The sequence below is a fragment of the Arthrobacter sp. TJ-240 genome (genome assembly GCF_058269195.1).
In genome coordinates, this window is the sequence record NZ_JBZCNG010000005.1 from 1 (window position 1) to 327,880 (window position 327,880).

At 68.1% G+C, this 327,880-nt stretch carries 306 protein-coding genes, 3 tRNA genes and 6 pseudogenes; 141 read left to right on the top strand and 174 right to left on the bottom strand.

From position 1 onward, the window contains the following. Positions 1–140: 140 nt before the first annotated feature. Entirely contained in the window at positions 141–1,541 is a 1,401-nt protein-coding gene (locus AC4D2C_RS12855; RefSeq protein WP_490915541.1) for an MFS transporter, read from the bottom strand. Between the two features lie 250 nt (positions 1,542–1,791). On the opposite strand from AC4D2C_RS12855, the gene AC4D2C_RS12860 reads away from it, so the two are divergent. Further along, positions 1,792–2,376 carry a TetR/AcrR family transcriptional regulator gene (locus AC4D2C_RS12860; protein WP_490915284.1) on the top strand — a complete coding sequence of 195 codons (585 nt, stop codon included), beginning with the start codon at positions 1,792–1,794 and terminating at the stop codon, positions 2,374–2,376. A 92-nt stretch (positions 2,377–2,468) separates the two neighbouring features. Beyond that, the gene (locus AC4D2C_RS12865; protein ID WP_490915285.1) at positions 2,469–3,254 is read left to right on the top strand and encodes an SDR family oxidoreductase; all 786 of its coding nucleotides are present in this window, start codon (positions 2,469–2,471) and stop codon (positions 3,252–3,254) included. Positions 3,255–3,465: 211 nt separating this feature from the next. Here AC4D2C_RS12865 and AC4D2C_RS12870 read toward each other — a convergent pair whose 3' ends face one another. Continuing rightward, positions 3,466–4,497: a LacI family DNA-binding transcriptional regulator gene (locus tag AC4D2C_RS12870; protein WP_490915286.1), complete on the bottom strand. Its 1,032-nt coding sequence runs from the start codon at positions 4,495–4,497 to the stop codon at positions 3,466–3,468. 67 nt (positions 4,498–4,564) lie between these two features. On the opposite strand from AC4D2C_RS12870, the gene AC4D2C_RS12875 reads away from it, so the two are divergent. From AC4D2C_RS12875 to AC4D2C_RS12925, 11 genes and pseudogenes are all read left to right on the top strand, one after another. Continuing rightward, on the top strand, positions 4,565–5,821 hold the full coding sequence (locus tag AC4D2C_RS12875; protein WP_490915287.1) for a Gfo/Idh/MocA family protein: 1,257 nt from the start codon (positions 4,565–4,567) through the stop codon (positions 5,819–5,821). A gap of 80 nt (positions 5,822–5,901) precedes the next feature. Then, the gene (locus tag AC4D2C_RS12880) at positions 5,902–7,233 is read left to right on the top strand and encodes an ABC transporter substrate-binding protein (RefSeq protein WP_490915288.1); all 1,332 of its coding nucleotides are present in this window, start codon (positions 5,902–5,904) and stop codon (positions 7,231–7,233) included. A gap of 42 nt (positions 7,234–7,275) precedes the next feature. Next, positions 7,276–8,220, top strand: coding sequence for a carbohydrate ABC transporter permease (locus AC4D2C_RS12885; RefSeq protein ID WP_490915289.1), 945 nt, complete (start codon positions 7,276–7,278; stop codon positions 8,218–8,220). After that, a complete protein-coding gene (locus AC4D2C_RS12890; protein ID WP_490915290.1) occupies positions 8,213–9,133 on the top strand; it encodes a carbohydrate ABC transporter permease in 921 nt (306 codons plus the stop codon). The genes AC4D2C_RS12885 and AC4D2C_RS12890 overlap by 8 nt, the downstream gene beginning before the upstream one ends. Continuing rightward, a complete protein-coding gene (gene uxaC, locus AC4D2C_RS12895) occupies positions 9,130–10,533 on the top strand; it encodes a glucuronate isomerase (protein ID WP_490915291.1) in 1,404 nt (467 codons plus the stop codon). Before AC4D2C_RS12890 ends, uxaC begins: the two co-directional genes overlap by 4 nt. Beyond that, positions 10,530–11,948 (top strand): mannitol dehydrogenase family protein, encoded by a 1,419-nt coding sequence (locus AC4D2C_RS12900; protein WP_490915292.1) that lies wholly within the window; start codon positions 10,530–10,532, stop codon positions 11,946–11,948. The genes uxaC and AC4D2C_RS12900 overlap by 4 nt, the downstream gene beginning before the upstream one ends. Next, a complete protein-coding gene (gene manD, locus AC4D2C_RS12905) occupies positions 11,945–13,183 on the top strand; it encodes a D-mannonate dehydratase ManD (RefSeq protein ID WP_490915293.1) in 1,239 nt (412 codons plus the stop codon). The genes AC4D2C_RS12900 and manD overlap by 4 nt, the downstream gene beginning before the upstream one ends. 121 nt (positions 13,184–13,304) lie before the next feature. After that, positions 13,305–14,408: a Gfo/Idh/MocA family protein gene (locus tag AC4D2C_RS12910; RefSeq protein ID WP_490915294.1), complete on the top strand. Its 1,104-nt coding sequence runs from the start codon at positions 13,305–13,307 to the stop codon at positions 14,406–14,408. Positions 14,409–14,420: 12 nt separating this feature from the next. Continuing rightward, positions 14,421–15,491, top strand: coding sequence for a Gfo/Idh/MocA family protein (locus AC4D2C_RS12915; protein ID WP_490915295.1), 1,071 nt, complete (start codon positions 14,421–14,423; stop codon positions 15,489–15,491). Positions 15,492–15,533: 42 nt separating this feature from the next. Continuing rightward, positions 15,534–15,635 (top strand): annotated as a pseudogene (locus tag AC4D2C_RS12920) (TetR/AcrR family transcriptional regulator); the annotation flags it as partial. A 60-nt stretch (positions 15,636–15,695) separates the two neighbouring features. Further along, the gene (locus tag AC4D2C_RS12925) at positions 15,696–16,061 is read left to right on the top strand and encodes an acyl-CoA-like ligand-binding transcription factor (protein WP_490915296.1); all 366 of its coding nucleotides are present in this window, start codon (positions 15,696–15,698) and stop codon (positions 16,059–16,061) included. 137 nt (positions 16,062–16,198) lie between these two features. On the opposite strand, the gene AC4D2C_RS12930 is transcribed toward AC4D2C_RS12925, so the two are convergent. After that, positions 16,199–17,431, bottom strand: coding sequence for a glycosyltransferase (locus AC4D2C_RS12930; RefSeq protein ID WP_490915297.1), 1,233 nt, complete (start codon positions 17,429–17,431; stop codon positions 16,199–16,201). Positions 17,432–17,522: 91 nt separating this feature from the next. Here AC4D2C_RS12930 and AC4D2C_RS12935 point away from each other — a divergent pair, with 91 nt between their 5' ends. Next, positions 17,523–18,233 carry a TetR/AcrR family transcriptional regulator gene (locus AC4D2C_RS12935; RefSeq protein ID WP_490915298.1) on the top strand — a complete coding sequence of 237 codons (711 nt, stop codon included), beginning with the start codon at positions 17,523–17,525 and terminating at the stop codon, positions 18,231–18,233. A 1,009-nt stretch (positions 18,234–19,242) separates the two neighbouring features. Here AC4D2C_RS12935 and AC4D2C_RS12940 read toward each other — a convergent pair. Further along, positions 19,243–19,506: a WGxxGxxG family protein gene (locus AC4D2C_RS12940; protein WP_490915299.1), complete on the bottom strand. Its 264-nt coding sequence runs from the start codon at positions 19,504–19,506 to the stop codon at positions 19,243–19,245. 286 nt (positions 19,507–19,792) lie between these two features. Continuing rightward, positions 19,793–20,122: a DUF7793 family protein gene (locus tag AC4D2C_RS12945; protein WP_490915300.1), complete on the bottom strand. Its 330-nt coding sequence runs from the start codon at positions 20,120–20,122 to the stop codon at positions 19,793–19,795. A 326-nt stretch (positions 20,123–20,448) separates the two neighbouring features. Between AC4D2C_RS12945 and AC4D2C_RS12950 the strand changes: the two genes are divergently transcribed. The 3 genes from AC4D2C_RS12950 to AC4D2C_RS12960 all read left to right on the top strand — a co-directional run bounded on the left by AC4D2C_RS12950 (position 20,449) and on the right by AC4D2C_RS12960 (position 23,825). After that, a complete protein-coding gene (locus AC4D2C_RS12950; protein ID WP_490915301.1) occupies positions 20,449–21,144 on the top strand; it encodes a TetR/AcrR family transcriptional regulator in 696 nt (231 codons plus the stop codon). Positions 21,145–21,234: 90 nt separating this feature from the next. Beyond that, on the top strand, positions 21,235–23,118 hold the full coding sequence (locus tag AC4D2C_RS12955) for an ATP-binding response regulator (RefSeq protein WP_490915302.1): 1,884 nt from the start codon (positions 21,235–21,237) through the stop codon (positions 23,116–23,118). A 407-nt stretch (positions 23,119–23,525) separates the two neighbouring features. After that, a complete protein-coding gene (locus AC4D2C_RS12960; RefSeq protein ID WP_490915303.1) occupies positions 23,526–23,825 on the top strand; it encodes a GNAT family N-acetyltransferase in 300 nt (99 codons plus the stop codon). Positions 23,826–23,955: 130 nt separating this feature from the next. Here the strand turns inward: AC4D2C_RS12960 and AC4D2C_RS12965 are convergent, their stop codons facing one another. Together AC4D2C_RS12965 and AC4D2C_RS12970 are read right to left on the bottom strand one after the other, a co-directional pair. Continuing rightward, positions 23,956–24,192, bottom strand: coding sequence for a hypothetical protein (locus AC4D2C_RS12965; RefSeq protein ID WP_490915304.1), 237 nt, complete (start codon positions 24,190–24,192; stop codon positions 23,956–23,958). A gap of 47 nt (positions 24,193–24,239) precedes the next feature. Then, positions 24,240–24,974, bottom strand: a complete 735-nt coding sequence (locus tag AC4D2C_RS12970; RefSeq protein WP_490915305.1) for a GAF and ANTAR domain-containing protein — start codon at positions 24,972–24,974, stop codon at positions 24,240–24,242. Positions 24,975–25,648: 674 nt separating this feature from the next. Here AC4D2C_RS12970 and AC4D2C_RS12975 point away from each other — a divergent pair. The 3 genes from AC4D2C_RS12975 to AC4D2C_RS12985 all read left to right on the top strand — a co-directional run bounded on the left by AC4D2C_RS12975 (position 25,649) and on the right by AC4D2C_RS12985 (position 27,050). Further along, positions 25,649–25,882: a hypothetical protein gene (locus AC4D2C_RS12975; protein ID WP_490915306.1), complete on the top strand. Its 234-nt coding sequence runs from the start codon at positions 25,649–25,651 to the stop codon at positions 25,880–25,882. 141 nt (positions 25,883–26,023) lie between these two features. Beyond that, complete coding sequence (locus tag AC4D2C_RS12980) at positions 26,024–26,305, top strand: hypothetical protein (RefSeq protein ID WP_490915307.1); 282 nt, start codon at positions 26,024–26,026, stop codon at positions 26,303–26,305. Continuing rightward, a complete protein-coding gene (locus AC4D2C_RS12985; RefSeq protein WP_490915308.1) occupies positions 26,286–27,050 on the top strand; it encodes a GAF and ANTAR domain-containing protein in 765 nt (254 codons plus the stop codon). The genes AC4D2C_RS12980 and AC4D2C_RS12985 overlap by 20 nt, the downstream gene beginning before the upstream one ends. 79 nt (positions 27,051–27,129) lie before the next feature. Here the strand turns inward: AC4D2C_RS12985 and AC4D2C_RS12990 are convergent, their stop codons facing one another. Then, positions 27,130–27,906, bottom strand: a complete 777-nt coding sequence (locus AC4D2C_RS12990) for a GAF domain-containing protein (RefSeq protein ID WP_490915309.1) — start codon at positions 27,904–27,906, stop codon at positions 27,130–27,132. Between the two features lie 460 nt (positions 27,907–28,366). On the opposite strand from AC4D2C_RS12990, the gene AC4D2C_RS12995 reads away from it, so the two are divergent. Continuing rightward, positions 28,367–28,993, top strand: a complete 627-nt coding sequence (locus AC4D2C_RS12995) for a hypothetical protein (protein WP_490915310.1) — start codon at positions 28,367–28,369, stop codon at positions 28,991–28,993. A gap of 90 nt (positions 28,994–29,083) precedes the next feature. Beyond that, positions 29,084–29,980, top strand: a complete 897-nt coding sequence (locus tag AC4D2C_RS13000; RefSeq protein WP_490915311.1) for a DUF2382 domain-containing protein — start codon at positions 29,084–29,086, stop codon at positions 29,978–29,980. 210 nt (positions 29,981–30,190) lie between these two features. On the opposite strand, the gene AC4D2C_RS13005 is transcribed toward AC4D2C_RS13000, so the two are convergent. Continuing rightward, positions 30,191–30,352 carry a hypothetical protein gene (locus AC4D2C_RS13005; RefSeq protein WP_490915542.1) on the bottom strand — a complete coding sequence of 54 codons (162 nt, stop codon included), beginning with the start codon at positions 30,350–30,352 and terminating at the stop codon, positions 30,191–30,193. Between the two features lie 251 nt (positions 30,353–30,603). Between AC4D2C_RS13005 and AC4D2C_RS13010 the strand changes: the two genes are divergently transcribed. The 4 genes from AC4D2C_RS13010 to AC4D2C_RS13025 all read left to right on the top strand — a co-directional run bounded on the left by AC4D2C_RS13010 (position 30,604) and on the right by AC4D2C_RS13025 (position 33,135). Continuing rightward, positions 30,604–30,864, top strand: coding sequence for a GlsB/YeaQ/YmgE family stress response membrane protein (locus tag AC4D2C_RS13010; RefSeq protein WP_490915312.1), 261 nt, complete (start codon positions 30,604–30,606; stop codon positions 30,862–30,864). A 174-nt stretch (positions 30,865–31,038) separates the two neighbouring features. After that, positions 31,039–31,692: a recombinase family protein gene (locus AC4D2C_RS13015; protein ID WP_490915313.1), complete on the top strand. Its 654-nt coding sequence runs from the start codon at positions 31,039–31,041 to the stop codon at positions 31,690–31,692. Between the two features lie 114 nt (positions 31,693–31,806). Further along, positions 31,807–32,886, top strand: coding sequence for a T6SS phospholipase effector Tle1-like catalytic domain-containing protein (locus AC4D2C_RS13020; protein ID WP_490915314.1), 1,080 nt, complete (start codon positions 31,807–31,809; stop codon positions 32,884–32,886). Between the two features lie 24 nt (positions 32,887–32,910). Further along, the gene (locus AC4D2C_RS13025; protein ID WP_490915315.1) at positions 32,911–33,135 is read left to right on the top strand and encodes a hypothetical protein; all 225 of its coding nucleotides are present in this window, start codon (positions 32,911–32,913) and stop codon (positions 33,133–33,135) included. A gap of 204 nt (positions 33,136–33,339) precedes the next feature. Here the strand turns inward: AC4D2C_RS13025 and AC4D2C_RS13030 are convergent, their stop codons facing one another. After that, a complete protein-coding gene (locus AC4D2C_RS13030; RefSeq protein ID WP_490915316.1) occupies positions 33,340–33,903 on the bottom strand; it encodes a GVDTG sorting domain-containing protein in 564 nt (187 codons plus the stop codon). Positions 33,904–34,066: 163 nt separating this feature from the next. Between AC4D2C_RS13030 and AC4D2C_RS13035 the strand changes: the two genes are divergently transcribed. After that, positions 34,067–34,390 (top strand): recombinase family protein, encoded by a 324-nt coding sequence (locus tag AC4D2C_RS13035; protein WP_490915543.1) that lies wholly within the window; start codon positions 34,067–34,069, stop codon positions 34,388–34,390. Here AC4D2C_RS13035 and AC4D2C_RS13040 read toward each other — a convergent pair. The 4 genes and pseudogenes from AC4D2C_RS13040 to AC4D2C_RS13055 all read right to left on the bottom strand — a co-directional run. Continuing rightward, positions 34,346–34,636, bottom strand: a pseudogene (locus AC4D2C_RS13040) (hypothetical protein); the annotation flags it as partial. The gene AC4D2C_RS13035 and the pseudogene AC4D2C_RS13040 sit on opposite strands and share 45 nt — an antisense overlap. Then, entirely contained in the window at positions 34,552–35,070 is a 519-nt protein-coding gene (locus AC4D2C_RS13045; RefSeq protein ID WP_490915317.1) for a recombinase family protein, read from the bottom strand. The gene AC4D2C_RS13045 and the pseudogene AC4D2C_RS13040, both read right to left, overlap by 85 nt. 128 nt (positions 35,071–35,198) lie before the next feature. Beyond that, complete coding sequence (locus tag AC4D2C_RS13050; protein WP_490915318.1) at positions 35,199–35,471, bottom strand: hypothetical protein; 273 nt, start codon at positions 35,469–35,471, stop codon at positions 35,199–35,201. 298 nt (positions 35,472–35,769) lie between these two features. Then, positions 35,770–36,702: a YdcF family protein gene (locus AC4D2C_RS13055; RefSeq protein WP_490915319.1), complete on the bottom strand. Its 933-nt coding sequence runs from the start codon at positions 36,700–36,702 to the stop codon at positions 35,770–35,772. A 355-nt stretch (positions 36,703–37,057) separates the two neighbouring features. On the opposite strand from AC4D2C_RS13055, the gene AC4D2C_RS13060 reads away from it, so the two are divergent. The 9 genes from AC4D2C_RS13060 to AC4D2C_RS13100 all read left to right on the top strand — a co-directional run bounded on the left by AC4D2C_RS13060 (position 37,058) and on the right by AC4D2C_RS13100 (position 45,608). Next, a complete protein-coding gene (locus AC4D2C_RS13060; protein WP_490915320.1) occupies positions 37,058–38,008 on the top strand; it encodes a phosphatase PAP2 family protein in 951 nt (316 codons plus the stop codon). A gap of 199 nt (positions 38,009–38,207) precedes the next feature. Next, positions 38,208–38,735: a hypothetical protein gene (locus AC4D2C_RS13065; RefSeq protein WP_490915321.1), complete on the top strand. Its 528-nt coding sequence runs from the start codon at positions 38,208–38,210 to the stop codon at positions 38,733–38,735. A gap of 1,085 nt (positions 38,736–39,820) precedes the next feature. Beyond that, complete coding sequence (locus AC4D2C_RS13070; RefSeq protein ID WP_490915322.1) at positions 39,821–40,486, top strand: DUF3060 domain-containing protein; 666 nt, start codon at positions 39,821–39,823, stop codon at positions 40,484–40,486. Between the two features lie 418 nt (positions 40,487–40,904). Next, positions 40,905–41,324, top strand: a complete 420-nt coding sequence (locus AC4D2C_RS13075; RefSeq protein WP_490915544.1) for a Na+/H+ antiporter subunit E — start codon at positions 40,905–40,907, stop codon at positions 41,322–41,324. Next, positions 41,324–41,593: a monovalent cation/H+ antiporter complex subunit F gene (locus tag AC4D2C_RS13080; protein ID WP_490915323.1), complete on the top strand. Its 270-nt coding sequence runs from the start codon at positions 41,324–41,326 to the stop codon at positions 41,591–41,593. The genes AC4D2C_RS13075 and AC4D2C_RS13080 overlap by 1 nt, the downstream gene beginning before the upstream one ends. Continuing rightward, positions 41,590–41,952 carry a cation:proton antiporter gene (locus AC4D2C_RS13085; RefSeq protein WP_490915324.1) on the top strand — a complete coding sequence of 121 codons (363 nt, stop codon included), beginning with the start codon at positions 41,590–41,592 and terminating at the stop codon, positions 41,950–41,952. Before AC4D2C_RS13080 ends, AC4D2C_RS13085 begins: the two co-directional genes overlap by 4 nt. Positions 41,953–42,220: 268 nt before the next feature. Beyond that, positions 42,221–43,429: a phospholipase D-like domain-containing protein gene (locus tag AC4D2C_RS13090; protein WP_490915325.1), complete on the top strand. Its 1,209-nt coding sequence runs from the start codon at positions 42,221–42,223 to the stop codon at positions 43,427–43,429. A gap of 441 nt (positions 43,430–43,870) precedes the next feature. After that, entirely contained in the window at positions 43,871–44,554 is a 684-nt protein-coding gene (locus AC4D2C_RS13095; RefSeq protein ID WP_490915326.1) for a hypothetical protein, read from the top strand. A 547-nt stretch (positions 44,555–45,101) separates the two neighbouring features. Next, entirely contained in the window at positions 45,102–45,608 is a 507-nt protein-coding gene (locus tag AC4D2C_RS13100) for a GNAT family N-acetyltransferase (RefSeq protein WP_490915327.1), read from the top strand. A gap of 664 nt (positions 45,609–46,272) precedes the next feature. Here AC4D2C_RS13100 and AC4D2C_RS13105 read toward each other — a convergent pair. Next, positions 46,273–46,872 carry a GrpB family protein gene (locus tag AC4D2C_RS13105; protein WP_490915328.1) on the bottom strand — a complete coding sequence of 200 codons (600 nt, stop codon included), beginning with the start codon at positions 46,870–46,872 and terminating at the stop codon, positions 46,273–46,275. 218 nt (positions 46,873–47,090) lie between these two features. Between AC4D2C_RS13105 and AC4D2C_RS13110 the strand changes: the two genes are divergently transcribed. The 3 genes from AC4D2C_RS13110 to AC4D2C_RS13120 all read left to right on the top strand — a co-directional run bounded on the left by AC4D2C_RS13110 (position 47,091) and on the right by AC4D2C_RS13120 (position 48,595). Beyond that, on the top strand, positions 47,091–47,423 hold the full coding sequence (locus AC4D2C_RS13110; RefSeq protein WP_490915545.1) for a GNAT family N-acetyltransferase: 333 nt from the start codon (positions 47,091–47,093) through the stop codon (positions 47,421–47,423). 89 nt (positions 47,424–47,512) lie between these two features. Further along, a complete protein-coding gene (locus AC4D2C_RS13115) occupies positions 47,513–48,025 on the top strand; it encodes a GNAT family N-acetyltransferase (protein WP_490915329.1) in 513 nt (170 codons plus the stop codon). Positions 48,026–48,094: 69 nt separating this feature from the next. Continuing rightward, the gene (locus AC4D2C_RS13120) at positions 48,095–48,595 is read left to right on the top strand and encodes a GNAT family N-acetyltransferase (RefSeq protein WP_490915330.1); all 501 of its coding nucleotides are present in this window, start codon (positions 48,095–48,097) and stop codon (positions 48,593–48,595) included. A gap of 108 nt (positions 48,596–48,703) precedes the next feature. Here the strand turns inward: AC4D2C_RS13120 and AC4D2C_RS13125 are convergent. Then, a pseudogene (locus AC4D2C_RS13125) lies at positions 48,704–48,858 on the bottom strand (beta-galactosidase); the annotation flags it as partial. A gap of 124 nt (positions 48,859–48,982) precedes the next feature. Between AC4D2C_RS13125 and AC4D2C_RS13130 the strand changes: the two are divergent. Next, on the top strand, positions 48,983–50,017 hold the full coding sequence (locus AC4D2C_RS13130; RefSeq protein ID WP_490915331.1) for an NAD(P)-dependent alcohol dehydrogenase: 1,035 nt from the start codon (positions 48,983–48,985) through the stop codon (positions 50,015–50,017). Between the two features lie 296 nt (positions 50,018–50,313). On the opposite strand, the gene AC4D2C_RS13135 is transcribed toward AC4D2C_RS13130, so the two are convergent. From AC4D2C_RS13135 to AC4D2C_RS13155, 5 genes are all read right to left on the bottom strand, one after another. Next, positions 50,314–53,352, bottom strand: a complete 3,039-nt coding sequence (locus tag AC4D2C_RS13135) for an alpha-mannosidase (RefSeq protein ID WP_490915332.1) — start codon at positions 53,350–53,352, stop codon at positions 50,314–50,316. A 459-nt stretch (positions 53,353–53,811) separates the two neighbouring features. After that, complete coding sequence (locus tag AC4D2C_RS13140) at positions 53,812–54,465, bottom strand: vitamin K epoxide reductase family protein (protein WP_490915333.1); 654 nt, start codon at positions 54,463–54,465, stop codon at positions 53,812–53,814. Between the two features lie 5 nt (positions 54,466–54,470). After that, positions 54,471–55,178 carry a DsbA family protein gene (locus AC4D2C_RS13145; RefSeq protein WP_490915334.1) on the bottom strand — a complete coding sequence of 236 codons (708 nt, stop codon included), beginning with the start codon at positions 55,176–55,178 and terminating at the stop codon, positions 54,471–54,473. Between the two features lie 110 nt (positions 55,179–55,288). Beyond that, positions 55,289–56,179, bottom strand: a complete 891-nt coding sequence (locus tag AC4D2C_RS13150; RefSeq protein WP_490915335.1) for a cation efflux transmembrane domain-containing protein — start codon at positions 56,177–56,179, stop codon at positions 55,289–55,291. Continuing rightward, complete coding sequence (locus tag AC4D2C_RS13155) at positions 56,179–56,523, bottom strand: ArsR/SmtB family transcription factor (protein WP_490915336.1); 345 nt, start codon at positions 56,521–56,523, stop codon at positions 56,179–56,181. Before AC4D2C_RS13155 ends, AC4D2C_RS13150 begins: the two co-directional genes overlap by 1 nt. 183 nt (positions 56,524–56,706) lie before the next feature. On the opposite strand from AC4D2C_RS13155, the gene AC4D2C_RS13160 reads away from it, so the two are divergent. Further along, entirely contained in the window at positions 56,707–57,465 is a 759-nt protein-coding gene (locus tag AC4D2C_RS13160; protein ID WP_490915337.1) for a DUF1648 domain-containing protein, read from the top strand. Positions 57,466–57,807: 342 nt separating this feature from the next. Next, a complete protein-coding gene (locus AC4D2C_RS13165; RefSeq protein WP_490915338.1) occupies positions 57,808–58,956 on the top strand; it encodes an amidase family protein in 1,149 nt (382 codons plus the stop codon). A 162-nt stretch (positions 58,957–59,118) separates the two neighbouring features. On the opposite strand, the gene AC4D2C_RS13170 is transcribed toward AC4D2C_RS13165, so the two are convergent. After that, positions 59,119–59,192 (bottom strand) — tRNA-Met (locus AC4D2C_RS13170). Between the two features lie 408 nt (positions 59,193–59,600). Beyond that, the gene (locus tag AC4D2C_RS13175; protein ID WP_490915339.1) at positions 59,601–59,798 is read right to left on the bottom strand and encodes a hypothetical protein; all 198 of its coding nucleotides are present in this window, start codon (positions 59,796–59,798) and stop codon (positions 59,601–59,603) included. A gap of 301 nt (positions 59,799–60,099) precedes the next feature. Between AC4D2C_RS13175 and AC4D2C_RS13180 the strand changes: the two genes are divergently transcribed. After that, positions 60,100–60,924: a sigma-70 family RNA polymerase sigma factor gene (locus AC4D2C_RS13180; RefSeq protein WP_490915340.1), complete on the top strand. Its 825-nt coding sequence runs from the start codon at positions 60,100–60,102 to the stop codon at positions 60,922–60,924. 153 nt (positions 60,925–61,077) lie between these two features. Here AC4D2C_RS13180 and aztD read toward each other — a convergent pair whose 3' ends face one another. The 4 genes from aztD to aztB are packed head-to-tail and all read right to left on the bottom strand — an operon-like array spanning position 61,078 to position 65,456. Further along, positions 61,078–62,331 (bottom strand): zinc metallochaperone AztD, encoded by a 1,254-nt coding sequence (aztD, locus tag AC4D2C_RS13185; RefSeq protein WP_490915341.1) that lies wholly within the window; start codon positions 62,329–62,331, stop codon positions 61,078–61,080. A gap of 26 nt (positions 62,332–62,357) precedes the next feature. Further along, positions 62,358–63,299, bottom strand: coding sequence for a zinc ABC transporter substrate-binding protein AztC (gene aztC / locus AC4D2C_RS13190; protein WP_490915342.1), 942 nt, complete (start codon positions 63,297–63,299; stop codon positions 62,358–62,360). Next, positions 63,296–64,558 carry an ABC transporter gene (locus tag AC4D2C_RS13195; protein ID WP_490915343.1) on the bottom strand — a complete coding sequence of 421 codons (1,263 nt, stop codon included), beginning with the start codon at positions 64,556–64,558 and terminating at the stop codon, positions 63,296–63,298. Before AC4D2C_RS13195 ends, aztC begins: the two co-directional genes overlap by 4 nt. Next, entirely contained in the window at positions 64,545–65,456 is a 912-nt protein-coding gene (gene aztB / locus AC4D2C_RS13200; RefSeq protein ID WP_490915344.1) for a zinc ABC transporter permease AztB, read from the bottom strand. Before aztB ends, AC4D2C_RS13195 begins: the two co-directional genes overlap by 14 nt. 53 nt (positions 65,457–65,509) lie before the next feature. Between aztB and aztA the strand changes: the two genes are divergently transcribed. Next, positions 65,510–66,235, top strand: coding sequence for a zinc ABC transporter ATP-binding protein AztA (gene aztA / locus AC4D2C_RS13205; RefSeq protein WP_490915345.1), 726 nt, complete (start codon positions 65,510–65,512; stop codon positions 66,233–66,235). A 106-nt stretch (positions 66,236–66,341) separates the two neighbouring features. Here aztA and AC4D2C_RS13210 read toward each other — a convergent pair whose 3' ends face one another. From AC4D2C_RS13210 to AC4D2C_RS13230, 5 genes are all read right to left on the bottom strand, one after another. Continuing rightward, the gene (locus AC4D2C_RS13210) at positions 66,342–66,659 is read right to left on the bottom strand and encodes a hypothetical protein (protein ID WP_490915346.1); all 318 of its coding nucleotides are present in this window, start codon (positions 66,657–66,659) and stop codon (positions 66,342–66,344) included. A gap of 5 nt (positions 66,660–66,664) precedes the next feature. Continuing rightward, entirely contained in the window at positions 66,665–67,324 is a 660-nt protein-coding gene (pgsA, locus tag AC4D2C_RS13215; protein ID WP_490915347.1) for a phosphatidylinositol phosphate synthase, read from the bottom strand. After that, the gene (locus AC4D2C_RS13220; protein WP_490915348.1) at positions 67,324–67,938 is read right to left on the bottom strand and encodes an HIT family protein; all 615 of its coding nucleotides are present in this window, start codon (positions 67,936–67,938) and stop codon (positions 67,324–67,326) included. Before AC4D2C_RS13220 ends, pgsA begins: the two co-directional genes overlap by 1 nt. After that, positions 67,938–69,932, bottom strand: coding sequence for a threonine--tRNA ligase (gene thrS, locus AC4D2C_RS13225; protein WP_490915546.1), 1,995 nt, complete (start codon positions 69,930–69,932; stop codon positions 67,938–67,940). Before thrS ends, AC4D2C_RS13220 begins: the two co-directional genes overlap by 1 nt. A 148-nt stretch (positions 69,933–70,080) precedes the next feature. Further along, positions 70,081–70,383: a chorismate mutase gene (locus AC4D2C_RS13230; protein ID WP_490915349.1), complete on the bottom strand. Its 303-nt coding sequence runs from the start codon at positions 70,381–70,383 to the stop codon at positions 70,081–70,083. A gap of 127 nt (positions 70,384–70,510) precedes the next feature. Between AC4D2C_RS13230 and AC4D2C_RS13235 the strand changes: the two genes are divergently transcribed. The 3 genes from AC4D2C_RS13235 to AC4D2C_RS13245 all read left to right on the top strand — a co-directional run bounded on the left by AC4D2C_RS13235 (position 70,511) and on the right by AC4D2C_RS13245 (position 72,585). After that, positions 70,511–70,768 carry a mycoredoxin gene (locus AC4D2C_RS13235; RefSeq protein WP_334209629.1) on the top strand — a complete coding sequence of 86 codons (258 nt, stop codon included), beginning with the start codon at positions 70,511–70,513 and terminating at the stop codon, positions 70,766–70,768. A 102-nt stretch (positions 70,769–70,870) separates the two neighbouring features. Then, positions 70,871–71,956, top strand: coding sequence for an S-(hydroxymethyl)mycothiol dehydrogenase (locus tag AC4D2C_RS13240; RefSeq protein ID WP_490915350.1), 1,086 nt, complete (start codon positions 70,871–70,873; stop codon positions 71,954–71,956). After that, complete coding sequence (locus tag AC4D2C_RS13245) at positions 71,956–72,585, top strand: MBL fold metallo-hydrolase (protein WP_490915351.1); 630 nt, start codon at positions 71,956–71,958, stop codon at positions 72,583–72,585. Before AC4D2C_RS13240 ends, AC4D2C_RS13245 begins: the two co-directional genes overlap by 1 nt. 33 nt (positions 72,586–72,618) lie before the next feature. On the opposite strand, the gene AC4D2C_RS13250 is transcribed toward AC4D2C_RS13245, so the two are convergent. From AC4D2C_RS13250 to AC4D2C_RS13270, 5 genes are all read right to left on the bottom strand, one after another. Next, positions 72,619–73,359 carry a lipoate--protein ligase family protein gene (locus AC4D2C_RS13250; RefSeq protein ID WP_490915352.1) on the bottom strand — a complete coding sequence of 247 codons (741 nt, stop codon included), beginning with the start codon at positions 73,357–73,359 and terminating at the stop codon, positions 72,619–72,621. 56 nt (positions 73,360–73,415) lie between these two features. After that, positions 73,416–74,132 carry an alpha/beta hydrolase gene (locus tag AC4D2C_RS13255; RefSeq protein ID WP_490915353.1) on the bottom strand — a complete coding sequence of 239 codons (717 nt, stop codon included), beginning with the start codon at positions 74,130–74,132 and terminating at the stop codon, positions 73,416–73,418. Between the two features lie 271 nt (positions 74,133–74,403). Beyond that, positions 74,404–75,435, bottom strand: coding sequence for an aldo/keto reductase (locus tag AC4D2C_RS13260; RefSeq protein ID WP_490906211.1), 1,032 nt, complete (start codon positions 75,433–75,435; stop codon positions 74,404–74,406). A 123-nt stretch (positions 75,436–75,558) separates the two neighbouring features. Next, positions 75,559–75,843 (bottom strand): DUF427 domain-containing protein, encoded by a 285-nt coding sequence (locus AC4D2C_RS13265; RefSeq protein WP_490915354.1) that lies wholly within the window; start codon positions 75,841–75,843, stop codon positions 75,559–75,561. 117 nt (positions 75,844–75,960) lie between these two features. Next, entirely contained in the window at positions 75,961–76,737 is a 777-nt protein-coding gene (locus tag AC4D2C_RS13270) for a thioesterase family protein (protein WP_490915355.1), read from the bottom strand. 315 nt (positions 76,738–77,052) lie between these two features. Between AC4D2C_RS13270 and AC4D2C_RS13275 the strand changes: the two genes are divergently transcribed. Further along, entirely contained in the window at positions 77,053–78,603 is a 1,551-nt protein-coding gene (locus AC4D2C_RS13275; RefSeq protein WP_490915356.1) for an MDR family MFS transporter, read from the top strand. Between the two features lie 23 nt (positions 78,604–78,626). Here AC4D2C_RS13275 and AC4D2C_RS13280 read toward each other — a convergent pair whose 3' ends face one another. Then, complete coding sequence (locus AC4D2C_RS13280) at positions 78,627–79,484, bottom strand: Rieske (2Fe-2S) protein (RefSeq protein WP_490915357.1); 858 nt, start codon at positions 79,482–79,484, stop codon at positions 78,627–78,629. 227 nt (positions 79,485–79,711) lie between these two features. Between AC4D2C_RS13280 and AC4D2C_RS13285 the strand changes: the two genes are divergently transcribed. The 3 genes from AC4D2C_RS13285 (at position 79,712) to AC4D2C_RS13295 (ending at position 82,351) form a co-directional block, all read left to right on the top strand. After that, positions 79,712–80,578, top strand: coding sequence for a pentapeptide repeat-containing protein (locus AC4D2C_RS13285; protein WP_490915358.1), 867 nt, complete (start codon positions 79,712–79,714; stop codon positions 80,576–80,578). 88 nt (positions 80,579–80,666) lie between these two features. Beyond that, on the top strand, positions 80,667–81,578 hold the full coding sequence (gene ypfJ / locus AC4D2C_RS13290) for a KPN_02809 family neutral zinc metallopeptidase (RefSeq protein WP_490915359.1): 912 nt from the start codon (positions 80,667–80,669) through the stop codon (positions 81,576–81,578). 11 nt (positions 81,579–81,589) lie between these two features. After that, positions 81,590–82,351, top strand: a complete 762-nt coding sequence (locus tag AC4D2C_RS13295) for a glycosyltransferase family 2 protein (protein WP_490915360.1) — start codon at positions 81,590–81,592, stop codon at positions 82,349–82,351. On the opposite strand, the gene AC4D2C_RS13300 is transcribed toward AC4D2C_RS13295, so the two are convergent. From AC4D2C_RS13300 to AC4D2C_RS13320, 5 genes are all read right to left on the bottom strand, one after another. Then, positions 82,348–82,971: a DNA alkylation repair protein gene (locus tag AC4D2C_RS13300; RefSeq protein WP_490906219.1), complete on the bottom strand. Its 624-nt coding sequence runs from the start codon at positions 82,969–82,971 to the stop codon at positions 82,348–82,350. The genes AC4D2C_RS13295 and AC4D2C_RS13300 overlap by 4 nt on opposite strands. After that, the gene (locus AC4D2C_RS13305; protein WP_490915361.1) at positions 82,971–83,711 is read right to left on the bottom strand and encodes a hypothetical protein; all 741 of its coding nucleotides are present in this window, start codon (positions 83,709–83,711) and stop codon (positions 82,971–82,973) included. The genes AC4D2C_RS13300 and AC4D2C_RS13305 overlap by 1 nt, the downstream gene beginning before the upstream one ends. Next, on the bottom strand, positions 83,708–84,628 hold the full coding sequence (locus tag AC4D2C_RS13310) for an ABC transporter ATP-binding protein (protein ID WP_490915362.1): 921 nt from the start codon (positions 84,626–84,628) through the stop codon (positions 83,708–83,710). The genes AC4D2C_RS13305 and AC4D2C_RS13310 overlap by 4 nt, the downstream gene beginning before the upstream one ends. 23 nt (positions 84,629–84,651) lie before the next feature. Next, positions 84,652–85,020, bottom strand: a complete 369-nt coding sequence (locus AC4D2C_RS13315) for a GntR family transcriptional regulator (protein WP_490915363.1) — start codon at positions 85,018–85,020, stop codon at positions 84,652–84,654. Between the two features lie 67 nt (positions 85,021–85,087). Continuing rightward, on the bottom strand, positions 85,088–85,858 hold the full coding sequence (locus AC4D2C_RS13320) for a CPBP family intramembrane glutamic endopeptidase (protein WP_490915547.1): 771 nt from the start codon (positions 85,856–85,858) through the stop codon (positions 85,088–85,090). 237 nt (positions 85,859–86,095) lie between these two features. On the opposite strand from AC4D2C_RS13320, the gene AC4D2C_RS13325 reads away from it, so the two are divergent. The 5 genes from AC4D2C_RS13325 to AC4D2C_RS13345 all read left to right on the top strand — a co-directional run bounded on the left by AC4D2C_RS13325 (position 86,096) and on the right by AC4D2C_RS13345 (position 90,748). Then, on the top strand, positions 86,096–86,983 hold the full coding sequence (locus tag AC4D2C_RS13325; RefSeq protein WP_490915364.1) for a ribonuclease Z: 888 nt from the start codon (positions 86,096–86,098) through the stop codon (positions 86,981–86,983). Positions 86,984–87,130: 147 nt separating this feature from the next. Next, a complete protein-coding gene (locus AC4D2C_RS13330; RefSeq protein WP_490915365.1) occupies positions 87,131–87,952 on the top strand; it encodes a GAF and ANTAR domain-containing protein in 822 nt (273 codons plus the stop codon). A 182-nt stretch (positions 87,953–88,134) separates the two neighbouring features. Then, on the top strand, positions 88,135–89,478 hold the full coding sequence (locus AC4D2C_RS13335; RefSeq protein ID WP_490915548.1) for an MFS transporter: 1,344 nt from the start codon (positions 88,135–88,137) through the stop codon (positions 89,476–89,478). Between the two features lie 35 nt (positions 89,479–89,513). After that, positions 89,514–89,969: a GNAT family N-acetyltransferase gene (locus AC4D2C_RS13340; RefSeq protein WP_490915549.1), complete on the top strand. Its 456-nt coding sequence runs from the start codon at positions 89,514–89,516 to the stop codon at positions 89,967–89,969. Positions 89,970–90,118: 149 nt separating this feature from the next. Next, the gene (locus AC4D2C_RS13345) at positions 90,119–90,748 is read left to right on the top strand and encodes a sigma-70 family RNA polymerase sigma factor (protein ID WP_490915366.1); all 630 of its coding nucleotides are present in this window, start codon (positions 90,119–90,121) and stop codon (positions 90,746–90,748) included. Between the two features lie 46 nt (positions 90,749–90,794). Here AC4D2C_RS13345 and AC4D2C_RS13350 read toward each other — a convergent pair whose 3' ends face one another. Next, positions 90,795–92,153, bottom strand: a complete 1,359-nt coding sequence (locus tag AC4D2C_RS13350; protein ID WP_490915367.1) for a hypothetical protein — start codon at positions 92,151–92,153, stop codon at positions 90,795–90,797. Positions 92,154–92,394: 241 nt separating this feature from the next. Between AC4D2C_RS13350 and AC4D2C_RS13355 the strand changes: the two genes are divergently transcribed. Further along, positions 92,395–93,441 (top strand): AAA family ATPase, encoded by a 1,047-nt coding sequence (locus tag AC4D2C_RS13355; protein ID WP_490915368.1) that lies wholly within the window; start codon positions 92,395–92,397, stop codon positions 93,439–93,441. Between the two features lie 35 nt (positions 93,442–93,476). Here the strand turns inward: AC4D2C_RS13355 and AC4D2C_RS13360 are convergent, their stop codons facing one another. Next, positions 93,477–94,358, bottom strand: coding sequence for an alpha/beta fold hydrolase (locus AC4D2C_RS13360; RefSeq protein ID WP_490915369.1), 882 nt, complete (start codon positions 94,356–94,358; stop codon positions 93,477–93,479). A gap of 64 nt (positions 94,359–94,422) precedes the next feature. Between AC4D2C_RS13360 and AC4D2C_RS13365 the strand changes: the two genes are divergently transcribed. Continuing rightward, on the top strand, positions 94,423–94,977 hold the full coding sequence (locus AC4D2C_RS13365) for a TetR/AcrR family transcriptional regulator (RefSeq protein WP_490915370.1): 555 nt from the start codon (positions 94,423–94,425) through the stop codon (positions 94,975–94,977). Positions 94,978–95,151: 174 nt separating this feature from the next. Here AC4D2C_RS13365 and AC4D2C_RS13370 read toward each other — a convergent pair whose 3' ends face one another. Both AC4D2C_RS13370 and AC4D2C_RS13375 read right to left on the bottom strand, forming a co-directional pair. Beyond that, positions 95,152–96,540, bottom strand: a complete 1,389-nt coding sequence (locus AC4D2C_RS13370; protein WP_490915371.1) for an NAD(P)-binding protein — start codon at positions 96,538–96,540, stop codon at positions 95,152–95,154. A 56-nt stretch (positions 96,541–96,596) separates the two neighbouring features. Next, positions 96,597–97,064, bottom strand: a complete 468-nt coding sequence (locus AC4D2C_RS13375) for an arsenate reductase ArsC (RefSeq protein WP_490915372.1) — start codon at positions 97,062–97,064, stop codon at positions 96,597–96,599. A 205-nt stretch (positions 97,065–97,269) separates the two neighbouring features. Here AC4D2C_RS13375 and AC4D2C_RS13380 point away from each other — a divergent pair, with 205 nt between their 5' ends. The 3 genes from AC4D2C_RS13380 (at position 97,270) to AC4D2C_RS13390 (ending at position 99,831) form a co-directional block, all read left to right on the top strand. Further along, complete coding sequence (locus AC4D2C_RS13380; RefSeq protein WP_490915550.1) at positions 97,270–97,632, top strand: ArsR/SmtB family transcription factor; 363 nt, start codon at positions 97,270–97,272, stop codon at positions 97,630–97,632. 93 nt (positions 97,633–97,725) lie between these two features. Then, on the top strand, positions 97,726–98,148 hold the full coding sequence (locus AC4D2C_RS13385) for an arsenate-mycothiol transferase ArsC (protein ID WP_490915373.1): 423 nt from the start codon (positions 97,726–97,728) through the stop codon (positions 98,146–98,148). Positions 98,149–98,307: 159 nt separating this feature from the next. After that, complete coding sequence (locus AC4D2C_RS13390) at positions 98,308–99,831, top strand: arsenic transporter (RefSeq protein ID WP_490915374.1); 1,524 nt, start codon at positions 98,308–98,310, stop codon at positions 99,829–99,831. A gap of 66 nt (positions 99,832–99,897) precedes the next feature. Here the strand turns inward: AC4D2C_RS13390 and AC4D2C_RS13395 are convergent, their stop codons facing one another. Both AC4D2C_RS13395 and AC4D2C_RS13400 read right to left on the bottom strand, forming a co-directional pair. Then, on the bottom strand, positions 99,898–100,098 hold the full coding sequence (locus tag AC4D2C_RS13395; protein WP_490915375.1) for an ANTAR domain-containing protein: 201 nt from the start codon (positions 100,096–100,098) through the stop codon (positions 99,898–99,900). 168 nt (positions 100,099–100,266) lie between these two features. Continuing rightward, positions 100,267–100,536 carry a hypothetical protein gene (locus tag AC4D2C_RS13400; protein ID WP_490915376.1) on the bottom strand — a complete coding sequence of 90 codons (270 nt, stop codon included), beginning with the start codon at positions 100,534–100,536 and terminating at the stop codon, positions 100,267–100,269. A 394-nt stretch (positions 100,537–100,930) separates the two neighbouring features. Here AC4D2C_RS13400 and AC4D2C_RS13405 point away from each other — a divergent pair, with 394 nt between their 5' ends. After that, positions 100,931–101,626: a GAF and ANTAR domain-containing protein gene (locus AC4D2C_RS13405; RefSeq protein ID WP_490915377.1), complete on the top strand. Its 696-nt coding sequence runs from the start codon at positions 100,931–100,933 to the stop codon at positions 101,624–101,626. Between the two features lie 413 nt (positions 101,627–102,039). Next, on the top strand, positions 102,040–103,401 hold the full coding sequence (gene nhaA, locus AC4D2C_RS13410) for a Na+/H+ antiporter NhaA (RefSeq protein ID WP_490915378.1): 1,362 nt from the start codon (positions 102,040–102,042) through the stop codon (positions 103,399–103,401). A gap of 474 nt (positions 103,402–103,875) precedes the next feature. On the opposite strand, the gene AC4D2C_RS13415 is transcribed toward nhaA, so the two are convergent. Continuing rightward, positions 103,876–104,013 carry a hypothetical protein gene (locus AC4D2C_RS13415; protein ID WP_490915379.1) on the bottom strand — a complete coding sequence of 46 codons (138 nt, stop codon included), beginning with the start codon at positions 104,011–104,013 and terminating at the stop codon, positions 103,876–103,878. 193 nt (positions 104,014–104,206) lie between these two features. On the opposite strand from AC4D2C_RS13415, the gene AC4D2C_RS13420 reads away from it, so the two are divergent. Beyond that, a complete protein-coding gene (locus AC4D2C_RS13420; RefSeq protein ID WP_490915380.1) occupies positions 104,207–104,770 on the top strand; it encodes a hypothetical protein in 564 nt (187 codons plus the stop codon). 148 nt (positions 104,771–104,918) lie between these two features. Here AC4D2C_RS13420 and AC4D2C_RS13425 read toward each other — a convergent pair whose 3' ends face one another. Together AC4D2C_RS13425 and AC4D2C_RS13430 are read right to left on the bottom strand one after the other, a co-directional pair. Beyond that, the gene (locus tag AC4D2C_RS13425) at positions 104,919–105,194 is read right to left on the bottom strand and encodes a helicase associated domain-containing protein (RefSeq protein ID WP_490915381.1); all 276 of its coding nucleotides are present in this window, start codon (positions 105,192–105,194) and stop codon (positions 104,919–104,921) included. 482 nt (positions 105,195–105,676) lie between these two features. Further along, a complete protein-coding gene (locus AC4D2C_RS13430; RefSeq protein ID WP_490915382.1) occupies positions 105,677–106,144 on the bottom strand; it encodes a GNAT family N-acetyltransferase in 468 nt (155 codons plus the stop codon). A 119-nt stretch (positions 106,145–106,263) separates the two neighbouring features. Between AC4D2C_RS13430 and AC4D2C_RS13435 the strand changes: the two are divergent. Continuing rightward, positions 106,264–106,479: pseudogene (locus tag AC4D2C_RS13435) on the top strand (recombinase family protein); the annotation flags it as partial. Positions 106,480–106,848: 369 nt separating this feature from the next. Here AC4D2C_RS13435 and AC4D2C_RS13440 read toward each other — a convergent pair. After that, positions 106,849–107,259: an ACT domain-containing protein gene (locus AC4D2C_RS13440; RefSeq protein WP_490915383.1), complete on the bottom strand. Its 411-nt coding sequence runs from the start codon at positions 107,257–107,259 to the stop codon at positions 106,849–106,851. A gap of 471 nt (positions 107,260–107,730) precedes the next feature. On the opposite strand from AC4D2C_RS13440, the gene AC4D2C_RS13445 reads away from it, so the two are divergent. From AC4D2C_RS13445 to AC4D2C_RS13460, 4 genes are all read left to right on the top strand, one after another. Beyond that, complete coding sequence (locus AC4D2C_RS13445) at positions 107,731–107,958, top strand: hypothetical protein (RefSeq protein WP_490915384.1); 228 nt, start codon at positions 107,731–107,733, stop codon at positions 107,956–107,958. A gap of 143 nt (positions 107,959–108,101) precedes the next feature. Then, positions 108,102–109,862, top strand: coding sequence for a PHP domain-containing protein (locus AC4D2C_RS13450; RefSeq protein ID WP_490915385.1), 1,761 nt, complete (start codon positions 108,102–108,104; stop codon positions 109,860–109,862). A 591-nt stretch (positions 109,863–110,453) separates the two neighbouring features. Beyond that, entirely contained in the window at positions 110,454–111,203 is a 750-nt protein-coding gene (locus AC4D2C_RS13455) for a DUF7793 family protein (protein WP_490915386.1), read from the top strand. Between the two features lie 377 nt (positions 111,204–111,580). After that, complete coding sequence (locus tag AC4D2C_RS13460; RefSeq protein ID WP_490915387.1) at positions 111,581–111,781, top strand: hypothetical protein; 201 nt, start codon at positions 111,581–111,583, stop codon at positions 111,779–111,781. 493 nt (positions 111,782–112,274) lie between these two features. Here the strand turns inward: AC4D2C_RS13460 and AC4D2C_RS13465 are convergent, their stop codons facing one another. Beyond that, the gene (locus tag AC4D2C_RS13465) at positions 112,275–112,640 is read right to left on the bottom strand and encodes a hypothetical protein (protein ID WP_490915388.1); all 366 of its coding nucleotides are present in this window, start codon (positions 112,638–112,640) and stop codon (positions 112,275–112,277) included. Positions 112,641–113,864: 1,224 nt separating this feature from the next. Between AC4D2C_RS13465 and AC4D2C_RS13470 the strand changes: the two genes are divergently transcribed. The 7 genes from AC4D2C_RS13470 (at position 113,865) to AC4D2C_RS13500 (ending at position 119,660) form a co-directional block, all read left to right on the top strand. Beyond that, complete coding sequence (locus AC4D2C_RS13470; protein ID WP_490915389.1) at positions 113,865–115,232, top strand: TrkH family potassium uptake protein; 1,368 nt, start codon at positions 113,865–113,867, stop codon at positions 115,230–115,232. A gap of 7 nt (positions 115,233–115,239) precedes the next feature. Continuing rightward, positions 115,240–115,923, top strand: a complete 684-nt coding sequence (locus AC4D2C_RS13475; RefSeq protein WP_490915390.1) for a potassium channel family protein — start codon at positions 115,240–115,242, stop codon at positions 115,921–115,923. Between the two features lie 1,354 nt (positions 115,924–117,277). Further along, entirely contained in the window at positions 117,278–117,679 is a 402-nt protein-coding gene (locus tag AC4D2C_RS13480; protein ID WP_490915391.1) for a VOC family protein, read from the top strand. Further along, positions 117,676–118,155, top strand: coding sequence for a mycothiol transferase (locus AC4D2C_RS13485; RefSeq protein ID WP_490915392.1), 480 nt, complete (start codon positions 117,676–117,678; stop codon positions 118,153–118,155). Before AC4D2C_RS13480 ends, AC4D2C_RS13485 begins: the two co-directional genes overlap by 4 nt. A gap of 66 nt (positions 118,156–118,221) precedes the next feature. After that, the gene (locus AC4D2C_RS13490; protein ID WP_490915393.1) at positions 118,222–118,776 is read left to right on the top strand and encodes a YciI family protein; all 555 of its coding nucleotides are present in this window, start codon (positions 118,222–118,224) and stop codon (positions 118,774–118,776) included. Between the two features lie 94 nt (positions 118,777–118,870). Beyond that, the gene (locus AC4D2C_RS13495) at positions 118,871–119,308 is read left to right on the top strand and encodes a VOC family protein (protein ID WP_490915394.1); all 438 of its coding nucleotides are present in this window, start codon (positions 118,871–118,873) and stop codon (positions 119,306–119,308) included. Positions 119,309–119,522: 214 nt separating this feature from the next. Next, a complete protein-coding gene (locus AC4D2C_RS13500) occupies positions 119,523–119,660 on the top strand; it encodes a hypothetical protein (RefSeq protein WP_490915395.1) in 138 nt (45 codons plus the stop codon). A gap of 3 nt (positions 119,661–119,663) precedes the next feature. On the opposite strand, the gene AC4D2C_RS13505 is transcribed toward AC4D2C_RS13500, so the two are convergent. Beyond that, positions 119,664–120,365 (bottom strand): class I SAM-dependent methyltransferase, encoded by a 702-nt coding sequence (locus tag AC4D2C_RS13505; protein ID WP_490915396.1) that lies wholly within the window; start codon positions 120,363–120,365, stop codon positions 119,664–119,666. Between the two features lie 295 nt (positions 120,366–120,660). After that, positions 120,661–121,485 carry an alpha/beta fold hydrolase gene (locus tag AC4D2C_RS13510; RefSeq protein WP_490915397.1) on the bottom strand — a complete coding sequence of 275 codons (825 nt, stop codon included), beginning with the start codon at positions 121,483–121,485 and terminating at the stop codon, positions 120,661–120,663. A gap of 462 nt (positions 121,486–121,947) precedes the next feature. On the opposite strand from AC4D2C_RS13510, the gene AC4D2C_RS13515 reads away from it, so the two are divergent. From AC4D2C_RS13515 to AC4D2C_RS13530, 4 genes are all read left to right on the top strand, one after another. Beyond that, positions 121,948–122,580 (top strand): YegP family protein, encoded by a 633-nt coding sequence (locus AC4D2C_RS13515; protein ID WP_490915398.1) that lies wholly within the window; start codon positions 121,948–121,950, stop codon positions 122,578–122,580. 360 nt (positions 122,581–122,940) lie between these two features. Then, positions 122,941–123,138 (top strand): helix-turn-helix domain-containing protein, encoded by a 198-nt coding sequence (locus AC4D2C_RS13520; protein WP_490915399.1) that lies wholly within the window; start codon positions 122,941–122,943, stop codon positions 123,136–123,138. Between the two features lie 279 nt (positions 123,139–123,417). Then, a complete protein-coding gene (locus AC4D2C_RS13525; RefSeq protein WP_490915400.1) occupies positions 123,418–124,191 on the top strand; it encodes a GAF and ANTAR domain-containing protein in 774 nt (257 codons plus the stop codon). A 621-nt stretch (positions 124,192–124,812) separates the two neighbouring features. Then, positions 124,813–125,049 (top strand): YegP family protein, encoded by a 237-nt coding sequence (locus AC4D2C_RS13530; RefSeq protein WP_490915401.1) that lies wholly within the window; start codon positions 124,813–124,815, stop codon positions 125,047–125,049. Positions 125,050–125,245: 196 nt separating this feature from the next. On the opposite strand, the gene AC4D2C_RS13535 is transcribed toward AC4D2C_RS13530, so the two are convergent. Both AC4D2C_RS13535 and AC4D2C_RS13540 read right to left on the bottom strand, forming a co-directional pair. Then, a complete protein-coding gene (locus AC4D2C_RS13535) occupies positions 125,246–125,737 on the bottom strand; it encodes a DUF6326 family protein (protein ID WP_490915402.1) in 492 nt (163 codons plus the stop codon). A gap of 96 nt (positions 125,738–125,833) precedes the next feature. Next, positions 125,834–126,874, bottom strand: a complete 1,041-nt coding sequence (locus AC4D2C_RS13540) for an NAD(P)-dependent alcohol dehydrogenase (RefSeq protein ID WP_490915403.1) — start codon at positions 126,872–126,874, stop codon at positions 125,834–125,836. A gap of 184 nt (positions 126,875–127,058) precedes the next feature. Here AC4D2C_RS13540 and AC4D2C_RS13545 point away from each other — a divergent pair, with 184 nt between their 5' ends. The 4 genes from AC4D2C_RS13545 (at position 127,059) to AC4D2C_RS13560 (ending at position 130,114) form a co-directional block, all read left to right on the top strand. Further along, complete coding sequence (locus AC4D2C_RS13545; RefSeq protein WP_490915404.1) at positions 127,059–127,673, top strand: TetR/AcrR family transcriptional regulator; 615 nt, start codon at positions 127,059–127,061, stop codon at positions 127,671–127,673. A 396-nt stretch (positions 127,674–128,069) separates the two neighbouring features. Beyond that, a complete protein-coding gene (locus tag AC4D2C_RS13550; protein WP_490915405.1) occupies positions 128,070–128,390 on the top strand; it encodes a hypothetical protein in 321 nt (106 codons plus the stop codon). A gap of 128 nt (positions 128,391–128,518) precedes the next feature. Next, positions 128,519–129,859 (top strand): DUF2254 domain-containing protein, encoded by a 1,341-nt coding sequence (locus tag AC4D2C_RS13555; RefSeq protein ID WP_490915406.1) that lies wholly within the window; start codon positions 128,519–128,521, stop codon positions 129,857–129,859. Between the two features lie 57 nt (positions 129,860–129,916). Continuing rightward, complete coding sequence (locus AC4D2C_RS13560) at positions 129,917–130,114, top strand: hypothetical protein (protein WP_490915407.1); 198 nt, start codon at positions 129,917–129,919, stop codon at positions 130,112–130,114. 55 nt (positions 130,115–130,169) lie between these two features. Here the strand turns inward: AC4D2C_RS13560 and AC4D2C_RS13565 are convergent, their stop codons facing one another. Beyond that, positions 130,170–130,541 (bottom strand): DUF4352 domain-containing protein, encoded by a 372-nt coding sequence (locus AC4D2C_RS13565; protein WP_490915408.1) that lies wholly within the window; start codon positions 130,539–130,541, stop codon positions 130,170–130,172. An 8-nt stretch (positions 130,542–130,549) separates the two neighbouring features. On the opposite strand from AC4D2C_RS13565, the gene AC4D2C_RS13570 reads away from it, so the two are divergent. Then, positions 130,550–130,774, top strand: a complete 225-nt coding sequence (locus AC4D2C_RS13570) for a hypothetical protein (protein WP_490915409.1) — start codon at positions 130,550–130,552, stop codon at positions 130,772–130,774. 412 nt (positions 130,775–131,186) lie between these two features. Here AC4D2C_RS13570 and nrdF read toward each other — a convergent pair whose 3' ends face one another. The 4 genes from nrdF to nrdH form a co-directional block, all read right to left on the bottom strand. After that, the gene (gene nrdF, locus AC4D2C_RS13575; protein ID WP_490915410.1) at positions 131,187–132,161 is read right to left on the bottom strand and encodes a class 1b ribonucleoside-diphosphate reductase subunit beta; all 975 of its coding nucleotides are present in this window, start codon (positions 132,159–132,161) and stop codon (positions 131,187–131,189) included. Between the two features lie 63 nt (positions 132,162–132,224). Further along, positions 132,225–134,384 (bottom strand): class 1b ribonucleoside-diphosphate reductase subunit alpha, encoded by a 2,160-nt coding sequence (gene nrdE, locus AC4D2C_RS13580; RefSeq protein ID WP_490906261.1) that lies wholly within the window; start codon positions 134,382–134,384, stop codon positions 132,225–132,227. Next, a complete protein-coding gene (gene nrdI / locus AC4D2C_RS13585) occupies positions 134,381–134,848 on the bottom strand; it encodes a class Ib ribonucleoside-diphosphate reductase assembly flavoprotein NrdI (protein WP_490915411.1) in 468 nt (155 codons plus the stop codon). The genes nrdE and nrdI overlap by 4 nt, the downstream gene beginning before the upstream one ends. A 36-nt stretch (positions 134,849–134,884) precedes the next feature. Then, complete coding sequence (gene nrdH, locus AC4D2C_RS13590) at positions 134,885–135,130, bottom strand: glutaredoxin-like protein NrdH (protein ID WP_105030477.1); 246 nt, start codon at positions 135,128–135,130, stop codon at positions 134,885–134,887. Between the two features lie 508 nt (positions 135,131–135,638). Here nrdH and AC4D2C_RS13595 point away from each other — a divergent pair. From AC4D2C_RS13595 to AC4D2C_RS13610, 4 genes are all read left to right on the top strand, one after another. Further along, complete coding sequence (locus AC4D2C_RS13595; protein ID WP_490915412.1) at positions 135,639–136,592, top strand: LysR family transcriptional regulator; 954 nt, start codon at positions 135,639–135,641, stop codon at positions 136,590–136,592. A 93-nt stretch (positions 136,593–136,685) separates the two neighbouring features. Then, positions 136,686–137,711 (top strand): SDR family oxidoreductase, encoded by a 1,026-nt coding sequence (locus AC4D2C_RS13600; protein ID WP_490915413.1) that lies wholly within the window; start codon positions 136,686–136,688, stop codon positions 137,709–137,711. 28 nt (positions 137,712–137,739) lie between these two features. Next, complete coding sequence (locus AC4D2C_RS13605; protein WP_490915414.1) at positions 137,740–138,360, top strand: DUF1349 domain-containing protein; 621 nt, start codon at positions 137,740–137,742, stop codon at positions 138,358–138,360. 381 nt (positions 138,361–138,741) lie between these two features. Beyond that, entirely contained in the window at positions 138,742–139,971 is a 1,230-nt protein-coding gene (locus tag AC4D2C_RS13610; RefSeq protein ID WP_490915415.1) for a glycosyltransferase, read from the top strand. A gap of 153 nt (positions 139,972–140,124) precedes the next feature. Here AC4D2C_RS13610 and AC4D2C_RS13615 read toward each other — a convergent pair whose 3' ends face one another. Next, a complete protein-coding gene (locus AC4D2C_RS13615) occupies positions 140,125–141,042 on the bottom strand; it encodes a methylenetetrahydrofolate reductase (protein ID WP_490915416.1) in 918 nt (305 codons plus the stop codon). Between the two features lie 229 nt (positions 141,043–141,271). Continuing rightward, a complete protein-coding gene (locus AC4D2C_RS13620; protein ID WP_490915417.1) occupies positions 141,272–142,426 on the bottom strand; it encodes an App1 family protein phosphatidate phosphatase in 1,155 nt (384 codons plus the stop codon). A gap of 188 nt (positions 142,427–142,614) precedes the next feature. Between AC4D2C_RS13620 and AC4D2C_RS13625 the strand changes: the two genes are divergently transcribed. From AC4D2C_RS13625 to AC4D2C_RS13635, 3 genes are all read left to right on the top strand, one after another. Further along, positions 142,615–142,968 (top strand): hypothetical protein, encoded by a 354-nt coding sequence (locus tag AC4D2C_RS13625; RefSeq protein ID WP_490915418.1) that lies wholly within the window; start codon positions 142,615–142,617, stop codon positions 142,966–142,968. Between the two features lie 165 nt (positions 142,969–143,133). Further along, positions 143,134–143,505, top strand: coding sequence for a hypothetical protein (locus AC4D2C_RS13630; RefSeq protein ID WP_490915419.1), 372 nt, complete (start codon positions 143,134–143,136; stop codon positions 143,503–143,505). 60 nt (positions 143,506–143,565) lie between these two features. Further along, positions 143,566–144,177 carry an HD domain-containing protein gene (locus tag AC4D2C_RS13635; RefSeq protein ID WP_490915420.1) on the top strand — a complete coding sequence of 204 codons (612 nt, stop codon included), beginning with the start codon at positions 143,566–143,568 and terminating at the stop codon, positions 144,175–144,177. A gap of 137 nt (positions 144,178–144,314) precedes the next feature. On the opposite strand, the gene AC4D2C_RS13640 is transcribed toward AC4D2C_RS13635, so the two are convergent. Beyond that, a complete protein-coding gene (locus AC4D2C_RS13640) occupies positions 144,315–144,995 on the bottom strand; it encodes an SDR family NAD(P)-dependent oxidoreductase (protein WP_490915421.1) in 681 nt (226 codons plus the stop codon). Positions 144,996–145,082: 87 nt separating this feature from the next. Here AC4D2C_RS13640 and AC4D2C_RS13645 point away from each other — a divergent pair, with 87 nt between their 5' ends. The 4 genes from AC4D2C_RS13645 (at position 145,083) to AC4D2C_RS13660 (ending at position 148,291) form a co-directional block, all read left to right on the top strand. Next, complete coding sequence (locus tag AC4D2C_RS13645; protein ID WP_490915422.1) at positions 145,083–145,940, top strand: helix-turn-helix transcriptional regulator; 858 nt, start codon at positions 145,083–145,085, stop codon at positions 145,938–145,940. A gap of 538 nt (positions 145,941–146,478) precedes the next feature. Then, positions 146,479–146,940: a hypothetical protein gene (locus AC4D2C_RS13650; protein WP_490915423.1), complete on the top strand. Its 462-nt coding sequence runs from the start codon at positions 146,479–146,481 to the stop codon at positions 146,938–146,940. Between the two features lie 221 nt (positions 146,941–147,161). Further along, complete coding sequence (locus AC4D2C_RS13655; RefSeq protein ID WP_490915424.1) at positions 147,162–147,791, top strand: hypothetical protein; 630 nt, start codon at positions 147,162–147,164, stop codon at positions 147,789–147,791. Positions 147,792–147,988: 197 nt separating this feature from the next. Further along, entirely contained in the window at positions 147,989–148,291 is a 303-nt protein-coding gene (locus AC4D2C_RS13660; RefSeq protein ID WP_490915425.1) for a DUF4193 domain-containing protein, read from the top strand. Between the two features lie 54 nt (positions 148,292–148,345). On the opposite strand, the gene AC4D2C_RS13665 is transcribed toward AC4D2C_RS13660, so the two are convergent. Next, positions 148,346–149,479: a hypothetical protein gene (locus AC4D2C_RS13665; protein WP_490915426.1), complete on the bottom strand. Its 1,134-nt coding sequence runs from the start codon at positions 149,477–149,479 to the stop codon at positions 148,346–148,348. A gap of 247 nt (positions 149,480–149,726) precedes the next feature. On the opposite strand from AC4D2C_RS13665, the gene AC4D2C_RS13670 reads away from it, so the two are divergent. From AC4D2C_RS13670 to AC4D2C_RS13680, 3 genes and pseudogenes are all read left to right on the top strand, one after another. After that, a complete protein-coding gene (locus AC4D2C_RS13670; RefSeq protein WP_490915427.1) occupies positions 149,727–149,993 on the top strand; it encodes a hypothetical protein in 267 nt (88 codons plus the stop codon). Positions 149,994–150,123: 130 nt separating this feature from the next. Continuing rightward, positions 150,124–150,399 (top strand): hypothetical protein, encoded by a 276-nt coding sequence (locus AC4D2C_RS13675; protein WP_490915428.1) that lies wholly within the window; start codon positions 150,124–150,126, stop codon positions 150,397–150,399. Positions 150,400–150,427: 28 nt separating this feature from the next. After that, positions 150,428–151,855, top strand: a pseudogene (locus AC4D2C_RS13680) (pyridoxal phosphate-dependent decarboxylase family protein). Positions 151,856–151,922: 67 nt separating this feature from the next. On the opposite strand, the gene AC4D2C_RS13685 reads toward AC4D2C_RS13680, so the two are convergent. From AC4D2C_RS13685 to AC4D2C_RS13695, 3 genes are all read right to left on the bottom strand, one after another. Next, a complete protein-coding gene (locus AC4D2C_RS13685) occupies positions 151,923–152,381 on the bottom strand; it encodes a hypothetical protein (RefSeq protein ID WP_490915429.1) in 459 nt (152 codons plus the stop codon). A 317-nt stretch (positions 152,382–152,698) separates the two neighbouring features. After that, the gene (locus AC4D2C_RS13690) at positions 152,699–153,112 is read right to left on the bottom strand and encodes a VOC family protein (protein ID WP_490915430.1); all 414 of its coding nucleotides are present in this window, start codon (positions 153,110–153,112) and stop codon (positions 152,699–152,701) included. 812 nt (positions 153,113–153,924) lie between these two features. Further along, positions 153,925–154,806 carry a hypothetical protein gene (locus AC4D2C_RS13695; RefSeq protein WP_490915431.1) on the bottom strand — a complete coding sequence of 294 codons (882 nt, stop codon included), beginning with the start codon at positions 154,804–154,806 and terminating at the stop codon, positions 153,925–153,927. 348 nt (positions 154,807–155,154) lie between these two features. Here AC4D2C_RS13695 and AC4D2C_RS13700 point away from each other — a divergent pair, with 348 nt between their 5' ends. The 4 genes from AC4D2C_RS13700 (at position 155,155) to AC4D2C_RS13715 (ending at position 158,439) form a co-directional block, all read left to right on the top strand. After that, the gene (locus AC4D2C_RS13700; RefSeq protein ID WP_490915432.1) at positions 155,155–155,892 is read left to right on the top strand and encodes a class I SAM-dependent methyltransferase; all 738 of its coding nucleotides are present in this window, start codon (positions 155,155–155,157) and stop codon (positions 155,890–155,892) included. A 412-nt stretch (positions 155,893–156,304) separates the two neighbouring features. After that, a complete protein-coding gene (locus tag AC4D2C_RS13705; RefSeq protein ID WP_490915433.1) occupies positions 156,305–156,760 on the top strand; it encodes an AAA family ATPase in 456 nt (151 codons plus the stop codon). 80 nt (positions 156,761–156,840) lie between these two features. Beyond that, positions 156,841–157,467 (top strand): P-loop NTPase family protein, encoded by a 627-nt coding sequence (locus tag AC4D2C_RS13710; protein ID WP_490915434.1) that lies wholly within the window; start codon positions 156,841–156,843, stop codon positions 157,465–157,467. 567 nt (positions 157,468–158,034) lie between these two features. Then, on the top strand, positions 158,035–158,439 hold the full coding sequence (locus AC4D2C_RS13715; RefSeq protein ID WP_490915435.1) for a hypothetical protein: 405 nt from the start codon (positions 158,035–158,037) through the stop codon (positions 158,437–158,439). A gap of 175 nt (positions 158,440–158,614) precedes the next feature. On the opposite strand, the gene AC4D2C_RS13720 is transcribed toward AC4D2C_RS13715, so the two are convergent. The 5 genes from AC4D2C_RS13720 to AC4D2C_RS13740 all read right to left on the bottom strand — a co-directional run bounded on the left by AC4D2C_RS13720 (position 158,615) and on the right by AC4D2C_RS13740 (position 162,709). Continuing rightward, positions 158,615–159,184, bottom strand: coding sequence for a hypothetical protein (locus tag AC4D2C_RS13720; protein ID WP_490915436.1), 570 nt, complete (start codon positions 159,182–159,184; stop codon positions 158,615–158,617). 29 nt (positions 159,185–159,213) lie between these two features. Then, on the bottom strand, positions 159,214–159,963 hold the full coding sequence (locus AC4D2C_RS13725; protein WP_490915437.1) for an NUDIX hydrolase: 750 nt from the start codon (positions 159,961–159,963) through the stop codon (positions 159,214–159,216). Then, positions 159,963–161,066 (bottom strand): AAA family ATPase, encoded by a 1,104-nt coding sequence (locus AC4D2C_RS13730; protein ID WP_490915438.1) that lies wholly within the window; start codon positions 161,064–161,066, stop codon positions 159,963–159,965. Before AC4D2C_RS13730 ends, AC4D2C_RS13725 begins: the two co-directional genes overlap by 1 nt. Then, the gene (pnuC, locus tag AC4D2C_RS13735) at positions 161,063–161,722 is read right to left on the bottom strand and encodes a nicotinamide riboside transporter PnuC (RefSeq protein ID WP_490915439.1); all 660 of its coding nucleotides are present in this window, start codon (positions 161,720–161,722) and stop codon (positions 161,063–161,065) included. The genes AC4D2C_RS13730 and pnuC overlap by 4 nt, the downstream gene beginning before the upstream one ends. 363 nt (positions 161,723–162,085) lie before the next feature. Then, a complete protein-coding gene (locus AC4D2C_RS13740) occupies positions 162,086–162,709 on the bottom strand; it encodes a hypothetical protein (protein ID WP_490915440.1) in 624 nt (207 codons plus the stop codon). Between the two features lie 470 nt (positions 162,710–163,179). On the opposite strand from AC4D2C_RS13740, the gene AC4D2C_RS13745 reads away from it, so the two are divergent. The 4 genes from AC4D2C_RS13745 (at position 163,180) to AC4D2C_RS13760 (ending at position 166,200) form a co-directional block, all read left to right on the top strand. After that, a complete protein-coding gene (locus AC4D2C_RS13745; RefSeq protein WP_490915441.1) occupies positions 163,180–164,016 on the top strand; it encodes a formate/nitrite transporter family protein in 837 nt (278 codons plus the stop codon). 281 nt (positions 164,017–164,297) lie between these two features. Next, a complete protein-coding gene (locus AC4D2C_RS13750) occupies positions 164,298–165,209 on the top strand; it encodes a hypothetical protein (RefSeq protein ID WP_490915442.1) in 912 nt (303 codons plus the stop codon). Between the two features lie 127 nt (positions 165,210–165,336). Further along, positions 165,337–165,819, top strand: coding sequence for a hypothetical protein (locus AC4D2C_RS13755; protein ID WP_490915443.1), 483 nt, complete (start codon positions 165,337–165,339; stop codon positions 165,817–165,819). Positions 165,820–165,891: 72 nt separating this feature from the next. Then, the gene (locus AC4D2C_RS13760) at positions 165,892–166,200 is read left to right on the top strand and encodes a DUF6966 domain-containing protein (RefSeq protein WP_490915444.1); all 309 of its coding nucleotides are present in this window, start codon (positions 165,892–165,894) and stop codon (positions 166,198–166,200) included. Between the two features lie 37 nt (positions 166,201–166,237). Here the strand turns inward: AC4D2C_RS13760 and AC4D2C_RS13765 are convergent, their stop codons facing one another. The 16 genes from AC4D2C_RS13765 to AC4D2C_RS13840 all read right to left on the bottom strand — a co-directional run bounded on the left by AC4D2C_RS13765 (position 166,238) and on the right by AC4D2C_RS13840 (position 185,323). Next, positions 166,238–166,906 (bottom strand): ANTAR domain-containing protein, encoded by a 669-nt coding sequence (locus AC4D2C_RS13765; protein ID WP_490915445.1) that lies wholly within the window; start codon positions 166,904–166,906, stop codon positions 166,238–166,240. Positions 166,907–167,255: 349 nt separating this feature from the next. After that, positions 167,256–167,328, bottom strand: a tRNA-Ala gene (locus AC4D2C_RS13770). Between the two features lie 96 nt (positions 167,329–167,424). Next, entirely contained in the window at positions 167,425–168,105 is a 681-nt protein-coding gene (locus tag AC4D2C_RS13775; RefSeq protein WP_490906309.1) for a histidine phosphatase family protein, read from the bottom strand. After that, positions 168,102–168,509, bottom strand: a complete 408-nt coding sequence (gene rsfS, locus AC4D2C_RS13780) for a ribosome silencing factor (RefSeq protein ID WP_104049834.1) — start codon at positions 168,507–168,509, stop codon at positions 168,102–168,104. The genes AC4D2C_RS13775 and rsfS overlap by 4 nt, the downstream gene beginning before the upstream one ends. Positions 168,510–168,536: 27 nt before the next feature. Then, positions 168,537–169,601 carry a hypothetical protein gene (locus AC4D2C_RS13785; RefSeq protein ID WP_490915446.1) on the bottom strand — a complete coding sequence of 355 codons (1,065 nt, stop codon included), beginning with the start codon at positions 169,599–169,601 and terminating at the stop codon, positions 168,537–168,539. A gap of 82 nt (positions 169,602–169,683) precedes the next feature. Continuing rightward, the gene (gene nadD / locus AC4D2C_RS13790; protein ID WP_490915551.1) at positions 169,684–170,394 is read right to left on the bottom strand and encodes a nicotinate-nucleotide adenylyltransferase; all 711 of its coding nucleotides are present in this window, start codon (positions 170,392–170,394) and stop codon (positions 169,684–169,686) included. A 38-nt stretch (positions 170,395–170,432) separates the two neighbouring features. Next, a complete protein-coding gene (locus tag AC4D2C_RS13795) occupies positions 170,433–170,669 on the bottom strand; it encodes a hypothetical protein (protein WP_490906311.1) in 237 nt (78 codons plus the stop codon). Between the two features lie 109 nt (positions 170,670–170,778). Continuing rightward, positions 170,779–172,098, bottom strand: a complete 1,320-nt coding sequence (locus AC4D2C_RS13800) for a glutamate-5-semialdehyde dehydrogenase (protein WP_490915447.1) — start codon at positions 172,096–172,098, stop codon at positions 170,779–170,781. Positions 172,099–172,145: 47 nt separating this feature from the next. Then, positions 172,146–173,303 carry a glutamate 5-kinase gene (gene proB, locus AC4D2C_RS13805; RefSeq protein WP_490915448.1) on the bottom strand — a complete coding sequence of 386 codons (1,158 nt, stop codon included), beginning with the start codon at positions 173,301–173,303 and terminating at the stop codon, positions 172,146–172,148. 3 nt (positions 173,304–173,306) lie between these two features. Further along, entirely contained in the window at positions 173,307–174,890 is a 1,584-nt protein-coding gene (gene obgE / locus AC4D2C_RS13810; protein ID WP_490915449.1) for a GTPase ObgE, read from the bottom strand. 117 nt (positions 174,891–175,007) lie between these two features. Next, on the bottom strand, positions 175,008–175,268 hold the full coding sequence (rpmA, locus tag AC4D2C_RS13815; RefSeq protein WP_028280075.1) for a 50S ribosomal protein L27: 261 nt from the start codon (positions 175,266–175,268) through the stop codon (positions 175,008–175,010). A gap of 56 nt (positions 175,269–175,324) precedes the next feature. Further along, positions 175,325–175,633 (bottom strand): 50S ribosomal protein L21, encoded by a 309-nt coding sequence (rplU, locus tag AC4D2C_RS13820; protein WP_087073581.1) that lies wholly within the window; start codon positions 175,631–175,633, stop codon positions 175,325–175,327. Between the two features lie 340 nt (positions 175,634–175,973). After that, positions 175,974–179,408, bottom strand: coding sequence for an Rne/Rng family ribonuclease (locus AC4D2C_RS13825; RefSeq protein ID WP_490915450.1), 3,435 nt, complete (start codon positions 179,406–179,408; stop codon positions 175,974–175,976). A 467-nt stretch (positions 179,409–179,875) separates the two neighbouring features. Further along, positions 179,876–181,849: a 1-deoxy-D-xylulose-5-phosphate synthase gene (gene dxs / locus AC4D2C_RS13830; protein WP_490915451.1), complete on the bottom strand. Its 1,974-nt coding sequence runs from the start codon at positions 181,847–181,849 to the stop codon at positions 179,876–179,878. Between the two features lie 118 nt (positions 181,850–181,967). Beyond that, positions 181,968–183,341 carry a class I SAM-dependent RNA methyltransferase gene (locus AC4D2C_RS13835; RefSeq protein WP_490915452.1) on the bottom strand — a complete coding sequence of 458 codons (1,374 nt, stop codon included), beginning with the start codon at positions 183,339–183,341 and terminating at the stop codon, positions 181,968–181,970. A gap of 5 nt (positions 183,342–183,346) precedes the next feature. Beyond that, the gene (locus AC4D2C_RS13840; RefSeq protein ID WP_490915453.1) at positions 183,347–185,323 is read right to left on the bottom strand and encodes an APC family permease; all 1,977 of its coding nucleotides are present in this window, start codon (positions 185,321–185,323) and stop codon (positions 183,347–183,349) included. 102 nt (positions 185,324–185,425) lie between these two features. On the opposite strand from AC4D2C_RS13840, the gene AC4D2C_RS13845 reads away from it, so the two are divergent. Beyond that, positions 185,426–186,100 carry a potassium channel family protein gene (locus AC4D2C_RS13845; protein ID WP_334209525.1) on the top strand — a complete coding sequence of 225 codons (675 nt, stop codon included), beginning with the start codon at positions 185,426–185,428 and terminating at the stop codon, positions 186,098–186,100. Then, entirely contained in the window at positions 186,097–186,783 is a 687-nt protein-coding gene (locus AC4D2C_RS13850) for a potassium channel family protein (RefSeq protein WP_490915454.1), read from the top strand. Before AC4D2C_RS13845 ends, AC4D2C_RS13850 begins: the two co-directional genes overlap by 4 nt. Before the next feature lie 4 nt (positions 186,784–186,787). Here the strand turns inward: AC4D2C_RS13850 and AC4D2C_RS13855 are convergent, their stop codons facing one another. The 4 genes from AC4D2C_RS13855 to dut form a co-directional block, all read right to left on the bottom strand. Beyond that, positions 186,788–187,576, bottom strand: coding sequence for a DUF3159 domain-containing protein (locus AC4D2C_RS13855; RefSeq protein ID WP_490915455.1), 789 nt, complete (start codon positions 187,574–187,576; stop codon positions 186,788–186,790). A gap of 10 nt (positions 187,577–187,586) precedes the next feature. Next, positions 187,587–187,946 carry a hypothetical protein gene (locus AC4D2C_RS13860; protein ID WP_490915456.1) on the bottom strand — a complete coding sequence of 120 codons (360 nt, stop codon included), beginning with the start codon at positions 187,944–187,946 and terminating at the stop codon, positions 187,587–187,589. A gap of 56 nt (positions 187,947–188,002) precedes the next feature. Then, entirely contained in the window at positions 188,003–188,908 is a 906-nt protein-coding gene (locus AC4D2C_RS13865) for a DUF3710 domain-containing protein (protein ID WP_490915457.1), read from the bottom strand. Positions 188,909–188,994: 86 nt separating this feature from the next. After that, positions 188,995–189,501: a dUTP diphosphatase gene (gene dut, locus AC4D2C_RS13870; RefSeq protein ID WP_490915458.1), complete on the bottom strand. Its 507-nt coding sequence runs from the start codon at positions 189,499–189,501 to the stop codon at positions 188,995–188,997. A 107-nt stretch (positions 189,502–189,608) separates the two neighbouring features. Here dut and AC4D2C_RS13875 point away from each other — a divergent pair, with 107 nt between their 5' ends. Continuing rightward, positions 189,609–190,085, top strand: a complete 477-nt coding sequence (locus AC4D2C_RS13875) for a DUF3093 domain-containing protein (RefSeq protein ID WP_490915459.1) — start codon at positions 189,609–189,611, stop codon at positions 190,083–190,085. A gap of 19 nt (positions 190,086–190,104) precedes the next feature. Here the strand turns inward: AC4D2C_RS13875 and AC4D2C_RS13880 are convergent, their stop codons facing one another. Beyond that, positions 190,105–190,350 (bottom strand): DUF4193 family protein, encoded by a 246-nt coding sequence (locus AC4D2C_RS13880; RefSeq protein WP_490906513.1) that lies wholly within the window; start codon positions 190,348–190,350, stop codon positions 190,105–190,107. Between the two features lie 286 nt (positions 190,351–190,636). Between AC4D2C_RS13880 and sepH the strand changes: the two genes are divergently transcribed. After that, positions 190,637–191,941, top strand: a complete 1,305-nt coding sequence (sepH, locus tag AC4D2C_RS13885; protein WP_490915460.1) for a septation protein SepH — start codon at positions 190,637–190,639, stop codon at positions 191,939–191,941. Here sepH and AC4D2C_RS13890 read toward each other — a convergent pair. The 5 genes from AC4D2C_RS13890 to AC4D2C_RS13910 form a co-directional block, all read right to left on the bottom strand. Next, a complete protein-coding gene (locus tag AC4D2C_RS13890) occupies positions 191,938–192,147 on the bottom strand; it encodes a hypothetical protein (RefSeq protein WP_490915461.1) in 210 nt (69 codons plus the stop codon). The two genes, sepH and AC4D2C_RS13890, sit on opposite strands and share 4 nt — an antisense overlap. 2 nt (positions 192,148–192,149) lie before the next feature. Beyond that, positions 192,150–192,896 (bottom strand): thymidine kinase, encoded by a 747-nt coding sequence (locus AC4D2C_RS13895; protein WP_490915462.1) that lies wholly within the window; start codon positions 192,894–192,896, stop codon positions 192,150–192,152. Beyond that, a complete protein-coding gene (locus tag AC4D2C_RS13900) occupies positions 192,889–194,088 on the bottom strand; it encodes an alkaline phosphatase family protein (RefSeq protein ID WP_490915463.1) in 1,200 nt (399 codons plus the stop codon). The genes AC4D2C_RS13895 and AC4D2C_RS13900 overlap by 8 nt, the downstream gene beginning before the upstream one ends. 2 nt (positions 194,089–194,090) lie before the next feature. After that, a complete protein-coding gene (locus AC4D2C_RS13905; protein WP_490906340.1) occupies positions 194,091–194,768 on the bottom strand; it encodes a DUF5998 family protein in 678 nt (225 codons plus the stop codon). A gap of 70 nt (positions 194,769–194,838) precedes the next feature. Continuing rightward, positions 194,839–197,682 carry a bifunctional acetate--CoA ligase family protein/GNAT family N-acetyltransferase gene (locus AC4D2C_RS13910; protein WP_490915464.1) on the bottom strand — a complete coding sequence of 948 codons (2,844 nt, stop codon included), beginning with the start codon at positions 197,680–197,682 and terminating at the stop codon, positions 194,839–194,841. A 110-nt stretch (positions 197,683–197,792) separates the two neighbouring features. On the opposite strand from AC4D2C_RS13910, the gene AC4D2C_RS13915 reads away from it, so the two are divergent. Further along, a complete protein-coding gene (locus AC4D2C_RS13915; RefSeq protein WP_490915465.1) occupies positions 197,793–200,468 on the top strand; it encodes a DNA gyrase/topoisomerase IV subunit A in 2,676 nt (891 codons plus the stop codon). Positions 200,469–200,495: 27 nt separating this feature from the next. Here the strand turns inward: AC4D2C_RS13915 and AC4D2C_RS13920 are convergent, their stop codons facing one another. The 4 genes from AC4D2C_RS13920 to AC4D2C_RS13935 form a co-directional block, all read right to left on the bottom strand. Beyond that, positions 200,496–201,557 carry a GNAT family N-acetyltransferase gene (locus tag AC4D2C_RS13920; RefSeq protein ID WP_490915466.1) on the bottom strand — a complete coding sequence of 354 codons (1,062 nt, stop codon included), beginning with the start codon at positions 201,555–201,557 and terminating at the stop codon, positions 200,496–200,498. Positions 201,558–201,621: 64 nt separating this feature from the next. After that, entirely contained in the window at positions 201,622–205,257 is a 3,636-nt protein-coding gene (cydC, locus tag AC4D2C_RS13925) for a thiol reductant ABC exporter subunit CydC (protein ID WP_490915467.1), read from the bottom strand. Further along, the gene (gene cydB / locus AC4D2C_RS13930) at positions 205,254–206,276 is read right to left on the bottom strand and encodes a cytochrome d ubiquinol oxidase subunit II (RefSeq protein WP_490915468.1); all 1,023 of its coding nucleotides are present in this window, start codon (positions 206,274–206,276) and stop codon (positions 205,254–205,256) included. The genes cydC and cydB overlap by 4 nt, the downstream gene beginning before the upstream one ends. A gap of 78 nt (positions 206,277–206,354) precedes the next feature. Beyond that, the gene (locus AC4D2C_RS13935) at positions 206,355–207,923 is read right to left on the bottom strand and encodes a cytochrome ubiquinol oxidase subunit I (protein ID WP_490915469.1); all 1,569 of its coding nucleotides are present in this window, start codon (positions 207,921–207,923) and stop codon (positions 206,355–206,357) included. Positions 207,924–208,144: 221 nt separating this feature from the next. Between AC4D2C_RS13935 and AC4D2C_RS13940 the strand changes: the two genes are divergently transcribed. Continuing rightward, a complete protein-coding gene (locus tag AC4D2C_RS13940; RefSeq protein ID WP_490906349.1) occupies positions 208,145–208,513 on the top strand; it encodes a BlaI/MecI/CopY family transcriptional regulator in 369 nt (122 codons plus the stop codon). A 7-nt stretch (positions 208,514–208,520) separates the two neighbouring features. Further along, positions 208,521–209,540 (top strand): M56 family metallopeptidase, encoded by a 1,020-nt coding sequence (locus AC4D2C_RS13945; RefSeq protein ID WP_490915470.1) that lies wholly within the window; start codon positions 208,521–208,523, stop codon positions 209,538–209,540. Between the two features lie 66 nt (positions 209,541–209,606). Here the strand turns inward: AC4D2C_RS13945 and AC4D2C_RS13950 are convergent, their stop codons facing one another. Further along, entirely contained in the window at positions 209,607–211,715 is a 2,109-nt protein-coding gene (locus tag AC4D2C_RS13950) for a DNA gyrase/topoisomerase IV subunit B (RefSeq protein WP_490915471.1), read from the bottom strand. A gap of 253 nt (positions 211,716–211,968) precedes the next feature. Here AC4D2C_RS13950 and AC4D2C_RS13955 point away from each other — a divergent pair, with 253 nt between their 5' ends. After that, a complete protein-coding gene (locus AC4D2C_RS13955; protein WP_490915472.1) occupies positions 211,969–212,190 on the top strand; it encodes a DUF7455 domain-containing protein in 222 nt (73 codons plus the stop codon). A 263-nt stretch (positions 212,191–212,453) separates the two neighbouring features. Here AC4D2C_RS13955 and AC4D2C_RS13960 read toward each other — a convergent pair whose 3' ends face one another. The 4 genes and pseudogenes from AC4D2C_RS13960 to AC4D2C_RS13975 all read right to left on the bottom strand — a co-directional run. Continuing rightward, the gene (locus tag AC4D2C_RS13960; RefSeq protein ID WP_490906358.1) at positions 212,454–213,665 is read right to left on the bottom strand and encodes an RNA polymerase sigma factor; all 1,212 of its coding nucleotides are present in this window, start codon (positions 213,663–213,665) and stop codon (positions 212,454–212,456) included. 306 nt (positions 213,666–213,971) lie between these two features. Then, the gene (locus tag AC4D2C_RS13965; protein ID WP_490915473.1) at positions 213,972–215,378 is read right to left on the bottom strand and encodes a DUF4192 domain-containing protein; all 1,407 of its coding nucleotides are present in this window, start codon (positions 215,376–215,378) and stop codon (positions 213,972–213,974) included. A 107-nt stretch (positions 215,379–215,485) separates the two neighbouring features. Beyond that, positions 215,486–216,838, bottom strand: a complete 1,353-nt coding sequence (locus AC4D2C_RS13970; protein WP_490915474.1) for an MFS transporter — start codon at positions 216,836–216,838, stop codon at positions 215,486–215,488. A gap of 244 nt (positions 216,839–217,082) precedes the next feature. Next, positions 217,083–218,033: pseudogene (locus AC4D2C_RS13975) on the bottom strand (proteasome assembly chaperone family protein); the annotation flags it as partial. Between the two features lie 124 nt (positions 218,034–218,157). Here AC4D2C_RS13975 and AC4D2C_RS13980 point away from each other — a divergent pair. From AC4D2C_RS13980 to AC4D2C_RS13995, 4 genes are all read left to right on the top strand, one after another. Continuing rightward, complete coding sequence (locus AC4D2C_RS13980) at positions 218,158–219,705, top strand: leucyl aminopeptidase (protein ID WP_490915475.1); 1,548 nt, start codon at positions 218,158–218,160, stop codon at positions 219,703–219,705. 289 nt (positions 219,706–219,994) lie between these two features. After that, entirely contained in the window at positions 219,995–221,377 is a 1,383-nt protein-coding gene (lpdA, locus tag AC4D2C_RS13985; protein ID WP_490915476.1) for a dihydrolipoyl dehydrogenase, read from the top strand. Between the two features lie 153 nt (positions 221,378–221,530). Beyond that, complete coding sequence (gene sucB, locus AC4D2C_RS13990; RefSeq protein ID WP_490915477.1) at positions 221,531–223,381, top strand: 2-oxoglutarate dehydrogenase, E2 component, dihydrolipoamide succinyltransferase; 1,851 nt, start codon at positions 221,531–221,533, stop codon at positions 223,379–223,381. 208 nt (positions 223,382–223,589) lie between these two features. Then, positions 223,590–224,021, top strand: a complete 432-nt coding sequence (locus tag AC4D2C_RS13995; RefSeq protein WP_490906366.1) for an OsmC family protein — start codon at positions 223,590–223,592, stop codon at positions 224,019–224,021. Between the two features lie 134 nt (positions 224,022–224,155). Here the strand turns inward: AC4D2C_RS13995 and AC4D2C_RS14000 are convergent, their stop codons facing one another. Continuing rightward, positions 224,156–227,611: a S41 family peptidase gene (locus AC4D2C_RS14000; protein WP_490915478.1), complete on the bottom strand. Its 3,456-nt coding sequence runs from the start codon at positions 227,609–227,611 to the stop codon at positions 224,156–224,158. 193 nt (positions 227,612–227,804) lie between these two features. On the opposite strand from AC4D2C_RS14000, the gene AC4D2C_RS14005 reads away from it, so the two are divergent. Then, positions 227,805–228,713: a TIGR01777 family oxidoreductase gene (locus tag AC4D2C_RS14005; protein ID WP_490915479.1), complete on the top strand. Its 909-nt coding sequence runs from the start codon at positions 227,805–227,807 to the stop codon at positions 228,711–228,713. Positions 228,714–228,857: 144 nt separating this feature from the next. Here AC4D2C_RS14005 and AC4D2C_RS14010 read toward each other — a convergent pair whose 3' ends face one another. Continuing rightward, positions 228,858–230,876, bottom strand: a complete 2,019-nt coding sequence (locus AC4D2C_RS14010) for a serine/threonine-protein kinase (protein ID WP_490915480.1) — start codon at positions 230,874–230,876, stop codon at positions 228,858–228,860. A gap of 136 nt (positions 230,877–231,012) precedes the next feature. Between AC4D2C_RS14010 and AC4D2C_RS14015 the strand changes: the two genes are divergently transcribed. The 4 genes from AC4D2C_RS14015 to AC4D2C_RS14030 all read left to right on the top strand — a co-directional run bounded on the left by AC4D2C_RS14015 (position 231,013) and on the right by AC4D2C_RS14030 (position 234,033). Then, the gene (locus tag AC4D2C_RS14015; protein ID WP_490915481.1) at positions 231,013–231,444 is read left to right on the top strand and encodes a hypothetical protein; all 432 of its coding nucleotides are present in this window, start codon (positions 231,013–231,015) and stop codon (positions 231,442–231,444) included. A 9-nt stretch (positions 231,445–231,453) separates the two neighbouring features. After that, the gene (gene lipB, locus AC4D2C_RS14020) at positions 231,454–232,191 is read left to right on the top strand and encodes a lipoyl(octanoyl) transferase LipB (RefSeq protein WP_490915482.1); all 738 of its coding nucleotides are present in this window, start codon (positions 231,454–231,456) and stop codon (positions 232,189–232,191) included. Then, a complete protein-coding gene (gene lipA, locus AC4D2C_RS14025) occupies positions 232,188–233,189 on the top strand; it encodes a lipoyl synthase (protein WP_490906374.1) in 1,002 nt (333 codons plus the stop codon). Before lipB ends, lipA begins: the two co-directional genes overlap by 4 nt. Before the next feature lie 94 nt (positions 233,190–233,283). Beyond that, complete coding sequence (locus AC4D2C_RS14030) at positions 233,284–234,033, top strand: DUF4191 domain-containing protein (RefSeq protein ID WP_490915483.1); 750 nt, start codon at positions 233,284–233,286, stop codon at positions 234,031–234,033. Positions 234,034–234,183: 150 nt separating this feature from the next. Here the strand turns inward: AC4D2C_RS14030 and AC4D2C_RS14035 are convergent, their stop codons facing one another. Beyond that, a complete protein-coding gene (locus AC4D2C_RS14035; protein ID WP_490906377.1) occupies positions 234,184–234,621 on the bottom strand; it encodes an RDD family protein in 438 nt (145 codons plus the stop codon). 252 nt (positions 234,622–234,873) lie between these two features. Between AC4D2C_RS14035 and glnA (AC4D2C_RS14040) the strand changes: the two genes are divergently transcribed. Beyond that, positions 234,874–236,298, top strand: coding sequence for a type I glutamate--ammonia ligase (gene glnA, locus AC4D2C_RS14040; protein WP_490915484.1), 1,425 nt, complete (start codon positions 234,874–234,876; stop codon positions 236,296–236,298). 134 nt (positions 236,299–236,432) lie between these two features. On the opposite strand, the gene AC4D2C_RS14045 is transcribed toward glnA (AC4D2C_RS14040), so the two are convergent. Together AC4D2C_RS14045 and glnA (AC4D2C_RS14050) are read right to left on the bottom strand one after the other, a co-directional pair. Beyond that, a complete protein-coding gene (locus AC4D2C_RS14045) occupies positions 236,433–239,441 on the bottom strand; it encodes a bifunctional [glutamine synthetase] adenylyltransferase/[glutamine synthetase]-adenylyl-L-tyrosine phosphorylase (protein WP_490915485.1) in 3,009 nt (1,002 codons plus the stop codon). Between the two features lie 46 nt (positions 239,442–239,487). Continuing rightward, on the bottom strand, positions 239,488–240,828 hold the full coding sequence (glnA, locus tag AC4D2C_RS14050; protein WP_490906515.1) for a type I glutamate--ammonia ligase: 1,341 nt from the start codon (positions 240,826–240,828) through the stop codon (positions 239,488–239,490). Between the two features lie 276 nt (positions 240,829–241,104). Here glnA (AC4D2C_RS14050) and panB point away from each other — a divergent pair, with 276 nt between their 5' ends. Beyond that, positions 241,105–241,986, top strand: a complete 882-nt coding sequence (gene panB, locus AC4D2C_RS14055; RefSeq protein ID WP_490915486.1) for a 3-methyl-2-oxobutanoate hydroxymethyltransferase — start codon at positions 241,105–241,107, stop codon at positions 241,984–241,986. A gap of 18 nt (positions 241,987–242,004) precedes the next feature. On the opposite strand, the gene AC4D2C_RS14060 is transcribed toward panB, so the two are convergent. Next, on the bottom strand, positions 242,005–242,166 hold the full coding sequence (locus AC4D2C_RS14060; protein WP_334209484.1) for an SPOR domain-containing protein: 162 nt from the start codon (positions 242,164–242,166) through the stop codon (positions 242,005–242,007). 96 nt (positions 242,167–242,262) lie between these two features. Between AC4D2C_RS14060 and map the strand changes: the two genes are divergently transcribed. Further along, positions 242,263–243,141 (top strand): type I methionyl aminopeptidase, encoded by an 879-nt coding sequence (gene map, locus AC4D2C_RS14065; RefSeq protein WP_490915487.1) that lies wholly within the window; start codon positions 242,263–242,265, stop codon positions 243,139–243,141. A gap of 127 nt (positions 243,142–243,268) precedes the next feature. Further along, positions 243,269–244,081: a polyphosphate--glucose phosphotransferase gene (gene ppgK / locus AC4D2C_RS14070; protein WP_490906382.1), complete on the top strand. Its 813-nt coding sequence runs from the start codon at positions 243,269–243,271 to the stop codon at positions 244,079–244,081. Between the two features lie 183 nt (positions 244,082–244,264). Here ppgK and nrdR read toward each other — a convergent pair whose 3' ends face one another. The 3 genes from nrdR to AC4D2C_RS14085 form a co-directional block, all read right to left on the bottom strand. After that, a complete protein-coding gene (nrdR, locus tag AC4D2C_RS14075) occupies positions 244,265–244,762 on the bottom strand; it encodes a transcriptional regulator NrdR (protein WP_490906383.1) in 498 nt (165 codons plus the stop codon). 109 nt (positions 244,763–244,871) lie between these two features. Continuing rightward, positions 244,872–246,236 (bottom strand): histidinol dehydrogenase, encoded by a 1,365-nt coding sequence (gene hisD / locus AC4D2C_RS14080; protein WP_490915488.1) that lies wholly within the window; start codon positions 246,234–246,236, stop codon positions 244,872–244,874. Positions 246,237–246,304: 68 nt separating this feature from the next. Next, the gene (locus tag AC4D2C_RS14085) at positions 246,305–246,832 is read right to left on the bottom strand and encodes a hypothetical protein (RefSeq protein WP_490915489.1); all 528 of its coding nucleotides are present in this window, start codon (positions 246,830–246,832) and stop codon (positions 246,305–246,307) included. Between the two features lie 168 nt (positions 246,833–247,000). Between AC4D2C_RS14085 and AC4D2C_RS14090 the strand changes: the two genes are divergently transcribed. Further along, entirely contained in the window at positions 247,001–247,531 is a 531-nt protein-coding gene (locus tag AC4D2C_RS14090; protein ID WP_490915490.1) for a flavin reductase family protein, read from the top strand. 32 nt (positions 247,532–247,563) lie between these two features. Here AC4D2C_RS14090 and dnaE read toward each other — a convergent pair whose 3' ends face one another. The 23 genes from dnaE to dinB all read right to left on the bottom strand — a co-directional run bounded on the left by dnaE (position 247,564) and on the right by dinB (position 275,048). Further along, positions 247,564–251,103: a DNA polymerase III subunit alpha gene (gene dnaE / locus AC4D2C_RS14095; protein WP_490915491.1), complete on the bottom strand. Its 3,540-nt coding sequence runs from the start codon at positions 251,101–251,103 to the stop codon at positions 247,564–247,566. Between the two features lie 148 nt (positions 251,104–251,251). Next, the gene (locus AC4D2C_RS14100; protein WP_490915492.1) at positions 251,252–252,187 is read right to left on the bottom strand and encodes an RluA family pseudouridine synthase; all 936 of its coding nucleotides are present in this window, start codon (positions 252,185–252,187) and stop codon (positions 251,252–251,254) included. Continuing rightward, complete coding sequence (gene lspA / locus AC4D2C_RS14105) at positions 252,177–252,725, bottom strand: signal peptidase II (RefSeq protein ID WP_490915552.1); 549 nt, start codon at positions 252,723–252,725, stop codon at positions 252,177–252,179. Before lspA ends, AC4D2C_RS14100 begins: the two co-directional genes overlap by 11 nt. Positions 252,726–252,930: 205 nt before the next feature. Further along, positions 252,931–253,605, bottom strand: coding sequence for a DivIVA domain-containing protein (locus AC4D2C_RS14110; protein WP_490915493.1), 675 nt, complete (start codon positions 253,603–253,605; stop codon positions 252,931–252,933). Between the two features lie 143 nt (positions 253,606–253,748). Continuing rightward, positions 253,749–254,039, bottom strand: a complete 291-nt coding sequence (locus AC4D2C_RS14115; RefSeq protein ID WP_334209475.1) for a YggT family protein — start codon at positions 254,037–254,039, stop codon at positions 253,749–253,751. Between the two features lie 61 nt (positions 254,040–254,100). After that, complete coding sequence (locus AC4D2C_RS14120; RefSeq protein WP_490915494.1) at positions 254,101–254,622, bottom strand: cell division protein SepF; 522 nt, start codon at positions 254,620–254,622, stop codon at positions 254,101–254,103. A gap of 99 nt (positions 254,623–254,721) precedes the next feature. After that, positions 254,722–255,522 (bottom strand): YggS family pyridoxal phosphate enzyme, encoded by an 801-nt coding sequence (locus AC4D2C_RS14125; protein WP_490915495.1) that lies wholly within the window; start codon positions 255,520–255,522, stop codon positions 254,722–254,724. Then, a complete protein-coding gene (locus tag AC4D2C_RS14130; RefSeq protein WP_490915496.1) occupies positions 255,519–256,322 on the bottom strand; it encodes a purine nucleoside phosphorylase YfiH/LACC1 family protein in 804 nt (267 codons plus the stop codon). The genes AC4D2C_RS14125 and AC4D2C_RS14130 overlap by 4 nt, the downstream gene beginning before the upstream one ends. A gap of 3 nt (positions 256,323–256,325) precedes the next feature. Then, a complete protein-coding gene (gene ftsZ / locus AC4D2C_RS14135) occupies positions 256,326–257,519 on the bottom strand; it encodes a cell division protein FtsZ (protein ID WP_490906398.1) in 1,194 nt (397 codons plus the stop codon). 276 nt (positions 257,520–257,795) lie between these two features. Next, positions 257,796–258,695 (bottom strand): cell division protein FtsQ/DivIB, encoded by a 900-nt coding sequence (locus AC4D2C_RS14140; RefSeq protein ID WP_490915497.1) that lies wholly within the window; start codon positions 258,693–258,695, stop codon positions 257,796–257,798. Then, positions 258,692–260,125, bottom strand: coding sequence for a UDP-N-acetylmuramate--L-alanine ligase (murC, locus tag AC4D2C_RS14145; RefSeq protein WP_490915498.1), 1,434 nt, complete (start codon positions 260,123–260,125; stop codon positions 258,692–258,694). The genes AC4D2C_RS14140 and murC overlap by 4 nt, the downstream gene beginning before the upstream one ends. Beyond that, positions 260,122–261,243: an undecaprenyldiphospho-muramoylpentapeptide beta-N-acetylglucosaminyltransferase gene (gene murG, locus AC4D2C_RS14150; RefSeq protein WP_490915499.1), complete on the bottom strand. Its 1,122-nt coding sequence runs from the start codon at positions 261,241–261,243 to the stop codon at positions 260,122–260,124. The genes murC and murG overlap by 4 nt, the downstream gene beginning before the upstream one ends. After that, the gene (gene ftsW / locus AC4D2C_RS14155; protein WP_490915500.1) at positions 261,240–262,649 is read right to left on the bottom strand and encodes a putative lipid II flippase FtsW; all 1,410 of its coding nucleotides are present in this window, start codon (positions 262,647–262,649) and stop codon (positions 261,240–261,242) included. The genes murG and ftsW overlap by 4 nt, the downstream gene beginning before the upstream one ends. After that, positions 262,649–264,220: a UDP-N-acetylmuramoyl-L-alanine--D-glutamate ligase gene (gene murD / locus AC4D2C_RS14160; RefSeq protein WP_490915501.1), complete on the bottom strand. Its 1,572-nt coding sequence runs from the start codon at positions 264,218–264,220 to the stop codon at positions 262,649–262,651. Before murD ends, ftsW begins: the two co-directional genes overlap by 1 nt. Next, a complete protein-coding gene (gene mraY, locus AC4D2C_RS14165; RefSeq protein WP_490915502.1) occupies positions 264,217–265,317 on the bottom strand; it encodes a phospho-N-acetylmuramoyl-pentapeptide-transferase in 1,101 nt (366 codons plus the stop codon). The genes murD and mraY overlap by 4 nt, the downstream gene beginning before the upstream one ends. After that, positions 265,314–266,810 (bottom strand): UDP-N-acetylmuramoyl-tripeptide--D-alanyl-D-alanine ligase, encoded by a 1,497-nt coding sequence (locus AC4D2C_RS14170; protein WP_490915503.1) that lies wholly within the window; start codon positions 266,808–266,810, stop codon positions 265,314–265,316. Before AC4D2C_RS14170 ends, mraY begins: the two co-directional genes overlap by 4 nt. Positions 266,811–266,816: 6 nt before the next feature. After that, positions 266,817–268,427, bottom strand: coding sequence for a UDP-N-acetylmuramoyl-L-alanyl-D-glutamate--2,6-diaminopimelate ligase (locus tag AC4D2C_RS14175; protein ID WP_490915504.1), 1,611 nt, complete (start codon positions 268,425–268,427; stop codon positions 266,817–266,819). 57 nt (positions 268,428–268,484) lie between these two features. Continuing rightward, positions 268,485–270,272, bottom strand: a complete 1,788-nt coding sequence (locus AC4D2C_RS14180; protein ID WP_490906409.1) for a peptidoglycan D,D-transpeptidase FtsI family protein — start codon at positions 270,270–270,272, stop codon at positions 268,485–268,487. A gap of 65 nt (positions 270,273–270,337) precedes the next feature. Then, entirely contained in the window at positions 270,338–271,042 is a 705-nt protein-coding gene (gene ftsL / locus AC4D2C_RS14185) for a cell division protein FtsL (protein ID WP_490915505.1), read from the bottom strand. Beyond that, positions 271,039–272,040 (bottom strand): 16S rRNA (cytosine(1402)-N(4))-methyltransferase RsmH, encoded by a 1,002-nt coding sequence (rsmH, locus tag AC4D2C_RS14190; RefSeq protein ID WP_490915506.1) that lies wholly within the window; start codon positions 272,038–272,040, stop codon positions 271,039–271,041. Before rsmH ends, ftsL begins: the two co-directional genes overlap by 4 nt. A 236-nt stretch (positions 272,041–272,276) precedes the next feature. Further along, a complete protein-coding gene (mraZ, locus tag AC4D2C_RS14195) occupies positions 272,277–272,708 on the bottom strand; it encodes a division/cell wall cluster transcriptional repressor MraZ (RefSeq protein WP_490915507.1) in 432 nt (143 codons plus the stop codon). A gap of 397 nt (positions 272,709–273,105) precedes the next feature. Next, positions 273,106–273,483, bottom strand: a complete 378-nt coding sequence (locus AC4D2C_RS14200) for an SCO2097 family morphological protein (RefSeq protein WP_490915508.1) — start codon at positions 273,481–273,483, stop codon at positions 273,106–273,108. Between the two features lie 233 nt (positions 273,484–273,716). Continuing rightward, entirely contained in the window at positions 273,717–275,048 is a 1,332-nt protein-coding gene (dinB, locus tag AC4D2C_RS14205; protein ID WP_490915509.1) for a DNA polymerase IV, read from the bottom strand. A gap of 166 nt (positions 275,049–275,214) precedes the next feature. On the opposite strand from dinB, the gene AC4D2C_RS14210 reads away from it, so the two are divergent. Next, positions 275,215–276,339, top strand: a complete 1,125-nt coding sequence (locus tag AC4D2C_RS14210; protein WP_490915510.1) for a polyprenyl synthetase family protein — start codon at positions 275,215–275,217, stop codon at positions 276,337–276,339. Between the two features lie 81 nt (positions 276,340–276,420). Here AC4D2C_RS14210 and AC4D2C_RS14215 read toward each other — a convergent pair whose 3' ends face one another. Continuing rightward, on the bottom strand, positions 276,421–276,774 hold the full coding sequence (locus tag AC4D2C_RS14215) for an Rv2175c family DNA-binding protein (RefSeq protein WP_104049763.1): 354 nt from the start codon (positions 276,772–276,774) through the stop codon (positions 276,421–276,423). Positions 276,775–277,182: 408 nt separating this feature from the next. Here AC4D2C_RS14215 and AC4D2C_RS14220 point away from each other — a divergent pair, with 408 nt between their 5' ends. Beyond that, entirely contained in the window at positions 277,183–278,763 is a 1,581-nt protein-coding gene (locus AC4D2C_RS14220; protein WP_490915511.1) for a LysM peptidoglycan-binding domain-containing protein, read from the top strand. A gap of 90 nt (positions 278,764–278,853) precedes the next feature. After that, on the top strand, positions 278,854–281,202 hold the full coding sequence (locus tag AC4D2C_RS14225) for a protein kinase domain-containing protein (protein ID WP_490915512.1): 2,349 nt from the start codon (positions 278,854–278,856) through the stop codon (positions 281,200–281,202). Positions 281,203–281,325: 123 nt separating this feature from the next. Here AC4D2C_RS14225 and AC4D2C_RS14230 read toward each other — a convergent pair whose 3' ends face one another. Beyond that, on the bottom strand, positions 281,326–282,705 hold the full coding sequence (locus tag AC4D2C_RS14230) for a class II 3-deoxy-7-phosphoheptulonate synthase (RefSeq protein ID WP_490915513.1): 1,380 nt from the start codon (positions 282,703–282,705) through the stop codon (positions 281,326–281,328). A 100-nt stretch (positions 282,706–282,805) separates the two neighbouring features. Then, positions 282,806–283,684: a lysophospholipid acyltransferase family protein gene (locus AC4D2C_RS14235; protein ID WP_490906428.1), complete on the bottom strand. Its 879-nt coding sequence runs from the start codon at positions 283,682–283,684 to the stop codon at positions 282,806–282,808. Positions 283,685–283,952: 268 nt separating this feature from the next. Between AC4D2C_RS14235 and AC4D2C_RS14240 the strand changes: the two genes are divergently transcribed. Further along, positions 283,953–284,489, top strand: coding sequence for a hypothetical protein (locus AC4D2C_RS14240; protein WP_490915514.1), 537 nt, complete (start codon positions 283,953–283,955; stop codon positions 284,487–284,489). A gap of 24 nt (positions 284,490–284,513) precedes the next feature. On the opposite strand, the gene AC4D2C_RS14245 is transcribed toward AC4D2C_RS14240, so the two are convergent. After that, positions 284,514–285,599: an ROK family protein gene (locus AC4D2C_RS14245; RefSeq protein WP_490915515.1), complete on the bottom strand. Its 1,086-nt coding sequence runs from the start codon at positions 285,597–285,599 to the stop codon at positions 284,514–284,516. Between the two features lie 137 nt (positions 285,600–285,736). On the opposite strand from AC4D2C_RS14245, the gene AC4D2C_RS14250 reads away from it, so the two are divergent. Continuing rightward, positions 285,737–287,545, top strand: a complete 1,809-nt coding sequence (locus tag AC4D2C_RS14250; RefSeq protein ID WP_490915516.1) for an AMP-dependent synthetase/ligase — start codon at positions 285,737–285,739, stop codon at positions 287,543–287,545. Between the two features lie 35 nt (positions 287,546–287,580). On the opposite strand, the gene AC4D2C_RS14255 is transcribed toward AC4D2C_RS14250, so the two are convergent. From AC4D2C_RS14255 to AC4D2C_RS14265, 3 genes are all read right to left on the bottom strand, one after another. Beyond that, positions 287,581–288,984, bottom strand: coding sequence for a mycothione reductase (locus AC4D2C_RS14255; RefSeq protein WP_490915517.1), 1,404 nt, complete (start codon positions 288,982–288,984; stop codon positions 287,581–287,583). Positions 288,985–289,004: 20 nt separating this feature from the next. Further along, complete coding sequence (locus AC4D2C_RS14260) at positions 289,005–290,393, bottom strand: MinD/ParA family ATP-binding protein (protein WP_490915518.1); 1,389 nt, start codon at positions 290,391–290,393, stop codon at positions 289,005–289,007. 130 nt (positions 290,394–290,523) lie between these two features. Further along, positions 290,524–293,958 carry a pyruvate carboxylase gene (locus AC4D2C_RS14265; RefSeq protein ID WP_490915519.1) on the bottom strand — a complete coding sequence of 1,145 codons (3,435 nt, stop codon included), beginning with the start codon at positions 293,956–293,958 and terminating at the stop codon, positions 290,524–290,526. 221 nt (positions 293,959–294,179) lie between these two features. On the opposite strand from AC4D2C_RS14265, the gene AC4D2C_RS14270 reads away from it, so the two are divergent. Continuing rightward, the gene (locus AC4D2C_RS14270) at positions 294,180–295,001 is read left to right on the top strand and encodes a ParA family protein (protein ID WP_490915520.1); all 822 of its coding nucleotides are present in this window, start codon (positions 294,180–294,182) and stop codon (positions 294,999–295,001) included. Positions 295,002–295,079: 78 nt separating this feature from the next. Here AC4D2C_RS14270 and AC4D2C_RS14275 read toward each other — a convergent pair whose 3' ends face one another. The 14 genes from AC4D2C_RS14275 to AC4D2C_RS14340 form a co-directional block, all read right to left on the bottom strand. Next, a complete protein-coding gene (locus AC4D2C_RS14275) occupies positions 295,080–295,667 on the bottom strand; it encodes a MerR family transcriptional regulator (RefSeq protein ID WP_490906440.1) in 588 nt (195 codons plus the stop codon). 224 nt (positions 295,668–295,891) lie between these two features. Continuing rightward, the gene (locus AC4D2C_RS14280) at positions 295,892–296,395 is read right to left on the bottom strand and encodes a bifunctional nuclease family protein (RefSeq protein ID WP_490906441.1); all 504 of its coding nucleotides are present in this window, start codon (positions 296,393–296,395) and stop codon (positions 295,892–295,894) included. Positions 296,396–296,405: 10 nt separating this feature from the next. After that, the gene (gene ftsR, locus AC4D2C_RS14285) at positions 296,406–297,155 is read right to left on the bottom strand and encodes a transcriptional regulator FtsR (RefSeq protein WP_490906443.1); all 750 of its coding nucleotides are present in this window, start codon (positions 297,153–297,155) and stop codon (positions 296,406–296,408) included. 8 nt (positions 297,156–297,163) lie between these two features. Continuing rightward, on the bottom strand, positions 297,164–297,655 hold the full coding sequence (locus AC4D2C_RS14290; protein WP_490915521.1) for an FHA domain-containing protein: 492 nt from the start codon (positions 297,653–297,655) through the stop codon (positions 297,164–297,166). A gap of 68 nt (positions 297,656–297,723) precedes the next feature. Next, complete coding sequence (gcvH, locus tag AC4D2C_RS14295) at positions 297,724–298,110, bottom strand: glycine cleavage system protein GcvH (protein WP_490906447.1); 387 nt, start codon at positions 298,108–298,110, stop codon at positions 297,724–297,726. Between the two features lie 194 nt (positions 298,111–298,304). Further along, a tRNA-Pro gene (locus tag AC4D2C_RS14300) sits at positions 298,305–298,378 on the bottom strand. A gap of 78 nt (positions 298,379–298,456) precedes the next feature. Further along, positions 298,457–300,007, bottom strand: a complete 1,551-nt coding sequence (gene der, locus AC4D2C_RS14305; RefSeq protein ID WP_490915522.1) for a ribosome biogenesis GTPase Der — start codon at positions 300,005–300,007, stop codon at positions 298,457–298,459. Positions 300,008–300,107: 100 nt separating this feature from the next. Further along, complete coding sequence (gene cmk, locus AC4D2C_RS14310; protein WP_490915553.1) at positions 300,108–300,827, bottom strand: (d)CMP kinase; 720 nt, start codon at positions 300,825–300,827, stop codon at positions 300,108–300,110. A 26-nt stretch (positions 300,828–300,853) separates the two neighbouring features. Further along, positions 300,854–301,981: a prephenate dehydrogenase gene (locus tag AC4D2C_RS14315; protein ID WP_490906449.1), complete on the bottom strand. Its 1,128-nt coding sequence runs from the start codon at positions 301,979–301,981 to the stop codon at positions 300,854–300,856. Positions 301,982–301,984: 3 nt separating this feature from the next. Beyond that, a complete protein-coding gene (locus tag AC4D2C_RS14320; protein ID WP_490915523.1) occupies positions 301,985–303,268 on the bottom strand; it encodes a pseudouridine synthase in 1,284 nt (427 codons plus the stop codon). A gap of 28 nt (positions 303,269–303,296) precedes the next feature. Beyond that, on the bottom strand, positions 303,297–303,947 hold the full coding sequence (scpB, locus tag AC4D2C_RS14325; protein ID WP_490915524.1) for an SMC-Scp complex subunit ScpB: 651 nt from the start codon (positions 303,945–303,947) through the stop codon (positions 303,297–303,299). After that, positions 303,940–304,779, bottom strand: a complete 840-nt coding sequence (locus tag AC4D2C_RS14330; protein ID WP_490915525.1) for a segregation and condensation protein A — start codon at positions 304,777–304,779, stop codon at positions 303,940–303,942. Before AC4D2C_RS14330 ends, scpB begins: the two co-directional genes overlap by 8 nt. Before the next feature lie 35 nt (positions 304,780–304,814). Beyond that, the gene (locus tag AC4D2C_RS14335) at positions 304,815–305,702 is read right to left on the bottom strand and encodes a ParA family protein (protein WP_490906454.1); all 888 of its coding nucleotides are present in this window, start codon (positions 305,700–305,702) and stop codon (positions 304,815–304,817) included. A gap of 277 nt (positions 305,703–305,979) precedes the next feature. Then, positions 305,980–307,383 (bottom strand): cation:dicarboxylate symporter family transporter, encoded by a 1,404-nt coding sequence (locus AC4D2C_RS14340; RefSeq protein WP_490915526.1) that lies wholly within the window; start codon positions 307,381–307,383, stop codon positions 305,980–305,982. A 222-nt stretch (positions 307,384–307,605) separates the two neighbouring features. Here AC4D2C_RS14340 and AC4D2C_RS14345 point away from each other — a divergent pair, with 222 nt between their 5' ends. After that, entirely contained in the window at positions 307,606–309,327 is a 1,722-nt protein-coding gene (locus AC4D2C_RS14345) for a sensor histidine kinase (protein WP_490915527.1), read from the top strand. Next, complete coding sequence (locus AC4D2C_RS14350; RefSeq protein WP_490915528.1) at positions 309,324–310,043, top strand: response regulator; 720 nt, start codon at positions 309,324–309,326, stop codon at positions 310,041–310,043. Before AC4D2C_RS14345 ends, AC4D2C_RS14350 begins: the two co-directional genes overlap by 4 nt. Here AC4D2C_RS14350 and AC4D2C_RS14355 read toward each other — a convergent pair. Beyond that, positions 310,040–311,992: an AMP-binding protein gene (locus tag AC4D2C_RS14355; RefSeq protein WP_490915529.1), complete on the bottom strand. Its 1,953-nt coding sequence runs from the start codon at positions 311,990–311,992 to the stop codon at positions 310,040–310,042. The genes AC4D2C_RS14350 and AC4D2C_RS14355 overlap by 4 nt on opposite strands. A 180-nt stretch (positions 311,993–312,172) precedes the next feature. On the opposite strand from AC4D2C_RS14355, the gene AC4D2C_RS14360 reads away from it, so the two are divergent. The 4 genes from AC4D2C_RS14360 to AC4D2C_RS14375 are packed head-to-tail and all read left to right on the top strand — an operon-like array spanning position 312,173 to position 316,488. Beyond that, positions 312,173–312,862, top strand: a complete 690-nt coding sequence (locus tag AC4D2C_RS14360; protein WP_490915530.1) for a GntR family transcriptional regulator — start codon at positions 312,173–312,175, stop codon at positions 312,860–312,862. Beyond that, a complete protein-coding gene (locus AC4D2C_RS14365; protein ID WP_490915531.1) occupies positions 312,855–314,375 on the top strand; it encodes an MmgE/PrpD family protein in 1,521 nt (506 codons plus the stop codon). The genes AC4D2C_RS14360 and AC4D2C_RS14365 overlap by 8 nt, the downstream gene beginning before the upstream one ends. 8 nt (positions 314,376–314,383) lie before the next feature. After that, positions 314,384–315,352, top strand: coding sequence for a methylisocitrate lyase (gene prpB / locus AC4D2C_RS14370; RefSeq protein WP_490915532.1), 969 nt, complete (start codon positions 314,384–314,386; stop codon positions 315,350–315,352). Continuing rightward, positions 315,349–316,488 carry a bifunctional 2-methylcitrate synthase/citrate synthase gene (locus AC4D2C_RS14375; protein ID WP_490915533.1) on the top strand — a complete coding sequence of 380 codons (1,140 nt, stop codon included), beginning with the start codon at positions 315,349–315,351 and terminating at the stop codon, positions 316,486–316,488. The genes prpB and AC4D2C_RS14375 overlap by 4 nt, the downstream gene beginning before the upstream one ends. A gap of 22 nt (positions 316,489–316,510) precedes the next feature. Here AC4D2C_RS14375 and AC4D2C_RS14380 read toward each other — a convergent pair whose 3' ends face one another. Genes AC4D2C_RS14380 through AC4D2C_RS14425 form a run of 10 tightly spaced genes read right to left on the bottom strand, consistent with a single transcriptional unit; the run spans position 316,511 to position 326,762 of the window. After that, on the bottom strand, positions 316,511–317,116 hold the full coding sequence (locus AC4D2C_RS14380) for an 8-oxo-dGTP diphosphatase (RefSeq protein ID WP_490915534.1): 606 nt from the start codon (positions 317,114–317,116) through the stop codon (positions 316,511–316,513). Next, positions 317,109–318,074, bottom strand: coding sequence for a site-specific tyrosine recombinase XerD (gene xerD, locus AC4D2C_RS14385; RefSeq protein ID WP_490915554.1), 966 nt, complete (start codon positions 318,072–318,074; stop codon positions 317,109–317,111). Before xerD ends, AC4D2C_RS14380 begins: the two co-directional genes overlap by 8 nt. Continuing rightward, positions 318,071–318,757, bottom strand: coding sequence for an NUDIX domain-containing protein (locus AC4D2C_RS14390; RefSeq protein ID WP_490915535.1), 687 nt, complete (start codon positions 318,755–318,757; stop codon positions 318,071–318,073). The genes xerD and AC4D2C_RS14390 overlap by 4 nt, the downstream gene beginning before the upstream one ends. 2 nt (positions 318,758–318,759) lie before the next feature. Further along, complete coding sequence (gene pyrG / locus AC4D2C_RS14395) at positions 318,760–320,460, bottom strand: CTP synthase (protein ID WP_490906471.1); 1,701 nt, start codon at positions 320,458–320,460, stop codon at positions 318,760–318,762. Further along, positions 320,457–322,184 carry a DNA repair protein RecN gene (recN, locus tag AC4D2C_RS14400; RefSeq protein WP_490915536.1) on the bottom strand — a complete coding sequence of 576 codons (1,728 nt, stop codon included), beginning with the start codon at positions 322,182–322,184 and terminating at the stop codon, positions 320,457–320,459. The genes pyrG and recN overlap by 4 nt, the downstream gene beginning before the upstream one ends. After that, entirely contained in the window at positions 322,181–323,107 is a 927-nt protein-coding gene (locus AC4D2C_RS14405) for an NAD kinase (RefSeq protein ID WP_490915537.1), read from the bottom strand. The genes recN and AC4D2C_RS14405 overlap by 4 nt, the downstream gene beginning before the upstream one ends. Beyond that, positions 323,100–323,951, bottom strand: a complete 852-nt coding sequence (locus AC4D2C_RS14410) for a TlyA family RNA methyltransferase (RefSeq protein ID WP_490906476.1) — start codon at positions 323,949–323,951, stop codon at positions 323,100–323,102. Before AC4D2C_RS14410 ends, AC4D2C_RS14405 begins: the two co-directional genes overlap by 8 nt. After that, positions 323,938–324,138: a hypothetical protein gene (locus tag AC4D2C_RS14415; RefSeq protein WP_490915538.1), complete on the bottom strand. Its 201-nt coding sequence runs from the start codon at positions 324,136–324,138 to the stop codon at positions 323,938–323,940. Before AC4D2C_RS14415 ends, AC4D2C_RS14410 begins: the two co-directional genes overlap by 14 nt. A gap of 49 nt (positions 324,139–324,187) precedes the next feature. Beyond that, positions 324,188–325,219, bottom strand: coding sequence for an HAD-IIA family hydrolase (locus tag AC4D2C_RS14420; protein ID WP_490915539.1), 1,032 nt, complete (start codon positions 325,217–325,219; stop codon positions 324,188–324,190). Beyond that, a complete protein-coding gene (locus AC4D2C_RS14425) occupies positions 325,212–326,762 on the bottom strand; it encodes a hypothetical protein (RefSeq protein WP_490915540.1) in 1,551 nt (516 codons plus the stop codon). Before AC4D2C_RS14425 ends, AC4D2C_RS14420 begins: the two co-directional genes overlap by 8 nt. Positions 326,763–327,880 lie beyond the last annotated feature (1,118 nt).

Consider the following 327,880-nt stretch of genomic DNA (forward strand, 5'->3'; position numbering starts at 1 on the left):
CCCCCCCCCCCCCCCCCCCCCCCCCCCCCCCCCCCCCCCCCACACAGTAGCGCTCGGTGGCCGACCGCCAGGAAGGTACCTTTCGTACTCCACGACGATTTTTGTTCCGCGACCTCGTCGTGGATCGCCGTTCTGGGGATTCAGCTTGGTAGGGAGGGATGTGTCTCCGGGTCTCGCCCTGTGGGGATGAAGGCCGCGATGACTGCGGCGGCGATCGCCGCGATGCCGCCGAGGAGGTAGGTGAGCCTGAATCCGTCGAGTGTGGGGATCTGAACCCCACCGCTCTCGGTCGAGAAGATGGCAAGTATTGCGCCGACCGCCGCCGAAGCGAAGCCCGTGCCAAGCGATCGCATAAGGGCGTTGAGCCCGTTCGCTGCGGCGGTCTCGGTCGCGGGGACGGCACGCATGATGAGCGTCGGCATGGCCGCGTAGCCGAGCCCGATACCGACTCCGATCACGATGTTGATGACGAGGACTTGCCACCAGCCGACCGCGAAGAAGTAGGACAGCAGGTAGCTGACCACGAGCAGGAGGGCTCCAGCGATGAGGAGGACTCGTGGGCCCATGGTGCGTTGCATTCGCGCCGCAACGGGCGCCATGACCATCATCGTCAGCCCCGATGGCATGAGCACGAAACTGGCCGCGAGCAGGCTCATGCCGATGCCGACCCCGGTCGATGCGGGGAGCTCGAGTAGTTGGGGGAAGACGATGTTCGACGAGAACAGGGCGAACCCCATGGCCACCGAGGCGAGGTTGGTCAACAGCACGGGAGGCCTTGCCGCCACTCGCAGATCGATGAGCGGGTCTCGCACTCTCAGCTCGAACGCCCCCCACGCCAGCAACAACACCACGCCGCCGACTCCGGACCCGAGGGTCGCCGGCGAGAGCCAGCCCCACTCGTTGCCCCGCGAAACAGCGACCAGCAACCCGGTGAGACCAATCGAGAGGCTGATGGCGCCCACCCAGTCGAATCGGGCGGGCGTGCGCGAGGTACTAACTGGCACGAAGACCAGCATCAGCACGAACACCGCCGCCCCCAACCCGGCCGAGAGCCAGAACAGGGCGTGCCATTCGAAGTTGACGCTCACGGTGGCGCTGACGGGCAGACCGATCGCTCCTCCCACACCGAGCGTCGCGCTGACCAGCGCGATGGCACCGCCGAGCCTGTCTTCGTGCAGCACATCACGCAGGATCGAGATGCCGAGGGGGATGACACCCATCACCGCCCCCTGAAGGGCACGTCCGGCGATGAGGGTGCTGACATCGCGTGACAGTGCCGCAACGATCGAACCGACGACGAGCAGGAAGATCAGGGCCAGAGCGATGCGTCGCTTGCCGTACATGTCGCCGAGACGGCCGGAGATGGGAGTGACGACGGCCGCACTCAGCAACGTCGCCGTGATGACCCACGCAGTGTCCTCCCGCGATGAGTCGAGCAGGTCGGGCAGCTCGGACTGGATGGGCAGGACGATGGTCTGCATGAACGATGCGCTCATCCCTGCGAGGGCCAGAACCGCGATGACCATACGGGGATCAGGCATCCGGGTCAGGCGGCTCCGCACCCGGTCGTCTCGACTACTCATCGGCACACATCCTCCGTGCACGCGTGATCGACGCGTGGGTCAGACGACTCGGCGCCTTGGGGGGTCCTGCGGTGGTCCTGGGGCACGAACATGTCTCCGTCTCTCTATCTCCGCCACCGCTCACCGACGACAGTGACCGCAACGCACGAAGTCGACTATTTCTTCCTTTTTTCGGACAGGTGTGCGAAAAAAGGAGTACGTTTTAGACATGCAGAGCAGCACACCGCAGAAAGCGGTCGATCCACGACCGGCCCGTACCCGGGCTGCGATCTATGCTGCAGTGGCGGAACTAACGCATGAATCAGGGCAGGACATCTCGGTCAACGCGGTCATCCGCGCATCAGGGGTAAGCCGCAGCGGTTTCTATGCCCATTTCACCGGGCTCGACGACCTCCTCGTCGCGATGCTGTCCGACGCCTACCGCGATATTGCCACGACGTATTCCGCCGCCACCGATCCCGCACGGGCGGCCCGACGCGCGCAGGAGCAGCTCGTCGCGTTCATCAGTGATCGACGCGCCTTCCTCCGCGCGTCGCTCGACTGGCCGGTCAGCTCCCGCGCACACGAGGTCATCACCCAGGCTCACGCCGACGGTATCCGCGACGCGATCGTCGCACGAGGCGATGCCGCCCCGGCTGGGGTCGACATCGAGGACATGGCAACGTTCATTGCCGGCGGGGCCGTGGCAGTGCTAACCAAATGGATCCGCGAAGGGGACGACACCGTCCCGCAGAACGTCATGGTCGACCGCCTCCTCGCCGTCATGCCCGACTGGCTCATCGGCCCGGATTGAGCTCCATCGAAAACTTCTCCGCACTCACCGCGGAGGTCGCGTGAGATCCACGCTGACCCTCACCTCACACAATGAGAAAGGCACACCAAGAAATGACTAGGACCTACGTCGTCACCGGCGCCGCATCGGGCATCGGCAAAGCCACCGCAGAGCACCTCCGCACACAGGGGCACACCGTGCTCGGAGTGGACATCCGCGACACGGACATCATCGCCGACCTCAGCACCGACGAGGGCCGCGCCTCCCTGGTAGAGCAGGCAGACCGCCTCTCGGGAGGAAAGCTCGATGGGGTACTCGCCGTTGCCGGCCTGGTCGCCCCCAAGCCGGTCACCGTCAACGTGAACTACTTCGGCGCCAAAGCCACCCTCGAGGGCCTCCAGCCGTTGCTGGCCAAATCCGACGCACCGCGTGCTGCGGTGGTGTCCTCAATGGCTGCGATCCTGGACGTCGATGACGCCCTTCTCGCCCGCATGGTCGCTGATGACGAAGCCGGCGCCGTTATAGAAGCCGATCGGCTTGGATCAGCGACATCCGCTACCGGCAATAGCCCGATCTACGGCACGACCAAGAACGCGATCGCCCGATATGTGCGCACCCACGCGAAGGACGACATGTGGGCCGGATCCGGTATTGCACTGAACGCGGTCGCTCCCGGGGTCATCGAGACTCCGATGATTGCTGCCACCCTCGCCACCGAGGAAGGCCGCGCCGCGATGGCCGAGAGCTCCCCCGCGCCGTACAACGGCCCTGCTGGGCCTGCGACAGCACCCGCGGCGCTGCTCGCGTGGCTGACCAGCGAGGAGAACACGTTCGTCACCGGCCAGGTGATCTTCATCGATGGTGGAGCCGAGAGCATCATGCGCCCTGACACTGTCTGATCCACCACTCCCGGAACCGCTTGAGCAGTGTAGAAGTTAGGCACCCACACGGGCCTAAACCGCTTCCAATGCGCCAGAGGGTCGGAGGGGCGGCCGCGCGCAAAATGCACAGTCGCCCCTTCTCCGGGCATCGAGTCCGTGCAGCCATGCGGCCTTCTCTAACCTGATGTGATAGCGGTGTTGCGCTCGCCCGGTCATAGGCTGACTTCACCTAACTTTGTCTTTTGACTCCACTTGATTTCCTAATTGTGAGAGTCGTAGGCAGTAGGACTTCCCGTCGCGAGTCGATGATAGAGGCCGCACCGAGTTGTGTGATTAGCATGGAAACTGCTGTGCGCCCGCCGTGTTCAATCGGGGCGGAGACGGTCGTCAGTGGTGGATCGCAGAAGTCCGACCCGAAGATGTCGTCGCAACCGACGATGCTGACGTCGTCCGGCACGCGCACGTGTCGCTCCCGGAGGCGCCCGAGCATCCCAATGGCCAAGAGATCGTTGAACGCGATGCACGCCGTGGCTTCGGAATGGAGTAAGGCATCGGCTGCGGCCGCGCCCCCTTCCAGACGGGGCGTGAACGGGCCGAGTCGACGGAGGTGCACGTTGTAGTCTCCAGCGGAGGCCTCGAGGGCTCGCCAGCGTCCTTCGCTCATCCATGAGGCCCGAGGTCCGCTCGCGAAGGCGATCTCGGTATGGCCAAGCGAGCGTAGGTGAGCCATGGCCTGGACCACTCCGGTGGGTGTGTCGATTACGACGCTCGATACGCCCGGGACGTGACGGTTGAAGATGACGAGCGGGAGCTTCGCGGCCCAGTCGCTCAGTTGTGAATCGGAGAGACGCGAAGATCCGAGGATAGCTCCATCGAACGAACCCTGAAGTGAGTCGAGAAGGTCATCCTCAAGATCGTCTGACTCTTCCGTGTTGATCAGCAACTGGTTGTAGCCGGCTGCTCGAAGCTGCTGCTGCGTGCTGCGGATCATCTCGAAGAAGAAGGGATTCGTGATGTCAGTGACAAACAGGGCCACGGTTCGCGTGGCTGTAGGAGCGATCTTTCTTCGCTGGCTGAGCGGCTCATAGTCGAGTTCTGCAGCTGCCCTCTGGATGCGTTCTCGGGTGCGCGCATTCACCCGGTTCGGATCGGTGAAGCAGCGGGAGACCGTGGATACGGCGACGCCACTGAGTCGAGCCACATCGGCCAGGGTCGGTTGCCCAACCAACCGCATCGGATTGCTGACCGCAGCTTTTTTCATGCAGCCACCGTAGCAAATTATGGCAAATTAGCTTTATCTCTTGCAGTAATTCTCAGGAAGAGCCAGAGTGATACTCACAGAGCAAGGCGCCTCCCTCGAGAACGGGGGCACCGAGATGACCGGCGACGAAGCCGCGGAGGAGCTAGAGCGTATGGATGGATCGAACCGCAAACCGGCGCTACGAGTTGCAATAGTCGGCTCCGGAAGCATCGCAATGACGCACCTGCTAGCGATCCTGGAGCAGGACGATGCTGAACTGGCAGCTCTCATCGACCCGCGGCAGGCCCCGGTCGATCTTCTGCTCGCGGCGCTAGCAGAGCACAGTCCTGACGCTGCTGAGCCTAGGCGTTTCGCCAGTCTTGAGGAGGCGCTGGCGGCAGAGCGCTTTGATGTTGTTGTCGTCACGACGCCAAGTGGCCTGCACGTCGACCTCGCGATCGAGGCGGCCCGTTCAGGCGCACATGTTCTTGTGGAGAAGCCGGTTGATGTCTCCGTCACGCAGGCACAACGCCTCCTTCGGGTGGCGGAGGAGGTCAAGGAGCGGGGCCAAGTCGTGTCTGTCATCAGTCAGCACCGCTTCGATCCGGCGTCGCGGATCGTGATCGAGGCTATTGAAAAGGGTCGTCTTGGTCGTTTGACGAGTGCCGTCGCCTCTGTCGCCTGGTGGCGAACGCAGGATTATTACGACTCCGGGAACTGGCGGGGCACCTGGGCGCTGGACGGTGGCGGCGCCCTCATGAACCAGGGCGTGCACACCGTGGACCTGCTTCTGTGGATGTTCGGGCGGCCGACGCACGTTACCGCGATGACCACACTCCTCGCTCACGAGCGAGTTGAGATCGAGGACGTCGCCGTTGCCACGATCCGCTTCGCCTCCGGGGCGTTGGCGACCATGCATGCAACGACCGCTGCTTTCCCCGGATTGAGCGTTCGTGTCCAGATCCACGGCACGGGGGGTTCCGCTGTACTGGACAACGACCAACTCGAGTTCTACGCCACATCCGATCCGGCTTCGTACGACCCCACCGGTGGTGCCGGTGCTCGCAACGCCGCAGCGGAGTACGTTTCGGGTGAGCATCTTGGTGGTCAGCCCAAGCAGCCTGACTGGTTCCCGCGCGCCCACCGCCGGCAGTACGACGACTTTTTCGACGCCATTGAGAAGGGGCGCGAGCCAGGCGTCACCGTAGCCGATGCCGTGTTGTCAGTTGCAGCGGTCCGAGCTGTCTACCTCGCGGCGACCTTGAACACCACCATCGTCTTCGATGACGTCCTCGCTGGTAGGTACGACGGCGTCACCACGCACGCAGGACAACCCAGCTCCTGAACATCCAACCTCTGATCAGATCTTTAACTGGACTGCTGGCATTTCGCCATCAGCCTGCGGTACTAACCAAAGGGAAGAAAATGAAGATAAGTATGCAGCGCCGCATGCTCGCGATGAGCGCACTTTGCGCCACCGCGGTCATCGCTCTCGCCGGATGCGGCGTGTCCCCCGACGCCTCAGCTGAAGTTACGCCGCCAGCCACGGACGAGTCTGTGACATTGAGCCTCGGATGGTGGGGAAGTGATCCTAGAGCAAAGGCGACCCAGGATGCCGTCGACCTCTTCGAGGAAAAACACCCCAACATTACCGTCGACACCAGCTATTCGGACTTCTCGGGGTACTGGGACCGACTTGCTACTCAAACTGCAGGAGGCGACGCACCCGATGTGTCGCAGATGGATATGTCTTATCTTTCCTCCTATGCGAGCCGTGGGACGCTAGCCGATTTGGGCGCCCTAGACAGCATCCTTGATACGTCCGGCATCCCCGGCTCTGTTCTCGACAGCGGCCTCGTAGATGACACTCTGTACGCCGCTCCTATCGGAGCAGCGGCGAACGGCGTCGTCATCAATACGAGCCTCCTCGAGCAGTACGGCATCGAAATCCCCGATACCAACACGTGGACCTGGGACGACTTCGATGCCCTCGCGCTTGAAGTCACCGAAAAGTCAGGGGGTGCCGCTAATGGGGTTACGCCGTACCAGAACGACTCCTTCGGACTGCAGATCTTCGCTCGACAGAACGGCGAGGAGCTCTGGGACGCAGACGGGAAGGTCACGATCTCCCCGGAACTCGTCGCGGAGCACTTCCAGAGAGAACTCGACTGGGTCGAGGCCGGAGCTGCGGCCTCAGCGAGTCAGGTGTCGAACAACGGTGGCGCAACAATCAGCGAGAGCGACATCGTGACCGGTAAGACCGCCATGTTCTTCACCGCTGCCGGCGCCTTCAACGGCATACAGCTGGCCGCCCCCGACAACGACTACATCCTCGGTAACTGGCCGGCAGACTCAGACACGGAGCCCGGATTCCAGTACCTCAAGCCGACGATGTACTGGTCGATTTCTGCTGCGTCTGAATATCCCTCGGAAGCGGCGCTACTCGTTGACTTCCTCATCAACGACGAGGAAGTCGCGAAGCTGTTCGGAACGGAACGAGGAGTTCCGGCCAATCCCGCGCTCCAAGAAGTCATCGAGCCGACCCTGACCCCGCAGGGCGTGCAGGCACTGGAGTTCTCTCGGCTGATGAACAACGAGGCAGGCGAGGCTCCCGCGATCACTCCGAACGGGGCCAGCAGCGTCGCGGCCATCCTTGCGCGGTACAACGACCAGGTGCTCTTCGAGCAGACGACACCGGAGGACGCGGCCGTCGGCTTCATCGACGAGCTGCAGGCGTCCATCGACGCGGCTGGCTGATCGGGTGATGGGCATGGCTACTTCCGCACAAGAGGGTTCCCCGTGAGCGCTCTCGGTGAGCTCCGCATGGTTACAAAGCGCAGGGGGCGCGAGACAGCGGCAGACAAGCGGGCCAGGACGAGGGACACCAAGGTCGCCGCCGTCTTCCTCGCACCATGGCTGATCGGATTGCTCGGGATCACGGTCGGGCCGATGCTAGTCTCGTTCTACCTCGCTTTCACCGATTACAACTTGCTGCAGGACCCGGTCTTCACGGGCTTGGACAACGTCCAGAAAATGCTCGGCGACGAGCGGCTCGCCGCTTCCCTCCGAGTGACCTTCACCTACGTCCTGATCTCCGTGCCGCTGCAGCTCATCGTCGCACTGGCGATCGCAGTCCTTCTCGATCGGGGTCTTCGGGGCCTGCCGCTCTACCGATCAGTCTTCTACCTGCCCTCGCTGCTCGGTTCGAGCGTCGCCGTCGCCGTACTCTGGCGCCTGGTGTTCGGGGCCGAAGGTCTGCTCAACGCACTGCTCTCCGGCTTCGGCATCGAGGGACCAGCTTGGGTCAGCGATCCCGATACGGCCCTGAGCACCCTGATCCTGCTGCACGTGTGGACCTTCGGGTCTCCTATGGTGATCTTCCTCGCAGGACTGCGGCAGATACCGCGAGAGCTCTACGAAGCGGCGTCAACCGATGGTGCCTCGAGAAGGCGACAGTTCACATCAATCACCCTTCCTCTCCTGAGCCCCATCATTTTCTTCAACCTCGTCCTCGGCATCATTGGGACGTTCCAGTCCTTCACGCAGGCTTTCATCGTTTCCGGTGGTAGCGGCGGTCCTGCTGACTCGACATTGTTCTTCTCCCTCTATCTCTATCAGGAGGGTTTTGCGAACTTCCGCATGGGTTACGCATCAGCTCTGGCCTGGCTCCTCCTTCTCATTATCGGAGCTTTCACTGCCCTGAACTTCTGGGCCTCGAGATTCTGGGTTTTCTACAATGACTAGTTCACATTTGATCGAACGGACCCGGAATCATCCGCCACGGGTCGACACTGCGGTAGGACGACGACGAACCGGTCGATCAGCGACCACCCGTGTCATCTCTTCCCTGCTGAAACACGCAGCCCTGATCGTCGTGGCCATAGTGATGATCTACCCGTTGTTGTGGATGATTGCGTCATCACTGAGGCCGAACGACGAGATCTTCACCAGCCCCGGTCTGATCGTCGACACCTTCGATCTCAGCCACTATCCTCAGGGCTGGAACGCGCTTGCACCGCCGTTTTCGACGTACCTGCTCAACTCCGGCATGGTCGTGCTAGGCAGCGTCCTCGGAAACCTGATCTCCTGCTCACTCGCAGCGTATGCCTTCGCCCGGCTCAACTTCCGGTTCCGGACTGTCGCCTTCGTCGCGATGCTGGTCGCGATCATGCTGCCGGTCCACGTCCTGATCATTCCGCAGTACGTGATCTTCGCGCAGCTGGGATGGATCAACACATATCTGCCGCTCATCCTTCCCAAATTCCTGGCCACAGACGCTTTCTTCATCTTCCTGATGGTGCAATTCATCAGAGGTATCCCGAAAGAACTCGATGAAGCTGCCCGCATCGACGGCGCGGGTCACTTCCGCATCTTCGGCCAGATCATGCTTCCCCTGATGGTCCCGGCACTCGCGACGACAGCGATCTTCACCTTCATCTGGACGTGGAACGACTTCTTCACCCAGCTCATCTTCGTGACGAAACCGGACCTCCGAACCGTACCCGTCGCGCTCAGGTCCTTCATCGATGCCCAGAGCATCTCGGACTACGGGGCACTCTTCGCGATGAGCATCGTGTCCCTGATTCCCCTCTTCCTCGTATTTCTCTTCGGGCAGCGGTTCCTCCTCAGGGGAATTGCCACGACGGGAGGCAAATGACTCTCCTCAACGACCCGGACCGGCTCCTCCCTGCAGGATCGGAAGCACGAACAATCGCCCGAGAGCTCTACGCGGCGGTCGAGAACGCCCCGATCATCTCGCCCCACGGACACGTCGACCCGATGATCCTCGTCGAGGACCGGAACTTCGCCAACGCAGCAGAATTATTCATCAGGCACGACCACTACGTAACCAGATTGCTGCACGCGGCTGGCATCACGATCCCTGAACTCGGAATCCCGGGAGCAGGTGAAACCGCCTCACCACGTGAGACCTGGAACAGATTCTGCGAGAACTGGCACTATTTCCGGGGTACTGCTTCGGGCTACTGGCTACAAGCCACCTTCGCGAACGAATTCGGCCTGACGGAGGAACCCTGTGCCGAAAATGCCGACCGGCTCTTCGCCGCCATCGGGCTCCGGTTAAGCTCTGATGCGTTCAGGCCTCGTGCTCTCTTCGAGCGATTCCGCCTCGAGGTCATGGCCACAACGGACGATCCACTTGACGATCTCACCCCGCACCGCCGGCTCGCTGATGACCCGACGTTCTCCGGCCGTGTCCTGCCCACGTTCCGACCCGACGCCTACCTGGACCCCGCCAGCCCAGGCTGGACTGAACGCATCGCGCGGCTGTCGGACTGGAATGGTTCGAACGAGTCGAGCTACGACGGCTACCTGGAGGCATTGCGGGCGCGGCGGCAGTACTTCATCGACCATGGGACCGTTTCGACCGATCACGGCGTGCTCCAGCCCTTGACCCTGGACCTCGACCACGACACGGCCGCCACATTGTTTGAGCAGGCGCGAGCGGGAACCCTGAGCGCGGAGGGAGCCCAGGTGTTCGTCGGCCACATGTTGTTCCAGATGGCCCACATGAGTGTGGACGATGGGCTCGTCATGACCATTCATGCAGGGGTACTCAGGAACCACGACCGACCGACGTTTGACGCTCACGGACCGGACATGGGCAATGACCTGCCCGTCACAACGCACTTCGTGGAGCCTCTTCGGCCCTTGCTACAGAAATTCGGGAACGTCCCCGATTTCCATCTCGTCCTCTTCAGCGTGGACGAAACCGTCTATTCGCGTGAGATCGCACCGTTGGCCGGATACTACCCGGCGGTCTTCATCGGGGCGCCATGGTGGTTCCTCGACGCTCCCGATGCCATTCAACGGTTCCGTGCCGCGACCACGGAGACTGCAGGGTTCTACCGAGGATCAGGCTTCATCGACGACACGCGGGCGTTCTTGTCCATTCCTGCGCGCCACGACATGGCCCGACGCCTCGACGCCGCCTACTTGGCTCGGCTCGTTGGGGAAGGTCGTATGTCGGCGGCCTCCGCCGAACGAGTCATCGTCGACCTCGTCGGCAGCCAGCCCCGGAAGGTCTTCAAACTGTGATCGACTCCCTCAGCGAGCACCCAGTCCTCTCGAGAGCAGCCCTCGACCGGCGGCGTCCGCAGATAAGGATCGTCCACATCGGTCTCGGAGCATTCCATAAGGCCCACCAGGCCTGGTACACCGACATGGTCGACGACCGTGGTGAATGGGGTATAGCTGCCTTCACCGGGCGCAGTCCCAAAGCGGCCGAAGACCTGACCGACCAGGGCGGCGTGTATACCGTCGTCGAACGCGGGCCAGAAAAGGATAAAGCTCGGTTGGTCGGAAGCATCGTCGAAGCCGTGGACGGGGCAGACAGCCAACGGTTGGCACAACTTCTCTCCTCGCCGTTGACTGCCGTCATCACGATAACCATTACCGAGGGCGGTTACCGTCTGACGGCGGAGGGGCGCCCAAACTACGCCGATGAAGCGGTGCGGGCCGACCTGACTGCTGTGGCGACAGGCAGCCGTGCCCTGACCACTCCGATTTGCAGACTCATCGAAGCTCTCGCAGCTCGCCGCCTCGCCGGCGCCGGGCCCCTGGCAATCGTTCCCTGCGACAACATGCCAAGGAACGGTGCGGTCCTGAAGAGAGGGATGCTCGAACTCGCCGTGCACTGGGGAGCGGATGTGCGCGAATGGATTGCCGAGAACGTCTCCTTCGTCTCGACATCCGTCGACCGCATCACCCCACGCACCACGCAGCACGACATTGCCAGTGCGGCAGAGCTGACCGGCCTCATCGATCGGGCACCTGTCGTAACGGAGCACTTCCACGACTGGACCCTCAGCGGGGACTTCCCGGGAGGAAGACCCCCGTGGGAACGGGCCGGGGCTCGATTCGTCGACGACATAGAACCTTTCGAACGACGCAAGCTGTGGTTGCTCAATGGATCCCACAGCCTCCTGGCCTACACGGGCCGGCTAAGAGGCCACTCGACCGTATTCGAGGCCATGGCGGATCCCTCATGTCGGACATGGGTTACAGAATTCTGGGACGAGGCAGCCCGCCACCTTCCCGAGGAACTCGACGTGCCAACCTACTGCCAGTCATTGCTGGATCGATATGACAATCCCCGCATCGAACACCAGCTCGATCAGATAGGGCAGGACGGAAGCTTCAAGTTGCGGGTGCGGGTCGTGCCCGTGATCTTGGCCGAGCGTGCAGCGGGACGGTCCGGCCGCGCAGGCATCCGAGCCCTCACCTCGTGGATCGCTCTGTTGCTCAAAAGTGCAGACCTGCCCGACCCGCAGCGGGAACTGATCGAAGCCGCGCTCACCCAATCATTCGACGAGGCTGTCAGTTCCCTGACGGGACTCATCGAACCAGCTCTTCTCACCGATCCAGACGTCCGCGCCGAGGTATACCGCCTTGTGCGCGCGGAGACCGGCCGGTCTCAAAACTCGACCCACGAAGGAACACCTATCCCGTGAAAATCGACAAGGCCGAGGTGATCGTCACCAGCCCTGACCGCAATTTCGTCACGCTGAAGCTGACCACCGACGAGGGAGTCACCGGGCTCGGCGACGCGACGCTCAACGGGCGCGAGCTCGCCGTCGTCGCCTATCTGAGCGAGCACGTCGTCCCACTGCTGATCGGGCGGGATCCGGCCCGTATCGAGGACACCTGGCAGTTCCTTTACCGGAGCGCGTACTGGCGCCGCGGCCCCGTCACGATGGCAGCCGTCGCCGCCGTCGACGTCGCGCTCTGGGACATCAAAGCGAAGGTCGCCGGAATGCCGCTCTACCAGCTGCTCGGGGGCGCCTCCCGCGCCGGCCTACTCACCTACGGGCATGCCTCCGGCAAGGACCTCAACGAGCTGTTCGACAGTGTCCGCGACCACCAGGAACAGGGCTATAAGGCCATCCGCATCCAGACCGGGGTCCCCGGCCTGAAATCGATCTACGGCATCGCCTCGAACGCCACCTTCGATGCCAATATCGGCATCCGCTACGACCACGAGCCCGCCCAGCGGGGCGCCCTGCCTAACGAGGAGGACTGGGACACCCGCTCGTACCTGCGGCACGTGCCAACCGTTTTCGAGGCGGTGCGGAACGAATTCGGGCCCGAGATCCCGCTGCTTCATGACGGGCACCACCGCATGACGCCGATCCAGGCGGCGACCCTCGGCAGGAACCTTGAGCCCTACGACCTGTTCTGGCTCGAAGACCTCACTCCCGCCGAGAACCCGGAGGCACTGCGGCTCGTACGCCAGCACACGACAACTCCGCTTGCGATCGGCGAGATCTTCAACACCGTATGGGACTATCAACAAATTATTCGTGAGCAGCTGATCGACTACGTTCGCAGCGCCGTTACGCACACCGGAGGAATCACCCACCTCCGTAAAGTGCTCGACTACGCCGCCCAGTACCAAATCAAGTCGGGCATGCACGGGCCCACCGACATCTCGCCGGTCGGCATGGCCGCGGCTATGCACCTCGGCCTGGCGATCCATAACTTCGGGATCCAGGAGTACATGAAACACGGAGAGAGGACCGACTCGGTGTTCCGGCAGAGCTTCACCTTCGTCGATGGCATGCTGCACCCAGGTGACGAACCGGGTATCGGCGTCGAGCTCGATGTCGACGAGGCAGGAAAGTACCCCTACGAGCAGGCGTACCTGCCTTACAACCGCCTCGCCGACGGAACGGTCCACGACTGGTGATCAGCTCTAACAAGTGGGCGCGAACCGTCCACGGGGCGCCCGCGCCGCCCCATGCCTACCGCGCATCAACGCGTGTACACGCCGTTGCCCCTATGACTGTCACAGATTCGAGGTCGGCACTATGACGCTCCTCAAGGTCGGCGTCATCGGAACAGGCAACATTGCAGACACCCATCTGCGTGCCTACATAGAACTCGCGGATCGATGCGAGATAGTCGCCCTCGCCGATAACGAACCTGGTCGTGCACGGGAAAAGGCGAGCACTTTCGGGCTCGACCGTGCCCGCAGTTATGACGATGCACGGAGCATGCTCGATGCGGAGAACCTGGGTCTCGTAAGCATCGCCACACCCCCCGCGACCCACGCCGAACTCTCGATCCTTTTCCTCGAGGGCGGGGTGAACGTCCTCGTGGAGAAGCCCATGGCGGCGTCGCTCGAGGAGTGCGACCAGATGATGAGCGCGGCGCAGGCATCAGCATCGATGCTGTCAGTCGTCGGGCAGCACCGCTTCCGGGACGATCTGGTGGCACTCAAAGCGGTGATCGACTCCGGCCGCATCGGGTCGCTCTCGCACATGCGCATCGACTCGGCCTGGTGGAGAGGGCGTTCGTACTACGACCTCCCTTGGAGGGGCACGTGGCAGGACGAGGGAGGAGGACCCACCCTGAACCACGCAATTCACCACATCGATCTTGCTCTCTGGCTCTTCGGCCGGCCGCGATCAATTGCGGCAATGATGACCAACGCGCAACACGACAACTCCGAGGTGGAAGACCTGTCTGTCGCAATCCTCCAGTACGACAAAGCCTTAGCCGAGTTGACCAGTTCGGTCGTCCACCACGGCGAAGAGCAATCAATCGTTGTCCAAGGTGCGCTAGCACGCGTCTCCCAACCGTGGAGCGCAGCAGCTGACATCGCGACACCTGACGGGTTTCGGCAGTCGGGCGGCAACACGACCCTGGTCTCGGAGCTCGATCATTTCGTAAGAGGGCTTCCGGCATTCCGCCATCGACTCCACGCAGGCCAGATCGCAGATGTCATCGATGCCATCAATGACGAGCGACCGCCGGCCGTCAGCGCCAATGCGGGCCGAGATGCCGTCGAGATAGTGACAGCAATCTATAAGGCGAGCATCGAGCGTCGCACCATCGATCTCCCCATCGACACTCATGACCCCTACTACAGGCACTCGACATTGATCGAACGTGCAACGCGCTTCAACTGAAGGAGAACCAACGTGTCAACAGACGGAGCAACCTACGCAGCGGACCCCATGCCCAATCCTGTGGTCTCCCGGGGTGAATTCACCTTTGCGGCGATAAACCTCGACCACAGCCATATCTACGGGATGAGTGAAGGGCTCATCGGTGGAGGCGCCGGACTCAAGTGGGTCTTCGACCCCGACCCTGCCAAAGTCGAGGCCTTCCAAACCCGATTCCCTGACGTTCGGATAGCTCGAAGCGAATCAGAGGTCCTCGAGGACCCCGAGGTGCAGCTCGTCGCCGGAGCAGCAGTTCCGTCCGAAAGATGTGCCCTTGGTCTCAGAGTCATGGATGCCGACAAAGACTACTTCACCGACAAAGCTCCCCTGACGACGCTCAATCAGCTCGACTCAGCGCGTGAGGCCACAGAGCGCACCGGTAAGAAATACGCCGTCTGCTATTCCGAACGTGTCCACGTGGAAGCGGCAGTCCTTGCCGGGCAACTCATCGAACGAGGCGCCATCGGCAAGGTCGTGCAAGTCATGGGCATGGGGCCGCACCGCATTGGAGGACCGCGACCCGACTGGTTCTACAACAAAGAGCAGTACGGCGGCATCCTCTGCGACATCGGCAGCCACAACTTCGAGCAGATGCTTTTCTTCACCGGCGCCCAAGACGGACAGGTGACGAGCTCTTCGATCGCCAACTACAAGCACCCGCAGCACCCGGAACTCGACGACTTCGGCGACGCTCATGTCACCTTCGACAACGGAACGACCGGATATGTCAGGGTCGACTGGCTCACCCCTAGTGGGCTCAGCACCTGGGGCGACGGCCGGACCTTCCTGCTCGGCACGGAGGGCTACATCGAGCTCCGCAAGTACGTCAACATCGCAACCTCAGACGGTCCAGGAAACCTGTTCCTCGTAAACCAAGACGGTGAACAGCACCTGAATGCGACCGGCAAAGTCGGATATCCCTTCTTCGGCGACCTCATCCTCGACTGCCTCAACCGCACAGAGAACGCCATGACCCAGGAACATGCGTTCAAGGCAGCCGAACTGAGTTTGCGGGCTCAAGCTCAAGCAGTGAACCTCACCACCTAGGACGACTGGCTCGGCTGCGACCATAGCGCCGACCAAGCGCTTGTTCTGTTCGATGAGAAGGGTTTCGAGAACACGACGGTCGAGGAGATCGCCACGGCGGTAGGCGTCTCCCTGCGCAGCTACTTCCGCTACTACTCCAGCAAGGAGGACGTCGTCATCGGCGACCTCGTCCTCGGTAGCACCGAGATCCGGGACAGAGTCGCGGTGCACCTCGGTCAAATGCCACCCTGGCATGCACTGCGTCACGTGATGCGCGAAGGCGCTGCCGACCTCGACGCAAACCCGGAAAAGTGGGTTAGGACCATGCGCGTGATCTACAGTGCTGCGTCTCTGCGTGCCCGGAGCGTCGAGAAGCACCTGAACTGGTCAGCGCTGCTCGTGCCGCTCGTGAACGATCACCTCGAGCACGACCCTCGCTTCGGCGACCTGGCTGCTCGCACACTCGTCGGCAACGCCTTCGCATGCCTCGACGCGGCCCTCATGAGCTGGACCGAGGCACAAGGAACCATCCCGTTTGCGACCGTCATTGACGCCGCATTCGACGCCGCCGACACCGGCCGCCACCGCTGAATCACTACCCTCTGTCACATATCTAGTAACCAGGCCGTTCACGCACCGCGTGAATACGTGAAGACTTACGTGACAATTGGCGGTTCAATTCCATTAGAAGGGCGCCTTGTCCCGTAACCGGTCGTCTTTGGAACGCGTTACAGCTGCTTTGCGGCGGTCCGCAGCGCTGTCACGACGGGCGCTGTTCCGTCTTCCGTAGCAAGTGTTGCTGCCAGTTGGCGTGCTCGGGTGGCATAGGCCGGCGTCGTGGTGGCCTGCATGATGGCGTTGGCCAGCCGTTCTGTGGTGAGTTCCTTGTAGGGGACCGGTTGAGGGCCCGCGTCGAGGGAGGTGATCCGTGCGGCCCAGAACGGTTGGTCTGTATAGATCGGCACGCTCACCGTTGGCACGCCGGCGCGCAGTCCCGCACCGGCGGTCCCCGCTCCGGCGTGGTGGACGACCGCAGCCATCTGAGGGAACAGCCATTCGTGCGGCACGGCTCCGATGCTGATTGCATCGGGTCCGGAGACACCTTCCACACCCTGCAGTACCGCGCGAACGCCCGCACGGCGCGCGGCGTCGAGCATGAAGCCTGCGTCCAGGGCCGCGCTGCTACCAAAGCCCATGAACACCGGGGGCGGTCCGTCCGCGATGAAGTCGAGCAGGTCCGCAGGTGGCTGCCAGCCCGGCTCAGCCTCCGGCCACCAGTAGCCGGTCATGGTGAGCCCGGATCGCCAGTCCGCCGGGCGCGGGAAGATGGTGTGACTAATGCCATGGAGAACGGGACTGTTGGTTTTCCTTCGCGTACGGTCGGACGCAGACCGGGCCTTTTTAGGTAGACCAAGCACCTGGCGGATGCGGGCGCTCGGGGCATCGTACGGCGCTTTTCCCGCGGATATCAGTGAACCGAGCAGCTTGTTCCCGACCGGCCCCAGAGTTCGGGCGATCCCCAGAACCACGGGCGGATAGGCGGTGCTGGGTTCGGTCGGCTGCAGGTGAGCACCGATGGCGGGGACACCGAGGGCCTCAGCAATATCGTAGGCATAGGGCGCGATTGCATTGGCCAGGATCACGTCGGTGCCGGCCTCGGCCGCGGCAAGGGTGCCGGTTGCGGCCAGGTCCATGTAGTCACCGAGTTCGCGCATGTACCTACGTAAATCGGCGCCTGAGGCCTTCTTCCCTGGCGCGGCGGGACTAACCAGGTTGCTCATATCACCGGGCAGTTCGCGGTACCTGCACCCGGCGGCGGTGACCAGCGGGGCGTAGGCGGCATTCGCCGCGATCGCGACGTCAAAACCGAGGGCTTGAAGTCTGCTGCCAAGCCCGGCCATCGGGGCGACATCGCCTCGGGTCCCCGGCGTAATCATGAGCACTCGCGTCACGTTCATCATGCCCCTTGATTGCGATCACCGTTCGCAATCAAGCTTATAGTGGAATGGATGCAGGACCTAACCCAGACGCTCAACGAAAGACGGTGAAGGGATGCCCTCCCATGACCCCATTGCCATCTGGCTACGGCCGGAGCGTTCTGGTATCGGGCCCAAACCAGAGCACTCGCGCGCCGGAATCGCCGCAGCGGCGATCAATATAGCGGATCAGGACGGCCTGACCGCGGTGTCCATCCGACGCGTGGCCGCCAGCATCGGAGCCGGCGGAGCGTCCCTGTACCGGTATCTGAAATCTCACGACGAGCTCATCGAACTCATCCTTGACACGGTCAGTGGCGAATACGACCTTGACCCCTCCGGTGAACCACCATCAATCCAGCTGCTGAACCTGACACAGCAAGGCCGGGCCATCATGCACCGACACCCGTGGCTGCCTCCGCTGCTGCTGACCCAGCCCTCGATGGGACCTAACTCTCTCCGATATCTGGAGCGCGCCTTGTCCGCACTGGAGTCGGTGGACATGCCCGGACCCGCGAAGCTGCAGACCGTGGCCATGATGACGGCCATCACCGCTGCATTTGTACAGAACGAACTGGGATCAGCCAACCGTTCCGGGACGGGCCTCGACGGGGCGAATGCCCGGCTGCAGTACCTCTCCAAGGTGGTCCAGTCCGGGAACTATCCATTGCTGGCGGGCGCACTCATCGGGCAACACGACCCAGAAAAGCCGGAAGAAGTGCTCAACAGCGTCATCACCAACTATCTGGCGGGAGCGGGTCTTCCAGTCGCCGCCAGTCGCACTTGAGGGCCCCTGAACCGGACTCCCGACGGAATCACCACCAGCATGGCGTACTCCAGCTCCAAGCCCTTCCTTCACATCACACCCGTCTGATAAAGCGCCTCGACCTACTCACTACAAACAGCCCATACCTGTAAGACCGACTACGCTCATTGCCCTGCGGACGTCCAAGACGGAGTGCAGAAGCAGAACGTTGGCCCGTTTCTGCTGCCTCAACAACCTGAAGCTTCTCAAGACATCTTGTCTGGCAGGAATCGCTCCACCCAGGATGCTCCCGGTGCGTGGACGACCTTGACGGCTTCGACCGGTGCCGGTGACGTCGAACTTCTCGTACCCGTCGTCGACGGCACTCTCGACCCCTACAAGCCCTACCTGCCCAATTAGACGATCGGCAACGGTAGCCCCGATGGCTCCCTGCCACGACCCAGTCCACGAGTGCCTACCATCTGCGGGCTGAAGGCTGTAGTCAGGGATCATGGGCCAACTATCCATCCAGGGAGGGGTGCGCGCACAGACGACGAGAGACTACTGTCAGCCGAGCAGAGGCTGGCCGGGATTGATCACCGCATCAACACACACGTACTCAACAGCTACCCGATGGCAGAGGCCCGTCGTGTGCCGTCCCAGTACCGGGCGGAAGGGCGTGCAGTCGCGGACCATGCCCTGGCCAAGCAAGGCCTCCCGGCTCTAGCCAATCAAGGCAAGGCCCTGTTCCTCGGACTGGCGTCGCTGGCACGACTCAACAGAAGACGCATCAGGCTCGAACGCCCTATCGCTCGACTGAAGACCGCACAGAGCTCCTAGCCACATATAGAGGCGTGCACAGCTGCTGCAGAACATGTTGCATTAGAGCGGACAAACATCTCGAGGATTGCGCGATAGGCGAAGGAAGCAACTGGCACCTCCTGTTCCCAAAGTTCCCGGCAGGCATGACGAAGGCCCGCTCTTATGCGAACGGGCCTTCGTCGTGCCAGGCGCTCAAGGGAGTTCCAGCGCTCGGTGGTGCTGGCGAGTACTAGTGACCGGGGCCGTTCACGTCATTGACGCGGCTCGCGCCGGCGGTGCGGACGTGATCGACGTGTTCCTTCTTGTTTCGCTTCAGAAGACCAGCCAGACCGAGGAGGCCGAGCAGTCCCCACAGGCCGGCGTCACCGTTGTCGTCGGTTTCCTGGGTCTGCTCGGTGGCAGGGGCGGTTTCTTCCGCGGCTGTGGCAGGGGCTGCCACACCCATCAGGACAGCGAAGGACAGGGCTGCAGTGGCTGCGCTTTTGCGAATCATTGCTTCTCCTTGAGACTCGGGAAGGACCCCCTGATGGAGGCCCGAACAGTAAGCCTACTTCCTATTCTTGGCCTTCGGTGGGACCGTCTCGGCCTCGGCGCGGCGGATGTACGACTAGGGCGCTTGGGGGGTGACCCTTCAGCGACCCCACCACTCAAGCTCCCTGAATGGACCGAGCTCGAGTCAGCGGTCTGTGACGTGTAGAGGTGAAGTTGCGCCTACAGCTTTTCCTGTCTTCAGTTATATCCGCACCGGTTCCGGTTCCCAGCTCTCGTGATCATCTGGTTTAGGGGTACCCGGTCAGCCAGGTCCGAGCCGCTGACACGGTGGTGAAGTACCGGGTGGGGTAGGGCGGTTCGTGCACCCGGATGAAGAAGTCCGCCAACGTCTCATCGACGACGGATGCGCCGACCAGGGCCATGGCCGGAACCTGCAAATCGGTGGCAAACATGTGCAGTGCGGCACGCGAGAGCGAAACCATGGCGTTGAGCTCAACCAGCATCGGCACACCCGCGGTCGGACACAAGCCATGGACGCGCGCAGTCAGTGAGAGGGCGTCCTTCTCGCTGACCGTCACGCTGTCATCCCAGGACACCCGCAGCACCCCACCGTCCAAGCCCGCGGTATAGGCATCGCAGGATGGCGCCGGACCACAAGGTCCCGCGGACACGATCGATGCTGCCAAGAGCTGATTTTGCATAGGTCCTCTTGCACCGGCCTCTCCGCATCACACTGTGCTGCGCTGCACAGTGCCCTTTCGAGAAGCTGACACCGGCGAAGATAACTTCGCCGGTGCCAGCATTTGGATTCGGTCTCAATCTCATCCAATGTCCGGGTTGCTGGGGAGGCAACCGGACAACCCACCGTACCGCAGGACAGACAAGTCTGTGCACATCGCATCGCAACCAGTAGATTCGAGGGAGACAGAACTTAGGGGGACTTTTGACCACCAGCTCACCGACATCACCGGAAGTGCCACAAGCACTCGGAGCATCAGGACCATCGAATGCGCCGCATGTACCGGCGGTGCTTGGTGCGCGGGAGAGGATTCTTGCCGCGTCGTACGACTTGTTCCTGGAACGGGGGGTTTGGGCGGTGGGGATCAATGAGATCATTTCCGCGTCCTCGGTGGCCAAAGCGACGTTCTACCGGCATTTCCCGTCGAAGGACGATCTGGTCGAGGCATTCTTCGAGCGTCGGCAGAAGCTGTTCACCATTGGTTATCTGACTGCAGAGTCCGAACGCCGTGGGTCCACGCCGCGGGAGCAGCTCCTGTCCATCTTCGAGATCTTCGATGAATGGTTCCAGTCCCCTGACTTCACTGGGTGCCCCTACCTGCGGGCCCTGCTCGAGGCCGGCCCTCAGGACCGGGCCGGCACCGTGAGCCGGACCTACCTTGAGGACATTCGCGCCAGTGTGGAAGCTGCAGCCACACTCATGGGCCTTGTCGACCCGGATGACTTCGCCCGCTGCTGGCTGATCCTCATGCAAGGCACCGTTGTCTCGGCGGTGGCCGGTGACACTCATGGTGGAGCACGGATCAGAAGACTCGGCGAAACTCTCATCGCCCTCCACACCCCGGCCAGCGCCCTCGTATTAGACCGCAGCACACCGATCTCCTCGGCTTCCCTGCACTGACCCTCGTGTGGCGGTTCGAGGAAACAGTGGTTGCCCCCTACAGTGAAACCAGCGACACCTGGCTCAGCAGGCAGACGTAGGGAAGATTCAATGATGACCGGACAGGCACACTTCTCACGGTCGCCTGAAATCACGCCCGCTCTGACCCTTGGCATGGTTGTCACATCTCAGGGGACTAGATCTCCTCACCTCACCGCATTGAGCGCAGCCCTTACCGCTGCTGATCCGCGGATCTCGATCGTTGCGGCGCCCGCCCATCCAGAACTGGCCCCTACCGCACGACCCGATGTAGTGCTGGTCGATGTCACCGCCGGTAACGCGCATGGCCTGCTGGACCTAGTACAGGATTGTTCGCAGCTTGCCAACATCCCAGTCATGGTGTTGCTGGAAACCCTGGACCAGGTGGGCGTCGAACAGTACCTGCGGTACGGGGTAACAGATTTCGTGTCGACTGCGTCCTCGACCGAGGAGCTGATTCATCGCCTGCGCATCAGCGCCGCCCGCAAAGCACATCTTGTCGCCGCCGACCAAGCAACGAACGCTCTGCGTAACCGGGTCCGTTCCGTCTCTACCGCCCTAGCAGGAAGCTCTTCCACCGGGTCCAATGCTTCCACCGCAGATACCGCCGCCAACGCTCACCTCCGTAGCCTTCGTGAGCTGACCCAGGTCTTCGTCAGCGGTCTTGCGCGGGCCTTCGCGGCCGACCGGGTCTGCCTGGACCTGTTCGATGATGACGGGACAGTCGGTTCCACTGAACGATGGCCGGCCAACTGGGAGGGGTTGCCCTCACCAGGTGCTGCAGGTACTGATGCTGAGAACCTCGCACGCCAGCTATGGAGCGCCACACAGATCGGCATCTTCAACGCTCCTAGCCGCAAGAGTGCTCAACTCTTCGTGGGCACCACGCACACGGCAAACCACGACAGCAAACGGTCGATGGATGAGTCGCCCGAAAGTCAGGACGACGTACCCTCGTGCACGATCGCTGTCCCGCTGGGCGACACCAACCAGGCTGTAGGTCTCGTGCAGCTCATCAGTGACACCGGGCCGATGCCGTGGTCCGACGTCCATTCGGCTCTCCTACAGCACGTCGGGGAAAACTTCGTCAGGGCTCTGCGGCAGGTCAGACTGCACACCCGTAACGCTGAGGCCATCGAACGTCTGGCGTATCTGAATTTCCTGAAAGACGATTTCGTCGCCACCATCAACCACGAGTTTCGCTCCCCGCTGGCCACGATCACAGGACACCTGGAAATGGTCGCCGACGGGTATCTCGGCCCTATCCCGGAACACCACCGCGAGACACTGGACGTCCTTCAGCGCAACACCGCACGCCTGAATCGGTTGGTAGAGAATATCCTCACTGTGTCGGTTCTGGACCAGCCCCACACCGCACCGACACCCGTAGACCTCACCGAGGTCGTGCACACGGTGATAACCGGGATGAAGGCACTTACAGCCACCAAGAACATTCAGCTCACCACGGGCGTGCCCATTCAGCCGGTGCTCGTGACGGGACATCGCGGCCAACTCGAGGAAGCACTGCGCAACGTCCTGCGCAACAGCCTCGAATTCACCGCTCCCTCCGGCACGATCAACATCACTGTCACCGTCAGTGCGATGAGCAACCACAAACTAGGACCACGCCGGGAACTACAACTAGCACCCGACCATGGATCTCATCGGACGGTCACCCACGAATCGGACTACGTGTCCATTACTGTGCAGGACACCGGAACCGGCATCCCGGACGAGGATCTGCCGCACCTGTTCACGAGCTTCTACCGAGGCTCGAACATCAAACACAGCTCAGCGACCGGATCGGGCCTCGGGCTGACCATCACCAAGCAGATCCTCGACCGCCACGAAGGCACCATCACCATCACATCCGACCCTCGGCCCGAGGATGAGTCCGCCTCCGGGACGACCGTCATGATCACACTGCCCTTGACCACCCCACTGCCGTTGCTCTGAACCCCTTCCCCCCCTGCCGCGACAGAGTGCCCGTCATCGACAGACAGCAAGGTAAACCTGCGTCCCCACTCTTCTCCTAACTGACGAAGCGCTCATACCAGTCGCTGGCACCAAGGCGATAACCCTCGAAGCCAACCGCGTCGCAGTCCTACCGTGCTTGTCCCGCACGCATCTGGACAGCTGGAACCAGGGGCCCGCCTGCACACAGCCACCTGCGTACCGACACCGGGTAGCTCACCTCGATCGAGCGGTGGCTATGAACAGCCTCCTTATGGGCTTGGTGACGAACAGCATGTGTCAGTCCTCATAGGGCCAAGAGAACTAATAGTGGCAATGGGTACGATAAATGCGGATCGGTAAAGACCATCGTGGTGGTCATTCACCTGTGGGCGGGTGGAGCCCGAAGGGTGGAGCTCAAAACCGTCCACCTGTGGGTGAACCAGTTCCCTTTGCGATCACGCTTCGAGCTCTTCAGCGACGGCGACCTCGTCGGCACCATGACCTACACGCTACGAGCAGGCCACCTGACCTTGCAGGCGACCCTCGTCACCGAAGCCACCTACCAAGCCGAACTGGCAGCTGACCTCATCCGTCGCGCACTCCTCAACGCTCACCGGCGCCGCCTCGCAGTCAGCGCATACTGTCCGCAGACCCAACGGTTTTTGCATGACTACCCCCAGTTCCGGTCACTCGTTTTAGATGACTGACACCACCAGCACGCCCCACAAATGACTAATTCCGCGGACCGGTACAGGACTCCGCAAGCTTCTGATTACTGGTCTCTCGCAGGTGGCCCGGCAGATGGCCTGTCGCATGTCCGGCACGGTCATCTCACGGTCAGGGTTCTCGAAGGCTCTCGGCGTCTTCCTCCTCGTCATCCTCGTCGTAGGGGGCGGCCGGGCGCGGAGTTTCGCTGATCAGTTCGTTCACGGCGTGGGAGACCATGTTCCGGTCCAGGGGTGTCAGGGACATCAGCCCATGAAGGTACGCGTTGAGTTCGAACTCGTCGACGTTGCCGCCGATGGAAAAGTAGTGGAGCCACACCCTTTGGACGTCAAGGCCAACCTGGTGCATGGCGTCCAGAGTGCGGAGCCGCTGTTCCTCAGGGGATCGCTTCAACATCACGCCCCACTGGTGGGGCCGGGGCCGTCCTGACGCTCACTGATGCGGGCGGCGACCAACCCGATGGTCGTCTTCTGCTCTGTGGCGAGGTCGATGAGGTGATCCATCGCTGCCTGCGTGTCCAGGTTAAGCCGCTCCATCAGGATGCCGCGGGCGATACCGACGGCGTCCCGATTGGCGAGGGACGCTTTGACGTCGTTGCTGATCCGCTGAGGGGTATCACTGGCCTGGATATGACCCAGCAAGGCGGCCGCTGACCGGGCGAGATTCGTCAGCAACTCCTCATCGGTCTCGGAGAAGGCATCAGGCTGGTCGGAGTACACCTTCATCGCCCCGAGCCCCGCCTGCCTGTGCACCAGGGGCACGCTCAGGCACGACCGGATCCCCGATGCTGCTGCCGCGCTCGTCCACTGCTGCCACCGCCCATCGGTGTGCGTATCCGCGATCAGCACCGGGGCGCCCGAGGACCAAGCCGCGATACAGGGTCCTTCACCGAACTCGTACTGCAGATCATCGGCTTCGAGAACCTGTTCGTCCGTCGCACCGACGCTCAACCGCTTCCCGTCCCGGCTCATCAGGCTCACGCCGGCGCCCTGCGCGGTGCAGATGATGTCACGGGCGACTGCCGCCAGACCGTCAACGGCGTCGTGCGCGGTTTCCTCGGTCAGGAGGTAGCCGTTCGTCCGCCCGAAAAGAGTGAACAGCTCGGAAGAAGATGGGGGTGTTGTCGTCACGGAGTATGCCTTTGCGTACTAGCACGATCCTGCGCAGGGGTACCACCCCTGTCAGTAAGGAGGCCGGCTGCTCGACCTCATGGACCCTGGTTAGACAAGGTCCCTCCATAAGTTTAGGGCTGCCCCGAACGGCGTTGCGCCCATCCATCCTCAGGCAAGGCAAAGAGGGGACTTTGCTAAGGAGTCTAGAAACCTTATGCTTTCTCTTGGTCCTGCAAGTGGCCACCGGAATTTCTTAGCGCGGAGCTCATGCACCCCCGTCTCCAGGCCCTTGTACGGGTCGACCTGTCCCGCAAATCCGCCGTTATCGACGTCAGAGGCAGCTTCACCACCACCAACTACCGGGGTCTTCTCCCGGTCATCAGGCGTGCCCACGCCCTGCCGGGGCATCCTTCCGTCACCGTGGATCTGACACGGGCGCCCTTCACCGATCCGAAGGCGTCCGAGCTTCTCACCCAAGCGTGCGCCGCACTGCCGTCCAGGACGGACGCGGATGTGATTCCTCTACGCATCGTGGACAACAGTGTGTCCACGATGCGCGAGCGAACCGCACGGCTCCCCCTTCCGGCAGCAGCCTCGTCATATTCCCTTGCTTCCTGACATAGCCCCCCACCCTGTCGTGCGCTGCTGCTTTACCCGTTCATCCCGTTCACCCCGCTACTGAAGGAGACATCATGAACAGCAGGTTTGCCCCGACCGATGCTTTTCCCGACGACCTCGCAGTGCTGAACGACGCCGACATCCAGATCCTGCACAGCCGTCTGCAGCGCCAGCTGGATCACGAATACGTTCACGCTTTCGAAGCCCGCCAGGAGACCGAGTTCCGCCTCGCGGAAGTCCTCGAAGAACTCGACCACCGCGAGAGCTACGCCACCACCACCTACCTTCCGGACAGCCTTCTGGTCTGACTCATCACTGAGTTCTCCCTGTCCCGTTCGTGCCGGACAGCGCAGAGCAATCAGTAGAATGATTGGCCACGACCGCACCTTCTCCGCAGACTGCCACCTGTAGAGAGGTCCTTCCTTTCCAGCGTATGAATTGAGCATTTGATGAGCACCAGGATCACTCCCGACGAGCCCTTCCCCGTGGACCTGGGCGCATTGACCGAACCGGAGGTCGAGGTCCTCAACAGCAAGCTCCACCGGGAACTTGATCACGAGTATGTGCACGAGGACGGTCCGTCCCCCGAGACCGAGGGCCGGCTCGAGGAAGTCAACGAAGAACTCGACTTCCGGGACCTCATCTCCGACGACGCACCGGAGCGAGGAGAGCCAACGGTACTCTCGGCAGTGCAGGGCCCGCGCGGGCAGGGTGGGCAGCACCATGCCTGACGAGCAGCAGCTGACCCGCGAGGTCGAGCAAGACACTGTGACCGCGATGCTGCAGGACATGGTGATGGAAAGCGGCGACGTCCAGGAGTTCCTGACCGGTCTCGTGCAGGTCGCTTCCACAGCGTTCACCGGCGCGTACGGGGAGGTGTTCTGCGGGGTAACCCTCCTGCGGCCGAGGTCCATGGTGACAGTGGCTGCGAGCAGTTCTGAAGCACAGCGGATGGACGAGATTCAGTACGGCTTCGACGACGGGCCCTGCCTGCGCGCCGCGCGTGAAGGCTACACCGTTCACATCCCCGACTTCCTCACGGAGACACGCTTTCCCGAGTACAGGGAAGCGATCGCAGTTCACGGAATCCGCTCCGCCCTGGGTATTCCCATGAGGCTCGAGTCCGGCGCCAGCGCCGGTCTGGATTTCTACTCCACCGAACCGAACACGTTCGACGACAAGGGCATCGCCGTCGCTGAAGGTTTCGCCCGTGACGCCTCACGCTCTCTCCGGCTTGCCGTCCGCATCGCTCAGCTCAGTGACGAAGCACGGAACCGACAGGCAGCCATGGAATCCCGCACAGCCATCGATATGGCCGTCGGGGCGATCATGGCGCAGAACCGGTGCAGCCAGGAAGAAGCGATGGCGATCCTGCTTCGGGCGTCGAGCGGGCGGAACATGAAACTGAGGGACCTCGCCGAAGCGATGCTGTCCTCCCTGGGACACACCGGGCCCGTCCAAACCCACTTCACCTAAGCCGCCCTACTTCCTTTCCGCTCCCCCACTGCCTGAATCAGGCAGAGCGACGAGGACCGGCAAGACAGGGGTAAGGGCATCAGGTGTTGATCTCATCCTCGACGAGTCGTGCCAGTTTCCGAAGGAATCGTTCATCATGACCGGAGAAGTCGCGCGGCTTCTGGTCGATGATGCAGAGCGTACCCACGACCCACCCCCTAGTCCCTTGCAGGGGATAGCCAGCATAGAACCGGATGAAAGGTGCCCCCACGACAAGCGGATTGGTCTTGAAGCGTTCATCCTCGAATGCATCCGTGACGATCAGCGGTCCGGTGCTTCGAATCGTCGCGTGGCAGAACGTGATCTCTCGAGGCAGGTTCTGCGCGATGGGCCCGATGACGGACTTGAGGAACATCCGGTGATCATCGATCAGCGTCACGATCGATGAGCTGACACCGAAGTAGTCCTTGGCTTGGCGGGTATAGCGGTCGAAACGATCCTCCGACGCTGAGTCCAGCAAATTGGTGCAATGGACTGCGTCGAGGCGTTCGTCCTCGGCTTCCTCGGCAGTGAACAGGAACGAGCCGGCAGCACCGAGGGCTTTCCGGGAGTCCCCCGGCGTTTCGGCGGGCTCGTCCTCTTCACTGCGGGGTATCCGGATACCTACCGGGCTGCCTTCAAGAAGTTCATTCATGGCATCGGCAAGGATGTTGCGCTGATTCGCCGGCAGGACCAGTAGCCCACCGAGGTAGGCCCGCACCTCGAACTCGAGCACGTCACCTCCGAGGGCGTAGTACCTCACCCACAAGTCACTGACGGTGAACCCCGCCCTCGACAGGGCGAGCGTGGTGAGACTGACCTGCATCTGGCCGTTCACATGACCTCCGAGCCCTTCACACATACCCCACCTCCATCGCTGAACCAGTGGGACACAACCAAAGCTAACGCCGCCCCGCTTTTCGTCAGCATGCTTACCATCTCAACGCTAACGCAGACTGCCCCGACCAGGCGAGGTCAACCGTCTTCTCACGTGCTTGCATCCCGGAGCTTGCCCCGCCGCCACCCTGACCCCGGGGACGACCAACGGAGTTCTGCAACCAGCACCTCGGGGATGACAGCCGAACCCCTAACGCCAGCACGTCCTGCCACCACGACGCCGCCCCGCTCCGGTGGCGGTGTCCTCGCACAGTCTGTGTCATCAAGGCAAGAAGGAAAGCAAACTTATTATCAGTGTGCTTAGGCATCCAGTTGTGGAAGCATTTTTCATGCGAAAGAAGCACCACGAAGCAAGCTGCAAGGATGCGGCAGCTGCGCAACGGCTACGAAAAGGATCTGACATGGCAGAACACAACACCTCAGGGGCCAGCACCCCCACGAGCCGCAGGAACGACGTCGTCGCGGCAGAGAAGGAACGCTTCGGTGGCATCAAATGGGGTTCTGCGTTCTTCGGTTGGCTGACCGCTATCGGCCTGACCGTCCTGCTGAGCGCCCTCGCCACCGCGATCGGCGTCGGCGTCGGGGCCGCGAACACCTCCGGCGCGCAGGATGCGGCAAACCAGGCGCAGGAGAACGCGCAGACCATCGGGATCGTCAGCGGCATCGTCCTGGCCATCGTGCTGTTCCTGGCCTACTACTGCGGCGGGTACGTTGCCGGCCGGATGGCCCGGTTCGACGGAGTCAAGCAGGGCGTCGCCGTGTGGCTGTGGGGCATCATCATCGCTATCGTCCTGGCCATACTCGCCGCCATCGCCGGTGACCAGTTCAATGTGCTGTCCCGCATCAATGGGGCACCCAGCATCCCCGTCGACGGCAGCCTGTTGACGGCCAGTGGCATCATCGCCCTGATGATCGCCGTCATTGTCCCTCTCCTCGGGGCGATCCTGGGAGGCAAGGCCGGCATGCACTTCCACCGCAAGGTCGACCAGGTCGGGATCGACCACCAGGCCGGCATCACCAACCACTGACCCATGGGGGCCGGCAACGTCCACGCCACCCAGCGCCAGAACAGACAGACCTACCGGGCCCATGCCCGATCACAGCAGAAGGAGCACTTCATGATCACGCAGAACAACATCGACAGCATTCTCTCCGGCCGCGGCAATGTCCTGGATTCGAATGGCTCGAAGGTCGGCTCGGTCGGCCAGATCTATCTCGACGACCAGACAGGTGATCCGAGTTGGGTCACCGTGAAGACGGGCCTGTTCGGCACGCATGAGTCCTTCGCACCCCTGCAGGGCGCCAACGTCAACGGCGATGACGTGACGATCGCTTACTCCAAGGACCAGGTCAAGGACGCACCCCGTATCGAGTCCGACGGCAACCTCAGCCCAGAGGAAGAGGACCGCCTCTACCGCCACTACGGCGTCTCCGGTCACACCGGTGGCACCACCAACACCACCGGCGGTGACTTCCTGGACACCGATACCACCCGCACGACCACGGGTACCACAGCAGGGACGAGTGGGTATGAGGCCGGTTTCCAGTCCGGCGGTGAGCGCATCGACCGTTCCGGTACCGTCGGTCACGACACCTCCGGCCCAACCACCGACGATGCGATGACCCGCTCGGAGGAGCAGCTCCACGTCGGCACCGAGCGCCGCGAGGCAGGCAGGGCCCGCCTGCGTAAATACGTCGTCACAGAGAACGTCACCAAGACCGTCCCCGTGACGCACGAAGAGGTCCGCATTGAACGCGAGCCCATCACCAACGCCAACCGCGGCGACGCCTACGACGGGCCGGCGATCAGCGAAGAGGAACACGAAGTCGTCCTCCACGCCGAGCGCCCCGTGGTTCAGAAGGAAGCCGTTCCCGTCGAACGAGTCCGCCTCGACAAGGAAACGATCACCGAGCAGGAAACCGTCACCAGCGACATCCGCAAGGAAAAGATCGAACTCCTCGACGACACCACCGACGGAATCGATGGGACCGACACCGCGGGCCGCCGCCACTAGGCCGAGCACGCCCAGCTAGGACCGGGCCCTTTGGCGGCCCGAAGTAGTAGAGGGTGGAGCGCCGCGTAGAGCGGCTCTCCACCCTCATGCATTGAAGCGTCAACAACAGTGGGGTCGAGAAAGCTGATAGCAGGAGCTTTCCGCCTCAGGCGACAACCAGTACGAGTAACAAAACAACAAGTAAGGCAACGAGCAATGCAGAGGAAGACATCATGAACGCCCCCTTTGTGGTCCTGGACGCCAACTCGACCGGCGGAACCAGGTTCCTGGATGAACAGGGGAACGTCCTCGCGTCCTTGAAAGCGGACGTCTTCCCGCCGGTCGGTACTGCTGTGCGGTTGCCGGATGGCACGCACGTCTTTGTCGAGCGATTGTGGTTGGATCTGCACAGCGATGATCAGACCGCGCAGGTCTTCGTCACAGTCAGCAACACGCCACCAGCTGATTACCACGGAACCGCCTCATGGGCTGACATACGGCCCTCATGACCGTGAAGGACACGTGCGCACCAACAGGTGCTGACCGGACATGGGAGAACATCACCGGCTTCTCGAGCAGTAGCGGCAGGAGAGCAAAGAACCGACTGCTCACCGCATCACGGTCCTCGCTTCATGGTGTGTCAGGTGCTTGAGTTCGCGGCCGTCGGCTTCTTTGTCGGCGCCATGTCCCGATTACTCAAACCGAGAAAGCAGCACCTGAAACCGCTGGTAGCCCTATCGCTCGGTATAGCAGGCGCCCTCGCAGGCGCCGTCCTGGCTCATCTGCTGGGAACAGGACCACTCTTCGAACTCAACCTCACCGGCTTCCTCATTGCCTCCACCGCATCAGCACTCCTGATTAGCGTGCCGAACACGATCGCAGCTCAACGCACACCCGGCCCTTAGCAACCAGGGCTCCTACCTACTGTGACCGTCTCGAAAATCTGGGGCCCCTCAAGACACCCGCGCAGGTCGACTGCCGAGTGTTCGCTCCCCCGTAATCACGAGCCTCAGCCTGCCCTACAAATTCGTCTCACCGTGTTTCGTCTCAGAACCACTCACGCCGGAGTATCGACCCGGATGCAGGACACGGTCCGGCAGATCAAGGACCTCCTCGCTGCCGGGGTTCGTCGCGATGACCTGTACGTGGATCACGGGGTCAGCGGTGGGCTTGAGCGGCGGCCCGAATTCGATCGGGCTCTTCAAGCTCTCCACGAGGGCGACACCCTGATCGTCACCACTCTCGACCGTTCGGGCAGGTCGACGGCGAACATGCTCTCCCTCGCTGACACTATCCGCACCCAGAACATCAACCTACAAGTACTCGACCTCGGCGGAGGGAACGTCGATACCGGGACTCCGGTGGAGTCCATGGTCTTCACGGTGATGGCGGCCCTGGCCCAGATGGAGCTCGAGATCAAACGCGAACGCGTGAACGACTCCAACACCAAACGCCGCGCCGCCGGCATGGATGTGGGTGGTCGACGCGAAACCTTCTCCGACAGCCAGATCGGCAACGCCCGTCGGCTCATCGCCCAAGGCCAACATGCTTCTCACGTCACCCGGGACCCCGGCGTGTCACGGGCAACCCTCTACCGGCGGGTCAACAACCTCGAAGCCCGCGAGTGGTTGGCCATCCACCCTGCCCCTACACACCTTCCCTCTGAGAACACCATCGCGTTCGGGCCGTCAGAACCAGCCCGCTCCCCCACCCGCCACAACAGCGGCTGGTGACAAATGATGATGCGGTGCAGGTCTGAATCAGGTCTTCCTCATCGGCAGGGCCGTCACGGGCTCCGTTGATTAGGCTGTTGTGTTGGACCAGCAGCTAAGGGCGAGAGGGCACAGATGAATATCGCGCTCTTCCTTGATGGGACATGGCAGGATCGCGACGATCACACCAACATTGCGCAACTCCACGAACGTACCGCTCCCCGAGACACCGCAGGAGCAGTGCAGGAGATCTACTACAACCCGGGTGTGGGAACAGGTGCCAGTGTCTGGAAGCGTCTGACCGGTGGAGCCTTCGGCGGGGGCCTGAATGAGGACATCATCAACGCGTATCGTTTCATTGCCGAGCGTCACCGCTGCGACGATGACCGGATCTACCTTTTCGGTTACAGCCGTGGTGCCTTCACAGCACGTAGCCTGGCCGGTGCCATCGCCAAGTGCGGGGTCATCGCACCCGATGTCCTTTCAGCTGAGGCAGTATTCGCCCGCTACAGGCGAGGAAGTGACACCCCTGGTCTGCGGGAAATGCAGACCGAAGGAGAACCGGCGACAACAGCGGAGGACCACCTCCTCCTTGAACACTCGCGGCTCGTTCGCATTCGGTTCATCGGGGTCCTCGACACAGTCGGTAACCTCGGCATTCCCGGAGGCATCGGGCGCTGGCTCGCCCGCGACCGTTACAAGTTCCACGACACGGCACTGAGCGGGCTGGTGGATCACGCCTATCACGCAGTAGCGATCGATGAGCACCGCGCGCACTTCACGCCCTCGCTATGGACCGACGTACCGATTCCAACCGGTGATCACACCACGCACGTCGAGCAGCGGTGGTTCGTTGGTTCCCACACCAACGTCGGCGGCGGTGGCACATCAAAACCGGGCGTCGCCAATCCCCTCTCGGTGCTCACGCGTGAGTGGATCGCCGGACATGCGCTTGAGGCCGGACTCGCACTAGAACCACCGGCAGTACCTCTCGAGGGAAACGAGTGGCGGGGACCGATCCGCTCCTATGCGAATGCCCTCTGCGGCATAGCCCGCTTCCTACCCTGGAACAAGCGACACCTGCGCCCAGTGCGCACCGGCATAGGTGAAACAGTAGATGACTCAGTACTGCTGCGCTGGGGAAAAGGAGACCCTCCTTATCACCCGAGGAACCCGAACCTTTCGCCGTGGGTCCAGGAACTCAGCAACCAGTGAGTGCAGACTTCCCCTGAGCCTTGAGTGACGAAGCGGGGACGGTCTTTAGACCTGCGCTACGACCTCGTTCGCGAAGTCGACGAATTCCGCATGCCCCAATCGCGCACTACACCGATCTACTACGCGAAGCGGATGGACGAACGGATCGAGGAGTTGGTCATGCGCGAGGAGTTGATCATGCTCACCGCGGCCGAGCTGAACGACGAGAACTGCCGGCTACGTCACTCCCCAGCCGCTACTTGGATGTGAAGCGTCGCTGCAGTTCATCCACCTGTGGGCGGGTGGAGCCCCAAGGGTGGAGCTCAAAGCCGTCCACTCGTGGGTGAACCGGTCCCTTTGGACTTCGCATAACCATTGCCCCTGCCGGACACAGAGAAGCGCCGCACACGGGGGGTGTGCGGCGCTTCCCCGTTCAGCTCGTGATCACGAGGTGGTCAGGACATGCGGCTGATGTTATGCCTTGGCGTTGCTGCGGCGCACTGCGTAGGTGCCGCCGGCTGCTGCTGCAAGGACGAGGCCGCCACCGAGGGCGAGCATGCCGGTCGAGCTGGAGGACTCGGTGGCCACACCGGTGTCCGCTCCGCCGTAGGGCATCTCGCCCATCTGGGTCTTCATGAGCGTGCCGCACAGGGCGGGAGAGGTTGCGCCGAGGGGAAGCTCGGGAGCGATCTCGGAAGGGCTGCCGAAGACCTCGGGTGAGACGCCGGCAGTTGCCGGGTCCAGGCCGTGCACGACGATGACGGCGGTGCCGGCGGCGAGCGACTTCTGGGTGGCCTCATCGATGGTGATGGTGCGGTTGATGGAGTAGGTGCCGCCCTGTCCGCCGAGGGCGAGGTTGAGTCCCTCGGCGGGGGTTGACGCACCGGAGGTGGTCAGGGTCGTGAGGATGTCGCCGTATCCCGGGACGCCTTCGGCGACGTTCACGATGCCGTCACCGTTGGCATCGTCGGCAGGCGTGGGGCAGACGCCCTTGGCTCCACCGTGGATGTGCTGGACGTGGGGGTACGGTGCGTCCATAAGGGTCGTTGTAGTCGGGGTGGCCGACCCAGGGCAGTGCCAGGAGTTCCAGGAGCCGGCGCATGTAGTCCTGATCGCCGGCTGGTTCGTAGTCCCCGTCGATGCGCTGGATGTGGGCGACCATGAGGCGCTTGAAAGGAGTCCCGGGATGCTCGTCGGCTACATGCGCGTGTCGAAGTCCGACGGATCGCAGACCACCGACCCGCAACGGGACGTCCTGCTCGGAACCGGCGTCGACGAGGCCCAGCTGTACGAGGACCTCGCCTCGAGGAAGAAGGACGACCGCCCCGGGCTGACCGCTCGCCTGAAAGCTCTCTGGCAGACGGGAGGGTTAGCAGAACCTTCAGGAGTCGCCTGCGTCGGCCTCAGGGGTTGGGTCTTCGGTAAGCCAGGTGATCGCTTCACGCTCGTTGTGAAAGTGCCGGCTTGGTACCGCGGACCTGTGATTGAACGCGGTGAGCACCCTGCCGACCTCGTCCTCGCTTAGTATGGCAATCCGGGTCGAGGCAATGTCGTCGACGAGTAGCTGCTTGGCCTCGGGTGTGATGCGGTCGACCAACCCAATGTGCACGAGCATGGGCCGTGTCCCGCAAGGAGACATCGCGCTGATCGCCGAGATCCTTGATCGAACATCATCGGCGTCCATAGTCACGCCCTCAGTCCACCGCACCCGCAGAAACCCACCCTCGTCACTGACCGTGTAGCGAGGCGTAACACCGTAATCCGATGGCATTCATTCACTCCGTACTGAGTCTGGTTCGGTTCCCAGCTCTGGCCCAGTCCCTGTCTGTCACATTCTCGGTTCTTCCAGCGTAGCGGGATTGGCGCGTGCGGGGGTTGGGCGGTCCGGGTCGTGCTGATGCCCTCGGTAACGCTGCGGAAGTGCACACCCCGACGATCCAGGTCATCAATGAGGGCCAGCAGGTTGCGGGTATTGCGTCCCAGCCGAGCCGGCTTCCACACCACGACCTCATCACCACTTGGCAAATGATCGAGCAGCTTGTCGAGCTCGGGCCGGCTGGCCGTCGTTCCACTCACCCCCTGATCGGTGAACATCCGATCACAGCCCGCAGCAGTGAGCGCTTTATGCTGCAGATCCGCGTTCTGCTCCAAAGTGCTGACCCTGGCGTATCCGATGCTTCCCATCTCCGCGTTCCCCACACTCATCAAAGGCCTGTTTTTCCTTTGTTGAGAATCGCTGACATGCGACACATTGCTGAGACAGATCCCGGCCGCGAGTTCCCCGCTGATGCTGGAGTTTACTGACCCTCCTCTCGACCACCTCGCGTATCCAGTCAAAGGATCCTTTGACACGACGTACTGCGAGCCCGCAACTTCAGCTCACCTCCGTATTCCTGCAGATTCGTCACGAAACCGGGTACGAGGCCCGGGCGGAGGCTGCGTCCGTAGTTGTGCAGGTCGATCGCGTAGAAGGCGGCACCTTCCTTGTGCCAGAAACGGGCGAGGTCTGTTTGGAAGAAGTAGTCGGACCATCCATGGACGTACAGGACGACGAAGATGCGCCGGCGCTGGAATGGGGGCCACCGGGTGGAGGGTCGGTGGCGCACGAGCGTCGCTGGTCCGCTTGAACGGCGTTCTAGGGTGCACTGCTCAAACCCTTCGCCTAGGACATCAGGGGCCCAGGTCCCTGATGCACGTGATGTACTGGTCGTTGGCTGAGACGCCCGTGGTCGGCGAACTGGCCCTGTGCCATTGGAAAGGCTCCCAAAGAGTTCACGCGGGATTGAACTTCTCGTCGCGAGGCACCGTCGGTGGTCCTCTCTTGGAGGGTGGGTCTCATCCGAGGTCTACCTGATCGGTCTCAGTGATCGGCTACGTCGGACTCGCATCGCATTCCTGTCGGGCTCAGGCTCGGGCGCTGAGCGAGAGCCAAACAAGGAGCATCATGATCCCAGTCGCTAGGCCTGCCAGGCCAAGGAGTAGTCGGTGGCCAGCCATAACCGCTATGAATTCTCGGAGGTACGCGCTGGGCCAGAAGTACAGGGCAGTGGGTGAGCCGATTGCTTGTGCGTCGACACCTACTTTTCGGGCCAGCATCGCCGCGCGTGGGGCATGGTAGTTGTTCGTCACGATCAGGTAGGGCGGATCTATACCTACCTGCTGCAGCAGCCCGGCGCTGTAGCGGAGGTTCTCCTCAGTGGTCCTGGCCTGGTCCTCCACGAGGATGTTGCGGTCGGGTACCCCATGCTCACGCAACCACTCAGCCATGGCTTGGCCTTCCGGACGAGACTCATCGGCGCCCTGTCCTCCGCTGGGGACTATAGGGATCCTGCTGCTTGTTTCCTTCTGTCCCTGTCGTTGTTGTGCTGCGGCGAGGGCTTGTTGAAGGCGCCCCGCCAGCAGCGGGGGTACCTGCCCAGCTAGTAGGCCGGCTCCGAGCACGATGATCGCCTGGGCGGGCGCCCGTCGGGCCACGACTGCGTAGAGCGCTGTATGAGCTACGAAAATCAAAAACAGCAGACCCAGGCATGCCTGCGCAATCAGTAATCCGACCGCAATCGTCCCGGTCACCGTGTTCTCATGTCTGATCAACCACACGACGATCAGGGGAAGAACCAGAAGCGCGATCCCGGCCACCAACGACAGCAAGTTACTTAGGGAACGGTGCTCCCGACGAATCATGAAGATCCCGTTGACGGTCAACATCAAGGGCAACAGCAGCAAACCCACGGCACCTGCTACAAGGACCGCGACTCTGATCAGGTCAGCGGCGAACTCGACGGCGGGTATCTTTGCGACCACGAACGACACCAAGCCCAGAACATAGTAGATAGTCACCACGGCGAGGAAACCGTTGCGCAATGGCCGAGGATCCCGATTCAGGGACCACCACAGCAGACCCCCGCTGATGAGGGCCCCGAGGGAAGCGACAACAATCTGAGTAAGAGCGACCTGCCACAACGCAACTTCCATGAGCAGCCCCCGACCTCACTAAGCGGCGTCAGTCATGCCATCCAGGTGGCGCCGCCGGTCACGCTTACCCTCCCTGACCATATTTCCACGCACACCATGCCCGGCTGAAGGACGAGTCCCTTGCCCCAGTTACCAGTCGCCTTCCTCCCACCGGAAACCTCTCTCTAAAAGCGGCGAAGTTCGAGGGGACGCGGCTGAGTGCCGTTGCTAGGGTCGAGCCATGAGCCAAGCGATGCGGGCGAGCGGCCCCACCCATCCTCAGCTTCGAACCCGGCATTGGCTCCTCACGGCCGGTGGAGCTTCCGTCGTCCTGATCGTGAGTTACCTTCTGGCGGTATGGACTGAGCGTGGTCAAGCACTGGAGAACGCAGCCCTGCGCGGCGCGGATCAGGTAGGCAGTGATGACTTCACTGCTGCATCCGAGGCGCTGGGCCAGATCACCGTGTACTCCCTCGCTCTCGCCGTTATCCTCGTCGGACTGGTGGGGCTGGTACGGAAACGAGTCGATCTGGCGATCGCAGGAGTCTCTGTCATCGTGCTGGGCCAAGTGCTCACTCAAGGGCTCAAGCGCTTCGTTCTTCCACGCCCGGAACTCGTCGATGTCAGTGCAGGCTTCACGCAGAACAGCTTCCCCAGCGGACATACGACGATCGCGATGACCGTGCTTTTCGCCGTCTTCATCGTCGTCCCACTCCGGTGGCGGGGTCTTGCTGTGTTGATCGTCCTGTTCTGGGCTATCGGCATCGGCGCCTACACAACGACCGCGAAATGGCATCGCTTCAGCGACACACTAGGTGCTGACGCTATAGCCCTAATCTGTGCCTGCCTTGCCTCCTGGTGGCTGATGCAACGCGGCAGCGTCCACTTCGCCAGCGGTCCGGTCCGGCGAGGCAGGATCATTCTCGCGGGTCTACTCACACTCTCGACTGCGCTCCTGCTCGCGCTCGGCGCGATCCTGTGGGGAGTGCCGCTCCTGCGTGGTTGGGACGTTGCAGTCCCCGACCCTACGCAGGACTACACGGTCTACCTCGGAGCACACTCACTGGCAGCAGGTTTCTCCGGATTGACCGCGCTCATCTTCTGGCGTCTCTGGCACCGGCTCGACACCACTCGAACGAAAACACCCGGCCGCATGGTGGCAGAGAGCCACTTACGCCCGGACAACGCCTGACACAGCAGACACCGACGCAGCCCAAGCTCAGACACACTCCCTCATGGCGAGTGAAGCAGGGCAGCCCCGTCCAGAGCAGTCAGGCGCTGGTGTAGACCAGAACGGCGTAGACCGTGAATGCAGTCAGCACCCACACAACGACACCAAGAACGATCATCAGCCCGACGGATAACGTGTTTCGTTTCCGGCTCGGCGCTCTGTGCCGAAGCATGAGCAGACCGGGTCGCTTGTTTTGGAGAAGAAGGGTCTTACCAACGCGAAGGGGGCGCGGGTTCCTTACGACCATGACGACATCATTTGTGCCGATGCTCCACTCGCCCGAGAGATTGCCTCGACCTTCGATATTGAGCTCAGGGAGATTGCCTGGCCGAGAAGGAGTGACACTCAGCCTTTCCAGCTGCAGATCCCGGTTGGCGCCACTCCCTGGTTCGAACCCAGCGAGCTCGAGGCAGCAACAACTGCGACTCACGGCCGTGCGGGCAGTACCTGCGAAGAGTGTGGAACCTGGCGTTGGATGGAACTCGGTCCCGACAATCTCCCTCCGCTGATGGACGAAGCGCTCGGCGGTGCAGGGGCCATGATCGCAAGCCCAGAACAGTTTGGGGACGTGCGCCACACATACCGCGAAGTTCGCCTCGTGCGGGAACTCGCTGACCTCCTCGCAGCCAGAAGCCCTCAGGACTTCAAGCTCCCACCACAAGCTGCTGCAGGCAACACACACTATTGATCGGCTCGTCCGCTGAAGGATCCTTTGTGACTCTCGTTCCTGCAGGCAATGACCACAAGCGGGCGGGATCGCTGCCCGCTCGATTCAGTTACTAGCAGGAGGGAATTTACCGGTTGAACTGCAACCCATGCTTGTTTGCCAACGACCTCATGCCCTCAATGAATTCCCTCCTCTCTAGGGCCTTCACGTGGGCATCGAAATGCGCCTGTGCCAGATCCTGCCGCCCCTGAATCAGTCTGATCGACACCGCAAGCAGGCGGTCATCCCTGCCCGAGATGGCTCGAGAGCCGAGCGGTGCGGTCTCGAGTTTTTCGAGGAGACGGCCTATACCTGCAGGTCTGTGCAGAGGAGTCCGAGAGGCCGGATACTCACACTCACCCCGCACGAAGCCCGGAGCGGTGCGGCACGCTGTGCAGACGCCTGCGAGAAACGACAGGTGGCCCGCACATCGGGAGCTGGTCTATCGTCCTCGTTGCTCATGAGTAGGCGCTACGGAACGCTCTATTCGGACTGCGAAGGCGCTTTGGGAGCTCTGCGGTAGGCGGATGGGAGCCAGCCCAGAAGCCCCAGGATCAAAGCGAGGCCTACCCAAAAGAAAACCATATTAGGGGGTTCTCCGTCGAACAGAAGTGAGAGGTGATTCAGCAATAGCAGCACCGCGAGGAAGCCGTAGAACAGGATTTGGCCCCTGGTCTCTCGTCCCAACTTCCAACCGCTCATGCACAGAGCCTAGGCCCTGAGTCAATAGGTGCCCGGAAGCCGATCCGTTACTGAAACCTGTTCAGGGCTAGGTGAACAGGTTTCAGCTCGGCGAGGGATTCGAGTCGCATGTCGACTAATGCGATTCATGGGCCTTGAGCGTGGAGGTATCCCGCTGGCCAGGCCAAAGTTCTGATCCTCCTTGACTCCGTCTTCGCCGCCCTCCTCGCGGCCGTAGCCGTCTTCGCCCGCAACCGCCAGTGCAAGCGCATCGAGAAAGAGGAGAATAAAGACCGCGACGCAGACGGCACTCACTACGTCCACGACATCTACGATCAGCCACACATCAAGAGCACCACCTGAACTCCACGATTGAGGAGCCCCCCATGCAACACACCCGACGGATCACCACCATCCTCAGTGCCGCAGCAGGCCTGGCACTCATCACCGGGTGCAGTGGTGGCACGACCCCGCCACCAGCCAACGCCCCTACCGGCACCGCCAGCGCCGAGGACCCAGCGCCCGTCACACCTGAAGGAACCGGAACCCCCTCAACCGCCAGCACCTCATCGGACAGCAGCCCCACAGCCTCGAGCACGTCCACCGCGTCCAGCGACTCGACCGCAAGCGGATCAGCAACACCGACGAGCTCCGACGCCTCCGCGGCATCGGTCAGTCTCGGACGCGGCGACGAGCACAAAGTCACCACCCCCAATACGACAATCACCATCACCTGCACCGACGGCGGTGACGTCGACGTCGACACCGATGGCACCACCATCGAGATCACCGGCCTCTGCGAGGACATCGACATCGACGGCAACGACAACACCGTGACCGGCGAAGACACCGAGTCGCTGAACGTTGAAGGCACCAACAACACGGCCACCCTCACCACCGCGCCCGAGATCGACGTCGACGGAGCCGGAAACACGGTCACCGTGGAAGACACCCGCGACATCGACGTCGAAGGGGACTCCAACACCGTCACCTACACCACGGGCGATCCCACCATCGAAACCGAAGGCACGAACTCAATCACCTCCCGATAGCAACCCGAGAATTCGACAAGCACCCGGAACCCACTGACCACTGCGAGGCCGACACCGGCGCAGGAGCACGGCCTCAAAGGTGGAGACAGTCGTGACGCTCTCCTTGGGCAGCCGGGTCGACCTGGTCTGTGCGGCGGAGGTCGGTGTCGCCTCCGGCAGGGGCCAAACCCGTTCACCACATTCCCCGGAGGACTGTCCGATAGGGACTGTCCGATAAACGGTGTGTGGAGTCCGGCGTTTTTCATCAGTGAGTGGTCTTCTCGAGTCGTCCGGCGAAGGTAATCGCGAACGCGTTCAGCGCTGGCTTCCACCTGATCACCCAGCGTGCTCTGCCGCCGCCTCGTTCGGGGAGTGTCCCCTCGATGGCCGGGCGTCTTCAGTTGGGTGGTGCCGATGATGAGTGAGCTGGCTAAACGCCATGAGACACACTCTCACCTGGCCGTTGCGCCTGATCGCTTTTGCGTGCTGGTACCTCGCAGAGTGGTTCAGATACAGCCTCCGCGTCAGCCGCGTCATGCTCTCCCGCCGGATAACGACATCACCGGGAATTGTCCGGGTGCCCGTGCAGTCGCGTACGGACGCCGAGATCACACTACTGGCGTCTCTGATCACGATCACTCCGGCAACCCTCTGCCTGTCCATTGACCGGACCGGGAATGCCCTCCACGTCCACGGCATGTTCGTCGAGGACAGGCAGGACTTCATCGACAGCATCAACGACCTCGAACGACGCTTCCTCCACGCACACCGCCGAGTACCCGTACCCCTGACATACGGCAAAAACTCCCGGGGCGGTCACCCTGGCGGGCACCCCGCCACCACGAAAGGGAGCAGCTGATGACCGGGATCCTGATCCTCAATGCCATAACCATCGCCGCCATCGCGGTGTCCCTCGTGATCGCAGGTCTGCAGGTTTATCGCAGCCCCTCGCCGGCTGGGCTCGCCATCGCTGCGGAACTGATCTTCTTCGGTTTCGTGGGCAGCGCGACCTTGGCCTGCCTGCAGATGGGCATCGAGACGATCTTCGACATCATCCTCATCGCCACCGTGCTCGGCTTCCTCGCCGCCGTTTCACTCGCCCGACTCATCCAACGAGGCACCCGATGACCCCCTCCGCCCTCGAAATCGGCCTTACCATTGCCGGGTCCGCTTTCATCTTCGGCGGTATCGTCGTGCTGCTCATCGCCGCGATCGGCCTACTGCGCTTCAGGGACATTTATCTCCAGGCAAGCGCCGTCGGCACAGCAGCAGGGTTGGGAATCGCCGCCATCATCCTCGGCGCCCTCTTCATCGACTTCTCCTGGCTCAACGCACTCAAAGCCCTCATTGCCATCCCCGCCCAGATCCTGACCGCCGCCGTCAGCACCATGGCGCTGGCCCGAGCCGGACACCTCACCGGTTCACGACCCGTCGCCGAAACCCGACCCAATGAGCTCGACGAGGAGCGGCAGGAACAAGACCAGTGACGGTCCGGTTCTGATCTAGGGCTCTCGCCTACGCCTAGCTGTGCACTCTACGAGTGAAACCAGGCGCGGCCGGACCGGAACGCAGGACCAGCTCTGCCTGGCGAGACCGGCACAGCACGCACAGCGTAGCGTGATGGACTCGGTGAGCATGAGCATAAGTACGTCGATGAGACGTTGAGTGAAGCGACATCGGAAGGAGAGGGTGTGCAGCTAGGCTCGGGTCATGGTTGGCATCGGTATGAGTTCCCTTGTCCCTTCCCTCCGGCGCTTGGCATTGAAGGGTGCAGGCGGCGTCGTTGCTGCCCAAGGCGCGGTCATCGTGGGGCTCATCGCCACTGATGCGCTCAAGAAGAGGGGCCGGTCCCAGCGCACCGGTTTTCCCCGTCCCGGCACCTTCCATGCGGAGGTTGGCGAGACGGCGACGACGACCTACACCTACGGCGAGGACCTGTTCCGCGACATGCTCGAGGCCATCAGGACGGCCGAGAACCGGATCTTCCTGGAGACCTACCTTTGGAAGAACGACGACATAGGCCACGCGTTCCGCGACGCCCTCAACGAAGCAGCCGGCCGGGGTGTGGACGTCTACGTCATCTACGACCACTTCGGGAACCTCGTCGTGCCCTCGTCCTTCTACACTTTCCACCCCGACGTCAATGTGTTCCGCTTCCCCGCCCTGGGACCGAAACTGCAATACGGGCCCGTCGCGGCGACGGGCCTGACGCACCGCAAGATCCTCCTGGTCGACAATGACACCGCGTTCATCGGCGGCTACAACATCGGATCCCTGTACGCGACGGAATGGCGGGACACCCATGTTCGGCTCGTCGGACCGGCCGCGTTCGAACTCGGCCACGCCTTCGCTCAGGTATGGAATCATCTAGCGGTAAAACGCCCCGAACTGTCCCCGCAGAACCCGGTGCACTGGAACTCGCGCATCGTGGCGATCAACAACATCCCAGCCGATCTGGTCTACCCGATCCGCAGCGTCTACCTCGATGCGATCAGCCGAGCCCAGCACCACATCTACCTCACGACCGCGTACTTCATCCCCGACCAGAGGATCCTCGCCGGCCTCGTCGAAGCATCCCGTCGCGGGGTCGACGTCCAGATCATCGTCCCGCAGGACTCCAACCACATCCTCGCCGACTGGCTCTCCAGAGGGTTCTACTCCTCGCTCCTGGAAGCCGGGATCACCGTGCTGCAGTACCGCAACGCGATGATCCATGCCAAGACCGCCACGATCGATGGCCAGTGGTCCATCGTCGGGACTGCGAACATCGACCGCCTCAGCCTGCGCTTCAACTACGAGACGAACCTCGAAATCCAGGACGCAGGCTTCGCCGCCGACATGGAGGAAATCTTCGCGATCGACAGGGACAACTCCACGAAAGTCGAACTCGACGAATGGAGCAAACGTCACCCCGCCGCCCGCTTCGCCGAAACCATCCTCATACCCCTGCGCCCCCTCCTCTGATTCCTCCCGTCTCACGAAGATGGAATAGCCCGCCATATCAACACCCATTCGCTATAGGTATGCGGGGGTTAGCAGCGGTTGCGGCGCTGTTCGGCGGTTGAAGGGTTGTTGAAACAGGTTTCCCCGGTGGTGCGGAGGTTCGTCGTGACAATTGGTGCCCCGGGCGCCCTAGTCTCCTCGACCAGCGGCGTGATCATTTGAGGGGTTACAGTGACGTCGGGCTCCGCCGGGACAGTTGCCGTTGCGACCTGCTGCCGTGTCTGTCCCTCAGTGCTCGTTACTACCGGGGCGATAGGTGTGCACAGGACATCCGATTCCTCGGAGCCGGGCCGGGACCCGGTGGTGACGATGGGGGCACCTGGAACTATTGCTGTCGTCACCGCTGTGGTCCCCGGAGTAGTCGTCGTTGTTACCGACGGAACTCCGGGGACAGGGGCATCGGTGCGGGCTGCGAAGGTATATACCGTCGTCGTGGTGGTCGTGGTCCGCGTCGTCGGCTGCGAGGTCGTCGCTGTGCGTTCCGTCTGCTGGGTGGTCATGGTGGCGATGGCTGTCTGGAAGGTCGTGGTGGTGCACGATTCACGCCGCTGGGTGCTGGTGAAGACTTCAGTGAAAGGCGTCGTGGTCGTGATCAGTGTTTCCCGCGGCTGGGTGGTCGTGGTAACCCGTTCCCGAGGTGTGGTGGTGGTGGTGACGATCGTGGTGGGGGTCGTCGTGGTGGTCAGGACAGCCCTGTCGCACCTTTCGACGGACTTCGCTGCCTGTTCGTTGTTCACCCTGCGGCAGTTGGTGGTCGTGGGTGTTTGCGTGCTGCTTGGCGTGCCTTGCTCCGTGCTGGGGGTGGAGGTCGGGGTGCCGAAAACAATGACGTCTTCACTGGTCGCGTCGCCCGCGTTGCGTTCTTCCTCGGTCACCACAGGTGTGCCGGCACGCTCGGTGCGAACGACGATGGCCTCGCCAACGTTGCGCTCCTGGGTGGAGACTTCCGGGTTAGGTTGCCGGACTGGAAGCGATGTGTCCACGGTGACAGGATCGCCCACTGGGCGGTCCGCACTGAAGGTGGTCGTCGGAGTGCCTGAAAGAACATCCGGACCAACGACGACAGTCGTGACGGTGCACGTCTGAGTATTGGTGCTAATGGTCCCGCCCAGCGCCGCACAGTTGGCTCGTCGTTCATCGGGACCGGCGGACACCGGGCCGGCGGGGGCCAACGCGACGACCAATGCCACCGTCGTCGCAGCCACTAAAGAAGAAAAACGCACCATAGCATCCCCTCACGGATTAACCCCGCGCGCGCGGGGTGTACCGACCGTACGGAGGCGGGGATGCCACGGCAACGAAGTTTGGTCGGTTTCAACAGAGTCGAGTAGCACACCAGCCATAAGCAGGTAATTCATTCGGTCGAAAGAGGGGTGCACAACGTTGCGTATGCCGATCCTTAAGCGCTCATCGAGCGGTGGCTGTCTGGAGGGACCGACGAGTTGACCCGTACCCTGTGAGCTCACGATCGAAAGGTGTGGGGGTGTCCTCGAGGCTCCGCGGGCGGGCGATCGGTCCACGGCGAATAAGCTCCGCTACTGGATCACAATCTAGGTGCCGCCCGCGTTATCCTCTGCGTCCCTGAGCACCATCGGCCTCCGGGCTGGTACAGGGAGGTGCATATACTCGCTGAATGTCTGAGACGATCCGGGTTCGCCCTGCACAGTTAGCCGACGTGCCGGCGATGGCCCGGGTTCATATTGATGCTTGGTCGGAGACGTATCGCGGTCTCATTGCTGATCAGATCCTCGATGATCCAGCGTTCTTCTCCGCGCGGGAGCGCCAGTGGACGACGGCACTAACGGATCCGCGGTTCAGCTCCCACCGCGTAGCGGTTGCGGAGCAGGGCGGCGTTATCACCGGCATAGCGATGTCAGGACCGACCGCTGAAGAGTCTGAAGCGCTTCATCTGTACGTCTTGTACGTACTACGGCAGTGGCATGGTTCGGGGGCCAGCACCGATCTGCTGGAAGCGGTACTCGCACCAGGTGAGCCGGCGACACTCTGGGTGGCTGATCCCAACCCCCGGGCGCAAGCGTTTTATCGCAAGCACCGGTTCGAACCGGACGGGATCGAGAAGGTCGAGGACGACCTCAAGGAAATCCACATGGTCCGGCCCCGCAGCCCCACTGCGGCTTGAGAGTCATGGTCGGATAGGCATCCTTAGCTGGCACCTCCAGGGGGCGGCTACGGGATGGTGAACTGATCCAGCCTCGAGGCGTCGCGTGAAGTTCAGTAGCGCATGCCTTTGTAGCTTGCGGTCCCCTTTGAGCGCGGCGGCCGCTGCTACTTGAAGGGGTAGGGAGGCTCGATGAATTCCTGCTCGTGTCAGCATGTCGGCATCCACGATTTGCCCCACCTTGGCTGCTCCATAGAAGCCAATAAAAGGGGCCACATCGATGGCAGGGTCGGCTGCGCACGCGTTGTCGAAGTCGATCAGACCCGGGGTACCGGATGTGGCCCGGAGGATGTTGTGGCATCGCCCCATCGTGCAAGGGCCGCGGTCTTGCGCCTAATGCGCTGCGCGCTGTCACGACCTTCGCGTGGACGATCCCGAGCTGAATCGCACGGAGCTCTACATCGAGCCCTGGAACATAGCTTCGATCAGGACGGCGGAGCGAGCAGGGTACCTCCGTGAGGGCCTGCTTAGGTCCTACCAAGAAGCTTCCGGTCAGCGCCGCGACATGCAGTTGTACTCCGCCGTGCGGGATTGAATCAGAGATGACACTCGGCGCTCAAGCACTGGCAGTGATCAGCCGGCGACATGCAGTGAAGATTCTGCACCGTTCGCTCGGCAGTCTGCTTCAACCGTCGGTTCGTGTGTTGAGCTCGAGGATGGTCTGTTTCTCATCCGCCGTGAGGTTTGAGAGAGCCAGGATCTCCTGCATGATGGTCGACTTTCCAGCCAGGTACCGGTGCATAGTCGTATCGGGTCTACTGGCCAGTTGGAGCTTCACGGCGCCGTAGCGGTTCCGCAGGTCAGGACGTGCTCGCAGCGCGTCTCGGACGGCGAGATGGTTTCGGACGTGCAGTGTGTTCGCCACGCACAGGTACACATTGCGGGACGGGTTCTCCTCCGGTGCCTCGAAGGCTTCGCGATCGGTCATGCCCAGGTCGCCGCAGGGCAGGTACCCGGCCCGCTCAAGCGCTTGGATAGCCGGCCGTAGATTGTCCCGTTGCACGATGATGTCGATGTCGAGGATGGGTTTGGCAGGCAGGCCCTGGACCGACGTCGAACCCACATGCTCGATGGCCTCGACGGGAATGTGGGCTAGTGCTGCTGCGAGATCCTTCGCGACTGCCCGGTACTGCTCAGCCCAATGAGGTGAGGGAGCAACGACAACGATGCCTGTCCTGTACCGGTCCGTCATCAGGCCAGAATAGCGATCGTCGGGCAGGTCCATAGAGAGGTCGATCTATGTCCGTTGAGAGGCGGTTCAGGGTGAGGCCGAGGATGTGCGCGGCTTCTGGGGAGGGAACGGACGTCGGGGTTAGCTACAGCTGATGCCCTGCAGCTCCGGCCACACAGGAATCATGCTGTCGCCGTTCGTGCCGCGTCTCAGGACGGCTCCGCCGCTGGCACTCCAGGACAAGGTGTATTCACACGTATCAAGCCACTCCAATCCAATACCATCAGCAGTACCGCGCCCAATGCGACACCGTCCGCGGCGGGATCGCACTTCGACACGCATCCCACCCACGCGTACCGGGAGCCGGCCACCTCGGATATGGCATCCGACCCTCAGCGCGCGGGCGCGGACTAGCAACGTGGGCAGTAGCTCGGGTCGTCGAACAGGCAGCCACCCTCGGCATGGATCGGGTACTGGCTATCTGCGAGGTAGACAACAGGGCTTCAGCGACAACCCTTGAGCGCCAAGGCGGCGTGCTCGATGAGACATCACGAGAGGGTGCTGTCCTGCGCTACTGGATCCAGACCACGCCACTGCTCGGATAGGTCAAGTCCCTGAACGATGCCCGGTTGAGGGTCTGCCGCCGGGCAGTAGTCCGGCCCAGTCTGCCGTCGGTGCGTTGTACGTTGTGCCTATGGTCGAACTGCGGACGCTCACCGATGACGACATCGAAGCGCACAACGCCGGCGAGGACAGTGACACGGTTCGCTGGTTGTCCGGTCAGGCAGGCACACATCAGTCCGCGCGCCGGCACTTCGCACTGCTTGCCAAGAACGCGAGCCTGAGGGCAGGCAAACGTGGCTTCGGGATTTGGCATGAGGGCCGGTTGGCTGGCTATATCGACTTCGACCCTGACTTGGATGATTTGCCCCGGGAAGGTGACATCAACGTCGCCTACGCTGTGCACCCGTGGGCTCGTCGACGAGGCATAGCGACGACCGCCGTACGTCTGATGTGCGCATATCTTGCAGCAGAAGGTGTTGGGTCCCGAGCTATCCTGCGAATCGAGCCCGTAAACGCAGCGTCAATCGGGGTAGCGGAACGCAGCGGGTTTCAACTCCTCACCGAAGCCACCTCGACGGCTGGCGTCCATTCAGGCACCTCACCTACTGGGTACGCGGTCTATGCACTCGATCTGGCACGCTGATGAATCGGCTTGCGGGCACATACAAGGCCTATCGGCTGACGGCCCGGGTGATGAGCCTATAGTTGCCCGATGATCCGGTTGCGCAGGTGGTCAGACCCCGATGCAGAGATGTTGCTCGAAGCGAACGCGACCGCAATGACGACCTTCATCGCTGGTCCGGAGTCCGCCGAGCAAGTAACGAAACGGCATGAGCAATATCTACGCCTGTGGAAGGAGGGTACTGCCAGGATGTTCGCGATCGTGGACGGTGATGACGCTGTTGGTGGTATCGGCTGGTGGCAGATCGATTGGAAAGGAGCGTCCGCTGTTGAGACCGGATGGTTTGTCCTTCCACGAGCCCAAGGGCGCGGTGTGGCAGGTGCGGCGGTCACTCTCATCGTTGACGATGCTGTCAGTTTCGCCCCGTCGGGGTCCAGCCTCCACGCCTTTCCGTCAGTTGAGAACGTTGCCTCCAACGCGCTGTGCTTTCGGTGTCATTTCGAATTGATGGGTAGTGATCAGTTCCCATTCAGGGGTCAGGATCTGCAGGTAAATGTCTGGAGACACGAGCTTGCAGCGAACTCTCCATGAACCCCACACGCAGTTAGGACTTCCTTGGCGGAGCTAGGATGCCTAGGGAAACGTGGCCCAACGGGTCCGACTTCCGCCGCTTATTGAAGATGCTGGCGCTGTCCTCCTGACTGCGACAAGCCAACCGGGCTCGCTGCTCCGGATCCCGACGGCCGGGTCGATGAACAGCCATGCCGGTAGGCCACCTTTATTCCATTCCGCGCAGATGTACGGCCAGGCCGAACGATGGCACGCATTCCTTCGGCGGCAACGAGGTCAAGGAAAGAAATCGCACGCACTTCCGAAGGCAGGTTCACGTGACCCCGGTGCAGGGTTGGGTGAAGAATCGATGGTGTCTGTTGTCCGAACCAGGCCACCCTTCACGGGCGGCGATCAGGAGTACACAGCATGAAGGCTTTGCAGTACCGCACCATCGGTGCGCCCCCTGAAGTGGTAGAGGTAGAAACCCCAGAGCCCGGCCCCGGCCAGGTCCGATTGAAGGTCACCGCCGCCGGCGTGTGCCACTCGGACGAATTCATCATGAGCCTGCCCGAAGACCAGTACGTCTACGGTCTGCCGCTGACGCTGGGACACGAAGGCGCCGGCATCGTCGACCGACTCGGGGACGGAGTCGTGGGCGTGGAACTGGGCGATACCGTCGCCGTGTACGGTCCCTGGGGGTGCGGTACCTGCTACGCGTGCTCGCAGGGGAAGGAGAATTACTGCCCGCACGCCGCCAGCCTCGGTATCGCACCACCCGGCCTCGGAGCCCCGGGCGCCATGGCCGAATACATGATCGTCGACAACGCCCGCCATCTGGTACCACTCGGGGAACTCGACCCCGTGACGAACGTATCGCTGACTGATGCCGGCCTTACCCCCTATCACGCGATCAAACCCTCACTACCGAAACTCGTCCCTGGTTCCGTCGCTGTCGTCATCGGCACAGGAGGACTCGGACACGTGGGCATCCAGATCCTGCGCGCACTGACCAACGCCACCGTCGTCGCTCTGGACGTGAACGAGGACAAACTGCAACTAGCCAAGGACGTCGGCGCCCATCACGTATTCCTGTCCGACAATGACGCCATAACCGAAGTGAGGAACCTGACGCACGGCCTCGGAGCGCAAGCCGTGTTCGACTTCGTAGGAATACAACCCACCATGACCATCGGTCAGGCGATGATTCGCGCCGAAGGAGACCAGGTCCTGGTAGGAGTCGGATCAGGGTCCCTACCGGTAGGAATGCTCGACAAACCCTATGAAGCCACCATCCGCAGCCCCTACTGGGGCTTCAGGTCAGAGCTGTTCGAGATCCTCGACCTCGCCCGCTCCGGCGCCGTCCACGTCGAAACCGAAGTCTTCACCCTCGATGATGCGCCCCGCGCCTACGAAAAACTGCACGCCGGGAATCTCCGCGGACGAGCCGTCATCGTCCCCTGACACCCCCGACTAAGGACCACAGGCAGAACCGGCCGCCGCAGGCCGGAACCCGATGCGGGATTCCCACCCGGCCACGCACCTTGTCGATTCCAAGATCAACCTGGATATCGTGGAGCGGCTGGGCACTGCCGGGAGAGCTGTCGATGCCGTGGCCCTCCTGCCATGCAGTGAGACGCGGAGGTGAACGTTGCGGTGTTCGGCGTTCGATTTCGATGTGGACTTTTACTGCTCCATCTTTGCCGTCCACAGATGGGTCGCACTCCGGAGAGGACCTGAGCAGAGTAGTGCCGCAGTGGTCAGCTCCTGTGGCGGACGAAGCGCAGCGTGACCAGCTGGAAGGGCCGTAGCACCAGCTTGACCACGGATCGCTCCTCAACAGTCACACCCGGGGCTCCCGTGGGGCGCTCCAGCAGGTCCGTGGCCACCGCGCCGGAGCACTGGAAGTGGGCCCTCAGGTGTCCGGTTGAGCGCTCCCCCAACGATTCGTAGAGCCGCACGATGACGTCGCCCGTGCCGTCTTCGGCCAGCTTCACTGCTTCTATGACGATTGCGGGGTTGGACACGGAAAGCAGGGGTTCCACGGGCCGTGCGCCGGAGATGAATCTCGGCTTCAGATTGGTGCGGTAGCCCTCTTCCACGGCGTCGGCGATCGCAGCGCCGGGCCTGATGGACAACTCAAGAGTGTGCTCACCTCGGTCTGCTTCCGGATCCGGGAACCGGGCAGAGCGCAGCAGTGAGGCGCGGACCGTCGTCGTGGTTCCACCATCGGCGCGGACCGCCCTGGTGACGTCATGCCCGTAACTGGAGGAGTTGCTCACTGCTACGCCGTAACCGGGTTCCGCGACGTGGATCCAACGGTGAGCGCAGATCTCGAACTTGGCTGCTTCCCAGGAGGTGTTGGTGTGCGTCGGCCGGAAGACGTGGCCGAATTGTGTTTCGGACGCTGAACGATCCGCCCTCACGTCCAGCTGGAAGGCGATCTTGAGCATTTTCTCGCGTTCCTGCCAGTCCACTGTGGTGGCGATCCCCAGCGACGCCGCACCGGGCTCGAGAGTCAGGCGTTGCGTGATGGTGGAGGCACCCACCGTGCGTCTGACCATCACGACGACGCCCGCTGGTGAGCGCTCGACGTCGACGGCATCCGCTTGGGTCAGTGGGGTGACGTTCCGGCGGTAGAACTCTTCGATGTCCCAGGCGTCCCATTCGTTGGGAGTGTCCCTGAAAAGCTCCAACAGGTTCCCGGCCTGCCCGGGGGCGACGGCGTCACGGCCGCTGGCGTGGTCCACGAGGGAGGTCAGCAGGCCGTCCGGGCTCAGGACCGCGCGGATGATGCCGTTGTCCAGCGCGTAGCCGCCGTCGTGCTCGTCCACCTGAACACAGGAATGGGGTTTCGTGGTCTCAGCAGCACCCAGCGCGGGCACGCCGTTGCGCTGATGCGGTGCAGCGTTCAGCAGGAACTCCTGACCGCCCTCGCCCACCAGGGCATGGGCGGCTTGGCCGATGATGTCCTCGAGATCCCGGGCTATGGCTTCATAGTTCCGTTCGGCGTCCTGGTGGACCCAGGCAATGGAACTGCCAGGCAGGATGTCATGGAATTGCTGCAGGAGGACCAGCCGCCAGAGCCGCTTGAGCTCGTCCGCGGGATACGCGTAGGCCCCGCCGATCCGGACCGCGGCAGTGGCGCACCACAGCTCGGCCTCGCGCAGGAGGTGTTCGCTGCGACGGTTGCCGCGCTTGGTCTTGGCCTGGCTGGTGTACGTTCCACGGTGCATTTCCAGGTACATCTCGCCCACCCACACCGGCAGGTTGGTGTACTCGGCCTCGGCCTTGGTGAAGAAGTCCTTGGCGGTGCCCATGCGGACCTTCGGGGAGCCTTCCAGATCCGCCGTGCGATGCGCTGCAGCAACCATTTCGCGCGTGGGGCCGCCACCGCCGTCCCCATAACCGAAGGGCACCAGTGACATGGTTCCCCGGCCGTGGTCGCGGTAGTTGCGCTCCGCGTGGGCCAGTTCGCGGCCATGCAACTCAGCGTTGTACGTGTCCACCGGCGGGAAGTGCGTAAACAGCCGGGTGCCGTCGATGCCCTCCCACGCAAAGGTATGGTGAGGCATCCGGTTGACCTTGTTCCAGGAAATCTTCTGGGTGAGGAACCAGCGCGAGCCGGCTTCCTTGACGATCTGCGGGATGGCCCCGGAGTAACCGAACGAATCCGGCAGCCAGGCTTCCTGGCACTCGATGTCGAACTCGTTCAGGAAGAAGCTCTTGCCTTCCACGAACTGGCGGGCCATGGCCTCGCCTCCTGGCATATTGGTGTCCGATTCCACCCACATGCCGCCCACTGGTACGAACTGGCCGGCCTCGACTTTTTCTCTGATGCGTACAAAGAGCTCGGGGAAGAACTCCTTCATCCACGCCATCTGCTGGGCCGAAGAACAGGAGAAAACGAAGTCCGGGTCTTCATCCATCAAGGCCACCACGTTGGAGAAAGTGCGGGCACACTTGCGGATGGTTTCACGGATGGGCCACAACCAGGCGGAGTCGATGTGCGCATGGCCGGTAGCCAGCAGTTCATGGGCCGACGCGTAGGCGGGACGGCTGAGGACCTGCGCCAGCTCTGCGCGGCCCGCAGCCGCGGTTCCCGCGACGTCGTCCGGGTCCATGGCGTCCAGCATGCGTTCAAGCGCGCGGAGGATCTCATGGCGCCGCGGCATCTCCATGGGAAGTTCGTGCATCAAGCCGCTGAGGGTCCAGATGTCCTGGTTGAGTTCCCACACGGTTTCGTTCAGTTCAGCGATGGCGATGCGGCCCAGACGGTACCGGGACTCATCGCCGGAGGTGGCCCTATCCCCCAGCGGTGTAGGGGCGAAGGACCAATCCGCTGCAATATTCGGGTTGGCTGCGGCCTCCACATAGAAGTCCACCGAATGCCCTCCGCCGAGGAGCTTCAGCGGAACGTGAAAGTTCCGTGGCGAGATTGCCTTGATGATGCTGCCATCCGAGCGCCACGCAGTACCTTCACACTGAAACCCTGGGCCGGTGCTGTTGAAGCCGAGATTCACGATGACCTCCACTGTGGTGGAGTCAGCCATGCCCCAGTCCTGCGGCACCTCGCCCTGCAGGCGCAACCACTTGGTGCTCCAGGCCTTGCCCCACGCAGCACCCGGCTCCTGCGACGTGAAGACCTGGCGTAGCGCATCCGCGGCGGGCACGGGTTCCCCTGGGGCATCCCAGCTGCTGAGCTGAAGCGGAAGCGCCCTGCCGTAAATGGCCGGAAGAATACGGTCCCGAACAAACCGACCGAGACGCTGCTCGGCATTCAGGCGGTCGTCGTGCATCTAGATCTCCTACCAGGATTCGGGTCGGCTAATCAGAATCGATGATGGGTACGAACCGCTGGGTGGCAGTGCTTCCCCTCACACGAGGAGCGCCAGCGAGCAGGTGGTTCATGATGGTTTGCACCATCGAGCTACTTTCGATTGAAGCGTGAAGAATATCCGTCGAAGCACGCGACGTTCCGCCCAAGCGTTCGAGCGGGCCTTGCCCGTGAAACCGTAGCTCCGGTGCAGAAACCCTTAGCGCGGAGGGGGCCGGCCCCGTCATGCCTGCAGGAATCTCAGATCCCCTCATTCTGTAGCTTTTCTGACGTCGAGCATAGAGGCCATCTTGTTGTTTTAGACCCTACTTCCCGGGGTCTCCGAGAGGCCTGCCGGGTGCTGGACAGAGAGGTTCGCCTGCAGTGGACTCCCCTCCAACACAGGGACGCGGCAAACGCCCTGGATTGTTTGCCGGCGGCCTCAGGTGAAGACGTGAAGGAAGCGGAAGAACACGGACGCTGCGACGGCGATCCAGGCCAGGACGATGATCGGTCCGACCCACGCCGCGAGCCAGCGGGTGAGGGCGGCGGGAGCGGGAATGATGCCGTGGACCATGTTCCGGACGGTGGTGAGGATGACCAGGGGGATCATCGCCGCCCACACGACCATGCAGTACAGGCAGAGGATGTAGATCTCGAACAGCGCCTGGCTCCACAGCCAGGTCGCGAACACCGCCCCGAGGGTCACGCCGATCTGCAGGCTAGTCCAGTACCAGCGGTCGAACCGGGCGCCGGCGAGCAGTGCCATGCCGGTGGTGATGATGATGGTGAAACCGACGAGCCCGATGAAGGGGTTGGGGAATCCGAAGAGTTCTGACTGCCAGGTCTCCATGACCTGCCCGCACGACACCCACGGGTTGATGTCGCAGCTGGTCACGTGATCCGGGTTCCGATAGAGCTCGAGCTTCTCCAGGATCAGGATGGCCGCGGCCACCCATCCGATGACACCGGTGGCGACGAGCATGATCCCGAACGGGACCCTGCGCGCGAACCCGGGCATGGCGGACACATCCTCCTGCCCGCTCCCCAGGGCTGCTCCCGGGGATGCTCCGGTGTCACTGCTGGAATGAGCCATGGTGTTCAGTCCTCGATGGCGGTTTCGACGAGGCTCCGAAATTCCTCGACCGTGGCGGGCTGGATCTTCCGTCCGTCGAGGAAGAACGTCGGGGTTCCCTCAACATCCAGTGCCCTACCGTCCGCCTTGTCGGCGTCCACACGCTCCATGGTCGCCGGGTCGGCGATTGCAGCGTCATAGGCTTCCATGTCCAGGCCCAGGTCCTCGGCGTAGCCGCGGAAGACCGGCGACCTGTCCTCGTTGGAGTGGCTCCACTCGGGCTGCGTCTCGAACATGCGGGCGTGCATCTCCTTGAACTTGCCCTGCTGCGCTGCGGCCTCGACGGCGGCGGCCGCGGTCTCCGAGTTCGGGTGCCCGGGCAGCGGGAAGTACCGGGAAACGACGGTCAGGTTCTGCCCGTATTCCTCGGAGAGGTCTTCCACGAGCGGGTACGCGGCGAGGCAGGACTCACATTCGAAGTCCAAGAACTCGACCAGCACGGCTTTCTCATCCGGTGCCTGCGACAGGCGGTGGCTGTCCTCGCGGACAACGTCGGCTGCGGAGCTGGTCGTGCCGGCGGCCTGCCTGTTGTCCTCGCCGAACGTGTTGAACAGGATGACCAGGCCGACGACGAGCGCTGCTGCGGCGAGCAAACCGATTGCAATCCGGTTCGGCAGGCTCAGGCCCTTCTTCGTGTCAGGGGTCGCGCTGGGAGCGGGGGCGGGGGTCGGCACGGTGGTGTCTCCTCGTCATGGAACTGCGTGGTCGTACTTGCTCCCCGCCCAGTGCGGGGAACCGTTGGTCGATCAGATGAAAACAGGTCGATCGGTTGTCGATCGGGTGCTCAGTCGTGTGTGCAGCAGGCGCAGGACGCGCCGACTGCCGTGCTGTGCGGGATGCTTGTCGTGGCGCTGGGCCCGGTGGGGCGGGACGTCAACGTGAGCGGCGCAACTCCCGCAGGGGCGCTCGATGGCGCCACAGCTGCACCTGTCATGGTGTCGGTGCTGCAGCAGGAGTCCGTGCCGCTGTCCGGGGTGCTCCCGCAGGTGTCAACGCTTCCGTCGGCATCGAGGTTTCCGAACGACGGCGCGCAGCAGGAGTCGCCCTTCCACGCTTCGCGGCCTTCCTTGATGGCAACGGCGGCGATGACCAGGGCGGCGACCGGGTCCGCCCAGGACCAGCCGAGGGTGCTGTTGAGCAGCAGACCGACGAGCAGGACCCCGGACAGGTAGGTGCAGAGCAGGGTCTGCTTCGAGTCCGCGACGGCCGAGCGGGAGCCGAGCTCCCGGCCGGCTCGGCGCTGGGCCCAGGACAGGAATGGCATGACCGCCAGGCTCACCGCGGCGAGGACGATCCCGACCAGTGAGTGCTGGGGTTCGGACGCACCGAGCAGGGTGCGGACGGCGTCGAAGGTCACGAACGCGGCGAGGCCGAAGAAGGAGAACGCGATCAGGCGCAGCGCTGTTCTCTCGCGGGCTTCCGGGTCGCGCCCGGCGAACTGCCAGGCCACGGCCGCCGCGGACAGCACCTCCACGATCGAGTCCAGCCCGAAACCAATCAGGGCACTCGAGGACGCGACCGTGCCGGCGCTGATCGCGACGACCGCTTCGATGGCGTTGTAGGTGATCGTCGCGGCGACGAAGAGCCGGATCCGCCGGGACAGGACCGCGCGCCGCTCGACCGTGGGCGCTGGGGGCGCTGAATGCACCGATATGGGTGAGGTGTGGGTGCTCATCAGCAGCAGACCTTTCCCTCGACGTGGTTCTCCCGGGTGGTGCAGCAGCACTCGGCCTCGCTGACGACCACGACGTCGAGCAGCACGGTCAAAGCATCACCGAGCCGCCGGTCCGCCAGCTCGTACCGGACCCGTCGCCCCTCAGGAACGGCGACGACCAGCCCACACCCGCGTAGGCAGGTCAGGTGGTTCGACAACCGCTGCTTACTCACGCCGGCCAGCTCGGCCAGCTCACCCGGGTACGACGGTGCGTCCCGTAGCGCCAGCAAAACCCGAGCACGGACTGGATCCGACAGGGCGTAGCCGAACCGGGCAAGCACCGAGTGATGAGTAAGAGTGCCCATCCCCCAATGGTACAGGTTTCCGTGTACTACCCGAGAAAGGGCGAGGCGTCGAGGTAGCCGCGTGCGATGCCGGTGCGTGTTCCTGGAGTCGGCGCCTGGAAGTGAGCGACAAACCGAACTCACCGGGTGCTTCAAGAAAGCCCTGCTTCCGGGGTGATCGGTGGTCGCGGTACGGTCGAAGACATGGGGACACTGACCACGCCTGACCTGAACCGCGGGCGATGGTTCGCGTGGACTCCGCTGTGGGTAGCCCTGTTACTGATCGCCGCGGTGTCCGGTTACGGATCGACGATCTACGACCAGCTACCCGAGGTCATCGCAACCCATTGGGGCCCCGATGGGGCCCCTGACGACTGGTCGCCCAAGTCGTTCACCAGCGTCTACCTGCCTTTGCTGATCGCCGTCGCCACGTGCGCTTTCATGGCTGGTGCGGCTGCACTCGTCCCGAGGATGACGCCGCCCAAGCCGGAGCAGAGCGAGTGGGAGACCTATCGTCGGGAGGGCGATCGACGCGTTCTTATCGTGATCCTCTCGACAGCCGCCCTGATGACGGTGCTGCTGGTCTCGGCCGCCACGCTTCAGGTGTGGGCTCAGGTTCAGTCATTCTCCGCATGGCCTGTCCTTTTGGGCATCCTCGCAGCGGTCATGATCGCCGTCCCGATGTCTCGAACCGTGTCGTCCGACATGAAGCAGCGAGCCTCGGCCGCCGGCGTCCGGCCGAGCAGTGACGAGGAGCTGGAAGACAGTCGTTGGCTCCCCGGGGGCATCCTCAACGACCCCGACGATCCGCAGATCCTGGTGCCGAAGCGGGAGGGAACCGGGTACGGCCTGACCATCAACGTCGGCCACTGGAAGGGGCGTGCAGTCGTCGTTGGGTTCCTCGCGGTCACCCTGGGGCTTCCTTTGGTTCTCATCCTCATCGTTTCCCAGTCGTCAGCATGAGCTGCCGCATGAGACGTCCACGAGCCGCAGGGAACTCGGATAGGACGACCTGCTGAAACCGGTAGTGCCCGAAGCCACATCATGTAACACTGCAACGTCATGCCGGAAACCTCGCCGACACTTCCCCTGACTAGGTTCGATACGTCGAAGCAACTCGTTGACCTATTAGGAGATCCTGTGCTGAGTCGTCGTGCTGTGCTTTCTACTGTTCCCGCCGTCCTGGCGGTGGCCGCAATGCCCCCTGGCGCGGCCATCGCCGCCGCGGGTCGTCGCCCGCTGAACGGCACGTCGCCGGCGACAGGAGTCGATCGCACGGTATGGCGCGAGTATGGACGCCCCCTGGTGACCGGTCACCACGGCGGGCCCTTGCGTGGAGAGACTATTGCGGTCAAAGACCTTTTCTCCCTTGCCGGGTACCGGGTCGGGGCCGGCAATGAGACCTGGCTGGCCCAAGCAGGGGTAGAGACATCCACGGCTCCGGCTGTTGCCCGGTTGCTGCGGGCCGGATCCGACGTGGCCGGCATCGCCCGCACCGACGAGTTCGCCTACAGCCTGGCCGGCACGAACGCCCACTACGGCACCCCGCCCAATCCGGCCGCTCCTGCCCGGATCCCCGGAGGCTCGACCTCGGGACCGGCCAGTGCCGTAGCACTCGGTCAGGCCACCATCGGCTTCGGCACCGACACCGGCGGCTCCATTCGCATCCCTTCCTCCTACCAGGGTCTCTACGGCATTCGTCCCACTCACGGGGCCGTGTCAGTCGAGGGATTGATTCCCCTGGCCCCATCCTTCGACACGGTCGGATGGATCACCCGCGATCCTGATACTCTCGCGGCAGTGGGCAAGGTCCTGCTGGGAAACATGCGCAAAGCTCGCCCCCCGCGCCGTGCCCTCTTCTCAGAACGGCTGCTGTCCGTGGCGACAGGGGAAGTCCAAGCTGCCGTGGCCGCGGCCATCGACCGGTGGGGCACCACCCGAGGCCTCCCCGAGGTGGTACCTATCGACTTCGACACCACCGTGCTGCCGCAGTGGGTGCGCTGGTTCCAGACCGTTCAGGGGTACGAGGCCTGGCAGGCCCACGGACCCTGGATCTCCCAGCACTGGGACACGCTGAACCCGGATGTGCGATCGCGCTTCGAAACCGCCTCCAGATACACCCTTGCTGACCGTGACGCCGCGGCCGTGGGACTGGTCGGAGCCCGACAGATGGTTGATCGGATGCTCGGTGACGATTTGCTGCTGCTGCCCTCCGCATCGTCGGTCGCCCCCACCCGCGACGAGGCCTCTCTCGGTGGGGCCGTCATCGAACAAGCTCGAGCGACTACGTTCCAGTTGACTGTTACCGCCGGACTTTCGGGCCGGTGCGCAATCAGCGTCCCTGTCCCCACCCCCGGGGCACCAGTCGGGCTCAGTATCGTCGGCCCCCGCCACAGCGACACCCCCCTCCTGCACCTGGCAACGCAGATCCAGCGCGCAGGAATCAGCCAGTAACTCGACGTCGGCCTGGCTGTGCACAGCTGTTATCGGCGGTGATGGGAAGAGGGACCCGATACGGCTAGGTGGAAGGCGGCATAGCGCCCATGTGTCGTCTTAGCCCCGGCCCGATGAAGTTCAGGCACCTACTCAACACGATGGTGAGTAGGTGCCCTGTTGTTGCGGGGACAGGATTTGAACCTGTGACCTCTGGGTTATGAGCCCAGCGAGCTACCGAACTGCTCCACCCCGCGGCGCAAGAACGACCTTACGCACAGCACGAGGAAGACACCAATCGAGGCCACCCCAGGACCGGGGCGTTCGAACTGATTCCTGCAGAGCCGCTCTCCTCCACCTATCCCAGCCGGGCAGCACCTGGCCCAGGGTTTCCTGTCAGTGGGATCACGACGGCAAGCGACCCACGAAGCTGCACGTGAGGATACAGGGGGAGGTGCGTGGCACGTTCTGGACGAGCCGGCGGCCGTCCGGTTCCTGCCCTCCGGCACACCGTTGGCGCTGCGCCGGCGGGGCAGCATCTGGCAGGTCATCGGCGAACCGCTCGCCTGGTCGAGCCCGACCTCGAGACCGGCCGGCCGACCGATTCGTTCCGCGCGCCGGACCGGCGGGAAGCCGGTGCTCACCGGATGGAGGCCTGCACCCCGTCATGGTTCGGGAGCGACCAGGCCCCGGCGCTCGAGTTCGTCCAGCACGCGCTCGAGGCCGTCGGACCAAGGCGACGCCCGGAGCCGACCGGCCGTTCCCTGCCGGCAGGGAGACTGGGCCCCGTGCTGCAGCAGGAGCAGGTCCGCGTCGGAGACGATGTGCAGATCGTCGGGCAGCCATCCGCTGCGGTGGGTCATCGCGTGTCCTCCCGGGTCGTGAGCCGTTGCTGGTTGGACGGACCAGGGAGAGCGGAATCATCGGCCGGACCCGGGACAATCCGCCGTCCCTGAGGCCGTCCCTGGCGTCGGCTGAGTCGCCCGTAGAGACCGTCAACCCGACCGTTAGCGCAAGAACCTCAACCTTTGGGCAGGATTGGCCCAGCGCATCCCTCCGGCGAAAACCCGCTGATAGCTTCGAAGCGACATCCTGACGCCCCGGCAGACCCTTGCCGGACACCAGCGGACAGCGATGCCACCGAAGCAGCTGGGGAGCTTGCTCATGTACTCACGCGACCGCGAAGAACTCATCGTCGCCAATCTGCCTCTGGTCGGATATCTCGTCTCCGCCCTGTGCGCCCGCGCCACACATCTCTCGAGGGACGACCTCGCGTCGGTGGGTGCGATCGCGCTCATCACCTCTGCGGACTCGTTCGACCCCACACTCGGCGTACCCTTCGGCGCCTACGCGCGGCGCCGCATCACCGGCGCGTTCGCCGACGAGCTGCGGTCCAACGACTGGGCCCCTCGATCCGTCCGGCGCCGTATCGGCGAGACCCTGGCGGCGCAGGACGCGCTGGCGGCATCGCTCGGGCGCACCCCGACCGTCGATGAGCTCTCCATGACGCTCGGTGTCAGCCGCCGCGAAGTACATGCGGCGCTCGACGACGCCGGCCGTTCGGTCCAGACGCTCGACGAGACCGTGCTGGACATCGTCCCCGCCGCGGAGCAGCTCCCCGAAGCCGCACTGCTCGCCGAGGAGCAGGTGCGCCACCTGCGGGCCGCTGTCACCAACCTCCCGGGGCGCATGCGCCACATCATCGAGCAGGTCTTCTTCGAGGGCAGGTCCGTCACCGAGGTCGCTGCGGAGCTCGGCACCACTCACTCGGCCGTGTCGCAGCAGAAGTCCGAGGCGTTGCGTCTGCTGCAGGACGGACTCGCGACCCACTACGCCGACGCCGCGGGCACCTCGTCCGTGCCGGTGTCCAGGATCTCGCCGAAGCGCCGCGCCGAGTACCTCTCGGCCCTCGGCGCTGCGCTGACGCCCCTCCACAAGACAGCCGCTTCACGCACATCAGCCAGGCCGGCGTTCGCGTCGGCGTCCTGAGCCGGCGTCCTGAGCCGGATTCCTGATCGGTGGTGCCTTGGCCGGTGCCGCCCCGACTGCCCGCGACGGACACGGGCGCTGCTGGTCCCCGGTGGCTGACACCGGAAGGGGCGGCACCCACGGGTGCCGCCCCCTGTCGTACCGTGCGGTCGGTCAGCCTTCGACGGCCGTGATCTCGTTGGGCGCGCCCGGAAGCTCGTCAGAGGACGTGATCCCGCCGGTGGCGATGTCGACGGCGTGGAGCTTCTTCGACGCCGGATCGGTGATGTAGGCGGTGCCTCCGACGACCTTGAGGGCGGGGTGCGGGTCCTGCCACTCGGCGGGGCCCTCCCACGGGTCGACCACAGGGAGCGAGGTGGTGATCTCCCCGGTCTCGGGGTCCATGCTGTGCAGGGCTCCGTCGGAGGCGAGGATGAGCACCTCGTCGTCCGGGCCGCGGGCCACGTCGCGGAAGGTGTACTCGACGCCCTCGGGGAGGTCGATCACCTTCATGGTCTTCGCCTCGGTGTCGATCAGCGTGAGCTGGTGCAGGAGGTAGCCCTCGAGGTCGGGATCGTCCTTGTAGTCCCCGGCGATGATGGGGCTGGTCTCGCTGACGTAGGCATTGCCCATCCGGCCGAACTCGTCCGGGGCGTCGATCTTGGTGATCTCTCCCCTGTCGTAGACGAGCGCGCCGTCGCTGCAGCCGAAGACGACTACCTCGTTCATCGCGGTCCCCTCGCCGTGGACGGAGGGGCACTGGTCGCTGGTGGCGATCTCGTTGCCGTCGGGGTCGATCACCTTGATGCCGGAGCGGCTCTCGGAGGTGCCGACGGTGGTGAGGAAGGTGCCGTCCTCGAGGACGATCGAGACACCGTGGTGGGCCTCGTCGCCGGGGATGACCTCGGTCGCCGGGAGGCTTTCGGGATCCTCGAGGAGATCGTCCGTGGTGTAGATGGTGGTGTCGCTCGTGCCGTCGGCGTAGAGGACGGTCTTGTCGCCGTGCTGGACCACGTGTCCGGCGGTGTCGGCCTCGAACACGAGGTCGGTGAGCTTCGGTTCCGCCTGCTGGGACCCGGAGGAGCCGGTCCACGTGCCGAGGTCCAGGACCTGGAACCCGGCGGGCACGGTGACCAGCGCGTGTCGCCCGTCTCCCGCGGGGTTGAGGCGGGTGAAGCCCTCGATGGGGAGGTCGCCGACGAGTTCCAGCGTGGTGCCGTCGACGACGACGATGCCGCCGTCGTAGGTCAGGGCGACGCGGGGAGTGGGTGACGCGGCTGCGGCCGAGGTGGTGGTTTCCGGTGCGGCCGATTCCTCCGACGCCGGTTCCGAGGAGGATCCGCACGCGGTCAGGAGCAGTGCGGACGTGGCGACGGTCGCGGCGAGGGACAGGTGCCGTGAGCGTTTGGTGAGCGGGATGACTGTCATGATCTTTCTTCCTGTGGTGTCGGATCTCAGGGTGAGAGCCCGGTGGAGATGCGCTCGGTGTTGATGCGCATCATGGCGAGGTACGTGTCAGCACCTTCGCCGGGGTTGGTGAGCGACTCGGTGAAGAGCTCGACGACGTCGACCTCGATGTCCGCGCCGTCCGCGAGGACCTGGACGAGCCGGTCCGGCTGGGAGGACTCGGCGAAGATGGTGCTCACCCTCGCCTCCTCGATGGCCGCGACGAGGTCGCGCAGGTCGGAAGCACTGGGCGAGGCGAGTGTGGTGCCGCCGGGGATCACAGCACCGATGACCCGGAAGTCGTAGCGTTCGGCGAGGTAGCCGAAGACGTGATGGTTGGTCACCAGGTTCCGCCGGTCCGCGGGGATCGTCGCGAAGGCTTCGGTCATGGCGCCATCGAGCTCTGTGAGCTCCGACTGGTAGGTCGCGACGGAGGCTTCGATGGCTTCGGCATCGATGCCATCGATGCCGAGAACCCGCTGCTCCAGTTCGTCGACGACGTCGACCATGAGTGCCGGATCGGTCCAGAAGTGCGGGTCCGGTGTACCCTCCGATTCACCACCGGATTCACCTCCGTATTCACCGTCGGTGTAGGCGAGGGGTTCGATGACCTCGCCGGCGACGAGAAGGGGGACATCGTCGGACCGGGCGCTGTCGATGTGCTGCTGCAGGCCCTCCTCGAGACCGAGACCGTTGGTGACGATCAGGTCGGCTTGCCGCATCATGGCGCCGTCCTGCGCGGAGATCTCGAAGGAGTGCGGATCGGCGTTGGGTTGCATGAGGACGCGGACCTCGGCCTCGTCCCCGACGACGTTCTGCACGACGTCGCCGAGGATGTTGGTGGTCACCACGATGACCGGTCGATCGCTTCCGGCCGCGGCGCAACCCGAGGCGCTGATGAGCGTCGTCGCAGCCAGCACCAGGGCCATCTGCCATTGTGTCCTGTTCATCGACCGACCTCTGCCAGATGCGCGGGGACGGTGTCCGTGTCGAACGTGCGGGCGATCCGGGCGTTGTCGGCGAAGTCGATCTCGAACAGCTGCTGCTCGGCGGGAGCGTTGAGGTACGCGCGGTGCTGGTCGGCGACCAGCTCGACCCCGGAAAGGAGCGCAGGGTCCTTCAGGGTCTCGGTCAGCAGGGGCTCCGTCACGGCGAGTGTCTCGCCGGTGTCGGCGGACAGGACGAGCACCCGCCCGTCATTGGCGAGGGCGACGACGTGCCCTTCCCTGTCGTCCACGGCGGAGACCTGCAGGAGTGGCACGTCGGTCCGGACGAGCTGCCAGGAACGCTCCCGGGTGTCGAGCAGCCAGACGCCCTGGTCGCCTGCGACCGCGGCGACGGTCGGCCGTCCTTCGCGGGCCCGGAACTCCGTCGCCCTCGCCGTATCGGTGCCGGCCGGGTAGGGGATCCGTTCGTACGTGACGTCCTCGCCGTCGAGGGTGGCGAGGAGGGCGCCGTCGTGGCACCCGATCACGGTGCCGACCGACGTGGTGATGGTGCCCCGGGCGTCGATGCAGTCGGCGGTCGCGCCCTCGATCGGTTCGCCGTCGGCGTCGTATGCCTGGACGGAGGCTGCCGTCCCCCCGGCGCCGGGTCGGGTCAGGAGTGTGACGTCCGAGAGCGGGACGAGGATTCCGGGGTGCGGCTCCGCGGAGAATTCGGTACGGACGCCGAGCTCCCCCTTCGCGAGTGCGTCGTTGTCGAGCACGGTGGCCTCACCGCTGTCGGGGAAGTAGACGCCGGTGGCGGAGGAGCCGGACGTGACGACGGCTTCACCCAGTCCTTCCACCGTGCCGACGGTTCTGGATTCGCCGCGGTAGTAGTGGAAGTGGTCCTCGTGGTCCCATGTCCACATGCCGCTGTCGATGACCGTCATGGCTCCGCTCGTGGCGGACGATGCGAAGAGGTAGCGTCCGTCCGTGGAGGTGCTGCTGACGTCCTGGACCTCGCCGGCAGTGGTGGTCGTCTCCTTCGCCAGGTCGAGCAGATCGATCCGGCCCTGCGGGTCCAGGGTCATCAGGTGGAGCTGGGGCTCCGCGACTTCCGTGGAGTCCTCGAGCGTCCCGTGACCGTCCCCGATCGGCGCAGCGGTGGTGGTGCTGACCGGAGGATCCGTGACGCTGCCACTGGAGGATCCGGGCGAGGAGCAGGCCGCCAGAGTGAGGGCGAGCAAGGGAAGAGGGACAAGCAGGAGATTAGGCGTGCGCACGGAGGACTTTCTGTGAAGGAGGTGCCGGCGTCGAACCGGCGGAACGCTCACCAGAGTTGGTGGGGCTGGTGGAACTGCGGGGGCGGTGGCGGGTCAGGCCTCGGAGGATGCCCGAGAGGAAGGCGCACCCGATGGCCGCGAGGGCGATCGAGGCGCCCGCGGCCGTGCCGTAGTACCAGGAGGCGAGGAGTCCGAGGAGGACGGATACTGCACCGATCAGTGCCGCGAGGACCATGGTGCCCGGAACACGCGTGGTCCACGGAGCGGCGGCAACGGCCGGGCCGAGGAGCAGTCCGATGACGAGGAGAGCACCGACGGCCTGGTAGGACGCGACGACGGCGAGCGTGACGAGTCCGACGAGGAGCACCTGGGCGAGCCGTGGACGCAACCCCATGACCTGGGCGATCCTGCCGTCGAAGGCGAGGGCCACGAAAGCGCGGTGGAAGGCCACCGCGACGATCACGGTGACGAGCAGGGCACCGGCAAGCACCCGGATCTCGTCCGTCCCGATCGCCAGCACGTCGCCGAACAGGATCGCCGTCGCGTCGGTCGCGAAGCTCTTGGAGTGGGAGATGATGATGACCCCCGCGGCGAGCATGCCGACGAAGAACAGGCCGATGCTCGTGTCGTGGGACAGGCGTCCCCGCCGGGCCAGAAGGCTCACGCCGAGACTCATGACGAGGGCACTGGCCGCCGCCCCGAGGATCACCGGGACCCCGGCGAGGGTGGCGAGGGCGACGCCGGGCAGCATCCCGTGCGCCATTGCCTCGCCCAGGAAGGCCATCCCCCGGATCACGACCCACGTGCCGACGACGGCGCAGATCACCGCACAGAGCGAGCCTCCGAGGAGTGCTCGCAGCATGAAGTCGCTGGTGAATGGTTCGAGGAGGAAGGGCACGCCGCAACTCTAGACTTAAATGGGAATCATTCTCAACGTGCTAGTTTCGATCCATGTCCGTCCTTCGAAACTCGTCCTCCCGGCCCGCCGACCGACCGGCTCCAGCCGACGCAGGGCTGCTCGAGTTGACAGACGTGTGGTTCGACCACGACGGCGTCGATGCCCTACGCGGTGTCTCCCTGTCGATCCAGCCGGGTTCCGTCACGGTGATCGCAGGCCCCAACGGCTCGGGAAAATCGACGTTGCTGGGGGTTCTCGCCGGCCTGCTCGTGCCCCGTCATGGCACGGTGTCCCTACCGCTGCACAGGCGCCGCGCCCTCGTGGCACAGCGCAGCGAGGTCTCCGACCGCATGCCGCTGACGGTGCGCGACGTCGTGACGATGGGTCGGTGGGCCGACGCGGGCCTGATGCGCCGCCTGCGCGCCGACGACCGGCGGATCATCGGCGAGTGCATCGACCTCGTCGATCTGCGGGACCATCAGGACCGCTCGTTGAGCGCCCTTTCGGGCGGTCAGCGGCAACGTGCCCTGCTGGCTCAGGGGTTGGCGCGGCGCGCCGACCTCGTGCTGCTCGACGAACCCACGACCGGCCTCGATGCCGTCACCCGCGCCGTCGTCGCCGACGTCCTGCGCGCGGAGCGGGCCCGCGGAGCCACCGTCATCTGTGTGAGTCACGACGACGTCGCGCTCGCAGCAGCCGACCACGTCATCCGGCTCGACGCCGGGCGGACCGCACCTGTGGAGACCGACCTCCATCGACAGGCAGGCGTGTCAGATTGACTCCAAACCTTCACCCAGGGCCGCGATGAGCGACTGCGAGTAGCCGGCGGCACTGAGCGGGGCGATCACATCGCGGGTCAGGTCAGGAAGGTAACCGAGGAGCAGATCAGCCGGCGTGCCAGCGCTCGAGGGCGAAGTGCGGCCCGTGCAGCAGAGCGTGCAGGTGGACTGGTAGGGCTCCGGAAGCGTCGATGAACTCGGTCAGCACTGGGAAGAAGTCACCCGCCCAGCCCGGACCCATCAAGCCTTCAGGGTCACGGCTCACCAGCTCCCGGAGGGTGGTCCCAGCCAGCGGTCCCTCGATTACGGTGGAGTGGTTGCCGTCGACGTCGCTGACCTCCCAGGTGTCCCCGATCACCCAGTCGGGCAACCCCTCCTTGCCCAGGCGCTTGGCTACCGGAAGGCGCTGCGCACCGAGGCCCACAGCCCCTACTCGCCGGGGGCGTCCCGCGACGTTTCGGAGGGATCCGACGGCGTCGGCGAGGCGTCCAGGGACTGGCGCCGGACGGCCCCGATCCTCTGGAGGACCGTGACGAGGCTGGCCACCGCGAGGATGACGAGGACCGTCAGCAGCACGCCGTCGGGCAGGCCCAGTCCCGTCAGTCCCGTGACGACGAGGACGGAGACGAGCCGCTCGGCGCGCTCGGCCACCCCCACGTTCGCCGTGAAGCCGAGCGATTCCGCCTTGGCCCGCGCATAGGAGACGAGCATGCCGAGAACGAGGCAGGCGAGGGCCGCCACGCCGATCGCTGCGTTCTGCCCGCCGGTGAAGAACCAGACGGCGACGCCGGCGAACAGCGCGCCGTCCGCGATGCGGTCGAGGGTCGAGTCGAGGAAGCTCCCCCACGGACCGCCGTGGCCCTTCAGGCGCGCCATGATCCCGTCGATCACGTCGGAGAACACGAAGAGCGTGATGAAGACCGTGCCCCAGAACAGTTGTCCGAGCGGGTAGAAGACCAGCGCGCCGCCGGCCACGCCGATGGTGCCCATGATGGTCACGGCGTCCGGCGTCACTCCCCAGCGGAGCAGGGTGCGGGCCAGCGGGGTGAAGAGCCGGGTGAAGAAGCCGCGCGCGTAGCGGTTCAGCATCAGGTGACCGGTCCCGGGGTGCCGTCGGCCGAGGGCCACGCGGACGCGACCTGCTCGCGGACCTCGCCGAGCGTCTGCGTGATGGCCTTGGTCTGCGCGATGATCGGCAGGAAGTTGCCGTCCCCGCCCCAGCGCGGCACCACGTGCTGGTGGAGGTGCGCCGCGATCCCCGCGCCGCCCGTGACGCCCTGGTTCATGCCGAGGTTGAAGCCGGACGGGTTGGACACGCCGCGGAGCACGCGCATCGCGGTCTGCGTGAGGGCAGCGATCTCGGCGGTCTCCGCCTCGTCGATGTCCGTGTAGTCGGGGACGTGCCGGTAGGGGCAGACGAGGAGGTGGCCGGCGTTGTACGGGAAGAGGTTGAGGAGCACGAAGGCGTAGGTGCCGCGGTGCACGATCAGCGACTCCTCGTCGCTCAGCTGCGGTGCGCGGCAGAACGGGCAGGTCTGCTCGGAGGTGACCTGCTCCTGGCCGCCCTTGATGTAGGCGAGGCGGTGCGGGGTCCACAGGCGCTGGAAGGCGTCGGGCACGCCCGCGAGCTCGAACCGGTCCGTGACCTCGGCGTCCCCCGGGTACCCTGTGGCAGGGCTCCCGTCCCGACTCCCCCCGGCCATCAGCGTGTTGCCTCCCTGCTGCGGACCGCCTCCACGATGCGGCGGACGGCCTCGTCCACGGGCACCTGGTTGTCCTGGCTGCCGTCACGGAACCGGAAGGAGACGGCGCCGGCTTCCTGGTCCTCGCCGCCCGCGATGAGGACGAAGGGGATCTTCTCCTTGCTCGCCGTGCGGATCTTCTTGGGGAAGCGGTCGGATCCGGCGTCCACCTGCGCCCGGATGCCCTCGGCCTTCAGCTTGTCGACGACGTCGAACAGGTAGTCGTTGAAGGCCTCGGCGACGGGGACGGCGAGCACCTGCACGGGTGCCAGCCAGGCCGGGAACGCTCCGGCGTAGTGCTCGGTGAGCACGCCCATGAAGCGCTCGATCGACCCGAACAGCGCGCGGTGGATCATCACCGGTCGCTGGCGCGAGCCGTCGGCGGCCTGGTACTCGAGCTCGAAGCGCTCGGGCAGGTTGAAGTCGAGCTGGATCGTCGACATCTGCCAGGTGCGCCCGATCGCATCGCGCGCCTGCACGGAGATCTTCGGTCCGTAGAACGCCGCTCCCCCGGGGTCGGGCACGAGCTCGAGCCCGGAGGCCTCGGCGACCTCGGCGAGCGTGCGCGTGGCCTCGTCCCAGATCTCGTCGGAACCGACCGACTTCTCCGGGTTGCGCGTGGAGAGCTCCAGGTAGAAGTCCTCGAGGCCGTAGTCCTTGAGAAGTCCGAGCACGAAGTTCAGCGTGCCCGTGAGCTCGTCCTTCATCTGCTCGCGCGTGCAGTAGATGTGGGCATCGTCCTGGGTCATCCCCCGCACGCGGGTCAGTCCGTGGATCACCCCGGACTTCTCGTACCGGTACACCGACCCGAATTCGAACAGGCGCAGCGGCAGCTCGCGGTAGGAGCGGCCGCGCGACCGGAAGATCAGGTTGTGCATGGGGCAGTTCATGGGCTTGAGGTAGTAGTCCTGCCCGGGCTTGCGCACCGTGCCGTCCTCGTTCAGCTCCTCGTCCACGTGCATCGCGGGGAACATGCCGTCGCGGTACCAGTCGAGGTGGCCCGAGACCTCGTAGAGGTGACCCTTGGTGATGTGCGGCGTGTAGACGAACTCGTATCCGGCGTCGGTGTGACGCTGGCGGGAGTAGTCCTCCATCGCCTTGCGGATGATGCCGCCCTTGGGGTGGAACACCGGCAGGCCCGAGCCGAGCTCGTCCGGGAACGAGAAGAGGTCCAGCTCCGTGCCGAGGCGGCGGTGGTCCCGGCGCTCGGCCTCGGCCAGGCGCTCCTGGTAGGCCTTCAGGGCGTCCTTCGTGGGCCACGCGGTGCCGTAGATGCGCTGCAGCTGCTTGTTCTTCTCGTTGCCGCGCCAGTAGGCGGCCGCCGATCGCGTCAGTGCGTAGGCGTTGGAGATGAGCTTGGTGTTGGGGAGGTGAGGGCCGCGGCAGAGATCCTTCCAGACGACGTCCCCGGACTTGCGGTCCACGTTGTCGTAGATGGTCAGGTCGCCGGCGCCGACCTCCACGGAGGCGCCGTCCTCCTCGGTAGCGCCCCCCTTGAGGCCGATCAGCTCCAGCTTGTAGGGCTCGTCGCTCATGGCCTCGCGGGCCTCGTCCTCGGAGACGACGCGGCGCACGAAGCGCTGGTTCGCATTGACGATCTTCAGCATCATCTTCTCGAGCTGCTTCAGCTCGTCCGGCGTGAAGGGCTCCTCGACGTCGAAGTCGAAGTAGAAGCCGTCGGTGATGTAGGGGCCGATACCGAGCTTGGCGTCGGGGCGCAGCTGCTGCACGGCCTGGGCCATGACGTGAGCGGCCGAGTGGCGCAGCACCTCGAGGCCCGCGGGGTCCTCGAGCGTGACTCCCTCGACGGACGCGCCGTCGGGCAGCTCCTGGTCGAGGTCCTTGAGGGCGCCGTCCACGCGCATGACGACGACGTCGCGTCGCTCGGCGAAGAGCTCCGTGCCGGTGGTGCCCGTCGTCGCCTGCTTCTCTTCGCCGTCGACGATGAGCTTCATGGGCTGGGGCGCTGACACGGGCAGTCTCCTTGGGGATCGGGAATAGGTGCCCGAACGGGCGCGACGGCACCCGATGAGGGCTGGGACCGCCGTCCTGATCGTATCGGGTGGGCGGAGGGCCGACCAACAAGCTCGCCGCGGCCAGGGCTCACGGCTCCCGTCGTACCCTCAGTTCGAACTCGATGAACGCCGAGATCATGGCACGGTACGTCTGCTCCACAACGGCGGGATCCACGCCCTGCCTCGACGCGTACTCGCGCACGTTGGCGATGACGCGCTCCACGCGTGCCGGGGCGCGGACCGAGGCGTCGTCGTGCTTGAGCGTGCCCGCCCGGCGGACGAGCCGTTCCCGGCGGGAGATGAGGGCGACGATCTGCTCGTCCACCTCGTCGATGGCCGCCCGGACCGCCGCCAGCTGCTTCGCGTTCTGTTCTTCGTCTGCTTCAGCCATGGCGTGAGCCTACCGGTGCACGGAATGGCGCGACGGCGATCCGCGTTGACGGATGTACGGGCGCAAGGAGCGGCCCGCGTATCGACACAGGGGACGGCGAACCCGTCCCCCGGACCTGAGGAGCACCGTGGACTACACGCCAGAAGCCGGATCCATCACCATGTTCTCCACCTCGTGGTGCGGATACTGCCGTCGACTGAAGTCGCAGCTGGACGCGCAGGGCATCGGCTACACCGAGGTCAACATCGAGGAGGTCGAGGGGACCGCGGAGCTCGTGGAGTCGCTGAACGGCGGCAACCAGACGGTGCCCACCGTGATCTTCCCGGACGGGACCACCGCGACGAACCCCTCCCTGGCGGACGTCAGGACCAGGCTCGCCGCCTAGAGTCCTCCCCGAACGCCGTCCCCGCGCTCGGGCCGTCCCCCATATGCTGGAAGCGGCGCCCGTCGGTCGGTGCGCCGCTCCCAGCGGAAGGACAGCGAGAACATGGTGCACAGAGTCCAAGGCGTCGTGGTGCGGGCGAAGGATGCCCCTGCCTCCATCGAGACCATCCTGGTACCCGATCCGGGGCCGGGCGAGGCGCTCGTCGACATCCTGACCTGCGGCGTCTGTCACACGGACCTGCACTACAAGCAGGGCGGCATCAACGACGAGTTCCCGTTCCTGCTGGGGCACGAGGCAACGGGTGTGGTCAGTGCCGTGGGCGATGACGTGACCACAGTCGCCCCGGGCGACCGGGTGATCCTCAACTGGCGCGCCGTCTGCGGCGAGTGCCGCGCCTGCCGCCGCGGCGAGCCCCAGTACTGCTTCAACACGCACAACGCCACGCAGAAGATGACCCTCGAGGACGGCACCGTCCTGTCCGCCGCACTCGGCATCGGCGCCTTCGCGGAGAAGACCCTCGTGGCGGCCGGGCAGTGCACCAGGGTGGATCCGGCGGCGGACGCCGCAGCCGTGGGCCTCCTCGGGTGCGGCGTCATGGCCGGCATCGGAGCGGCCATCAACACGGGCAACGTCTCCCGCGGAGACTCCGTCGCGGTGATCGGATGCGGCGGGGTCGGCATCGCCGCCGTCGCAGGCTCGAGGCTCGCCGGAGCCACCACCATCATCGCCGTCGACATCGACGACCGGAAGCTCGAGCTCGCGCAGGGCCTCGGCGCCACCCACGTCATCAACTCGAAGAACGAGGACCCGGTGGAGGCCATCCGCGCCCTGACCGGCGGCAACGGTGCCGACGTCGTGATCGACGCCGTCGGCCGCCCGGAGACCTACCGGCAGGCGTTCTACGCGCGCGACCTCGCGGGCACCGTGGTGCTCGTGGGCGTCCCCACCCCGGACATGACCATCGAGCTTCCGCTGCTCGACGTCTTCGGGCGCGGCGGCTCGCTGAAGTCCTCCTGGTACGGCGACTGCCTGCCCAGCCGCGACTTCCCCATGCTCGTCAGCCACTACCTGCAGGGCAACCTCGACCTCGACGCCTTCGTGACCGAGCGCATCCACCTCGACCAGGTCGAGGAAGCCTTCGAGAAGATGCACGGCGGCGCCGTCCTCCGCTCGGTGGTGGAGCTCTGATGGCCGCGCGCGTTGAACACCTCGTCACCTCGGGCACCTTCTCACTCGACGGCGGCACCTGGGACGTCGACAACAACGTGTGGATCGTGGGCGACGACGACGAGTGCGTGGTGATCGACGCCCCGCACGACGCGGCAGCCATCGTGGAGCAGGTCAACGGACGCACCGTGCGGGCGATCCTCCTGACCCACGCGCACGACGACCACATCCGGGCCGTCGCCGACCTCTTCGACGCCGTCCACGCGCCGATCTACCTGCACGACGGCGACCGGGAACTCTGGGACATGGTGTTCCCCGCGCTCAGCCCGGACCAGTCGATCAGCGACGGCGACACCATCGACGTCGCCGGCGTGACCCTGACCGCGCTGCACACGCCCGGGCACTCGCCCGGCTCGGTGTGCTATTACCTCGAGGAGGCCGGCACCGTCTTCACGGGGGACACGCTCTTCCAGGGCGGACCCGGGGCGACGGGCCGGTCCTACAGCGACTTCCCGACCATCATCGAGTCCATCCGGACCCGCCTGCTCACCCTGCCGCCGGAGACCATCGCCCGGACCGGCCACGGGGACAGCACGACGATCGCCGACGAGGCCCCGCACCTCGAGGAGTGGATCCGGCGCGGGCACTGACGGGCCGGGCTGCCGGGCAGTCCGGCGTCGCCGTCAGGCAGGGCGCGTCGGTTCCTGTTCCTCGAGGCGCACGACGGCGGCGTAGGCCGCGAGCAGTGCGGCCTCGACGTCGTCGACCGTCACGCCCGGTGCGAGGTCCTCCGCTGCGCCGGCCGTGACGGGCCGCCACGCGAGGCCGAGGTCCGCGTAGACGTCGGTGAGCACCTCCCGCAGGGGTCCCGCGTCCTCGACGACGACGACGGACGAGAACAGCCAGGCCCCTGCAACCACGCGCTGGGCGGTGCCGACGAGCTTGACGGCGGGCATGCCGTCGCGCCGTCCGTGCACGCTGAACTCTCCCGGGCAGTACTCCCCCGGCACCTCGCCCACGCCGGCCTCGAGGCCGACGCCGGAGAGTACCTCCGCGAAGAAGTCGCCGAACGCCGCGAAGCGTGCCCGCGTCCCGGCGACGGCGTCGACGGCGGGCTCGAGGTGGTCGACGATCAGGCATCCCCCGTGGTACGCGGCGGCCCGCCCCCCGGCCCTGCGGACGAGCGGTGCGAACCCGTGCGATGCCGCCGATCGGGTCGCGGCAGGGAAGCCCGGGAGCCGTGCATCACGCTGCCCGAACGCGACGGTTGGGCTCGGACGGTAGAGGCGCAGTGTCGCCGGACGGGTGCCGGCGGCGACCTCGTGCAGCAGCCCCACTCCCCGGTCGAGCTCTCCGGCCGCGTCAGCCGATACGGGGTCGACGACCAGCGCCAGCTCGGGTGCGCCCTTCCAGGGAGTGCTCATCCCTCCATCGTAGGCAGTGCAGGTGGCCACGGCGCAGGTACCCGGGCAGTCGGTGGTCAGGGCGTCGGCATCGCCGTCCAGTCGAGCCAGAGCCCCGCCTCGAGGGCGATGGCCGGCGGCACGGTGTGCGGTCCGTCGAACTCCCGGTAGACGACGTCGTACCCGCGTCGCCTGAGGGCGGGGACCACGCGCCTGCTCGTCGCGTCGATCGGCAGCACGGCGTCCTGCGTGCCGTGTGCGATGAACACGGCCGGCCGGCCGTTCTGCGGCCCCGGAGGGACGAAGCCCGGCGAGAAGGCGACCACCTTGCGGAAAAGGTCCCCGTTGGCGAGGCCGAGCCCCAGCGCGTAGGACGCCCCGTCGGAGAAACCCGTGACGCCGATGCGCCGCGGGTTCACCGGGACGAAGGAGAAGACCTCCTGGAGGGCCCTGTCGATGACGACGGTGTCCGGCCCGAATCCGCCACGGACCGCGTCCCAGGTCCCGGCTCGGGATGCAGGCGCGAGGATGACGATCCCCAGCGCCTCGGCCGCAGCGCGCAGCACGGACAGCCCGCCCTGCGCATCCCCGCCGGCACCGTGCAGCGCCACGAGGAGGGGCGCGGGTTCGTCGGTCGGCAGGCCCTCGGGGACGAAGACGATCGGGTCCCGCGACCCGGCCACGCCGAGCGCGTGCACACCGGCCGCGACGGCGGGCCCGGCACCTGAGGCGCCGGGACGTGCCGTGAGGACGGCCGGATCCTCCGCCGCGTCCCCCGGTCGTGTGCTCTCCATCGGTCCTCCTCCGCATGCCGTCTCCGCCGGAAGGAGCGGCGCGCCCGGCGGACCCGCGGCCCCTCCTGGCCTCACAGGGAGTCTAGGTTCGCCCGGGGCACGCGATCCCGGTTGCCATGGTGCGCCGAGTCGGTTAGCGGCAGGCCGGGCACGGGAGGCGGCGCGGGCCCGACCGCGGACGCGTACCGGGCACGCCGAACGGGCCGGGACGAGCCGTCGAGGGGTCGGCACCGGCCGGCCCCGCGCCGGCCGGTCCCCGCGCGACTCCCGCCTACCGGCCGCCCTCGATCCTGCGGCTGCGCTGCTCGATGCCCGGCGTGCCGTAGGGGTAGTCGCTGAAGGTCGGTGCGCTGACCTCGCCGAGGCGGGCCAGTTCCTCGGCCGTCAGCTGCAGATCGGCGGACGCGAGGTTGTCGGCAAGCTGGTCCTGTGTGCGGGCACCCAGGATCACGGACGTCACGGCGGGCTGCGCGGCCACCCAGGCCAGGGCCACGTGCGAGGCGTTGACGCCGCGCTCGCCCGCGATCCCGGTCACCGTGTCGATGATCCGCCAGGTCCGCTCCTGCGCATTGCGCTTCTCCCACGCCTCCATGCCGCGCTGCGGGTTCTCGCCGAGCCGGGTGGCGCCGGTCGGCTCGGTGTCCCGGGTGTACTTGCCGGTGAGCCAGCCGCCGCCCAGCGGGGACCACGGGAGCATGCCCATCCCGGCGTCGAGCACGGCAGGGACGATCTCCGCCTCGATCTCGCGGACGAGCAGCGAATACTGCGGCTGGAGGGTGACCGGCAGGGAGTAGCCGCGCTGGCGGGCGATCATCACGGCCTTCGTGAGCTGCCAGCCCGTGTAGTTCGAGAAACCGTAGTAGCCGATCCTGCCCTGCACCACGGCCTCGTCGAGGAAGCCGAGGGTCTCCTCGAGGGGCGTCAGCGGATCCCACGAGTGCACCTGGTACAGGTCGATGTGGTCGACGCCCAGGCGCGTGAGGGACGCGTCGAGCGCTCGGCGGAGGTGGCGGCGCGACAGGCCGAGGTCGTTGACGTCGTCGCCCATCGGGAACCTGCCCTTGGATGCCAGGACCATGCGGTCCCGCTCGGCCGGGTTCCTGGCGAGCCACCGGCCGATGATCTCCTCGGACGTGCCCGCGGTGTAGACGTCCGCGGTGTCGATCAGGTTGCCGCCCGCCGCGGCGTAGTCGGAGAGGATCGCATGCGACGCCGCCTCGTCCGACTCCGCGCCGAAGGTCATCGTGCCGAGGGCCAGGTGGGACACCGAGGTGCCGCTGTTGCCGAGTTTGCGGTACTCCATGGGTACTCCTTCGTCTGTGCGCCCGGGGGCGCCGTCGTCGGGTAGGGCTGGGCTGGTGCTCGTACCGGGGCCACGGGAAGGGGCGCCGTCTGCGGGACGGCGCCCCTTCCCAGGTCTCAGTGATCAGTCGCTGACCGTGACGCCCTTCCAGAAAGCGTAGTGACCGCGGATGTTCTCCGCGGCTTCTTTCGGCTCCGGGTAGGTCCAGGCGGCGTCCGCGTTGCGCTCGCCGTCGACCTCCAGGCTGAAGTAGGCGGCCGTCCCCTTCCAGTGGCAGACGGTCTGCTTGTCCGAGGGGACTAAGTACTCCTGCGCGATCGACTCCGGCGGGAAATAGTGGTTCCCCTCGACCTGAACGGTGTCCGCCGACTCCGCGATGACCCTGTCGTTCCACACTGCTTTGGGCATGCTTCCTCTTCCTCGGTCCCCACGGCGCGTGGGTGCGGTGACCGTTTCCGCGTGCGACGGCGGTCACACGGGGTGCAACGATCGGACACCGCGGCGCATTCCGGCGTGGCGCAGGGGTCAGAGCTTCCGGACGGTCAGGATCTGCTCGACACGGCCGAAGGGCCCCTCGAGGTCGTGCACCACGCTCGAGGTCAGACCCACCCCGTGCTCCCCGAACGTCACCCGGGTGTCGAGGCCGAGCCACTCGCCGCGCGGCATGCGGTGGAGGTGGATCTGCAGATCGACGTTGGGGTACATCCAGCTGTCGCCGCCGGGCGGCACGCGGGTCGCGATGCCGTTGGCGGCGTCCATCATCCCGACGAGCCGCACGACGTCGGGGGTAACCTGTCCGTCGACCATCGCGTGGGGATTCCTCAGCCACACCTGGCCGCGGCCCGGGCGGTGCCCGGGGACCACGCGTACCTCGAGGGACCGGATGAAACCACCCGGCCACGCCGTCATGCCCTCGTGGGGTCCGGCCTCCTCCGGTCCCGGGATGCGGGGGTCCTCGACCGCGGCCACCTCCGCGGTGTCCTGGGCGCCGAGCCGCCACGCCTTCGCGACGATCGCGGTCCGCCCGCCGGACTCCATACGGGCTTCGAGCAGCTCGATCGTGCGTCCCGGGCGGACGACGGCGGTGGTCACCCCGAACTCGCCGCCGGGGATCATGCCGAAGATGTCGAAGCTGAGGCGGCTGAGCTGCATGCCCTCGCGCGGCGCGCACTCCAGCAGGCACTGCGTGAGAAGACCGGAGATGGGAGCCATGTGCTGCTCCTCCGGGTTCCAGGCGCCCTGCGCGTGGATCGTCGAGTCGAATCTCCCGCCGCCGAGATCGCGGTAGAAAGAATCAGGCACGGAGAACTCCTTCGTCGGGGGAAGCGGGGCAGCGCCGGAGGGACTGCCGGTGCACCAGGTACCGGGCCGGCAGGATCCGGGCCGGACACCCGCCCATGCTAACGGAGCGGCGACCGCCGACAGCCCTGCAGCGGCGGTGCAGCGGGGGTGCAGCGGGGGCGCTGGGCGAGCCGCCGGAATAGACTTCCGACGGCCGGGGTTCAGTTGATTGACCGGACCACCGTCCCCCGTGGCCCAGCCGGGCGTCCACTGACCCGGCACCCAGAAGAGCTCCCTCCCGTGGAGCAGCAGAAGATCGAACCGAGCGGATCACCCATGGCCCAGAGTCCCCCGTCCCGCGTCTCCGACGCGCTCCCCATTCCCGACCCCGTCGCGCTGCCTGGCACGGCAGCGAAGCCCGGCGCCGTCACCCCTGCATCCCCGCGGCCCGCCGGCGTCCAGGGTGCCCTGCCGGCCCGCGACAAGCTCGTCATCACGCTCCTGCTCATCTCGGCCTTCGTGGTGATCCTGAACGAGACCATCATGGGTGTAGCGATCCCCCGGCTCGTCGAGGACCTCGGCATCACCGTGGGCGCCGGCCAGTGGCTGAGCACCGCGTTCATGCTGACCATGGCCGTCGTGATCCCCGTGACCGGCTTCCTGCTCCAGCGCTTCAACACCCGGCCGGTCTTCATGGCCGCCATGGGCCTGTTCAGCCTCGGCACGCTGATCGCCGCGCTCGCACCCGACTTCGCAGTCCTCGTGGTCGGACGGGTGGTCCAGGCCAGCGGCACCGCGATCATGATGCCCCTGCTCATGACCACGGTCATGACCCTCGTGCCGCCGGCCTCGCGCGGCAAGATCATGGGCAACATCTCGATCGTCATCTCCGTGGCGCCCGCGCTCGGCCCCACCATCTCGGGCGCCATCCTCAGCGTGCTGGACTGGCGCTGGATGTTCTGGCTCGTCCTGCCCATCTCGCTCGCATCCCTCGGCATCGGGGCCGCCAAGATGCAGAACGTGACGACGCCGCGCAGATCCGCGATCGACGTCGTGTCCGTCATCCTGTCCGCGCTCGCCTTCGGCGGCATCATCTACGGGCTCAGCCAGCTGGGTGAGGCCTCGACCGGTAGCGCCGTGCCCGCTTGGCTCCCGCTGGTCGTCGGCGTCGCCGCGCTCGGCCTCTTCGTCGCCCGGCAGCTCATGCTGCAGCGCCGGGACGCCGCGCTGCTCGACCTGCGGGTGTTCACCTCGCGGAACTTCACCATCTCGATCGTGGCGATCGCTGTGAGCATGATGGCGCTCTTCGGCACCATCATCCTGATCCCCATCTACGTGCAGACCGTGCTCGGGATGGACCCGCTCGTCTCCGGGCTCCTGCTCCTGCCCGGCGGCCTCGCGATGGGCCTGCTCGGTCCCGTGGTCGGGCGCATCTACGACCGCCGGGGCCCCCGGGTGCTCCTGGTCCCGGGTGCCTTCCTGGTCAGCGCGGTGTTCTGGTCCATGACCCAGGTGAGCGAGACCACGCCGGTCTGGCTGGTCCTCGTGGCGCACGTGCTCCTCAGCGTGGGCCTCGCGCTGATGTTCACCCCTCTGCTGACATCGGCGCTCGGCTCCGTCGAGCCGCCCCTGTACTCCCACGGCAGCGCCGTCTTCGGCACCGCCCAGCAGCTGGCCGGCGCCGCCGGTACGGCCCTGTTCATCTCGGTGATGACCATCCGGAGCACCGCCCTGCTGGGAGAGGGCGTGGCCCAGGAGGCCGCTCTCGCGGCCGGGATCCGTTCGGCCTTCTTGTACGGTGCGGTGATCTTCCTGCTCGCCGTCATCGCCTCGTTCTTCGTGCGGGCACCGCAGGTGGCCGCGGACTCACCCGCCCCGGTGCACTAGCAGGCCCGTGCACCGGGTGCTCGTCAGGACACCGGCTGGCGCAGCTCGATGAAGCCGTCGGCCGTCACCCGGGTCTCGTAGACGGGCTGCGGCACGGCGGCGGGTCCGCGGTAGTTCTTGCCGTCGTCGAGCCGGAACATGCTCTGGTGCCATGGGCAGGTGATGCAGCCGTCCTCGATGATGCCCTCCTCCAGGGGCCCGCCGAGGTGGTTGCAGACGCTGTCCATCGCGGTCAGCTTCCCCTCGTGCCGCAGCAGCAGGATCGGCACGCCGTCGGTGCGCACGGTGTGCCGTCCGCCCTCGACGACGTCGGTGTCCTTTGCCACGCGCGTCCAGTCCGTGGGCGCCTCGTGCCAGGCGGTGCGGTTGACGTTGACGCCGCTCGCGTAGCTCAGGTGCCCGCCCAGGAACGCACTGAACAGCATCGACCCGAGGCCTCCGAGGCCGAGCAGCACGCCGAGGGCACGCCGGTCCCTGGCCCGCGCGACGGCGGACGCGGTGTAGAGCAGCAGGGCGACGGAGTTCCCGGCGGCGTGCACGATCCCGACGCGCCGCTCCTTCTCCTGCGTGTCGGACCAGTCGTGCAGGCCCGTCATCGCCGTGGGGACGGCCGAGAGGATCCCGACGGTCACGAGGAGGTCGGCGGCCTTCCGGGAGTCCTTGCCGCCGGTGAGGTCGAGGAACGAGGCCATGCTCCAGGCGCCCGACGGGATGACGATGAGCATCGGGTGGAGGTGGTGTCCGATGGCGGTCCCGCTGAGCAGGTTCCGGATCGCCCGGGGCCGCACCGCCTTCGAGACCGCAGCGGCGATCGGGTCGGCGATCCTGTCCAGCGCCTTGGCCTGCTCGAGTCCGTCCAGCATCGCGTACACGAGGTTCATCCGTTGCTCCTTCAGATCGGGACGGCATCTCGCCGGTCCAGGGTGACCGCGGTGCCGCCCGAACCCACCGTTACAGCAGGTGGCGGGCCTGACAACCGGCCCCGACGCGACGAGGTTCCGCTTGGCGCTGCCGGGGATCGGTGCGAGAATCCCGGGGTGGCAGGCGAGGGATACCGGCTGCGCCACCGCCGGGCCTCCGACAGGTCCGCCCCCTGACCGCGAGAGGAATGCCCGTGCCCGCCGTCCCGCTGCACCTCTCCGGCCACCCGGACATCGCCCTGACCGCGGACTGCGGCAACTGCTTCGCCCTCTGCTGCTCCGCGCTGGGCTTCGAGCGGTCCACGGACTTCGCACACGACAAGCCGGCCGGGCAGGCGTGCCGGAATCTCGCCCCGGACTTCTCCTGCACCATCCATGCACGGCTGCGCGGCGAGGGCTACCGGGGGTGCACGGTCTTCGACTGCTTCGGCGCCGGCCAGCACGTGGCCCAGGACCTGTTCGACGGGCGGAGCTGGACGGCCCACCCGGAGGTACGGGCACCGATGTTCGCGGCCTTCCCGATCGTCCGGCAGCTCCACGAGGTGCTGTGGTATCTCGACGAGGCCGGGCGCCTCGGCCGGGCGTCGGCCGCCGTCCCGCACGCCGTCGGCGCCGCCGTCACGTCGCTGACGGAGGAGACGGTCGGGCTGACGCGGCTCGAGCCGGCGCAGCTCGCCGCCGTCGACCTCGCGGCGCTCCGCGGGCGGGTCGGCGAGGCCCTGAAGGACGTCAGCGTCGCGGTCCGGACTGCCGCGGGCGGCAGGGGTGTCCCCCGGCGCCTCGTCCCGGGTGCGGACCTCCTTGGCGCCGACCTCGCGGGACGGGTGCTGCAGGGGGCGAACCTGCGGGGCGCCTACCTCATCGCCGCGGACCTGACGGGCGCGGACCTCCGCTGGGTGGACCTGCTGGGCGCCGACCTCCGGGACGCCCGGCTGCAGGGCGCCGACCTCTCGCGCGCGCTGTTCCTCACCCCGATGCAGGTCGCCGCCGCCTCGGGGGACGGCCGGACCAGGCTGCCGGAGCGCATCGATCCTCCTGCCCACTGGGGCGGCTGACAGGACGCACGACGGCGGCGATGCCGGGGCGGCACGCTCCCCGGCGGGTTGCGCCCGGGGAAACGCTAAGTCGGCTTATTGTTGGATCATGAGTTTCAATGACAACGCCCGGTTCGACCCGTCCCGCGTCAGCGACCGGCGTGGGCGCGGCCGGGGCGCCGCCGTGGGCGGCGGAGTGGGCGGCGGGCTGCTCCTGATCCTCTCCCTGATCTTCGGACCCGGGGTGGTGGACCAGCTCGGGCTCAGCGAGGGCACCGGAACCGGTGTGTCTCAGGAGCAGGACAGCGGCGCGGAGCCGGCCATCAATGCCTGCCTGACCGGCGTCCAGGCCAACGAGCAGCTCGATTGCCGCATCCTCGGCACCGCGGAGAGCCTCGACAGCTTCTGGACCCCCTACCTCGAGCAGGTCGGCGTCGCCTACACCCAGCCCGGCGTCGTCCTGTTCACCGGGCAGACCGACACGGGCTGCGGCGCGGCGACGAGCGCCGTGGGCCCGTTCTACTGCCCCACCGATGAGCAGACGTACTACGACACCGCGTTCTTCGACGAGCTCGTCACGCGGTTCGGTTCGTCCAGCGGTCCGCTGGCCCAGGAGTACGTCGTGGCGCACGAGTTCGGCCACCACATCCAGAACCTGATCGGCACGCTCGGTGCCGCACAGCAGGACCCGCAGGGCGCCGAGTCCGGTGGCGTGCGCGTCGAGCTGCAGGCCGACTGCCTCGCGGGCATGTGGGCGGCGCACGCCACCTCGGTGCCCGACCCGGAGTCCGGTGAGCCGTTCCTCCGGCCCTTCTCGGACGTCGACCTCTCGGACGCGCTGTCGGCAGCATCCTCCGTGGGCGACGACCGCATCCAGGAGTCGGCGACCGGCCAGGTCAACCCCGAGGGGTGGACCCACGGCTCCAGCGCCCAGCGCCAGGCCTGGTTCTCCCAGGGGTTCCAGACGGGCGATCTCGGCTCCTGCGACACGTTCGCCGCACGCGACCTCGACACCCCCTGAAGGATCTCCCCATGACCGACCGGCTCGCCGTCGTCGTCCCCGTCTTCAACGAACCCGATGTGGCGCGCACCCTCGAAGCGCTCCACCGGCAGCGGGACCGCGCCGGTCTGCACGTCTACGTGGTGGACAACGGCTCCACCGACGACACGATCCAGCGGGTGCGGCGCTTCGCCGCCGCCCGGCCGGATCTCGGCGTCACGGTCCTCAGCGAGCTGCAGAAGGGCACCGGGGCGGCGAGCGACACCGGTGTCCGCAGGGCGATCGACGACGGATACGCGCTGATCGCCAGGACCGACGGCGACAGCGAGCCCGCGGAGGACTGGGCCGGCCGCATCCGCACCCTGTTCGAGCGCCACCCGGAGGTGGCGCTGGTCGGCGGCACCAGCGTCCCGCTGCGCGACAGGCACTACCGCCGGCGCGACGACCTCCTCATGCCGGGTGCCCTGCGCCTGCTGCGCGTCCTGATCACGGTGAAGCACCTCGACGCCGCGTACCTCCGTTTCGTCGCCGGCCACAACATGGCTGTCCGGGCCTCGGCGTACCTCGAGACCGGGGGCTTCGAGCGGACGGCGATCGACACGCGTGACGAGGACATCGACTTCTCCGCGCGGGTGACCCATCGCCTCGGTCGCGGCGCGGTGCTCATCGATCCGCGCCTCCGGGTGGCCACTTCCATGCGGCGCGTGCGGCGCTACGGACTCAGCCTGATGGGCCTCCACCATCTGGTACCGGCCCTGCGGGGGCGGCTCATCCGCACCATCGACGTCCGCTAGCCTGCTCCGCTCGCGCGGACCAGGTCCACGGCCTCCTCGACGGCGGACACCCTGCCCTGCTGGGCGCCCGAGACGAGGCGGACGGTCCTGCGGAACGAGGCGTCGTCGCCCTCCCCCGTCCGGAACGCCGGCAGGTGCGCGAGGACCGCGGCGCGCCGGAGCCATGCATCGTCCGCGGCCGCCCAGCGGTCCAGGACCGCCCGGGCGCGGACGGCCTCGGGTCCCGGCAGGCGGAGGAGCAGCGGCCCGACCACGTCGACGGCGAGCGGGTCCACGAGCTCGGGCAGGTGTGCCGACCGGAGGAAGCCCTCGATCCGCGTGAGGTCCGAGGAGCGGAGAAGAAGCACGGAGGACTGCAGGAGCACGACGGCGGCCAGTCGGCGCTCGAACACGGGCCGCGACCACAGTTCGGACGCGAGGGCGGTGACGTCGTCGTGCCCCAGGTCCGGGTACCGCCGCGCGGCGTTGCGGACGGTGCCGCGCACGGCGCCCATCGAGGCGCCGTAGTACTCGAGGCGGTCGCCGTAGCGCCGTTCGAAGTCCTCGGCGCGCTCCCACGAGCTCTCGTACTGGAGGGACTCGTCGATGAAGCCGGCCGGCCCGGCTGCCTCCTCGAGCATCAGGCGGGCATCCTGCGCAGGGTGAGGTAGGAGCCGGCGGCGAGCAGCGCACACAGCAGGATGGCCCACAGGGTCAGTCCGAGCGACCCGGCGTCGAGGATCCACTGCCCGACCTCCGGCCATGCCTGCTGCCGCGTCACGAGGGCGACGACGCCCACGAGCGCGAGGCCGATCCCGATCAGGACGATCGTCAGCACCGCCGTGCCGTACCGCTTGTAGATCGTGGCGAACCAGAATCCGATGATGAAGAACAGCATGGTCAGGACGAAGTACGTGAGGCCTGCCGCGAGCGGTCCGCCCTCCCACACCCAGCCGAGGTAGGCGAAGTAGCCGTTCATGCCGTAGCCCTCCGTGGCCTGTTCGACCAGCCCGAGCAGCACGAACACCAGCGACATCCCGAGTCCGCTCACCGCCGCGGCGGCGAGGGAGCCGAGGTAGAACTCCCGGCGCGTCAGGCTCATTGCCTGCGAGAAGGGGAAGGTCAGGGTCATGGCCTGGATGCCGACGACGAGGAAGTACCACAGCGGGGCCTGCGACCCCCCGCCGGTCTTGACCGTCTCGACCCCTGCGTTCTGGAGGATCCAGTAGATGAGCAGCGTCAGGACCCAGGCTCCGGCCAGCACGAGGGCCGGCACCCAGAGGAACGTCTGGGTGTTGACGAACTGCAGGCGCACGACGTTGCGGGTGCGGTTGCGTACCGCGGCAGGGCGCGTCCCGCTGCCGGACTCGAGGGTGGTCATCGGAGGCTTCCTTCCTGGGCGGCCCCGGCGAATGCGTCCGCACCGGGCGCTTTCTGCTGGGTGAGACGGACGATGAGCTGCTGCAGGGAGACCGGGGCGAGATCGAGTCCCGCCGCGATGAGCGCACCGCGCTCGGCGCCGTCGAGCCGCCCCAGGAACGTCACGGATGCCACGCGGCCGAGGCTCTCACGGTGGATGACCTCGCGGCCGCGCAGGGCCTGCTCCACGACGGCGGCGTCGCCGACCACGTTCGTGGCCTGCGCGCGGGCGTCCTCGGTGGACTCGTCCATGATGATGCGCCCTGCATCGATCACGAGCACGCGCTCGATGAGGTTCGAGACCTCGTCGATGAGATGGCTGGACAGGAGCACCGTCCTAGGGTGCTCCGCGTAGTCGGTCAGCAGGCGATCGTAGAAGGTCTGGCGTGCGACGGCGTCGAGACCGAGGTACGGCTCGTCGAAGAAGGTGATCTCCGCACGGGACGCCAGCCCGATGATGACGCCGACGGCGGAGAGCTGTCCGCGCGAGAGCTTCTTGATGGTGCGCTTCAGCGGCAGCTGGAACTCCTCCACCAGCTCGTCGGCGAGATCCTGGTCCCACCGCGGGAAGAACAGGCGCGCGGAGGCGAGGGCGTGGCGTGGTGAGGCGTCGTCCGGATACTTCTGGCTCTCCCGCACGAAGCACATGCGGCGGAGGACGCGGGAGTTCTCGTAGGGGTCCTCACCGAACACGCGGACCTGTCCGCTCGTGGGGAGGTTCTGCGCGGTGAGGATCGACATCGCGGTGGTCTTGCCGGCGCCGTTGCGGCCCAGGAAGCCGTAGATGGTGTCCCGCTGGATGTCGAAGCCGACGTCGTCGAGGGCGAGGACGTCCCTGTAGCGTTTCGTGAGGTTCCGTGCCTCGATGACTGTGTCCATGGTGTCCTTCGATTCGATAGACCTTATGGGGTTGCCGGCTCGGCGCCGGCGCGGATGAGGGCCGCGACGTCGTCGGGTTCGAGCCCGATCCTGTGCGCCTCGACGAGGAGGGGTTGCACGTAGCGCACGGCGAAGTCGCTGCGGCGCTCCTTGAGCAGCAGATCGCGGGCGCCGGCCGCGACGAACATGCCGATCCCGCGGCGCTTGTAGAGCACGCCCTTGTCCACCAGCATGTTCACCCCCTTCGCCGCGGTAGCGGGGTTGATGCGGTGGAAGGCCGCGAGTTCGTTGGTGGACGGCGCCTGCGTCTCCTCGGTGAGGGTGCCGTCCACGATCGAGTCCTCGACCTGTTCTGCGATCTGCACGAACAGGGGCTTCCCTTCCTCGACCACCGCGACCTCCACCTCTACTGGTTAGTTACTTAACTAGTGAACCCCTTTAGTGGGGGTGGGTCAAGGGTCAGTAGAGGAAGATGTCGAACCAGGCGCGGTTGTGGGCGTGGATGAGCACGAGGAAGAGGACGAAGTCGAACAGGAGGTGCACGCAGACGATGTAGGAGAGGGAACGGGTCCGGGTGAAGATGAACGCCTGCAGCAGCGCGAAGGGGAAGATGAACAGCGGCGCCCACGCGTGGAAGCCCAGCTCCCACAGGAAGGACGTGAAGAGCACAGCCTGCAGCACGTTGGCCTGCACCATGGGCAGGTGCCGGCGGAGGAGGGCGAACACCGTGCAGATGAAGAAGAGCTCGTCCCAGATCCCGAGTCCGTTGGTCCCGATGAACAGGCGGACGATCTCGTCGGGCTCGGACGCCGCGGGCCAGTTCGTGTACACGCCGGTGCGCAGCATGTAGACGGGCAGCAGGGCGTACCCGATGATCACGACGACCGGCAGGTACCACTTCTCGGTGCGCGTCCACGGGATGCCCGTCCGCACCGGGAAGGTGATGGCGTGATCGCGGTAGGCGAAGCGTGAGACCGCGTAGGGCACGCCGACCGCGACGATCATCGCTGTGCCCATGACCGCCATGTGCTCCAGGCTGATGTCGGTGGTGATGGGGACGAGGCTCATGACCGTGAGGCCGAAGGCGACGAGCAGCAGGTCCCGGAACAGCGCCCGGTCGACCACCGCCGCCGTCACGAGCGCCCCCACGAGGAGGCAGTAGCCGATCAACGGCTGGTGCAGGACGAACAGGACGAAACCCGCGACCGACACCAGGGCGGCCGGGACCAGTGCCGGCGACGGCGTGGCCCATCGACCCTGGTTCCAGGCCGCCTGCCGCGTCGCCTCCGGCTCGGGTGCCGGCGGCGAGATTCGTCGATCCACCAGATCACGCTCCTGATCACAAGTGCGCTCCCCCGGCCGCGCCGGGGAACGCTCCCCATTGTTTCGCCTGCCGTGCGGTCGGTCCACTGCAAGCCGCCGCACGGCGCCGCGGGAGCGCTGCAGGCGGGATGCGAGACTGGGGCCATGCGTGAGCTCGTCATCCTCGGCACGGCGTCGCAGGTGCCCACCCGGACCCGCAACCACAACGGCTACTTCCTCCGCTGGGAACGCGAGGGGATCCTGTTCGATCCCGGCGAGGGCACGCAGCGGCAGATGCTCCTGGCCGGCGTCCCGGCGTCGAGGATCACGCGGATCTGCCTGACGCACGTCCACGGCGACCACTGCTTCGGTCTGCCCGGCGTGCTGTCCCGGATGGTGCTCGACGGCGTCGCCCACCCCGTGCACCTGCACTACCCGGCGTCCGGGGAGGCCGTGGTGCGGGCCCTGGTGGGTCTCGCGACGCCCGGACTGGACCTGCACCTGCATCCCCACGGCGCGGCGGGCGCGATCGCTCCGGAGATCGAGGTGGAGCCGCTCCGCCACCGCATCGAGGCGTACGGCTACCGGGTCACCGAACCCGACGGGCGCTCCTTCCTTCCCGAGCGGCTCACCGCCGCAGGCATCACCGGACCCGACGTCGGCCGTCTGCAGCGCGAGGGCTCCCTCCGCGGAATCCGGCTGGACGACGTCAGCGAGCACCGCGCCGGTCGACGCTTCGCGTTCGTCATGGACACCGCTGTGTGCGACGGTGCCTCGGCGCTCGCGGACCGCGCCGACCTCCTGGTCTCGGAATCCACGTTCAGCGACGACGACGCGGACCTCGCCGAACGGTACCGGCACCTCACGGCGGGCCAGGCGGGCGCGATCGCCGCAGGCGGCGGCGCGGGGACCCTCGTGCTCACGCACTTCTCGTCCCGGTACGACGACGTCGGCGTGCTCGCCGCTCAGGCCCGCGTCGCGGCCGGTTCCGTGGACGTTGTCGCCGCGGCCGATCTGGACCATGTGCCGTTCCCGCGGCGCCGCGGTCGCTGAGGAGGCACGTCACCGCGGACACCCGGGGGATCCGCTACCCGCGGTAGAGTGGACGTCGTCGTTTAGTAGTGAGCGGTGCATGCCTTCCGACCGCTGTTCCGCGAGCGCTGTGATGCCGTGGAACACGATCTCCTCAGTAGGAGCACGATGAACGAATGTTCCCCTTCCTCCTTCGCGCACCAGCACGCCCTCGGCGCATCTGATGCGTCTCCTGGATCTCCAGGCGCCCGATCCGACGATCCGCTCCCCGGTTCCCCCGCCCACACAGCGGTCTTCCTCCAGAACCTGGTCCTTGACAGCAGGGACATCGACCACTTCCTTCAGAACCTCGCACGGGTGGCCGCCCAGCACCTGTCCGCGCCGGAACGCGAGGTGATCTGCGGGGCGACGCTCCTGCGGCCCCGGCACGCGGAGGCCCTGGCCGGCAGCAGCGACGCCGCCCTGGCGCTCGACCGGGTACAGCACTTCTTCGGCGACGGCCCCTGCCTGACCGCCACCCGCACCCAGCAGATCGTCCAGGTCCGCGACACGCGTGCCGACGGACGCTGGCCGGAGTACCACGCGGCGGCGGCGGCGCGCGGGATGCTGTCCATCCTCGGCGTACCCATCTCTTTGGAGGGTGGGGCCAGCTGCGGGCTGAACCTGTACTCCGACACCACCGACGGCTTCACCCCGGAGACGGTCCGGGCGGCCGAGGTCTTCGCACGCGAAGCCTCGATGTCCCTGCGCCTGGCGGTACGGATCACGCACCTGTCGGACAAGGCCGACCAGCTGACGTCCGCACTCGACTCGCGGACCACGATCGACCTCGCCGCCGGGATGGTCATGGGCCAGAACAAGTGCAGCCAGTCGGCGGCGGTCGCGATCCTGAGGGCGGCTGCGAACCATCGCCGGATCGGACTCCGCGAGCTGGCCGCGGAACTGGTGCGCACCGTGACGGACGAAGCGCCGGTCACGCACTTCGACTAGGCGGCTGCGCCGCGCTGGGGCCGCGCCGGAAGTCCTTCCGGCGCATCGGGGTTCTCAGTACACTGATCGGCATGACCGGGCAGGAACCGCCCACGCACTCCACCGCTGCGGCCTCCCGCAGCGGCCCTGGTGTCGCGGAGGGGCCCTCGGGTGCCGCCGTCCCGCTCGAGGACCGCGACGCCATCGACGGGTCGATCCGCTCCCCGGAACAGCGGTCGCGGACCTTCGCCGGCATCCTCGTGAACACCGCCCTCGCCAACATCACCACCAGCTACCTCTGGTTCGCCCTGACGTTCTGGGTGTACCTCGAGACGCGCAACGTCATCGCCACGGGGGTGGTGGGCGGTGCGTACATGCTCCTGATCGCCCTCTCCAGCATCAGTTTCGGCACCTTCGTGGACCGCTTCCGCAAACTGGCCGTGATGCGGTTCGCCGCCGGCTTCACGCTGGTGATGTTCCTGCTGTCCGGTGCGATGTTCCTGGTGACGCCCACCGCGTGGCTGCTGGACCTGACGCAGCCGTGGTTCTGGGTGTTCACGCTGGTCATCCTGATCGGCGCGGTGGTGGAGAACATGCGCAACATCGCGCTGTCCACCACCGTCACCATCCTGATCGAGCCTGACCGGCGAGCCAATGCCAACGGACTCGTCGGCATGGTGCAGGGGCTGATGTTCATCGTCACCTCCGTGCTCTCCGGACTCTCGATCGGCCTGCTGGGGATGGGCTGGACCATCGCCGTCGCCGTCGTCCTCACCGCCCTGACCGCCCTCCACCTGTTGACGCTGCGCATGCCCGAGGAGGTCCACGCCGCCACGAGCGACGCCCACGGCGGATTCGACCTCCGCGGGTCCTTCTCCGCCGTGCTGGCCATCCCCGGACTGTTCGCCCTGATCCTGTTCTCCACGTTCAACAACTTCGTGGGCGGCGTCTACATGGCGCTCATGGACCCCTACGGCCTGGAACTGTTCTCCGTGGAGATGTGGGGCACGCTGTTCGCCGTCGGCGCCACGGGCTTCATCGTGGGCGGGGCGCTGATCGGCAAGTTCGGGCTCGGGTCCAATCCGCTGCGGACCATGCTCCTGGCGGTGATCGCGATGGGGGTGCTCGGGGCGGTGTTCACCATTCGGGAGTGGGGATGGCTGTACATCGCCGGGATCTGGGCGTATCTGGTCCTGATCCCCTTCATCGAGGCCGCCGAGCAGACGGTCATCCAGCAGACGGTCCCGCTCGAGCGGCAGGGCCGCGTGTTCGGATTCGCCATGGCGTTCGAGTCCGCGGCAGCGCCGGTCACCGCGTTCGTCATCGCGCCGATCGCCCAGTTCTGGATCATCCCCTACGCGCGGTCGGCCGAGGGAGCCGCCGCGCTGGCCCCGCTGCTCGGCGAGGGCACGTCCCGCGGGATCGCCCTGGTGTTCCTGGTCGCCGGGATCATCATGATCCTCGCCGCCGTGGCTGCGTTCTTCACGCCGGTCTACCGTCAGGTGTCGGCGTCGTACGCGCGCGCCGCTGCGAGCCTGACGCAGTGACGTCCGCCCTGCCGGCCGGGGGCCCCGCACCTCGGGTGCGGACGGCGGTACAGGGCGACGCCGATGTGGCCGGTGCGCTCCTGTACGCCTTCAACACCGAGTTCGAGTCCGCGACCCCGACCGCGCAGCTGCTCGGCGAGCGCTTCCGCCGGCTGCTTGCGCTGCCCGATGTCGTCGTGGTCCTCGCGGAGGACGAGGCCGGCGGCGCGACCGGGTTCGCCCTCCTCACCCTGCGTCCCACGCCCTACTACGACGGACCCCTGGCGCAGCTCGAGGAGTTGTACGTGCGGCCCGGCCTGCGCGATCAGGGCATCGGCACGGCGTTGCTGACCGCGTCGATCGACCGCGTGCGGTCCCGTGGTGCCGAGGAGATGCACATCAACGTGGACGAGATCGACGTCGACACCCGGCGCTTCTACGAGCGCCACGGGTTCGTCAACATCGAGCCCGGCGCCGACTCCCGGATGCTCTGCTACCTCCGGGAGTTCTGAGGATCCCGCACGTTTTCGTTTTTCTCCTGTTCCCGATGGGCCTGCGCGTGGTTGGCTGTCCTTAGGTTACTTAGCAATCAGGTGATTGAGACCACTCCGTGGCCTCAGCTGCTGGTTGACGCCGATGGTGGCCAGAAGGTCTCAAGCCCATGCGTACCGCTCCGACGCCGATTCCTGTGCGGTGTCCACCCCCGTCCGTCGCTCCTCCTCGCATCGAGCCGTCCGGTCCGGCGGACCAGGTCGAGGAATTGATCCTGCGTGTCGGGCAGGGTGATGAGCATGCGTTCGAGGATCTCTACCGGCAGACGTCCCACCGCATCTACGGGCTCGTCCGCAAGATCGTCATCGATGTCGAGTTGAGCGCGGAGACGACACAGGACGTGTTCCTCACCCTGTGGCAGGGTGGGGCTGCGCGCTTCGATCCTTCCCGGGGTACCGGGATGTCCTGGCTGATGACCCTCGCGCATCGGCGTGCCATCGACAAGGTCCGCTCCGAGGAATCACACCGCACCAGGACCCTCCGATGGGGGATCAAGAACCAGGACGTCGACTACGACCAGGTCGCCGATACGGTTCTTCATCGACTCGAAGCGAGCGCTGTCCACTCGAGTCTGGCCTGCCTGTCCGTCGTGCAACGCGAGGCCATCCACCTCGCGTACTTCGCGGGCATGACCTACGTGGAGGTCGCGGGCCACCTGGACATCCCCGTCTCGACCGCCAAGACCCGCATCCGGGACGGTATCAGGCGGCTGAGGGACTCCGTCCTCGACGCTGCCTGAAAGCCGGCCGACGATGGCCCCTCCCGTTCGTGCTGCCCGTTGGTCGTCAGCGGGACCGGCGCTCCGCTGTCCGGGGTGCTGCGCCAGGCGGTGGTTCCACGGTGCGTCGGGTCGCGGCGGAGCGGCACAGGACCTCGATGACGAGGATCAGCAGTACGACGACGGCGAGCGTCACGCCGGCCACGGCGGCCGTCGGGTCCGGCCAGAAGGCGAGGAGAACGACCGCTCCGCCGACGACGGCAGCCTGGACCCCGCGCCGGTGATGTGCCAGGGCCCGTCGCCATGGCCTGTCGCTGCCGGTCCTTCCGGTCGCGGCATGACCTGCGCTCGCCAGACGACGGCGGACACGCGTGGCCGTGCGTGATGGACCGCCGAGGAACGCGATGAGGGAGACCACGAGGCCGACGACGAGGGTCAGCCGCGCGCTGGTCCGAAGCGGCGTGACGAGGGCGTCGAGGAGGCTCTCCGCCGCTTCCGGTGACACCGCCTCGGCCGGGACCCGCGTGAGATGGATGCCGCGACCGACGGCGAGCCCGAGGATGAGCAGGGCCATCGCGACGGCGAGCGCCAGGCCGAGAAGACCGGCGACGCGTCGTCGTCGCCCCCTGGGTGCGACCGCGAGGGCACAGACCGCAGCCAGGACCGACAGCCCGGCGAGAAGTGGCGCGGCCCGGTCGAGCGTGCCGAGGGCCTGTGCGGCTCGAACCAGTTCGGGTGAGCGGAACAGCGTGATCCGTGTGTCGATCTCGGGAATGCCCGCCGCGATGCCGACTCCCTGCTGGAGGAGCCGGTCCTTCACCTCGACGATGATCTCCTGTGAGCCGATGGTCACGGCGCCGCTCTCCTCGATGACGACCGCCCCACCGGTTTTGCGTTCGGCCCGGTTCACCAGGGCCTGATGGGCCGTCCGGTTGGCCCGCATCCACAGGTCCTCGAACTGGGGGCTCTCCACGAAACCAGTCACCGTGGAGCCGACGAGACCTTCGAGCTGCTCGGCGAGCACCGGTGCGAGGCCGGTGATGAGAGGAGCGGCCCGAGGGGTGTCGGCGGTCAGTTCGGTCAGGGCATCCCGAGTGGTTCCCTCGATGTCCGCCGCCGTGGTGATCTGCTCGGTGACCTTGCCGGCGATCTCGCGCTGCACCGCCGGATCCGCAGCCAGGGGTGCCACGATCGCGACGTAGCGGTCGGTGTCCAGCAGCACTGCCCGCAGATACAGGGCGGGTACGGCGACGACGGCCAGGACACCGGCGAGGACCACGAGGACGATGGCCGTGACCCAACGCCACCGGCCGGCCGGGGACCCGCTCCCCTGTGGCACATCCGCCGCGGCATCCCGATCCCGTCCCCGGTCTCCCCCGTCTCCCCGGGTCCATCGGTGGGTGGGTTCCCCGCCCTCGACGCTCATGGCGACTGACACTCCCTCCGGTCCCGGAACTGCGGCCCTTGTATACTCCCCTCGCTCATGCCCTCCGGCCTCACCCGCGCCGGATGATCCGGCGGGTCCTTCCTCCCGGCTACGCCTCCACCCTGCGTCGGGGTGCAGGACTACAGTTGGACCCACCCGCCGGGACGCCCACGGACCGGTCCTGATCCAGCCACCGCGCGTCCGTCACCCCGCCCTTCAGACGTCGTCACAGGAGGAACACATGGCCCCCAGCCGCAACCCGCTCGATGAGCTGCGCGAGACGCTCGGCCACCTGGCGGAACAGATCAAGCTGCCGGGTTCGGAGCGGATCGACGACCGTGTGGGCGATTTCCTCGGCGCGCGGCCCGGACCTGCCCGGCCGCTCGCCGAGGTCCAGGCGGAGCTCGACGCACTGGTCGGACTCGAGAGCGTGAAGGAGCAGGTGCGGGCACTGGTCGCACTGCTGCAGGTCCAGGCGCGCCGCAAGGAGCACGGCCTGCCGGAGGTCGCGACGTCGCAGCACCTGGTGTTCCTCGGGAATCCCGGCACCGGCAAGACCACCGTGGCGCGTCTCCTCGCCGAGATGTACCGCGCGGTGGGGCTGCTGCAGAAGGGTCATCTGGTCGAGGTCGACCGGTCCGGCCTGGTCGGCCAGTACGTGGGCGAGACCGCGATCAAGACGGATCGGGTGATCCGCCGGGCGCTGGACGGCGTCCTGTTCATCGACGAGGCCTATGCACTGAGCCCGGAAATCGGCCGCGTGGATTTCGGGCCCGAGGCCATCGAGGTCCTGCTCAAGCGGATGGAGGACCACCGCCACCGCCTCGTGGTGATCGTGGCCGGCTATCCGCGGCTGATGGAGTCGTTCCTCCTGTCCAATCCGGGCCTGCGCTCCCGATTCGCCCGCGAGATCACCTTCCCGGACTACTCGGTCGACGCACTTGAGACGATCTTCAACCAGATGCTGGCCCAGCACGAGTACGCCCTGGAGCCCGGGGCGGATGAGATGCTGCACCGCATCCTCGCCAATATCCACGCCGGCGAGGACTCCGGCAACGCGCGCTTCGCACGCACCCTGTTCGAACAGGCGCTCAACCGTCAGGCGCTGAGGCTGTCGCTCGATGCGGACCGCGATCTCGGCGCGCTCGATCGGGACGATGTCATGACGCTCACCACCGACGACCTCGTGAAGGCCGCGCAGGCCCTGGGCGAGGAACCCGAGCCGGAGCACCAGCCGGTGCCCGAACGGTCGTCGTGGTGGCGCTGGCTGACCTCGCCGGCCGGTTGAACCGGCCGGAGCCCGGGGCGCTCCATGTCCGGGAGTCACGCGGCGCGGTCGAACCACCCGAGTGCGAGGTCGGCGACCTCGGTGGGGGCGTCGTCGGTGATGAAATGCGCCGCGTCCTCGACGTAGGCGAACTCGACGCGATCGGCGTACCGCTCCGGGTTGCGGCAGATGCGCTCGAGGACCTGCTCGGTCCACGGGCGGTCGCGGCGGCCGTAGACGACCAGGGTCGGCACCGTGAGCCGCCGACGGCGGTACACGCCACGCATCATGCGCGCGGCTTCGGGCAGGATCATGCCGCGGGTGAGCGGACGTACCGCCTCGTCGATCTCGCGCCGGCGCAGCGGGGCGAGGTTGGCTTCGACGGTCGCCTCCGACATGGGGCGGGCCACATAGGCCTCGGAGAAGATCCCGCGCAGTGAGGTGCCGGGACGGTGCCAGATGAAGGGGGGCAGGTGCCGGAAACCGGGGATGATCTTCGGGCTGAACGCGAAGAAGGCCGGCGGCACCGCGAGCTGGACGGCCGTCCGAACCCGCTCGGGGTGGTCGTAGCTCAGCTGGATGGCGGTGATGACGCCCATGTCGTGGGAGACGACGTGGGCCCGCTCGATGCCGAGGACGTCGAGCAGAGCGAGCAGATCGTGCAGCCGGCTCTCACGATCTATCCGCGGGTCGTCGGCCACGGTCCAGCCCGCACCGCGCAGATCGGGACAGACGACGCGGTAGCCGCGTGCGGCGATGAGCGGGGCTACGGCGCGCCACTGCCACCAGTGCTCGGGAAATCCATGCAGGAGCACGACCGGATCGCCCTCGCCCATGGTGGCGACATGCGTCCGCAGGCCGGGCGTCTCGACGACGAGATGGTCGAAGCCGGCTGCGTCGGGCAAAGGCGGCGACCAGGTCGAGGTGGGCGTCGACATCGCGACCTCCTTTATGGGCCGGAGATACTATGTTCATAGTAGACCTCGCGGAAGGGGGGTGTCGATGCCGGCGTCCACACGCGAGCGGAGCCTCGAGGCAGCTGTTGAGTTGCTCGGCGCGGAGGGCGTGCGCGCGATGAGTCATGCGCGGGTCGATGAACGGGCCGGCCTACCCCCTGGGTCCACCTCGAACTGGTTCCGTACGCGCCGGGCGCTGCTCGGCGGGGTGGTCGACTGGATCGCCGAGCGCGAGCGGGCTGATTTCGACCCGACCGCGCTGCCGGTCATCACGGGTGCCGACGGACTGATCGAGGGTGTGTGTGCCATGGTCGAACTGCAGAGCGGGCCGTTCGCTGTGCGGACCCGCGCGCGCTACGCCCTCTTCCTCGAACTCGCCGCCGATCCTCAACTCGGCGAGCCTCTGCGGCAGCAGCGCCGCGAATTCGAGACGTGGACCGAGGAGATCGTGACGGCCGTCGGCATCGCCGACCCCGTGCCGGCCACCCGGGCCCTCATGGCGCTTGCCGACGGGCTGCTCCTGCACCGCCTCACCGTGGATCCCCGGCTCGACATGCGCCCGGCCATCGAACGCGCGGTGCACGCCCTCGCAGGGTCCTGACCCGACGCTCAGCACACGCGCCGTCGACTCCGCCCGCGGTGCTTTCTCGTGGGTGCTCCGCGATCCACCGCTGACGAACCGGTGATGGGATCGGCAGCCGGTAGCCGGGGGCCTGTATCCGGTGCTGGCTACCGGGGCGGGAACAGGCGGCCAGTCCAGCGTGCCGGGCCCGGGCTAGTGGTCGGGAATTCCGCAGGACGCATCAGCGGCCTCATTGCTGATGCTGGCCTCGTCAGGTGGTGCTGCGGCGGGGGTGTCGCAGGAGCCGCCGAGGTCGGTGCTGCAGACCCCGGTTTCGGGCAGTTCGAGCTGGAGGCGGGAGGCAGCTTCGAGGTCACCGGCGATCGCGGCGGTCACGGAGCGGACCTGCTCGTATCCGGTGGCCAGCAGGAAGGTGGGTGCGCGTCCGTAGGACTTCATCCCGACGAGGTAGAAATCCTTCTCCGGGTGGGCCAGGACGTCCGCGCCATGGGCCGGAACTGTTCCGCAGGAATGGAACTCGGGGTCGATCAGGGGTCCGAGGGCACGTGGCGCCTCGACGGCGGCATCGAGCTCGAGGCGCAGCTCGCGCAGGATGTCTAGGTCCGGACGGAATCCGGTGGCGGGTACGAGGACATCGACGGTGATGGTGCGGGGCCCGTTCGGCGTCGACGCGGTGACGGCCAAACCTGCGTCCGTCGCGTCGAGTCCGGTGATGGTGAAGTCGGTGACGAGCTCGATGACGCCGTCGCTGACGAGGGTGCGCAGGCGGCTGCCGAGCCGGCCGCGCGCGGGCAGTCCGTCGAGGTCCCCGCCGCCGTAGAGTTTCTGCGCGGAGCCGCTCCCGCGCACGGCCCAGAGGGTGCGGGTGCCGGGTTCGTTCCTGGCGACCTGGCCGAGGTTGATCAGGGAGTTTGCGGCCGAGTGACCTGCACCGACGACCATCACGGTCTTGCCGGCGAACCGGTCGCGGTCGGTTCCGACGACGTCGGGCAGCGCTGTGGTGATGAACGCGGACGCTGCGTCCTCCCCGAGGGCCTGCAGCCCGGCCTGGCCGAGGGGGTTGGGCTGGTCCCATGTGCCGGAGGCGTCGATGACGGCGCGCACGAGGTGATCCGTGGTGCCCTCGGGGCTGATGACGCGGACGAGGAAAGGGGTGGTGTCGCGATCCTTCGTGCGGGTCTTGTCCATACCCAGCCGGGTGACTGCAGTAACGGTGCTCTTGAAGTGCAGGGTCTGCTTGATCGCGGGGACTGCAGCGAGGGGTTCGAGGTAGGCCTCAACCAGTTCGCGCCCGTACGGGAGGGCGGTCGGCCGTGGTTCGGTCCATCCGGTGGGTTCCAGGAGGCGCCGGGCTGCGGGGTCGATGTTGTACTGCCAAGGTGAGAAGAGGCGGATGTGTGCCCACTGACGCACCGTCGCTCCGACAGTGTCGCCCTGCTCGAACACGATCGGGGCCAGTCCCTGCTCGAGGAGGTTCGCAGCCGCGGACAGTCCGGTCGGCCCGGCGCCGATGACGGCGACCGGTAGGTCGGTGCGCTCGCTGGCGCCAGTAGTGGCAGTGGCGGTGTGGGTGGTTGTCATGACGGTGCCCTTCGAATCCTGGGAACGCTGAGCGATGAGCAAAGGTGCGGTGTCGGTCAGGCGCTCGGCGTACCGGTGCTGGCGCTGGTGGCGGGCAGGAGTTCGCTGATGAGCTGCTGGATGCGGCGCTTGATCTCGTCGCGGATCGGCCGCACCGATTCGACGCCCTTGCCGGCGGGGTCCTCGAGGACCCAGTCCTCGTACCTCTTGCCCGGGAAGTACGGGCACTCGTCTCCGCACCCCATGGTCACGACGACGTCGGAGGCCTTGACCGCATCGGTGGTGAGGACCTTCGGGGTCTCGGCGGTGATGTCGATGCCCTCCTCCCCCATGGCTTCGACCGCCGCGGGATTGACCTCGTCGGCGGGCTGTGACCCGGCCGACAGGACCTCGATACGCCCCTCAGACAGGTGGTTCAGGTACGCCGCGGCCATCTGGGAACGACCGGCGTTGTGGACGCAGACGAACAGGACCGACGGTTTCCTCTGATCGGTGGTTGCTACAGCTGCAAGTTCAGTGGTCATGGTGATCCTTCGGTCCTCGCTCCAACCCGGTGATCCGGACAGGCATGGGCAGTGGTGGTCGGGTCGATCAGGTCGCAGGTACCTCGTGCGCGCAGCCCTGGCAACAGATCGACTGTCTTCGATAGTGAGTATGGGGAGATATATCGACGGTTGTCAATGTGCGGGTATGGTGGGTGGCATGACGACGATTTCCGGGCCCCGAACCATGGCTGCAACCACGGACCTCGCACCTACCGAGATGGTTGATGAGGGTAGGTGCTGCGTGCCGTCCGGGACGCCGGCGATGAGCGCGGAGCGGGCTGAGGAGCTGTCCAGGCAGTTCAAGGCGATCGCTGACCCGAACCGTCTGCGCCTGGTCTCCCTGATCTCCTCCAGCACCGAGAACGAAGCCTGCGTCTGCGACCTCACCGAACCGCTGAACCTCGGGCAGCCCACGGTGTCGCATCATCTGAAGATCCTCGTCGACGCCGGGATCCTGCACCGCGAGAAGCGCGGCGTATGGGCGTACTTCTCCATTGTGCCCGGAGCCCTGGACGCCCTCGCCGGCGTCCTCACCGAACCCACGTAGAACCCCCAGCCTCCCCCGGGCGCTTCCGGTTCCTACCTGGTTCCTGCCTGGCCCTGTTTCACTCCCGTCCGACCAGAAGAAGTGAGTACCCCTGTGAGTTTCAAGGCCGACAAACCCTCCGTCCTGTTCGTGTGCGTGAAGAACGGAGGCAAGTCCCAGATGGCCGCCGGCCTCATGGACAAGGTCGCCGGGGAGTTTGTGACCACCGCCTCCGCCGGATCGGAGCCCGGATCCGCGGTCAACGGTCTCGCAGCCCAGGTCCTGACCGAAGTCGGGGTCGACATCAGCCAGAACGTCCCTCGCCAGATCACACGTGAGGATCAGGAGCAGGCGGACCTCGTCGTCATCCTCGGCCCCGAAGCGCAGGTCGACGAGGTCGAAGGCACCTTGTACGAGCGGTGGGAGACGGACGAGCCCAGCGACCGCGGCATCGACGGCATCGAGCGGATGCGCCTGGTCCGCGACGACATCCTCGACCGTGTCACCGCCCTCCATACCACCCTCACCACGCGCTGACCCGAGCCCACCCTCTTCCCGCCCCGGGCGACAACGGGCATGTTCGACTGCCGTCTTCGCCTGGTGTTCGCTCACGAGCTCGCCACGACCTCACCACGACCTCACTGGTGAACTCGTCCGTGCGCTTGTTCTGCCCCTCCTGTTAGGAGCCCTGCTGCTATGACTGCCATGACCGCGGTCGCCGTTCTGATCTTCCTCGCCACCCTGACACTGGTCATCTGGCAACCCAAAGGCCTCGGCATCGGCTGGTCCGCACTCGGCGGAGCCGCCCTGGCCCTTATCACCACAGTGGTGAGCCTGTCGGACATCCCGGTCGTGTGGGACATCGTCTGGAACGCGACCTTCGCGTTCGTCGCGATCGTGATCATCTCCCTCATCCTCGACGAATCCGGGTTCTTCAGATGGGCTGCCCTGCACGTCGCCCGCTGGGGCAGGGGCAACGGACGGCTCCTGTTCGCGCTCATCGTCCTGCTCGGAGCGGCTATCGCGGCGGTGTTCGCCAATGATGGGGCGGCCCTCATCCTCACCCCGATCGTCATCCAGATGCTCCTGGCCCTGAAATTCCCCGCCAAAGCGTCCCTCGGGTTCGTCATCGCCTGCGGGTTCATCGCCGACGCAGGCAGCCTGCCCCTGGTCGTGTCGAACCTCGTCAACATCGTCACTGCCGACTTCTTCGACATCAGCTTCGCCCGCTACGCCGTCGTCATGGTCCCGGTCGGCATCGTGTCCGTCGCCGCGAGTCTCGGCGTCCTGCTCCTGTTCTTCCGCAAGGTCATCCCACACCACTACGACGTCTCCGTCCTCGAAAAACCGAAGTCGGCCATCGCGGACCCCCTGACGTTCAAGACTGGCTGGGTGATCCTCGGCGTCCTGCTCATCGGCTACTTCGCCGCCGAACCACTGCACATCCCCCTGTCCGCCGTCGCCGGCCTCGGCGCCGTCGTCCTCATGCTCGTGGCGTCCCGCAAACCAGCCTTCCTCTTCCCCCGTACGCCCGTCCCAGCGGTGCAGGGACCTCTGTCCGAAGTTGATGCTGCTGGGCGGGCAGCCGACCTCGACTACGAAACGGTCGGAGCGGCCCACCGCTCCACCGGTGGCACCGCGAACAGCGCCCACAGCGCCTCTGACGGGCACCACGACGACACCACCATTTCCTCAGCCGGTGACGGTGCAGTAGCGCTCTCGAACGCTCGAATCTCGGTCCCGCGGATCCTGCACGAAGCTCCCTGGCAGATCGTCCTGTTCTCCATCGGCATGTATCTGGTCGTCTACGGGCTGCGGAACCAGGGCCTCACCGACGAACTCGCCGGCGTGTTCTCGGCCATCAGCAACAACGGGGTCCTGATCACCGCCCTCGGCGTCGGCGTCATCGTCGCGGTCCTCGCATCCCTGATGAACAACATGCCGACCGTCCTGATCGCCTCCCTGGCGATCGGCGCCGCAGGAGCGACCGGCCTGACGCAGGAAGCGATGATCTACGCCAACGTCATCGGCTCCGACCTCGGCCCGAAAATCACACCTATCGGCAGCCTCGCGACCCTGCTCTGGCTGCACGTTCTGGACCGCAAGGGCATCCACATCGGCTGGGGCCAGTACTTCCGCACCGGCATCATCCTGACCATCCCCGTCCTCATCATCACCCTCCTCGCCCTCGCCGGCTGGCTCGCGATCATCGGAGTCTGAGGAAACGGCTACCGCTGAGATACCCCCTACAGGACACGGCGGGACCAGATGAGCGGCCCAGTGCAGTCAGGGGGCCGTTTCGGTGAGGATGCCGCGCGCGACATCGTTGACGCTGACAGCACGGTCGGTCGCAGCGACGATGATCAGGCGGAGGGCTTGTCCCCGGGTACAGGTGTAACGGGCCATGAGCAGGCCGGTCGCGGTATCCACGACAGATCGGGGATGGAACGCCACGGTGAGGCCCTGCAACCCGCCAGCGAGTTCCACGGTCTGCGCTACGTGGAGCAGTGGAAGCGATGCTGACGGCGAAGCGCTCAGCAAAAGCCACAGCGGTCGGGGTGAAGGCATGCGGAATCGTGGAGTAGAAATTGAGGGCGCACGGGGTGTCATCGGTGAGGTCAGGGAGGTGGACCACCTGCCCGATCCGGGCTGTTGTCAGGCACGCCCCGTCGTCGAACCGGTACTGAACCTCATCCCCATTTGTGCTGTGTCGTTGCTGCTGATGACGGTTTCTGCGCGTCCTGCCCTGAGGAACGTCGCCCCGCACAGAACGGTGGAACCACTGATGGACATGAGCTCGGCGGCGAGTTGCGCGACGCGGGTGAAGGAGCTGTCCAGGGAATCACGCACCGCGGAGCGGTCGAACGCATCATCGTCCGGTCCGTAGCCGTTTTCGGGTGAGAAAGAGGAATCACGGTCGTTCATCCTGCCCCCTTTGGGGATCGGGTCCGACCGAAGGATTCGCCCCGTCCGTCATAACAGCGGGCACCATCGAGAAGAACTAAGGCGAAGGATCCAGCCGGAACCCGCTCCTTTCAGGGTGGGCCCACCGCAGTGCCAGGCCCTGCATATAGCTAGACAGCAGAGCTATAGACTTGCTTTCGTCGACTAGCAGCAGGCGGCGCTATTCCTCGTGCGCCCGTCACCGTGGTGGGATAAACCCGAGGATGAGAGTAGGCCCGCCATGCCAGAACTACCCGGCTTCGAACTTCGCAATACCGATCTTCCCGGCACTGACTCACCAGCCTTCGCACTAGTCGACCCGGCAACCGGCCATGGTGAGCCTCTCGCAGCGACTGCGACTGATTTCTCGGAGTCCGTGCAGGACCTGGTGCTCGACAGCGTGGACATCGCCGATTACCTCACCTCCCTCGCGCGGGAGGCCGCTGCAACCTTCGTCGCAGAGGGCCGTGATCTTCCCGTCGCCGTGGTGTTGCTGCGTCCCCGTAAGAGGGCCATCGTCGGGGCCAGCAGTCCCCGCGCCCAGGCCGTAGGAGAAGTGCAGTTCCTCTTCGATGACGGTCCGTGCCTGCGCGCCGCACGCGAAGGCGCCCCCTGCCTCGTACAGGACTTCCGGACCGAAACCCGGTTCGGTGGTTACGCACAGCGCATCACCGGCAGCGGCATCCTGTCTGCGCTGGCAGTACCGATCCCACTTGACGGCGGCGCCGTGGCAGCCCTGGACCTGTATTCCAGCGACGTCGACGTGTTCGGCGCCCACCTCATCCGGACTGCCGAACACCTCGCGCAGGACGCCTCCCGAGCGCTCCGGACCGCTGTGCGGATAGCGCACCTGGGTGAAGCCATGACCGACCTGAAAACAGCCATGGAGACCCGGGCGACCATTCAGATCGCGGCCGGCATCGTCATGGGGCAGAACCGTTGCACTCATGAGAGGGCAATGATGATCCTCAAGGCAGCCTCCAGCAGCAGGAACACGCCACTGAACGAGATCGCCGCACGCGTCGTGCACTCCCTGAACCAGGAACAACCGGCTTCACACTTCGAAGCCTGAAGCGAACAGACCTCATTCTGCGCATAGACCTGCGCAGGCATGAGCATCGGGCTATCCGGCTACTAGGAATAGAGTGCGCTGACCTAATCAACGTGGCGGGATTCCTGGAGTCTGGTTGGCGGGTTTGGCCGCTCCAACACCGTCCCGCAGGGGATCCTTCAGCGTTCCTCAGCCGAAGGATACCTGGGGGCTTGTGGTGATGGTGATGTGGCGGCTTCCCGGAGTACGGTGAGTGCGGTGTGGATGAGGCGTGCCCGGACGGAGTGACGCCGAGACCGGCCGCGGTGAGGCTCAGCGCAGCGTGGTGATGATCGAGGCGAGCGGTATAGCTTGGCGTGAAGCCCGCGGCTGTGCAGGCCCGGGCGATGATGCGCCCGGTGGGATCAGTACGTTATGCAGCTTTAGGAGGCCTCGTGTCCGATAACACCTCACCCGAGACAGCACGTTCTTCACGCGTACTGTTCGAGCGATCCAGCTACCCGGAGTACTTGCGTATTACGGAGATACTCCGCAAGGAGACCGTGGGTGGCATCCTGCTGCTCATCGCCGCGGCCATCGCCATCATCTGGGCGAACTCGCCCTTCGGTGATACCTACTTCGCCATCCGCGACTTCGAGTTCGGCTACGAGCCGTGGCACCTCAAGCTGTCCGTCGGCGCGTGGGCGTCGGACGGCCTGCTGGCGGTGTTCTTCTTCCTTACCGGTCTCGAACTCAAGCGCGAGTTCGTCGCCGGCGACCTGCGACGCATAAGTCGTGCGATCGTGCCCGTGGCGGCTGCTTTCGGTGGTGTCGTCGTCCCTGCGCTCATCTATGTCGCCGTCAACCTGTCCTCACCGGACACACTGAGGGGCTGGGCGATCCCCACGGCGACGGACATCGCCTTCGCCCTGGCCGTGCTCGCGGTCATCGGTTCCCACCTACCGGGTGCGCTGCGGATCTTCCTTCTCACCCTCGCCGTGGTCGACGACCTCATCGCGATCGCGATCATCGCCTTCTTCTACTCGGAAGACGTCAAGTTCGTCTTCCTGTTGTGGATGCTCCTGCCGCTCGCCCTGTTCGCCCTACTCGCCCAGCACAGGCCGAAGTTCTTCGGCAGGACCGTCCTCGGCCCCTGGCTGATCCTCTTACCCCTCGGTGTCGCTACCTGGGCGCTGATGCACGCCTCGGGCGTGCATGCCACGGTCGCAGGCGTGCTGCTCGGCTTCTGCGTCCCCGTGCTACGGCGCGCTCCTGACGGAACACCCAAGCTTCCAAGGCCTAACAAGCCAGGACTCGCCGAGGTCTTCGAGCACCGCTTCCGCCCCCTGTCCACCGGCTTCGCGGTTCCCGTCTTCGCCTTCTTCTCAGCCGGTGTGGCGATCGGCGGGGCGGAAGGATTCATGTCGGCCCTCACTGACCCCGTCCTCATCGGCATCGTCCTCGGGCTCGTACTCGGCAAGCCCATCGGTGTCCTCCTGACCACGTTCATCGTCACGAAATCGACGAAGGCAAGCCTGGATCCCGGGTTGAGCTGGTGGGATTTGCTCGGCGTGGGCATCCTCGCGGGGGTCGGCTTCACGGTGTCGCTTCTCGTCAACGACCTCAGCTTCGGGGCGGGCAGCGAGCAGGAAGACCACGCGAAGGTTGCCATTCTCACGGCATCGCTCCTGGCCGCGCTGCTGTCCAGTGTGGTGCTGCGATCCCGCAACAAGCACTACCGCCGCATCGAGGAGCAGGAAAAAGTCGATGCTGACGGCGACGGGATCCCCGACGTCTACGAACAACGCGAAAACTAGCGACCAGTACCGCACCCGGTACCACCGCTTGCACGCGAGCTACCACCCTGGCACCGGTCGCTGCCCGTTGGGCGGCGCATATCTACCCAGCACGATAAAGCCGGCCGAAAAGGTGCCATCAATGTGCCTCGACCGGGTTGGGTCCCTCTGGCCTGTCTTGAGAACCCCACGTTTTACAGGACGCTTATACGAGTCGAACACGGCGCAACCACTCCCCCGGCGACATGGACACGCCCGCCAGGCTCCGCTGCTTGTCCCGCACCCAAAAGCGGACAGCAAGGACCAAAACCCCGCCTGCACGCCCCCGATGCGTGGCACGTGGAATGATTGCCGCACTGGATAGGAACAGCAGGTCTCGACACATCGCCAAGGAGAAACGGTGACACGAGACATCCCGCTGGCCATCACAGGAATCGCAACTCTATGCGTCCTTGCCGGCTGCACTCTCCCGCAAGAAGGTAACGATCCTGGACCTCAACCCTCCGCAACCGCTGCCGAAGCCCCACCCACCACCGGGGCACCTGAATCCCCGTCGGCCAGTCCTGAGGCCACGGCTCCCACGCCGATGCCGACGGACGGCACCACCAGCACGAGCACCACGACCACGACCACATCCCCGTCCTCAAGCACATCCGCGTCAGCAGGATCATTGTCGTCGTCCGAGGTCGAACGACTGCGTCTCGGGCTATACACGGATGAATGGATCCGGAACATCGGCAACACGCTGCGTGGTCATGCCGACAGCGTCCGAGGGACTGGCGAACCAGTCCCTCCAGGACGGCTCCAACAAGCACTCGAATACTCGGTGGCGAACTTCGAGCCCGAAGGCTTCGAGATCCCCTTCGAAACAACCGAATCCGACAATTACACCATCAAGGTGTTCCATCCTGATGCTTACGCGTACAACACAGAAGCAACGGCATACACCATTCGCAGCGACCGCGCTCTCCCGACCGCCATCGCCACCGCTCCCCCACCGGAGGAAGAAACAACACCCCTGGGGGAGATCGACTTCAAGACAACCAAAATGCTCTACCGGGCAGCATCAACCATCAACACCTATATGAGCGAGAACAACGGCGAGGTTCCCACCGACGAATACCTTCGGGAAGAGGGTGACATCTTGGAGGGCTGGGCGTGGTCTATCGACCAAAGCCCTACAGCACCTGACCAGAGAATCATCCGGGTGTGGAACCCCGAAGGTGGGCTATACAACTCGAAGGAAGACGCTGCTTACTATGACTCCTTCCCGAAGGAGGACTACCGACCCCGATACAACTTCAACACCGGGTTCACCGTTCCATTCTCCGCTCCAGATCAGAACGCAAAACCGACCTCCACCCCGACTCCTACCCCCACCGAGGAGTAGATGACGCCCGCTCCTTGACAACAGGACCAGCCCCACGCTGGCTCACCCACATCTGTCGCCGACGACCACCGGCACGGATAGCGCACCTCGAGTAACCGATGGCCCTGTCGAAGCTCTCCATGAGGGCAGGGAGAGGGAAGTGCGGGAGCTAGAGAGAAGAATTCTCGGCTGAATGGCTCCGCTGCCAGGTAATGCCGGGTGCATTCCAGCCAAGCAGCACTCGGGTCGGGGTTTCCTGCCGGTCGGGGCGGAGCCGGCCCTTCCTCTGCCAGGTGCGTTGGCGCCCCAGCCAGACCGCGAGGACCTTTTCCTCCGGACGGCGCTGCGGGTCATAGACAGGGAATCGGCCGGTCTCGTCCCGGAAGTGCTGTACCTGCTCGAGGCGCCGAACCCACAACTGAGCAATGCTCGGATAGCTGGTCATTTCTTCTCAAGTACCCCAAGATTGCTCAGTTAGGTCGGAGCCGCACAGGATGTGAGACCGAGCCCCAGTTGGCGACTCCTCTGTCCCAAAAAGCCCGCGTAGGAGTACGGGCGTATATCGGGTTTCTGCGGGATACCAGAATCTACTATCGCAACTAGTCAGAGCGGTTTTGTGCTGAGGGTAGTTGGGACTGCCCACTCAGCAGTGAGCTACTTGGCGTCCTTCGCCGAGCTCACGCATGACTTTACAGCCTGCATAGCGATTGATTCGGGCTGCAGGGCTTCATAGGCCCTGCAGCGCGGCGCTTTGCCTGCTACTACTCATGGTCACCCTTGTCGGACACGATGAAGTGCTCGAGAATTGCCCTATCAACGGTCAGTGACTGAACATCCTTGCGTCTCGCGACGCATGCGCAGCAAGACGAGACACCTCACCTCGGCTCCCTCGTCGTCCCACCCGTACATCGCCTTACGGACTGCTTGTCAGAGCATTTTCCTCATCTTCACGCTGGTGGTTTCGTATCCCAGGGATTCGTACAGCCCTCGGGCGGCGGTGTTGAACCCGAAGACGTTGAGCCCAAGGGTGCGAGCTCCTTGTGATCGTGCGTACTCTTCGGCAAGCAGCATTGCTGCCCGGCCGATGCCTTTGCCTTGATGCTCTGGTTCGACGACTACGTCCCAGACCCACCATGCAGCCTCGTCATCCGAGTCGTCCTGGCCTATCCAGAGATAACCGACTGCCGTCCCGGAGTGGTCGACGACGTCGAACACGGCGTTGCTGGCGGTCGGAAGACGGGCAGGGAAGGCTCCCGCCAGTGCTTCGGAGGCTTGTCGATGTGCGACTTCAGGTGACTCACCTGTGGCGACGAGATCTGCTATGTATTCGGCCCGGCTCCTGTCGAGCCATTCAGGGAACCGTTCCGTCGTCATTGGTACAAGCTGGATGCTCATGCAGACAGTGTGGCAAGGGGACCGCCGGTAAACCGCGGTTCCCCTGCTGCGAGCATGGTTTGTTACGGCTTCATTCAGGAATAACTCACCCGGCGGCCCCCAGCATGAGAAGGAGTGGCGTGGGCAAGCTGATTGGGTACGCGAGGGTGTCGACGCGCGCCCAGGACACGGACCGGCAAATCGCTGACCTCCTCGCCGCCGGCGTCCGCCGCGATGACCTCTGTGTCGATCACGGGGTCGGTGGTGCTCATGCCCGACGCCCACAGTTCGACAAAGCCCTCGAGGCCCTGCAGGAGGGCGATACTCGCCGCGCTGACCGGACTGGACCTGGCACAGCTGGTCGCCGTCGACCGGATGCCGATCGCCACAGCACTACCAAGCGCTCGGGTGACATCGGCCTGGCGGGAACTCCTCAGCCCCGAGTCCCTGGACCTGGACTTCGACCCCAACACCTAGAAGCACTATCCGCACCAACACACCGAATCCGCCGCAGCGGTTCTGCACATACCTTCTGCCACTGCTTCAGATGCTCGAACACGGACCAGAACCAACAGTGTGTCAATGGGTCCCCTAGCGAGACAGAACGAGGTTTCTGGAGTCGGTGGAAGCGTCTTGGAGATGTGTAGCGAATACGTTCGTTTGTGACATTGCGGGAATCACCTCAGGTACTCGTGTAGGTGGTTCTTCTCATCCATGGTGGCACTTCAATGAGGCTGGATCAGATGACCGTCACTACGCAGAGCTTGTATGGCTTGCTCCAAGGACTCCTCGCGAAGGAGTAGGAGATCGCTGTCGAACGTCGAGATGACGAACACGGGCAGGCCCTGCTGGGCGACCGCAGTTGTAAGACCGGCAACGACTCCAGCCGTCGTGAATGGGATCGGCCCGTCGACGTAGAGGCAACGCCATCCCGCATCCACCTTGTCGGATGAAAGACCGGCACTTTCTTCCGCCACCACGGAAAGCTCCTTCTGAGTGCGGGTGATCGACCACACCCCAGGCAGCTGACCGAGGTTCTCCAAGGAACTGGACGGATCGAAACGGTAGATGCTCAGATGATTGGGGAGAAGTGTCAGGCTGACTGTCGCCACAGTAAGGACTGAGTTCTTGGTCATGATTACACCGATTCGGTGTCGCGGAAGACGCTCAGGGTGGCGTCACTTTGATCGCCCGGCCACTATGACAGACGCCGTCAGGGCCCTACAACTCGGAGGGGCAGCACGACAGGACTCAAGGTGCCTCGAGGTCACAGTCCACGTCGAAGCTCTCCCGAACTGTGACCTCGCACATGACTTCACGTGGCGGGTGAGTCTGCTCATTCGGCGCTGCCACCGTTTCTCGTGACCGCGTAACGAGGTTGACCAGCCGGCAGCCTGCGCCTGCCGGGCAGTGATCAACATCCGGATTTACGCTGCGGCGAGCTACGGCCCCCTTTTGGAACACCTGCGCGGAAGGACCACGCAACCGGCGGTTCAAGCAAACCGTTCCTCGCCGGTGTCGTCGACCTCAACGGCCATCACACTAGTGAATTCTTGGGGCCGAACGGGGTTGTTCAGGATTCACCTCCCGCTGTTTGACTCGATGGCATGACCTCTCTTGATGGGCCGCTGCCCGACAGCTCGCATCTGCGCCAGGACATCAACATCTCCGAGGAAGCCACCCTCGAGGAACCCGACACATCCTCGGCGGCCAGCACCACGTCCGCCTTCAATGCCGACCAGCACGCGGCAGGCGTGAGCCCCGTGGACGCGTACCAGGGCGATGGCGGCAGCGCCGAACAGGATGCGGCCACTCCGGTGGCCGAGGAAAGCTAGGCCGTGTCTTAGGCAGTTTCGGCAGTCCGAGAAGGTGGCAGGGTGCTCCTCACCGAGGTGCCATTCACTACAGGTTCATGTCTGCGTCATACGTCGTGTCTACGCTTCAACAGCGTTCCCCAGACCCCGCAGCAAGGACTCCCATGTGCATTTCTGATACCGACCACCACGACCAGGGATCCCAACAGGACGCCGCGGACGTGGAAATTGCCTCGTTCGGCTGGAACAGACGAGCGATCCTCCGCTCAGCAGCGGTGCTCGCAGGAACGGGAACCGCGCTGGCACCAGCTGTGACGGCGGTCGCGGCTCCTGGAAACGGTCAGGGGCGCGGCAAGCGTGAATCCGACCCGACGCTGACCTGGCTCGTGGGCGACCACCACGTCCACACGCAATACAGCCATGACGCCAAGTACCGTGTCACGCAGCAGCTCGAGCAGTCCCGTCACTATGGCGTCGACTGGTTGGCCTTCACCGAGCACTCGAACTTCGGGCATGCCAACAATGGAGGAGTCGTCTCCTCAAACCGCGAGATCCTTGAACAGCGCGCAGTGAACCCCGACCTCCTGATCTTTCAGGGCCTTGAGTGGTACATTCCGGCGGCCGAGCACGGCTCGGTCCTTGTTGCTCCGGGCCCGCACGAAGTCGACCTGTTACGCACTTTCGAATTGGTGTTTGACGGCAAGCTCAACCGCTGGGAGAAGCCGGCACCGGGCTCCGCCGAGGAGCGGTTCGCAGAACAGAAGGCCGTCGAGGGCATCGCTTGGCTCGCCGAGCAGCGGCGGACGGGCTACGTAGACGACGTCGTCGTCCTCGCAAACCATCCGCTCCGCCTCGGCATCGACTCGCCCCACGAACTCCGGGCCTGGCGTGACTCAGCGCGTGAGGTGATGATCGGAATGGAGGGGGCGCCCGGCGCGCAGGGAAGCGGGATCAGCCAGAATACGGTGCCGGGCGACCAGCGGGGCGAGTACGTCAACGCTCCGAGCCAGTTCAGCTTCGGCGGGTTCCCCGCCGATGCCTACCGGCCCTACGGAGGCTTCGACTGGGCGACTGCGACCGTCGGAGGCGTTTGGGACTCGCTCCTCGCGGAGGGTCTGCCGTTCTGGATTACCTCTAACTCCGACAATCACCTGACGGTGAAAGACACCCTCCGCACCGGGCCCTACCCGGACCGGGAACCGTACCTTAGCCTGCCGAATGAATTCGACCGCTGGAGCGTCGAGGGGCGCCGTCCGGACCCCATCGAGACCGGGCAACCCCAGGGCGGCAGCGACTTCTGGCCCGGCCAGTTCAGCCGCCTCCACACCGGTGTCACCGAGGGCTCGTACACCGGCGTGCTGAACGCGATGCGCCGAGGCCGCATGTGGGTCGATCACGGCCATCTGCTGGCGGGGCTCGACGTGCGCGTACGGGAACTCAAGGGCGGCAAGAATAACGACAAGAGGACCAAGAAAGACGACGGCGTCACGCTCGGTTCGCGCCTGCAGGTGCGGCGGGGATCGGATGTTGAGGTGTCCATCACCCTTACGCCGACGCAGTACCGGAACGCTGCAGGCGTTCTCCCCCGAGTGGCCCACGTCGATGTCATCAGTGGCCCGGTGACCGGGTCGGTCGCGGACCGGGACGCCCTGCGCGCTCCGAACACGCGTGTGTCCCGCCAATTCGACGTGTCCGGCAGCACGGGTGTCATTACGGTCACGCATACCTTCCGTGACGTCGCCGAAACGTTCTATCTCCGCGTACGTGGCAGCGACGGCCGCCGGACAGGACCCGGCTACCACGGTGCCGCCGTTGACCCCTCGGGTCCACAACGCCACGGGAGCGGAACCGTCGAGGCCGATCCCTGGCTCGACACCTGGTTCTACGCAAATCCCGTCTTCGTGGATGTCACCAATGCGCTGTGAGGCGATCTTTATGACTGATGTCGCAAACTAGCTGTTCTATGTCATGAGGTTGGTGACGCCCTGGTGAAGGCGTGAGGCCGGCAGCCGGTTCCTGTTCAGCTACTTCACCGAAGTCCATAATCCCCTACTCCACACGCCACTTCGACACCGCCAACCAAGCCCGCGCCTGACTGATCACCCGCCCCCACGCCGGCTAACACCACAGCCGTCCTGTCTGCGTGACCGAACACCGTCATCTATCCCATGCATCCGACCCGAGCCACCATTGCTGACGGAACCATCAAAGGCTCCGGTTTCCCTTAATGGGAATACAGCGGCTGAGACCCAATGATGAGACCACGCCTTCACCGCAGACCCCAGGAGTCACCCGTCCCCACCAACCGTGATCAGCCCGACCAGATCATCCAAGCAAGGATCCTCTCAGGAGTCGCCGATAAGCCGGTGCCCAGGAAAGTTCTTCAGCCGCTCTACTTGCAGCGTCGCCTAATCACACAGCATGCCGTGTCTTTGAGGATGACGGTGCCCCCGGCACGAGAGCTGCCGTGGCGCTGGTGCCGGTAGGTTGTACCCGTCGAAGTCAGGGAACTTATGGTGAAGCAGGAAACACGAGCCCGCTATGCGCTCGAGGACGCCGGAAACTATATGTCCCTTCAGTGGAGTCCGGGGATCACCATGGAAGCCTCCGACGTGGTGTCTGCGACCACAGCAGTCACCGCCGCATCCCCTGACGGTCCGCGACCCCTCCTGGTGCGCATCGGCCTCATCGAATACATCACGTCGGAAGCCAAACAACTACTGATCAGGGACATCTGCTCCTCCCACACCGCCATCATCGGCGCCGACGACATGGGACGGGTCCTTACAGCATTCACCCATCGATCAGTGACACCCACCCGGTACTTCACCGATGATGAGGAAGCCACCGACTGGCTGCTCGATCACACCCGTGAGCACCCCAGCATCTTCGGTGAAAGCTACGGAGTAGAAAAGTCCTTCACCTCGGAAATGAGCGACGGCCTGCTGTGGGTGACATGGACCCAGGCCATACACATCACAGACGCCATCGCCGAGAACATCGTCCTTCGCGCCGAGTTCATGAACCCCACCTCGTGTCCGCCCATGCTCCTGGAACTCCATCAGGTCATGTCAGCCAGCGACAGTGCGATGAAAATCCTCGCGGACGGGTTGAACATCGCTGCCCTAGCCGTCGTGAGCGACGATTCCCGTGGCCAGACGCTGATCACTTACTACAGGCAGCGGGCGCGCCCGCCCTACACAACCCGCCACTTCAGCACCGTCGAGGAAGCCAAGCACTGGCTGACACTCATACCGCTCCCATAGCGCTCCAGATTCGAGGCAGGTGCACCCAGCGCAACAGGTACAACCATCCGTGCTGGAAATACTCAAGCCAGCGCAAGCCACTGCTACATCCATCCAGTCAATGGATCCTTTAGCGGGACCCGCTGCGGGTGTCCGCGCTCCCAACACGCGTCCGCATGGAGGGTGTTCACCGGGCATCATCTGCGGCGGGTCATACGGGAACGGCGCCAACCAGCGCGGAGTAGTCCGAGACGACTGGCGCAGGGTGAGTCGTATGCATCCCGGTGAAGGACCGGCATACGGGCGTTGAGATAATCGGTAGAAATAGACGCCGGACTGGCGCCACGCTTGGTTGGCACTGCTTAGATGAGCGCATGACCTCAACACCAAGGCGACCCATGAACAAGACCTTCGCGCAGGTGGTAGCGGCAATTGCAATAGTCGGTTCCAGTGTCCTGACACTGCTACTTGTAGCAGGGTTGTTGTTGGGTCAATTCAGCGGGGGTCGGGATAATGCATGGCTACTGATCAGAAGCGTTTTGCTCGTCGGGTTCCTCCTCCTCGTCTTCCGCTACTTCCTCGGCAAAGGACGACCTTGATAACAAACGACCCCCCAGAAACGAATCCGATCGTAGAGATTCGCGAGGTCTGGAGTTCCCCCTTGAGCGCGGCCGATGCCCTCGACGCTATAGCTCGATCCTTGTTCAGCTCGAGCGCGAAGGTCGAAAGAACAGGGAACGCGGTGTTGGTCCGGACAGGCTCCAACTGGCGGTACCGACTCCTTGGTAACGCAATGTCAGGCAGCGCGGCACTACCGGTCGCGCTCACTGTGACAGCAACCTCCCTCGGAGATCGTACTGAGCTTGAAGCTCATGCATTTGACACCTTTGGTTGGCGAACCACCGACCGAACCTTCTTTGGCGCCAAGGAGGCATTCGAGCAACGGCTGAGCGAGCTGTTGGTAACCGCTGCTGTGGCAGCCGAAGCAGTCAACGGTCCCGCAGGAGCCGCCTGACGTGTCCTACAACCAGACTCTCCCGGCGCATTCGCCGATCGCTGACCAGGACGGCCCGGTGTTGAACACGCGTTGGCTTACACGTGTGACGTCCTCGGCTTTTTGACCTCCTGCTCGATGAAGTTAAGGATCCGGTGCAGGTCCTTCTTACCCTGGCCATAGTCGAACAGTGTGGAACCTAGCCGGGGTTCAGACAGGGCGTCGATAGTGGTGCGCCCTGAATCGTCTTGACCGAGTAGCAGGGTGATTCGCAGGCCCCATGTTTTCCAGTTCATTCGAGCACTGAAGACTGCTCGATTGGAAGACAGCTCGACGAGTTGGTAGCGGTTCATATGGTCGGTCATTAGGCTTGCTGCTTTGACCACCCTTTCGCGGCGTGCGTCGACGAGCAGGGAACCTCTTGTACGCGCCTGGTGTGAAGTAAGCCCGTAGGAATCAGTCATGGACTGAAGCTAGCAGTCGGGCCGTCCGGCGCAGGATCCATCACCGAGACATCTTTCTGGAACTAGAGTCGGTCGAATCGCGCAAGTGGATCAAGGGGCGTCATGGGCAGTAGCAGCTCGCCGCGGAAGAGAAGTCAGGCCGCTGGTCTTATCGCAATGGTCTGCCTTTTTGTCGCGTCAATGGTCCTGCGCGCACTCATCGATAATGACAACCCTTGGGTCTGGGCGGGCGTCGTTACCCAAGCGGTTGCGGTCATCGCCGTCGTGGTTTATCTAGTCCAATTCGTTCGAAGACAGCGTGACGATTACTGGAAGGAGCGAGGCCGCAACCCTCGCGATCCACACCAACCACTTTCGGGAGTTTCGCCTGAGGATCGCCCTACGGACCCAAGGAAACGATGTACCTAGACCACTGAGGTGAGGGGTCTACTACTCTGCGACCATAACGATCCGAAGGGCTGGAATCGAGCCTGCAAAGCTAGTTGATTGTTTGTCATCCAAACTGCGCGGGGATGGGCACAAGAGACGCCACCTTCGGTAGTACCTGTCATCGCGAACAGTGAAGGATGTCGAAGTGGACTTGAAACGACGTAAGACGTACTTGGCCGCAACCATCGTTTTCGCCGTAGCGGCAGCTTCATCAGTCCTACTAGATGACTCTCACTGGTTCACCATTGCGGCCCTGATCCTGCTGGCGTCGTCGGCATACCTATGGGGACGAGCTGATCGTGACGATACTCCGCGGAAGGTTGAACCGAGCTCGTAGCAACGCTCCAGGAAGGCGTCCCTCCCGAAGATCGGTGTATTCAAGCGGTCGTTGCAACGGTCGGTCATCTGGTTTTAACAGTAGTTGTCGCGTGGCATGTGCGGGGGTAGTTCCGCCGAGGGTCTTGCGCGGCCGGCCTGGATTCCCGCCCACTGGCGGTCTGGACCGGTGTGGTGAAACCAGCCTACACACGGCCCTCGTCGCCTGAAACGTCGACGCCGCGAACACAGCTACTCCCCTACAGACGCTCATCCGGCTTGCTGGGAAGCGGTCCAGGGCTTTATTGGCGGGTATCAAGAACGTGTTAAGACAGCCTTCTGGCCCCTCAGCATGCGGTTGAATGAGCCACTGGTGCGGATCGTCCGCTCCTAGTTGTCCCATCCCTTGGAGGTCGGAGCATTCCCGTGAGGTCGAGCAGAAATACCCTCCGGGACTCTCGAACAGCCACCGTCGCTGCCATGCACAGGATGGTCAGGAGTACGTCGTCCTGGGTCGCGCAGTTGGGCCCGCGGCACCCGGCTCAGGTGATCGTGCTGGGGTTCGCTGCCGCGATCCTCATTGGTACCACTCTGCTGATGATTCCCACCTCGAAGGTCGGAGTGGGCAGCGCCACCTTCCTCGAGGCCCTGTTCACGGCGACCTCGGCCGTGTGCGTGACTGGGCTGATCGTCGTTGATACTCCGGTCTACTGGACGGGCAGCGGCCACGTCATCATCCTGGCCCTGATCCAGGTGGGTGGCTTCGGCATCATGTCCTTTGCCTCCCTCCTGGGTGTCCTTCTGGCACGGCGCATGGGCCTGCGCTCCCGTATCTCGGCGGCGGCCGAAACGAAGAGTGTGGGTTTCGGCGACGTACGCGGCGTGCTGCTTGGCGTCCTGCGCATCACCCTCGTCGTCGAAGCGGTCACCGCGGTTCTGCTGGCCGCACGCTTCCTGCTCGGGTACGGCTACAACCTCGGCGAGGCCATATGGCTTGGCATCTTCCACTCGGTCTCGTCCTTCAACAACGCCGGGTTCGCCCTGTTCAGCGACAACCTGATTGGTTTTGCCGGGGACCCATGGATTTGCCTGCCGATCTGCGCCGCGGTGATCATCGGAGGGTTGGGTTTCCCGGTCCTGTTCGAACTTCGCCGCCACTTCCGGTACCCCGGCAAGTGGCATATGAACACCAAGCTCGTCCTCAGCGGCACACTCATCCTCCTCGTCCTGGGCACGGTGTTCATCACTGCTGTCGAGTGGTCCAACCCCGCGACCCTCGGGGCGCTGCGGCCCCGGGAGCGGCTCCTGGCGGGGTTCTTCCAGTCCGCCATGACGCGCACCGCCGGGTTCAACAGTGTGGACTTCGCGCAGCTCAACCCCGTCACCCTGCTCGCCATGGACGTCCTGATGTTCATCGGCGCGGGCCCCGCCGGAACCGCCGGCGGCCTGAAGATCACCACGTTCAGTGTGCTGCTCTTCATCCTCTATACGGAGATCAGCGGCGGCAACGCGGTCAACATCTTCGGCAAACGCCTACCCCGCTCGGTACATCGACAGGCCATCTCCATCGTGCTGCTCGCCGTCGGGCTCGTCATCGGCGCCACGATGTTCCTCATGCTCATCACCGACTTCGGCCTCGACCGGGTCCTGTTCGAAGTTGTCTCGGCCTTCGCGACCGTAGGTCTGTCCACCGGCATCACCGCAGGCATCCCGCCGGCGGGTCAGGTCGTTCTGATCCTGGTGATGTTCGCCGGGCGCCTCGGTCCGGTCACCCTCGCCACCGCGCTGGCGCTGCGTTCCAAACCGCTCTACTACGAATACCCGAAGGAAAGGCCCCTCATTGGCTAGGCAACGCATGTTCTCCCCCAAACCCATCGAAGCGATCGCAGCCGCCGATTCCGTGGCGGTCATCGGCCTGGGCCGGTTCGGGGGCGCCCTGGCCCTGGAACTGGAGGAAGCAGGAACAGCGGTTCTCGGGATCGACAACGACGAAGACACCGTCCAGTCCTACAACGGCCGCCTCACCCACGTCGTGCGCGCCGACACCACCAAAGAAGAAGCACTGCGCCAGCTGTCCCTCCCCGAGTTCGACCGCGTCGTCGTGGGTATCGGCACCGATCTCGAGGCGAGCATCCTGACCACGTCAATCCTGCTGCGCTTCGATCGGCCCACCATCTGGGCGAAAGCCATCAGCGAACCCCACGCCCAGATCCTGTCCCAGCTCGGCGTGGAGCGAGTCATCCGGCCCGAGCACGACATGGGCAAGCGTGTGGCACACCTCGTCCGCGGCACCATGCTCGACTACGTGGAGTTCGAGGACAACTTCGCCATGGTCAAGACCCAACCCCCTCGCCAGTACTGGGACCGTGAACTCGGCACCACCGGCCTACGCGCCAGACACGGCGTCACAGTCGTCGCCGTCAGACGCAAGGGCGGCGAATGGGACTACACCACGGCCCAGACCACCTTGTACGACGACGACGAGATCATCGTCGCCGGCCCAACAAGCAAAGCAGAACTCTTCAGCTCACTGGTCTAGAACAACAGGTTCACGGGACCGCTCAGATCGGCTTGTGCAACACATGCCAGCCCGAGTGATTGGTGTGTTGCCTCGAGCGTCGGCCGGCACACGCCGCCGGCGTTCAGGTGTCCTTGCCCGCCACCGGTCAATCCTGCCGATGAACATACCGACAGCACCTTGTCTCGCGAACTCGTCTCACCGTGTTCCGCCCACGACACAGCAAACCGGCCTTCTGACCACATGTGCACGGCACAAGCTCCCCACGCTTCGGTGCTTGTCCCGCACCCACTTGGACAGCAGGAATCAATAGCCGCCTGCACACATCCACCACCGTCACCGACGGGGCACGGTACACCTGTGGTGAATGGTGGATGTGCACGGCCTGCAAGCCGCGCGTGTGAGATGACAACCATCAGATCCTCGAGGGCTGCTGAGTTACCCCGGGGTCATCGACCTGTGGGCGGGTGGAGCCCGAAGGGCGGAGCTCAAAGCCGTCCACCTGTTGATGAGATCTCGTACTCGACGCCACCTATGAGGAATCCAACTAGGTAGCATGTGCCAAGACCACCGGTAGGCTTTCGCGATGATGTCGTCCTGGGGGCTCGCCAGCCAATCGGCTTTGCAACGGATTCGATGGTCGTCGTCGCTGTGCGGCATCGCTTCACTGTTGCTTCTGGTGCTGGGGTGGTGCGGACTGATCTTTGCCCTCGGTTCGTTTGTCCTTCCGCCGTGGGTCGTAGGCGTTGTCCTGTCTGTCGTCTCCGTCATCCTCGGTCTTGTCCATCGGCGTCTGGTCGTTGGTGAGGATGACCGGAGAACATTCCCGGGTGGCCGCACCGCCCCGGTGTGGAGAGCTGTTACACCTCTGGCTGTCGGCGGGTGTGTGCTCGCTTTCCTTGGGGATTCCGCTGTCGGTGCTGCATATACGGTTTTGGACCCTTCCGTGTCGGATGGGTGCCGGGCCATCACCCGGGAGAGTTCATTTCTCATGTCAGGTAGCGGACAGGTCTATTCAGTGCACCCCGTTGGTGTCGGGTGGCGATCAGGGTCGTGGACGGCTGACGACGGGATCCGTCCGATCGATGACGGCCAGTACGAGCTGTCCTGGGGGCTGGGAGGTGGAGCATTACTGGTACACGGGGACGGTCATAATCCTGTCTATCCGAGCCTGCACGAGGTTGCCTGTTACTAGGCTCGGTGCCGTTCCGACTCCCCCACCGGCTCGACGGGAATCGCACCATTCCGCGCCGCGTCGCTCCGCATATCTGCAGACGACATTGAGGGCCGATGAGTTTGCTGTCGCGGGACCGTCTAAGAAGTAGTGGAGGGCCGTTCGGCCTGCCTCGCAGAATCAATGTCAGGAGCATTCATCATGGCTGCACCCCTCGTTTACGTCAGTTTTCCTGGAACGGCGAGGGAAGCACTGCGCTTTTATGCCGATGTTTTCGGAGGCGAGCTGTCCCTGGACTCCTACGAGGATCACGGGAGGACCGATGGTCCACCGGATGCTGTCGCTCACGGGGTCCTTGATGGTGTTGTTTCCCTGGCGGGCTCTGACACGCCGGAAGGAGAGCCCTCGGTGCGGTGCGAGGGCCTGCTGCTCTCCCTGCTGGGCACCGTTGAGCCGGACGTGCTGCATGGGTGGTTCGACAAGCTCTGCGTCGGCGGTACGGCGATCGATCCCCTGGTGCAACGGCCGTGGGACGGCGCAGACGGTCAGGTCACCGACCGACACGGGCTTCGGTGGCTGATCGGCTACGAGACGAAGGCGTGAACGACGCCCAGCTGCTCGCCCACCTGGCCGCCGAACGAGACCACGTACTGTGTGCCATCCGAGGGCTCACCGAACAACAGATGAGCACACCGCTCGTTCCGTCAGGCTGGACCGTGACCCGGCTGCTGAACCATCTTGCGTTCGACGACGAGATGTTCTGGATCTCAGCAGTCCTCGGCGGTAGCCCCGCTGCGATCGAAGCCCTCCATGACGGGTGGCACTCCGCACCCATGCCCGGTGTAGACGCCGTCCGTATCTATCAGGAGCAGATCCTTGGCAGCGACAGAATACTCGCCGCGGTTGATTTGGACGCCCCTCCCCGTTGGTGGCCCTCACCCAGCCAGTTCGGGCAACCGCCCATGGCAGATGGGCGCGAGGTCGTGTTCCGCGTGCTCGCGGAAACCTCGGTGCACGCAGGCCACCTCGATATCGTGCGTGAACTCATCGACGGTCATCAGAACCTCGTCGTGAACTAATCAAACCCACACTTGAAGCCAATTCTGCAGCTGCGGGATCCGAGAAACCCACCGAAAGGCCACCTGATGCCCGACTTCGCCATCCTCATCTATGCAGACGAGTCCCTCCATGCGCTCGAAGCCGCTCAACCCGACCTGGAGGAGAACGACCAGCACGCACGAGACCTCGAGGCCTCAGGCTCGACGTCCCTCGCCTACGCCCTCACGCCCAGAGCCAACGCGGTTTCCATTCGACGCGACGACACGACAGCCGGCCCTTTCGTGGAAGCCAGTCACTTCGTCGCGGGCTTCTACGTCACCGAAACCCCTGACCTCGACGCCGCCATCGCAATCGCTCGCCTGAACCCTGCCGTCCGCACCAGCACCGGAGGCGTCGAAGTACGCCCCGTCCATAGCGGTGGGACCATCACCAAGAACCCGCTGACCCCCGGATCAGGAAGAAGTACCAGAACACCGGTGCATCACCGGACGTTTGTGCACACCTCGCGAATGCGGTGTAGAAGGCACACGATCCGGTCGAGGACCTGTGGGAAACGTATTGCTCTTAGCGCCCACTCATCGTGCATTTCACCCTTCGGGGTAAGCGTGCGTCGCTCCCCGTCAGGGGGATCCGCGAGATAGGCCGAGCTCGGGCGCGAGCGGTGAAGGACCGGCTGACGGGCGCAGCGAGAAGCTGCCCTGCCACCTCAGTGCACCTCTCGGTAGCATGCGAAGCATGACGATCAAACTAGAAAACGTCGGCATTGCCGTCCGCGACATCGACGCGACCATCGCCTTCTTCACGGACCTGGGCCTTGAACTCGTCGGCCGCGATACGATCAGCGGCGACTGGGCTGATACCGCCGTCGGCCTCGATGGCAACCATGCCAAAATCGCTGTACTCAAAACGCCGGATGGCTCCGGTCAGCTCGAGCTCTTCGAATACCTCCACCCTGACGCAATCGAGACAAGCCCCACCCTCCCGAACGAGATCGGTATGCATCGCGTCGCCTTCTCCGTGGATGACATCGACGCTGCACTTGAGACAGCCTCGCGCCACGGCTGTCATCCACTTCGCGGCGTGGCAACTTACCGCGACGTCTACAAGCTCACGTACCTGCGCGGCCCCAGCGGCATCCTGGTGATGCTCGCCGAGGATCTGAAGAAGAACTGACGGTCCTTAGACATCCGTGCAATGAAGAATCGCTATAGAAGCGTACGAGGAGAACAGAACCGGCAGAAAGTGCCTCATGCGAGTCGCTAGAACTGCTCCTGCTTACGCGTGGGTTCGAGGAGCTCGGTTGCATCGCAGTGGAGTTCCGGGCTCACTGGCACACAATCGGCAATCACGAGCTGCCACTGAACGCCTCGGCGCCAAGCAGGACGGGGTGCTGCGCAAGCACACGGTGTTCGAGAACGGCACGATCCGCGACACCGTTGTGTATTCGATCATCGACGACGAATGGCCCACCGTGAAGTTCGCCTTGCACCATCAGATCGCTCAATCAGACGCGCAGACTGCCTGAGGCTCAGGAAGCCGTCCGCTGTAGGACGTACTGCGCATCGAAGGTCTCCGGCGAGTAGGTGTAGTCCAGAATCGTGAATCCTGCTTTCAGGATCATGGGGTCTAGGATCCAGCGGAAGGTGGAGTGTTCGTCGCGGACGTGCTCTTCGAGCTCGGCCCGGCTCCACTCACCGTCGACGTTGGTTCCACCCAGGGCGCACCATGCTTCGATGCGCTGGTCCGCATCGGCCGGGTCGAAATCGTAAACAACGTCCCAGAGGCGAAGAATGCCACCCGGCCTCATGAGCTGACCCATGCGCACAAGCGCTACTGCTTTCCAGAAGTCAGGAAGGTGATGCAACGCATATCGCGAGTACACGACATCAGTTGGTTCACCCTCAGGGACGAAGCTGAGGAACCCGGCGTGGACCAGATCAACGTTTTTCAGATGCTGGTGATCGATTTTCCGTCGCAGGTACTCGAGCATCGGTTCTGAGACATCCACCGCGGTGACATGCGCGCCCGCCCGTGAAGCCGCCGCCGTGAACTGTCCGGTCCCTGCCCCGAACTCGACAATCCGAGACCCGACGGTCAGCCCGTACTCCCGCAGCAGCGAAACCTCGTCCTCTGCCTGGGAATTCATCTTGCCGTCGTACCGGGCCACATGTTCCACGTCCAGGTTCTCCCGGCCAGCCAAGAGAACTTCATCCGGATACCATGCAGTCACAAGCGTTCACTCCCCTTTGCCTGTTCCATCCTTCATGACCGGTCTCTTGCCGGGACCAGCTCAGCGTGCAGTGAACAACCTATCGAACAACTTAGAGCCCGACGCCGAGCCCGAAAGCATCCGGGTGTAACGCTTCTCGGCAGCGCCTCTACTTGGAAGCCGCGCGACCCTGGGAGCGAGCCACCTTCGTCGTGGACAACAGCGACTTCACTACACCCAAAGTTATTCATCCCGTCGTTGCCCGGACAGACCGGTCAGGGATCGCTATACGCAACGTGCGCTGGTAACTGACGAGCTACTTGGCCTGCGTCGCGTGCATTCGGGCGCCCTTGCGTTCTTCGACTCGATCCAGCCATTCCTTGATCAAGGCCGCGAAGAGATCCGGTTGTTCGATCTGGAGGTTGTGCCCGGCACGGTCCAACACGACGAAACTCGCACGGGTGAAGTTGTCCAGCAGCGGATACGTATCCGCGTACCCCGTAACGCCGTCCTGCCGGCCAGCGACGATGAGGGCCGGACCATCATAGGTCGAGCCGTCATCCGGTGTGTCGGTCAGTTCGTATCGCTCCCGTATCCGGCTGACGGCGGCCTGATCGGCCCGGTTCATGCCGACCACTACCTCGTCCTGGGTGCGCCGCCATGTTTCGAAGGTCTGGACGACCGCATTATCCTGAAAGTCCCCCGCCGTCCCGATGCGCTCCAGTAGCTCCGGCTCGGCAACCAGAACCCTGTGCCCGGGCACGGTCCGGTCCTCACTGAGCACCGCCTGGCCGATCGGACAGATCAATGCCAGGCCCAGCACCTGTGAAGGACGGTTCCGCAGAACCCCGCGGGCGATGTACCCGCCGTAGGACTCACCGATCAGCACGAACGGATCCGAGCCTAGGTGATTGTCGATGAAGTTCAGGACAGACTCCAGCACCTCATCGGATCCACCCGTGCCGGAGGCAGGTGCGGACTCGCCCATTCCGGGGAGGTCCAGGTAGATCCGCCGGTACCCCGCCCGGGCCTCGAAAACCGGTTCCAGGCAGCCCACCATGAGCGCCCGGTCGGGCCCGAGCCCATGGATGGCGACGACCGGCACTCCCTCGCCGCGGCTTTCATACGCCAGTGTTGTCATAGCTACCCTGCTTTCGCTTCTCGGGCCGGTCGGCTCCGCCGCAGAACCGCTGTGGACCCTGTTGTTCCTGTTGTTCCTGTTGATCCTGTTGATCCTGCGCCACTCTATGCGCCACCGTCCATCACGTACCGACTGCCGTCATCCCCGAGGGCGGGGTCTTCGGCACCCCGGGTGGGTTCAATCGGCCGGAGATCAGTGTCCGCCACGTACTGTGAGGAAACGACGTCGGAGGATAGGCATGAGCTTTTCCCTTAGTCATCTCGCTGCGATCCGGCTCCAGGTCAGTCAGCTCGAAGATAGTGGGACTGCGACCCCTTGAGGCCAACCTTGGGTCGCAGGACGCTTGGACGCGACACCCTGACTCCCCCACCGCTGCTGCTCCATCTGCGTCCTGCAGCTGTCTTTCGAGCTGGGGTTCCGAAACGCAGCAGGGAGGACGGTTACATGAGAGTTCCCTGAGGCATGAAAGCGACACCGTGGTCCTCAGGTATTGCTCCTGTATCAGTAAAGGGGCGGGAAAAAGGAAATCAAGAAAACAAAAAACTAGGCTGCTTAGCGAAAAGGGGAATAGAAGAATCTAGACTGCTTAATGAAAAGCGCGTTGAAATCACTGGTGCGGACGCATCCCATAGGCGGTTACTCGCGAGTACGAAATTTGAGCCCTACCCTAGGTGCATTGGGTGTGGCTGGGGTCACGTAGGGCAAGCCCTATCCCATTTCCGGGCCAGCCGGAACGCAGCGTTGAGTTCCGGATTCAATGACGAACCCGGGCAGTTCCCCTGCCTCGGTGATGAGGGGCTAGTTGTGAGCGGAACGTTTGAGCTTTTTCGTGACGGAGGAGTTTCCTTCAGGTTCAGGCTGAAAGCGGCCGGAGGGACGGTCGTCGCCGTCTCCGGGCAGTTCCCGGATAAAGGGTCAGCGGTCGAGGGTATTCGCGTGGTCCGTGAGTGCGCCGGGACGGGGCTGATTAAGGACCTCTGCCCACCGATGCCCCGTGAAGCAGCAAGGAAGCAGAACCCCCCGACCGGCCGCTGGGGCCGTGCAACAGATTCTTCAGTCCACGAACGGCCGCCCGCGAAGGGCGATGCCCGATAGACGCCAGATACTCTGATATTCGAAGCGCTCACAGCGCCCGGCCACGATATGCCGGAGCTGCGGAACGACAACCCGCTTCAAGAGCAGACTCTCTGTCGCCCCACGGTCGCCTCACACGGTAGGGCACGTCGCGGTTACCCATGACCTGCCCCGATACGCGCATCAGCAAGCGGTGCAGTCGTGCCAGGCACGGGGGATAAAATCCGCTTTCAGGGGTGGCTGAACACGTTCACTATCCCCGGAAATCGCTTTCTGCGCGGGCCAAGGAAAACAAGTACTGGCTACTCGTGCGCGATATATCGGCAGCGGCCAGCGTTAGCAGAGACACGGAAGTGCCTGATGAGGCCTAGGGAACATGATGTGACGATGGTGCAGAACAATTCGACGGAGAACCTGCTGACAGTGGCCGAGATTGCGGCCCGCATGCGGGTCTCGAAGATGACGGTGTACCGCCTGGTGCAGTCCGGGGCGATGCATGGGATCCGGTTTGGCCGCTCCTACCGGGTGACGGAAACAGCCGTGCAACAGTACCTCGAAGCCGTCTACTCCGGGCACTGATTCACCCCTGGTCGCCGAACTGGGAGGCGCAACACCGGGTCGAGATCCGGGCCTGAGCGAGAGATCGACGAGCGGGCACGGGGGCGTGGTCACTCGGTGAACGGACAGCAGCCGACGGCATCACACCCTGAGGGTTTCGCTGGTGAATAATCTCCTGCCGCTGGGGCTGCAGCAGTACTGTACGCAGTAGATGTTGCGCGAGCGAGGTCTACCGGGGTTGAGCAGACGGCCCACAGTCGGCAGGGGTGATACTCCTGTGTTGGACAGCTAAGGCCTACCGTGAACACGACACCCGCCAATCCATCCCCCTCCCCTTCGTCTTCCTCGTTTTTTTCGTTTCCGCCGGAGCTGCTGGCGATCTTCGGCCGTAGCAACGGGTACCTCCTCACCGAGCAGACCGCCCATGACGCCGTCAACGGGCTCGCCGAAATCGCCAGGGACATCATCGGTGCAGCGACAGGCGCCGGGGTGAGCATCATCGACACCGACGGCACCCGCGTGAGCGTCGGAGCGACCAACCCGGACGTCCTCGAAGTCGACAACCTGCAGTACGAGTTCGGTCAGGGTCCGTGCATGAGTGCCTGGTCCACGGGTGAGCCGACCTACATCGCCGACACCCGCACCGACGACCGGTTCCAAAGGTGGACGTCCGCGGTAATCGAGCTCGGTATCCGCTCCTGCCTGAGCGTGCCCCTCCTTGCCAAACCTACTGGGCTCGGGGCGATGAAGGTCTACTCCACCTCCGTCGACGCCTTCACCGTCGAGGACCGGCGGCTGCTGATCAACCTCGCCCGCTCCGCCGCAGCCCTGCTCGGCCACATCCAGGCCAGCGACACCCCGCAGCGGATCAGCAACGACGTCAAGGCGTCCCTGGCCGAACGGGACACCATCGGCGTGGCCCGCGGCATCCTGATGGAACGCCTCGACCTGGACCGGCAGGCAGCCATGAACCACCTGATCGAGCTCGCCACGGACGCGAACACCACCATCGGCACGATGGCCGCCAGGATCAGCGAGCGTCAGGACGGTTCCATGCCCAGCGGTGGCTCATGACGATCAAACACACCGCTGAGGAACAACGAAAGCGCACACTGCACGCGATACATTCCGCGGGACTCGGTGTCCAAAGTGTCTGGGTCCGCTACTTCTCCCTCTCCGGAGACGCCGACGAGTTCGAGGTCGACGCCTACCTCAACGGGCTGACCACCCTGACACCACTCGACAGGGACCTCGTCTCGCACGCAGTCAACGAACTCATCAACGAAACACCACCGCCCACCGCCCCCTACAGCAACGAAGACCATTCAACCCCAGGAACGTGTGGCGGCAGAAAGCCCTTAAAGGCCACTGAACCTCGAAGAACCCAAGCCTGCATCAATGCGCAACGATCCCGCCGATCAAGACGACCAACCTCATCAACAAGTCACTACCCGGGGCCGAAAATGACCGTCCTACGGGGCCACTCAAACCTGTCACAGTCACTCCGGCTTCCGGCACGCTGACGTCACGTACTGGCCAGTACACGATGGGGTCCCTACCATCGGGCGTGGGTGTGGCTGGGGGCACATGGGGCATATCCCATTCCGTTACCGGGCCAACCGGACGCATTTTCGCTTTCCGGTTTCGATGACGAGCCCGAGCGGTCCTTCGGCCGGGCGGTTTCAGGGGGTAACCATGGTCGCGACGATCGAACTTTTCCATGATCGAGACAATGCCTTCAGGTTCAGGCTGAAGACACCGGACGGGATAGTCATCGCGGTTTCCAAACCGTTCCCGGACAAGGCGGCGGCCGTAGCGGGAATCCTTGCCGTCCGTGAGTGCGCCGGAACGGCTCTGATCACGGACCTCTGCATACCGAGGCCCCACATTGCAGGAACCTCGCGACGACCCGTCAGGCCTACTATCAGGTAGCCCCCCGTGAGGACGAGGCTGCATCAGTCAAGCCTGCCATTCTGATGGAATGTCGCGCTGTGGGCGGAACGAGGCGCGTGTACCGTGGGCGGCCGTTCACGAACGCTGGCCGTGAACCGGTCCGCCCCACCCGCCAGGATCCCACGCCGCGGCTCGGAGGCAAATGAATCCTAAAGGGACGAGACTGCTCTTGGGTTCATGCTTGCTGCTGGGCGCGATTGGCCTTACGGCTGGTCGGCATGGTTTCCGATGGTGCGGTGCGGGGCCATGTCCAGGCGGAACGCAGGATGAAGGCCAGGATCAGCACCTCGACTCCGATGGTGAGGCCGTAGTAAAAGGCCCAGTCCCAGGACGCCCCCGCCGCGTTGAAGACGCAGATGGGGATGAAAAGCAATGCAACGACGAGGTTCGTGGTGCGGTTCACGCGGGCGGGCAGCGTCATGGAGAGCAGCACCATCAGGGTCGGGATCGCTATGAGCGCGAAGAAAATAGAAACGAGTGTTCCGCTGATTTCGAAGACAAAGATGGTGCCACCTCGGATTTCGTCGATTTCGCCGGGCTGGTAGAGGTGGAAGTAGTCGATGTAGATGACGAGGAACATGAAGCTGGTCCATGCGGCGGCGAGTTTGGCCTGCACGGGGATCGGCGGGTTGTCGAGCAGGTTCGGGGTTTTCGTTGGGATGGTCATCGGGTTTTCTTTCGAGAGGAGCGGTCCGTCCGCCGGAGTGGCGGCAGGTCTGGGCGTGCATGAGCACGCGTTGGGTCGTTCTCGTCGGTCCGATCGTTAGACGGTGATCACGACCTTCCCTCGGGTGTGGCCGGCTCCGACGTGGTGGAGGGCGTCGGCTGCTTCGTCGAGGGGGTAGGTGCGGTCGATGACGGGCGTGACCTGGCCGGTCGTGAGCAGGTTGGCCAGGGTGAGCAGGTTCTGGCGCTTTCCGACCGATAGGAAGGGCTTCAGCTGCTGACGGGTGAACGTGGACAGCACGCGCGCTTTGACGATCCGACCGAGAGGGCCGAGCCAGCGGCCGCCGCGTCCGCTGTTGGGGATGAGGGTGCCGGTGGGCGTCAGCACTCGTCGGACAGCTGCCAGGGGCTGGGCTTCCACGTTGTCGAGGATGACGTCGTAGCGCTTCTCGGTGCGGGTGAAGTCGGTCCTCGTGTAGTCGATGACGTGGTCGGCACCGAGTGACCGGACCAAGTCGGCGTTGCCGGTGCTGCACACACCCGTCACCTCGGCGCCAAACGCCTTGGCGATCTGTACCGCGAAGGAGCCCACGCCGCCTGACGCGCCCGTGACCAGCACCGTCTGGCCCGGTCGAACGTTCGCGATGTCGCGCAATGCCTGCAACGCTGTCAGGGCCGATGTGGGCGCCGCTGCCGCTTCCACGATCGACAGGTTGGCAGGCACGGACACGAGATTGTCCGCCGGGACGCAGGCGTACTCCGCGAGTGTTCCAGCAGCGCTCCAGCCGTACACCTCCTCGCCAGGGCGCAGGCCGGTGACATCCTCCCCGACGGCTGCCACCACGCCGGCGAGATCCATGCCGCGGATGGTGCGACGTGGCCGGCGGAGCCCGAACGCCAGGCGCACCATATACGGCTCTCCGGTCATGATGAAGTAGTCACCAGGGTGGACCGAGGCTGCGCCCACCCGGACGAGCACACTGCCTCGACCGGGAAGCGGTAGCCCGACCTCGGACGGCTCGAGCACGGAAGGCGGACCGTAACGGTGCTGGACGGCGGCCCGCATCGTCGCCGCCCCGGCCGGACTCGCCCCCGGCACCAGGCGTGCTCCGGCATTCGATCGCTGTTCGTTTTCCACAGAAGCCTCCTCACCTCCGAGCCGCGTCTCTCGCTGGCTCGTACACCGTACGACGTACAATGTACGAGCCAGTGTGGGCGTACGCTGTACTACTGTCAAGCCTTTTGAGCAAGCGAGGAGACCAGTGCCTGCAAGAGAACTACGCCAGGTCGCATCGGACGCGGGGCTGAGCAAGCAGCGGGTGGTGATCGAGGCGATCCGGCTCGCCGACCGCGAGGGGGTCGACGGGCTGAGCATGCGCCGGCTGGCTAACGCGCTCGGTGCGGGCGCGATGTCGCTCTACCACTACGTGGCGAACAAGGAGGAGTTACTGGACGCCATGATCGACATCGTGTTCGAGGAGATCGAGCTCCCACCCGACGACACCGACTGGCAGTCAGCGATACGACAGCGGGCGGCATCCGCCCGACAGGTTCTCACACGTCACCCGTGGGCGATCGGCCTGATGGAGTCGCGGACATCACCCGGGCCCGCAAACCTCCGCCACCACGAAGCGGTCACCGCCTGCCTGCGGAGGGCTGGTTTCTCGGTCTTGATGGCGACGCACGCCAACTGGTTGCTCGACAGCCTCGTGTACGGTTACGCCCTGCAGGAAGCCAGCCTGCCGTTCGACACCGCCGATGAGCTTGCGGACATGGCCGAGGACATCTACCTACCCCAGCTTCCTCCTGACGAGTTCCCCTACCTCAACGAGTCCGCCGCGGCGCTCATCGCTGCCGGCGATGACCCGGCGGAGGAGTTCATCTTCGGCCTCGACCTCGTCCTAGCCGCCCTCGAGCCCCTGAGAGCCTCCGCATAGCGACGTTCACGAACCCTCGCTATGCCCTCTGCACCGCAGTTCCGATCCTCCTGCGGTGGTGCACCATGCGCCACTAGCCCTGTGAGAACCCCGCCATCTATCGCCGAAAGTGCCATCGCCGCGCCGCACCTCAGTATGGTTACGATCTGTGGGATTTCGCTCGTAGGCGGCGCCGCCTGAGTAGGGTCGATGATGAGATTCTCGCCGTCATGACCATAGGTTTTCTCTCCTCCGACATGAAAGGAACCCATGACTCGCCCTACCCCCGTTTCGGAGATTGTCCGCTCTGCTGGACGGTGCGCTGGAGCCCTTCTTTTCCTGGCCTGTGTGGGGACCGGGTGTTCCAGCCCGGCTGAGGAAGACCGGGACGCGATCGCTGTGGGAGAGGACGGATCGGTGGGCGGCGTGAAGCTCCTGAGTGTCCTTTTGGTTTCCGAGGCCGAAGGTGAACCCGGCAGGCTCTTGGGGACCCTGGACAACGAGACGGAGGAGTCCCTCGAGGTTACGATCAGCGATGATGACGATGACGTCGTCGTCACGGTGCCCGCCAACGACCAGTACGCCTTCGATACCAACGAGGCGGTGTTTGCGACCGTTGGGGATGCCCCGGGCGCCAACACCACCATCACCATCACGACCGCCGGTGAGACGACCGATCTGGTCGTGCCCGTGGTTGACGGAACGTTGGAGCGATACCGCCCATATCTTCCCGAATGAGGCTTTCGATAGACAGTTCAGATGCTGCCCGGAACACCACCCACTGTTCTCCGCGGGGAAAGAGGGCAGGGAGGTTTGGGTCTTGAGCTGATAGGAGGGCAACACCGAACCGAGGAGCTTGATCCCAGGTGAGCCGCATCGATGGTCAGTCTGTCCGAGAATCCCTGCGTGCTCAGTTGTGGCCAGTTCCTCTGGCTGCTGTCATTCTCGCCTTGGTTCTCGGGCAGCTTCTTCCCGTTGTCGACGAGCAACTCGACACCACCATGCCCTCAATAGTGTCTGGTCTTCTCTTCGGTGGTGGCCCCGAAGCAGCGCGCTCCTTACTGGAGACAGTTGCGAGCTCAACCATCACGGTGACCTCGCTGACGTTCTCTCTGACAGTCGTGACCCTTCAGCTTGCCAGCAGCCAATTCTCTCCAAGACTGCTTCGAACCTTCACCCGCGATCAGTTCGTCCACAACACCCTCGCACTCTTCCTTGCAACCTTCGTTTTCGCTCTCACTGTCCTGCGCAGCATCCGCGTGGAGACAAGTGCCGGCGCCGGCTTCGTCCCGGAGATCGCCGTCACCACAGCGTTCCTGCTCACCATCGCAAGCGTCATAGGACTCGTCCTGTTCCTCGCTCACCTGGCACGACAGATTCGCGTGGAGACGATGATGCGGGATGTTCACCGCGAAGCAGAGCACACCCTGCAGCGCATCTACCCCAAACGAGACGTGTTGACGGAAGCCCGGACGACGAAAGGCGCCTTCCGTACAACAGAGGGCCTGCCGTTGGAAGCTCCGAGCTCAGGGTTTCTAACCAGGGTCAACGAGGAAAAACTCACGCACGTTGCAGCCGACCAGGAGCTGTTTGTCCGCGTTGACGCCATCCCCGGTGCCTCCATCATCAAGGGACTTCCGATCGCACGCGCGTGGAGCACGAGCAACGTCCCGCTGGACGTTGAACGGTTGGACTCCGCCACCAAGGATCTGATTACTGCGTTCAAGACAGACTTCGAGCGAACCTCAAACCAAGACCCGACGTTCGGCCTGCAGCAGCTGCTTGATGTTGCTGACAAAGCGCTATCCCCCGGAATCAATGACCCCACAACTGCGGTTCACGCACTTAGTCACATCTCAGCAATCCTCTGCGCCCTGACAGACCGTCCAATCGGGCCTCGGATTCTGCCGGACAACGACGAGACCCCCCGGGTAGAGCTGACTCTTCCGACCTTCAGCGGCCTTCTCGAGTTGGTCATGGATCAACTCATCACCTACGCCTTCACTGACCCCCGCTCATCAGCACGAACCATCGATATGCTCACCGAGATCACCACCAGCGCGGCCCACGCCGGACTACTAAGCAGTATCTCCGACTCGCTAAACACTCAAACGGAACGAGCACGAACGGCCATCGAGCAGGGACCACTCGATGCAACGATCAAGCAAAGCCTCACAGAGAAGCTAATCGACCTGAAAGCCCTATAGACGACCGTCCATAGGACAGTCAGAAGCGAATACACCTGTAACGGTGCGCCGTGTCTCATGAGCGGCGGTGGCCGCACCACCATTCAAGGTTTAGTAATTGGCGGGCTCGGCGGCGCCTACAGCGTCGACCAAGGCTGGCGCAGAGCAGGAAGAAACTGGTGGCCTAACGAGGAACCCACTTATGAAGAAGCCGACTATCTCATCGCCGGCGGGTCCGTCCAGGTTCTGCTCACCCATGGTGAAAGGGTGTTCTGATGCCTCAGGGGCGAGTGCAGGCGGTGCGTGTGGGCGGGAGTTCGTAGGTTAGCTTCTAGCCCGGAATCTCGATCCGCGCAGCTTCCTGCATCAGCGGATCTGTGATGGTCACCGTGATCGGACCGGGTGCGACGTCGAAGGCGATGAACCCGCGGGCCTTATCGCCTGGCAGAACGGGGCCGGACCCCAGCTGACCGTCCGCGAACATGTCGAGATCCGCACTACGCCCCTCAGCGTCCTTCGCGCCGAAGTAGAACGGGTTCGAGCTGGTCTCCCCCGCTTCGGTTTCCCACAGGACGTCCAGCAGGAGGTAGCTGCCATTCTTCGCAGGCGTGCCGAGGGTTGTGCTGACCGTGTCGGTCCGTACGGCGGAAACCACAGTGATGCGGGCAATGTGCCCGTTGCCCATGTCGGCGGTGAACGGCAAGCCGACGGATGTTTGCTGGCGATGATGGCGACGACGTTGACGAGGCAACTCAGAGCATGCTAATTCTGTTCGTGGGTGTGATGTTCGGCGTTCAGCTCGCTCAGGGTGGAGTATCGAAAGTTGCGGGCATGATCGCCGGCAATGTGGCGAAGAAGCTGCCACAGCAGGCACTCACGAAGGGAATGATCTACCCCGTAGTGAAGAAGGTTGCTGCTACCTCGGTGTGCGCATGACCAAGAAGGTTTTCGCCAGCGGCGTGGCGAAGGCGATTCCCATCATCGGTGCAGTCCTCTCGGGAGGCCTCACCCTGAGTACATTCCTTCCCATGTCCAAGCGGTTGTAAAAGCACCTAGCCAGTCTGGAGCTGACCAAGCCAGGACACCGACCCGAAGAGGACGTCATTATGGACGCCGAAGTCACCGATGTGAAGGTTGTGTGAAACTCCTAGGATAAGAGATCCGAACCGGTAGGCCGACCAGTGCCGCGTTCACAGGCAAGAGGCCATTAGGGCTATGTCGCTCGAACCTTGCACACCTTTGAACAATTTCCAGTGAAAAGACCCCGCACGCTATTGCGTGCAGGGTCTTTTCATCTCTGACGTCGGCTCCCCTTGAGTACGGCCTAGAGGGAGGGAGAGGAGGAGTACTAGAAGTCCCAGTCCTCGTCCTCGGTGTTCACGGCCTTGCCGATCACGTACGAGGAGCCCGAGCCGGAGAAGAAGTCGTGGTTCTCGTCGGCGTTCGGGGACAGCGCCGAGAGGATCGCCGGGTTCACGTCCGTCACCGACGACGGGAACATCGCCTCGTAGCCCAGGTTCATCAGCGCCTTGTTGGCGTTGTAATGCAGGAACTTCTTGACGTCCTCGGCCAGGCCCACGGAGTCGTAGAGGTCGTGCGTGTACTGGACCTCGTTCTCGTACAGCTCGAAGAGCAGCTCGAATGTGTAGTCCTTGAGCTCCTGGCGGCGCTCCGGCGTCGCGCTCTCCAGCCCACGCTGGTACTTGTACCCGATGTAGTACCCGTGCACGGCCTCGTCACGGATGATCAGGCGCACCAGGTCCGCGGTGTTCGTGAGCTTGGCCCGGGAGGACCAGTACATCGGCAGGTAGAAGCCGGAGTAGAACAGGAAGCTCTCCAGCAGCGTCGAGGCGACCTTGCGCTTCAGGGGATCGTCGCCGCGGTAGTAATCCGTGACGATGTGCGCCTTCTTCTGCAGGTTCACGTTCTCGGTGGACCAGCGGAACGCCTCATCGATCTCCTTGGTGGAGGCCAGCGTGGAGAAGATCGACGAGTAGCTCTTGGCGTGCACCGACTCCATGAACGCGATGTTCGTCAGCACGGCCTCCTCGTGCGGGGTGATCGCATCGGGGATGAGGCTGACCGCACCGACCGTCGCCTGCACGGTGTCGAGCAGGGTCAGGCCCGTGAACACGCGCATGGTGAGCTGCTGCTCCTCCGGCGTGAGCGTGGCCCACGACTGAACGTCGTTGGACAGCGGCACCTTCTCCGGCAGCCAGAAGTTGTTCACCAGGCGGTTCCAGACGTCCACGTCCTTGTCGTCCTGGATGCGGTTCCAGTTGATGGCCTGGACCTGGTCGACGAGCTTCAGTTTCTCGCTCATGGTGTGTTCCTTGCTTGGGTGGTGTGACGGTGGGAAGGACTGCGGCGGATCGAAATTAGTTGCCTAGAGCATGCAACTGACGCAGCCCTCCACCTCGGTCCCTTCCAGCGCGAGCTGGCGGAGACGGATGTAGTAGACGGTCTTGATGCCCTTGCGCCAGGCGTAGATCTGCGACTTGTTGATCTCACGCGTGGTGGCGGTGTCCTTGAAGAACAGCGTCAGGGACAGGCCCTGGTCCACGTGCTGCGTGGCAGCGGCGTAGGTGTCGATGATCTTCTCGTAACCGATCTCGTACGCGTCCTGGTAGTACTCCAGGTTGTCGTTGGTCAGGTACGGCGCCGGGTAGTACACGCGGCCCAGCTTGCCTTCCTTGCGGATCTCGATCTTCGACGCCACCGGGTGGATGGAGGACGTCGAGTTGTTGATGTACGAGATGGAACCGGTCGGCGGCACGGCCTGCAGGTTCTGGTTGTAGATGCCGTGCTCCATGACCGAGGCCTTCAGGGCACGCCAGTCCTCCTGCGTGGGGATGTGCACGTCGGCGAACAGCTCACGCACGCGCGGCGTCGCCGGCTCCCACACCTGATCGGTGTACTTGTCGAAGAACTCGCCACTGGCGTACTTGGACTTCTCGAAGCCGGCGAATCGGCGACCGGTCTCGATGGACATCAGGTTCGACGCCCGGATGCAGTGGTACACCACCGAGTAGAAGTAGATGTTGGTGAAGTCCAGGCCCTCTTCGGAGCCGTAGTGGACCCGCTCCCGGGCGAGGTAGCCGTGCAGGTTCATCTGGCCGAGGCCGATGGCGTGCGAGGCATCATTGCCCTTGGCGATCGAGGGCACCGAGCTGATGTGGCTCATGTCCGAGACGGCCGACAGGGTCCGGATCGCGGTCTCGATGGTCCGGCCGAAGTCGGGCGAGTCCATGGTCTTCGCGATGTTCAGCGATCCGAGGTTGCAGGAGATGTCCTTGCCCACCTGATCGTAGGACAGGTCCTCGTTGTACGTGGTGGGCTCGGAGACCTGGAGGATCTCGGAGCACAGGTTGGACATGATGATCTTGCCCTCGATCGGGTTGGCCCGGTTCACGGTGTCCTCGAACATGATGTACGGGTAGCCGGACTCGAACTGGATCTCCGCGAGGGTCTGGAAGAACTCGCGGGCCTTGATCTTGGTCTTCTTGATGCGGGCGTCGTCCACCATCTCGTAGTACTTCTCGGTGACCGAGATGTCGGAGAACGGCATGCCGTAGACGCGCTCGACGTCGTACGGGGAGAACAGGTACATGTCCTCGTCGCGCTTGGCGAGCTCGAACGTGATGTCGGGGACCACGACGCCGAGGGACAGCGTCTTGATGCGGATCTTCTCGTCCGCGTTCTCGCGCTTGGTGTCGAGGAAGCGGTTGATGTCCGGGTGATGGGCGTGCAGGTACACGGCACCGGCACCCTGGCGGGCGCCGAGCTGGTTCGCGTAGGAGAAGCTGTCCTCGAGGAGCTTCATCACGGGGATGACGCCGGAGGACTGGTTCTCGATCTGCTTGATCGGCGCGCCGACCTCGCGGATGTTGGTGAGGGCGAAGGCGACGCCGCCGCCGCGCTTGGAGAGCTGCAGGGCCGAGTTGATGGACCGGCCGATCGACTCCATGTTGTCCTCGATGCGGAGGAGGAAGCAGGAGACGAGCTCGCCGCGCTGGCGCTTCCCGGCGTTGAGGAAGGTGGGGGTGGCGGGCTGGAAGCGGCCGTCGATGATCTCGTCGACCATCTGCTCGGCGAGCTGCTCGTTGCCGCGGGCCAGGTGCAGGGCGACCATGCAGACGCGGTCCTCGTAGCGCTCGAGGTAGCGCTTGCCGTCGAACGTCTTCAGCGTGTAGGAGGTGTAGTACTTGAAGGCGCCGAGGAAGGTCTCGAACCGGAACTTCTTGGCATAGGCGCGCTTGAAGAGGTCGCGGATGAAGTTCATCGTGTACTGGTGGAGCGTCTCGCGCTCGTAGTACTCGTTCTTCACGAGGTAGTCGAGCTTCTCCTCGAGGTCGTGGAAGAAGACCGTGTTGTTGTTCACGTGCTGCAGGAAGTACTGGTGCGCAGCCTCGCGGTCGGCGTCGAACTGGATCTCCCCGTTCGGTCCGTACAGGTTGAGCATCGCGTTCAGCTCGTGATAGCCCAGGTCCTTGAAGCGGTCCGCCGCGGCAGCGGGTGCGCCCGTCTCCGTCTCTGCAACACTCATGTCCAAAACTCTTCCAATCCTTTGGTTACTCGGTCCACGTCCTCGGACGTGCCCATGACTTCGAATCTGTACAGCACCGGCACGTGGCACTTGGCCGCGATGATGTCGGCGGCAAGGCAGTAGGTCTCACCGAAATTGGTGTTCCCCGCCCCGATGACCCCCCGGAGGAGGGTGCGGTTCTGCTCGTTGTTCAGGAACTTGACGACCTGCCGGGGCACCGCGCCCTTGCCGGTGATCCCTCCGTAGGTGGGGAGGACCAGGACGTACGGGCGGGTTGCCTGCAGGGTCGGCTCCTTGGTGAGCAGCGGCATGCGGGCGGCCCGGACCCCCAGCTTCGTGACGAAGCGGTGGGTGTTGTCGGAGACCGACGAGAAGTAGATCAGCGGGGCGTCGGTCACCGGCCCCTCCGCATCCCCGACGGGGGATGCGGAGGGAGCCTGGTCGTCCACGGCGAGAGCGCTCATGGCGATGCCACGCTGGGGAACCCCGGAGGGTTCCGCTCAGGCTACGGAGCTGACGGCCGAGTCCGCGAGGGCACTGATCTTGTCAGGACGGAAGCCGGACCAGTGGTCGTTGTCGGTGATGACGACGGGGGCCTGCATGTAGCCCATCGACCGGACGCGCTCGAGCGCCGTCGGGTCCTGCGAGATGTCGACGCTCTGGTAGGCGATGCCCTTTTTGTCCAGAGCGCGGTAGGTGGCATTGCACTGAACGCAAGCCGGCTTCGTGTAAACCGTGACGGTCATATCCTGATCCCCTTTTCCTCATTCGGCTGCTAATTTCATACCAGCAGCGTGCTGTCGAGACATGAGCGGCGCGGCCCCGGAAATGGGGAAGAAATCTGGGGTTTCTCGCACCTTGCGGCTCATGCTGTGCAGCGGTTGTTTCTGTCCCTCGATACTACATCTAGTGCGGGCCGTTGGGACATACCCCTACATGATGTATTACAAGTATGTCATTCCGGGAGTGAGTAGTCCACACGATGTCCACAGATACGCGCCCGGCGGAACCCCGGAAACGCGCCGAACTCGGCTGTTTTCGCGGTCCCGGTCCACATGCTGTGGAGGACTTCCACACAGGCGCAAGAATTTTCGTGTCGCACTTTTTCTGGCGTGTCGTGTCGGGCCCCGGCGGGCACGAGCCGGGTCGGGGACGACGACGTCCGGCGCGCCGGCCGGTCCCCCGGCTACCCCCGGTAAGCTCGACGCGATCCGTTCGGAGAAACCGCTGGACGACGGCAAGGGAGAGTGCGAGATGGTCAACCCGGTCCACCTGCGGACATTGCTCGAGGTCATCCGTCACGGGTCCTTCAGCGGGGCCGCCGTCAACCTGGGCTATACGGCGTCCGCCGTGTCCCAGCAGATGTCCGCCCTCGAGCGCGACACGGGCGCCACCCTCTTCACCCGCGCAGCGCGGAGCGCCGTCCCCACGGACGCGGCGCTCGCCATGGCACGGCACGCGGCGAAGGTCCTCACGGACATCGACGCCCTGCTCGCGTCGACGGCCCGCGCCGGGTCCGGGCCGGCGCACGAGCTCCGGCTCGGGATCTTCCCGAGCCTCGCGACCTTCGCCCTGCCGCGACTGCTCCGTATGCCGGAGTGGCAGCGGCTCGGGGTGTCGCTGCGCCTGTTCGTCGGGGAACCCGCGCACGCCATCCAGGGGCTGCGGAGCGGTGGCGATCTCGACCTCGCGCTCGTCTATCAGGTGGGCCAGGCAGGTCTCGCCTGGCCGTCCACGCTCAGCCGCCAGTGGATCGGCGACGACGACTTCCGGGTCATCCTGCCCGCGAGCTGGGGGATCCGCAGCGGCTCCCGCGTCACGGCGGACCAGCTCGCGGACATGCCCTGGATCATGCATCATCCGGGCACCGCCGACGCCACCGTGATCGAGCGGCTCTTCGCGAGCTGCAACCTCCACCCCCGGATCGCCGCGTACTGCGACGACTTCAATGCCAGCCTGGAGCTCACGGCCGCCGGGCTCGGCGCAGCCCTCGTCCCCGAACTCGCCATGGTCAACCGGCCCGAGGGCATCGTGGCGCTCGACGTCCCGGAGATCCGCCTCGCCCGCAGCATCTTCGCGTTGCGGACGGGCGACGCCGACGACGCGCGCGTACGGCTGTTCATGGACCAGCTCGCCGACATCCTCCGGAGCCAGAGCATCGGGCCCAAGCATACGGCCACCGGATACGCACCCACCGCCGATCGCTGATCAGCCGTTGCGCCGCCGGCGGTCAATCCGTAGCTTCGGACAGGGCGAGCACACATCCGTCCGCCGTCCGGAACCTGTCGAGGAGGAGATCCAATGCGCATCAGGAACAGCGTGGTCGTCATCACCGGGGCGGCGAGCGGCATCGGCCGCGCCACCGCCCTGCGGTTCGCGCGCCGCCGGACGAGCCTCGTCCTGGCCGGCCGGCGCGTCGAGGCCCTCGAATCCCTCGTCGTGGAGTGCACGGCCCTCGGGTCCCGCGCCATCGCCGTCCCGACGGACACCTCGGACCACGACGCCGTCCAGGAGCTCGCGAGCCGGGCCGTCGAGGAGTTCGGACGGATCGACGTCTGGGTGAACAACGCCTCCGTAGCCGCCTTCTCGCCGTTCCTGGAGGTTCCGCTCCGAGACTTCCAGCGCGTGATCGATGTCGATCTCATGGGGTACGTGTACGGGGCGCGCGCCGCACTGGGGCAGATGCAGGAGCAGGGCTCCGGCGTCCTCGTCAACGTCTCCTCCATCCTCGGGGTGGTCCCGCAGCCCTACAATTCCGCCTACTCCATGGCGAAGGCCGCCGTGCGAGCGCTCGGCGTGAGCCTCCGCTCGGAACTGATGCTGGAGAAGAAGAAGCACATCCACGTGTCCACCGTGCTCCCACCGACCATCGACACCCCGTTCTTCCACCATGCGGCGAACTACACCGGCCGGCGCGTGGTGGCCATGCCTCCCGTCTACCCCGCGGACCATGTGGCCAAGATGATCCTCGCGGTCGTCGAGAAGCCGGTCCGCGAGATCGCCGTCGGCCGGATCGGTCGCTCCATGGTGCGGCAGCACCGGCTCATGCCCGCCAAGGTGGAGAAGAGCATGGCGGTGCAGGCAGAGTTCAGCCAGCTGTCGAAGAAGGAGTCCGCGGAGGACTCGACGGGCAACCTCTACGGCCCCTCGCTCGACCCCGCGAATGCGGCGGTGGCCGGTGGCTGGAGCGGTCGGCGACGCACCGCGCAGCGGATGATCCTCGGCACGGTGCTCGTGGGTGTCGGCGCCGTCGTCTTCGGCGACAAGCTCAAGGCGGCCGTCCCGACGGTCGTCGCGGCCGCGCGACGGGCCGTGGGCGACTCGTGACCCTCGCCGGGCGTGCGACGATGCGGGCATGACTGCACGCATCGACGTTCCCGGCCTGCCCTTCCCGCTCGAAGCATCCGGTGCACCAGCACCGGATGCACCCGTCATCGGCGACGACGGTGTCCGTCTGACGGCCGGCGCCGGTGCGGACCTGTTCCTCGATCCACGCGGGCCGGCGTCCCCCCGCCCGGACGCCGAACGGTGGACGGCACCGATCGACGGCGACTTCCAGTTGCAGGCACGCGTCGCTGCGGGCTTCACCGCGGACTTCGACTCCGGTGTGCTGCTGGGCTGGTTCGACGACGACACGTGGTTCAAGGCGTGCGCCGAACGGGACCCCGCCGGGATCCCCCGGGTGGTCTCCGTGGTCACCCGGAACGGCGCCTCGGACGACAGCAACGGCTGGCCCATCGACGAGGCGGGCGTGTACCTGCGGATCAGCCGGTTCGGCTCCGCCTTCGCGCTCCACGCCTCCTCCGACGGCGACCGCTGGGACCTGGTGCGCTACTTCGCCCTGGACCGCCCTGCGGCCGAACCCCTGCGAGCCGGTTTCGTGGCGCAGTCCCCCTCCGGGAGCGGCACCTGGGCCACCTTCCGGGACGTCCGCTTCACCCACGCGACGCTCGCCGACGTTCGGGACGGCTCCTAGCCGCGGGACCGGTCCCCGGTCGAGCGGACCGGCCCTCTAGCCGGGTACGGGAACCGGCGTGCGCACGAGCCGGGCGGCCTCGACCAGGTTCCGCAACGATGACTCGCGTACGCGGTCTCGTAGTTCACACACCACCTCGGTACAGGAAGGATAGGCTCACGCTATGGGCAGAACACCGCAGCCCTTGTCGCGTGAACGAGAGGCGCGCATCTTCGACGCCGCGGCGCACGCCTTCCTCACGCAGGCGTACGAAGCATCTTCTCTCAACCGCGTCATCGAGGCCGCGGGGATGCCCAAGAGCTCTCTGTGCCGCCGGAGCGGATGTCGCCACCTCCGACCGCGCGCCCACAGCGCTGCGACAGCTGCTCGACGGGATCTACAATGGCCGATGTCCTCTTCTGCCCGGTGACCTTCAACCTGGCCGAGACGACTCGCATGATTCAGGTCGCGCGTGCGCTCGATCCGATTCACCGCCCGGTGTTCATGGGTTACGAGGACGATTACGTCTCGCTCATCGTGGATGCCGGCTTCGAGTATCGTGCGTGTGCACCATCGTGGTCGGCAGCCGAGCGCCGACGGGCGATCGCCTTCGACCAGGGCCGCGCGTTGCGGACACCGTTCACCACCGAGCTGGTCAGGGCGCGCGTCGATGTCGAGCGGAGACTCATCCGCGAGCTGGCGGCGCCCGCCGTGGTGACGGGATCGAATCTCACGTCCTTCATCTCGGCGCGCGCCGAAAAGGTACCGCTGTTCTATCCGGTGCCGTTCGCGCTCACCCTCGCGCAGGTGAAGCAGACCACGCGTATGGAGCTCGTCCGCGGCAGTGGCCGGCCCGCGCGGGCGGCTGACCGTGTCGCCACCTCGCTGTTCCGCTGGACCTACACGCGCGCTCCGCTCGCTCCGCGGTCGTTCACCAAGGTCGCGAAGACCAACGGCGCTCCGCCGCTTCGCACGGTCGCGTCTCTGCTGACCGCGGACCGGAACCTGCTCACCGAGATGCCGTGGGAACTGGAAGGCTTTCGGATTCCCACCGGGTTCGAGCGCATCGGCCCGATTTTCGCTCATATCGACGCACCCGTCCCGCCGATCGTCAACGAGCTGGCCTCGGCATCCGAACCGCTGATCTACCTCGCACTCGGCTCCTCCGCCGATCGGGCGCTCGCGCTTGCGGCGGCGCGGGCACTCGGGGAGTTGTCCGCTCACGTCGTTGCGCCGATTCTGCACTACCTGGAGCCCGGCGACGCCGTGCCCGCCAATGTGCACCTGACCAACCTGCTGCCGGCACATGAGCTCGGCGGATTGGTGGATGCCGCGGTCGTGCACGGCGGGCAGGGAACGGTACAGACGGCATGCGCGACAGGCGTGCCGTTCGTGGGGATGGGATTGCAGCCGGAGCAGACCTGGCACGTTCGCGCCTGTGAGCGCCGCGGCAATGCCCTCGCGGTGTCACCGAAAGACGTATCGAAGCCCGCCTTCGTCGACGCCGTGCAACGCGTTCTCACAGAGCCGCGCTTCCGCACCGCCGCCTCCGAGGTACGCGAGGCGTACGCGAAAGAAGACGGCGCGGCCAAGGCCGCTCGGCTCATCGAGGCAGCGATCGTCACGCGGTAGGGCCGGAGTGGCGCGGCGCGGCCTCAGTCGGTACTCATCGACAGGGAGTCAGCCGTTCTGATGCCATCTTCCTGTGGAATGGATCTAGTGGACGGAGAATCCGCCGTCCACAGTGACTGCTTGTCGGATGCCGGTGCCTGCTCGCCGGTCTCCCTACAGGGATGCCGCGAGGCCTGCCTGCGGGGGTCGCTCGAGGTCGAGGGCGTCGAGGACGTCCAGTGCTGCGGCATGCTCGTTGAAGGTGTAGAGGTGGATGCCCGGAGCGCCGTCCCCGAGTGCTGCCCGCGCGAGTTCCACGGTGGCCGCGACGCCGACGCGGCGGCGCTCCTCCGGAGTGCGCGCGCCCTCCAGCCGGTCCCACAGGCCCTGGTCGACGTCGATCCCCGCGAGCCCGCTGAGCCTCTTCAGCCGCCGCGTGCTCGTCAGGGGCATGACGCCCGGGATGATCGGCAGGGTGACACCGGCGCGGCGCGCACGGCGGACGAGATCCGCATAGTCGGAGGGCCGGAAGAACACCTGGGTGATCGCGAAGTCCGCTCCGGCGGCCTCCTTCGCCAGGAGCACCTCGACATCCTGCTCCAGGGAGTGCGAGTCGGGGTGGCGGGTGGCGTAGGCGGCCACGCCCACGGAGACCCGTCCGGCGGCCAGCTGCGCGGTGTGCTGGGTCTCGACCTCGCGGATCAGGCGTACGAGCCCGTCGGCATGCTCGACGTCGCCCGACTGGATCCCGTCCGCGTCGTGGGGGTGACCGTCCGGCGCATCACCGCGCAGCGCGAGGATGCCGCGCACTCCCCCGCCGATCAGGCGTTCGACGATGCCTGTCAGTTCCTCGCGGCTGCTGCCGATGCACGTCAGGTGCGCCAGTGGCTTCAGCGTGGTCTCGGTGAGCAGGCGCCGCAGCAGGGCGATCGCGGCCTCGTGGTTGCTGCCGGCGGCGCCGTAGGTGACGGAGACGAAGTCGGGCCGGGTGTCCTCGAGCCGGCGGATGGTCGTCCACAGCGACTCCTCCGCCTCGGCGTTCCGCGGTGGATACAGTTCGTAGGAGAGTGCGGGGTAGGACGGTGACGACATGGGGTCCTCTTCGTACGTGCCGTCCGTCGCCCGGAGGGCACGGGGTCGGTCGAAAGGCGGATGACCGCGAGGGGTCGCGGCGGGGCTGCGTACGAATGTCAGGCCCGCATGGGGGCACCCACACTCCCCTGCGGGAGTCGCTGACCGGCTGTACCTGGAACCACACGCTACGACAGGCCGCTGTGTGCATCAAGGATCGGCGGAAGAATGACGCGCGGCCACCCGCCCGTCAGGTCGACTCGGGCTCCTCCGGGACATCGGGCACGTCGGCGAGGTCCGGATCCTTCTGGATGATGCCGAGGTCCGCGAGCCGGTCGGACATACCCGCGCCGTCGGGCGCGTAGATCCAGGGGATGCCCGGCGTCGGCTGGACCCCGGTCTTGGAGCGTCCGCCCGCGAGGACCGCCTCGCCCGTGGAGAGCTGGCGGATCGCGATGGCGCGGACGTTCTGCGGGTGGCGCTGCGCGAACTCCGAGTAGATCGCCTCGTCGTGCTGGCCGTCGTCACCCACCAGGAGCCACTTCACGTCGGGGAACTCCTCGGCGAGACGCTCCAGGGACGTCCGCTTGTGTTCCTGGCCGCTGCGGAACCAGCGGTCGCGGGTGGGGCCCCAGTCGGTGAGCAGTTTCGGCCCCGCCGGGTACAGGTTGCGGGAGAGGAAGCGGGACAGTGTGGGCGCGACGTTCCAGGCACCCGTCGACAGGTACAGGACGGGCGCCGAGGGAAGCGACCGGACGATTCGCTCGTAGAGCACGGCCATACCGGGCGTCGGGGTCCGGGCGTGCTCGTCCAGCACGAACGTGTTCCACGCGGCCAGGAACGGCCGGGGCAGGGCCGTCACCATGACGGTGTCGTCGATGTCCGAGACGACGCCGAACTCCGTGCCGTCCGCGACGATCCGCACGGGGGCCTGGACGACCTTCGACTCGCCGGACTGCACCGTGATGGTGTGCCAGCCGGCGTCGAGGGTCACCGGGATGCGGGAGTCCACCACGCCGCCGCGGTCCGCCTCGACGTCGTGCACCGTGTCCCCGATGGTGACGTGGACGACGGCGTGCGGGACCGGGGCGCTCGTGAAGTTGCGCCAGCCACGCATCCCCTCGGCCAGTGGCTTCAGCGGACCGGCCTCCGAACCCCGCCCCGTGTCACGCGGGTCGCTGAGGACCACGCGGGCGAGTACCCGCACCCACGACGCCGTGCCGTACCCGGTGTACGGGATGACCGTCTCCACCCTGCCGCGTCGCACCGCAAGACGGGTCTGCAGCCTGAGCCAGGCGTCGTCGAGGCGCATGGCGAGGTGGCGTTGCCCGGCACCTCCCCTCGGGGAGGGGCTACTGCTCGGGGTCGTGGAGGGCGGCTGCGGCTTCGCGGAACGGGGACACATGCGTCCCAGTCTGGCACGGCGCGCCCCGCCGGACGAGATGGGCCCGCGCGCCATCAGTGCGCGGGGCGAGTGTGCACAGGTAACGGGCGGCTAACAACTTCCGGATCGGGCTTGTGCCGTCTTGTAGGGGGGAACCGGTGGCTGCGACTCTGGAACTTCCAGTCAGCGAATCACCATCCGGGGGAACCATGGCATATGAGGGAGAAGTGCTCGGCGTCCGCTCCAAGGAAGGGACTGCCCTGCGCGCGTGGGACAGCGCCGCTCTCGAGGACCCAGACACGACGGCCGCCGATCTGGCGCACGCCGTGCTCTTCGGCGGGGCCCAGCCGGCCCTCGAAGCGATGGCGGCGGGCGGCGTGGGCCTCACCGTGGATCACGCCCGGGCGCTGCACTTCGCCAACGAGATGGCCGAACTGCGGCACTACGCTCCGCTGATCGCCGTGGTGGACGGGCTCCCCGCCCTCGCCCCCGGCGTCCGGCAGCTCATCGACGGCCTCCCGGGGCGCGGCCTGTGGGACGGCCTGCCTGCCTGGCGGCTCTGACGCGCCCCCGATCACCCATCCGCCCCGGTTCCAGCGCCGAATACCGACCGGCCGTCGCCCTCCTGCGCGGCCTGCCGCCCACGGCGGCCCAACTGATGTCCTGATCCGCGCCTCGGCGTGTCGATGGGACCGCCCGGGAGGCGCTGGACAGGGATGGAATCGATAGTGGCGGACAGCCGTACCGTGCAGGAAGCCGCCGACGAGGCGCGCCGGTTCTCGCTCACGGTCCTGCCCTTCGTGCTCCGGCTGCAGTGGGCCCCGCGCCTCGTGATCCATCAGGCGGACATCTCGCGCGTGGGCGCGGCGATGGCGGCCTCCAGCGAATCGACCCTCCCCCTGCTGGTGGAGGTGACCGGCCTGAAGGAGATCACCTGGGATGCACGGAAGGCGATCATCGGGTACGAGCATCCGGCGAGGATCGCGATCGTCGGCTCTGATGCCGTCGACCTCGTGCTGACCGCTTTCACCGTGAAATCCTCCTCCGACATCCGGTTCTTCCTGGACCGTGACGAGGCCGTGCGCTGGTTGCTGCAGTAACTCCCGCAGCCAGGGGCGGTGTCACTCTTCCGGCCCCGGCACGTCTGCGATGATGGCGCCATGCATCTGCACGACTTCATCGCGCCCGCCACCCCGGCAGCCGCAGCGGCACTCGAGCTGGCGGCCTCCCACCATTCACCCGCCGTCCTCAACCACGTGGTGCGGTCGTGGCTCTGGGCGGAGGCGTTCGCGCGGGTCGAGGACCGGCGGGACATCGATCACGAGCTGCTGTACACCTCCGCCATCCTGCACGACATCGGGCTGGTCCCGGCCTATGACAACGTAGCGCTGTCCTACGAGGAGGCGGGCGGGCACGTCGCCGTCGCCCTGACCACCGGTGCAGGCTGGGCACCCGAACGACGACGTCGGGCACTCGAGGTGATCGTCCGCCACAACTGGCCCTCCGTGGACCCGGCGGTGGACGTCGAGGGGTACCTGCTGGAGATCGCCACGGGGCTGGACATCAGCGGCGCCCGGGCGGACGTCCTGCCGGGGGGCCTGGTGCGCGAGGTCCTGGCCGCCTACCCCCGCCTCACCCTCGGCGAGGAGTTCACGGCGAGCGTGACGGACCAGGCAGGGCGCAAGCCCTCGACCGCGGCGCAGCGGATCGTCCGGGACGGCGTCGCCGCGAAGCTGGCACACCACCCGCTGGAGACCATCGCAGGCCCCTGACCTGCGCGCGCTCAGTCATCCGGGCGCCGTGAGGCCGCCAGTGGAACTCAGGCAGGTCCTCGCCCAGGATCATCGCTCCGGTCGGGAGCCGTGGACGACGGCGGTCCGTCGGCCACGCCTCCCGGCTCACCGGTGACTCAGTAGGTGATCCGCCCGAACCGGTTGTGGAACTCCCCGGTCGGCCCGTCCGCGCCGACGAGAGCGAGTGCGACCGTCGCGTCCGTCCCCTCCGTCACCGTCTGGTGCCCGCCGTGGCCGTTGAAGTCGGTCGCCGTGTAGCCGGGGTCGCTGACGTTGACGCGGAACGCCGGCAGGTTCTTCGCATACTGCACGGTGAGCGCGATCACGGCCGCCTTCGACGCCGCATACGGGATGACGGGGACCGCGAATTCGTCCGATCCCTCCGTGGAGAGACTGCGGGGCCAGCCAACCGCCGAGGCGACGTTCACGATCACCGGCTGCTCCGACGCCTGCAGCAGGGGCAGTGCCGCCTGTGTCACCCGCACGATGCCCACCACGTTCGTCTCGAGCACGCCCTGCATGACCTCCGGGGTGAGGTCGTCGATGCCGTAGGAGGTGCCGAGGATCCCCGCATTGTTGATCAGGACATCGAGGGCCGGGAGGGTCCCGAGCGCCGCGTCGACGCTCGCCTGGTCCAGCACGTCCAGTTCGACGACGTGGGCCCCGAGCTCGCGGGCGGCGTCTCCGTTCGCCACGTCGCGCATCCCCGCGTAGACGGTGTGGCCGGCATCGATCAGGCGGCGCGCTGTTTCGAGGCCGAGGCTCTTGTTGGCCCCTGTGATTAGTGTTGTTGTCATGAGTTCACTCTGTGCCCCGCGCGTCCGGACGCCAAGGCACCCCTGGACGGTAGGACCGGGAGTACCACCCAGGGAGGGCGAGCCGACGTGAGCGCCGACAACGAATTCGCCAGTGTGCTCAGATCCTGGCGGGAGCGGCTGACACCCCGGGAGGTCGGGCTTCCCGCGGGTGCCGGCCGCAGGAGCGTGGGGCTCCGGCGCGAGGAACTCGCCTCCCTCGCCAACATCAGCGTCGACTACGTGGTCCGGCTCGAGCAGGGACGGGCCACCCATCCCTCGCCGCAGCTACTCGGCGCGCTCGCCGTCGCCCTGCGACTGTCCGACAGCGAGCGGGACCACCTCTATCGTGCCGCCGGCGCCGCGCCGCCGTCGGGCCAGGTGCCCCGGCACATCTCGCCCGGCGTGCAACGGATCGTCGATCGCCTGGGGGACGTCCCGCTTGCCGTCTTCAGCGCCGCGCACGACATCCTGCTCTGGAACCCGCTCTGGGCAGCCCTCAACGGGGACCCAACCGCGCTCACCGGGCTCGAACGGAACCTCGTGTGGCGTCATTTCACCTCCGGCCACGAGGGTACGGAGTTCGACGACCGGCACGCCGACGACTTCTCGAGCGACCTCGCTGCCGACCTGCGCACCGCGGTAGGGCGCTACCCGAACGACACCGAGCTGGGGCGGCTCGTCGCGGGGCTCCGGGCCGCTTCGGCGGAGTTCGAGCGGCGCTGGGCGGAAGCGCGGGTCGCCGAGCACCGCTCGAGCCGCAAGACCGTCACGGGTACCCCCGTCGGCCCGATCAGCGTCGACTGCGACGTCCTCACCGTGCCGGGAAGCGACCTGCGCGTCGTCGTCTACACGGTGGTTCCCGGTTCCGAGGACGAGGCGAGGCTGGACCTGCTGCGGGTCACCGGCCTCCAGACCCTGATTACAGCTCCGACCGGATCACCCTGACCGAGCCTCGACCCCTGCGGCCCATGCAGAGTTCGACGACCGGGACCGGCAGGACTTTCTCCCCCGGCGCGCAGAGCGACGCTGCTTCTGAAGGATAAGCTGTCCGACGTGGGCGCTGGGCTCGCGGACTGGGGGAATCATGAGCAATGCGCTGAAGCGGACGTTCTGCGCTGCCGTCGTCATCTCGGCCGGCCTGACCTTCGGTGTGCCGGCGGCCTTCGCCGATGATCCACCTACGCCGCCCACCACGTCGCCGGCTCCTGTCGTCCCGAGTCCGGGCCCTCAGGCACCGACCCCTCCCCTTGCCTCCGTGCCGCGAGCTCCCCAGGATCCTGTCCCTCCACCGCCGCCGCCCGGGGACGAGCCCCCGACACCGCCCGGCCGTCCCACGACGCCGGCGCCCACCCCAGTCACACCCACCCCAGTCGCGCCCACCCCAGTCGCGCCCACCCCAGTCGCGCCCACTCCTCCGCCGGCGACCGACCCCGCGCCTCCGACCGACACCCCGGCTCCCCCTCCGCCTCCCGTCGCGCCCGTTGTGCCCGTCGCGCCCGTCGCGCCCGTCGAGCAGGTCGGGCCCTCGATCCTCGCGCCGGTCGCTCCCGGTGTCGTTCCCGACGTCGCCCCCGAAGTGCCGCTCGAGGTCCCTGTCGAGGAGGTCACGGAGGCGGCTCCGGCGACCACGAGCCCTGCCGAACCATCGCCCCGCGCCACGCCGTCACCGTCGCCGACGCCCACGGCCAGTCCTTCGGCATCGGCCACGGCGAGCGCGGAATCCGTCGCCATCGAGCGGAGCGACTCCCGACCGGGTCCGAACGTCCCACTGCTCGCGCTCCTGTCGGTCGTGATCGTCGGATGCCTCGCCGGGCTCGTGAGGGTCATCGGCCTCCCCGGGCAGAAGGAATCACACGGATCGCTCGACGACCTGCAGCTGACGGCGGGAAGGGTCTCCGGGCACAGGGTCGATACGCTCCATCGGGGCAGGCGGGAACGCGCCTGAAGCGCCGCCGTGCGCCGCGGCGCTCGTCCTGGAAGGGCGGTCGGGACGAAGGCACCGAGAGCCCGTTGACTGAGGTGCAAAGCGGGATTACGCTGCCCGTGGCGTCGCCCACCGACGCCTCTTGCGGCACCACCACCGGTCTCGTCGCCTCGTAGGCACTGAATCCCATTCATCAGGCGGGATACCGGGCGCGCGCGATCCCGCATGGCCGAGGAGCCACCGTGAAAGACCCCAGCAAATTCCGCTATCTCCCCCTGCTGCTCGCACTGACCTTCGCCGCCGGCGTCGCACCTGCCGGAGCGGAGACCACGGACGAACCACCCGGCGGGCAGCCGCAGGACACGGATGGAGACTACGTGCCGGTTCCGTCGGACTTCTACAACCCGATCGCCATCGACGCCTGTGGCACGACCGTGACGCTGACTCCCGGCGATGTCCAGGAGGTCGAGTGGAAGGTGAGGGTGCGAGATGACGGCAGGACCGTCATCAAGTACCGCGGCGGCTCCACGGTCGACCTCACCCGCGAGTCCGACGACGCGTTCCTCGACGAGCTCGACGTGTCCGGGCCGTACACGGAGCGCATCTCTGCGGACCGGACGATGGTCTCCGTCTCGCTCAGGGGGCCGTCCCTCGTCTGGCCGTGGAGCGCCGTGGAGGCCGAGGTCTTCGCCGAGGAGGGGTTCCCCGGCTTGCTCTACTTCGAGGCGGGCCGAGTGGCGGTCGACCTCGAGTTCCCGGCGGATCCGGCCGTCCTGGAGCCCACGTCCGTCGAGGTCACCAAGAACACCGCCCGCGACATCACCGACGTCTGCGAACTGCTCGACGAGGCGCCGACGAAGAAGGAATCCTGATTCCTCAAGCCCGCGGCCGAGGACGACGGCGGCCGCCTACAGGGAGGTGAGGCCTGCCGTGCTGCGCGAGCAATGCGGCAGGAGGGCAGGTTACACCCGGTCGCCCGATCCGCGGCAGCCGATGCGGCGTCACGGGCTCCCTGTTTGCGCATGTAACCTGTTGCGACTCCCCCACAACAAAAGGATGAGACACCGCCATGGCAACCGATTACGACGCACCGCGCGTCCGCGAAGAGGACCAGCCCGCCAACGAGTCGCTCGATGCGATCCAGGCCCAGCGCAGCGCCACGACGCAGACGGCCGTGATCGACACCGAGGACGTCGATACCGCCGAAGGTTTCGACCTGCCGGGCGCGATCCTCGACGAGGAACTCCAGGTACTGGTCGTCCCCGTGCAGGAGGACGAGTTCACCTGCATGTCGTGCTTCCTCGTCCACCATCGCACCCAGCTCGCCCGCGAGAAGAACGGCGACAAGTACTGCACCGAGTGCGAGGGCTGACACCGGGAACGACCGGGTCAGCGCTCGAGGGGGTGGCACCGGGCTGCTTCGGTGTCAATCCCCCGCGTCCGGTTCCTCGATGACCTCGCCGATGTACTGGATCGTCAGCACCGGTGACTCCATCTCGTCGGTACCGGCGACGAGCGCCACGTACAGGTGCTGACCCTCGAAGCCGGTGGCCACGTAATCGAAGCTCTTCCACGTGGGGTGTTCGGCGGCGCCGTACCATGCGGTCTGCAGCAGCAGGTCCTCCCATTCGGAGTCCGGAGGCATGCCGGCGAGGCCGAGGGCGGCGACGACTGTATGCTCGACGGCCACGGGGCAGAGGAAGTACCGGCGTGAAGCGAACGGGCTGATGTCGAGCAGGGTTCCCTCCTGGAGGGCTCGCCGGCGTGCGGGTCCCACGTACTTCTCCGGGATCTCGTGGGTGAGTTGGTGCTCGAGCAGGTCGACCTGCTCGGTGCTGGGCATACCTTCCGGATAGAGGTAGGGGTTCACCCGGGATGCCGGGTCGTAGGGTACGAACCAGGCGGGTGCGGCATCGTTGTCGGAGACCGCACGATACGCCTCCTCGAGTACGGTCGGTTCCTCGAGCAGGCCCGCCATCATGCGGTCCAGGTTCATCGCTCCGAGATTGGCCCCGTACTCCGTATCGGCGTTCCTGATGCCCTTCTTGGCGAAGCAGTAGGCGGCGAGCGCATGGGCGAAGGTGCGCGGGTCCTCCCAGCCGAGTTCGAAGTCCGAGGCCACCTCGGCCGCCGCCACGGCGAAGCGCTGGAGGAAACCGGACGTGTAGTGGTGCCGGTACGCCGGCGGCAGCAGGTCCACCACCCGTGCTCCGGCGGAGGTGATGTACTCCTGCGTATCACCACCCGCGGCCTCCAGGGTTCGTACGGCGAAGACGTCGTCGAAGATCCCCGCGAGCACGATGGGGATGGACTGCCGCAGCGCCCCACGGAGTAGTTGAGCGAGCACGAGGTCCCTCAGCCGGTCCTCGAGCGAGTCGTAGTTGGATGCCGGGAGCTGGCCGTCCTCGTCGAGCTGCATGCGACCGATACAGGCGCCCTGCAGCTCCGGGCCACCGAAATAGCCGAAGATCGTCAGATGAACGCCCTCGAGCTTGCGGCCCTCGTTGATCAGCTCGATCTGCCCGGGGGTCAGGTCGTGCGGGTCGATATCAGCTGGCACTGCACTCCTCGATCGGGTGGCGCCAGACTAACAGCCGCGGTCCCGCCGTGCGGGAGCCGGTCCTCCTGTCACGTTCTGCTGATCCCGGCGCTCGGCACACGGGAGTCCGAGCGGCGATCGTGCCCCGCCCGAGGCCCAGGACGCCGGTCTGCGGGAGGAGCACCCGACGGGCAGGGCATGCGTGTCGGCTTCGGCTCCGGCCCTAGAATCGGAGAGGTTGGGGAACCTACGACGGGAACGAGGCGATATGAGCGAGAGCAGCAGGTTGGATCCGGACAAGGAGTTTCCGGACGACCTGACGAGTGTGGACCGGGACGACTTGGACATCCTGAACAGCAGGAATCACCGCTCGCGGGACCTCCAGTACATCCGTGACGGTGAGGTGGATCCGGAGACGGAGGGCCGGCACCACGAACTCCGGGAGGAACTCGATCGCCGCCAGGAGGTGCGCGACCAGTCGTCCGGGCACGCCGCCGCACGCGAGGGGATACGAGCCGAGGCCGAGCGCGCCTGAGCTGGTCCGGCTCGTACTGGCGGTGCCGGTGCGCAATCCGATCACCCCGGTGAGGACGCAGCCGGAACTGTGACCCAACCGATACGTGTCGTCAGCGCCCTTCCTACTTCCCGAACCCGACACTTGGAGCATGGCGCTCATGGGGATCGAATCGGCACGACCGACGCAGTGGTTGAAGAACAACCGGGGGGCTCTGCCGTCGATCGTCGCATTGGCCGGCGTCGCCCTGTTCTGGATCGTCGGCGCGGTCGGCGGGATCGGCTTCCTGCGCGACGCAAGTTCGCCCATGACCATGCTGACCGGGCTCTATGTGATGCTCGCCGCCGTCGCGGTGTCGATCATCATCGCCACCCTCGCCCTGACCGACCTGACCCGCCGGTACTCACGCCCGCGCTCCGGGCGCTGAACTCCGTGCGCGGGCGTAGCATGCTGCTATGTCAGCACCGGAGGAGCGGTACAGCGACGCTTTGGCCGCAGCACACCGGCACACGCGGCAGTGGCTGGAAAGCCAGGATGACCGGCGTGTCGGCCCCAGCCTGACTGCCGCGGAGCTCGCGGCGGAGTTCGGCGGCCCGCTGCCGCGTAACGGGACCCCGGCCGCCGACGTGGTGGACCACCTCGCCACGAAGGCGGATCCCGGGCTGATGGCCATGCCCTCCGGACGGTTCTTCGGCTGGGTCATCGGTGGGGCGTTGCCCGCGGCGCTGGCTGCGGACTGGCTGGTCAGCGCGTGGGACCAGAACTCGGCGCTCCGCTTCGCGAGCCCTGCCACAGCGGCCATCGAGGAGGCCGCCGGTGAGTGGCTGCTCGATCTCCTGGGCCTCCCGCGGGGCGCCGATGTCGGTTTCACCACCGGTGCGACGATGGCCAACTTCACGGGCCTGTCCGCCGCCCGGTGGCGCCTGATGACCGACGCCGGCTGGGATCTCGACGCCGACGGCCTTGCCGGAGGGCCCCGCATCCGCTGTTTCGTGGGCGCGGAGCGGCACGACACGATCGATCTGGGCCTGCGACATCTGGGACTGGGCCGACCCACGGTGGTGCCCGTCGACCGGCAGGGCCGCATCGACCCAACCGAACTGGACTGCGCCCTGGATCTCGCCCTGACCGGTGCCGGACACAGCGGATCCGGCCCGTCAGGCCGCACTCCGCTGCTGGTCTGCCTGCAGGCCGGGAACCTGCACTCCGGCGCCTTCGATCCCTTCAGGGAGGCGATCACGGTGGCCAAGGCGCACGGAGCGTAGGTCCATGTGGACGGCGCCTTCGGACTGTGGGCCGCCGCCCTACCGGAACTGGCCGCCCTGACTGCGGGGCTTGAGGGCGCGGACTCGTGGGGTACCGATGCCCACAAGACGCTGAACGTGCCGTACGACTGCGGGATCACGATGGTCCGCGACACCGTCGCGCTGCGTGCTGCCATGGGTTTCCACACCGACTACCTGATTCACGACGCGACCGGCCCTGCCGACCCCTTCGAGACCGTCCCGGAGTTGTCACGGCGCGCCCGCGGGGTGCCGGTGTGGGCGGCGCTCAAGTCGCTCGGTCGGGACGGCGTCGCCGACCAGGTCCGGCGCCTGGTGCTCCACGCCCGTCGGCTTGCGGAACAGTTGGCCGACCTGGAGGGCGTCGAGGTGCTCAACGACGTCTCCTACACACAGGTGTCGCTGGCGTTCGGCGATGATGCCACCACGCGGGCCGTGACCGCACGGATCATCGCCGACGGTCGGGTGTGGATGTCGGGTTCGCGCTGGCAGGACCGGGACATCCTCCGGATCTCGGTGAGCAACTGGAGCACGGACGACGACGACGCGGCACTCGCCGTCCGCGCGGTGAAGGATGCCCTCGCGGCGGTCCGCGGCTAGGCGTCTCCCTCGAGGACATCTCCCTCGAGGACATCTCCGGCGCGGTCGGTCACCCCGGGAGGCGTCGCTACTGGACTTCCCTGAAGTCGGCGCCGAGCGCCTCGGCAAGTCCAGCGAAATCACGGGTGCCATCGGGCGACGCGCCGGCAGCGACCTCGGTGAAGTCGACGACGAACCAGTTCCCGCCCTCCACGAACCGGATGGACCCGTCGGCCTCCGCCGCGGCGGACAGGGTGGTGACGACGTGATCGAGCTCCTCCGCGCGGTCGAAGTAGAAGACTTCGACGGTCTCCGTGCACTTGATCGACTCCGTCGTGACCAGGCCGACCGCGTCGTGGACTGACGTCGGCCCTTCCACCTCGTCGAGGCAGCCGACCTGCTCATCGACCGCGTCGACCGCCTGCTGCAACGACGCGAACTCAGGCGGTTCGGCCGGCGCTCCCGCGGCCGCGGTGCAGGCGGAGCATGCGCCGATCAGGACGGCCCCGATACTCAGCGCGACGCCGAGCGGATGTAGTGGCTTCATCGATGTCCCCCATCTCGAAGAGTGTCTGGTCATCGTCGCACCAGCGAGGCCCGAAGTGTAGGGCCGCGTGAAGAATCCCTGTGCACTCGGCCGTCGAGGCGTATCGAAAACCATCTCGCCGGGCAGCCCGATCATGAGCGGGTTGAGCCAAGGGATTCGGACCCCTGGCCCCTGACCTCTGTCAATGGATCAGGGCTGCCCCGAATCTCCCGCAAGTTCCCGCGATGGCCCGGGCAGAACGATGGCACTGCCATGTCTCTTGGCGCGAGGCTACGAGGCACCACTCGTGCAGCCATCCTTCGACGGACCAGCGGATGTCAGGCTACGAAGACGCAGAACGGATGACCGGCCGGATCGGCGTAGACGTACAACGGCTCGTTCGGGTCGTCCGTCCGATCGAAGCGGAGCTCTGCCCCTAATGCCAGCGCCCTGGAATGGTGATGCTCGAGAGCTTCCCGATCGGGAACGGTCAGATCGAGGTGCATCTGCATCGGCACATCAGGCAAGGGCCATGTGGTCCGTTTCAGGTGATGGACCTGCTGGAAAGCAAGCCTGCGGTTGCCTTGTCCGTCAGTGAGAACGAGCCAAGCGACATCGTCGGGCGTGCCCTCACCCGCGGGCTCATCTCCTGACCGGTACTGGAGTCCGAGCAGTCGACGGTAGAACTCCGCCAGTCCTCGCACATCCGTAGTGTCGAGAACCGTGTGAAGTATCTGAGGGAATCCGGTCATGGGCCGAGACTAACGATCATCAAAGTTCCCTGGCCAGCATGTGCCGCACCTTCCGCGACTCATGTCCCCTTACCACGCCAACCAGACCAATCTCCGGCGATGGCCCATGCAAGACCGGTCGCGACGCAGATCAGTACATCCCACCTATTCAGAACGAGGCTGAGAGCTGTGGGGGCTGCCAGTAGTCCGGCACCAACGTAGAAGTCGACCCTCATACCAGCTCCCGCAGAGATGAGCTGTTGGCAAGGGTGCGTGCCAGAACGGATCCGGTTCGCGTTCGAGAGTGGCTCGGGGATTGTCCCGAACATGGGTCTGCAGCGCTGATGGGCTGCTGTTGTTCGAGGGGTGGGCGTAGTAGTGCAGGACGCGGTGGCCCTGTCCCGTTTCGACGGCAAGGAGGACCCTGCTCAGCTCTGAAGGGTCCTCGAGCCGATCCTTGATCGCGTCCAACCGCTCAAGCCCGGATGCGACCGGCAAACCCGTCCGGTCCTGCTGAGGGCCGCGGCATAGGGCTCATGCATGAGCGCATCGTCTCCGCCAGGTGAGCCCCTCGACCCATCTCCGCAGGTGATCGTGCGATTGATGGAGCGGATCGTGAGTGAGCAGTGGCCCTCGGGATCAAAGCAGTTCAGTATCTATTTCACGGACCTCGGCTGTGTAGGGCGTACCGGACGAGCCCGACGGCGAAACCGCCCTTTGCGCGACTCGAGGACAGTTCGTCCTGCCAGGTGTCGCAGTGGAGAACGCTTCCTGGTCCGCGCTCAATGAGGCTGGACGAAGCCTCCGGTAGCGGATCCCTCAGCGGGCAAGAGTCACGGGAGACTGGTCGGACCAGGCAGTTTCGTCCAGGCCTCCTGGTGGGGTGGACGGTGCCAGTGATGCCGTGGGCCCTCCCACTCGCGTGCAGCATCGGTCAGCCACATCGTCGTGTCGGGATTCCAGCCGGCGATGACCGTGGCCGTGCCAGGGTCGACGGGCAGGGCCCGGTTGGCGCTCGTGAGGTATCCGAGGGCTGTCAGGTGTACTGCGTCCCAGTGCTGTGCGACCTTCTCCCAGTCGGGGATCACCCATGCTCCGTCGTGCCCTGTGCAACGGAACCAATCATGACGCCGAGATGCCGTGACCGGCAGAGGGTATTTCCGGCACAGGTCCACCCAATCTTCTCCTGTGCGCAGTTCGTAGGTGCGGCCTGCGCCGCGCACCGGGATGACTGTGGCCTGCTCCCAGTTGAAGGCGTCCTCGATGAGATTCAAAGCCAGCGGTACCCGGCCCGCAGTCTGCAGAGTGCCCTGCGGGAAGGACCACCAGGATCCAGACCAGTTGGCTCGCGGATCCCTGGGGCGTTCCGTCTCAGCGCGGGCCTCCTCCATGCGCGTGTCACGGGCCCACGCTGATAACGCCTGCAAGGGTTCCCTGAAGATAGGCGCTGAATCGTCTGCCGGCCGCCAGTCGATCGCCCACTGTTCCACCTGCCGGCCCTCCGGCCACCACTGAGTCGATGACGCCGACAGGACATGCTGAGCCATCGGTGCGAGGGCGGCTTCCACGTCCGGGAGCGCTCCGAGGAGGTCCTCTCCGTCTGGTTCCTGCCACGGCCTGGACGTGTCGACCGCCAGCGACAAAGCCCTCTCGATCGCCTCACCGTCGACTGGCGTCATGTCGAGCGAGGCCAGCGCTGTGAGGAGGTCCGTCATGGAAGTCCGCAGAGGCTCATCCGTTTCCCCGTCCGACGATGCTGTCAGCAGCACTCGGGATGTGCCCTTACCCGGATCCAGGTCATAGCTCAACCAGAACGCCGCCACCCTGATCGACGGGTCGACCTCCATTGCTAGCTCCAGGCACAAGCGTCGTCCGCGAGGCCCGGTCAACAACACCTCAGCACCAGCATTCATGTGCCCACCCTACGGCGCGGACACCCGCGGACTACGGGCCGCATTGCCCTCCCGCCGATTTGGACGACAACAGGTAGTCCCGTTGGCTGCCACCATCGGGGTGGCCGAGTAGTAGTCGTTGTCCTCGGGGTGTGGAGTACCGTCTGTGTGATGCCTGACGCCATCTTTGATCACCCGCGGGTCGCCCGCGTGTATGACCCCCTTGACCCTGACCGTAGTGACTTGGACACCTATATGGACCTTGTCGATGAGTTCGGGGCGGCGGCCATCGTGGACGTCGGGTGCGGCACGGGGACTTTCTGCTCCCGCTTGGCAGAGCGCGGTCTCCGTGTGCTCGGCGTGGACCCTGCCGGGGCTTCCGTCGATATTGCCCGGATGAAGGTCGGCGCAGACCGCGCGACATGGGTTGTGGGAACCATGGTGGACGTAGCGGCAGAACCCGCACACCTCGAGCAGTATGACCTTGCCACGATGACGGCCAACGTCGCTCAGGTGTTCCTCGACGACGAGGCATGGTCCGCGAACCTGAGCGCAATCCGCGCCTGCCTTCGCCCTGGCGGCTACCTGGCGTTCGAGAGCCGTGTGCCTGCTGATCGGGGCTGGGAGCGCTGGACCAAGGAACGTACCCATCAGGTTGTCGATATCGAGGGTGAGGGGCCGGTAGAGGACTGGGTGGACGTCACACGAGTCGATGGCGAGTTCGTCACGTTCGAATCCCCGACCATCTTCCTCGCTGACGGTCAGCGCATCGACTCGACATCGACGCTTCGCTTCCGCTCCCAGGAGGCATTCGAACGCTCCTTGTCGGCGGCCGGTTTCATCGACGTCGAGGTCAGGGATCTGCCCTACGCTCCCGGTCGGGGCTGGTTGATCACGGCTCGAAGGTAAACCCCTGCCCTGGGACCACCAAGGGATCCGCTCAAGAGCTGACCGCCTGTTGGGTGAGGCGCAGAGCCTCGTCGGTCATGTCCTGGTCGGCAGGCTCGGTGGTGGAGTGATAGCACTGTCCGGGGCGCAGTCAGCGGGCGTGTACACGGGCTCGAAGAGTGGCGGCTTCGCCAGTGCCTCCAGGTGGCTGTGGGTGGGGAATCGCTGACGGCAACCGGGGTCTTGTCCCGTTCCGTCTCCCCGGTGTCACCAGTGCACGCTGCCAGCGACAGGACTGCGGCCACGATGACGCTCGTGCGTGAGAGCGCTTTGCCTCGGTTCCCCATGATTCATCCAGTCACGAGCGTGACCATCGGACCGCTGTCGTCCTGCCGCCCTCCGCCAGCACCGATGGGCCGCTACGCTGGCTCCCATGTCTCACGTCCTGATCACCGGCATGTCAGGGGCAGGAAAATCGACCCTCCTGCACGAGCTAGCCCGGCGGGGCTACCGAGGGGTCGACACCGACTACGACGACTGGGTGCTCCTCGACGGCACCTGGGATGAGGCGCGCATGTCCGCGCTTCTCGCATCTCATCAACCCTTGATCGTCTCGGGGACTGCCGAGAACCAGGGACGGTTCTACCACCATTTCGCAGCTGTCGTGCTCCTCAGTGCACCGGTGGAAGTCCTCATCGAACGCGTCGCGGCTCGCACGAACAACCCCTACGGCAAGTCGAAGACAGATCAATCCCTGATCCGACAACATGTCCTCGACGTCGAACCGCTGCTTCGCAGCAGCGCGACCCTCGAACTCGATGGTCGCAGGCCGGTTTCAGAGCTGGCAGACAAGGTCGAACCTTTCCTTGAGGTACCCGATCAGGCGTAATGCCCTGGAGCGGATCCTGCGTGCAGGGCAACGCCTCGGCCGGGCATGCTCGGCCACCCGTCCATCGCAAGGAGATTGTGATGCCACTGCTCGTCGCGGGGGTCAGACATTGCATGAACGGTACGGTGAGACCCATGACAGCTGGACCAGCTCAGCGTGTTCTCTTCCACGGGGTGACCGGCAGCGGTAAAACCTCGGCTGCGCACGCATATGCAGTGGCGACCGGTGTACCGGAGTTCTCTGCCGATGATGACCTCGGATGGCTCCCAGCATGGACGGGCCGTCCTGTCGAGGATCAGTACCGGATTGCCGCCGATATTGCCGCGCAGGACCGCTGGGTGCTCGACAGCGCCTACTCCAGCTGGCGGCACCTCGTCGTGACGCGGGCTGAGCTCATCGTGTTCCTCGACTATCCACGGTGGCTGTCTCTCGGCCGCCTGGTCCGGCGAACGATCCGACGGGTCGTGACGAAGGAACCAGTGTGCAACGGCAACACGGAGACACTCCACCGTGCTCTGGCCAAGGACTCGATCATCCGATGGCATTTCAGAACCTTCAGCCGAAAGAAAGACGCGATCGACCAGGTCATCGCTGACCCGTCGATGCCTCCGGTGCTGTCGTTCCGGCGTCCACGCGATCTTGATGCATGGATTGCAGCGGGCGCTCGACCCCCGTCCGCAGCCGAATCGAAGCATCGGTGCCTGTGATGGACGTGTCAATGACTGAGCGCGGAGAGGGGCCCTCCACCTGATGAGCGGGCGATAGTGTCCAGCTATGCAGAACGTCTTCATCGTCGCTCATCCGGAAGCCACCGTGTTGATTCGGATTTCCAATCAGGACACCCTCCACGTCAGCCATCAGGGCGGTGAGCTCGGTCCGGTCAGTCACAAACCAGTGAGCTCACCAGGAATAGTCCGCGGGGACCGAAAGCCGCCAGTGGTGGGAGCAGCAGCGTGGTGATGCCGGACTCCGCCGCCGCTCCGTCATGGGTCGAACGATCCCCGGGTAGATCGGCCTCGATTCGGGGAGCTCGTCGAAGCGAAGCAGGGCAACTGCAAGGTCCTCGTCCAAACCTGCCCGGCGGAAGTGCAGCAGCTCCGCTGCGCGGTAGGCATCCCGGCTCGTGTCGGCATCTGCCTGGGCGGCCCGTCACGGAGCCGAAGTGATGCACGACCCGTGGATGAGGTGCCTACTGGGAGTCCGGGTGCGATGCGTCCAGAGGCCTCCGGCGACGTGAAGCGGCTAGGCTTTCCGGGGGCAACAGGAAGGGCACCATGCAGCACGACCGTAGCGACGGGGACTGGGCAAGCATGATGGAGGCTGCCAGAAGCATCATGGTTCACACCGCCCGCCGGCAGGAGCTTGTCACCTACTCGGAGCTCAACCGTCAGGTGGCCGAAGATGCTGATACGGAGCCCTTCGACTTCACGCGCGATGCTGAGCGGAACGCCTTCGGGAAATTGCTGGCGGACGTGGTGAAGGACGACCTGCTGCATAGCCGCTTCATGCTCTCCTCCGTGGCAACACTCTCGGACGTGGAGCGCGGGCCCGGCAGCGGCTTCTACACCCTCGCCGAGTACCTGGGACACCTGGAGCCGGACGCCTCACAGGATCGGCGCTACGAGTTCTGGGCTGATCAGCTGAGGCTCACCCTCGACCACTACAAGCGCCGGATCTAACGGACGGCGAATCCCTCGCCAGACCGTAGTCCGCCAGGGTGGCATGGGCTTGTTTCGAGCAACAAGAACCGCCGGGCCAGGGCTTTCACACTGTGGTCCGGCGGTTCGTGCTGGAGAGCATGCCCGAGCCCTTGACCTCGCTCGTCATGGGACCGAGGTCCGACCTGTCTCCCCGCTACTGGTCGCCGAGCGGCCGCCCGTAGGGGTAATCCACCCACTGGCCCACTGCCGCCCGTGCGCCCCGCTCGGTGGCCTGGAAGTCCGCAGGGTAGCGGGCTCCCTTGAGCTCCGCTCTGAGGTTGACGTCATGCCGGACCGTCCCGTCCGCGTACCGGACATCGAAGGCGATGTACGACCGGGGCACGGTCCTTCGCAGGATGAGGGTCCGGTGCTGGTCGGTGACGCTGGTGGCCCTGACGGCGACCGGCTCCTTCGCCCGGGCATGCTTCTCGCGCTCCTCCGCCATGAACTGGATCCAGTCAGGCCCGTCGACCGGTACGCCGTAGCCGTAAGCGATCCACGGTCCGGTGCCTACGTCGGGCGTGTGCTTCATCATGCCGGTCTCGGTGACCTGGAAGTCGGCCGGTGCGCGCCGGTACATGACTTTCACCAGGTCGATGTCCTGGTCAATGGTGCCGTCATCCCAGAGGACGTCGTAGCCGAAGGCGCGCTCCCGGCGGTGCCGCCAGCGGGAGCGCCGGTAGTAGGCCTTGGCCCGAAATGCGCTGGGTTGACGATCTCGCACCGACTCCGGACTGCCTGCGACCTCATCCTTCATCGGTCCGTCACCGCCGAGGGGCGCGTCATGGGCGGGCTGAGGTACTCGCTCTTCACGGTGAACACGGAGGCCGGCGCGCCCTTCGAGCGGGTGACCTTCTTCCCTGTGTCGACGAGGGCTCCACTCATCTTCCGGGTGAAGTTCCCGGCGTCGAGCTTGGCAGTGTTCCAGACCGCCTCGTAGACGTGGCGCAGCTGGTAGAGCGCGAACTCCTCAGGTACGAGCCTGGCGGCGGTGAGCGTGTACTCGATCTTTCCGGCCAGGCGCTCGAGCGCGGCGGTGAGGATGTCGCGGTGGTCGAAGGCGAGCTCTTCGTCGACGAGTACGTCGTGGACGGGATGCCACTGGGCGGCAGCGGCGTCGCTGCCGGGGTTGAGTTCGGGCAGGGTCCGGCCGTCGGTCGCGAGCAGCGCCAGGTGGGCGACGGACACGATGCGCATGCGCGGGTCCCGCTTCGGGGAGCTGTAGGTGGCGAGCTGCTCGACGTGGGCCCGGTGGGCGCCAAGATCCAGTCCCGTCTCCTCCTCAAGCTCCCGCCACGCTGCCTGGAGTGCGTCCTCGTCGGGCTCCACGAAACCGCCGGGGAGGGCAAGGGCTCGCTTGAAGGGATGGCCACCGCGACGGACGAACGCCGCGTGCAGGGTGCTTCCAGTGACGGCGAAGACGACCAGGTCCACGGTCAGCGCAACGGAGGGGTACTCCTTGGGCTCGTAGTCCTTGAGGAACTGCTCTTCTTCGGTGGTCATCAGGCTCCTGTCAGGACGGTGCGGGTGGCCCACGGCGGGGACGTGAAGCGGTTGCGCTGGACGATGATCAGGTCAATGATCTCAGTCGCGGTTCTCATGCGCCGCTCGTGGTCACCGGTGATGAGGATCCAGGAGTGGCCGGCGGCGGTGAGCTCCTCCTTGAACCATTCGGTCATCTCGGACCGGCGGTGCTCGCCTTCACGCCAGCCGTCGTCCTCGAAGGCGACGCCCTCGTGGTCGGTGATGAGGTAGATGTCGCGGCGCGGCAGCTGGTCCAGGGCGCGGTAGGAGCCGTGACTGCCCTCTCCGATGTAGAACCGCTCCCACAGGGTCGTCGCCAGGCTGTCGGTGTCTGCGATGACCAGCGGGCAGCGCGCTGCCGCCTCGTTCTCCATCTCGTTCTGCCGCTCCCCGATGACGGTGAAGTCCTCGGAGGTCCAGACGAGGTCGGAGATGACGGAGTCGGGGTTCTGAGCCTGGGCGGCGTCGAGCTTGTCGTAGGTGTACTGGCGCCCGAACTCCGGGACGTCGACGAGCTCGGGGTAGCGGCCGCGGTAGTGCTCGGTGAGGGCCTTCGTGAGGGTGCTGGTTCCGGTGGATTCGGCGCCGACGAGGATCACGCGAACGGCCATGTCCTGACGCGCGGGCTTGATGATGTTCCGCCAGGCCGCAGTGAGGTCGTCCCGGCAGAGTGTCCCACTGACGGGGTACGCGGTGCGGGCGGCGTCGACCATGACGTGCTCGGCGCCGAAGTGCTCGGTCAGCTTCGTGCCGTACTCCTCGGAGCTGAAGACGGCGTCGATGGTGGTGATTCCCTTCATCTTGAGCGCGATGCGCAGGGACTCGTTGTGGGCCTTCCAGATCTCCGGGGAGGCGTAGTCCTCGGGGCAGTCGTTCGGCATGCCGATGACGGTCACGTTCGTCTCGTCGAACTCGGCGGCCAGCCACTTCACCCGGTCCGTCACCGTGATGTTCTCGAAGCGGTTGCCGAGGACGACGACGGCGAGTTTGGTCGCCTGGGCTGCGGTGCTGGCGATGAGGTGCCGGTGCCCGGCGTGGGGCGGGTAGAACTTCCCGATGATCAGGCCCTGGTCGATGGTCATGCCGACACCTTCTCGGTCTCGATGGCGGTTGGCTGGTTGGTGCGGGTGCGCTTCCAGTCGATGAGTCCGTAGACGCACAGGGCGGTGAAGCCGATGTAGAGGATGGCGGTGAGATTCAGGCCGCGGGAGAAGTAGAGCGGGACGCTGACCAGGTCGATGGTGATCCAGACGTACCAGTGCTGGAAGATCTTCTTGGCCTGCCCGTAGGTGGCCAGCAGGGAGGCGGCGAGGACGAAGGCGTCAGGCCAGGGAACCTGGGAGTCGGTGCCGTGGGTGAGGATCATCGCGATCCCGACGGTGGCGAGGACGACCGCGCCGATGCCGGCGATGACCTCGTTGCGGCTGGCGTCACGGATGGGCAGGTCGCCGGTCGCCTGGGTGTCCCTGGCTCCGCGGACCCAGTTGTACCAGCCGTAAACGGCGACGGTAGCGAACACGGCCTGCAGGACCGTCTCCCCGTAGAGGCCGGCGCCCAGGAACAGGATCATGAAGGCGATGTTGTTGACGATGCCGACCGGCCAGTTCCAGGCCCGCTGCCGGGCGACGCCGTAGACGCACGCCGCGCCAGTAACGAAACCGATGACCTCGATCCAGCTGACGGGCGCTCCGAGCAGCTGTGCTGCCGGTGAGTTCATCCAGTCCAGTACCGCGCTCATGTCGCGCCCCTCGTTTGTTGTCAGTCTGACAATAACTACCCTAGGCCGAACGCGTGCAGAACGGAAGCCTCTGGTGACGGGAAGCCAGTGAGAGGTGAGACATACGGGCTGAAGGTGCTGCCGACGTATGGGCCGGTTCGAGGCAACAGAAACCGCCCGATCAGGGCTTTTGCCCCGTCATCCGGCGGTTCGTGGTGGAGCTGAGGGGGTTCGAACCCCTGACCCCTGGCGGTAGGTCGGGGTGGAGAGCGTTAAAAGCGGTAGTGCGATGAAGGCAGCGTTGATCGTGATCTCGCCGACGGCACCACCCGGAGGCCGGACGCGCGTGAACACCAGGCTAGGAGGCCAACGGGACCCCGCCTCCTAGCCGGCGGCGACGTCGACGAGGGCGAACCGCTTGGACGCTTCCATGTCGGTGCCGGACGTCTGCCCGTCCAGAACCAGAGTGACGACCCCGTAGGTCTTCGGCGCGATGTCCGGAGTGACCGCGATCGTGAAGCTGACACTGCCCGTGGCATCGGCGATGGAGGACTGCTCGTCCACCTCCGTCGAGTCGGTCTGGTAGATGCCCATGAACATGAGGACGTTCTGCCCGGGCTGGTAACCCGTGCTGGTGACGGTGAACGAGGACCCGTGGGCGACAGTGATCCGAGGCGCACTGTCCCAGGTCACAGCAGTTGCGATGACGACGGGCGCCTCGACCGGCGCCTCGACCGTGGCTTCGGGGGCCGGCGCTTCGACGGGCGCGTCGATGACCGCGGGTGTTTCTACCGGCGCGGTTTCCTCCTGCGTCGGCACCGGCGTGCCTGAGGGAGTGGTGGTCGCGACCGGGGACTGCGTCGCGGAAGGGGGGGCTTCTGCAGACGCCGAAGCGGTAGGAGCAGCCGAAACGGATGCCACCTCGGGCTCGTCCGAGGACGTGATTGCACAGCCTGCGAGGAGTGCGGCGATGGCCGCGAGGGCTATGACGGAGGGCAGCTTTGCCATGGGATCATGCTCCTGATGCAGTGTGATGGTCTGACAACAAGGGATCGCCTGGCAAGAACCCTGCACTGCTTCACCCCCAGTGCAGACGTTACTGACGGGATGAGGTGAGCGGGACGTGTTGAGCGCCTCCGCTGCAAACCGTGACCATTCCGGTACGTGTCGTCAGCCTGCTGGTGAAGTTGCCACCGAAGACTTGGAGCATGGCTCTCATGCGAACGGCATGACCGACCTGCTCGCCTTCCGCGAGGACCTGCACGGGATCCAGACCTGGCAAGCTTCACCGGTCTGACTATGTCTCCTTGCGGTTGCCGGTTTCTGCGTGACCAGCGTCAGAGGGTCTCGAAAAGATCAAGTACGGGCCGTCGCGAGCAGACCACGCGGGTCACTGCTTCACTGAGGTGACCCGAGAATTGGTGACGGGGTGACCGGAACCTCACCACTCGGATTCTACCCAGCCACAGGAAGGTGACATGAGCGAGGACCGCAGACGGGAACTGGGCGCATCGAACGCCCCAGTCGAGGACGAACTCAAGGAGTCTTTCGACAAAACGATCGAAGAAGGAGCCGAGAGACTTCACCGCACCACGAGGAACATCCTTGTGACCGGCGTCTTCGGAGGATTCGAGATCGGCCTAGGCATCATGGCCTACCTCGCCGTCATGCATGAGACAGGCAACCACCTGCTCGCAGGCCTCGCGTTCAGCGTCGGCCTGGTCGCACTCCTCCTTGCCCACAGCGAGCTGTTCACCGAGAACTTCCTCATGCCCGTCGCCGCCGTCGTCGCCAAAGAGGGAAGCATCGCGCAACTGGGAAAGCTATGGGCAGGCACCCTGGTGGCAAACCTTGCTGGTGGGTGGGTTTTCGTCTGGATCGTCATGCAGGCCTTCCCGCAGTGGACCGACACCGTCGGTGAGAGTGCCCACCACTATGTGGATGCGCCCTTCTCCCTGCAAACCGTTGCCCTCGCGATCCTCGGGGGAAGCACCATCACCCTCATGAGCCGCATGCAGCAAGGCACCAACAACGATGTTGCCCGAATCGTCGCCACCATCATCGGCGGCTTCCTCCTGGCCGGACTCCAGCTGTTCCACTCCATCCTCGACTCGCTGCTCATCTTCGCCGCCATCCACTCCGGCTCCGACATCAGCTACGGGCAGTGGCTCGCCTGGTTCGGGTACACCCTGCTCTTCAACATGCTCGGCGGACTGGTCCTGGTCACCCTCCTGCGGCTCGTACGCACCAAGGAACTCCTTGAGAAGCGCAGGAACGAAGCCCCTGATAACCCAGAAGCGCCCCACGACCGATAACAGAACTCCGCACCAACACCGGCGCCCTCACACGCACATCAAAGGTGCGAGCCACCACTAGGTGAGAATCTCCCAGCGCGACACGTTGCTGGGACTTTGGTCAACCCGATCAAGGCCACAAGGATGAACTCATCGAGACCTTCCCTCAGCGCCCTGCACAGGCCTGCAGACCCTGGCCGCCGCGACCGGCCTCGGATGACGCGCGGACCAGGTGCCGGAGCGGCGGATGCAGCTGTGGCTACTGTTGAGCTTGTGATGGGGGAAGCGGGACGGTGCCTGGCATGAGCGTTGATTCGGCTTCGAAGCCCGAGAGGAGCTACGAGCCGCCCGGGGGCGACCTGGCCCCCATGCCCCGGCGTGCTCCGGCCCATTGGTCGTTCTGGTCCTACCTCTGGCGGTACGCCCTGTTCGCGATTCCCTACGGTGTCGTGGGGTTGTTCATCGGGATGCTGGAGAGCACTGGCTACCGTGATCTCTACGGTCTGGACATGCTCGCCAACATCCTGAGGATGGGCTTCGAGTTCGTGGTGGCAGGCGTTTTCCTCGCCACCGGCGTGGCGCTCACCGTCTTCTTCGTCACGACGCCTGCACGCCGCCTGTGGGCCGCGCACCGGAAGGCAGGATGGACGACCTGGCAGTGCAACAGCGCCCTGCAGGGCCAGAAGAACGAAGCTCGCAGACTTCGGACGGAGGCGCGACTTCGCGAGCTCGGGCTCGAGCCGATGCCCCGGAACGACGTGCTGACCGGATCAGCGCCGACCCGAGGCAGCGGCACCTCCTCCGCACGACACCGGGCAGAGACACCGTGGACGCGTGGGCTTGCCCGGACCCGGACGTTCGCCACATACGCCACCCTGCTCGCGATGTTCGGCGTCTTCTTCACCGTTCTCTTCAGCCCGCTGCTGGACAGGAGGGACGTGCAGACGTTCCGCTGCGAGGTCGTGTCGGCCGAGCCGAGAACGAGCTCGGGTGGTTCCAGGGGATCCGTGTCGACCGCCTCCGTCCTGGTCGAGACGAGCTGCGGGCCGATCAACGTGGACCGGGGCGTGAACTTCGACAACCAGGAGGAGGTCGCCGCCTCGTTCGAGCCCGGCACGGAATACGACTTCGAGATCGGCTGGTACTCACGCGTCGTGATGAAGGACCTCCTGGGCGATCTCCCGACGGCCGACCACTATCGGCTCGTGAAATGAGGGGTCCAGAGATGGAGGGACGACCTATGACCGGTGATTCCCCACAACGACACAGCTCGACATCACTCGCGCCTGTTCCGGGCACTCTCTGCCCGACGCGTGTGGGCGCCACCCCGGGGATTGCCGCATGACCAGCAGGCAGCACAGCGTCGAAGCCGTCCGGCACGAGATCATCGTGGCCACCGCCGAGCTCCGCACGGTCGCCCACGCAGAGCACGACGAGGTGGTGCCGGACAAATTCACTACGGAGGACCTGCGCCTGGGCAAGAGGGCCGCAGGTCGCTACCGCATCGCCTGCGCTGCCTCATTTTTGGCATCTCTGGGAATCGCCCTGTTCGTGTTCCTGAATGTCCCGTGGGATACCTGGGTGCCCTACAACGGGATATACGCCCTCAGCGGCAACGGGATCCCTATGCAGATCGCGCTGCTGCTGATCCCGTTGCCGCTCGCCAATCTCTGGCGAGAGGCCGGGAAGCCCAAGTCCCATCACCTGGGCAAGGCCGGTCGCGTCAGGGCGCACTCCCTTGCACTGGTGATCCTGGGCTTCGTTCACGGCCAGTGGCTCATCGCGAAGTCGATCCTGGAGGTGGGCGGCTACTTTGCTGGATGACCCGACACTGCTCCCGCCTGCCCCGTGTACCCACGGCCGATTGCTTGTGTACGCCACCCCTGGGATCGCCTCGTGACCAGTAGGCAGCACACTGTCCAGGCCACCCGGGGCGAGATCATCGCAGCGATCGCCGAGGTCCGCGCAGCCGCACTGCTGGGCCAGGATGAGCAGCGAGCTCATGCTGCCGACTGGCTCGACGGATTGTTCGCCGGCGTTACGGATCGACGTGGACTCCGTGAAGCATCAGCTCAGGCGCTCACCCTGTACCGCGGCGGGATGGGATCGTTCCAGGATGTGGGCTACGAGGCTGCAGGGCACGCGGTTGACCGTCTGCGCGTAGCACTGCGGCGTGGCCGATCCTGGTTCCTGCGCAACTCCTGACCGGCACGCGAGAACGAACTTCGGGGCCCGGCTTCTCCTAGCCGCTGACGGTTGGTCCCTCGGCGCCGCTGATGACCGATTCGACCAGCACGTTCATCTTGATGTTCCGGTTGCTAGCCGCAGTCTGAAGGATGTTGATCGCCTGCTCCTGAGAGCACTGGTTCTGCGCCATGAGGATGCCTGCTGCCAAGTTGATGCGGGTCCTGCTCGCGGAGGCGAGAGCGAGATTGTCTCGCTCTTCGGCGGCAGCGGTCAGCCGGACCGCAATCGCCAGGGGCCTCCGGGATGCCTCATAGAGAGAATCGAGGCGAGCTGCAGCCCTGGGTGTGAAGGAATCAGGGTTGGGCGAGAGAACGCACAAGCCGACTTCCACCTGCTCGGCGAGCCGATACACCTGGCGGGCGACAGCCTGTCCCACTGGCGAGCCGGGCACCGAGCGGCGCGATGCGACGTCGTTCCGGCGCCAGATGCCAGCCTGGAAGTGGGCCACCTGACCCGCAGCCTTTGTGGTGCCGACGGCAAGAGGCTTCTTGCGCGGCCGCAGGAGGAAGACTCCGCATCCGGCAGCAGCGGCAACGGGCAGGTCCTGCTCAACAGTGGCTGCCAGCTCTTCAAGGCACGCATCCAGGGGGTCTCCGGCGAGGACCAGGGCCGTGAGTGTCTGTTCGAGCTGTACGTCGAGATCGATGCAGGGTGTGGATGCCAAGGACGCTCCCAAATCGACGCCAACGAGAAGCCTCGTTGGCAGCTTGGGGACGCCACTGCTCAGCGCCACCACGACCAACGGTATGTGTTGGGCTGACAGTGGGGGAAATCAGGACAGGCTCCCGTGCCACCAAGGTGCACTGGGCCGGGCTCCCAGCCGGCTCGGGAACGAGTGCAAGCCGTGCTCGTCGTGAGCAGCGTCGGGAAGCAACCCAACCTGATGGAGCAACCCGCCCCACACGTCGCAGAAGCTGTGCTCAGAACGGTGGCAAAACGGTGGCATGGGCCTATCCGAGGCAACAAAAAACCGCCGGACCGGGGCTTTTGCCCCGTCATCCGGCGGTTCGTCGTGGAGCTAAGGGGATTCGAACCCCTGACCCCCTGCATGCCATGCAGGTGCGCTACCAGCTGCGCCATAGCCCCGTACTGTGTCGCTTCCGAAGATTCTCACCCCGTCGAAGCAACTTGATCAGTCTAGTAAATTCTGGCGGCTTCGCCAAATCGACGGTCCGCCGCGGCTCACCCTTCCATGGGCTCCTCCGGCAGCGAGCCGAGGCCCACATTGTGCTCCGTCAGCTGCCACGAGAAGAGGGCATCGGCCCTGCCGACCACCTCGTGGACCTCGGACCAGTGACAGTTGGACAACCCGGCGAGGGAACCCCACCGCTGGGGCGGCAACCCCATGAGCGCCGCCAGGGCAGCCCTGATCGCCCCACCGTGACTGACCACGACGAGGGTTTCCGCGGGCTCGATGCGGGCGACGGCGTCGGTCACCGCCGCGAGCATGCGATCCCCGACGTCGATCCGGTTCTCCGCGCCGCCGGCACGAACGTCCGGGTCACCCCCGCGCCAGGCCGCATTGTCCTCGGCGAACCTCTCGTCGATCTCGGCGAAGGACAGGCCCTGCCACTTCCCGGCGTCCGTCTCGCGGAGGCGCTCGTCGAAGGACACGGCCACGCCGCTGAGCTCCGCGAGGGCGGCTGCCGTGTCAGCAGCGCGCCGCAGGTCCGACGAGACGATCAGGGCGGGCTGCCGGGTGACCAGCACCTCGGCCGCCCGCGCCGCCTGCTCCCGGCCCGTCTCGTCCAGGTCGATATCCTCCTGGCCCTGGAACAGGCCGGAGCGGTTCCACTCCGTGCGGCCGTGCCGCCAGAAGATGACGCGTCGCGCTGCGGGGTCGGCGTGGGGGTACCGCGTCACTCGGCGTCGTCGGACGCCGCGACCTGGGGCGAGCTCTGCAGCGCGCCCTCGAGCTGGAGGTCGACGGACGGGCAGTCCTTCCAGAGCCGGTCGAGGGCGTAGAAGACGCGGTCCTCTTCGTGCTGCACGTGGACGACCACCTGGGCGTAGTCGAGCAGGACCCAGCGGCCCTCGCTGCGCCCTTCACGCCGGACCGGCTTGAGGCCCTGCTTCGAGAGTTCCTCCTCGATGCCGTCGACGATCGCGTTGACCTGACGCTCGCTCGGCGCGGATGCGATCAGGAAGACGTCCGTGATGGCGAGCCGGTCGCTGACGTCGATGGCGGTGATGTCCTGTGCGATCTTGTCCGCTGCGGCGTGGGCCGCGGTGCGGGCGATGCTGATGGACTCTTCGGTAGCGCTCACTGATCTCCTTGTGTGGTGCCAGCGGTTTCACCCATTGAGGGAGCTGACTGTCAATACTATTCCGGTTGAGAGTGCCGCCGCGCCCACGCCGAGCAACGAATACTGCAGGTAGCGCACCCGGCGCAAGCGTCCCAGGCCCGCCGTCATCGCATCGAGCGGGTCGAGCCCGAAGGCGCTGCGGGCCCGGATCGGCTCGGTCTCGTGCACGGCGGGGCGCTGAGGCACTGCGGCGTCGATGCGGTCCCCACCGACGGCGGGTGCAGCAGACGCCTCGGACGGTGCTGCCGCGGGCCGCGGCAGCACTACCGGTACGAGGGAGGTGGACGGCACCCGCAGGACGGCCCCGGAGCTTCCCGGTGCAGTGACGAACTCCGGCGGGGCGAAGATCGACAGGTTGTGCGCCGACGTCGGGTCACTCGGCTCCGGCGTGGGCTGCCGGTTCTGCTCCGAGAGCTCCTGCATCCGGCGCGCACGGGAATTGAGGACCGCGGCCCGCTCGGCGAGGGCGTTCTGCTTCGCCAGTACCTCGAGGTCCACCGTGAACGGATCATCGGTGCCCGACGCCTGGAGGGCGGCAACGTGGTCCCTTGCCTCCGCGGCGATCGCGTTCCGTGCGGCGAGAGCCTCCTCGACCGGCATGTCCTCCGGCCGCCGTCCCTCGCCTGCGTCGGCGGACGGGCGGTCCGCAGGAGCGCCGTGGACCGGCGGGGCGTCGACGGCGGTCATAGGGGCATCAGCCACCGGGCCGGCCTGGCGACGGCGGTCGCGGCGTCCTCCGGGGACCGGCGTACCCGCGGTACCGCGATCGGGGAGCACTGCCCTGCCTCCGACCTGCTGCAACCGCAGCTGGCGGCGGGTGGGTGTCTCCACGCGGAGTCGTGCCTCCTCCGGTGTCCCCTGGGTGTCGGCGAGGGCACGGTACGTCCTCAGCGCCTCCCGGTCCCGGGCGCGCGCCTGTGAGTCACGTTCCCGCCGCGCCTCGGGCACCGCGTCGAGAGGCGCTTCGGCTGCCCTCCTGCTCCGCCGTGCTCCGTCGTCGGTGGTCGTGTCGGATCCGCCCACGACGGATCCGGACCTGTCGCTGCCTGTCATCTCGAGTCCCCCTGACTCGGCACGGTCCGCTTCTTGAGACCCGGTCCTCCGTGCGTCGTCCTCTGCCTTGCCCATCGCGTGTTCACCCAGTTGGTTGTTGTACGGCGCGGGGATTGCCCCCGTGCTTCCCTTCTTCGAGAAGGACTTCCTCGCCATCGGTGCCCGCGGTGAGACCGCCCTCGGGCGGTGCCTCGCCCCGGTAGAGCCGGTGCTTGGCGATGTACTGCACGACACCGTCCGGCACCAGGTACCAGACCGGCTTGCCCTCACCCACGCGGCGGCGGCAGTCGGTGCTGGAGATGGCCATGGCGGGCACCTCGAGCAGGCTGACGTCGCGTCCCCGCCCGTTCAGCTCATGGCCGGGCCGTGTGACCCCGATGAAGTGCGCGAGCGACCACAGCTCCTCCGCGTCCTTCCAGGTGAGGATCTGGGCCATCGCGTCGGCACCGGTGATGAAGAAGAGCTGCGCGTCGGGCCGCTGGGCCTTCAGGTCGCGCAGGGTATCGATCGTGAAGGTGGGGCCGGGGCGCTCGATGTCCACGCGGCTCACCGTGAAGCTGGGGTTGGACGCCGTCGCGATGACGGTCATGAGGTAGCGGTGCTCCCCCGCCGTCACGTCCTTGTCGGCCTTCTGCCAGGGCTGCCCGGTGGGGACGAACACCACCTCGTCCAGGTCGAACACCGAGGCGACCTCGCTCGCGGCGACGAGGTGGCCGTGGTGGATGGGATCGAAGGTGCCACCCATGACGCCGAGGCGCCACGGTGATCCGTCGCGATGCCGCCGGCCGCCCATGACGTCCCGCACGATACTGTCAGCTGCCACCTGGACCGCTAGTGCCGGTTCGCTTCACCGTGGTCGTGGTTGTTGGCGTGCTGCTTGTGCGGGTCGATGTGCTCCTCCACGGCCTCGTGGCGGTTCCGCACGTTGGAGAACGAGACGGTGACGAGCATCAGGAGGAGCAGGATGCCCATGACGATGAGCCCGTAGGCCAGAGCGGGCATCGGCAGCTCTGTATGGTGTTCCATGGCTTCGGTCGCCAGCAGTGCGCTGCCGAGGGAATAGAGCATCGTGGTTCCTCTGTCGGTTCTGGGTCTGCCGGTCCATCCGGTCCGGCGCGGGCGTTTCTCCCATGGTACGCGTAACGCAGGCCGGACCCACTCCGCGTCCGGCCTGCCGTCAGCGGCGGATCTGCCCCTCGCCCTGCACGATCCACTTGGTGGTCGTCAGTTCGGCCAGGCCCATGGGTCCGCGGGCATGCATCTTCTGGGTGGAGATCCCCACCTCGGCGCCGAGGCCGAGCTCGCCGCCGTCGACGAACCGCGTGGAGGCGTTGACCAGCACCGCGGCCGAGTCCACCCCGGCGACGAACTCCTCCGAGGACGCCAGGTCGTTGGTGATGATCGCCTCGCTGTGCCCCGTGCTCCACCGACGGATGTGCTGCAGCGCCTCGTCGACGCTGTCCACGGTGCGCACGGCGAGATCGAGCTGCATGTATTCACGGCCCCAGTCCTCCTCGGTGGCCGACTGGGCGTCGGTTCCCGCGGGCAGCAGTGCGCGTGAGCGGTCGTCGACGTGCAGGACCACCCCGGCGCGCACGAGCGCCGCGAGGACGCCCGCAGCGGCGCGGGAACGGCTGTGGACGAGAAGCGTCTCCACGGTGTTGCAGACACTGGGCCGCTGTGTCTTGGCGTTGAGGAGGATGTCGATCGCCATCTCCTCGTCCGCGCTCTCGTCGAGGAGGATGTGCACGTTCCCCTCCCCCGTCTCGATCACCGGGACCCGCGCCGACGTCACGACCGACTGGATGAGGTCCCGGCCGCCGCGCGGGATGAGGACGTCCACGCGTCCGCGGGCCTCCATGAGGACGCGGGCGCCTTCGCGGCCGAACTCGTCGATGGTGAGGACCGCGTCGTCCGGCAGCCCGTGGTCCTCGAGGGTGTCGCGGATGATCCCGACCAGCGCGGCGTTCGTGCCGGCCGCCGCGCTGCCGCCGCGCAGGATGACGGCGTTGCCGCTCTTGAGGGCGAGGCCCGCGATGTCCACGGTGACGTTGGGGCGCGCTTCATAGATCGCCGCGACGACGCCGAGGGGCACGCGGACCTGCCGCATCCTCAGCCCGTTGGGCAGGGTCTCGGCGCGGACCGCCGTCCCGACGGGGTCCGGGAGCGCTGCGAGCTCCCTCAGCGCGTCGGCGAGGCCGTCGATGCGCGCGGCGTCGAGGCCGAGCCGGTCCAGCAGGTAGGCGGAGGTGCCGGAGGCGCGGCCGCGCTCGACGTCGGACCGGTTCGCCGCGAGGACGGTGTCGCGTCGCGCGACGAGGGCGTCGGCGACGGCGAGGAGTACACGGTCCTTGCGGGCGCGGTTGGCGCGCCCGAGCGTCCGGGACGCGACTCGGGACCGGTCCGCGATGGAGTGGACGGCCGCGGTGAGCTGGTCCGGGGACAGCGCGTCGGCGTCGTCGGTCCGGGGGGTCGTCTCAGCCTGCACATCGGTCATCCCAGCAGTCTAGCGAGGAGCTGCCCGCCCGCGGCGTCCAGGGCCGTTCATGACGTTGCGGCGGCCCGCAGCACCACGAGATCGTTGACGTGCACGATCGAACGCTCGTACTCGGAGCCGAGCTCGTCGGCGAGGTCGTGCGTGGACCTCCCGAGCATCCGCGGCAGTTCGGCCGAGCTGTAGTTCACGAGGCCGCGCGCCACCACGGTCCCGTCGCCGCTCACGAGCTGGACGGGATCGCCGGCCTCGAAGACACCGGACACGTCGACCACCCCGGCGGGCAGCAGGGACCGGCGCCGCTCCCCCACGGCGCGCACCGCGCCGTCATCGAGCACGAGGGTGCCGAGGACACGGGCGAGGTGCGCCAGCCAGAGCAGGCGGATGGGCTGGCGTTTGCCGGTGGGCGTGAACCAGGTGCCCACGTCCTCGCCGCGCAGGGCGGCGGCGGCGTTCGCGGTGGAGGTGACGAGGGCGGGGATGCCGGAGGAGGCGGCGATGGTCGCCGCCTCGACCTTGGTGACCATGCCGCCCGTCCCCAGGCCTGCCTTGCCGGTGCGGCCGATCGTGACGCCGTCGAGGTCAGCCGGCGACCCGACGAGCGGGATGCGGCGCGCGCCCTCGGTGGGCGGGCCGTCGTAGAGGGAGTCGACGTCGGACAGGAGCACGAGTGCCTCCGCCTTGACGAGGTGCGCCACGAGCGCCGCGAGGCGGTCGTTGTCGCCGAAACGGATCTCGTGGCTCGCGACGGTGTCGTTCTCGTTGACGATGGGCACGACGCCGAAGTTCAGGAGCCGCTCCATGGCGCGGTGCGCATTGGCGTAGTGGGAGCGCCGGATGAGGTCGTCGGCGGTGAGCAGGATCTGGCTCACGGTGACGCCGTGGGCGGCGAAGGCCTGGGCGTACTGCGCCATCAGGAGGCTCTGCCCCACGCTCGCGGCTGCCTGCTGGGTGGACAGCTGGGCCGGCCGGCGGGCGAGGCCGAGGGGCGCGAGCCCTGCGGCGATCGCCCCGGAGGACACCAGGATGACCTCGGTGCCCGCCGTGCGCCGCGCCGCGAGGACGTCGGCGAGGCCCGTGAGGGCCTCACCGGAGATACCTCCGGACACGGACGTGAGCGACGACGAGCCGACCTTCACGACGATCCGCCCGGCAGCGGCGAGTCCCGCCCGGGACACGGAGGGCTGCCCGGCCCGCTCCAGCGCCACGCGTCAGTCCCCGGTCTCGCCGTCCGTGTCCTGCTGGCCGCGGGCCGGACGCGTGCGGTTCTGCATGGACTCGGTCCAGACACCGGCCTTGCGGTCGGCCTCGAGGTCGGCGCGGGCCGCGGCCTTCGCCTCCTTGCGCTCCTGGTACTCCTCGCGCTTCTGCTCGCGCGTGGGCCGCACGTACTCGGCGAGGCGGAGGTCGGAGCCGCGGGGGCCGGCGAGCAGCTCGGCGCCACCCATCATGGTCGGCTCCCAGTCGAAGACGACGCCGTCGCCCTCGCCGATCACCACGGTGTCGCCGGGCTTGGCGCCGGTCTTGAACAGCTGCTCCTCCACGCCGAGCTTGGCGAGGCGGTCCGCGAGGTAGCCGACGGCCTCGTCGTTGGTGAAGTCGGTCTGCATGACCCAGCGCTCGGGCTTCTCGCCGAGCACGCGGAAGAGCGGCAGGGCGTCCTTCTCCTCATGCCGGATCCTGAAGGAGGCGGCATTGACGCCGCGCGGGCGCAGCACGGGCGGCGCGACCTTCGGCGGTGCTGCGGCCACGGCCTTGCGCGCGTTCTCGACGATCTCCGCCATGGCGAAGCCGAGCTGGCGGAGTCCCTCGTGGCTCGAGGCGGACACCTCGAAGACGCGGTAGCCGCGGGCCTCGAGGTCCGGGCGCACGAAGTCGGCCATGTCGCGCCCGTCCGGTACGTCCACCTTGTTGAGTGCGATCAGCCGGGGGCGCTCATTGAGGGGGACGACGTCGCCGTCGGGCCCCGCGAAGCTCATGTCCACCGAGTACTTCTCGAGCTCACGCTCGATGATCTCGAGGTCGGCCAGCGGGTCGCGGTCGGTCTCGAGCGCGGCGCAGTCCAGGACGTGCACGAGGGCCGCGCAGCGCTCCACGTGGCGCAGGAAGTGGTGGCCGAGGCCCTTGCCCTCGCTCGCGCCCTCGATGAGGCCGGGGACGTCGGCGATGGTGAAGCGGGTGGAACCGGCCTCGACGACGCCGAGGTTCGGCACCAGCGTGGTGAAGGGGTAGTCGGCGATCTTCGGGCGGGCGGCGGACATCGCGGCGATGAGGCTCGACTTGCCGGCGGACGGGAAGCCCACGAGGGCGATGTCCGCGATGGACTTGAGCTCGAGGACCACGTCGCGTTCGTCGCCGGGGATGCCGAGGAGGGCGAAGCCCGGCGCCTTGCGCTTCTGGGAGGACAGCGCGGCGTTGCCGAGCCCGCCCTGCCCGCCGGCCGCGGCGACGAATTCCGTGCCCTCGCCCACGAGGTCGGCGAGGACCTCGCCGTCCTTCGTCTTGACGACGGTGCCGTCCGGGACGGGCAGGATGAGCGTCTCCCCGTTCTTGCCGCCGCGCCAGTCGCCCATGCCGCTGCCGCCGTTCGTGGCGTGCCGGTGCGGGGCGTGGTGGTAGTCGAGGAGGGTGGTGGTCTGGTGGTCGACCCGGAGGATGACGTCGCCGCCGTCGCCGCCGTTGCCGCCGTCGGGCCCGCCCAGGGGCTTGAACTTCTCGCGGTGGACGGAGACGCAGCCGTGGCCACCGGTGCCTCCGGATACGTGCAGGACTACGCGGTCAACGAAGCTCGCCACGGTGGTCTCCTTCTACAAATCTCTCGCTGTGCCGAGTCTAATCGGCTTAAAAGAAGGTGGGGCGAGCCGTAGAGGCTCACCCCACCCGAATGCTTCTCGCACCGTGTACAGGCAGAATTACTCTGCTGCTGCTCCCACGATGTTGACGACCTTGCGTCCGCGGCGGGTGCCGAATTCGACGGCGCCTGCCTCGAGTGCGAACAGGGTGTCGTCCCCGCCGCGGCCGACGTTGGCGCCCGGGTGGAAGTGGGTGCCGCGCTGGCGGACGATGATCTCGCCGGCCTTGACGACCTGACCGCCGAAGCGCTTCACGCCGAGGTACTGCGCGTTCGAGTCGCGGCCGTTGCGAGTGGAGCTTGCGCCCTTCTTATGTGCCATGAGTTATGCCTGCCTTCGCTGAAGTGTCTACGTGACCGAACGGTAGCCCGAGGGGACTACGCGATGCCTGTGATTTTGACGCGGGTCAGTTCCGAACGGTGACCCTGGCGCTTCTTGTAGCCGGTCTTGTTCTTGAACTTCTGGATGACAATCTTCGGTCCACGAAGATTCTCGACGATCTCGGCAGTGACGGTGACCTTCGCGAGGTCCTCCGCTGCGGAGGTGATCTTGGCGCCGTCTACCAGAAGGAGGGCGGGAAGCTTGAACGTGCTTCCGGCCTGACCGGTGACGCGGTCAAGGGTAACGAGGTCTCCTACAGAAACCTTTTCTTGGCGGCCGCCTGCGCGGACAATCGCGTACACCACTTGGGAACTCACTTCTCTCGACTATCTGACTTCTGATGAAAAAACCTGGGTGCGCCTCCGCAGCAATCCTGAAGGTTGCTCCTCGTACCGGATCCGCGCTGCGCGTCCCCGGCACCGCTGCCTGCGGCTGCTGGTGTCGGGAGGACATCTGCGTGCGCCGGACATGCCGGTTAACAGGCGAGTGCACCGAGGGTCAAGATTACGGCAGTACGGCACCTTCCCGCAAATCAGCGGCACGTGCACGGCCCCCGGACCGGGGATGTGGAAGGCCGGGGTCCTCGCGGACCCCGGCCTTCCACCGCGGAGCGTGCAGCCGTGCGGGCCGGCCGGTCCTGTGGCGCTACAGCTCCGACGCCGGCACGCCGACGCCGAAGATCAGCGGCTCGGCGCCTGAGGGCTCGGGCGTGCGCACCGTGACAGGGGCCTTGGCGACGTGCCGTGTGCCGGACTGCCCGGCGGCGGTCTCGGCGCCCTGGGTCTCGATCGTCGTGTCCGCTGCACCCTGGGCGCTGCGGGCCACCCGACGACGCGGACGGGTACGGGGAGCCGGCGCCACGGGCGGTGCCGTCGCGGGAGCCACAGATACCTCCGGTGCCTCCGGTGCCGGTCCCCCGGTGGCGGGTCCGCCGTCGTCCGTTGATGCAGCCGGGCGCTCCGCCTCGTCAGCCGCGGGCCTCCGGTTGAAGGCCTCGCTGAGGCTGTCGAGCGTCAGGCGGGTCGCCGGCGCTGCGTCGCGCTCCTGCCGGGCCTGCGGCCGGCTCTCGGCGCGGGGCAGGGTCACCGTCTCACCGTTGATCGTGAGGACGGCCTCGGTCACCTGGATGTCGGCCTCGGCGACCGCCTCCTCCGCGTGGTCCTCGTGCGCCTGGTCCTCATGCGCCTGGTCCTCATGCGCGTGGTGCGTCGCGGCCGCGATGCTCGCCAGGGCGGCACGGGCGGCCTCGGCCTTCGCCGCGCGTTCCGGGCTCTCGGCCACGGGGGCGGGAAGCTGCACGGGCACCTCGTCCACCGGCTGACCGCTCCGGCCCCGGTTCCGCTTGCGCTCGCTCCGGGACGGCTTGTCCTGACGCATCGGCTGGCTCTCGGGCAGGGGCAGGGAGCGGCGGTGTTCGACCGGCTCCATATGCGTGACGACGCCGCGGCCCGCACAGTGCTCGCAGTCCTCCCCGAAGACCTCCAGCAGGCCGGTCCCCATGCGCTTGCGCGTCATCTGGACGAGGCCGAGCGACGTGACCTCTGCGACCTGGTGCTTGGTCCTGTCCCGCCCGAGGCACTCCACGAGGCGCCGGAGGACGAGGTCGCGGTTCGCCTCGAGCACCATGTCGATGAAGTCGATCACGATGATGCCGCCGATGTCGCGCAGGCGGAGTTGCCGTACGACCTCCTCCGCGGCTTCGAGGTTGTTCTTGGTGACGGTCTCCTCCAGGTTGCCGCCGCTGCCGGTGAACTTGCCGGTGTTGACGTCGACGACGGTCATGGCCTCGGTCCGGTCGATCACGAGGGATCCGCCCGACGGCAGGAACACCTTCCGCTCGAGCGCCTTCGCGATCTGCTCGTCGATACGCGACGCGGCGAAGATGTCCTCCTCGCCCGTCCACTTCTCGAGGCGTCCCACGAGATCCGGCGCCACGTACATGACATAGGCCTCGATGGTGTCCCAGGCGTCCTCCCCGGAGACGACCAGCTTCGAGAAGTCCTCGTTGAAGACGTCCCGGACCACCTTGATGGTCAGGTCGGGCTCGCCGTAGAGGAGCTCGGGGGCGAGCGTCTTCGTCGAGCCCGACTTGCGCTCGATCTCCTCCCACTGCGCGCGGAGCCGGTTGATGTCGTGGGTCAGCTCCTCCTCGCTGGCGCCCTCGGCCGCGGTGCGGACGATCACGCCCGCGTTCTCGGGCAGGCGGTCCTTGAGGATCCGCTTGAGGCGGTTGCGCTCGACGTCGGGCAGCTTGCGGGAGATGCCCGTCATGGAGCCGCCCGGGACGTATACGAGGTACCGGCCGGGCAGGGAGATCTGGCTCGTGAGCCGGGCGCCCTTGTGACCCACCGGGTCCTTGGTGACCTGCACCAGGACGGGGTCGCCGGACTTCAGCGCGAGCTCGATGCGGCGCGGCTGGCCGTCGAGGCCCGCGGCATCCCAGTTGACCTCGCCGGCGTACAGGACGGCGTTGCGGCCGCGGCCGATGTCCACGAAGGCGGCCTCCATGCTCGGCAGCACGTTCTGCACCTTGCCGAGGTACACGTTGCCGATCAGGGAGTCCTGCTGGGTCCGTGAGACGAAGTGCTCGGCGAGGATGCCGTCCTCGAGCACGCCGATCTGGATCCTGTCGTCGCGCTGGCGGACGATCATCTGCCGGTCCACGGATTCGCGACGGGCGAGGAACTCGGCCTCGGTGATGACCTGGCGGCGGCGACCGGTGTCGCGGGATTCGCGACGCCGCTGCTTCTTCGCCTCGAGCCGGGTGGAGCCGCGCACGCTGGTGACGCGGTCGGAGACGGGCTCGCTGGACTGCCGGGGAGCCCGGACGCGCGTGACCGTGTTGGGCGGGTCGTCGTCGTCGCCGCCCGAGAGCTCGAGGTCCTGGTCGCCACGGCGGCGACGGCGGCGACGACGTGAGGTGACGGCCGCGCCGTCGTCGGGTCCATTGGTGGCGGGCTGCTCGTCCGAGGCCTCGGCGTCATCCGAGGCCGATCCGGCCTGCACTGCGTCGCCGCGGCGGCTGCGGGTGCGGCGGCTCCGCCGTGACCGGCGGTTGGAGTCCTCGGAGCTCGGGGGGTTCTCGGTGTCGTCCTCCGTGTCCTCCTCGCGGGGCGGGGTGACCTTGACGGAGGGCACGGTGACGGTGCTGAGATCGGGTGCGTGGAACAGGAGCGACAGGGGCGACTCCGGGACGGCGAAGGGGTCGCCGCGGTGTCCGTCGACGGGCTGGTCCGCGGCGTCGTCCGTGTCCTGCTCGGCGCCGGCGTCCGGGGTGGCGGCGGGGGCGGGCGTCGGCCCCGCCTGTGGCTGTCCGGCGGACGCGCCCGCCACGGCGTCGCTCGGGGTGTCGTCGCTCGGGGCGTGGTCGTTCGGGGCGTCGGCGCCCGAGGTGTCGGCGGTCCCTGTCTCGACGGCCTGGACGGGCTCGGAGGCGCGGCGGCTGCGGGTCCGGGTGGAGGTGCGTCGCGCACGCGCCGGCTTCTCCCCGGTCTCGGCGGCGGTGTCGGTGCCGTCACCGGCGTCGGCCGGGGCCGCGGCCTCCTGCGGGGCTGCGGTCGTGATGGTCTCCGCGGCCGAGGCCGTCGTGGTCTCGGCGACGGGGAGCTGTTCGACAGGCCGGGCGGGGCCGGCTTCGGCCGTGGCCGCGCGGCGCCGCGTCCGTGCTGCCCGCACGGGGGCGGCGGGTGCTGCATCGGCGCCGGCATCCGGGGTGGTCACCGGATCCGTTGCGGCGGCACTGGTCGGGGCGGCGTCTGGCACGGTGTCCGTCGGCGTGTCGTCGGTCGGGACGACGGCGAGCTTTCGTGCGCGCGTGGCCCGTTTGCGGACCGGCGCGGCGGGCGCTTCGCCGGCAGAAGTGTCGGCGACAGGTGCATCGGAGGACTCCGCAGGGACGGGTGCGCCCTCGGCGGTGGTGTCGACGGCCGGCGCCTGCACGGCGGGTGGGGCCCCCGCGGGGGCACTGGCCGCGCGGCGCCTGCGCGGCGCCTTCACCGGCCCGGCCTGCTCCGGAGGCTGCACGGTCTCCGGTGCAACGGTTGTGTTCTGGTCGTTCCCCAGCTGTTCTGACTGATCCATGGGTGCTTGCTCCAAGCCCCTGCGGCGTCGGCCACATTCCAACGCCCTCCAGGGCGGTATGTCGGCCGGCCGCGGGCCTTTCGCCCGGCGGCCGGCCGGAAGTCGTTGTCATGTCGTCCGAGGTCACACCGTCATTGGGGTGCGGAATCATTCGGAGACCAGTGGCGCTTTTCCACCTCAGCCGTCCTTGTCGACGGTGGGTTCCTCCAGCGGATTCCCCCTACTTCCGCCGACGGGGCGGACTCGGTAGGACGGAAGCATCGCTGGCTGAACGGAAGCCTGTCACTGGACCGGCGGAGGAATGTGGTTCCTTCACCAGCCTTCGTCATTATCTCACACCACACCTCCTCGAAAGGGTCCCGCGTGACGGCGAGCCCGCCCCGATCGCGGCTCGCGCTCCCCGGCAGGGCGGGCCCGACGATCCCCGCCACCGGCCGAAGACGGCGCGGACGGGACGCCGGGGGTCCTCAGAGCTTCGGGAGCTGACCTGTCGCGGGGGCGTGGTCCCCGGCGAGCGGCCGCGCGACCGGCACCTTGGTGCCCAGCACCTGCGCGACCACGTCATGCGTGATCTGCTGGGCGGTGAGGCCCACGCGCTCGAGGACCTGGTTGCGGGTCCCGTGGTCGAGGAACTCGACCGGGAGGCCCACCTCGTTGAGCGCGGTGTCGACGCCCGCGGACCGCATCTCCTGGCGGATCCTGGAGCCGACGCCGCCGGCCCTCACCCCGTCCTCGATGACGATCACGATGCGGTGTTCGGCGGCGAGGTCGATGACGGACCGGCGCACCGGCAGGAGCCAGCGCGGATCGATGACCGTCGAGCTGATCCCTTGCGCGCCGAGCCGGTTGGACACATCCAGGGCGAGCTCGCTCATGGCACCGACGCTCACGATCAGGACGTCGTTGTGGCGGGACCCGGCCGGACGGCGGGACAGGACGTCGACGCCGTCGTCGAGGCGCTCTATCGCCTCGACCTCCGCGCCGACGGACCCTTTGGAGTAGCGCACCACGCTCGGGGCGTCGCCGATGGCGACGGCCTCCCGGAGCTCCTCCCGGAGCCGGGACGCGTCGCGCGGAGCGGCGAGGTGCAGGCCGGGAACGGCCTGCAGCAGGGCGAGGTCCCACATGCCGTGGTGGCTCGCGCCGTCGGGCCCCGTGACGCCGGACCGGTCGAGGACCACCGTCACACCCGCCTTGTGGAGGGCGACATCCATGAGCAGCTGGTCGAAGGCGCGGTTGAGGAACGTCGCGTACAGGGCGATCACGGGGTGCAGACCGCCGAACGCCATGCCGGCCGCGCTCGTGAGCGCGTGCTGCTCGGCGATGCCCACGTCGAACACCCGGTCGGGGTGGCGTGCCGCGAAGCGGTGGAGGCCCACGGGGATGAGCATGGCGCCCGTGATGCCCACGATGTCGGGGCGCTCGTCGGCGATGTCCGCGATCTCGTTCGCGAAGACGGAGGTCCAGGACTGCTGGCCCGCCGCGTCGACGGGCTCCCCCGTCTCGGGGTCGATCACGCCGACGGCGTGGAACTGGTCGGCCTCGTGTGCGCGGGCCGGGGCGTAGCCGTGGCCCTTCTCCGTGATCGCGTGGACGATCACGGGCCCCTCGTAGTTCTTGGCCAGATGCAGTGCCTGCTCGACGGCGCTCTGGTCGTGGCCGTCCACGGGACCCACGTACTTCATGCCGAGGTCCTCGAAGAGGCCCTGGGGCGCCCACCAGTCCTTGATGCCCTTCTTCATGGCGTGCAGGCTCTTGTAGCTGAACTCGCCCATCGTGCCGCCGTCCTGCATGCGCTGCTTCACCCAGTCGAGGGTCCGCTCGTACACGCGGTGCGTGCGCACCGAGTCCAGGGTGGGGCGCAGGGACGCGAGGTAGTCGGCCACGCCGCCGATGGTCGGCGCGTAGGAGCGCCCGTTGTCGTTGACCACGATCACGACGCGGCGCCGCTTGTCCGCGGCGATGTTGTTGAGGGCCTCCCAGGCCATGCCGCCGGTCAGGGCACCGTCGCCCACGAGCACGACGGTGTACCGGTCGCCCTCGCCGTTCAGGACCCGCGCGCGGGAGATGCCGTCGGCCCACGAGAGCGAGGACGAGGCGTGCGAGCTCTCGACGACGTCGTGCACCGATTCGGCGCGGGACGGGTAGCCGGACAGTCCGCCCTGCTGACGGAGGGTGCTGAAGTCCTGGCGCCCGGTCACGAGCTTGTGCACGTAGGACTGGTGGCCGGTGTCGAAGATGATGCTGTCGCGGGGCGAGTCGAACACGCGGTGTATGCCGAGGGTCAGTTCCACCACCCCGAGGTTGGGCCCCAGGTGGCCGCCCGTGCGCGAGACGTTGCTGACCAGGAACGAGCGGATCTCCCTGGCGAGAGCCGTCAGCTGAGCGTCGCTGAGCTTGCTCAGGTCCTGCGGGCCTTGGATAGTCTCCAGAAGTCCCATCGGCGCCTCCTCGGTTCGTTAGGCGTGGCGAAGGAATCGCCGCTGATTGGTCTTAACTCTAACGTTCGGGCTTCCGGCCCGGTGCCATCGGGCCCGGCGATCCGCACCCGCCCGGTCCTCAGGCCGACGGCGGCAGGAGACGCGCGAACGATTCCATGTGGTGTGTGTGGGGGTAGAGGTCGAACACCCGGAGGGTGTCGAGCGTCCAGCCGGCCGAGAGGAAGTAACCGAGGTCTCGGGCGAACGACGCCGGGTCGCACGACACGTACCCGACCACGCGGGGGACGGCGTCGAGGATCTGCCGGACCACCTTCTTCCCGGCGCCCGCGCGCGGCGGGTCCAGCAGCACGGCGTCGAGCGGCTCGCTCCAGCGGCCGAGCACGGCGTCCACCCGGCCCTGCACGATGGCCACGTGGTCCTGGCCGTGGAGGTTGCGTTTCGCGTCGCGGCTCGTGCCGGCCGACCCCTCGACGGACAGCACCGCCCCGGCAGGGCCCACGGCGTGCGCGAGCGGCACGGTGAACAGCCCGGCCCCCGCATAGAGGTCGGCGATCCGCTCGCCCGCGGCGGGCTGGAGGCCGTCGAGCACCGCCGAGACGAGGGCTTCGGGAGCGCCGCGGTGGATCTGCCAGAAACCGGCCCCCGTGACGCGGTAGTCGACGCCCAGCACGCTCTCCTGCAGCCAGGTCCGCCCGGTGAGCCGCCGCACCTGGCCGGACTCGGGTTCGAGGACCCCCACCGAGGCGCCGTCGATCGAGGACGCCACGGCCGCGATGCGCCGCGGGGAGGTGCCCGCGGCGGGGACGAGGAGGACCAGCGGCTCTCCCCCGCCGGACGGCGCGGCCACGTCCACCCGCTCGATGCCCGAGAAGTCGAGGGTCCACAGCCGCAGCGCGTTGATCGCGGGGACGGCCAGGGGCATCTCCCGGACGGGGACGACGGCGTGCGAGCGGTGCAGGTGCATCGCCAGGCGGCCGGCGGCGTCGACGGCGAAGGCCGCCCGGGTGCGCCAGGCGAGCCCGTCGGCGGCCTCACCCGGTGCGGGCTCCGCGGTCACCGTCCTCTCGGTCCTCGCGAGGCGGGTGAGCTGCTCCTCGAAGATCGCGGCCTTCAGGCGCCGCTGCTCGTCGAGGGCGATGTGCCCGAACTCGGCGCCGCCGACGGGCGCGCGCCCCCGGGCCGCGGTGAAGAGGGCGTCCGCGAGCGGCCAGGGATGCGTCACGCGGTGCGGCGAGGCCTCGAGCACCTCGACGACGTCGGCTCGCCAGAAGCTCGCGTCGTCGTCCGTCCCGGTGAAGCGGACCCGCACGCGCTCGCCCGGCAGCGCATGCCGGACGAACACCACGCGGCCCTCGTGCCGGGCCACGAAGTGGCCGCCGTGCGCGGGCCGCTCGATCGTGAGCTCCGCCGTCGGCGCCGGTTCTGCTGCGGTGGCGTCGGTGGCGTCGGTGGCGTCGGTGGCGGGTGCTGCTGATGGTTCAGGGGCGGTCATGGTTCCTACTTCAGGTCCTGGTAGATGCGGGTCGCGTCGGAGGACGCGAGTTGCCACGGCACACTCGCGACCATCACGCCGGGCACGAAGTGCAGGCGCGCCTTGATGCGCAGGGCCGTCTGGTTGTGCACGAGCTGCTCCCACCACCTTCCCACCACGTACTCGGGGATGTAGACCACCACGAGGTCGCGCGGGGAGTCCCGGCGCATCGTGGTGATGTATTCGAGGATCGGGGTGATGGTGTCGCGGTAGGGCGAGGCGAGGACCGTGATGGGCACGGGGATCTCGTATCGCTCCCAGTCGGCGAGGGTGCGGCGTGTCTGCTCGGGGTCGACGTCCACCGTGATGGCGTCGAGCCGGGACGGCCGGGAGGCTCGCGCGAACGCCAGCGCGCGCAGGACCGGCTTCCGGACGTGGGAGACGAGGATCACGGCGTGCACCCGGGAGGGGAGCGCCCGGAGGTGGACGGCGTCGTCGATGGCGAGTTCGGCGGCCACGACGTCGTAGTGCTTCTTGATGCTGCGCATGACGACGACGAGCACGGCCATGGCGAGCACGGCGATCCACGCCCCGTACTCGAACTTGGTGACGAGCACCACGACGAGCACCGCGGCGGTGAGCGCGAAGCCCAGCGTGTTGATGGCCCGCGACTTGCGCATGGCCCAGCGCTCCTGGGTGCCGACGGTGCTGCGCAGGGCGCGGGTCCAGTGCAGGACCAGCCCGAGCTGTCCGCCCGTGAAGGAGACGAACACGCCCACGATGTACAGCTGGACGAGCGCGGTGACGTCCGCCCGGAAGAAGACGATGAGCACCACGGCGCCGAGGCCGAGCAGGAGGATGCCGTTGCTGAAGGTCAGGCGGTCCCCGCGGGTGCGCAGCTGCCGGGGCAGGTAGCCGTCGGTGGCGAGCGTGGACGCCAGCACGGGGAAGGCGGCGAAGGCCGCATGGGCGGCGAGCAGGAGGATCAGGGCCGTCACGGCGACCACGCCGTAGAAGGCCGGGGATCCGGCGTCGAACACGGTCCTGGCCAGCTGGCTGACCACCGGCGCCTGGATGTAGTCCGCCGGGATCGGCCCGCCGTCGAGGCGCAGCTGCGCCGCGGGGTCCTGCACCACGTGGACGCGGGCGGCGTTGGCGAGGTAGATGACGCCCGCGAGCATCGCCGAGGACACGAGCCCGAGGATGAGGATCGTCGTCGCGGCGTTCCGGCTCTGCGGCGCCTGGAAGCGCGGCACGTTGGACACGGGCCCCTCGAGCCCGGTCAGGGCCGCGGCGCCCGCCGAGAAGGCCCTGAGGATCAACAGCGCGCCGGCCAGGCCCACGAGGCCGGCGTCGAGCGCCGCCTCCGGCATGATCTCGAAGCGTGCGCTCGGCGCCTCGGCGAGGGTGCCTGCGAGGGCCTGGGCGATCCCGGTGGCGCAGAGGGCGAGGATCCCGGCGAGGAAGGCGTAGGTGATGACGGCGCGGGCCCGGACACCGCGGGTGATGCCGCGCAGGTTCAGCAGCACGAGCACGGCGACACCCACGACGGCCAGCGCGACACGGACGCCCTCGAGCGCCGGGGCGAGCGAGACGAGGTACTGGGCGGCCGCGGAGACCGAGACCGCGACCGTCAGGACGTAGTCGATCATCAGCGCCGACGCGACGGTGGTCCCGGCCCGCGGGCCGATGTTCCGCTTGGCGATCTCGTAGTCGCCCCCGCCCGACGGATAGGCGCGCATCGCCTGACGGTAGGAGGCGACGACGACGAGCAGCACCGCGATCACGGCCAGGCCCACCCAGGGCGAGATGGCCACCGCCGCCACTCCCGCGAGAGCGAGGGTCAGGAGGATCTCGTCCGGCGCGTACGCGACGGACGAGAGCGCGCTCGCGGAGAAGACGGGCATGGCGAGGCGCTTCGGCAGGGTCCTGCTCCTCAACCTGTCACTGGCGAAGGGCTTGCCCACCAGCACCCTCTTGACAGCCTCGAGAAAAGTCAGCACAGCCCAAACACTAGCGCGTCCGCGCCCCCGGGCAGCCACTAGGCTTGGTGCTGGTACGGCACGGAACAGCAGGATCTACACCAAGAATCAGGGGTGCCCTCGGTGGCTCATTTCGTGATCATGGGGTGCGGCAGGGTGGGCGTCAGTCTGGCGCACACCCTCGACGACTCCGGGCACTCGGTAGCGATCATCGATCAGGACGACCGCGCGTTCCGCCGGCTGCGGTCCTCGTTCGGCGGTCGCAAGGTGACCGGGGTCGGCTTCGACCGGGAGACCCTGAAGTACGCGGAGATCGGCGACGCCTACGCGTTCGCGGCGGTGTCCAGCGGCGACAACTCCAACATCCTCGCCACGCGCGTGGCCCGCGAGACCTTCCACGTGCCGCACGTCGTCGCGCGCATCTACGACCCGGGGCGCGCCGAGATCTACCAGCGCCTCGGCATCCCCACGGTCGCGGCGGTCCGCTGGAGCGCGGACCAGGTCCTGCGGCGGATCCTGCCCGAGCAGACCATCAACGGCGACTTCCGCGAGACCTCCGGCCGCCTGATCCTCGCCGAACTCGCGCTCGCGGACGCCTGGCTCGGGCGGTCGCTCCGCAGCATCGAGGCCGCCAGCGGCGTCCGCATCGCCTACCTCACGCGCTTCGGCGAGGGCATCCTCCCGACCGCCGAGACGAGCTACCAGCAGGGTGACATCCTGCACGCCATGATGAAGACGACGGCGACCGACGAGATCACCCGCATCCTCGCCGCCGCCCCGAAGGAGGAGAACCGATGAGGGTCGTCATCGCCGGGGCCGGGAGCGTCGGGTCCTCGATCGCCCGCGAGCTGCTGGGCAACAACCACGAGATCCTGCTGATCGACGAGAAGCCGGAGGTGATCGGCCGCAGCGGGCTCAAGGGGGCCAAGTGGCTGATCGGCGACGCCTGCGAGCTCACCACGCTGAAGGACGCCCGCCTCGAGGAGGCCGACGTCGTGGTGTCCGCCACGGGCGACGACAAGGTGAACCTCGTGGTGTCGCTGCTCGCCAAGAGCGAGTTCGGTGTGGGCCGCACGGTGGGCCGGGTGAACAACCCGAAGAACGACTGGATGTTCGACGACTCCTGGGGCGTGGATGTGGCCGTCAACACCCCCCGCCTCATGACGGCGCTCGTCGAGGAGGCCGTGGAGGTGGGCGACGTGGTGCGCCTGCTGACGCTGCAGACCGGGGTGTCCTCGATCGTCGAGTTCACAGTGCCCGCGGACTCCCCGCTCGTGGGCGGCACCATCGGCTCGATCCGCCTCCCCGAGGACTGCGCCGTCGTCGCCGTCCTGCGGGACGACTCCCCCATCACACCGAGCCCGGACGACGTCGTCGAGGACGGCGACGAGATGTTCTTCCTCGCCGCGATCGCCGCGGAGGACGATCTGCGCGCCGCCCTCTCCGCGCGGACCGACCGGGGCGCCGAGCAGCCGTCCTGAGGGGTCAGCCCTTCGGATCGGCGTCGGACCCGGCCGCGGGCACCGCGCCCGCCGGGCGGGAGACCATCCACGCCAGCCAGAGGCCGAGGGCGTACAGCGGCAGGCCCATGGCCACGCGTGTGGAGCCGAGGGCCGCGATGTTCTCCACGAGGTAGAGCGGCACCTGCACCACGAGCCGCAGGGCCAGGACCGCGACGATGATCCAGGTGGCGAGGGCGTAGGCGCGGACGCGCACCGGGTCCTTGCGCCACTCGACGCCCTCGTTGCGGATGAACCCGAACAGGAGTCCGGCGAACGGCCAGCGGAGGAGCACCGAGGCGGCCATCGCCACGATGTAGGCGCCGTTGATGAAGAAGCCCGGCAGGAAGAAGTCCTCGGCGTTGCCGGTGCGCAGTGCCACGAAGGCGCAGAACGCGACGCCGACCAGCCCGGCGAGGGCCTGGGTCACCGGGGTGCGCGAGACGAGCCGGACGGCGGTGAAGACCGCCGAGGCGGCCAATGCCGCGATCAGGGACACCTGGAGGTCCCTCGTGAGGGTGAAGAGGATCGTGAACACGAGTCCGGGAGCCACGCTCTCGGCGAGCCCCTGCACCCCGCCGACCGACGAGAGCACGTCGATCTGCCCGTCGTGGTTGCGCCGGACCCCGGACTTCGCCGCGTACTGCGACGCCAGCTCCGCCGCCGTCGGGGCTGCCTGCGGCGCCGGAGACCGCCCGGGGGCTGCGGCGTGGCCGGGGACTGCCCGTGCACTCTCCGGGCGGTCGGCGCCGGGCTCGTTCGTCGGGTGGCTCATGTGCTGTTCCTCATTCAAACTCGTCGGGGCGGCCGATGATCTCGTAGCGGGGGTTGTACACCGTGGGGATGCTGCCCACCAGGCTCAGCATCCCCTCGAAGCGCAGGGCGACGCCGGCCTCGACGCCCGGGACACGGCGCTGGCCCATCCAGACGATCCGCACGTCCTCGTGCGTCCCGTTCCAGTCGATCCTCGCGAGGGCCGCGAACGACGGCGGCGCCGTCACCGGGGTGATCGTGATCCTCACGATGACCCCGTGCGCCTTGATCCTGCCACGTCCGGGCAGGGCCGCGGAGTCGGTCCGTCCGGATCTGCCCGGCGTGCCGGGGCGTCCGGGCAGCGCCGCTGATCCGGCCGGCGCAGCGGTCACGGGCCGGCCTGCGGGGTCGTCGGAACCTGGTGCGTACTGCCGATCCGGCACGGAGGTCAGCGGGTCTCGGTGATCTCGGGACCGCGCTCGAGCGGGTTCAGGTCCGGGCGGGTGGGGGTGAGGGGCGGCGGGCCCGCCGCGGCGTCCTTGGGCAGCCTGAGCGGGAGGAGCTCGCGCGGCGGGAGGGGGTGGTCGCCGCGGACCACCACGACGCTGCGGAAGAGCTTCTCCATGGGGGCCGCGGCGTTCTGGTCGAGCGCCGCAGGCCCGCCGAACACGCCGCGGAGGAACCAGCGGGAGCCGTTGACGCCGACGAAGCGGGCCACGCGGTAGCCCGGCTGGCCGTCCGGCGTCTGGGCGGGCAGCTTCGCGAGGAGTTCCGTGCCGAGGCGGCCGGGCCGTTCCTCCACGGTGCCGCCCTGCGAGCCCACCGACGCGCCGATCTGCTCGCGGATCTCGTCCCACAGCCCTTCGGTCTTCGGGGCTGCAAAGGCCTGCAGCTGGAGCGTCGAACCGCCGAGGTCCAGTGTCACGGCGATGACGCGCTTGCTGCGCTCCTCCACCTCGAGGCGCAGCTGCAGTCCCTCGGTGGCGTGGATGCGGAGGGCCCCGAGATCGATGTAGCCGCTCTCGGTCTCCTGCTCCGAGAGGTCGAACGGGCCGAGCGCGGACCGGTCGTAGTCGGCACTCGAGACATGACCCGCCGGCACGGGGGCGACCGGCGCCGCCGTGGGGACCGCGGCGGCATCCTCATCCGCAGTGTCCGCACCGGCGGTGTCCGCGGCCGCGGTGTCCGCGGCGGCGGCCTCGGAACCGGTGCCCTCGGGTACGGCGCCCGTCGCGGCGTCAGCAGCTACGGGCGTGCCCTCCGCGGCCGCCGGTGCGTCATCGGCCGCTGCGGCGTCCTGCTGCGACGCGGCCGCGTCGTCGTTCTTCTTCTTCCTGAGGCGCCCAAAAGCCATCTCCGGGGTCCTTTCCTGATTCCGTGGTCGAGTAGGTGTCGAGTAGGTGCGGTCGTCGCGCGGGGCGGATACGAACCGCGCTGCGGTCAGCCCTCCGCAGGAGTGCCCACGGCGGCCAGGGCCGGGTCCTGTCCGAACCCGCCGGTCGAGCCGAACCCGGCTGTTCCGCGGATGCTTTCGGGCAGTTCGTCGACGACGGTGAACGCCGCGTGCTCGACGCGCTGGATGAGCAGCTGGGCGATGCGATCGCCGCGGGCGAGACGGACGGACTCGGTCCGGTCCGTATTGAGGAGGCAGACCTTGATCTCGCCGCGGTAGCCGGCGTCGATGGTCCCGGGGGCGTTGACGATGGTCACGCCGTGCCGCGCCGCGAGACCGGAGCGCGGGTGGACGAGGCCCACGTAGCCGGAAGGGAGGGCCACGGCCACTCCCGTGGGGACGAGTGCACGCTCACCGGGCTCGAGCACGAGGTCGACGGCGGTGCGCAGGTCCGCCCCGGCGTCACCGTCGGTGGCGTAGGCGGGAGGCTCGAGACCGTCGTCGAGCATCGAGATCTGGACCGGGAGGTCCTGCTGTGTACTCATCGACCGCATCTCCCACGCACGCTATCCGGTTACCAGCCCCCCACTTTAGCGCCTTTGCCCGGGGACAGGACGGCGGTCGGGATGAGGAGCCGGGGAAATGGTGGAATGCTTGTGTCATGTCCAGCGCGCCAGGGGAAGCTCCCCGGAACACATCCGACCAGGCCGTCCTCTACCAGGAACGCCTATGGCCGACGCCCTGGGTGTGGCTCATCGCGGCGGGCTTCTCGGCCGCCACGATCGTGATGTTCGCGCCCATCTCCGTAGAGGTGGCGATTGGTGTCGCCGTCGTCGTCGCGATCATCGTGTTCACTCTGCTCATCCTCTCGACGCCGCGCATCACCGTCACGGCGACCACCCTCACCGTCGGGCGCGCGAGCATCGAACGGTCCTACCTCGGCGCGGTGGAGTGGTTCTCCGGTGACGACGCCACGTACCAGCGCGGGCCCGGCCTGAACGGCCTCGCCTACCTGTGCATCCGTGGGTGGATCTCCCCCGTGGTGCGCATCGAGGTCAACGACCCCGAGGACCCCACCCCCTACTGGCTCGCATCCTCGCGTAACCCCGAGCGGCTCGCAGCGGCCCTCGGCGGCTGATCCCGCCGATCGGGGCGTCTCAGCCTTCGCAGTCCACGCAGTACAGGAGCCCGCCCCGCTCGTCGGCGATCTGCGACCGGTGGCGCACGAGGAAGCACGAGGCGCACGTGAACTCGTCGGCCTGCGCCGCCAGGATCTGCACCGAGATCTCCTCGCTGGAGAGATCGGCGCCCGGCAGGTCGAAGGAGTCGGCCGCCTCGAGCTCGTCCTCGTCGACCAGCGGCGCCAGGAGCGCCGTCGCCGATGCTGCGCCCGTGCCCGGCATGCCGGCCGGCGCCGCACCGTCCCCCGGCCGCCCGTGCAGCCCGGTGGCCTCGCCGTCGTCGCCCGTGTCCGCACCATCCGCTGTGCTGTCGAGTGTCATACCCGCCTCTTCCCCCTTCATCACCACTCACCCGACGGGCGAGCATCATCGACATCGCATAACGCCGACCGCCCGCGTTTTGTGCCCGGCGCCGGTGCGGCGTCCGCCACGCGGTGCCGCGTAGTAGGAATGGCCGCCATTCAGTGGCACAGTTTCACCTAGGAATTATTGTCGGCTGGAGGAATCGATGCAGGAGTTACGCCTGGTGGGTGTGGATGGCGAACATCTGCTGTTGAGCGGCGAGGAGGGCACGTCCTACCGGCTGCCCCTCGACGACGCGCTGCGCACCGCGAGCACCAGGGCCGGGGAGCCGCAGGCGCCGGCATCGTCGGCAACCGCGTCGCCGGCTCGGGAGGAGCCCCGGCGGAAGCCGGCAAAGCCCCCGGTCCAGCTGACCCCGCGGGACATCCAGGCGCGCATCCGTGCGGGAGCCACGGCGGAACAGGTGTCCGCCGAGTCGGGCCTCGACCTCGCCCACGTGGAGCGCTACGAAGGCCCGGTCCGTGCCGAGCGCGACTACGTGGCCTATCTCGCGCAGCGCGTCGAGGTCGCCACTCCCCTGCCCAGCCACGACGGGTACCGCTCCGCGTTCGGCGACAGCCCGGCGACGCTGGGGGACATGGTGGCGTTCCGGGTCCGCAGCTACGCGATCGACCCGGCGTCGGTCGAGTGGGACTCCTGGCGCCGCCAGGACGGCTCCTGGCACGTCGAGGCGTCGTTCGACCTGCCCGACGGCTCGCAGGTGGATCTCGGCGAGCAGCCGCCTGCCCGGTGGACCTACAACCCGACGCGGAAGACCGTCACCAACGGCAACCGGTGGGCACAGGTGCTCAGCGAATTGGAACCGCTCGACGGACCGCTGCCGGCCCGCAGGCTCAGCGCCGTGGCGGACCGCGTCTTCGACTTCGAGGCGGAGAAGGCCGACGAGGCCGACGAGGCGTCCGCCGACCAGGACGGCCTGCTGGACGTGCTCCGCTCACGGCGGGGCCAGCGCCTCGGGGCGGACGAGAACGGCGACGATGCGCTCGCGGAGCTGCTCAGCCGCGGCGGGATCCCGGCCGCCCACCCGCGCAACGACGACACGCCCGAGGAGCAGGACGTCCAGGTGCCCGGTCTGGCCCTCGCCCCCGGTGCGGCCGATCACGCCGATCTCCTCGATCCGGCGCCGGACCCGGCTCAGCACGACGACGGCACGCCCCGGCTGTACGACGGCGTCAGCACCGATACGCGCGAGATCAGCGTCTTCGCGCAGCCCTCACGCCCGCAGCACCCGCCCGCGGCCGCACCGTCCGCCCCCCGTTCGACGGGAGCGGATCGCGGCGCAGGCGACGAGTCGGTGCGGGAGACCAGCAGGGACGCGAACCCGGGCAAGGGCGGCGCCGGGAAGCCCGCCGCGGACAAGCCCGACGCGGCGGCGGAGCGCCGTGCCAAGCCGAAACGGTCCAGCGTGCCGAGCTGGGACGATATCGTCTTCGGCCGCAAGGGCGACTAGCGCCGCCCGGCCGGCCAGGGCGGGTCCGTCCTCCGGGGCGGTCCGCCCGCTCCTCGGCGGCGCGTCAGTGCGGCTCCGACGGCGACCCCGGCGAGTGCCCAGAAGGCACCTGCCCCGACCCCCGCCAGCACGATCCAGAACGGCACCCGCAGCGTGTCCTGGTCGCCGTGTGCTCCGTTCTCTGTGTGTCCTCCGGTGTGCGGCATGCTCAGATTCTGCCAGACGCCCGCTGTTTCGGCTCGAAGGGCAGGGGCACCTGGTTGGAGTAGAGCGACGGCGACGTCCTCGAGGTCTGGCGGCGCATGTGGTGCCGCCGGCACAGCGTCTCGTAGCCGACCACGGGACCACGGCTCTCCCCCGGCGTCTCAGGCCCCGCCGCCGGTCCTTCCGCCTCGACCGGTGTGCCCGCGTCCGGGTCGAGCGGCTGGTCGACGTCGCCCACGACCATCTGGTCGCCCTCGACCACCATGACGCCGTCGACGGTGCGGGCGTTGTGGGTGGCACGCTTGCCGCACCAGCAGAGGGCCTCGACCTGCAGGACCTGCACGCGGTCGGCGAGCTCGATGAGGCGTTGCGACCCGGGGAACAGCCGGGTGCGGAAGTCCGACGTGATGCCGAAGCCGAACACGTCGATGTCCATCTCGTCCACGACGCGCGCCAGCTGGTCGATCTGGTCGACGGTGTAGAACTGGGCCTCGTCGCAGATGACGTAGTCGATCCGCGCCCCCATGGTCTGGCGGACGGTGAGTTCCACCCAGAAGTCGGTGTCCGGGAAGACCTCGACGGCCGGGACCTGCAGCCCGAGCCGGCTCGAGATCATGGACTCCCCCGCCCGGTCGTGGGAGCTGAAGAGCACCCCGCGGCGGCCGCGGGCCTTGTGGTTGTGGTCCATCTGCAGCGCGAGGGTGGACTTGCCGCAGTCCATGGTGCCCGAGAAGAACAGCAGTTCAGCCACGCCCGGCCCCCTTGCCGCTGCCCCGCCGCTTGGGAGCCCGGGGCATGGCCAGGGTCAGCAGGGGGATGTCGCGCTCGGCGCGCGTGAGGGACCCGTGCTGCCCGACCATGTCGAAGGCCGCCGGGTCCGCGCGCCGTCCGTCGATCAGGGCGATCCCCTCGCGCGCCAGGACGAGCAGGTCGCCGATGCGCGGCAGGACGACGTCGCTCACCGTTCCGAAGTAGCCCCGGGCCACGGCCTCCCGGCGGGTCAGGACCCAGGCGCGGGTACCGAAGGCCTCGTGCCAGCGCAGGGCCAGCGCGTCCCGGTCCGCCGCGGACAGCGAGGGCTCGAGGTAGAGGTGGACCATGCGCGGCTCGCCGCCGGTGTGTGCCACGCCGTCCACGAGATCCGCACGCTCGGAGTAGTCGATGCGCTGGGTCGGCGGGACGTCCACCATGCCGTGGTCGGCGGTGAGGAGCAGGAGCGTGTCGGACGGCACCCGGCGGGCCAGGAGCCTCAATGCCGCGTCCAGGTCCTCCAGGGCGCGCACCCACTCCGGGGAGTCGACGCCGTACCGGTGGCCGGCCTTGTCGAGGTCGTTGACGTAGAAGTACACGAGCATGGCGGGTGCCGACGCCAGCTGCACCGCTGCTGCGTCGATCCGCGCCTGGATGGTGCCGGCGCCCACGAAGGTGGCGCCCCGCAGTGCCGCCCGCGTCATCGGGGAGTCCTCGAAGCGCGGCTGGCTGACGGTGACCACGGGCAGGTGGGCGGAGACCCTCTCGAAGACCGTCGGGTGGGGCTGCCACGCGAGCGGGTCGACGTCGGCGTCCCAGCGGCCCAGCATGTTCACCACGCGGCCCTGGGCGGGATCGAGGACGTCGTAGCCCACCATGCCGTGCTGTCCGGGAGCCAGCCCCGTGCCGAGGCTCGCGAGCGACGCCGCGGTGGTGGACGGGAAGGCGGAGGAGAGCACGCGGGCCGAGTCGAGGCTCTCGCGCAGGTAGGGCGCGTGCGCGGCGTACCTGCGCAGGAGCGGCATGCCGAGACCGTCCACCATGACGACGGCGACCCGCCGGGCGCGCGGGAGCGCGAGGGCGTTGGTGAAGCCGTCGACGCCGAGCGCCGCGGCCGCGCTCGTCATCACGTCGGCCACGGTGGAGGCACCGTAGAGGGGCGGAGCCGGGAGGGGCTCCCTGTCGAAGACCACCGCTACTGCTGGTGGTGCGCCCGGGTGAACCGTGCGCCGAACCCCGGCTGACGGCGGGCCGCCACGTCCGGGGCGGCGATGTGTCCACCGGCAGCGGGGCTGGCCGTGTTGGCCTTCCGCAGTGCGCGGGCGAACCCCTTCGCGTTCTGCACGGCCTGTGCGCCGTCCGCCTCGGCGCTCACGCGCAGGACGATGTCCTCCTGCGCCATGGTGCCGGTGAGGCCGTGGTCGGCGTCGCACTGGGGATCGCCGCAGCTCGCGGGGCCGATGTCGAGGCGCTGGCCGCCGGACCAGGCGATCGCGAGCGTCATCTCGCGGACGGGGTCGCTGGGCTTGTAGTCCTGCGGCTGGGCGTAGAGGTAGCTGAGGACCACCGAACGGATCTGGCTGACCGGGACGGACTCCGTGGAGATCTGCGCCGTGACCTGCTCGCCGGCGTCGTCGAGCTGCTGGTCGTCCACGTGCGTGATGACGAGCATGTCCTCCGTGAGCACGAGGACCGTGATGTGCCGGTGCACCTCGGTGCGCTCGAAGTGCGTCTCGAGGTGCGCGACGTGCGAGAGCGGCTCGCGCCCGTCGAGCGCGTCGTGGACGACGTCGGCCACGAGGCGCGGGTAGAAGCCCGCCCGCTCGAGGGATGCATCGAGGTCGCGCCACTGCGCGGAAAGCGATGGGGTCATATGCCCAGTTTCCCCCACCGGACCGTGTTGTGCCTAACCCGGGGCGGCGGTGCGGGCGTGCCGACGTCCGTCAGTCGCGCATGGCGCGGCGGGCGCTGTCGGTGCGCCGCTGCGGGTTCCCGACGTCGATGACGGCGCTGAGCACGGCGAGGCCCGGCGACGCGACGAGGACCGGATTGAACTCGAGCCGCGCGATCTCGGGGTGGTTGTCCTTCAGCAGGGCCACGCGCGCCACGAGGTCCTCGAGGGCCGCGACGTCCGCCGGCGGGAGGCCCTGGTAGCCGAAGAGCTTGCGGGAGGCGCGCGGCGCGCGGACGAGGTCCGCGACGTCCCCCGTGCTCAGCGGCGGGACGGCGTGCGCCCAGTCGTCGAGGAGGTTCACGGAGTCGCCGGCGAGGCCGAAGGACACCACGGGGCCCATGAGCGGGTCCTCGATGGCGCTGATGCTGCAGGCCTGGCCCGACGGCGCCATCGACTGCACCTCCATGCCGAAGTGGCCGAACGGCGCCAGCACCTTCTCCATCCGGGTGATGTTGCGCCGCAGGGACTCGGCGTCGTCGATGTTCAGCCGCACACCGCCGAGGTCGAGGCGGTGCCGGAGGTGCTCGTCCATGGTCTTCAGCGCGACCGGCCAGCCCAGCCGTCCGGCCTGCTCCACCGCCTCGTCGGCGGAGGTGAAACGTGCGGAGGGCAGGAGCCGGATGCCGTAGGCGCCCATGAGCGCCGCGCACTCCTCGGGCGTGAGCCGCGTGAGTTCGATGTCCGCGACGCGCGCCCTGACCTGCCCGAGGACCCGCGTGGCCCCGTCGACGTCGACGCCCGCGGGGTCCAGGAACTCGCCGTGATCGCGGGCACGCCAGTGCGCATAGCGGACGACGGCGCCCAGCGCGGCGAGCGCGGCCCCCGGGCTCGGGAAGCACGGCAGTCCGCGCTGGAGGGGCAGCACCGCGGCGGCGGTCTCGCGTTCGGCCGGCCCGGCGGCGGTCGGGCGCTCGGCGTGCCCGGCCGTGGTCCGGGCGCCTTCGAGCGGCGCCGTGACGGTGTCGTCCGTCGCCCCGTCCGCGCCGGTGCCGACCGTCCCCTCCGCGCGGGAGCCTGTCCCCGGCGAGCACACGAGGCCGTCCAGCTGCAGGCGGGCGTCGAGGATCCCGGTGAAGGAGGCGATGACCGGCTTGCCGGCCCGCTCGGCGCACTCCTGCAGGCAGGCGGCTACGGCGTCGGCGGTCAGCCCGCGGGCCGGCAGCGTGGTGATGATCGCGGCGTGCACGGAGTCCGCTCGCAGGGCCTCCAGCACGGCCGCGGCGAGGGCGGGCAGGGCCACGGACTGCCCGGTGTCGAGCCGCAGGCCGGCCTCCAGCCGTGCGACGGTCATGCCCTGCGAGACGACGCCGTCGGCCACCACCTTCCCGAGCGCGGACGAGTTGCTGAAGACCGCGACGCCGGGGCCCTGGGGCAGGGGCTGGCTCGCGACGATCTGCGCGATGTCCATCAGTTGCTCCGTCGTCTCCACCCTCATGACACCCGACTGCCGGAGCATGGAGTCGAGGGCCCCGGGCGGCGCCTGGGAGGTGCGCACCGCGTGGCCCGGCGGCAGCTGCAGACCGGTGACGTCGGACTTCGCGACGATGACCGGCTTCGTCCGGGCCAGGCGCCGGGCGATCCGCGAGAACTTCCTCGGGTTGCCGATCGATTCGAAGTACAGCCCGACGGCGCGGGTGGTGGGGTCATCCTCCCAGAACTGCATGGCGTCGTTCCCGGATACGTCGGCACGGTTCCCCGCCGAGATCACGGACGACACCCCGAGCCCGCGCCGGTGGGCGCTCGCGTAGAGGAGCACGCCGAGGCCCGCGGACTGGCTGAAGAGCGAGAGCGCGCCGCGGCGGGGCAGCGCGGGCGCCATCGAGGCGTTGAGGCGGACCGCGGGGTCGGTGTTCACGAGGCCGAGCGACGCCGGGCCGACCACGCGCATGCCGTGCGCCCTGGCCTTGTGCACGAGGGCGCGCTGCCGCGCGAGCCCTTCGTCGCCGTCGTCGGCGTAGCCCGCCGTCGCCACGAGGAGCCCCTTCACGCCGGCGCGGGCGCATTCGTCCACCACGGCGTCCACCTGGTCGTGGGGCACGGCGACGACGGCGAGGTCCACAGGCTCGGGGACCTCGGCCAGGGAGGCGTGCGAGATCATGCCGTTCAGTTCGAAGGCCTCCGGGTTGACGGCGTACACGCGGCCGGTGAAGCCGCCGTCGATGAGGTGCTCCAGGAGGGCGTACCCCACGGTGCCCCATTCGCGGCTCGCACCGATCACGGCGACCGACGACGGCGTGAGGAGCTCCGCCATGCTCCGGGCCTCCGCGCGGTGCTCCCGGGCCTCCATCACGGCCTGGGACTTCCGCGTGGGGTCGATGTCGAAGCTGAGCATCACCACGCCGTCGTCGAAGTGCCGCTCCACCTCGTAGCCGGCCTCGGCGAAGACCGTGATCATCTTGCGGTTCTCGGGGAGGACCTCGGCGGAGAAGCGGCGGATGCCGTTCTCGCGGGCTGCGGCCGCCAGGTGCTCGAGCAGGATGGAGCCGACGCCGCGGCCCTGGTGGTGGTCGGAGACGTTGAAGGCGACCTCGGCCTCGAGCGGGTCGTCGAGCCGGTCGTAGCGGCCGATCCCGATGATGTCGTCGCCGCGCGTGATCACGAAGGCCACGCGGTCGCGGTGGTCCACCTCGGTGAAGCGTTTGAGCTCCTTGGTACTCAGGGTCGCCTTGTAGGTGAAGAACCGCAGGTAGATGGAGTTCTGCGACTGGCTCACGTGGAACGCCTGGACGGCGTCGGCGTCGGAGGGCGAGATGGGGCGCAGGTGGCCTGTCCCGCCGTCGCGCAGGACGACATCAGCCTCCCAATATTCCGGGTATTGTCCGTCCGTCGCCATAGACTCAGGGTAGTCGGCATCCCCCCGTCCCCGGCCCGAGGCCGCGACCGGACGCGCGGAAGCCCGCGATCCGCCCCATCCGAACCCCTGAGTTGTTGAGGAACCGCCACGTGGCCAGGCGCCAGAACTCCGTACCGCCGGAGGATTTCACCGAGAAGATCATCGACATCGATGTCGAAGCCGAGATGGAGGACTCCTTCCTCGAGTACGCGTACTCGGTGATCTATTCCCGTGCCCTCCCCGATGCGCGCGACGGGCTGAAGCCCGTGCAGCGCCGCATCCTGTACATGATGACGGACATGGGCCTGCGCCCGGACCGCGGCCACGTGAAGTCGGCGCGCGTGGTCGGCGAGGTGATGGGCAAGCTGCACCCCCACGGTGACACCGCCATCTACGACGCCATGGTGCGCATGGCACAGGACTTCTCGCTGCGCCTGCCCCTCATCGACGGCCACGGCAACTTCGGCTCGCTCGATGACGGCCCCGCGGCCGCCCGGTACACCGAGGCCCGCCTCGCTGCCGCCGCACTGACTCTCACGAACCACCTCGACGAGGACGTCGTCGACTTCGTGCCGAACTACGACAACCAGCTGACACAGCCGGAGGTCCTCCCGGCGGCGTTCCCCAACCTGCTCGTCAACGGCGCCAGCGGGATCGCCGTCGGCATGGCCACGAACATGCCACCCCACAACCTCGGGGAGGTCGTCGCGGCGGCACGCCATCTCATCGCGAACCCGGATGCCTCGCTCGAGGACCTGACGCGCTTCGTCCCCGGGCCGGATCTTCCCAGCGGCGGCAAGATCGTGGGGCTCGACGGCGTGCGCGACGCGTACGCGACGGGTCGCGGCTCCTTCAAGACGCGCGCGAAAGTCACGGTCGAGCAGCTCTCGGCCCGGCGCACGGGGCTCGTGGTCACCGAGCTTCCGTACACCGTGGGCCCGGAGAAGGTGATCGAGCGGATCAAGGACGCCGTCACCTCGAAGAAGCTGCAGGGCATCTCGGACATCGTGGACCTCACGGACCGCACCCACGGGCTCCGGCTGGTGATCGAGCTCAAGAACGGGTTCAACCCGAACGCCGTGCTCGCGCAGCTCTACCGCTTCACGCCGATGGAGGACTCGTTCGGCATCAACAACGTGGCGCTCGTGGACGGCCAGCCGCGTACGCTCGGGCTCCGGGAGCTCCTGCAGGTCTACGTGACCCACCGGATCCTCGTGGTGCGCCGCCGCACCTCCTACCGGCTGCAGCGCAAGCGCGACCGCCTGCACCTGGTCGAGGGCCTGCTCGTCGCGATCGTGGACATCGACGAGGTCATCCAGATCATCCGATCCTCGGACGAGTCCTCCGCCGCCCGCGAGCGCCTGATGTCCATCTACGACCTCACCGAGATCCAGGCCAACTACATCCTCGAACTGCGCCTCCGGCAGCTCACCCGGTACTCGCGCATCGAGCTCGAGAAGGAACAGGAGCAGCTCCGCCTCGACATCGCCGAGCTGGAGGCGATCCTCGGCTCCGAGGAACGCCTGCGCACCCTCGTGTCCGACGAGCTCGCCGAACTGTCCGACCAGTTCGCCACACCGCGCCGGACCGTCCTGCTCGAGTCCGAGGCCGCAGCCCCGCTGAAGGGATCGGCCCTTCCCGCTCCGGCCGCAGGCAAGGGCGTCAAGGCCGTCCTGCCGCTCGAGATCGCGGACGACCCCTGCTGGGTGCTGCTCTCGGCGTCGGGGCAGCTCGCCCGCACCTCGGACCGTCAGCCCCTCAGTGACGGCCAGCGCATCAAGCACGACGCCTTCCGGTCCGTCCTGCCCTCCACCGCCCGGGGCGAGGTGGGGGCCGTGACCTCGGCCGGGCGCATGATCCGCCTCCAGGTCATGGACATGCCCGCCCTGCCGCCCACCGCCGGTGTGCCCAACCTGGCGGGCGGCGTGCCGTCGTCGGAGTTCATCACGCTCGAGCGCGGCGAGAGCCTCGTGGGGCTGGCACCGCTGAACGGCGTCGTGGCCCTCGGGACGGCGCAGGGCGTGGTGAAGCGCGTGCAGCCGGATTACCCGCTGAACCGCGACGACTGGGAGGTCATCACGCTCAAGCCCAAGGACCGGGTGGTGGGCGTGGCGTCCGCCGCCGACGCCGACGACCTCGTGTTCGTCACGCGCCTGGCGCAGCTGCTCCGCTTCCCGGCCTCCGCGGTGCGGCCGCAGGGCCGGACGGCCGGCGGCATGGCGGGCATCAAGCTCACGGCGGACGACGCCGTCCTGCACTTCGGTGCAGTGGCGCACGGCGACGAGCAGGGCGTGGTGGTGACGGTCGCCGCGCCGGGGGACGCGCTGCCGGGCACGGCCGCGGGGTCGGCGAAGATCACCGAGTTCTCGGAGTACCCCGTCAAGGGCAGGGCCACGGCGGGCGTGCGCGCGCACCGGTTCCTGCGCGGGGAGGAGACCCTGTCGCTCGCCTGGGCAGGTCACGGACCCGCTCGAGCGGCGTCGGCCAACGGCGTGGCCCGGGCGCTGCCCACGGAGCACGGGCGGCGTGACGGCTCGGGTGTGCCGCTGACGCAGCAGATCGACGCCGTCGGGCCCGCGCTGGCAGGGCTCATCGAGTCCTCCGGTCCTGTCGCCCCGCCCGTGTCGGGGTCCGGAGCCGATGAATCGGGCCCCGCTGACCCGGCAGGGTCCGGTGCCGCAGGGCCGGGTGCGTCGACGGCGGGTGTGCGGCTCGTGGAGGGTTCAGCACCTGCGGCGTCGAGTCGCGCTAAGGATGCCGGCGACGGTCAGGGCACGCTGCTCTAGCTGCTCCGCAGCGGCCCGCCGCGGTGCTCAGTCCGACGGGACGACGAGCGGCAGGTCGAAGACGATCGCCCGCTGCGTCGGCATGTACCCCATGCGTTCGTACAGCCCGAGCGCGCCCGACGGGTTCTCGGTGTCGACCCCCAGCCCTGCGTTCTCCATCCCGGCTGCCCGGTACCGCTTCATCGCCTCGGCGAGGAGCGCCGGCGCCAGGCCGCGGCCACGCCATGACCTCCGGACACCCAGCAGGTCCGTGTAGCCCTCGGAGTGCCCGAGCAGCTCGCGGGAATCGGGGTCGTAGCTCGCGAGCTGGTAGGCGGCCACCTCCCCCTTGGCCGCGTCGACGAGCGCGAGGCTCCAGTCGGGGCGGAACTCGGGGTGCGTGACAGTGAACTGCCACGACTCCTGGTCGCGCGGCTCGCTCCCCCAGTGGTCCTGGAAGGCGTCGTTGTGCGCGAGGCGGACCAGCTCGACGATGTTGCGGTCGGCGCCGTCGGCGAAGCTCACCAGCTCCAGCTCGGGCGGGAAGGGCAGCTCCGGGATCGGCTGGTCCAGTGGCCGCGTCATCTCCGTGAAGTACCGGACGATCGTGCTCCCGCTCGCCGTGAGCAGGGCCAGGTGCGAGGGATTGCGTTCCTCGACGTAGTTCCGGAACGTACCCTCGGCCTGGCCTGTCTCGCGCAGCCGTCCGACGGCGCGCCATGCCTGCCAGGCGAGCACCGCGCGGCCGATCCCGCGGCCGCGCCACTCCGGATCGACGCCGCCCGCGCCGTGGATGAGTGAGGAACCGGAGTTCATGGACAGGCGCCCGAAGGCACGGGGTACGCCGGCGTCGTCGAATCCGACGATCGTGTCACGGCGCGGGTCGTTCTTCGAGGCGCGGAGCGCCTGCTCGAGGTCGGCGCGCTGCTCCACCCAGTCGGGTTGGTCGACGGCCGCGATGCGTCGGGTCAGGGCGAGCCAGGCGTCGATGTCCGCGTAGTTGAGCGGACGCCACCGCAGCGCGGCGGGCAGTGGCGGTGCCTCGGTCTCGGCCGGGCTGGCGGCAGGCTGCTGTCCGGGGTGCTGTCCGGGCTGGTCGCGGGTGCTCATGGTGCCAGCGTATTGCAGGGCGGACCGGCTCGTCCGGATGCGACGCATGGCCCCGGGACGGGCGTCACGCGCACCGGTCGCCTCCGGACCGGGCTGCGGGCTCAGGGCCCGGGAGGGTCAGCGCCCCGTCGCACAGCGCGGCCTCGTCGGGGTCGTGCGTCACCAGGAGCACTGCAGTGTCGGGCAGCCCGCGGCGCAGGTCCTCCAGCAGCGAGCGGGCGCCGTCTGCGTCGAGGTGGGCGGTGGGCTCGTCGAGGAGGATGACGCCGGACCGCGTCAGCAGGGCACGGGCCACGGCGAGCCGCTGCCGCTGCCCGCCGGACAGGCGGGAGCCGCCCGGTCCGGCCTGCGCGTCCAGCCCGTGCTCGAGGCCGGCCACGAACTCCGTGAGGCCCACGGCCCGGAGGGCTCCCTCGAGCTCGTCGTCCGTGGCCGGATCGCCGGGTGGTCGGGCGAGCTGCAGGTTGGCTCGAAGGCTCGAGGCGAACAGGTGGCTCTCCTGCGGACACCACGCGACGCGCGGCGCAGGACCGCCGTCGTGCGGTACGCCGTCGACGAGCAGCCTGCCCTCCTCGAGCGGCAGGAACCCCAGCAGGGCGCCGATCAGGGTGGACTTCCCGCTGCCGGACGGTCCGGTGAGACCCGTCCAGCGGCCCGCCTCGAGGTGCAGGTGCACGCCTGTCACCACCGGCCGGCCGCGCTCGTATCCTACGGCGGCGTCCTCCAGCTCGAGCCGTCGGACAGCGGCGGGGCTGCTTGTGGCGCCGGCTCCGGGACGGTCCCCGTCCTGTGGCGGTCCGAGCCTCGGCCGGAGGCGGCGCACGACGGCGGAGAGCGCACCCCAGGTCTGGACCGCGGAAGCGCCCGCGACGAAGGGCTCGATCAGCGCGAGCTGCATCAGCACCAGCACCGCCGTGATCTCTGCCGGCCGCCCCGCAGAGGCGAGGATGCCGAGCGACGCCGCGCAACAGGCGGCGACGATCACCGCCGTCGCCGCTCCGGCCGCGGCGGCGGACCGGCGTGAGGCTGCCGTGGCCCTGCTGTCCAGGCGTCGCGTCAGCCCGAGCGCCACGCGGTGGGCGCCGTTCACGCGGAGATCGGGGGCCGCCCGCACGAGGCCCGTCACGCGCTCGAGCGAGTCCGCGCGCAACTGCACGGCGGCGGCTCCGGCGGCCCGCTCACGCGCGACCGCCACGATCGGGGCTACGACGACGGCCGCGCCCACCGCGAGGGCCTGCCAGCCGAGGGCCGCGGGATGCAGCACTGCCGTGGTGATCAGGGCTGCGACGGCCGTGAGGACCGAGGTGAGGAAGGGCAGCAGCGCCCGCGCCGAGAGGTCCCGCAGCTCGTCGATGTCCCCCACGAGTCGTTCGATGCCGCCCGACCCCCGGGCGATCGTCCGCCACGAGCGCCCCGCCTGCAGCAGGCCCGCCCAGAGGCGGAGGCGCGTGTCGTCGGCCCGGTGGAACACCGCGCGGTGCAGCCACAGCCGCTCCTCGTAGCGCAGGAGGGACCGGCCGATACCGAAGAACCGGACACCGACGATGGCGGTGAGGAGGTAGAGGATCGGTGGCTGCTCGGCGGCGCGGACGATCAGCCAGCCGCTGAGGGCGGTCAGGGCGACGGCGAAGACCGAGGCGCCGAGCCCGAGCGCTGCAGCGGCGAGGAAGCGGCGGTCCCAGGGGCGCACGAGCGCGAGCACGTCGAGCGCGGACCGGGACCACGATGCCCTGCCCCGGCTCGGCGGAGCCGCCGCATGCGGGTCGGTCGCGATGCCGTCGTCCTCGCGCGCGCTGCCGGCGGGTGCGACGGCGGCGGGCGCCACGGATCCGGTCGACGGAGGCCGTGGCACGGCCGACACGGTGGACGTGCCGGACCGGGCGGCACCGGCGGAGCCGCCCGACCGGACACCGGCCTCGGGACCGCGGCCGACGGCGGACCGGGCGGGTGATGCCGCACCGCTCGGTGCGAGGACGCGCTGGGCTTCGAGGCGGATCTCGTCCGTCGCCAGGGAGGCCGTCTCGTCGTCGTGCGCGATCAGGACGACCGCCAGTCCCGGCCGGCGGACCGCGATGGCCCTGCGGATGGCACGGGAGGCGTCCTCGTCCACGTGGGCGGTCGGCTCGTCGAGGAGCAGGAGCCGGACCGCGGGGTCCTGCGCCCGGAGGAGGGCACGGGCGACGGCGACGCGGCGCAGTTCGCCGGGGCTGAGCTCACCCGTTCGCCGGTCCGCCAGGTCCGCGGCCCCCACCGCGGCGAGCTGCTCCTCGATGACGGGGGCATCGTCCGGCAACCGTGCGTAGAGGGCCAGTTCGCCGCGCACAGTGTCCATCAGGAGCTCCGGGTGCTGGGGGACCCATGCGATGCCGTCCTCGGGCAGACCGCCGATGCGTCCCTCCGACCGGAGGCCCACGGGGAGCGCCGCTCCCCCGGCCAGTACCCGCATGAGCGTCGACTTCCCCGATCCGCTCGGACCCCGCAGCGCCAGTACGGAGCCGGGCGCGACGACGAACGAGACGTCCTCGAACACCGGTTCGAGGACGCCGTCGTACCGGGCGCCGAGCTCCTCGACACGGATGACGCCGGGCGCCTCGACCGGGTCCACGCGCCCGGTGCTCGACGCGGACGACGCGGACGACGCGGACGACGTGGAAGGCGCGGATGAGGCGCGCGCCGCGACACCCTCGGCCGCGGGGGCATCGATGACCGCGCGGACCCGGGCGCCGGCCTCCTGGCCGTCCTCGCTGGCGTGGTGCGCGGTGCCGACGTCGCGGAGCGGCCCGTAGCACTCGGGCGCGAGGATCAGGGCGATCAGGGCCGTCTCGAGCCCGAGGTCGCCGTGGATGAGGCGGACCCCCGCGAACACGGCGACGACGGCGACGGAGATGGTGCTGATGAGTTCGAGGGCGAGGGAGGAGAGGAAGACCGTCCGCAGCGTCGTCATGGTGCGCGAGGTGTACGTGCCGGCGATGTCGCGGAGCGCGCGCGTCTGCTCCGCGGCGCGGCCGAGGCCCACGAGGACCGGGAGCCCCCGCGCGAGCTCGAGCAGGTGGTCGGACAGGCGGCCCAGCGCGACGGCGGCCTGCCGGGTGCGCTCCTGCGTGTGGAGGCCGATGAGCGCCATGAAGACGGGCACCAGCGGCACCGTGAGCACGATGATGAGGGCGCTCACCCAGTCCGCGAGGAGTATCCGTGCGCCGATGAGCAGGGGCACCACGGCGCAGGTGATGAGGGCGGGCAGGTACTGCGTGTAGTACTTGTCGAGTCCGTCGAGACCGCGGGTCAGCAGCACCGCGAGGGAGCCCTGCCCGCCGCCGGGGGTGGCGGCGCGTGTGGTACCGCCGTCGTCGAGCACGCGCAGCAGGGCGGCCTCGCGCATCCCCTCCTTGGCGCCGAGGGCCAGGCGCGCGGCGGTGGCGTCCTGGCCCCAGGCCGCGAGGGTGCGCAATGCCGCCCCGAGCACCCCCTGCACGAGGACCGCACGGACATCCGGCGTGCCTGCGGCGAGGGATGCGATGCCGAGTGCGAGCGCCTGGGCCATGAGGACCAGTCCCGCGGCGCGGGCGGCGGCGAGCAGGCCGAGGAGGTACACCGCCGGCGTCGGGCCCTCGCCGGCCGGTCCGGCAGCCGTCAGGACGGCCAGGGGGCCGCGTCGGGCTGCGGGGCCGGCTGCAGGGGTGGCTGCAGGGGTGGCGCTCACAGCGCCGCCACGGCATGCGCCGCGGGGATGCTGGCCTCCGACACGCGCCGGCGGAAGACCCAGTACGTCCATGCCTGGTAGGCGAGGACGAGCGGGAGTCCGAAGCAGGCCACGATGCTCATCAGCCCGAGCGTGTACGGCGATGACGAGGCGTTCTGCACCGTCAGGTCGAACGCCGTATCCAGGGTCGAGGGCAGGACGACCGGGAACACGGCACCGAAGATCGATCCGACGAGTGCGAGCATCCCGACGCCGAGCGCCGCGAACGCCCGCCCGTCGCGTCCGGCGATCGAGCTGCGGTAGGCGGCGAGGGCGGACGCGCCGGCGAGGACCACGGCCAGCCAGGTGATCACCGAGCCCGTGTCCAGCTGGACGAGCAGGGCCCAGCCCAGGAACGGGAGCAGCGCGACGGGCAGGAGCCGACGGAACAGGCGTTCGGCCTGGGCCCGCACGCCGCCCTCCGTCTTGAGCGCGATGAACGCGGCCGCATGGACGAGGCAGAACAGGACGACGGCGGCGGCCCCGAGCAGGGCCGGTGCGGTGGCCCAGGCGAAGGCGCCGCCCACGCGGTTGCCGCCGGCGTCGAGCGGCAGGCCCGTCGTCGTCAGCGCCAGGGCGGCGCCGATCCCGGCCGAGGCGGTGAAGGAGCCGACGGCGATGGCCCAGTCCCAGCGCCCACGCCACGTGTCGCTGTCCCGCTTGCCGCGCCACTCGAAGGCCACGGCCCGGAAGATCAGGCCGAGCAGCACACAGAGGAAGGGCAGGTAGAGCGCCGACAGCAGCGAGGCGTACCAGGACGGGAAGGCGGCGAACGTCGCCCCGACGGCGGTGATCAGCCACACCTCGTTGCCGTCCCAGACCGGGCCGACCGTGTTGAGCAGCACGCGCCGCTGCCTGTCGTTACGCGCCATGAGCTTCATGAGCATGCCGACCCCGAGGTCGAATCCCTCGAGGAACAGGTAGCCGGACCAGAGCACGGCGATCAGGACGAACCAGAGGGTGGGCAGTGCCTCGGTCATCGGGGGGACCTTCCGGTCGGGCGTGGACGGGAGCGGGGGAAACAGCGCATCGGGGGCCGGAGGAGTACTCCGGCCGGGTCAGTAGGCGAATGCGAGGACATCGCCGTCGTCCTTCCCCCCGGTGGCGCCGGGTGCGTCGTCGTGGTGCGCCAGCTCGGGCATGGCCGCGGCGGTGCCGCCACGCACGTAGGTGAACAGCAGTCTCACCTCGACCACGAGCAGGACGGCGTACACGGTGGTCAGGGCGACGAGCGAGACGACGAGCTCGGCGACGGTGACGCCCGGGGAGACGGCCGCGGCGGTGAACATGAAGACGCCGTCGATGCCCGAGAAATCGGGGTTGGGCGCGACGACGAACGGCTGCCGTCCCATCTCGGTGAAGATCCAGCCGGCGGCGTTGGCCCCGAACGGGGCGAGGATGCCGAACACCGCGAGGCGCATGAGCCAGCGCGACTGCGGCACGGTGCCCCGACGGAGGACCCACAGGGCGGCCGCCGCGGCGGCCGCCGCGATCGCGCCGAAGCCGATCATGATGCGGAAGCCCCAGTAGGTGACCTCCATGACGGGCAGGTAGTCGATCTCGGTGCCCGCGCGCTCGCCGTACATGGGGTCGTCCGGCAGCGTGGTGCCGTACTTCTCCTGATACTCGGGCAGGAGGGTGTTGACGCCCTTGACCTCGGTGGTGAAGTCGCCGTTGGCAAGGAACGAGAGCACGCCGGGCACCTCGATGACGGCGGTGATGTCGTCGCAGCTCTGGGCACCGAGGTTGCCGACGGAGAGGATCGAGAAGCCGGTGCCGTCGTGGCAGGCGGCTTCCGCGGCGGCCATCTTCATGGGCTGCTGGTCGAACATGAGCTTGCCCTGCAGGTCGCCGGTGATGCCGGTGCCGGCGAACGCGATCATGGCCACGACGGCGCCGGCCCGCGCGGAGCGCAGCCACACCCGGTGGTCCACGGCGTCGCGGGCACCCTCGCCGCCGACGGCGAGGGTGCCGTCCGCGGCGAGGGTGTCGAGCCCGTCGTGGCGCCGCTTCCACAGGTGGTACCAGCTGATACCGAGCAGGAAGGCCCCAGCCACCGCGAGAGCCCCGAAGAGCGTGTGCGGGAAGGCGACGAGGGCGGTGTTGTTGGTGAAGACGGCCCACGCGTCGACCATCACGGGCCTGCCGTCGACCATCTCGACGCCCACGGGATGCTGCATCCAGGAGTTGGCCACGAGGATGAAGTAGGCGGAGAAGACGGAGGCCAGGACGGCAGCCCAGAGGCTCAGCAGGTGGACCAGCCGGGGCAGGCGGTCCCAGCCGAAGATCCAGAGGCCGAGGAAGGTCGACTCGACGAAGAACGCGAGGAGCGCCTCCATCGCCAGCGGCGCCCCGAAGACGTCTCCGACGAACCGGCTGTACTCGCTCCACGCCATCCCGAACTGGAACTCCTGCACGAGGCCGGTGGCCACGCCCATGATGAAGTTGATGAGGAAGAGCTTCCCCCAGAACTTCGTCATCCTGAGGTAGTGCTCCTTGCCCGTGCGGTGCCACATGGTCTGCATCATCGCGACCAGGAGACCGAGCCCGATGGTCAGCGGGACCATGAGGAAGTGGTAGACGGTCGTGATCCCGAATTGCCAGCGGGCAATCTCCAAGGCTTCCATCGGACCCTTTCGGAAGTGCCGTACGCCGGCGACGCGGAACTTCTACAAGCTGTAGAAGAAGCTCTTCTACACATCGTAGAACAACTGTGCACGTATTTCTACGTGGAGTAGAAATGTCCGGGCTTACGCGGTAGGTTAGATGCATCACGCTTCATCGCTCCCTCCCGGGAGCGGACCGGGGCCCCAAGCGGACCCGGTCCTGCACTGATCGAAGGAAGAACATGGCAACGCTCGGAGACCTCGAACGCACGGTGATGGACCTGCTGTGGGCGACACCGGAGGCGATGAACGCGAATGCGCTCCGGGACGCGATCGCCGAGGCGCCGACGGGGCAGGTGGGGCGCGAACTGGCCGTCACGACGGTCCTGACGGTGCTGTCCCGGCTCGAGAAGAAGGGCCTCGTGGAGCGGGAGCGCGACAGCCGCCCGCATCGGTACCGGTCCGTGACGAGCCGTGAGGACCACACCGCGGAGCTCATGCATGAGGTGCTCGTGACGGCGCCGGACCGCGAAGCCGTCCTCGCACGCTTCATCGGCAGCGTCTCCGAGGCCGAGGCCGAGACCCTCCGCAAGCTGCTCGGCGGCAGCTGACCCTTCGGTGTTCTGGGCCTCCTACCTGCTCGCGGCACTCGCGATCATCCTCGCGTGGCCCGCTCCGATCGCGCTATCCCGGGCCTCCTGGCCCGCCCGCGCCCCCTTCACCGCGATGGTGCTCTGGCAGTCGATCGCCCTCGCCGGAGGGCTGTCCATGATCGGCGCGATGCTCGTCTGGGGCCTCGAACCGCTCGGCGACAACCTCGTCTCGGCGTCGGTGGGCTTCTTCCGCATCCTGGTCGATGACGACTCCGCGGCGACCCTCGGCGTGATCCACGTCTTCGCGATCAGTGCCGCGACGCTCCTGTTCGCGCACCTCCTCTTCACCCTGGCGCTGACCTTCGTCCGCATCCGCCGACAGCGCCGGCGCCACCGGGACATGCTCGACCTGCTGAGCTCCCCCGCCGCCGACCAGCCCGCCACACTCGTGATCAGCCATCCCGCGCCCGTGGCCTACTGCCTCCCGGGCGGCGCCCGCTCCGTGACGGTGATGTCCGACGGCCTCATGGACCTCCTCAGCCGCGCCGAACTCGATGCGGTCCTCACGCACGAGAACGCGCACCTGCACCAGCGCCATCACCTGCTGCTGTGGGCCTTCGCCGCATGGCGTGCGGCCCTGCCATGGCTCCCCACCTCGCAGCTCGCGCAGCGCGCCGTGAGCGAGCTGATCGAGATGCTGGCCGACGACGAGGCGCTGCGCCACGTGGACGAGCCCACGCTCGTGCGCGCCATCGCCATCGTCGGCTCCGGCGCGTTGCCGCCCTCACGCGACGAGCTCGACGATCCGCTCGCGGACCCGCTCACCGGTCCCCGCGCCGAGCCTGGAACCCATCAGGGCGTGCCCGGAGCGGCCGACGTGACCGGCGGGACCGGGGACGCGCGGTCCACGGCCCACCGGCTACGCCGTCTGCTCACTCCCCTGCCGCCGCTGAGCCGCTTCCAGCAGGGCCTGGCCCTGTCCACTGCGGGCATGCTCCTGGTGGTGCCGCCGGTGCTCCTGGTGGCGCCCGAACTGCTCGGCTGACGAGGCCCGGACGTCCCGCGGACCGGGCGCAGCCGGCGCGCGGCGGATGCAGGGCGCAGCCGGCCCTCAGGCGTCGATGCGGTCCCGGTCCAGGGACGCCGCTCCGGCGATGATGAAATCCTTGCGCGGTGCCACATCGCTGCCCATCAGGAGGCTGAAGACGCGCTCGGCGGACTCGGCCTCCTGGATGCGCACGCGTCGCAGGGTCCTGTGCCGAGGGTCCATGGTGGTCTCGGCCAGCTGGTCCGCGTCCATCTCGCCGAGACCCTTGTAGCGCTGGATCGGGGACTTGTACCGCTTGCCCTGCTTCTCGAGCGCGGCCAGCAGGCGCGTCAGTTCCGCCTCCGAGTACGTGTACATCATCTCGTTGGCCTTCGCGCCGCCGTTGATGACCTCGACGCGGTGCAGGGGCGGGACGGCGGCGTAGACCCGGCCGGCCTCGACGAGCGGGCGCATGTACCGGAAGAAGAGGGTGAGGAGCAGCGTGCGGATGTGGGCGCCGTCCACGTCGGCGTCGGTCATCAGGATGACCTTGCCGTACCGCCGCGCGTCGAGCTGGAAGCTCCGCCCGGAGCCTGCCCCGATGACCTGGATGAGGGCCGCACATTCGGCGTTGGACAGCATGTCACCGACGGAGGCCTTCTGCACGTTGAGGATCTTCCCGCGGATCGGCAGGAGCGCCTGGTAGTCGGAGGACCGCGCGTTCTTCGCGGTACCTAGCGCACTGTCACCCTCGACGATGAACAGTTCGGAGCGCTCGGGATCGTCGATGCGGCAGTCCGCGAGCTTGGCCGGCATGGTGGACGTCTCGAGGGCGTTCTTGCGCCGCTGCGTCTCCTTGTGCACCCGTGCGGAGATACGCGACTTCATCTCGGCGACGACCTTCTCGAGCAGCAGGGCCGACTGGGCCTTGTCGTTCCGTGCCGAGGAGGACAGACGGGCCTGCAGCTCCTTCTCCACGACCTTCGCCACGATGGCCTTGACGGCGGACGTCCCGAGGATCTCCTTGGTCTGCCCCTCGAACTGCGGCTCGGCCAGGCGCACCGTGAGGACGGCCGTCAGGCCGGCGAAGACGTCGTCCTTCTCGATCTTGTCGCTGCCCGCCTTCAGCTTGCGGGCATTCGCTTCGATGACCTTGCGGAAGGTCTTCAGCAGGGCCTGCTCGAAGCCGGTCTGGTGCGTTCCGCCCTTCGGGGTGGCGATGATGTTCACGTAGCTGCGGACCGTCGTCTCGTAACCGATGCCCCAGCGCAGGGCGATGTCGACGTCGCAGTCGCGCTCCACCTCGGCCATCCGGCTGTGGCCGCGCTCGTCGAGGACGGGCACCGACTCCTTGAAGCGGCCCGACCCCTGGAAACGCCAGACATCCGTGACTGCGGTGTCGAGCGCCAGGAACTCGGCGTACTCGGAGATGCCTCCGTCGTGCTGGAAGACCTCCTCCACGGCCCCGGACTCCCCCGGGGTCCCCGGGAGCCTCCGCTCGTCACGCAGCGTGATGCGCAGGCCCGGGACGAGGAACGACGTATGCCGTGCACGGGTCTGCAGTTCCTCGTACGAGAAACTCGCGTCGGGCGTGAAGATCTGGCGGTCGGCCCAGTACCTGATGCGCGTCCCCGTGACGCCCCGCTTGGCCCTGCCCACGATCTCCAGGCGGGAGCCGTCGAGGAAGGGCTCGAACGACGATGCGGGCGACGGCGTCGTGCCGTCCTTGAAGACGCCCGGCTCGCCCCGGCGGAACGACATGGCGTAGGTCTTGCTGCCGCGGTCGACGAACACGTCCAGCCGGGAGGACAGCGCGTTGACGACGCTCGCCCCGACGCCGTGCAGGCCGCCGGAGGCGGTGTAGGAGCCGCCACCGAACTTGCCGCCGGCATGCAGTTTCGTGAACACCACCTCCACCCCCGTGAGGCCCGTCTTGGGCTCGATGTCCACCGGGATCCCCCGGCCGTCGTCGTGGATCTCCACGGAGCCGTCCGCGTGCAGGATCACGGTGATGCTCTGCCCGTAGCCGGCCAGCGCCTCGTCCACGGAGTTGTCGATGATCTCCCAGAGGCAGTGCATGAGGCCGCGCGAGTCGGTGGACCCGATGTACATGCCGGGACGCTTGCGCACCGCTTCGAGGCCTTCGAGGACCGAGAGGTGCCGGGCGGTGTAGTCCGAGGTGGGGGGTGTCACGGTGATGCGATCTCCTTGGCGGAACAGGCACGCACCAGGACAGGCGCCGGGCGGTGTGTTCGAAAGGGAAGGGGACCTCCAGTCTATTGCCGGGTACCGACAGCATCGGCCAGGCGCGGGACCGATGTCCCCGACCGATGTTCCGGGAACGCCCATACCCCCTGGTACGCCCGGAGCGAAAGGAGACCCAGCCTGGGAAGCGCCGCCGACGAATAGTGGTTATATGAGTACACGATCCACAGGAGGAGACCCCATGACCACTGCAGTAGCAACTCGCGAAATGACTGCCCTGGACCGTTGCGACCGATGCGGCGCCCAGGCCTACGTGCGGGCCGTCCTTCAGTCATCCGGTGGAGAGCTTCTGTTCTGCGGCCACCATGCACGCGCCGTCGAAGCAAACCTGAAGCCCCTCACCTCGGAGTGGCAGGACGAGACGGAGCGGCTTCACGCGAAGCCCGCCGTCGTCGTCGACTGACCCAGAGGCACGCAACCCCCTACCAGGCGCCCCGTGTACAGGCGTTGAAGCTCAGCGAAAGGCCCCCTCCGCCGGAGGGGGCCTTTCCGCGTTCAGAACCTCCTGCCGGGCCTCCTGTCAGTCCTCCTGTCGGTCCTCCTGTCGGTCCTCCTGTCGGTCCGACACGGAATGGCAGAAGGCAAGCGCTTCAGACGCGGCAGGGCCCCTCCCGAAGGAAGGGCCCTGCCGGACGCGCCAGATGGCGGACTGGTCCGGGTCGCGGATCAGTCCAGGTAGTCCCGCAGGACCTGTGACCGCGAGGGGTGGCGCAGCTTGGACATGGTCTTCGACTCGATCTGGCGGATGCGTTCGCGGGTCACGCCGTAGACCTTGCCGATCTCGTCTAGCGTCTTCGGCTGTCCGTCGGTGAGGCCGAAGCGCATCGCGACGACGCCTGCTTCGCGCTCGGAGAGGGTGTCGAGCACCGAGTGGAGCTGCTCCTGCAGGAGGGTGAAGCTCACGGCGTCTGCCGGGACGACCGCCTCGGAGTCCTCGATCAGGTCACCGAACTCGGAGTCGCCGTCCTCACCGAGAGGGGTGTGCAGCGAGATGGGCTCACGGCCGTACTTCTGCACCTCGACGACCTTCTCGGGCGTCATGTCGAGCTCGAGCGCGAGTTCCTCGGGCGTGGGCTCCCGACCCAGGTCCTGCAGCATCTGCCGCTGGACGCGGGCCAGCTTGTTGATGACCTCGACCATGTGCACGGGGATGCGGATGGTGCGCGCCTGGTCCGCCATGGCGCGGGTGATGGCCTGGCGGATCCACCAGGTGGCGTAGGTGGAGAACTTGAAGCCCTTGGTGTAGTCGAACTTCTCGACCGCGCGGATGAGCCCGAGGTTGCCTTCCTGGATGAGGTCGAGGAACAGCATGCCGCGCCCGGTGTAACGCTTGGCGAGGGACACGACGAGGCGGAGGTTCGCCTCGAGGAGGTGGTTCTTGGCCCGCTTGCCGTCGTGGATGACGAATTCGAGCTCGCGCTTGAGCTTCGGGTCCATGTCCGGGTCCGCGGCGATCTTCTCCTCCGCGAACAGGCCCGCCTCGATGCGGAGGGCCAGGTCGACTTCCTGCTCGGCATTGAGCAAAGCGACCTTGCCGATCTGCTTCAGGTAGTCCTTGACCGGATCGGCGGTGGCGCCGGCGGACACGACCTGCTGGGCGGGGGCGTCGTCGTCGTCGGCATCCGAGTAGACGAAGCCCGTGGTCGTCCCGACCTCGGCGGCCTCGGGCTTGAGGTCCTCGGGGTCGACGTCGACGGCGGCGTCGACGACGGGCTCGGCCGCGTCGAGCGTGTCCACCGAACCCTGGGCGTCGGAGGTCGAGGCCTTCGTGGCCGGGGAAGCAGCCTTGGCGGCAGGCTTCTTGGCCGCCACCCGTCGCTTCGTGGTGGTGGTACCGGCGTCTGGCGACACCGGTGCTGCTGTCTTCTTGACCGGCACAGAAAACCTTTCATACGGCGGTGTGTGGTGCAATCAGAGGGACAACACCACTATGACCCTGTCAAGTCCGCGCTGGTTATCAGAAATATCCGGCGGGGCCAGGTCCCTTATGGAACGATCCCGCCGCCTTCGCTATTCCCCTCCGATCCGCCGGAAGGCGGGACCGCTCGGGGGAATGCTGGGAGTTGTCTGATGCACGGACCCAACCGGGTCTCAACTGCCATTGTCTCACGGCTGCCCGCCGCGCCGGAAATCATGACGGCGCCGTTCCGTACGGCATCCGGCCCCGTCATGCGTGCGCGACGATCACGCCGCGCCCGTGCAGGTCCGCCCGGCGTCGGCGGTCCAGGCCGTCGAGCGCTTCCGGGCCCATGCCGGCAGCCCGCCGCGGTGCAGGAGTTCCGAGAGCAGCCGGGCGAGCCGGTACCCCGGCACCGTCAGCTCGGCTGCCTCCAGGAACACCGCCGCACGGGACCCCCGTCCGCGCGCGTACTCGAACCAGGCGCACATCGTCAGGGCCGCTGCCCGTGATTCGCCGTCGGACACCGCAGCGAGCCGCGCGAGGACCTGCGCCAGCGCATCCACGCGGTGCCAGGCGATCATGCCCGTGAACCGCCCGGCGAGGACATCTGCGTACAGCAGCGCGGTCTCGTCCGCCTCCCGTCCCGGCGACGGGTGCTCCCGCGGGCCGGCCGGCATGGTGTTCGCGGAGAGGGCGGCGGGGATTCCCTCCACTGCCTCCTTCAGGCCCGCATTCCGGCCCCCGGCATCGCATGCCTCGGGCAGCACCGGAGGTGGAGCGCCCGCAAGCTCCTCCGCTCCCCCGGGGATCCCGCCGGTGTCCCTTCCCGACACGCCGCTGCCGAACAGGCCGCAGGCCGCCGCGCCGTCGAGTGCCCGGGCTGAACCGAGGCAGGCGCTGGCGAGCAGGAAGTCGCGGATCGTCCGCGACTCGATGCTCGCCAGCAGGAATCCGGTCACGTCCGGGTGGGCGGCGGTCTCGAACCCGTGCGGCAGCAGCAGGACGGCGTCCCAGACGGCGGAGGTCGCGAGGAACTGGGTGGCGCACGTCCAGCGACCGGAGCAGGACGCCGCGAAGTGGGCCTGCGCGTCCTCGACGGCCCGCAGCTCCCCCTCGCTCGTCATGCCTCCCGCGGCGACCGCCGGGGCAGCGCGGAGGACGGCCTCGGGCGCCGACGCGTCGAAGGCGCTCCCCCCGAACACCAGCTCCGCGCCGAGGGCGCTGGACGCCACGGCGTCGAGCGGCTCGCCCGGCCAGGGGCAGCAGTCGTCGTCCCTGCAGAAGTAGTTGCGCCACCCGGCCGCGGAGACGAACCAGCCGTCACGGATCGGAAGGCCGGCGACCTCGAGAGCGGCGTCGAGGGCGGACACCAGCGCCTCGTGCGGTGCCGGCCCGAGCCGGGGCCACTCCTCACCGCCGTACACGATCACGAGCGTCCCGTCCGCGTCGGCGTCGCCGCGCAGGAACGAGAGCACTCCCTCGGCGAATCCGAGCGGGTCCGTGCCGCCCGGTGGCAGATCGACCCGGAGCGTGGCTCCCAGGCGCCGGCCCGTGGTGGTCAGCACGACGAGGCTCCGGGCAGGCATGAAGCCGAGCGCGTGGGGTACGTAGGACAGGATGTCCGCCGGCGAGGAGACGGCGAAGGACGGGGACTGCCGGCTGCCCGGCTTGGGGCTCGAGGAGGATGACATGCAGGCCAGCCTGCTCGCCGTGCTGCCGCCCCGCCCGCTGCACCGGCCGTATGTGGACAACCGCGGCGCCGGGCCGCAGGGAGGCGGCCGCCACCTCCCCTGCGTCCCTAGCCGCCCTGGCCGCCCCGGCTCCTCCGGTCGGCCCTCGACTCGTGCCGGCGGCGCCGCTCGCGGGCCAGGGCCTCGCGCAGCGGCGGCACCACGACGCCCTGCTCCGCCATGCGCCGTCGGACCCTCCGCCGCGCGATCAGGACGGCGACGACCCCCGCCGCGAGGACCACGAGCTGCGCCGCCATCGCGACGCGGAACGACTCGAGCGCGTAGAGGTCGCCCCGCGAGAACCCGCTGCCCACAAGGAGGTCGAGAACCACGCCGATGACGAACATCGACACCAGGGAGGCCACGAAGCCGCCGATGTTCACGATGCCGGTGGCGGTGCCCATGCGCACGGCGGGGTTGAAGGTGCGGGCGAAGTCGAACGCGATCATCGACCCGGGCCCGCCGACGGCCAGGGCGATCACCAGCAGGACCAGCAGCGGCAGCGGCGCGGGCCCCGGGTAGAGCAGGACGGCCAGCCAGGCGGTCGCGATCAGCCCGGCGATCGCGAGGACCATGGTGGACCGGCGCAGCGGGTGCCTCCCTACGTACCGGCCGAGGAAGGGCCCGCATATGATGCCCACGGCCACGAAGAGGGTCATCAGGGCCGACGCGGCGCCCTCCCCGATCTTCTCGGCCCGCACCAGGTAGGGGTAGCCCCACATGAGCACGAAGACCGTCCCCGGGAACTGGATGGTGAAGTGCGACCAGAGGCCGAGACGCGTGCCCGGCTGCTTCCACGCCTGCGCGAGGGACGTGCCGGTCTGCCTCAGCGTCTGCGCTCTGCGCCCGCTGCCCGCCACGGGCGAGTCCCGGATGACGGTCGCGGCGAGGACGACGGCGACCACCGACAGCGCCGCGGCCGCGAGGAACGCGGACTGCCACCCGTAGGCCGCGAGCAGGGCCACGAACGGGATGACGGAGACCACCTGCCCGAGCTGCCCGATGATCCCGGTCCACTGCGTGAGGACCGGGATGCGCCGGGGCTCGAACCAGGCCGGCAGCAACCGCAGGACGCTGATGAAGGTCGCCGCATCGCCCGCGCCCACGAGCAGGCGACCCACGATGCCGGCTCCCACCGAATCGGCGAAGGCCAGCTGCGCCTGCCCGAGCGCCATCAGGACGCCGCCCGCCACGATCAGGGTCCGCGGCCCCCACCGGTCCACGAGCACGCCCACCGGGACCTGCAGGCCCGCATACACGAGCAGTTGCACCACGGTGAAGACCGACAGCTGCGAGGCCGAGGCGCCGAAGCGGTCGGTGGCCTCGAGCCCGGCCACCCCGAAGGTGGTGCGCTGCGTCACCGCGACGAGGTAGGCCGCCACCCCTGCGACCCACACCAGGAGTGCCCTCGAAGAATTCACGTCCCCATTATCGCGCGGCCGGCGTGGCGCCCGGCGCGGAGGACGGACGGGCGCCGGGTCAGCGTCGGGACGTGCCGTCGTCCCGGGTCTCCGGGGCGTCCGGGGCGTTCTGCCCGGCCGGCTCGTCACCGTCTCCGCCGTGCGCCTCACCGCGCCCCTCGCCGCGCCCCGAGTAGTCGATGGGAGAGGTGCCGGGGAACTCCGTGTCCCACAGGAGAGTCGACTCCTCCTCGGCCTGCGGGCTCGCGAGGTACGCCTCGACGGCGGCACCGAGCTCTTCCGCGCTCGCCAGTTCGCTGTTGTCCTTCACGAGCAGCGACCTGCGCTCGGCACCGTCCGCGTACTCGTCGTACCGCTTCTCGAGGGACGCGACCACCGACTGCACCTCCGCGGAGTTGTCGACCTGCCGTGCGATCTGGCGCTCGACGTCGCGTCCCGTCTCGCGCAGCCGGTCCGTCGGCAGCACCACGCGCGCGGTCGCGCCGAGGTATTCGAGCCCGGCCACCGCGGCAGGCGGGTACTCGGCATCGGCCAGGTAGTGCGGCACGTGGATGACGTGCCCGACGACGTCGTGCCCGGCCTCGATCAGGCGCAGCTCCAGGACGTGGCCGATCGACGCCTGCAGCTCGGCGGTGGGGCGCCACGCGTTCATGCCGTCGATGATGTCCGACCGGTTGCCGTGCAGAGTCACGCCGATGGGGCGCGTGTGCGGCACGGGCATCGGGATGGCGTGCACCCACGAGGTCATCGTCACGTCCAGCTCCTCCACGAGCCCGACGACGGCGCTCGCGAACCGCTCCCACTGGAGGTCCGGCTCCACGCCCGTGAGGAACAGGAACGGCTCCCCCAGCCCGTCGTAGAGGCGGTGCAGTTCCAGACGGTGCGGCTGGTAGTCCGTCAGGTGGTCCTCGGCGAAGGTGATCTTCGGGCGCCGGCCGCGGTAGTCCATGAGCTGGTCGGCGTCGAACTCGGCCACGAGGTCGTGGTCGAGGATCTCGAGCAGTTCCTCGCTGACCTGCGAGACGACATGGCCCGCGTCCATGAAGCCCGTGAGGCTCACGAGCAGGGGGAGGCCACGGCTCGCAGGGTCCTCGAAGACCTCGGCGTCGATGTTGTACAGGGTGCGTGGATCCAGCATGGCTCTCTCCTGACGGTTGGGTCCTGCTGTACTCAACACCGCCGATGCCGGCTTCATTCCGGAACAAGAATGCACCGGGCGCACGGACTACGATCGTCAGGACGGTTCCCGGACCACCAGATACCGGTGACCAAGAGCAATGCATCTGGACCACCCAGCCGGACACGAGGAGACAGATTCCGTGATCAAGACGACCGAACTACACCTGACCGCTTCCGCCGCGGAGCTCAGGAAGATCCCCAGTGACGCCCTCGTGATCGCGGTGGCGAAGGGGACGGACGGGCCGGTCCTGCTCGAGAGCCCTCTGCCCCCGAAGGCGGCGCGCGCGCTGGGCGACAGCCTCCAGGTCCTCGGGATCACCGGTGCCGCCGACGAGGTGCGTCGACTGCCCGGCCTCCCGGAGACCGGCGCCGATTCGCTCGTGCTGACCGGCGTCGGCCCCGCCACGCCGGGCGACGCGCTCGAGCCGGAGACGCTGCGCCGCGCCGCGGGTGCCGCGGTCCGCCACCTGACCGGCCTCGACACGGTCGTCCTGGCCCTGCCCGCCGAGACCGTGGACGCCGCGACCGCCGTCGCCGAGGGGGCCGCGTTCGGCGCCTACAGCTACGAGGGCCACAAGTCCGGCCTGAAGCCGGACGGCACCGTCGCCCCCGCCAAGGACAAGGACGCGGTCCGGAACGTCGTCGTGCACACGAGCGTGGCCGACGACGCCGACCTCGCCCCGGCGCTGCGGCGCTCCGTCATCCTCGGCAAGAACGTCAACGCCACGCGCTCGCTCGTGAACCAGCCGCCGAGCCACCTGTACCCCGAGACGTTCGCGCAGGCCGCCAAGGACCTCTCGCGCGGCCTCCCGGTGAAGATCACCGTGATGGACGAGAAGCGCCTCGAGCGCGACGGCTACGGGGGCATCCTCGGCGTCGGCAAGGGATCGTCCCGTCCGCCGCGCATGGTGAAGGTCGAGTACTCCCCCGCGAAGTCCGCCGTGCACCTCGCCCTCGTGGGCAAGGGCATCACGTTCGACTCGGGCGGGCTCTCGCTCAAGCCCGCCGCCGGCATGCAGACCATGAAACTGGACATGGCGGGTGCCGCCGCCGTCCTGACCACGCTCCTCGCCGTCGCCGAGCTCGGCCTCCCCGCGAAGGTCACGGCATGGCTCTGCCTCGCCGAGAACATGCCGTCGGGCTCCGCGCAGCGCCCCGAGGACGTGCTGTCGATCTACGGCGGTCGCACCGTCGAGGTGCTGAACACGGACGCCGAGGGCCGCCTCGTCATGGCCGACGGTCTCGCCGCCGCGAGCGAGGAGTCGCCCGATGCGATCATCGACATCGCGACGCTCACGGGCGCGCAGATGATCGCCCTCGGCACGCGGGTCTCGGGCGTCATGGGCGACGACGGCGTGCGCGACGCCGTGAAGGCTGCCGCCGACCGCGCCGGTGAGCAGTTCTGGCCGATGCCGCTGCCCGAGGAGCTGCGCCCGAGCCTCGAGTCGCAGGTCGCGGACATCGCCAACATCGGCGAGCGGAACGGCGGCATGATGACCGCCGCGGTGTTCCTCCGCGAATTCGTGGGCCAGGTCGACGGCGAGAAGATCCCGTGGGCGCACCTCGACATCGCCGGACCCGCGTTCAACGAGGGCGCGCCCTACGGCTACACGCCGAAGGCCGGGACGGGCGTCGGCGTGCGCACGCTGCTCGCCTACGTCGAGGACGTCCTCGCCCGCGCCCTCTAGCGCTATCGGGGGCACCGTGCCGGGCACGGTGCCCCCGATCGCCAGATCGCCCCGATCGCGTCCCCGCCCGCAGCCGACAGCAGACGGCCGACAGCAGGCACGTGACTCTGCGCACATCCGGACACTATGGCGTACACGACATGGTGTTCGGGTGGATGACGGCCCCCTGTGGGGATAGGGTGAAAAACGAGAGCATCAGCACCTGAGGGCCGCACCGCGACCGCATCAGCAACCGATCCATCCATCGACGCGCCGTGCGCGTCGACAGACCACGCGAGGGAGCGTTCAAGTGGCCGAAGCGGCAACTGCGCAAGAATTCGACATCCTGGTACTCGGTGGAGGCAGCGGCGGGTACGCTGCGGCCCTCCGCGCGGTACAGCTGGGCTTCACGGTGGGACTCATCGAGAAGGGCAAGCTCGGCGGCACCTGCCTCCACAACGGCTGCATCCCCACCAAAGCCCTCCTGCACTCGGCGGAGATCGCCGACGGCGCCCGGGACTCCGAGAAGTACGGTGTGAAGGCCAGCTTCGAGTCGATCGACATGGCAGCGGTCAACGCCTACAAGGACGGCATCATCGCCGGCAAGTACCGCGGACTGCAGGGCCTCATCAAGTCCAAGGGCATCACCGTCATCGAGGGCGCCGGCCGGCTCGCCTCGCAGAACACCATCGACGTCGACGGCACCGTCTACACCGGCAAGCACATCGTCCTCGCCACGGGGTCCTTCTCCCGCAGCCTCCCCGGCCTGGAGATCGGCGGCAAGGTCATCACCTCCGACCAGGCCCTGACGATGGACTTCGTCCCAAAGACCGCAATCATCCTCGGCGGCGGCGTCATCGGCTGCGAGTTCGCATCCGTGTGGAAGTCCTTCGGCGTGGACGTCACCATCATCGAGGCCCTCCCCTCCCTCGTTCCCAACGAGGACGCCTCGATCGTGAAGAACTTCGAGCGGGCGTTCAAGAAGCGCGGCATCAAGTTCAACACCGGCACGCGTTTCAAGGCCGTCCAGCAGAACGACGACGGCGTCGTGGTCACCCTCGAGGACGGCAAGACCTTCGAGGCGGACCTCATGCTCGTCGCCGTCGGTCGTGGACCCGTGACGCAGAACCTCGGCTACGAGGAGGCCGGCCTCACCATGGACCGCGGCTTCGTCATCACCGACGAGCGCCTCCACACCGGCGTCGGCACCATCTACGCGATCGGCGACATCGTCCCCGGCCTGCAGCTCGCCCACCGCGGCTTCCAGCAGGGCATCTTCGTGGCGGAGGAGATCGCCGGCCTCAAGCCCGTCGTCGTCGCCGACATCAACATCCCCAAGGTCACCTACAGCGATCCCGAGATCGCCTCCGTCGGCTACACCGAGAAGGCCGCCCGCGAGAAGTTCGGCGACGACCGCGTCGAGACCCACGAGTACAACCTCGCCGGGAACGGCAAGAGCTCCATCATCGGCACGGGCGGCATCGTCAAGCTCGTCCGCGAGAAGGACGGCCCCATCGTCGGCGTCCACATGCTCGGCAGCCGGATGGGAGAGCAGATCGGCGAGGCGCAGCTCATCGTCAACTGGGAGGCGTACCCCGAGGACGTCGCCCCGCTCATCCACGCACACCCGACCCAGAACGAGGCCCTCGGCGAGGCCCACCTCGCCCTCGCCGGCAAGCCGCTGCACGGCTGAGGCGGGAGCCCGGGTGTCACCGAAGAGCCCGGTCCACGCCATGAGGGCGTGGACTAAGCTCGGGAGCAGGAATTCAAAGCACGTCCAGCTGAGCGGGCCACGCTCGTCGACCAGCTGCCAAGGAATGATCTACGAAGGAGAAACGGGCGCATTATGTCTGAATCCGTGAACTTGCCCGCTCTCGGTGAAAGCGTCACCGAAGGCACTGTCACCCGCTGGCTGAAGGCCGTCGGGGACCGCGTCGAGGTCGACGAGCCCCTGCTCGAGGTGTCCACCGACAAGGTCGACACCGAGATCCCCTCGCCCATCGCGGGGGTCATCGAGGAGATCCTGGTGGCCGAGGACGAGACCGCCGAGGTCGGCGCCCCGCTCGTGCGGATCGGCGACGGTTCCGGCGGCGGCTCGGACGACAGCGACTCCGGCACCGCGGTTCCCGCCGCGGAGGAGACGGCTCCCGAGCCGGACGTCGCGGACGAGGCCCCCGCCGCCCCCGCCGCGAGCGGGTCCGAGCAGTCCAGCGACGCGCCCGGTGGGTCCGGTGACTCCGGGGACTCCTCCGAGGGCACCGAGGTCACCCTCCCCGCCCTGGGCGAGAGCGTGACCGAGGGCACCGTCACGCGCTGGCTCAAGGCCGTGGGCGACGACGTCGAGGTCGACGAGCCCCTGCTCGAGGTCTCCACCGACAAGGTCGACACCGAGATCCCCTCCCCCGTGGCGGGCAAGCTGCAGGAGATCCGGGTGAACGAGGACGAGACCGCCGAGGTCGGCGCCGTCCTCGCCGTGATCGGCTCCGGGGCGGACGCCCCGAGGAAGGTCGAAGCCGCCTCCGGGGAGCCCCTCGTGGCCGCGCCCGCCGAGGAACGCAGCGACGCCCCGACCGAGAAGCCCGGTGCCGACAAGGAAGCAGGCCGCGCCTCGGGCACGTCCGAGACCGACGACGACGCCAGTGGCGCCCCGGCACCCGCCGAGCAGAAGCCCGCAGCCCAGGAATCCGCACCGCAGGAATCCGCACAGTCGGACGGCTCCGCAGGCTCGGACACCTCGTACGTGACGCCGCTCGTCCGCCGCCTGGCGAACCAGAACGACGTCGACCTCGCGACGGTCAAGGGCACCGGCGTCGGTGGACGCATCCGCAAGCAGGACGTCCTCGAGGCCGCCGAGGCCCGCAAGGCAGAGCAGGCAGCTCCGGCAGCCGCACCGCAGGCAGCCCCCTCGGCCCCTGCACCGGCAGCGCCGGCAGCGTCATCGAGGCCCGCCGCTCCCGCGGTCGAGCCCTCGAAGCTGCGCGGCACGGTCGAGAAGGCCCCGCGCATCCGCCAGACCATCGCCAAGCGCATGCGCGAGTCCCTCGAGGTCTCCGCGCAGCTCACGCAGGTCATCGAGGTGGACATGACCCGCATCGCGAAGCTGCGGACCGCCTCGAAGGACTCCTTCCAGGCGCAGAACGGCGCGAAGCTCACCTTCCTCCCCTTCATCTCGAAGGCCGTCACCGAGGCGCTGAAGCAGCACCCGAAGCTGAACGCGTCCTTCGACGAGGAGAAGAAGGAGGTCACGTACCACGACGCCGAGCACCTCGCCATCGCGGTCGACACCGAGAAGGGGCTCCTGGTTCCCGTGATCAAGGACGCAGGCACCCTGAACCTCGGCGGCCTCGCGAAGAAGATCGCCGACGTGGGTGCGCGCACCCGCAACGGCCAGATCGGCCCCGACGAGCTCTCGGGCGGTACCTTCACGATCACGAACATCGGATCCGCCGGGGCACTCTTCGACACCCCGATCATCAACCAGCCCCAGGTCGGCATCCTGGGCACGGGCATCATCGTCAAGCGCCCCGTGGTGATCACGGGCGTCGACGGCGACGACACCATCGCCATCCGGTCGATGATGTACCTCAGCCTGACCTACGACCACCGCCTCGTGGACGGCGCCGACGCGGGCCGCTTCCTGCAGACGCTCAAGGCGCGGCTCGAGGGCGGCGCGTTCGAGGCGGACCTCGGCCTGTAGCACCCGTACCGCAAGCGGTACCGCACCGCCCCACCAGGAGCCGCGCCCCGCGAGGGGAGCGGCTCCTGTGCGTCCGGGCACACCGGATTCCCGCCCACGTCGATGCCGGTGCGCAACCCCTCCGGGGCCCGATGGAACTCGGCGGTGGCCCTCCCTAGGATGGGGACACGGGTGCGATCGCCGCGTCCGTCCGACAGCAAGGAGAACCATGGCTACCGTTCGTACAGCCCATACCGTCTGGAGTGGGGACCTCCCCTCCGGCTCGGGCCAGGTGACGCTCGATTCGTCCGGTCTCGGCACCTACGACGTCACGTGGAAGGCGCGCGCCGAGCAGTCGGGCGGCAAGACGAGCCCCGAGGAGCTGATCGCTGCCGCCCATTCGGCGTGCTTCTCCATGGCGTTCAGCGCCGCCCTCGGTGAGGAGGGCAGGACTCCCGAGCGCGTGGAGACCAAGGCCGAGGTCGACTTCCAGCCGGGCACGGGCATCACCGCCATCCGGCTCACGCTCGATGCGACGGTCCCGGACCTGTCCGAGGAGGACTTCCAGCGCGTGGCTCAGGCCGCCAAGGAGGGCTGCCCCGTCTCGCAGGCCCTTGCGGCCGTCAAGGACATCTCACTGACGGCGACGCTGCACGGCTGAGCCGACCCGGCCGAGACATGCCGCAGAGGAAGGAGGGCCCCGGACATCGTCCGGGGCCCTCCTTCGCGTCAGGGTCATCCGACCGGACGCGCCCGCAGATCAGGGCTCCGTCGCGGAGGGCCGGTGGGGCATGATCAGTCCCGCAGATCCTGCGGTCGCGCCGGCAGCGGCGCGGGCCGGCGGGACGGGTAGCCCTCCTTCGCGGGGGGCACGTCCATGGGGATCCCGGCGAGCATCTCCCGCAGCACCGCCACTCCCCGATCGAGCTGCGGGTCCTCGCCGGCGCGGTAGGCGTGCGGGGGGAACGGCACCTCGATGTCCGGGTCCACCCCGTGGTTCTCGATACCCCAGCCGACGCCGCCCGTCACGTGGAAGCCGTACCTCGGCTGGTTGACGCCGGTGCCGTCCGCGAGCGTGAACCGCCCGTCGATCCCCACGACCCCGCCCCATGTCCTCGTACCGATGACCGGTCCGATCCCCCGCAGCTTCGCGACCTGCGTGATGATGTCGCCGTCGGACCCTGCGAACTCGTCGGTGAGGACGACCACGGGCCCTCGGGGGGCGTGCGCCGGGTAGGTGCCAGGTGCCTCGCCGCGCGGCATGGACCACGCCGTGACGCGCCGTCCGATGAGTTCGGCCACGAGCTGCGAGGTGTGGCCGCCCCGATTACGGCGGACGTCGACCACGAGGGCGTCCCGCGCGGTCTCGCGGTCGAGGTCGCGGTGCAGCTGGCCCCAGCCGTGGGCGACCATGTCGGGGATGTGGAGGTAACCGAACCGGCCGTCGGAGGCCTGCTGGACGGCCGCCCTGTTCGCCGCGACCCAGTTCTGGTAGCGCAGGCGCTCCTCGCTGCGGAGCGGGACCACGGCGACGCGGCGGCGGGACCCCTCGGGTCCGTTGGCGGAGTCGCTCCTGGAGCGGACCGTGAGCTCGACCGCGATCCCTGCCGCCCCCGTCAGGAGGACGGACGGGCCGAAGGCAGCCGGCACCGGGACCCCGTCGACCGCCTCGATGACGTCACCTGCCCGGACCCCGACGCCCGGGGCGCTGAGGGGCGAGACCGCCTGCGGGTCGGAGGGCTCCGTGTCGAAGACCCGTGTGACGCGCCACCCGTCGTCAGCAGGCGCCAGGTCGGCACCGAGGAAGCCCTGGCGGCCCCCCGGCTCGGTGGTGAGCGCGGGTGCCACGTAGGCGTGGGACGTGCCGAGTTCACCGTGCAGCTCCCACAGCAGGTCGGCGAGGTCGTCGTGCGAGCCGAGCCGGTCGACGATCGGCAGGTACCGCTCCCTCACGCCGTCCCAGTCGACGCCCGCCATGTCCTCGGTCCAGAAGAAGTCGCGCTGCAGCCGCCAGGCCTCCTCGAACGCCTGCCGCCACACGCTGACCGGGTCGAGGGTCACACGGATGCGCTCGAGGGCCACCTCCGTTCGCTTCGGGGAGTCGGCGTCGGTCCTGCCGTCGGTCGGGATCGCCGTGACCTTCCCGCCTGCCCTCACCACCGCCGTCGTGCCGTCCCCGCTGACCTCGTAGGCATCGAGTTCCGTCGCCAGGACCTCCACGGTCCTGCGGGCGACATCGAAGCGCTCGAGCCGTCGGGGCGGCGCCTCGGCGGAGGACGACGCGCGTCCGTCCCCCGTGACGCCCCCGATCTCGCCGGCGCTCCAGAGCAGGCCACCGTCCACCGTGCGCAGGTGGTCGTAGGTGCCCTGGGCGACCGGCAACGCGATCGTGCGCGCCATCAGGAGGGCAGGATCGACGACGACGGGCGCTCCGGCATCCGGGGCGCCGTCCGCCGTCCCGCGTACGTCGGGCGGCGCCTCCGCGGTTCGCGTGCCCGCGGCGCTGGGCCCGAAGGGTGACGGCGTGGCTGCGGCGAGCGCTACGAGGTAGGGCTTGGTCGAGGCCGGGAAACTGAGGTCGAAGCGGTGGGTGTCGTAGACGGGGTCGAAGCTGCGGTCCGAGAGGAACGCGAGGTATCTGCCGTCGCGGGTGAATGCCGGCGACCAGTCGCGGAACCGCCCGTCGGTGACGGCGTGGATCTCGGTGGACCCTCCCGCCGTGACGTCGACGAGGCGGATACGGCTGCGTGTCCCTTCCTGCGCCACGGGCTCGGCCCAGGCCAGCCAGGCGGAGTCGTGCGAGAAGATGACGGAGTCGATCGGCCCGTGCTCCGTGGACGCGATCCGCCGGCGCTCGCCGCCGGCGAGGGTCACGAGCTCCAGGGCACCAGTCTCCGATGCCACCGCGGCACGGGTGCCGTCCGGGCTGACGGCGAGCGCGGAGGCGCGGAAGCGGCCCTCGAACCCGATGCGCTGAAGGTCCGCGACGGTCCCGGATGCCTGGGCCTGGAGCACCGCGGCCTCCCCGTCCGCCTCCGGGCCCCCCTGTGGCCCGTGCTGCCCGGTCTGCCCGGTCGGTACTGCGTGCCCGGTCTGCCCGGTCGGCACTGCGTGCCGGGCCCCGCCGTCCCGGTCCGCTGCGTCCGCCTGTCCTCCGCCGGGGACGTGGGCGAAGACGTCCCGGACGTAGAGGGCTTCCTCGCCGTCCAGGTCCGCGACGTACGCGACGCGGGAGCTGTCCATGGGGCGGCCGAGGCGTGCCCGCACGCCGGGCACGGCCTCGACGATGCGCGACGGTCCGTCACGGTGGGTCAGCCAGTGGAGAGTCCCGTGCGTCTCGACGATGGACGCGGAACCGTCGGCGGTCGGCACGGCGGCGGCGAGGTGCCGGCTCACCGGGAGGGGCAACGGCCGGCGGGCGGTGGACGCGGAGCCGAGCGTGATGTCCAGCCGCACGGCCTCCGCGTCGAGCGACGGCAGGTGCCAGAGGCGGCCCGCCGACTCGAAGACGATCCCGGTGCCGTCGGTGCTCGCATGGCGGACGTAGAAGTCGTCATGGTCCGTGTGCCTGCGCAGGTCGCCGCCGAGGCGGTCGACGGAGTAGAGGTTGCCGTGGCCCTCGTGGTCGGAGAGGAAGGCCACGCGACCGGCGACCCACATCGGGTCGCTCAGGTTGCCGTCGAGCTCGGGCAGGAACCTCCGGAAGTCCCCGCTCCCGTCGGCGTCCAGCCAGAACTTGCCGGCCGTCCCGCCGCGATAGCGCTTCCACCACGCCGGCTCCCGGGTGAGGACGCTGCCGATGAGCAGCGGCCTGCTGCCACCGACGGCAGGGCTCTCGGCGATCGCATCCACGGGACCGTAGGGAAGAACCGTCTGCGACGATCCATCGAGCGGTACGCGGTAGGCCCATCCCAGCCGCGCGTCCTCGTGCCGGAAGGCGCTCGTGGCCAGCACCTCGCCGGCCGCGGTGAATCCCTTCACGCGCGTGCTCTGGTGGCCCCAGTACGTGAGCCGGCGGAAGTTCCCGCCCTCGACGTCGGCGGCGACCACCTCGGGTGCCCCTCCCTGGACCACGGTCCACGCCAGGGTCGACCCGTCGGGCGAGAAACGGGGGCTCCTCGCGGCGAGCTGCAGCGCGGAGATACGCCATGCGCGTCCTCCGCCGAGGGGGGCCACCCAGACGTCATTCTCGGCGACGAAGGCGATGCGATCGCCGTGGAGGTGCGGGAAGCGGAGATAATCGGAGCGCATCCGTCGATCTTAGCCACGGCACCATTGCTGCCGGGGTGCGCGCCGCGCGCCCCCTACCCGGCGGGGCCGCGCCATCTCACGCCGTCCCCCGGGATGGGAAACGGCGTGCTCCTCGCGCGGGGCGGGTCCGCCGTCCGGCCGGTGACGCACCCCTCCGGTACCCTTCGCGGGTCGCAGGTGGTTCGATGGTTCCATGCGCATCCTCCTCGCCGGCGCGTCCGGGACCATCGGAACAGCCCTCACCCGCCATCTCGAGCAGGACCACGAGGTCAGGCGGCTCGTCCGCAGGGCGCCCAAGGGCCCCGGGCAGGTCCGCTGGAATCCCTCGGCCGGCGAGCTCGACGTCGCCGCCGTGGAATGGGCGGACGCCGTCATCAACCTCTCAGGGGCGGGCATCGCCGGCGGTCTCTGGACCAGGAGCTACAAGGAGACGCTCTACGCGTCCCGCATCATGCCGACCAGGACGCTCGTCGAGGCGATGCGCCGGGCATCGGACCCGCCCACCGTCTTCATCAGCCAATCGGCGTCCGGCTACTACGGGGACCGCGGGGACGAACTGCTGACCGAGGGGTCGTCGTCCGGTGACACCCTCATGGCGGACATCTGCCGGCGCTGGGAAGCGGAAGCACTCCGCGCGCCCGAGGGCGTCCGGGTGGTGCTGACGCGGACCGGCATCGTGATGGCGAAGGAAGGCGGGGCCCTGCCCAACCTGCTGATCCCGATTCGTCTCTTCGCCGGGACGGCCCTCGGCTCCGGGCGCCAGTGGTGGCCGTGGATCAGCCTGAACGACGAGGTCCGTGCCCTCGAGTTCCTCCTCACCGCACCCCTGTCCGGTCCGGTCAACGTCAGCGCCCCGGCACCGGCGACCCTGGACACGATCACGCTGCAGCTCGGCAGGGCCTTCCACCGGCCGGTCTGGTTCCGCGTCCCCGGTGCCGTCCTCACCGCCGTGATCGGGCAGCTCGGCCAGGAGCTCCTCCTCACGAGCGCCCGCATGGAACCGCGCGCGCTGACGGGCGCCGGCTTCGCCTTCGACGAGCCGACTCCCGAGGCGCTCGCCGACTGGGTGCACCGCAGCGTCACGCAGCGCGCCACCGCCTGACCGACCGCGCCACCGCCGTCCCGGCACCGGACCGCGGCCTGTCGCCTGGCCGCCGGTCCGGTTCCGGGACGGTGGACGTGCTGCCGCCCGGAGCGTGCAGGTACCTCCGTCGTCCTCGTGCCCCCCGTGGTCACGCCCGCGCTGTCACCCGGGTGGCGACACGACGGAGTGGATCCGCCAGCCGGGCTCCGTCCGCCAGAGGACGAAGAGGAGCTCCTGCTGCCCGGCGGCCGTGAGCGGGGCCGGTCCGGTATCCGACGGCAGTGATCCCACCGCCGTCTCCGTGTAGGCGGAGAGGGCCGCCGTCGCCCGGACGACGGCCACCTCGGTGCCCTCGGGCGGCGCAGCCACTGCCGGGAGGGATCCGACCTCCGGCAGTCCCGCGATATCCGCGCCGGTCAGCGCCACGGCATCCCGGATGTCGATCGAGAGGTCCCGGAGCACCCTGCCCGTGTCGGCGAGCGCTGCCACGGCGTCGAGATCCGCGCTCATCGCCGGTGACCCCGCAGCGTCCACGTCTGCGAGGACCACGGGGTCCGCCGTCCCGAACGCCGTCGCACGACGAGCCGCGAGTCGGCCCAGCGCAGTCACAGGGTCGGTCACCCGATCCTCGGTCGGCGGAGCATCGGCGGGCGGCGCGCCCCCGCCGGCTGCCCCGTCCGGTACCGGGTCCGGCACCCCGCCCTGCATCAGGTCCTCCGGTCCCCTCCCGTCGCCCTGCCCCGTGGGCACTAAGCCTCCGGACAGCGCCCGCGATGCACCCGTCCCGTCGAGGGTGAGCACGATCCCTGCGACGAGGAGCACGACGGCCACCAGCCCGGCGATCACCGCGACCGCGCCACGCGCCCGCCGTCCGTCCGGAACCGCCTTCCGTGCCCTTCCGTCGCGACGGTCACGGCGGGGACCGGGCCGGGGGTCACCGCGGCGGACCTCGCGGCCCGGGGACCTGCCGGGCCGCACAGCGGACGGGACACCGGCGGGTCCCGTCCTCGGGAACGCCACCCGGCGGGTCACCCGTTGCCACCGCGACATGCCTGCACCCGGGAGGTCGGCACGGCGTGTGAGCAACTCGGGCAGGACACTGGCGTGGACCGAGGACACCAGGTCCACCGGTGCCGGCACGGCGCTCGCCAGCAGCGTGCGGGCGAACTGGTCGGCGGTCGGGCGGCGGTCCCGGTCGGCGTCGAGCCCGTCCTCGATGAGCTGCACGAGCTGTGGTGGCACCTCCGGCACGATGAGGGCGAGCGGCGGTCTCTGCTCCGTGGGACCGGGAACGCGCCCGGTCAGCGCGAACCATGCCACGGCGGCCAGGGCGAACACGTCCGCTCCCGCGTCGAAGGAGCGCCGCCGTGCCGGGTCGAGGAAACCCGGTGTACCCGCGACGGCACCCGGTGCCGATCCGAGCACCCTCCCTGTCCCGAAGTCGCCGAGCAGCGGCTTCCCCTCCTCGGTGAAGAGGACGTTGGCGGGCGTCACGTCGCCGTGCAGCGCACCGGCGCCGTGCAGGGAGTCGAGCGCCTGCGCTACGGGGACCAGCGCCGTCACGACCTCCGGGATGGGGAGTGGACCGCGGCTCGTCACGAGGCCCAGCAGGGATCCTCCCTTGGCCAGGTCCATCAGGAGGCCGGGCCCGCGGTCCGTGTCGACGACCCGGTGCACCCTGAGCAGGTGCTCGTGCGCGAACCGCTGCAGGAGGCGGAGTTCCTGCTCCATGCCCCCCGCACTGCCGCCCGGCGCCTCCTGTCGCGGCAGTGCCTCCGCCGCCACGGACCGGTCCTCACCGCGACCAGCGGGACCGGGAAGGGATTCAGGCGCTCCGGACGGTGATGCAGGGCCCCCGGGAGCGGCGGCCCGCCGCCCACGTCGCCGCCCGTCCGGCACCGGCCCGGAGTGAACCGCATCGTCCCCCGGGCGCCGTGCCCGCGCCACCTTCAGCGCCAAAGGTCGCTCGGCGTCGTCGGTCACGAGCCATACGTTGGAGGAGCCGCCGCGCCCCAGGAGCCTTCCGACGCGCAGGCCCGCGACGGAAGGCCTGTCCGCGGCCTCCGGAGGATCCTCGGGCATCGGCGCGGACCCGGGCGCGGACCCAGGCGCGGACCCTGCTCCGACCGAGGGCGTCGTCCGGTCCTCCCCGGCATGCGGTGATCGCGTGACCTCACTCATGCATCAGTTCTAGGCCACGCGGGCGGCCGCCCTCCCGTTATCCACACCCCGATCGGTCGTCGACGGAGAACTGCTTGCGTTGCTAGAACACGTGTTCTAATTTTAAGGTCCCAGATCCCCGCGGAACAGGTGTGCCATGACCATCGATCCATCGAGTGCGGCCGGCGGCTGGCGGCCGTTGAACGAGCCGGTCGCCGTGACCTTCGGTGCCGCCAGCAGCGGACCGCAGCCCCTCGCCCTCCGCTGGCGGGGATCGCTCTGGCGGGTCGTCGGGGAGAGCCTCCACTGGTCCACCTGGCGGGCCCTTCCCGTCGAACCCCGCCACCCCGAGGACCACCCGCCCAGCCGCGGGCTCAGGGCGGACTTCTGGAGATTCCAGGCCCAGTCCAACCCCGTCTCGCCCATCCTGCATTTCGAGGTCAGAAGCGCCGGCAGCGGCTGGCGACTGGTGAGACTCGGCGCGACCTTCGATCTGCCGACCCCCGAGGCCGCTGACACGGCCTCCGACGGCGTCACAGCAGGATGTGCAAGCGCCGTCCCGGCAGGAGGTGTCGGCGGACAGGACTAGGCTTGCCCCATGACTCTTGTGCTGTCGCGCGTCGGCCTCGCTCCGGACTTCGTCGAGTACACGCAGGGCTGGGAGATGCAGAAGTCCCTGCACGAGCAGGTGGTCCTCGGCTCCGCGCCCAGCACCGTGCTCCTCCTCGAACACACCGCCGTCTACACGGCGGGTAAACGCACAGAGGACCACGAACGGCCCTTTAACGGGACCCCCGTCGTGCCCGTGGACCGCGGAGGGAAGCTGACCTGGCACGGGCCGGGGCAACTGGTCGGGTATCCGATCCTCGCACTCCGCGATCCTGCGCGCGTCGCCGAGTACGTCCACACCCTCGAGGAGATCATCATCGTCGCGCTGCGCCGCTTCGAGATCGACGGCATCCGGATCGACGGCCGGTCCGGCGTGTGGCTCGCCGCGGCCGGCGGACGGCCCGCACGGAAGATCGCGGCGATCGGCATCCGGGTGAAGGACCGCGTCACGATGCACGGTTTCGCGGTCAACTGCAGCAACGACCTGGCCCCGTTCCAGCAGATCGTGCCGTGCGGAATCAGCGACGCCGGGGTGACCTCCATCTCCGCCGAGTGCGGACGGACGGTGACGCCGGATGAGCTCGTGTCGCTGATCGAGGCGGGACTGCGCGAGAATGAGGCAGTGCTCGTGGGCGGCGTCGGGACCGACTCGCCCCCGGCAGGCATCGCCACTGCCGGACCGACCGGCCCGGCCCAGCACACCCCGTCAGAAGGAGCCTTACTGTGAGCCTTGCACCCGAGGGTCGCCGCCTGCTGCGCATCGAGGCGCGCAATGCCGAGACACCGGTGGAGCGCAAGCCGGACTGGATCAAGGCGAAGGTCAACATCGGTCCCGAGTTCGTGGCGATGAAGAACCTCGTCAAGAAGGAAGGGCTGCACACCGTCTGCGAGGAAGCGGGCTGCCCCAACATCTTCGAGTGCTGGGAGGACCGCGAAGCGACCTTCCTCATCGGCGGCTCCGAATGCACGAGGCGCTGCGACTTCTGCCAGATCGACACCGGCAAGCCGCAGCCGCTGGACAGGAGCGAGCCGTTCAAGGTGGCGCAGTCCGTGCAATCGATGAACCTGCGCTACGCCACCGTCACCGGTGTCGCCCGCGACGACCTCCCCGACGAGGGTGTCTGGCTGTACGCGGAGACCATCCGCCAGATCCACAGCATGAACCCGGGCACCGGCGTGGAGATCCTCATCCCCGACTTCTCCGGGCGCCCGGAGCACATCGCAGCGATCTGCGACGCCGCCCCGGAGGTCTTCGCGCACAACGTCGAGACGGTGCCGCGCATCTTCAAGCGCATCCGCCCCGCGTTCCGCTACGACCGCTCCCTCGACGTGATCACGCAGGGCCGCGACCTCGGGATGGTCACGAAGTCCAACCTCATCCTCGGCATGGGCGAGACGCGCGAGGAGATCTCGGAGGCCCTGCGGGACCTGCACGCGGCAGGGTGCGACCTCATCACGATCACGCAGTACCTCCGGCCGAGCGAGCGCCACCTCCCCGTGGACCGCTGGGTCAAGCCCGGCGAGTTCGTCGAGCTCAGCGAGGAGGCGGAGGAGATCGGCTTCCTCGGCGTCATGAGCGGCCCTCTCGTGCGCTCCTCCTACCGTGCCGGCCGCCTCTGGGCCCGCGCCATGCGGAAGAAGGGCCTCGAGCTCCCGCCGGAGCTCGCACACCTCGACGACTCCGGATCGGCGTCCCAGGAGGCATCCTCCCTCCTCGCGGGCTGAGGCAGGGCAGGCGACAGGCGGACGACGGCGGGGCGCGCCGTCGTCCGTCCGGACCGGAGGGCGTGCATCAGCTATCCCGTAGAATCGAAGCACTATGTCGCACATGATCGATCCTTCAGGTCCCCCGCCCAGACGCCGGCTTTTCTCGCGCAAGCCGAAAGCCGGGAAGGGACCGAAGAAGACCGGCCGGATGAAGCAGATCGCCCAGGTCTTCCAGATGACCCGGCGCAACGATCCGAGCGCCGTCTGGTTCATGCTGCTGGCCTTCATCGGCATCATCGCCCTGGGCCTGCTGATCGGTCTGCTGATCGGCAACGTCATCACCCTGATGATCATCGCGATCCCGCTCGCGTTCCTCGCCGCGATCTTCATCCTGTCGCGGAGGGCGGAGCGCGCTGCGTTCTCCCAAATCGAGGGCAAGCCCGGCGCCGCCGGCGCGGCCCTCAGCGTGCTGCGCCGCGGCTGGATCCTGCAGGAGCAGCCGGTGGCCGTCAACCCGCGCACGCAGGACGCGGTGTTCCGGGTCATCGGCCGGCCGGGCGTCATCCTCGTCTCCGAGGGGCCGTCGTCGCGCGTGAAGCAGCTGATCGACGGGGAGAGGCGCAAGATGGCACGCATCATCCCGAACGTCCCCGTCCACGTCATCGAGACGGGCCGTGATGACCGCCAGGTCCCGCTCGCCAAGGTGCCGAAGGCCGTACAGAAGCTCAAGAAGACGCTGACGAAGCAGGAGGTCCACGCCGTCGACAAGCGGCTGAGCGCGCTCGGCACCAAGCTCCCGATCCCGAAGGGCGTGGATCCCTTCAAGGCCCGCCCGGACCGCAAGGCCATGCGCGGACGCTGAAGCCCGCGGACGCCGACCGCACACCTCACGGATGGCCGGTCCCCGCCCCCGGACACGTCTCCGTCCGGACACACGACGAGCCCCTCCCGCATCGGAAGGGGCTCGTTCTGTGTTCAGGTACGTATGCCCGGATGTTCAGGTGCGTACCGCCTAGATGCGGAACAGGCCCGTGCCGCGCGCCCGGTCGTGGAGGCCGCGCTGATCGGCGTCGATCACGAGCGGGGGGATGACCAGGCACAGGAGGACGCTGCGGATGAGGGCCGTCAGGAAGCCGGCCGGCCGCCCGTCGAGCGTCTGCACCTGCATCCGCAGGAACCTGTGACCGATGCTGTAACCGAAGAACCCCACGAACAGCACCTGTTCCACGAGGAAGATGTACAGGGTCGCGAAGCCGTCGTAGCCGAAGAAGGCGGCCGAGATCAGGGAGCAGATGATCCAGTCGATGAGGAGCGCTCCCGCCCGGGGCCCGAAGCGCGCCAGGGATCCCGGGCCCGCGGCGGGCCGGCCGAGCCGCTGGCCGGGCCAGTCCTGGCCGCCCGACGGCGGCGGGCCTTCCATCCATGAGCCCACATCATTCCTGTTCACCACCCCTCCAGCGTACCGGCAGGGACCGGCCCGCATTATGCCTCCGCCCGTCGGGACGCGCTAGGGTGGAGAGCGCAGTCCTTCTCACGTAACGTCCCCGAAACAAAGGCGACACCAGCGAGAAACTGCCCGCTCCTACAGTGGGGACGAGTCGGCGGCAGCGTTCCACCTGTCAGAGCTCGGGACCACCGTGCGGAGCAGGGACACGCGCTGGCGCCGGGTCTTTCACCAGCCATGCGATAGGAGCATGATTCGATGTTCAAGAATGCGGACGAGGTCCTCACATTCATTGCCGACGAAGACATCCGGTTTGTCGACGTCCGGTTCACCGATCTTCCTGGGGTGCAGCAGCACTTCAACGTACCTGCGAAGTCGGTCGACGCGGACTTCTTCGTGCACGGCCAGCTCTTCGACGGGTCCTCGATCCGAGGCTTCCAGGGCATCGCGGAATCCGACATGCAGCTCATCCCGGACGTGACGACGGCGTTTATTGACCCGTTCCGTACCGAGAAGACCCTCGCGCTGAACTTCTCGATCGTCAACCCGCGCACGGGCGACCCCTACCACCGTGACCCCCGCAGCGTCGCCGAGCGGGCCGAGGCCTACCTGTCCTCGACCGGCATCGCCGACACCGCGTTCTTCGCACCCGAGGCCGAGTTCTTCATCTTCGACAACGTGCAGTACGAGTCCTCCCCGCAGGGCAGCTTCTACAAGGTCGACTCCATCGAGGCCCCCTGGAACAGCGGGCGCGAGGAAGTGGGCGGCAACCTGGGCAACAAGACGCCCTTCAAGGGCGGCTACTTCCCGGTCTCCCCCGTGGACAAGCAGGCCGACCTCCGCGACGCCATCTGCGTGGAGCTCGACAAGGCGGGCCTCGAGGTCGAGCGGTCGCACCACGAGGTCGGCGGCGCCGGCCAGGCCGAGATCAACTACAAGTTCACGACGATGACGCACGCCGCGGACGACCTGCAGAAGTTCAAGTACATCGTGAAGAACGTCTCCGACGCCTGGGGCAAGACGGCCACGTTCATGCCGAAGCCCGTCTTCGGTGAGAACGGGTCCGGCATGCACTGCCACCAGTCGCTGTGGACCAACGGTCAGCCGCTGTTCTACGACGAGCGCGGCTACGCAGGACTGTCGGACACCGCCCGCTGGTACATCGGCGGCCTGCTCAAGCACGCCTCCGCCGTGCTCGCCTTCACCAACCCGACCGTGAACTCCTACCGTCGCCTGGTCAAGGGCTTCGAGGCGCCGGTCAACATGGTGTACTCGCAGGGCAACCGCTCCGCCGGTATCCGCATCCCCATCACGGGCTCGAACCCGAAGGCCAAGCGCATCGAGTTCCGGGCACCGGACCCGTCGTCGAACCCGTACCTCGCGTTCGCCGCGCAGCTCATGGCGGGCCTCGACGGCATCAGGAACCGCATCGAACCAGCCGAGCCCATCGACAAGGACCTCTACGAGCTGCCCGCCGAGGAGGCCAAGGACATCCAGAAGGCTCCCGGCTCCCTCGAGGAGGCGCTCCTGGCCCTCGAGGCGGACAACGAGTTCCTGCAGGCCGGCGACGTGTTCACGCAGGACCTGATCGACACGTGGATCGAGTACAAGCGCGAGATGGAGATCAAGCCGCTCTCGCTGCGCCCGAACCCGTACGAGTTCGAGCTCTACTACGGCGTCTAGCTGCATCCAGCACCGCAGCACCGGCGACGGCGGCCCTCCCATCCGGGACGGCCGCCGTCGTCGTGTCCGGCCGTGTTCTGCTCGTGTGCGGCAACGAGGCCGGCCCGGGACCGGCCAGTTCGCGTCGGGGCCGCTCAGTACCCGTAGAAGTGCCGCTCGAAGACACCCCTGCTGCGCCGGGTCATGCGGAGGTAGTCCTCCTCGAGCGCCGAGCCGCTGTCCGGCCCGTACCCGCACCACCGCGCCACTGCCTCGAGGTCGCGCCGCGACGACGGCAGGAGGTCGGAGCCGCGGCCGCTCCAGATGACGTTCGCCGCCCGGATGCGCGTCGCGAGGTTCCAGCTCTCGCGGAGCAGGGCGACGTCGTCCACCGGGAGCAGGCCCTCCGCGGCGATGACGTCCAGGGCGGCGAGGGTTGACTGCACGCGCAGGGCCGGGATCGCCCGGGCGTGCTGCAGCTGGAGCAGCTGCACGAGCCACTCGACGTCGCTCAGGGCGCCGCGGCCGAGCTTCAGGTGGCGGGACGGATCCGCGCCGCGCGGGAGCCGCTCGGACTCCACGCGGGCCTTGATGCGGCGGATCTCCCGGACATCCGTCTCGCCGAGCTCCTCCGGGTACCGCACCGGGTCGATCACCTCGAGGAACTCGGCGGCCAGCCCGTCGTCGCCCGCGAGCGGACGTGCCCGCAGGAGCGCCTGCGCCTCCCACACGAGCGACCAGCGCCGGTAGTACTCCCGGTAGGAGTCTATGGACCGCACCATCGCCCCCTGCTTGCCCTCGGGCCGCAGCGCCGCGTCGATCTCGAGGACGCGCTCCGCGAGCACGGGCGGTTTGCACGGCTGCGTGAGCAGGGCGGCCAGGCGCGCCACGATCGCCTCCGCCTGCTTCTGCGCGGCCGCCTCGTCGGCACCCGGGAACGGGCGGTGGACGTAGATGACGTCGGCATCCGAGCCATAGGTGATCTCGCGCCCGCCCTGGCGTCCCATCGCCATGACGACGACGTGCGTCAGCTGCTCCTCCTGCCCGAACACCTGGCTCTCGACGACGTGCAGGGCCCCGAGGATCGCGGCGCGGTCGGCATCGGCGAGGGCCCTGCCCACCTGGGCCTGGGACAGCAGGCGGGAGCTGTCGGCGATGGCGATGCGCAGCAGCTCCCGACGGCGGATGAGCCGGATCAGCCGGATGGCCTCCCCCGGTTCGGGGTGCCGGGACATCTTCGACTGGATCTCCTGCCACTGCGCGTCGAACGTGTCGGGTACCAGCGCCGCGTCGGAGCCGAGCCACTGCGTCGATTCGGGCGACACCTCCAGCAGGTCGGCGATGAACCGGCTGCTCGACAGGACGGCGCAGAGTCGCTCGGCGGCCGCGTTCGAATCGCGGAGCATCCCCAGGTACCAGTGGCTCTCCCCCAGCGACTCGCTGAGCCGGCGGAAGCCGAGAAGGCCGGCATCGGGATCGACGCCGTCGGCGAACCATGCCAGGAGGATGGGCAGGAGCTGCCGCTGCAGCATCGCGCGCCGCCGCAGGCCCCCGGTGAGCGCCTCGATGTGGCGCATGGCGCCGCGCGGGTCGAGGTAGCCGAGGGCGGCGAGGCGGGCCTGCGCCGCCTCGGCCGTGAGCTGGACGTCCTCGGGCCGCAGCGTCGCCGCGTTGTTGAGCAGGGGCCGGTAGAAGATGGACTCGTGGAGCCGCCGGACGAGCTTCCGGGTGCGCTGCCACGCGTCGTTGAGGCTCTGCGGGCTCGGCCGCACCGTGACCAGGCAGCCCTGGGACGATCGGGCGAGGGCCCGCAGGGCGCTCTCGTCCTCCGGCATCAGGTGCGTGCGACGCATCTGCACGAGCTGGATGCGGTGCTCGAGGACCCGCAGGTAGCGGTACGCGTCGTCGAGGTCGAGGGCGTCGGACCGGCCGATGTACCCCGCGGAACTGAGCGCGCCGATCGCGGTGACGGTGTCCCGGATCCGCAGCGACTCGTCCAGCCGGCCGTGCACGAGCTGCAGCAGCTGGACGGTGAACTCGACGTCGCGCAGCCCGCCCGGTCCGAGCTTGAGCTGCCGGGCCTCCTCCTCGCGCGGGATGTTGTCGGTGACGCGGCGCCGCATCGCCCGGACGGCCTCCACGAAGCCCTCGCGCTGCGACGACGCCCACACGAACGGGGCGATGGCCTCCTCGTACCGGCGGCCGAGCCCGGGGTCGCCGGCGGCGGCGCGGGCCTTCAGGAGCGCCTGGAACTCCCATGTCTTCGCCCAGCGCTCGTAGTAGGAGATGTGGGACTGCAGCGTGCGGACGAGCTGGCCGTCCTTGCCCTCGGGGCGGAGGTTGGCGTCGACCTCCCAGAGAGCCGGCTCCGCTCCGGTGGAGTAGACGCCGCGGGCCATGCCGGAGGCCAGGCCCGTCCCGATCCTCGTGACGCTTGTGTCGTCGAGGTCCTCGCCCTCCACCACGTAGATCACGTCGACATCGGAGATGTAGTTGAGCTCGCGTGCGCCGCACTTGCCCATGGCGATGACGGCCAGCCGGACGCGCGCGACGACGTCGGGCCCGTGCACCTGCCCCAGCTCGGCCCGGGCGACGGCGAGGGAGGCCTCGAGCGCGGCGGTGGCGAGGTCCGCCAGTTCGCGGGCGACGACGGGCAGGTAGTCCACCGGCACGCAATGGCCGAGGTCGCGGACCGCCAGGTCCGTCAGGTGGCGCCGGTAGGCCACACGGAGCCTGCGGTACGCGTCGGGGCCGGTGACACCGGCCACGGGGTTGTCCTCCGACGGATCGGCATCGACGGAGAGCAACAGCTCGGACCTCAGGTACTCCGGTAGGACGACGGCCGGCGTCGCGGGGCCCGGCCGGACCACGTCGAGGTGCTCGGGGCGGCGCATGAGGAACTCGCCGAGCGCCTCGGATGCTCCCAGGAGCCGGAACAGCGGTGCCCGCCGGCCCTCGTCCGAGAACACGGTCAGCACGGCCTTCCGGCTGCCCGCCAGGAGGCGCACGAAGGACTGCAGCGCCAGACCGGGGTCGGCGGCCACGGCGAGGCCGGCGAAGAGGTCGTCGTCGTTCAGCCCGACCAGTTCGGGCGCGTCCAGGAACCGCCGGCTCTTCTCGAGGTCCGTGAAGCCGTAACTGATCAGCTTGCGGTTGAGGCTCATCCTCCAACCCTAGCCATGTCGGCTCCGGCTCCGGTTCCGGCAGGCACTACAGGATGTTGAGGTTCCTGCGCAGCTCGTACGGTGTCACCTGGATCCGGTAGTCGTGCCACTCGGCGCGCTTGTTGCGCAGGAAGTTCTCGAAGACCTGCTCCCCGAGGATGTCCGCCACGAGCTCCGACTCCTCCATCACGCGGATGGCGTCGTGCAGGCTCGCTGGCAGCGGGTCATGGCCCATGGCGCGGCGTTCGGCGGCCGTCAGGCTCCACACGTCGTCCTCGGCGGCCGGCGGGAGCTCGTAGCCCTCCTCGATACCCTTGAGACCGGCGCCGAGGAGCACGGAGTAGGCGAGATAGGGGTTGCTCGCGGAGTCGATGCCGCGGTACTCGATGCGTGCGGACTGTCCCTTGTTGGGCTTGTAGAGCGGCACACGGACCAGGGCGGAGCGGTTGTTGTGGCCCCAGGAGAGGTAGCTGGGCGCCTCGCCGCCGCCCCAGAGGCGCTTGAACGAGTTCACGAACTGGTTGGTGACGGCCGTGAACTCAGGCGCGTGACGCAGGATGCCGGCGATGAACTGGCGTGCGGTCCTGGACAGCTGGAACTCGGCGCCGGCCTCGAAGAACGCGTTCGTGTCCCCTTCGAAGAGGGAGAAGTGGGTGTGCATGCCGGAGCCGGGGTGCTCGGAGAACGGCTTGGGCATGAAGGTCGCGTAGCTGCCGGAGGTCAGGGCGACCTCCTTGATGATGGTGCGGAACGTCATGATGTTGTCCGCCGTCTGCAGCGCGTCCGCGTACCGCAAGTCGATCTCGTTCTGCCCCGGCCCGGCCTCGTGGTGGCTGAACTCCACGGAGATGCCCACGGACTCCAGCATCGCGACCGCGGTCCTGCGGAAGTCCTGGGCCACGCCACCGGGGACGTGGTCGAAGTAGCCGGCGTGGTCGACGGGCACGGGCTGGCCGTCCGCGCCCAGGTCGGCGGACTTGAGGAGGTAGAACTCGATCTCGGGGTGCGTGTAGCAGGTGAAGCCCATGTCGGCGGCCTTCGCCAGGGTCTTCTTGAGGACGCCGCGCGGATCGGCGGTGGAGGGCCGGCCGTCGGGCGTCAGGATGTCGCAGAACATGCGCGAGGTCTGTTCCTTCTCCCCGCGCCACGGGAGGATCTGGAACGTCGACGGATCCGGCTGCGCCAGCATGTCCGACTCGTACACCCGGGCGAGTCCCTCGATGGAGGACCCGTCGAAGCCGAGCCCTTCGGCGAACGCGCCTTCCACCTCGGCCGGAGCGAGTGCCACGGATTTCAGGGAGCCGACGACGTCGGTGAACCACAGCCGCACGTAGCGGACGTCCCGCTCCTCGATGGTGCGCAGTACGAACTCCTGCTGCCGGTCCATGACCACCTCTTCCCGTTCCTCGTCGCCCGGCCGCCCGGTCAGGCGGCGGGCCGCGCCCGACGTCGTGCGCGTCCGGTGCCGCCGCTTCCGCGGCATGGGGCGCCCGGATGCGGACGCCTGCCGTGATCACTCTACTGACCCGCGGGAGAAGATCGGTGCGTCGGCGGCCCTGGTCCGGCGTGCCGCGCTGTGCGCCGTCGGGAGAGGTGCTGTGCGAGGCGCCCGTGCGAGGTGCCGACGCGGGAGGTCGCTGACGCCGTCCGATAGTCTCGTTGCATGACTTCCGCCGAACAGCCAGCACCCTACGGCGAGGGAGCGGGCACCGCGCCGGCTCCGACGGACACGCCGGCCGACGCGAGACCGATCACGCGCATCCGTATCCATCACCTGCAGCAGGCCAAGGACCAGGGGACGCGCTTCGCGATGCTGACGGCGTACGACCAGTACGCGGCGCAGGTCTTCGACGAGGCCGGCATCGAGGTGCTCCTCGTCGGTGATTCGGCGGCGAACAACGTCCTCGGGCACGCGACCACCCTGCCCATCACGCTCGACGAGATGATCCTCCTCAGCCGTGCGGTGAGCCGGGCCGCGAAGCGGGCGCTCGTCGTCGCCGACCTGCCCTTCGGCAGCTACGAGGTGTCGCCGCAGCAGGCCGTGGAATCGTCGGTGCGGCTCCTCAAGGAGGGCCTCGTGCACGCGGTGAAGATGGAGGGCGGGGCCGACTACGCGGATACCGTGCGCGCCCTCGTCCGCGCCGGGATCCCCGTCATGGCGCACGTCGGATTCACCCCGCAGAGCGAGCACGCGCTCGGCGGCTACCGGGTGCAGGGCCGCGGGGAGGCGTCGCAGCGGATCATCGACGACGCCGTGGCTCTCGCGGAGGCCGGTGCGTTCTGCGTGCTGATGGAGATGGTCCCCGCCGCGACGGCGGGCGCGGTCGACGCCGCCGTCCGGGTGCCGACGATCGGGATCGGTGCCGGTCCCGCGACCACGGGGCAGGTCCTCGTCTGGCAGGACATGGCGGGCCTGCGCGGCGGACGGCAGGCGCGGTTCGTGAAGCAGTACGCCGACGTGCGGTCCGTCCTCTCCGACGCGGCCCGTGCCTACGCCGACGACGTCCGCGCCGGCACCTTCCCCGGGCCCGAGCACACCTTCTAGGGTGTCCGGCCGCAGGGGCTAGTCGTCCTCCTTGTCCCAGGCGTCGTTGCGCTGCTGGACCTTCTCGAGGGCCTTCTCCGCCTCCTCGCGGGTCGCGTAGGGCCCGATCAGCTGCGACCAGTCCGACTGGCGGTCCTCCTCGACCTCGTGCGTCCGCACGTTGTACCAGTACTCCGTCATGTCGACCTCCCGGATCAGGGTTGCGCGGACTGTCAGCCGGGTGTTCAGGACGACGCCTCGTCTCCGTCTCCCCGGGCCCGCTATAGGATCAAGGGTATGCCCCAGTCCTCCGCCACGGCCCCCCTCGGGACGCTGACACCCGGCACTGTCTCACCCCGCCGCCCTGTTCCCCCGGGCATCGCCCGGCCCGAGTACGTGGGCCGCAAGGCCCCGGCGCCGTTCACCGGATCGGAGGTGAAGACGCCCGAGACCATCGAGAAGATCCGGGTGGCCAGCCGGATCGCCGCGCAGGCCATCGTGGAGGTGGGCCGCCATGCGGCGCCCGGCGTCACCACCGACGAGCTCGACCGGATCGGCCACGAGTTCCTGCTCGACCACGGCGCCTACCCGTCGACCCTGGGCTACCGCGGCTTCCCCAAGTCGCTGTGCTCGTCCCTCAACGAGGTCATCTGCCACGGCATCCCCGACACCACGGTGATCCAGGACGGGGACATCCTGAACATCGACATCACCGCCTACAAGGGCGGCGTGCACGGCGACACCAACTACACGTTCTGCATCGGCGACGTCGACCAGGAGTCCCGCCTCCTCGTCGAGCGCACCCAGGAGTCGCTGAACCGGGCCATCCGCGCGGTGGCGCCCGGCAGGGAGATCAACGTCATCGGGCGCACCATCCAGTCCTACGCGAAGCGCTTCGGTTATGGTGTTGTCCGTGACTTCACCGGGCACGGCGTCGGAGAAGCGTTCCACACGGGCCTGATCATCCCGCACTACGACGCCGCCCCCGCCTACAACCGCGTCATAGAACCGGGCATGGTCTTCACCATCGAACCGATGCTGACACTCGGCACCATCGACTGGACCATGTGGGCGGACGACTGGACCGTCGTCACGAAGGACCGGAAGAGGACAGCGCAGTTCGAGCACACACTCGTTGTCACCGACCGCGGTGCGGAGATCCTGACCCTGCCCTAGTGCAGCCCGCCCCCGCGGACCCTGCCCGATGACTGCCCGATGACTGCACGCATTGCCCGTACCGCCCGCACGCCACCCGAACCCTGCCCCCTTCCGGCTCGCGCCGGCCCCACTTCGACGGAGAATCATGGCCAAGGACACCGACAAGAAGAAATCGAAGAAGCTCCCCGCAACAGTCATCGGTGTCGACATCGGCGGCACCGGCATCAAGGGCGGCATCGTCGACCTCGAGAAGGGTGTCATCGTCGGTGAGCGGTACCGCATACCCACACCCAAGCCGGCCACACCGGAGGCGGTCGCCGACGTCGTCGCGCAGATCGTCGCCGAGCTGTCGTCACGACCCGGAGGGCCGGCCGCCGACGTCCCCGTCGGTGTCACGTTCCCTGCCATCATCCAGCACGGTGTCGCGCGGTCGGCGGCGAACGTGGACAAGAGCTGGGTGAACACCGACGTCGACGCCCTGTTCACGAAGGTCCTCGGCCGCGACGTGCACGTGATCAACGACGCCGACGCCGCCGGGCTCGCCGAGGTCCGCTACGGCGCCGGCAAGGGCAAGATGGGCACGGTCCTGGTCATCACCCTCGGCACGGGCATCGGCTCCGCGTTCATCTTCGACGGCAGGCTGGTCCCCAACGCCGAGCTCGGCCACCTGGAGATCGACGGGCACGACGCCGAGACGAAGGCGTCGGCCGTGGCACGCGAGCGCGACGGCATCGACTGGGACGAGTACGCCGTACGCCTGCAGCGCTACTTCTCGCACGTGGAGTTCCTCTTCTCCCCCGAATTGTTCATCGTGGGCGGCGGCATCTCCAAGCGCAGCAGCGAGTACCTGCCCTCGCTCGAGCTGCGCACCCCGATCATCCCGGCGGAGCTCCGGAACCACGCGGGAATCGTCGGCGGGGCGCTGCAGGCGGCGCTGCTCTTCGCGTCCAAGGCCTGAGCACGAGGACCTGAGCAGGAGCGCCCGGGCCACGGCGCATCCCGCACAGCAGGAAGCCCGGTACGGATATGGTCTCCGTACCGGGCTTCCTGCGTCTGCTGCCGTCCTGCCGTCAGGGGCGGACGTGGAACCGGTGGTGGCGTCGGCTTCCCCTCCGCAGCCACCACCGGGGTCTCATGGGCGCTACCGCGCCGTCAGGGGGCGTTGCGCGCCGCTCGGCACGCGCTCGTTCTCGTGCGCCTGCTCCCGCAGGGTGTCGATGGCCGCCTCGAAGTCCTCGAGCGACTCGAAGCCCTGGTACACGCTGGCGAAGCGCAGATACGCGATCTGGTCGAGCTTCCGCAGCGGCCCCAGGATGGCGAGCCCCACCTCGTGCGCGTCGATCTCGGCGACGCCGCTCGCACGGACGTTCTCCTCGACCTCCTGCGCGAGCAGCGCGAGGTCGTCCTCGGTGACCGGCCGACCCTGGCAGGCCTTCCGGACGCCGTTGATGATCTTCGAGCGGCTGAACGGCTCCCCCGCACCCGAGCGCTTGATCACGCTCAGGCTCGTGGTCTCCACCGTGCTGAACCTGCGTCCGCACTCGGGACACTGGCGGCGTCGGCGAATCGCCGACCCGTCGTCTCCGAGGCGACTGTCCACCACGCGGGAGTCGGGGTTGCGGCAGTACGGGCAGTACATGCGCCCCCCTCCCTGCTCGGCAACCGTTACGCCCAGTCTAGAACTAGATGTGGTGAAAGAACAACACTGTAATTACCAGATGTTGTGTTCCGGGGGCCGAAGGAGGCGATCAGGAGGTCGGCCCCGCGAAGCGGGCCGAGACGGCCTCGCCGTGTGCGGGGAGATTCTCGGCGGCGGACAGGGCGAGGATCGAGGAGGACACGTCGGCCAGCGCCGCGCGGTCGTAGTCCACGAGCTGCACGGCGCGCAGGAACGTGGTGACGTTGAGGCCGGAGGCGAAGGACGCGGTGCCGCCGGTCGGCAGCACGTGGTTGGACCCGGCGCAGTAGTCGCCGAGACTGACGGGGCTGTACGCGCCGACGAAGATGGCGCCCGCGTTGCGGATCCGCGCCGCCACCGCGCCGGCGTCGGCCGTCTGGATCTCCAGGTGCTCCGCCGCGTAGGCGTCACACACGGCGATGCCGTGGTCGACGTCCTCGACGAGGATCACCCCGGACTGCGGGCCGGAGAGGGCCGTCCGCACCCGGTCGGCGTGGCGGGTGGCGGCCGCGCGCACCTGCAGCGCTGCGACCACGGCGCGCGCGAGGTCCTCGGAATCGGTCACCAGCACCGACGCCGCCTGGGGGTCGTGCTCGGCCTGGCTGACGAGGTCGGCCGCCACGAGGTCGGCGTCAGCAGTCGCGTCGGCCAGGACGGCGATCTCGGTGGTGCCGGCTTCGGAGTCGATACCCACCTGCCCGCGGACCAGGCGTTTGGCCGTCGCCACGAAGACGTTGCCCGGCCCGGTGATGACGGTCACCGGATCGATCCCCGTGCCGGGCCCCGCACTGTCGGGGACGCCGTGCGCGAGAGCCGCGACGGCCTGCGCCCCGCCCATGGCGTACACCTCGGTGATGCCCAGCATGGAGGCCGCCGCGAGGATCGCGGGGTGCGGCCAGCCGCCGAACTCCTTCTGCGGCGGGGACGCGAGGGCGATGGACCCGACACCGGCGGCCTGCGCCGGGACCACGTTCATCACCACGGACGACGGATAGACGGCGAGCCCGCCGGGCACGTAGAGCCCGACGCGGTCCACGGCGACCCACTTGTGGGTGAGGCGGGCGCCGTCGGCGATGTCCACCTGCACGTCGGCGGGCACCTGCGCCCGGGCGAAGACCCGGGCCCGCCGGATGGCCTCCTCGAGCGCGGCGCGCACGTCGCCGTCGAGTCCCGCCACGGCCGCAGCGATGACCTCGGCGGGCACGCGCGGGTGGTCCTGCTCCACGCCGTCGAACCGCCGGGCGAGATCGCTCAGCGCGTCGAAGCCGCGGGTACGGACGTCGTCGATGATGGCCTGCACGGCGGCCCCCGAGGACGACGCGCTGCCCGCGGCCCGCGGCATGGCCTCGCGCAGCTCACGGGGGGACAGCGCGCGGCCGCGCAGGTCGATGGTCCGGAAGCTGACGAAGGAGGAGGTCTCGGGCGCTGAAGTCACCCGCGAAGTCTACCGGGAGCCGCACCGGCGCAGGGCGGGCACGGACACGGGGCTACCCGGATGGGAGGTCAGGTCCGGCGGCGGGCGAGCCCGACGAGGGCCGTGACGAAGATGATGATCGCCGCGACCCCGGGCCAGATCGCCAGGGCGCCGTAGGACTGCAGCATGAAGAAGGAGCCGGGCACCCCGTCCCGTCCGTGGGGTCCGAGGAGGAAGGCGAGGCCCTCGCCGACCCCGAGGGCCAGCAGGGAGCCGAGGATCGATCCCCCTACCGCCGCCGCGATGCGGGGAACGACGCCCGGCAGGGTCAGCCGGAGCGCGACCACGGTGCCGACGGCGATGCCCGCGGCGAGTTCCAGCCCGGCGAGGGTGAGGTCCCGCAGCACCCAGTCCGCGGTGACCTCCGGGTCGCCGAAGAGGCGGCCCGTCGGAGCGAGGAGCCACCATGCGGCCCCGAGGACGGCGCCGAGCAGGATCGTGGAGCCGAGCCACCAGAGGACGCCGGCCGGGGGCACGGCCCGCCTGTCCTCGGCGACGGCGTAGACCGGCGGCGGATACTTGCTCGATCCGGTGTCCGACTGCTGGCTGGCGCGCATGACTTCTACATTAACAAACCCTCCGGCACCCGGGGACCGCGCCTAGGGTGGAGGGGTCCGCGGCTGCGGTACGCGCCGCCGGTCCTGTTGCTCATCCTTCTGCCACCCTGCCGCCCATGCTGCCCATGCTGCTGATCATGCTGCTGCCGAGACCTCCCGGAGGAACCCGTGACCAATCCCAGCACCGCACCGGAAGGCCGGCTCCCGCCTCCCCCGCTGCACGGTGAGTCCTTCCGGGAGGTCTTCCGGCGCCACGCTGCGGGCGTGTCCATCCTCACGGCGACGTACCAGGGCGTCCCCTACGGCTTCACCGCCACCTCGGTGGCCTCGCTGTCCGCGGACCCCCCGCGCTTCACCTTCAACATGGCGAGGACGTCCTCCTCGTGGCCCGCGGTCGCGAACACGAACTTCGTGGGCGTCCACATGCTCAGCACGGAGAACGAGGGGCTCGCCGACCGGTTCGCCCGGACGAGGGACCGGTTCACCGGCGACCACTGGGAGCCGGGCCCGGAGGGCGTGCCGATCCTGAGGGACGTGGCCGGCTGGCTCGTGGGCCGGATCAGCATGCGCCTGTCCTTCGAGAACAACGCGGTCGTCGTCGCCGAGGTGGTGACGGGCAGCATCGGTCCCGACGGGGCGCCGCTGCTCTACCACGGCGGGAGCTACGGGACGCCGGCGGCCACCGACTACGTCATCTGAGCCGACGGGTCGGAGGACCGCGCCGGGTCCCGTCAGGCGTCGAGGCAGGCGGGCCCGAGCAGCACCTTCAGGTCACCGAAGAGCCCCGGCGTCGGGTTGACCCGCAGGTCGACGCCGAGCTTCATCACCTCGACCTTGCGTGAGCCGTTGAGCCGGATGAGTACCTCGCTGGTCCCGGGGTGGGTCCGCAGGACGTCGCCGAGGGCCGTCACCGCCGTCTCCGTGGCCTTGTGCTGCAGCATCGAGATGACCACGGGGCCTGAGTGCCCCTCGCTGAGGTCGGGGACCGTCAGTTCCTGGGCGTTGAGCATCACGGCGCCGTCGTCGCGCCGCTGCAATCGCCCGCGGACCACCACGATCAGGTCCTCCGCGAGCACCGCGGAGATGGGCCCGTAGACCTGGCCGAAGAACATGACCTCCATGGAGCCGGAGAGGTCCTCGACCTCCGCCCGCGCGTAGGCATTGCCGCTGTTCTTCGCGATCCGACGCTGCAGGGACGTGATCATGCCGGCGATCGTGACGATCGCGCCGTCCGCCGGACCCTCCTCGCTGATGATCGACGGGATGGACGAGTCGGCGTGCTGGCCGAGGATGCCCTCGAGCCCCTGCAGCGGGTGGTCCGAGACGTAGAGGCCGAGCATGTCGCGTTCGAAGGACAGCTTGTCCTTCTTGTCCCACTCGGGCAGGTCCGGCACCTCGACGGACAGGCCGCCCACGGAGCCTCCCGCGTCGTCGAACGCGCTGAAGAGGTCGAACTGGTTCGCCGCCTCGTTGCGCTTCAACACGATCACGGAGTCCACGGCCTCCTCGTGGATCATCACCAGCGCCCGTCGCGGATGCCGGAGCGAGTCGAACGCACCGGCCTTGATGAGCGATTCGATGGTGCGCTTGTTGCAGACGACGGCGGGGACCTTCTGCAGGAAGTCGCTGAACGAGGTGAACGCGCCCTTCTCCTCGCGCGCACCCACCATGGCCCCGACGACGTTCGCGCCCACGTTGCGGATGGCGCCCATGCCGAAGCGGATGTCCTTGCCGACCGGGGTGAAGTTCACGCTGGACTCGTTGACGTCCGGCGGGAGCACCGTGATGCCCATGCGGCGGCACTCGTTGAGGTAGATGGCCAGCTTGTCCTTGTCGTCGCCGACGCTGGTGAGGAGGGCTGCCATGTACTCGGCGGGGTAGTGCGCCTTCAGGTACGCCGTCCAGTAGGACACGAGGCCGTAGGCGGCGGTGTGGGCCTTGTTGAACGCGTAGTCCGAGAAGGACTCCAGCACGATCCACAGCTTGTCCATCGCGGCCTGGGAGTACCCGTTGGCCTTCATGCCCGCGAAGAAGTCCGCCTGCTGCTTGTCCAGCTCCGACTTCTTCTTCTTGCCCATGGCGCGGCGCAGCATGTCCGCCTGGCCGAGCGTGAAGTTCGCCAGCTTCTGCGCGGCGCTCATCACCTGCTCCTGGTAGACGATCAGGCCGTACGTCCCGCCGAGGATCTCCTCGAGCGGACCCTCGAGCTCGGGGTGGATCGGCTCGATGTCCTGCAGGCCGTTCTTGCGCAGGGCGTAGTTGGTGTGCGAGTTCACGCCCATGGGACCCGGCCGGTACAGCGCGAGGACGGCTGAGATGTCCTCGAAGTTGTCGGGGCGCATGAGCTTCAGCAGGGATCGCATGGGCCCGCCGTCGAGCTGGAAGACGCCGAGGGTGTCGCCGCGCGCCAGCAGCTCGTAGGACTCCTTGTCGTCGAGTTCGAGGTCTTCGAGGACGAGGTCGGTGTCCTTGTTGGCCTTGATGTTCTCGACGGCGTCCGTGATGATCGTCAGGTTCCGCAGGCCGAGGAAGTCCATCTTGATCAGGCCGAGGCCCTCACAGGTGGGGTAGTCGAACTGCGTGATGATCTGGCCGTCCTGCTCGCGGCGCATGATCGGGATGATGTCGATCAGCGGGTCCGAGGACATGATGACACCGGCCGCGTGCACGCCCCACTGGCGCTTCAGTCCCTCGAGTCCGAGGGCCGTCTCGAAGACCTTCTCGGAGTCCGCGTCGGTCTTCAGGAGCTCGCGCAGCTCCTCCGCCTCCGAGTACCGCTTGGCGTCCTTGTTGTGCACGTCCGCCAGGGCGAGGCCCTTGCCCATGACGTCCGGTGGCATGGCCTTCGTGAGGCGCTCCCCGGTGGAGAACGGGTAGCCCATGACGCGCGAGGAGTCCTTGAGGGCCTGCTTGGCCTTGATGGTGCCGTAGGTGACGATCATGGCCACGCGCTCGTCGCCGTACTTCTCCGTCACGTAGCGGATGACCTCGGAGCGGCGGCGATCATCGAAGTCGACGTCGAAGTCGGGCATGGACACGCGCTCGGGGTTGAGGAAGCGCTCGAAGATCAGCCCGTGCTTGAGCGGGTCGAGGTCGGTGATGCGCATGGCGTACGCCACCATCGACCCGGCGCCGGAACCGCGGCCGGGTCCGACGCGGATACCGTTGTTCTTGGCCCAGTTGATGAAGTCGGCGACGACGAGGAAGTAGCCCGGGAAGCCCATCTGCGTGATGACGCCGACCTCGAACTCCGCCTGCTTCCGGACGTCGTCGGGCACACCGCCCGGGTACCGGTACTGCAGGCCCGTCTCGACCTCCTTCACGAACCAGGACTGCTCGTTCTCACCCTCGGGGACCGGGAACCGCGGCATGTAGTTGGCCTTGGTGTTGAACTCGACGTCGCACCGCTCGGCGATGAGCAGCGTGTTGTCGCAGGCCTCCGGGTAGTCGCGGAAGATGGCGCGCATCTCGGCGGGCGACTTGAGGTAGAACTCGTCGGCGTCGAACTTGAACCGCTTCGGATCGGCCAGGGTGGAGCCGGACTGCACGCAGAGCAGCGCGGCGTGGGCCTTGGAGTCCTCGGCGTGCGTGTAGTGCAGGTCGTTGGTGGCCACGAGCGGCAGGCCGAGCTCCTTGGCGAGCCGGATGAGGTCGGCCTTGACGTTGCGCTCGATGTCGAGGCCGTGATCCATGAGCTCGCAGAAGTAGTTCTCCGCGCCGAAGATGTCACGGAAGTCCGACGCCGCCTGCCGCGCCTCGTCGTAGAGGCCGAGCCGGAGCTTTGTCTGCACCTCGCCGGACGGGCAGCCGGTCGTCGCGATCAGGCCCTTGCCGTAGGTCTGCAGGAGGTCACGGTCCATGCGGGGCTTGTACAGGTAGCCCTCGAGGGAGGCCAGCGAGGACATGCGGAAGAGGTTGTGCATGCCCTCGGTGGTCTCGGACCACAGTGTCATGTGGGTGTAGGCGCCGGCACCGGAGACGTCGTCACGCCCGCCGCCGCCCCACTGCACGCGCGTGCGGTCGCCGCGCGCGGTTCCCGGGGTGAGGTACGCCTCCACGCCGATGATCGGCTTGATCCCGGCGCTCCTGGCCTTGCTCCAGAAGTCGAACGCACCGAACACGAAGCCGTGGTCCGTCGTCGCCAGGGCCTTCATCCCGAGTTCCTCGGTGTGGCTGAACAGGTCCGTCAGTCGGGCCGCACCATCGAGCATCGAGTACTCGGTGTGGTTGTGGAGATGGACGAACGAGTCTGTCGATGCAGGAGTAGCCACCCGCCAAGTCTAGTGCTGCCCTACCCCTCCGGCGGCCGCCCGTGCCCCCGTCCGAGGTCGGACCGGCGTGTCGGACGAACCCCGTCGGGCGGGTCGGACCGGAGCCGTCCGGCGTGTCCGGCGTGTCGGGCGAGGGCGGTCGGACGGCTCAGACGAGGCCGCGGGAGAGCGCCGTGACCGCGTACGCAAGGTCCACCGGGTAGGGACTGGTGACGCTGACGGGCTCGTTCGTGCGCGGGTGCGCGAAGCCCAGGCGGTGGGCATGGAGCCACTGCCGCGTGAGGCCGAGCTCGGCGGCGAGCCGGGGATCGGCCCCATAGGTGAGGTCGCCGGCGCAGGGGTGGCGCAGCGCGGAGAAGTGCACGCGGATCTGGTGGGTCCTGCCGGTCTCGAGGTGCACCTCCACGAGGCTCGCCCGCCCGAAGGCCTCGAGCACCTCGTAGTGCGTCACGGAGTCGCGGCCGCCCTCCATGACGGCGAAGCGCCACTCGTGGTGGGGATGGCGCCCGATGGGTGCGTCGATGGTGCCTTTGAGCGGCTCGGGCAGCCCCTGCACCACCGCGTGGTAGACCTTGTCGACCGTGCGCTCCTTGAAGGCGCGCTTGAGGGCCGTGTAGGCGGGCTCGGTCTTGGCGACCACCATCGCCCCCGAGGTACCGACGTCGAGCCGGTGGACGATCCCCACGCGCTCGGGCGCGCCGGACGTCGAGATGCGGTAGCCGGCGGCCGCGAGGGCGCCGACGACGGTCGGGCCGACCCAGCCCGGCGACGGGTGAGCGGCAACGCCCACGGGCTTGTCGACGACGACGAAGTCCTCGTCGTCGAGCAGGATCCCCATGCCGTCGACGGCCTCGGGGATGATGCGGTGCTTGTCCCCGGGGTCCGGGACGTCGACGGCGAGGACGTCACCGGCGTGTACGCGGTCCGACTTGGCGAGGGGTGCACCGCCGCGCAGCACCCGGCCGTCGGCGCACCACTGGGCCACCGCCGAGCGGGAGACGTCGAGCAGCCGGGCGAGGGCGGCGTCGACGCGGCTCCCGGACTCCGGGTCGGGAACCGCGAGCCGCTGGTGCTCAGCGGTCATCGTCGCCCCGCTCCCCACCTGTCGGACGCGCGTCGTCGCCCGGGGCAGCGGACTGCTCGTCGGTGCTGCGTTCGCCGTCCATGCCGATGCCGCGCAGGGTCAGGATGCAGATGAGCACCACCCCGCTCACGACGGCGGAGTCGGCGATGTTGAAGATGGCGAAGTTGGGCAGGGCGATGAAGTCCACCACGTGGCCCTGGCCGAAGGACGGTTCCCGGAAGAGCCGGTCGGTGAGGTTGCCGAGGGCGCCGCCGAGGACGAGCCCGAGGGCCACGGCCCAACCCCACGATGCGACCTTGCGCACCTGCAGCACGATGGCGACGGCGACGACGACCATCACGATCGTGAACACCCACGTGTAGTCGGTGCCGATGGAGAAGGCGGCGCCGGGGTTGCGGATGAAGCGCCAGTGGAGCAGGGGCGGCAGGACCGGGGTGACCTGCCCCTCGCTCATCGTCGCGACGACCCACCACTTGGTGAGCTGGTCGAGGGTGTAGGCCACGAGGGTGCACAGCAGCATGACCGCGCCGTACTGCACGGGGAGCCTCCGGGCGTGGGCAGGGTCCCCGGCGGGGGCGGGATCGGGTGGCTGGTGCTCGTTCACGGTGCGTCCAAGGTCTACTCGCTGGTGTGTCCACCACGGTACGCGGTGGCTGGAACGGCGGAAGGGCCGGCCGCCGGGGATCACACCCCGGCAACCGGCCCTTCTGCCTGCCCGACTCGCGGTCGGGCCGGGCGTCCTGCTAGGAGGCCGAGGCGTCGGACGCGAGCGAGCCGCGGGCGTCCAGGTCGCGGAGCTGACCCTCGATGTAGGCCTTCAGGCGGGCGCGGTAGTCGCGCTCGAAGCCGCGCAGCTGCTCGACCTTGCGCTCGAGCACCGTCTTCTGCTCCTCGAGGTCCCCGAGGGTCTTGCGGCTCTTCTCCTGGGCGTCGTTGACGAGGCCGCTGGCCTCGATCTGCGCCTCGGCGATGATCTTGTCGCGCTGTTCGACACCGGCGTTGACGTACTCGTCGTGCAGGCGCTGCGCCATGGCGAGCACGCCGGCCGCGGACTCGGCAGAGGAACCGGCGGCCGCGGGGGCGGCGGGCGCCGGGGTGGGCTCCTCGACGTCCGCGACAGCCTCCGCTGCCTTCACCGAGGACTTGTCGCCGGCCTTCTCGGTGTGGGTGCTGGCGGCGACCGGGGCGGGGACGGCCGTCTGCGAGGTGTCCGATGAAGTGTTCGATGAGGTGTCGGACGACGTGTCGGTCGAGCCTCCGGCGGACCGGCGGCGCAGTTCCTCGTTCTCCGAGTTCAGGCGGCGGAGCTCGACGACGATCTCGTCGAGGAAGTCGTCCACCTCGTCCTGGTCGTAGCCCTCCCGGAACTTCGTCGGCTGGAACCTCTTGTTGACAACGTCTTCTGGCGTCAAAGCCATCTGGTCACCTCATACTGATAGAGCCTCCCACCGGGAGGTGGGCATGGCTGTGGTACCGAATTGTGGACATGAACACGGGACTCACGTCGAACTGTGAATCAGCGTATATCTTCTGGAACTGCATCACGAAACGGACTCGGACGCTAGGTTGCGAGTCCCGCCGACACGGACATCAGGATCAGCACGACGATGAAGAGCACCAGGAACGCGAGGTCGAGCTGCACCCCGCCCAGGCGCAGCGGGGGGATCAGCCGGCGGAGCGCCTTGATGGGCGGGTCCGTCGCGGAGTACACGCCCGAGGCGACCACGAGGGCGAGTTTCTGGGGACGCCAGTCACGCGCGAAGCCCTGCACGGCGTCGTAGATGATCCGCAGGATCAGGGCGAGCTGGAACAGCATCAGTACCAGGTAGATCAGGGCGAATACCAAACTCACGGAGAAGTTCCAGTCCTTCGGGCCATCGGAGGGTCCGCTGCGGCCGTGGCGGCCGCGCCGGTCAGCTCTGGTTGAAGAAGCTGGTCTGTGCTTCGCTTGCCTTCAGGTCCTCGCCGAGGACTTCAATATACGACGGCGACAGCAGGAACACCTTATTGGTGACCCGTTCGATGCTGCCGTGCAGGCCGAAGACGAGGCCGGCCGAGAAGTCGACGAGCCGCTTGGCATCGGATTCGCCCATGTCCGTGACGTTCATGATCACCGGGATGCCGTCGCGGAAGCTCTCGCCGATGAGCTTGGCATCGTTGTACGAGCGCGGGTGGATGGTGGTGATCTGGCGCAGCGCCGCGGAGTCCTCACGCGACGACGGTGCCCGCTTGATGGGTGTCACGGGTGCGCGGTACTCCTCGGCGGGAGCGACCCGGGTGGGCGCGGGAGCGGGCTCGAGGTGGCGTTCGTCGCGGTCGTAATCCACTGAGTAGTCCTCGTTCCTGCTGCGCGCGCTTTTCGTTTCGGGCTCGTAGTGCTCATCACCATCGGCGAGCCCAAGGTAGATCATCGTCTTGCGCAGTGCGCCAGCCATGGTGACTCCTGTTCTGAGTGAGTGGATTGATGGGGTCGGACGGCGTGCCGCGTGCGCCACGCCCGGCAGCACACCGTGCCGCCGTTCTAGCTTCAGACGCTACCCCACGGCCGGACGGGGACCGAGCACATCAGAGCCGATCCTCAGGTGTGTCGCGCCGGCCGCGACGGCCGCCTCGAGGTCCCCGCTCATGCCGGCGGAGACGGCCGCTGCGGACGGTTCCACGGAACGTATCGTCCCGCTGATCCGCAGGAGCCGGGCGAACGCGTCCGCGGGGTCCGCTCCGATCGGAGCCACGCCCATGACGCCGGCGAGGCGCAGGCCCGATGCGGCGATGACGGCGCGTGCCAGGTCGCCCGCCTCGGCCGGGAGCGCCCCGCCGCGGCCACCCGTCCGGCCTCCGGGCTCGCCTCCGGGCTGGTCCGCGCCGTCGAGCGTGAACTGGAGGAAGCAGTCGAGGTCGGGGCGGCCGGGCAGGCCGGCTGCATCCCGCCGCGCCTGCTCGGCGGCCATCGCCTTCCCGAGTGCGCCGACCAGCGCGGTGCGATCCACCGAGTGGATGCTGTGCGCGTAGCGGACCACCGATTTCGCCTTGTTGGTCTGCGCCTGTCCGATGAAGTGCCAGCGCAGGGCGAGGTCCCCGAGCTCCGCAGCCTTCGCCGCGGCCTCCTGGTCGCGGTTCTCACCGACGTCGGTCACCCCGAGGTCCGCGAGGATCCGCACGTCGGACGCCGGGAAGTACTTGGTGACCACGATCAGGTCAGGTTGCGTCCGGCCCGCGGATGCAGCGGCGATGCGCGAGCGGACGGCATCGAGGCGCACTTCGAGCTCACGGGCACGGGCCGTACGCCCGGGTCCCCCGGCACCTCCGACCGGTCCGGTTCCTTCGTCGGGGGTCACGTGCGCCACACCAGGCCGGCGATGCGGCCGGCGCCCGGCTCGCGGCGATGGGAGAACAGCCCGGTGTTCTCGAGCGTGCAGGCGGAGCCGCTCCCGGTGACCCGTCCGACGACCACGCCGGCGTCCTCGAGCTGGCGGCGGACCGCGGCGGGCAGGTCGAGGGCAGGAGTCCCCGTGCGGGTCCGCGCCGCGGCCTCGGGAAGGGTGTCGGCCAGGGCGCGCATCATGTCCTCCGGGACCTCGTAGCAGGAACCGCACACCGAGGGACCGATCCATGCGGCGAGGTCCCGTGCGCCGGCACGCACCAGTGTGCGCACGGCATTCGTGACGATCCCGTTGCCGACGCCGGCACGGCCGGCATGCACGACAGCCGTCGCGCCCGTGCCGCCCTCGGCGATGGAGGCGTCCGCGAGGACGACGGGCACGCAGTCGGCCACGAGGACCGCGAGCGGATGGAGACCGGTCCGGGAGACGATGCCGTCGGCGTCGGGAACCCAGGGGGCGACGTCCGGATCGGAGCCTCGGTGCACGTCGCCGAGCACGGTACCGGGCGCGGGGCCGTCATCGAGCACGGCGACGCGGTCCGAGTGGGTCTGGCTCATGAAGCGGAGGGATCCCCCGGCCACGCCCATCGATGCCTCGAGCCGGCGGCGGTTCGCCCGCACACCGTCCGCGTCGTCCCCGACGTGGAGCGCGAGGTTGCCCGCCGCAGCGCTCGTGAAGGCGACGCGGAGTCCCGGACGGGCCTCGGCGCTCCAGTGGAACGGGGAGGCCAGTCCGGGATGCGCGGGTGCGTGCACCGACTACTTCAGGAAGTCGGGCACGTCGAGGTCGTCGGAGCGGCCTGCGGACAGGTCGGGCTCCACGATCGCGGGGAGGTCCACGTCGAAGCCCGAGTCGGCGGGCACGGCCTGGACGTTCTGCGCGCGCTGCTGCGACCAGGCGCCGAGGCCTGCTGTGGCGGGGACGCGCTGGTGGTCGCCGCCGACGCTCGGTGCGACGGTCGGCCGCGACGCGGGTGCCGCCGCTGCCGCGGGCTGCGAGGTGGCATCGACCTGGTCGAACCCGGCCGCGATGACGGTCACGCGTGCCTCGTCGCCGAGCGCGTCGTCGATCACGGCACCGAAGATGATGTTCGCCTCGGGGTGCGCGACCTCCTGGACCAGGCGGGCGGCTTCGTTGATCTCGAACAGGCCGAGATCCGAGCCACCCTGGATGGACAGCAGGACGCCGTGCGCGCCGTCGATCGATGCCTCGAGGAGCGGCGACGCGATGGCCAGTTCCGCTGCCTTGACGGCCCGGTCCTCGCCGCGTGCGGAACCGATGCCCATGAGCGCCGAACCGGCGCCCTGCATCACGGACTTGACGTCGGCGAAGTCGAGGTTGATCAGGCCCGGCGTGGTGATGAGGTCGGTGATGCCCTGGACACCGGAGAGCAGCACCTGGTCCGCAGAGCGGAACGCGTCCAGCATGGAGACGTTGCGGTCGCTGATGGACAGCAGGCGGTCGTTCGGGATGACGATGAGCGTGTCGACCTCCTCGCGGAGGGTGTCGATGCCGCTCTCGGCCTGATTGGACCGGCGGCGCCCCTCGAACGTGAAGGGGCGGGTGACGACGCCGATCGTCAGCGCGCCCAGCGAACGCGCGATGCGTGCGACCACGGGCGCGCCGCCGGTCCCGGTGCCGCCGCCTTCTCCGGCGGTCACGAAGACCATGTCCGCTCCCCGCAGGACTTCCTCGATCTCCTCGGAGTGGTCCTCGGCGGCGCGCCGGCCCACCTCGGGGTCCGCTCCTGCGCCGAGGCCGCGGGTGAGCTCGCGCCCGACGTCGAGCTTGACGTCCGCGTCACTCATCAGCAGCGCCTGGGCGTCCGTGTTGATGGCGATGAACTCCACGCCGCGGAGCCCGACCTCGATCATCCGGTTGACGGCGTTGACGCCGCCGCCGCCGATGCCGACGACCTTGATGACGGCCAAGTAATTCTGAGGTGCTGCCACGTCCTGTGTCCCTTGTTCGAATCTGTGTGCTGTACGGGGGCTGCCGAGGGTTCGGCCAAACCTTCACGTGAGAAAACGTTAACGTTCAGGTTGAGAGTTAACGTTATGTCAGGTAACTTCTATCCTTGACGCTAGGTGCATACGCTGCGCGTTGCAAAGACCGGACCCAGTGTGTCGGGCGTGTCGCCGCGTGTTGCCTCCCGGCCCGGTGTCTGATCGGCTCCCTGATCACCCGGGATCCGCGTGTGTCCGGCACCCCTTCCCTGCCGGCGCGCGTCATCGCGTCACCGGACGGTCGGGCGTGCTGACATCGAACTCACGGACCGGCGGATCGCTCGCCGGCATGGCCAGCATCGCCTCGAGCACCCGCGCCTTCTCGGCACTGCGCTCGGAACTGCCCCAGAAGATGCGCTGGTCGCCGGAGAGGGACAGCTGGATGGAGTCCACGCTCGCCGCCGAGGCGTTGTTGAGCCGGGACAGCACGCCCACGGGCAGCTCGGCCAGCACCGTGGTGATGGAGGAGAAGACCTCGGAGTTCACCGCGTTGGTCCCGCCGTCGATCAGGGGCAGCTTGACCTGGTCCCGCTGGGCGACGCTCGCGAGCTGGCGGCCCTCGGCATCGATCAGCACGAACTCCCGCCCGCTCTGCAGCACCGCGACCGGCACGCGTTCCCGCACCGTGACGACGAGCGTGGAGGGCGGCTCCGCGGCGATCTCGACGTCCTCGATGGGCGCCTTGTCGGCGAGGAGTCCCCGGACCCGGTCGGGCGAGATGCGCGTGAGCGAGGTACCCGTCAGCGGGGCCAGTGCCGCGTCCACCTCCTGCGTGGGGACGAGGACGTTGCCCTCGACCACCACGGTCCGCAGCGCGAGGGCGGGTGAGAAGACCGCATAGGCCACCACGCCGCCGAGCACCAGCACCAGCGCGGTGATGGTGAGCAGCAGGGTCCGGAGCCGGTGCGACTTCCGCGGGGTCGGGAAGTCGATGACCTTGCCGGGCGCGACAGTCCCGCCGCCGCTGCGGTCGAGCTGCGAGACGGTCGCGCCCGGCCCGGTCACGGTCTTCGAGGGCGTCGCGTTCTTCGACGTCGTCGCGCCCTGCCGCATCTTCCCGGCCTCCGCGGACGCGGCACGCGAACCCGCCGCGCGGGTGACGGGCGGCTTCCGCGGCGTCATGCCCCGCCCCCCGCCCGGTCCTGGCCTGCCCGCTCGCGGAGCAGTGTGACGAGCTGCACACCGTACTGCGTGACGTCGCCGGCACCGATGGTGAGGATGATGTCCCCGGCATGCGCGTTCGCGGCGACAGCGCGCACGGCCTCCTGCGGGTCCTCGACGTAGGCGGCGCCGGACAGCAGATCGGTGATGGTCCACCCCCCGACGTCGGCCACGGGTTCCTCGCGCGCCGCGTAGACCGGCAGGACCGTCACGGAGTCCGCGAGCGAGAGCGCCGACGCGAAACCCGCGGCGAACTCCCGGGTGCGGGAGAACAGGTGCGGCTGGAAGAGCGCATGCACCCGGTACTCCCCCGCCACGGTCCGGGCGGCCGTGAGCGCGGCCTGCACCTCGGTGGGGTGATGGGCGTAGTCGTCGAAGACGCGGACGCCGTCGCCCTCGCCGCGGGCCTCGAAGCGGCGGGCCGCGCCCGAGAACAGCGACAGCGCGGAGGCCGCGACGGCGGGGTCCACGCCGAGTTCGAGGGCCACGGCGAAGGCCGCGGCGGCGTTCAGGATGTTGTGGCGGCCGGGCACGCCGAGCTGCAGCTCCTGCTGGGCGTCCAGCCCGTCGACCGCGAAGGAGAGGAGGCTGTTGGTGGTGCTCCCGACGGACCGCGTGTCCGAGATGCGCAGGTCCGCGGTCGCGGCGTAGCCGTAGGTGCGGATCCGGCGCGGCTCGTGCACTCCGGCGGCGAGGGCCGCGGCGCCGGCGTCGTCGGCGCAGGCCACGAGGAGACCGTCCTCGGGCAGCCGCTGCGCGAACTGCCGGAACGAGGCGTGGACGGCCTCGGCGGTGCCGTAGTGGTCGAGGTGGTCCGCCTCCACGTTGGTGACCACCGCGATCCGGGGCGCGTAGTTGAGGAAGGAGCCGTCGGACTCGTCAGCCTCGGCCACGAAGATGTCACTGCCGGTCCATGCGGCGTTGACGCCGAGCGCGGCCACGTCGCCGCCGATCGCGAAGGACGGCGCGAGCCCGGCCTCGCGCAGCAGGACGGTGATCATCGCCGTCGTCGTGGTCTTGCCGTGCGTACCGGCCACGGCGACGCCCTGCAGCCCGTGCATGGCGGCGGCGAGGGCCTGGGAGCGGTGCAGCACGGGCAGCCCCCGCCGGCGCGCCTCCGCCAGTTCGGGGTTCGTCCCGCGGATCGCGGAGGAGACCACCACCGTGCCGTCGTCGGGTACGGCGCCGGCGGCGTGGCCCACGTGGACCTCCGCGCCGAGGGCCGCGAGGGCGCGGAGCCCTCGGGAGTCCGCGGCGTCGGACCCGGAGACGCGCACGCCCTGGCCGAGGAGCACGCGCGCGACGGCGGACATGCCGGCGCCGCCGAGGCCGATGAAGTGGACGGGTTCGCGCAGGCGCGCTCCCTCCGTGTCCTGGGGCCCGGCGTTCATCGCGCGTCCCGTGCGGCGTCGAGGACCAGGTCCGCCATCCGCCGGTCCGCGTCCCGGACGCCCTGCGCGTAGGACGCCGCGGACATCGCGGCGAGCCGCGCGGGGTCCGTGACGAGCGCCGGTAGTGTCGCACGGACCCACTCGGGGGTGAAGTCGGCGTCGTCCACGAGGAGGGCACCGCCGGACTCGACGAGTCCTGCGGCGTTGAGCCGCTGTTCGCCGTTGCCGTGGGGCAGCGGCACGAGCACGGCGGGAAGACCCACGGCGCTGAGTTCGCTCACGGTCGCCGCCCCGGCACGCGCGACCAGGAGGTCGGCGGCCGCGTAGACACGCTCCATGCCGTCGACGAACTCGACCTGGTGGTAGCCGGTAGCGGCGAGCGGCGCACCGTCCTGCCCCGTCACCTGCTTGCCCCGCCCGGTGATGTGCAGGGTCTGCACGCCGGCCGCGACGAGGTCGGGGACGGCGGCAGAGACGGCGCGGTTCAGGCTCGCCGCTCCCGAGGACCCACCGGTGACGATCAGGGTGGGACGGTCCGGGTCCAGCCCGAGGGACACCCGCGCGTCGGCACGGCCGGCCGCGCGGTCCAGCTCGGCGATGCTCCGGCGCATGGGCATGCCCACCAGCACGGCGCCTGCGAGTCCGGTGCCGTCGAAGGCCACCGCGACGCGTGCGGCGATGCGGACACCCAGCCGGTTGGCCATCCCGGGCCGCGCGTTCGCCTCGTGGATCACCACGGGAATGCGCCGCGTCCACGCGGCGAGGTACACGGGGGTGGAGACGTATCCGCCCACGCCGACGACGACGTCGGCCGCCGCGTCCGCCACGATGGCGCGCGCCTGCCGGACCGCGCGGACGAGGCGCACCGGCAGCTTGACGAGATCGATGGAGGGCCGGCGCGGCATGGGCACGCGGTCGATGGTCCGCAGGTCGAACCCGGCGGCCGGGACGAGGCGCGTCTCCATGCCCGCCTCCGTGCCGACGGCGGTGATGCGGGTACCGGGCCGCTGGTCGACGATCGCCCCGGCGATCGCGAGCAGGGGGCTGATGTGGCCGGCCGTACCGCCGCCCGCGAGGACCACCGACACGGTGCGTTCAGGAGTGGAGGGGTGCGTCATGGAAGTGCGGGATCTCTTCTCGGGGTGGAGGACGGCGCCGGAGGTCCGGCGACCGGCGCGTGCGGCGTCTTGCGCGCGAAGGACAGCAGGACGCCGACGGCGGCGAGGGTGAAGGTGAGGGCGGACCCTCCGTAGGAGATGAAGGGCAGCGGCACACCGATGACGGGGAGCAGTCCCGTGACCATGCCGATGTTGACGAAGGCCTGCCCGATGAGCCAGACGAGGATCGATCCCATGAGGATCCGCACGAAGGGGTCGGTGTAGCGCAGCGCCACGCGGATGGTGGCGACCGCGAGGATGCCGAAGAGGAGGATCACCACGAGGGTGCCGAGGAGCCCGAACTCCTCGCCGATGATGGCGAAGATGAAGTCGTTGTGGGCCTCGGGGATCCAGTTCCACTTCTGTCGGCTCTGGCCGATGCCCACACCGAACCATCCGCCGGAGGCCATGGCGAACAGCCCGTTGTCGGACTGCAGACAGAGGTCCGCGCCGTCGTCGCAGTTCAGGCCCAGCCAGGCGCTGATGCGCCCGCCGCGGTTGGAGCTCGTCGCGACCATCAGCAGGGACCCGGCCACTGCGGCGAGTCCGGCGAGGCTGAACAGCTTCATCGGCGCTCCCGCGAAGAACAGGGCCGCCCCGGCGATCATCATGAGCACGAGCCCGGTGCCGAGGTCCCCGCCGATCAGGACGAGGCCGATGGGTAGGCCGCCGAACGGCAGGGCCGGGATCATGGCGTGTTTCCAGTCCCGGATGAGCGCCTTCTTGCGCTCCAGGACGGCCGCGAACCAGAGGGCCAGCGCGAGTTTGGTGGGCTCGGACGGCTGGAAGGTCTGGCTTCCGATCTGGATCCAGTTCTTGTTGCCGTTGATCTCGACGCCGATCACGAGCACGAGGATCAGCAGCACCACGGCGATCGCAAGACTGGGCCAGGCGAGTGCCTTGTACGCGCGGGGGCCGAGCCGGGAGAGCACCACCATGAGCACGAGTCCAGCACTGGCCCACACGGCCTGCTTGAGGAAGAGGTCGAACGTGTCCTTGCCCTCCGAGATGGCCTCCACGGAGGACGCGGAGAGCACCATCATGAGGCCGATGGCCGTGAGCGCCAGCGCCGCGCCGAGGATCAGGTAGTAGCTGGAGCCCGAGGGTGTCCGGTCCGTGCCCTCCAGGAGCATCCAGCCGCGCCGCAGCCGCGCGCGGAGGCCCTTCGCGGGCCGACCCTCCGGCCCGGCGGTACGGGGCGCCGCCGTCGTGCCGACCGCCTTGACGGTGTGGGCCTTGGCCGCGGCACTCGGCGCGGCGGGGCCGCGCCCGGTCGCGGCAGGAGGGCCGGCGGGCCTGCCGGGGTCCGTGGTGCGCGCCGGCCGTACGGAGGGCTTGCGTCCGCCCGGACGGGTAGGCGTGCTCATCACGACTCCTTCGCGTTCGGCCCCTGGCCCCCGCGTGCACCGACGGCCGCCATGAAGGCGGACCCCCGGTGCGCGTAGGAGGAGAACTGGTCCATCGATGCTGCGGCCGGCGCCATCAGGACGGTGTCGCCGTCCCGCGCGAGCCGGGCTGCTTCGGCGACGGCCCATTGCATCAGGGCCTCGCCGGTCGCCGGGCCGCTCGGCCCGCCGTCGTGCCCGTCCCCGGTCCGGGCGCCGGGGTTCAGGGAGACCGGGACGTCGGGGGCGTGCCGGGCGAGGGCGCCCTGGAGCGGCGTCGGGTCCTCGCCGAGCAGGACGACGGCGCGCAGCCGCCGGGCGTGGTCCCTGACGAGGTCGTCGTAGGACACGCCCTTGGACAGTCCGCCGGCGATCCACACCACGGAGGAGAAGGAGGCGAGGGACGCCGAGGCGGCGTGCGGGTTGGTGGCCTTCGAATCGTTGATCCAGAGCACCCCGTCCTCGTTCGCGACCACCTGGATGCGGTGGTCGCCGGGCCGGAACGCCCGGATGCCGTCGCGCACGGCGGCCGCCGGGAGACCGGCAGCGCGCACGAGGGCGGCCGCGGCCAGGGCGTTGGCGACCAGGTGGCGGGGGACGACCTCGCCGAGCTCGCTGATGGACGCGAGCTCGGCCGCGGAGTCCTTGCGCTGCTCGATGAACGCGCGGTCCACGAGGAGGTCCTCGACGACGCCCATCATGCTGACGGACGGCATGCCGGTGGTGAAGCCGACGGCCCGGCAGCCCTCGACGACGTCGGCCTCCTCGACCATGGCCTCGGTCTCGCGCTGCTCGACGTTGTAGACGCAGGCGATCCTCGTCCGCTCGTACACGGAGGCCTTCGCCGCGAGGTAGGCCTCGTAGCTGCCGTGCCAGTCCACGTGGTCCTCGGCGACGTTGAGGCAGACGCTCGCGAGTGGTGAGACGGAATGCGCCCAGTGCAGCTGGAAGCTGGAGAGTTCCACCGCCAGGAAGTCGTAGCCCTGCGGGTCGCGGATGACGTCGAGGATGGGGGTGCCGACGTTGCCCGCCGCCACCGCACGCCTGCCTCCGGCGAGGAGCATGGACTCGGTGAGGCCGACCGTGGTGGTCTTGCCGTTGGTGCCGGTGATGGTCAGCCACTCGGCGGTGGGGCGTCCTTCCCGGATGCGGACGCGCCAGGCCAGTTCGACGTCGCCCCAGATCGGGACGCCGGCGCGGGCGGCGTCGGCGAGCAGCGGCTGCGTGGGGCGCCAGCCGGGGGAGGTCACCACGAGGTCGGGCAGGTCGCCGTCGACGAGCGGGAGAGCGGCGGCGTGATCGGCGCCGAGCAGGACGTCCCGGGCCCCGACGATGCGCAGCGTGTCCGCCTTCGCCTCGTTCTCCTCGGTGGCGCCCGCGTCCACGACGACGACGATCGCGCCGAGCTCGATGAGCGTGTCCGCGGCGGAGAAGCCCGACGCACCGATCCCGGCCACGACGACCCGGAGGCCCGCCCAGTCGGCATCCCAGGTGGTCAGGTCCTTCAGGCGCGCCGTCTCCCGAAGGGGAGTGTGTCCGTCCGTGCCGCTCATCCGACGACCCATTCGGCGTAGAAGATCCCGAGTGCCGCGGCGACGAAGAGCCCGGCGAGGATCCAGAACCGGACCACCACCGTGACCTCCTGCCAGCCCTTGAGCTCGAAGTGGTGCTGCAGGGGCGCCATCTTGAAGACGCGCTTGCCGCCGGACAGCTTGAAGTAGCCCACCTGGATGATGACGGAGAGCGTGATCACCACGAACAGGCCGGCCAGGATCACGAGGAGCAGTTCGGTGCGGGAGAGGATCGCGAGCCCGGCGATGGCCCCGCCGATCGCCAGCGATCCGGTGTCGCCCATGAAGATCTTCGCGGGTGACGTGTTCCACCACAGGAAGCCCACGAGGGCGCCGCTCATGGCACCGGCGATCAGGGCGAGGTCCAGGGGGTCGCGGACCTCGTAGCAGACGCCGCCGGCCCCGGGTGAGCCGCAGCTCTGGTTGCTCTGCCAGATGCCGATCAGCATGTACGCGCCGAACACGAGGATGGACGCGCCGGCGGCGAGACCGTCGAGGCCGTCGGCCAGGTTCACGCCGTTGCTGGCGCCGGTGATGATGACGTTGGACCAGATGACGAACAGGATGGCCCCGAGGACCGTTCCCGCGAACGCGAAGTCGATCGGCGTGTCACGGATGAAGGAGATGGCTGTCGACGCCGGCGTCCGCCCCTCCGCGTTCGGGAACTGGAGGGCCAGGACACCGAAGATCACGCCGACCGCGGTCTGGCCGGCGATCTTCGCCGGCGCGCTCAGTCCGAGGCTGCGCTGCTTCGAGATCTTGATGTAGTCGTCCGCGAAGCCCACGAGCCCCATGCCGGCCGCCAGGAACAGGAGCAGCAGTCCCGAGGCACTGGGACCGCCCACCGGGGATCCCACCATCATCATCACCAGGTGTGTCATGAAGTAGGCAAGCAGCACCGATCCCACGATCACGGCCCCGCCCATGGTGGGCGTCCCGCGCTTGGTGTGGTGGGCGGTCGGGCCGTCGTCGCGGATGAACTGGCCGTAGCCCTTGTTCACCAGGAGCCGGATGAACAGGGGTGTGCCGGCGAAGGCGAAGACGAGCGCCGACGCGGAGCCTATGAGGAGTGCTATCACGGCTGCGGGGCCTTTCCGGAGGCGTCAGGTCCACTGACCGCCTCAGATTCTGCAGAGGGGTGGCGTGCCACGCGGTCGCCGAGGAAACGCAGACCGGCGCCGTTGGAGGACTTGAAGAGCACGATGTCGCCGGGCGCGAGCTCGGCGGCGAGCATCCGCTCGGCAGCCTCGACGTCGTCCACGTGCACGGCTTCGCTCCCCCACGAACCCTCCAGCACGGCGCCGTTGAACAGCGCCCGGGTGTTGGGTCCCACGCAGATGAGCTTGGAGATGTTGAGCCGGACGACCACGCGGCCGAGGAGGTCGTGCTCCTCGATCGAGCGGTCGCCGAGCTCGAGCATCTCGCCGAGGACGGCCCAGGTACGCCGGTGGCCCGCGCGTCCGAGTTCCGCGAGGGTCCGCAGAGCCGCCCGCATGGACTCGGGGTTGGCGTTGTAGGCGTCGTTGATCACGGTCACGCCGTCGGCGCGTTCGGTCCGCTCCATCCGCCAGCGGCTCGCGGCCGCCTGGGTGCGGAGGCCGGCGACGATGCCCGACGGGGCGCAGCCCACAGCGTAGGCCGCGGTCGCCGCTGCCAGCAGGTTGGTGGTGTGGTGGAGGCCGAGCAGCGGGGAGACGACGTCGTGCTCGCTGCCGTCGGGGAAGACGAGGGTGAAGGACGGGCTGCCGTCCGCCGTCGTCGTGCTGTTGCGGGCGCGTACCACGTCCGAGCCGCCTGCGGTGAAGTCGTCGGAGGACGTGAAGAACACGGTGCGCGCCGAGGTGCGGGCCTGCATCGCGAGGACGCGTTCGTCGTCGGCGTTGATGATCGCGGTGCCGGCGGCGGGCAGGGCCTCGAACAGCTCGCCCTTGGCCCGGGCGATGTTCTCGACTCCGCCGAACTCGCCGGCGTGCGCCGAACCGACCCCGAGGACCACGCCGATGTCCGGCTGGACGAGCGAGGCGAGGTACGCGATATGGCCGGGCTTCGTGGCGCCCATCTCGATGACGAGGTAGCGCGTGTCCCAGTCCGCCTCGAAGACGGTCAGGGGTACGCCGACCTCGCCGTTGTAGGAGCCGCGCGGCGCCACGGTGGGTGCCTCGGCGGCGAGGATGCCGGCCAGGAGGTCCTTGGTGGTGGTCTTGCCGGCGGAGCCGGTGATGCCGATGACGGTCACGTCGCCGTGGGCGCGGAGCCGCCGGACGGTCTCGGCGGCCAGGGCTCCCATGGCGAGGACGGCGTCGGGCACGACGACGGACGGGAACGGCGTGCCGTCCTCTCGGGCGACCACGTGTTCCGCCAGCGCGAGGACCGCCCCGCGTGCGAAGGCGCCCTCGACGAACAGGTGCCCGTCCGACTCCTCGCCGGGCTTCGCGACGAAGAGGGACCCGGGGACGCATTCGCGGGAGTCGGTGGCTGCGGAGGTGACGGTGACGGCGGGGAGGCCGGCATCGGTGCCGACGAGGGCACCGCCTGTGAGTGCCGCGATCTCGGCTGCGCTGAATTCAATCATGTCGGTTCAGGACTCTATCCCGGCCGGTGAAAGCACAGAGAATCCGTGCCTTGTCAACGCGGAGCGCAGCTCCACGCGGTCGTCGAGGGACAGGTTGATGCCCTTCACTTCCTGCCAGACCTCGTGCCCGCGGCCGGCGATGACGACGGTGTCGGAGGGGCGGGCGAGGGCCACGGCGCGGTCGATCGCGTCCGCCCGCGGGAAGACCTCCAGCACCTCGCAGGTGAGGCCCTCGTCCCGGACCGCGGCGTCGGCACCCGCGCGGACGGCGCGGCGGATGACGGCGTCGTCCTCGTCGTGGGGGTCGTCGTCCGTCACGATGAGGACGTCGGACAGGCGCGCGCCCACCGCGCCCATCACGGGGCGCTTGGACTCGTCGCGCTGGCCGGTCGCGCCGAACACGGCGATGACCCGGCCGCCGGGGCGGCGCACGGAGGCCAGCGTGCGTTCGAGGGCGTCGGGGTTGTGGGCGAAGTCGACGATCGCCGCCGGCTCCTCACCGATGAGCTGCATGCGGCCGGGGACCTCGGTGGTGAACGGGTCGGAGGCGTCGAGTGCACGCTGGAGGTCGGCCACGGACACGCCTGAGGCGAGGACCATGATGGCCGCGAGGGCGGCATTGGAGATGTTGAACGTTCCCGGCAGTCCGCTACGGACCGTGAGCCGGTCCCCGGCGCGCCCGCGGAGCACGAACGTGTGCCCGAGTCCGCTGGGCTCGACGTCGGTGACGGTCCAGTCGGCGTCGGACCCCGGGCCGTTCCCGGGGCCCGCCCCGGGAACGGTGCACAGCGTGAGGACGGGGACATCCGCGGCATCGGCGAGCCTGCGCCCCCAGGTGTCGTCGACGAGGACGACGGCGCGGCGGCACCGCGCGGAGGAGAAGAGCGTCGCCTTGACCGCGAAGTAGTCCTCCATGGTGCCGTGGAGGTCGAGGTGGTCCTGGGTCAGGTTGGTGAACCCGGCGACGTCGAAGAGGACGTCGTCGACGCGTCCGAACTCGAGCGCGTGCGAGGAGACCTCCATGGAGGCCGCGCCGAGGCCGCGCTCGCGCATGAGCGCGAGGAGGGAGTGCACCTGGGGCGATTCCGGCGTGGTGAGCGCGCTGGGGATGGCCTCGTGGCCGGCCCTGATCTCGATCGTGCCGATGAGTCCCGTTGATCGACCGAGCGCCTCGAGGAGGGCGTTGAGGAAGTAGGTGGACGTCGTCTTGCCGTTCGTCCCCGTGATCCCGAACAGGGTCGGTGCCGTGCCGTCGTCCGGCCGGCTGTCGAACACCACCCGCGCGAGCGGACCCACCACGCGGCGGGGGTCGGGCACGACGACGACGGGCGGCAGGGCGTCGCCCGCTGCTGCCGCGCGGTCGGCCAGGATCCGTGCGCCCGTGCTGTCGGTGAGGACGGCGACTGCTCCGGCACGGACGGCCTGCGCGGTGAACTCCGCGCCGTGCCGCGCCGCTCCGGGGAGGGCGGCGTAGACGTCACCGGGCAGTACCGCGCGTGAGTCGAGGGTGATCCCCGTGACCGTCGGGAGGTCCGGGGGGATGGACGGACCGGCCGGCACGCCGACGGCGGCTAGGGCCGCGGACAGGCTGACGGGTCGGGGGGCATGCGGCCGCATCAGGGAAGCGGGACTCCCCTGCGGTGTATTCGGGTGCACGGTGCTCTGGCCTCCGGGTCAGTATTCGACCGGGTAGATGTCCGGCTTGCTCGTCGAGGCGGGGACGTTGTTCGAGTTGAGGACCTGCTTCATGACCTTCTGGAAGGACTCGCCGGGGATCAGGTAGTACAGGTCGCCCTTGGGCCGCTGGAGCGTGATCACGACGACGTACTCCGGGTCCTCGATCGGGGCGATCCCGGCGTAGGAGAGAGTGTAGCCGTCGTACCCGCCGCTGGCGCTGGGCGCCTCCGCGGTACCGGTCTTCGAACCGACGCGGTACTGTTCGAGCTCGCCCGACTTGCCCGATCCCTCCTGGGTGACGGTCTCGAGCATCTTGCGCATCTCGGCGGCGGTCTCGTCGGAGACGACCTCCGTGCCCTCGTCCTGGGGCACCTTGTGCTCGGTGCCGTCGGGATCGATGTAGGCGTCGATGAGGCGGGGCTTGAGGCGGACGCCGTCGTTCGCAATGGTCTGGTACACCATCGCGGTATGCAGTGCGGTCTGCGTGAGCCCCTGCCCGAAGAGGACGGTGTACTGCTGGCGGTCGTCCCACTTGTCGGGGGTGGTCAGCAGGCCCTGGTTCTCCTCGCCGAGACCCGTGCCGAGCGGCTCGCCGATCCCGAACTTCTTGAACCAGTCGTAGCGTTCCTGCTTCGTGAGCTTCTCGCCGATCTGGACCGTACCCGTGTTCATGGACTTCGCGAGGATGCCTGCGGCCGTCCGGTGCTCGGTCTCGTGCTCCGAGGAGTCCTTGAACGTCTGGTCGTCGACCGTGTAGCGGTTGTCCAGGACGAACTTCGAGGTGGGCTCGATGAGCTTCTGCTCCAGTGCGGCCGCGAGGGTGATGACCTTGGTCGTGGATCCCGGCTCGAAGGAGGCGCTGACGGAGTTCGGGCTGCGCTTGTCCGCGGGGGTCGCCTCGGGATCGTTCGGGTCGAGGGTCGTCGATTCCGCCATGGCCCGGATGGCACCGGTCTTCGCCTCGACCACCACGATGTTGCCCCACTCGGCCTTGTAGTCCTTCACCTGGGAGGCGATGGTCTGCTGCGCGAACCACTGCAGGTCCTGGTCGATGGTCAGTTTGACGCTCTGCCCGTCGACGGCAGGCACGTCCTCGTTCGTGGCGTAGGGGATCCTGATGCCGTCGCCGCCGATCTCGAAGGTGCGGCTGCCGGCCTCGCCCGTGAGCTGGTCGTCGAGCGACACCTCGAGCCCTGATCGCGCCTTGCCGTCGGTTCCCACGTAGCCGACGATCGAGCCGGCCACGGGTCCCGCCGGATAGGTGCGCACGCTCGTCTGGTCCGCGTAAACGCCGGGGACCTTGACGGCCAGTGCCCGGTTCTTCACGTCGGGCGTCACGGATTTCAGGACGTAGTTGAAAGTCTTCTCGCCGAGGACCGCTGCGCGGAGCGTCTCCTCGTCGATGCCGAGGACGGCGGCGAGTTCGGAGAGCCCCTGGTCCATGGGGATGATCTCCCAGTCCTCGAGTTCCTCGTTGTAGCGCCGGAAGTCGTCGACGGCGCTCAGCCGCTGGTCCACCACGATGTCGTAGCGCTCCACGCTCCGCGCGAAGTACTTGCCGTTCGTGTCGACGATCGAGCCGCGAACCGGCTGCACCGCGGTGTTGGTGAGCCGCTTGGACAGCCCCGCCTGCGCCATGCCGTCGAGGTCGAGTGCCTGGAGCTGGAACAGGCGCACGCCGAGGACCATCAGCAGCACCAGGACGAACGCCAGCCCCACGCGCAGACGCGTGGAGCCCAGGGCCAGACGGAGGCTGTCGGGGCTGCCGGTGCGTGCAGGGGTCACGGAGGAATCCTTGTCGATCAGGTGCGTGCGGTGCGGGAAGCGGCGGGCGCGGGCGTGTCGCTCGGCTAGCGGGCGGAGCCGAGCTGCTCGGGAGCGGGGATGGTGCCCGAGGCCGAGCTTCCCTGCCCGTCCACCGCCGCGGCGCCGGAAGGCGCTGCGTCCGCCGCGACCTGCTCGTCCGCGGACTCCTCGGCCGGCGCCTCGACGGCTTCTACTGCAGGCGCCTCGACCGTCACGGGTCCTGCCTGCCCGGTGACGAGGCTGGGGGCGGCGATGAGGACCTCGGGCTTGGCCCCCTCCTTCGCGGGCTCCGGGGTGCCCGTGACCTTCATCGAATCCAGGTCTATGGTCCCGAACGTCGGGGAGGAGACCATGTCGAGTTTCGTGGCGGCGGCCGCGAGGTTCTGCGGGGCCTCCTTGCCCTCGATCTCGAGGACCAGCGCGTCGTTCTGCTGGCTCAGCGCGACCTGCTGGTTGCGGAGCTGCACGAGTTCGTACTGCGTCCCGGACACCGAGATGTTCAGCATGAGCACGGCGGCCAGGGCGGCGCCGAGCACGAGCAGGCTGAAGACGGCGAAGGGCACGCGCCGGCGCGTGGGCCGCGCGGGGACCACCGAGAGCGGCGTGCGCGGCTTCTGCCGGGTACCGGTGACCCCCGGAGTACCTCCGGTGAGCCTTTCCGGCAGGCGGTCCGGGGCGAGGGCGAGGGCCCCGTGCCCGGCGTAGGCAGTGGCGCGGTGTCGCTTCTCAGCAGTCAATACCTGGCTCATCTGGTCTTCCTGTCGACGGGTGCGGCCTTGATGCGTTCGACCGCGCGCAGCTTGGCGGATGCCGCACGGGGGTTCTCTTCGATCTCCGCTGCCGTCGGCGCTTCCGTGCCGCGCGTCAGCGAGCGGAGGTACGCCTTGTGCTCCTCGAGTTCGACCGGGAAGCCGACGGGAGCGGAGGACCTCGTGCCCGCGGTGAAGGCGCTCTTCACGATGCGGTCCTCGAGGGAGTGGTAGGACATCGCGACGACGCGGCCGCCCACGACGACGGAATCGACGGCAGCGGGCACCGCGCGCTCCAGGACCGAGAGTTCCTGGTTGACCTCGATGCGGAGGGCCTGGAAGGTCCGCTTGGCAGGGTGCCCCCCGGTGCGGGCTGCCCCGGCCGGGACCACGCTCCGGATGACCTCGACGAGCTGGGAGGTGGTCCGGAAGGGCTCGGCCGCCCGTGCCCGCACGATGGCTGATGCGATCCGTCCGGCGAACTTCTCCTCGCCCCAGGTGCGGATGATGCGCAGGAGGTCCTCCGACGCATAGGTGTTGACCACGTCGGCGGCGGTGACGCCCCTGCTGGTGTCCATCCGCATGTCGAGGGGCGCGTCGTAGGAGTAGGCGAAGCCGCGGTCGCGCTCGTCGAGCTGGAGGGAGGAGACGCCGAGGTCGAAGAGCACGCCGTCGACGCCGTCGATGCCGAGGTCCTCGAGCACCTCCGGCAGCTCGTCGTACACGGCGTGGACCAGGTCGGTGCGGTCCGCGAACGGGGCGAGGCGCTCCCCCGCGAGGTCGAGCGCCTCGGTGTCGCGGTCGATCCCGACGAGGTGGGCGGTCGGGAAGCGCTGGAGCATGGTCTCGGAGTGCCCGCCCATGCCGAGCGTCGCGTCCACGACGACGGGCCGGCGGCCGGCGCTCTCGGCGGAGGCCACGGAGGGGGCGATCAGGGAGACGCAGCGGTCGCGGAGGACGGGGACATGTCGCTCATCGGTGGGCCGGTCTCCGCCCATACGCCCTCTCCCTCCTGCAGTTCGCCATTCATCGTCTCGGTGTTTCTGCAGGCTGGCGGGCGGAGGTGTCATGCTCTTGAGTCAGACCCCCATCCGGCCGGACGGTCCTCGCCTGGCTCCGGGGAAGTGGAGCCAGGTGGCGGATCGTGTCCGGCGGCTGGAGATCTCATCCAAGAGATGCCGCCACCCGCGTCGTGCGTGCTGCTGTGTCGTCGTGCTTCTGGTGCTTGCCCGTCTCAGATGATGCCCGGGAACGCGTCCTCGTCCGTCTCGGAGAAGGCGGTCTCCTTCTCCGTCAGGTAGGACTCCCAGGCGTCGGCCGCCCAGATCTCGGCGCGGCTTCCCGCTCCGATCACTGCGAGCTCCCGGTCCAGGCCGGCGTAGGTCCTCAGGGCGGGCGGGATGGTGATCCTGCCCTGCTTGTCGGGGACCTCGTCCGAGGCCCCTGACAGGAAGATACGGTTGTAGTCCCTCGCCTGGCGTGACGAGATCGGAGCCGCCCGCATCTGCTCGTGCACCCTCTCGAACTCACTCATGCTGAAGACGTAGATGCAGCGTTCCTGGCCCCTTGTCAGGACCACCCCCTCGCTCAGTTCCTCACGGAATTTCGCAGGGAGGATGAGCCTGCCTTTTTCGTCGAGGCGGGGGGTGTGCGTTCCGAGGAACATCCCTGACCGCCTGTTCTGAGTCCGCCAAGCCCAGCGTTTCGCTGCCTTGCTCTTATATTCCCCACTTTACTCCACAACTCTCCCCGGTCAATGCAACCGGCGCGTGGCGCGCCTACCGGCGCGGCGCTTCCCCGGGTCGCCGCCCGCGTCACCTCGCGGGTATGGCGGGATCGGGCAGTGGTCGGGCAGTGGGGAGCGAAGTGGAGGGCCGGAAGGGCGACGGGTGCCGGTGGCGCGACCAGCGGAAGGGATCGGCGGACGGGATCGGCGGACGGGACCGGCGGACGACGACACGGGTCGGAGCCCGGCTCGTCGGGGTGGGTATGCGCTCGAGTGCTGTTAAAGAGGAAGAACCCGCCGTGGCGGGTTCTTCCTGGAGCTGTCCTGGTACTGCGGTCTAGGTCTGGTCTCGCTTACGCTCGTCCCACTTGTCCTCGAGGTTCGACATGAAGCCGCTCTTCCCCGGGGACGGCGTCTTGGAGGGCCTGCCCTGGGGCTGACCGGTATCCGCCTGCCGCGACTTGGTGGTAGCGAAATACACCCCTGCCCCCATGATGAGGAAACCGGCGACACCGACGATGGTGAGCTGGTAGACGATGCCCGCGAGGAGCACGAGGATGCCTGCGATCGTGATGAGGGAACCGATGACCAGTCGACGTGTGGACATCGATTTGCTCGTGTCCGACGCCATCGAGTGGGCGAACTTGGGATCGTCGGCGTGTAACTGCTGCTCGAGCTGATCAAGCAACCTCTGCTCGTGTTCCGAGAGTGCCATGACCGCCTCCTTGATGTGGATACCAACATTCCCGTACCCGACCAACGACCCGCACGCGAACCGGGTTCCCGGCGGAAGGGTCGTGAACCTCGGGCTCCGGAGGACGGAATAACGTGCAGTGCGACAGGCGGGCTGCCTGTTTAAAGACTAGTTTGCTACGCAGTACGTGGAAAGTCACAATGCGGTCTTGATCGGGCCGTCCGCGGAATGCTAACCGTCCCGATCGCCGCCGCTCAGGGCTGGTCCGGCGGGCGGACGGCGCCCCGGTCACGCCGAGTCCCGGACGGTCCGGTCAGGCGCCCTCGGGTCCCGCCGTCGGGGCCCTGCGCCGGCGGATCCTCCTGCCCCACTGCACCCCTGTCCCGTACCTTCGGACGGAGCAGGCCCGCGGGGACCACGCCGGCGTCGCCGAACTTCCGGTTCACGTCGTCGAGCGCCCGCTCGGCGATCCGCCAGTTGTCATCCCTCCGGTCGATGGTCAGCTGCGTGGACCCGTCTCCCGCCGCCTCGAGGGACTCGGCACGCAGGCCGATCAGCCGGACCGCCATCGGCCGCTCACCCAGCGCTGCCAGGAGTGCCGTCGCCGCACCGTACAACGCGTTCGCACTGTCCACCGGCTCGTCGAGCTTCTTCGAGCGGGTCAGTGTGGAGAAGTCGGCATAGCGGAGCTTGAGGGCCACTCCCCCGGCCCGGTAGCCCGAGGCGCGCAGCCGGGTCGCCGTGCGGTGGGCCAGCCTCAGCAGTTCCCGCCGCAGGGTCTCGGAATCGTCGATGTCCTGCGAGAACGTCTCCTCGGCGCCGATGCTCTTCTCGGCCCGTGACACGACGACCCGCCGGGGGTCGCGTCCCCATGCCAGCTGGTGCACATGCTCACCGGAGGCTCCGAGCAGCCGCCTGAGAGTGGTCACCGGCGTCTGCGCGACGTCCTGGACGGTGTGGATGCCGATCCGGGCGAGGACCTCCTGCGTCTTGGCGCCGACCCCCCACAGCGCGGACACCGGCAGGGTGTGGAGGTAGGCGATCGTCTGATCGCCGGGAATGAGGAGGAGACCGTCGGGCTTGGCCCGCGTGGAGGCGATCTTCGCGACGAACTTGGTGGTCGCGGCGCCCACGCTCGCGGTGATGCCGAGGGTGTCCTGGATCTCCGCGCGAACCTGCTCCCCGATCTCGCGGGGGCCGCCGAGGCGGCGCATGGATCCGGCGACGTCGAGGAAGGCCTCGTCCACGCTCAGCTGCTCCACCTCGGGCGTGACCGCTCGGAAGATCCTCATGACCTCGCGCGAGACCTCCGAGTACCGTCGCTGGTGGGGAGGCAGGATCACGGCGGTAGGACACTGCCGCATGGCGACGGACATCGGCATCGCCGACCGCACTCCGTAGCGGCGTGCCTCGTAGGAGGCGGACAGGACCACGGACCGCCCCGACGGTGATCCGACGACGACGGGAACGCCGCGCAGATGGGGGTGATCGAGCAGTTCGACGGAGACGAAGAACGCATCCATGTCGATGTGCAGGATGTGGCACTCCGCATGCTCGACCGGCTTCGAATCCTCAACCCTTGACACGCACACATCCTACTCAGTGCCACCGACGTCCCTCGCCCGGACGACGCGGGGAACCACGGCAGCGGGCTGCCCGGGGCCGTCCGCCGGGCCGGAGCGGTCGGTCGGAGGGCGCGCGCCGACGGATAGAGTGGGAGCACACCGTCCAGCCGACCCGCCCGGGAGATCCATGCTGCCCGCACCCGCCACCCCCGATCAGGACGGCCCCGTTCCCGATACCATCCAGGAGGAGCAGGATCGGTTCCGGTCCTCGCTCACCCTCGGCATCGAGGCGTTCCTCGATGAGCAGCGCGTCGTCCTCGCGGACATCTCCGCCGAGTCGCTGCCGCTCATCTCGAGCATCGCCGCCCTGACGCGCGGGGGAAAGAGGATGCGCGCCCTCCTGTGCTACTGGGGTTGGCGCGCGGCCGGCGGCTCTCCGACGGGGTCGGCGCCGGTCGTGGCGGGGACCGCGCTGGAGTTCTTCCAGGCGGCCGCACTCATCCATGACGACATCATCGACCGGTCGGACACCCGGCGCGGCCGACCCAGCGTGCACCGGCAGTTCACGGTGCGCCACGCGGACGCAGGCTGGCACCTCGACCCCGAGCGCTTCGGGGTCTCGGCCGCCATCCTGGCCGGAGACCTCTGTCTCGCCTTCAGCGAGGAGCTGTTCACGACGTCCTGCTCCGGCACGTCCGGCGACGCGGCACGCACCATCTTCAACCGCATGCGTACCGAGGTCATGGCCGGCCAGTACCTCGACCTGCTCGAGGAGGCCGTGGGCCCGGACCAGACGCCCGAGGTCGCCGAGGAACGCGCGCTCAACATCCTCCGCTTCAAGTCGGCGAAGTACTCGATGGAGCGGCCGCTCATGCTCGGCGGCGCGCTGGCGGGCGCCGGCGACGCACTGCTGTCGGCCTACTCGGCGTTCGCCCTGCCGCTGGGCGAGGCGTTCCAGCTCCGCGACGACGTCCTGGGGGTCTTCGGCGATCCGGAGGTGACCGGCAAGCCGGCGGGCGACGATCTACGCGAGGGCAAGCGCACGTTCCTCATCGCCCGGGCGCTCGGGTCCGCATCGGGCGCGGTCCGCGCGCGGATCAACGCGATGCTCGGCGATACGGCACTGGACGAGGACGCCGTCGGCCTGCTGCGGGGGATGATCGTCGACACCGGAGCCCTGGCCCACACCGAGCAGCTCATTGCCGGGAAGTCCGAGGCCGCCTTCGCGGCGCTCGAGCGGCTCGAGATCGACGGGACGTCCCGGCACGCGCTCCGCCTGCTCGCCGAAGCGGCGGTCACGCGGTCGGCGTGACACTCCCCGCCCGCCGTGACCCTGGGGGCACTGCGGACCCTGGCGGCACTGCGGGCTGCCCGACGCCTGTCGGTCCTCCTCCTACCAGGCGGCTGCCTGGGCGCGACGGCGGATCTCCGTCTTGCGACCCTCGCGCAGCGCGTCGATCGGGCGGCCCGGCAGCGATTCGTCCTCCGTGTAGAGCCAGCGGATGATGTCCTCGTCGCCGTACCCGGAGTCCGCGAGCACCACCACGGTCCCCCTGAGGCTGTCGAGGACGGCGCCGTCCACGAGGAAGTCGGCGGGGACGCTGCGGATATTGCGCTCACCGATGCGCACGCTGACCAGCGACCTGTCGCTGATGAGCGAATGGACGCGGGTGATGGGCAGATCGAGGGCTGCGGCGACGTCCGGCAGGTTCAGCCAGGCCGGGACGAGGTGTTCGAGTTCAGTCACGGTCCAAGCGTGCCATGGTCCCGCACCCAACTCCACTCGGGAGGCCGGACGCCCTCCCCCGGCGGCCCTGGGGGAACGGCGGGTCCCCGCAGGCACAGGACGTCCGCAGGACGGGGCGGCTGCATGCGCAGAACCGGCTCAGAACCGACGCAGTGTCGGCGCAGGACGGGCGAAGGAAGAACGCAAGGATCGGGCTCCGGGCGCGACACGCCCAAGCTGCGCTTCACCCCGTTCGGAGGGCTCTTGTGCTAGCAGCGATTTCGTGTAAGTTCACAGAAGTCACACAAGTCACAATAACAACACGTGACTCAACAGCATCATCAGCACCTGTACGTACCCAGCCGGGAAGCATCATCTCGGGTACGTATGTCCGCGCGGACTCAGCCGCCAACAGACGAGGAACGAAACATGACTGCCCAGCGATCGAACGCACCGCTGAACGGCACCCGCAGGAAGGCTGCCGGCGCTAGCCGTCGCGGCCTGAACGTCGCCGTGACCACCGCCGCACTGCCCGCGGTGATTCTCTCTTCCGTCGCCCTCGCCCACCCGGCGTCGGCAGCACCCGCCCTGCAGGCGCCCGCCGTCCGGCACCTCACCGGACCGGCCATGCAGGCCCCCGCGCGGGCCGTCGTCCCCGCCGCCCTGGTGGCGACCCAGATCCCGGCGCAGAAGATCGCGGTCCACTCCGCGACCACGCCGAGCGAGTACACCATCAAGCCGGGCGACACCATCGGTGCCGTCGCCAAGCGCTTCGGTCTTGCGACGGACGCCGTCCTGAAGCTGAACAAGCTGGACGCGCGCACCACCATCTACCCAGGGCAGAAGATCAAGCTGACAGGCAGCGCGGCCCCGGCCGCAGCCCCGGCACCTGCCGCTCAGGCACCTGCTGCGAAGCCGTCCGCGGCCACCTACGTGGTCAAGCCGGGTGACACCCTCGGAGCCATCGCCTCCCGTAACGGCCTGAGCCTGCCGAACCTGCTGACGGCCAACAAGCTCTCGATGACCTCGATCATCTACCCCGGGCAGAAGCTCGCCCTCGGCGGCGCTCCCGCCCCGGCGCCGGGCAAGCCCGCAGCCGCTCCTGCCCCCGCTCCCGCTCCCGCCGGCGGCAGCTATACGGTGAAGTCGGGTGACACCCTCGGCGCTATCGCCTCCCGGAACGGCGTCGGGCTGGACGCCCTGCTGAAGGCGAACAACCTCGGCATGACGTCGATCATCTACCCCGGCCAGACGCTGAAGCTCGCGCGGAGCGTGACTCCGCAGGCCACTCCGCAGGCCCCCGCCCCTGCGCCGGCCCCCGCTCCTGCCCCGGCGGCCGGCTCGTACACGGTCAAGGCTGGTGACACCCTCGGCGCCATCGCCTCCCGCAACGGCGTCGCGCTGAACAACCTGCTCACCGCCAACAAGATGACGATGACCTCCGTCATCTACCCCGGGCAGAAGCTCACTCTCCCCGGCGCCGGTACCGCTCCGGCCCCCGCCCCGGCTCCTGCCCCCGGTAACCTCGTGCCCTCGACCTTCCTGGGCTACCAGTACCCCGACAAGGTGGTGGCGGACGCCAACTCCAACAAGGCCCTGCTCAACTCGATGCCGGCTCCCTCGCAGGCCGAGATGAAGCAGATCGTCGCGGACACGGCCCGCTCCATGGGTGTCGATCCGAGCCTCGCGCTCGCCTTCGCGTACCAGGAGTCCGGTTTCAACCAGCGCGCGGTGTCCCCGGCGAACGCGATCGGCACCATGCAGGTCATCCCCTCCTCCGGGCAGTGGGCCGGCAACCTTGTGGGCCGCAAGCTCAACCTGCTGGATCCGTACGACAACGCCACCGCCGGTGTCGCGATCATCCGCTCGCTCGTACGCACCAGTCCCTCGCTCGACATCGCCATCGCCTCCTACTACCAGGGCCAGTACTCGGTCCAGAGCCGTGGCATGTTCGAGGACACCAAGCAGTACGTGGCATCGATCAAGGCACACCAGAAGAACTTCCGGTAGGCGCCGCTCCGGCCGGTGCCGGATCGGTCGAGGGGGCGGGACCGAGTGGTGGTCCTGCCCCCTTTCGGCGTACCCCACTATCATCGAAGGGTGCACCAGCTACGGAAGGATCCTCTCGAGGGCGCCATCGTCGACGGACGGTACGTCGTGCATTCACGGGTGGCCCGCGGTGGCATGTCCACCGTCTACCTGGCCACCGACCGGCGCCTGGACCGCCGCGTGGCTCTCAAGGTGCTGTACCCGCACCTGGCCGATGAGCCCGGCTTCATCGACCGCTTCGAGCAGGAGGCCAAGTCGGCCGCCCGCCTGTCCCACCCGCACGTGGTCGGCGTGCTCGACCAGGGCGTCGACGAGATCGACGGGCAGCCGGTCGCCTACCTCGTCATGGAGTTCGTCCGCGGCAGGACGCTGCGTGACCTGCTGCGTGAGCACGGGCGGCTCACTCCGCGCCACGCGCTGACCCTCCTGGACGCCGTGGTGGAAGGGCTTGCCGCGGCACACGAGGCGGGTCTGATCCACCGCGACGTGAAACCCGAGAACGTGCTGCTGTCGGACGCCGGCACCGTGAAGATCGCCGATTTCGGCCTCGCTCGCGCCGTGTCGGCGAGCACCGGCACCGCGACGCTCGTCGGGACCGTCGCCTACCTCTCCCCCGAACTGGTCCTCGGGCGGCCCGCCGAGGCCCAGAGCGACATCTACTCGACCGGCGTCATGCTCTTCGAACTCCTGACGGGCCGGCAGCCCTTCACCGGCGAGTCCCCCATCCAGGTAGCCGTGCAGCACGCGCAGTCCGAGGTACCGCCCCCCTCTGTCTTCCTGCCCGGACTGGCCGTCGACATCGACGAACTGGTGCAGTGGTGCACCTCGAGGGACCCCGAGGACCGGCCCGTGGACGGCTCCGCGCTCCTCGGTGAACTCCGGCACATCCTCGCCACGCTCGGCGACGACGAGCTCGACTTCGCTCCGGCCGAGCCACCCGCCCCGGCGTCGGATCAGGACACGCTGACCGCGGTCGTCGTCCCTCGCCTCGTGCACGGCGACACGCCGGCAACCGCACCAGCAGCCGCACCGACCGAAGCACTCACCGAAGCACTCACCGGGGCCCGGACCGGCGCCGCAGACCGCCTGTACGACGACCGCCTCCACGACCACTTCCAGGACGATGACGCGGCGACGGTTCCGGGAGGGACCGAGGTGCTCCCCGCCCCTGCACGGCAGGCCACCACGCGCGTCTTCGACCGCGACCGGAACGCGACACGCGTCCTCGGGGCCATGCCGCAGCAGCCGCCGTCGTGGAGTGCTCCCCTCACGGGCGCCACAGCGCCGGCCGGGGACACGCACGGCGGGGAACGACGCGGCGATACCGAGATCCACGACGGCGTCACCCACGGCGCTCCGGGCCAGGACGACCGGGGCGGCCGGCGGCTCCACGAGGCCTACGGAACGCTCCCGGCCGGCCGGCCGGGGGGCAGCAGCGTCCGCCTGCCGTCCAGGAGACAGCAGGCGCGGCAGGCCCAGCGACCGCAGAAGGCGCTCCACGGCACGACGGCGCGCCGGTCCGTGCGGATGCTCGCCGTCCTCCTCGTGCTCCTGGCCGGCCTGGTGGCCGGCGCGGGCTGGCTCTTCGGAGCAGGCCCGGCCGGCATGGTGTCCCTCCCCGATGTGGCGAACGCCCCGCTCGCCGAGGCCCGCGCCGTCCTCGAACAGGAAGGACTCGAGTCCCTGTCCACCGAGGAGGTCTTCGACGAGCAGGTCCTCGAAGGGCTGGTGATCGCCACCGAGCCCGCCGCCGCGTCCCCGGTCCGCCGCTTCGAGCGCGTCGAGCTGATCGTGTCGAAGGGACCCGAGCTGTTCGCCGTCCCTGACGTCGTCGGGAGCACACAGGCGGAGGCGATGGAGGACCTGCGCGCCGCAGGGCTCGCCGTCGGCGGCCTCGGGGAGGAGTACAGCGAATCGGTCCCAGCCGGCGAGGTGATCCGCCAGGTCCCCGGCCAGGGCGCGGAACGCCGCCGCGACTCGGCCGTGGACCTCGTCGTGTCGCTCGGTCCGGCGCCGATCACCGTCCCCGACGTCTCCGGCCTACCCGCGAAGGAGGCCGTCGCAGCACTGGAACGTGCAGGTCTCGAGGTGGAGGTCGAGGAGGCACGGGAGTTCAGCGCGACCGTACCCGCGGGCTCCGTTGCGAGCCAGGCCCCCTCCGGCGTCGCCGTGCAGCGGGGCACCACGGTGACGCTGACGTTGTCGCAGGGGCCGCGCATGGTGAAGGTCCCCAGCGTGTTCTCGCTGCCGGAGGAACGCGCGGTCGCCGTTCTCGAGGAGGCGGGCTTCGCCGTGCAGGTGGACTACACCTTCGGCAGCGCCGTCCTCGGGCTCGTGGCCGGGCAGAGCCCCACGGGCGAGCAGCCCGAGGGGACCACCATCCGGATCACGGTCACCTGACCGGCCCGGGTCGGACGCGCGACGCGGTGAAGACGCGGTGAAACAGTAGCGCGGAGGATACCGAAGACGCAGGGAGGGGAGGGTGGCCGGCGGCGCCACCCTCCCCTCCCTGCGTCGGGGCGGTCAGCTCTTCGAGAGGGCCCCGGCGACGAGGAAGGCCATCTCGAGCGACTGCATGTGGTTCAGGCGCGGGTCGCAGACCGACTCGTAGCGTTCCAGGAACGCCTCCTGATCGATCGGGTCGGCACCCCCGAGGCACTCGGCCACGTCGTCGCCCGTCATCTCCACGTGCAGCCCACCCGGGAACGTCCCGAGCGAGTTGTGCACCTCGAAGAAGCCGCGCACCTCGTCGATGACGTCGTCGAAGTTGCGGGTCTTGTAGCCGTTGGGCGACGTGACGGTATTGCCGTGCATCGGATCGGTGACCCAGAGCACCTGCGCACCGGACGCCGTGACGCGCTCCACGAGGGTTGGCAGCTTCTCGCGGATGTTCGAGGCCCCCATCCGCGTGATGAACGTCAAGCGCCCTGGCTCACGGTTCGGGTCGAGCTTGTCGATCAGCGCCAGGGCGTCGTCCGCCGAGGTGGACGGGCCGAGCTTCACGCCGATGGGATTCCGCACGCGGGAGAGGAAATCGACGTGCGCACCGTCGATGTCGCGGGTACGCTCCCCGATCCACAGGAAATGCGCCGAGGTGTCGTAGGGCAGGGAGGTGCGCGAGTCGATCCGCGTCAGCGCCCGCTCGTAATCGAGGAGCAGCGCTTCATGGCTCGCGAAGAACTCGACACGCTTCAGAGCTTCGAAGTCCGCGCCACAGGCATCCATGAACCGCACCGCACGGTCAATCTCGCGGGCGAGCGACTCGTAGCGGGAGTGCGCAGGATTGGCCATGAAACCCTTGTTCCAGTGGTGCACCAGGCGGAGGTCCGCGAAGCCGCCCTGGGTGAAGGCGCGAATGAGGTTCAGGGTCGACGCCGACGTGTGGTAGGCCTTCACCATGCGGGAGGCGTCGTGGCCGCGGCTCTCCGGGGTGAAGTCGTAGCCGTTGACCATGTCGCCACGGTAGGCGGGGAGGGTCACGCCGTCGCGCGTCTCGTCGTTCGAGGAGCGTGGCTTGGCGAACTGCCCCGCCATCCGACCCATCTTGATCACGGGGAGGGACGCCCCGTACGTGAGGACGACGGCCATCTGGAGGATCGTGCGGACCCGGGCGCTGATCTTGTCGGCGGTGGCACCGTCGAAGGTCTCGGCGCAGTCGCCACCCTGCAGGAGGAAGGCCTTGCCCTGCGCGGCGGCGGCGAGCCGCTCGCGCAGCACGTCCACCTCACCCGCGAAGACCAGCGGGGGAAGGGTCGAGAGTTCCTTGACCGACGCCGAATACACTCCGGGATCCTGCCACGAGGGCTGCTGGACCGCCGTCATGGAGCGCCAGGCATCGAGGCCGGCGGTGGAGGGGGCAGGAGCCGCGGTGCGCGGGAGGGCGGGAGCTAGCGAATCAGTCACAGGAGAATTCTACGGGCTCAGCGTGGGGTGGCTCGATTCGGCCCGTCATCGCGACCGCCCCGCATGTCACACAGCCCGGCGGCCCGGGCGGCGGAGACGATCAGCCCGCGTCGGGCTGCGCGGTGCTGCCGTTCGCGCCACTCCTCGTGTCTCCGGCGGCGGGGCCCTTGTCGGCGGAGGGCGCCCGGCCGATCTCCGTGACGGAGCCCGGCGCCGGGCTGCCCGCCTCGGTGGAGATGCGCACGGCGGCGCGGCGGGTGTCGGCTCCCGGCTTCGGCGTCTTGCGTCCGGCGGCCTTCTCCGCGGCGAGCCGCTCCTTGACAGTGCTCGCGTAGGCGTCCACGTACTCCTGCCCCGACAGGCGCATGAGCTCGTACATGATCTCGTCCGTCACGGAGCGCTGGACGAAGCGGTCGTCCTCGAGCCCCTCGTAGCGGCTGAAGTCGAGCGGCTCGCCGATGATGATCCCCACGCGGCGGATGTTGGGGATGCGCCGCCCGATGGGCTGGACCTTGTCCGTCCCGATCATCGCGACGGGGATCACGGGGACACCTGTGGCGAGCACCAGCTTCGCGACGCCCGTCTTCCCGCGGTACAGGCGCCCGTCAGGGCTGCGTGTCCCCTCGGGATAGATCCCGAGGACACCGCCCTCGTTCAGGATGTCCATGCCCGCCGTCAGGGAGGACGACGATGCCGCGCCGCCCGAGCGGTCCATGGGCAGCTGGTTCGAGAGTCGGAAGAACAGGGCCGTAAGCCTGCCCTTGACCCCCTTGCCCGTGAAGTACTCCGACTTGGCGAGGAACACGACGGTCCGGGGCACCACGATGGGGAGGAAGATCGAGTCGGAGAAGGACAGGTGGTTGCTGACGAGCACCGCGGGCCCCGTCGCCGGGATGTTGTCGAGTCCCTTGACCCAGGGCCGGAACAGGAGGTTGAGGATCGGACCGACGATGATCCGCTTCATCACCCAATAGAACACGCTGCTCGTCCTCCCTGCATGGACGGAACGGCACTCTGCATGCCGCCCGCTTTTTCTTGTGGAAGCCTACTCTAAGGGCGTCGGCGGCACGGACGGCGCCTGGACCGGGCCCGCGCAGGCCGACCCGAGGGGGCACCGACACGCTGCGGACCGGTTGACGTGGCGGCCCGCGGTGTCCACGATTGAACGAGCACGCCCTCTGATGACCAGGACGCCGGGCGGGGTCCTTCGGACCCGGACCGCAGCACGCGACAGCAGGTAGCAAAGTATGGGCCCCCGAGGTCAGGAACCGAACGAATCCACCGACGACGCCGTATGGCAGGACCTCGTCGCGCGCCTGGAGGGGACCTCCACCGATTCCCCCGTGACTCCCGGAAGCGAAACCGGGATCCCGCCGGCGCCCGTCGCACTCCCGACGGACGGCCGGGAACCCCGCCCGGACGTGTCCGGAGCACACGACACCGAGGACCTGACGGACCGGGAGCGCGCTGATGCGATCTTCCGCGACCAGCCGTTCCGCGCCACCGGACCCCGTGACTATGCCGCCCCGGAGGAGCCGGAGGAGGACGAGGGTTTCGTCCCGGACGAACCGCCGCCGCTCGGCGCCGGCGACCCGCTGACGGTGTTGGCGTGGATCGGCGCCGCGGGCGGGCCGATCACACTGCTGCTGTTCGCCATGTTCTGGCGCGACGCCCCCCTGGCCGCCACGCTCGGGGTCCTCGCCCTGTTCCTCGCCGGCGCCGGCTACCTCGTCACCAAGCTGCCCAAGCACCGGGACATCGGGGACGACGGCGCCGAGGTCTAGCGCGCGCTCCCGGCGGCCCCGCGCCTAGGTGGCGCCGCGTGAGAGCAGCCGCGACAGGTCGGCGGCCCCGATGAGTCCAGCCTCCGGGCCAAGGGCCGCCCGCTCGATGCGCGCGGCCGGCCGGAATCCCCGCCCCGTCAGGTTGCGCCCGAACGCGCGCCGCGCCGGTTCGAGCAGGAGTTCGTCCGCCGCACTCAGTCCTCCGCCTATGACGAACGTCCCGGGATCGAGCGCCGCAGCCAGGTTGGCCAGTCCCAGTCCCAGCCACTGCCCGACGTCGTCGACCAGCTCCCGGGACGCCGGGTCGCCCTCCATCGCGAGGCGTGTCACGAGCGCGCCGGTGATCAGGGCCCCGTCGCCGGGGGCCGCGTCGATGATGGCCCTGGCCACGGGGGAATTGGCGGCGGCGAGCTCGCGGGCCTCGCGGCCGAGCGCGTTGCCGGAGGCGTACTGCTCCCAGCAGCCGCGGTTCCCGCACTCGCACCGGTGCCCCTGCGGCACGATGATCTGGTGCCCGAACTCACCCGCGACGCCGTGCCGCCCGCGCTCCACGCGTCCACCCATGATCATCGCGCCACCGATGCCCGTGCCCAGGGTGACGCACACCAGGCGGGACTCACCGCGCCCCGCGCCGAACTTCCACTCCGCCCAGGCAGCGGCGTCGGCGTCGTTCACCACCGTCACGCGCCGGTGGAGCAGCTTCTCCAGGTTCCTCCGCAGCGGCTCGTTGCGCCAGGCGAGATGCGGGCTGAAGAGCACCGTGCTGTTGGCGAGGTCCATCCACCCCGCCGCCCCGATCCCCACCGACCGGATCCGGAATTCCTGCGACAGCTCGCGGACGAGCTCGGTGATGACCCCCTCCACGGCGCGGGGGTCCTGGCCGGGGGTCGCCCTGCGTGCCTCGGCAAGGATCCTCCCATGGACGTCCACGACACCCGCCGCGACCTTCGTACCGCCGATGTCCACGCCCACGGAGAGACCGCGGCGTGCCGGGTTGGCGAAGGTGGTGCGGGCCGTGCGCCCGGTCGGCGGGGCGCCGCGACCCACATGCCAGGTGTCGGTGCGCGGGCGTCGAGTGCGCCGGCCGGCCGGGTCGGGAATGATCGGCATGCGGTCCCTCCTCCGTCCTGTCGGGGCGCGCCTGCACGCCACCGTTACCGATTCGTACATTACTGGAGAGTAATTCGGTGGACCGAACCTATAGGCTGAAACGACCTCACGGCCGAGGTGATATCGAAGGAGCTATCGTGCGCGACATCAGCGTTCCCGTCCTCGTGGACGTCCCCCGCCAGACCAATACGACGGACCTCGTGGTGCGGCAGGCGGCGAAGCCGTCCAATCCGGCCCTGTTCGCGGTGAAGGGAGCCTCGGGTGAGTGGGAGGACATCTCCGCCACCGAGTTCCGGCGCCAGGTCGAGGACATCGCGAAGGGCCTGATCTCCTCGGGCGTCCAGCCCGGGGACCGCGTGGCCATCATGGCCCGTACCCGCTATGAGTGGTCGCTGGCGGACTTCGCGATCTGGTTCGCGGGCGCCGTCTCCGTCCCCGTGTACGAGACCTCCTCCCCCGCCCAGGTGGCCTGGATCCTCAGTGACTCGGGCGCCGTCGGCGCGTTCGTCGAATCCGCCCGTCACGAGAACGTGGTCCGTGAGGCCGTGGCGCTCGAGGGCATCGAGTCCCTGCGCCACGTCTGGCAGTTCGACGGCGACGGACTCGACACGCTGCGCACGGCCGGCGCGGGCACCGACGAGCAGACCCTCTCCGACCGTCGCGCCTATGCGGGCCTCGACGACGTCGCCACGATCATCTACACCTCGGGCACCACGGGCAAGCCCAAGGGCTGCGAACTGACGCACGGCAACTTCGTCGAGCTGTCCGAGAACGCGGCCGCGGCCCTGCCGGAGGTCGCCCGCGAGGGCGGCCAGACCATCATGTTCCTGCCCCTGGCCCACGTCTTCGCCCGCTTCATCTCCGTGCTGTGCGTCGCCGCGGGTGCCACGGTGGCCCATACACCGGACGTGAAGAACCTCCTCCCCGACCTGCAGAGCTACCAGCCGACCTTCATCCTCGCGGTGCCGCGCGTCTTCGAGAAGGTCTACAACAACTCGATGCTGAAGGCCGAGGACGGCGGCAAGGGCAAGATCTTCCACGCAGGCGCGGATGTCGCCATCGCCTGGTCGAAGGCGGAGCAGGCCGGGAAGATCCCGTTGGGCCTCAAGGTCAAGCACGCCGTGTTCGACCGGCTGCTCTACGGGAAGATCCGCACCGCGATGGGCGGCCGAGTGCAGCACGCCGTCTCCGGCGGCGCGCCCCTCGGCGACCGGCTCGGCCACTTCTTCCACGGCATCGGGCTCATGGTGCTCGAGGGCTACGGCCTGACCGAGACGACGGCGCCCATCACGGTCAACACACCCAAGCGGATCAAGATCGGCACCGTGGGCGCTCCGCTGCCCGGCAATGCGGTGAAGATCGCCGACGACGGCGAGATCCTCACCCAGGGCGTCTGCGTCATGAAGGGCTACTTCAACCGCCCCGACCTCACCGAGGACGCCTTCGTGGATGGCTGGTTCCGCACGGGTGACATCGGCGAGCTCGACGACGACGGCTTCCTGCGCATCACGGGCCGGAAGAAGGAGATCATCGTGACGGCGAGCGGGAAGAACGTCATCCCCGCGCTGCTCGAGGACGCCATCCGCGCCAATGCGCTGGTCTCGCAGTGCGTCGTCGTCGGCGACCAGCGGCCCTTCATCTCGGCGCTGATCACCCTCGACGAGGAGGCCCTGCCGGGCTGGCTCGAACGGCACCACCTGCCGGCGGGTACCACCACGGGGGAGGCAGCGGACCACCCGCTCGTGCTCGCCGAGATCCAGGAGCTCGTGGACAGCGCCAACACCACGGTCTCCCGCGCGGAGGCCATCAAGATGTTCCGGGTGGTCCCCACCGACTTCACCGAGACCACCGGCCACCTCACCCCGTCGCTCAAGATCAAACGCGCCCAGGTCCTCAAGGACTACGCGGAGATCGTGGAGTCCATCTACACGTCGGCCAAGGTCTAGGCGCCCCGGGGCACCCCGGGCGCTCCGGGGCGCTCCTAGCCGGTTTTGAGGCTTAGCAGCGCGTTCTCCAGCACCTCGGTGAGCGCCGGATGGATCCAGTACTGCCCGCGGGCCATGGTCTGCGCGTCGAGGCCGAAGGACATGGCCTGGATGACCGGCTGGATGATCATCGATGCCTCGTGGCCGAGGATGTGCGCGCCGAGGATGCGCCCGGTCTGCTGCTCGGCGATGAGCTTCACGAACCCCTGCGTGTCCTCCATGGCCCACCCGTACGCCGTCGACCCGTAGTGCTGCACCGCGGTCACGATCGGGGTGCCGGTGACGTCCGCATGGCTGAGTGCCTGCTCCTCGGTCATGCCGACCGAGGCCGCCTGCGGCGAGGAGAACACGGCGGCGGGCACGAACCGGTGGTCGGCAGCGCGGAGCGCCTCGGGGTGCAGCAGATTGTGGGCCACGACCTTCGCCTCGTGGTTCGCCACGTGCTTCAGCTGGTAGTCGCTGCTCACGTCGCCGAGCGACCAGAGGCCGGTCACGGGCCGGCCGCCGCGCAGCACCCGCTGGTACTCGTCGACCACGAGACGGCCGTCGTGGTGCAGGTCGAGGCCCGCCTCGGCGGCACCGAGGGCATCGGTGCTGGGTGCGCGCCCGATCGCGACGAGCACGGCGTCGACCTCGAGGTCCTCCGGCCCCGCCGGCCCGCCCAGGCGTGCGGTGACGCTGCCGTCGTCGTTCGCGGTGATCCGCGCGACCTCGGTGTGCTTCCGGAGGTCCCACTGGCGTGCGGCCTGCTCGGTGAATGCGTCGGAGACGGTCTCGTCGAGCCCGCGCAGCATCCCACTGGAGCGGACCGCGATGGTGACCCGGGTACCGAAGGCTCCGAACACGTGCGCGAACTCGGCGGCGATGTAGCCGCCGCCGATGATCAGGAGCCGCGCGGGGAGCTCGTCGAGCCGCATGACGGTGTCGGAGGTGTGCACCTGTGGCAGGTCGATGCCGGGGATCGGCGGCCGGACGGCCCGCGAGCCGGTAGCGATCACCAGCTGGTCGGCGGTGACCTCGTCACCCGAGGCGGTGCGGAAGGACTTCTCCCCCGTGAGGCGGACATGCTCCTCGATGAGGGTCACGTTGGCGAGCTCCTCGGCGCGGTAGGCCCTCCCGCCGGCGGAGATGGCGTCGATCCGGGTGAAGATGCGGTCGCGGATGTCCTTCCAGCGCACGCCCTCCAGCGACAGGTCCACGCCGAGCCGTGCCGACTCCCCCGCCGCGGACGCCAGTCCGGCCGGGTACACGTACATCTTCGTCGGGATGCAGCCGACGTTGAGGCAGGTCCCGCCGAACGTGCCGCCCTCGACGAGCACCACCTGCCGGTCGTCCCACTCCGGCGAGACGAGGGTGTTGCCTGAGCCGGAGCCGATGATCGCGAGGTCGTAATGGGTCACATCCCGCAGTGTAGCCGCGCTCAGTCGGCGAGCTGGTCCACCACGAGGGCCGCCAGTTCGGTCACGGCGCGGCGCGTGGCCGGCTTCAGCCGGGCGAGCTCGATGCGGGAGCCCTCCGCCAGGTGGCGGTCGTACGGGATCCTGACCACGGTGCCCACGCGCGAGCGGAAATGCTGCTCGATCTGCGCGATGTCCACCTGGGTGCCGTTGCCGGAGGACAGGTTCACCACCACGATCGCCCTGGCCACGAGGTCGTGCCGTCCGTGTGCCTCGAGCCAGCTCAGCGTCTCGGACGCGAGCCGCGCCTCATCGACGCTGCCGCCCGAGACGAGGACCACCGAGTCCGCCTTGTCGAGCGTCCCCCTCATGACCGAGTGGACCATGCCGGTGCCGGAATCCGTCAGGACGATCGAGTAGTAGCGGCCGAGGAGGTCCGTCACCGCGCGGTAGTCGGAGTCGTCGAACGCCTGGGCCACGGCCGGATCGGTGTCGGAGGCGAGCACGTGGAGGCGGGAGCCGTCCCTCGTGACGTATTCGGCGAGCTGCGCGAAGGAGTTGATGCTGTAGCGGTTCTGCACGAGCTGCCGCGCGGTGCGGTCCGCGCGGCCGGGCGACCGGTCGGAGAGCGTGCCGCGGTCCGGGTTCGCGTCCATCGCGATGATGCGGTCCTCGCGGGTATCGGCGAGCGCCATGCCGAGCAGGGTGGTCACGGTGGTCTTGCCGACCCCGCCCTTGCGGGAGAGCACGGGGAGGTACCGCGTGCGGCCTCCGAGCCGGGCGGAGATGCGGTGTTCGAGGGCGCGCTGCACGCGGACGGCGTCGGAGTCGCCCAGGTTCACGCGCCCGAACGTGACGGTGTAGAACCACCGTCGCCAGCCGGCGACGGGCGGACGGGCGGTGCCGATCAGGAGGCGGTCGGCTGTGAGCGACGACGCCGGTTCCGGCCCGAGGTCCTTCCCGCGCCGGGAGGCATGCTCGCCGGCCGCTCCGGCGGGGTCCTTGCCGCCCGCGGCCGCCTGACCCGCGGTTCCGGGCGTGCCTGTCGTTCCGGCTCCGGATGGCGCGCTGCCGGACGTGGCGCCGGAGAGCGCGGAGGTGGGCGACCGGGACGGCTCCCACTCGGCGCCGATCGCATCGCCGGCGGACGCGCCGGCCGGGAAAGCGGTGGCAGACGTGGCGGCAGCCGGACCGGAGTCGGCGAGGAACGGCACGCCGGGCAGGATGGCGACGCCCTGTGTCGGGTCCGGAGCGGACTCCGGGGCGGGGTCCGGAGCGGATTCCGAGGCGGGATCCGGGGCGGGGTCCGGGGCGAGGTCCGGGGTGGGACCGGAGGGATCCGGGCTGGCGTCAGGGGTGGGATCCGGTGCAGGGTCCGTGATCCCCGAGGAGTTGGTCGGGTCGCTTGCCATGGTTCCTTCCACATCGTTCTGCGGCCGCTCTCCCGCGGGGTCGGGAGCTGTCCGACTGCTTCTCAGCGCATCACTCTAGCCTGCCGGCCTGCCTCGGGTGCGGGCACCCGCAGCCCGGGGTGCGGGTGCTTCAGGACGCCTTGATCACGAGGAGGAGGTCACCGCCCTGGGCGGGTGCTGCGCCCGTGAAGGCGACGCGCTGGACGGTACCGGCGACTGGCGTGGTGATGTTGGCCTCCATCTTCATGGCCTCGATCGTGGCGACGGTGTCGCCGGCGGCCACGGTATCCCCTTCCGCGCGGGTGACGGTGACGGATCCGGCGAAGGGCGCGGCGATGTGCCCGGGGGTGCCGGGGTCGGCCTTCTCGGCGGCTGCCACGTCGGCCGTGATGCTCCTGTCGCGTACGCTCACGGGGCGCATCTGCCCGTTGAGGGTGCACATTACGGTGCGCATCCCCTTCTCGTCCGGCTCGGACACCGCTTCGAGCGTGGCGATCAGCCGAACGCCCTTCTCGAGTTCGATGACGTGCTCCGTGCCGGCCTGCAGCCCGTAGAGGTAGTCGGCCGTGCCGAGGAGGGACACGTCACCGTAGGTGTCACGCGTGGACTGGAAGTTTTTCGTCGGTCCGGCGAACAGGAGCGTGTTGAGCGCGTTCCGGCGCTCCGTCGAGGTCCCGGCGAGCTTCGCCTCGTCGTCCGAGCTGAGCTCCGCGTCGCGCGGCTTGAGTTCCCGGCCCTGGAGGGCCTTGGTACGGAACGGTTCGGGCCACCCTCCGGGCGGGTTGCCGAGCTCCCCGTTGAGGAACCCGATGACGGAGTCCGGGATGTCGAAGTCCTGCGGATTCTCCTCGAACTCGGCCGGATCCGCATTCCTCCCGACGAGGGCCAGGGCGAGGTCGCCGACGACCTTGGAGGACGGGGTGACCTTCACGAGCCGGCCCAGGATCCGGTCCGCCGCGGTGTACATGTCCTCGATGGCCTCGAACCTCTCGCCGAGGCCGAGCGCGATGGCCTGCTGCTTGAGGTTCGAGAGCTGCCCGCCGGGGATCTCGTGCCGGTACACGCGCCCCGTGGGTCCGGGCAGACCGGATTCGAACGGGGCATACATGCGCCGGACGGCCTCCCAGTAGGGCTCCAGCGCGCACACGTTCCCCAGGTCGAGACCCGTGTCCCGGGGTGTGTGGGCGAGGGCCGCGACGAGAGCTGACGCCGACGGCTGGCTGGTCGTTCCGGCCAGCGCCGCGCTGGCGACGTCCACGGCGTCGACCCCTGCCTCCACGGCGGCGAGGAGGGTCGCGAGCTGCCCGCCCGCGGTGTCGTGGGTGTGCAGGTGCACCGGCACCTCGAAGCGTTCCCGCAGGGCGGTCACGAGCTTCGCCGCCGCAGCGGGGCGGAGCAGGCCCGCCATGTCCTTGATCGCAAGGATGTGGGCGCCTGCGTCCACGATGCGCTGGGCGAGGTCGAGATAGTAGTCCAGGGTGTACAGCGTCTCGGCCGGGTCCAGCATGTCTGCGGTGTAGCACAGGGCCACCTCGGCGACCGCGGTACCCGTCGCCCGGACCGCCCGGATAGCCGGCTCCATCTGCGTGACGTCGTTGAGGGCGTCGAAGATCCGGAAGATGTCGATCCCCGAGGCCGCGGCCTCGGCCACGAACGCCGCCGTCACCGCTTCCGGGTACGGGGTGTAGCCGACCGTGTTCCGTCCGCGCAGCAGCATCTGCAGGCAGATGTTCGGCACCTCACGGCGCAGCGCGTCCAGCCGCGCCCACGGGTCCTCACCGAGGAAGCGCAGTGCGACGTCGTACGTGGCACCTCCCCAGGCCTCGACCGAGAGGAGCTCCGGCGTCAGCCGTGACACGGACGCGCCGGCGGCCACGAGGTCCCGGGTCCGCACCCGCGTGGCGAGCAGCGACTGGTGCGCGTCCCGGAACGTGGTGTCCGTGACGGCGACGGCGGTCTGCTCCCGCAGCTGACGCGCGAAGCCCTCCGGTCCGAGCTCCAGCAACCGCTGGCGACTCCCCGGTTTCGCCGGGACCGGCGCACCGTCCGTCTCCGTCTCCCGCTCCGGTTCCTCGATCACCGGTAGTTTCTCCCGGGGGTCCAGGTGCGCCGGGCGGGCGCCGTTGGGCTGGTTGACGGTCACGTCGGCGAGCCAGGTCAGCAGCTTCGTGCCGCGGTCGGCCGGGATGCGCGCGGTGAGCAGTTCGGGGCGTTCGTCGATGAACGACGTCGCGACGTTCCCCGCGATGAAGTCCGGGTCGTCGAGCACCGCCTGCAGGAAGGAGATGTTCGTGGAGACGCCGCGGACCCGGAACTCCGCCAACGCCCGGCGTGCCCGCGCGACCGCGGTCGGGTAGTCGCGGCCCCTGCAGGTGAGCTTGACCAGCATGGAGTCGAAGTGCGGACTGATCTCCGCCCCTGCGTAGACCGTGCCGCCGTCGAGCCGCACACCCGCACCGCCCGCGGACCGATAGGCCGAGATCCGTCCGACGTCCGGCCGGAACCCGTTGGCCGGGTCCTCCGTGGTGATCCGCGACTGCAGGGCGGCGCCGCGCAGGTACACGGTGTCCTGGGACAGGCCGAGGTCCGCCAGCGTCTCCCCGGCCGCGATGCGCAGCTGCGCCTGGACGAGGTCGACGTCGGTGACCTCCTCGGTGACCGTGTGCTCGACCTGGATGCGCGGGTTCATCTCGATGAAGACGTGCTGGCCCGCCCGCTCCCCGACCGTGTCCACGAGGAACTCGACCGTCCCGGCGTTGACGTATCCGAGGGCGGTCGCGAATTTGACCGCATCCCGGTGCAGCGCCTGCCGGATGCCCTCGTCGAGGTTCGGCGCGGGGGCGATCTCGATGACCTTCTGGTGTCGGCGCTGCAGCGAGCAGTCCCGCTCGAACAGGTGCATGACATTGCCGTCGGCGTCCGCGAGGATCTGCACCTCGATGTGCCGGGGCCGCAGCACGGCCTGCTCCAGGAACATGGTCGGATCTCCGAACGCGGACTCGGCCTCGCGCATCGCTGCTTCGAGCGCCTCCGGCAGCGCCTCCCGCGTGTCGACGCGGCGCATGCCGCGCCCGCCGCCGCCGGCCACGGCCTTCGCGAAGACGGGGAAGCCGATCTCGTCCGCCGCGGCGATGAGCTCCGCCACGTCCGCGCTCGGACGTGAGGAGGCGAGCACCGGGATCCCTGCCTCGCGGGCGGCGTCGAGAGCCTTGACCTTGTTGCCGGCGAGCTCGAGGACGTCGGCCGGCGGTCCCACGAACGTGATGCCCGCCTCGGCTGCGGCGCGGGCGAGGCCGGGGTTCTCGGACAGGAACCCGTACCCGGGGTAGATGGCATCGCAGCCGGCCTCGCGGGCCACCCGGATGATCTCCTCGATATCGAGGTACGCCCGGACGGGGTGGCCCTCCTTCCCGATCAGGTACGCCTCGTCCGCCTTCTGCCGGTGGATGGAGTTGCGGTCCTCCTGCGGGAACACGGCGACGGTCTTCGCGCCCACCTCGTACCCGGCCCGAAAGGCCCGGATCGCGATCTCACCACGGTTGGCTACCAGAATCTTCGAGAACATCGCACTCCTGCATCCTTGCGGGTCGGGTCCTGCACGCTGGACTGATCCTACCCGGCTGCTCTTTCCCGTCCACGGGTTCCACCCGGACCGGCCCCGGCGCCATCCCTGCCGCCGGGAGGACCGGTGACGCCGTCCCGGGCCGATGGCCGCGTCACTCTATGATTGGTCGGGGAATTCAGTCGCACCCCGGCGGCAGCCAGAGTTAGGTACAGGTCCAACACGTGCAGGTAGTGAGCATCAGCAGTCTCAAAGGCGGCGTGGGCAAGACGTCGGTCACCCTGGGGCTGGCTTCGGCCGCACTGGCAGCGGGCATCCCCACCCTCGTGGTGGACCTCGACCCCCACGCCGACGCGACCACCGGGCTCGGGGTGCGTCCGTCCGGGCAGACGGACATCGGGCGTCTCCTGAAGAACGCGCGGCGTGGCGATCTCGCGGCGAACACCGTCCCCAGCGGCTGGGTGGCCACCGCGGCGCAGCCGGCCGGCGCGGCAGGTACCCTCGACGTCGCCATGGGGTCCGCGTACTCCGGCATCTACGACAGGCCCGACCTCGGGCGCCGTGACCAGCAGCGGCTGTCCCGGCTCCTGTCCCGCGTCGAGGGGTACGGTCTCGTCCTGATCGACTGCCCGCCCTCGCTCAACGGCCTGACCCGGATGGCCTGGACGGCGAGCAACCGGGTGCTGCTCGTCGCCGAGCCCAGCCTGTTCTCCGTGGCGGGGACGGAGCGGACCATGCGTGCACTCGAACTGTTCCGCCGGGAATTCGCGCCGGAACTGCAGACGGCGGGCATCGTGGCGAACCGCGTGCGGTCGGCGTCGCACGAGCACGCGTTCCGCCTGGGTGAGATGCAGCAGATGTTCGGTGAGCTACTGCTCAGCCCCACCATCCCCGACCAGGCCAACTGGCAGCAGATCCAGGGCGCTGCCTACTCGGTGCATCACTGGCCCGGCGAGCCCGCGCAGCAGGCAGCGGGCTACTTCGACGAACTGCTCAGGAGCGTGACGGATTCGGGTCGTCTGCGCAGCCGCGCCGCGAGGCGCTGATACCGGGCTGAGAAGCGCTGGCGGGGCCGCCTATGGGTGGTGCTGCCGGCGGGCGGCGCCCACCGGGACACCCCTGGATCAGCTGATCTTCCGGGTGGCGCGGCGCTTGCTGAGCTCGTCGCCGGGGAAGTCCTGATCGGTGGCATGCTCGCTCGGCAGGGCGGCGAGGCTGCCCTCGACCTCGCGCCACACCCGGCCGACCGCGATCCCGAAGACGCCCTGCCCGCCCTGGACGAGGTCGATGACCTCGTCCGCCGACGTGCACTCGTAGACGCTCGCGCCGTCGCTCATGAGGGTGATCTGCGCGAGGTCCTCGACGCCGCGCTCGCGGAGGTGCTCCACGGCGGTGCGGATCTGCTGCAGGGAGACCCCGGTGTCGAGCAGCCGCTTGACGACCTTGAGGACGAGGATGTCGCGGAAGCCGTAGAGGCGGTGCGTACCGGAGCCGGAGGCGCTCCGGACGGCGGGCTCCACGAGCCCGGTGCGGGCCCAGTAGTCGAGCTGGCGGTATGTGATGCCGGCGGCCTTGCAGGCCGTGGGGCCGCGATACCCGGCGTCCTCGTCGAGGACGGGGAGGTCTTCGGTGAACAGTAAGCCCTGGGCGCTTGCCGGGACGCCAGCGCCTGGCGGGCTGGCTGCCTTGCCGGCGTCACCCTTCGGACTCACGTGCTGCCTCCTCGTAGGGTTCCCGGGGAGTTTGCTCAACTGGGCGGAACCTCAGGATGTGCACTCAAGTGTGCCCCGAGCCCCCCACACACGCAACGGGAACTGTATTCTTCGACGTTAGATCGCGGGAGGGTCGAGGTCAAAGATGCTGCCCCCCAAGGTTCGGCGTGTCGCCCGCGGCCCGCCGAATCACGCGGCACGACAGGGCTCGAGCCGGGAGGACTTCAGCGTTCGAAGTCCTCGGGCTCCACATCGGCGAGGAACTCCCTGAACTGGAGGACCTCCTTCTCGGCCGTCTCCTCCGTGTCACCCTGCTCCGGGTCCTCGGCGTCGGCGTCGGCGATCTCCACGCCCGCGACGGCCAGGACCTCCTCCGCGCAGTAGATGGGGCACGGCACGCGCAGGGCGACGGCCAGGGCGTCGGAGGCCCTCGAGCTGACCGTCACGCCGTCGCTGAACACCAGCTGGGCGTGGTAGACGGTGTCCTCCACGGAGGTGATGCGAACCTCGGTGATCTGCTTGCCGGCCGCTGCGACGACGTCGACCAGCAGGTCATGCGTCATGGGGCGCGGCGGCACAATGCCCTGCTGCACGAACGCGATAGCGCTGGCTTCGGGGGCTCCGATCCAGATGGGCAGGTGGCGTTCCCCTGCGGCCTCGCGCAGGAGCACCAGCGGCTGGTTGGAGGGCAGTTCGATCCGCACGCCTACCACTTCTACTTCGATCACGGGAAGCCGCCTAACTGTCCATTCGGGCTATGTGGCTGTGGACGAGGGCGCTGTGGAGCCCCAGGCACAATTCGCTGATCTCCCGTGCCGTCTCCGCCGCGCGCGCCTTCGAGGCGACATCCTTGCGGGACGCCACCGGCGCGACGACGCGTTCGACCAGCCCGAGCTCGCGGTCCGCAGCAGCGCGGAAGGGCCGCAGGTGTCGGGGTTCGATGCCGTGGGCCTCCAGCTGGACGCAGGCCTTCGTGATCTTGAGGGCGTGCTCGTCGAACCGGTTCTCGACGGCGGTGATCAGTCCGAAGCTCACGAGGTCGTCGACGAGCCTGCGTGGCGCTCCGGCCTCGGCCGCGAGGGTCTCGGCGGTGAGCCGACGGCCGTGGGAGCTCAGTTCCCGCGAGAGCTGATCGGAGACGACGCGGGGTGCCAGGGTCATCCCGCCCGGCAGCGATTCCGGACGCTCGCCGCGGTCGATCGCCTCGACGTAGTCCTTGATGACCTTCAGGGGAAGGTACTGGTCACGCTGCAGGGACAGGACGAAGCGCAGGCGCTCGACGTCGTGCGCCGCGTACTTGCGGTACCCGGCGCGGGTACGCTGCGGCGAGATGAGCCCCTTCTCCTCGAGGAAGCGGATCTTCGACGCCGTGACCTGCGGGAACTCCCCAGCCAGTTCGCGCAGGACCTCGCCGATGTTGAGGACACCGGTGGGGGAAAGGCCTGGAGCGACGCCGGCCGGACGGCGGGCGGGGTGGGAGGCTGGCATGGAGCGGGCTAGGCCTGTGCTGTCGTGTGCTGGGAGGACTGGCCGGGCACGGTGCGGGCAGCGTAGAAGGTGAGTCGGAACTTGCCGATCTGCACCTCGTTGCCGTTGCGCAGCGTCACGCTGTCCACGCGGTCGTTGTTCACGTAGGTGCCGTTAAGGCTGCGCGTGTCCACCACCATGAACCCGCTCGGCGTCCGGCGGAACTCGGCGTGCTGGCGGGACACCGTCACGTCGTCCAGGAAGATGTCGGCGTTGGGGTGGCGTCCGGCCTTCGTCACGTCCTCGTCGAGGAGGAACCGCGCACCCGCGTTCGGGCCGGAGTGGGCGATCAGCAGCGCGGACCCGGCGGGGAGCGCGGCGACGGACGCCTGCTCCTCCCGCGTCAGGTGACGCTCCGAGTCGCTCAGGGCCATTTGCGGCGGCAGACCGATCGTCGTTGTCTCAGGAGACGTCATGCTCGGCTCTTCCCCATTCACGCCAGTATTCACGTTGGACACCATCGGACTTCCCTCCCCTACTGCGCGGTACGGCCTGACCACTGCGATCCGCACCCCCGCTGCCGGTAGGACTAGCCTACCTGCTGGGAGTAGTCGGCTGAACTCAGCAGACCCTGCACCACGGACGGATCCGACACCTTGATCTCGAGCAGCCAGCCCTCGCCGTACGGGTCGGAGTTGATGAGCGAGGGATCGTCGTCGAGCGCCTCGTTGCGGGCGACGACCTGCCCGGTGACGGGCGCGTAGATGTCGCTGACACTCTTGGTGGATTCGACCTCGCCGATCACATCGGCGCCGGTGACGCCCGTGCCCTCCTCGGGCATCTGCACGTAGACCACGTCGCCGAGAGCGTCCTGGGCGAAGTCGGTGATACCGACGCGCACCGTGCCGTCGACGGCGGGCTCGCTGACCCACTCGTGCTCCGCGGTGTAGTACAGGCCATCGGGGATGTTGCTCATGGTTGCCTTTCGAACGCGCGGTCGCCGGCGGCGTCAGGGGCCGTCCGGTACGGGTACTGGTCGAGTATAGGCATAAGCGGGCTCCGCCGTGACGCGGCTCTCATGGCCACCGACGGTCCCCGGACCACCACTCCCGGGAATGCGAAAAGCCCGTCCCCTCCGGCGGAATGCCGGTGGGAACGGGCCCTGCAGTGTCGGGATGACAGGATTTGAACCTGCGACCCCTTGACCCCCAGTCAAGTGCGCTACCAAGCTGCGCCACATCCCGATCGGCCCGCTGTGCGGGCCAAACCACTCGGATAACTCTACAGCATTCTCCGGGTGGGGCCGCACACGCCCGGGGGCGTCAGCGCTTCCGGCTCCGCTTCTCGCGGACGCGCATGCTGACCTCGATGGGCGTGCCCTCGAAGCCGAAGGTCTCCCGCAGGCGGCGCGTGATGAAGCGGCGGTAGCCGGGGTCCAGGAATCCGGTGGTGAACAGCACGAACCTCGGCGGCCGGCTGGAGGCCTGGGTGCCGAAGAGGATGCGCGGCTGCTTCCCGCCGCGCACGGGGTGCGGGTGCGCGGCCACGAGTTCGCCGAGGAACGCGTTGAGGCGGCCGGTGGGGATGCGGCGGTCCCAGGACTCCAGCGCGACGTCGAGCGCGGGCACGAGGCGGTCCTTGTGCCAGCCGGTGAGCGCCGAGATGTTCACGCGGGGCGCCCACTCCACGTGCGCGAGGTCCTGCTCGATCTCGCGCTCGAGGTAGCGGCGGCGCTCGTCGTCGAGCAGGTCCCACTTGTTGAACGCCAGGACGATCGCCCGACCGGATTCGATGGCGAGGTTCAGGATGCGGATATCCTGCTCGCTCAGCACCTCGTCGACGGCGAGGAGCACGACGGCGACCTCCGCCTTCTCGAGCGCCGACTGGGTGCGCAGCGAGGCGTAGAAGTCGGCGCCCTGCTGCATGTGCACGCGGCGGCGGATGCCCGCCGTGTCGACGAAGCGCCAGGTGCGGCCGCCGAGCTCGATCATCTCGTCCACCGGGTCGCGCGTGGTGCCGGCCAGCGGGTCGACGACGACGCGCTCGGAACCCGCGAGCTTGTTGAGCAGGGAGGACTTGCCCACGTTGGGGCGTCCGATCAGCGCGACGCGGCGCGGGCCGCCGGACCGTTCGATCCCGCCGTGTTCGGAGAACTCGGGGAGGATCTCGTTGACGTGGTCGAGCATGTCCGCGGTGCCGCGGCCGTGCAGGGCGGAGACGGGCCAGGGCTGACCGAAGCCGAGCCCCCACAGCGCGGCGGCGTCCGCCTCGTTCTGGATGTCGTCCACCTTGTTGGCGACGAGGATGACGGGCCGCTTCTTGCGGCGCAGCATCCGCACCACGGCCTCGTCGGTGGCGGTGGCACCGACCGTCGCGTCGACGACGAACAGCACGGCGTCGGCCATGTCGACGGCGATCTCCGCCTGGTCCGCGACCCGCGCGGCGATGCCCTTGGCGTCCTGTTCCCAGCCGCCGGTGTCCACGAGGGTGAAGTTCCGGCCGGACCACTGCGCCGGGTAGGACACCCGGTCGCGTGTGACGCCGGGCGTGTCCTCGACGACGGCCTCGCGGCGTCCGAGGATCCTGTTCACGAGGGTGGACTTGCCGACGTTCGGGCGGCCGACGATCGCGAGCACGGGGTTGAGGCGGCCCTCGGCCTCCTCGTCGAAGTCCTCGTCCTGCCGGGCGAGGAGCGCGGCGTCCTCCTCGTCGAGCTCATAGTCCTCAAGGCCTGCGCGGAGGGAGGCGGCGCGCTGCTCGGCCTCGGCGTCGTCGAGGCCTTCCAGCAGCTCGCTGACCTGGTCCTCACCCGTGGGCTCGAAGTCCTCCCCCGATGCGTTCTCGGGTGCGTCCGGCGAAAGGTTCTCGCTCATTGTTCTGTCCTTTGGTTGGGGCCGTCTCCCGACGGCGGGCCTGGTGGGCGCGGGGCCCGGAATCCTTCGAGTGCTGGGACTGCTGGGTGTGCCGGTCCGGCTAGTGCGCCACGGTGCGCACGATGCCGAGGACCGCCGTGACGGTCTGTTCGAAGTCGAGGTCGGAGGAGTCGAGTGTGACGACGCCGTCCGCCGCCTGCTGGAAGTTCACGACCGCGGAGTCCCTGGCGTCCCGCTCGGTGACCTGGCGTCGGAGCTGGGCGTCGGACTGGGTGCCGCCGAGCTGGTCGCCGCGGCGGCGCAGCCGTGCCTCCTCGCTGGCGGTGAGGAGGATGCGCACCTCGGCGTCGGGGGCGACGACGGTGGTGATGTCGCGTCCTTCCGCGACGATGCGGTGGCCGGCCCCGGCAATCAGGGCACGCTGGCGGCGGATGAGTTCCGCGCGGGCGCCCATGGTCGTGGCGACCGCGCTCACCGCGGAGGAGACCTCGGGTTCGCGGATGGCGGCGGTGACGTCGTCGCCCGCGACGGTGACAGTCTCGCGGTCGGGGCTGGTGCTGATGAAGAGTTCGATGTCGCGTGCAGCGGCCTCCACGGCAGCGCCGTCGTGCAGGTCGACGCCCGTGGCGATGCAGTGCAGCGTCACCGCCCGGTACATCGCCCCGGTATCGAGGTAGGCGGCGCGGAGGCGGCGCGCGACCTCCCGGCTCACGCTCGACTTGCCGGAGCCGGAGGGTCCGTCGATGGCGACCACGAGGGACTTGCCCAGGCGGAACCCCGAGAAGGGGCTCGACGACGCCGGGTCCCCCGCCGTGTGGATCTGCGTGGTCTCTGCTGAAGCCTGCGTCACTGCACTACCTTCCAGCCCCGCCGGGTGAGGGACTCCGTCAATTCCTGCCGTCTGCCGGGCAGCACCGAGAGTTCGGCGAGGCCCACCTCGCGGCCCGGTGAGTGTTCGAGCCTGAAGTCCTCGACGTTGATGCCGGTGTGCCCGATCTCGGTCAGGAGCTTCGCGATCTGCCCCGGCACGTCGTCGACGAGCACCGTGAGCCGGGCGAAGGAGTTCGGCGGGGTGCCGTGCTTGCCGGGCACGCGGGCCTGGCCGGAGTTGCCCTCGGACATCAGCTGCGCCATGTCGAGCCGCGCGCCCCCGGCGGTCGGGTCCTCGAGGGTGCCGATCAGCCGGTTGAGGTCATCGCGCACCCCGTAGAGGATCTCGACGAGCCGGCCCGCGTTGGCGGAGAGGATCTGCACCCAGAGGCGGGGGTCGCTGGCCGCGATGCGTGTGACGTCGCGGAGGCCGTTCCCGGCGAGCGAGAGCGCGTGGGCCGGGGAGTCCTGCAGCCGGCTCGCGACGAGCGACGACACGACCTGCGGCAGGTGCGAGATCAGGGCGACGGCCGCGTCGTGTTCCTCGACGGACATCCGCGCGGGCACGGCGCCGAGATCGACGGCGAGGGACTCGGCGCGGAGGACGGCCTCGGGGGCGCTGCCCGCGTGGGCGCAGAGCACCCAAGGGGCGCCGGTGAACAGCTCGGCACGTGCCGCGACCGGACCGGACTTCTCGCGGCCCGCCATGGGGTGGGTGCCCACGTAGCGGGACGCGTGCGCGGCCGCGGCGGGTGTCGCGAGGAGCTCGCGGAGGATGGCCTCCTTGACGCTGCAGATGTCGACGACGACGGCGTCGGGGTACGCCAGCAGGGCCTCGGCGGCCACGCGGGCCGTGACATCGGGAGGTGTCGCGACGACGACGAGTTCCGGGGATACCCGCTCCCCCGCGGCCTGCGCGTCGGCGAGGAGCCGCCCGGCACCGATGTCACGTGCGACCGCCTCGGTGGAGGGCGAACTGTCGGACAGGACGACGTCGAGCCCTCGTGCCCGCAGGCCCAGCCCGATGCTGGCCCCCAGCAGGCCCGCCCCCAGGACGAGGACGGGGCCCGTGAGGTGCGTGCCCTGTTCCGTGCGCTGCGTCATCGGCTAGAGGCCCACCGATGCGAGCAGGTGCCCGATCTCCTGACGCCCGAGCACGCGGATGCTGCCCTGGCGCTGGTCCCCGATGCGGATGGGGCCCACCTGGGTACGCACGAGGCGCTCGACGGGGTGACCGACGGCGTCGAACAGGCGGCGGACGATCCGGTTGCGGCCGGAGTGCAGGACCACCTCGACGAGGATGTGACCGGGGGTGGAGTCGACGAGCTTGAAGGAATCGACCTGCGCGAGGCCGTCCTCGAGCTCGATGCCCTCCTTCATCTGCGCGCCGACGCCCTGCGCCATGGGCCCGCGGACCTGCACGAGGTAGGTCTTGGGCACCTCGTAGGACGGGTGCGTCAACCGGTTGGTGAGCTCGCCGTCGTTGGTGAGCAGGAGCAGGCCCTCCGTCTCGGCGTCGAGCCGTCCCACGTGGAAGAGCCGCTCGCTCTTGTCCTTGTTCTTCAGGAAGTCGCTGATGCAGCGGCGGCCCTCCGGGTCCTCCATGGTGGAGACGACGCCGCGGGGCTTGTTGAAGACGTAGTACTTGAGGTGCTCGTTGAGCTGCAGGCGGATGCCGTCCACGTGGATGGCCGCCTGTGCCGGGTCGACGCGGACGCCGAGTTCGGTCACGATGGTCCCGTCCACCTCCACGCGCCCGTCGAGGATCATCTCCTCGCACACACGGCGCGAGGCGACCCCGGCGAGGGCCATGATCTTCTGCAGGCGCACGCCCTCGGGGTTGTGGACGTCGATCTCGTCGGCCGGACGGCTGGAGCGCTTCGGCCTGGCTGCGCGCACGGGGCCGAGGTCCTGCCCGAAGCGCTCACGCCCGAAGGCCTTGGCGCCCGCAGGCTTCGGGCGTCCGCCGGAGCGTCCGGGTGCCGCACCGGGCTTGCCACCGGCACGGCCGCCGGTCTTGGCGGCGAACCTGCCGGACGGTGTCCCGGCCGAGGGCCGGCCTGCGGCCGCACGGGCGCGCCCGTCGGCGGATTCGCGGCGATCGCCGGCTGCGGCCGGCCGGCCCTCGGAGGACCGGTTGCCCTCGCGGCCCCGATCGGAGGCGCCGCGGGGAGTTTCCGGACGTCCGCCGGTGCGCTCGCCCCGCTCTCCGCGGTCGGGGAAGGAGCGGCTCTCGCCGGTTCGTCCTGCGCCGGTTCGTCCTGCGCCGCCCTGCCCGGATCCGCCGCGGGGCGAGGTCCCCCGGCCGCGGGCAGCGTCGGATGGGCGGCCGGTCGATCCGCCGCGGCGCGGCGTATTGCGTCCGGAACCGGATCCTGGCGGCTGTGTCATGGAGAGAAGTCCTTCGTGTAGGTCGTGCTCAGTACGTCGTTTCGTCATACTCCCCGAGGCTTTCGAGGCCTGGCAGGTGGGGAGCGATCCGGGGCAGTTCGTCGACGCTGCCCAATCCCAATCTTTCCAGAAACAGGGAGCTGGTCCCATACAGCACCGCTCCGGTCTCCGGATCGGTCTCCATCTCGACAACGAGGCCGCGCTGGAGCAGGGTACGGACCACGGAGTCGACGGTGACGCCCCGGATGGCGGAGACCCGGGCACGGGACACGGGCTGGCGGTAGGCGATGACCGTCAGCGTCTCGAGTGCTGCCTGCGAGAGTCGGGCGGACTGACCGTCCAGCACGAACTCGGCGACGACGGAGGCGAAGTGCTTCCGCGAGTAGATGCGCCACCCGCCGGCGATGTCCCGCAGTTCGAAACCGCGCGGGGACGCAGGTTCAGCGCTCCGGACGCCTGAATCAGTATAGCCGTCGTACTCGCGCTGCAGTCCCACGAGGACGGTGTGCACCTCTTCCACGGGCCGGTCGAGGGCCGCCGCCAGCTGGGCGTCGGTCACGGGCCGGTCGGTGACCATGAGGATCGCCTCGACGGCGCCCCGGAGTCCTCCCGGCAGCGCCTCGAGGGAATCGTCCGGCGGCCGGTCCCCTGTCGGCTCCTCGACGGCGGGTTCATCCATGGTGTGCTCCTTCGCTGTGCACGAGGTCGATGGCGCCCTCGACGTCGTCCGGCAGGTCGACGGTCCACGGCCCGTCGCCGGCGCTCCAGCTGACCAGCAGGTCGGACAGCGGCGCGGGCTGGTCGAAGGAGACGGCGCCGTCCCGGAACAGCTCCAGCAGGGCCAGGAACCGCACCACGAGCACCATCCGCGATCCGGCGTCCTCGGTGAGCTCCCGGAAGGACAGCGGGCCCCTGGTCCGGAGCAGGTCCTGCACCACCAGCGCCTGGTCCCGGACACTGACGGGCGGCGCGTGCAGGTGCCCGATCGCCACCTGCGCCGGCTGCTCCTGGCGTGGTGCGAGCACCTTCGCCGCGAGTTCGGCGAGGTCCTGGGGCGAGTGCTTCCAGACGAGGTCGGGCAGGAGCCGCGTGAAGTGCGGCTCCAGCGGCACGTCGCGCGCGTACCGTGCGTCCTCCTCCTCGAGGCGCGCCGCGAGCTGCCGCGCCATCTCCTTGAACGCCCGATACTGCAGGAGCCGCGCGAACAGGAGGTCCCGGGCCTCGAGGAGGGCGATGTCCTCCTCGTCCTCCACGGAACCGGCCGGCAGGAGCCGTGCGGCCTTCAGGTCCAGGAGTGTCGCGGCGACCACGAGGAACTCACTAGCCTCGTCGAGCCGCCATTCCCCTTCCGCGGCCTGGATCCGGCGGATGTGGGCGATGAACTCGTCCGTCACCTGCGCCAGGGCGATCTCCGTGATGTCGAGTTCGCGCCGGGAGATGAGGTTCAGCAGCAGGTCGAAGGGTCCGCTGAAGTTCGTCAGCTGCACCTCGAAGACCGTCCGGGCCTCCACCTACGGGTACCGCTCGGCCCCGGAGGGAGCGGGCACTAGGGCGCTCCGCCCCTGCTGATGAGCTCCCTCGCGAGGCTGCGGTAGGCGTCCGCGCCGGAGTGGTTCGCGGCGTAGGAGGTGATGGGCTCGGCGGCCACCGTCGCGTCCGCGAACTTGATGGTGCGCTTGATCACGGTCTCGAAGACCTTGTCGCCGAAGGCCTCCACGAGGCGTGCGATCACCTCGCGGCTGTGCAGGGTCCGCGCGTCGTACATGGTCGCGAGCACGCCGTCGATCTGGAGGCGTGGGTTCAGGCGGTCCTGGACCTTCTCGATCGTCTCGACGAGCAGCGCAACCGCGCGGAGGGCGAAGAACTCGCAGATGAGCGGGATGATGACGCCGTGCGCCGCCGTGAGGGCGTTCACGGTGAGGAGGCCGAGGGAGGGCTGGCAGTCGATGAGGATGACGTCGTAGTCGTCCGAGACCTTCCGCAGCGCGCGGTCGAGGACCTGCTCGCGCGCCACCTCGTTGACCAGCTGCACCTCGGCGGCGGACAGGTCGATGTTGGCCGGCAGCAGGTCGATGTTCTCGATCGCGGTGTGCCGGATGGCGTCCTGGATGGACACCTTGCGGTCCATCAGCACGTTGTAGACCGTCACGTCGAGCTCGTGGGGGTTGGTGCCGAGGCCCGCTGAGAGCGCGCCCTGCGGGTCGAAGTCCACCAGCAGCACCTTGCGGCCGGCCTCGGCGAGCGCGGCACCGAGGTTGATGGTCGATGTCGTCTTGCCGACCCCGCCCTTCTGGTTGACCATCGCGATGACCCGCGCGGGGCCGTGCGATTCGAGGATCCTGGGTTCAGGGAACTCCGTCAGAGGGCGGCCGGTAGGACCGAATCCCGCGTCCACTGCGCTGGGCAGAGTTGTGGAACCCTGTTCACTACTCACGAATGTCTCCACGCTTCCATCAGATTCGGTGCGGCCCGTCGAGAATCGGCGTCGAGCGGCTTTTCTTCTAGTCAACGGTACAACGCCCGCGCCGACGGTCGCGAAGGCGGATGCCCGGCGGCCGTCGAGCCTTGAACCTCCACCTGAGGTAGAACGTTCCCTGATCGGTGGTGATCGGCGCGGTGGGCCGGACGCCGCCGTCCTGCCCGACGACGACGGCGGCGGCCGGATGGGATCCGGTCGCCGCCGTCGCAGGGCACTTGCGGGGGTCTGCGCCTCAGCGGGCGCTGGTCCCGCGCACCGCGGCCTCGGTCGTCGCCTCGGCGCCGGCCTCGACGTCGTCGTTCTCGAACCGGTGGTCCGTGGTCATCGTGGCCTCGTCGAAGGGAAGACGCCCCTCGAGGACCTCGTCCACGCGGGCCCGGTCGATTTCCTTGGTCCAGGTGCCGATGAGCACCGTGGCCACGGCGTTTCCGGTGAAGTTCGTCAGTGCACGTGCCTCCGACATGAAGCGGTCGATGCCGACGATCAGGCCGACACCGTCGACCAGGTCGGGGCGGTGGGACTGCAGGCCTCCCGCGAGGGTCGCGAGGCCGGCGCCGGTGACGCCCGCCGCGCCCTTGGAGGCGATGATCATGAAGACCAGCAGGGAGATCTGCTCACCGAGGGCCAGCGGCGTGCCCATCGCCTCGGCCACGAACAGGGCGGCCATGGTCAGGTAGATCGCGGTGCCGTCGAGGTTGAAGGAATAGCCCGTGGGGACGGTCACGCCGACGACGGGCTTGGAGACACCCACATGTTCCATCTTCGCGATCAGGCGGGGCAGCGCCGCCTCGGAGGAGGAGGTGCTGAAGATCAGCAGGTACTCCCGGCCCAGGTACTTCATCAGCTTGAAGATGTTGACGCCGGTCACGATCTTCAGGAGCCCGCCGAGGATGACCACGATGAAGAGGGCACAGGTGATGTAGAACGCGATCATGAGGGTCGCCATGCTGACGATCGCCTGCACGCCGGTCTCCCCGACGACGGCTGCGATGGCACCGAAGGCACCGATGGGGGCGAGCCACATGATCATGATGAGGATGCGGAACACGAGCGCCTGGATGTGGCCGATGCCGCGGAGGATCGGCGTGCCCGCGGAGCCCATCTTCTGGAGCGCGAAGCCGACGAGCAGCGCCACGAAGAGGGTCTGCAGGATGCTCGGACCCGTCAGCGCGGACAGCAGCGTGGTCGGGATGATGCTCAGAAGGAAGCCGACGGTGCCCTCGGGTGCGCCCTCGGCTGTGGCAGGGAGTTCGTACGTCGACGACGAGATGTCCAGGCCTTCACCCGGGTTGATGAGGTTGCCGACCACGAGGCCGATGGCGAGCGCGAAGGTCGACATGAGCATGAAGTAGCCGAGTGCGAGGCCGCCCACCTTGCCGACCGTCGCCGCCTTCGCGATGGACCCCACGCCGAGCACGATGGTGCAGAAGATGATCGGGGCGATCATCATCTTGATGAGCGCGATGAACCCGGTCCCGAGCGGCTTCAGCGCCTTCGCGAACTCGGGGGCGGTGAGGCCGAGGATCGCGCCGAGGACGACGGCGGCGATGACCGCGATGTAGAGGAAGTGGGTCTTGTCGACCTTCTTGCGGGGTTGCGCGGGCCCTGTGTCGGCGCGCGACGATGCGATGGCCATGGTGTCTCCCTTGGTGTCCGCTGCCCGGGGGCGCCGGCCGCGAAGGTCGTTCTTCGTCGGGGGGTCTCACCAGGGAGCGTAGTGTTGTTCGGTTGGCTCCATCATGACAGCGCGAGTGACCGGCATCACGATTGAGTTCATACTGGTCGTGGTCGGCGCGCCCAGCAGGATGCGCCGGGCGCCGCCCGGGTGGAGAGACGTCGGAAGGAGCAGGATCGCCGCGTGAGTCGATGGAGTCTCGCCCGACAGTTCTTCCTGGCCCAGCTCCTGTTCGTCCTGGTCCTCTCGGCGTCCCTGTCCGTGATCCTCTCCGCGGATGCCGCCCGCGGCGTGAACGACGCCGCAGGCGAGCGCATGCTCGCCGTGTCCACCGCCATCGCGCTGGATCCGGGCGTCCTGGAGGCGGTGGAGGGGCCCGATCCCTCCGCCACCCTGCAGCCCTACGCCGTCGAGGTGATGGACCGCCTGGGTGTGGACTTCATCACCATCATGGGCACGGACCGCACGCGGTTCACGCACCGCAACCCCGAGCAGATCGGCGGGCGGTACATCGGCTCGGTCTCCGAAGCCCTGGCCGGACGGACGCACACCGAGACGTACGCGGGGACCCTCGGGCCGTCGATCCGCTCGATCGTGCCGGTGGTCGACGGCGACGGGACGGTCCGCGCGATGGTCGCCTCGGGCATCACCGTGGACCGGGCCGCCATCGCCCGCAACGCGCAGCTCCCCCTCGTCGCCCTCGTCGCGCTCGGCGCCCTGGCGCTCGGCGCCCTCGCCTCGTTCCTGCTGAGCCGGCGCCTCCGGACGGCCACGCTGGGCATGGGGCCGGCGGAACTGTCGCGCACCTTCGTGTTCTACGACGCCGTCCTCCACTCCGTCCGGGAGGGACTGCTGCTGACGGACGCCGCCGGGCGTCTCGTGCTCTACAACGACCAGGCCGCCCGCCTCCTCGGACTGGACGGCACGCAGGAGCCGGTCCCGGCGTCGGGCCTCGCCGTGCCACCGTCGCTGCGCGAGCTCCTCGTGTCGGGCCGTCGCGCCCACGACGAGGTGCACCTCACGGCCACCCGGGTGCTGGTGGTCGATCAGGAACCTGCCGTCCGGCCCGCCCCCGTGCGTCGGGGGGCACACGAGCTGCCGGCGCTCGGCACCGTGACGACCCTGCGTGACCATACCGACATCGAGGCGCTCACGGGCCAGGTCCAGACGATGCGTACGCTCACCGACGCGCTGCGCTCGCAGACCCACGAGCATGCCAACCGTCTGCACACCATCGTGTCGCTGGTGGAGCTCGGCCGGAGCGCGGACGCCCTGGACTTCGCCACGAGGGACCTGCAGCAGTCCCAGCGCCTGACGGACGAGGTGGTCCAGGCCGTCGACGAGCCGTTCATCTCGGCCCTGCTGGTGGGCAAGGCGGCGCAGGCCAACGAGCGCGGGATCGAGCTGATCACCGACATCGCCCCGGATGCCCGGGCCGGTGCGCTCAACCCGGTGGACCTCGTCACGATCATCGGCAACCTCCTCGACAATGCGTTCGACGAGGCCGTCTCCTCCGGGGAACCCCGCGTGGTGCTCACCGTGCGGCGGACGGGCGGCGCCGGGCCCGGCCTGGAGATCGTCGTGGAGGACAGCGGCAACGGGCTTCCGGAGTCCGAGAAGGCCAGGGTGTTCGCGTTCGGCTACAGCACGAAGGCCCCGGGCACGGCGGGTGGCCCGGGCCGCGGTATCGGGCTCGCCCTCGTCCGGCAGGCTGTCGAGCGTTTCGGCGGGTCGATCGAGGTGACGGACGCCGACGACGGCGGTGCACGGTTCTCGGTGCGCCTCCCCCTGCCCGGGGGCGCTGGAACCCCCGGCACCTCCGACGCCGCCGGGGGCCGCTCCACGGGGAGCCCCGGCAGCGGTCCGACCGTGCCGCAGGGCGCCGACGGCGGGGGCAGGGCGTGAGCGCCATCCGCGTCCTCGTCGTGGAGGACGACCCCGTGGCCGCGGACGCCCACGCGGAGTACGTGCGGAGGCTCGAGGGCTTCGAGCTCGTGGGGATCGCACGGAGCGGAGCCGAGCTCGCCGCCTTCCTGCGCCTCGCCGGGGACGGTCAGGGACGGGCGCCGGCCGTCGACCTCATGCTGCTGGACATGAACCTGCCGGACGCGCACGGCTTGGACATCGTGCGCCGCGTCCGCGGCCTCGGTCTGCCGCTGGACATCGTCGTCATCACCGCCGTGCGGGACCTGCAGGTGGTGCGCTCGGCCATCTCGTCAGGGATCGTGCAGTACCTCATCAAGCCCTTCACCTACGCGGCGTTCAGCGACAAGCTCGGCGCCTACCGGGAGTTCCGCCGGAACCTCGTGGAACAGGCCTCCACCACCACGCAGGCGGAGGTCGACTCCGCCTTCGCGTCCCTGCGCCCGGCCACCGCGGCCGTGTTGCCGAAGGGACTCTCCACCGAGACGCTGCGCGCGGTGTCCCGGCTCCTCAAGGAGCTCTCCGCGCCCACCTCGGCCGTCGAGGTGTCGGAGGCCCTGTCGGTGTCCAGGGTCACCGCACGCCGCTACCTCGAATACCTCGCGGACCAGCAATCGGTCCTGCGCACACCCCGGTACGGCACGCGGGGGCGCCCGGAGTTCGAGTACAGCTGGGCGCGCAACGCGGCGGACCGCTAACCCGCGGCGCCCTCGGCCGACGGGCGCAGCAGGGGCTCCAGGGCCTCGAGCACCGAGGGGTCCTCGATGGTGGACGGCACGGCGTACGCGTCGCCCGCCGCCATCTGGCGCATCGTCTTCCGGAGGATCTTGCCGGACCGGGTCTTCGGCAGCGCGTCGACGACGACGGCCGTGCGGAAGTCGGCCACCGGGCCGATGGTGCGGCGGACCATCGCCGCGAGCTCGGCCTCGAGCGCCACCGGGTCGACGGCGGCGCCCGCCTTCAGGACCACGTAGCCGCTGGCGCGCTGCCCCTTCACGGGATCCGGCAGGCCGAGGACGGCGCACTCGGCCACGGCCGGGTGCTGCGCGATCACCTGCTCGATCGCGCCGGTCGAGAGCCGGTGGCCGGCGACGTTGATGACGTCGTCCGTCCGGCCCATGACGAACAGGTAGCCGTCCTCGTCCAGGTAGCCGGAATCGCCGCTCGTGTAGAAGCCCTCGAAGTCCCCGAGGTACGCGTTCCGGTAGCGCTCGTCGCTGCCCCACAGCGTCGTCAGGGTGCCGGGCGGCAGCGGGAGGCGCAGGGCGATGCTCCCCTCGGTCCCGGCCGGTACCGGGGACCCGCCGGGGTCGAGGACGGCGACGTCGAACCCGGGCGAGGGCAGGGACGGCGAGCCGGCCTTCAGCGGGACGCCGCCCAGCCCGCGCGGGTTCGCGCAGATGGGCCATCCGGTCTCCGTCTGCCACCAGTTGTCGACGACGGGCACGCCGAGGACGTCACCGATCCACGTCGAGGTGCCGGTGTCGAGCCGTTCCCCGGCCGAGAAGAGCGTCCGGAGCGAGGACAGGTCGTGGGCCCGCACGGCCGCGCCGGTGGGGTCCGCCCGCCGCACGGCCCGGAGCGCGGTGGGCGCGGTGAACAGCACCTTGACGCGGTACTGCTCGACCAGCCGCCCGAAAGCGCCGGCGTCGGGGGTCCCCACGGGCTTGCCCTCGTACAGGACGGTCGTGGCGCCGGCCAGCAGCGGCCCGTAGACGATGTAGGAGTGGCCCACCACCCAGCCGACGTCGGACGCCGTCAGCATCGTGTCCCCCGGTCCCACGCCGAAGATCGCCCGCATGGACCAGGTCAGCGCGACGGCGTGCCCGCCGTTGTCGCGCACCACGCCCTTCGGGGAGCCGGTGGTGCCGGAGGTGTAGAGGATGTAGAGCGGGTCCGTCGCGGCCACCTCGACGGGTGGGACGGCCTCGGCCGTGGCCACGGCCTCGTCCCAGTCCAGCCAGCGTGTCCCGGTCTCCCGGTACCCGGCGACGCCGTGGCCGAACCCCTCGCGCGCCTTCACGACGACGGGCGTTGCTGCGCTGCCGGCGAGCGCGAGCGCTTCCTGCACGGCCGGGAGGTACTCGACGCGGCGGGCGGGTTCGATGCCGCCGTCCGCCGTCACGATCGCTGAGGGTCGGGCATCCCTGACGCGCGCGGCCAGTTCGACGGCGGCGAAGCCACCGAAGACCACGGAGTGGATCGCGCCGATCCGGGCGCAGGCGAGCATGGCCACGGCGGCCTCGGGGATCATCGGCAGGTAGATGAGCACCCTGTCGCCCTTGCGGACGCCGAGTCCCGCGAGCACCCCCGCGAAGACGGCGACCTCGTCGCGGAGCTCGGCGTACGTGAGGGTGCGGGAGGTGCCGAGCATCGCGGAGTCGTACACGAGGGCCGCCTGACCGCCCCGACCGGCCTCGACGTGGCGGTCGAGGGCGTTGTAGCTCGTGTTGAGGGACGCGCCGGGGAACCACCGGTAGAGCGGGGCGTCCGAGCCGTCCACGGCGAGCTCGGGCGGGGTCGTCCAGTCGACGGCGCTCGCAGCGTCGAGCCAGAAGCGCTCCGGGTCCGCGAGGCTGCCGGCGTGCAGCCGGCGGTAGTCCTGTCCGGGGAGCACCCCGGGTCCGGCATCGTGTTCTGCGGCCATGATCGCCCTTCGTCGCGCGGAATCGTGAGGACCAGTATTCCCCATCCGCTCATGTATACATAGAGGGCGTCCCACAGGGTGGAGATCGGCGTTTTCTTGTACGGGAGCCGTACTTTGCATACATTGGAGCTGGTACCAGCTGTCGGCTGGCCGGACCACGACGGGCGGAAGGGGGCAGGGATGCGGGCCAGTGATCGCGCCTACGCGCTGCTCCGGGCCGACATCGTGGAGTGGCGCCTCTCGCCCGGCGATGTGCTGGCGGAAGTGGAGCAGTCCGCACGGCTCGGCGTCTCACGCACGCCCCTGCGCGAGGCGCTCTCCCGGCTCGTCGCCGAAGGGCTCGCCGCACCGCATGCCGGCCGCGGCGTCGTCGTCTCCGCCATCTCCCTCGAAGCGGTCACCGAGGTGTTCGAGGTCCGCCTGCCGCTCGAATGCGCCGCCGTGCGCCTCGCGGCCGCGCGCGGGGACCGCACCGTCTTCATCGCGCTCGCCGACGAGTTCGCCCGGGCCGGCCGGCGCATCGGGGACGGCGACGGCGACCGGGAGGCCTACTACGCGCTCGTCGCCCGGCTCGACCAGTGCATCGACGACGCCGCCGGGAACCGGTACCTGTTGCAGGCGCAGAAGCCGATCCGCACACACCTCGCCCGCGCCCGTCGCCTCGCCCGGGACAACCCGGCACGGCTCCTCGCCTCGGCCCGGGAGCACGAGCAGATCGCCCGGGCGCTGGCCTCCGGCAACGCCGATCTCGCCGAGGCGTCCATGCGGGTGCATCTCCACCACAGCCTGCAGCACCTGCTCTCCCCGACCGGGGACCCGACACCGCTGACCGAACCAGCCCTGCACCACCGAGAGGAACACCATGGTTGAACTGCATCCCGTCCGCGTCCACCGCAGCGAGGAGGACCTCCCCCGCACCGGGCAGCTCGCCTGGAAGATCGCCCAGGTCGCCGCCGACCCCGTGGAGGTGACGCCCGAGGTGACGGACATGGTCATCAACCGGATCATCGACAACGCCTCCGTGGCCATCGCGTCGCTGACGCGGGCACCCGTCGTCGCCGCCCGCGCGCAGGCGCTCAGCCACCCGGTGTCGGCGCACGGAGCGGGGGCCGCGGTGTTCGGCGTCGACTCCCCCGTCTCGGCCGAGTGGGCGGCGTGGGCCAACGGTGTCGCCGTGCGCGAACTCGACTATCACGACACCTTCCTCGCCGCGGACTACTCGCACCCGGGCGACAACATCCCGCCCATCCTCGCGGCGGCCCAGCACACGGGCGCCTCGGGCAGGGACCTCGTCCGCGCGCTGGCCACCGGCTACGAGATCCAGGTGGACCTCGTGAAGGCCATCTGCCTCCACGAGCACAAGATCGACCACGTCGCGCACCTCGGCCCGTCCGCCGCGGCGGGCATCGGCACCCTCCTGGACCTCGACCCGGACGTCGTCTTCCATGCCGTCGGCCAGGCACTGCACACCACGACGGCGACCCGCCAGTCGCGCAAGGGCGAGATCTCCACGTGGAAGGCGCACGCGCCGGCCTTCGCCGGGAAGATGGCGGTCGAGGCCGTCGATCGTGCCATGCGCGGGCAGACCTCCCCCACACCCATCTACGAGGGCGAGGACGGCGTGATCGCCTGGCTCCTCGACGGGCCGGACGCCGCCTACGAGGTGCCGCTCCCGGCGCAGGGCGAACCGAAGCGCGCCATCCTCGATACCTACACCAAGGAGCACTCCGCCGAGTACCAGGCCCAGGCCTGGATCGACCTCGCCCGCCGCCTGCACCGAGCGCACCCCGAGACCACGGACCCTGACACCGTCGCCTCCGTGGTCATCCACACCTCCCACCACACGCACTACGTCATCGGGTCCGGCGCCAACGACCCGCAGAAGTACGACCCCACGGCCTCACGGGAGACCCTGGACCACTCCATCCCGTACATCTTCACCGTGGCGCTCCAGGACGGCCGCTGGCACCACGAGGCCTCCTATGCGCCCGACCGCGCCGCACGCCCGGACACCGTCGCGCTGTGGCACAAGGTGACCACGCTCGAGGACCCCGAGTGGACGCGCCGCTACCACTCCCTGGACATCGCGGAGAAGGCGTTCGGCGGCCGGGTGGAGATCACCCTCACGGACGGCACGGTGATCACCGACGAGATCGCCGTCGCCGACGCCCACCCCCTCGGCGCACGGCCGTTCGCCCGCGCGGACTACGTCGCCAAGCTGCGCATGCTCGCGGCGGGGATCGTCGAGGACGCCGAGCTCGAGCGCTTCCTCGCCGCCGTGGAGCAACTCCCCGACCTGCCTGCCGGATCCCTTGGGCAGTTGAACATCGTGGCCCGCCCGGGTCTCGTCGACGCGGCCGGCGCGCCGCAGGGACTGCTGTAGGAGGCGCCGTGCTGTACTCGAGCGTCACCCCCGAGCAGAAGCGCCGGGACCTCCGGGACGGGCTGGCCTCCGGGAGCCTGCAGCAGTTCCCCGGGGCCTTCAACCCGCTGTCCGCCCGCCTGATCGGCGACAAAGGCTTCGACGGCGTCTACATCTCCGGCGCCGTGATCGCCGCCGACCTCGGCCTGCCGGACATCGGCCTGACCACGCTGACGGAGGTCGCGCACCGCGCCGGGCAGATCGCACGCATGACGGACCTGCCGTGCATCGTCGACGCCGACACGGGCTTCGGCGAACCCATGAACGTGGCCCGGAGCGTGCAGGAACTCGAGAACGCAGGCCTCGCCGGCTGCCACATCGAGGACCAGTTCAACCCGAAGCGGTGCGGCCACCTGGACGGGAAGAACGTCGTCGACCTGGAGACCGCCGTCAAGCGCATCCGTGCCGCCGCCGACGCCCGCCGCGACCCGAACTTCCTCATCATGGCCCGCACCGACATCCGCGGCACGGACACCCTCGAGGCCACGCAGGAACGCTCCCGCGCGCTCGTCGACGCCGGGGCGGACGCCATCTTCCCCGAGGCCATGCGCAGCCTCGACGAGTTCCGGGCCATCCGCGACGCCGTCGACGTGCCGATCCTCGCCAACATGACCGAGTTCGGCAAAAGCCCGCTGTTCACGGTCGACCAGCTGCAGGAGGTGGGCGTCACCCTGGTCATCTACCCGGTGACCCTGCTGCGCAGTGCGATGGGCGCCGCCGAGCGTACGCTGGACTCGATCAGGGCCCACGGCACGCAGGAAGGCGTCGTGGGCGACATGCAGACGCGCGGCCGGCTCTACGACCTGGTGGACTACGAGGGGTACAACCGCTTCGACTCCTCCGTGTTCAACTTCGAGGTGCCGGACGGCGTCCGTCCACGCGCATCCGGATCCGCATCCGCATCCGACGCACCGAACGCAGAGAAGGAGCAGCCGTGACAGAACCGGAGATCCACAAAGGGCTCGCAGGGGTCGTGGTGGACACCACCGCCATCTCGAAGGTCAATCCGGACACCAATTCGCTGCTCTACCGGGGATACCCGGTGCAGGAACTGGCCGGCCACCGCGACTTCGAGGACATCGCCTACCTCCTCTGGAACGGCGAACTGCCCGACGCCGGCCAGCGCGCACGCTTCGACGCCTTCGAACGGTCGCACCGGTCCCTCCCGGACACGGTCGTCGCGGCCATCGACCTCCTGCCGCTGACCGCGCACCCCATGGACGTGGCGCGCACCGCGGTGTCGGTGCTGGGAGCCGGCCATCCGCTGGCCGGCGACAACGCGCCCGAGGCGAACCGGGAGAAGGCGGCGGCCCTCTTCGCGGTCTTCCCCGCCGTCGTCGCCTACGATCAGCGGCGCCGCCGCGGGCAGGCACGCGTCGAGCCCCGCGAGGACCTCGGCTACTCCGCCAACTTCCTGTGGATGACCTTCGGGGAGGAGGCGCCCGCGGAGGTGGTCCACGCGTTCGACGTGTCGATGGTCCTGTATGCGGAGCACTCCTTCAACGCCTCGACCTTCACGGCGCGCGTGATCACGTCGACCCTCTCCGACCTGCACTCCGCGGTGACCGGGGCGATCGGCGCCCTCAAGGGAGCGCTCCACGGAGGCGCGAACGAGGCCGTCATGCACACCTTCGAGGAGATCGGCATCCGGGAGGACGAGACCCGCGAGGAAGCCGCCGCCCGGGCGAAGGCCTGGATGGAGGACGCCCTCGCCGCGAAGAAGAAGGTCATGGGCTTCGGGCACCGCGTGTACAAGCACGGCGACTCGCGCGTCCCCACCATGAAGTCCGCGCTCGACGCGATGATCGAGTACTTCGGACGCGGGGAGATCCTCGGCCTGTACACCGGCCTCGAGACGGCGATGGACGAGGCCAAGGGGATCAAGCCCAACCTCGACTACCCCGCCGGACCCACCTACCACCTCATGGGCTTCGACACCGAGATGTTCACGCCGCTCTTCATCGCAGCACGCATCACGGGCTGGACGGCGCACATCATGGAGCAGGCGGCGTCGAACTCGCTCATCCGGCCCCTCAGCCTCTACGACGGACCTGACGAGCGGCACGTGGGCTGAACCTCCCCGCACGCGGAACGGATCAGCGCACGACCGCGCGGGCCACACCCTCGTTGTCCCTGTCCATGACGATGGCGGCATCGACGGTGCGCCCCTCGAGCAGGAGCGGCACCCAGTGCGGGGCGTCCTGCCACATGCCGTCCCAGGGGATCGCGTCGACGGGATGCCAGCGGGGCTCGATCTCCTCGCTGGCCACCGGCGTCGCGGCGCCGGCCTCGGCCGTGAAGAGGAACGCCACCATGTTCCACGCCGGCCGGGCCGGGAAGGACCACGTGATCCGGCCGGCAGCGAGCACGTCCGCGGGCGGGAGGTCGATGCCGCTCTCCTCACGGACCTCCCGCACCGCGGCCTCCCGGGCGGACTCACCGCCGTCGATCTTGCCGCCGAGCGCCACCACGCGGCCGCTCCCGAAGCCCGTGCGCTTCAGGCCGAGGAGCACCTCCCGGGACGCGCCGTCCGCACGGGCGGCACCGGTCCTGAACAGCACGCACAGCACCACGCAGCGGTAGGCCACGCCGTCGACCGTCATCCACTCGCCGGGCCGCTCCTGTCCGGAGGGGACTCCGACCCGCTGACCCGGCGGCTGGTCCGCCGGAACAGCCCCCGACTGGTCCGCCGGCTCAGGCACGGGCCCGGGGGTGCGCCGCTGCATAGACTTCGCGCAGGGTGTCCGCGGTGACGAGCGTATACACCTGGGTGGTGGTCACCGAGGCGTGCCCGAGGAGTTCCTGCACCACACGGACGTCCGCCCCGCCCTCGAGCAGGTGGGTGGCGAAGGAGTGCCGCAGCGTGTGGGGGGAGACGTCCCGCTTCACCTCGGCCCGCTCGGTGGCGGCCTTCAGGATGGTCCATGCGCTCTGGCGGCTCAGGCGACCGCCACGCGCGTTGAGGAAGAGGGCCGGGCTGCCCTTGCCCTTCGCCGCCAGACCCGGCCGGCCCTGGACGAGGTAGGCGTCGACGGCCCGGGCGGCGTACGAGCCCACCGGGACGAGACGCTCCTTCGAGCCCTTCCCGGTCAACCGCACGACCGCCGGCCCGTCGAGCGCACCGCTCACGGAGACGTCGTCGACGTCGAGGCCCACGGCCTCGCTGATGCGCGCGCCGGTGGAGTACAGGAACTCGAGCAGCGCGCGGTCGCGCTGCCCCGACGGCGTGGAGGTGTCGACGGCGTCGAGGATGCGCACCACGTCCGCGACCGGGATCGCCTTCGGGAGCCGCTGCCCGGTCATCGGCGGATGGACGTCCCGGGCCGGATCGCCCTCGGTGATCCCCTCGAGCGCCCAGAACCGGTGCAGGCCCCGGACGGCGACGACCGTGCGGGCCGCCGAGCGGGGGCTCAGCGGCGAGAGTCCGTCCTCTCCGGAGGCGACCGCCTGCGCGAATGCGGAGACGTCGTGCCGGGTGATCGCGGGGACCACGCGGATCCCCCGCGCATCGAGGAACGCCTCGTAGCGGCGGAGGTCACGCCGGTAGGCCGAGAGGGTGTTGACGGACAGTCCGCGCTCCACGGACATGTGCTGCAGGTAGTCCCTGATCAGGGGCGACAGCGGCCCGTCGCCGGGCGCCGGCTCCGGCACGGACGTCAGCCCTCGAGCACGGCACCGTGCGGCCACGTCGCGTGCTGGCTCGGGTGCTCGGGCCAGGGCGTGGTGGCGGGCCGCAGGTCGGCGAACCCGTTCTCGCGCGCCACGCGGGCCGCGAGGATCGCGGCGGCCGCGGACGGGCTGTGGATACGCCCCTCGAGCACCGCGTCGACGGCGGCGTCCAGGTCCACCCACCGCAGTTCGATCTCGGCCTCCTCGTGGGTGCGCGTGTGCCGGTCGGCTTCCGGGACGTCACCGATCCCCCGCGCCAGGTACACGCGGAGGGCTTCGGAGGACGATCCCGGGGACAGGAACAGGTCGACGAGCACGTGCCACCGGCGCGCCGTGAGGTCCGCCTCCTCGGCGAGCTCGCGCGCGGCGGCGTCCACGAAGTCCTCGCCGTCCTCGTCGAGGAGCCCGGCGGGGATCTCCCAGAGCGCCATCCGCACCGGGTGGCGGTACTGGCGCAGCAGGAGGACCTGCCCGTCGTCGTCGAGCACCAGCACGGCGACCGCCCCGGGGTGCCGGATGAAGTCCCGCGTGATCGCCTCACCGGCGTCGGTCAGGCTGAACTGCTCACTGACCACGTCCCACACGCGCCCCTCATAGACCGTGGTGGCCCCGAGGAACCGGCGCGGGCTCTGTTCGTCGCTGAACGCGGCGTTTCCCGGCCCGGGCAGTCCCATGCTCAGACCTTCGCGCCGCGGCGCTCGAGCGCCGCCTTGACGAGGCCCGCGAACAGCGGGTGGGGGCGGGTGGGGCGTGAGCTCAGTTCGGGGTGGGCCTGCGTGGAGACGTAGTACGGGTGCACATCCTTCGGCAGTTCGGCGAACTCCACGAGCTGGCCGTCCGTCGTCGTCCCGGAGAACACGAGGCCGGCCTCGGCGATCTGGTCGCGGAACTCGTTGTTCACCTCGTAGCGGTGGCGGTGCCGTTCGAACACGGTGGTTTTGCCGTAGGTACCCGCGATGACGGAGCCCTCCTGGAGCTTCGCCTCCCAGCGGCCCAGGCGCATGGTGCCGCCCATGTCGCCCTCGCCGGCGACGATGTGGAGCTGCTCCGCCATCGTCGCGATGACGGGGTACTTCGTGTCCGGCTCGAACTCGCTCGAGGATGCACCCTCGAGGCCCACGACGTTCCGGGCGTACTCGATGACCATGCACTGCAGTCCGAGGCACAGGCCCAGGGTGGGGACCCCGTTCTCACGGGCGTAGGTCAGCGCGCCGAGCTTGCCCTCGAGGCCCCGGATCCCGAAGCCGCCGGGGATGCAGATCGCGTCCACACCGGCCAGGGCCTTCTTCGCGCCCTCCGGTGTCTGGCACTCGTCGGACGGCACCCACTTGATGGTGACCTTGGCCTTGTTCGCGAAGCCGCCCGCACGGAGTGCCTCGGTCACGGAGAGGTAGGCGTCGGGGAGGTCGATGTACTTGCCCACGAGGGCCACCTCGACCTGGTGCTTCGGATTGTGGACCGCCTCGAGCAGCTTGTTCCACTTGCTCCAGTTGACGTCCTTGAACTTCAGGTCGAGCGCCTGGACGATGTACGCGTCGAGGCCCTGGGCGTGCAGGGTCTTCGGGATGTCGTAGATGCTCGGGGCGTCGGCCGCGTTGACCACGGCGTCGAGGTCCACGTCGCACATGCGGCCGATCTTCTCGCGCATCGCCGCGGGCACCTCGCGGTCGGAGCGGATCACGATGGCGTCGGGCTGGATGCCGATGGAGCGCAGCATGGCGACCGAGTGCTGGGTGGGCTTGGTCTTCAGCTCCTGGGACGGACCGATGTACGGCACGAGGGAGACGTGGAGAAAGAAGACGTTGTTCCGGCCGACGTCCTGGCGGACCTGCCGGGCGGACTCGAGGAACGGCTGCGACTCGATGTCGCCGACGGTGCCGCCGATCTCGGTGATGATGACGTCGGGGGCCTTCCTGCCCGGCGCGGCCTCGGCCGGCAGGCGCATACGGCGCTTGATCTCGTCCGTGATGTGCGGGATGACCTGCACGGTGTCGCCGAGGTACTCCCCGCGGCGCTCCTTGGCGATGACCGTCGAGTACACCTGGCCGGTCGTGACGTTCGCCGACCCGTCGAGGTTCTCGTCGAGGAACCGCTCGTAATGGCCGATGTCGAGGTCCGTCTCGGCGCCGTCATCGGTCACGAAGACCTCGCCGTGCTGGAACGGGTTCATCGTGCCGGGATCCACGTTGAGGTAGGGATCGAGCTTCTGCATGGTCACGGAGAGGCCACGCGCCCTCAGGAGGTGACCCAGGCTGGATGCCGTCAGTCCCTTGCCGAGAGAGGAGGCCACGCCGCCAGTCACGAAGATGTGCTTGGTCGTTGCGGATTTCAGGAACCGGGAGTTTATTTGCTGCGCCACGGAGTTCAAGGCTATCACCGACCGGTTGTGCGGGCGGCATCGGCGAGGAGTTCCTCGGCGTGGGCGCGTGCCGAGGCCGAGTCCTCCTGGCCGGCGAGCATGCGGGCGAGCTCGCGCACCCGCTCGTCATCGGGCAGGACCTCGACGTCGCTCGCCGTCACGCCTCCCCCGTCGCCGTCGCGGGAGACGTTCTTCGTGACGCGGATGTGACGTGCGGCGAAGGCGGCCACCTGGGGCAGGTGGGTCACCACGATGACCTGGACGTGTTCGGCCAGCATCGCGAGCCGGCGGCCGATCTCGACGGCGGCCTTGCCTCCGACCCCGGCGTCCACCTCGTCGAACACGAAGGTGGGCACGGGGTCGACGGCCGCGAGGACCACCTCGATGGCCAGCATCACGCGGGACAGCTCGCCGCCCGATGCCCCCTTGCCCAGCGCGCGCGGCGCGGAACCGGGGTGCGGCTGCAGGTTGAACGCGATGTCGTCGGCGCCGTGGACGGTCAGGGACTCTGAGGGCGTCACCTCGATGAGGAGCTGTGCGTCGGGCATGGCCAGGGCCGTCAGCTCGTCGCTGACCTTCTCGGCGAGACTCTCCGCCGCCGCCCTCCTCAGCGACGACAGGGCTGCCGCGAGGTCGTGCACCTCGCTGTCGAGGCCCGTGATGACGTCGTCGAGCTCCTCCACCCGGGAGGAGTCGCCGCTCAGCTCGAGCAGGCGCTTGACGGCGTCCTCCTGCCAGGCCAGGACCTCGTCGATGGTCGGAGCGTACTTCCGGGTCAGCACGGACAGCGCGGCGCGTCGCGACTCGACCTCCTCGAGCCGGCCCGCGCCCTCGGAATCGAGCGCCGTCCCGTAGCCGGCCACTTCCGCGGAGATGTCCGCCAGGAGGTAACCGACCTCCGCGAGCCGCTCGGCGAGCTTCCCGAGGTCGGCGTCGTGCTCGGCGACCGCCTCGAGCTGGCGCTTCGCCTCGTCGACCAGCGACACCGCGTCGGCACTCGCTCCGATGTCCTCGGACACGAGCGCCTGATGGGCCACGAGCGCGGCTGTGCGGAGCTCCTCGAGATTCCCGAGGCGCATCGATTCCGCCTTCAGGGCCGCATCCTCCCCGGGCTGCGGGTCGAGGTCGCCGATCTCCGTCAGGGCCGCTTCCAGGCCCTCGGCCTCACGGAGCCGCTCACGCGCCTCGCTCCTCAGCCGATCGCGCTCGGCGACGGCGTCCCGCCACCGGTGGAACGCGTCCTCGTAGCCATGGAGGACCTCCTCGAGAGGCTTGCCGCCGAACTTGTCCAGGGCCTGCCGCTGGGCGGGCGCGCCCTTGAGCCGCAGCTGGTCGGACTGCCCATGGACGACGACGAGCTCGTCCCCCAGCTCCGCGAGGACGCCCACGGGGGCCGCCCGGCCGCCCACGTACGCGCGACTGCGGCCCTCGCTCGTCACGGTGCGGGCGAGGATCAGTTCGGCCACGCCGTCGTGCTCCTCCAGCTCGGCCCCGGCCTCGGCGGCCCTCAGGGCGGCCGGGCTGCCCGGCTCGAGCCGCAGCACGGCCTCGGCGGAGGCGGACTTCGCGTTCAGGCGGACGGCGCCGGCATCGGACCGTGCTCCCCGCAGCAGGCCCAGCGCCGTGATGACCATGGTCTTTCCCGCGCCGGTCTCACCCGTCACGACGGTCAGGCCCGGCCCGAGGCTGAGGGTGGCGTCGGTGATGACGCCAAGGTCGCGGATCCGCATCTCCTCGATCATCGCTGGGGTCCGTCCTGGTGCTTCGCGGGGCCGCGCCAGCCCTGGATGGGTAGTTCGAACTTGCGGACGAGCCGTTCCGAGAACGGTGTCTGACGTGTGCGGGCCAGCCGGACGGGGCGCTCCGAGCGCTGTACCTCGACACGGGCGCCGGGCGGCAGGTGGATGCTGCGGCGTCCGTCGCACCACATTACGCCGGCGGCATCGGTGCGGGTCAGGAGTTCGACCGCGAGTACCGATGTGGGCGCGACCACGAGCGGTTTCGCGAAGAGTGCGTGGGCGCTGATGGGCACCATGAGGAGCGCCTCGACCTCCGGCCAGACGATCGGCCCGCCGGCGGAGAAGGCGTACGCGGTGGAGCCGGTGGGCGTGGCAAGGACCACGCCGTCGCAGCCGAAGGAACTCACGGGGCGGCCGTCCACTTCCATGACCACCTCGATCATGCGCTCACGGTCCGCCTTCTCGACGGCCACCTCGTTGAGCGCCCAGCTCTGTCCGAGCATCGTGTCGCCCTGCCACACGACCACCTCGATGGTGGTCCGCTCCTCCACGGTGTAGCTGCGGTCCGCGACCCATCGCACCGTCTCCTCGAGATCGGCGCGCTCGCTCTCGGCCAGGAAGCCCACGTGCCCCAGGTTGACGCCGAGGAGGGGTATGTCCGCATCCCGGACCATTTCGGCGGCCCGCAGGATGGTGCCGTCGCCGCCGAGGACCATGACGAGTTCCACGTCGCCGAAGTCCACGCCGTCGCCGAGCGCCTCGGCCGGGGCCACGAGGGCCCCGTATTCCCCCTGGAGGTCGGCGAGCTCCTCGGGCCGCATGACGGGCTGGAGCCCGAGGTCGTGGAGGCGTGTGCACGCTTCCTGCGCGGCGATCATCGCGTTCCTGCGGCCGGTGTGCGCAAGAACCAGGATTCGTCTACTCATCGAGCTCCGTCTGATCTGTGGGGCGGGCCGTGCCGGGCGGTGGGAAGAGCGCATGCAGTGCCTGGTCGGTCAACCGGTCCAGCTCCCCCTCGATCCTAGGCACCAATCCGTCGGCAGGCACCTTTATCCACACGAAGTACTCCACGTTGCCGTCTTGGCCGGGCAGACCGCTCTGAGCGACCCCGGCGACCAGCAGGCCGCTCGCAAGCGCGCTGCGCACCACGCCGGCGACGGCGCGGCGGCGGGATTCGGGCGAGGTCACGACGCCGAGGCGGTTGAGTCCGCTGCGGCCCACCTCGAACTGGGGCTTCACCATGAGGAGCAGCTCGCCGCCGGGAACGGTGGCGCCGGCCAGCGCGTCCACGACCAGGCGGAGGGAGATGAAGGACAGGTCGGCGACGGTGAGCTCCACCGGGCCGCCGATCGCCGACGGGTCGAGGTGGCGGACGTTCATGCCCTCGAAGACGTGCACGCGCGGGTCGTCGCGTAACTGCTGCACGAGTTGGCCGTGCCCGACGTCGACGGCGGCGACCTCGCGCGCCCCGCGTCGCAGGAGCACGTCGGTGAATCCGCCCGTCGAGGCACCGGCGTCGAGGCAGCGCCTGCCTGCCGGGTCCACTGCCGGGAAGGCGCGCAGCGCGCCGTCGAGCTTGGTGCCGGCACGACTGACGTACTCCTCGCCCCGTTCCTCGACGAGCAGGGTGTCCGCCGGGAGGATCGGGGCCGAGGGTTTCAGGGCCACGACACCCTCACGCAGCACCCGTCCCGCCGCGATCAGCTGGGCGGCATGGGATCGCGACCGCGCGAGCCCGCGCGCCACGAGTTCCTGGTCAAGGCGAGCCATGGGCTCCCGTCCGTCGGAGTCTCTCCTCGGGGTTCAACTCCCCGTCCAGGCGCTCGAGCACGTCGAGGTACACCTCGGCATGCTCGGTCACGGGGAGATGCGCGAGCCGGTCGAGAGCCTGCAGGACCGCGTCGACGTGCGTGTCCCCCGTGATACTGCCGGCCGGAGCCTCGATCCTGTCGTGCACCGTCGCCGTCCTCTCGTGTCCCGTGTCGATCGTGTGTCCGTCCTCCAGCCTAGCCAGCGGTCCCGAAGCCCACCTCGGGAGGGGACTCCGGCGCCGTGTCGGGATGCGCGGCCCACCAGGCGGCGCAGGCTGCACGCCAGCTGTCGAGGTCGTCCTCGCGCCCGCTCACAGTCACCATGGAGCCCGTCACCCGGGCTGTCGCCCCGCGGCAGGCGTAGGTCCGGTCCTCGACCGTGATCGCCGGGTATTGCTCGTACAGGTCCGCGAGGGATTCGATGAGGTAGACGGGTCGTTCGGCCACGTGCGCAGCGAGGGCGGTACGGACGGTGTCCACACCCGTGAGCACGAGGGCTGTCGCCATGCCCGCGCGGTTGCCGCCGAGGATGTCGGTGTCGAGCCGGTCGCCGATCACGAGGGCGCGATCGACGCCGGAGTGGCGGGCCGCGGTCTCGAACAGCGCGGCGCCGGGCTTACCCGCGATCGACGGCGACTTCCCGGTAGCAGCGGCCACGGCGGCCACGAGCGTGCCGTTCCCGGGAGCGATGCCCCGCTCCTGCGGGATGGACATGTCGGTGTTGGTGGCGACCCAGGTGGCCCCGGCGGCGACGGCGTAGGCGGCCTCCGCGAGGTCCTTCCAGCCGACCGTGGGGGCGAAGCCCTGGATGACGGCGTCCGGCCCGTCGTCCGCCGAGGCGACGACGGCGAGTCCCTGCGCCCGGACGGCATCGGCGAGGGTCTCGCTCCCCACGACGAGCACTGTCGAGCCTGCTGCCACCTGGCCGGCCAGCAGCTCGGCGCCGGCCTGCGCGGAGCCGAACACCTGGTCGGCCGTCGCCGGGGCGCCGAGCTCGCGCAGGTGCGCCGCGACCTGCTCGGAGGACCGCGACGCGTTGTTCGTCACGTAGGCGAGGCTCTTACCCTCGCCCGCGAGGCGCTCGAGGGCATCCCTCGCGCCGTTGATCGCATGCGGCCCCGCGTAGACCACGCCGTCGAGGTCGGCCAGGACGCCGTCGTAGCCGTCGATCAGGCGCCCGGCGGCGCGCTCCGCGGTGGATTCCGCGGTTGTGGCGTGCTCAGTCATCGACGCCGTCGTCCTGAATCCCCGCGGGTTCGGTGGCGCGCTTGCGCTTCGGCGCGGCCGTCCTGGCCTCGGGACCATCGTCCGATGCGGTCCCCGCTGCTGCGTCGCCTGGAGCCGCGTCCGTATCCGTGACCGGCTCCGAGAACTGGACGGCGAGGGCCGGCTCCGATCCTCGGGTCTGCTGCCCGGTGTCGGCGATCCCGGCGGTCCCGGAGTCGTCCATGCTGAAGAGCATCTCGGTCTGGAGTGCCTGGACCGGCGCCGCGGACTCGCCGACGGGCACGGCATCGACCGTCACCGTCGCATCGACCGTCACCGTCGCATCATCCGTCGCATCGACATCGGCGGCGCCGGGCGCCGCGGACGAAGGAGCGGCCTCAGACGCGGTGCCGGAACCCTTCTCCGTCGGGTCGTCCTCCTGAGCCATGTCGCGCTCCTCGTCGGAGGACACAGCATCGGAGGGCATACCGTCGACCGGGATCGGGAGCTGCACGCCCGATGGCACGCTGTCCGCCCCCGGCCCGACCTCGCCGTCGTGGTGGGTCGCCGGATCAGCGTCTTCCTCGTCCTCGTCCCCGACGGCAGGCTCGGGCTTCGCGGCGTCGCGGGTGCCGACGTCGATCCCGGTGTCACCATCGTCGACTGCGCTGTCACCTGCAGTGTCGTCTTCGTCGGCCGCATGTCCTTCTCCGGCGCTGACTCCGTCGCTTGTGTCCTCCACGGCCTCGGTGGCGCCGGCCGAGGCCGGTGAGCCGAGGAGGTCGGCGACGCGCGGGACCGGCACGGGTGCTGGATCGTCGTCCTCGCCGAGATCGATGATGTCGGGTTCCAGCTCGTCATCGAGTCCGAGCGCGCGCTCGGCCACACCAGCCTGGCGCCGCCACTTATCGGACTCGCCGGAGCGCCCGACGGCGTCGAGCGCATCGGCGTAGGCACGGAAGAGCCGCGGACTGAAGGAGAACGCCCTCTGGAGGTCCAGCTGCGGGATCTCCAGCGCCGAGACGGCCGCGTCGAGCTGACCCAGATCCGTCCGCGCCCCGGAGACGACCATCGCGAGCTCGGCCTTGCCTGCGGCGTCCAGCGACGCCGCCTCCTCGCTGCGCGCAAGGTCCAGCGCCCTGTCAGGGCGCCCGAGCCCCCGCTCGCAGTCGGCCATGACCGGCAGGTGCACATTCGAGCCGCTGATGCGTCGGAAGGTCCTGAATTCGCGGAGAGCCTCGCCGTAGTGCCCTGCAGCGTACGCGGTCACGCCCACGGCCTCACGCACGGCGGCGAGACGGCCGCCACGACGGCTTGCAGCCAGCGCATGCTGGAACGCCAGCTCGGGGTCGTCGTCGAGGAGCCGTCCGGCCATGACGAGGTGCTTGGCGACCCACAGAGCGCTGCGTTCCTCGAGATTGCGCACCTGGGCGCGGGTGACTCGGTCCAGCTCGTCGCCCTTGACGTCCTCGTCGATCTCAGGTGACCGCTCCCGGTCCGGGCGATTGGCGCTGCGGAGATCGCGCGCGTTGTGCGGACGGGGCGCTAATGAGGCCTCGTCCATTCGCGGTCCTCGGCGATCGTCCGCACGGGGCCCTGCGCCGCGACCGTCCTCGCGATCCCCGGGACGGCGGTGGGAGTCGGAGCCTCCGCCTGCGCGACGGTCGCTGCCGGCACGGCCGTCGGAGGAGTTGCGGGACTTCCAGGGCTTCTCTGCACCGCCTGTCGTGCGATCCGCCGGTGCTCCACCGCGACCCGGGTACCGTGAGTGCTTGTCCGCCGCAGACCCTGCCGCTGACCCTCCACGGGACGCAGAACCTCGCAGCTGTGCGCCCCTGCCGCCGTCGGATCCTCCCTTGGCGCGATCCGACGTCCGCGCCGGGCGATCCGTGTCGCGCCTCGGGCGGTCGTCGCGCTGGCCATAGGTGCCGCCGCGTTCCTGATCTGCCCGCGGACCGCGATCGTACGCAGGCCTGTCGTCGCGCCCGTACGCCGCCCGGTCGCGGCTCGTGCCCTGGGCATCACGTTCGGACGAACCGCCGGTGCGACCCGGACCCTCAGCTCCGGACTGGCCTTTCCAGGCAGGCCGCCCGCCCGAAGGCCGACCACTGCTGCCGGAGCCTCGCGCACCGCTTTCCGGGCGCGCAGCCCGACGATCGTCGCGAGGAGCACCCCGCTCGGCCCTGTCCTGGCCGGAGGAGGACCGTGAGCCGGAGCTGCGGTCCTGGTCCGCACCATCCGTGGAGGAAGGCGTGCGGTGACCGCCCGACTTCGACCCCCAGGAATGACGGCCTGCCCGGCCCGACCCACCCTGGTCTCCGCGGTCCGCACCTCCCGGCCGGCGGGACTCCCCGTCTCGTCCAGCGGTGTGCTCCTGCTCAGCCATGGCAGCGCGGTCCTCTCGTCAGGTGCCGGCGAAGAAGCGCCGGCGGGTCTCTATTTTGCTGTGGGTCCTACCCATCTATGGAACCACGAAGCCCGGACCGGACCTTCATCCACACCGGTGGTTGCCGAAGATGTGATGCACAGCTCTACCCTCCCCTCGGCCCCCGGCCGCGCCGCCGGCAGCATCGCACGGTCGCGTACCGCTGCTGGTGTGTCCGCCGGCCGGGTTGCGCCTGGTGTGGGGTGTGGGGGGGTGTTGGGGTGGTGGGGGGTTAAAGGGGTCGAGGCCCCACCGGT

What these genes read in the sequence shown, in the direction of transcription:
- AC4D2C_RS13295 (WP_490915360.1), top strand. Translation starts at nt 81,590, where the DNA reads ATGACCGACCGGCTCGCCGTCGTCGTCCCCGTCTTCAACGAACCCGAT.
- AC4D2C_RS13910 (WP_490915464.1), bottom strand. Translation starts at nt 197,682, where the DNA reads ATGGCGACGGACGGACAATACCCGGAATATTGGGAGGCTGATGTCGTC.
- AC4D2C_RS12935 (WP_490915298.1), top strand. Translation starts at nt 17,523, where the DNA reads ATGCCCTCCCATGACCCCATTGCCATCTGGCTACGGCCGGAGCGTTCT.
- AC4D2C_RS13460 (WP_490915387.1), top strand. Translation starts at nt 111,581, where the DNA reads ATGAACAAGACCTTCGCGCAGGTGGTAGCGGCAATTGCAATAGTCGGT.
- AC4D2C_RS12870 (WP_490915286.1), bottom strand. Translation starts at nt 4,497, where the DNA reads ATGAAAAAAGCTGCGGTCAGCAATCCGATGCGGTTGGTTGGGCAACCG.
- AC4D2C_RS13425 (WP_490915381.1), bottom strand. Translation starts at nt 105,194, where the DNA reads ATGACCAGCTATCCGAGCATTGCTCAGTTGTGGGTTCGGCGCCTCGAG.
- murD (WP_490915501.1), bottom strand. Translation starts at nt 264,220, where the DNA reads ATGAGCGGCACGGACGGACACACTCCCCTTCGGGAGACGGCGCGCCTG.
- AC4D2C_RS13625 (WP_490915418.1), top strand. Translation starts at nt 142,615, where the DNA reads ATGGCATATGAGGGAGAAGTGCTCGGCGTCCGCTCCAAGGAAGGGACT.
- AC4D2C_RS13035 (WP_490915543.1), top strand. Translation starts at nt 34,067, where the DNA reads ATGCGCGTGTCGAAGTCCGACGGATCGCAGACCACCGACCCGCAACGG.
- AC4D2C_RS13230 (WP_490915349.1), bottom strand. Translation starts at nt 70,383, where the DNA reads ATGGCTGAAGCAGACGAAGAACAGAACGCGAAGCAGCTGGCGGCGGTC.
- AC4D2C_RS13325 (WP_490915364.1), top strand. Translation starts at nt 86,096, where the DNA reads ATGCGTGAGCTCGTCATCCTCGGCACGGCGTCGCAGGTGCCCACCCGG.
- AC4D2C_RS14045 (WP_490915485.1), bottom strand. Translation starts at nt 239,441, where the DNA reads ATGAGCCTCAACCGCAAGCTGATCAGTTACGGCTTCACGGACCTCGAG.
- AC4D2C_RS13150 (WP_490915335.1), bottom strand. Translation starts at nt 56,179, where the DNA reads ATGAGCACCCACACCTCACCCATATCGGTGCATTCAGCGCCCCCAGCG.
- glnA (WP_490906515.1), bottom strand. Translation starts at nt 240,828, where the DNA reads ATGGACCGGCAGCAGGAGTTCGTACTGCGCACCATCGAGGAGCGGGAC.
- dut (WP_490915458.1), bottom strand. Translation starts at nt 189,501, where the DNA reads ATGCGGTCGATGAGTACACAGCAGGACCTCCCGGTCCAGATCTCGATG.
- glnA (WP_490915484.1), top strand. Translation starts at nt 234,874, where the DNA reads ATGTTCAAGAATGCGGACGAGGTCCTCACATTCATTGCCGACGAAGAC.
- AC4D2C_RS13045 (WP_490915317.1), bottom strand. Translation starts at nt 35,070, where the DNA reads ATGAGTGTGGGGAACGCGGAGATGGGAAGCATCGGATACGCCAGGGTC.
- AC4D2C_RS12955 (WP_490915302.1), top strand. Translation starts at nt 21,235, where the DNA reads ATGATGACCGGACAGGCACACTTCTCACGGTCGCCTGAAATCACGCCC.
- AC4D2C_RS13725 (WP_490915437.1), bottom strand. Translation starts at nt 159,963, where the DNA reads ATGACCACCGAAGAAGAGCAGTTCCTCAAGGACTACGAGCCCAAGGAG.
- AC4D2C_RS14420 (WP_490915539.1), bottom strand. Translation starts at nt 325,219, where the DNA reads ATGACTGAGCACGCCACAACCGCGGAATCCACCGCGGAGCGCGCCGCC.
- AC4D2C_RS13305 (WP_490915361.1), bottom strand. Translation starts at nt 83,711, where the DNA reads ATGACCACCCTCGAGTCCGGCAGCGGGACGCGCCCTGCCGCGGTACGC.
- AC4D2C_RS13965 (WP_490915473.1), bottom strand. Translation starts at nt 215,378, where the DNA reads ATGTCATCCTCCTCGAGCCCCAAGCCGGGCAGCCGGCAGTCCCCGTCC.
- AC4D2C_RS13620 (WP_490915417.1), bottom strand. Translation starts at nt 142,426, where the DNA reads ATGTGTCCCCGTTCCGCGAAGCCGCAGCCGCCCTCCACGACCCCGAGC.
- AC4D2C_RS13135 (WP_490915332.1), bottom strand. Translation starts at nt 53,352, where the DNA reads ATGCACGACGACCGCCTGAATGCCGAGCAGCGTCTCGGTCGGTTTGTT.
- AC4D2C_RS12865 (WP_490915285.1), top strand. Translation starts at nt 2,469, where the DNA reads ATGACTAGGACCTACGTCGTCACCGGCGCCGCATCGGGCATCGGCAAA.
- AC4D2C_RS14365 (WP_490915531.1), top strand. Translation starts at nt 312,855, where the DNA reads ATGGTTGAACTGCATCCCGTCCGCGTCCACCGCAGCGAGGAGGACCTC.
- AC4D2C_RS13510 (WP_490915397.1), bottom strand. Translation starts at nt 121,485, where the DNA reads ATGACAACACTGGCGTATGAAAGCCGCGGCGAGGGAGTGCCGGTCGTC.
- AC4D2C_RS14245 (WP_490915515.1), bottom strand. Translation starts at nt 285,599, where the DNA reads ATGCCGATCATTCCCGACCCGGCCGGCCGGCGCACTCGACGCCCGCGC.
- lipB (WP_490915482.1), top strand. Translation starts at nt 231,454, where the DNA reads ATGACTCTTGTGCTGTCGCGCGTCGGCCTCGCTCCGGACTTCGTCGAG.
- AC4D2C_RS13745 (WP_490915441.1), top strand. Translation starts at nt 163,180, where the DNA reads ATGAGCGAGGACCGCAGACGGGAACTGGGCGCATCGAACGCCCCAGTC.
- AC4D2C_RS13670 (WP_490915427.1), top strand. Translation starts at nt 149,727, where the DNA reads ATGAGCGAGAGCAGCAGGTTGGATCCGGACAAGGAGTTTCCGGACGAC.
- AC4D2C_RS13140 (WP_490915333.1), bottom strand. Translation starts at nt 54,465, where the DNA reads ATGGCTCATTCCAGCAGTGACACCGGAGCATCCCCGGGAGCAGCCCTG.
- ppgK (WP_490906382.1), top strand. Translation starts at nt 243,269, where the DNA reads ATGGCCAAGGACACCGACAAGAAGAAATCGAAGAAGCTCCCCGCAACA.
- AC4D2C_RS14030 (WP_490915483.1), top strand. Translation starts at nt 233,284, where the DNA reads ATGTCGCACATGATCGATCCTTCAGGTCCCCCGCCCAGACGCCGGCTT.
- AC4D2C_RS12910 (WP_490915294.1), top strand. Translation starts at nt 13,305, where the DNA reads ATGACGCTCCTCAAGGTCGGCGTCATCGGAACAGGCAACATTGCAGAC.
- AC4D2C_RS12890 (WP_490915290.1), top strand. Translation starts at nt 8,213, where the DNA reads ATGACTAGTTCACATTTGATCGAACGGACCCGGAATCATCCGCCACGG.
- AC4D2C_RS13350 (WP_490915367.1), bottom strand. Translation starts at nt 92,153, where the DNA reads ATGAGCGTCGAGGGCGGGGAACCCACCCACCGATGGACCCGGGGAGAC.
- AC4D2C_RS13330 (WP_490915365.1), top strand. Translation starts at nt 87,131, where the DNA reads ATGAACGAATGTTCCCCTTCCTCCTTCGCGCACCAGCACGCCCTCGGC.
- AC4D2C_RS12930 (WP_490915297.1), bottom strand. Translation starts at nt 17,431, where the DNA reads ATGATGAACGTGACGCGAGTGCTCATGATTACGCCGGGGACCCGAGGC.
- mraZ (WP_490915507.1), bottom strand. Translation starts at nt 272,708, where the DNA reads ATGTTCCTCGGAACGCACACCCCCCGCCTCGACGAAAAAGGCAGGCTC.
- AC4D2C_RS14120 (WP_490915494.1), bottom strand. Translation starts at nt 254,622, where the DNA reads ATGGCTGGCGCACTGCGCAAGACGATGATCTACCTTGGGCTCGCCGAT.
- uxaC (WP_490915291.1), top strand. Translation starts at nt 9,130, where the DNA reads ATGACTCTCCTCAACGACCCGGACCGGCTCCTCCCTGCAGGATCGGAA.
- ftsR (WP_490906443.1), bottom strand. Translation starts at nt 297,155, where the DNA reads ATGCCAGCCTCCCACCCCGCCCGCCGTCCGGCCGGCGTCGCTCCAGGC.
- AC4D2C_RS12975 (WP_490915306.1), top strand. Translation starts at nt 25,649, where the DNA reads ATGAACAGCAGGTTTGCCCCGACCGATGCTTTTCCCGACGACCTCGCA.
- AC4D2C_RS14240 (WP_490915514.1), top strand. Translation starts at nt 283,953, where the DNA reads ATGGGCCCCCGAGGTCAGGAACCGAACGAATCCACCGACGACGCCGTA.
- AC4D2C_RS13355 (WP_490915368.1), top strand. Translation starts at nt 92,395, where the DNA reads ATGGCCCCCAGCCGCAACCCGCTCGATGAGCTGCGCGAGACGCTCGGC.
- AC4D2C_RS13245 (WP_490915351.1), top strand. Translation starts at nt 71,956, where the DNA reads ATGGCCGCGCGCGTTGAACACCTCGTCACCTCGGGCACCTTCTCACTC.
- nrdR (WP_490906383.1), bottom strand. Translation starts at nt 244,762, where the DNA reads ATGTACTGCCCGTACTGCCGCAACCCCGACTCCCGCGTGGTGGACAGT.
- pgsA (WP_490915347.1), bottom strand. Translation starts at nt 67,324, where the DNA reads ATGCTGAACCGCTACGCGCGCGGCTTCTTCACCCGGCTCTTCACCCCG.
- AC4D2C_RS13310 (WP_490915362.1), bottom strand. Translation starts at nt 84,628, where the DNA reads ATGGACACAGTCATCGAGGCACGGAACCTCACGAAACGCTACAGGGAC.
- AC4D2C_RS13070 (WP_490915322.1), top strand. Translation starts at nt 39,821, where the DNA reads ATGCAACACACCCGACGGATCACCACCATCCTCAGTGCCGCAGCAGGC.
- AC4D2C_RS14140 (WP_490915497.1), bottom strand. Translation starts at nt 258,695, where the DNA reads ATGACGCCGCGGAAGCCGCCCGTCACCCGCGCGGCGGGTTCGCGTGCC.
- AC4D2C_RS12880 (WP_490915288.1), top strand. Translation starts at nt 5,902, where the DNA reads ATGAAGATAAGTATGCAGCGCCGCATGCTCGCGATGAGCGCACTTTGC.
- AC4D2C_RS12995 (WP_490915310.1), top strand. Translation starts at nt 28,367, where the DNA reads ATGGCAGAACACAACACCTCAGGGGCCAGCACCCCCACGAGCCGCAGG.
- dxs (WP_490915451.1), bottom strand. Translation starts at nt 181,849, where the DNA reads ATGGGACTTCTGGAGACTATCCAAGGCCCGCAGGACCTGAGCAAGCTC.
- AC4D2C_RS13995 (WP_490906366.1), top strand. Translation starts at nt 223,590, where the DNA reads ATGGCTACCGTTCGTACAGCCCATACCGTCTGGAGTGGGGACCTCCCC.
- aztA (WP_490915345.1), top strand. Translation starts at nt 65,510, where the DNA reads ATGTCCGTCCTTCGAAACTCGTCCTCCCGGCCCGCCGACCGACCGGCT.
- AC4D2C_RS13785 (WP_490915446.1), bottom strand. Translation starts at nt 169,601, where the DNA reads ATGACAGGCAGCGACAGGTCCGGATCCGTCGTGGGCGGATCCGACACG.
- AC4D2C_RS14290 (WP_490915521.1), bottom strand. Translation starts at nt 297,655, where the DNA reads ATGGTGTCCAACGTGAATACTGGCGTGAATGGGGAAGAGCCGAGCATG.
- AC4D2C_RS13440 (WP_490915383.1), bottom strand. Translation starts at nt 107,259, where the DNA reads ATGACCAAGAACTCAGTCCTTACTGTGGCGACAGTCAGCCTGACACTT.
- AC4D2C_RS14360 (WP_490915530.1), top strand. Translation starts at nt 312,173, where the DNA reads ATGCGGGCCAGTGATCGCGCCTACGCGCTGCTCCGGGCCGACATCGTG.
- AC4D2C_RS14220 (WP_490915511.1), top strand. Translation starts at nt 277,183, where the DNA reads ATGACTGCCCAGCGATCGAACGCACCGCTGAACGGCACCCGCAGGAAG.
- AC4D2C_RS14410 (WP_490906476.1), bottom strand. Translation starts at nt 323,951, where the DNA reads ATGGCTCGCCTTGACCAGGAACTCGTGGCGCGCGGGCTCGCGCGGTCG.
- AC4D2C_RS14260 (WP_490915518.1), bottom strand. Translation starts at nt 290,393, where the DNA reads ATGGCAAGCGACCCGACCAACTCCTCGGGGATCACGGACCCTGCACCG.
- AC4D2C_RS13260 (WP_490906211.1), bottom strand. Translation starts at nt 75,435, where the DNA reads ATGGAGTACCGCAAACTCGGCAACAGCGGCACCTCGGTGTCCCACCTG.
- thrS (WP_490915546.1), bottom strand. Translation starts at nt 69,932, where the DNA reads ATGAAGCTCATCGTCGACGGCGAAGAGAAGCAGGCGACGACGGGCACC.
- panB (WP_490915486.1), top strand. Translation starts at nt 241,105, where the DNA reads ATGACTTCCGCCGAACAGCCAGCACCCTACGGCGAGGGAGCGGGCACC.
- AC4D2C_RS13530 (WP_490915401.1), top strand. Translation starts at nt 124,813, where the DNA reads ATGGTCGCGACGATCGAACTTTTCCATGATCGAGACAATGCCTTCAGG.
- AC4D2C_RS13560 (WP_490915407.1), top strand. Translation starts at nt 129,917, where the DNA reads ATGAGCGGCGGTGGCCGCACCACCATTCAAGGTTTAGTAATTGGCGGG.
- AC4D2C_RS13000 (WP_490915311.1), top strand. Translation starts at nt 29,084, where the DNA reads ATGATCACGCAGAACAACATCGACAGCATTCTCTCCGGCCGCGGCAAT.
- AC4D2C_RS13730 (WP_490915438.1), bottom strand. Translation starts at nt 161,066, where the DNA reads ATGACCATCGACCAGGGCCTGATCATCGGGAAGTTCTACCCGCCCCAC.
- aztD (WP_490915341.1), bottom strand. Translation starts at nt 62,331, where the DNA reads ATGACAGTCATCCCGCTCACCAAACGCTCACGGCACCTGTCCCTCGCC.
- AC4D2C_RS14110 (WP_490915493.1), bottom strand. Translation starts at nt 253,605, where the DNA reads ATGGCTTTGACGCCAGAAGACGTTGTCAACAAGAGGTTCCAGCCGACG.
- scpB (WP_490915524.1), bottom strand. Translation starts at nt 303,947, where the DNA reads ATGGATGAACCCGCCGTCGAGGAGCCGACAGGGGACCGGCCGCCGGAC.
- AC4D2C_RS14175 (WP_490915504.1), bottom strand. Translation starts at nt 268,427, where the DNA reads ATGCGGCCGCATGCCCCCCGACCCGTCAGCCTGTCCGCGGCCCTAGCC.
- murC (WP_490915498.1), bottom strand. Translation starts at nt 260,125, where the DNA reads ATGAACGCCGGGCCCCAGGACACGGAGGGAGCGCGCCTGCGCGAACCC.
- ftsW (WP_490915500.1), bottom strand. Translation starts at nt 262,649, where the DNA reads ATGAGCACGCCTACCCGTCCGGGCGGACGCAAGCCCTCCGTACGGCCG.
- AC4D2C_RS14315 (WP_490906449.1), bottom strand. Translation starts at nt 301,981, where the DNA reads ATGACGCAGCGCACGGAACAGGGCACGCACCTCACGGGCCCCGTCCTC.
- AC4D2C_RS13850 (WP_490915454.1), top strand. Translation starts at nt 186,097, where the DNA reads ATGAGGGTCGTCATCGCCGGGGCCGGGAGCGTCGGGTCCTCGATCGCC.
- AC4D2C_RS13365 (WP_490915370.1), top strand. Translation starts at nt 94,423, where the DNA reads ATGCCGGCGTCCACACGCGAGCGGAGCCTCGAGGCAGCTGTTGAGTTG.
- der (WP_490915522.1), bottom strand. Translation starts at nt 300,007, where the DNA reads ATGAGCGAGAACCTTTCGCCGGACGCACCCGAGAACGCATCGGGGGAG.
- AC4D2C_RS14340 (WP_490915526.1), bottom strand. Translation starts at nt 307,383, where the DNA reads ATGGCCATCGCATCGTCGCGCGCCGACACAGGGCCCGCGCAACCCCGC.
- AC4D2C_RS13220 (WP_490915348.1), bottom strand. Translation starts at nt 67,938, where the DNA reads ATGGCCGGGGGGAGTCGGGACGGGAGCCCTGCCACAGGGTACCCGGGG.
- AC4D2C_RS13955 (WP_490915472.1), top strand. Translation starts at nt 211,969, where the DNA reads ATGACCACTGCAGTAGCAACTCGCGAAATGACTGCCCTGGACCGTTGC.
- AC4D2C_RS13605 (WP_490915414.1), top strand. Translation starts at nt 137,740, where the DNA reads ATGACTGCACGCATCGACGTTCCCGGCCTGCCCTTCCCGCTCGAAGCA.
- nrdH (WP_105030477.1), bottom strand. Translation starts at nt 135,130, where the DNA reads ATGACCGTCACGGTTTACACGAAGCCGGCTTGCGTTCAGTGCAATGCC.
- AC4D2C_RS13825 (WP_490915450.1), bottom strand. Translation starts at nt 179,408, where the DNA reads ATGGATCAGTCAGAACAGCTGGGGAACGACCAGAACACAACCGTTGCA.
- AC4D2C_RS13490 (WP_490915393.1), top strand. Translation starts at nt 118,222, where the DNA reads ATGCCCGACTTCGCCATCCTCATCTATGCAGACGAGTCCCTCCATGCG.
- AC4D2C_RS13030 (WP_490915316.1), bottom strand. Translation starts at nt 33,903, where the DNA reads ATGGACGCACCGTACCCCCACGTCCAGCACATCCACGGTGGAGCCAAG.
- AC4D2C_RS13795 (WP_490906311.1), bottom strand. Translation starts at nt 170,669, where the DNA reads ATGCTCTATTCCCTCGGCAGCGCACTGCTGGCGACCGAAGCCATGGAA.
- AC4D2C_RS13700 (WP_490915432.1), top strand. Translation starts at nt 155,155, where the DNA reads ATGCCTGACGCCATCTTTGATCACCCGCGGGTCGCCCGCGTGTATGAC.
- AC4D2C_RS13445 (WP_490915384.1), top strand. Translation starts at nt 107,731, where the DNA reads ATGACCTCTCTTGATGGGCCGCTGCCCGACAGCTCGCATCTGCGCCAG.
- rpmA (WP_028280075.1), bottom strand. Translation starts at nt 175,268, where the DNA reads ATGGCACATAAGAAGGGCGCAAGCTCCACTCGCAACGGCCGCGACTCG.
- AC4D2C_RS13570 (WP_490915409.1), top strand. Translation starts at nt 130,550, where the DNA reads ATGTTTGCTGGCGATGATGGCGACGACGTTGACGAGGCAACTCAGAGC.
- pnuC (WP_490915439.1), bottom strand. Translation starts at nt 161,722, where the DNA reads ATGAGCGCGGTACTGGACTGGATGAACTCACCGGCAGCACAGCTGCTC.
- AC4D2C_RS13710 (WP_490915434.1), top strand. Translation starts at nt 156,841, where the DNA reads ATGCCACTGCTCGTCGCGGGGGTCAGACATTGCATGAACGGTACGGTG.
- AC4D2C_RS13615 (WP_490915416.1), bottom strand. Translation starts at nt 141,042, where the DNA reads ATGTCGTCACCGTCCTACCCCGCACTCTCCTACGAACTGTATCCACCG.
- AC4D2C_RS13345 (WP_490915366.1), top strand. Translation starts at nt 90,119, where the DNA reads ATGCGTACCGCTCCGACGCCGATTCCTGTGCGGTGTCCACCCCCGTCC.
- AC4D2C_RS13595 (WP_490915412.1), top strand. Translation starts at nt 135,639, where the DNA reads ATGGTCAACCCGGTCCACCTGCGGACATTGCTCGAGGTCATCCGTCAC.
- AC4D2C_RS14210 (WP_490915510.1), top strand. Translation starts at nt 275,215, where the DNA reads ATGCTGCCCGCACCCGCCACCCCCGATCAGGACGGCCCCGTTCCCGAT.
- AC4D2C_RS13740 (WP_490915440.1), bottom strand. Translation starts at nt 162,709, where the DNA reads ATGGCAAAGCTGCCCTCCGTCATAGCCCTCGCGGCCATCGCCGCACTC.
- AC4D2C_RS12980 (WP_490915307.1), top strand. Translation starts at nt 26,024, where the DNA reads ATGAGCACCAGGATCACTCCCGACGAGCCCTTCCCCGTGGACCTGGGC.
- map (WP_490915487.1), top strand. Translation starts at nt 242,263, where the DNA reads ATGCCCCAGTCCTCCGCCACGGCCCCCCTCGGGACGCTGACACCCGGC.
- AC4D2C_RS13695 (WP_490915431.1), bottom strand. Translation starts at nt 154,806, where the DNA reads ATGACGGACCTCCTCACAGCGCTGGCCTCGCTCGACATGACGCCAGTC.
- AC4D2C_RS13480 (WP_490915391.1), top strand. Translation starts at nt 117,278, where the DNA reads ATGGCTGCACCCCTCGTTTACGTCAGTTTTCCTGGAACGGCGAGGGAA.
- AC4D2C_RS13750 (WP_490915442.1), top strand. Translation starts at nt 164,298, where the DNA reads ATGAGCGTTGATTCGGCTTCGAAGCCCGAGAGGAGCTACGAGCCGCCC.
- AC4D2C_RS13175 (WP_490915339.1), bottom strand. Translation starts at nt 59,798, where the DNA reads ATGACCCACCGCAGCGGATGGCTGCCCGACGATCTGCACATCGTCTCC.
- AC4D2C_RS13060 (WP_490915320.1), top strand. Translation starts at nt 37,058, where the DNA reads ATGAGCCAAGCGATGCGGGCGAGCGGCCCCACCCATCCTCAGCTTCGA.
- AC4D2C_RS13835 (WP_490915452.1), bottom strand. Translation starts at nt 183,341, where the DNA reads ATGACCGCCCCTGAACCATCAGCAGCACCCGCCACCGACGCCACCGAC.
- AC4D2C_RS14355 (WP_490915529.1), bottom strand. Translation starts at nt 311,992, where the DNA reads ATGGCCGCAGAACACGATGCCGGACCCGGGGTGCTCCCCGGACAGGAC.
- AC4D2C_RS13280 (WP_490915357.1), bottom strand. Translation starts at nt 79,484, where the DNA reads ATGAACCTCGTGTACGCGATGCTGGACGGACTCGAGCAGGCCAAGGCG.
- sepH (WP_490915460.1), top strand. Translation starts at nt 190,637, where the DNA reads ATGCAGGAGTTACGCCTGGTGGGTGTGGATGGCGAACATCTGCTGTTG.
- AC4D2C_RS13180 (WP_490915340.1), top strand. Translation starts at nt 60,100, where the DNA reads ATGTACTCACGCGACCGCGAAGAACTCATCGTCGCCAATCTGCCTCTG.
- AC4D2C_RS13660 (WP_490915425.1), top strand. Translation starts at nt 147,989, where the DNA reads ATGGCAACCGATTACGACGCACCGCGCGTCCGCGAAGAGGACCAGCCC.
- AC4D2C_RS13675 (WP_490915428.1), top strand. Translation starts at nt 150,124, where the DNA reads ATGGCGCTCATGGGGATCGAATCGGCACGACCGACGCAGTGGTTGAAG.
- AC4D2C_RS13370 (WP_490915371.1), bottom strand. Translation starts at nt 96,540, where the DNA reads ATGACAACCACCCACACCGCCACTGCCACTACTGGCGCCAGCGAGCGC.
- AC4D2C_RS14200 (WP_490915508.1), bottom strand. Translation starts at nt 273,483, where the DNA reads ATGGCACTCTCGGAACACGAGCAGAGGTTGCTTGATCAGCTCGAGCAG.
- AC4D2C_RS14005 (WP_490915479.1), top strand. Translation starts at nt 227,805, where the DNA reads ATGCGCATCCTCCTCGCCGGCGCGTCCGGGACCATCGGAACAGCCCTC.
- AC4D2C_RS13450 (WP_490915385.1), top strand. Translation starts at nt 108,102, where the DNA reads ATGTGCATTTCTGATACCGACCACCACGACCAGGGATCCCAACAGGAC.
- aztC (WP_490915342.1), bottom strand. Translation starts at nt 63,299, where the DNA reads ATGAACAGGACACAATGGCAGATGGCCCTGGTGCTGGCTGCGACGACG.
- recN (WP_490915536.1), bottom strand. Translation starts at nt 322,184, where the DNA reads ATGATCGAGGAGATGCGGATCCGCGACCTTGGCGTCATCACCGACGCC.
- AC4D2C_RS13155 (WP_490915336.1), bottom strand. Translation starts at nt 56,523, where the DNA reads ATGGGCACTCTTACTCATCACTCGGTGCTTGCCCGGTTCGGCTACGCC.
- AC4D2C_RS13020 (WP_490915314.1), top strand. Translation starts at nt 31,807, where the DNA reads ATGAATATCGCGCTCTTCCTTGATGGGACATGGCAGGATCGCGACGAT.
- AC4D2C_RS13300 (WP_490906219.1), bottom strand. Translation starts at nt 82,971, where the DNA reads ATGCTCGAGGAGGCAGCCGGGCCGGCCGGCTTCATCGACGAGTCCCTC.
- ypfJ (WP_490915359.1), top strand. Translation starts at nt 80,667, where the DNA reads ATGAGTTTCAATGACAACGCCCGGTTCGACCCGTCCCGCGTCAGCGAC.
- rsmH (WP_490915506.1), bottom strand. Translation starts at nt 272,040, where the DNA reads ATGGGCGGAGACCGGCCCACCGATGAGCGACATGTCCCCGTCCTCCGC.
- AC4D2C_RS13085 (WP_490915324.1), top strand. Translation starts at nt 41,590, where the DNA reads ATGACCCCCTCCGCCCTCGAAATCGGCCTTACCATTGCCGGGTCCGCT.
- AC4D2C_RS14425 (WP_490915540.1), bottom strand. Translation starts at nt 326,762, where the DNA reads ATGGACGAGGCCTCATTAGCGCCCCGTCCGCACAACGCGCGCGATCTC.
- AC4D2C_RS13160 (WP_490915337.1), top strand. Translation starts at nt 56,707, where the DNA reads ATGGGGACACTGACCACGCCTGACCTGAACCGCGGGCGATGGTTCGCG.
- AC4D2C_RS13380 (WP_490915550.1), top strand. Translation starts at nt 97,270, where the DNA reads ATGGCTGCAACCACGGACCTCGCACCTACCGAGATGGTTGATGAGGGT.
- AC4D2C_RS13470 (WP_490915389.1), top strand. Translation starts at nt 113,865, where the DNA reads ATGCACAGGATGGTCAGGAGTACGTCGTCCTGGGTCGCGCAGTTGGGC.
- AC4D2C_RS14320 (WP_490915523.1), bottom strand. Translation starts at nt 303,268, where the DNA reads ATGACACAGCCGCCAGGATCCGGTTCCGGACGCAATACGCCGCGCCGC.
- AC4D2C_RS13275 (WP_490915356.1), top strand. Translation starts at nt 77,053, where the DNA reads ATGGCCCAGAGTCCCCCGTCCCGCGTCTCCGACGCGCTCCCCATTCCC.
- AC4D2C_RS13080 (WP_490915323.1), top strand. Translation starts at nt 41,324, where the DNA reads ATGACCGGGATCCTGATCCTCAATGCCATAACCATCGCCGCCATCGCG.
- AC4D2C_RS13935 (WP_490915469.1), bottom strand. Translation starts at nt 207,923, where the DNA reads ATGGAAGCCTTGGAGATTGCCCGCTGGCAATTCGGGATCACGACCGTC.
- AC4D2C_RS13375 (WP_490915372.1), bottom strand. Translation starts at nt 97,064, where the DNA reads ATGACCACTGAACTTGCAGCTGTAGCAACCACCGATCAGAGGAAACCG.
- AC4D2C_RS13880 (WP_490906513.1), bottom strand. Translation starts at nt 190,350, where the DNA reads ATGCCGGGCACGGGCGCAGCATCGGCGACGGCGCTCCTGGCGCCGCTG.
- AC4D2C_RS14085 (WP_490915489.1), bottom strand. Translation starts at nt 246,832, where the DNA reads ATGCGCGCCAGCCAGCAGTCGGACACCGGATCGAGCAAGTATCCGCCG.
- AC4D2C_RS13100 (WP_490915327.1), top strand. Translation starts at nt 45,102, where the DNA reads ATGTCTGAGACGATCCGGGTTCGCCCTGCACAGTTAGCCGACGTGCCG.
- AC4D2C_RS13635 (WP_490915420.1), top strand. Translation starts at nt 143,566, where the DNA reads ATGCATCTGCACGACTTCATCGCGCCCGCCACCCCGGCAGCCGCAGCG.
- AC4D2C_RS13120 (WP_490915330.1), top strand. Translation starts at nt 48,095, where the DNA reads ATGATCCGGTTGCGCAGGTGGTCAGACCCCGATGCAGAGATGTTGCTC.
- AC4D2C_RS14015 (WP_490915481.1), top strand. Translation starts at nt 231,013, where the DNA reads ATGACCATCGATCCATCGAGTGCGGCCGGCGGCTGGCGGCCGTTGAAC.
- AC4D2C_RS13940 (WP_490906349.1), top strand. Translation starts at nt 208,145, where the DNA reads ATGGCAACGCTCGGAGACCTCGAACGCACGGTGATGGACCTGCTGTGG.
- AC4D2C_RS14060 (WP_334209484.1), bottom strand. Translation starts at nt 242,166, where the DNA reads ATGACGGAGTACTGGTACAACGTGCGGACGCACGAGGTCGAGGAGGAC.
- AC4D2C_RS13360 (WP_490915369.1), bottom strand. Translation starts at nt 94,358, where the DNA reads ATGTCGACGCCCACCTCGACCTGGTCGCCGCCTTTGCCCGACGCAGCC.
- AC4D2C_RS13685 (WP_490915429.1), bottom strand. Translation starts at nt 152,381, where the DNA reads ATGAAGCCACTACATCCGCTCGGCGTCGCGCTGAGTATCGGGGCCGTC.
- AC4D2C_RS13535 (WP_490915402.1), bottom strand. Translation starts at nt 125,737, where the DNA reads ATGACCATCCCAACGAAAACCCCGAACCTGCTCGACAACCCGCCGATC.
- AC4D2C_RS13705 (WP_490915433.1), top strand. Translation starts at nt 156,305, where the DNA reads ATGTCTCACGTCCTGATCACCGGCATGTCAGGGGCAGGAAAATCGACC.
- sucB (WP_490915477.1), top strand. Translation starts at nt 221,531, where the DNA reads ATGTCTGAATCCGTGAACTTGCCCGCTCTCGGTGAAAGCGTCACCGAA.
- AC4D2C_RS14265 (WP_490915519.1), bottom strand. Translation starts at nt 293,958, where the DNA reads ATGTTCTCGAAGATTCTGGTAGCCAACCGTGGTGAGATCGCGATCCGG.
- AC4D2C_RS13890 (WP_490915461.1), bottom strand. Translation starts at nt 192,147, where the DNA reads ATGCCGCACACCGGAGGACACACAGAGAACGGAGCACACGGCGACCAG.
- AC4D2C_RS13075 (WP_490915544.1), top strand. Translation starts at nt 40,905, where the DNA reads ATGAGACACACTCTCACCTGGCCGTTGCGCCTGATCGCTTTTGCGTGC.
- AC4D2C_RS13610 (WP_490915415.1), top strand. Translation starts at nt 138,742, where the DNA reads ATGGCCGATGTCCTCTTCTGCCCGGTGACCTTCAACCTGGCCGAGACG.
- AC4D2C_RS12940 (WP_490915299.1), bottom strand. Translation starts at nt 19,506, where the DNA reads ATGATTCGCAAAAGCGCAGCCACTGCAGCCCTGTCCTTCGCTGTCCTG.
- nadD (WP_490915551.1), bottom strand. Translation starts at nt 170,394, where the DNA reads ATGGGCGGCCGGCGGCATCGCGACGGATCACCGTGGCGCCTCGGCGTC.
- nrdF (WP_490915410.1), bottom strand. Translation starts at nt 132,161, where the DNA reads ATGAGCGAGAAACTGAAGCTCGTCGACCAGGTCCAGGCCATCAACTGG.
- AC4D2C_RS13130 (WP_490915331.1), top strand. Translation starts at nt 48,983, where the DNA reads ATGAAGGCTTTGCAGTACCGCACCATCGGTGCGCCCCCTGAAGTGGTA.
- AC4D2C_RS14405 (WP_490915537.1), bottom strand. Translation starts at nt 323,107, where the DNA reads ATGAGTAGACGAATCCTGGTTCTTGCGCACACCGGCCGCAGGAACGCG.
- cydB (WP_490915468.1), bottom strand. Translation starts at nt 206,276, where the DNA reads ATGACCGAGGCACTGCCCACCCTCTGGTTCGTCCTGATCGCCGTGCTC.
- AC4D2C_RS13400 (WP_490915376.1), bottom strand. Translation starts at nt 100,536, where the DNA reads ATGAACGACCGTGATTCCTCTTTCTCACCCGAAAACGGCTACGGACCG.
- AC4D2C_RS13715 (WP_490915435.1), top strand. Translation starts at nt 158,035, where the DNA reads ATGCAGCACGACCGTAGCGACGGGGACTGGGCAAGCATGATGGAGGCT.
- AC4D2C_RS13105 (WP_490915328.1), bottom strand. Translation starts at nt 46,872, where the DNA reads ATGGACCTGCCCGACGATCGCTATTCTGGCCTGATGACGGACCGGTAC.
- AC4D2C_RS14170 (WP_490915503.1), bottom strand. Translation starts at nt 266,810, where the DNA reads ATGATTGAATTCAGCGCAGCCGAGATCGCGGCACTCACAGGCGGTGCC.
- murG (WP_490915499.1), bottom strand. Translation starts at nt 261,243, where the DNA reads ATGACGCACCCCTCCACTCCTGAACGCACCGTGTCGGTGGTCCTCGCG.
- nrdI (WP_490915411.1), bottom strand. Translation starts at nt 134,848, where the DNA reads ATGAGCGCTCTCGCCGTGGACGACCAGGCTCCCTCCGCATCCCCCGTC.
- AC4D2C_RS13265 (WP_490915354.1), bottom strand. Translation starts at nt 75,843, where the DNA reads ATGCCCAAAGCAGTGTGGAACGACAGGGTCATCGCGGAGTCGGCGGAC.
- AC4D2C_RS13285 (WP_490915358.1), top strand. Translation starts at nt 79,712, where the DNA reads ATGCCCGTGCCCGCCGTCCCGCTGCACCTCTCCGGCCACCCGGACATC.
- AC4D2C_RS13390 (WP_490915374.1), top strand. Translation starts at nt 98,308, where the DNA reads ATGACTGCCATGACCGCGGTCGCCGTTCTGATCTTCCTCGCCACCCTG.
- AC4D2C_RS14100 (WP_490915492.1), bottom strand. Translation starts at nt 252,187, where the DNA reads ATGACCGCTGAGCACCAGCGGCTCGCGGTTCCCGACCCGGAGTCCGGG.
- AC4D2C_RS12860 (WP_490915284.1), top strand. Translation starts at nt 1,792, where the DNA reads ATGCAGAGCAGCACACCGCAGAAAGCGGTCGATCCACGACCGGCCCGT.
- AC4D2C_RS13515 (WP_490915398.1), top strand. Translation starts at nt 121,948, where the DNA reads ATGAAAGCGACACCGTGGTCCTCAGGTATTGCTCCTGTATCAGTAAAG.
- AC4D2C_RS14390 (WP_490915535.1), bottom strand. Translation starts at nt 318,757, where the DNA reads ATGGGACTGCCCGGGCCGGGAAACGCCGCGTTCAGCGACGAACAGAGC.
- AC4D2C_RS13475 (WP_490915390.1), top strand. Translation starts at nt 115,240, where the DNA reads ATGTTCTCCCCCAAACCCATCGAAGCGATCGCAGCCGCCGATTCCGTG.
- AC4D2C_RS13690 (WP_490915430.1), bottom strand. Translation starts at nt 153,112, where the DNA reads ATGACCGGATTCCCTCAGATACTTCACACGGTTCTCGACACTACGGAT.
- AC4D2C_RS13875 (WP_490915459.1), top strand. Translation starts at nt 189,609, where the DNA reads ATGTCCAGCGCGCCAGGGGAAGCTCCCCGGAACACATCCGACCAGGCC.
- AC4D2C_RS13855 (WP_490915455.1), bottom strand. Translation starts at nt 187,576, where the DNA reads ATGAGCCACCCGACGAACGAGCCCGGCGCCGACCGCCCGGAGAGTGCA.
- AC4D2C_RS13600 (WP_490915413.1), top strand. Translation starts at nt 136,686, where the DNA reads ATGCGCATCAGGAACAGCGTGGTCGTCATCACCGGGGCGGCGAGCGGC.
- AC4D2C_RS13015 (WP_490915313.1), top strand. Translation starts at nt 31,039, where the DNA reads ATGCAGGACACGGTCCGGCAGATCAAGGACCTCCTCGCTGCCGGGGTT.
- AC4D2C_RS12965 (WP_490915304.1), bottom strand. Translation starts at nt 24,192, where the DNA reads ATGCACCAGGTTGGCCTTGACGTCCAAAGGGTGTGGCTCCACTACTTT.
- AC4D2C_RS13755 (WP_490915443.1), top strand. Translation starts at nt 165,337, where the DNA reads ATGACCAGCAGGCAGCACAGCGTCGAAGCCGTCCGGCACGAGATCATC.
- AC4D2C_RS13905 (WP_490906340.1), bottom strand. Translation starts at nt 194,768, where the DNA reads ATGACCCCATCGCTTTCCGCGCAGTGGCGCGACCTCGATGCATCCCTC.
- gcvH (WP_490906447.1), bottom strand. Translation starts at nt 298,110, where the DNA reads ATGAGCAACATCCCCGATGGCCTGTACTACACCGCGGAGCACGAGTGG.
- AC4D2C_RS13250 (WP_490915352.1), bottom strand. Translation starts at nt 73,359, where the DNA reads ATGAGCACTCCCTGGAAGGGCGCACCCGAGCTGGCGCTGGTCGTCGAC.
- AC4D2C_RS13430 (WP_490915382.1), bottom strand. Translation starts at nt 106,144, where the DNA reads ATGAGCATCCAGCTTGTACCAATGACGACGGAACGGTTCCCTGAATGG.
- AC4D2C_RS13640 (WP_490915421.1), bottom strand. Translation starts at nt 144,995, where the DNA reads ATGACAACAACACTAATCACAGGGGCCAACAAGAGCCTCGGCCTCGAA.
- AC4D2C_RS13495 (WP_490915394.1), top strand. Translation starts at nt 118,871, where the DNA reads ATGACGATCAAACTAGAAAACGTCGGCATTGCCGTCCGCGACATCGAC.
- AC4D2C_RS14000 (WP_490915478.1), bottom strand. Translation starts at nt 227,611, where the DNA reads ATGCGCTCCGATTATCTCCGCTTCCCGCACCTCCACGGCGATCGCATC.
- ftsL (WP_490915505.1), bottom strand. Translation starts at nt 271,042, where the DNA reads ATGAGCCAGGTATTGACTGCTGAGAAGCGACACCGCGCCACTGCCTAC.
- AC4D2C_RS13115 (WP_490915329.1), top strand. Translation starts at nt 47,513, where the DNA reads ATGGTCGAACTGCGGACGCTCACCGATGACGACATCGAAGCGCACAAC.
- nrdE (WP_490906261.1), bottom strand. Translation starts at nt 134,384, where the DNA reads ATGAGTGTTGCAGAGACGGAGACGGGCGCACCCGCTGCCGCGGCGGAC.
- AC4D2C_RS14010 (WP_490915480.1), bottom strand. Translation starts at nt 230,876, where the DNA reads ATGAGTGAGGTCACGCGATCACCGCATGCCGGGGAGGACCGGACGACG.
- AC4D2C_RS13240 (WP_490915350.1), top strand. Translation starts at nt 70,871, where the DNA reads ATGGTGCACAGAGTCCAAGGCGTCGTGGTGCGGGCGAAGGATGCCCCT.
- AC4D2C_RS13920 (WP_490915466.1), bottom strand. Translation starts at nt 201,557, where the DNA reads ATGAGCACCCGCGACCAGCCCGGACAGCACCCCGGACAGCAGCCTGCC.
- AC4D2C_RS13255 (WP_490915353.1), bottom strand. Translation starts at nt 74,132, where the DNA reads ATGGAGAGCACACGACCGGGGGACGCGGCGGAGGATCCGGCCGTCCTC.
- AC4D2C_RS13865 (WP_490915457.1), bottom strand. Translation starts at nt 188,908, where the DNA reads ATGGCTTTTGGGCGCCTCAGGAAGAAGAAGAACGACGACGCGGCCGCG.
- AC4D2C_RS13465 (WP_490915388.1), bottom strand. Translation starts at nt 112,640, where the DNA reads ATGACTGATTCCTACGGGCTTACTTCACACCAGGCGCGTACAAGAGGT.
- AC4D2C_RS12855 (WP_490915541.1), bottom strand. Translation starts at nt 1,541, where the DNA reads ATGCCTGATCCCCGTATGGTCATCGCGGTTCTGGCCCTCGCAGGGATG.
- AC4D2C_RS13800 (WP_490915447.1), bottom strand. Translation starts at nt 172,098, where the DNA reads ATGACCGATGTGCAGGCTGAGACGACCCCCCGGACCGACGACGCCGAC.